The organism is Pseudomonas sp. HLMP (genome assembly GCF_046365545.1).
Classification (GTDB): Bacteria; Pseudomonadota; Gammaproteobacteria; order Pseudomonadales; family Pseudomonadaceae; genus Aquipseudomonas; species Aquipseudomonas guariconensis_B.
Map to the genome: position 1 here is coordinate 547198 of NZ_JBDLLR010000001.1, position 453529 is coordinate 1000726.

Consider the following 453529-nt stretch of genomic DNA (forward strand, 5'->3'; position numbering starts at 1 on the left):
CTGTCGCGCTATTGCGGCTATTACTTCGAGTATTCCAACTGCATGTCGGTACCCGGTTCGGTCCTGGTGTCGCTGGTGCATCTATGGGAGGAACGCGGCCGTTTCCTGTTCGAGCGCCAGGAGCGGCAGGAGCGCACCAGCGCCACCGACGTGCACGCCGAAATACGCTGCCGCTACCTGGGCGCGGCTTTCCAGCTGCAGGACCGGGTATTTCTGATCGACTACGAGTCGCTGACCCTCAACGAGATGAGCCAGACCATCCTCATCCCCAGCTTCAAGAGCCGCATCACCCGCCTCAACGGCCTCAAGACCGGCGTCTCCAGCGGCGACCGGCGCAACCCCGCCTGCACCCGTGTGGTCTGGGAGTACCTGGGCGAGGAAATCAACCGCATCAATGCCTACCGCCAGGTCCGGCTGTACCAGCCGGACGACCCGCGTATCGATGACGACGTGCGTGAGCGGCTGAGCGTGGGGCCGCTCAGCAATGGGTTGTTCGAGATCGAGTGAGTTGCAGGCAGTTATGGGTCAGAGGTGTCGCAGCCATTGGCCGATCGGGTTGCCATCGCTGAACAGCAGTCGCAGCGCCATGAGGCAACACACTGAAATCAGCAAGGGTTTGATGAGCCGTGGCCCGAAATGCAGGGCGCAGCGAGCCCCTGCTTGTGCGCCGACGATGGCGCAGGCCGCCATTGTCAATGCCAATGGCCACAGGATGGCGCCGCCAAGCATGAATACCAGGAGAGCCCCGAGGTTGCATGAGGCATTGAGCAGTTTGCTGTTGCAAACAGCCTGCAGGATGTTCTGCCCGAGCAAGAGTGTGAAGGCAACCATGAAGAATGAGCCGGTGCCTGGGCCGAATATTCCATCGTAGAAGCCAATCAGCGGTACAAGGGTAAGGGTGAAGCAAGTCATCGACAGTTTGGCTGCACGCTGACGTTCATCCAGTTTCGGGGTGAAGGCGAAGTAGACTGCAACTGCAATCAACAGCAAGGGGACGGAGGTTTCAAGTATCGCTCTGTCGAGCAGAGTTACCGAAAGTGCGCCTGCCGCACCACCTGCAAAAGACAGTGCAGCCATTGGCCGCCCTGATTTCCAATCGATCATCCGCTTGCGGGCAAAGGCGACGGTGGCCGAGACGCTGGCAGAGGACGCCTGGAATTTATTGGTGGCGATGGCCAGCACGGGGCCGAAACCCGCAATGAACAGCGCTGGAAGGGTGAGCAGCCCACCACCGCCTGCAATGGCATCGAAGAAGCCTGCAAAGAGGGCGATGGCGCCCAGCAACAGTAGCGTTGAAAGTTCTATATCCATGGGGCGCCTGCTGGAATTAGTCACGTACGAGGCCGAAAAGGGGCAGGCTTGGAAGCCACTGGGTGCATATATTGGGGGAGCTTGGTTTTCCACGAGTCGAAATGTTGAGGTGCACACGATATTCATCTAAGTATTCTTAGTTGTGTGCGTTGGTTTTTTCCTGGTGGTTTGCCGGCAAGTATTTAGGCAAGTTTTTTTGGTTTTGCGATGCAGGATCTGGTCTGTCTCGTATATAGGAAAACTCCCAATGATCGATAGGCATGAGCAAGGTCAGCGGGAGTTGTATCAAGCGCGTAAGGTTGGACTTCCCTGATCGGAACCCGCAAAATGTTCGCTTTCCTTCTATCAACCTGTTCGGATCTGCTGACTCTATGCGTATGCGCCTGATGCTGTTGGGTGGTGGCAATGCCCTCGGGCAAGCGCTGATTCGTCTCGGGGCCGAGGAGGACATCGGATTCCTGGCACCGCGTCCGCCGGAAAACGGCTGGGACCCGGCCAGCCTGACCCTGCTGCTCGACGAACAGCGCCCCGATGCGGTGGTCAACCTGGCCTATTACTTCGACTGGTTCCAGGCCGAGTCGGTCAGCGAGCAGCGCCTGGCGCAACAGGAGCGGGCGGTGGAGCGGCTGGCGGAGCTGTGCCAGCACCACCAGATCATCCTGGTGCAGCCCTCCAGCTACCGGGTGTTCGACGGTTCGCGGGCCACGGCCTACAGCGAGAAGGACGAGCCGGTGCCCCTGGGGCTGCGCGGCCAGGCGCTGTGGCGTATCGAGCAGAGCGTGCGGGCGACCTGCCCGCAGCATGTGTTGCTGCGCTTCGGCTGGGTGCTGGACGAGAGCATCGATGGCGTGCTGGGTCGCTTCCTCACCCGTGCCGAGCAACCCCAGGAATTGTTGCTGGCGGACGACCGTCGCGGTAACCCGACGCCGGTGGACGATGCCGCGCGGGTGATCCTCTCGGTGCTCAAGCAACTCGATTGCGATGCGCCCTTGTGGGGCACCTACCATTACGCCGGCAACGAGGCCACCACGCCGCTGGCGCTGGGGCAGGCTATCCTCAGCGAGGCGGCGCAATGGCACAAGCTGGCCGTGCAGGCGCCCACGCCCCAGGCCCATGCCGCGCGCCCGGATGCCAGCGAGGAGCCACAGAACGCCGTGCTGGCCTGCAAGAAGATCCTTCACACCTTCGGTATCAAGCCCCGTGCCTGGCGCGCCGGCTTGCCACCCCTACTGGACCGGTTCTACCGACATGGCTGACGCCCCCATCCTGATCACCGGCGGTGCCGGCTTCATTGGTTCGCACCTGTGCGATGCGTTGCTGGACAAAGGCCATGCGGTGCGCGTGCTGGACGACTTGTCCACCGGCAAGCGCGACAACCTGCGGCTCGACCACCCTGGCCTGGAGCTGATCGAAGGCGATGTCGCCGATGCCGCACTGGTCAAGCGTGCGGCTGCCGGCTGCTGCGCCGTGGTCCACCTGGCGGCGGTCGCCTCGGTGCAGGCGTCGGTCGAAGACCCGGTGCGAACCCACCAGAGCAACTTCGTCGGTACCCTCAACGTCTGCGAGGCGATGCGCGTAAACGGCATACGCCGCGTGCTGTTCGCTTCCAGCGCGGCGGTGTACGGCAACAACGGCGAAGGCGAGTCGATCGCCGAGGACACGCCCAAGGCACCCTTGACGCCCTATGCGGTAGACAAGCTGGCCAGCGAGCAATACCTGGACTTCTACCGTCGCCAGCACGGGCTGGAGCCAGTGGTGTTCCGCTTCTTCAATATCTTCGGACCGCGCCAGGACCCGTCCTCGCCGTATTCCGGGGTGATCAGCATCTTCTGCGAACGTGCCACCAAGGGCTTGCCGATCACCGTGTTCGGCGATGGCGAGCAGACCCGCGACTTTCTCTATGTCGGTGACCTGGTACAGGTGATGGTCCAGGCCCTGGAGCAGGAGCAGGTCGAGGAGGGGGCGGTGAACATCGGCCTGAACCAGGCCACTTCGCTGAACCAGTTGCTGGCCGCCCTGGAGCAGGTGGTCGGCCACCTGCCCGCGGTCAGCTACGGCCCGCCGCGCTCGGGCGATATCCGCCATTCCCGGGCCGACAATACGCGCTTGCTGGCGCGTTTCGCGTTTGCGCAGCCGACTTCGATGGTCGAGGGGCTGGCGCGTTTGTTGGGCAAGGCCTGACGGGCACCTCATCTGCTTATTCGCAAGCAAGCCTGCCCCCACATGTCCCAGCAAGCAGCATCATGTACGGCTAACTCTGCTCCTGTGGGAGCCGGCTTGCCGGCGATGGGCTGCAACGCAGCCCCAAGATCAACGCACCGCTTGACTGACCGGCATTGAGCCTATCTGCGAACCGGGCCGGACTGCCGTCATGACGTTCATCCACTGTGGCGCACAGCCTGCCGATGGCAATCCTCGGGGCTTAGAATCCGACCATCCTTTGCTCGTACCACCAATGTATCGATGGGCTGCCCAGTGGCGTTGTCCACCAACTGTGAGCGCGTCTCGCCTGCCTCGAACAGGAACCGCTCACCCCATTGGCGCATGCCGATGACGATGGGGAAGACCGCGCACCCCTGCTCGGTCATGACGTATTCCTTGTAGGCACTGCCGTCCGAGGCTGGCCGTAACTCAAGCAGGCCGCTCTCCACCAGCTGCTTCAGGCGTGAGGCGAGGATGTTTTTCGCCAGCCCCAGGTTCTTCTGAAACTCACTGAAACGTCGCAAGCCATCGAAGGCGTCACGCAGGATCATCAGCGACCAACGGTCTCCGATCACTTTAAGAGCTCGGGCCACTGGGCATTGGTTGTTTCTCTCGTCGAGCATGGGGTAACCCTTCGGATCAGTCTGGTTGCAGATTAAAACCACATTTGCTAGAAAGCCAGCTTGTGGTTTCAATTTGCAACCAGAATGCACAGGAGTGTGCCATGCCGTCCCCGCATCCCGAGTCTCTTGTTCACGATCAACCGAGCCGCTCGCTGACGTTGCTGCTCGCCACCACTTGCGCCCTGGCGGTAGCCACAGTGTATTTTGCCCAACCTTTGCTGGGGGCCATGGCGGCCAGCCTGGGAATCAGTCAGGCACACGTCGGTCTGGTGGTCGGCTCGACCCAGGCGGGCTATGCCGTTGGCCTGTTGTTGATCGTGCCGCTGGGCGACCTGTTCGATCGCAAGCGCTTGATCCTGTGCCAACTACTGCTATCGATGCTGGCCTTGCTGACGGTGGGCATGGCCTGGGATTGGGCCGTGCTGCTGGCGGCCATGGGCGTGGTCGGGTTGATGGCTGTGGTGGTGCAGGTGATGGTGGCCCATGCCGCCACCCTGGCCTCACCCACCCGCCAGGGCCAGGTGGTGGGCGCGGTCACCAGCGGTGTAGTGCTGGGCATCCTGTTGGCGCGCCTGGTTGCTGGGGGCATGGCTGACCTGGCCGGTTGGCGGAGTGTCTACCTTGGCGCGGCGGGTCTGGTCATGGTGATGGCCTTGCTGTTGTGGCGAACCCTGCCCGGCGCCCCGCCCGGAGAGCGTAGGCAGGGGTATCGGGCGTTGCTCGGTTCTCTGATCGGCCTGTACCGATACGATCGTCTCTTGCGCCAGCGGGGCCTGCTTGCGCTGCTGATCTTTGCTGCCTTCAGCGTGCTGTGGAGCACCATGGTGCTGCCCTTGAGTGCTGCGCCGCTAGCCCTGAGCCATACCCAGGTCGGCCTGTTCGGCCTGGCTGGCATCGCCGGAGTCTTGGCAGCGGCGCGTGCGGGCCGTATGGCCGATCGGGGCCTGGGAGAGCGCACCACTGGGTTGGCCCTGGCGGTGTTGACGTTGTCATGGCTGCCGAGCGCGCTGCTCGGACAATCGCTGCTGGCCCTGGCGCTGGGTGTATTGATGCTGGACTTCGCCGTGCAGGCGGTACACGTCACCAACCAGAGCCTGCTGCTGGCGGGGCGCGGCGAAATGGCTAGCCGGCTGATCGGTGCCTACATGTGCTGTTATTCGATCGGCAGTGGCCTGGGCGCGGTAGCCGCGACTTGGTTGCATGCCCGTTGGGGCTGGATGGCGGTGTGTGGCCTGGGTGCATCGATCAGCGCACTGGCCTGGGGGTACTGGCTGTACCTGCGAATCGTTGAGGGGCGGTGTGGCATGGCGGCCGGAGCCGCCATGCCGGGAGGGGATCAGAACTTGTAACCGATACCGACCATGTAGACCCACGGGTCGACATCCACGTCGACCTTGGTCTTGCCCACGCCCAGGGCGTTCGGGCCGTCGACGGTGGCCTTGGTGTCGATGTCGATGTACCAGACCGAGGCGTTGACCAGCAGGTTGTCGGTGAGCATGTAGTCCATGCCCAGTTGGCCGGCCAGGCCGACCGAGTCCTGCAGCTTCAGGTTGCTGAAGCCCTGCTGCTTGCGCGCGCTGCTGAGGTCTTCGTCGAAGAACATCGTGTAGTTGATGCCGATGCCGGCGTAGGGCTGGAACTTCGAGGTCGGTGCCATCGGGTAGTACTGCAGCGACAGGGTCGGTGGCAGGTGCTTGATGTCGGCCAGCTTGCCGTCCAGGCCTGGGCCGAGGCCCTTGACCGCCACGGTGTGGTTGAATGGGGTGGCGGCCAGCAGCTCCAGGCCGATGTGGTCGGTGAGCATGTAGGCGAAGGTCAGGCCCAACTGGGTGTCGCTGTCCAGCGTCGCCTTGGTGCCCGAGACCTTGGCGCCATCGAGCTTCAGGGCGCTGCTGTCTTCGTTCGGCGAAACGGTGGCGGCGCCGGCACGGATGATGATGTCGCCCGCCTGGTGGGCGTGGGCAACAGGGGCTGCGAGCGCCAGGGCAACGAGCGAGGCGCCGAGCAAGGACTTGTTCATGGAAGCTCCCAAAGGACAAAGGACGTGAGTAATCGAGTAGTCCAATGGTAAGGAGCCGGTCGAAACAAACTGTTGATTCAGCTCAACGAAGCCGTTTCATGAAGCGGAAGTAGTTCTCATTGCAACTCATAGGCGTAGATTTTCTCCGCTTCCATCAGGTAACCGGCGTCGGCCAGCTCGCTGCTGCTGGCCTTTACCTGCATGCGCCCTTCGATCCAGTAGGGCTGGTACAGGTCTTCGATGCGCACGCCCATCTCGCTGAAGATATGCACGATCTGGTTCGACGGTGGGGGCGGCACGTGGATGCACGCGCCGTAGTAGGGCACCAGGAGGAATTCGGTGGTGCGCCCTTCCTCGCTGACTTCCAGCGGCACGATGTAGCCGGGCAGCTTCACTTGCTGGCCATCCAGCGCCTTGACCACCGGGGCGTCGGGTGCCTGCTGGCGTGCTGCGGGGGCCGACTCGGCAGACAAGGCGTCGCTCAGTTGCGAGAGGTCATGCAGCGGCGCCAGCTGTGGCGGGATCACCGGCGCGCCTTCGGGAATCAGGGCGGGCCAGTCGAGGGTGCGCGGCTCTTGCGCCCATGTGAGGGGAGCGAAGAGCAATAGGAGCCCCAGCAGGATGGGCCGGTACTGATAAAGCAAAGCAGTTGCTCCAGGGTCAGAGGTGGATCGACAGGCCATCGGCCAGCGACTGCCGGTAGGCGCGCCAGGCCGGCACGCTGCCCATCAGCAGTGCCGCCGCGAGTATGACAGCCAACAGGGTCCACTCGTGAGCGCTTGGCCAGGCCAGTGGCAGGTACAGGCCGTAGTTGGCCTGGACATACCCCTGGGCCAGGGCGATCCCCGCGTACAGCAGGCCCAGCCCGGCGACGATGCCGGCCACCGCCAGGGCCAGGGCTTCCAGCACCAGCAGCCCGGCGATATGCCAGGGGCGGGCGCCGACCGAGCGCAGGATGGCCATTTCGCGGCGGCGTTCGTTGAGGCTGGTGAGGATTGCCGTGAGCATGCCGATCAGCCCGGTCAGCACCACGAACAGCGAGACCACGAACAGCGCCTGCTCGGCGGTGCCCATCAGGCTCCACAGCTCCTGCAGGGCTACGCCAGGGAGGATCGCCAGCAGTGGCTCGCCGCGGAACTCGTTGATCTCCCGCTGCAGGCTGAAAGTGGCGATCTTGCTGTTCAGCCCCAGCATGAAGGCGGTGATGGCGGCCGGCTGCAGGTCCATGGTGCGCGCCTGTTCGGCGCTGATGCGCCCGGCGCCACGGGCCGGCACGCCGTTGTGCCAGTCGATGTGGATGGCCTCCATCCCGGCCAGGCTGATGTGCAGGGTACGGTCCACCGGTGTACCGGTGCGCTGCAGGATGCCCACCACGGTGAAGGGTTTGTCGTCGTGCTTGACCAGGCTGATGGCCGCCACGCCGTGGGCCAGCACCAGCTTGTCGCCGAGCTTGTAGTGCAGCGCCTCGGCGACTTCGGCGCCGAGCACCACCTCGAACGGGTCCTCGGCGAACGGCCGGCCCTGGCTCAGCGCCAGGTGCTGCCGGCGGCCGAACTGGTAGTGGCTGAAATAGTCGCCGGTGGTGCCCATCACCCGGTAGCCACGATGAGAGTCGCCCAGGGAAATGGGGATCGCCCACTTCACCCGTGGGTCCTTGGCGTAGTGCTCGAAGCTGTCCCAGCGGATGTTGTTGGTGGCGTTGCCGATGCGGAACACCGAATACAGCAGCAGGTTCACCGAGCCGGAACGGGCGCCGACGATCAGGTCGGTGCCGCTGATGGTGCTGGCGAAGCTGGCGCGGGCCTCGGTGCGCACGCGCTCCACGGCCAGCAGCAGGCATACCGACAGGGCGATGGCAAACGCGGTGAGAAACGCTGTGAAGCGGCGGTTGGCCAGGCTGGCCAAGGCAAGGCGGAGCAGGTACATCAGGCCTCCCGGGGCTTGGCTGCGCGATTGAGCTCGGCCAGCGACAGATGACGGTCGAACAGTGGTGCCAGGCTCTGGTCATGGCTGACGAACAGCAGGCTGGAACCGGCTGCCCGGCATTCATCGAACAGCAGGCGGATGAACGCCTCGCGGGTATCGGCATCGAGCGCCGAAGTCGGTTCGTCGGCGATCACCAGCTCCGGCTGGCCGATCAAGGCCCGGGCCGCGGCGACCCGCTGCTGTTGGCCGATCGACAGGCTGTCGGCGCGACGGGCGAGCAGGGCCGGATCGTCCAGGCCCAGGTGGGCGAGCAGCAGGGTGGCAGCCTGGTCGATGCTGCCGTGGCGCTGGGCGGCGCGTTCGGCACGGCTGCGCGAGAAGCGGCAGGGCAGCTCGACGTTCTCCCGCACCGAAAGGAACGGCAGCAGGTTGAATTGCTGGAAGATGTAGCCGGTGTGATCGACCCGGAAGCGATCACGGGCGCCCTGGCCCAAGGCGCCCAGGTCCTGGCCGAGCAGGCGGATGCTGCCCTGCGCGGGGCGATTCACCCCCCCGAGCAGGCCCAGCAAGGTGGTCTTGCCGCTACCGCTGGGGCCCTTGAGGAACACCGCCTGGCCCGCGTCCAGGTGGAACGCGGGGATGTCCAGGAGCGGCGCTTGGCCAGGCCAGGCGAATACCAGGCCTTGCAGGTCGATCAGCGGCTGGCTCATTCAGAACGTGACCACGGCCTTGGCCGGCGTGGCCTCCAGGCCTTTCTGGCCGTTCGGGCCGATCAGTTGCACGTTGATCTTCTGGGTCGCCGGGAAGGCCTTGAACAGTGGGGCAAGGTCGATCCGGGTGAGCTGGTCGGGCGCCGAGCAGATCAGTTGGTAATGGGCCTCGATATCGCTGTGCTGCTGTTCGTGTGCAGGGTCATGGCCGGCATGCGCTGCATCGCCGAACAGCGGGCTTTCCAGCTCCTGGGCCTCCTCCTTGCACCCGGCCGCCTGGGCCAGGCCGAACAGTGCCAGGGGCTGTTCGAGTTGCTGGCGTACGGCGGCGACCTTGGCCTTGTCCGCGTCGCTGTTGGCGGCATGTTCGAAACCGACTAGGTTCATCGCCGGGCTGTCCAGCTCCAGTTCCAGGGTATTGCCGTCGAGCACGGCGTTGAGCTTGGCCACGCCGTGCTCGTGGGCACCGAGGGAGCCATGGGCATGCTCATGCTCGTGGTCATGGTCGTCGTGGGCGTGGGCCACGGCCAGGGGAAGCAGGGCGAAGGGCAGGGCAAGGAGCAGGCGGCGCATGGAAGACTCCAGGGCGAGCGGGAAATTGAGTTCGTAATGTTATAACAACTTCTCTGGCCCTCGCCAGCCTGCCTGGCGCAGGTTTCATGTTCATGGGAGCATGGCTGCATCGACCCTGGACATAAGGAAGGCAGCGTGAGAATTCGCGGACATATTGGCGACTGGCCGGTGGACCTGACTATCGAGCTGGAACCGGCGGAGTGGGCGCAACTGGGGCGTCAAGTGCTGGTGCCGGCTGTTGTCGAGGCGGCCGCCGAGGCCGTCGGTACTGCGCCTCGCCCGGATGACGGGCAGTGGTCGGCGGCGCGTGAGCTGTTGCGCCAGGTGGGGCAGATCAGCGGGCCCGAGTTGCTGGAGCGGCTGGAAGGGCTGGCCGGCAGCACGGCGGCGGGCAAGCGGTTGCTGGTGCGGTTGCGCCACAGCAGCGAGGTGAAGGTGGAAAGCGGGGTGGATGCGCCGGTATACCACTGGATCGGTTGAGAGGCATGGGGGCTGCTCTGCAGCCCCAAGAAAGCGCCGCTCCCCAGGAGCTCTGCCAAATAGACCCGTGATGCCGAACGCTCTGAGAACGGCCTGTCAGAACATTGCAGCTGACAGCTTGCGGCGGTACAGGCTCACCAGCGGATGTTCATTGCCCAGCAGTTCGAACACCTGCAGCAGTGCCTTCTGCGGCAAGCCGTTCTCGTAGCCGCGGTTACGCTGGAACAGCTTGAGCAGACCATCCAGCGCCGCCTCGTACTGCTGGCGCGCCAGTTGCTGGATGCACAGCTGGTAAGTGGCTTCGTCATCCTGCGGGTTCTGCGCCAGGCGACTTTTCAGCTCGGCGGCTTCCGGCAGGCTGGCGGCCTGGCGCAGGAAGGTCAGCTGGGCCTTGGCGCCGGCCAGGGCAGCCTTGTGCTCGTCGGTCTTGACGGCGTCGAGCACCACCTCGGCCTCGCCCAGCTCGCCCCGCTCGGCCAGGCAGCGGGCATAGAGGATCAGCGCCTCGGCGTTGCTGTTGTCTTCGCCCAGCAGCAGCTTGAGCGTGGCCTCGGCCTCGCTGAAGCGGCTTTCGGCGAACAGCGCCTTGGCTTCCTCAAGTGGCGTGGCGGTTGGCGCGGCAGGCATCTGCACATGGGGTTCGAGCATGGCGCGGATCGCCGACTCCGGCTGGGCTCCGGCGAAACCGTCGACCGGCTGGCCGTCCTTGAACAGCACTACGGTCGGCAGGCTGCGGATGCCGAACTGGGCGACGATCTGCTGTTCCACGTCGCAGTTGACCTTGGCCAGCAGCAGTTCGCCCTGGTAACCCTCGGCGATCTTCGCCAGCAGCGGCATCAGGGCCTTGCACGGTGCGCACCATTCGGCCCAGAAGTCCACCAGCACGGGTTTATGGAAGGAGTTGTCGATCACCAGTTGCTGGAAGTTGGCGTCGGTGGCATCGAAAATATACGGCGTGGGGGCTTGGCTCATCGCGACTCTCGCAAATCCTTGAATGGCGCCACTATAAAGGCTCGCGGCTGGCGTGGTACAGGCTGACCCGGCGGAATTCGTGCGGCTCGGCCAGGTCGGGAAGGGTCAGGGCCTCGAGTACGCCCAACTGACGATACAGCGGATGGCTGAAGTCGCGCACCCGTGAATCGGCCACCAGCGCCTGGCGGCCACGGCCGAGGAAAGCGTCGAGCAGGGGCAGGTTGGCGCGGTCGTAGAGCACGTCGGCCACCAGGATCAGGTCAAAACGGTCGTCTTCGGCGAAGAAGTCGCTGCTGTAGCCGAGTTCGACTTCGTTGAGCGCGGCATTGGCCCGGCAGGCATCCAGGGCCAGCGGGTCGAGGTCGCAGGCCACCACCTCCAGGGCACCGGCCCGGGCGGCGGCGATCCCGGCGATGCCTGAGCCGGCGCCGAAGTCCAGTACCCGCTTGCCGCGCACCCACTCCGGCCGCTCGGCCAGGTAGCGCGCCAAGGCCAGGCCGCTGGCCCAGCAGAAACTCCAGTAGGGCGGCTCTTCGAGGATGCGCCGGGTTTCCTCTGGGCTGAAGGCGCGATCCATGTTCTGGGCATCGATCAGCCACAGCCGCAGGTCGCATCCGGGCAGCTCGCTGACGACCAGGCGCGCTTCGCCGATCAGGCCGCCGAGGGCCTGTTGCAGGGGCAGCGGCGCCATCTATGGCGCCTTCTGGAAGCGCAGCGGGCCGGTGGCCTGGGTGGTGGCCTGGAAGATGCGCTGCGCCGGCAAGTGCAGGATCAATTGGCCGGAGCGGCTGGCGCGGCCGCGCAGTTCGACGCGGGCCCCGGCTGGAAAGGCCTCGGGATTGAAGCGCAGGCGATAGGGCATGGGCTGGCCGGTACCGGTGAGGTTGCTGCTGGCCAGCAGGCGTTGCGGGCGGCCACGTTCGTCGATGACCAGCAGGGCCAGCTCCACTTCGGCACCGGCCGGTATCTCCAGCAAGGTGCCACTGAGTTCGCGCTGGTAGGCGGGCAGAGGGCCTGGGTCTTCGCTTTGCTTGGCCGCCTTGGCGGGCGGGGCTACCGGGGGTTGCTCGGTCTTCGGCCGGTCGCTGCCGCAGGCGGCGAGCAGGCCGGCGAAGCACAGCACGACGAGCGCTCGTTGGTGCATGGGGTAATCCTTCACGGACAGATTTCACTGGATGGTAAACCCTTTGGCTTGTCTTGCCAGTGGGATGCGCTACCATGGCCCTCCCTTTTTTTGTTGCCTGCCACCATGCACTGTCCGTTTTGCGGTGCCAACGACACCAAGGTCATCGACTCACGCCTGGTCGCCGAGGGCGAACAGGTGCGCCGTCGCCGCGAGTGCCTCGCCTGCGGCGAGCGTTTCACCACCTTCGAGACCGCCGAACTGGTCTTGCCACGCCTGATCAAGCAGGACGGCACACGGCAGCCCTTCGACGAAGAGAAACTGCGCGCCGGCATGCAGCGGGCCCTGGAGAAGCGCCCGGTGAGCGTCGAGCGCCTGGAAGCGGCGCTGGCGCACATCAAGCACAAGCTGCGTGCCACCGGCGAGCGCGAGGTCAAGTCGCTGGTGGTCGGCGAGCTGGTGATGGCCGAGCTGCGCAAGCTCGACGAAGTCGCCTACATCCGTTTCGCTTCGGTCTACCGGCGTTTCCAGGACCTCGACGAGTTCCGCGAGGAGATCGACCGCCTGGCCCGGGAGCCTGCCAAAGAGTGACCATGCCCAGCCAGACCGCCATCCTCGACGCCCACTACATGGCCCGGGCCCTGGAACTGGCCCGCAAGGGCCTGTACAGCACCCACCCGAACCCGCGCGTGGGCTGCGTGATCGTGCGTAATGGCGAAGTGGTCGGCGAGGGCTGGCACGTGCGGGCCGGCGAACCGCATGCCGAGGTCCACGCCCTGCGCCAGGCCGGCGAGCGCGCCCGTGGCGCCTGCGCCTACGTGACCCTGGAGCCCTGCAGCCACCATGGCCGTACACCGCCATGCGCCGAGGCACTGGTCAAGGCCGGGGTGGCCCGGGTGGTGGCGGCGATGCAGGACCCCAACCCGCAAGTGGCCGGCCGAGGCCTGCGGCGCCTGGCCGAGGCCGGCATCGAGGTCGGTAGCGGTGTGCTCGAGGCCGAGGCGCGAGCCCTCAACCCCGGCTTTCTCAAGCGCATGGAGCACGGCCTGCCGTTCGTGCGGGCCAAGCTCGCCATGAGCCTGGACGGTCGCACCGCCATGGCCAGCGGCGAGAGCCAGTGGATCACCGGCCCTGCCGCCCGCGCCGCCGTGCAGCGGCTGCGCGCCCGCTCCAGTGTGGTGCTGACCAGCGCCGAGAGCGTGCTGGCCGACCATGCCCGCATGACCGTACGCGGCGCCGAACTGGGGCTGGATGCCGAAACCACCGCCCTGGCTCTGTCACGCCCGCCGCTGCGCGTGCTGGTCGATGGCCGCCTGCGCCTGCCGCTGGACGCGCCGTTCTTCCAGGCCGGGCCAGCCCTGGTCGTGACCGCCGCCGGCGACGATCCACGTTATGCCGCGGCTGGCCATGAACTGCTGAGCCTGCCAGGGGCCGACGGGCGCGTCGACCTGCCGGCCCTGATGCGCGCCCTGGGCGAGCGGGGCGTCAACGAAATCCTGCTGGAGGCCGGTGCCGGCCTTGCCGGTGCCTTCGCCCGCCTGGGGCTGGTCGATGAGTTCCAGTTGTTCGTGGCCGCCACTTTCCTGGGCTCCGAAGCCCGGCCGCTGCTGGACTGGCCGCTGTCGAGCATGAGCGAGGCGCCGCGCCTGAAGATCACCGGCATGCGCGCGGTCGGCGATGACTGGCTGGTCACAGCCATCCCCCTGCCGGCGCCCGGCGTATAATGCCTGGCTTGCCACGCGCAGCCCTGTTCCCGAGGAGGACACCATGTTCACCGGCATCATCGAATCCATCGGCACCATCCGCAGCCTGACCCCCAAGGGCGGTGACGTGCGCCTCTATGTAGAGACCGGCAAGCTCGACCTGGGCGATGTCAAGCTGGGCGACAGCATCGCCGTCAACGGTGTCTGCCTGACCGCCGTGGAGTTGCCCGGCGATGGCTTTTGGGCCGATGTCAGCGTCGAGACGCTCAAGCGCACCGCCATGGTCGACCTCAAGAGCGGCAGCCGGGTCAACCTGGAAAAAGCCCTGACCCCCACCACCCGCCTGGGCGGTCACCTGGTCAGCGGCCATGTCGACGGTGTCGGCGAGATCATCTCGCGCAGCGATAACGCGCGCGCCATCCAGTTCCGCGTACGCGCGCCCAAGGAGCTGGCCAAGTACATCGCCCACAAAGGGTCGATCACCGTCGACGGCACCAGCCTGACGGTCAATGAGGTCGATGGCGCCGAGTTCGAGCTGACCATCGTCCCGCACACCCTGTCCGAAACCATCATGGCCGACTACCGCCCGGGTCGTCGGGTAAACCTTGAGGTCGACCTGCTGGCCCGTTACCTGGAGCGTCTGCTGCTGGGTGACAAGGCCGCCGAACCGAGCAAGGGCAGCGGCATCACCGAAAGTTTCCTGGCCGCCAACGGCTACCTGAAATCCTGATTGAGAAGGGGGTGCCGAGTGGCGCTCAACAGCATCGAAGAGCTGGTGGAAGACATCCGCCAGGGCAAAATGGTCATTCTCATGGACGACGAAGACCGTGAGAACGAAGGCGACATCATCATGGCCGCCGAGTGCTGCCAGGCCGAGCACATCAACTTCATGGCCAAGCACGCCCGTGGCCTGATCTGCATGCCGATGACCCGCGAGCGCTGCGAGGCGCTCCGCCTGCCGCTGATGGCGCCGCGCAACGGTTCGGGCTTCGGCACCAAGTTCACCGTGTCGATCGAGGCCGCCGAAGGCGTGACCACCGGCATCTCCGCCGCCGACCGCGCCCGCACCGTGCAGGTCGCCGCGGCCCGCGACGCCAAGGCCGACGATATCGTCAGCCCCGGCCACATCTTCCCGCTGATGGCCCAGGCCGGTGGCACCCTGGCCCGCGCCGGCCATACTGAGGCCGCCTGCGACCTGGCGCGCATGGCCGGCTTCGAGCCGAGCGGGGTGATCTGCGAAGTGATGAACGACGACGGCACCATGGCCCGTCGTCCGGAACTGGAGGCCTTCGCCGCCGAGCACGGCCTGAAGATCGGCACCATCGCCGACCTGATCCACTACCGCATGATCCACGAGCGCACCGTGCAGCGCGTCTCCGAACAGCCGCTGGACAGCGAGTTGGGCCAGTTCAACCTGGTCACCTACCGCGACTCGGTGGAAGGCGACGTGCACATGGCCCTGACCCTGGGCACCATCTGTGCCGAACAGCCGACCCTGGTGCGGGTGCACAACATGGACCCGCTGCGTGACCTGCTGATGGTCAAGCAGCCGGGGCGCTGGAGCCTGCGTGCGGCGATGAGCGCCGTGGCCGAGGCCGGCAGCGGCGTGGTGCTGCTGCTGGGCCACCCGCTGGATGGCGACGTGCTGCTGGCGCACATCCGCGAGAGCGCCGGCGATGCCCCGACCAAGGCGCCGACCACCTACAGCACCGTCGGTGCCGGCTCGCAGATCCTGCGTGACCTGGGCGTGCGCAAGATGCGCCTGATGAGCTCGCCGATGAAGTTCAACGCGATATCCGGATTCGATCTGGAAGTTGTAGAATACGTGCCCTCCGAGTGACACAGGCGCAGCCGTCGTCCTGCCGCTCGTGTCCAAACCCTCCTGCAGGCCGCGTATGCGCGGCCTCGCTCTTCAAGATGAGAACACCGGAATGACCCTGAAGACCATCGAAGGTACCTTCATCGCCCCCAAAGGTCGCTATGCTTTGGTGGTTGGCCGCTTCAACAGCTTCGTCGTCGAAAGCCTGGTGAGCGGTGCCGTTGATGCCCTGGTACGCCATGGCGTCAGCGAAAGCGACATCACCATCATCCGTGCCCCTGGCGCCTTCGAGATCCCGCTGGTTGCACAGAAAGTCGCCCAACAAGGCGAGTACTCCGCGATCGTCGCCCTGGGCGCGGTGATCCGTGGCGGTACCCCGCACTTCGAATACGTGGCGGGCGAGTGCACCAAGGGCCTGGCCCAGGTGTCCATGGAGTTCGGTGTTCCGGTGGCCTTCGGCGTCCTGACCGTCGACTCCATCGAGCAGGCCATCGAGCGCTCCGGCACCAAGGCTGGCAACAAAGGCGCCGAAGCAGCCCTGTCCGCCCTGGAAATGGTCAGCCTGCTGGCGCAGTTGGAGGCCAAGTGATTAGCGACGAAAGCGATCGTTTCAACCCGCGCGAGCCACGCGCGGCGGATGCCGGCAAGCCCTCGAAGAGCGCCAAGCGCCGCGAAGCCCGCAAGCTCGCGACCCAGGCGCTGTACCAGTGGCACATGGCCAAGCATTCGCTGAACGAGATCGAGGCTCAGTTCCGGGTCGACAACGATTTCTCCGATGTCGATGGCGCCTATTTCCGCGAGATCCTGCATGGGGTCCCGGCGATCAAGGGCGAGATCGACAAGGCCCTGGCGCCCTGCCTGGACCTGGCACTGGACGAGCTCGACCCGGTCGAGCTGGCGGTGCTGCGCCTGTCCACCTGGGAGTTCATCAAGCGTGTCGACGTACCGTATCGCGTGGTGATCAACGAAGGTGTCGAGCTGGCCAAGGTCTTCGGTGCCACCGATGGCCACAAGTTCGTCAACGGTGTGCTGGACAAGCTCGCGCCGATGCTGCGCGAAGCGGAAGTCAAGGCAGCCAGGCGCTGATCGCGGCGCCGACGGACCATGGGTGAGTTCGAGCTGATCCGCCATTACTTCGCCGCCGCGTCCTGTGCGCGGGGTGGCGAAGGCGTGGTGCTCGGTATCGGTGACGACTGCGCCCTGCTGGAGCTGCCCGCTGGCGAACAGTTGGCGGTGTCCACCGATACCCTGGTCGAGGGCGTGCATTTCCCCACCGCCTGCGACCCGCTGCTGCTCGGCCAGCGCGCCCTGGCCGTGGCGGTCAGCGACCTGGCCGCCATGGGGGCCGACCCTATCGGCTTCACCCTCGCCCTGACCTTGCCCGAGGTCGGGGCCGACTGGCTCAGGCGCTACGCCGACGGCCTCGACCGCATGGCCCAGCGTTGTGGTGTCAGCCTGATCGGCGGCGATACCACCCGTGGCCCCTTGAGCATCACCGTGACCGTGTTCGGCAAGACGCCGGCAGGGCAGGCCCTGCGCCGCAGCGGCGCCCGGCCGGGAGACCTGCTGTGCGTCGGCGGGTGCCTGGGGAACGCGGCGGGGGCCTTGCCGCTGGTGTTGGGCGAGCGCCAGGCGCCAGCCGACATCGCCGAGCCGCTGCTCGCCCACTATTGGTCGCCCATGCCCCAGCTCGCCCTGGGCCAACTGCTGCGCGGCCGGGCCAGCGCGGCGCTGGATATCTCCGATGGGCTGCTGGCCGATGCCGGGCATATCGCCAAGGCATCCGGCGTCGCCCTGGAGCTGAGCGTCGAGCAGGTGCCCTTCTCGCCGGCCCTGGAAGCCTTCCTCGGGCGTGACGCCGCCCTGCAGGCGGCACTCACCGGTGGCGACGACTACGTGCTGGCGTTCACGCTGCCTGAAGCACAACTTTCATCCCTGCAGGAGCGCAGTGGCGTCCACGTCATCGGCCGCGTGCTCGCGGGCCAGGGCGTCACCCTGCGTGACCGGCAGGGCCGGGACATCACCCCGACACAACGGGGCTATCAACATTTTAGGGAGACACCGTGACCGACCACCCCAACCAGGTGCCCGCGGAGTTCGTTCCGCCTTCGGTCTGGCGCAACCCCTGGCACTTCATCGCCTTCGGCTTCGGCTCCGGCACCCTGCCCAAGGCCCCCGGGACCTGGGGCTCGCTGGTGGCGCTGCCGTTCATCCCGCTGTGGCAGATGTTGCCGGACTGGGGCTACTGGCTGTTGCTGGGGATCACCATGCTGTTCGGCTTCTGGCTGTGCGGCAAGGTCGCCAACGACTTGCGCGTGCACGACCATGAAGGCATTGTCTGGGACGAGATGGTCGGCATGTGGATCACCCTGTGGCTGGTGCCGGAAGGCTGGCAATGGCTGCTGGCGGGGTTCCTGATGTTCCGTTTCTTCGACATCCTCAAGCCGTGGCCGATCCGCTGGGTCGACCGGCACGTGCATGGGGGCGTCGGGATCATGCTCGACGATATCCTGGCTGGCGTCTTCGCCTGGCTGGGTATGCAGATTCTGGTGTGGGTGGTTGCCTGACGAAGGGAGCGGGTCGATGGCCATAAGGACTGTGCTGCTGGCGATGTTGCTGTTGCTTGCCCCTGGGCTGCAGGCGGCCGAGGCCGAGGGCGTGCCGCCGCAGATCCACCTGGTCAGCGAGGAATGGCTCGACTACACCAACGCCGATGGTACAGGGCTGGCCTGGGACGTGCTGCGCAAGGTGTTCGAACCAGCCGGGGTGCAGGTCGTGACCCAGAGCGCGCCCTACAGCCGGGCGGTGGGGTTGGTCAGGCGCGGCGAGGCCGATGCCTGGGTGGGCTCCTACAAGGAGGAGAACGCCGACAACCTCTACCCGCGCTGGCACTTCGACATGGACCATATCTATGCCCTGGGCCTGGTCGGCAAGCCCGAGCCGACGCTCGAGACCATCGGCCAGTACCGGCTGGCCTGGGTGCGCGGCTACGAGTTCCAGCACTACCTGCCCAACGTTAAGCATTTTCGCGAGATCCAGCGGCGTGAAGGCATCCTGCCGATGCTCGAGCATGACCGTGTGGACTTCTACATCGATGCCCTGACCGAGGTCGACTATGTGCTCGACCAGGCTGCCCAGCCTGAGCGTTGGCGCCGTACCCATGTGGCCGAGTTGCCGCTGTACCTGGCCTTTGCCCGCAGCGAACAGGCCAAGGCCCTGCGCGAGCTGTTCGACCGGCGCATGGCGCAGTTGGTGCGCAGCGGTGAGCTGGAGCCGATCTTCGAGCATTGGAAGCAGCCGTATCCGTTCACGGCGGACAGCCAGCCGCACTGAGTCATGCGTACACGCCTAGCGGCTCCATTGGCCCTCAGTGAACAGCCCACGCATTCCATGCATCGAACTTTTCGATCTTAAGCCGCGATATTCAGCCTGCGCATGGGCGCTGGCCTGCTGATACAATCGGCCCACATGAAATTTCCTACTTATCAGGAGCACAACGTGCCCGTCGTCTTTGTCGCCGCCTCGAAACTCCCGACTCCCTTCGCGATCTTCACCATGCATGGCTTTCTCGACGAAGCCACTGGCCGTGAGCATGTCGTGCTCAGCCTGGGTGACATCGGCGACGGCGAGCCGGTGCTGGGGCGCCTGCATTCCGAATGCCTGACCGGCGATGCACTGTTCAGCCAGCGTTGCGACTGCGGCTCGCAGCTGGAGGCCGCGTTGCAGGCCATCGCCCGTGAAGGCCGTGGCGTGCTGCTGTATTTGCGCCAGGAAGGCCGGGGTATCGGCCTGCTGAACAAGATCCGCGCCTATGAGCTGCAGGACGGCGGTGCCGATACCGTAGAGGCCAACGAGCGCCTGGGCTTCGCCGCCGACCAGCGCGACTACGCCATGTGCCTGCCGATGCTCGAGCACCTGGGCGTGAAGTCGCTGCGGCTGATGACCAACAACCCGCGCAAGGTCAAGGCACTGACCGGCATGGGCATCAATGTCGCCGAGCGCGTGCCGCTGCACACTGGGCACAACCCGCACAACCGCCACTACCTGGCTACCAAGGCCGGCAAGCTCGGCCACATGATGGGCAACGAGCATCAGGGCGAGGTGCCCCAGGCGTGACCCGTGGCGAGGTGAAGCGGCGCCTGGCCCTGGCCTGGTGGCAATACCTGGCGGTGGGGCTGTTGCCCCTGCCGGTGATGGCCTGGGCCTTCGGTGGGGGCGATGCGTTGATCCCCGTGCTGGCCATGCCGTTGTTCATCGCCGGTGCGGCGAGCATGTTCCTCAGCCTGCCGCGCTTCGGTGCCTACAAGCGCGCCTTGATAGACACCTCCAAGGCCCTGGGCTCGGCCGAAGAGCCGCAGGCCTGGATCGCCCTGGCCCAGGCTCGACGCCTGGCCATGCTGTTCGCCTGTTTCCCCGCCTGGGTGGCGGCGTTTTCGGTGCTGGTCGGCCTGGAGGCGGTACCGCAGGTCCTCCTGGCGATCTCCAGCGTGGTGTTGCTCTACCTCTACCGTATTCCCCGTCAGTTGGGCTGATGCGCATCCTATGCTGCCTGTTGTCGCTGCTGTCCTTCGCTGCGTTGGCCGACAGTGGCCCACGGGTGGTCAGCCTGGCGCCTTCGATGACCGAGATCGTTACCGAACTGCAGGCCGACGACCTGCTGGTAGGCGTGCTCGACGGCGGCGAGCGGCCGGCAGCGCTGGCTGGCTTGCCTTCGGTGGGGCGCCACGGCCAACTCGACATGGAGCGTTTGCTCAGCCTCGAACCCGACCTGCTGTTGCTGTGGCCCGACAGTGTGGCGCCGGCCCAGCGCGACCAGCTCAAGCGCCTGGGCATCGCTACGTTCGTCGGCCAACCCCACGACCTCGACCAGCTCGTCGAGCAGATCGAGGCCATCGCCGTGCGCCTGGGGCGCAAGGCGCAAGGCCAGGCTTACGCGGCCTCCCTGCGCGAACGCCTGCGGGAGCTGCGTGAGCGCTACCACCGCGAACAGCCATTGCAGGTCTTCTACCAGGTCTGGGACAGGCCGCTTTACACCCTCGGCGGCCAGCAGATCGTCAGCGATGCCCTGCGCGTGTGCGGTGCGCGCAATGTATTCGAGGACCTGCGCCAGCCGGCGCCGCAGGTCAGCGTGGAGTCGGTGTTGCTGCGCGACCCGCAGGTGATCCTGGCCGGCGACCCGGCGCAGTTGGGCAGTTGGAAGGCCTGGCCGCGGTTGCGTGCCGTGGCCGACGGTCGCCTGCTGGTGGTGCCGGACAAGGGGCTGGAGCGGCCCAGTGGCCAGATGATCGAAGCCACGGCGCGCCTGTGTGCGCTGCTGGCGGCTAGAGCGCCGGCGTCCAGGTGACGCTCAGCAACCAGGTACGGCCTTCCTCGCGGTAGCCGTAGCTGGCGTTGTCGTAGCTGTACAGGGCGCGGCTGTAGGTTTTGTCCAGCAGGTTGTCGAGCTTCATCTCAAGCTTCAGTTCTTCGCTCGCCTTCCAGCTGCCGCGCAGGCCAAGCAGACCGTAGCCGCCGAGCGCGTTGCGATTGGCTTCGTCGTCGTAGCTGCTGCTGACGGCCTGCCAACTGGCCCCCACGCCGAACCGCTCGAACTGGCGGTCCAGGTCCAGGCTCAGGGTGCGTCGGGCCCGACGGGCGAGGGTATGGCCGGTGTCGCGGTCGCGCGGGTCGACCAGCGCCAGGCCCAGGCGGGACTGCCAGCCGGCCCACTCCTGGCTCAGGGCCATCTCCAGGCCGTTGATGCGCGCCGAGGCCACGTTACGTGGGATCGAGCCTTCGCCGAAGATGATGGCGTCACGCAGGTCGGTGCGGTACAGCGAGGTCTCCAGGCGGGTGCTGGCGCCGATGCGGCTGCGCCATTGCAACTCGTAGCTCCTGGAGCGCTCTGGGTCCAGGTTCGGGTTGCTGAACATCGGGTAGTACAGGTCGTTGAAGGTTGGTGCGCGGAAGCCTTCGCTGTACGACAACAACACATCGTTGTTGGCGTTCAACGGCACGCTGAGGCTGCCGCTCCAGGTGGTCTGGCCGCCGAACTGCTGGTTCTGGTCGCGGCGCACGCCCAACTCGGTGGAGAAGTGTTCGCCGCTGAAGCGGTGCTGGAGGAAGGCTGCGCGATTCCAGCGGCTGTCCTCGGCGAAGTCGGTGCTGCCATGCACGCGGTCCTGGTACCAGTCGGCGCCCACCAGCAGGTGGTGTTGTTCGTTCAGCGTCAGGTCGTTCTGCCAGGTCGCCTGGTCGCGGTAGGTATTGAACACGCTGCCTTCGTCGCTGAGCTTGTCGCGCTTCTTGTCGCGGTTTTCGCCATGACTCAGCTCCAGGCGCGACGTCCAGGCGTCGGTGAGTCGGGCGTCGAGGTAGGTGCCCAGGCTGCTGACGGTGAAGTCGGTGTAGGGCGCCTGCCCAAAGCTTTCGAAGGTGGTCGGGTCGAAGCGTCCGAACGGGTTGTCGTATTCGCTGCGGCCACGGCTGTCGAGCAGGTTCAGCCCCGCCTCGAAGCGCTCGCCGAAGCTGTGGCTCAGGCTCAGGTTGAACGACTTGTTGCGATAGGCGTCATGGTCACCATCGCTGGCGAAGGAGGGGCCGGTCGAGTCGATGCCGGCGGTTTCGTCCAGGCTGGCGCCGAGGTTGAAGCGGGTCTGGCCATCGCCACCGGACAGCCCCAGGCTGCGCTGGAAGGTCTGGTGGCTGCCCGCCGCCAGGCGCAGGCGTGGCTGCAGGCCGGCAGCATTGCCACGACGGGTGAAGATCTGGATGACCCCACCAATGGCATCGCTGCCATAGACCGCCGAGCGCGAGCCGCGCAGCACTTCGACCCGTTCGATCTGGTCGATGTCGAGAAACTGCAGGCCGCTGTCGCCGGAGGTGGCATTGGCGATGCGCACGCCATCGACCAGCACCAGGCTCTGGGCCGACTTGGTGCCCCGGATGAAGATGCCTGGCAGGCTGCCACGCCCGCCCGTGGGCGCGACCTGCACGCCAGGGACGCGGGTCAGCAGGTCGGTGACGCTGGACGGTTGCAGGCGGTCGATGTCGGTACGGGTGAACACCGTGTTGGCAGCGCTGGTGGCGCTGCGCGACTCCACCTGGCGGCTGGCGCTGATCAGCACGTCGGGCAGCTTGAGGGCGTCGTCGCGGTCGGGTTCGGCGGCCAGCAGGGTGCTGGGGAGGCAGAGCAGGGCGGTGGTGAGGGCTGGGATCTTCATTGGCAGTTCCATCGCATTCGCGGGCAAGCCCGCTCCCACAGAGAGCGTGTCGATTTCAGCGTTGCGCTGTACCTGTGGAAGCGGGCTTGCCCGCGAAGGGCTGCAAGGCAGCCCCTTGGATTTACTTACAGGCCGAGCTTGTCCATCCGGGCGCGTACCGACGCTTCGATACCCGCGGCATCCAGCCCGCATTCGGCCAGCATCTGCGCCGGCTTGGCGTGTTCCACATAGATATCCGGCAGCCCTAGGTGCAGCAGCGGCTTGAGCACTGCCTCGCGGGCCAGGAACTCGCCCACCGCGGCACCGGCGCCACCCATGATGGCGTTTTCCTCGATGGTCACCAGCAACTCATGGCTGGCGGCCAGCTCGAGCACCAGGGCCTCGTCCAGTGGTTTGACGAAGCGCATGTCGACCACGGTGGCGTCGATGCCTTCGGCCACTTTCATGGCATCGGCCAGTTGCACGCCGAATACCAGCAGGGCGACCTTGCCGCCTTGGCGGCGCACCACGCCCTTGCCGATTTCCAGCGGCTCCAGGTCGCCGCTGATCGGCGCGTTGGGGCCGGTGCCGCGTGGGTAGCGCACAGCAGCGGGGCCGTTGTACAGGTGGCCGGTGCTGAGCATCTTGCGCAGCTCGTTCTCGTCGCTAGGGGTCATCACCAGCATGCCGGGGATGCAGCGCAGGTACGAAAGATCGAAGCTGCCGGCATGGGTCGGGCCGTCCTCGCCGACCAGGCCGGCCCGGTCGATGGCGAACAGCACGTCGAGGTTCTGCACCGCCACGTCGTGGATCAACTGGTCGTAGGCGCGCTGGAGGAAGGTCGAGTAGATCGCCACCACCGGCTTGGCGCCTTCGCAGGCCATGCCCGCGGCGAGCGTGACCGCGTGCTGTTCGGCGATGGCCACGTCGAAGTAGCGTTGCGGGTAGCGTTCGCTGAAGGCCACCAGGTCCGAGCCTTCCTTCATCGCCGGGGTGATGCCCACCAAGCGGTTGTCGGCGGCGGCCATGTCGCACAGCCATTGGCCGAACACGGCGGAATACTTCGGGCCGCTGGTTTTCTTCGGCGCGGCCGGTTTGTCGGCGGGCTCGAGCTTGGTGATGGCGTGGTAGCCGATCGGGTCCACTTCGGCGGGGGCGAAGCCCTTGCCCTTTTTGGTCACCACATGCAGGAACTGCGGCCCCTTGAGGTCGCGCATGTTGCGCAGGGTGGCGATCAGCGTCGGCAGGTCGTGGCCGTCGATCGGGCCGATATAGTTCCAGCCCAGTTCCTCGAACAGGGTGCCGGGTACCAGCATGCCCTTGGCGTATTCCTCGGTGCGACGGGCGATTTCCCAGGCGCCGGGCAGGCGCGACAGGACCTTCTTGCTGCCCTCGCGCATGCTCGCGTAGGTACGGCTGGAGAGGATCTTGGCCAGGTAGTTGGACAGCCCGCCGACGTTGCGCGAGATCGACATGTCGTTGTCGTTGAGGATCACCAGCATGTCGGCATCGACTTCCTGGGCGTGGTTCAGCGCCTCGAAGGCCATGCCGGCGGTCAGGGCGCCGTCGCCGATCACCGCGATCGACTTGCGCGGGTCGTTCTGCAGGCGGGCGGCGATGGCCATGCCCAGGGCGGCGCTGATCGAGGTGCTGGAGTGCCCGACGCCGAAGGTGTCGTACTCGCTCTCGCTACGCCGCGGGAAGGCGGCGATGCCGTCCTTCTGGCGCAGGCTGAGCATGCGCTGGCGGCGACCGGTGAGGATCTTGTGCGGGTAGGCCTGGTGGCCGACGTCCCAGACCAGACGGTCTTCGGGTGTGTCGAAGACGTAGTGCAGGGCGATCGTCAGTTCGATGACGCCGAGGCCTGCACCGAAATGCCCACCGGTCTGCCCAACGGTGTAGAGCAGCTCCTGGCGCAGCTCGTCGGCCAGGGTCTCCAGGTCGGCTTCGGCCAGCCGGCGCAGGCCGGCGGGCGTGTCGGCGCGGTCCAGCAACGGCGTGACCGGGCGTTCGCGGGGGATCTCTTGAAACGTCGTGGGCATCAGGCGAGTCGTTATAGGTGTGAAGACGCGGCAGTTTACCCCATTGTGGGAAAAGCTGCCCATTCAACCACGGGGTGTACGGACCTTGGGGGCGTGGGACTGCTCCAATGCCGCTTGGTCAGGTGGTCCCTTGTCGTTCTGGGGCGCGAAGCGGCCCCGTACACAGGCTCAGGGCTTAATGGCGGCGCTCGACGATATAGCGGGCCAGCGCACGCAGGGGCTCGGCATTTTCACCGAAACCCTCCAGGGCCCCCAGGGCCTGGTCGCGCAGCTCTATCGCATAGGCCTTGGCCGCCTCGAGGCCGAGCAGGGCCGGGTAGGTGGGTTTGTCGCGGGCGATATCGGCGCCCTGGCGCTTGCCCAGCGTGGCGGTATCGCTTTCCACGTCGAGAATGTCGTCCTGCACCTGGAAGGCCAGGCCGATGGCCCGGGCATAGGCCTGCAGGGCGTCGAGCTGCGCCTGGCTGGCCCGGCCGCTGGCCAGGGCGCCGAGGCATACGCTGGCCTCGATCAAGGCGCCGGTCTTGTGCCGGTGCATGTATTCCAGGGCCTGCTGGTCGAGTTTCAGCCCCACCGAACCGAGGTCGATGGCCTGGCCGCCGACCATGCCGGCGGGGCCGGCGGCCTTGGCCAGGGCCTGGACCATGGCCAGGCGGATGGCATCGGGCTGCGGGCTCAGGCGCGGATCGAGCAGGGCATCGAACGCCAGGCTCTGCAGGCCGTCGCCGGCGAGGATGGCGCAGGCTTCGTCGAAGGCCTTGTGGGTGGTCGGCTGGCCGCGACGCAGGTCGTCGTCGTCCATCGCCGGCAGGTCGTCATGGACCAGCGAGTAGGCATGGATCAGCTCGACGGCGCAGGCTGCGCCATTGGCCTGTTCGGCCGGTGCGCCGAAGGCTTCGCAGGCGGCGTAGGCCAACAGGGGGCGCACGCGTTTGCCGCCGTTCATCACGCTGTAGCGCATGGCCGCGTAGAGCCGCTGCAGCTCGGGCGAAGGCGCCTCGAACAGGGGGGCCAGGGCAGCGTCGACACGGGCCTGGCAACTGGCCTGGTAGGCGGCGATCATGCTTCCGGCTCCGCGTCGAAGGGCTGGGCGGCCAGTTCGCCGTCGCGTTCGAGCAGGATCTGCACCTTCTGCTCGGCCTGGGCCAGGGCGCCCTGGCAGTCACGGGTCAGGGCGATGCCTTGCTCGAAGGCGGCCAGCGACTCTTCCAGCGACAGCTCGCCGTTCTCCAGGCGCTCGACCAGGGCTTGCAGGTCGGCGAGGGATTGCTCGAAATCGATGGAGGCTTTTTTGCGGGCCATGGCGACATTCTCGGTGGCATTTTGAACGGCGCGACACTAGCAGAGCGGGGCAGGGGGAGCAAATTGGCGCAGGGTATCGTTCGTCGTATTCGGGCCCATTCGCTGGCAAATGGGCCTCTTGGTGGAACAAAACGTAACTAATCGAGTAGAGAGAACCTGTGCAGGCCGGCCTACAGGATCAGGCAGGCATCGCCTCGGGCGCCAGCATCGCCTCGCGGTAGCGGGCCAGTTCCTCGATGGTCAGTACCGGCAGGTTGTACTGGCGGGCATACACCGTCACCTGTTCGCCGCGGGCCATGCTGCCATCGGGGTTCATCAGCTCGCAGAGCACCGCTGCCGGGCGCAGGCCGGCCAGGCGTGCCAGGTCCACCGAGCCTTCGGTGTGGCCACGGCGTGTCAGCACGCCGCCGTTGCGGGCGCGCAGCGGGAACACATGCCCGGGGCTGACGATATGACGTTGCTCTGCGGTCGAGCGCAGGGCCGCTTCGATGGTGGTGATGCGGTCCTGGGCTGAAACGCCGGTGCTGACCCCTTCGGCCGCCTCGATGCTGACGGTGAAGCCGGTACCATGGCGGGCCTGGTTGTTCTGCACCATGGGCGCCAGTTGCAAGGCATCGACGGTGGCTTCGTCCAGGCACAGGCAGACGATGCCGCTGCAGTCGCGGATCATCATGGCCATGGTCTGCAGCGAGAGGTTCTCGGCGGCGGCGATGATGTCGGCTTCGTCCTCGCGGTCGTCATCGTCGAGCAGCAGCACGGGGCGGCCGGCCTGGAAGGCGGCGATGGCAGCGGTGACGTTGGGGAATTGCGGGTGAGGCATGGTGGACATGAAACGCTCCTCGTGAATGATCGATGAACGTCTCGGGGCGAACAAAACGCGCGCGCAGGGGGCAACGGATGCACCCCGCCTGACGCCTTCTTTCATCCGGACTATGACCGTCGGCCCTGGAATCTCACCAGGTCTGCTGACCCCCGGCATGGCCGGGGCGCTCGCGGGCTCATCTTTCGATTTACCGCCGGTGGGGACTTTCACCCCGCCCTGAAGACCGGGCAAGCATACCCCACGCTACCACCCCACTGGCAACCCGGCGGCCTACGACCTTCGGCGGTATCATGGTGAGTGTCCCGTGCAGGACACTGGCAGGCTCTTGTGGAAACGACCCCATGGACATTCTCGAAGTCGCCGGCGGCAAGCCGGTCAAGTTGTGGACCGATGGCGTGCCGGTGGAAGACGACGCCCGCCGGCAACTGATGAACACGGCCAGGATGCCGTTCATCTACAAGCACCTGGCGGTGATGCCGGACGTGCACCTGGGCAAGGGCTCGACCATCGGCAGCGTGATCCCCACCGTGGGCGCGATCATCCCGGCCGCGGTGGGTGTGGACATCGGCTGCGGCATGATCGCCGCGCGCACCTCGCTGCATGCCCGCGACCTGCCGGACAACCTGCATGGCCTGCGCACGGCCATCGAGCAGGCCGTGCCCCACGGCAAGACCTTCGGCCGCCACGACCAGGGCGCCTGGGACAACGTGCCGAAGCAGGCCGACCAGGTATGGAGCCAGCTGGCAGGGCGCTTCAAGGGGATCGTCGACAAGTATCCACGCCTGGAGAAGACCAACAACCGCCACCACCTGGGTACCCTGGGCGGCGGCAACCATTTCATCGAGGTCTGCCTGGATGAGGCCGACCGCGTGTGGTTCATGCTGCACAGCGGCTCGCGAGGCGTGGGCAATGCCATCGGCAACCTGTTCATCGAGCTGGCCCAGGCCGACATGCGCCAGCACCTGGGCAGCCTGCCGGACAAGGACCTGGCCTATTTCGAGGAGGGCAGCCGGCACTTCGCCGATTACGTCGAGGCCGTGGAGTGGGCACAGGGTTTCGCCCGGCATAACCGCGAGCTGATGATGCAGGCGGTGGTCGCGGCCAGCCGCAAGGTGCTGGGCAGACCTTTCCAGGCCAGCCTGGAGGCAGTCAACTGCCACCACAACTATGTGCAGCGCGAACGGCACTTTGGCCGCGAGGTGCTGGTGACGCGCAAGGGCGCGGTGTCGGCGCAGAAAGGGCAGTTGGGCATCATCCCGGGGTCGATGGGCGCCAGGAGTTTCATCGTGCGCGGGTTGGGTAACGAGCAGTCGTTCTGTTCGTGCAGCCATGGCGCGGGGCGGGTGATGAGCCGGACCAAGGCCAAGAGCCGCTTCTCCGTCGAGGACCAGCGTCGTGCCACGGCCCATGTGGAGTGCCGCAAGGACAAGGATGTGATCGATGAGATCCCCATGGCCTACAAGGACATCGATGCCGTGATGCGCGCCCAGCGGGAACTGGTGGAGGTGGTGCATACCCTACGGCAGGTGGTGTGCGTCAAAGGTTGAGGGGCAGGTGGGGCTGCAAAGCAGCCCCAGGATTAGCGAGACATGGACTCGATCACCCATTGCAACGACGCCGGCAGCATCGGCCCATGCCCTAACCCTTCGAAGCGTTCGAAGCGCACTTGCAGCCCAGGCACCTTGGCCAAATCGGCACTCAGCTGGCGGGCCGGGCGCTCCACGTCGCCTTTGCTCGGGCCACGTGGCCGGGATGGTTCGTCGCCACCACGCATCAGCAGCAGGCGCGGGCGGTCATTCCCCAGGCGCTGTTGCAACCCTTCGGCCTCGCGCACGATGGCGCCGTCATGCCACCACAGCGAAGGGCTGGCCGCCGCATAGTCACTGAACTCACCGGGACGGGTGAACAGCGCATGCAGCACCGCCAGCCCACCATAGGAATGCCCCCACAGCGTCTGCCGCTCCAGGTCGATGGGCGCGACGCTGGCGACCATCGGGCGCATGCGCTGGGCCAGCAGGTCGAAGAACGCATCCACCCCACCACTGGGCAAACCGGTCAACGGGTCGCGCGGGTCGGCCTGCCCTGGCAACGCCGGGGTGTAGTCATAGGTGCGCCCGGCGCGTTCGATGCGCTGCTCGGTCTGGTAGCCCACCGCAACCAGCAGCGGCGCCTGGCCGGCAGCGAGCCTGTCCAACTGCATGGCGCCCAGGGCACCCAGCGCGGCATTGCCGTCGAGCATCCACAGCACTGGATACCCGCCCGCAGGTGCCGGGCGGTCGGGCTTGCCGATCCACAACCGGTAGTGCCGCTTGCCGTCGAGCGAGTCCAGGTCGAGGTGGCTGAAGCGATAGGCGAGGTCCTGGCGCTGCAGCACGCTGGTGTCCATCTTCTGCTCGCGCTCCGGCTGCGCCACGGCAGCAGGCGACAGGGCCGCGAGGGCCAGCGCCAAGGCCAGGGGCAGGGTCATGTTGCTCATCGGGCGATCTCGTCGTGGGTTCAGAAGGACGCGGTCAGGCTGGTGTAGAGGGTGCGGCCAGGTTCGTTGTAGGTGGCCGCGCCGGCACCGGCGATACCGTTCACACCCTGGGCGTTACCCGCCCGGTACAGGCGCTTGTCGAACAGGTTGTCGATGCCGGCGGTCAGGCTCAGGTGCTGGGTGATGGCGTAGGTGCCGCTGGCGCCGACCAGGGCGTAGGGCGCCAACTGGTCGTTGGCCGAGCCTGTGACACGCTCGCCATGATAATCGTATTTCTTCGGCTTCTGCTTGCCGTACCAGGCGACGTTCAGTTGCAGCGAGAGGTCGTCGGTGGCTTGCCAGTCGAGCATCGAGTTGAGGGTGTAGGCCGGGGTCACCGAGAGCGTCTCGCCGGTTTCCTTGTTCTTCGACTGCAGCATGTAGGTGAGGTTGTTGCTCCACTTCAGCTGTTCGCTCAGTGGAATGGTCAAGGTCCCTTCCAGGCCTTCCACCAGCGCCTTGGGGATGTTCTCCCACTGGTAGATGGCGGCGTTGGCATAGTCGCCGCTACCGCCGCTGGCATTGCCGACAGGGCTCAGGCCGGAGTCGATCTTGTTCTTGTAGTCGTTGCGAAAGTAGGTCAGGCCGGCGACCCAGCCGTTGGCCTGGTACTCGATACCCAGTTCCTTGTTGACGCTGGTCTCGGCCTTGAGGTCTTCGTTGCCTTGCAGGTAGCAACTGGTGGTCTGCCCATAGCAACCCTGGCCGCGGCTGTAGAGCAGGTAGTCGGGGTTGAGCTGGTACAGGTTCGGCGCCTTGTAGGCGCGGGCGATGCCGGCCTTCAGGGTGAAGGTGTCGCTCAGCGCGTGGGACAGGTTCAGCGAGGGGCTCCAGTTGTCACCGACGATGCTGTGATGGTCGAAGCGCAGGGCCGGCGTAAGCATGGTGCCGGGCATCAGCTCGATGTTGTCCTCGGCGAACAGCGAGAAGATCTGCGCCTGGGAACTGGTGTCGCGGCCGGCACTGTCCAGGCCGCCGACCGCGCCGCCTTCGCTGGTGCTCTGGGTGTTGGCGCTGGGGTCGTCGAGCTTCTGCTGGCTCCATTCGGAGCCCAGGGTCAGGGTCTGGTCGCGCCAGGCCTGCAACGGCAGGTTGAGCTCGCCGTGGGCGGTGAGGCCGCGCAGGGTCGAGGTGTAGAAGTCGGTGCTGCTGAAGATGCCTTCGGTGCCGCCGGCCAGGCCTTCGTTGATCCGGCTGTTGCGGGTCTTCTCGTATTGCAGGTAGGCCATGGAGCTGCCGAAGTCCCAGGCGCCGCGATGGGTGACCGAGTAGGTCTGGCGGTACATGCGGTTGGTCTCGTGGCCAAGCATGCTTTTCACGTTGGCGTTGGAGTTGGTGTTCTGGGTATCGCCGGTATAGATGTTGCCCTGGCGGCTGAAGCCTGCTTCGAACTCCAGGGTCTGTTCCGGGTTCAGGCGCCAGCTCAGCTGGCCGTTGAGGTCCTTGTTACGCACCCCCTCGCGACCGGCGGGCAAGGTGCCGGCCTGGTTGCCGGTACGTGCGGATTCATGGCCGGCGTTGATGTCCCAGTCGTCGGCGTCGGTCCTGGCGACATTGCCGTACAGGCGATAGCTGAGATTGTCGGTGAGCGGGCCGCTGAGGCCGAAGCTCATGCGCTTGGTGGCGCCTTCGTCGCCGTGCTGGGGGAAGTTCTGGTAGAGCGTGACGTTGCCGTGGGTCTGGCTGGAGGCTTGCTTGGTGATGATGTTGACCACCCCTCCCATGGCGCCGGAGCCGTAGCGCGCCGCTGCTGGGCCACGGATCACCTCGATGCGCTCGACCTGGTCGGCCGGCACCCAGTTGGTGTCGCCGCGGGTGTCGCGTTCGCCGCGCCAGCCATAGCGGACCGAGCTGCGGCTGCTGACCGGCTTGCCATCGACCAGGATCAGGGTGTTCTCCGGGCCCATGCCGCGGATATCGATCTGCCGGTTGTTGCCGCGTTGACCGCTGGTGGAGTTGCCGGTCAGGTTGACCCCCGGCATGGTGCGGATGATCTGCGACAGGTCGTTGGCCGGCGGGCGCTTCTTGATGTCCTCGGCGGTGATGATGGACACGCCTGGGGCCTGCTTGGTCTCCTCCAGGGCGGTGGCCACCACGGTCTGGCTTTCCAGTTCGATCGGTTGCGGCTGGCTGGCAGCTTGCACGGCGCTGGCCAGCAGGCCGCTGGACAACAGCAGGAAGGGCGCGAGGGGAAGTGAGCGGGGCGACATCTGCGATCTCCGGAACGTCGGGCTGAATGCGGGAGATCAGGGATGATAATTACTCGTAATTGAGAGTAAAGCGCATTAACTTTCTAAACATTCCTCGGCAGCCGGTAGCACCAGGTGCAGGCACAGGCCAGGGTGGGCGTTGCTCGCCCACAGCCGGCCACCCTGCAGTTCGATGGCGCGACGGGCGATGGCCAGGCCCAGGCCGAAGCCGGCGCCGCTGCCTGGAAGGCGCTGGTAGGGTTCGAAGATACGTTCCAGGTCGCCGTGTGCCACCCCAGGGCCCTCGTCGCGCAGGCGCAGGTGCCAGTGCTCGCCCTCGCGCCAGCCATCGAGGCTGACCCGCCCCTGCGGCGGCGAATGGCGGATGGCGTTGCGCAGCAGGTTCTCCAGGGCCTGGGCCAGGCTGTCCAGGTGCGCCTGCACGCGGCATTCGGTGCCTAGCGAACAGGGCAGCCGGGTGCGTTCCCAGCCGCTTTCGAAGCAGCTGTCCTCGCACAATGCCTCCCAGACCGAGAGCACCAGTACCGGCGCGGTGGGCAACTGCGGATGCTCGGTGTCCATCCAGGCCAGGTCGAGGGTGTCTTCCAGCAGCCGCTGCATGTCTGTCACCTCGCGGCCCAGGCGTTCGTGCAACTGCTCCGGTGGCAGGCCGCTGTCATGGGCGATGCGCAGCCGCGCCAGGGGCGTGCGCAGTTCATGGGACAGGGTGCGCAGCAACAGGCGCTGTTGCTCCAGGCTCCGGCGCAGTCGCCCGGCCATGTGCTCGAAGGCCTGGGCCAGCTCGCCCAGCTCGTCGCGACGCTCCAGCAGCGGCAGGCCGGGGCTGTCGAGATCATCGGCGCGCAGTGCGTCGGCACGGTCGCGCAGGCGGTTGAGCGGCACCACCAGGTGGCGATACAGCAGCAGGCCCAGCAGCAGGGCGAGCAGGGCTGGCGCTACGCCATGGGTGACCACGTGGGTCCATGGGGTCAGGCCGGTGGGCAGCAGGCGCTCGGGCAACTGGATGACCAGGCGGCCGTCCTCGGGATGTTCGGGGAACTCGATGCTGACGTACGGCAGCTCGTCCTGCAGGCGTTTGCTCATGGGCCAGTCGAGCTTGCGCATGAAGGTCAGGTGGCTCGCCTCCTCGGCGCTCAACGGTGAGGTGCCGAGGCTCTCCAGGCGCGGGCCGACCAGCGCCACCCAGGTGTCCTCCGCCTTTGCCAGGTGCTGGCGGAAGGCCTGCGCACCGGCCGCGCCACCGCTGCGCCATGCCTGTTCGGCCTGCTGCGCATAGCGTGCCAGGTAGAGGCGGTCGGCCTGGTCGAGGAAGTAGGTACGGCGCTCGACCGACAGGCCCCAGGTCCAGATCAGCCAGGTCAGCAGCAGGCAGAAGCACACCTGCAGCAGCGCCAGCTTCCACAGCAGGGGGTGACGGCGCATCAGGACACTTCCGTTTCGACCAGGATGTAGCCTTGGCCGCGCACCGCCTGGATCTGCAAATGCTGCGTACCGATTGCCGCGAGCTTGCGGCGCAGGTTGCAGACATGCACGTCCAGGCCACGGTCCAGGCGGGTGTAGGGGCGGTGCAGGACGCTCTGGTAGAGGAAGGCCTTGCTCAGCGCTTCCCCAGGGTGGGCACGCAGGGTCGCCAGCAGGCGGTATTCGGAACCGGTGAGGCCGGCATTGCGGCCCTGGTGCATGACATCCTGGGCGCCCTGGTCGAGGGTCAGCTCGCCTTCACCTCGAGGTTGCGCCTGGCGCCGATCGAGGGCCACGCGGCGCAGCAGGGCATCGACCCGGGCGTCCAGCTCGGCGAGGCTGAAGGGCTTGGGCAGGTAGTCGTCGGCCCCACGGGTGAAACCGCTGATACGGTCCTGCTCGGCGCCCAGGGCCGACATCAGCATCACCGGCACCGCCTGGCGCTGTCGTAGGTCGTCCAGCAGGCTGAGGCCATCGACGCCGGGCAGCATGATGTCCAGGAGGACCAGGTCGAACCCGCCCTGACGCATGGCGTCCAGGGCCTGGGTGCCGCTTGCGCAGGCGTGCACGGCGAAGCCTCGGTCGTGGAAGTGGCGTTCCAGGTCCTGGCGCAGATGGGAATCGTCTTCGGCGAGGAGAAGCTTGGGAGACACGGCGAGGCCTTGATGAGAATTCGTTGCAATTACGAATCATCCCACTGCCGGGATCGTCGAGGCAATGGCCCGTTGCTGGCATTTCGTCGCAGGGGGCCTTCGTCAACCGTATGTTCTCTGCGTAGCGCTGCCCGACGGGTTGTGTAATCTCCCACAGGCCACGGCATCAGTCATGGAGCCAGGGGCACTGGATCTTGGGCAATTTGCTGCGATCGGGAACACGATCGACGTCCCCACGTGGCTCCAGCCGCGTGCCGGAATTGGTCCTAAAAAGTTCTGCACCCCAGGAAGACACTGCGTAGGCAGCCAGGTTCGTTCCCCCTATCTAAGGATCGATACCGGCCGCTTCTCTACTGCCTTTCAACCTAAAACAATAACGAATGGGGTGAGCAGCATGTCCGTACCTCAACAAAACCGCCCGGAGCAATCCAACGGCGGCCTGCAATCGGGACTCAAGCAACGTCACATGGCCATGATCGCCTTGGGTGGTGTCATCGGTGCCGGCCTGTTCGTCGGCAGCGGTGTGGTCATCCAGTCTGCGGGGCCTGCGGCCCTGCTTTCCTTTCTGGTCACAGGTGTACTGGTCATCTTGATCATGCGCATGCTCGGCGAAATGGCTTGCGCCATACCCGCCGTCGGGTCGTTCTACGAATATGCGCGCATGGCATGGGCCGATCATCCACAAACGAGCCAGCTGGCAGGGTTCCTCTCCGGCTGGATGTATTGGTATTTCTGGGTGATCGTCGTCGCGGTAGAGGCCGTGGCCGGCGCTTCGCTCATTCAGTTCTGGTTGCCGGATGTCCCGGCCTGGGCCATCAGCCTGACGCTGATGATCATCCTGACCTTCACCAACCTGGCCTCGGTCGCTTCCTTTGGCGAGTTCGAGTTCTGGTTTTCCTCGATCAAGGTCGCCGCGATCCTGGTGTTCCTGCTTTTGGGCGGGCTGTACTTGCTGGGCATGTGGCCGACCGAAACCCAGCACGGGCTGAGTTCGATGCTCGACCACGGTGGCTTCATGCCCAACGGCATCGGCCCGGTGCTGACGGGGGCGGTGGCTGCGACCGGGTTCTATTTCGGTGCGGAGATCGTCACCGTGGCTGCTGCCGAATCCTCCGATCCGGTGCGCTCTGTCGCGCGGGCGACCAACTCGGTGATCACCCGCGTTCTGTTCTTCTATGTCGGCTCGATCCTCCTGGTGGTCACCCTCGTCCCGTGGAACTCCCCTGCCATGCTCACGCCGTACTCCAGCGCCCTGGCAGCCATGGGCTTCGACTGGGTCGCGCACGTGATGAACGCCATCGTGCTGACGGCAGTGCTGTCCTGCCTCAACTCGGGCATCTATGCGTCTTCACGCATGCTGTTCGCGCTGACCAAGCGCGGCGATGCTCCGCGCAGCCTGGCCAAGCTGTCCGCACGCGGCGTGCCGCGCCGTGCGATCTTCTTCGGCACGATATTCGGCTACCTGTCGGTGATCATGTCGTACGTCTCGCCGGACACCATCTTCGCCTTCCTGGTCAACTCCTACGGCACCGTGGCGATCTTCGTCTATGTGCTGATCGCCCTGTCCCAGCTGCGTTTGCGTGCGAAGCTGGAGCGCGAGGCGCCAGAGAAGCTCAAAGTGCGGATGTGGTGCTACCCCTACCTGACCTATGTCGCCATTCTTGGCATGCTCGGTATCGTCGCCGGCATGGCCTTCATTCCCGAGCAGCGCATGCCGTTGGCGCTGGGGGTCGTCAGCCTGGCGATTCTGGTGTTGGCGTTCATCACGCGCAGTATCTGGCGGCGTCTCAAAGGCCTGCCCACCGTCATACCGGTGAGCAGCTAACCGTTGCCACACGCTTAGTACGCTGTCCTGGGGGCCTGTGCGGTCAATTCGAACGAGCGAATTGACCGCACAGGCCCCAAGTGCTTTTCAGCCGAGCTCTCTGCACTGGTGTGCAGAGAACGAGCCCCAGCGAGCGCCGCTATACCCTGTGGGAGCAAGCGGGCTTGTCGAGGCGTCGAACCGCCGCGAACACCGGCGAAGCCGGTGCCATACACCGCGTTGCATTCTTCGCGGGCAAGCCCGCTCCCACAGGGTCCCCGCTGAATCAAAGAATGAGAACTGGCTTGCCGGCGATGGGGGGTAATGCAGCGTCAATGTCGCTTGACTGACGGTCATCGGCCGTTGAGCAGACGCAGGATCTCGTCGAATACGGCATTGTCCAGGCTGCGCGACAAATCCAGCTCCAGGCTCTGGCGGTAATAGGCGCTCAGGTCCAGGCCGACGCCGAGGGCATACAACTCGATGCGGCCCTCCTGCTCGATCTGTCGCGTTACTTGCTTGAGGTGCAGGTCGAGGATGTCCTGCTGGTTGGTCTGCTGGGTGGCGCTGTCCATCGGGCAACCGTCGCAGATGACGATCAGGATGCGCCGGCGTGCATCACGCTGCAGCAGCCGCTGGCGGGCCCAGAGGAGCGCCTCGCCATCGATGCCTTCGCGGAAAAGGTCGGCCTTGAGCAGCGCGGCGATGCTGGGGCGGGCGCGGCGCCAGGGCGTTTCGGCATCCTTGTAGACCAGGTGGCTAAGTTCGTTGAGCCTTCCTGGGTTGGCGGGTTGGCCCATGCCGCGCCAACGCTTCAAAAGACGCCCGCCATTCCATTGGCCGGTCGTGAAACCGAGTATTTCACTGCGAGCACCAGCCAGTTCCAGGGCTCGGCTGAAGGCGTCAGCCAGCAGGGCGATGTGCTCGATGTGGTTGCGCATGGAGCCGGAGTTGTCGATCAGCAGGCTGACCAGGCAATCACTGTGCGGGCGTTCGCGCTCATGGCGAAAGATCTCGCGTTGCTCGGGGCTGATGATCAGGCGGCTGAGGCGCCCGGCATCGATCTGTCCGTCGCGCTGGGCGAAGGCCCAGCCATCTCGGCGAGGCACTGCCAACAGGGCACCCAGGCGCTTGGCCAGGCGCGGCAGGTTCAGGCCCTGGCCCGCCAGGTGACGGTCCAGGCGCTGGCGCAGGTCACGCAACGTTTCGGGCCGCACCAGGCTGGCAGCGTTGTGTTCGCAATCGTAGTCGCGGCTGAATACCTGGTAAGCGAAGGCGTCGTTGCCGCCTCGTGGATTACCTTGGGCAGCACCGCCGTCACTGATATCGCCCTCGCTATCCTGATTCACATCCAGCAGCAGGGCGAAGGCCAGACGCGCTTTTTTGTCGGCTTCAGCGACGTTGCCCTGGTCGTCATCGAACGGTTCGGCATCCAGGTGCTCGATCAGCTCCTGCACCTTGGCGGCAATCAGCAAGGCATGCTCGGTGAACGCTGCCTGATCGTGGCGACAGCGGCGCAGCAGCCCGAAGGCCGCGCCAAAATGGCCGAGCAGGCTCAGGCGTGGCGCTTCGATGAGCATCTCCATCTGCTCCCCGGCGCGGCCGCCACACAGCAGGATCCAGCTCATCTGCGCCAGGGTGAAAAGCAGCAGGCCGATGTGCCCTTCGGTGTGCCCGGCGTCGAGAAACTGCTGGCTCCACTGTTCGAAGCGCCGCATCAGGTTGCGCTGGACGCCTGGATGGCTGTCGCCCACCAACGACTCGACGCGCAGTTGCTCGAGCAGTTCGAACACCAGGCGTTCGATAGGTTGGGCTGGGAGAACCTGGTGGACCAGCGCCTGGTCGCTGTGTTTCAAGCGCAGTGCCAGGCTGTCGGCCACCCCGCGCCAGGCGTGGCTCTCGTCGCGCTCGGGGTCAGGGTGCAGGTGCGGTGCGCGCACCGGGACGTGCCGTTCACGTACTTCCAGCAGGCCACCGCGGTAGCGTACGCGCCGTTCACCGGACAGTGCGCGCAGTGTCGCCGCGCAGAGTTCCTCGAGTTGTTGCTGGCGTTTCTCGCGGCGTGGCGGTGGGGTCATGGGGGCTTCCTGTGAGGGATCAGGCTAGTGCCAGCAAAGGGAACGCCGATTCGGCCAGCTCCTGGTCGAAACAGCGTTGGTAATATTCGGCGACGATTGGTCGCTCGGCTTCGTCGCATTTGTTGAGGAACGTCAGGCGGAAGGCCAGCGCCGGGTCGCTGAAGATCTCCATGTTTTCCGCCCAGGAAATGACACAGCGCGGCGACATCAGGGTCGACAGGTCGCCTGCGGCGAAACCTTGCCGGGTCAGGTCGGCCACCGCCACCATCTGTTCCAGCAACCGTTCGCCGTGTCGGGCGACCAGGTGCGGCACCCGCGCGGCGACGATCGCGACTTCTTCGGCCTGGGGCAGGTAGTTCAGGGTGGCGACGATGTTCCAGCGATCCAGTTGCGCCTGGTTGAGCACCTGGGTGCCGTTGTAAAGCCCGTTCAGATTGCCCAGGCCCACGGTATTGGCGGTGGCGAACAAGCGGAACGATGGGTGCGGATGGATCACCTGGTTCTGGTCGAGCAGGTTGAGTTTGCCGTCGCGTTCGAGAATGCGCTGGATCACGAACATGACGTCCGGACGACCGGCGTCGTACTCGTCGAAGATCAGCGCCATGGGGCGGCGCAGTGCCCAGGGCAAGATGCCTTCCTGGAATTCGGTGACCTGTTTCCCTTCACGCAGCACGATGCCGTCCTTGCCGATCAGGTCCAGGCGGCTGATATGGCCGTCCAGGTTGACGCGCGTGCAAGGCCAGTTGAGCCGCGCGGCGACTTGTTCGATATGGGTCGACTTGCCGCTGCCGTGCAAGCCCTGCAGCATCACCCGGCGATTGCGGGTGAAGCCGGCGAGAATCGCCAGCGTGACTTCCGGGTTGAAGCGATAGGCCGCATCGCTCTCCGGCACCAGTTCGTTTGGCGCGAGAAGCACCGGTACACGCATGCTGGAGTCGATGCCGAACAACTCCCGGACAGGGACCAGACGGCTTGCAGGTTCGATGTTCAGGTCGGTCATGAGTGTCGTCTCGGGCCGGAGGGAAGTCTTGATTCTAGGGTCGCTGCCGGGGCAGGGGAGGGGCCAGTTACGGGTGCCCGATGCGGCCAGTGGCGGCTGGCACTACGTTCAGGCGAAAACTGGCTCTATGGCCTGGAAGCGATGGCGACCAAGGATGGCCTGGCTGGTAAAACGCCTGGCGATTGCCGCCGAACAACCTTGAGAGGTCAATCAGATGTCCGCCGATACCCTGACGATCACGCTGGACCCGGAGCTCCTTGCGCTCTTTAGCCGCTACGAGAAACATACGCAGGTCACTGCGGCGTATTACATCGACGAATTGCTGGCCAAGACCCGGCCGACCCTGCAGGCCGTGGTCGAGGCGCTGGACGAAGCCGCAGGCGACTCCGAGGCGCTGGCCCGGCTGTTCGGCAACAAGATGGCCAGCCTGATGCAGCCGACCGCTAAGGCCACGGCCTGAGTCCATCTGTTGGACAGTGAGCTGCGCCGATACTCTGTGTGAGCGGGCTTGCCCGCGAAGAATACGACGCGGTGCATGGCACCGGCTTCGCCGGTGTTCGCGGCGGTTCGACGCCTCGACAAGCCCGCTCCCACAGGGACCCTGCTAAATCCAGGAGATGTCCTGCCGGCGATGAGCTGCGTAGCAGCCCCAGCAAAGCCTGTAGAAACCTTACTGCCTGCCATTACGGCTGGCCGCGTCTTGGCTCTGCTGCAGGCCCATCATCTACAAGAACATGCCACCCAACGGCGAGGAGGCATCGGCGCTCAATCGGCGCGGCATGCGCCCTGCCAGGTAGGCTTGGCGACCGGCCTCGACCGCTTTGCGCATTGCCGTGGCCATGCGGATCGGCTCGCGGGCGCGGGCAATCGCGGTGTTCATCAGCACGCCGTCGCAGCCCAGCTCCATGGCGATGGCCGCATCGGAGGCGGTGCCGACACCGGCATCGACGATCACCGGAACCTTGGCGTTTTCCACGATCAAGCGGATGTTGTAGGGGTTGCGGATGCCCAGCCCGGAACCGATCGGCGCGCCCAAGGGCATCACCGCCACGCAGCCAAGCGCCTCCAGGCGTCGGGCCACCAGCGGGTCGTCGCTGGTGTAGGCCATCACCTTGAAGCCCAGCTCGACCAGTTGCTGGGCGGCAACCAGGGTTTCGCCGATGTCTGGGTAGAGGGTCTGGCTGTCCCCGAGCACTTCGAGCTTGACCAGGTCATGGCCATCCAGCAGTTCGCGTGCCAGCAGGCAGGTGCGCACGGCATCCTTGGCCGTGTAGCAGCCTGCGGTATTGGGCAGCAAGGTGTAGCGCTGCGGGGTGATCACCTCGAGCAGGTTGGGCTGGAGGGTATCCTGCCCAAGGTTGCTGCGGCGCACCGCAAAGGTGACGATCTGCGCCAGGCTGGCCTCCACTGCCGCGCCCGTCTCGGCCAGGTCGGCGTAGTGCCCGGTGCCGACCAGCAGGTGTGAGTCATAGGCTTGGCCAGCAATGATGAGCGGGTCGCAGGTTGTGTTCGCGATGGTCATAGGGGCTCCGGTGAGAGGGGCAGGGCGATCAGCCGCCGCCGATGGCATGCACGATTTCCAGGCGGTCGCCCTGCTGCAGGCGCAGCCCGGCATACTCGCTGCGCGGCACGATGCCGAGGTTGTGTTCGATGGCCACGCGCCGCGTTTGCAGCTGTAGCCGGGCGAGCAATTGCGCCAGGTCGATACCTGCCGGCAACAGCTGGGCCTCCCCGTTGATCGTGACTTCAATCATTCAGGTTCTCCTGTCGGTGGCGGCTTCGTGTTCGCAGGGTGAGGGCGCCGGCGCTGCGCTTGAAGAGCCAGTCGCGGCTGTGGCGTTAGTCCAGTGTGGCGATTGCACGGCTGGCATCATCCATGGGCGATAACTGGTTCTAACTGCGCGCGCTGCTTGTTCTTAGTTTCATCTCCAGGGGTGGATCGGGGAGTGCTGCATTGCGATGCCGAGTACTGCTCCTTCATCTATCGGCGCCTGGCGTTCATCTCCTGCCCGGTGACCCATAACAAAAATGCACCAGTCGAGAGGTAAGCATGAAAACAACTGCGCACGAGTACGATGCAGCCCAGGCGTTGGCCAGCGACCGCGCCCACGTGTGGCATCACCTGTCCCAGCACAAACCGCTGGAACAGAGCGATCCGTTGATGATCGTCGAAGGCAAGGGCATGCGGGTCTGGGATGCCAAGGGCAACGAATACCTGGATGCGGTCTCTGGCGGGGTATGGACCGTCAACGTCGGTTACGGCCGCGAGAGTATCGCTGACGCGGTGCGCGACCAGCTGGTGAAGGTGAACTTTTTCGCCAACTCCGCAGGCAACATTCCCGCGGCCTTGTTCGCCCAGAAACTGATCGAGAAGATGCCTGGCCTGAGCCGGGTGTACTACTCCAACTCCGGTTCCGAGGCCAACGAAAAGGCCTACAAGATCGTGCGACAGATTGCGCACAAGAAGTATGGTGGCAAGAAGCACAAGATCCTGTTCCGCGAGCGGGACTATCACGGCACGACCATCACCGCGCTGAGTTCGACCGGCCAGTTCGAGCGCAAGAACCAGTACGGCCCCTTCACCCCGGGGTTCGTCGAGTTTGCGCATTGCTGCCAATACCGCTCGCAGTTCGGTGACGTGCCTGACTATGGTGTGCGCGCCGCCATGGAGATGGAGCGTGTAATCCTCGCGGAAGGGCCGGATACCGTGGGTGCGGTGGTGCTTGAGCCGATTACCGCGGGCGGGGGCGTGATCACGCCGCCGGAGGGGTATTGGGAGACCATTCAGGCAATCTGCAAGAAGTACGACATCCTCCTGCACATCGACGAGGTGGTGTGTGGCCTGGGCCGCACTGGCAAGTGGTTCGGCTATCAGCACTACGGCATCAAGCCGGACATCGTCACCATGGCCAAGGGGGTGGCCAGCGGTTATGCGGCGATCTCCTGCACCGTGACCACCGAGGAGGTGTTCGAAGCGTTCAAGGGGGAGGCCGATGACCGCATGGGTTACTTCCGCGATATCAGCACCTTCGGCGGCTGCACCGCAGGCCCAGCGGCGGCGCTGGAGAACATGCGCATCATCGAGGACGAGGGCTTGCTGGAGAACGTCACCCACATGGGCGAGTACTTCATGGGCCGCCTGCGCGAGCTGCAGGACAAGTACCCAGTGATTGGCGATGTACGCGGCAAAGGCCTGTTCTGTGGCATGGAACTGGTCAAGGACCGCAAGACCAAGGAGCCGGTGCCGGAGAGCGTGGCGATTGCCATCGTCGCTGACTGCATGCGCCAAGGGGTGATGATCGGGCGCACCAACCGAAGCTTCGAGCAGTTCAACAACACGCTGTGCTTCAGCCCGGCGCTGATCGCCACGCAAAAGGAACTGGACGAGATCATCGTCGCCCTGGATGGCGCACTGGGTCGCGTTGCAATCTGATCGATAGGTTTCACCAGGGTTGACCGGTCCTTTGGCTTTGTCGAGGGTCCGGTCTTTTGTGTCTCTGCGACGTTAATATGTCGAGCGCTGGATAGTCTTGCCGAGGGGTTGTTGCTAGTCTGCTCGACGATCGCCACGCTGGTGCTGGGCTGGCGAGAGCATTCTTGAGCGACTGGCCGAGTGCTGTGCGGTACCAGCGCTTATCGTTCGTTCAGTCGAGGCCGCTATGTTCCAGCTGTTCCATTTGTCTGCCGATAAATCCACCAATCTGCAACAGCAGCTGCGCGAGCAAATCGCCCAAGTGATACTCAACGGCAATATACCGCCGGACAGCCCGTTACCTTCCAGCCGCAAGCTGGCCAAGCAGCTCAACATCGCACGCAATACCGTGGTCCTGGCCTACGAGCACCTGCTCGACGATGGCTACCTGATCGCGCGTGAGCGCAGCGGCTACTACGTCAATCCCGATATCCTGGCACACAAGGTCGACGCGCCGCGTGCTGACCAGGACGAGGCCGTCGCCACCACGTTGGACTGGTCGCAACGGCTGGTGATGCAGCCCTCGCAGCAACGCAACATGAGAAAACCACGGGATTGGCAGAGCTACAAATACCCCTTTATCTACGGGCAATTCGACCCAGCCCTGTTTCCGACCGCCAACTGGCGTGGATGCTGTCGCGATGCGGTGAGCATCCCGGCGATCCGTGACTGGGCTTCGGACCGTTTCGACAACGACGACCCCTTGTTGATGGAGCAGATCAGGACGCGCCTGTTGCCGCGTCGCGGTGTCTGGGCTTCGCCTGAACAGATCCTGGTCACGGTGGGTGCGCAGCATGCGTTGTACATGCTGGCGCGTCTGTTGTTGCGCCCCGACAGCCTGATGGGCATCGAAGAGCCGGGCTACGTCGATATCCGCAATATCGCCATGCTCAACCCCTCGCGCATTCAGCCGCTGCCGGTGGACAACCAGGGCCTGATACTGAGCGAGAAACTCAATGACTGCGACCTTATCTACACCACGCCCAGCCATCAGTGCCCGAGCACCGTGACCATGCCCCTGGAGCGCCGCTACGAACTGTTGCGGCGGGCCAAGGAGCACGATTTTCTGATCATCGAGGACGACTACGAAAGCGAGACCAACTTCAAGGGCAACCCGATCCCGGCGCTCAAGAGCCTGGACAAGAACGACCGGGTGCTTTACGTCGGCAGCCTGTCAAAGACCCTGGCTCCTGGCTTGCGAGTTGGCTACCTGGTCGGCCCCGAAGCCTTGATCCGTGAGGCACGGGCGTTGCGTCGACTGATGGTGCGTCATCCTGCGGCGAACAATCAGCGTTCGGTAGCGCTGTTCCTCGAGCGCGGTTACCACGATGCGTTGATCCTGAGCCTGATGCGCGCCTACGAGGAGCGTCATCAGCAGATGGGCGATGCCCTGCGCGAGTACCTGCCGGAGTCCTCCAGGGAGCCGAGCTTCGGCGGCTCCTGCTACTGGGTGAAGGGGCCGGATGGCCTGGATGCGCGTCGCTTGCAGGAGGAGGCCGCCAACCACGGCATCCTGATCGAGCCCGGCGATATTCATTTCTTCGGTGAGCAGCCACCGCTCAACTACTTCCGTCTGGGCTACTCGTCCATTCCGGCCGAGCGTATCCGTCCGGGAATCAAATTGCTTGCCGAGCTCATCGAGCGGCTTTGCTGACCACGCCCATCGAAAATCACCCCCTCGCGCAGGCAGTGTCGAACACGCATTTCGGCGCTGCCTGCTGGCTTAACAGGTAGTCCCCAACTGGTTCTATCGGCCACTTCCCCCGCCCTCCTACTCTAGCCCCAAGGCAGCCAGCCCTCGCTTGCAAATGAACGAGGGACGGCTCGCTCGACTTGCCCCAAGACTCCATCAAAACAACAACAGGAGAGTTCGGCATGCGTAAAGGCGCCGCACAGAGCAAGCACCACAAGTCCCCGCTCCGCCTCCCTGTACCTGTCCTGATGCGTATCCCCCTGTGCCCATGCTGCTGAAAGGCTGAGCCCGAGTAGTTGGCGGCATACCTTAAGTAACGAGAGGAGTATCGATATGCCACGCATGACCCCCAGCGAAGCAATGGTTGAAACACTGGTCGCCAATGGCGTGACCGACATCTTTGGCATCATGGGTTCGGCTTTCATGGATGCGATGGATATCTTCGCTCCGGCGGGTATCCGTTTTATCCCGGTGGTCCACGAGCAGGGCGCCGGCCACATGGCCGATGGTTACGCACGGGTCAGCGGCCGTCATGGCGTGTGCATCGCGCAGAATGGCCCTGGCATCACCAACTTCGTCACCGCCATCGCCGCTGCCTACTGGGCACACAGCCCGGTGGTGGTGATCACGCCGGAAACCGGCTCGATGAGCCAGGGCCTGGGTGGTTTCCAGGAAGCCCAGCAACTGCCGTTCTTCGAGACCATCACCAAGTACCAGGCCCATGTGCCTAACCCGGCGCGGATGGCCGAGCTGACCGGCCGTTGTTTCGACCGGGCGATGCAGGAAAACGGCCCGACCCAGTTGAACGTCCCGCGTGACTTCTTCTATGGCGATATCAACGTCGAGATTCCTGCACCGATTCGCATCGAGCGCAGCGCCGGTGGTGAGCAGAGCCTGGCCGAAGCCGCCCAGATCCTGGCGGCAGCGAAGAACCCGGTGATCATCTCCGGCGGCGGCGTGGTCATGGGCGACGCCGTCGAGGCCTGTAAAGCGCTGGCCGAATACCTCGGCGCGCCAGTGGTCAACAGCTACCTGCACAACGACTCGTTCCCGGCCAGCCACCCGCTGTGGTGTGGCCCACTGGGCTACCAAGGCTCCAAGGCGGCCATGAAGCTGCTGTCGCGTGCCGACGTGGTCCTGGCCCTGGGCACCCGCCTGGGCCCATTCGGTACCTTGCCACAACACGGCCTCGACTACTGGCCGAAGCAGGCGAAGGTCATCCAGGTCGATTGCGACTCGAAGATGCTCGGCCTGGTGAAGAAAATCACCGTCGGTATCTGCGGCGATGCCAAGGCCGCGGCGCTCAACCTGCTCGGCCGCCTGGAGAACCTCGAGGTGCAGTGCCTGGCAAGCAAGGGGGCGCGTGCCGAGGAAATCGCCAAGGAAAAAGCCGACTGGGAAACCGAGCTGGACGCCTGGATCCACGAGAAGGACGAATACTCCCTGGAGATGATCGAGGAGCAGAGCGGCGAGCCTGGCAACTACCTGCACCCGCGCCAGGTCCTGCGGGAACTGGAAAAAGCCATGCCTGCCGATGCCATGGTCTCCACCGACATCGGCAACATCAACTCGGTCTCCAACAGCTACCTGCGCTTCGAGAAACCCCGCTCGTTCTTCGCTGCCATGAGCTTCGGCAACTGCGGCTACGCGCTGCCGACCATTATCGGTGCCAAGGTCGCCGCGCCACACCGCACCGCCATCTCCTATGCCGGTGATGGCGCCTGGGGCATGTCGATGATGGAAATCATGACCTGCGTGCGCGAAAACATCCCGGTCACCTCGATCGTCTTCCATAACCGTCAGTGGGGCGCGGAGAAGAAGAATCAGGTGGACTTCTACAACCGCCGCTTCGTCGCAGGCGACCTGGAGAACCAGAGTTTTGCCGGCATTGCCCGCGCGATGGGGGCCGAGGGCGTCACCGTCGATCGCCTGGAGGACGTCGGCCCGGCGCTCATGGCGGCTTGCGAGGCACAGAAGGCAGGCAAGACCACGGTGATCGAGATCATGTGCACCCGCGAACTGGGCGATCCGTTCCGCCGCGATGCGCTTTCCAAGCCTGTGCGCTTCCTCGAGAAGTACAGGGACTACGTCTGAGGCGCCTGGCGTCAATGCCTGTGTGGCGGGCCCAGCTCGCTGCACAGGCCATCAGGAATACGGCGATGGCGTCTTCGGGCGCCGTTGCGGCTTCGACCGTGAATACAGGAATCCAAGCATGTTGAGCACCCTTGCACCGGAATGTCCGGCGTTTTTGCTCGATCGGGCCAAGGCCCTGCCACGTGTGGTCACGGCGGTGGTCAACCCGGTCAACCTGCTGAGCCTGAGCAGTGCCAAGCGGGCGTGTGACGAAGGGCTTATCGAGCCTGTGCTGGTCGGTGATCAGATGAAGATCCGCACCTTGGCCGAAGAACTCGACTGGGACCTGCGCGACCTGCGCGTGCTGCACGCCAGTGATGAGCAACAGTGCGCCGAAGTCGCTTGCATGCAGGCTGGAGACGGTAGCGCAGCGGCCATCATGAAGGGGCACCTGCACACCGATACCTTGTTGCGTGCGGTGCTCAAGCGCGAAGTGGGGCTGCGTACTGCCAGCCGTCTCAGTCATGTGTTCCACATGACGCTGCCGGGGAGCGACAAGGCCTTGTCGATCACCGATGCGGTGATCAACGTGCAGCCTACGATCATCGACAAGATCCATATCGCCCGCAATGCCATCGAGATGATGCATGCCTTGGGCTATGAGAGGCCGCGCATGGCGGTGCTGTCTGGTACCGAGGAAGTGACGCGCAGCATGCCCTCGAGCCAGGATGCCGCCGAGCTGACCAAGCTGGCGGTGCTCGGTGTCCTGGGAGAGGCCTGCATCGAAGGCCCGCTGGCCTTCGACAACGCGGTGTCGCTGGAGGCGGCGCGCATCAAGGGCATTGGCGGTGAGGTCGCGGGCAATGCCGATATCCTGCTGGTGCCCAACCTGGAGGCGGGTAATTTCCTGTTCAAGCAGATGGTGTATTTCATGGGCGCCACGGCTGCTGGCCTGGTGCTGGGCGCACGGGTGCCGATCATGCTCACCTCGCGTGCCGACCCGGTGCAGGCGCGTCTGGCATCCTGCGCGCTGGCGTCCATCGTCATCGACCATCACCGGCAATCGCGCGGGCGCTTTGCGTAAAAAACCAAGCAATCCCGAGACCCCAAGGAAAATCACGATGGCTGTGCAACGTTATGGCTTTATCTTCAAGGCGCCTGGTATGCAGTTCCTCACCCACAACGGTAGCCTTGAATCGGACACCTTCACCGCGACCGTGTGCGGCGTAGCGAACGTCGGGGAAGCGCAGATCGTGGCCCAGGAATTGTTGACCCGGCATGTGCAATTGATCGAGCTGTGCGGCGCTTTCACCGAGGCCGAAGTCGAGCTGGTTCGCAGCGCCATTGGCGACCGGATTCCCGTGGCCTCCGTGCAGTACAACCCTGAGACTCGCCAACGCCTGCAGCAGTTGAGCGACTGAGCGATTTGGGGCCGCTTTGCGGCCCTTCGCGGGCAAGCCCGCTCCCACAGGGATCGCGCATTTCCTGAACCTGTGGGAGCGGGCTTGCCCGCGAAGGGCTGCAAAGCAGCCCCAGTAAAGTCTGTAGAGGCCTTAACTGACTGGCATTAGGGCCTGTCTTCAGGGGGCGCAGCGTGCAGGAGCCATTTCAGCCTGCCTGGCGGACAACACCCGCCGCCCCCACCAATCACTCCCTTCAACCAGTTGGCGGATCAGCACCTGTTGCTGCGTACTGCCGGCAAACTGCTGCGGACGCGGTAGCGGTGGAAGCGAGCAGACCAGGGCCTGGTGCTGTTCTGCACCTTGCGCAAGTTCCCCGAAGCCGGGCAAGAACGGTAAGTGCGGGCACAGATAGAACAACACCTGGTGGGTTGCCGCTTGCAGGCGTTCGCTGGCGAACAACGCCCTGTTGCATGCATCGAGTAGCTCGGACGCCAACGGCAAGCCTTCGCTGCCGCCGCTTCCAATGATTTGCCCCCAGCGTGGAGCCAACGCCTGGCGAATGAAACCGTCCAGCCGGGCTGCCAGTTCATCCTCGGCAAAGCCATGAAAATCCAGGCCGAAGCAGTCCTTCAGAATGCGCAGGTACGTCTTGTCGACCAGGGTGCGCCCTGCGTTCTGCCAGCCCAGGCCGGCGGCTTTGACCAGGCTGCCGTGGAACTGCAGGAGCAGGGCATTCTCGCTGCTACGCGCGTCCATGCCCGAGGCAAATGCCGGGTGCGGCCGTGACCAGGCCTGGCGCAGCTGTTCTGCGAGCTGGGCGAGGCGCAGGCGATCCTGGGTCATAGGTGTTCTCCGCAAAGCAGGTCTTAATGCACAGCAAGGGCTTGGCATGCGCGCATGACTATAGGCGGGAACATTCCGGCTCATTAGCACCAGCCAGTGATTGTGCCCTGGGCCAGCGCACCGCTGTCGTCTGGCCCCTAAGAACGCCTTGACGTGGTTCTAATGGGGGCGCGGCGCTTTCTCTAGCATCTCAGTCCAGTGATTCCCCAACCACAGGCTGGAGCTGAGAACATGACAATAAAACAGCACCACACCATTCCTCCCGTACCTGGCCAGTCGCTCGACACGGCCAAGCCGTCGTCCTCCTGGTTGATACGTCGCCAGCAGAAACTCAATCTATTGTTGCCGGGCATCATCGCCGCGATGGTCGTCGCCGCCAGTGCGTCTTTTCTTTCCGAGCATTACGGCGCACCGGTGATGTTGATGGCCTTGTTGCTGGGCATGGCATTGGGCTTTCTCTCCGAGGAGGGGCGAGCGGTCGCGGGCATTCGCTTCACCTCCAGCACCGTCTTGCGCTGCGGCGTGGCGCTGCTGGGCATGCGCATCACCGTCGAGCAGATTCTCTCGTTGGGGGGAACGCTGATGGCGGTGGTGATCGGTGCGGTGTTCCTGACCATCAGTTTTGGCATCGTCCTGTCGCGGCTACTCGGCCAGTCACGGGATTTCGGCATTCTCAGCGGCGGCAGCGTGGGCATTTGCGGGGCGTCTGCGGCGCTGGCCATTTCCGCGGTCCTGCCGCAAGACAAGGACAGCGAGCGCAACATCATTTTCACGGTGATCAGTGTGACGGCGTTGAGCACCATCGCGATGATCGCCTATCCGCCGATCGCCCAATGGATCGGCCTGGATGCCCAGCAAGCAGGGATATTCCTTGGCGCGACCATTCACGATGTGGCGCAGGTGGTCGGTGCCGGCTACAGCATGTCGGATGAAACCGGCGATACCGCGACCGTGGTCAAGCTGCTGCGTGTGGCCATGCTGGTGCCGATTGTCTTCAGCCTGTCGTTGCTGCTGCGCAAGCGTAAGGAGGGAGGCCCGCGCACGGCACTGCCATTGCCCTTGTTCATCATCTTCTTCGTGTTGTTCGTTGCCATCAACAGCAGCGGCATAGCGCCGCCACAGGTGCAGGCGCTGGCCGGCGATGTGTCGCGCTGGTGCCTGGTTACCGCGATCGCCGCCCTGGGCATGAAAACCTCGTTGAAGGCGCTGCTGGAGGTGGGGTGGCGCCCGGCGACCCTGTTGGTCAGCGAGACGGTGTTTCTCGCCGCATTGATTCTGATCGCGGTGCAATGCCTGGGGTAAGCCAGCACCATGGGGTGAGTCGTATCGCTCCCGCCCGATCGACCGACGGCTGCCGACACCTGGCGTGTGCGGCGGCCGTCTGGTTTAACCCGTAGCCGAGGTGGTATGAGCCTACAAGTGCATCTGATCTTTCTGGGGTGCGTGGCATTGGCAAGCGTCGCCCAGAGCCTCACCGGCTTTGCCTTCGGCCTGATCCTGATGGGCTTGATCGCGTCCCTGCACATGGTGCCGCTGAGTGAGGTCGCGGTGGTGATCAGTATCCTTACCCTGGGCAACGCCATGGGGACCCTGGGCGGGCCGAAACCGCAGTTGGATCGCGCGGTGCTGATGCCGGTGTTGCTCAGCAGTCTGTTGGGGGTCAGCCTCGGCGTGTGGGGGCTCGATGCGTTGAGCGGCGGCCTGATCATCTGGCTGCGCCTGCTGCTTGGCGTACTGATCGTCGCCGCCAGCCTCATGCTGGTGGTGCAGAACAAACCGAAAGCGCAGCTCTCCCGGCAGCCATCATTCTGGCTGGCCGGTGGCCTTTGCGGGCTGCTCAACGGCTTGTTCTCCAGCGGCGGGCCGCCGATCGCGTATCACCTGTATCGCCAGCCTCTGGGCTACGAGATCATCCGCAACACCCTGATCACGGTGTTTTCCGCCAATGCGGCGGCGCGCCTTGGACTGGTCGTCGCGCAAGGGCAGATGCAAGTGTCCACCTTGTTGTTGAGTGCCGAAGCCTTGCCGTTGGTGCTGCTGGTCAGTTGGCTGGTCCGTCGTTATCCGCCGAAGTTGTCACTGCGCACGGTACGTTGGCTGGTGTTCGTCCTGATGATGCTGGCCGGCGTGAGCTTGATCTGGGACTCAGTGCCGGGGCTTTTGGCTGCGACCTCGGCCTGAGTCCTGGCCGCATCAGTGGTTACTGCTGCAGTATGTACGTCGCCAGTGTTTGCAGCTCCTGCGAGTTCAACTGCGCGTATGGCGGCATAGGGATCGCTCCCCATTTCCCGGCGCCGCCGCTCTGAATGCTGGACGCCAGCTTGGCCGCTGCCTGCGGGTCGCTCCGATATTTGGCAGCGACATCGTGATAAGCCGGGCCTACCACCTGGTGATCGATCGCGTGGCAGGACAGGCAGGCATTGTTCTGAAGCAACGTCATGGCGTCGGCTTTCGCCGCAGGGGCCGCCGAGGCTTGGCTCGTTGCCAGGTTGGAGGCCGCTTGCACATCGGCATCGCTCGCCTGGGCACTGCCATAGGTCGCCGCCAGATAGGCGCCGATGATCTTCACATCCTGATCGCTGATCGGTGCGCCATACGCCTGCTGCATCTTGCTCGCCTCTGCAGTCCATTGCGCCAGGGACATCCCCGGAGGCTGAAAGTTGATGTAGTCGGCCGAATGGCAGGTGGAGCACTTCTGCAGGGCCAAGGTGTAGCCCGGTAGCGTGCTGGGCTTGAGCGCAGCCGTCTCAGGCGGCAGCGTGATCGACAGTGGCGCTGCACTGGCCAGGCTCGCCAAGCAGAACTGAGTCGCGCACAACAAGGTGGTCAACGGTTTCATGCGAGCCCCTCAGGCGACAGTCACGTGGGTGGTTTCGACGACGTGGCGACGGTAGCCCCCGGGATTCCAGTCGGCACGTAGCGGTTGTGTCTCGCCTGCGCGGTTGTTGGCGCGCACCATCAACTGGGTAGCCCCCTTGCTGGCGAAGGCGATCGCCAGTGTCCACTCACGGAATGAGAAACGCCCCAGGTCCTGCCCGAGCTGGGCTTCGAGCCAGCGCTTGCCGCCGTCGATGGAAACTTCCACCTTGTTGACCCCAGCCCCACCGTCGAACGCTATGCCCTTGAGCACCACCTGTTCTTTCAGTGGCAGGACATCACCGTGCTTGACGCTGGTGATGAAGCTGCGCACGGGCAATTTGGAAATCGGCTGGGTCTTCGCTGCCGTGGTGCCGGGGGCGACGCAAAAGCAATCGTTGTCCGGGACACGGTAGCCTTTAGCCATGAAAAAGCCGTCATCGATTTGCTCGATGACTTCGATCTCACTCAGGTGCTTGACCCAATAGGTCCCGAAGTAGCCTGGCACCACCAGACGAATCGGGTAGCCATTGAGAAAGGGCAGGTCGGTGCCGTTCATCGACCAGGCGATCATGGGCTCGCCATCCATGGCGTGGCTGATGTCCAGGGCCTTGATGAACTCCGGTGTGCTCGACAGCACGGGCTTATCAAGCCCACGGAATGTCACCTGCCTGGCTTCGGCTTTGACGCCTGCCTTTTCCAGTACCGCTTTGAGCGGCACCCCAACCCAACGGGCATTCCCCATCGAGCCATTGCCCAGTTGGGCGCCGAACACGCGGGGCATGAAAAAGCCACGGCTATTACCGGAGCACTGATTGACAGCCACCACTTCCACCGGGTCGGTGAGTGTCTTGAGTTCTGCAAGAGACAACGACAGCGGGGTGTTGACCGAACCCTTGATCGTCAATCGGTAGCTGTCTGGATCGATGCGGGTAGGGAAGTTGGCCAAATGGTAACGCACGAAAAAAGCATCGTTTGGCGTGATGGGGCCCTGGTCGAAGACCGAAAATGGCGTTTCCAGGTGTGGTGGACGAGTGGTCACCAGGGTCAGCGGCCTTTTTTGCGGGTATTGCACCAGCGGGCGAGGGCCAGCAGCGAAGGTCACGTCATCGGCACTCGAGGTGGCTTCTTGGGGATCGGAGACGGCCTTGGCCAGGCTTGCCAATGGGGAGGCTGCAACCGCCAGTGTCAGGGCATCGCGTAGAACGCGGCGACGGCTCGGATGGCTGTTTTCCATAAAGCTGAATTTCATTCTGCACTCTCTATGTTTGTATTTGAGTGAGATGCAATTGACAGTTTCCCGTCAGGGGCGCGAGGCATGGATAATTCGCCCACGTTGATATTCAGCAGAAATTGACATCAGGCTATTAAGCCAACTTCTGTTTGGCGTGATGCCTCACAGGGCCATCTTCAAACGCTTGTGACGGCATGCATAGGTCCAGTTCATGCCGTAGTGTTGGGCCTCTGACTCGGTCGTTTGGGGCCGCTTCGCGCTTGATCGCCGGCAAGCCGGCTTCAAAACCACATCCGAATGCCGGCAACGAAACGCGCTCCATCCACATCCCCGCCATCGTCACGAATCAGGTCTGCCGTCTTGCCGTAGGCGCGGCTCCAGGTGACGCCTATGTAGGGGGCGAATTGGCGCACGATTTCATACCGTAGACGCAGTCCGACTTCGGTGCTGGCGAGGCCGGAACCTACGCCGCGCTCAGGGTCATGCTTGCCGTAGAAATTAGCCTCAGCGGTGGGCTGCAGGATCAGGCGATTGGTCAGCAGGATGTCGTATTCGCCCTCCAGCCGAACGGCAGTCTGGCCATTCTCGCCCATGAAGGCGGTGGCCTGGGCTTCGAAGTCGTACAGCGCCATGCCTTGAATACCGAAGGCCGCCCATGTCTGCGCAGACGCTGGCTTGAAGTCCTGGCGAACCCCTGCAACCACATCCCACCAAGGGCCAATGGCGCGGCCGTACAGAAGCTGCAATTCGGCGTCTTCGGTAACGCCGTTCGTGCGCTCGCCTTCGGAACGGATCCAGAGCCGGTTTATATCGCCCCCGACCCATCCCGAGGCATCCCAGGCCAGCGTGCTGCCTTCGTCGGCATCCTGATACTCAAGCTGATCCAGCAAGAAGAAGCTGTTGATACCGCTATCGTGAATCTCATGACCGCCCAATGGGGGAAATGCCGCTTCGCGGTCCGCATCGGTCAGGATGGGAATCGGCGTGCGACTGGTCGTCGTGGGGGCATTGGCAGGGCCATGGTTCATCTTCGAGTGATCCATGGCGCCGTGATCCATGCTCCCATGGCCCATCGCCGAATGATCCATCGCTTCAGCCGCAACGCTGGGCGCCCCACCCAGTGTGCCGAGGGACACCGCCAATGCCAGGAGCGAGGGGCGTGCCAGCCTATCGCTCATCGTTGCCTGCCTCATGATGTTCACCGGACCACGAGGAAGAGGCATGCACAGCCAGAACACCTACCAGGGCGGCAAAATAGAAAACGGCGCTACGTTTCATGGGTTCGCTCATCTCGGATTTCCAGTTCATTCGTCCACACGGACTTCTCGGAACATGCCCATTTCCATGTGGAACAGCAGGTGGCAGTGATAGGCCCAACGGCCCAACGCATCGGCCGTTACGCGATAGCTGCGTTTTGAGCCAGGCGGCATGTCGAGGGTGTGTTTTCGCACCATGAAATTTCCGTGCTCGTCCTCCAGGTCGCTCCACATGCCGTGGAGATGGATGGGATGAGTCATCATGGTGTCGTTGACCAAGGTGATGCGAAGACGCTCGCCATATTTGAGGCGCAGGGGCTCGGCATCGGAAAACTTGATCCCGTCAAAGGACCAGGCGAACTTTTCCATATGCCCCGTAAGATGCAGTTCGATCGTGCGACCAGGCTCACGGCCATCAGGGTCCATGAACGTGCTGCGCAGATCCGCATAGGTCAGGACTCGGCGTCCGTTGTTGCGCAGGCCGATGCCTGGGTCGCTCAACTTAGGTGTCGGCGACATCGTCTGCATGTCGACCAAGGGATTGTTGGTCTCCGAATCCGGGTGGCTCTGCATGGTTGCCATCTGGCCGTGGTCCATGCCGTGCATCGATCCGTGATCCACCCCACCCATGCTGCCGTGATCCATACCCATATCGTTCATGGAGATGAGCGGGCGTGGGTCAACGGCTGGTACAGGCGCCTGCAGGCCTTCGCGGACGGCCAAGGTGCCTCGGGAGTAACCCGTGCGATCCATGGACTGCGCGAAAATGGTGTACGCCTGCGCGTCCTCTGGCTCGACGATGACATCGTAGGTTTCAGCAACTGCGATGCGCAATTCATCGACGCTAACGGGGTTGACGTGTTGCCCATCCGCGGCCACCACCGTCATCTTCAAGCCTGGGATTCGCACATCGAAATACGTCATGGCTGAAGCATTGATAAAGCGCAGGCGGATCTTTTCGCCCGGCTTGAAGATGCCCGTCCAGTTACTGTCTGGTGCCTGGCCGTTCATCAGGTAGGTGTAGGTATACCCGCTCACGTCGGCAAGATCGGTTGGGCTCATCTTCATCGCCGCCCACATTTTTCGATCCGCCATGGCGGCCGACCACCCCATCTCGCTTACGTCGTCGATGAAGTCGCCAACCGTGCGCTTGTGGAAGTTGTAATAGTCCGACTGCTTCTTGAGCTTGGACAGGACCTTGGCAGGGTTCTCATCGGTCCAGTCGCTAAGCAGGACCACGTAATCCCGCTCATAGGTGAACGGTTCAGGCGCTTTCGCATCGATGACCAATGCACCATAAACCCCGGCCTGTTCCTGCAGGCCCGAATGGCTGTGGTACCAGTAGGTGCCGTTCTGACGGACCTTGAACTGGTATTCATACATGCCATCGGGGGCGATGCCATGGAAGCTCAGGCCTGGAACACCATCCATGTTCGCCGGCAGGATGATGCCGTGCCAATGGATGGACGTGTCTTGCTTCAAGCGGTTGCGAACGCGGAGCGTGACAGTGTCACCTTCTCGCCAGCGAAGAATGGGCCCGGGCAGCGAACCGTTGATCGCCATGGCGGTACGGGCGGCGCCGGTGACGTTGACCGGTAGCTCACCGATGTAGAGATCGAAATCGGTGCCTGTCAGCACGTTGGACTGGCCAGGGCTGGTCACGGCCCAGACCGGTGTGCGCATGCCTAGTCCACCCAGTAGTCCAGTAGCGGCCAGGCCTTTGACGAAGGCTCGTCTCGTGGTTTTGCTGTGCATGCCGTCGTGTCCAGTCAGGTGATTCGCTGATATCCAGGCTGCTCGACGTCGCAGCCTTCGGTTTCACAGGCCAGAGGCGATCATCGTCACGAGCGCTTCGAGCAAGCTCATCCGTTGTTCCGCAGCGGGTCACTGTCTTGGCTACGTTAGCGAGCTTGCGCTTTCAGGAAGCTGAGCCCGGCATTACAGATCTGTCAGGTTCGCGTGACGGTTCAACCCGGTCTGGACGCACCTGTCATGCAGGCTGAGGCGCAATGACAGGACTCAGCGATCGAGTAGGAGATGGGGCTTGCATGGCTGGATGGCCTATAGGCTGGAATTCTTCTCTTGCGCCATGAATACGGTGCGCGGGCGGATCACGAGGCTCAGGGAACGCCTGCAGACGCCTCGTGTGCAGGCCGACATACCGGGTCACTACAAGATCAAGCTGAAGGCTTTCGGCCACCGCCTGGTCTATCGCGTCGAGGATGAGCGGGTGGTGGTGTCGATGGGCAAAGGCGAGCGAGGCGAGGTCTCCAGTTTCTCGGGGGAAAGCTGTAAACCTTATTCAGGACGGGACAGGACAAATTAAAAAGCCGGCTTGTGGCCGGCTTCTCGGGGACGGTCTTGGCTAATTTTTGGTAAGCCGCAACCGCCTTAATCGGTATGGCCATCGAGGCCTGGAAAGATGGCGGACGGCTGTGTGAGGCGTCGCCAGGCCCTCTGGAGCGCGGCCTTTGGCCGGTCGGGGCAAAATGTGCCGCGTAGCATACTAGGGCTGGTGCAGGTTGCCCAGCAAAAAATGGCGTAAGGTGTTTCAGACAGGGCGCTGCTGGCTGAAGCACGACCAGTGGAACACCCAGCCGAGGATCACCATACCCTGTGCCTGACGTTGGGACGGTGTGTAGCGCTCCAGCGTGTGATTGTGCAGGTACAGGGTGTCGTGGTGGCCGAGGCTCAGGCGGTGGACCCGCAGTTTGCCGTTGTGCAGCAGGGCATAGGTTTCGCCATCGATGACCTGGGTCAGGCTGCGGTCGATGGCCAGGATGGCGTCCGAGGGGATGACGGGAGCCATGCTCGCGGAGGGTATGGCCAGGCCGATGACATTCTTGCGGGCGATGCCCAGGGCCTTGAGCGTCTGCGCAGGCAGGCGCAGGTGGCGTTTGCCCAGCGGTTCGAGGCGGCCGTCGCGCAGGGCATGCAGCGGGATGCGCAGTTGGCGCCCTTCCCGGAGGGACGAGAGAGGTGGGGCGTCGACCGGCGCCGGGCAGCGCAGTGGCTGGCGCAGGAGGGGGCTGGGGTGCTTGGCGCCTTCGCCGCTGCGTAGCCAGCGGCGCTGCACGCAGAACAGGTCGGCGATCTCTTCGAGGCGCGCCAGCGGTACCCCGCGCTTGAACCAATTGTTGACGTGCTGGGGCGTGACGCCACGCTGGGCGGCGAAATCGGAAGGGGTCAGGCCGCATTCCTGGAGCAGGGCCTTGAGACGGTCACCGGAGGTATTCATGGAGCCGAGTCTAGCGAGCGGCTGCCGGCGGGGAAATGAACCCGTGGTTGAGGCGTTACGTACGAAAACGGGGGGATTGTAGGAGTGCGCCTAGGACTGCGTAGGAGTTTTTACTGCTCGCGTCGAAAACCCAAGGCCCACAAAAAAGCCCTGCCGAGGCAGGGCCTTGCGAGCCGGCGGTCAGCCCTTGTAGGCAGCGACCGACTTGGTGATTTCGGCGCGGGCGGCATCGGCGCCTTCCCAGCCCTTGACCTTGACCCACTTGCCTTTCTCGAGATCCTTGTAGTTCTCGAAGAAGTGCTTGATCTGCTCCAGCAGCAGGGCGGGCAGGTCGGTGTATTCCTTGACGTCGACGTACAGCTGGCTCAGCTTGTCGTGCGGAACGGCCAGGACCTTGGCGTCGCCACCGCTTTCGTCGTCCATGTGCAGGACGCCGACCGGGCGGGCGCGGATGACCGAACCCGGGGCGACCGGGTAGGGGGTCACGACCAGCACGTCCAGCGGGTCGCCGTCGTCAGCCAGGGTGTTGGGGATGTAACCATAGTTGGCCGGGTAGAACATCGGGGTGGCCATGAAGCGGTCGACGAACAGGGCGTCGCTGTCCTTGTCGATCTCGTACTTGATCGGCGCGTGGTTGGCCGGGATCTCGATGGCGACGTAGATGTCGTTCGGCAGGTCTTTGCCAGCCGGAATCTTGCTGTAGCTCATTGGGCAGTGCCCCCATGTTTGACCAAAAAAGTGGCGGCGATTATAGGCACATTCCGACAGGGCATGCCACGCCCGGCCGGATGTGCGGGGGCCTCAGGCGTGGGTTTCGCGGTAGTCCGGGTGTTCGGCCTGCAGCCTGGCCAGGCGCGCGAGCGGATCCTGGCGGTAGAACAGCGACAGTTGCCCGTACACCTGGGGGTAGGCCTGGTGCAGCAGGTCGGGCGCGCTGAAGAAGTACTCGCTGGTGACGGCGAAGAATTCCGCGGGGTTTTCCGCCGCGTAGGGGTCGATGGCCGTCTCGGCGTCCGGGTTGGCATCCAGCTGGCGGTTGAGGTCGTCGTAGGCCTGCTGCATGGCCGTGGCCCAGTCTGCCACGCGCATGCTGCCGTGCAGGGGCGGCAGGCCGTTGGCGTCGCCGTTGAGCATGTCGAGCTTGTGCGCCAACTCGTGGATCACCAGGTTGTAGGCCTCCCAGCCGCCGCTGGCCAGCACCCCGGGCCAGGCCAGGATCACCGGCCCCTGCTGCCAGGCCTCGCCGCTGTGCTCGGCGTCCCAGGTATGCTCGACGCCGCTGCTGTCGCGGTGGCGCTGGGGGCTCTTGAAGTCATCGGGGTAGAGGATGATCTCGTGGAAGCCCTGGTACCAGTCCAGGTCCCCCAGATGCAGCAGCGGCAACTGGGCCTGGGCGGCGAGGAACAGGCGCTGCTCGTCGTCCAGCTCCACGCCTGGCAGGGTGGTCAGGTGCTTGTCGTGCAGGAACAGGACGCAGGCCTCGCGCAGCCAGCGGTCTTCCTCGTCGCTGAGGCCGTCGAGCAGCGGCAGGCGTTCATGGACCACCTGCCACAGCTGCGGGTCGACCGGGTAACGGGCCAGGGTGCGTCGGCGGCGCCAGGCGCGAAGCGACCACATGGCGTGGATCAGTGGGCCTTGGCCGTGCGGCCCAGGCGCCCGCGCAGCAGGCCCAGGACCATCGGTACCAGCGACAGGAAGATGATGCCCAGGACCATCAGCGACAGGTGCTGCTTGATGAACGGTACGTTGCCGAAGAAGTAGCCCAGGGTCACCAGGCCCCCGACCCAGAGCAGCGAACCGGTCACGCTGAAGGCCAAAAAGCGTGGGTAGTGCATGTGGGCGATGCCGGCGACGAAGGGGGCGAAGGTGCGCAGGATCGGCAGGAAGCGTGCCATGGTCACGGTCTTGCCGCCGTGGCGTGCGTAGAAGTCGTGGGTGCGCTGCAGGTAGTCGCGGCGGAAGATCTTCGAGTTCGGGTCGCGGAACAGGCGCTCCCCAGCCGTGCGGCCGATCACGTAGTTTGTGCTGTCGCCCATGATCGCCGCCGCCATCAGCAGGCCAGAGAGCAGTACCGGGTCCATGCCGCCGCCAGCGGCCACGGCGCCAGCGATGAACAGCAGCGAATCACCCGGCAGGAAGGGCATCACCACCAGGCCGGTCTCGCAGAAGATCACCGTGAAGAGGATGGCGTAGATCCAGGGACCATAGTTGGTGACCAGCAGATCGAGATAGGCATCGAGATGCAGGATGAGGTCCAGCGGGTTGAATTCCATGTACAGCACCTGTGTTCTTGACCCGCAGCTACGGGCGCGCGATGACGGACAATGCCAAGGGCGTAGGTTTGTTTACCGGCGGGAGGTAAATTTTCACACATGACAGGAGGGGCATTATACGGCGATGCCAGGAATGTGCCCGGAGAGTTTGTAGCGGCGGATTACGGGGTTCAATGTCAGTCAGGCCCACTGGGGCTGCCTTGCAGCCCATCGCTGGCAAGCCAGCTCCCGCAGGGTTCGAGTCGATCACGCATGATGCGATTTGCAGGGCCGTGTGGGAGCGGCTTGCCGGCGATGGGGCGCGATGTGGCCCCAACTGCCCGTACCGCCTCAATCCTGGTTGATCGGCAGCACGTAGTTCTCGAACTCGGTGTCCTTGTGAAACCCCATCGACTCGTAGGTCTTCTTCGCCACCTCGTTGTCGCTGCTGGTGGATACGCGCATGCGCACGGCATTGGTTTCCTTGGCCATCTTCTTGGCTTCGCGCATCAGGTGGTCGGCGACCAGCATGCGGCGGGAGTCTTCGGCCACGTAGATGTCGTTGAGGATCCACACACGCTTGAGCGACAGCGACGAGAAGCTTGGGTAGAGCTGGCAGAACCCCAGCAGGCGGCCCTCTTCGTCATCCGGCAGGGCCAGGTAGATCACCGACTCACCACGCTTGAGGCGCTTTTCCAGGAAACTGCGCGAGCTGTCGGGGTAGGGCAGTTGCCCGTAGAACTCGCGATATTTCACGAACAACGGGGTCAGCAGGTCGAGGTGTTCCAGGGTTGCCTTGATGATGCGCATGTGCGGCCCTCAGAGTCCATGTGGGGAAACAGCGGATTGCCAGCCGCTTCAGATGCTGCCCAAAGCAGCCGGGAAGCGCAATCCGCCCGGCGTGACATGTTTTTTACTCTTCTCCAAGCAGGAAGTTGCCGCTTTTACCTGTGGCGCTTTCAGTCTCGAGGCTGTGCACCTCGGCCTCGTCCTTCAGGTTCACCCCCGACAACTGCCGGCGGCAGGCCTCGCGCATCAGGTACAGCAGGCGGTGGGCGGCCATGCCGTAGCTCAGCCCCTCCAGGCGTACATTGGAAATGCAGTTGCGATAGGCGTCGGTCAGGCCGACCTTGGGCGCGTAGGTGAAATACAGCCCCAGGCTGTCGGGCGAGCTCAGGCCGGGGCGTTCGCCGATCAGCATCACCGTCATGCGTGCGCCGAGCAACTCGCCGACTTCATCGCCCACCGCCACGCGGCCCTGTTCCACCAGCACCACCGGGGCGCTGGTCCAGCCGTCGGCGGCGGCCTGCTCCTCGAAGCGGGCGAGGAAGGGCAGGGTATGGCGATGCACGGCCAGGGCCGAGAGGCCGTCGGCGACCACGATCGCCAGGTCGACCCCACCAGGGTGGGCCTGGGCATGCTCGCGCAGGCGCTGGGCCGAGTCTTCGTTCAGGCGCCGGCCCAGGTCGGGGCGCTGCAGGTACTGGTGACGGTCGCTGGCGGCGCTGTGCAGCAGCAGGCTGTCGCGACCCCGGTCGGCGAGCTGGCTGCGCAGGCCAGCATGGTCGAAGGGCAGGTGCACGGCATCGCGGGCCTGGGCATGGGCGAACTGGAAGTCCAGCTGGGCGCCAGTCGGCAGGCTGATACCGGTACGGCCCAGGGCGATGCGCGCCGGGGTCAGGTTGCGCAGGGCCAGCCAGGGGTTGTCATGGGCGGGTGTGCGTGGGTCCATGGTCACTCCCTATGCAAGCTGTGCCAGGGCCTGGCGGAACGCCGGCGGCAGGTTGTCGCCAAAGCGTATCCGGCCATCGGCCTGGGTGAAGATGCCGGTACGTTCCAGCCAGGCCTCGAACTCCGGGCCAGGCTTAAGGCCCAGGGTCTGGCGCGCGTAGAGCGCGTCGTGGAACGAGGTGGTCTGGTAGTTGAGCATGATGTCGTCGGAGCCGGGGATGCCCATGATGAAGTTGATCCCGGCCACGCCCAGCAGGGTCAGCAGGGTATCCATGTCGTCCTGGTCGGCTTCGGCATGGTTGGTGTAGCAGATGTCGCAGCCCATGGGGACGCCGAGCAGCTTGCCGCAGAAGTGATCCTCCAGGCCCGCGCGGATGATCTGCTTGCCGTTGTACAGGTATTCCGGGCCGATGAAGCCGACCACGGTGTTGACCAGGAACGGTTTGAAGTGCCGGGCCACGGCGTAGGCGCGGGTTTCGCAGGTCTGCTGGTCGACGCCGTGGTGGGCGTTGGCCGACAGGGCGCTGCCCTGGCCGGTCTCGAAGTACATCAGGTTCTGCCCCACGGTACCGCGCTTGAGGGACAGCCCGGCCTCGTAGCCTTCCTGGAGCACGTTGAGGTTGATGCCGAAGCCCGCGTTGGCGGCCTCGGTGCCGGCGATGGACTGGAACACCAGGTCCAGCGGCACACCCCGGTTGATCGCCTCGATCGAGGTGGTGACGTGGGTCAGTACGCAGGCCTGGGTGGGGATCTGGTAGCGCTGGATGATGGCGTCGAGCATCTCCAGCAGGGCGCAGATCGAGGCGATGCTGTCGGTGGCCGGGTTGATGCCGATCATGGCATCGCCGTTGCCGTACAGCAGGCCGTCGAGGATGCTGGCGGCGATACCGGCGGGCTCGTCGGTCGGGTGGTTGGGCTGCAGGCGGGTCGACAGCCGCCCACGCAGGCCCATGGTGCCGCGAAAGCGCGTGACCACACGGATCTTCTGCGCCACCAGGACCAGGTCCTGGACGCGCATGATCTTCGACACCGCGGCGGCCATCTCTGGCGTCAGGCCTGGGGCCAGGGCGCGCAGGCTGTCCTCGTCGGCCGCCTCGCTCAGCAGCCAGTCGCGCAGCCCACCGACCGTCAGTTGGCTGACCGGGGCGAAGGCCTCGGCGTCGTGGCTGTCGATGATCAGCCGGGTGACTTCATCGTCTTCGTAGGGGATCAGCGCCTCGTTGAGGAAGTGCTTGAGCGGGATGTCGGCCAGTGCCATCTGCGCGGCGACCCGCTCGCCGTCGTTGCTGGCCGCGACACCGGCCAGGTAGTCGCCCGAGCGTGCCGGGCTGGCCTTGGCCATGACTTCCTTGAGGCTGTCGAAGCGGTAGACCTGGTTGCCCACCGTGTGTACGAAACTTGCCATACAGAATCTCCAGGGCGCCGCGGGGCTGGCCCGCGGCGTAAGACGGCGATCAGTGCAGGGCCTCTTCGGCTTTCTGGATCGCGGCGAATTCCTCTTCCGGTGTCCCGGCCACCAGGTGGTGGCGGCTGTAGAAGGCGAAGTAGGCAATTAATACTCCATAGATCACCGCGGCGCCAATCACCACCCGAGGGTCGACCAGGAAGCCCGCGACCACCGCCAGGCAGGCCAGCACCAGGGCCAGGCCCGAGGTGAAGATGCCGCCTGGGGTGCGGTACGGACGCTCCATCCGGGGGCGACGGATGCGCAGGGTGATGTGCGCGGCCATCATCAGCACGTAGGACAGCGTGGCACCGAACACCGCCACCAGGATCAGCAGGTCGCCCTGGCCGGTCAGGGACAGGCAGAAACCGATGATCCCCGGGATGACGAGGGCCAGCACTGGCGCCTTGCTCTTGTTGGTCTCCGAGAGTTTGCGCGGCAGGTAGCCTGCGCGGGAAAGGGCGAAGATCTGCCGCGAATAGGCGTAGATGATCGAGAAAAAACTAGCGATCAGGCCAGCCAGGCCGACCAGGTTGACGAAGCCGCCCATCCAGGTGGAACCACCGTAGGCCTTGGCCAGCGCCTCGACCAGCGGGTTGCCGGAGGCTTTCAGGGCCTCGGAACCGGCACCGCCAGGCCCGACCACCAGGATCAGCAGGGCGAAGGCCAGCAGCACCAGCATGGCGCCGATCAGGCCGCGTGGCAGGTCGCGCCGTGGGTTCTTGGTTTCCTCGGCGGCCAGTGGCACGCCTTCGACGGCGAGGAAGAACCAGATCGCGTAGGGGATCGCCGCCCAGATGCCGACATAGCCGAAGGGCAGGAAGGCGCTGGCGCCAGCGGCGTCGGTCTGGGCGATGTCGAACAGGTTGGCTGCATCGAAATGGGGCACCATGCCCACCAGGAACACGGCCAGGGCGATCGCGGCGACGGCGGTGATGATGAACATCAGCTTGAGCGCTTCACCGACACCGAAGATATGGATGCCGATGAAGACGATATAGAACGCCAGGTAGACCATCCAGCCGCCGATGCCGAACAGCGACTGGCAGTAGGCGCCGATGAACGTGGCGATGGCGGCCGGGGCGATGGCGTACTCGATGAGGATCGCGGTACCGGTCAAAAAGCCGCCCCAGGGCCCGAAGGCGCTGCGGGCGAAACCGTAGCCGCCGCCGGCGGTGGGGATCATCGACGACAGTTCGGCCAGGGAAAAGCACATGCACAGGTACATGGTGGCCATCAGCAAGGTGGCGAGGAACATGCCGCCCCAGCCGCCCTGAGCCAGGCCGAAGTTCCAGCCGGCATAGTCGCCGGAAATCACGTAGGCCACGCCCAGGCCCACCAGCAGGATCCAGCCCGCCGCGCCTTTTTTCAGCTGGCGGTGCTGGAAATAGTCCGCATCGACTTTTTCGAAATCGACGGAAGCGCTCACCGGCGTGCCGGTGGCGGAATGATCGCTTGGCATAGTGTTCACCTGTTGTTTTTCTTGATGGCCGGAGGGACTTCCAGCCCATGGTGATTGGTCGTGCAGGAAGCGGGCCATTCAGCTGCGAACTGCGAGCCGCAAGCTTCAAGCTGCAAGCTTCAAGAAAAAGCAGGCCTGTGCACGGTCCGCTTTTTCTTGTCGTTTGCAGCTCGAGGCTGTTCGTTAGAAGAAGCCCAGCGGGTTGATGTCGTAGCTCACCAGCAGGTTCTTGGTCTGCTGGTAATGGTCGAGCATCATCTTGTGGGTTTCGCGGCCGACACCGGACTTCTTGTAGCCCCCGAACGCGGCATGCGCCGGGTACAGGTGGTAGCAGTTGGTCCATACGCGACCAGCCTTGATGCCACGGCCCATGCGGTAGGCGCGGTTGATGTCGCGGGTCCAGACGCCGGCGCCAAGGCCGAACTCGGTGTCGTTGGCGATCGCCAGGGCCTCGGCTTCATCCTTGAAGGTGGTGACACTGACCACCGGGCCGAAGATCTCTTCCTGGAACACGCGCATGCGGTTGTTGCCCTTGAGCAGGGTCGGCTGGATGTAGTAGCCGGTGGCCAGGCTGCCTTCGAGTTTTTCCACCTTGCCGCCGGTCAGCAACTCGGCGCCTTCCTTCTCGGCGATCTCCAGGTAGGAGAGGATCTTCTCGAACTGCTGCTGGGACGCCTGGGCACCTACCATGGTCTCGGTGTCCAGCGGGTCGCCACGCTTGATCTGCTGGACCTTCTTCATCACCGCTTCCATGAACTGCGGGTATATCGACTCCTGCACCAGCGCTCGCGACGGGCAGGTGCACACCTCGCCCTGGTTGAAGAAGGCCAGCACCATGCCCTCGGCGGCCTTCTCGATGAAGCTCGGCTCGGCCTGCATGATGTCTTCGAAGTAGATGTTCGGCGACTTGCCGCCCAGCTCCACGGTGGACGGGATGATGTTCTCGGCGGCGCACTTCATGATGTGCGAGCCGACCGGGGTGGAGCCGGTGAAGGCGATCTTGGCGATGCGCTTGCTGGTGGCCAGGGCTTCACCGGCCTCGCGGCCATAGCCTTGCACCACGTTGAGCACGCCCTTGGGCAGCAGGTCGCCGATCAGCTCGAGCAGCACGGTAATGCCCAGTGGGGTCTGTTCGGCCGGCTTGAGCACCACGCAGTTGCCCGCGGCCAGGGCCGGCGCCAGCTTCCAGGCGGCCATCAGCAGTGGGAAGTTCCACGGGATGATCTGCCCGACCACGCCCAGTGGTTCGTGGATGTGATAGGCCACGGTGCTTTCGTTGATCTCGGCGGCGCCGCCTTCCTGGGCGCGGATGCAGCCGGCGAAGTAGCGGAAATGATCGACCGCCAGGGGGATGTCGGCGTTGAGGGTCTCGCGAATCGGCTTGCCGTTGTCCCAGGTCTCGGTGATGGCCAGGACTTCCAGGTTCTGCTCGATGCGGTCGGCGATCCTCAGCAGGACGTTCGAGCGTTCTTGCACCGAGGTGCGGCCCCAGGCGTCGGCGGCGGCATGGGCGGCGTCCAGCGCCTTGTCGATGTCCTCGGCGGTGGAGCGGGGGAATTCGGCGATCGGCTGGCCGTTCACCGGCGAGGTGTTGGTGAAGTACTCACCCTTGACCGGAGGAACGAACTCACCACCGATGTAGTTACCGTAGCGGCTCTTGAAGGAAATCTTCGCGCCTTCGGTACCGGGATGTGCGTAACGCATGGTGTGTCTCCTGGCTATTGTGTTTGTGATGGAGTTGAAAAGCGTAGAGCAAAGGTCGGGCCAGCGCTCAGAGCCCTTTTATAATCAATGAGTTATGCGAAATTGGTGATGAGACTGACAGACCGTTGTACCTACCCTGGTACGCTCGCCGTGACACTTTGTACCGTTTCCGACACAGCGCATGACTCAGCGGTCAGTGCGCCATTGCAAAGCCTTCCCAGGTAGAGGATGCTGGCAGGACGCTCTATCTGCGGAGAACAACAACTAATGCAGAGCAACCCTTTCAGCCGCCATGCCCACCAGGTGCTCACGGTCGCCCGCGGCCAGGCCAGCGGGCCGGGCAGCGACCCATCGATCGCCCGCTCCTGGCTGCGCTGCCTGGAGGACTATCACCTCGACCCAGCCTTGGCCCAGGCCCCCGTGGTGCTGGAACACGGCCGCCTGCTGGAGAGCCGCGAGCGCCTGCGCCAGGTGCTGCAGATCGCCGACAGCGAGATGAACAGCCTGCACCAGCAGCTTTCCGGCTCTGGCCATGCGGTACTGCTGACCGATGCCCGCGGGGTGATCCTCAACTGTGTCACCGCGCCCACCGAGCGGCGCATCTTCGAGCGTGCCGGGCTGTGGCTGGGCGCCGATTGGAGCGAGGCCCGCGAGGGCACCAATGGCATCGGCACCTGCCTGGTCGAGCGCCAGGCCCTGACCATCCACCAGGACGAGCATTTTCGCGGCCGCCACACCGGCCTGACCTGCTCGGCGAGCCCGGTGTTCGACCCCCACGGCGAGCTGCTGGCGGTGCTCGATGTTTCCTCGGCGCGGCCAGACGTGTCGCGCCAGAGCCAGTTCCATACCATGGCCCTGGTCAACCTCTCGGCGAAGATGATCGAAGGCTGCTATTTCCTGCGCCATTTCGAACACCAGTGGCTGTTGCGCTTTCACCTGCAGGCCGAATCGGTCGGGTTGTTCAGCGAGGGTTTGCTGGCGTTCGACGGCGACGGGCGGATCTGCGCGGTCAACCAGGGCGCCCTGAACCTGCTGGGCACCATCCGTGGCGGTGTGCTGGGCAAGCCGGTGGACATGTTCTTCGCCTGCAGCCACGACGAACTGTTCAGCCGCGCCACGCCCCAGGGCTGCGCGGCCTGGCCATTGCACACCCGCGATGGCCGGCGGGTATTCGCCAGCCTGCGCGGCCAGGCGCACACGCCGGCGTGGTCGGTACCGCCTGCCGCGCCGTTGGCCAAGGCTGTGCCGCAGCCCGCCCTGTGCTTGCTCGACCCGGCCCTGCAGAACGATTTCCGCCGTGCCGTGCGGGTCTTCGAGCGAGACGTGCCGCTGCTGCTGCGTGGCGAGACCGGCTGTGGCAAGGAGGCGTTCGCCCAGGCGGTGCACCAGGCCAGTGATCGCCGGGACAAGGCCTTCGTGGCGATCAACTGTGCCTCGATCCCCGAGAGCCTGATCGAGAGCGAGCTGTTCGGCTATCGCGGCGGCAGTTTCACCGGGGCACGCAAGGAGGGCATGCGCGGTAAGCTGCTCCAGGCCGATGGCGGCACGCTGCTGCTGGACGAGATCGGCGACATGCCCCTGGCCTTGCAGACCCGCCTGCTGCGGGTGCTGGAGGAGCGCCGGGTGGTGCCCATCGGCGGTGAGCCGCAAGCGGTGGATGTACGGATCATCAGTGCCACCCACCGCGACCTGCTGGAGCGGGTGGAGCAGGGGAGTTTCCGCGAAGACCTGTATTACCGCCTCAATGGCCTGGAGGTGGCGCTCCCGGCCTTGCGCGAGCGCAGCGACAAGGCGCAGTTGCTGGACTTTCTCCTGGCGCAGGAGGCAGACGGGCTGCCTATCGGGATCGCGCCGGCCGCGCGCCAGGCCCTGCTGGACTTCGCCTGGCCGGGGAACGTGCGACAGATGCGCAATGTGCTGCGCACCCTGGTGGCGTTGTGCGAAGACCATCGCATCGAGCATGCCGACCTGCCGCCGATCGTGAAACACGACGCTACGCCCGTGGCAGCGGGCTTGCCCGCGAACGAGGGCGAGCCCCTTGTCATGGCTGGCCAGCCCCACGGTGGCCCAGTAACCCTCGAGGACGTCGAGCGGGACGCGCTGCTGGCCGTGCTCGAGGCAAAACGCTGGCACATGACCCACGTCGCCGAACACCTGGGCATCAGCCGCAATACCTTGTATCGGAAACTGCGCAAGCACGGCATCGCCAGGGCCGGGTAAGCGAAACAGCGGGTGCGATTTCCCTCGCCCTGGGCTACCCTGCCTCGATGTTTTGCGAGGTCGACCATGCACATTCACATTCTCGGTATTTGCGGCACTTTCATGGGTTCGCTGGCGGTGCTGGCCAAGGAGCTGGGCCATCGGGTCACTGGCTCCGACGCCAACGTCTATCCGCCGATGAGCACGCAACTGCAGGCCCAGGGCATCGAACTGACCCAAGGCTATGACCCGGCCCAACTGCAGCCGGCGCCGGACCTGGTGGTGATCGGCAACGCCATGTCGCGGGGCAACCCGGCCGTGGAATACGTGCTGAACAAGGGCCTGCCCTATGTCTCCGGCCCCCAGTGGCTGGCCGATCACGTGCTGCAGGGGCGCTGGGTGCTGGCCGTGGCCGGCACCCATGGCAAGACCACCACCAGCAGCATGCTGGCCTGGGTCCTGGAGCATGCCGGCATGAGCCCGGGCTTTTTGATCGGCGGCGTGCCGCAGAACTTCTCGGTGTCGGCGCGCCTGGGCGAGACACCGTTCTTCGTGGTCGAGGCAGACGAATACGACAGTGCTTTCTTCGACAAGCGCTCGAAGTTCGTGCATTACCATCCACGCACCGCGATCCTCAACAACCTTGAGTTCGATCATGCGGACATCTTCCCTGACCTGGCGTCCATCGAGCGGCAGTTCCACCACTTGGTACGGACGATTCCCAGCGAGGGCCTGGTCATCCACCCGACCACCGAACCGGCTCTGAAACGGGTGATCGGCATGGGCTGCTGGACCCCGGTGCAGACCACCGGCGAGGGCGGCCAGTGGCAGGCGCGCTTGCTCAGCGCCGATGGCTCGCGCTTCGAGGTGCTGTTCGAAGGCGAGGCCCAGGGCGTGGTCGAGTGGGAACTGACCGGCCAGCACAACGTGGCCAATGCCCTGGCCACCCTGGCCGCCGCCCGCCACGTGGGCGTGGCGCCGGCCATGGGCATCGAGGGGTTGAGTGCGTTCAAGAGCGTCAAGCGGCGTATGGAGAAGGTGGCCGAGGTCCAGGGCGTGACCATCTACGACGATTTCGCCCATCATCCGACCGCCATCGCCACCACCCTCGACGGCCTGCGCAAGCGTGTCGGCGAAGCGCCGGTGATCGCCGTGATCGAGCCGCGTTCCAACTCCATGAAGCTTGGTGCCCACCGCGAAGGGCTGCCAGAAAGCGTCGAGGCGGCCGACCAGGTGATCTGGTACGCCCCGCCCAACCTGGGCTGGGACCTGGCCAGCACTGCCGCCCAGTGCAAGGTGCCGGCGGTGGTGGCCGACAGCCTCGAGGCGATCATCGAGCGCATCAAGGGCCAGGCCCGCCCAGGCACCCATGTGGTGATCATGAGCAACGGCGGTTTTGGCGGCCTGCACGGCAAGCTGGCCGAGGCCCTGGCATGAGTGGGCCGGAGCGCATCACCCTGGCCATGACCGGTGCCTCGGGGGCGCAGTATGGGCTGCGCCTGCTCGACTGCCTGGTGCGCGAGGACCGTGAGGTGCATTTCCTCGTCTCCAAGGCTGCGCAACTGGTGATGTCCACCGAGACTGATGTATTGCTGCCGGCCAAGCCCCAGGCGATGCAGGCGTTCCTGACCGAATACACCGGTGCCGCCGACGGGCAGATCCGTGTCTATGGCAAGGAGGACTGGATGTCGCCCGTGGCTTCAGGGTCTGGCGCGCCGGCGGCCATGGTGGTGGTGCCGTGTTCCACCGGGACCTTGTCGGCCATCGCCACGGGGGCCTGCAACAACCTGATCGAACGGGCGGCCGACGTCACCTTGAAAGAGCGTCGGCAGTTGATCCTGGTTCCGCGCGAGGCGCCGTTGTCGACCATTCACCTGGAGAACATGCTCAAGCTGTCGCAGATGGGCGCGGTGATCCTGCCGGCGGCGCCGGGCTTCTATCACCAGCCGCAGACCATCGACGACCTGGTCGATTTCGTCGTGGCGCGCATCCTCAACCTGTTGAACATCCCCCAGGACATGCTGCCGCGCTGGGGTGAGCACCACCTCGGGATCGACGATTGAGGCGGGCGCTGGCAGGGCTGCTGGTGCTGGCCCTGCTCGGTGGCTGCGCGACCGTGCGCACGCTGGATGCCAACAAGCCGGGAACGCCGGTGGTGTATGCCGGGACGCGGCTGGACCTGTATGCACTCAAGGGTGGGTGTTGCCCCGAGGACCGCTTCGGGGCGCAGGCACCGGCGTATCCTGGGTGGGATCTGCCGGGGAGCCTGTTGCTCGACACCTTGTTGTTGCCATTGTCGTTGCTGACGGCGTTGGGGATTGGCTTTCAGGCTACTGGCGGGCTTTGAGCCCATCAGCCAAGTGTTGCAGCTGTCACTTGGGGCCGCTTCGCGCCCTATCGCTGGCAAGCTGCTCCCATAGAGACTGCGCCGCTCCTGAGGTCGGCGCAGAACCTTGTGGGACTTCAGTTTACTGGCGATGGGCTGCAAAGCGGCCCCAATACGTGTAACTGACTTATTTCCTGCCCAGCTTGCGCAACTCATCCGACTCGACGATGCGCACCCCGTCTTCTTCCTCCAGCGCCAGGCGCCACAGCGCTCGGGCCAGGGTGCAGGCCTCGATCCCCCGGTACTTGCCCGGTATCAATCGCGACAGCGGTGCGGCCAGGCGTTCGCCCAGCCGTGGCTCCAGGCGCTCGCCCAGCAACAGCGAGGGCCGGACGATGGTCAGTTGTGGCCAATCCTGGGCCTTGAGCGCTTCTTCCATCTCGCCCTTGACCCGGTTATAGAAGATCGACGACTTGGGATCGGCACCGATGGCGCTGACCACCAGCAGATGGCGAGCCCCCAGTTCCCGCGCGCGCTTGCTGAAGGCCACCACCATGTCCAGGTCGACGGCGCGGAAGGCCGACTCGGAGCCGGCTTGCTTGAGCGTGGTGCCCAGGCAGCAGAAGGCGATGTCGACACGCCCGGCCAACTGTGGGAGAAACACGGCCGGGTCGCCCACGGGGTTTTCCAGGTGCGGGTGCTCGGCCAGTGGCCGGCGGGTAGGTGCCAGCACCCGGCTGATGGTGGGTTCGTTGAGCAGGCGGTCGAGCAGGTGTTCACCCGTCAGGCCCGTGGCTCCGGCAAGCAGGACATGCTGAGGCGTCAAGTACATGATGTCTCTCCCCTTTTACACACAGCTTAGTGGGTGCCCGGCGTTTTCGCCTGCCCACCCGCGGTTGGCTGTGCCTTGTTGCGCAAGGCTTCCTCGGCTTGCTGCTGGCGCAATCGCTGCCAGTGCGCAAGGACCGTTGGCGGCGCCCAGAGCTGCGGCTCCGAGGCTTCGAAGCCTTCCCTCCTTTCACGTTCGGCAACGCTGCGGCGGGCCAGTTCGAACGCCTGTTTCAGGTCGTCCGTCTGGTTCAGCGCCTCGGCGAACAGGGCGTCGCCGAAATAGGTGAAGTCGGCCTCTTCCGAGCAGCCGAAGGACACCCGGTCGGGGCGTGCCGCAGTCATGATCAGGGTCCGGTCGTCCTTGAGCGGGGCGATGTAGCCCCCTGAATAGCAGGCGGAGATGACGATTATCTTGTCGCGGTCCTTCAGTGGTGCCAGGGCGCCGGCCAGTTCGTCGGCGGAGAGGTCGGCCAGTTGCAGGCGCGGCTGGTCGAGCACCAACTGGTGATCCGGGCTGCCGTGGCTGGTCAGGTAGATGAACACCAGGTCTTCCGGGCCGCTGCGCTCGGCCAGGGTCTGGGCGGCGCGGGTGAGGTTCTCGCGGGTGGCCATGGGCCGGTCGCTCAGGTGGTCGCGGTGGTTGACCAGCGTCACCTGGCCGCGAGCCCCGAAGCGTACCCGGAGCATGTTGCTGACGTAGTCGGCCTCGCGCAGGAACACGCTCTGCTGCCCATCGCCGGCCACGACCAGGCTGTACAACTGGATCGGCGGGACCGAGCTCGGCACCTTGGCCAGGGCCTCCTGTAGCAGCCGGCCCTGGTTGAGCAGGGCCAGGTCGAGCGGGTCGGGCAGCAGCCTGCCCTTTTCGTCGCGCACGCGCACGCCGTTGATCCAGTAGCCGCTTTCGACCCGCCCACCCGGGAGGGTCAGGCGTCCACGGCCCTGGTAGGCGTCGTTGGCGAAACCGCCGATGTACTGGGTGCCGTCGGCCAGCAGCAGGTGGCCCTTGCCGGAAAAGCGCCAGTCACGGAAGTGGCCCTTGTAGCGGCTGCCGTCGCTGCCGAGCAATTCGCCCTCGCCATCGAGCGAGCCGTCCTTGAAGTTGCCGATCCACACATCGCCGTCGGCGTTCTCGTAGCGGCCCCGGCCTTCCAGGCGGTTGTCCTTGAACTCGCCGATGTACTGCTCGCCCTCGACGCTGTCGTAGGTGCCGCTGCCTTGCAGCAGGCCATCGACGAAACGGCCGCTGAACTGGTTGCCGCTGGCGTCGCTGCGCACGCCGGCGCCGTTGGGCTTGCCCTTGGCGAACAGGCCCTGGTAGCGGCTGCCGTCGGCCAGTTCCAGCTGGCCGGCGCCTTCGTACTGGTCGTCCTTGAACTGGCCGCGATAGGTCTGGTCGTTCTGCCGGAGGGTGCCTTCGCCATCGCGCCGGCCATGCTTGAAGGTGCCGGCATAATGGCTGCCGGGGGTGGTCAGGTCGCCCAGCCCATGGAACAGCCCCTCGGCGAACTGGCCCCGATAGACCTCGCCGTTGCTGCCGTGCCACTTGCCCTGGCCGTGCCACTGGCCATCCTTGAAGGTCCCGGCGTACCAGCTGCCATTGGGATAGTCGATGCGCCCTTCGCCCTGCAACAGGCCATCGATCACCTCGCCGCGGTAGCGGCCGCCATCGGGCAGGCGGGCATCCGGCGGCGACAGGGGTTCGCCGTCGCCGCAGGCGGCGAGCAGCAGTAACAGCGCGAGGGGCAGCAGTGGACGCATGGCGGGATCCAGGCAAAAGATCTGCCGAGTATGCCGCAGAACAGGTGGTTGGAGACAGGCAGTGAGCAATTAGGGCCGCTTCGCGCCCCTTTCGCGACGCGGCCCTCACATCACAACACCTCGCTCGACTGACCCACCACTAGACAAAGCAGAGCGACAGGGACTCGGCGATATAGGCCGGTTTCTCCTCGCTCTCGATCTCCAGGGTGGCGATGGCCTTGAGCAGCCATTGCCCCGGTTTCTTTTCGCTGGCATCGCTCAGCTCGACCTTGAGCCGCACCTTGCTGTCCACCTTCACCGGCTGGATGAAGCGCACGCTGTCCAGGCCGTAGTTGATCACCATCTTCAGGCCTTCGGGCAGTACCAGGATGTCCTCCATCAGCTTGGGGATCAGCGACAGGGTCAGGAAACCGTGGGCGATGGTGGTGCCGAACGGGGTTTGCGCCGCCTTCTCGGGATCGACATGGATGAACTGGAAATCGCCAGTGGCTTCGGCGAACAGGTCGATACGCTGCTGATCGATCGTCAGCCAGTCGGAACGTCCCAGTTCCTTGCCGACATACTGCGATAGCGCTGCAACGGGTACATAGGGCATCGCGACTCTCCAGGTTGTCTTGCTGTTCGAAAAGCTTGATCTGGTACGAAAGTGCAAGATCAGCACGGCGAACCGTTTCAGTCAAGCTGACCGCTTTTCGCTGTATATCGGCTTATAGGCGTGGTTTAGCGTGCTTATAATGGCGGCAACGCTCGAAGGAGATCCCTATGCTGTTGCGCGGTTTGACCTGGCTGGTGTTGTTTCAACTGCTGGGCACGGCGATCAATCATCTGCTGCTGCCGATCCTGCCAGGGCCGATCATCGGCCTGCTGCTGTTGCTGGTGTTCCTGATGCTGCGTGGCGAGGTCGGCAAGCCACTGAACGAGGCGTCCACCAGCCTGTTGCGCTACCTGCCGCTGCTGCTGGTGCCACCGGCGGTCGGTGTGATGGTCTACGCCAGGGACATCGCCGCGGACTTCTGGGCCATCGTCGGTGCCCTGGTGATCTCTTGCCTGGTGACCCTGGTCTTCGTCGGGGTGCTGATGCAAAGGCTCATGCAGCGCCATGGCAAGCGCAAGGAGCAGCCATGATGCTCGACTGGCAGGGCGCGCTCGATGCGGTCATCCACCATCCGCTGTTCGGCATCGGTATCACCCTGGGCGCCTACCAGGTGGTGCTGGCCGCCTACGAGAAGACCCGCTGGATCTTCCTGCAGCCGGTGCTGGTGTCGATGCTGCTGGTCATCGGTGTGTTGCTGGGCTGTGGCATCGACTACGCCGAATATCGCAAAAGCACCGAGATCCTCAACATCCTCCTGGGCCCCGCCACGGTGGCCCTGGCCGTGCCGCTCTACCTCAACCTGCGGCGGATCCGCCAACTGTTCTGGCCGACATTTACTACGCTGGTAGTCGGAGGTCTGTTCGCCACCGTGGCCTGCCTGTTGCTGGGTGCGTGGTTCGGTGCCGAACACATGATCCTGATGACCATGGCGCCGAAGTCGGTGACATCGCCGATCGCCATGCTGGTGGCCGAGCAGATCGGCGGGGTGGCGGCCCTGGCGGCGGTGTTCGTGCTGATCACCGGGGTGATCGGGGCGATCTTCGGGCCGGCGCTGCTGACTCGCTTCGGTGTGCTCAGCCCCGAGGCGCGCGGCATGTCGCTGGGCGTGACCGCCCATGCGGTGGGCACGTCGGTGGCCTTGCAGGAAAGTGACGAATGCGGCGCCTTCGCCGCGTTGGCGATGAGCCTGATGGGGGTGGCCACGGCGGTATTCCTGCCGTTGGCGGTCAGCCTGGTGGCTTGAGGAATCGAGATGATGCTACCGCTGTTTCCCCTCAATACCGTGTTGTTTCCCGGCTGCATGCTCGACCTGCAGATCTTCGAAGCGCGCTACCTGGACATGATCGGCCGCTGCATGAAGCAGGGCGGCGGCTTCGGCGTGGTGTGCATCCTCGAAGGCGAGCAGGTGGGCAAGGCGCCGCCAGCGGTGGCTTCGGTCGGTTGCGAAGCGTTGATCCGCGATTTCGAGCAGCAGGACAACGGCCTGCTGGGTATTCGCGTGGAAGGTGTGCGGCGTTTCCGGGTGGAGCGCACCGAAGTGCAAAAGGACCAGCTCGTGGTCGGCGAGGTGCACTGGCTGCCGGAGCTGGCGGACAGCGCCCTGGCCGAACAGGACCACGACCTGCTGGCGTTGCTCCAGGCCTTGGGTGAGCACCCCATGGTGGCGGCGCTGGACATGCCACGGCCAGTGGAGGGTAGGCAATCCCTGGCCAACCAGTTGGCCTACCTGTTGCCGTTCATGGAAGAGGACAAGCTCGACCTGCTGGCGATCGACTCGCCGCAGCAGCGACTGGAGGCGATCCAGACCCTGCTCGAGCGCATCCAGGGTGAATTGTTCGCCTGAGTGTTTTGCGTCGCACCTTTCGCGGGCAAGCCCGCTCCCACAGGTTCACCGCAGCCCTTGAAAGCGGCGCTGTACTTGTGGGAGCGGGCTTGCCCGCGAAAAGAGCGACGCTGACCTTCAGTACTGGTAGCGCAACAGTGCCTGGGGCAGGGCGTACAAGGCGAAGAACGCCATCAGGGCGATACAGGCCGGCAACACCAGCCACCACACCCGTGGCGGCAAGGCACCCAGCGGCTGGCGGTGCTGCACCAGGGTCAGGCTGAGTGCGCACACGCAGCAGGCCAGCAGCCCCCCGGCCAGGATGTCGGTGGGCCAGTGCGCACCCAGGTAGACCCGCGACAGGGCGATCGCCAAGGCCGGCAGGCTGCCCAGCAGCACCCAGGTCAGGCGCATGCGTGGCGGTTGGCCACGACCAGCCAGCAATGCCATCACCAGGAAGAACGCGAACGATGCCGAACTGTGCCCGCTGGGCATGCTGTAGCTGGTCAGCGGATCGCTCAGCACTTCTGGACGAGCCCGGGCGAACAGCCATTTCAGCGTGCCATTGGCGATCGCCGTGCCCATCAGCGCGCTGCCAGCGAGCAAGGCATGACGCCATTGCCGTGCTAGCAGCAGAAGGCCAGTGAGCAGGGCGCCAAGGAACAACTGGGTGCGGAAGTCGCCCAGCCGGGTGACCAGCACCACGGCGCTGTCGATGGCCTGGCTGCGATGCTCCTGGACCAGGGTCATCACGCCCTGGTCGAACTCGTGCAGGTGGGGCCAGCCGAGGAACAAGGCCACCAGGGCGATCAGGCTCAGGCCGGCGATCAGCCGGGTGCCATGGCGCTGGTCGCGCAGGCTGCTGCCCAGGCTCAGGCCGATCACCACGGCCAGGGTGCCGGCGATGATACCGGCATCCAGCCAGAACCCCTCCGGCAAGGGCAGACGCATGGCCGCTCCGGTGGCCCAGCCGGGCAGCAGGTAGGCCACCGACCAGCCGGCGCCGGCCACCAGGCTGACGGCGATGAAGCGCGGCAGCGGCATGTCGAACATGCCGGCGACCATCGGCAGCATCGGCCGCAGCGGGCCGATGAAACGCCCCACCAGCAGGCTGGCGATGCCATAGCGGTGGAAATAGGCTTCGGCGCTGCCGATCCACTCCGGATGATGGCGCAGCAATGGCAGGCGCCGGATGTTCTGGTGGAAATACTTGCCGAGCCCATACGACAAGGCGTCCCCCAACAGGCCGCCGAGCAGCCCCAGCAGCAGGGTTTCGCCCAGGCTGAAGCCGCCGCTGCCGGCGAGCATGGCGACAGCGAACAGCAGGACGGTACCCGGTACGATGATGCCGGCGATGGCCAGGCACTCCACGCAGGCGATCAGGAAAATTGCCAGGCCAAGCCACTGCGGGTTGGCGCTGAGCCAGCCGGTCAGGCTGTCGAGCCATTGGCCCATGGTGTCAGCTTCCTTGTTCGAGGATGAAGAAGTCGCGTCCTTCGACCTGGCCCCGGCGCAGCGGGTTGCGCGTGCAGAAGCGGGCGAACTCGGCATCCACGAAGCGGTAGGGCAGGTGTTCGTCGCGGCCGTGGGGGATGCCCAGGCGGGTGGTCTGGACCACGCGCGGTACCGGGATGCCGCAGTCCTCGACGTACAGGTGCTCGGGGTCGAAGCGCCTGGCGTCCCAGTTCGGCACCTTCAGGCCCATGGCCCGGCACAGCAGGGTCTGGCCGGCGCACAGGCGCTCGGCCGGGCGCAGGTTGCCACTGGCGTCGGGGTTGTTCAACTGCATCTGCGCCAGGCTGTTGGCATCGGAGATGGCGTCCACCCAGGGGTAGGCGGACTTGATCAGCACCGCGTTGCCCGGGCCTTGGGCGCTGAAGTTCAGCGAGTCGCCGCCACGGGCGTAGTACATGTAGATGTGGCCACCGTCGAGGAACAGGGCCTTGCGTTTTTCCGTATAGCCGAGCGAGGCGTGGCTGCCCTTGTCGGTCAGGTAGTAGGCTTCGGTCTCGATGATCCGCGCGGCCAGCCAGAGGTCGCCGTGGCGGTGGCGGATGACCTTGCCCAGCAGGGCCTTGGCCAGGGTCTGGGCGTCGCGGTCGAAGAAGCTGTCGGGCAGGGCACGGGCCGGGCAGGGGGCTGGATCTTGCATACTGTCGGTTCGTGGTGGTGAAGCTGGGGATGATAGCAACTATTGGCTGGCGCGCGGCTGAACCGATGGGGTCGCTTCGCGCCCCCAGCATTGGCCAAATCCTGCAGGGGGCCCGCGAAGGAGCGATTTCGATAAGGCCGGTTACATCTTTCCTGCCTGTTCCCGTCGGCCATTTTCTACCATCCGCCTCCCGCCGCTGGGCGTACCCGAGCGTGCCAGTTATAATCAGCCGATTTCCCCTTTGCCAAGACACCGAGCCCATGACTGAGTCCGTTCTTGACTACATGACCCGCCTGGGTCGCGCCGCCCGCGCTGCCTCGCGCGTGATCGGTCGTGCCAGTACCGCGCAGAAGAACCGTGCCCTGCAGGCCGCCGCCGAGGCGCTGGACGCCGCCCGCGCCGAGCTCGGCGCAGCCAACGAACTGGACCTGGCCGCCGGCCGCGCCAATGGCCTGGAACCCGCCCTGCTCGACCGCCTGGCGCTGACCCCGGCTCGCATCGACGGCATGATCACCGGTCTGCGCCAGGTGGCTGGCCTGCCAGACCCGGTCGGTGCCATCCGCGACATGAGCTACCGCCCGTCGGGCATCCAGGTCGGCAAGATGCGCGTACCGCTCGGGGTGATCGGGATCATCTACGAGTCGCGGCCGAACGTGACCATCGACGCGGCCAGCCTGTGCCTGAAGTCCGGCAACGCCACCATCCTGCGCGGCGGTTCCGAGGCCATCCACTCCAACCGCGCCATCGCCGCCTGCATCCAGCGCGGCCTGGCCGAAGCCGGCTTGCCGGCCGCGGTAGTCCAGGTGGTCGAGACCACCGACCGCGAGGCGGTGGGGGCGCTGATCAGCATGCCAGAGTTCGTCGACGTCATCGTCCCGCGCGGTGGCCGTGGCCTGATCGAGCGCATCAGCCGCGATGCCCGGGTGCCGGTGATCAAGCACCTGGATGGTATCTGCCACGTGTATGTCGACCAGCATGCCGACCTGGACAAGGCCTGGAGCGTGGCCTTCAACGCCAAGACCTACCGCTACGGCATCTGCGGCGCCATGGAGACCCTGCTGGTCGATGCCAGCGTCGCCGAGGCCTTCCTCCCGGAAATGGCCCGTCGCTTCCAGGCGAAGGGCGTCGAGCTGCGCGGTTGCCCGCGCACCCAGGCGATCATCGAGGCCAAGCCTGCCAGCGAAGATGACTGGCACACCGAGTACCTGGCGGCGATCCTGTCGATCCGCGTGGTCGACGGCCTGGACCAGGCCATCGAGCACATCAACCACTACGGCTCGCACCACACCGATGCGATCATCACCGAGCACCAGGGCCAGGCCCGGCGCTTCATGGCCGAGGTCGACTCGGCGTCGGTGATGCTCAATGCGCCGACCTGCTTCGCCGACGGCTTCGAGTACGGCCTGGGCGCGGAAATCGGCATTTCCACCGACAAGCTGCACGCCCGTGGCCCGGTCGGCCTGGAAGGCCTGACCTGCGAGAAGTACCTGGTGATCGGCGACGGCCAATTGCGCGGCCAGGAGTCCTGCTGAGTTGAGCAAGGCCCAGGCAGTCCGGCGCATCGGCATTCTCGGTGGCACCTTCGACCCCGTGCACATCGGCCACCTGCGCAGCGCGCTGGAGGTGGCCGAGCTCATGGAACTGGACGAGCTGCGCCTGTTGCCCAACGCCCGGCCGCCACACCGCGACACTCCCCAGGTGCAGGCACAGGACCGCCTGGCCATGGTGCGCAGCGCGGTGCAGGGCGTCGGGCGGCTGAGCGTGGATGCCCGTGAGCTGGCCCGCGACAAGCCGTCGTACACCATCGATACGCTCGAGTCGATCCGCGCCGAACTGGACGCCGACGACCAGCTGTTCCTGGTGCTGGGCTGGGACGCGTTCTGCGGCCTGCCCGGCTGGCATCGCTGGGAGGAGCTGCTGCAACACTGTCACATCCTGGTGCTGCAACGCCCGGATGCCGATGTCGAACCCCCTGACGAGCTGCGCAACCTGCTGGCGGCGCGCTCGGAGAGCGATCCCACCGCCATGTCCGGCCCGGCGGGGCACATTTCGTTCGTCTGGCAGACGCCGCTCGCGGTGTCGGCCACACAGATCCGACAGCTGCTGGCCAGCGGCAAGTCGGTGCGGTTCCTGGTGCCGGACGCAGTACTGGCCTATATCGAGGCGCACGACCTTTACCGTGCGTCGCACTGACGGCGCCCAGGCGCCTCATTCAATGAGTTGAACGAGTTTCTTATGAGCAAGCAGAAAATCAACGGCGAAGAATTGGTCAACATGGCCAAATCGGCCCTGGAAGAAGTCAAGGCCCAGGACATCCAGGTCATCGACGTGCGCGACAAGCACAGCCTGACCGACTACATGATCATCGCCACCGGTACTTCCAACCGGCAGATCAACGCGATGGCCGAGAAGGTCCGCGAGATCGTCAAGCAGCAGGGCGTGCAGCCCCTGGGCGAGGAAGGCAAGGGCGACAGCGACTGGGTCCTGCTGGACCTCAACGACGTCATCGTGCACATGATGACCGCCGCTGCGCGCCAGTTCTACGACCTCGAGCGCCTGTGGCTGGGGGCCGAGCAGAGCCGCTCCGCCGATGGCAAGCACCACAGCCCGGAGAACACCCACAGCTACGCCGAAAACCTCAAGGACCGGGGCTGAGGTCGCGCCGTGCGCCTGCGCCTGATCGCGGTCGGCTCGCGCATGCCCCGCTGGGTCGAGGACGGTTGGCATGAGTATGCCAAGCGCCTGCCCCCGGAGCTGCCGCTCGAGCTGGTGGAAATCCCGCTGAACACCCGTGGCAAGAACGCCGACGTCGCCCGTCTGATCCGCCAGGAGGGCGAGGCCATGCTGGCCAAGGTGCAGCCGGGGGAGCGCATCGTCACCCTCGAGGTCCATGGCAAGCCCTGGAGCACCGAGCAACTGGCGAGCGAGCTGGACCGCTGGCGCCTGGATGCGCGCACGGTCAACCTCATGGTGGGCGGCCCCGAGGGCCTGGCGCCGGAAGTCTGCGCGCGCAGCGAACAACGCTGGTCGCTGTCGCCGCTGACCCTGCCGCATCCGCTGGTAAGGATACTGATCGGCGAACAGATCTACCGCGCCTGGACCGTGCTGTCCGGGCACCCCTACCACAAATGAGCCTCTAAGCCCGCCCGATGTCGCAGCCGATTCGTCTCAAGGACCACGAGAAAGACGCCCGTTTGGTGCGCAACCGCGTCGTGGTCGGTGCGGTGGCGATCATGCTGCTGGTGTGCGTGCTGATCGCGCGGCTGTATTACCTGCAGGTCATCCAGTACGACTACCACTCCACCCTGTCGGAGAACAACCGGGTGCACGTGCAGCCGATCCCGCCGACCCGCGGGCTGATCTTCGACCGCAACGGGGTGATCATCGCCGACAACCGTCCCAGCTTCAGCCTGACCATGACCCGCGAGCGCGCCGGTGACTGGCACCAGGTGCTGGACACGATCGTCGAGGTCCTGGAACTGACCCCCGACGACCGCGCCCTGTTCGAGAAACGCATGAAGCAGGGGCGCCGGCCGTTCGAGCCGGTACCGATCCTGTTCGAGCTGAACGAGGAGCAGATCGCCCGTATTGCGGTGAACCAGTTCCGCCTGCCGGGCGTGGACGTGGCCGCGCAACTGGTGCGCCATTACCCGCAGGGCGCGCATTTCGCCCACTCGGTCGGCTACGTCGGGCGGATCAACGAGAAGGAGCTCAAGGCCCTCGACCCGGTCAACTACAGCGGCACCCACCATATCGGCAAGACCGGCATCGAGCGCTTCTACGAAGACGAGCTGCACGGCCAGGTCGGCTACGAGGAGGTCGAGACCAATGCCCGCGGCCGGGTGTTGCGGGTGCTCAAGCGCACCGACCCGATCCCGGGCAAGGACATCGTCCTGAGCCTCGACATCAAGTTGCAGGAGGCTGCCGAGGCGGCCCTGGGCGGGCGTCGTGGGGCCGTGGTGGCCCTCGATCCGCGCACCGGCGAAGTGCTGGCGATGGTCAGCCAGCCGAGCTTCGACCCCAACCTGTTCGTCACCGGCATCAGCTTCAAGGCCTATGCCGAACTGCGTGACTCGATCGACCGGCCGCTGTTCAACCGTGTGTTGCGTGGCCTCTATCCGCCTGGCTCGACGATCAAACCGGCGGTGGCCATCGCCGGCCTGGACAGCGGCGTGGTCACCGCCAGCAGCCGGGTGTTCGACCCGGGCTACTACCAGTTGCCCAACTACGACCACAAGTACCGCAACTGGAACCGTAGCGGCGATGGCTGGGTCGACCTGGACACGGCGATCATGCGTTCCAACGATACCTACTTCTACGACCTGGCGCACAAGATGGGCATCGACCGCCTGTCCACCTACATGAACAAGTTCGGTATCGGTCGCCGGGTGTCGCTCGACATGTTCGAGGAGTCCTCCGGGCTGATGCCGTCCCGCGAGTGGAAGCGCGCGACCCGCCGCCAGGCCTGGTTCCCCGGCGAGACCCTGATCCTCGGCATCGGCCAGGGCTACATGCAGGCCACGCCCCTGCAACTGGCCCAGGCCACCGCGCTGATCGCCAACAAGGGCAAGTGGAACCGCCCGCACCTGGCCAAGACCATCGAAGGCAAGCCACCGGTGGACGAGAACCCGATGGAAGACATCGTCCTGCGCGACAAGTCCGACTGGGCCAAGGTCACCCACGGCATGGAGCAGGTGATGCACAACGCCCGTGGCACCGCGCGCAAAGCCGCGCTCGGTGCCCAGTATCGCATCGCCGGCAAGAGCGGCACCGCCCAGGTGGTGGCGATCAAGCAGGGCGAGAAATACGACCGCAACAAACTCCAGGAGCGTCACCGCGACCACGCTCTGTTCGTCGCCTTCGCCCCGGCCGAATCGCCGAAGATCGTGGTGGCGGTGATGGTCGAGAACGGCGAATCCGGCTCCGGCGTCGCCGCGCCAGTGGTCCGCCAGGTGATGGACGCCTGGCTGCTCGACGAGCACGGCCGGCTCAAGCCTGAATTCGCTCCCGCCACCGTCGCCCAGGAATCGGCCCCGTGAAGAACAATTTCGATCGCATGCTTTCCAGCGAGGACGTGATGCGTCGGCGCGCCAGCTTCCTGCAGCGCATCCACGTCGACGGCCCGCTGCTGGTCATCCTGCTGACCCTGGCGGCCGGCAGCCTGTTCGTCCTCTATTCGGCCAGCGGCAAGAACTGGGACCTGCTGATGAAGCAGGCCACGTCGTTCGGTATCGGCCTGGTGTCGATGTTCATCATCGCCCAGCTCGAGCCGCGCTTCATGGCGCGCTGGGTACCGCTGGCCTATGTGGGCGGGGTGCTGCTGTTGATCGTGGTGGACGTCATGGGCCACAACGCCATGGGGGCGACACGCTGGATCAATATCCCCGGGGTGATCCGCTTCCAGCCCTCGGAGTTCATGAAGATCATCATGCCGGCGACCCTCGCCTGGTACCTGTCCAAGCGCACCCTGCCACCCGACCTCAAGCACGTGGCGATCAGCCTGGTGCTGATCGGCGTGCCGTTCATCCTCATCGTCCGCCAGCCAGACCTGGGCACGGCGCTGCTGATCCTCGCCTCGGGCGCCTTCGTGCTGTTCATGGGCGGCCTGCGCTGGCGCTGGATCATCAGCGTGGTCACCGCCGCGGTGCCGGTGGCGGTGGCCATGTGGTTCTTCGTCATGCACGACTACCAAAAGCAGCGCGTGCTGACCTTCCTCGATCCGGAGAGCGACCCGCTGGGCACCGGCTGGAACATCATCCAGTCCAAGGCGGCGATCGGCTCCGGTGGCGTGTTCGGCAAGGGCTGGCTGCTGGGCACCCAGTCGCACCTGGACTTCCTCCCGGAGAGCCATACCGACTTCATCATCGCCGTGCTCGGCGAGGAGTTCGGCTTGATCGGCATCTGCCTGCTGCTGTTGATCTACCTGCTGCTGATCGGCCGTGGCCTGGTGATCACGGCCCAGGCCCAGACCTTGTTCGGCAAGCTGCTGGCGGGCAGCCTGACCATGACCTTCTTTGTATACGTGTTCGTCAATATCGGTATGGTCAGCGGCCTTCTGCCCGTGGTGGGCGTGCCGCTGCCCTTCATCAGCTATGGCGGAACTTCGTTGGTGACGCTGCTGTCAGCGTTTGGCGTTCTGATGTCGATTCACACGCACCGCAAGTGGATCGCACAGGTTTGAATAAGGTGAAGAATTTCATGCAAGCAGTGCGTGGCTGGGCTGCCCGTTGTGTGCCGTGGATCGGCGCGGTGGGCCTGTTCGGCGCTGTCCAGCAGGCCAATGCCGGCGACTACGAAGGCTCGCCCCAGGTGGCCGAGTTCGTCGGCGAGATGACCCGCGACTATGGCTTCGCCGGTGAACAGTTGATGGATCTGTTCCGCGAGGTGCGGCGCAAGCAGTCGATCCTCGACGCGATCTCGCGGCCGGCCGAGCGGGTCAAACCGTGGAAGGAATACCGGCCGATGTTCATCAGCGATGCGCGCATCGCCCGTGGTGTGGACTTCTGGCGCCAGCACGAGGCGACCCTGGCCCGTGCCGAGCAGGAGTATGGCGTGCCGGCCCAGGTGATCGTGGCGATCATCGGCGTGGAGACCTTCTTCGGCCGCAACACCGGCAACTTCCGGGTCATCGACGCCCTCTCGACCCTGGGCTTCGACTATCCGCCACGGGCCGACTTCTTCCGCAAGGAGCTGCGCGAGTACCTGTTGCTGGCGCGTGAGGAGCAGCTCGACCCGCTCACCCTCAAGGGCTCCTACGCTGGCGCCATGGGCCTGCCGCAGTTCATGCCGAGCAGTTTTCGCAGCTACGCCGTGGATTTCGACGGCGACGGCCACATCAACATCTGGAACAACCCGGACGATGCCATCGGCAGTGTCGCCAGCTATTTCAAGCGCCATGGTTGGGTGGCCGGGGAGCCGGTGGTCAGTCGCGCCATGGTGCGCGGCGAGCGGGTCGACGAAGGCTTGACCAGCGGTATCGAGCCGGTGAAGACGGTCGGGGAGTTGCGAGCCCTGGGCTGGTCGAGTCATGATGCGCTGCGCGATGATCTGCCGGTCACGGCCTTCAGGCTCGAGGGCGACAATGGTCCGGAATATTGGATGGGCATGAAGAACTTCTATGCGATCACGCGCTACAACCGCAGCGTGATGTACGCCATGGCGGTGCATCAGCTCTCGGAACAGCTGGTTCTTGCACGGGGCGTCAAATGATGCGCGTATTCTTTTCTTCCCATTCGCTCAAGCTGCTGACCTGCGTGGCCGTCGGTCTGGTCCTGGCCAGCTGCTCCTCCAGCCGGCCCACCCAGCAGAGCGGCAATGTGGTCCGCTCGCAGCCGGGCCTGGACATCAACCGTGCCCACAAGGACGGTGCGCCCTGGTGGGACGTGGACGTGTCGAAGATCCCCGACGCGACGCCGACCGTGCACACCGGCGCGTACAAGGCCAACCCGTACACCGTCCTGGGCAAGACCTACTACCCGATCCAGGATTCGCGCAACTACCGCGCCGAAGGCATCGCCTCCTGGTACGGCACCAAGTTCCACGGCCAGAACACCGCCAACGGCGAGGTCTACGATCTCTACGGCATGAGCGCGGCGCACAAGACCCTGCCGCTGCCGGCCTACGTGCGGGTGACCAACCTGGACAACCAGCGCAGTGTGATCCTGCGGGTCAACGACCGTGGCCCGTTCTATTCGGACCGCATCATCGACCTGTCCTACGCCGCGGCCAAGAAGCTCGGCTACGCCGAGAGCGGCACCGCCCGGGTACGTGTCGAAGGCATCGACCCGCAGCAGTGGTGGGCCGCGCGCGGCCGCCCGGCACCGTTGGTGCTCAAGGAGCCGCAGGTGGCCCAGGCCCAGGCGGTCCCGGCCAGCACCGGCAAGGTCGAGCAATGGACGCCGCCACCGCAGCAGCACGCCGCGGCGGTGGTGCCGGTGCAGGTCGGCGGCGGCAGCGTACCGAACAACAACGGTGGCATGTACCTGCAGGTAGGGGCGTTCGCCAACCCGGACGCCGCCGAGCTGCTGCGTGCCAAGCTCAGCACCATGGTCAGCGCGCCGGTATTCATCAGCTCCATCGTGCGCAACCAGCAGACCCTGCACCGGGTGCGCCTGGGGCCGATCAACAGCCAGGGCGAAGTCCAGCAGATGCAGGACAGCGTGCGCCTGGCCAATCTGGGCCAGGCCAAGCTGGTAACCGCGGACTAGCCGGGGCGCACAGCTTCAAGCCACAAGCGTCGAGCCGCAAGAAAAAGCAGCTTCCACACCGATCCGCTTTTCTCTTGCAGCTTGAAGCTCGCCGCTGAAGTAGGCTGTCGGTTTTGTCATGAATCGGCGGGCGCGGCCATGTACAATGGCCGTTTTTGCCGCTGGCCAGGGAACCCTTGCCCTTGGGGCATCAGACCATTAGCGATTTACGAGAGACGGATGAACATCACCAACCTTGCCAAACGACTTTGCCTGCCTGTACTGCTGATGATCACTCCCGCTGCCTTCGCGGCGGAGCAGATGATGCCGTCGCCGCCGCAGCTGGCTGCCAAGTCCTATGTACTCATGGATGCGTCCAGCGGCAGCGTGCTGGTCGAGAACAACGGTGACGAGCGCCTGCCGCCGGCCAGCCTGACCAAGCTGATGACCGCCTACATCGCCACCCTGGACATCCGTCGCGGCCAGATCGGCGAGAACGATCCGGTGACCGTCAGCGAAAACGCCTGGCGTACCGGCGGCTCGCGCATGTTCATCAAGGTCGGCAGCCAGGTCAGCGTCAGCGACCTGCTGCATGGCATCATCATCCAGTCGGGCAACGATGCCTCCGTCGCCCTGGCCGAGCACATCGCCGGCAGCGAAGATGCCTTCGCCGACATGATGAACAAGACCGCCACCGACCTGGGCATGACCAACAGTCACTTCATGAACCCCACCGGCCTGCCGCACCCGGAGCACTACTCCTCGGCGCACGACATGGCGGTCCTGGCCCGCGCGATCATCGACGAAGACCCGGCCCACTACGCCATCTATTCGCAGAAGGAATTCTTCTGGAACAACATCAAGCAGCCCAACCGCAACCTGCTGCTGTGGCGTGACAAGACCGTCGATGGCCTGAAGACCGGCCACACCGAGGAAGCCGGCTACTGCATGGTCGCCTCGGCCGTGCGCGACGGCCAGCGCCTGATCGCCGTGGTGTTCGGCACCAACAGCGAGCAGTCCCGTGCCGCCGAGACCCAGAAGCTGCTGACCTACGGTTTCCGCTTCTTCGAAACCCAGACCTTCTACCAGAAGGGTACCGAGCTGACCCAGGCCCCGGTCTGGAAAGGCGCCACCGGCCAGGTGAAAGCGGGCCTTGCCAACGACCTGACCCTGACCCTGCCCAAGGGCCAGCTCAAGCGCCTGCAGGCTTCCATGACCATGAACCCGCAGCTGACCGCGCCTATCGCCAAAGGTGACGTGATCGGCAAAGTGGAAGTCAAACTGGACGAGAAAGTGGTCCACAGCGCCGACCTCATCGCCCTCGACGGCGTGGAGGAAGGTGGCTTCTTCCGCCGTATGTGGGATAGCATTCGTCTATTCTTCTACGGGTTGTTCAACTGATACGTGACCTGCATGCCCCTGCGCTCGATCGCGGGGGCATTGTTGTTGCCACGGCTTGCGAGGCCGTTTCCGCCATGAGCGAACAAGAAGACGTCAAGTCGCCAAAGATCGAATTTCCCTGCCCCGACTATGCCATCAAGGTAATCGGTGACACCGTCGTCAACTTCCGGGACACCGTCATCGAGATCCTCAAGAAACACGCACAGGTCGACATGAAGAGCCTGGCCGAGCGCCAGAGCAGCAATGGCAAGTACACCACCGTGCAACTGCACATCGTCGCCACCAGCGAAGACCAGTTGCGGGATATCAACAGCGCCCTGCGTGCCACCGGCATCGTGCACATGGTGCTGTGATGTCGACGTGCCTCGGTTTTCGCGATCTCGGCCTGCAGCCCTACGAACCGGTGCTGCACGCCATGCGTCGCTTCACCGAGCAGCGTACCCCGCAAAGCCCTGACGAAGTCTGGCTGGTGGAGCATCCACCGGTGTTCACCCAGGGCCAGGCCGGCAAGGCCGAGCACCTGTTGGTGCCCGGCGAGATCCCGGTGGTGCAGACCGACCGCGGCGGGCAGGTGACCTACCACGGCCCCGGGCAATTGGTGGCCTACCTGCTGCTGGATGTGCGTCGCCTGGGGTTTGGCGTGCGCGACCTGGTCAACCGCATCGAGCGGAGCCTGATCGACCTGCTCGCCAGCTACGATGTCCAGGCCGCGGCCAAGCTCGACGCGCCTGGGGTGTATGTCGACGGGGCGAAGATCGCCTCCCTCGGCCTGCGTATCCGCAACGGTCGTTCCTTCCACGGCCTTGCCTTGAACGTGGACATGGACCTGGCGCCATTCCGCCGAATCAACCCCTGCGGGTATGCGGGGCTGGCCATGACCCAGCTGCGCGACCTGGCAGGCCCGATCGAACTCTCCGAGGTCAGGACAAGGCTGCGCGGACAGCTGGTCAGGCACCTCGACTACGCTGAGCAGACGACCCTCACGGGCGGAATCGACTGAATATGACAACTGTGCAAGAAGCCGTGCCGAACCTGATACCCACCCAGGATGTCACCCCGCGCCCCGCGCCGAAGAAGGTGGAAGCGGGCGTGAAGCTGCGTGGCGCCGAGAAGGTGGCGCGCATCCCGGTGAAGATCATCCCCACCGAAGAACTGCCGAAAAAACCCGACTGGATCCGCGTGCGCATCCCGGTATCCCCAGAGGTCGACCGGATCAAGCAACTGCTGCGCAAGCACAAGCTGCACAGCGTGTGCGAGGAAGCGTCCTGCCCGAACCTGGGCGAATGCTTCTCCGGCGGCACCGCGACCTTCATGATCATGGGTGACATCTGCACCCGTCGCTGCCCGTTCTGCGATGTCGGCCATGGCCGACCGAAGCCGCTGGACCTCGACGAGCCGAAGAACCTGGCGATCGCCATCGCCGACCTGCGCCTGAAGTACGTGGTGATCACCTCGGTGGACCGCGACGACCTGCGTGACGGTGGTGCCCAGCACTTCGCCGACTGCATCCGCGAGATCCGCGCCTTGTCGCCCGGCATCCAGCTGGAAACCCTGGTGCCCGACTACCGTGGGCGCATGGACGTGGCCCTGGAGATCACCGCGAAGGAGCCGCCGGATGTGTTCAACCACAACCTCGAGACCGTCCCGCGCCTGTACAAGGCCGCGCGTCCGGGGTCGGACTACGACTGGTCGCTCGACCTGCTGCAGAAGTTCAAGCAGATGGTTCCGCACGTGCCGACCAAGTCCGGCATCATGCTGGGCCTGGGCGAGACCGACGACGAGGTCATCGAGGTGATGCACCGCATGCGCGAGCACGACATCGACATGCTGACCCTCGGCCAGTACCTGCAGCCGTCGCGCAACCACCTGCCGGTGCAGCGTTTCGTGCACCCGGACACCTTCGCCTGGTTCGCCGAGGAAGGTTATCGCCTGGGCTTCAAGAACGTCGCTTCTGGCCCGCTGGTGCGTTCTTCCTATCATGCCGACCAGCAGGCTCACGAAGCCAAGATCAAGCTCTGAGCGCGGCGGGAGTGACCGATGCCGATGTGGGCCGTGAGGCCGCATCGGCATTTTTGTTTTCGAGCGGCAAGCTTCAAGCTTCAAGCGACAAGCCATGAGGAGTCGTGTGATGAATTGCGTCGAGACCGTGGGACCACGGTTGCCTGTGGCCTTGCCGGGTAATGCCCGTTTCGCCATCGTCGCGCCGGCGGGGCCGGCGCGGTTGGATGCCGACAAGGCTTGCCAGTGGTTCGAGCGTCGGGGGTACCAGTGCCGGATTTATCCTGGGGTGTTGCAGGCGGATGGTTATCTGGCCGGTAGCGACGAGCAGCGCCTGCAAGACCTGCATGCTGCGTTCAGGGCGCCGGATATCGACGCCATCCTGTGCATGCGGGGTGGGTACGGCAGCATGCGGTTGCTGGATCGCCTCGATTTCGACTTGGTTCGTCGCCATCCCAAGCCGCTGGTGGGCTATAGCGACGTCACCGCGTTGCATACGGCGTTCAACCGGCATGCAGGGTTGATCACCTTCCATGGCGCGATGCTCAATGCCGATTTGCTGGGCGCCAAGCTCGAGCCGACCGAGAGTTCCCTGTTCGAGCAGCTCGGTGGGCAGCTGGGGGAGGGGGACGACATCGTGCATCCGCCGGCCTATCCGCTGACCTGCGTGGTGCCGGGCCGTGCCCAGGGGCGACTGGTCGGTGGCAACCTGTCGTTGCTCGGTGCGACCCTCGGCACCCTGGCGGAGGTCGACACGCAGGGCGGCATCCTGTTCATCGAGGACGTCAACGAGCCGCTGTATCGGGTCGACCGCCTGCTTACCCAACTGCGTCTGGCGGGGAAGCTGGAGGGCGTGCGGGGTGTGCTGGTGGGGGATTTCGCCGGGATCACGGTGGCGGCGATGGCACCGCTGCTGAAGGGGATCTTCGGGCCCTTGGGCGTGCCCGTGCTGGCCGGGTGGCGCAGTGGGCATTGTGACCCGAACCTGTGCCTGCCGCTGGGGGCCAGGGTGAGTCTGGACAGTGCGCAGCACAGGCTGGTGCTGGAGCAAGCGCTGTTCGAGTGTTGAGCGCAGCTTCGTAGCGCTTGGGGCCGCTTCGCGCGGCCCCCTGCTGCGTCAGCGACGGCGCAGGCTGTCCAGCAGCTTGTGCGTCGGATACCCGTCCGCCGGCCAGCCCAGCGTCTGCTGGGCATTGCGAATGGCCTTGCGGGTGTTGGCGCCGATGATGCCATCGGCATTGCCAGCCTCATGCCCGTTGGCATTGAGCAGCTTCTGCAACTCGATACGCTCGCTACGGCTCAGGGGCAGGTCTTGCTTGGGCCAGTTGCCGGCGATGAAGCCCCAGCCCGAGAAGCGATCGCCCAACAGGCTGACCGCCAGGGCATAGGACGAGGAATTGTTGTACCTGAGGATCGCGCGGAAGTTGTCCAGCACCAGGAACGCCGGGCCTCGGGCACCGGCGGGCAGCAGCAGGGCAGCGGAGAGCTGGTCGCTGCCGGCGGGCAGGCGGGTGCCCAAGGGCAGTTTCACGCCCAGTTGCAGCCATTCGCTGACACTCTTGCGCTGGGCGCCATCGGCCAGCCAATAATCGAAGCCCGCAGGTACCTGGACCTCGAAGCCCCAAGGCTGGCCACGCTTCCAGCCGGAGCTTTGCAGGTAGTGCGCGGTCGAGGCCAGGGCGTCGGCGGTGCTGTTCCAGATGTCGCGGCGACCATCGCCGTCGAAGTCCACCGCATGGGTGGTGTAGGTGGTCGGGATGAACTGGGTCTGGCCCATGGCGCCAGCCCATGAGCCGCGCATGGCCTCTGGCTGGATATCGCCGTTCTGCAGGATCTGCAGGGCGGCGATCAACTGGTCCTGGGCGAACTGTGGGCGGCGGCCTTCATAGGCCAGGGTGGCCAGGGAGCGGATCACCGACTTGTTGCCCTGGAACTGGCCGAAGTTGCTTTCCATGCCCCAGACCGCAACCAGTACCTGGCGGTCCACGCCATAGCGCTGCTCGATGCGCGACAGCAGGTCGGCGTGCTGCTCGAGCAGCCGCTTGCCGTTGCGCACGCGCAGTGGCGACAGCGCGCCCTCCAGGTATTCCCAGACCGGCCGGGTGAATTCCGGCTGGCTGCGGTCGGCCTTGACCACGTCCATGTCTGGCGTGACGCCGAGGAAGGCGCGATCGAAGGTGCTGGCGCGGATACCGGCCTGCAGGGCTTGCTGGCGGAAGCCGGCCTGCCATTGTGCGAAGGTCTGCAGGGGTTGGATTTCGGTGCTGAGGTCAGGCGTGGTGCCGGGCAGGCTCACGGCGGGAGCGGGCTGGGCAGGCGCCAGCGGCAGGGCGTCGGCGGCGGTGGGTTTTTCCGCGCAGGCGACAAGCAGGATGAAGCTGGAGACCGCGATCAGCTGGCGATGGGGCCAGCGAAGGGAAAGACGGAGGGACATGCACAGATCCAGAATTGCAGTTCAGGTGCCGACCATACCATGCCTGGGCATTTCCTGCCTTCATGCGGCCAAAAAGCAAGAAGCCTCCCAATCTCTCGATTGGAAGGCTTCGCGGCGGTAGCTGCCCTTGCCCTTGTTCGGTCGTTCCTGGCGGCAGCGGAACAGTGGTTGGGCGACGATGGACTTGGCCTTGTTCGGGCCGTGTTTCTTCGGCTTCTTGCTCATGGTGGCATCCCGGTGGTGGACTTCGGGGGCACTCTAAGGCGATGTGGGGGCGGGGGCCAATTGATTGTGTTTATGGTCGGATAGCGGCCCACGACCCTGTGGGAGCGGGCTTGCCCGCGAATGGCTCACTCAGGCGGCAAGGTCAGCCGCTGCCCGGCCATCAGCAGCGACAACCGCGCCAGGCTAGTCCACGGCGAGCCCTCGGCCTGGCCCTTGATCTGCGCATCGATCCTTTGGGCATCCTGCAGCAATTGCGTCCAACGTTGCGCCGAGAGGCGTTGCAGGGCCTTGCTCACCAGCGGTCGGCGCTTGTCCCACACCGGTGGGCGGGCCTGGCTGAACGCCTTGTCCAGCGGTACGCCCTGGCTGAACTGTTGGGCCAGGCCCGCCAGTTGGCGCAACTCGCGGGCCAGGGCCCAGAGGATGACCGGCGGCTCGACGCCTTCGCCGCGCAAACCTTCGAGCATGCGCAGGGCATGGGCCGCTTCGCCGTTGAGGATGGCATCGACCAGCCCGAAGACATCGAAGCGAGCGCTGTCGGCGACAGCGGCCTGGACGGTTTCCACGGTGATCTGGTTGCCTTCGGCCAGCAGCTTGAGCTTCTCGATCTCCTGGGCGGCAGCCAGCAGGTTGCCTTCGACCCGTGCGGCGATCAGGTCGACCGCGTCACGCTGGGCAGACAAGCCGGCCTGCGCCAGGCGCTGGTTGATCCACTGGGGTAGCTGCTGGGCGTCCACCGGCCAGATCTGGATGAACTGGCAATGCTCGCCCTCGATCAGCGCCTTGCCCCACTTGGTCTTCTGCGCACTGCCATCGAGCTTGGGCAGGCTGACCAGCAGCAGGGTGTCCTCGGCGGGGTTGGCGCAGTACTCCATCAGCGCGGCGGCACCCTTGTCGCCGGGCTTGCCTGAGGGCAAACGCAGCTCCAGCAGGCGCCGCTGGGCGAACAGCGACAGGCTGGCTCCGGCCTGGAGCAGGCTGCCCCAGTCGAAGTTGGCATCGGCACTGAAGACCTGGCGCTCGTCGAAACCCTGCTGGCGTGCAGCCGTGCGGATGGCATCGGCGGCCTCCTGGCAGAGCAGCGGGTCATCGCCGCTGACCACGTAGACCGGGGCCAGGTTGCCTTGCAGGTGTTTGTTGAGCTGGGCGGGGGAGAGCTTCATGGGAATAGGCGAGGCACCCGCAGGTGCCTCGTGCAGGCTCAGTTGCCCGGTACTTCCAGGGGCGACTGCTGCGGCGTCTCGTCCTGCAGGCGACGCGCCGCCTCCAGGGCCTCGGCTTCGGCCTTGGCACGCTCGTCGGCGTCACGCTGCAGCTCGTCCAGTTGGGCCGGCGTCAGCATTTGCAGGCGAACCACCATGCCCTGGACCAGGTCGCGGCGCATTTCTTCACGTGCCTGGGCGCCTTCCTGGTCGGAGCCGGTGATGTTGTCGCCGTCGTGTACGTAGATCTTGCGGGCTTCCAGCTTGTCGCTGAGCAGCTGGGTGTCGTTCAGGCCCAGGATGCTGTAGCTGAGCACGGTGGTGAGTTCGTATTCGGCCGAACGGCTGCCGCCGCTGTAGGTGGCGGCACGCTGGGTTTCCCGTTCGTCGGTCAGCACCAGGCGGTAGGGGGCGCCGGCGTGCACGTTGACGCCGCTGCGCTGCAGTACCTGGCGCAACTGGGTCACGGTGTCGCCGTAGGCGTTGCGGGCGCTGACGTCCAGCTCCTTGATGGCCAGTTCGGTGGTGCCGGTGCCGCGCAGCTGGAAACCACAGGCGCTGAGCACGATGGCCAGGCCCATTACCAGCAGATTGCGTTTGATCATGTTGTAGCTCCCTCGTGGGCCTGTTCCGCCCGCCCACGGCACGCGTGGGCGGGCGTTGCCATCAATTGGCGACGATGTTGACCAGTTTGCCCGGTACCACGATGACCTTGCGGATGGTCAGGCCATCGGTGAAACGCAGGACGTTCTCGTTGTTGCGAGCGGCCGCCTCGATCTCCTCGCGGCTGGCCGAGGCGGGCATTTCCACCTGGCCACGCAGCTTGCCATTGACCTGCACCACCAGGGTGATGCTGTCCTGCACCAGGGCGCTTTCGTCGACGGCCGGCCATGGCGCGTCGATCACCGCCTGGTCGTGACCCAGGTGCTGCCACAGCGCATGGCTGATGTGCGGGGTGATCGGGGCCAGCAGCAGGGTCACGGCCTCCAGGCCTTCCTGCAGCAGCGCACGGTCCTGAGCGGTGGCCTGCGGGGCCTTCTCCAGCACGTTCATCACGGTCATCACCTGGGCGATGGCGGTGTTGAACTTGTGGAACTGGCCCACGTCGGTGCTGGCCTGCTTGATCGCGGTGTGGATGGCACGGCGGATCGTCTTCTGGGCGTCGTCCAGCGCGGCGACATCCAGCGTGCCCGGCAGGCCCTGGGCCACATGGGCCTGGGCCAGGCGCCAGACACGACGCAGGAAGCGGCTGGCGCCCTCGACACCGGAGTCGGACCATTCCAGGCTCATGTCGGGCGGCGAGGCGAACATCATGAACAGGCGGCAGGTGTCGGCGCCATAGGCGTCGATCATCGCTTGCGGGTCGACGCCGTTGTTCTTCGACTTGGACATCTTCTCGGTGCCGCCGATCTCCACCGGCAGGCCGTCGGTCTTCAGGCGGGCGCCGGTGACCTTGGCCTTGGCGTCGCGCTCGACCTCGACATCGGCCGGGTTGAACCAGTCCTTGCCGCCGTTGCTGGCGGTGCGGTAGTAGGTCTCGGCGACCACCATGCCCTGGGTCAGCAGGTTCTTGAACGGTTCGTTGGAGGTGACCAGGCCTTCGTCGCGCATCAGCTTGTGGAAGAAGCGCGCGTACAGCAGGTGCAGGATGGCGTGCTCGATGCCGCCGATGTACTGGTCCACCGGCAGCCAGTGGTTGGCGGCCTTCGGATCGACCATGCCGCCCTCGTAGTTCGGCGAGGCGTAGCGGGCAAAGTACCAGGACGACTCGACGAAGGTGTCCATGGTGTCGGTTTCACGCTTGGCCGCGGCGCCACATTTCGGGCAACTGCATGCGTAGAACTCGGGCATGCGCGCCAGCGGCGAGCCGGCGCCGTCCGGCACCACGTCTTCGGGCAGCACCACCGGCAACTGGTCTTCCGGCACCGGTACGTCGCCACAGGACGGGCAGTGGATGATCGGGATCGGGCAGCCCCAGTAGCGCTGGCGGCTGATGCCCCAGTCGCGCAGGCGGAACTGGGTACGCGACTGGCCCAGCGCCTTGCGGATCAGTGCAGCCTCGATGGCGTCGAAGGCGCCCTGGAAGTCCAGGCCATCGAACTCGCCGGAGTTGATCAACTGGCCATGTTCGGCATAGGCGGCCTGCCATTGGCTACCGACCTCGTCGCCGGCGCTGGTACGCACCACGGCCTTGATCGGCAGGTGGTACTTGTGGGCGAATTCGAAGTCGCGCTCGTCGTGGGCCGGCACGGCCATCACGGCGCCGTCACCGTAGTGCATCAGCACGTAGTTGGCGACCCACACCGGCAGTTTTTCGCCGGTCAGCGGGTGCTCGACGAACAGGGAAGTGGGCATGCCCTTCTTCTCCTGGGTGGCCATGTCGGCCTCGGCGACGCTGCCGCTCTTGCATTCGTCGATGAACGCCTGCAGCGCCGCATCGCCCTGGGCGGCCTGGGTGGCCAGGGGGTGCTCGGCGGCTACGGCGACGTAGGTCGCGCCCATCAGGGTGTCCGGACGGGTGGTGAAGACCTTGAGGGCGCCGGCGTGGCCGATGCTCGCCTGGTCATAGGGGAACTGCACTTCCATGCCACGCGACTTGCCGATCCAGTTGCGCTGCATGGTCTTGACCTGCTCCGGCCAGCCCGGCAGCTCGTCGAGGCTTTCCAGCAGCTCGTCGGCGTAGTCGGTGATGCGGAAGTAGTACATCGGGATCTCGCGCTTCTCGATCAGCGCGCCCGAACGCCAGCCACGGCCGTCGATGACCTGCTCGTTGGCCAGTACGGTCTGGTCGACCGGGTCCCAGTTGACGGTACCGTTCTTGCGGTAGATGACGCCTTTCTCGAACAGCCGGGTGAACAGCCATTGCTCCCAGCGGTAGTAATCCGGCTTGCAGGTGGTGACTTCGCGCGACCAGTCGATCGCCAGGCCCAGGCTCTTGAGCTGGGACTTCATGTAGTCGATGTTCTCGTAGGTCCACTTGGCCGGGGCGACGTTGTTCTTCATCGCGGCGTTTTCCGCCGGCATGCCGAAGGCGTCCCAGCCCATCGGCTGCAGGACGTTCTTGCCCAGCATGCGCTGGTAGCGGGCGATCACGTCGCCGATGGTGTAGTTGCGCACGTGGCCCATGTGTAGCTTGCCGCTCGGGTACGGGAACATCGACAGGCAGTAGTAGGTATCCTTGCCTGGCTGTTCGGTGACAGCGAACGATTGTTGCTCGTCCCAGAACGTCTGGGCGGCGGCTTCTATATCACGGGGCGTGTATTGTTCGTGCATGGCTACTTTGTGCTGAGAGAGAAGAGACCTTGTTTCCAGGCAGCGGAACCTCGCTGCGTCCGGCACTCCGGTGTCGATAGAGTGAACGCCGTAGCATACATGAGCGCCGCGCGTCCTGGGAAACCCTGATTGCGAATGTCCACTGGTCGCAGCGCTCGGCTGCTTTTCGCAGCGACGCTAAGCTCATCTGTGGGGGGAGATATTCTTATCTTCAATGAGGTGAACGGATGGGAGAGTCGCAGCTACCCGCAATCAAACCGGAGCTTTACGAACGCCTGATCGACCGTCTGGGCCTGGCGCTGGAAGTTGCCAGGACGTCGGTACGATTGCGCGACGAGATGCCAGCCGAACTGGAATTGCGTGGCCTGAGCCACGCCGAGTTCGAAGTGATCAAGGCCTACCTGGACACCCTCCCGGAGAGCCGTTTCGCCAGCGCCGGTGCCTACCAGCAACCGGAGCCTTCCTCGGCGAAGATCGTCTGGCTCAAGGACAAGAAACGCCCCGCCACCACGGCGAGATCCCGGACGCTGCGACATCGCTAGCCGTTCAGGATTCCAGGCGCAGGCCATCGTGCGCCGGTTCTATCAATCTCTGTCTTGTCGGCGCCGGCGCGCACTTGTTGCCCGGCGTCGATCCTCTTAGGCTGCACGCCTTCCAAGGAGGTGTGCCCGATGCCGATTCGCTTTTTCATCAAACAATGGCTGCTGCCGCCTGGCCTGCTGTTCCTGTCGCTGCTGCTCGCCTGGTGGCTGCGCAAGCGCTATCCGGGCCTGGCTGCGGTCGGTTTCGTGGTCGGGCTGGGCGGCCTGTGGCTGATGAGCCTGCCGCAGGTGGTGGAGCAGCTCGCGCGGCAGCTGGAAACCGAACCGCCCCTGGCGCAGGCCGACTGGACGACGCTGGCGGACAGGGCCGATGCCATCGTGGTGCTCGGTGCTGGGCGCGAACGCGGGGACCCTGCCTGGGGCGGCGAGGACCAGCCATCGGCGCTGGCCCTGGAACGCATGCGCTATGCCGCGGCCTTGACCAAGGCCTCGGGCCTGCCGGTGCTGATCAGCGGCGGGTTGCACTACGGCACGCCGCCGAGCGAGGCGCAGTTGATGACTGATCGCCTGCGCGAGGATTTCGCGGTGCAGGTGAGGTGGAAGGAGGAGGCCAGCCGCACCACCTGGGAGAACGCCCAGCTCAGCGCCGAGCTCCTGCTGCCCAAGGGCGTCCGGCGGGTCGTGGTGGTCACCCATGCCTGGCACATGCAGCGGGCGCGCTGGTGCTTCGAGCAAGCCGGCTTCGAGGTGGTGCCGGCGCCGATGGGGTTCCTGGGCAGGGATACTGGGCAGCCGTTCGGCGGATGGCTGCCGGAGAGCCGGGCGCTGTGGCAGAGCGGGCAGTTGCTCAATGAAGTGGCGGGGTTGATCGGGTATCGGCTCTTTTATCGAGACGGTCGGAGCTGACGGAGGCCCCTGGGGGAGTGGGGCTTTTCCCATGCCGTGCGATTAAGCGGCATTGGGGCGGCCTTGCAGCCCATCGCCGGCAAGCCGGCGATGGTTTTGCTACACGGTCTTGGCGATACGGCTGGCCAGCAATGCCCAGCCCAGCAGCAGGGCACAGACGATCGCCAGCGGCCAGGAGCGCCATTGCAGGTACGGGGTGAGCTGCTGCATCGGCACCACCTCGCCGTACAGGATCGCCTGCTGGAACTGCGGGACCTGCGCGGTGATCCTGCCGAACGGGTCGATCAGTGCGGTGACGCCGTTGTTGGTGGCGCGGATCATCCAGCGGCCGGCCTCCAAGGCACGCATCTGGGCCATCTGCAGGTGCTGCAGGGGGCCGATCGACTTGCCGAACCAGGTGTCGTTGCTGATGGTCAGCAGCAGGTCGCTGCGGGCCGCCAGGCTTGCCGCGAACTCGGGATAGACCACCTCGTAGCAGATGTAGGGTGCGATCTGGTAGCCCTTGGCATGCAACAGCGACTGGTTCGCAGGGCCACGGGCGAAGTCCGACATGGGCAGGTCGAAGAACTCGATCAGCCCACGCAGCATGTCCTGCAGGGGCACGTATTCGCCGAAGGGCACCAGCTTCTGCTTGAGGTAGGTGCCGTCGCCTTCGCCGGCCACGGTGATGCCGTTGTAGTAGCGACGTTGCTGGTCTACCACTTCACGCACCGGCACGCCGGTGATCAGCGCCGAATGTCGCTCGGCGGCGAAGCCACCCATCATGCCGATATAGCCCTGGGCCTGGTCCTTGAGCACCGGCACCGCGGTTTCTGGCCAGACCAGCAGGTCGACCGGCTTGGAGCTGAAGCTCATGTCGCGGTACAGGGCCAGTTGCGCATTGATGTGCGCCGGGTCCCACTTCAGGTCCTGCTCGACGTTGCCCTGCACGGCGGCGACCGTCAGCGGCTCGCCCGCAGGCTTGGTCCAGGCGTGGCCCTTGAGTGCCAGGCCGAGGATCCATGGGGCGACCAGCAGCACGCCGCCCACCGCCAGGAACGAAGGGCGGGCCCGCAGGCGATGCAGGTTGCACAGCAGTGCGGCGCTCAGCGCCAGGACGAAGGAAATCAGCCAGACACCGCCGAGCGGCGCCAGGCCCGCCAGCGGGCCGTCGAGCTGGCTGTAGCCGGCGTAGAGCCAGGGGAAACCGGTGAGGAACCAGCCGCGGAACGCCTCCTGCAACAGCCACAGGGCAGCGAAGCACAGGGCATCGGCCAGGGGCGCTTCGTTACGCCTCAGCCAGCGTGCCCACAGCCAGGCAGGCAGCGCGAAGAACCAGGCCAGGGCCGCGAAGAACGCCAGCAGCAGCAGCGTCGCCAGCAATGGCGAGGCGCCCCCGTAGGTGTTCATGCTGACGTAGATCCACCAGGTACCGGCGCCGTAGAGGCCGAAGCCGAAGCACCAGCCGCGCCACATGGCCTGGCGTGGGCTGAGCTCGCGCAGGCCGGCGTAGAACAGGACGATGGACAGCAGGGCCAGCGGCCAGATATCGAACGGCGACAGGGCCAGCAGGGTGGAAGCGCCGGCCGCCATGGCCAGCAGGTTACCGGGCCAGCCGGGGCGGGTGATCCAGCGCATGGTGTTCCTTAACGGGTGATCGGAGTCAAACGCAGCAAGTGTATCCGCCGGCTGTCGGCGTTGAGAATACGGAACTTGTACGAACCGATCTCGGTGGTCTCGTTGCGCTTGGGCAGGTGGCCGAAGGCGCTCATCACCAGGCCGCCGACCGTGTCGAACTCGTCGTCGGAGAACTCGCTGTCGAAGAACTCGTTGAAGTTCTCGATCGGGGTCAGGGCCTTGACCAGGAAATCACCGCTGGGCAGTGGCTTGATGTAGCTGTCTTCCTCGACGTCGTGCTCGTCCTCGATGTCGCCGACGATCTGCTCCAGCACGTCCTCGATGGTCACCAGGCCCGCCACGCCGCCGTATTCGTCGATGACCACGGCCATGTGGTTGTGGTTGGCGCGAAACTCGCGCAGCAGCACGTTCAGGCGCTTGGACTCGGGCACGAAGGTGGCCGGGCGGAGCAGGTCCTTGATGTTGAAGCTGTCGCCGTTCTCCTTGAGGATCAGCGGCAACAGGTCCTTGGCCAGGAGGATCCCGAGCACATCGTCGTGGCTCTCGCCGATCACCGGGTAGCGCGAGTGCGCGGCGTCGATCACCGCCGGCAGGAATTCGCGTGGCGATTGGCTGGCCTTGATGCTGATCATTTGCGAGCGCGGCACCATGATGTCGCGCACCTGCAGGTCGGCGACCTGGATGGCGCCTTCGACGATGGTCAGCGCCTCGCTGTCGAGCAGCTTGTTCTGATGGGCTTCGCGCAGCAGCTCGAGGAGCTCCTGGCGGTTCTTCGGCTCATGGGCAAAAGCCTGGGTCAGTTTACCCAGCCAGGACTTCTGCCCGTTGCTCGATCGGTCTTCGCTCATGGCGGTTACTCGTGATCCTTGCAGATATCGGTAGGAGTGACTTCGTCATCGGCGTACGGGTCCGGGTGACCCAGTTCCGCCAGCAATGTTCGTTCCAGCGCTTCCATTTCCTCGGCCTCGTCGTCCTCGATGTGGTCGTAGCCGAGCAGGTGCAGGCAACCGTGGATGACCAGGTGCGCCCAGTGCGCCTCGAGGGCCTTGCCCTGTTCGGCAGCCTCGCGTTCGACCACCGGTACGCAGATGACCAGGTCACCCAGCAGGGGAATGTCGAGCAGCTCGTCGGGGACGTCGGCGGGGAACGACAGCACGTTGGTCGCGTAGTCCTTGTGCCGGTAGGTGTGGTTCAGCTCGCGGCCCTCGGCCTCGTCGACCAGGCGGATGGTCATTTCCGAGTCGGCACTGCGCTGGCGCAGCGCCAGCTCGCACCAGCGACGGAAAGCGGCGTCATCGGGGGCAGCGGCGTCCGTGGCCCGTTGCAGGTCGAGTTCAAGCATCGCTGGCGGGTGCCTCGGGCTTGGCCTGGCGGGCGTCGAAGCGGTCGTAGGCCTCGACGATGCGTTGCACCAGCGGGTGACGGACCACGTCCTTGGGCTGGAAGTGGGTGAAGCTGATGCCCGGTACGTCCTTGAGCACCTCGATCACATGGGCCAGGCCCGACTTGGTGCCGCGCGGCAGGTCGACCTGGGTGATGTCGCCGGTGATCACCGCGGTCGAGCCGAAGCCGATGCGGGTGAGGAACATCTTCATCTGCTCGAGCGTGGTGTTCTGGCTCTCGTCGAGGATGATGAAGCTGTTGTTCAGGGTGCGGCCGCGCATGTAGGCCAGCGGGGCGATCTCGATCACCTGGCGCTCGATCAGCTTGGCCACGTGCTCGAAGCCGAGCATCTCGTAGAGCGCGTCGTAGAGCGGACGCAGGTACGGGTCGATCTTCTGGGCCAGGTCGCCGGGCAGGAAGCCCAGCTTCTCGCCGGCCTCGACCGCCGGGCGCACCAGCAGGATACGCCGTACCTGCTCGCGCTCCAGGGCATCGACGGCGCAGGCCACGGCCAGGTAGGTCTTGCCGGTACCGGCCGGGCCGATGCCGAAGTTGATGTCGTTGGCCAGGATTTCCTTGACGTAGCGTTGCTGGTTGACGCCGCGCGGGCGGATGTTGCCCTTGCGCGTGCGCAGCGACACGCTGACTTCGTTGACGGCCGGGTTGTCGATGTTTTCCACGGTCGATTCCTGCAGGTACAGGTGGACCGTTTCCGGCGACAGCTCGCTGCCTTTGGTCTCGCGGTAGAGACGGCGCAGCAGTTGTTCCGCGGCAGAGGTGGTCTTGGGGTCGCCGATCAGTTCGAATTGGTTGCCGCGGTTGCGGATCTCGATGGCCAGGCGTTGTTCGATCAGGCGCAGGTGCTCGTCGAACTGGCCGCACAGGTTGGCGAAACGGTGGGCCTCGAAGGGTTCGAGGATGAAGCGATGGGGTTGTATGGGTGCGTTCAAGGTCGTTTTTAGCCGCTCGACGGCAATGGGTGTGAACTCAAGAATAACCCTTGAATGCCAGTGGCGAAAGCACTGAAACGATCAAGGGTCGTTGCTGGGGGCATGGCCCGGGGGCGCTTCGTGGCCCATCGCCAGCAAGCCGGCTTACCATTGAGACCGAGCCGCTCTCGAGATCGGCGCAGAACCCTGTGGGAGCCGGCTTGTCGGCGATGGGCTGCAAAGCAACCCCCCAGGCGCGAATCAATGAATCAGCGCCCCGATCAGCGAGTGCGGGCGGGCTTCCTCGATGCGCACGTCCACCAGTTGGCCGATCAGCAGGGGATTATCGCTGCGGAAGTTGACGATTCGGTTGTTCTCGGTGCGCCCCTGCAACTGCCCCGGGTCGCGCTTGGAGAAGTCAGTGACCAGGATGCGCTGGACACTGCCCACCATGCGCCGGCTGATCTCGAAGCCCTGCTGGTCGATGCGGTGCTGCAGCAACTGCAGGCGCTGCTTCTTCAGCTCTTCCGGCGTGTCGTCCGGCAGGTCGGCGGCCGGTGTGCCTGGGCGCGGGCTGTAGACGAAGGAGTAGGAGAAGTCGAAACCGACCTCGGCGACCAGCTTCATGGTCTGCTCGAAGTCCTTTTCGGTCTCGCCGGGGAAGCCGACGATGAAGTCGGAGCTGATGCAGATGTCCGGTACCGCGGCCTTGAGCTTGCGCAGCTTGGACTTGTACTCGAGGATCGTGTGGTTGCGCTTCATGGCTGCCAGCACCCGATCGGAGCCGGCCTGCACCGGCAGGTGCAGGTGCTTGACCAACTGCGGCACTTCGGCGTGCGCCTGGATCAGGCTGTCGGAGAATTCCAGCGGGTGCGAGGTGGTGTAGCGGATCCGCTCGATGCCATCGACCGCCGCCACCGTGCGGATCAGCTCGGCGAGGTCGGCCAGGCGGCCGTCGTGGGTCTGGCCGCGGTAGCCGTTGACGTTCTGCCCCAGCAGGGTGATCTCGCGCACGCCGTTCTCGGCCAGGTGGATGACTTCGGCCAGTACGTCGTCGAACGGCCGGCTGACCTCGGTGCCACGGGTGTAGGGCACCACGCAGAAGGTGCAGTACTTGCTGCAGCCTTCCATGACCGAGACGAAGGCGGTCGGGCCGTCGATGCGCGGCTCGGGCAGGTGGTCGAACTTCTCGATCTCCGGGAACGACACGTCGACCTGCGGCTGGCGGGTGCTGCGCGCGGCGTCGATCATTTCCGGCAAGCGGTGCAGGGTCTGCGGGCCGAAGACCACGTCGACATAGGGCGCGCGCTTGCGGATCGCCTCGCCCTCCTGGCTGGCCACGCAACCGCCGACGGCGATGACCATCTCCGGGTTGCGGTCCTTCAGCTCGCGCCAGCGGCCCAGCTTGGAATACACCCGGTCCTGGGCGCGCTCGCGGATCGAGCAGGTGTTGAGCAGGATGACATCGGCATCCTCGGCGTGCTCGGTGACCTCAAGGGCCTGGTGTTCGCCCAGCAGGTCGACCATGCGCGAGCTGTCGTACTCGTTCATCTGGCAACCGTGGGTTTCTATGTAGAGCTTCCGGGTCATGGCGAATCATCTGCTGCTGGTGCTGTGGACCGCGCATTATAAAGGTGGATCCCTGCACTTCCTAGGGTCGGCGGTCTGCTATGATGCGGCCCTTTTTATCCAACCATGTCAATCCGTCGATCATGAGCAAACGCGAACCTGCTATCTACAAAGTGATCTTCCTGAATCAGGGCCAGGTGTTCGAGATGTACGCCAAGCAGATCTACCAGAGCGACCTGTGGGGTTTTCTCGAGATCGAGGAGTTCGTCTTCGGCGAACGCACCCAAGTGGTGGTCGACCCCAGCGAGGAAAAGCTCAAGGCCCAGTTCGAGGGCGTGATCCGCAGCTTCGTGCCGATGCATTCGATCGTGCGCATCGACGAGGTGGAGCGCCTGGGTACGGCGAAAATCAGCGAGGCCAAGGGCGGCGGCAACGTGATGCCGTTCCCCATGCCGATGCCGGAGAAGTGAGGCGGCCCCTCAGGGCAGGGGGGAGAAGGGCGTGCGGCCTTCGGCGTTCTGCAGTTCGAGCAGGTAGCGACGGAAGATCTGGCCGAGTACCTGGGTGGCGTGCTCCAGTTCGTCGCGGGGCATCTGCTCGGTGACTTCGTCGGCCAGGTCCAGGGCCTCCTCGTCGCCATTGACCGCCGCCATCTTCAGCAGGATATAGGCCTGGACATTGTTGGCGGGGACCCCTTCGCCACGGAAGAACATGGCGCCCAGGCGGTACTGGGCCTGGGCATGGCCTTGCAGCGAGGCTTTCTCGAACCAGTTGAGCGCCTTGTTCAGGTCCCGGGGCGCCTGGGTGCTGTAGTAGAACTCGCCCAGTTCGTATTGCGCCTGGGCATCCCCCGTCTCCGCCGTCTGCTCGCAGGCCTTCAGGGCGTTCTCCAGGTCCTCTGGCTGGGTATTGAGGGTGCAGCGCCCCGTTGCTGGAATGAGCAACGAGTTGCCGCCCTCCGCCAGGGCCAGCAGGGGTTGGAGAAGCAGCAGGCAGCCCAGGGTCAGGGCGCGGCCGGTGCGGTTCATGGGGATCGACTTACCTCTGCAAAGCTGCGGCCAATGTCTCTGGTGGCACATTATGGGATAAGCAGCGCCAACCTTACAAAGTTTTACTCGATTTTCTACACAGGGTGCGTCGCTGTGGCGCAAACCTCGACAGTGTGACGGTGTTCACATTGTCTGTAGGAGCGGGCAATCCGCTCCTACAGATGCTCATACACCTTATTTCAAGGCAGCGAAGGCGCGCTCGGCGGCGTCCAGGGTGATCTTCAGCTCGGCCTCGCCGTGGGCGATGGAGGTGAAGCCGGCCTCGAACGCGCTCGGGGCCAGGTACACGCCACCGTCGAGCATCAGGTGGAAGAAGCGCTTGAAGCGTTCCACGTCGCTGGCCATCACATCGTCGAAGGTGACGATGTCGTCGGCACCGCTGAAGTACAGGCCGAACATGGCGCCGGCCTGGGTGGTGACGAACGGGATACCGGCAGCATCGGCACGTTGCTGCAGGCCGTCGAGCATGCGGCTAGTGAAGGCGCTCAGCTCATCGTGGAAGCCCGGGCGGCTGATCAGCTTGAGGGTGGTCAGGCCAGCGGCCATGGCCAGCGGGTTGCCCGACAGTGTGCCGGCCTGGTAGACCGGGCCGAGCGGGGCGATGCATTCCATGATTTCGCGCTTGCCACCGAAGCAGCCGACCGGCATGCCGCCACCGACGATCTTGCCGAAGGTCGACAGGTCTGGCTTGATGCCGTAATGGCCCTGGGCACCGCCGAGGGATACGCGAAAGCCAGTCATCACTTCGTCGAAGATCAGCACCACGCCGTGCTTGTCGCACTGCTCGCGCAGGCCTTCGAGGAAGCCTGGGGCCGGTGGTACGCAGTTCATGTTGCCAGCCACCGGCTCGACGATGATGCAGGCGACGGTCTGGCCGACCTCGGCGAGGGTCTTCTCGACCGCGGTGATGTCGTTGAACGGCAGGGTCAGGGTGTGCTTGGCGAAGTCAGCCGGCACGCCGGCCGAGCTCGGTACGCCCTGGGTAAGCAGGCCAGAGCCGGCCTTGACCAGCAGGCTGTCGGAGTGGCCGTGGTAGCAGCCTTCGAACTTGATGATCGCGTCGCGGCCGGTGTAGCCGCGAGCCAGGCGGATGGCGCTCATGGTCGCCTCGGTGCCGGAGCTGACCATGCGCACCATCTCCATGGACGGCACGATCGAGCAGACCAGGTCGGCCATCTCGGTTTCCATGGCGGTCGGTGCGCCGTACGACAGGCCGTGCTCCAGTTGCTTGCGCACCGAGTCCAGCACGTCCGGGTGGCTGTGGCCGAGGATCATCGGGCCCCAGGAGCCGACGTAGTCGACGTAGCGCTTGTCGTCTTCGTCGATGACGTAGGCACCCTCGGCGTGCTTGAAGAACAACGGCGTGCCGCCGACGCTGCGGAAGGCGCGGACCGGCGAGTTCACGCCGCCTGGGATGTGCTTCTGGGCTTGGGCGAACAGGGATTCGGAACGGGACATGGGGTTTTCTCTCGAATCAGGAAGCGAACAGGGCGTTGAAGGCGCGGGCGCGGCGGGTGACTTCCTGCGCGCTGTCGGCACCGAACAGGCCATGGATCACCGCCAGCAGGTCGGCACCTTGGGCGACCAGCGGGGCGGCATTGTCGAGGGTGATGCCGCCGATCACGGCGATCGGCAGCTTAACGCGGGCGCGGGCCTGGCCCAGCAGATCGAGGCTGGCGGCCGGTGCGCCGGGCTTGGTCACGGAATTGAAGAAGCGGCCGAAGGCCACGTAGCTGGCGCCCTCGGCGGCGGCCTGCTCGGCCAGCTCGAGCTGGGCGTGGCAGGTGGAGCCGATGATCGCGTGGTGCCCGAGCAGCGCACGGGCTGGGGTCAGCGGGCCGTCGGTCTGGCCCAGGTGCACGCCGACGCCCAGGCGTGCGGCCAGTTCGGCGTCGTCATTGATGATCAGGGCGGTGCCGTAGCGCTCGCAGAGCTTCAGCAGCGCCTCAGCCTCGCGCAGGCGGCGCGCCGCATCGTCGCTCTTGTCGCGGTACTGCAACAGGCATACGCCGCCTTCCAGGGCGGCCTCGACATGGGACAGGAAGCGACCGGCGAGCAACTGGCTGTCGGTGATCGCGTACAAACCGCGTAACTTCATCTGAAAGCCTCGCATGCAGGGATCAGGAGCAGAAGTCCAGGGGCAGCCGGCGCGGCACGAACTGGCCCTTGCCCAGCTGCTCGGCGTCGCGCAGGGTGCGCCAGGTGTAGTCCAGGGCGCTGCGCACGGCGCTTTGCAACTGCTCGCCGAGCGCCAGGCGGCCGGCCAGGGCGCTGGCCAGGGTGCAGCCCGAGCCGTGGTAGCTGCCCGGCAGGCGCTGGCAGGTCCAGGTGTCGCGCCGGCCGTCACGGGTATAGAGGCGATTGTGGATTTCCTCTTCTTCGCCGTGACCGCCGGTAATCAACAGATGCCTGCAGAACGGCAGAAGTTTCTCCGCACATTCGTCGGCCGTGCCTTCGGGCAGCTCGGCGAGGATGCGCGCCTCCGGCAGGTTCGGTGTGGCGATGGTGGCCAGCGGCAGCAGACGTTCACGCAGGGTATAGCCGACCTCGTCCTTGCCCAGGCGGCCACCGCCGCCGGCACGCAGGACCGGATCGCAGACCAACGGCAGGTGCGGGTGGGCAGCCAGCAGCTCGGCGACGGTATCGACCATCTCGGTCGAGCCGAGCATGCCGAGCTTGACCGCTGCCACGTTGGAGTCGGCCAGCACGGCATTGGCCTGGGCCAGCACCCACTCGCGGTCGAGCACGCGGAAGTCGGAAACATTGACGGTATCCTGGACGGTCAGGGCGGTCACCGCGGGTGCGGCGTGACAGCCTTGGGCGATCAGGGCTTCGATATCTGCCTGCAGGCCGGCACCGCCACTGGGGTCGTGGCCGGAGAGACAGAGGACAACGGGGCGGGAGCTGTAGGTATTCATGGTCGGCGAGCTTACCACCAAACCTGTTTGGGCGGATTGCCTGGCGAGTGGGGTCGGCTGATCGATCGGTCCGCTTTCGTCTTTGTGTGCCTCTGTAAGCATTGATTTAGACGGCTTCTTCTAAATTTTCAGATGGCTGCTGGCCATGTCGAAAAGCTATGCTAGAGTGCTCGGATAACTCGATGAACGGGCTTTGTCGGAACTCGTCGTCTCAAAGGGATGGGAGGCCACCGCGACGCGACCGGACACGCCATGCTGGGGCTGTATGCGCTATTTGCTGATTGTGCTTCTGGGCTGCTTGCCTGTGTTCGCCGGGGCGGTCGATTTCGACAATGCCACCCGGCACCTTCCATTGGGCAAGGCCATGCAGGTCTACGAAGACCGCGACGCCAGCGCCAGCATCGCCCAGGTCAGCTCGCCAGCCTTCGCCAGCCGCTTCCGCCTGCACCATGAGGAGGTGCTCAACGCCGGGTATTCGACCTCGGTGTTCTGGTTGAAGATCGACCTGCGCAACGTCGCGCCGCCCACTGCCGCGCCGCGCCAGTGGCTGCTCGAGCTGGCCTATCCGCCGCTGGATCACGTGGAGCTGTACCTGCCGGACGGCCAAGGTGGCTACCACTTGGCGCAGCGCACCGGCGACGCCTTGCCCTACGCCAGCCGGCAGATCCGCCAGAACAACTACCTGTTCGAGCTGCCCTTGCCCCCAGGCCAGGCGACCACCGCCTACCTGCGCCTGCAAAGCCAGGGATCGATCCAGGCTCCAGTGGCACTCTGGTCGGCCGAGGCCTACCTGGAGGACCAGCCCGCCCGCCTGTACGTGCTGGGCATGATCTACGGCGTGCTGCTGGTGATGCTGGTGTACAACCTGTTCATCTATGTCAGCGTGCGCGATGTCAGTTACCTCTACTACATCCTCTACATCGCCTCGTTCGGGCTTTACCAGGTCTCGGTCAATGGTGCCGGCGTCGCCTACTTCTGGCCGGACAGCCCCTGGTGGGCCAATGCCGCGACGCCGCTGTTCATCGGTGCCGCTGGCCTGTTCGGCTGCCAGTTCGCCCGGCATTTCCTGCAGATGGGCACGCTCAGCCGCGGCTTCGATCGCCTGCTGCAGGGGCTGATGGCCGGTGGCGCGCTGGTCATGCTGCTGGCGGTGAGCATGCGCTACGGCATCGCCCTGCGCATGGCCACGGTGCTGGCCCTGCTGTTCACCATCAGCATCTTCAGTGCCGGGCTCTACGCATGGTGGCGTGGTCTGCGGGTGGCGCGCTGGTTCATCATCGCCTGGACCGCGTTCCTGCTGGGCGGCCTGGTCAACACCCTGATGGTGCTCGGCTACCTGCCGAATGTGTTCCTGACCATGTATGCCAGCCAGATCGGCTCCGCGCTGGAGGTGGCGCTGTTGTCGCTGGCCCTGGCCGACCGTATCAACAGCCTGCGCGAGGAGCAGGCCCAGACCCTGCGTGACACCGGCCGTGCCCTGGAGCAGCTCAACCAGCAGCTGGCCCGCAGCAACCAGCTCAAGGACGAATTCCTCGCCACCGTGACCCACGAGCTGCGCACGCCGATGAATGGCGTGATCGGCTCGCTGGAGCTGATGCACACCCTGCCGATGAGTGCCGAGCAGGCTCAGTACCATCGTACGGCCAGCGGTTCGGCCCAGGACATGATGGCCATGGTCGACGACATCCTCATCCTCACCGAGCTGCAGGCTGGCCGCCTGCGTGCCCAGGCGGCGCCGTTCAGCCTGCGCCGGCAGCTTCAGGAGCTGCGTGCGGGCTTCGCCGGGCGGGCCCTGGGCAAAGGGCTGTACCTGAGCCTGGATATTCCGGCCGACCTGCCGGACGAACTGATCGGGGATGCGCAGAAGCTGCTGCGCTGCCTGGCCTGCCTGGTGGACAACGGCCTGAAGTTCACCCACCAGGGCGGTGTCACGGTCCAGGTCCGTGGTCGGCGCCTGGGGCCGGACAGCCTGGCCCTGACCTTCACCGTCAGTGACAGCGGCATCGGCTTCGACGACCTGGACCAGGCGACCCTCTACCAGCGTTTCTTCCAGGTCGATGGTTCCATGAGCCGCCGTTACGGGGGGCTGGGCATCGGGCTGTCGATCTGCCGGCAACTGGGGGAACTGATCGGCGCCCGGCTGTCCCATGAGTCGACCCCCGGCCTGGGCAGCCGTTTCGACCTGACCCTGACCCTTGCCGTGGCCCAGGTACAGTTGCCGCCCAGCCGGGCTGCGTCGGGGATGAAGCGTTTCTAGCGTCCTATCGCCCTCGGCCGGCAAATGACCCCCAGTTAGTCATTTATGTCACTTTGACTGGCCGGGCAGGGATGCTTCACTGGGGTTTCCAGGCATGACCGGATCCAGGAGCCCACGATGAACCTGCACCAGTTCGCTGAAACCCACGAAGTCACCAACCAGCCGCCTGCCCTCGATGGCGCCAACCTGTACCGCCTCGACCAGCCGCTGCAGGAGTGGTCACGGCGCTTCGGGGCCGGCTGGGCCGAGTCGCGGATCGACGCTTACGGTGCCCTGGCCGGCGGCCCCTTGATGGCGGCGGGCTTCCTGGCCAATGCGCACAAGCCTGAGTTCAGCAGCCATGACCGCTATGGCCACCGTATCGACCTGGTGGAGTTCCACCCGGCCTACCATGAACTGATGCGCACGGCGGTCGAGCACGGCCTGCCGTCGTTGCCCTGGGCCGAGCCGCGACCAGGCGCACACGTGGCACGGGCTTCGATGACCTACCTGCACAGCCAGGCCGAGGCCGGCACCGGCTGCCCGCTGACCATGACCTTCGCTGCGGTGCCGGCCCTGCGGCTGCAACCGGAGCTGGCCGAGTACTGGCTGCCCAAGGTGCTGGCCCGCGAATACGACCCGCGCAATGTCGGCGACCGACACAAGGCCGGCGTGACCCTCGGCATGGCCATGACCGAGAAGCAAGGCGGCACCGATGTGCGTGCCAACACCACCCGCGCCTATCCGGTCGGCACCCCAGGGCCCGGCCAGGCCTATGAACTGGTCGGTCACAAGTGGTTCTGCTCGGCGCCGATGTGCGACGCCTTCCTCACCCTGGCCCAGACCGACAAGGGCCTGAGCTGCTTCCTGCTGCCACGCCATCGCCCCGACGACAGCCGCAACCAGTTCTACATCCAGCGCCTGAAGAACAAGCTCGGCAACTGCTCCAATGCGTCCAGCGAGGTGGAGTTCCGCGGTGCCTTGGCCTGGATGGTCGGCGAGGAAGGGCGGGGCGTGCCGACCATCATCGAGATGGTGGCCATGACCCGCTTCGACTGCATGGTCGGCTCCAGCGCCCTGATGCGCCAGGCCCTGACCCAGGCCGCGCACCATTGCGCCCACCGCAAGGTCGGCGGCCGTGTGCTGGCCGAGCAGCCGCTGATGCAGAACGTGATCGCCGACCTGGCCCTGGAAAGCGAGGCGGCGCTGGCCTTGAGCCTGCGCATGGGCCAGGCCCTGGACCAGCTGGACGATCCGCAGCAGGCGCACTTCGCCCGCCTGGTGACGGCCGTGGGCAAGTACTGGATCTGCAAGCGTGCCCCGGGGATGATCAACGAGGCCGCCGAATGCCTGGGCGGTGCCGGTTACGTCGAGGAGAGCATCCTGCCGCGGTTGTATCGCGAGGCGCCGGTGAACTCCACCTGGGAAGGCTCGGGCAACGTGCAATGCCTGGACGTGCTGCGCGCCTTGTCCAAGGAGCCTGGCGTGCTCGACGCCTTGTTCGCCGAGCTTGGCGACGGCCATGGCGACCCGCGCCTGGCGGCGCATATCGGCAACCTCAAGGGCGCCTTCGCCGACACCGGTGATATCCAATACCGCGCCCGCCAGCTGACCGAGGACATTGCCCTGGCCCTGCAGGCCAAGCTGTTGCTGGAGGCGGGCAACGCGGTGGTCAGCGATGCCTTCATCGGTAGCCGTCTGGCGGGGGGCGGCAGGGTCTATGGCGCGCTGCCGCGAGGTGTCGACGTCGAGGCGCTGGTGGCCCGGGCGACGCCTGCCTGGCCGCTCTGAGACGCCCCGTCGCGGGCAGGCTGGCTCCCCCGCGAAGAGGGCAACGCCGCTCCATGGGGATGTATTTGCCTTCGAACGCAGGCAAGATGGAGCCATGCATGCCCAGAAGACAGGAAGCCCAGCGTGAGCCAAGCGTTTGTAGTCGTTGATACCCCTGAACAGGCCGTCGACCGTCTGGCGGCCTTGCATGAACAGGCTACCGGGGCCCTCAGCCAGGCCCTCAAGCGCTACCTGAAGGACCGCACCGAGCCGGACGACGACCAGCGCGCGCTGTTTCGCTACCCGGCCCTGCGCCTGACCTACTACAGCCAGGGCGAGGTCGCCGCCACCACCCGGGCCTATGCCAAGGTCCAGGTGGCCGGCACCTACAGCGTCACCATCACCCAGCCGGCGGCCTTCCGTGGCTATCTGCTGGAGCAACTGCGGCCGCTGATGCACGACTACACCGTGACCCTCGAAGTCGGTGTCAGCGAGCAGAACATCCCTTACCCCTACGTGGTCGACCAGGGCGACGAGCTGGCCGGCAGCGGCATCACCGCCGCGGAGCTGGCGCGGGTCTTCCCCAGCACCGACCTGTCGGCGGCCACCGACAACATCGCCGATGGCCTGTACGACTGGGGCAGCGCCGAAACCCTGCCGCTGGCGCTGTTCGACGCCGCCCGCGTAGACTTCTCCCTGCGTCGCCTGGTGCACTACACCGGCAGCGACTGGCGCCATGTGCAGCCCTGGATCCTGCTGACCAACTACCACCGCTACGTCGACCAGTTCATCGGCCATGGCCTGGAGCAACTGCGCGACGATCCGCGCTTTGTGCGCATGGTGCTGCCGGGCAACGTGGTGATCGAGAAGGGCATGGACGATGGCGAGACCCAGGCCCTGGTGGCCAGCGTGGTCTGGCACCGCTACCAGATGCCGGCCTACCACCTGATCGCCGCGGATGGCGATGGGGTTACCCTGGTCAACATCGGGGTCGGCCCGTCCAACGCCAAGAACATCACCGACCACTTGGCCGTGCTGCGCCCGCACTGCTGGCTGATGATCGGCCACTGCGGCGGCCTGCGCCAGTCGCAGACCATCGGCGACTACGTGCTGGCCCACGCCTACATGCGCCGTGATGGCATCCTCGACCGGGTGGTGCCGCCGAACATCCCCATCCCGGCGCTGGCCGAAGTGCAGCTGGCGCTGCAGGAGGCGGCGGCGCAGGTCACCGGCGAACGTGGCGAGCAATTGAAGAAGCGCCTGCGCACCGGCACCGTGCTGACCTACGATGACCGCAACTGGGAACTGCGCTGGGCCCAGGAGCGGCCGCTGATCAACCTGTCCCGTGCCGTGGCGGTGGACATGGAAAGCGGCACCATCGCTGCCCAGGGTTATCGCCTGCGTGTGCCGTATGGCACCTTGCTGTGCGTCTCGGACAAGCCGTTGCACAGCGAGATCAAGCTGCCCGGTTCGGCCAATGCCTTCTACAACCGCGCCGTCAGCCAGCACCTGAAGATTGGCATCGCCGCCCTCGACCTGCTGCGTACCGAGCTCAATTCGCTGCACTCGCGTAAACTGCGCAGCTTCGACGAGCCGCCGTTCCGCTGAGGATCCATGTCCCTGCCACCCCGTTCCAAGCCACGCCGCCCCCCGGTGCGGCCTGCCGGTCCAAGGCGCCAACCCAAGGCGCCACCGGCCGAGCCCCGCCTGATCCTGTTCAACAAGCCGTTCGACGTGCTGACCCAGTTCAGCGACGGCGAAGGGCGCGCCACGCTCAAGGACTACATCGATATCCCGGGTGTCTACCCGGCCGGGCGCCTGGATCGCGACAGCGAAGGCCTGTTGCTGCTGACCAATGACGGCCGCCTGCAGGCGAGCATCGCCGACCCGAAGCACAAACTGGCGAAAACCTACTGGGTACAGGTGGAAGGCGAGCCTAGCGAAGAGCAGCTACAGCGCCTGCGTGACGGTGTCGAACTCAATGACGGGCCGACCCTGCCAGCTGAGGCGCGTCGCCTGGACGAGCCTGACCTGTGGCCGCGCAACCCGCCGGTGCGGTTTCGCAAGAGCGTGCCGACCCATTGGCTGGAACTGGTGATCCGTGAGGGGCGTAACCGCCAGGTGCGGCGCATGACGGCGGCGGTAGGGTTGCCCACCTTGCGCCTGGTGCGGGTGCGGATTGGCGACTGGACGATCGAGGGGCTGGAGCAGGGCTGCTGGCGCGAAGTCTCGCCGAAGGTTTGAGACGGAGGTAAGCCCCAAAGCACCGCTTGATGTGCATCGGCGCAAAGCCGCTAGACCCCTTCCAGGAACCCCACCACCACGCTCTTGATGATGAAGGCGAGCACGCCCAGGCCCAGGACGAAGAACAGGATCAGGGTGCCGAAACGGCCCGCCTTGGACTTCTTCGCCAGGTCCCAGACGATGAAGCCCATGAAGCCGATCAACACGGTGACGAGGACGATCATCATCCATTCTTCGAATACTGCAGGATCCATCGGTGTTCTCCAGGCAGGCTGAGCGCCCGATCATACACCGGGCGCCGGGGCGGTCAACGCAGGTGGGTCAGGGGCAGCTCGGTGCTGGCCAGGACTTGGTTGAGGACGAAGCTCGAGCGCACGCTGGTGACGCCCTCGATGCGGGTCAGGCTGCCTAGCAGCAGTTTCTGGTAGTGGTCCATGTCCGGCACCACCACCTTGAGCTGGTAGTCGGCATCCATACCGGTGACCAGGCTGCACTCCAGAACCTGGGGCAGGCTGCGGATGGCCGCCTCGAAAGCCTCGAAGCGCTCGGGAGTGTGTCGGTCCATGCCGATCAGCACGTAGGCCGTGAGGCTCAGGCCGAGTTTCTTGCGATCCAGCAGCGCCACCTGGCGCGAGATGTAGCCGTCGTCTTCCAGTTGCTTGACCCGCCGCGAGCAAGGGGAGGGGGACAGGCCGATGCGTTCGGCCAGTTCCTGGTTGGAGATACGCGCATCGCGCTGCAATTCGGCGAGGATGCTCAGGTCATAGCGGTCGAGCTTGCTCATGGAGGGGACCTTTTCTGTTCGGATTGCTGAGGATTATCGATCCAGGGTGAAAAATTGCGCAAGTGCTATTTATCAGAGCAATATTCGCAATCCTCTGCTGCGGTGCTTCCCGTATCTTTATCCACAGAATCACTGCCCGGACTTCAGTCCACGGCGACAGGCCCCAGGAGGGCCGTCGCGGCCAGGCCATCCAACAGGACCCGCCAGGCCCCCGGGCTACGCACCGTCCAGAAGACAGCGTGAGGTGAGCCGGCGCCACAAGTGCCGAGCACGGACGACAATTCCCAGAGGGAGGCCAATGGCCTCCCTTTTTTCATGGGCGCGAGCTTGGCGTCATAGGCTGCACGATTGCATCAAACTGGATCGGCATGCACCAACACATCCGCCCTCGGATAACGCTGGCGGATCGCTTGCGACGCCTGCTCGCACAGCTCATGGGCCTCATGCAGCGGCAACTCGCCAGGCAGCTCCAGGTGCAATTGGACGAACCAGTGGCTACCCGACACCCGCGTGCGCAAGTCGTGGGCGCCCCTGACCCCGGGGATGGCGCATGCCAGCTCGAGCATGCGCTCGCCGATGTCGGCCGGCAGCTCCTTGTCCATCAGGATCGCTGTGCTCTCTCGGGCGATCTGGGTGGCGCTCCAGAGGATGTAGAAGGCAATCCCCAGGCCGAACACGGCATCCAGCTGCGGCCAGCCGAAGCGAGCCAGCAGCAGGGCCAGCAGGATGCTGCCGTTGAGCAGCAGGTCGGAGCGGTAGTGCAGCGAGTCGGCGCGCACCGCTGTGGAACCGGTGGCGCGGATGACCTTGCGCTGGAAGGCCAGCAGGGCCAGGGTCAGGACCAGCGAGAGTAACATCACGCCGATGCCGGTGGCTGTGTCGCCCAACGGCTGCGGCGACTGCAGGCGCTCGACCGCCTGCACCCCGACCAGCACCGCGCTGACCCCGACGAACAGCGCCTGCGCCATGCCGGCCAGGGCCTCGGCCTTGCCATGGCCGAAGCGGTGGTCGTCGTCCGCCGGGCGCAAGGCATAGTGTACGGCGAGCAGGTTGAGGAAGGAGGCCACGGCGTCCAGCGCCGAGTCGGTCAGGCCCGCCAGCAGGCTGACCGAGCCGCTCAGCCACCAGGCCACTGCCTTGCTCAGCACCAGGATGCCGGCCACCGCGAGCGAAGCACGGGTGGCCAGGCGCAGCAGGTGTCGATGTTCGGCGGGTTGGGTCATGCCGCGGGTGTCGTCCTTGTCAGGCGGCCGGTACCAGGCCGTAGGCGGCCAGTTGCTCGACGCTGCCGCGGTGCTGGATCAGCCGCGGGTCGTTCAGCGGCAGGCGCTGGCCCAGTTCGCTTTCGAGAATAGCCTGCAGCCTGGTGTTGTCGACCCGGCCGTCGGCGTCGATGGCGGGCTTGAGCTTGGCAGGGTCGACTTGGGCGGTGTGGCCCCCTGGGTAGTAGATGGCGCCCGTGGCGAAGTCGATGCCGAAGGCGATCAGGCCGGGAATGACATAGAAAAGAATACCGATGGCGTCCATGGCGGCGACAACAGGGTCGATCTTGCCTTCGATCTGACCGCGACGGTCTGGGTAGAACAAGGTGCCGCAGGCCGTCAGCTGGATCAGCAAGGTGGCGATGAGTGCGCCACCGATGACGCGGGAATGGATGCGCATTTGAATCTCCGAAAAGTAACCACGAAGGGGCAGGCCAAAACGCCTGCGCCTGCTACTAGGACCATGGCAGGGCAGGCCCGGTTCGCCGTTATACGCGGGCGATGGTTCCAGGGCCATCATGATTTCATTACCAATCGATGCCGTTCTGCCTGCCCTTGGCGGCTCTCGGACACGGCGAGGCTGTGCACCTGCAAAGAGCGGAAACATCAGCTCAGCTGAGAAATCTTTTTTAGTAACGACACACGAATGGCGTTGGCATGTACTGGGGGGCAAGTGTGCGGGTAGGTCTACCTGGATATTATTTTATGATAATGAAATTGTCACCCAGTAATCGCAGGTTCTAATTGTCTGCTCATCAATGTTTAACTGGGTTTTACATTGTTTTTGTGCGGGTATTGACAAGTTGAACTTTTTCTTTGACGCCGGTTTTTTGATTGCTAGTATCCCCGCAAGCGACCCGTTATTTAGTGTGCTTGAGAAGTCCGATCGCGACGGGTTTACGCTGACCTCTTGCACCTTTTACAAGTGTGCTCGGGACGCTTGGAGAAAGGGCGCGAACCCCGATGACGGGTAACAGACAGGGAGTCTCTAAGGTGATCAGGTCCCTCTGCGAACGCAGGTTCTATTGTCTCACCCCCATGCAGCATGTCGTTGCAATTCCCTTATGCAATTCAAACTCAACGCTCACTGGGCGCGTGAAATATCACGTGCCCAGTGAGCGCTCGGGTGTGGGCTAGGTCCAGCCTCTGGACTGAATCTTTTTATATAACTTTCGCTCATTCGAATGCCCAGTCGCCTTTTAAGCGGCTGCGCACGCGTTCGGGTTGCTTTGTTATGGGATTGACTAGCTGAAGCAAAGACAGGTGTGCGATGAATAATATTGTAATTGTCGACAAGGCGACGGGGGCGGCGACCGAACATGCGTTCGGTAACGTCGCCCTGAACGGAACCAGTATTGTAAAAGTGCCCATTAGCCCGAGTAGCATCCAGTCGATGCAACAGTCGGGCACGAACCTGGTCATCACGCTCAAGTCCGGTGGCACGGTCACGGTCCAGAATTTCTTTGTGGCCAGTGGCGAGGCCAACCAGTTGGTACTGGAAGAGGCCGATGGGACCCTGCTCCTGGGAAGTTACTCTTCACCGTACTCCGGTTTTACCTTTAGCGAGATCGGCGCCCTTGATGATCTGACCGCTGCCGCGACGCCGGACTGGGTGACCTGGGGGTTGAGTCTGCTGGGGGTTGGCGGCCTTGCCTCGATGTTCTTCCTCAATGGTAGCGGAAGCAGTAGCGGCAGCGGCGGCGGCGGTGATGCCAGTTCGACTACACCGGATGCGCCTACCGACCTTGCTTTCAATAGTGCCGGAACGGTACTGAGCGGCAGGGGCAAGCCGGGTTTGACTGTGACGGTCAAGGACGCGAATGGGCAAGTCATCGCCACAGGGATCGTGGGCTCGGATGGCAACTTCCACGTCAACCTGAATACCCCGCAAACCAATGGCGAAACAGTCGAAGTCACCCTCACTGACGCTGCTGGCAATGTGTCCCCTCCCAGCACGATCACCGCAGACGACACCACGGCCCCCAATGCGCCGACAGATTTAGCCGTCAGTGCCGATGGCACCACCGTCAGCGGCAAGGGCGAACCCAATACCACCGTCACCATCAAGGATGCCGATGGCAAGGTGATCGGTACCGGTACCGTAGGTCCCGATGGCACCTTCGAAGTTGTGCTGAATTCCCCCCAGGTCAACGAAGAAACCCTCACGGTGACGTTGACCGATGCTGCAGGAAATATCTCGGCCCCAGTCGAAGTAACTGCACCAGATATTGATGACACGGACGCTGACGCTGACGCCGATGCTGATGCTGATGCTGATGCTGATGCTGATGCTGATGCTGATGCTGATGCTGATGCCGATGCCGATGCGGATGCTGATGCTGATGCCGATGCCGATGCCGATGCCGATGCCGATGCGGATGCGGATGCCGACGCCGACGCTGATGCTGACGCGGATGCTGATGCTGATGCTGATGCTGATGCTGACGCGGATGCTGACGCCGACGCGGATGCCGATGCCGACGCCGACGCCGACGCCGATGCTGACGCCGATGCTGATGCTGATGCTGATGCTGATGCCGATGCCGATGCGGATGCTGATGCCGATGCCGATGCCGATGCCGATGCCGATGCCGATGCCGATGCCGATGCCGATGCCGATGCGGATGCCGACGCCGACGCTGATGCTGACGCGGATGCTGACGCGGATGCTGACGCGGATGCTGACGCCGACGCGGATGCCGATGCCGACGCCGACGCCGACGCCGATGCTGACGCCGATGCTGATGCTGATGCTGATGCTGATGCTGATGCTGATGCTGATGCTGATGCTGATGCGGATGCGGATGCGGATGCGGATGCGGATGCGGATGCGGATGCCGACGCCGACGCCGACGCTGATGCTGATGCTGATGCTGATGCTGATGCTGATGCTGACGCGGATGCCGACGCGGATGCTGACGCCGACGCGGATGCTGACGCCGACGCGGATGCCGATGCCGACGCTGACGCCGATGCGGATGCGGATGCGGATGCGGATGCTGATGCTGATGCTGATGCTGATGCTGATGCCGACGCCGACGCCGACGCTGATGCTGACGCCGACGCCGACGCCGATGCCGACGCCGACGCCGACGCTGATGCTGACGCGGATGCTGACGCCGACGCGGATGCCGATGCCGATGCCGATGCCGATGCCGACGCGGATGCCGATGCCGACGCCGACGCCGACGCTGATGCTGATGCTGATGCTGACGCGGATGCCGACGCGGATGCTGACGCTGACGCTGACGCTGACTCGGATGCTGACGCCGATGCCGATGCCGATGCCGATGCCGATGCCGACGCTGACGCCGATGCTGATGCTGATGCCGACGCGGATGCTGATGCTGACGCGGATGCTGACGCCGACGCGGATGCCGATGCCGATGCCGATGCCGACGCCGACGCCGACGCCGACGCTGACGCCGATGCTGATGCCGATGCCGATGCCGATGCCGACGCGGATGCGGATGCCGACGCTGATGCTGATGCTGATGCTGACGCGGATGCGGATGCCGACGCTGACGCTGACGCTGACGCCGATGCTGACGCCGATGCTGACGCCGATGCGGATGCGGATGCGGATGCGGATGCGGATGCGGATGCTGACGCTGACGCTGACGCGGATGCTGACGCTGACGCTGACGCTGACGCTGACGCTGACGCTGACGCTGACGCTGACGCTGACGCTGACGCGGATGCTGACGCCGATGCTGATGCCGACGCCGACGCCGATGCCGATGCCGATGCCGATGCCGACGCGGATGCGGATGCCGACGCCGACGCTGATGCGGATGCGGATGCGGATGCGGATGCGGATGCGGATGCCGATGCTGACGCCGATGCGGATGCGGATGCCGATGCCGATGCCGACGCCGATGCTGATGCTGATGCTGATGCTGATGCTGATGCTGATGCTGATGCTGATGCTGATGCTGATGCCGACGCCGATGCGGATGCCGACGCCGACGCCGACGCCGATGCCGATGCCGACGCCGATGCTGACGCCGATGCCGATGCTGACGCCGATGCCGATGCTGATGCCGATGCCGACGCCGACGCCGACGCCGATGCCGATGCCGATGCCGATGCCGATGCCGACGCGGATGCGGATGCCGACGCTGACGCTGACGCGGATGCTGACGCCGATGCGGATGCGGATGCTGACGCTGACGCGGATGCTGACGCGGATGCTGACGCCGACGCGGATGCCGATGCCGACGCCGACGCCGACGCCGATGCTGACGCCGATGCTGATGCTGATGCTGATGCTGATGCTGATGCTGATGCGGATGCCGACGCCGACGCCGACGCGGATGCTGATGCTGATGCTGACGCGGATGCCGACGCGGATGCTGACGCCGACGCGGATGCCGATGCCGACGCTGACGCCGATGCGGATGCGGATGCGGATGCGGATGCGGATGCCGACGCTGACGCCGATGCTGACGCCGATGCGGATGCCGATGCCGATGCCGATGCCGATGCTGATGCCGACGCCGATGCGGATGCCGACGCCGACGCCGATGCCGATGCCGACGCCGATGCTGACGCCGATGCCGACGCCGATGCTGATGCTGATGCTGATGCTGATGCTGATGCTGATGCTGATGCTGATGCTGATGCTGATGCTGATGCTGATGCTGATGCCGACGCCGACGCCGACGCCGATGCGGATGCCGACGCCGATGCCGACGCCGATGCCGATGCCGACGCCGACGCCGATGCTGACGCCGATGCCGATGCCGATGCCGATGCCGATGCTGACGCTGACGCCGATGCCGATGCTGACGCTGACGCCGATGCCGACGCTGACGCCGATGCTGACGCCGATGCGGATGCGGATGCGGATGCGGATGCTGACGCTGACGCTGACGCTGACGCTGACGCTGACGCGGATGCTGACGCCGATGCGGATGCTGACGCTGACGCTGACGCTGACGCGGATGCTGACGCCGATGCTGATGCCGACGCCGACGCCGACGCCGACGCCGACGCCGACGCCGACGCCGATGCCGACGCCGATGCTGACGCCGATGCCGATGCCGATGCCGATGCCGACGCCGATGCTGATGCTGACGCGGATGCCGACGCGGATGCTGACGCCGACGCCGACGCCGACGCCGATGCGGATGCCGATGCCGACGCCGACGCCGATGCCGACGCTGACGCTGACGCCGATGCCGACGCTGACGCTGACGCCGATGCTGACGCCGATGCTGATGCCGACGCCGACGCCGACGCCGACGCCGACGCCGACGCCGATGCCGATGCCGATGCCGATGCCGACGCGGATGCGGATGCCGACGCTGACGCTGACGCGGATGCTGACGCCGATGCGGATGCGGATGCTGACGCTGACGCGGATGCTGACGCCGATGCGGATGCTGACGCCGATGCGGATGCTGACGCCGACGCCGACGCCGATGCCGACGCGGATGCGGATGCCGACGCTGATGCTGATGCTGATGCTGATGCGGATGCTGACGCCGATGCGGATGCTGACGCCGATGCTGATGCTGATGCCGACGCCGACGCCGACGCCGACGCCGACGCCGACGCCGATGCCGATGCGGATGCCGACGCGGATGCGGATGCCGACGCTGATGCTGATGCTGACGCCGATGCTGATGCTGATGCTGATGCCGATGCCGATGCCGATGCCGATGCCGATGCTGATGCCGACGCCGACGCCGACGCCGACGCCGACGCCGACGCCGACGCCGATGCCGATGCCGACGCTGACGCGGATGCTGACGCCGATGCTGACGCCGACGCCGACGCCGACGCCGACGCCGACGCCGATGCCGACGCCGATGCCGACGCCGACGCCGATGCTGACGCCGATGCCGATGCCGATGCCGACGCCGATGCTGATGCTGACGCGGATGCCGACGCGGATGCTGACGCCGACGCCGACGCCGACGCCGACGCCGACGCCGACGCTGACGCTGACGCTGACGCTGACGCTGACGCCGATGCCGACGCTGACGCTGACGCCGATGCTGACGCCGATGCGGATGCGGATGCGGATGCGGATGCTGACGCTGACGCTGACGCTGACGCTGACGCTGACGCTGACGCTGACGCTGACGCGGATGCTGACGCCGATGCCGATGCCGATGCCGACGCTGACGCCGATGCTGATGCTGATGCCGACGCGGATGCTGATGCTGATGCTGACGCGGATGCCGATCTGGAAGCCTTCGACGACGTCGCAACTGCCGAACTGACCGTAACCCCGGTTACGACCAACACCGGGCTCGACAGCATGAACGTGTTCACGCTGCTGGGAGTAGGTGGCATTCAGCTCGGTGTGCCTGAGTTGTCGCAGGAGTTCACCGTAGCGGATGAAAGTACCGGCACCTTGAACCTGTCCTTCGGCTCCGGTGATCTTGCCTCCGTGCTGGGTAGCGGGTTCACTGCGGTACTCGAGGTCAGCGACGGAGCTGGCGGCTGGATTCCGGTAGACCAGGGAAGCGTAGGCGGTGGCTTGCTCGATCTGCTTGGGTTGTTCGGTTCGGGTAACACCAGCGCGAAAATCGAAGGCCTGGCAGCAGGTGAGTATCGCTTCACGCTCTCCATGGACCCCGCCCTGGTGGCAGTTGGCGCAAGCGCCACGGCACAACTGAGCGTCGATAACGCCAGCCTGGTCGATTTCACTGCAACAGGCGGTGAGGTCAGTGGCAATGTCATCACCGACGATGGCTTTGCAGGCGTGCCGGACTCCCCAGGTGCGGCAGGGGATGCCACGGTCACGGCCGTCAACGATGTGGAGATCGGTGACGATCCTGCGGTCGGTACCGTTGTGCACGGGCTGTACGGTGACCTGACGATCTTTGCCAATGGCGACTACAGCTACACGCCAAATGGCGATGTGGCGAACATCGGCAAGGTCGATACCTTCGAGTATCGGCTGGAGACAGCGGCAGGCGGCACGGCTTCGGCCACCCTCTACGTGCGCATCGACGGCAGCGACTCGACGGTGACCTGGAGCCCTGACGATCCGTCGGCGGAGGGTGTTGTGGAGGTGGTTGCCACCGATGACATCGGAACGGCAATGATCGACCGCGACAACCTGGTAGAGACTGAAAGCCTGACGGCATTGCAGTACTCGACGCCGCTGCTCATCGGTACCGGGAGAGGTACTGGCGCGGAGATCGTAGTGGAGGCCGATACTACGGCCGACCTTACCGTCAGTGTCCAGTTCTCCGGCGTTGGGTTGTTCCCGACAACCACACTCACGTTGGAGGTGTTCAACGGAACCAGCTGGGTGTCCACGGGCCAGACCACGACCAGCTCCAACTTCACCTTCACCGGGCTGGAGGCCGGTACGTACCGGGTGACCGGGGCAACGGGGGCCGTATCGTTGGCGGGTACGATTACCGTCAGCCAGACGCTGACCACCACCTATGCGAATGAGTTCGTCACGGGCGAGGCCATCGCTGCAACGGGCAACGTCCTGGCGCAGAGTGCTCACTCGCCGGCAGACAGCCTCGGCTCGACGCTGGCAGTGCTGAGTGTGTTGGTCGATGGGGTCTACGTCATACCGGGTCAAACCGGAGCCGTGGTGCAGGGTCAATACGGCACGCTGACGCTGCACGCGAACGGTGATTACGTCTACACGCCGACCCCAGGCCTGGCACTGGCTGACCTCGGCAACGTGGACAGCTTCAGCTACAAGATCACCGCACCGGGTGGCCAGGAGGACACCGCAACCTTGTACGTACGCCTCGACTCGCCGGATCTTGATTTTGTCTGGGACGATGACAATCCAGGCGATCCTGCCACCGAAGCCCCAGGCTTCGCAGCAGCCTCGCCGCTGGATGACGCGTCACACGCCACGATCGAGGGCGGCATCGAAGGTACCGCAAGTGCCGAAGGTGCTGATCAGACGGCAGCCCATGACACCGGGTTCGTACCGGTGGGTGGCGCGGCTGGCCCTGACACGCTGTTGTGGGAGGGTGACGATGCGACGATCAACTTGAGCTTGCTGGTCGGTAATGTCAGCGACATCGAGAGCATCGACCTGAACGACTTCAGCGCGGTCGAGCTGACCGTGAGTCTGGAAGACCTGGTGGCAGTGACGGCGCCCGAGACGGATAGATTGTTTATCCAGGGCGACGAGCAAGACAGCGTCCATCTGACCGGTGACTGGTCGATGGTTTCCACTCAACTGGAGAATGGACAGGAGTACGTGGTGTACGTCAGCCAGGAAGATGAAACCCATCAACTCTGGGTACAGAGCGGTATCAACGTGGTTTGACCATGTTGCAGGCGCAGAGCGTCAGGCCGTAAGGCCTGGCGTTCTCTGCTCATTCCGTTAGCCATCAACCGTAACGCCAGGGCGGCGTATTGCTCACCGCCCGGGCGTTACACCCTGACGTTGAGTGATGCCGTGCATGTTCCTGAAACCGAATGGGCTGCATGGCAAGTAAGCGCCAATCTTTTTCAGCCCAAGCTGATAATGGAGCATTACTTGAAACCCAAGGATCGGTTCGAGTTCCTGTTTGTGGCGTTGTTGGTCTTCGCCGTACAACCATTGAATATCGAGAGGGCCGTGGCACTGACACGTGACTACGAACCCGAACATATCAATTCCATCAGCCCAAGCGATGTGGGCAAGCATTTACCGGGTGACTCATTCGGTGCCGGCCAGGTGGCCGCCCCCAGGAATGTGGTGCCCGACAACCTCGACCTGTCGCGTGCCATCCAATTGGCCGTTGCCTGGCATCCTGCCATTGCAGAATCGATCGGTCAGCTTTACCAGCAACATGACAATGTCACCATCGCCCGGGCGGGTTATTACCCGCAGATTCGTGGCGGTTTCAACAGCGGTTATGACAGCGGCCTGACCGGTAATGGTCAAAGCCAGACCTTCACCCTGTCGGTCTCGCAGATGCTGTATGACTTCGGCAAGGTGGACAGTGCGGTGGACAGCGCAGTGGCCCGGGTCAATGGCCAGCAGGCTGCGGTCCTGCTGGCCATTGACCAGGTGGCGCGCGATACCGCCTTTGCCATGATCGAACTGCAGCGCTACCAGGCGTTGCTCGACATTTCTCGCGCGCAGGTCAAGGGGCTTACGGCCATCGCCGAGTTGGCCCAGCAGCGCAGCGATATGGGCGCCAGCACCCGCTCCGACATGATCCAGGCTCGCTCGCGGGTCGAGGCAGCCATTGCGACGCAACTTCAGTACACCGCGCTCTACAAGCGCTGGCGCACGGCCCTGGGCAACCTGCTCGGTACGCAGGCCCCAGTCAGTGTCAGCACCGCGATGCCTGCCGCTCTGCGCCAGTCCTGCCAAGGCATCGATGCTGACCAGGTGCTGACACCATCATTGTTGATCGCTCAGGCTCAGCAGGCCGATGCCCAGGCGCAAATTGCCCTGGCGCGGGCCGAGGGGTTGCCGACGGTTTCGTTGGATCCTTCGCTGACCCAGTACCTGGACAGCAACGATGAGAATGGCACTGTCGGCGGGCGTGATCGCACGCGCTACGGGATCTTCATCAACGTGGAGGTGCCGCTGTACCAAGGCGGCGCCATCACGGCCCGCAAATCGGCGGCCGCTCAGGCGCTGCGGGCTGCCGAGGCGGCCAACGATGCCGCGCGCCTGGCCGTGCGCCAGGGCTTGCTCGAGGCTCGCGACCAGACCTCCAGCCTCGAGCAGCGGCTGTCGACACTGGATTTTCGTGAGCGCAGCATTTCCGAAACCCGCGACTTGTATCGCCAGCAATACCTCGAGCTGGGCACGCGGCCGCTGCTCGACCTGCTGAACGCCGAGCAGGAAATCCACCAGGCTGCCATGGATCGGGCCAACACCCGCGCCGACCTGCATCGCCTGGAAATCGAGTGCCTCTATAACAGCAGCGCCCTGCGCACGGCGTTCAATCTGGACAGCAGTACGATCCAAGGTGTGGAGATTCGACCATGAACGATGCAGTGAACGTTGCGACCCCGAGCACCACTGACCCGCAGACCTTGGAGGTGGCTAACGCGCTCGACTACGAAGGCTGGCTGGAGGCGATATTGGCTGTCGCGCGGCACAATCGCTTGGATTGCTCGGCGCAGAATGTACGCATCGCCAGCCAGTGGAGCCAAGGGGCGAGTGTCGACCAGGTGCTGCGCCAGATGGCGCGCCAGGCTGGGCTGAGTCTGAAGATCGTCGCCTTCACCCCCGCGCTGCTGGCGCAGCGGCGCCTGCCCCTGGTGCTGCAGTTCGACGATGGCCAGATCGGCGTGCTGCAGACGATCAGCGACGACGAACTGGGGATCGTCTACAGCGGTGACCAGGGCCTGCAAAGCCGCATCAACCGTACGGACCTGGTCAATGCCGTGTGCAAGGTCCTGATTCTGCGACCGGCGCAAGCGGTCAGGGATTCCCGGGTCGACGATTACATCAAGCCTTACGAGAAAAGCTGGTTCAGGAACATCATCCTGCGCGACTTGCGCCCGTATGGCCATGTCATGTTGGCGTCGCTGGCGGCGAACGTCCTGGGGTTGGCCGGGGTGCTGTTCTCGATGCAGGTGTATGACCGTGTGGTGCCAGCCGAGTCGATGCCGACCCTTTACGTGCTGTTCGGTGGGGTGATGCTGGCGTTGTCTTTCGACTTCATCTTGCGCATCACACGCGTGCGGATCACCGACCTGCTGGGCAAACGCGCAGACATGCGGGTGTCGGACCTGGTCTTCGGTCATGCCATTCGCCTGCGTAATAGCGCCAGGCCGAAATCCACCGGTTCGTTCATCTCGCAGTTGCGCGAGCTTGAACAGCTTCGCGAGCTGATTACCTCGAGCACCGCCAGCGCCTTGGCCGACCTGCCATTCTTCCTGATGTTCCTGGTGATCTACTGGTTCATTGCCGGGCCGCTGGTGGCCGTGCCGCTTGGTTCTGTGTTGTTGCTGTTGATCCCGGGGGTGTTGTCGCAGCGCAGCCTGGCCAGGCTGGCCAACCAGTCGATGCGTGAAAGTTCGCTGCGTAGCGCCATGCTGGTGGAGACTGTGCAAGGCCTGGAAGACATCAAGATGCTCCAGGCCGAGCAGCGTTTCCAGCAACAATGGAACCACTACAACGCGACCGCTGCCGAGGCTGGCTTGCGCTTGCGCACGCTCACCAACGGGCTGGTGACCTGGACGCACAGCGTGCAGGGCGGCGTATTCGCGGTGGTGGTGGTGTTCGGTGCGCCAATGGTGATGGCGGGCGACATGACCACCGGTAGCCTGGTCGCTGCATCGATCCTGGCTTCGCGCATGGTGGCGCCGATGTCGCAGATCACCGTCGTGCTGACGCGTTGGCAACAGGCCAAGGTGGCCCTGCAGGGTTTGCATCGGATCATGCAGATGCCGGTCGACCAGGCCGATGGCAGCAAGCGTGTGCACCTGCCTGTGGTCCGTGGCGACTATGAGTTCAAGCAGGCGGTGTTCAAGTACAGCGAGGATGCACCCGTGCCGGCCTTGACGGTCAAGGACTTGAAGATCGCTCCAGGCGAGCGCATCGCGGTGCTTGGCCGTAATGGCGCGGGCAAATCGACCTTGCTGCAGGCGATGGCCGGCATGATCGATCTCAGCTCAGGGTCGCTGACGCTGGATGGCGTCGGCTTGGGTCACATCGACCCGGCCGATGTGCGCCGCGACGTGGGCCTGCTGACCCAGAACTCCCGGCTGTTCCACGGCACCTTGCGGGAAAACCTGGTGATGGGCACGCCCCACGCCAGCGACCAGGAGGTTCTCGACGCCCTGGCGCTGACCGGGGCGCTGGAGTTCATCAGCAAGCTCCCGCTGGGCATGGACCACATGATTCTGGAAGGTGGGCTCGGCCTCTCCGGTGGCCAGCGGCAGTCGCTGTTGCTGTCGCGGCTGATCATTCGCCAGCCGCAGATCGTGTTGTTGGACGAGCCTACCGCGGCACTGGACGATGTCAGCGAGCGCAAGCTGATCCAGAGCCTGGCGCAATGGGGTGCGCAGCGCACGCTGATCATCGCTACGCACCGGATGAGCGTGCTCAGCCTGGTGGATCGCATCATCGTCGTCGACAACGGTTCGGTGGTGATCGATGACACGAAGGACAACGCCATTGCCCGGCTTTCCAAACCCAGGAACCCGGTGCAGTGAGCCGGCTGCCCATGCAATTGACTGCACAGAAGGATAGCGCTGATGGCCAATGAAATGAGTGCTTCGAGGTGGCGCCAGGGGCAGGTCCAGGTGCCTCTGCTCGATGCGTCCCAGGGCGACGACCTGTCCCGCGACGACAGCCTCGATGACGCGACGGTGGTGCGTTCGATGCGTATCGTCTGGTACCTGGCATTGATGCTGCTGGCGTTCGGGATATGGGCCTACCTGTTTGAAATAGACGAAGTGTCGACCGGCACCGGCAAGGTCATTCCGAGTTCGCGCGAGCAGGTCATCCAATCGCTGGAGGGGGGCATCATTGCCGAGCTCAACGTGGCCGAAGGGGATATCGTCGAACAGGGCGAGATCCTCGCCAAGCTCGACCCGACCAAGACTGAGTCCACCTTCGGCGAGAGTGCGGCCAAGTACCGCGCGGCCCTGGCCAGCGTTGCCCGGTTGCAGGCGGAAGTGAATGGCACCGCGCTGACATTTCCCGAGGAGCTCAAGGCCTATCCAGCGCTGATGGCGGCCGAAAGCGACCTGTACCAGACCCGGCGCAAGGGGCTCGAAGAGTCTCAAGCGGGAGTCAGGACCTCCCTGGCGCTGGTGCGCAGCGAGTTGGAGATCACCGAGAACCTGGCCCGTGTCGGTGCCGCGAGCAACGTCGAGGTGCTGCGCCTGAAACGGCAAAAATCCGAGCTCGAGCTCAAACTCACCCAGTCCCGCTCCGAGTACCTGGTGCGCGCCGGCGAGGAGCTGGCCAAGGCCAACTCCGATGTGCAAACCCTGTCGTCGATCCTCAAGGGGCGTTCCGACTCGGTTTCGCGCCTGACATTGCGCTCGCCGGTGCGCGGGATCGTCAAGGACATCGAGGTCACTACCATCGGCGGGGTCATTCCTCCCAATGGCCGTCTGATGCAGATCGTGCCGATGGACGATCAGTTACTGATCGAGGCGCGCATTTCACCTCGCGACATCGCGTTCATCCACCCCAACCAGGACGCCAAGGTCAAGATCACGGCCTACGACTACGCCATCTACGGCAGCATGGATGGCAAGGTGGTGACGATTTCCCCCGATACCATCCAGGACGAAGTCAAACCCGAGGTGTTCTATTACCGCGTGTTCATTCGTACCCACGACAACGAGCTGCACAACAAGGCCGGCAAGGCGTTTCCTATCGTGCCGGGAATGATCGCGACAGCGGATATCAAGACCGGTCGCAAGACCGTGCTCGATTACCTGATCAAACCCATGAATAGGGCGCGTGAAGCCCTGCGCGAGCGCTAGGCGGTTCCCAGCCTTCGGGGCGGGTTGCCGCACAGAGAAGATGCAGCTTCCAGCTCTCGGCCAAATCAATGAGTGATGTTCTGTCTGTGGGGGAGTGATCGCATGTTCGGATCGAGCGTCGTGCGCTGGCTGTCATGCCTGGTCCTGGTGTTCAGTGCACCTCTGTTGGCCCGGGGCGTGGAGGATTCGCCGCTGCTGTGGAACACCCCGGCAGACCAGGTCCGTTGCGTCGATTCAGCCTCGGCCCTGTGGGTCGAGTTCGCCAGTGGCCAGGCCTGTATCCGTTACTTCAGTGCTTCGCCGCTCCAGGGAGCGCCGGTGGTGATCGTGATGTTTCACGGTGATCGCACTATCGAAATGCACCGTGCGCCCCAGGCCATTGCCGGCAATACCCTGCGGGCCAAGGACCAGCAGGCGGCGGCCCTGAGCCGGCGTGCCGGCGTACCGGTGGTGATTGTCGCGCGGCCGGGCACCTATGGCTCGAGTGGCAATCATGGGCAGCGCCGCCAGGCCAGCGAGTTCCAGGCATTGGATGCGGCACTCGACCAGTTGCGCCAGCGTCATACCATCGGGCGTTTCGTGCTGCTCGGGCACAGCGGCGGGGCGACGGTGGTGGCCGCTCTGATGACGTTGGGGCGCAAGGATGTCAAATGCGCGGTCATGACCTCAGGGGCGTTCGCCCTGCTCGAGCGCGCGCAGATGATTCGTCGCAGCAAAGGCCTGCCCGCCCGCGATGGGCGCGACACCAATGGCCTGTTGCATCCTTATGATCCCTTGCAGCACATCGATGGCATTGCCCGGGTGCCTGGTCGCCCCTTGATCTTGATAGGTAACCGCAAGGACCAGGTTTCCCCCTTTGTCTTGCAGGAAAGGTTCTACCAAGCGTTGCGCGATGCGGGACTCGAGGCCCGATTGATCGAAGCGCCGGCTTTCGGCCCGGCGTTTCATCAACTGCGCGACGATATCGGGCTGAAGACTGCGGCCCAGTGCGCCCAGCCTTGAAACCAGGACCCACTCCTGCGAGTCCTTGTTTCAAGCTTCAAGGCGTGCCGTCAGAGCGCCGCGACACGTTGTTGGGCGTGGGTGAGTGAGTCGACCAATTGCGAGAGGCCGGTGCCGCCAGAGCTCTTCACCAGCACCCAATCGCCCTTGTGGAACCAGCGTTCGGCATGCTCGGGCAGTTTGTCCAGCAGGGCGTTGACGTCCTCGAACCACTCGATGCTCAAGCGGTCGCGTACCTGCACATAGAGCGCATGCATCAGCGGCCCACAGAGCAGGGTATGCCGTGGCGCTGCCGCCAGCAGGTGTTCGGCCAGGTCCAGGTGATAGCGTTGGCTCTCTGGCCCCAGCTCGAGCATGTCCCCCAGGACCGCAACGCGCTGATTGGCCCGGCCAGGCAGTTCCGCGAGCATTCTCAACGAGGCCCCCATCGATCCCGGGTTGGCGTTGTAGGCATCGTTGATCAACTGGTAGTCGCCGTCCCCGCAGGGGATGGTCAATGTGTTTCCGCGCCCGTCGACCGCCTCGAATGTCTCCAGGGCAGCTTGTGCCTGCTCGATGGGCAAGCCAGCGGCAATCAGCGAAGCCAGCACCGCCAGGGCATTGAGCACCATGTGCCTGCCGCGGGTACGCAGCGTGAAGCGCAATGGCGTACCTCGAAGGCTGGCATTGACCAGCAGGTGAGACGCTGTCGCGTGGCAGTCGATCACCCGTAGGTCGGCGTGGGTATGCTCGCCGTAGCTGAGCTCGCTCAATTGCGCTCGCTTGGCGGCGTCAGCGAACACTTGGTAGTGCGGCATGTCGCGGTTGAGCACCGCATGGCCACCGGGCGCCATGGACCTGAAGATGGCGCTTTTCTTGAGGGCGAGGTTGGCCAGGGTGCCGTGGTATTCCAGGTGCGCCGGCGCCAGGCTGGTGACGACGGCGATGTGGGGGCGAACCAGGTCGGAGTTGATGGGCATCCTGCCAACAGCCATTTCCAGGACCCAGAAGCGTGCCGGGTCGGTCATGCAGGCCAGGTTCCAGGCGATCCCGTGGGGCAGGTTGGCGTTGCCTTCGGTCTGCGCCACCGTGTCGAGCTGTTGCAGGGCATGGGTGAGCATGGCCACCACGGTGGTTTTGCCGGCGCTGCCGGTTACCCCGAATACCTGGCCGCCGAAGGTCCGCCGGGCGTAGCGCCCCAGGTGCAGCATGGCATCGGCGGTGTCGGGGACTTGCAGCACCGGCAGGCCGGCGTCGAGGTAGGGCGTGGGGTCGACGCAGACAAAGGCCGACGGGCGCAGGTGGGGGGCGGCCTTGGCCCACAGGCGCGCCAAACGGGTCTCATTGACACCCACCTTGCCCGGATGCCTGACCAACATGCGTTGCGGTTTGAAGTACGACATGGACGGGGCCAGCCCGCTGGCTTGCCAATCCGCCGCAGGCGCTACCACCCAAGTGCCGCCGGTGGCTTGCACGACATTTGCCGCATCCCAGTGCCAGCCGCCGGTGCCATGCTGCTTCTGCGCCAGGGCGCAGTGGACCTGCGGTGCGCCATCGAGCAGGTAGCGGTGATAGGCAATGAGCCCGGAGAGATAGTGTTCGACATCGTCGATACGCACGCGAAAGGCATGGTGGCGAATGAAGAACGAGCCGACGATGCGTGCCGGATTACCAAAGAACATCGCTATTTCCGGCCAGAAGTAACCGTTCAGCAAATGCCCGGCGCGGTGGTGCAAGGCTCGGTAGAAGGCTTGCAGGTCGACCTCCTCGAGCAGGTGACGCAGTGCAGGCAACTGCTCGAGGCGTTGTAGCATCTGCTGTGCCGCCATCATCAGTTCCAGCAGGGTCGGGAAGGTAGTGATGCGCTGCTGCACGAAGCCCAGGTAATCGATGAAGTTGTTCAGGCCGAAGCGGAAGTATTTTTCCTCTGGCCGGTAATGGGTCAGCTCGTTGACGCAGTAGCTCAACCAGTGGTCGTGCGCGCGCCAGTGTTCCTTGGCGATGAAATGATCGAAGGCCTTTTCGACGACCTGCAGCCAACGCTTGTCGCCTGTCAGGCCGTAGAGGCGCATCAGCCCGAATGCTGCTTCACCGTCGTAGTAGATGATCCGGAAGGGCTCTTTGACACTCAGGTCCCTGGCATGCAGAACGTGGTCGAAGCTGCCGGTCTGCGGGTCTTGCATCCAGGCAATGCCATTGGCCAGCGCTTCGAGCAACGGCTGGTAGTCGCGGTTGCCGGTGACTTCGCTGTATTTCACCAGGGCCAGCAGGCAGACCGCATTGCCCCCCAGCTTGATTTCGTCGCCGGTGTCCACCAGGAAAGCGGCGGCGCTGCCATCGGGCAGGGTGTAGGGTTTGATCAGCGTCTGCGTGAGGTGATCGAGGGCACGGCCTATCGATGCCCCGAGGGTGTCATCCTGGGTCAGCGCCCAGGCTTCGACCATGGAATAGGCCGTGCTGGCGTGACGTAGGGTGTTGTAGTTCTGGATCGTACGGTCAAAGCAGGGGAAATAGCCGTAGACGAACTGTCCGCTGTCCTTGACCTGGCGCGAGAGAAAGCCTGCAGCCGTCACGATGCTTTCCCGCACCTGGCCGGCGTCCAGCATGCCCGTCTTGCGTCGTCCGACATCGGGCCCATTGCTGTTGAGGGCATGGGCAATACCGTCTTCGGCACAAAAAACACCTTGGGTCTGGAACAGGTAGACGGGGGCTTCGGGGTGGGCTTGTGCGTATCGGGCTGCCGCCAGCGCTGGCGAACCGGCAAAGCGTTTTTTCACGTAGACCGAAAAATTGCCCAGGTTGAAGCTGGCACAAGGAATGCTGGAGCCGCCGTACAGGATGGCGTTGGCGTTGATTTCCTGTTCGGTGAGGGCGATCTCCAGTCCTTGGTCGAAGGCGATACCATAGCGGAAGTAGTTGCGCTTGTGGCGCTTGAGGCGCTCCTGCAATTGCGCCCATGTCAGCGTGGTGAGGTTGACTGCACGCTCGACCCGGAGCCACAGCGGCCCGGAGGGCTGACCCTGCCCGGGCGAGGCCTGCAGCGCCGGAAACTTTGATAGTGCTTGGCTCCAGGCGGTCTCGAAACTGTCCGCGGTGACGTGGAACACCTTGGCGCGCTGGCTACTGTCGCTGAGGGAGAAGAACAGCGTACAGGCCGGCGGGGCATCGGCAATGAGCGCTGCTGTCTGGCGTTTTAAAAAATCGTAACACGCTGTTAGTTGCTGTTTCAAAGACATAAGAAAATCCATTGTCAATGTCGGATGAAGACAGGTTGTTTGTTATGTGAACATTATCTCGTTCGGTATTCGAACACGCCTTTGAACATTAAGGCCTTCCTGCGTCCAAGCAAGGTCTGGCGTTGCAAAGTGTGAGTGTGAGCTTCGTCACATAAAAGACCGGCATGCACTTATACATGAATAAGCACGTTGAGCAGTCTTGTTGAGTCTTGAAATGGAACTTCCGTTCTAGTTGAGCGGAAGCGAATCATCTTGGGCTCTTTCCTTGGGGGGAAAGCCGCTGGGTTGCTCATGCTCGTTCAGGTGATTCTTTATGAGCTTCCTGAGGATCTGCGATACGGTGAGGTCGACGGTCGCAGAAAGATCCTCTAGTTTTTTCTTGGTTGGCAGATCGATCAAGATCGTGAGGCGAACGGTCTTTTTGTGCATGTGCGGTTCCTTTCTCTTCCGCAGCAGATACTCATGCTGCGGTCGGTTCTCCAGTGCCTGATGAATATGAGGCTTGACATGGAACTTCCGAGGCTCCGTGGGGACTATAATTCAACCGTGACAGATTTTCTACATGACTTAAAGCGCGTGTAGGCAATCATGTGTTGAATCGGTGTGCCCATATGAGTGCCTTGTCCAACCGCACTCATGCCGCCGCGAGTGAATGTCCACAAGTTTCGAAGACATTCGTTCTGTTGGCGAACGGTCTCGTCGAATGGTCAATGAACCTTTGTATACTGCACGCCTTGTTGCAGGAGTAATCATGAGTTCGTTGCCCATCGATGCCGCCTTGCCGGCCCTTTTGAAAGCCCTCGGGGAACGTCACGAGGTCGTGCTCCAGGCGCCGCCAGGGGCCGGTAAAACCACTCGCGTTCCGCTGGCGCTCCTTGACGAACCTTGGCTCAAGGCGCAGACCATCATCATGCTCGAACCCCGGCGTCTGGCTGCACGCGCCGCAGCCGAGCGGATGGCGGCTGAACTCGGCGAGCGTGTAGGGGAGACGGTGGGTTACCGTATCCGCCTTGAAAGCAAGGTAGGCCCGAAGACACGCATCGAAGTCGTGACCGAAGGGATCCTGGCAAGGAGGCTGCAAGACGACCCCTCGCTGGATGGTGTGGGCCTGGTCATCTTCGACGAATTCCACCTTCGCAACCTGGACGCGGACCTGGCCTTGGCGCTCACGCTCAATGGGCGCGAACTCTTTCGCGATGATGTCCCGCTGAAGGTCCTGTTGATGTCGGCAACGCTGGACGGGGAGCGGCTTTCCCGACTGCTCGACGATGCCCCCATCGTGACCAGCGAAGGCCGGATGTACCCGGTCACGACGGTCTGGAGCAAACCACAGCAGCCGGGTGATTACATCGAGCCCCGGGTCATCGCCGCGTGCCTCGATGCACTTGAAGAGCAGACCGGCAGCATGCTTGTCTTTCTGCCCGGCCAGGCAGAGATCCGTAGGGTCCTCACTGGCCTGCAAGACAGCCTCGATGACCCTCAAGACATCCTGCTCTGCCCACTGCATGGTGAACTTGATCTCGACCAGCAGCGAGCGGCAATCGACCCAGCCCCTGCTGGAAAACGCAAAGTGGTGCTCGCCACGAACATCGCGGAAACCAGCATCACCATCGACGGCGTGCGCGTGGTGATCGACGCAGGCCTTGAGCGTGTGCCCCGGTTCGATCCACGAAGTGGCATGACCAGGCTCGACACACAGCGTATTTCCAAGGCGAGTGCCACGCAGCGGGCGGGGCGGGCAGGGCGGCTCGAGCCGGGGGTTTGCTATCGCTTGTGGTCCGAAGCCCAGCACGAGCAACTGGCGGGCTTTGGTTCGCCGGAGATTCAACAGGCCGACCTGGCGGGATTGGCCCTGCAGCTCGCGCGGTGGGGCGTTGAGCCGGACGAGCTCAAGTGGCTCGATGCTCCCCCGGCTGCGGCCTTTGCCCAGGCATGCGATCTATTGCGCCGGCTCCGGGCCCTGCAACCGGATGGACAATTGACCCGGCATGGCCAGGCGATGGCCGAGATGCCCGCTCATCCGCGTCTGGCCCACCTGCTATTGCGTGGTCATGAGCTGGGTTTGACGAATCTGGCATGCGATATCGCGGCCTTGCTGAGCGAGCGGGATATCCAGCGCGGCGGCGGGGCCGACCTGCACGCTCGGTTGGCTGTCTTGTCTGGAGAGCAACGCGCCCAGCGCGGCGGGCAGGGGAGCGCCCAGCGAGCGAAGCAGTTGGCCAGGCAATACCGTTCGTTCTTGCGTGGGCCCACGGCTGACCGCGTGCCGGACCCTGCAAACCCGAAGTGGGTGGGCTGCCTGCTAGCGCTTGCCTACCCTGATCGCATTGCACGACAGCGGCGCGCCGGTGGCGCGGAGTACCGCCTTACCAATGGCCGGGCTGCGTTGTTCTCAGAGAGCGATGCGCTGATGAAACACCCCTGGTTGGTGATCGCTGATCTGGGGAGCCGCCAGGGGCAACGGGACGAGCGTATCTATCTCGCGGCGGATCTGGATGAAACGCTGTTCGACTCGGTCCTGAAAGAGCAGGTCAGCCAGGTGGACGCGCTGGATTGGGACGAGCGGGAAGGCGTGCTGCGGGCGGAGCGACAGCTCAAGGTCGGGGAACTGGTGCTTTCTTGCGCGCCGCTGGCCAACCTGGATGACGAAGCCCGTGTCCAGGCATTGATCGACTATATCCGGCGCAAGGGCCTCGAGCTGTTGCCCTGGACGCCCGAGCTGCGCCAGTGGCAGGCACGTGTGGCACTGCTGCGTGACCTGGATCTGGAGAGCGGGGGGGCGAGTGAATGGCCGGATTTGCGTGATCAGGCGCTTCTGGCGTCCCTACGTGAGTGGCTTGGGCCCTACATTGGAAAGGTCACCCGGCTCAGCCACTTTGGCCAGCTCGACCTGGCATCGATTCTGCGCAACCTGTTGCCCTGGCCATTGCCGCAGCAACTCGATGTGCAAGCACCCCAGACGATCTCGGTGCCCTCGGGGTCGAATATTCGTATCGACTACAGCGAGCGTCCCCCCGTATTGGCGGTAAGGCTCCAGGAGTTGTTCGGCCTGGCGGACACACCGCGCATCGCCAATGGGCGGCAGGTGCTCAAGCTGCATTTGCTGTCGCCAGCGCGGCGCCCCGTGCAGGTCACCCAGGACCTGGAGAACTTCTGGAAATCGACCTATGCCGAGGTCAAGAAAGACCTGAAAGGCCGATACCCCAAGCACTACTGGCCGGATGACCCGCTGGTAGCTGAGGCCACGGCACGGGCCAAGCCCAGGGGGACCTGAGCTCCTGTCGCCGGGGTGCTTGCGTTGGTGCAAGCCCCCGGCGCTACCGATCAGTCCACGCGCTCGATCAGGAACTCGTGGACCTCACCTTCCTGGACATTCAGCAGGTAGTAGGTCCCCGGCTCATGGTGCGGGGTATCCATGATGGCCTTGACCTGCTGGCCCTGGTGGTCCCGCCAGCGGCAATGCAAGCCTTGTTCGGTCCAGTTCAGGGTTTCCAGCTTCCAGAAGTCGGTGACCTCGGCATGCTTGTACAGCCCCAGGTAGCCATTGAGGCTGATGCCCAGTTTCTTGTCCGCGTGGCGGCCGGTGCCGCGGATACTGAAGTGATGGCGGTTCTCGGTTTGCGACAGGAAGGTGAAATGAAAGACCGGGGAGTCGGCCTGTCCGCCTGCTTGCAGCCAATCATCCTGCGGGGCGAATCCCCAGCTGAACTTGTCGGTGCTACGGCTGAGCCGCAGCGGCACCCGTCGGTTATCGACCAGCATGTAGATCTTGCCGCGAAATGCTTCGATCGTCTCGGCGACGAGCACTGGTTCATGAGCGTCTGTCATGGGAGTCTCCTTGTCCATTCGATGGCAGCACCGTGCTGCACCGTCGGCGATTCTGGCGGCCGACGGGGATCGATGGCGCAAGGAAGGTTTGCTTCGAGAGTCGTTTCAGTCGCGGCGATGGGGCGGTAGCTGCAGCCGAGCCACGAGCGGCAGGTGGTCGGAGATCTGCAGGGTGTCCTGCTGCAGCACCTGGGCCTGGAGCCGCTGCAACCTGGGGCTGTGCAGCAGGTAGTCGAGAGTGCGGTCGGGCCCGCTGGCGGCCGGGTCGTTGGGGTAGTGCGTGAGCCAGGCGCTGCGATCGGCCCCGCTGGCCTCGGCGTTGCTGGGAATCATCGGGTACTTGTCCCAGAGCAGGTGCAGGTCGCTGTCGGCGGGGTAGTTGCCGCGTTGTGCCGGTGGCAGGCGACGGTACTGGCCCAGGGGCAGGAGATTGAAGTCGCCACCGATCAGCCAGGGCGTGCCCTGGCCTTCCAGGCGGTCGAGGACCTTGGCCAGGTGCGCCACCTGGCGCTGCTGCAGGTCGCTGCCGGGCCGGTAGGGTGAGAGCTGGGTGTTGAGCACCGCCAGGCGGCCACCACCCTGCACCGGCAGGTAGCTGACCAGCAGGGCCGGTTGCGGTTCCAGCAGGCGGTTCAAGGCATTGCTGGCGGCGGAGGGTAGTTGCAGGCGCTCGGCCTTGGCGATCGGGTAGCGGCTAAGGGTGGCCAGGGTGCGGCCAACGTTGCTGGCAATGTGCCAGTCGGGCACGAAGTCGGCCTTCCAGTCGTAGGCCTGGACCGCGCAGGGGTAGAGACCGGCGAGGCGCTCGCGCAACAGGGCCAGCTGGTCCTGGTAACCGGTGGCCTTGGCGCCTTTGTCCAGCTCCTGGAGCAGGACGATGTCAGGCTGTTCGGCGCGGATCACCCGGCTCACTTCGTCGAGGTTGAAGGCCAGGTCCTCGGCACTCGGGCGGGTGTCGCTACCGCGGCCCTGGTCGTACCAGAACACGTAGCGCTTGCCGGCCAGGTACTGCACGTTCCAGGTCATCACCTTGAGCGCCTGCCCAGGTAGCAGCGGCGGGCTGGCGCCGTGGCAGGCAACCGCCACGGGTTCGCGGGGGGAGGGCTGCCAGCCCAGGTGATCGGCAAGCAGCCAGAGCACGGCCAGCAACAGGAGCAGGGACAGCAGGGCGTTGCGCAGTAGACGGATCATCGGCTCGGCTTGTCGGTGCAGGTGGCGCCAGCATAACCGAGCCGTTCGTCGGTGAGCCAGTTCAGGCGCTGGCTTCGCTCTCCAGCAGCATGAACAGGCGGTACAGCACCACACCGCTGAACAGTTGCAGGAAGCCGCTCAGGCTGTCCAGGGCCAGTTGCAGGCCCGGCTGGGGCTCGGGGAACACTGTCAGCAGCAGCCCGTCGAGCAGCCACAGCGGCGCCAGCACGGCGAGCACGCAGGCCAGGATGCGCATGAAGTGCCCGGTGGTCATCCTGGCGCTCTCGCGCATGGCCTGCACCACCGGCAGCCCGCGCAGCACCAGCAGGTACTCGGCGAACACCAGGTTGATCATGATCCACACCCCCGGGAAGATGAACAGCGCCAGGCCCGCCATGATCAGCAGCGAGCTGATCAGGATCAGCAGCGCCAGCGCAGGCCACAGTTGTACGGCGCGGGCGAACAGGTTGCGCTTGGCGATGTCCTGGCCGTTGCTGCGGGTGTCGAGGTAGAGGATCAGGGCCGCGCTGTAAAGCGGGTAGAACAGCAGGCTCACCAGCATGCCGTAGGCGGGCGAGCCCTGGTCGCCCAGCTGGCGGTCGAGCAGTTGGGTGCACAGGGCTTCGAGCATCACCAGCGGCAGGCAGAGCTGGAGGATGCTCGCCAGATGGCGGCGGAAAAAATACAGGGAATCGCGCAGGACGCTCAGCGGGTTCATCGGTCAGGATCGCATGGCAGAAAAAGCAGGGCGTCACTTTAGCCCACAGCCTTTGCTGAAAAAAGTTTCACGGCCTCGATGATTGAATCGCGTGGCTGTGCACCCCATCTTTGACGCGACCACACAGGCCACTGACGTATGAGGTAGCCCATGAACACTGAAGAACGAACCCTGATCGACGGCCTGTTCGGCCGCATCAAGCAAGCCGAGGCTGCAAGCCAGCCGCGTGACGCCCAGGCGCAGGCGTGCATCGAGGAGCACCTGCGCCAGCAGCCGGCGGCGCCGTACTACATGGCCCAGGCGATCCTGGTCCAGGAGGCCGCGATCGAGCGTCTGGACGAGCGGAACAAGCAGCTCGAGGCCGAGCTGAAGCAGGCCAAGGCCCAGCTCGAGGCTACCCGTGGCAGCAATGCCGGTGGCGGTTTCCTGTCGAGCATCTTTGGCGCAGGGGCCCGCAGCCCGGCTCCGCAGCCGCAGCGCCCGGCGGCCTCCGGTGGTGGCTGGCGTGAGCCGAGCGCGCCGGGCTTCAACCGGCCGGGAGCGTCGGCCTTCAATGCCGCCCCCGCCCGCAGCGGCGCCGGCAGCTTCCTCGGCGGTGCCATGCAGACCGCTGCCGGCGTGGCGGGCGGCGTATTGCTGGCGCAGGGCATCAGCAGCCTGTTCAACCATCACGCGCAGCCCGAGGAAGTGGTCGAGGTCATCAAGGAAGAACCGGCGCCGGCCAGCGACAGCGGCGGCTGGAACGACCAGGAGGTCCAGCGCCAGGTCGCCGACAACGGTGACCCGGGCTATGACCAGGGCGGCTTCATGGACAGCGACTATGGCAGCGACGGTGGCGGGTTCTTCTCCGACGACGACACGTTCGTCTGAGGGCTCTGGCATACTGCTGGCCTTCAAGGGGGCCGTGCGCCCCCATCACGACGCAAGGCCGCCGTCACAGGCCTGACCTGCCAGAGGGTTCATGGTGAAGAAAATCGCATTGTTCGCCGATGTGCAGAACCTCTACTACACCGTGCGCCAGGCCCACGGCTGCCATTTCGACTATGCCGCGCTGTGGGCCGATGTCAGTCGCCAGGGCCAGATCGTCGAGGCGGTGGCCTATGCGATCGACCGTGGCGACAGCAAGCAGCAACAGTTCCAGCAGATCCTGCGCAACCTTGGTTTCGAGGTGCGTCTAAAACCGTTCATCCAGCGTAGCGACGGTTCGGCCAAGGGTGACTGGGACGTGGGCATCACGCTCGACGTGATCGATGCCGCCGCCCGGGTCGACCAGGTGGTACTGGCCTCTGGCGATGGCGACTTCGACCTGCTGCTGGAGCGGGTGATCCAGCGCCATGGCACCGAGGCCGTGGTCTATGGCGTGCCGGGGCTCACCGCGCTATCGCTGATCCGTGCTGCCAGTCGCTATGTGCCGATCGAAGGGCAGTTGTTGTTGCGGCATTGATCCCGCCCATTCGCGCATAGACTGGAACGGTCAACCACGCAACTCAGGCCTTCCTGCCATTGCTTTCCAGGTGATCGAGCGGCACGCGCCGTTCCACCGCGCTGGAGAGGATGATCGAGGTCTTGCTGAAGCCCAACTGCGAGACCTGGTTGATCAGCGCCTCCAGCTCATTCATCGAGGCGACTGCCGCCTGCATGATCACGCAAGGATCCCCCGTGACCCGGTGGCATTCGGTGAGCTGGGGAATGCGCGTCAGGGCTTCGTAGGCCTGCTGGTTGCCGTGGCTGGCCAGGCGCAGCTCGATCACGCACTGGATCGGCAAACCGATCTTCTCCAGGTCGACCTTGGCCGAATAACCGGTGATCACACCGCTGGCCTCCAGCTTGGCCACCCGTTCGGCCACCGCCGGGGCGGATAGATTCACCTGGCGCGCCAGTTGCGCGTAGGTGGCCCGGCCGTTTTCCAGCAGGGCGGCGAGGAGCATGCGATCGTACTTGTCCATGGCACTTCCAGTGGTCACTTTGTAATCGACGGAAAAGTGGTCTTACAACCATGCTTTGCAAAGTGTACGGCTGATTTAAACCTGTTTTGTAACTTAAGTTTGCGCAGGGGCCTTTCTAAACTAAGTCACCCGTAAACGGATTTCGAGTTCTTTCCCATGCCTGCCTCCCGTCGCTTCCCGCTGCTGCTCATCGGTGCCTTCCTGGCTTTGTACCTGGTCTGGGGCTCGACCTACCTGTTCATCAAGATCGGTGTCGAGTCCTGGCCGCCGATGCTGATGGCAGGTGTGCGCTTCATCATCGCCGGCAGCCTGCTCTACGGCTTCCTGCGCTGGCGCGGGGTGCCCGCGCCGACCTGGGCGCAATGGCGCGCGGCGGGGGCGATCGGTTTCCTGTTGCTCAGTTGCGGCAATGGTGGCGTGACCCTGGCCGAACATGCCGGGGTCGCTTCGGGCGTGGCCGCGTTGGCGGTGGCCACGGTGCCGCTGTTCACCTTGTTGTTCGGCCTGCTGTTCGGCCAGCGCAACTCGCGCCTGGAGTGGGCGGGGATCTTCCTTGGCCTGGCCGGCATTGGCTTGCTCAACCTTGGGTCCAACCTGCAAGCCAGCCCCATGGGCGCGGCGCTGATCCTGTTCGCCGCGGCGTCCTGGGCCTTCGGTTCGGTATGGAGCAAGACCCTGCCGCTGCCCCAGGGGGCCATGGCCAGTGCCGCCGAGATGCTGGTAGGCGGCGCTGCGCTGTTGATCGGCAGTGCCGTCAGCGGCGAGCGCCTGACCCAGATGCCCACTGCCGCAGGTTGGGGTGCGCTGGCCTACCTGGTGTTCTTCGGCTCGATCCTGGCCTTCAGCTCCTACATGTACCTGCTCAAGCACGTACGCCCGGCGGCGGCCACCAGCTATGCCTACGTCAACCCGGCGGTGGCGGTGCTACTGGGGATCGTCTTCGCCGGCGAGCGCATCGGCGCCGAGGAGTGCGTGGCGATGGCGGTGATCATCGGGGCGGTGGTGCTGATCGGGTTGCCGCAATGGCGCAAGGTGCCCGAGACGCCCGCGCCGCTGAAGGGCGAAATGTGCAAGTAGGGCGGGGCGTTGCGGTAAACTGCCGGCTTCGCTGAACCCCCTGACGGTATTGCCATGAATTTCGCCAAACTCGGCCTGATCGAACCCTTGCTGCGCACCCTGCAGCACCTGGACTACAACACCCCGACTCCCGTCCAGGCCCAGGCCATCCCCGCCGTGCTGGCCGGCCGCGACCTGATGGCCGCGGCCCAGACCGGCACCGGCAAGACCGCCGGTTTCGCCCTGCCGGTGCTGCAGCGCCTGGCGCTGGAAGGCGCCAAGGTCGCCAGCAATTCGATCCGTGCCCTGGTGCTGGTGCCGACCCGCGAGTTGGCCGAGCAGGTCCATGCCAATATCCGCCAATACGCCGAGAACCTGCCGCTGAGCACCTACGCGGTATACGGTGGGGTCAGCCTCAATCCACAAATGATGCGCCTGCGCCGTGGTGTCGACCTGCTGGTGGCCACGCCTGGCCGGCTACTCGACCTGTTCCGGCAGAACGCGGTGAAGTTCGGCCAGGTGCAGACCCTGGTTCTCGACGAGGCCGACCGCATGCTCGACCTGGGGTTCGCCGAGGAGCTGCAGGCGGTGTATGCCGCGCTGCCGCGCAAGCGTCAGACGCTGCTGTTCTCCGCCACCTTCTCCGACGAGATCCGCATGCTCGCCGGCCTTGCCTTGAACGACCCGCTGAGCATCGAGGTCAGCCCGCGCAACGCCACGGCCAGCACGGTGAAGCAGTGGCTGGTACCGGTGGACAAGAAGCGCAAGGCCGACCTGTTCTGCCACCTGCTGCGCAAGCAGCGCTGGAAGCAGGCCCTAGTGTTCGCCAAGACGCGCAACGGCGTCGACCAACTGGTGGAGCGCCTGCTCGGCGAGGGGATCAATGCCGACGGTATCCACGGTGATCGCCCACAGGCCACCCGCCAGCGCGCGCTGGACAGCTTCAAGGCCCGCGAGATCCAGGTGCTGGTGGCCACTGATGTCGCGGCCCGTGGCCTGGACATCGACGACCTGCCGCTGGTGGTCAACCTCGACCTGCCGATCGTGGCCGAAGACTACGTGCACCGCATCGGCCGTACCGGCCGGGCGGGCAACAAGGGCGAGGCGATCTCGCTAGTGTGTGCCGACGAGGTGCAGTTGCTGGCGGCCATCGAGACCCTGATCCGCCAGACCCTGCCGCGTCACGAGGAGCCGGATTTCATTCCCGATCACCGGGTACCGCTGACCGATGCCAGCGGCCAGGTGCTGAAGAAACCGAAAAAGCCCAAGAAGCCGAAGGAGAACAGCGCCAAGCGAGGGCTGGGGCGCTGGATGGACAGTGCCGAGCCTGCGTTCTCGGAGCCAGCGGTCAAGCCGGTGCGCAAGGTGCCGAGCTTCAACAGCGGGCCGCGCAAGCGCAAGTCTTGAAATTGCAGGGGCCGCGTTGCGGCCCTTTCGCGACACAAGGCCGCTCCCACAAATGACCTTAGCTGCCGGCCCCTGTGGGAGCGGGCTTGCCCGCGAACACGGGCGAAGCCCGTGCCATACACCGGTGGTGTCAGGGCTGACTCGTTTGTGGGACAAGCCCACGCACGTCCTTAGCTACACCGGGCCAGCCACTGTGCCGCCGCACGTCCTGCCCGCAATCCGCTGGCGAAGCAGGCCGTCAGCAGGTAGCCACCGGTCGGCGCTTCCCAATCCAGCATCTCCCCGGCACAGAACACGCCAGGCAGTCGCTGGATCATCAGCCCTTCATCCAGCGCCTCGAAGCGTACGCCACCGGCGCTGCTGATCGCCTCGTCCAGCGGCCTTGGCCGTACCAGCTCGATCGGCAAGGCCTTGATCGCCCGCGCCAGCGCCTGGGGGTCGGCAAAGGTGGCTGGGCTGGTCAATTCGCGAAGCAGCGCCGCCTTGACGCCGTCGATCCCCAACTGCCCGTGCAGGTGCTTGGCCATGGAACGTGAGCCACGTGGCTTGGCCAGGGCCTGGACGATCTTGTCCACAGGGCGGTCCGGTAGCAGGTCGAGGAGCAGCGTGGCGCGGCCGTCGCGGTTGATGGCCTCGCGGATCGCGGCCGACCAGGCATACACCAGGCTGCCTTCGACCCCTTGCGCGGTCAGGATGAACTCGCCCTTGCGCGGCGCGCTGCCGGGCATGCCCAGGGCGATGTTCTTCAGCGGGGCGCCAGCGAACTTGTCTGTGAGCAGGGCGCTCCAGCTTTGCACTTCGAAGCCGCAGTTGCTTGGCTGCAGTGGCGAGATATCCACACCCCGCTCGGCCAGCAGCGGTAGCCAGGCACCGTCGGAGCCCAGGCGTGCCCAGCTGCCGCCACCCAGGGCGAGTACCACGGCGTCGGCGCGAAGCTGCAGCTCGCCTTGTGGATAAGTGATGCGCAAGGTGCCATCGGCGTTCCAGCCAAGCCAGCGGTGGCGGGTGTGGATAACCACGCCGCTGTCACGCAGGCGCTTGAGCCAGGCGCGCAGCAAGGGCGCGGCCTTCATGTCGCGGGGGAAGACCCGCCCGGAAGTGCCGACGAAGGTCTCGATGCCCAGGCCGTGGATCCACTGGCGCAGGGCCTCGCCGTCGAAGTCGCGCAACAGTGCATCGATCTCGCGATGGCGCCGGGCGTAGCGTGAGACGAAGGCCGGATAGCCTTCGGAATGGGTGATGTTCATGCCGCCGACACCGGCCAGCAGGAACTTGCGCCCCACCGATGGCATGGCGTCGAACACCTCGACCGCCATGCCGGCCCCGGCCAGCGCCTCGGCGGCCATCAGGCCTGCTGGGCCGCCACCGATGACGGCGACGAGGGGAGGGGAAGCGGGGCGTTGGTCGGACATGGTGGGCGGCAGGCTGTGGAAAAGAGCCGGCATTCTACCCCAGCACGGCCCGCGCAGGCACTGTGCAAAAAATGATCAGCGCCTTGCGGATCAGGCAGTTGAAGGGCTCGGGCGGTTTTCCCGCAGGTTATCCACAGGCGGTTCCACAGTCATTGTGAACAACCCAGTACGCGTGCGGCGCTGTGATGGAGAATGCCGTGGCGCTTGGCCAGGGCCTCGCGATCCTTGCTGTAGCCGCCACCGATCACGCCGACCACGGGAATGTCGCGTCCCAGGCACTGGCGCAGCACCTGTTCGTCGCGGGCGGCCAGGCCGGCGTCGGTCAGTTGCAGGTAGCCCAGGGCATCGTCCTTGTGCACGTCGACGCCGGCGTCGTACAGCACCAGGTCTGGCTGGTACAGCGGCAGCAGGTAGTTCAGCGCATCCTCGACCACCTTCAGGTAGGCCGCGTCGCCCATGCCGCGCGGCAGCGGGATGTCCCAGTCGCTCTGGGCCTTGCGTGCCGGGAAGTTCTGCTCGCAGTGCAGGGACACGGTGATCGCCTCCGGGGTGTCGTGGAGGATGCGCGCGGTGCCATCGCCCTGGTGTACGTCGCAATCGAAGATCAGGACCCGGTGCACCCGGCCGGCCTCCAGCATGTAGCGGCTGATTACCGCCAGGTCGTTGAAGATGCAGAAGCCGGCGGGGTGGTCGTGATGGGCATGGTGGGTGCCGCCGGCCAAGTGGCAGGCGATGCCATGCTGCAGAGCCAACTCGGCGCTGAGCAGCGAGCCGCCCACTGCGCGCACCGTGCGCCGGGCCAGGGCCTCGCTCCAGGGCAGGCCGAGGCGGCGTTGGTCCTCGCGGGACAGCTCGCCGCTCAGGTAGCGCTCGATGTAGCTGCGGTCGTGGGCCAGGGCGAGGATGTCGTTGGGGCAGATGTCCGGTCGCAGCAGGGCCTGGTCGGTGGCCAGGCCGCTATCGACCAGGTGATCGCGCAACAGGCGGAACTTGTCCATGGGAAAGCGGTGCTCGGCGGGAAAGGCCGGGCTGTAGTCGTCGTGGTAGATCAGCGGCAACGGCATGGTGGTTTCGGTGGTGTGGGGCCAGCGCTGATCTTGCCAGTTCGAGGCCGGCCTGTCGCTTGCCCCCTGCAATGGGCCTGGCAGCCTACGCTGTAGAGTGTGAACCCGCGATTCACGGAGCCTTCTCGATGACTTCTATCCTCCAACTGGAAAGTGCACGGCTGGTGCTGCGCCAATGGCAGGACGACGACCTGCGCGAGTTCGCCGCGCTGTGCGCCGACCCGCAGGTGATGCGCTACTTCCCGGCACCGATGACACGCCTGGAGACGGCCGCGTTGATCGGGCGGATCCGCGGTCATTTCAGCGAATACGGCTTTGGCCTGTGGGCCCTGGAGCGCAAGGACAGTGGCGCGTTCATCGGCATGACCGGCCTGCTCAACGTCGACTTCGACGCCCCCTTCACCCCTGCGGTGGAGATCAGTTGGCGCCTGGCGCGACGGCACTGGGGCCTGGGCTTCGCCAGCGAGGCGGCGTGGACTTGCCTGCGTTGTGCTTTCGCCCAGTTGCGCCTGGAGGAAGTGGTGTCGTTCACTACCGAGGGTAACCTGCCTTCGCAGAAGGTCATGCAAGCCATCGGCATGCTCCAGGACCCGCAGGGCAGTTTCGAACATCCCCGCCTGCCGGCTGGCCATCCCCTGCGGCGCCATGTGCTGTATCGCATCGACCGGGCGCATTGGGAGCGGACCCTGCATGGCTGAATGACAGGTCATGCGCGGAGCGGATGACAAACCCTGTATCATTTGCCCCCATAACAGCGTTGTAGCGCCGTGATGCCTTGCTAGGAGAATCCCCCCATGAGCCACGTATTGGACGACCTGGTCGACCTGTTGAGCCTCGAGCCCATCGAGGAGAACCTGTTCCGCGGACGCAGCCAGGACCTGGGCTTCCGCCAGCTGTACGGTGGGCAGGTGCTCGGCCAGTCGTTGTCGGCGGCCAGCCAGACGGTCGAGGAGGCTCGTCACGTGCATTCGCTGCACGGCTATTTCCTGCGTCCGGGTGACGCCAGCATGCCGGTGGTCTACTCGGTCGACCGCGTGCGCGACGGCGGCAGCTTCAGCACCCGGCGGGTGACGGCGATCCAGAAGGGCCAGACCATCTTCACCTGCAGCGCCTCGTTCCAGTACGACGAGGGCGGCTTCGAGCACCAGGTGCAGATGCCCGATGTGGTCGGCCCGGAGAACCTGCCCAGCGAAGTCGAACTGGCCCGCGCCATGGCCGACAAGCTGCCCGAGCGTATCCGTGACAAGGTGCTGTGCGCCAAGCCGATCGAGATCCGGCCGGTCACCGAGCGCGACCCGTTCGACCCCAAGCCGGGCGATCCGATCAAGTACGCCTGGTTCCGCGCCGATGGCAACCTGCCGGACCTGCCTGCCCTGCACAAGTACATGCTCGCCTATGCCTCGGACTTCGGCCTGCTGACCACCTCGCTGCTGCCCCACGGCAAGTCGGTATGGCGCAAGGACATGCAGATCGCCAGCCTCGACCATGCCCTGTGGTTCCACCACAACCTGCGTGCCGACGACTGGCTGCTCTACGCCACCGACAGCCCCTGGGCCGGCAATGCCCGTGGTTTCGCGCGTGGCAGTATCTTCAACCGCGCCGGCCAGTTGGTGGCCTCGTCGTGCCAGGAAGGTTTGATCCGCCATCGCCAGGACTGGGCATGAGCCTTCGCCGCATGCGCAACTGGGTGTTCGACATGGACGGCACCCTCACCGTGGCGGTGCATGATTTCGCCGCCATTCGCCAGGCGCTGAGCATCCCGCAGGAGCACGACATCCTCACCCACCTGGCGGCGTTGCCGGCCGAGGAGGCGGCGGCCAAGCATGCCTGGCTGCTGGAGCACGAGCGCGACCTGGCGATTGCCTCCAAACCAGCCAACGGCGCCGTGGAGCTGGTGCGCGAGCTGGCCGGGCGGGGTTGCCGCCTGGGTATCCTCACCCGCAATGCCCGCGAGTTGGCCCATGTCACCCTGGAGGCCATCGGCCTGGCCGACTGCTTCCCGGTGGAGCACATCCTCGGCCGCGACGAGGCCGCGCCCAAGCCCAGCCCCGATGGGCTGCTGAAGATCGCCCGGGCCTGGGGCGTGGCGCCGGGCGAGCTGGTGATGGTCGGTGACTACCGTTTCGACCTGGATTGCGGGAGAGCGGCGGGGGCGCATACGGTGTTGGTCAATCTGCCGGACAACCCCTGGCCGGAGCTGGCCGACTGGCATGCGGCGGACTGCTGGGCATTGCGGGCGTTGTTGGGCTGAGCGCTGGCCTGCATGGCGCTTGCAGACAAGCCAAGCACGACTTCTGGCGTGCCTGGACATGGCCTGTCGTGATCGAACACCTGCAAGACGTTCTCGAATAATTTCCCCCAGGCTCGCAGGGCTTAAATGAACCCCCGAATCCAGCTGGCGCGTCGCTCGGTGAAACCTGTAGAACGATCACAATAGAGCGTGAGCGACGTACCTACCCATTGTTTCCAAAGGAGTTTTCTTCGCTTACGCCTGCCCGTCCTTTCCTTGTGTCAGCAAAAAGAGAACAAGATCAATGAACACCGTGGGATCCGATGGTAGTAACCTTGCGCAAGGGTTCAAACCACGTCATGTAACGATGCTGTCCATCGCGGGCATCATCGGCGCCGGACTTTTCGTCGGCTCCGGGCACGCCATCGCGGCGGCCGGGCCAGCCACCATAATCTCTTACTTCGTGGCCGGGACCCTGGTGGTGCTGGTCATGCGCATGCTTGGCGAGATGGCCGTCGCCCATCCCGACACCGGGTCGTTCTCCACCTATGCCGACCAGGCCATCGGCCGCTGGGCCGGCTACACCATCGGTTGGCTGTACTGGTGGTTCTGGGTCTTGGTGATCCCCATTGAAGCGCTGGCTGCCGGGCATGTGCTCAACGCCTGGTTCCCCCAGGTCGACAGCTGGATCTTCGCCTTGCTCTCGGTCGTGCTGCTGGCTGCCACCAACCTGTTCAGCGTGGCCAAGTACGGTGAGTTCGAGTTCTGGTTCGCGATCCTCAAGGTCACGGCGATCCTGGGCTTCATCGGTCTGGGCTTCGCGGCTCTGCTGGGCTGGTTGCCCGACCGCGAGGTCAGTGGCCTGGGCAGCCTGATGGCGCAACATGGGGGCTTCGCGCCCAAAGGCGCGGCTGCAGTGATCGCAGCCTTCATCACGGTGATGTTCAGCTTCATCGGCACCGAGGCGGTGACCATCGCCGCCGCCGAATCCAGCGACCCGGCGCGCAACATCGCCAAGGCCACCCGTTCGGTGATCTGGCGCATCAGCACCTTCTACATCCTGTCGATCTTCGTGATCATTTCCGTGGTGCCGTGGAACGACCCGCAACTGGCGGTGGTGGGTTCCTACCAGCGTGCCCTGGAAATCATGAACATCCCCAACGCCGCGTTCATGGTCGACCTGGTCGTGCTGATCGCCGTCACCAGTTGCATGAACTCGTCGATCTACATCGCCTCGCGGATGATGTATTCCCTGGCCAAGCGCGGCGACGCCCCGGCCTTCCTCAACAAGACCTCCAAGGTCGGCGTGCCGCGCGCGGCCGTGTTCGGCAGCACGCTGATCGGTGCGGCCATCGCCATCCTCAACTACTTCGCGCCCAAGGGCGTGTTCGAGTTCCTGCTCGCCAGCTCCGGCGCCATCGCCTTGCTGGTGTACCTGGTCATCGCCATTTCCCAGTTGCGCATGCGTGCCCGCCTGGAGCGGGAGAATGCCGAACTGAAGTTCCGCATGTGGCTGTTCCCCTGGCTGACCTGGGCGGTGATCATCTTCATCTCCTGTGCCTTGGGCGTGATGATGTACACCGAGGAGCACCGGGCGGAGGTGAGCGCCACCCTGAGCCTGGCGATCGTGATTTCCTTCCTCGGGATCGTCACCTCCCGGGGGCATGGACGGGCGGCCGTGGGCGTGCGTTCGATGGGGTAAGCGGGTATCGGATGTAGTGCAAAAGGGCATCTGGAAACAGGTATTGCCGGTCGGCCATTTGGGGCCACTTCGCGCCCCATCGCCGGCAACCCAACCCCACAGAGTCCTTTGCAGGGCATCTGATCGGTGAGCGGCACTGGCACCCAGTGGGAGGCTGGTTTGTCCGCGAATAGGCCCGCTCTAAGACCACCGACGGATAGCTTGGCCTCGGATCCCACTGCATCAATCATGCATGAGCCATGGTCTCAGTTCCTTGAGGTTGGCCACTACAATCTGTTGCGCCTCGGGACTGGTCGCGACATTACGTGGGTCGATGTGATAGCGCGCCAAGACATACTTCACCAAGGCCCTGCGGCTCGGCACCACTAGCTTTCCCCCCGTCATACCGAAGTCGGTTTCGATGATTGTCTTCTGCGCTTCGCTCAATCGCCCATCGGGCTCGAGAATCACGGGAATTTCGATGTTCCAGTCTTCGTCCAACTCCCGTGTGTTCGGAGACTCATCGAGCAAATCCGGCTGCCCGCGCAAGCGACTGAGCACAAAGTCGCGGTACTGACCGTTCTTCTCACAATAAGCGCGCACATGCCAGCGTATGCCGGTGTAGACCAGTGTATGAGGGGCGATGAGACGGATTTCTACGTTCGGGGTATTGAGCGACACGTATTCGGTCTCCAGGCGCAGGCCTTCACGGCAGGCCTTGAGCAATGGGCGCAGAATCTCCGGTCGAATGGGCCGATCCGGGACTTCCAATACCTTGGTGTGGGCGTAGGCCAGCGCTAGCCCGTCAATGTGCGGAGCGCGCTCGTTGTTCTGATAGAGCAGATGCAAATAAGCGCTGGCGCTATCGTCGATGAACTTGGGTTTGAAGTGCTTGGTGGGTACATAACCCTTGAGTTGCTTGTCGTAGGCCAGGTTTTTCGGTGCATGCTCGGTGATGTAGGTGTTGATGTCCTTGGACGCCTGTTGCCGACTGATGCCGAAACTCTGGATCAGATGGCCCGTGGTCAAGCGCCCCTCCCACCAGACAACGGTCTCAATCAACCTATAGCGCAGCGCCAGGTCCCAGCGTACCTGCTCGATGGTTTGCTTGCGTTTCATTGCCTCTCCCGGTGTTCGGCTACCTAGGTGGTATCACTCTATAGCAAAGACCTGTCGTTACGAACGACATATCAATCGATTTTCAAGCATAGAAGCCTCACGCCTGCACTGACGACGAGACGTTACGCCCGCGTTCGCCGTGGTGAGCGCTATGTGTAAAGTTTCAAGTCATATTTTGCTTGAGGCTTTGTTCCAACCCTGCCTGTTCTGAGCGTCACTGAGGGTTTTAGGGTCCATTGCCAGACGGCTTGTCTGCCTGGGGCAAGCCCATAATCGAGTGGTGGCAAAAAGCTATTTTTTACTAGGGCCCTCGGCGTGCGACCCCGCCATTCCACATTCATTCATCTGCGTGATTTCTTTACCTGTATAAGTCTACATTGTAGACCTGTCGTAAAACTCTACATATATTTTTCCTGTCTTTTGGGCGCATTGGCTCACGGAAGGAAATGAACATGAGTATGACGGAAGCGGTTGCGACAGGTGCTTTAGGGGTGATGGGCGTCATCCTGCTGCTGTTGCTGCATCAGTGTTTCAGGTTGCACGAGCTCTGGAAGATGGCGCTTGCCTGCCAAAAGAACGCGCGCTGGGCGCGGATATGGGAAGCGGAGAACCGGGAGCTGCGCTCGGCATTGCGTGCGGAAAAAGCGCACATCGAGCAGTTGCAACGCAAGCTGGTGATTTTGCAGCAAATGATCCCGGCCAAGGGGTGAGGGAAGGGATATGAACAGACTTGAACGGATCAAGGGTTGCCTGTTGGGAGGCGCTGTCGGCGATGCGCTAGGCGCTCCGGTGGAGTTTCTCGATTGGTCGACAATCGAGGCCAGGTTCGGTCCGCAGGGAATCAGTGATTTTGCTCCAGCTTACGGTGTCACCGGCGCCATCACCGATGATACCCAGATGATGCTCTTCACCGCAGAAGGTTTGCTGCGCGCGTATGTACTTGGTAGTTCAGGCAAGCCCTGTCACGTCCCCAGTATTGTTCATCATGCACTGCTGCGCTGGCTGATGACGCAGGATCATCCGGCAACGATTCCGGTCAGCCGGGACGGGTGGTTGATCGAGCAACTGCCGCTTTGGTCCCGCCGCTCTCCCGGTTTCACCTGCCTTCAGGCACTCAAGGCCAGCGCGCGCTTGGGCGCCGTTGCCGAGAACAACAGCAAAGGCTGTGGTGCTCTGATGCGTGTTGCGCCATGCGCTTTCTTCGCGAACGCCTTTGACTATGCGGCTCAGTCAGGCCGGCTGACCCATGGGCATCCTACCGGCTACCTGGCGGCGGGGTTGTTCGCCGATATTCTCCAGCGCCTTGTCGATCAGGAAGATGGCCTGGAACACGCTATTACGCAAAGCCTGGCGAAGTATGGACATGTGCCCGGTATGGAAGAAACGCGAAACCTCGTTGAGCGCATGCTGTTCTTCTTTTACGAGGGCTATAAGCCCACTGCGCAAAGAATCAACCAGTTCGGTGGAGGTTGGGTGGCCGAGGAGGTGCTGGCGATCGGGTTGTGGTGTGCACTGGCGGCTTCCTCGTTCGAAGAGGGCGTGATCATGGCGGTGAATCACAGCGGCGACAGTGACAGTACCGGGCTAATCACAGGGCACTTGTTGGGTGCTCAGTATGGGGTTGCTGCGATTCCTGGCCGGTGGTTGGAGCAGTTGGAGTTGCGTGAGGTGATTGCGCAAGTCGCCGAGGATATCGAGCGCGTGCCGCGTGATTACTGTGGGTATGGTGGGGAGTTCGACCAAGAGATCGAGCAGGCCTATCCCGCTAGTTGAGAGGGCGGGGGATGCGCTCGGACACGTACTTAGGAGAGCAGCGATGCCGGTGAAGCCAAGGCCATTTACGTATGTATGCGACGAATGCGGGTGGAGGAAGACGGTTGCGCCGCGCAGTGATGCGTTGCAGCCAGGGGAGTGGTTGGATCGGTGTTCGAAATGTGGGGGGAGGGCGCTGACGATTCAGGCTGCGGGTTGGTTTGCAGGTACGAAGGCGGAGTTGCTGGCGCGATGGCGGTTGTGAGACGTGGTTAAGCGTTTCCTTTGGCCTATCCGTCGTTACGTATTTTTAACTAGAGAGGCTGAGAGATGAAAAATGTTTTTGCCGTCATTGGTTTCGTTGTGGTCGTCAAGAAGGGGTACGAGCTCTATCGCGAGTACAGCGAGATGAAGCGTGAGAAAGAGGCAAGAGACGCTGTATCGAAGCATGAGGCGGTTTAAGCCCGAGCGGCTATTTCGGTATGCATGGGGCTGCAGACCACCATGACGATACCCCAGGCGGTGGTCGCTATGCCCCCTGAGACGCAAGAGGGTTCCACTTTCGAGCGCATCTCTGCGCAAGAAAGCCCTGGTCGAGCCGATACAGCAAGTACTCGCGAAATGCTGGGGCTATCTGGTGCGAGTGAACTTGACACTGATAGTGGCAAAATGCAATTTACCAGGCTGAATTGGATCCAGCCGAGAACGAATAGGTCACGATATGAGTAAGGCTCAAGATTTCTCCAAGCTTTATGCTCGCGTAGCTAGCGACATTGCCACTGCGCTGGATGATGTCTCCAGGCTGGATGTGAGCAATGACAAGGGCAATGCTCACCTGGCCAGCGTCAAGGAAAAACTCGGCAAAATGAAGTCGCGCTTTGACGGTGAGATTTCCTACCTGGAAAAGCATGCCGAATGGGACAATTTCACCATTGCCTTCTTCGGTGAAACCAATGCAGGCAAGAGCACCATCATTGAGAGCCTGCGGATCCTCTTCGAAGAGAAGAAACGTCAGGCCCTGATTCAGCGCAATCAGGCGACCGCCAGCGATATTCAGGCGGTGTTCTCAAGCAAAAGCGACGAGCTTATTGAAGAACTCAGCACTCGCTATGTGAATTTCTGTGAGGACATCGCGGCGCTGGGCGACGATATCGGCGCATTGGTCAACCAGACCCAGCGTGATCTGCAGAGTACCCGCCAGCAGCTCGAACACACCCAGCAGGATTATGCCTACTGCAAAGAGCGACTGAACCTTGCCGTGAGCGATCTCGACAGCACTCGCCAGGCACTGCAGGGCAGCGAAGCACGACTGGCGGAAAGCCAGAAAGATCTCACTCAGACGCAGGGCGAACTGCAGCAGGTTGGGTTGCAGCTACAGGGTGTGCGAAGCGACTTCCAGCGCAGTCAGCAACAACTGACAGAACAGGGCGCGCAGCTGCAGGCCGCCCAAGCGCAATTGAGCGAATGCCAGCGTCAGGGCGAAGTAACCCGCATCACGCTGGAGCAGCAGGCAAAGATGAAACTGATGTTCGGATTGGTAGGAGGCGTGGTGATCGGCGTCATCGCGGGGGCACTGGGCTATGCGCAACTGCTGTGAGTCCAGACATTGATGGCCTTGCACTGACCTTCTTTTCGTAGAATCCGGACCCTTCCATGCACGAACAACACTCCTTGAGCGAGTTGGTCAGCGACAGGCTGCCAACCCTGCTGAAACAACAGAAAGAACTCGAACGTCTGCAACGTTGTGCAGGCCAGGTCGATGGTGAGATCGTCGGCACCGGCCAGGCAGACTTCACCCAGGACAACGTGATTTATCAGTTCAGCCATCAGGGCAAGAACTTTCAGCTGATCGACGTACCCGGCATCGAAGGTAACGAGTCGAAGTACGAAGCAATGGTGCAGGCGGCTATCGCCAAGGCCCACCTGGTGTTCTATGTAAACGGTACCAATAAGAAACCAGAGTCTGAGACAGCCCAGAAGATCAAGCAGTACCTCAACCGTGATGCCAAGGTGTATGCCATCTGCAATTTGCGCGGCAAGGCGGACTCCTACGAGTTCGAAACCGATCGCGAATCGCTCGAGCGCACTCATAAAGATGCCGTTGCGACTCGCGAGCAAACCCGCGAGGTGCTGGAGGATATTCTCGGCGCCGAACTGGTCGTTGGTTGCCAAAGCCTGCAAGGGCTGCTCGGTTTTACGGGAGTGGCGTTCGACGAGCGTGGGCTGACCAGTATTCATCCTAGCCGCACCGATCTGCTCAAATCACAACGAGCCTATAAGCAAGACTTTGGCAGCCAACAGGCAATGCGCAGCTTTAGCCAGTTGGATCAGCTGCATCAGGTCATCGGCAACGGCTGCGCCAACTTTGAAGTCGACATCGTCGAAAGCAACAAACGCAAAGTGCTGCGCCTGCTGCAAGACACCGTGAACGATCTGCAGAAGCAGCGGGGCGAGCACCAGGTGTTCTCCGACAAGATTGGTGCGGAGATTCTGGAGTGTCAGGACGTCATCCGAAAAAGCTTCCAAGACCTCAAGAGCAGCTTCAGCTCCAAGCGCGGCAGTGCACTGGATCGTTTTTTCAATGAACTGACCTCGGCGGCGCGTGAGGCTGTCGAAGTGCATTTCAGCGACAAGGATGATGTGGAGCGAGTGATTCAGCAGCACGTCAGCGAGGGGCAGCAGCGCCTATCTGAAAGGCTGGAGCAAATCCAAGAACAGTTGCTCGAAGATCTTTCTCAGGCCATTGAGCGGGCACTCAAACGCTTGCAGGAAAACGCAGAGCGGGTGAGTTTCCAGCAGCGTTTGAGTGAGGCAGCGAGCAATTCTCTTTCGCTCTCCAGTGCCATGGACGCTATCAGTTTCAACTTCTCCGATGTGGGCAGCTTCTTACTGAGTGTCGGTGGCTATGCCCTGAGTGGTTTCGGCATTGGTACGGTTTTCCCAGGAATCGGCAACATCGTTGGAGCGATTGTGGGTGGCTTGTTTGGCCTGGTTGCCGCTGGCTTGAGTTACTTCTTCGGAGGCCGTGGCAAGAAAATCGCTGAGGCGCAGGAGCAAGTGGCCAAGGCTATCAAGGCCGAGCGTGAAAACGTAACGAGGACATTCAATCGCGATACCGAAGCGATGCTGGTGAAGATCAAGGAGCAGATCGAAGGCTCTGTGTTGAATCAGTTGACGGACGAGCGCCGCAAGATGGCCGACGTCACCGCCTTGTTCGATGAAAAAATTGCCTCTCTTCAGGCTCTGAAAAACCAAGTGGAAGCCAAACCCTATGGAACAATTTAAGCAGTTTGACGCCAGCAAGACCGAGGTCATCAAGTCGCTCGACAACCTCCAGAAACTGGTGGGTGCGCTTGAAGCACTAGGGCTGGACGTTTCCCAGGACATCGACAAGATCAAGAAAGCCATTGGCGATGTGCAGTCCGATGTCTTGCGTATCGCCCTGCTGGGTGCATTTTCCGACGGCAAGACCAGCGTAGTTGCCGGATGGCTTGGCCAAGTCATGAAGGACATGAAGATCGATACCAACGAGTCTTCGGATGCGCTAGCGATTTACCGTCCAGACAACCTTCAGGATCGCTGCGAAATCGTCGATACCCCTGGCCTGTTCGGAGACAAGGAAAAGACTGCTGAGAACGGCGCCCTGGTGCAGTACGGCGATATCACCAAGAACTACATTTCCGAGGCGCACCTGATTTTCTACGTGGTCGACGCTACCAACCCACTCAAGGAGAGCCATCAGGACATCGTTCGCTGGGTTCTGCGCGATCTCAACAAATTGAGCTCGACCATTTTCGTCATCAACAAGATGGATGAAGTGGCCGACCTACGTGATACCGAAGAGTTCGAGCAGCAGAGCACCATCAAGAAGAACAACCTGCTGGATAAACTGCAGCGTTTTGTTGACCTCACTGCAGCCGAGCGCGAAGCGATCAACGTCGTCTGCGTCGCCTCCAACCCTAATAGCCGTGGATTGGAGTTCTGGCTCGAACAAAAGGACCTGTATGACCAGCGCTCGCGTATCAGCGAGCTCAAGCAGGTCACGCAACACGTGCTCGATGGCAGTGGTCGTGAAACCCTGATCAAGAAGACCGGCATCGATGTCGTGCGTGATGTATTAGGCAAGAAAATCGCTGTGGCTCAGGACGAACTGATCAAGTTCAAGCTGTTGGCCGATAACCAGCGACGTGATTCAGCGCGCATGCAGGAAGACATTGCTGAGGGCAAGCGAAAAGTCCTGGCGACCGTCGGCAACCTGTATGAGGAACTGAACAACCTCGAGACCGACTTGCTCAACAGCATTCGCACGTTGCCGCGTGACCAGGTTCACGCTTTCCTCGAAGCGCAGATTGGCTTCTCGAATAACGACATCGGTGAAAAACTGCGCTTTCGTATCGACCACTTGTTCAGCACCGCCTTCAACCAGTCTTCAAGCATCATGAGCGGCATCAGCGCCAAGATCGAGCATCAACTCGACAGCGCCTCAGACTTTGCCGACAGTATCACCGCATCGGCGCTGTCGGCCTCGAGCCGAGCGTTGACCGCAGTGTCGAAGATCCCCGTCGAAAGCATCAAGAACGGTGTGTTTCTGGCCCGAGAGACCCTGAAAAACCTCACCGGTTACGTATACAAGTTCAAGCCTTGGGAGGCGACCAAGCTGGCCGCCAATATTAGCCGTTGGGCCGGACCAATCGGCGCGGGTATTCAGGTGTTGACCGATGTCATCAGCGTCGCCCAGCAGCAGCGCGCGGAGGCTGAGCTCAAGCAGTTGCAGAATGACTTGGCCGAAGTGGTCAAAAGCCACTTTGCCGAGCCGATGACGTTGCTCAAGGATCACGACAAGGTGATGGATATCTTTGCGCCGCAGATCAAGGCGTTTGAGAAGATCTTGGTCGAGCAGGAAGCAAGCCTCGACAACCTGCGCAACCGGCAAGCACAACTGGAGGAGCTGGAGGCCCATTTGAGCCAAGCGTTTGGTTCGCAGGGGGTGATCGAAGGTGAATATAAGGTGATTTGATCCAGTGGGTTTGGCCAGCGGTAGGGCTGGCTTCTCACAGATTCTAGTGTGGTATTTCTGAAACACCACACTAGCACCCGATGAGCTGGAATACCCGAATGGCTGGAACTCAAAAACTCTCAAAAGACCGCAAAGGCGCTGGAGGCCGCGTATTTACTGGATCGCAGGCACAAAAAAGACGTCCGTGGACGTCTTTGATTGATCATTTGGTGGGCCGGGGTAATTTGAAACCGGTCGGTATCTATCTGTTTTGGCTAGTAAATAATTTTTTGGTCAACTTGCTTGGAATACCAGATGGAACGCTGCGTGGTCTGGATTCCGATGGACGGTGCTTTTTGAGAACCGCCCCCAAAAACGAATCGGGGCCGAATCTATAAAGCAAATGGTCATCCTGTTGATCGTTGCCCCTGCGCTTGCCGGTACAGGGGCTCCTAGCAAACGATACCGTCAATGATTGCCGTGTTGGCTAAGCCGACTCTCGAAGTATTGCGCCGTCTCTTTGTCGGTGCAGTACAGGTAGCAACCCTTCATCCCCCGTGTCATCAGGGTTCGGTACGTATTTTTGATGATCAGGTCTGTTTCACTTTTCGCGAGGGTAGGTTGCTCTTTCATCATTTTTTTCCAGCCGCGAATCGATTTATCGTGCTTGTCGCGCTCATCTGGGGATGTCACTACCTGACCGTCACGTACGACCAGATCTGGTCCGATAATTACCCCGATGTAGTCGACTTCCAAACCTTGGCAGGTATGAATGCAGCCAACCTGCTCGATGGAGTTTTCAGCGATGATCCATAGGCTGCCATCCTGATCCAGGTTCCATTGGCGTTTGTAGTCACCAATCACGATATCAGCAGCGGTGGGGTCTTTCTTGCTCAACCAAGGCCAGCAATAGCCCGCGACCACACGAGCTTTGTTCCCGTGGTTTTTCTCGTTGATTGCGTCATGCATCGCCTGAGGTGAGTCGAACACCTTAAACTCGTACTCTTCGGTCTCAAGCGTCGGATTTGCCGTCGAGCGAATGCCTAGCGTGTCATCCAACCATGCCAGGTAACCGTCAGAACCACTGCAGCGAAACTGCGAAGACAGCACGTGTTCTTCAACCACAGCACCCTTGGCTTTCGCAAAGGCGCGAATCGCCTGCTTGCTGCCGATATCGCTCAAGGTTACACGCTGGTCCTCATCAATGAAGAAAATGGAGCATTTCGCTGAGTCAATCAGCTCCTTGATCTGGTTCTCCCCAAGGTTTCCATAAAGCCCGCTTTTCTCATTCAGTCGGTGAGCTTCGTCCACGATGAGCGCATCGAATGTGTTGGGCTCAGTGTCGATGAATGCCCCAGAGCCTGAAAAGAAATTCGAGAAATGGCTGCGCTTGATGGTGCCAACCAGTTTGCTTTCGTAGACCTTGCGAGGGGCGGCATTCTTGGAGACGTATTTGCTCATCAGCTTCAATTCGGTGAGCTTCACCAGCAGATTGATAGCCAGAACAGTTTTTCCGGTGCCCGGTCCACCTTCGATGATCATCACCTTGGGTGCTTGGTCCGAAGCCTCGCTTGCCGCCGCCAGCGCCGACTCAAAAATGGCTTTCTGATCGTCAATCAACACGAACTCTGGTTTGCCTTTCATCAACCCGCCGAGGGCTTCGGCTAGCGCCTTGGACGGGCGGATTTTTCCTTCGGACAGCTCGTACAGCACCTCTTTGTTGTCGCCATGGCTTATATGCTTTTTCAGAAAACTTCTGAGTTTACTGAGCTCTTCCGGGCCTTTCAGAAACAGCGGAGCCTTGCTGATGTGGGGCTCATAGTGGGCTGAATCTATGACACCGTCGCTGACGTAGTTATGGAGGTAGGCGCACGGACGGATTTCGATGCTTTTGTCATACACCGCCTCGTTGAAGCCTTCCAGCAGCGCTGCATAGGACCATACCTGATAGGACGGGTGAATGGTCTCAATGAGGCCGCCACCCAATGCCGTTTTGACGATTGCGTCTTTGGTTGTGGCGTTGGCCTTGCTCCATTGCTTCAGCTCGATCAGTACGGCCTTTTTTGCCTGGTTTTCGTCGCGACCGGTGAGTAGAAAGTCGATTCGCTTCGACGACTGCGGAATGTGCAATTCGATGGCCAGGCCTGCATCGCTCGGGAGGCCCTCATCTCTAAGGACCTTGGCCATGTACGTCAGAGACCCTTGCCACGACCTGATTTCCGAGGAGCCAACGTTCTTGCCGGTAGCTTCCTTGTAATGCCTGAGGATTACCTCCTCAATGTCATCGTTATCGTTGTCTTTAAGAAATTGCTGTTTGGTCGCAGCGTAAACGATCACGGTTTGTCCTTAGGTGCGTGTTGGTCAGAGTCGGTCGTACTTTTTGCTGGTGCTTCTGGCTTTATCCACGGGGTACTTCTGGCCATTCGAGGCGAGTTTCCGTGCCACCGCCTCGTTGAGGTCAATGCCCAATATGCTGCTCAGGCGTACCAGGTACATCAGTACGTCCGCCAGTTCATCCTTGACGGCTTGGCCGATTTCGGGATCTGTTGCGGCGGAGATCGAATCGGCATCGCTCATCCATTGGAAAATCTCGCAAAGCTCGCCTACCTCGCCAGTGAGGGCCAGTATGAGATTCTTGGGGGAGTGGAACTGCTGCCAGTCGCGATCATCTGCGAACCGTTGGAGGGATGCGGCAAGCTTCACTACGTCAACCAGTGGCGCGGATGAGCTGTCTGAGTCACTCACGGGGTTATCTCTCGGGCTTCGGTGATGAAAATGTGTAGGAAATCTCATTTTGGATTGTAAGAGTTTTTACTCTGCTCGCAGATTTTTTTGTGTGTTTTTCTCACCTGTAGCTGCCGGTCGGATTGCTAGCCGTTGGCTGTCCAGATTGAGCGTGCCAGTGTTTAGTGCGTGCAAGATATGTGGCGCTCCAGTTATGTTGGTCGACAACAAACGACCCAAGCTTCTGATGATGCTCAGGTCGGTTTGGCTCTAGGATGTTCCTCAGCGTCCCAGTCGAGCCATTGCAAATACGCCTTGAGGTGCCATAGGCTGCTTTCTTAAATCGATGCTACTGACGCTGGAGAAATAAGATCGAATTACAAGGGTTGGGCGGGGCTTTCCAGCGTGGAGAGCCGACCTGTTGGACCCTCCGACGAAATGATCTGCTCACATCGCTAGGAAGTTTCTTGAGATAGGTGGGGGTTCTTAAGGGCTACATGTCATGACTCAGAAATTTCGCCCAAGGGTAGAGGGGGATGGTGGACGGTATTATGGATCTAAATTCTCATGCGAATGCTGGGCTTACATGTGGCTAGTCCGTGGTGAGATAATTGATTCGCTAAGAATGTTTGTGCTTATAAGAGGTTTCTGAATTTGATGAAATACATCCTACTGTTCGTCGCTGCTGGGTCGACATTGTGGCAGCTGACTTTTCGCTACCATTCCTGGTGGGAGTTTTTTCTGCTGTCCGCTATTTCTGTTTCGTGGATTCTAAGTGTTATATACGCCTATGATTGCATTCAAGCTTTTGCTGGTCGAAGCTCCCCCTATTACCGGGAGTTTTATGGCGAATTGAAAAAAGATTTCTGCATAGCCCTGCTTGGTGGGGTGTCTCTGACATTCATCGTAAATATGTCCACGGCTGACTATACATTTTCAAGTATTGACATAGCTTTTGCTGGCTTCCCATTTTTGTTGTTGAGTGTGTACGACAGCTTCGCATTGCTAAAACGAAAGGTCGTCGGCGCCAGACTGCCTAAACAACTGACGTACTCGTTGATTGGGATCCAGTTTTTTATAGTAGGTGTATTTAACTATTATTTGATAAAAATCAATTCAGGTGCATTCGTGCCCGCAGAATCTCTGTGGATTCAAGTAACACTGTTGTTGACCGCTCTGTGCCTCTGCATAGGTTCACATCAGATGGTTTTCATCCTCACAAAGCAGAAGATGGAAGTTTCCCCTGCGATGTTAAGATTGTTTGATAGCATTGAAATGAGTAAGGGGATTTATAAGCAGGCTGGTGAAGTGGCAGAGCGCTGGAATAAGATTGTATTTGACAAGAAGTTAGAGTTGCGTAAGAAAAAAAATAAAAAGCGCAAGCGCTGAGTCGGCCAGATGTCGTAGGGTTGCATTACATATCTGAGTGCTCCGTTTTAAGAAAAGTAAATGAAGGGTGTGCGGATAGTCTCTATGCCGCGAAAGGCACGTTGAATCGATAGTGGCCAGTCGTACCGGACGCTGTCGACCCATTGCTATCATTCGGGGCAACAGCTATCGGCCACAACTAGCCCTGGACATCCGAGGACGATGAACTACTGATGGCCTCTATCGTTCTTACAACACCACTCTCGATGAGCGCGGACTGCATCCAATGAAATTCCTGGAGCGCCACCAGTTGTAGCCCTGATTCTCTTTCCCGCCAAAGAGCTATATTCAGAGTTTAGAAGGCTCGATTTGAGCTGCAGGGTGAAATGGTCGCAAAGATAGATTAGGCCTTTGTCCCATAATGTATGTAGATCACTACGTAATAGTAGGCCATTGCTAATGTTGTTAGTTTCTGGTCCTAAGTATGGGGTGATATGTGCTGCCTCCAATACCTGTGTAACTGTGCAGTCAGTTATAGCGCAACGTCCTTCATAAGCGGTTAGTAACCCACTTCGAAATGCTCCCTGCCCCTGGCGTTCAGTGATCTCCCTCAATATACGTTTACGGCTATCTTCTATTCCAGCCGGAGAATAGGGGGGCGAGTCATCCAGTTTTTGATTTGTTCTGATGAGGGCTTCTGTCAATGTGGTGCTCTCGAGAGTGAACACCTTATTCTCCCAGGCGACAACCTTCGCCAGACCTAGCAGCCGATACCTTGTAACATTGGGCTTCTTCGAAAGTTGTACCAGGACTGCCACCGGCACCCCATCATCCATGCACTTCTTCAGACCTTGATTAGTGAACAGGGAAGTAGCATCGCCGCGCTTGCTTTCTTCCTGAGCGTAAGAGTACCGCCAACTACCGTCATCTTGATATTCAGGGGCTCGATCGCTATAAGGGCTGTCTAGCCTCTGGCTAATGGAGAGAGCGTAGTCGAGCCCCTCCGGTTTGAAAATCCCTTTGGCCGAAATTGCGACGGTGCTAGGTGCTTTCTGAAGTTGATTCCAAGTTAGTTCTTGCCCTGCATATTGCTCAAACCAAGAAAGTAGCTCATAGTGGCTTGATGGTCCGCTTTTCTTTAGGGTTTTATGATTCGAAGTTGTGGTGGCCGTGTTACTAAGCCGTTCAGTATCGAACGACGGGTACAGAACACTCAAGAGTCCAAGCAGGGAATTTTCAGTTTCTAAAGTTACAGGTAAGCCATAGTGGATTGGCTTGATGCCTCCATTTAAATGCTTTGGAAAGACGTTCATGTTGCTGTGATGCACATAGTCTGCCCCAGGAACTACCCCTTGAATAATACGAAGCTCTGAGATTCGATTCATCCAGGATGGGTCAATTACTAGTGCAGATTTCCCCGAGAGGTTCTTCATGTTTACGAACAAAAACTCACCGTCATTATGACGCCAAATATATTTTTTGTTGTTATGGCTGACAAGGGAGAAACCTATGCTTTCAAGGAGCATATTGATCTGTATGGGCTTCAGTGTCATGTCCAGTCAGTACTTAGTTGGTGGTATAAGTTGTAGTTCCGCCAGCACGTCAGGGTAGGTTTACCGTTGGAGCTGGGACGTCGCCTTAATGAATGTCGCAATCGGCTACATTGGGCGCCATGCTGTTTTACCCACTGCAAACGATGTCCATATCACACCCTATCGTTTCCTTGAGATATGCCACAGCCGCAGCCAGCACGAGGCTTTGATCAGCAGTACGACTACCAGCAGATAGACCCGGCTGAACAATCAGAATTTCGGCTTCAATGGGTTTGAAGCGTGCTGTCTTGATCAAGTCATTGAGCCTCAACCCATTTCCAGCAAGGTAGCGCGTTTGACGGTGCAGGGAGCGCAGCCGGTCCTCACGTCTTTGTATGTGCTTACCAAGTTCAGAGAAGCGCCATTTCCATTTGGCCGACCTGACTGCTTGGGAGCAGACCTCCACGACATCCTTCACGCGTTCGCCAGGCGTGTCTCCTCCGGCATATTTGCAGTGGATCAGCGCAAGTCGTATGCGATTATCTTCCTCCTTGAGACAGACAAGATCCGCGGCTTCACCGGCGCCGTCGTCGTCGAAAACGATGTCAAAATCACCCTGAATGAAGTGCTGCGCGGCTTTCCACTGAATAGAGTCAGCACGTGCAATGCCGTCTTTCCAGTAGGATTCTTTTGTGATGTCGACGCCTGCCCAGTCCCAAGCCTCGAAGCGCTCTTCTCCGATTTCAAGATGCCTGGGGTCTTTAGGCTCGATCAGCATGTTACCGTCCAGCTCACTCAGGTCGACGAACCGTACCAACGGTGGGTATGAACTCAGATATTGGCTGAGCGCCCTTGTCGCTTTCCCGATGGTAAGTTCGACTGCCTCACCGCTTGTCTGTGCGACGACGAAGCCGGTCTCTCCGCCAACCGTTAAGGTGAAATCTGCGAACTGGCCGGTCTCGTCACAGCTCAGGGCAAACCTCATACTGTTATCTCGCACATCAAGGTATTTCAGATCGACGAACGTGATAGGAAGGCCGTTTGGAAAGGCCCGAGTTGTTAGCACGACCCGGTCTTCTGCAATACTCATGATTTCAGCCGGCCACTCGACAGCAAGCACATTCCTGTCGCTTGGAAACGCCGTCACTTCCTTGGGAATCAGGACGTTTGCAATGATGTCATCGACAACGATACTGTCATCGAGAAGTTTGGCGCCAGCCGCAGTGCACCAGTGAACGAACTCCGGTATGGAGCCTTGCTCTCGCGACCAGACCCTTCCTTTATACGAGCAGCCAACAGAAACGCGCTCTCCATTTTCCCATCCGGTACCACTGACATTGTTCTTAACGGAGCCGCTACGCTCGGCCACACCGAGTGCTACCGCAACGTCGGCGCCTGTGTACATGGCGTAGCTCAGATTACGTCGACCGTGTTTCTTGACGCCCATGTTCTGAAACACCAAGCGGTTTATATGGCCGAGTATTCGAAACATCTGTTCGCCATGGATAAGGTCTGCTTGCCCGGTGACTTCTTCCGCTAGCTCTGGGAACAAAGAACTATGATCAGTTGAAGACAGGAATAGCAGTTCAAGCTCCGGATTGTGGTGGAGGACGAAGAGTGTCCACTCACGGTCGAGAACGCCTTTGGTATTAGTCCAGCGAACCCTGCCTTCGGCGCGAGTGACGAAGTAAAGTGTACGCATTTCTCGGTTGAGCCAGACCCCCTCAATGTGAAGTTGTTGGGAAAGCCCGTGGTGGAACCGCTCGGGAAAAAACTGTTGAGCTCTGTAAGCGGCAGTGCTGAAAACTGGGCGGAGTAATTGAGGTGACAGAGAAATTTTCGAGTCGCCTTCCTCATCCAGACGTTCGGACGCTTGCAGGAACTCGATCAACTCCCTGTGCTCCCGGACAGCATTAGAACTCAGCTCGCTCAGTACCTGATTCCAGTCGGCGTCTTCGCTGTATAGGCGCTCCAGTGAGTGGGCAACATCTTGATCGCCAATGTTGGCCACCACCGTCGCCTCGCCAATGCTCCTTCCTGCCACGCGTGTGAACCGCCCGATAAACTGGAGCGTGATAGCCAAACTCCGATGACTGTCATGGAGCGCAGCCACTTTCAGCTCGGGCAGATCAAACCCCTCGCCCAGCATGTCGACGCAGATCACGACCCGGGACACCCCTGAGCGCAGATCGGCTAGCTTAGCTTCAGTATCGTTGATCTTTGAATGAATCAGGATTGGTTGAAACTCAGGCGCGAGGTGTCGGTAAAGACGTTCTACGTAGGTTGCACGGACAATACTGCTGCATCGGGCTAAGAGCAGGTGATTAAGCCCCGCGTTCAAGTCACGTCGTAGCGTAGCCAGGGCTGTCACGGCGATCGCTTGGTCGGCTTGGGTGCCACCACTCGGCTGGTGAACAGGCTCGAAATGTATTGGCTTGAAATATCCGTCACGCTGCGCGGCGGCAAGTGAGTAGTTGAAAATCACTTTCCCGTCGACGAGTTCACCGTCTCTGCGAAAAGGCGTCGCAGTAAACTGCAAAATGGGCAGCGAGTGAAACGCTGATCTTAGCCCGCTCCAGGTTTTGGCGGGGACATGATGGGCTTCATCCAGTATCAGTGATTTGCACCGTTGAGCCATCTCAGCAGCGAGCGGGCTACCAGCTTCGAATGCCAGGGAACTAATGGTGGAAACCACCACATTGCATTGGGTGAAGATGTCCAAATCTGCCAGCGTCTTGGGTTTGGATGTGATCAGCCCGACTACTGGATTTTCCACTTCGTTTGGCAGCACCCCCAGAGCGCGCAGCAGTCCCAGGCTCTGAAACTTGTTCGCAGTCTGTTGGCGTAGAAGATCCCAAGGAACGACCACAAGTGTGGGCGAATGGCCGTACGCCGTCAGCGTAGCCAGCATCGTTTCAGTCTTGCCGGTGCCGGTGGGCATCACAATCGTTGCAGGCTGTGTATTGAGGCTCCAGTGAGCCCCGATGGCAAAGAGAGCGCCTAACTGGGGCGGTCGCAATCCCTCCTGTCCTGTTGGGACTTGCCCATTGGCGTCACGTTGTTCCGCTCGATATGACAGTTGATTTTGCCAGCTCCGCGCCGCATCGCGGGCTACATCGGCCCACCCATATTCGAGGACTCGGGCTTTGAGATCGATAAGGAGGCGATGAGTCCTCCAGACGACTTTGTCCTCTCGCAGATGAATGATCCCATCCACTCCGTCGGGCAAAGTGACATTGGGCCGGTTGGTGAGTAGGACGCGGCTACCACACTCAAGCAGCCACAAGCGTTCTCTGATGCGGGGCGACACGTTCACCAAGGTCTCATTGATGACTCGGGTCGTGATAGCTGGCTGTAGCTGATGTCGGATCTTTCCTACAGAGCAGCGTTGCTCGTAAACCACTGGTGGGAGCACAACCATCAGAATCCTCCTTGAATTACCCATTGCTGGGCACTGCTTGGGAGGAGGATTATAAACTGGATGGCCTAATGATGGCGCAGGTATCGCGCATTCCTGCGAATGGCTCACTATTGTAGTGATCACCAATTATATGTCCGGGAATTGGTGACAACTAAAACTCCGACCTGCGCTCGCCCCAGATTTTGAGGCGCTTTCTCTGCAAGCACGAGGCTTGGCCTAGGCTGAAATCCTGACGCTAGTACTGGTACGCGAATGCTAGGATCAACGACTGAATAAAAACTGCAAAAGTTGACCTGAATGTCCCATTTCCACATAAGGAAGAGGTTAAGGCTCTCTACGTTCGCTGTGATCCTGTGTTGAAAATCTGATACGCCGCTTACGGTGTCAACGTCACCCATGAGGCGCGATAGCAGCCGGTCTCACTCAGAGATCGAAAACCCATTTTTTTTGTAAACGACGAGCGAGTAACCGCATCGTCAGTAAATAGTAATACCGCGTCGCTTCACCGTGTAAATTTAAGCGATGCTCAAGAAACCAAACCACATGCTTTTTTTGCCAAGCCCAAGGTGTTTCTCGCTGCCAGCGCGCTGCAATTTCGACCTGGATGATTTTTGCCTGTCGCACGTGGCGTTGCCGGGTTGCGTGCGAACCGGTCAGAACGCCAGCCAAGAACAGCTCCATATCGAATGGCTTACTCATGTCCGTCCGCCAATGTAGGCTGCGACCACGTCGATCCGACCGTGTCCAAGCTCGTAACTGATTCGCCTCCGGGCCTCGCCATCAAGGTTCCTATCTACCTGGTAACATTTGCCACCATTGATTGGCGCGGGGCATCGGGTGATCTGCTCGTAGCGCTCACATGCGTACGCTGTTCGTAGCTCATGGAAGCCTTTGAGGTTGTGTGCATGCAGGATATCCCGCGCCGGGCGGATAACTTGTTGCAGAAGATCTAGGTAGTTTTCGTGTGCCGCAATCAGGTTGCGGCTGCCCGCAGACGACACCTGCTGTGCAAACTCAAGTGCACTTCGAACATGGTCATCCACCGCAATCCAACGGGGCGCCGAGGCGCCGGCGCGGCCGCCTTTGGTGCCATCCTGAATGTTAATCCTACCTAGATTGTTAGCCTCACGGCTTAACCGTGGCAGGTCAGCCAAGATGGCCTCACGCAAGCGCATGCCAGTGGCTCGCGCCAACAAAACAATCGCGGCGGCCCGTAGTTGATGTTGGTTGCAAAGCGCATCGACGATCTGCTTAACCTGTTCGCGGTCTTGGCCCTGCGGCACTGAATGTCGAACCCCGGTGCGCTGCATACCCAGCGCCTTGCTCGGACTGGGCAATTTCACGCACTGATCACCGCGAAGCGCCGCCATGGTCCTGTTAACGCTGGAAAGCCGATTTTGTGCGGTGCTGACGGCGAGATCACCGCGCCTAACAATGTCGCGCAGATACGCCGCGTAGTCGGCCAACACCTTTCGATCAATCTGCCGCGCATCATTGATACCGGGCCCCTGTTCGGAGCGGCACCATTTCACGAATGCCTGCCACCGATCACAGTGTGCCTTCACCGTGCCGTAGTGGCCGCCGCCGAACATGTCTTTCAGCGCTTGCGGACCTGCGTAGCTCAATTGCCTGCCGTAGCCGAAATTACGGCCATCGCGTTTACCCACCAATGCCATGTCGGTCACCTCATCGTCCGCTCTTCGATCCTCGCCCCACGTCATCCCGCCAAGAATGTTGAGTGTTATCAGGGATCAAGGCCCCTGCGACCTGTGGGGAATGTCCACTACGCGGGACTGGCGGCTCCTTACGTCCGGGAGCAAGGGCATCTCATGATCTGGCCTCCTGTACACCGTTGCCGGTGGGCGGGTGGAGGCAGCACTGGCTGACGAGATCAGCGCTTGAAGATCCTGAGCCATGTGCAAGCAGCAATGCGATGACCGGGGCATACCTGACTGTCAGTCAGGTGCAGTCCATTCCTTGGTCTGCGGCACCATCATCTACAGCGCTGTTGCTGGTGACATCGGCGTTTGTCACGCCGATTGTCACGAGGGGGAATGCCGCAAAGCCATGTGCGATCAGGGCTGCAGCAGTGGTAGAAGTGCCCGTCTCTTTCCAGAGAAAGAGACGGGCACAGGTTGGCGCAGGATTCGGCCAAGCGGATAGGTTGCTGCAGGGCAGCGAGGTATGGAGTATCTGGCGCACGAGCGCTGTATGTGTAAGAGCATCCATCACATGGGTAGTGACCGGGCGAGCTGCCGGATGCGAATCGCCCTTGGGGAGAACCACCGCGAGAGCGGCGTGACCTTGAAGGCTCGGGTCACCTGAGGTGCTGTCATCGACAGCCTTTGCATGGCCAGTTCTACGCCTGTGGATAAACCCGGTCAAGGATCGAAATTCAGCGCTATTGAGGACGTGAAAGTTAGTTATCCACCGGTGGAATTCCGTGGTAAATCCCGGACAACATCGTGGCTTTTAGCTCTTCAGAGTAAGGTCCATCCAAACAGGGCGGCTTTGCAGCCCTGTTTGGATGGACCCGCGCTGAGAAGCAGATAAGCGAGGCTGCTTGCCCCGAATCTTGGACGTTCAGTTGTTTCCGCAATTCTTGCGCCGTACAGAGCTAGCGGATCGGTACCACGTTCTTGTCTCTGACTTGACCGTATGCTGAGGCAAGCAGGCTGCCGGTGGCGGCTTTCTGGATGTACTCACTCCACCAGGCCATCATCGGTCGTCTGCGTTCAATGTAGTCGGCTCGGTTGTAGGCGCTGCGCACCTCATCCTTGTCGACATGCGCCAGTGCGACCTCAATGAGTTCGGGGTCCCACCCATGTTCATTCAAGATGGTGCTGGCCATCGAGCGCATACCGTGGCTGACCAATCGATCCTGAAAGCCCATGCGTTTCAATGCCATGTTGGCGGTCTGGCTATTGGCGTGGGTGCGTGGATTTCTATCGGCCGGGAAGACGTATTCGCGATGGCCGCTGTGAGTCTTCAGTGACTCCAATAGTGCGACAGCATGATCACTCAACGGGATGCTGTGTGGACGGCGCTTCTTCATACGCTCCGGTGGGATAGTCCAGACACGCCTTTCGAAGTCAATGTCTGCCCAGCGAGTAGTCGCCGCCTCGGCGGGGCGAGTCATCGTGTGCAACTGCCATTCGATCAGGCAGCGGGTGGTGCGTTTGATGCTGGCGTTTGCGATCTCCAGCATGAGCTCCGGGAGCTCTTCGGGTGGAAGAGCAGCCATGTTCTCTTTCTTGGGCTTCTTGAATACTGCCCTGATGCCGCTGAGTGGGTTGGCGAAGATCAGGCCGGAGTTCACGCCGTAGGTCATGATCTCGTTTAGCCGCTGGCTAAGTCGCTTGACCGTCTCCAGGCTGCCTTTCGCTTCGATTGGACGAAGCAATCCGATCACCATCGGCGCAGTGATTTTCGCGAGTGGGGTCGTCTTCAAATCGGGGAACACGTGCAGCGTGAGCGACCGCCAGATGTCCTCGGCGTAGGCAGGGGTCACCGAGTCTTTCTTGAGCTCGAACCAAGCGGTGGCCACGTTCTCGAAGGTGTGTTCCGTTTCTGCGCGCTTGGCTTCATTCAACGTATTGCGCTGCACCTTCGGATCGATGCCTTGGGCGAGCAGCTCGCGCGCTTCGACTGCCTTTTTTCGTGCATTCGCCAGTGACAGTTCGGGGTAGGTCCCGAAGCCGATGTTGATGCGCTTCTTGGTCACCGGTTCGCGGTAGTTGAAATTCCACAGCAACGAGCCGTTGCTGCGTACGCGGAGCTGCAAACCGTCACCGTCAGTAAGGACGTAATCCTTGGACGCCGGTTTGACTCCCTTGAGCTGTCGATCGGAGAGGCGGAGGTTTTGAGCAGGCATGAGATTGTCCTCAAGCACTGATTCGGTATTCCAAAGATTAGCACCGGGTGAGCTGGAATACCGCCTGGAATACCCGAATGGCTGGAACTCAAAAACTCTTGAAAGACCGAAAAAGCGCTGGAAGCCGCGTATTTACTGGATCGCAGGCACAAAAAAAGACGTCCGTGGACGTCTTTGTTTGATCATTTGGTGGAGCCGGGGGGATTTTAAATGCGTTACTAAACTATTGTTTTAGCTAGCTTTATTCAATAGTTTCTTACTAAGTACCCCCATCGGTGCCCCCCTGAACTTATTTCCGATGAGCGGCTCTTTTAGGAGTTGAACTGGCGTCCTGAATTATCGTTTTGCGAACGTCGAGGCCAGCTCAACCACTGGGGAGCATTCACACTGTCACTCGAGTACAGCATAACCTCGATTATCTGGCCAGGAAGGTTTGAGCCTAGCTCAGACCAGGTGCTGGGTAGATGTCAGGTCTCGCAGTTGGGGTTTTTCCGCAGTAGCGCACCATGGGTTCATCTAGGACGATTTGAGCTGAGGTGCGGTATGAGACACTCGATGGTTACCTGCCACAACTGTGGCAAAGCGATGGTTCCGAGAGCGTCATATAGCCGTGGTTTCTGGGGATATTCGCCTTCATCCAATCATTGCCCCTTTTGTCTGAGTGAGAACTGGCACGGCGGAAACCCAGGCTTAGGGGCTTGGTTGTTCGCTTTGGTTGGTCTGGCTCTTGGTGTTCTCGCCTGCGTGTTGGTGGGAGCTCTTCTGTTCAAGGTGCAGTGGTGGCTTGGTGTCGAAGGACAGTGGCCTCTATTGACGCTGGGTACATGTGCTGTGTCGGTTAGCGCGGGATACCGTTTTTACAACTGGTTTGTTGATTGTTGACCGATGATCATGCTGTGAAAGGCAAAAATCGGCCAGAAGCAGGCAATCAGAAGTGCCCACAAAACCCAGGGCGATTCACTCTGCTAAGAGCTTCTAACCGTAATCCTATTGTGTCCCACTTGCGAGTCGGAGAAGGCCTCTGCAAAGGGCTGTCAGTGAGCGCTGCCAGGACCCAGGCAAGCCTCGATCATTTCCGCGACGTCAAGCAAGCGCTCGCGCAAAGCGGGAAGCCAGACCACTGCCACGGACGAGTTCCGCTGTGCCAATTCAAGCACTGCCTGGAGCGCATGGTCAGAATGCCGCATTAATTCAATCAAATGAAGGCCGCTTGGACCATGGCTACCCGCCAGCCAGTGTTTAGCCGTGCGTTCACTGGCGTCGGTCCAGTGGCGCAGCGTCTTGATTGCGCGATGTGACGTGCCCAATTCGGTGCGTAAGGCAGCAGCTACGGCATTGGCGTAGGTTTGTGCACAGATTGGAAATGAATTACCCATTTTCGCGATCATCTTTCCGTATCTCCTCTTTATATTCGTGAGTAGCGCATCTGATGTAGGCCGATAGGTGTGGTGCAGTCTACGGCTTGGCATGGGTGTCGACCCCAAGTCGCTGAGGGGGCATCGATCAAGAAATGAGACAATCACATCTATCCACGACCGAGGGCGGCAATAGAGCTGCTGCCTATGTCCGCATGTCGACGGAGCACCAGCAGTACTCCACTGAAAATCAGCTGGATGCCATTCGCGTTTATGCGGCAGCACATGAGCTGGAGATCGTCCGGGTGTACACCGACGCGGGTAAAAGTGGCTTGAGCCTGGATGGTCGGGAAGCTCTCCAGCAGCTACTTCGAGATGTCGACGCGGGTCAGTCCGAGTTCTCTGTAGTTCTGGTCTATGACGTAAGTCGCTGGGGGCGCTTTCAGGACCCTGATGTTAGCGCCAGCTACGAAGTTCGATGTCGGCAGGCGGGTGTCAGGGTCGAATATTGCGCCGAACAGTTCGTTAACGATGGCTCACCGGTGTCCAGCATCATCAAGAGTGTTAAACGCATGATGGCCGGTGAGTACAGCCGTGAGCTATCCGTCAAGGTTTTTGCGGGGCAGTCGCGCTTGATCCAGCTGGGATACCGACAAGGTGGCCCGGCTGGATATGGATTGCGTCGTCAACTTGTCGATCAGACAGGGCAGCCTAAAGCAATCTTGGATCGGGGAGAGTACAAAAGCCTTCAGACGGATCGGGTGATTCTTACGCCAGGTCCGGAGTCCGAACAACAGGTCGTTCAAGACATTTACCAGGCCTTTGTCAGGGAAGGTCGAACGGAAGCTGAAATTGCAACTCAACTGAATCGGCGTGGACTGCTTACAGACTTCCAGCGACCGTGGTCACGGGGCGTAGTGCATCAGGTCCTGATCAACGAAAAATACATCGGTAACAATGTCTGGAATCGCACGTCTGGCAAACTGAAACAGCCCCGAACTTCCAATCCGGTTGATCAGTTGGTGCGGGCCGACGGTGCCTTCTCCTCTGTGGTCGACCACGCTTTGTTTCTCGCGGCACAGGCCATCATCCGAGCGCGGTCACGGCACTGGACTGACGAGCAAATGCTGGCGACGCTGAAGCAACTATTTGCGGAGCGAGGTTGTCTGTCTGGGTTGATCATTGATGAGCAAGAGGATTGCCCCTCCAGCAGTTGTTATCGCCAGCGCTTTGGTAGTCTGCTACGCAGCTACAGCCTGATTGGCTATTCCCCCGCACGGGACTACAGCTTTCTGGAGGCCAATCGTCGGCTGCGAGAGCTGTATCCGCACATCTTGGTCGACACGCAGGAGCGCATTCGTCTTGTCGGTGGACACATCTCGGTCGATCCCAAGACCCAACTGGTTTGGGTTAATGATGAGTTCTCGATCTCGGTGGTGCTCTGCCGCTGTCAATGCTCAGAGTCGCCGCGCAGACGTTGGCAGCTACGCTTCGACTTCGGTTTGTTACCTGACCTGACGGTCGCTGTTCGCATGCTCCCCGGTGAGAAGGAGGTGCTTGATTACTACCTCTTTCCCATGATCGATTTGGCGGCCCCTCACCTGCGTCTGGGAGATACTAATCCGCGTGAATTCGAACTCTACCGGTTCGACAGCTTGGACATCCTGGCGGCCCTGAGTCGACGTATACCCTTGGGGAGCGCTGCGTAATGGCTGCATCGGGAGAGCATCTTGCACTTCATGTGGCTCAGGCGGCACCAATTGCGCAGATCCCACTCGCGGATATTCGCGTGCTCAACCCGCGTAGTCGCAATCAACAAGTGTTTGCACGCCTGGTAGAAAACATTGCGAGTCTGGGGTTGAAACGACCGATCACGGTGACCCGCAACGGTTCGAGTTTCGACCTGATCTGTGGACAGGGGCGCTTCGAAGCCTTCAAGGTCCTGGGGGAGGCGGCGATTCCAGCGGTCGTGGTGACGGCAGCTGAGGCGGACCGCTATCTCATCAGCTTGGTAGAGAATCTGGCGCGGCGCAAGCACTCGAACCGCGACTTGCTGATGGCGATAAACGTACTGCACGAGCGTGGCTACTCCATTAGGCAGATTGCCCAGAAAACCTGCTTGGACCGTGCCTATGTCGGCGGCATTCTGATCTTGTTAAGGCAAGGAGAGGAGCGCTTGATTGCTGCCGTCGAAAAGGGCTGGCTACCGATCAAAGTCGCGATCCATGTGGCACGGTCTGACGATTCCCAGGTCCAGGCCGCCATGGTCGAGGCCTATGAAAGTGGGCTGCTGAAAGGAGATGAACTCATCAAGGTACGCCGTCTGATCGACCGTCGACGCGTTCTTGGGAAAGATTATGGTAAGCATCAGGGAGGCGAGCGCATGACCACTCCCCGCCAGTTGCTGACTGCCTATCAAACTGAGGTGCGCCGTCAGCGCCTAATGGTGAAGAAGGCAGACATCAGCGAGCAACGATTGCTATTCGTCGTGACTGCATTACGTCGGTTACTAGCCGATGAATTTTTTCGGTCAATGTTACACAGCGAAGGCATTGATGATATGCCGCAGGTATTGGCCGAGCGTATTCAGGGGGACGCATGACTGTCGTCAAGCGTGCCTTTGGGCCTGATTTGATTACCGTCCGCCTACCGCTGATCCTACCCTCTCGCCAAGTCACCCACGATATGCTGACCTCCGTCAAGTATGCGGCGATTTTAGCTTCCATCCGCGAGCTGGGGGTGGTCGAACCGCTCGCGGTGCATCCCGAGCCTGTACACGGTGTGGGAGAGGAACCCCGTTATCTGTTGCTGGATGGTCATTTGCGACTGGCTGCGCTCGTACAGCTGGGAGCAAAAGACGCGTTGTGCCTGTTGGCGACAGATGACGAAGGATTTACCTACAACCGGCAGATCAACCGACTTACCCCAATTCAAGAGCACAAGATGATTCTGGAGGCCATTCGCAAAGGAACGACCGCCGAGCGGATTGCCGAAGTCTTGAGCGTCAACGTTGGACGCATCCGCGAGCGCCAGCATTTGCTGCGCGGGATTGCGCCGGAAGTCGCTGAGATGCTGAAAACGCGAATGGTCAGTCAGGCGGTCTTTCGCGTGCTGCGCAAGATGAAGCCAATGCGCCAAATAGAATTAGTCGAGATGATGATTTCGGCCAACTGTTTTACTGGGCGCTACGCCGAAATGGTTTTGGCCGCAACGCGTCCTGAACAGCTGGTCGAGGCAAAGAAAGTCAGTGAGGGCGTGACTGCTGAAGACATTGCACGCATGGAGCGGGAGATGGAAAAGCTCTACCACGACTACCGGTTGGTTGAGGACACGCTCGGCGAAACCATGTTAGTACTCGTGGTTGCCAAGGGCTATGTGTCTCGCATGCTGCGCAATCAGACTATCGCAGCTTACCTGGAGCGCTTCGAGCCTGACCTGGTGCGGGAGCTGGCCGGAGTTGTGGAGGCGGTCACCGCAGATGCTCGCAGTCTGGAGCGTGAATAAACCTACCTGCTGTGCTGAGAGGGAGGTCATCATTCGCTTTTGGGACATATCGTCAGTGCCATGTTGGCGAGGGCATGGGCTCTGGCTGAAATCGCGGCTTCGTTCCACGCAGAAGTAGCAATTAGTGGGACATTGAAACCAAGGCTGGCATTGACATCAGCTTGTCGCCTTTCGCCGCGAAATCGCAGTGTTGCGCCGTCCTATTGACGCTGAGCTTCAGCAGCGTCAAGTTGCCTAGCATCGGGATGCTCTCATGCTGTTCACTAATCATGAACTGCCAGGGCGTCAATGTGCCGCAAGAGCGCATTATCATTTCGATATCCGACTCGTGACTCGTCGCTGTCGGCTGCCACGCTGCCTTCTTTCAGCGGCCAGTGGGACGTTTCAACTCCGCGGTAAAATATGGCCTATCTCAAGTGCTGATAGGTCTGGTACTTCTGGCTCTTCGCATTTTACGGATAGCCGTAAACCGCCCTCGAGTTCCGTTAGCAGCGAACAGGTTTTTGCGGTATCCAGCCGGTCTGGATAACGTGCGCTGATGCAGGCGTTACGGAAATTCACCGATCCCCATCAGCTGTAGTCGAACGTGATGAAGGACTGCGCTGGGTCGAATGCAGCGTTCGTTACGAGCAGCTTTTGGCCGGTAGTTGCCTGTCGCAATCGGCGGTTTGGGTCGATCCTAGCCTCTCGTGACGGCTAGAGTCCGCACCGGAGTTACCCTTAGCATAGGGTAAGTAACCTGCGAGACCGATCAGTTAGCGAAGTGTCACTATGCTATCACAGATGTTCCGTTTATCTTTGAGCTGGGTTTGCTCACGCCAAGGATTGCCGCATGATTGAAAAAATTCTGCTTCGCAACGTCTCCAGCTACTCTCCAGACTCAGCGGTGTCCATTGCCCCGCTCAAGCGCGTGAGTCTGTTCTATGGCCATAATGGGACGGGCAAGACCACTATCAGTAACTTCCTTCAGGCCCCTGCTGAGGCCTGCTACAGCGTTTGCGGAGTGGAGCCAGTAAAGGTTGGCCGGGAGGTCCTAGTCTACAACTATGCATTCATGGAGAAAAATTTCCATGAAGCCGCATCCCAGCCAGGGGTCTTCACCCTCAATGAGGGCAACATTGAGGCGGAAGCTGCCCTGGCAGCGGCCGAGACAGCAATCGCTGAATTGACGATCGCCCATGATTCTGAAATGGAAAAGGGCGTTAACTGCAAGAAGGCCCAGGAGCAAGCTCATCAGGCGCTGCTGGACAATGTATGGAAGCCTAAGCGTGACTTCGATAACACTGCTTTGGCCTACTGCTTCAGGTCGCTCAACACCAAAGAGCGTTTACTTGACGCAGTCCGACGCGTCCAGCTTGTGGAAACCACTGACACCGCTCAGGGGCTGCTCAGCGAGGCAGCAGAACTTAACGAGGCCAGTGATCAGGAGCTGCCCGGAATCGCGTCAATCACCTTCCAAGCGGGTAAGCTAGAAACCGATCCGATCATGCAGGAAGTCATCACTGGGTCAGGCGACTCCTACCTTTCCGCGTTCATTCAGCAACTGGGAAATTCGGATTGGGTTAAGCAGGCACTGCGCTATGAGGTCGAGGCAAAAAACCAGTGCCCACTATGCCAGCAGCCCTTGCCGCAGGATTTCTATGCTGAAATTCGTAAAGTTTTCGATAAGACCTATGAGCAGCGCCTTGGTTTGCTGCAACAACTCGAAAGCCGATACCGAGACGCGGCGGATCAATTCCTGCGAAGGTGCGAGGCTCCGGAATATCAGCTGCAAGCCATAAAGCTCCGTATCACCAGGCTTCACGCTGTGTTCCAGAAGAACCTGCAATCCCTTGCTACGAAGCTCGCCAGTCCATCCCTCACGGTTACGCTGGAGTCCACTGCAACATTGGTAGCCGAGTTGAACAGTGAGATCGCGGCTGAGCAACTGAAAATCGACGTTATCAATGCGAGGATAAAAAACAAGAAGCAGCATGAGGAGGACGTCAAGCGACGCTTCTGGAGCTGGTACAGAGCTTCGTGCGAAGCGGCTTTCGTGGCATTCGAAAAGGTCGATAAGCAGCAGGGGCGCCAACGCCAGGCCGCCAAGGATGAGGTTCAGTCTCTGCGGGATCGCATTCAAGCACAACGCGATATCATTGCCCAATCCAGGGCGGCTATCACGAACATCGACCAGTCGGTCGAGAGCATCAATAATTGGTTGCGGGTGCTGGGCCTGAAGGGCTTCGCGCTGATTAAAGAAGAGGGCCTGGTGCCGCAGTATCGTCTTGAGCGCCCTGGCCAGACTGAAGGGGTGTTCAGAACCCTAAGTGAGGGCGAGAAAACGCTGATCTCGTTTCTTTACTTTCTTGAGGTCTGCAATGGCGAGCTGGACACAGCTAGTGGGAGGCTCAAGCGTGATCGCGTCATCGTCATTGATGACCCAATATCGAGCCTCTCCCATAACTATGTTTATGATATTGCATCGCTGATCAGGCGGCAGGTGCTCATCCCGAGAGACCGGTTCAAGCAGGTGATCATCCTGACGCACAACCTTTTCTTCTTCCACGAAATGGTCAAGCTCTTGAAGGATGACGGAGAAAAATCCTTGGCAATGTTCCGGATCACCAAGTCCGAATATAGCTCGGTCGTGGCCATGGAGGAGCGCGAAATCCAGAACGACTACCAAGCCTTCTGGCAAACCATCAAGGACGCGTTACAAGGCCGAACTTCCCCTAATGTGATTCCGAACATGATGCGCAATATCTTAGAGTACTACTTTAGCTTCGTGCATCAGACGCACAGCCTGCGCCAGGCGTTGACTGATCTTAGCGAGGAGAATCCAGAGTACAGAGCGCTTTACCGATACATCAACCGTGAATCACATGCTGACTCGGTTAACCTCACTGATTTCGGCGAGATCGATCCGGCGATCTTCGTCGCGCGGTTTAAGGATGTGTTCATCAGAACCAATTTCGAATCTCACTTCGACAAGATGATGGCATAGCTAACCATGCATTCTGGGAGGGCTGCGTCAACGCGTATGTGATCGCTCCTTCTACCGGGAGCGACCGGATGGCCCGGAATTGATGAACGCTGATCTTTCCGTGTTCGGCATCAACTGATAGCATTTGGCCTGCAGCTACCACCAAAGGGCTCTCCTTCCTGCCTGGCACTCATCTGCTCGCTTTGCACTTGGTGTGTAAAGGCTATCAGCGGCCCGCTGAGATCAGATGGAGAATACGCCATGACCGATCATGGGAAAGTTGTCCTGGTTCGCCAGTACAACCGTTTCCGGTTTGGGCAATGGGAAACCGTGTGCATGCACATGCGCTCCCTACCGCGCCGGTAATTGAACGTACCTAGGTGGTAGCTGCACTTCTTTTTCTACACCTACTTCGCTCTCTGATCAGCGTTCCTTTCGATTTGCCTCCAGCGCGCTACAGACAGCAATCGAAGGACTGCTTCCAACATGTTGATCTTGTTCCGCCAGGGGCGAGGCTGCCGTCGTCATCTGTTGTGCATCATTTGCACGTTATGCTTTTCTGCGGCTGACATGTAGTCATCCGTCTATCATCTTGGCGCGACGTAGGGTGACGGCCTGAGCCAGACTACCCCCTTTCGGTAGATTTCCGACGGCAGAACGGTCTGAAATCGAATTCCGCGTGCTCAGCGATCGGTCACCATTTTGGCTCTTATAGCGAAGAGAGCCTTAATGATGAGTAAAGAAGCACAAACGATAGTCACCCTCCTGGATCAGCAGTACGAGCAGCTGCTTGCGGATGCGAGACGCCTGGCCGCAAGCTACATCGAAGCGTCCATGAAGATATACAAAAAGACTGGGGTCAAATCTGTCGTGGCTGCTGTGTCAATCAAGCAAACGAGCCCGAACGCGTACTCGATTTACTGGTGCAGATTGGTGCCATTGCAAGGGCAAAAAAATAATTTCGCACCCCTGACTATTCCTAAAGGCAACGGCAAGTACAAATACCCGGCTTCCTCGTTTGAGTTTGTTAAATTCCCTTACCGTCGCCTCGTTTTACAGGTCGAGGAGCGTCTTGCTGAGATTCGCAGCATCGCCAGCGAGAATCGTCAGCTGCGTCGGACGTTGGTCGCCTATGAGAGGAAGCTATCTCGATATCAGGCGCTCGATCATGGCGATTTCTACTCGGAGGAGTAGGGGCTGAGTGCACTATAAGCAGTTCCGAATGGATCTGAGCCGATTTCAATGCCCGAAAGCTCCGTGTAGCATGGTCTGACGGGGCTTTCTCGTATCAGCAGTGAATTTCGGTGAGACATGCTGCTGCGCTTCGTCAGGAAAGGTGACGGGTACGGGCTATAAGCTGTATAGGGCGCTAAATCTAAGCGCCGTCAACAAGCAGGCCCCTGCAGGCAAGCGGGCGGAGACCATATTTGCTATTAGCAGTCACGCCTACGAACAAGTCAGCCGGCGAACTGTGATGTGTATTAGTAGTGAAGGGCTTCACTTTCATAAAATAATCTTTGGTAGGTGCCGGCCTAGCTGGTACCCGTGTCGCGTAGCGGGTGGTGACGGTAACGCGCTACTCCTCACTGGCTCGCTGCTGTTCGAATGCAATGCGGTTCATCACGCACATGGGGATGGGGTAGCCCTGTATGTGCGTCGTGAGGGCCTCGTTACCTTCGATCACCATGATGCAGGATAGGCCCCTGCGGAAGCGCATTCCTCGTCCGGAGTAGTTGCGCGGGATGATCTCCCAGGATTCGCCGTCGTAGTAACAACCAATGATTTCTGACCAGTGCAATTGAATGCCCGCACCTATGATGCCTACAGGGGTAAGGCAGAAAACTTCTACCTGGGATTCCTGCCCAAGAGGCACAGCGTAAACCCGACCGTTTGGTGCAATAGGTGGGAAGTAATGCCCGATACCGAGGTGACGAAATTCCATGGTGATGCTCCGGGTGGATGAGGTCGCTAGGCACTCTCCGGTAGCTTTCGGAAAACCCAAGATGAGGTGTTGCTTGCGAGTCGGCGGACGAGTTTCAGCGTGTTGGGCAAGCTAGCTCGCCACATGGCGGGTGTGCATGTCGCTGAACTAAACGCTTCGGCGCTCAGGTCACTTTCGCTATGGCGAGGAAACTGCCAGCCCTTCCAGATTCGTTCCATGACCTCATAGACTTGGGCGAATAGTGCTTGTCGCAGCGGTAGGATGCCTTGCCGATGGGGTGTGTAAGCGCCCGCTGCCAAGGGGCAGCGGACAATTTTTTGCAGGGATCTGGTCGTTCCGCTGAAGGCTCAATCGTCGTCGTGCTTCTTGTCCAGGTGCGCTGCGACCAGATAGCCAATTACACCTGTGATAATCAGCGCACTGATGACGGCAAGCACGGCGTATACAAGCAGCTCAAAACCATCCATACCCTGACTCCTTTGATTCGAGGTCTGTCAAGGATAAGGGCGTCTGATGTAGTCCCAAACTGCTGTGATGGCTTAGCGACCGGTAGTGGCAGCTTCCTTTCGCAGGTTAGCTCGGGCACCGACGTATGCATCAGTTTCCCATATACGCAATTTCCCAAGCTCGTAGGCGACGTGATGTCGCGCCTCTAGATCCTCGATATTAGGAGCGCGCCCTCCAAGAATCGGGGCTTCATGACCGGACCACTGCTTGTAAAGCTCACATGCAAACGCTGCTCGGCAATCACAGAAACTCAGCCCATGAAAAAGCAAAATATCCTTGGCAGCAGGTAAGCTGTTCTGCTTCCAGAACCGCCATGTCTGCTTTGTTTGTGGATAGCGATGAACATCTTGGGCGGCGGATGCCGTCTCCAAAACGGCGATCTGCTTTGGCATCGAGATGTTAATTATCCTCTGTGTATACTTCCCTTCTTTGCCGCTTTCCAGGGGAATAAATCCATCCCCCTTGGCTGCCTCTAGAGCCGCTTGGGCGTCGAAGAAAAAAGCTTCACGTATTGATATGCCGAGATGCCGCACTAACATCAACACCACCGCCAGATGCTCTGATACGCGGGCCTGAACATCTTCTACTGCGGCTTCGAACTTCGCTTGATCAAGGCTGTGTGGGGCTGTAATCCGTGCATGGCCAGGAACGCCGATATCAGGCATCACGACATTCCAGTCACCGCTGGTTGCGAGGGCCATAACTGAACTCACTGTCTCAAGAAGGCCCTCCGCGGTCTGCACCGAAAGATTCCCGTGGTACACCTGCGTACAGAGTTCTTCGCCGTATTGCCGCACCAGTTTTTCATTGACGAGCTCCAGGACATCCACCTCATGAGACTCCTTGGCGTAAATACTAAACTGTGCCCACTGATGGTCGTGGATCATTGCCTCGTGTTGACTGAGGAGCCCGCGTCGGACTGCCTCATTGAGGTTCGCCGAACCGGCCCTCGCCAAATCCCGGTCAAAATGTGAGTAGAAACTCTGCTTCATGGTCATTCCTCCGTTCAGCTCGGGTGCTGAGCTGCTAAAAAGAAATGTTGAGCGAGAAAAAATATTCTGAGGTTCGTTTTCGGTCGCTTTCAGCGCCTGAAATTGACGAGGCCGACAATCCGTAAACGGTCGTTTATGGCACACCTATTCCAGACGAGCTTCTGGGCTTGGGATTTCCCACCTAACTGTCACCTTTCTCATACCGAAATCAGTGTGAGAAAAACGTATGGGAAAGCGGACTGGGTACGCACGAGTGTCAACTGATGATCAGAACCTCGACTTGCAGCGAGATGCACTTGCACTGGCTGGGTGCTCCGTGGTCTACGAAGAGACCATGAGCGGCAAATCAGTAGATAGGCCGGAGTTGGGGCATTGCCTCAAGGCCCTGCGCAGCGGTGACACTCTGGTCGTGTGGCGACTGGATCGTCTCGGCCGTTCTCTGGCTGACCTGGTTGGGATCGTCAGTCGTTTGGAGCAGGAGGGAGTGTCCTTCGAATCCATCAACGAACGAATCGAAACTACCAGCGCTGCGGGTAAGCTGATATTTCATGTATTCGCTGCGCTGGCAGAGTTCGAGCGCAACCTCATTCGCGAGCGGACCCGCGCAGGATTGGCTGCGGCTCGGGCTCGTGGGAGGAAGGGGGGGCGCAAGCCTGTGCTGGATGAGCGTCAGGTACGTGAGATACGGGCTCTTCTCAGAGATTCTGAGATACAGGTAACCGATGTTGCCCGACGGTATGGCGTTTCTCGAACAACGCTTTACCGCTATGTTTACTCGCCGAAATCATCTGTAGTCGTTTAAGTGGTGGTGGTATTTTCCGATGAAGTTGCCCAGTTAAGTTTGGGCACTATGGGCTGGCTGGCAAGTGAAGGATGCCCCAGACGTACTACTTGTGCTGGGCTACCACTGAATAAATAGGTCGTTTTCATGTCGGTGCTTTTTTTTGTCAAGGGATGCGTTGGTACGTTGCTATTGGCTGCGCTGGTCGGTTGCTCCAGTACCCCGAAGGTCACGTTGCCAGAACCTAAAGATGTTCCTCGCGAGAAGTGGTCCGATGCCATGCTGGTTCTGGAGGCTATGCGCATCGATGGTCAGCGCGATATTCCAAGGGAAATGGTCGGGAAGGAAGTAGATTACCTGAGCGTGCCGCGGTCTACGGGAAGCTCTGGAGGTCTAGCGACAGCAGGTTTGGGATACGTGTCGCCTCCAACTGGTTTTAGCAGCGCGGGAGCAGCCTCTCTTGGCATCGGGTTATTTTTGCTGGGTGGTGGGAGTGCTGGCCCTGTCTATCACTACCAAGTTGCTGCATGGGTGCCTGAGGATCTCGCGTCTAACCCAAAGGAGGCATCTGCATTGGTCAGATCGGCCTGGCTTGATGCGAGAGAAAAATACTTCGGTGGAAAAATTTCAAAGTTGCGTCATGAGCCGGCTAAGTATGCTGACGGATCAGGCAAGAAATACGACAGACTTGCAGATTTGGCTGCTGGGAACCCTACGCAGTTCGACGCTCCGGCGAGCGCTGCGCCTGCATTCATTTCGGCCGAGAAAGCCTACGGCCCGATTTTCCTGACCGATCCCTCAGGCGAACTATTTGCTGACGCTAGCAGAGCTAATAAGGACGGCTTGGATGCGCTGGCGGGCATTACTAGCCACCTGCCCGAATGGATGTATGCATACTATCCTGGACGGAATTGGCCTAAGGATTTTCGGCCGGCCGCGATTTACAACAAGAACGGCAACCTCTATTTCATTGGCAAGTAGTTTTTAGCTGAACTGCATGGCTGGCGGTGAGCCCGCCAATCATGACAGGCTTTATCTATACGATCATTGACAGAATTTACCTAGGGAAGGCCGGGAAAATGCTCGAAGTGACAGGTGCCGATATTGGCAATCTGGGCGATGCCGATTTGCGCACCCTCGTCGCCCGTCTTGCCCTGGCGGAGCTGCGAAAACAGGGCTGTCCCCTTTCGGCGGTCACCGCAGGCGGCAATCAGGACGCCGCGGATGGTGGGCTCGATGTGCGCGTACAATGTTCCATGCCGCTTGCAAACCCCGACTTCGTACCGCGGTCATGCACCGGTTTTCAGGTGAAGAAGCCGGACATGCCGGCGAGTGCCATCGAAGGCGAGATGCGGCCGAAGCCCAAGGGCGGGGGCGACGGGAAGCTGCGGCAAGTCATCCGCGAGCTCGCCGCAGAATCCGGTGCCTACATCATCGTCAGTTCGCAGGGGTCGGTCGCAGATAAGCCGCTTGCCGATCGGCGTTCGGCGATGCGCGCCGCGCTGCACGACCTCCCCGAAGCCAGTGATCTCCAAACCGATTTCTACGACCGCGATCGCATCGCGACCTGGGTCAACGAATATCCGGGCATCGCCGCCTGGGTCCGCAACCGCGTCGGCCTAGGTCTGTCGGGGTGGAGCAGCATCGGGGGATGGACCGGAACGCACGTCGCCGAGGTAACGTCCTATCTGTTCAACGACAAGGCTTGTCTGACCGATGAGCGCTCGCGTGAACGCGAACAACTGACGATCGCCGAAGGTATCAAGGGCCTTCGCGCCGCGCTTCGCACGCCGAAGCAATGTATTCGTTTGATCGGCATGTCTGGCTTGGGCAAGACGCGCTTGGTCCAGGCGCTGTTCGAGAGCGAGGTCGGTGAGGAGCCGCTTGATCCGAGCCTCGCAATCTATACTGACTACTCAGCCGAAACCGACCCCACCGCGCGCGACATGGCACGACAGCTCGTTCTGCGGGGGCAACGAGCCATCCTTATCGTCGATAATTGCAATCCGGCCACTCACACCGAGCTCACGCGCATCTGCTCGGAAAGCACGAGCAACGTCAGCCTTCTCACTGTCGAATATGATGTTCGCGAGGACGAGCCCGAGCGGACTGAGGTCTTCCGTCTGCAGTCCGCCTCGCCCGATCTGGTCGCAGAATGGCTCAAGCAATCCTTCCCGGGTGTGTCCGAAATCGACCGGCGAACCATCGCCGACTTCAGCGATGGCAACTTCCGCGTGGCCCGCGCCCTGGCCGAAACGCTCGGTAAGGGGGAGACGCTGGGCAAGCTTAAGAGCCGCGAGTTGTTCGAGCGCATCTTCCAGCAGCGCAACCAGCCCGACCAGAATTTGTTGTTAGCGGCGGAAGAGCTGTCGTTGCTTTACTCGGTCGATGGCGAGGACACCTCATCCGATGGCGAGCTCGCGCGCATCGGCGGCCTACGGTCGGTGAGCGCGGCGACGCTTTACGCCGCGCTTGCGGAGCTTCGCCAACGTGGCATCGCGCAAGTACGCGGCCGCTGGAAGGCGCTCCTCCCGCACGCGATTGCGAACCCGCTTGCCACATTCGCGCTCCAACGGATCCCGCCGTCGGACTTCGAACGGTTCAGCGCCTCGCTGACGCCGCGCATGCAGAAGTCGCTCTCCCGCCGTCTGGGCTACCTTCATGATAGCCCAGAGGCTCAGGCTGCGGTCGCGCGCTGGCTGCTAAGCGACGGGCCGCTCGGGGACCTCATGGCGCGCGGCGAGGAAGGACTCCAGATTCTGAACAACATCGCCCCAGTTGCTCCCGAGGCGGTGCTGGCGAAAATCGAACACGAACTGGATGGTCCCAACGGGGCAACATTGCTGTCGCCGATCGAGCCGACCCGGTGGCAGTGGATCCGTCTAATCAAGGCGCTCGGCTATGAGCAGCACATGTTCGAGACCGCGGCGACGGTGCTCGCCCGCTTCCTCGCCGCCGAGCCTGCCGACCATAATCAGAACTCCGCCCGCGACGCGTTTGCCGAGCTCTTCCGCCTGTATCTGTCCGGGACCCAGACTCCGCCCGAGCAACGGCGCGCGTTCGTGCGGTTGCTGGCAAACTCCGATGATGCAGACAAGCGCCGCTGTGCATCCGTCGCGCTTGACGCGCTTCTGACCGCGCACAATTTCATCTCATCCAGCAGCTTCGATTTCGGAGCACGGTCGCGCGACTGGGGATGGCGCCCGAAGCTGAACAAGGACGTGTGGGATTGGTACGACGGCGCTATCGATCTCGCCGTCGAGTTGTCGTCAGTCCTGGCTGACGCGCGCAGCACGCTTGCCGGCAACGTGCGCGCCCTGTGGCATTTCGGCGCATGCCACGACGCCCTGGACCGCGCAGCGAGCGCGTTCGTCAAGGTGAAGCCATGGATCGAGGGTTGGATCGCGTTCCGCACCTCCCTCCGATTCGAAGGCAATGCAATGCCCGAGCCAGTGCGAAAGCGCCTCGAAGCGATTATTCAACGGCTCAAACCGTCCGACCTCCTGCACCAGGCACGCGCGGTCGTGCTCAAACGTACCAGTGGCGGTTGGGACGTTGCTGACGGCGAGCCGGACGATGAGGACGTGATGAGGCCGTGGCACAAGGCCGCCCAAATGGCTCAGGATGTCGGCCGACAATTGGCGCAAGATTTCGAGACGCGCGCCGAATTCCTGGCCGAGCTGATGAACGAGCCCCATGCCCAGCGTGCGTTCGAGTGCGGGCGCGGCCTCGCCGAAGGTGCTAGGGACCTTGCCGAGATCTGGCGCGATTTGGTCGGTCATTTCGAAGCGGCGGAACCTAAGAACCGCAATGTGATTGTTCTCGGCGGGTTCATCTACGAAGCGCATCAGCGCGATGCTGGCTTTGCCGAAACCAGCTTGGATGCCGCGATCGAGAACCTGGCATTGGCCCACTCGCTTCCTTATCTTCAAGCGCGGATAGGAATCGACGCGAGAGGAATCGCGCGGCTGAGACGCGCGATCGAGAAGGGCGCGCTTCAGTCCTTTGACTTCATGAACATCGCCAACGGCATCGTCGGCGATTCACCGCCGGAGGCATTAGCTCTCCTACTGCTCGATATTGCGGCTCTGCCGGACGGGGTCCAGATCGCGCTCGATATCCTGCACATGCACTTCTATCGCGACCGCGAAGCAGGCCGGCAGGGAAATTCGACGTTGATCGCGCTCGGCCGCAACCTGCTGCGCCGCGCCGATTTCGGCAAGGAGGGTGCTTTGCGCGACTATGGCCTGCACACGATCATTCGGGTCTGCTGTGCAGGGAGCGACGGTGAAGCGACGGCTCGCGATGTCTGTGCGCATATCCGCGGCGCGATGGAGGTCAGCTATCTTCCCCATCATGATTTGAGCCATGTGCTGAAAGCGCTGTTTGACACCCACCCCGCTGCGGGGCTCGATATGTTCCTTCTACCCGAGATGACATCGCGAAACCGCCGGCTGTTCGACGCGGACTTCGGCTTCGGCACACCGGTTGAGAACATGGACCCAGCGGTGCTGCGCCAATGGGCGGACCAGGATGCGGCGACGCGCTATACGTTGCTCGGCCGTGCCATCTCGATGTTCAGGCGAAAGGATGACGACGAGGAGGATAACGGCATCTCGCCGCTGTTTCTCGAATTGCTCAATTATGCGCCGGACAGGTGCGCCTTTCTCGGCGATTTCTGGACTCGTCTCCATCCTCGGAGCTGGAGCGGCTCGCTTGCCGACATCTTTGCCCGTCGCAAGGCTCAGGTGTTGACGTTTCGCGAAAGCCCGTATGCTGATGTCCGGCAATGGGTGGATGCCATCCTCCCCGAGCTAGACCGGCGTATCGATCATGAGCGCAGCCGCGACCGCGAGGGCGAGGAAAGTTTTGAGTGACGTCATTCGGAACTGGAACAAGCTGTACAGGCCGCCGTCACCTCCGTCGCCGAACGCGCGCATCATCGAATGTTCCAGTACCTTGAGCGTCGTCGCCTCTGCGCGAATGGCGTCGATCGTCAGCAGGGCATGGTCGCCGCCAGCGATCGCGATCTCGAGTTCTGACTTCGTTTGCCGCATGCGCAATGACGACGAGTGGTTACGCCCATTCGGCAGAGCGGTTTTCACCACCGCTAGCCGTTTTGCTCTTTGTCACGACTGCGCATTCTCGGGCTGTATAAATATTAGGATTTCCCTGGTCGTGAGGCGAAGGCGCTCAATAAAACGAAGGTGCTCAACACTAGTGTTGAGCATCTTCGGGGTGAGCACCTTCAGGGGGCGGTGGGCAGCTCCCATACCCATCCGCCTTGCATGCCCACCTTGCATGAGCGGATACCTAGCTGTTTCTGCGCTCTACGAATTGATGCCCAAGAGATGCATGACTCCTCAGCTAAAGACTGCAGCGCAGTGATTGAAACAGGACCTGCTTGCAGCGTGGTTTCAAGAAAGCTGCAAGCTTCCTGAGTCGCTGATACTGCTCTCGCCCCACCCGTTCGCTCGATATCCGCCAAAATAGTTTCAGCGCTTCCTTCGACGGCCTGCCCCCACCGGATACAGGTTGTTTCCAGCTGCTTGTCTATCACGATGGGCTCAACGAAATACTCTATCCCCCCTATATCGATCGAAACGTTCGACTTGGCACGGACAAGCACCCGAGCTTCAGAATTATTAGCTTTCCCGGCCACCAGTACCGTGCGAGCAAGTGCTGAGAATGCCTGGCTGCCGATGACTCGATCAGCTACAGAGGACTGAGAGGCGCTTTTGCTGAGGTGAGATATACCGAGCACGGAGCAGCAATGCTGTTTGGCAAAATCCACCACCATTTGTAGTCCCTGCCGAACTTCGTTGGCTCGGTGCATGTCCCCACGAATGAGATTGATCAGTGGGTCGAAAATCAGCAATGAAACGCCGTCAATCCGTGCGGCTGCCTCATTCAAAAGGGCAAAGTTGGCTGCAGGATCAAACTGTCGTCTGTTCCCACGCTGATCACTGAGCCCCTCGATGATGTGCACGCGGGTTAGGTCGGCACCTGCAGCCGTAAGGCGAGGAATGATCGTGTCAGCTATACCATCCTCGCCGCTCCAAACTACGATGTTGCCTGCGATCTCACATTTGCTGCCGTCTGGCCAGTCACCACCTCTACTGAGTGTGGCGGCCAGCGATATCGCAAGTGTGGTTTTACCGCATCCACCTGCGCCGGCAAGAATGGAGAGCTTTGCCCTTGGCAACCAGCCTGGCCATATCCACTGGATTTTTTCCACTGGGATATCTACTGCCGCGGTGAGTTCTACCATCCAGGCCGGCTGTTGAGGTGTTCGGAGCTGCATTACAGCGCCTCCCTTTGCCGAATCCAAGCCTGGATTTCACTGTTACGCCAGCCGACGCTGGAGCCGCACAAAAGGCGTTGGCGCGGGAAATGGCCCTCCGATATTTTGCGATAAATTGTTGAGCGTTTTAAGCCGACGATTGCCTCGACATCGCGTAAACGAAGAATTTTGTCATCGTAGCCGACGTCGTCAAAATTGCTAACGTGCATTGCCATAGGTTTGAGTCCTAGTCCTGAAGCGTGACGCAGCGTCCTCCGGCACTACTGCTAAAAAGGGTAAAAGACGGATATCGGCTGGCTATATAGCGAGCACGGGCATTTGCCATACGCATAGGTATATGCGCGTTTCCGAGATTAATGTTCGGTAGCGTCGGAGGTCGTTGTGGGCTACAGAAATTCTAGGGCCGTAAGGCTTCTAGGGGCAGAACGGACTGAGGGCGTTCATGTCAGATGCGCAAATCAACCGATGGCAGTTGATGCGGCCCGATCAGCGAATGCGAACGAGGCAAAAGTTTTTAACGTCGTTACCAAAGCGACGTGGCGGACCGTTGCGGATCGATAGGGACCGCTTGGGACGAACGATTTTTAACATGCGAGCATGTTCGATAGCAACTCGCATGCTCCTCTCCTTGGTTGGGTAGATATTGGCCTGACCAAGGGCACAGTTGACAGAGCGTTTAGCTCTTTATCGAGTCTAAATAGTCGGCCCATGTCTGCATCATTTCGCGGCGCTCCGGCAAGAAAGTGGTTCGATCGTACGCACGTCCCAGCGGATTTTTAACTGTGTGAGCGAGTTGATGCTCCAGGAGATCTGGGCGAAACCCCAACACTTCAGCACCTATGGTTCTCGCTGTCGCACGAAAGCCATGCCCTGTCATTTCGTCGCCGCTAATGTCCATGCGGCGCAACGCGCTGAGGACGGCATTGTTGGACATCGGTCGGTCGCCTCCTCGAGCAGAGGGAAAGGCGTATCGGTGCCTGCCAGTGAGTGGTTTCAGCTCGCGCAGAACCACAATTGCTTGTTGGCTGAGCGGGACCAGATGGTCCGGTCGATCCTGTTTGGTGACAGTGAGCCCTTTCATCTTGTGACCGGGAATCAACCACTCGCCAGCATCCAGGTTGACCTCTGACCACTCCATGTGGCGCAGGTCACCGGGCCGGCAGAACAGCAACGGGGCCAGTTTGAGTGCACAACAAACAGGCAGTGTCCCCGTGTAGCTATCCAGCGCTTTGAGCAGTGCACCGAGTTTTTCAGGATCAGTCACGGCAGCAAAGTGTTTCACCCGCTTGGCTGGGAGCGTACGAGAGAGATTCCCAATCTGGTTGGGTGGGGTGATACCGGCAGCTTCGGCGAACTCGAAAATCTGTTTGTAGATCTGGGCAACACGACGCGCAGTCTCGCGAGCGCCACGCTTGATGATGCGCTGCAGGTTTTCGACCAGCATGGGTGTGCTGATGCTGCTGATCGGGAGTTTTCCCAACCAGGGGTAGGCATTGAGCTCAAGGCGCTGCCGTACCGTGCGGGTGTACTCCGGATTCCAGGTTGACTCGCGAATAGTGAGCCATTGCTTTGCGACCGATTCAAAGGTGTGTTGGTGATCGAGCTGGCTGACCACCTTGGCCATGCGTCTTTGCAGCGAAGGGTCTTGGCCACCGGCAAGCTGAACGCGAGCGTCATCACGCTTGCGCCGGGCCTCCTGCAGGCTGACCTCAGGATAAACACCAAGCGCTAGGCGCTTTTCCTTTCCCAGAAAGCGGTACTTTACGCGCCAGTAACGGCCTCCGTTGGGCTGCACCTCTAAGTACAAACCTTGTTCGTCGTACAGGCGGTACGATTTCTCCTGGGGCTTAGCGTTGCGGCAGTTGGTGTCTTTCAGGGGCATTGGGGGCACATCCTCTACGAGCGAGCTGATGAGCGTTTTATGCCCCCATATATGCCCCCGTCAACTGTGGGATGCCCTGGGATTAGGTGGGAAAGCGTGGGCAAGAAAAAAGCCGTAAAGCTTTGATTTCTCTAGACTTTACGGCTTTTCTGGGTCTTCCTGGGAAGAAAAATTGGTGGAGCCGGGGGGATTTGAACCCCCGTCCGCCAGTACTCCGCTGTCGGTACTACATGCTTAGCCGTGTCTACTGAGTTAACCCGCAGCCGCCCGACGGGCAGGGTGCTTTGGGCGAGTTGTGTAAGTTTTAGCCACTTCGTCCACAACGTACTACGCGGCGATCCTGTTCTGTATGACAATCACTTCGGGTTTACAGGCATCCCCTGGTGATTGCTGGAGCCGAAGCTACCAGGAGAGCGGGCTCGGCTGCTTACGCAGCGAGAGCGTAGCCCTCGTAGTTTTCGTCATTGGCAACTATAAAAGTTGCAACAGTGGATTTACGAGTTCTGTTACCAACTCGGCATGCACCTAGAGTTTCGCTACCGGCGTCGAATCCTAATCGGCCCCACGCACCAGCTCTAGCTGACGTGCCTTTCGACACGTGCGGTGGAGTATACGCCTTTGTGCGGGCGACGTCGACTGCTGGTCCGGTCGCCCGCGCGGCGCTCAGGCACCGCTGCCGCCGGAGGGGCCGCTGCCTTTGTCGGTTTTCTCCATGCGCTCAAGCACTTTGCTGGTGATGGCGATGCATTCCTTGGTGTCGCCGGCGGCCTGGGCTGCCTTGGCTTTGTCGACGTGCTCGGTGATGGCTTTGTCCAGGCCCTCGGAGGTGGCGCCGATGGTGGCCATGTTGTCGTCGATCTTCTGCAGGTTGAGGGTGCAGAGGTCCTCGTCGGCGAACACCGGCGAGGCCAGTAGGGTCGCGGCCGCGAAGAGGGCGGAAAGCGCAGTACCTTTCATGGGTGTCTCCTTCTGGAAGGCCTCTGGAAGGTGGGCCTGATCGGTGGACTGCGGGGGATTTGCGGGGGTTCCATCGGGGTGATGGCTCGGGGCGGTGTCGTTTGGGCGGTGGATGACGTGGTGAGCTTTCGGGCCCATTCGCCGGCAAGCCGGCTTGCACAGGTCCAATGGGGCGCACGGGTCGTGCGCCATGCAGAGGATTCTGGGGGCTGGCTTGCCAGCGGCTCCGAGGGTCAGAGGCTACGTGGGCGTGTCACGCGGTCCACCAGGTAGACCAGGCCGTGGTAGTCGATCCCGCTATGGCTCGACAAGCCGATCTCGCACGTGCGGCTGGTGGAGATACCTTCGCTGCAATACTGCACCGCGTCCTTCAGGCTGCGCAGGGAGTGGGCATTGAGCTCTGGCGTGGTGAAGCCCTTGTCGCCGGCGAACCCGCAGCAATGGATGCCTTCGGGGATCACCACCTGCTTGCTGCAGCGCCGTGCCAGGTCGATCAGCGCCTGGCTCTCGCCCAGGTGCTGGGTGCTGCAGGTCACGTGGACGGCCACCGGTTCGTCCTGAGGGGTGAACTCCAGGCGCTCGAGCAGGTGGGTGCGGATGAAGCGCACCGGGTCGTACAGGTCCAGGCGGGTGTCGCCCAGGTCCTGGACCAGGCGCAGGGTGCAGGGGCTGGTGTCGCAGTAGATCGGGTCGAGGCCGCCGCGGCTGGCGTGGAGCAGGGCGTTGATCAGTTCCTGGCGCTTGTGCTCGGCCTGTTCCGGGTAGCCCTTGGAGGCGAATGGCTGGCCACAGCAGAGGTTGTCGGCGTTGTCGGGGAATACCACCTGGTAGCCGGCCTTCTCCAGCAGGGCGCGGGTCTTGTCGAGCAGCGAGCTCTGTTCGCGGTCGGCGTAGGCCGGGCCCATCACCCGTGACACGCAGGCGGCGAGGTACACCACGCGCGGGCGGGCGTCGTTGCCCGCCGGCCCGAATGCCACCGGGCGCAGGGGCTGGGGCATGGCCGGGGTCCACTGGGGCAGGCGGCCTTTGCTGGCCTTGCTCAGGGATGTGCTCAGGCGGCTCAGGCGCGGGGCGCCGAGCAGCTTGCGTGCGCCGTTGGCGGCAGCCAGTGTCAGGCGGGCACCGCGCAGGGCGGTGTGGAAGTGCCCGGCCAGCCAGTCGGCGGCCTTGTCGTGCCCGGCGGCCTGGCTGCGCAGCTTCTTCACCAACTCGCCGGTATTGATGCCGACCGGGCAGCGCTGGGCGCACAGGCCGGTGGCGGCGCAGGTGTCGATGCCCTGATACTGGTAGGTTTCGAGCAATTCGCGGGTGTCGAGGCCGGCGCGTTGCTTGGCTTGGATGTCACGCCACATGACGATGCGCTGGCGTGGGCTCAGGGTCAGCCCCTTGGAGGGGCATACCGGCTCGCAGAAGCCGCACTCGATGCATTTGTCGACGATCTCGTCGGCGGCCGGCAGGGGCTTCAAGTGCTTGAGGTGGATGTCTGGGTCTTCGCTGAGCACCACGTCGGGGTTGAGGATGCCGTTGGGGTCGAGCAGGCGCTTGAGCGTCCACATCAGCTGGTAGGCGTCATGGCCCCACTCCAGTTCGACGAAGGGCGCCATGTTGCGGCCGGTGCCGTGCTCGGCCTTGAGCGAGCCGCCGAACTCCACCGCCACCAACTGCGCCACGTCGTCCATGAAGGCCTGGTAGCGCGCCACTTCCTCGGCGCTGTTGAAGCCTTGGGTGAAGACGAAGTGCAGGTTGCCCTCCAGGGCATGGCCGAAGATGATCGCCTCGTCGTAACGGTGCTTGTCGAACAGCTGGAGCAGGCGGTTGACGCCCTCGGCCAGTTGCTCGATGGGGAAGGTGACGTCTTCGATGATCACCGTGGTGCCGGTCTGGCGCACGGCGCCGACGGCGGGGAAGGTGTCCTTGCGGATTTTCCACAGCTGGTTGTACACCGCCGGGTCTTCGCTGAAGTCGACGCACTGCTCCAGCGGGAAGTCGGCGATGGAGGCCATGATCTGCTGCAACTGCTCATGCAGCAGGCTCTGGCTGCCCGCGCGGGACTCGATCAGCAAGGCGCAGGCATTGCCCGACAGGCCTTTCACCCAGATGGGCATGCCTGGCATGTCCTGGACCGAGCGCAGGCTGCGGCGGTCGAGCAGTTCCACGGCGGAAACCGGCTGGCGCTTGAGCACGGTGACGGCGCGGCAGCAGCTTTCCACGCTGGGGAAGACCAGCAGCGCGCTGGCTTTGTGCGGGTGGTCGGGCACGGTGTCGTAGGTGACCGCGCTGATGAAGCCGAGGGTGCCTTCGGAGCCGACCAGCAGGTGCTGGAGGATGTCCAGCGGCTGGTCGTAGTCCACCAGTGCATTGAGCGACAGCCCCGTGGTGTTCTTCAGCCGGTACTTGTGCCGGATCCGCTCGGCCAGCGCCGTGTTGGCGCGGGTCTCGCGGCCGAGGCGGGCGAGGGCTTCCAGCAGGTCGGCGTGGCTCTGCTCGAACGCCGCGACGCTGGCCGGGTCCTCGCTGTCCAGGCGGGTGCCATCGGCCAGTACCAGGCGCATGCCGGCCAGGGTGTGGTAGGTGTTCTGCGCCGTGCCGCAGCACATGCCGCTGGCGTTGTTGGCGACGATGCCGCCGATCTTGCAGGCATTGATCGAGGCCGGGTCGGGGCCGATCTTGCGCCCGTAGGGGGCGAGCCAGGCGTTGGCCTGGGCACCGATGACCCCGGGCTGCAGGCGGATCTGTTCGCCCTGGCCGCGGATTTCCTTGCCGCCCCAGTTGTCGCCGAGGACGATCAGCACCGAGTCGCTGATGGCCTGGCCGGAGAGGCTAGTGCCGGCGGCGCGGAAGGTCACCGGCACGCGCTCGCGCTGGGCCAGGTGGATCAGGCCGACGACTTCGTCTTCGGACTCGACACGTACCACCAGCTTGGGGATCAGCCGGTAGAAGCTGGCGTCGGTGCCGAAGGCCAGGGTCGAGGTCGGGTCGTCGAAACGGCGTTCGGCGGGGATCAGGCGCTCGACATCACGCAGGAACGCGGCGGGCAGGCTCATGCTATCTCCTCGCGGGGCCGCGGCGTCTGGTGCGCCGCGTGTCCCGGTCAATCAGGCGGTGTGTCGTGGGGCGCGGCTATCAGGCGCCCAGTTCGCGGACCAGCGAGTCGCGGGTGATTTCACTGATGGACTTGGCGCCGGTCAGCACCATGGCCACGCGCATCTCCTTCTCGAACAGGTCGAGCAGGTTCTTCACCCCGGCCTCGCCGTGGGTGGCCAGGGCGTAGAGGAAGGCGCGGCCGATCAGCACGCTGTCGGCGCCCAGGGCGATCATGCGCACCACGTCCAGGCCGCTGCGGATGCCGGAGTCGGCGAGGATCGTCAGGTCGCCCTTGACCGCGTCGGCGATCGCCGGCAGGGCCCGGGCGCTGGACAGCACGCCGTCGAGCTGGCGGCCGCCGTGGTTGGAGACGACGATGCCGTCGGCGCCGAATTTCACCGCGTCCTTGGCATCTTCCGGATCGAGGATGCCCTTGATGATCATCGGGCCGTCCCAGAATTCACGGATCCATTCCAGGTCCTTCCAGGAGATGGAGGGGTCGAAGTTGGCGCCCAGCCAGCCGATGTAGTCGGCCAGGCCCGTGGGGTTGCCACGGTACTTGGAGATATTGCCCAGGTCGTGCGGGCGGCCCAGCAGGCCGACATCCAGCGCCCATTGCGGGTGGGTCATGGCCTGCCAGACGCGGCGCAGCGGGGCGTTCGGGCCGCTCATGCCGGAATGGGCATCGCGGTAGCGGGCGCCGGGTACTGGCATGTCGACGGTGAACACCAGGGTCTTGACCCCGGCGGCCTTGGCCCGCTCCAGGGCGTTGCGCATGAAGCCGCGGTCCTTGAGCACGTACAGCTGGAACCACATGGGCCGGTCGATGGCCGGGGCGACTTCCTCGATCGGGCACACCGATACCGTCGACAGGGTGAAGGGAATGCCCTTGGCCGCTGCCGCACGGGCTGCTTGGACCTCGCCACGGCGGGCGTACATGCCGGTCAGGCCGACCGGGGCCAGGGCCACGGGCATGCTCAGGGTTTCGTCGAACAGCCGCGTCTCGAGGCTCAGCTCGGACATGTTCTTCAGCACGCGCTGGCGCAGGGCGATGCCGGCCAGGTCCTCGACGTTGTGGCGCAGGGTGTACTCGGCGTAGGCGCCACCGTCGGCGTAGTGGAACAGGAAGGGGGGCAGCTTGCGTTGGGCCGCGGCGCGATAGTCGGTGGAGGCGGAAATGATCATGGGGTCTCGCTGCAAAGGTGGAGAGGGGCGGCTGCCGGGCGCGACAGGGCGCGCCCGGCCCCTTTCACTTTAGTGATGAACCAGCATGCCGGTCAGCCAGTAGGCCTGGACCAGGGTGATCAGGCCGACGATGGTGGCGAAGAACAGGCTGTGCTTGACGGTGAAGCGGAACAGGTCCGATTCCTTGCCGACCAGGCCGGTGGCGGCGCAGGCCACGGCGATGGACTGTGGCGAAATCATCTTGCCGGTCACGCCACCGCTGGTGTTGGCGGCCACCAGCAGGGTGTCGTTGACCCCGATCTGGTGAGCAGTGGTGGCCTGCAGCGAGCCGAACAAGGCGTTGGACGAGGTGTCGGAACCGGTCAGGAACACGCCCAGCCAGCCGAGGAACGGCGAGAAGAACGGGAACGCGGCGCCGGTGCCGGCCAGGACCAGGGCCATGGTCGAGGACATGCCCGAATAGTTGGTGACGAAAGCGAAGGCCAGGACCATGCCGATCGACAGGATCGGCCAGCGCAGCTCCCAGAAGGTTTCCTTCAAAGTGGTCAGACCAGTTTTGACGTTGATCTTCAGCACGGCCATCGACAGCAGCGCGGAGATGAAGATCGCGGTACCGGTGGCGGAGATCGGGTCGAACTTGAACACGGCCGCGATCGCGGTCGGGGTGGCGGCGATCGGCGCGCCTTTCATCACCAGTTGGTCCAGGTACGGGATGGCGAAGTTGAACACGAAGTCGTACATCGCGCCGCCCGGGGCGAACGCGGCCTTGAACGGCTTGAGGGTCCAGATCGTCACCAGCACGGTGAGGATCAGGAACGGCGACCAGGCCTTGAAGATCTCGCCCAGGCTGTAGGGCGAAGGCTGGCTGCCGCCGGTGCTGACCACGGCGGCGCCGACGCTGCCCTTGGCTTCGGCGAACGAGCGCTTGGGTTGCCAGACCTTGAGGAACAGGGTCAGGGCGATCAGGCTGGCCAGGGCCGAGGTGATGTCCGGCAGTTCGGGGCCGATGAAGTTCGAGGTGAAGTACTGGGTGACGGCGAAGCTCAGGCCGGCCACCAGGGCGGCAGGCCAGGTTTCCTTCACGCCGCGCACGCCATCCATCATGAACACCAGCCAGAACGGCACGAACAGCGACAGCAGCGGCAGCTGGCGACCGGTCATGGCGCCGATGTCGAAGGCGTCGATGCCGGTCACCTGGCCGGCGACGATGATCGGGATGCCCAGTGCGCCGAAGGCTACCGGCGCGGTGTTGGCGATCAGGCACAGGCCGGCGGCGTACAGCGGGTTGAAGCCCAGGCCTACCAGCAGCGCGGCAGTGATGGCCACCGGGGCGCCGAAACCGGCGGCGCCTTCGAGGAAGGCACCGAAGCAGAAGCCGATCAGCAGCACCTGCAGGCGCTGGTCGTCGGTGATCGACAGCACCGAACTGCGGATCACCTCGAACTGGCCGCTCTTGACCGTGAGTTTGTAGAGGAACACCGCGGCGACGATGATCCAGGCAATGGGCCACAAGCCGTAGAGGAAGCCATAGCCGGCGGCGGCCAGCGCCATGTCGACAGGCATCTGGAAGGCGAAGATCGCCACCAGGATCGACAGGGCAAGGGTGATGCTGCCGGCGACATGGCCTTTGAGGCGGAACACGGCCAGGGCGAGGAAGAAGAACACGATAGGGATGACGGCCGCCAGAGCGGACAGGCCAAGGCTCCCCAGGGGGGTATAGAGCTGTTGCCAGGTTTGCATAGTGGGATGGCCCCTAATTGTTGTTGGTCAAGCACTGGCATTGGATAATTGGTAAGACCAATTTACAATGACTGGTCGCTAGGTTAAAAGCGTGGTTGTGGCCGTGTCAATTTGTCCTGGGGAAAACTTTGGTCGGATATCGATGAGCGGGTATCTGGTAGCCCTGGAAAATCGTCATCTGATGGGTGTCGAGGCGGCGCGGATGGGCCAGAATAGGCGCCCCCCGGAATCCGCGGGGTTTGTGGAGAGCATGTGATGGTTTTTGATCAGGTCCGCCAGCGGCGCCTGTCCGACGACATCGTCGATCGGTTGGAAGGGATGATTCTCGAGGGCACCTTGACCTCGGGGCAGCGCTTGCCAGCCGAGCGCGCCCTGGCCGAGCAGTTCGGCGTGTCCCGCCCTTCGTTGCGCGAGGCGATCCAGAAGCTGGTGGCCAAGGGGTTGCTGGTCAGCCGCCAGGGCGGTGGCAACTATGTCGCCGAGACGCTGGGCTCGACCTTCAGCGACCCACTGCTGCAATTGCTCGAGCACAGCCCCGAGGCCCAGCGCGACCTGCTCGAGTTCCGCCACACCCTGGAGGCTTCCTGCGCCTACTATGCCGCCCAGCGCGCCACCGAGCCGGACCGCGACCGGCTCAAGGCGGCTTTCGACGCCTTGCAGGACTGCTATGCACGGGCCGACGAGGTCAGTCGGGCGGAGGAAGGGGCGGCCGATGCGCGTTTTCACCTGGCCATTGCCGAGGCCAGCCATAACGCGGTGTTGCTGCACACCATCCGCGGATTGTTCGACCTGCTCAAGCGCAACGTGGTGACCAATATCGGCGGCATGTACCAGCAGCGTGCGGAGACCCGCGACATGCTGATCAGCCAGCATCGCGAGCTGTATCAGGCGATTGTCGAGGGGCGGGCGGACGATGCCCGGGAGGTGTCGAGCCGGCACATCCTGTATGTGCAGGAAGTGTTGCAGGAGGCGCAGCAGGAGGCCCGGCGGGTGGCGCGGGCGGAGCGGCGCAACGGCTGCTAGGGCATTGCCGGGAGGCCTTGGGGCTGGCTAGTCAGACGGTGCCTGGAGCCTTGGGGCTGCTGTGCAGCCCAAAGGCTGGGTAATCTCTCACAGAGCCCTCTGCATGGCACATGATGTGTGAGCGTCGCCGTCCCCTGGGCCAGAACAGGCCTACTCGTCGCGGCCTTTGCTGCGCACGGCGCGCTGGATCTCGCGGTTGGAGTCGCGCTCGCGTTGGGTGTCGCGCTTGTCGTATTCCTTCTTGCCCTTGCCAAGCGCGATCTCGCACTTGATCAGGTGCTTGCTCCAGTACAGCGCCATGGCCACGCAGGTGTAGCCCTTTTGCGCCACGGCCGCTTCCAGGCGCTCGAGCTCGCGCTTGTTCAGCAGCAGCTTGCGAGTACGGGTAGGGTCGGCGATGACGTGGGTGCTGGCGGTGGTCAGCGGGGTGATGTGGCTGCCGAACAGCCAGGCTTCGCCATCCTTGAGCAGCACGTAGCTGTCGGTCAGGTGCGCCTTGCCGGCCCGCAGGCTCTTTACTTCCCAGCCAGACAGGACCAGCCCGGCCTCGAACTTGTGCTCGATGAAGTAATCGTGTCGCGCCTTCTTGTTCAGCGCGATGGTCCCGGTCGGATGTTTCTTTTGCTTAGCCATAGGGGCGGCATTATAGGGAGTCGCCGCGCCGCCGGCTATGGGGTTTAGGTGTGCTTGAGCCTGTAGGACGAATCCCGGACAATGCAGACCCTGTTCTGTTGAACAGAACCGTTTTCGATGCGCTGAGAAGCGCTGCCGCCCAGTCTTGGAAGTGACGCCTGGATGACTACCCATATTCAACGCTCCGCCCTGCTGCCGTACCCCGCCCAGGCGCTCTACGATCTGGTCAACGATGTGGCCAGTTACCCGCAATTCCTGCCCTGGTGCTCGGCCTCGACGGTGCTCGAGGTCAGCGATACGCACATGCGGGCGAAGCTGGAAGTGGCCAAGGGCGGGATCAGCCAGCAGTTCGTCACGAACAATGTGCTGGTGCCGGGGCAATCGATCGAGATGAACCTGGAGGAAGGGCCGTTCACCCAGCTGCATGGCCTGTGGATCTTCAAGCCATTGGGCGAAAAGGCCTGCAAGATCAGCCTTGACTTGTCCTTCGACTATGCCGGGCCCCTGGTGCGTGCCACCCTCGGCCCGTTGTTCAACCAGGCGGCCAATACCCTGGTCGATGCCTTCTGCCAGCGGGCCAAGCAACTCAATGCCTGAGGCCCTCGTGAACATCGAAGTCGCCTACGCCACGGCCGAGCGCCAGTGGCTGCTGGCCTGCGAGGTGCCGGCAGGGACCCGTGTCAGGGACGCATTGCGCCTGTCGGGCCTGGGCGAACAGGTGCCGGGGCTTGACCTGGCGTCCTGCCCGGTGGGGATTTTTGGCAAGGTGGTCAGCGATCCCGCTGAGCGCACGGTCGAGGAGGGCGATCGCCTGGAGGTGTATCGGCCATTGCTCGTCGATCCGAAGGAAGTGCGCAAGCAGCGAGCCGCCAAGGCGAAGGCGCAGCGCGGCGCCTGAGGGCTGAACGTCGCCATTGGGGCCGTGCCCGGCCCCAATGGCAGACAGCTTACTGCGGGGAGGTTTCCAGCGGTGCCGGCGTCGGGACCGGAGTGGTCTCGATGGTGTCGATCTCGCGTTGGATGGATTCTTCCAGCGAGCCTGGCTTGGCCGGCTTCTCTTCGGGCTGGCTCGGCTCGGTGGCCGGGCTGACGGTGGTGTCGCCGCTGCCGCCGAGGATCTCCTGGTCGCGGCTCACGCCTGGCATGAAGTCGCCAGACAGGCTTACCAACTGGTCGCTGTCGTTAAAGAAGATGCTCATGCGCTCCTGCTGGCGCTGGCCGCCGCCGGGCTGCAGGCTGTAGAGGTAATCCCAGCGGTTGGTGTTGAAGGTGTCCTGGATCAGTGGGTTGCCCATGATAAACCTTACTTGCCGGCGGGTCATTCCGGGGCGTAATTGGTCTATCATGTCTTGCGTAACGACATTGCCCTGCTGGATGTCGATTTTGTAAACCCCGGGAAACGAGCAACCGGCGAGTGCGAGCAGTCCCACGAAGGTGAGGCTGGTTAGCAAGAGCTTGGTGTTTTGCATCGGTGGGCGACTTCCACTATCTTGGCTGGACAACGTAAACCCCGATCATACCCGTATTAAGAGAAGCTGCGAAGCAGCATCGGCGAGAAAGCTGACCATGGTTGAAAATAGCGAATTGCGCAAAGCCGGTCTCAAGGTGACCCTGCCTCGAGTCAAGATTCTTCAGATGCTCGACTCCACCGAGCAGCGTCACATGAGCGCCGAGGATGTCTACAAGGCGCTGATGGAAGCTGGCGAGGACGTCGGTCTGGCGACCGTCTATCGCGTCCTGACCCAGTTCGAAGCGGCGGGTCTGGTGGTTCGCCATAACTTCGACGGCGGTCACGCGGTATTCGAGCTGGCTGATAGCGGCCACCACGACCATATGGTCAACGTGGATACCGGTGAAGTCATCGAGTTCGTGGATACCGAGATCGAGAAGCGCCAGAAACAGATCGTGACCGACCATGGTTACGAGTTGGTGGACCATAACCTGGTCCTGTATGTGCGCAAGAAAAAGTAACGATTTGTTCGTTATCTAAAGCAAAGGCGGCCTTCGGGTCGCCTTTGTGCTTTTGGGGTGCCAGCCGTCTTTGGGGCCGCTTCGTAGCCCCTGGCATTTGCCAGGTTCAACGAGCCCGTTTCGATTCAGGAACGCCGGGCGACAACTGTCAGGCCTTGCCAGACACCACCATCTTGCGCGCATGGGCCAGTGATTCCTTGGTCAGGTCGATGCCGCCGAGCATCCGCGCCACTTCCTCGACCCGCTCGCGTTTGCCCAGGTTGGCGACGGCGGTATGGGTGGTGTCGCTGTGACGCACCTTGTGCACGAACAGGTGGCGATGCCCCTGGGCTGCCACCTGCGGCAGGTGGGTCACGGTCAGTACCTGGCCGCGCTCGCCCAGGCGCCTCAGCAACTGGCCGACGATTTCCGCGGTGGGGCCACCGATGCCCACGTCCACCTCGTCGAACACCAGGGTCGGGATGCGTGAGGTTTGCGCGGTGATCACCTGGATCGCCAGGCTGATACGTGACAGTTCGCCACCCGACGCCACCCTGGCCAGGCCCTTGAGCGGCTGGCCGGGGTTGGCGCTGACCAGCAGTTCGATCTGTTCCAGGCCATGGGGCGACAGTTCGCCCCCTTCGTTGGGCGTGAGTTCGATGCAGAAGCGCCCGCCGGGCATGCCCAGGCGCTGGATCTCCTGCTCGACGGCAGTGGCCAGTTGCCTGGCCGCTTGCTGGCGCAAGGCGCTCAGCTCGCCAGCCTTCTCCTGGTAGTGCTGGGCGTAGGCGGCCAGCTCCTCGCCCAGGCGTTCGATCGACTCGTCGCTGGCGTTCAGCCCTTCCAGCTCTTCCATCAGGCGCTGTTGCAGGTGCGGCAGCTCGGTCGGGTGCACGCGGTGCTTGCGCGCTAGGGTATAGATGGTGTCGAGCCGCTCCTCCAGGGCCTGCAGGCGCATGGGGTCGGCGTCGAAATGGTCGAGGAAACGGTTGAGCTCACCGACCGCTTCCTCGACCTGGATCTGCGCGCTGGCTATCAGGTTGACCGCCTCGCCCAGGGCCTTGGGCGCGTTGGCCACGGCGGTCAGGCGGTTGAGGCTGGCGGTCAGGGCGCTGAGCACGTTGCCCGAGTCGCTCTCGCTGCACTGGTCGATGACCTGGCGGCAGATGCCGAACAGCGCCTCGGCATTGGTCAGGTTCTTGTGCTCCTGCTCCAGCTGTTCCAGCTCGTTCTCGCCAAGGCCGAGGTTGTCCAGCTCTTCCAGCTGGTAGCTGAGCAGTTGGTGGCGGGCGCGCTGTTCGTCGCCGGAGTTGGACAGGCGCTCCAGTTCCTGGCGGGTCTGGCGCCAGCGCTGGGCGGCCAGGTGCACCTGGCGGGACAGGTCGATGGCGCCGGCGTACTCGTCCAGCAGGCGACGGTGAGTGTCGGTCTTGAGCAGTGACTGGTGCTCGTGCTGGCTGTGGATGTCGATCAGCAGTTCGCCAAGGGCCTTGAGGTCGCCGAGCGGGCAGGGTGTGCCGTTTATATAGCCGCGGCTGCGCCCTTCGGCGGTGATCACCCGGCGCAGGATGCAGGGGCCGTCGCTGTCCAGGTCGCGTTCGGCGAGCCAGGCCGTCGCCTCGGGGATGTCGACGAGATCGAAGGTGGCCAGGATGTCCGCCTTGCTCGCGCCAGGGCGTACCACGCCACTGTCGGCGCGGTCGCCGAGGGTCAGGCCCAGGGCATCGAGCATGATCGACTTGCCGGCGCCGGTTTCGCCGGTGATGACGGTCATGCCGCGGGCGAGTTCGAGGTCCAGGTGTTCGACGATGGCGTAGTTGTGGATGGACAGGTGCACCAGCATGAGGGCGGCTCCCGAAGCGTCATGTCTGGTTATTTATACAGTGTTTTTTGCCGGGCTGACAATGCCCGCTCGGAGAATGCGCGCGCGTGCGGAAAACCCGTCTGCCCCTTGAACCTGGTTTTTCCGACCCCATATAGCCGGCAGACAAGGCGAGCCTGGCTCGCATACCCGAAATTGCGGAGGAGAGACCCGATGGCTGACGAACAGCTGGATGAGAAGAACCTTAACGCCGAAGAGGCTGGTGCAGAGGATCTCGGTGCCCGCGTACAGGTGCTCGAGGAGCAGCTGGCCGCCGCCAAGGACCAGTCCCTGCGCGCCGCCGCCGACCTGCAGAACATCCGCCGCCGTGCCGAGCAGGATGTCGAGAAGGCCCACAAGTTCGCCCTGGAGAAGTTCGCCGGCGACCTGCTGCCGGTGATCGACAGCCTGGAGCGCGGCCTGGAGCTGTCCAGTGCCGACGACGAAACCATCAAGCCGATGCGCGAAGGCATCGAGCTGACCCTGAAGATGTTCCACGACACCCTCAAGCGCTACAACCTCGAGGCGGTCGACCCGCACGGCGAACCGTTCAATGCCGAGCACCACCAGGCCATGGCCATGGAAGAGAGCGCCGAGGTTGAGCCCAACAGCGTGCTCAAAGTGTTCCAGAAGGGCTACCTGCTCAACGGCCGCTTGCTGCGCCCCGCCATGGTGGTGGTCAGCAAGGCGCCAGCGGCACCTCAGCCATCGATCGATGAAAAGGCTTGAAATCCTTCCGGGCATCCCCATCTAGGTGTCAAGCATTCAAGTATTACCGCAGTTGGCCAATGTAGTCGCTGCAACCTAATTCAAGTTTCGGGAGAGTTAACATGGGCAAAATCATCGGTATCGACCTGGGGACCACCAACTCGTGCGTCTCCATCCTGGAAAACGGTAACGTCAAGGTCATCGAGAACGCCGAAGGCGCGCGCACCACGCCGTCGATCGTCGCCTACGCCAACGATGGCGAGATCCTGGTCGGCCAGTCGGCCAAGCGCCAGGCCGTCACCAACCCGCACAACACCCTCTTCGCCGTGAAGCGCCTGATCGGCCGCCGTTTCGAAGAAGATGTCGTGCAGAAAGACATCAAGCTGGTTCCGTACAAGATCGTCAAGGCCAACAACGGTGACGCCTGGGTCGAGGCCAACGGCAAGGAAATGGCTCCGCCACAGATCAGCGCCGAAGTCCTGAAGAAAATGAAGAAAACCGCCGAAGACTACCTCGGCGAGCCAGTCACCGAGGCGGTCATCACCGTACCGGCTTACTTCAACGACAGCCAGCGCCAGGCCACGAAGGATGCCGGTCGCATCGCCGGCCTGGACGTCAAGCGCATCATCAACGAGCCGACCGCTGCTGCACTGGCCTACGGCATGGACAAGGCCAAGGGCGACCACACCGTCATCGTCTATGACCTCGGTGGTGGTACCTTCGACGTTTCGGTCATCGAAATCGCCGAAGTCGACGGTGAGCACCAGTTCGAAGTACTGGCCACCAACGGCGACACCTTCCTGGGTGGCGAAGACTTCGACATGCGCCTGATCGACTACCTCGTCGACGAGTTCAAGAAAGAGTCCGGCATGGACCTGAAGAACGATCCGCTGGCCCTGCAGCGTCTGAAGGAAGCCGCTGAAAAGGCCAAGATCGAGCTGTCTTCCGCTCAGTCGACCGATGTCAACCTGCCGTACATCACCGCAGACGCGACCGGTCCTAAGCACCTGAACGTGAAGATCTCCCGCGCCAAGCTGGAGTCGTTGGTCGAAGACCTGGTCAACCGTACCATCGAGCCTTGCCGCATCGCCCTGAAGGACGCCGGCATCGACGCCAGCAAGATCCACGACGTGATCCTGGTCGGCGGCCAGACCCGTATGCCGCTGGTGCAGAAAGCCGTTGCCGACTTCTTCGGCAAGGAAGCGCGCAAGGACGTCAACCCGGACGAAGCGGTCGCCATGGGTGCCGCCATCCAGGGCGCGGTCCTGGCCGGTGACGTGAAGGACGTGCTGCTGCTGGACGTCAGCCCGCTGACCCTGGGTATCGAGACCATGGGTGGCGTGATGACCCCGCTGATCGAGAAGAACACCACCATCCCGACCAAGAAGTCGCAGGTGTTCTCCACTGCCGACGACAACCAGAGCGCCGTGACCATCCACGTGCTGCAGGGCGAGCGTAAGCAGGCCGCGCAGAACAAGTCGCTGGGCAAGTTCGACCTGGCCGACATTCCGCCGGCACCGCGTGGCGTTCCGCAGATCGAAGTGACCTTCGACATCGATGCCAACGGCATCCTGCACGTCGGCGCGAAGGACAAGGCCACCGGCAAGACCCAGTCGATCGTGATCAAGGCCAACTCCGGCCTGTCCGACGAGGAAATCGAGCGCATGGTGCGTGACGCCGAGGCCAACGCCGAGGAAGACCGCAAGTTCGAGGAGCTGGCCGCCGCCCGCAACCAGGGTGACGCGCTGGTCCACTCGACTCGCAAGATGGTCGCCGACGCCGGCGACAAGGTGACCGCCGAGGAGAAGACCGCGATCGAAGCTGCCGTGGTGGCCCTGGAAGCGGCCATCAAGGGCGACGACAAGGCTGCCATCGACGCCAAGGTCGAGGAGCTGTCCAAGGTCTCCGCGCCGGTTGCCCAGAAGATGTACGCCGAGCAGCAAGCCCAGCAGCCGCAGGGTGACGCCCAGCAGGCCGAACCGGAAGCCAAGCACGACGACGTGGTTGACGCCGAGTTCGAGGAAGTGAAAGACAACAAGCAGTAATCCCTGCACGTTGTCGGCCAGCCCAGCGCCGTTTGGCGTTGGGCTGGTAGGATGTCGCCGCGCGGGGGCTTGCTCCCGCGTTGGCGTGTCTGGAATACGGGAATTTTTACGGCATCTGTCAGGGCGCATTCGTGTGTGGCGGCAGGTGCTGACGGCAAGGCGCATAAGGCGCAGAGGTATGCCGAACGCCCTCAAGAGTGCAAATGACCTATGGCAAAGCGTGATTATTATGAGGTCCTGGGTGTCGAGCGTGGCGCCGGCGAAGGGGATCTCAAGAAGGCCTATCGCCGCCTGGCGATGAAGTACCACCCGGACCGCAATCCGGGCGACAAGGCGTCGGAAGAGAAATTCAAGGAGGCCAACGAGGCCTACGAAGTGCTGTCCGACGCGAGCAAGCGTGCCGCCTACGACCAGTACGGCCATGCCGGCGTCGACCCGAGCATGGGTGGCGGTGGAGCGGGCTTCGGTGGTGCCAACTTCTCCGACATCTTCGGTGACGTCTTCAGCGACTTCTTCGGCGGTGGCCGTGGTGGTTCGCGCGGTGGTGCCCAGCGTGGCAGTGACCTGCGCTATACCCTCGAGCTGAACCTCGAGGAAGCGGTGCGGGGCACCACGGTCAACATCCGTGTGCCGACGCTGGTCAACTGCAAGCCTTGCGACGGCTCCGGCGCGAAGAAGGGCTCCACCCCGGCCACTTGCCCGACCTGCGGCGGCATCGGCCAGGTGCGCATGCAGCAGGGCTTCTTCTCGGTGCAGCAGACCTGCCCGCGCTGCCATGGTCAAGGCAAGATCATCACCGACCCTTGCAGCGCCTGCCATGGCGAAGGCCGGGTCGAGGAATACAAGACCCTGTCGGTCAAGGTGCCGGCCGGTGTCGATACCGGTGACCGCATCCGCCTGTCCGGCGAGGGCGAGGCGGGTACCCACGGCGGCCCGACCGGCGACCTGTACGTGGTCATCAATGTGCGCGAGCACCCGATCTTCCAGCGCGACGGCAAGCACCTGTACTGCGAAGTGCCGATCAGCTATACCGACGCTGCCCTGGGTGGCGAGCTGGAAGTGCCGACCCTCGATGGTCGGGTCAAGCTGAAGATCCCGGAAGGCACCCAGACCGGCAAGCAGTTCCGCCTGCGCGGCAAGGGCGTGGCGCCGGTGCGCGGTGGTGCGGCTGGCGACCTGCTGTGCCGCGTGGCCGTGGAAACCCCGGTCAACCTCAGTCGTCGCCAGCGCGAACTGCTCGAGGAGCTGCGTGACTCGCTGCAGGGCGACAGCTCCCATTCGCCCAAGGCCAACGGTTGGTTCGAAGGCGTGAAGCGCTTCTTCGGCGATCTCTGACAAGGAACAGGCTATGCGACGTATTGCGGTAATGGGCGCGGCAGGGCGCATGGGCAAGACCCTCGTCGAGGCTGTGCAGCAACAGGCGCCCCAGGCGGGCCTGACGGCGGCGATCGACCGTCCCGACAGCACCCTGGTCGGTGCCGACGCCGGCGAACTGGCGGCGCTGGGGCGGATCGGCGTGCCGATCTGCGACGACCTGGCGAAGGTGGCGGACGAGTTCGACGTGCTGATCGATTTCACCCATCCTTCGGTGACCCTGAAGAACCTGGCGTTCTGCCGCAAGGCGGGCAAGGCCATGGTCATCGGCACCACTGGTTTCACTCCGGAGGAGAAGGAGCAGTTGGTCGAGGCGGGCAAGGAAATCCCGATCGTCTTCGCCGCCAACTTCAGCGTTGGCGTCAACCTGTGCCTGAAGCTGCTGGATACCGCGGCGCGGGTGCTGGGCGACGAGGTGGACATCGAGATCATCGAGGCGCACCACCGGCACAAGGTCGATGCGCCGTCGGGCACCGCGCTGCGCATGGGCGAGGTCGTGGCCCAGGCGCTGGGGCGCGACCTGCGCGAAGTGGCCGTCTATGGTCGTGAGGGCCAGACCGGTGCCCGCGACCGGCAGACCATCGGTTTCGCCACCGTGCGTGCTGGCGACGTGGTGGGCGATCACACCGTGCTGTTCGCCGCCGAGGGCGAGCGCGTGGAGATCACCCACAAGGCCTCCAGCCGCATGACCTTCGCCAAGGGCGCGGTGCGTGCCGCGTTGTGGCTGGAAGGACGCGAGCCGGGGCTGTACGACATGCAGGATGTGCTGGAGCTGCGTTGATCTGGTCGATGTAGGTGCCATTTGGGCTGCTGTGCAGCCCCAAATGGCACCTGCGGATCCCCTGTCGCAATCCTGTGTTTTAGAGGCACATGTGCGGTAGACCGAAAACGCCATTTCCTGTAAGCTACAGCTTTAGTGTGTCCACTAAAAGCGCGCAGACAAATTCAGCATAGAAGCGGGGTGACGTGTCCATACGTCATTCCGCTTTTTTGCAACCTGCGATCGCCCTTTCAGGCTTGATTTACGGGAGGTCTTCTTGACTAAGCCAGCCATACTCGCCCTTGCCGATGGCAGCATTTTTCGCGGTGAAGCCATCGGAGCCGACGGTCAGACCGTTGGTGAGGTGGTGTTCAACACCGCAATGACCGGCTACCAGGAAATCCTCACAGACCCTTCCTACGCCCAGCAAATCGTTACCCTGACTTACCCGCACATCGGCAACACCGGCACCACCGCCGAAGACGCCGAGTCCAACCGTGTCTGGTCTGCCGGCCTGGTCATCCGCGACCTGCCGCTGCTGGCCAGCAACTGGCGCAACACCCAGTCGCTGCCTGAGTACCTCAAGGCCAACAATGTCGTGGCGATCGCCGGCATCGACACCCGCCGCCTGACCCGCATCCTGCGTGAGAAGGGCGCGCAGAACGGCTGCATCCTGGCCGGTGACGACATCAGCGAAGAAGCCGCCATCGCCGCCGCCCGTGCCTTCCCAGGCCTCAAGGGCATGGACCTGGCCAAGGAAGTCAGCACCAAGGAGCGCTACGAGTGGCGTTCCAGCGTGTGGAACCTGGCTACCGACAGCCATCCGACCCTGGACGCCGCCGAGCTGCCGTACCACGTGGTCGCCTACGACTACGGCGTCAAGCTGAACATCCTGCGCATGCTGGTCGCCCGCGGCTGCCGCCTGACCGTGGTCCCGGCACAGACGCCAGCCAGCGAAGTCCTGGCGCTCAACCCCGATGGCGTGTTCCTCTCCAACGGCCCTGGCGACCCCGAGCCGTGCGACTACGCGATCCAGGCGATCAAGGACATCCTCGAGACCGATATCCCGGTCTTCGGCATCTGCCTCGGCCACCAACTGCTGGCCCTGGCCTCCGGCGCCAAGACCATGAAGATGGGCCACGGCCACCACGGTGCCAACCACCCGGTCCAGGACCTGGACAGCGGCGTGGTCATGATCACCAGCCAGAACCACGGCTTCGCCGTCGACGAGGCCACCCTGCCGGGCAATGTCCGCGCCATCCACAAGTCGCTGTTCGACGGTACCCTGCAGGGCATCGAGCGCACCGACAAGAGCGCGTTCAGCTTCCAGGGCCACCCTGAAGCGAGCCCAGGCCCGACCGACGTCGCGCCACTGTTCGATCGTTTCATCGATGCCATGGCCAAGCGCCGCTGAGCATCCTGCATCGAGGCCCCGGACCGGCCTGCGCCGCGTCCGGAAGCGCCTGACCCAGATTGTTCAAGACGGCTTGCCGACTGACCCGCGGATTTGAGTGACAACCCATGCCAAAACGTACAGACATCAAAAGCATCCTGATTCTCGGCGCTGGCCCGATCGTGATCGGCCAGGCCTGCGAATTCGACTACTCCGGCGCCCAGGCGTGCAAGGCCCTGCGCGAGGAAGGTTTCCGCGTCATCTTGGTGAACTCCAACCCGGCCACCATCATGACCGACCCGGCCATGGCCGATGCCACCTACATCGAGCCGATCAAGTGGCAGTCGGTGGCCAAGATCATCGAGAAGGAGCGCCCTGACGCGCTGCTGCCGACCATGGGCGGCCAGACCGCACTGAACTGCGCCCTGGACCTCGAGCGCCACGGCGTGCTGGAGAAGTTCGGCGTGGAAATGATCGGCGCCAACGCCGACACCATCGACAAGGCCGAGGACCGTTCGCGCTTCGACCAGGCGATGAAGGCCATCGGCCTGGAGTGCCCGCGCTCCGGTATCGCCCACAGCATGGAAGAAGCCAACGCGGTGCTCGAGCGCCTGGGCTTCCCGTGCATCATCCGTCCGTCCTTCACCATGGGCGGCACCGGTGGCGGTATCGCCTACAACCGTGAAGAGTTCGAAGAGATCTGCGCCCGCGGCCTGGACCTGTCGCCGACCAAGGAGCTGCTGATCGACGAATCGCTGATCGGCTGGAAGGAATACGAGATGGAGGTTGTCCGCGACAAGAAGGACAACTGCATCATCGTCTGCTCCATCGAGAACTTCGACCCGATGGGCGTGCACACCGGCGACTCGATCACCGTCGCCCCGGCGCAGACCCTGACCGACAAGGAATACCAGATCATGCGCAACGCCTCCCTGGCGGTGCTGCGTGAGATCGGCGTGGAAACCGGCGGTTCCAACGTCCAGTTCGGCATCTGCCCGAACACCGGACGCATGGTCGTGATCGAGATGAACCCGCGCGTGTCGCGTTCCTCGGCCCTGGCTTCCAAGGCCACCGGCTTCCCGATCGCCAAGATCGCCGCCAAGCTGGCAGTCGGCTACACCCTGGACGAGCTGCAGAACGACATCACCGGCGGCCGCACCCCGGCGTCGTTCGAGCCCTCGATCGACTACGTCGTCACCAAGCTGCCGCGCTTCGCCTTCGAGAAATTCCCGAAAGCCGACGCCCGCCTGACCACCCAGATGAAGTCCGTGGGTGAAGTCATGGCCATCGGCCGTACCTTCCAGGAGTCGATGCACAAGGCCCTGCGTGGCCTGGAAGTCGGCGCCTGCGGCCTGGATCCGAAGGTCGAGCTGGGCAACCCGGACCTGACCAACATCCTCAAGCGCGAACTGACCGTGCCGGGCGCCGAGCGCATCTGGTACGTCGCCGATGCCTTCCGTGCCGGCATGAGCCGCGACGAGATCTTCGCCCTGACCAAGATCGACCACTGGTTCCTGGTGCAGATCGAGGACCTGATCAAGGAAGAAGAGAAGGTCAAGACCCTGGGCCTGGCCAACGTCGACGCTGCGCTGATGCGCCGCCTCAAGCGCAAGGGCTTCTCCGACCAGCGCCTGGCCAAGCTGCTGGGCGTCACCGACAAGACCCTGCGCCGCCATCGCCACAAGCTGGAAGTCTTCCCGGTCTACAAGCGCGTCGACACCTGCGCCGCCGAGTTCGCCACCGACACCGCCTACCTGTACTCCACCTACGAGGAAGAGTGCGAGGCCAACCCCTCGACCCGCGACAAGATCATGATCCTCGGCGGTGGCCCGAACCGCATCGGCCAGGGTATCGAGTTCGACTACTGCTGCGTGCACGCGGCCCTGGCGCTGCGTGAAGACGGCTACGAGACCATCATGGTCAACTGCAACCCGGAAACCGTCTCCACCGACTACGACACCTCCGATCGCCTGTACTTCGAACCGCTGACCCTGGAAGACGTCCTGGAGATCTGCCGTGTCGAGAAGCCCAAGGGTGTGATCGTCCACTACGGCGGCCAGACCCCGCTGAAACTGGCCCGTGCCCTGGAAGAGGCCGGTGTGCCGATCATCGGCACCAGCCCGGACGCCATCGACCGCGCCGAAGACCGCGAGCGCTTCCAGCAGATGGTCCAGCGCCTGAACCTGCGCCAGCCGCCGAACGCCACCGTGCGCAGCGAAGACGAGGCGATTCGCGCCGCTGCCGAGATCGGTTACCCGCTGGTCGTGCGTCCGTCCTACGTCCTGGGCGGCCGTGCCATGGAAATCGTCTACGAGCCCGAAGAGCTCAAGCGCTACCTGCGCGAAGCGGTCCAGGTGTCCAACGACAGCCCGGTCCTGCTCGACCACTTCCTCAACTGCGCCATCGAGATGGACGTGGACGCGGTCTGCGACGGCACCGACGTGGTGATCGGCGCGATCATGCAGCACATCGAGCAGGCCGGTGTTCACTCCGGTGACTCGGCGTGCTCGCTGCCGCCGTACTCGCTGCCGGCCCACGTGCAGGACGAAGTCCGCGAGCAGGTGCGCAAGATGGCCCTGGAACTGGGCGTGGTCGGCCTGATGAACGTGCAGCTGGCCCTGCAGGGCGACAAGATCTACGTGATCGAAGTCAACCCGCGCGCCTCGCGTACCGTGCCATTCGTCTCCAAGTGCATCGGCACTTCCCTGGCGATGATCGCGGCCCGTGTCATGGCTGGCAAATCGCTGAAAGAGCTGGGCTTCACCCAGGAAATCATCCCGAACTTCTACAGCGTCAAGGAAGCGGTCTTCCCGTTCGCCAAGTTCCCAGGTGTTGACCCGATCCTCGGCCCTGAGATGAAATCCACCGGTGAAGTCATGGGTGTCGGCGACAGCTTCGGCGAAGCCTTCGCCAAGGCCCAGATGGGCGCCAGCGAAGTGCTGCCAAGCGGCGGTACCGCCTTCATCAGCGTGCGCGACGACGACAAGCCGCAGGTGGCGGGTGTCGCCCGCGACCTGATCGCCCTGGGCTTCGAAGTGGTCGCAACCGCGGGCACCGCCAAGGTCATCGAGGCGGCTGGTCTGAAGGTGCGCCGTGTGAACAAGGTGACCGAAGGTCGCCCGCATGTGGTCGACATGATCAAGAACGACGAAGTCTCGCTGATCATCAACACCACCGAGGGCCGTCAGTCGATCGCCGACTCTTATTCGATTCGTCGCAATGCGCTGCAGCACAAGATCTACTGCACGACCACCATTGCGGCAGGTGAGGCCATCTGCGAAGCGCTCAAGTTCGGTCCCGAGAAGACCGTCCGTCGCTTGCAGGATCTGCATGCAGGATTGAAAGCATGAGCATTACCAAATACCCGATGACCGTCCAGGGCGCTCGCGCCCTGGAAGAGGAACTGACCTTCCTGAGCAAGACCGAGCGTCCGCGCCTGAGCCAGGCGATCGGCGAGGCCCGTGAGCTGGGCGATCTCAAGGAGAACGCCGAATACCATGCCGCCCGCGAGGAGCAGGGCATGGTCGAGGCCCGTATCCGTGATATCGAAGGTCGCCTGCAGAACTCGGTGGTGATCGATGTCACCACCATTCCTCACTCTGGCAAGGTGATCTTCGGCACCACCGTCGACCTGGCCAACACCGAAACCGACGAGCAGGTGAGCTACCAGATCGTCGGCGAGGACGAGGCAGACATCAAGAAAGGCAAGCTCTCGCACAGTGCGCCGATCGCCCGCGCCATCATCGGCAAGGAAGAAGGTGACATCGTCGTCGTCAAGACGCCAAGCGGCACGGTCGAGTACGAGATTGTCGAAGTCAAGCACCTCTGACCGGCACCAGCGGGCGCCATCCCTCGAAGGGATCCTCTGGCAACTGGCCCAGGTCTTCTGGGTCGGTGGCCTGTGGGTGTTCCATGTGGGGCTGGTGCCTGCGCTCAAGGTCAGTGGCCTGGCGCCCCTGCTGGTGCAGGACGTGGCCGCGCAGATCGACCGTTGGTTGATCGGCGTGGCTTTGCTCGGCTTGATGACCCAGCTGGCGGTGCTGGCGAGGGTGGATGGCCTGGCGGCCTGGTGGCGGCAGTTCCGTGGCCAGATGCTGCTGCTGGGCTTCGGTGCCTGCGTCAGCTACTACACGTTGCGCTACGGGATATCCGTGGGCGAGCGCTGGCAGATGTTCTGTTTCCTGGTGCTGGGCTTTTCCGGCATCGTGCTGGTCGCCCAGCCGGTCCCGGTCAGGGCGCGCCAGCCGCGCCGCTGACCGGAGCCACCGTCACTTGTAGCGGTGGATGTTGGACAGCTGCTTGTTCGGCTGCGGGTTCCTGCGGTAGATCAGCGCCATCTTGCCGATGGTCTGCACCAGCTCCGCGCGGCCGGCCTTGCACAGCTCGTCGATGACCGCCCGGCGTTCCTCGCGGTCTTCCAGCTTGACCTGGACCTTGATCAGTTCATGATCGGCCAGGGCGCGTTCCAGTTCGGCCAGGACGCCTTCGCTCAGGCCGTTGCCGGCGACCATCAACACCGGTTTCAAGTCATGGCCAATGGACTTGTACTGTTTCTTCTGCTCGTTATTGAGCGGCATAATCTGACCCTTTTCGTCTGATTCTGTAAAATTGGCGGCCATTTTACCCGAGGGCCCGTGGCTCCGCCCAGTCAATCACGACGCTTATCATCGAGGTGCCCCGTGGCGCAGCGTTCCAAGAGCAGCCATAACTGGCTGAGAGAGCATTTCAACGATCCTTTCGTCAAACAGGCGCAGAAGGATGGCTACCGCTCGCGTGCGAGCTACAAACTGCTGGAGATCCAGGAGAAGGACAAGCTGATCCGCCCGGGCATGAGCGTGATCGACCTGGGCGCGGCGCCCGGGGGCTGGTCGCAGGTGACCAGTCGTCTGATCGGCGGCCAGGGGCGGCTGATCGCCTCGGACATCCTGGAAATGGATGCGATCCCCGACGTGACTTTCATTCAGGGCGATTTCACCCAGGACGAGGTGCTCGAGCGCATCCTCGCGGCGGTCGGCGATTCGCACGTAGACCTTGTGATTTCCGACATGGCCCCCAATATGAGTGGTACGCCCGCCGTGGACATGCCGCGGGCCATGTTCCTCTGCGAACTGGCCCTGGACCTGGCCACCCGCGTGCTGCGCCCGGGAGGGGACTTCCTGATCAAGATCTTCCAGGGTGAAGGTTTCGACCAGTACCTCAAGGACGTACGCGGCAAGTTCGACAAGGTGCAGATGCGCAAGCCGTCGTCTTCCCGCGATCGTTCCCGCGAACAGTACCTGCTGGGCCGGGGCTTCAAAGGCGGGTGAGCGGCGTGTTGCGGGGTGGTCGATAGTTATTTCCAATCGGCGGTTCCGTCAGGATCGTCCGAACTTCGTGTAGTCTAGCTTTCATAAAGGGTTACAGACGGCGCCTGCGGATGCGTAGGTAATGTAGTAAGTTAGGGCGGTGAATATCATGCGAGGCACGGCAGCGTCGTGCGCCGGCCTCAGAGGGTAGCTAATTGAACGACATGGCAAAGAATCTGATCCTGTGGTTGATCATCGCGGCTGTCCTCGTGACGGTGATGAACAACTTCTCCAGCCCTAACGAGCCACAGACCCTCAACTATTCCGACTTCATCCAGCAGGTCAAGGACGGTAAGGTCGAGCGTGTGACCGTCGATGGCTACGTCATCACCGGCAAGCGCACCGATGGCGACAACTTCAAGACCGTTCGTCCGGCCATCACCGACAACGGCCTGATCGGCGACCTGGTCGACAACCACGTGGTGATCGAAGGCAAGCAGCCCGAGCAGCAGAGCATCTGGACACAGTTGCTGGTGGCCAGCTTCCCGATCCTGGTGATCATCGCCGTGTTCATGTTCTTCATGCGCCAGATGCAGGGCGGTGCGGGCGGCAAGGGCGGCCCGATGAGCTTCGGCAAGAGCAAGGCGCGCCTGCTTTCCGAAGACCAGGTCAAGACCACCCTGGCCGACGTCGCGGGCTGCGACGAGGCCAAGGAAGAAGTGGGCGAGCTGGTCGAGTTCCTGCGTGATCCGGGCAAGTTCCAGCGCCTGGGTGGCCGTATCCCCCGGGGCGTGCTGATGGTCGGCCCACCCGGTACCGGTAAGACCCTCCTGGCCAAGGCCATCGCTGGCGAGGCCAAGGTGCCGTTCTTCACCATCTCCGGTTCGGACTTCGTCGAGATGTTCGTCGGTGTGGGCGCCAGCCGTGTCCGCGACATGTTCGAGCAGGCGAAGAAACACGCCCCGTGCATCATCTTCATCGACGAGATCGACGCCGTCGGTCGCCATCGTGGCGCCGGCATGGGCGGTGGTCACGACGAGCGCGAGCAGACCCTCAACCAGTTGCTGGTGGAGATGGACGGCTTCGAGATGAACGACGGTATCATCGTCATCGCTGCCACCAACCGTCCCGACGTGCTCGACCCGGCGCTGCTGCGTCCGGGCCGTTTCGACCGCCAGGTGGTGGTCGGCCTGCCGGACATCCGTGGTCGCGAGCAGATCCTCAAGGTGCACATGCGCAAGGTCCCGGTTGGCGAGAACGTCAACCCGGCGGTCATCGCCCGTGGTACCCCCGGCTTCTCCGGTGCCGACCTGGCCAACCTGGTCAACGAGGCCTCGCTGTTCGCTGCCCGTTCCAGCAAACGCCTGGTGGAAATGAAGGAGTTCGAGCTGGCCAAGGACAAGATCATGATGGGCGCCGAGCGCAAGACCATGGTCATGTCCGAGAAAGAAAAGCAGAACACCGCCTATCACGAGGCTGGCCATGCCATCGTCGGCCGTATCGTCCCCGAGCATGATCCGGTCTACAAGGTGTCGATCATCCCGCGTGGCCGGGCGCTGGGCGTGACCATGTTCCTGCCCGAGGAAGACCGCTACAGCCTGTCCAAGCGTGCGCTGATCAGCCAGATCTGCTCGCTGTACGGCGGCCGTATCGCCGAGGAGATGACCCTGGGCTTCGACGGTGTCACCACCGGCGCCTCCAACGACATCATGCGCGCCAGCCAGATCGCGCGGAACATGGTGACCAAGTGGGGCCTGTCCGAGAAACTCGGCCCGCTGATGTACGCCGAAGAGGAGGGCGAGGTGTTCCTCGGTCGCAGCGCGGCGAGCCAGCATGCCAGCGTATCGGGCGAGACCGCCAAGCTGATCGACTCCGAGGTGCGCAGCATCATCGATCACTGCTATGCCACGGCCAAGCAGATCCTCACCGAGAACCGCGACAAGCTGGACGCCATGGCCGAGGCCTTGATGAAGTACGAAACCATCGATGCCGACCAGATCGACGACATCATGGCCGGCCGCACGCCACGCGAGCCACGCGACTGGGACAACGATGCCGGCACCTCCGGCAACCAGGCCTCCCAGGGCGATCGTCCGGAGTCGCCGATCGGCGGTCCAGCGGCTCAACACTAAGGGCATCTATGACCTCACAGCAGTACCCGACCCGGTTGCCTTGCGGCAACCGGGTTCTTGATTTGTCCCGTACCCATGTCATGGGTATCCTCAACATCACCCCCGATTCCTTCTCCGATGGCGGGCGCTTCAGCCAGCGCGACGAAGCCCTGCGCCACGCCGAAGCGATGGTGGCGGCCGGCGCGACGCTGATCGACGTCGGCGGCGAGTCCACCCGTCCGGGCGCCCGGGCGGTGTCTCCCACCGAAGAGCTGGAGCGTGTGGCGCCCATCGTCGAGGCGATCGCCAGCCGGCTCGACGTGATCATCTCGGTCGATACCTCCACGCCCGCGGTCATGCGCGAGTCGGCGCGGCTGGGGGCTGGCCTGATCAACGACGTGCGAGCCCTGGAGCGCGATGGTGCGCTCGACGCCGCCGCCGATACCGGCCTGCCGGTGTGCCTGATGCACATGCGTGGCGAGCCGGGCACCATGCAGGACAATCCGCATTACGACGACGTGACCGCCGACGTGACGCGCTATCTTGAAGAGCGTATGGCCGTGTGCGCGGCGGCTGGCATCGACGCCGGGAAGATCATCCTCGACCCGGGGTTCGGTTTCGCCAAGACGCTCGATCACAACCTGAGCCTGTTCAAGCACATGGAAGCGCTCTACCGCCTGGGTCGCCCCCTGCTGGTGGGTGTCTCGCGCAAGAGCATGATCGGCCTGACGCTCGATCGCCCGGTCGGCGAACGCCTCTATGGCAGCCTGGCGCTGGCGGCATTGGCCATGACCAAGGGTGCCAGCATCCTGCGTGTGCACGATGTGGCCGAGACCGTCGACGTGGTGCGCATGATCGCCGCGGTGCAGAACGCCGAATAAGAACATTGGAGTCCCTATGAGCAGAAAATACTTTGGTACCGACGGTATCCGTGGCCGCGTCGGCGAATACCCCATCACCCCCGACTTCATGCTGAAGCTTGGCTGGGCCGCCGGCATGGCGTTCCGCAAGCAGGGCAACTGCCGCGTGCTGGTGGGCAAGGACACGCGGATCTCTGGCTACATGTTCGAGTCCGCGCTCGAGGCCGGGCTTTCCGCGGCCGGCGCCGACGTACTGCTGCTCGGGCCGATGCCGACCCCGGCCATCGCCTACCTGACGCGTACCTTCCACGCCGAGGCGGGCATCGTCATCAGTGCGTCGCACAACCCGCACGACGACAATGGCATCAAGTTCTTCTCCGGGCAGGGCACCAAGCTGCCGGATGAGGTGGAGCTGATGATCGAGGAGTTGCTCGACCAGCCGATGAACGTGGTGGAATCGGGCAAGCTGGGCAAGGTTTCGCGCATCAACGACGCGGCTGGCCGCTACATCGAGTTCTGCAAGAGCAGCGTGCCGACCAGCACCAGCTTCGAAGGGCTCAAGCTGGTGATCGATTGCGCCCACGGTGCGACCTACAAGGTGGCCCCGAGCGTGTTCCGCGAGCTGGGCGCCGACGTCACCGTGCTGCATGCCGAGCCCGATGGCCTGAACATCAACGAAAAATGCGGCTCCACCCATATCGAGTCGTTGCAGGCCGCCGTGTTGGTGGGGCATGCCGACCTGGGGATCGCCTTCGACGGCGATGGCGACCGGGTGCTGATGGTCGATCACACCGGTGCCATCGTCGACGGTGACGAACTGCTGTTCATCATCGCCCGCGACCTGCAGGAGCGCGGCAAGCTGCAGGGCGGGGTGGTGGGCACCCTGATGAGCAACCTGGGCCTGGAGCTGGCGCTCAAGGAGCTGGGCATCCCGTTCGCCCGGGCCAAGGTCGGCGACCGCTATGTCATGGCCGAGCTGCTCGAGCGCGACTGGCAGCTCGGTGGCGAGAATTCCGGGCACCTGGTGTGCTGCAACCACACCACGACCGGCGACGCCATCATCGCGGCCCTGCAAGTGCTCATGGCGCTCAAGCACCGTGGCGAGAACCTGGCCCAGGCGCGCCAAGCCATCCGCAAGTGCCCGCAGGTGCTGATCAACGTGCGCTTCGGTGCCAGCAAGGTCGATCCGCTGGAAAGCCCCGAGGTGAAGGAGGCCAGTGCCAAGGTCACCGAGGCCATGGCGGGGCGTGGCCGGGTCCTGCTGCGCAAGTCCGGCACCGAGCCGCTGGTGCGTGTGATGGTCGAAGGCGACGACGAAAACCAGGTCCGCGGCCATGCCGAAGCCCTGGCCAAGCTGGTCGCCGAAGTTTGTGCCTGAAAGACGCTTGCCAGCGCAGTTCGGGTTGGGTAAGATCTGCGCCCACTTTGACCGACGAGGTAAAGCATGCGTCGCCCCATGGTAGCTGGTAACTGGAAGATGCACGGTACCCGCGCCAGCGTCGCTGAGCTTATCCGGGGCTTGAGCAATCTGGCCCTGCCGAGCGGTGTGGAGGTCGCGGTGTTTCCGCCGGCCCTGTTCATCAATCAGGTGATTGATGGCCTGGAAGGCAAGGGGATCACCGTTGGAGCCCAGAATTCTGCGGTACAGCCCGAACAGGGCGCGCTGACCGGCGAAATCGCCCCGAGTCAGCTGGCTGAAGCGGGTTGCAGGCTGGTATTGGTCGGGCATTCGGAGCGTCGCCAGATCGTTGGCGAGAACGACGACGTGCTCAACCGCAAGTTTGCAGCCGCCCAGGCAAGTGGTTTGAAGCCCGTGCTCTGTGTAGGGGAAACCCTCGAGGAGCGCGAGGCCGGTAAGACGCTCGAAGTCGTGGGGCGTCAACTGAGCAGTATCATCGATGCGTTCGGTGTTACGGCTTTTGCCGATGCGGTAATCGCCTATGAGCCCGTTTGGGCCATCGGTACGGGTCTGACGGCCTCGCCCCAGCAAGCCCAGGATGTGCATGCCGCCATCCGAGCCCAGCTGGCGGCGCAGGACGCCGAAGTTGCCGCGAAAGTGCAGCTTCTGTACGGCGGCAGCGTGAAGGCGGCCAATGCGGCCGAACTGTTCGGCATGCCGGATATCGATGGGGGGCTCATTGGTGGAGCGTCCCTGAACGCAGACGAATTCGGTGCAATTTGTCGCGCCGCAGGAAACTGAACAAATGCTGGAAACAGTCGTAGTTGTTTTTCATCTGTTGGCTGCACTGGCAGTGGTCGTGCTGGTATTGCTGCAACAGGGTAAAGGTGCGGAAGCAGGTGCATCTTTCGGCGCAGGTGCTTCAAATACTGTGTTCGGAAGCCAAGGTTCCGCTACCTTTTTGAGTAAAGTTACTGCTATACTTGCTGCCACTTTCTTTTTGACTGCTCTTGGGTTAGGATACTTCGCTAAAGAGAAAGCTCATCAGCTGACTCAAGCAGGTCTGCCAGATCCAGCAGTACTGGAAGTCAAAGAGCAGAAGCCGGCAGTAAATGATGATGTACCGGTGCTCCAGGAGCAGAAGAGCGAAACCACCAACACTGGTGATGTACCTCCTCCAGCCGAAGAGCAGAAGTAACGGGTTTCAAGTAGTAGTATTGCCGAGGTGGTGGAATTGGTAGACACGCAACCTTGAGGTGGTTGTGCCCATAGGGTGTAGGGGTTCGAGTCCCCTTCTCGGTACCAATTGAAGCATGAGAGCCCGCTTTAGCGGGCTTTCTTGCAGGTGGAGGTCGGATTGACCCTGTAGAGGGTTCGGTCTTATACTTTCGCCCCAGCTTTGACGCGGGGTGGAGCAGCTTGGTAGCTCGTCGGGCTCATAACCCGAAGGTCGTTGGTTCAAATCCAGCCCCCGCAACCAGCCATAGCGGAGCCCCTTTTCAGGGGCTTTTTGCTAGCTGGACAGTTCTTCGCGTCGTTGTCCAACGGCGTTTTCAGGGATGGGCGCTTTGCCCATTTTTTATTTGCACAGCATGCACGAGGGGGTTCAGGTGTCGAGCAAGCTAGAACAGTTGCAGGCCTTGTTGGCCCCGGTTGTCGAGGGTCTTGGCTACGAATGCTGGGGGATCGAGTTCATCTCCCAGGGCAAGCATTCGGTCCTGCGTATCTACATCGACAAGGAAGGCGGTGTCCTGGTGGACGACTGCGAAGTGGTCAGCCGTCAGGCCAGTGGCGTTCTCGACGTGGAAGACCCGATCAGTACCGAATATACCCTCGAGGTGTCCTCTCCAGGCATGGATCGCCCGCTGTTCACCCTTGAACAGTTTGCCAAGCATGCCGGCGAACAAGTGAAGATCAAGCTGCGTACGCCCTTCGAAGGTCGTCGTAACTTCCAGGGCCTTCTCCGCGGCGTGGAGGACCAGGACGTGGTGGTCCAGGTGGACACACAGGAGTTCCTGTTGCCGATCGACTCGATCGACAAGGCCAATATTATTCCCAGTTTTGACTGAGACGTGCCGGGCCCGGCGGACTATCCGGGCCCAATGGCTTGCGCAAGGCGAGGCGTACGATGAGCAAAGAAGTACTGCTGGTTGTTGAATCGGTATCCAACGAAAAGGGTGTACCACCCGGCGTCATTTTCGAAGCGCTGGAAGTGGCTCTGGCCACTGCAACCAAGAAACGTTTTGAGGATGAAGTCGACCTGCGTGTGGAAATCAACCGCCACACGGGTAGCTACGAGACCTTCCGTCGCTGGACCGTGGTCGACGAGGACGCGCTCCAGGACCCGGCGATCGAGACTTGGCCGAGCAAGATCCACGAAACCCACCCCGACGCCAAGGTCGGCGACGTGATCGAGGAGAAGATCGAGTCGATCGAGTTCGGTCGTATCGCCGCCCAGACCGCCAAACAGGTGATCGTGCAGAAGGTCCGCGAGGCCGAGCGCGCCCAGGTGGTCGACGCGTACCGTGAGCGGGTCGGCGAGATCATCTCCGGCACCGTGAAGAAGGTCACCCGCGACAACGTCATCGTCGACCTGGGCAACAACGCCGAGGCCTTGCTGGCCCGTGAAGACATCATTCCACGCGAGACCTTCCGGGTCGGCGTGCGCCTGCGCGCGCTGCTCAAGGAGATCCGTACCGAGAACCGTGGCCCGCAGCTGATCCTGTCGCGTACCGCGCCGCAGATGCTGATCGAACTGTTCCGCATCGAAGTGCCGGAAATCGCCGAGGGCCTGATCGAGGTGATGGCCGCCTCCCGTGATCCGGGATCGCGCGCCAAGATCGCCGTCCGCTCCAAGGACAAGCGTATCGACCCGCAAGGCGCCTGCATCGGCATGCGCGGTTCGCGCGTCCAGGCCGTTTCCGGCGAGCTGGGCGGTGAGCGCGTGGATATCGTCCTGTGGGACGAAAACCCGGCGCAGTTCGTCATCAACGCCATGTCGCCCGCCGAGGTCGCGGCGATCATCGTTGACGAGGACGCCCATGCGATGGACATCGCCGTGGCCGAGGACAACCTGGCCCAGGCCATCGGCCGTGGCGGTCAGAACGTTCGCCTGGCCAGCCAGCTGACCGCCTGGACCCTGAACGTGATGACCGAGAAGGACATCCAGGCCAAGCAGCAGGCAGAAACCGGTGACATCCTGCGTAATTTCATCGAGGAACTGGAAGTCGACGAAGAGCTGGCACAGGTGCTGGTCGACGAAGGCTTCACCAGCCTCGAAGAAATTGCCTACGTACCGTTGGAAGAAATGCTCAACATCGATGGCTTTGACGAGGACATCGTCAACGAGCTGCGTGCTCGTGCCAAGGACCGTTTGTTGACCAAGGCCATCGCTACCGAAGAAAAACTGGCAGACGCCCATCCGGCCGAAGACCTGCTCTCCCTCGAGGGCATGGACAAGGACCTGGCGGCGGAACTGGCGGTGCGCGGCGTGGTTAACCGCGAAGACCTGGCCGAGCAGTCTATAGACGATCTGCTCGACATCGACGGCATCGACGAAGAGCGTGCCGGCAAGTTGATCATGGCCGCCCGAGCCCACTGGTTCGAGTAATTAGGCGTGGCCTGAGGAGAGAAGTGCATGACGCAAGTCACGGTGAAAGAACTGGCCCAAGAGGTCGAGGCACCGGTAGAGCGCCTGCTGCAGCAGATGCGTGAGGCAGGTCTGCCGCACACCGACGCCGGTCAGGTAGTGACCGATAATGAGAAGCAGGTTCTGTTGACCCATTTGAAAAGTAGCCACAAGAGCAAGGTGGAAGAGCCGCGCAAGATCACGTTGCAGCGCAAGACCACCAGCACCCTGCGTGTCGCCGGTAGCAAGAGCATCAGCGTAGAAGTACGCAAGAAGAAAGTTTTCGTGCAGCGCAGCCAGGAAGAGATCCAGGCCGAGCAGAAGCGCGAGCTGGAAGAGCGCCGCGCGGCCGAGAACGCCGCCCGCGAGAAGGCCGACGCCGAAGCGCGCCAGCGTGCCGAGGAGCAGGCCCGCCGCGACGCGGCCGAGGTCGCCAAAGCCGCGCCGGCGCCTGCGCCTGCCTCTGAGCCTGCACCGGCTCCGGTAGCGGTCGAGGCACCTGCCGTCGACGAGGCCCCGCGTGCGGCCGAGCGCAAGAAGGACGACAGCCGCCGCAGCGACAGCCGTGGCCGCGACGACGACCGCCGTGGTGGCGAGCGTCGTGGCGAAGCGCCGCGTGTCTCGATCAAGGTCAAGGTCAAGGAGAAGGAAAAGGCGCCGACTCCACGTGCCGCACCGCGCACCACCGACGAAGAGAGCGATGGCTTCCGTCGTGGCGGCCGTGGCAAGGGCAAGCTGAAGAAGCGCAACCAGCATGGCTTCCAGAACCCGACCGGCCCGGTCATCCGCGACGTCACCATCGGCGAGACCATCACCGTCTCCGAGCTGGCGCAGCAGATGTCGGTCAAGGCCGCCGAAGTCGTCAAGTTCATGTTCAAGCTCGGTACCCCGGTCACCATCAACCAGGTGCTCGACCAGGAAACCGCCCAGCTGGTAGCCGAGGAACTGGGCCACAAGGTGACCCTGATCAGCGATACCGCCCTGGAAGACTCCCTGGCCGAATCGCTGAAGTTCGAAGGCGAGATCGAGCCGCGTGCGCCGGTAGTGACCGTCATGGGCCACGTCGACCACGGCAAGACCTCGCTGCTCGACTACATCCGTCGCGCCAAGGTCGCCGCGGGCGAGGCCGGTGGCATCACCCAGCACATCGGTGCCTACCACGTGGAAACCGATCGCGGCATGATCACCTTCCTCGACACCCCGGGCCACGCCGCGTTCACCGCGATGCGTGCCCGTGGTGCCAAGGCCACCGACATCGTCATCCTGGTGGTGGCGGCCGATGACGGCGTGATGCCGCAGACCATCGAGGCCGTGCAGCACGCCAAGGCCGCCGGTGTTCCGCTGGTGGTGGCCGTGAACAAGATCGACAAGCCGGGCGCCAACGACGAGCGTATCCGCAACGAGCTGGCCGTTCACGGCGTGACCTCCGAGGAGTGGGGGGGCGACACCCCGTTCGTCAAGGTTTCGGCGAAGATGGGCACCGGTGTCGACGACCTGCTCGAGGCCGTGCTGCTGCAGGCCGAGATCCTCGAACTCACCGCCACCCCGACCGCGCCTGGTCGTGGTGTCGTGGTCGAATCGCGCCTGGACAAGGGCCGTGGCCCGGTGGCCACCATCCTGGTCCAGGACGGTACCCTGCGCCAGGGCGACATGGTCCTGGTCGGCTCCAACTATGGCCGCGTGCGCGCCATGCTCGACGAGAACGGCAAACCTGTGAAGGAAGCCGGCCCGTCGATCCCGGTCGAGATCCTCGGCCTGGATGGCACGCCGGAAGCCGGTGACGAGCTGTCCGTGGTCGCCGACGAGAAGAAGGCCCGCGAGGTCGCCCTGTTCCGCCAGGGCAAGTACCGCGAGGTCAAGCTGGCCCGTGCCCACGCCGGCAAGCTGGAAAACATCTTCGAGACCATGGGTCAGGAAGAGAAGAAGACCCTCAACATCGTCCTCAAGACCGATGTGCGCGGCTCCCTCGAGGCGCTGCAGGGCTCGCTCGGCGGCCTGGGCAACGACGAAGTGCAGGTCCGCGTGGTCGGTGGCGGCGTCGGTGGTATCACCGAGAGCGATGCCAACCTGGCCCTGGCGTCCAACGCGGTGCTGTTCGGCTTCAACGTGCGTGCCGATGCCGGTGCGCGCAAGATCGTCGAGCAGGAAGGTCTGGATATGCGTTACTACAACGTGATCTACGACATCATCGAAGACGTCAAGAAGGCCCTGACCGGCATGCTCGGCAGCGATGTCCGCGAGAACATCCTGGGTATCGCCGAGGTGCGTGACGTGTTCCGTTCGCCGAAGTTCGGCGCCATCGCCGGCTGTATGGTCATCGAGGGTACCGTGTACCGCAACCGTCCGATCCGCGTACTGCGCGAGGACGTGGTGATCTTCGAAGGCGAGCTGGAGTCGCTGCGTCGCTTCAAGGACGACGCTGCCGAGGTTCGTTCGGGCATGGAGTGCGGCATTGGCGTCAAGAGCTACAACGACGTCAAGGTCGGCGACAAGATCGAAGTCTTCGAGAAAGTCCAGGTGGCCCGTACCCTCTGAGGCGCGGGCATGGCGAAAGCCCCGCCCCAGGGCGGTCGGCGGAGCCTCTGAAGGTGGCGCCCGGTCAGGCATGAGCCTGTCCGGGCGTTTGCCGCTTTAGTTACAGGTAGCAAGAATGGCAAAAGAATATAGCCGTACCCAACGCATCGGCGACCAGATGCAGCGCGAGCTGGCCGAACTGATCCGTCGTGAAGTCAAAGATCCGCGCGTCGGCCTGGTGACCATCACCGCCGTCGACGTCAGCCGCGACCTGGGCCATGCCAAGGTCTTCATCACGGTCATGGGGGCGGACGGCTCCGATGCGGTCGGGCAGTCGCTCAAGGCCCTCGGTAGCGCCGCGAGCTTCCTGCGCCTGCAACTGGGCAAGGTGATGAAGCTGCGCAGCGTGCCGCAACTGCATTTCCACTTCGACGAGAGCATCAGCCGGGGCGCCCACCTGTCGGCGCTGATCGAGCGGGCGATGGCCGAAGACCGCCTGCACAAGGATGCCGACAAAGCGGACGCCGAGGAGTAACCGGTGGCCCAGGTCAAACGAATCCGCCGCAATGTCAGCGGCATCATCCTGCTCGACAAGCCCCTGGGCTTTACCTCCAACGCGGCGCTGCAGAAGGTCCGTTGGCTGCTCAACGCCGAGAAGGCCGGCCATACCGGCAGCCTCGATCCCTTGGCCAGCGGTGTGCTGCCGTTGTGCTTCGGCGAGGCGACCAAGTTTTCCCAGTACCTGCTCGACTCCGACAAGGGCTACGAAACGGTCATGCAACTGGGGCAGACGACCAGCACCGCGGACGCCGAGGGCGAAGTCCTGCAGACCCGCGAAGTGACCGTTGGTCGCGCCGATATCGAGGCCGTGCTGCCGCGTTTTCGCGGGCAAATCAGCCAGGTACCGCCGATGTACTCGGCGCTAAAGCGTGACGGCCAGCCGCTTTACAAACTGGCGCGTGCAGGAGAGGTAGTGGAGCGCGAGGCGCGTTCTGTTACTATTAGCCGCTTGGAATTGCTCGAGTGCGAAGGCACCCGCGTGCGCCTGTCGGTCGGTTGCAGCAAGGGCACCTATATCCGCACCCTGGTGGAGGATATCGGCGAAGCCCTGGGATGCGGCGCCTATGTCGCTGAATTGCGTCGAACCCACGCCGGGCCTTTCGAGTTGGCACAGACCGTGACCCTCGAGACGCTCGAGCAGGCCCATGCCGAAGGTGGCAACGAAGCGCTCGACCGCTTCCTGATGCCGTCCGACAGCGGGCTGCAGGACTGGCCACTGGTGCGTCTCTCCGAGCACAGCGCGTTCTACTGGCTGCACGGGCAGGCGGTACGTGCCCCGGATGCACCGCAGTTCGGCATGGTCCGGGTACAGGATCACAATGAACGCTTCATCGGTATCGGTGAAGTGAGCGAAGACGGGCGCATCGCGCCGCGTCGACTGATTCGGTCGGAATGACCGGAACCGCAGGCCGAGGCCCTGGCTGAAACCTGCGTAATCGAGGGTGGCTGTTAATAGGCACGGTCACGCCTCTTCTATTAATACGGGGATTCGTCCCTGGCCTATTGGAGCCCGTTCGCGGGCCCCTTGATCAGGAGAAGCCAAATGGCCCTCAGCGTTGAAGAAAAAGCTAAGATCGTTGCCGAATACCAGCAAGCCGCCGGCGATACCGGTAGCCCGGAAGTGCAGGTTGCTCTGCTGACCGCCAACATCAACAAGCTGCAAGGCCACTTCAAGGCCAACGAGAAAGACCACCACTCCCGTCGTGGCCTGATCCGTATGGTCAACCAGCGTCGTAAGCTGCTGGACTACCTGAAGGGCAAAGACACCACTCGTTACAGCGCCCTGATCGGTCGCCTGGGCCTGCGTCGCTAATAGCGGCCTGGCCAGTGGTGTGCATGGCGTGTCGCATGCTTCGGGAGCGCTGCCTGGCAGCGTTGCCGTCGGACACGCCACGCGTATCTGCGAGGTTGGCAGCCTGGTGTTGCTGAGCGGATTTTCCGCCCGGTGGCCAGGCTCCCAGCCTCGTGTTGTATCTGGACGGTCAATGGGGCCGATACCCCGTTCTGCCCAAGCATTCGCAAGAGCAAGTTCCCCCAGAGCCACTGAAAAAAGGTAGGAAACCGTGAACCCGGTAATCAAGAAATTCCAGTTCGGTCAGTCGACCGTTACTCTCGAGACGGGCCGCATCGCCCGCCAGGCGACCGGCGCCGTGCTGGTCACCGTCGACAACGACGTCACCGTGCTGGTGACCGTGGTCGGTGCCAAGCAGGCCGATCCAGGCAAGGGCTTCTTCCCGTTGTCGGTCCACTATCAGGAAAAGACCTACGCTGCCGGCAAGATCCCTGGCGGCTTCTTCAAGCGTGAAGGCCGTCCTTCCGAGAAGGAGACCCTGACCTCGCGCCTGATCGACCGTCCGATCCGCCCGCTGTTCCCCGAAGGGTTCATGAACGAAGTGCAGGTCGTCTGCACCGTGGTTTCCACCAGCAAGAAGACCGATCCGGACATCGCTGCGATGATCGGTACCTCGGCTGCCCTGGCCATTTCCGGTATTCCGTTCGAAGGCCCGATCGGCGCTGCCCGCGTCGCGTTCCATGAAAGCACCGGCTACCTGTTGAACCCGACCTACGAGCAACTGCAGGCCTCCAGCCTGGACATGGTCGTCGCCGGTACCGAAAGTGCCGTGCTGATGGTCGAATCGGAAGCCAAGGAGCTGACCGAAGACCAGATGCTGGGTGCCGTCCTATTCGCCCACGACGAATTCCAGGTCGTGATCCAGGCCGTCAAGGAACTGGCCGCCGAAGCCGGCAAGCCGACCTGGGACTGGCAGCCAGCCGCCGCCAACACCGAGCTGCTGAACCTGGTGCGCGCCGAGTTCGGCGAGGCCATTTCCCAGGCTTACACCATCACCCTCAAAGCCGACCGCTACAACCGCCTCGGCGAGCTGCGCGACCAGGCCGTCGCCCGCCTGTCCAACGAAGAGGCTGGCCCGACCGCCGCGCAGATCAAAGAGATCTTCGGTGAGCTGGAATACCGCACCGTCCGCGAGAACATCGTCAATGGCAAGCCGCGTATCGATGGCCGTGACAACCGCACCGTGCGTCCGCTGAACATCGAAGTCGGCGTACTGCCCAAGACCCACGGTTCGGCCCTGTTCACCCGTGGCGAAACCCAGGCCCTGGTCGTCGCGACCCTGGGCACCGCCCGTGATGCGCAGCTGCTGGACACCCTGGAAGGCGAGAAGAAAGACGCCTTCATGCTGCACTACAACTTCCCGCCGTTCTCGGTGGGCGAGTGTGGCCGCATGGGTGGTGCCGGCCGTCGCGAGATCGGTCATGGCCGCCTGGCCCGCCGTGGCGTCCAGGCCATGCTGCCGAGCGACGACGAGTTCCCGTACACCATCCGCGTGGTTTCGGAAATCACCGAATCCAACGGTTCCAGCTCCATGGCCTCGGTCTGCGGTGCTTCCCTGGCACTGATGGACGCTGGTGTGCCGATGAAGGCGCCGGTGGCCGGTATCGCCATGGGCCTGGTCAAGGAAGGCGACAAGTTCGCGGTCCTGACCGACATCCTGGGTGACGAAGACCACCTGGGCGACATGGACTTCAAGGTAGCCGGTACCGCCAAGGGCGTCACCGCGCTGCAGATGGACATCAAGATCAACGGCATCACCGAAGAGATCATGGAAATCGCCCTGGGCCAGGCCCTGGAAGCGCGCCTGAACATCCTCGGCCAGATGAACCAGGTGATCGCCCAGTCGCGCAGCGAGCTGTCGGCCAACGCCCCGACCATGCTGTCGATGAAGATCGATACCGACAAGATCCGCGACGTCATCGGCAAGGGTGGCGCCACCATTCGAGCCATCTGCGAAGAGACCAAGGCCTCGATCGACATCGAAGACGATGGCTCGATCAAGATCTTCGGCGAGACCAAGGAAGCTGCCGAGGCCGCCCGCCAGCGCATCCTGGGCATCACCGCCGAGGCCGAGATCGGCAAGATCTACGTCGGCAAGGTCGAGCGCATCGTCGACTTCGGTGCCTTCGTCAACATCCTGCCGGGCAAGGACGGTCTGGTGCACATCTCCATGCTCAGCAACGAGCGTGTCGAGAAGGTCACCGACGTGCTGAAGGAAGGCCAGGAAGTCGAAGTACTGGTGCTGGACGTGGATAACCGCGGCCGCATCAAGCTGTCGATCAAGGACGTTCCGGCTGCCAAGGCTTCCGGCGTCTAAGCGACACGGCTGACGAAAAAGACCCTGCGATCCCTTTTGGGGACGCAGGGTCTTTTTTTAGCTGCAAGCTGCCAGGTGCAAGAAAGAGGCAGGCGGCGATCATGAGGGCCGAGCGCTGTCAGGGCATTCTGCGCCGATCAGCTTGAAGCTGGAAGCTTGCGGCTTGACGCTCGGGAGGACTTGCATCTTGCATGCAGGATTGTGCCAGGGCTTGCAAAATGCACGACCGAGAGGGAAGGTGTTTTTTAGTAAGCCTTTGATTTAAAAGAGGTTAAGCGAAGCGGAAAAGCTGGCACACGCCGTGCAACATCACTCATACCTGACGCCAGGAATCTCGGCGCAGACCTTTCGAAAAACAGGAGTGTCTCGTATGAAGAAGTTCGCCATTGCTGCCGCTACTGCTACCGCTCTGACCCTGACCATGGCTAACGCGGCATTCGCCCAACAGCCCGCCCAGGCCCCGATGATGCTGGCGGCCGGTGAGGTGACCAAGACCAAGGAAGCGGCCTCCGATACCTGGATCACCACCAAGGTCAAGGCCGACCTGATGACCGAGAAAGGTATTCCTGGCAGTGACATCAAGGTCGAAACCAACAAGGGTGTGGTGTCCCTGTCGTCCGATGTGGCCATTACCGCGTCGCAGAAAGAGCAGGCGATCGCCATCGCCCAGAAGATCGAAGGCGTGCAGGCCGTGTCGGCTGACGGTCTGAAAGCCGAATAAGGGATGTCCCGTCGGCCAAAGGGAATTGGCCATCCTAATTCCTGGGGCGCGAAGCGGCCCCAGGCTCTCTCTCACCCCACCGGATTACGCACCACCACATCGCTCTCGAAACATACCTGCTCGACGATCAACGGCTCCACCAACGGCCGGCTGTCGCGAAAATGCGCAGTCTGGGTATGCGCCTCGTACGCCGCATCGTCGCGGTAGATCTCGTACAGGTAGATCACATCCGGATCCTCGCGATCCTGCGACACATCGAACACCAGGCAACCGGGTTCGTTGGCCACCGAGGCAGCGGCATTGACTTTGATGGCACTGATAAAATCTTCGGCGCTGCCAGGCTTGACGCGGGTCTTGATGAACAGACTGTACACAGGACGTTCCTTTTGTTTTAAATTCGTTTATGAATTGTATACAAAAAAGGAATCGCGTCCATGTCCAAACTCCCTGTCCGCCCTGGCCGCCTGAACGGCCTACGCCACCTGGCCCTGCTGGTGCCGAACCTGGAAGAGTGCGAGCGCTTCTACGTCGACCTGCTCGGCATGGAAGTGCTGCACCGTGCCAATGAAGACCTGGTCTACCTCACCTGTGGCAACGACAACCTATCCCTGGGGCGCGGTGCCGGCGCCGCCAATGGTTTGCAGACCCTGGACCACTACGGTTTCATCGTCGACAGCGTCGAGGAGCTGGAGGCCTGGTATCAGTACTTCAAGGCCCATGGCGTGACCCTGCTGGACCGTCCCTTCGACCATGGCGACGGGGCGCGCAGCTTCCACCTGCTCGACCCGGCAGGGAACAAGGTACAGCCGCTGTATCACCCGGCGGTGTCCGGGCAGCGGCTGGTCTGAGCAGGGTGTTGGATGTGGGGTAGTTGGGGCGCGAGGCGCCCCAGATTGACGCGTCTGGCTTACTCGGCGTCCAGGTGCATGGGCGTGATCACCCGGCCATCGGCCTCGGCCTGGCCGAGCGTGGTATCGAGGAAGTACACCCGGTCGTCTTCCAGTTGGCCTTTGTCCACCAGGTAGTCCTTGATGCTAGCGGCTCGGGCCTGGCCCAACTGACGCAACAGTGCGGCGTTCTCGGCCCAGGATTTGATCACTGCTTCACGCAACTTGGTGGTGCGCTCGTCGCGGCTCAGCTCCTGCCATTCGGCAGGTGGCTGCTGCTTGAGGCGGGTGCGGTAGATGCCTTCGAGCATGGCGGGCTTGTCATCCTCGTCGACTTCCAACAGGGAGGCGTTGGCCGGTACCTTGTCACCGCGTCGCTGCAGGATCTTGTACCAGATGGCCTGGTATTCGCGCTCCAGGCGCTCCTGGGCAATCAACGGGCCATCGCTGCTCTGGGCGCTGGTTCCCTCGATCTCCAGGCGCAGTTCCGGCCGCTCCTTGAGGGCGGCGGCCAGCTTGTCCAAGGCCGATTGGGCGTCGCCGCTCAGTTCGCTGGAGCCGGCCGTGAAGGCTACGGTGCCGAGGTCCTCCGCTCCCCCTCCGGCGACCAGCCCGCCGATGAACTTGAACGGCGCCTGAGCCGCGCGTAGGACCAGGTTGCGCAAGGTTTGCCAGACGATCGGCATGACGCTGAACTCAGGGTTGTTCAGGTCGCCGGACACCGGCAGCTCGATGGAGATCTTGCCCTCGGTGTCCTTGAGCAAGGCCACCGCAAGGCGGATCGGCAAGTCCACGGCGTCCGGGCTGTCGACTTTCTCCCCCAACTGCAATTGCTCGACCACCACCTTGTTCTCGGCCTTGAGCTGGCCATTGGTGATCAGGTAGTGCAGGTCGAGGTTGAGCCGGCCCTTGCGAATGCGAAAGCCCGCGAACTTGCCGGAGTAGGGTGTCAGGGTGGTCAGCTCGACGCGCTTGAAGCTGGTCGCGATATCCAGGCTGGCCAGTGGGTTGAACGGGTTGAGCGCACCTTTGATGGTCACCGGGGCGTAGCGGTCGACCTTGCCCTTGACGTCCACCTTCGCCGGTGCCGGCTTGCGGTTGTCGATGGTGCCGATCTGGCCGTTGAGCTGCTGGATCGCCGTGGCGAAGTGGGGCCGCAGGGTCAGGTCGGCGAAGTTCGCCGAGCCGTCGTCGATGTCGATCCCGCCGATGCGGATGCCCAGCGGTTTCTCGGCGCTGGCACTGGCCTGGCTGGGAGCGGACGCGGGGCTGGCCGGTTGCGGGATCAGCAGGTCGTCGACGTTGGTGGTGCGATCCTCGTTGATGATGAAGCGCGCATAGGGCTGCAGCAGGCTCACCTTGTCGATCGACAGGGCATCGCCGTGGACATAGGACAGGCCGTCGAGGTCCAGCCGCTGCCATTTGACGAAGTCCCGGTCCTTGAGGGTATCGAGGGTGTGCAACTGGCTGACCTGGGCCTTGCCGCCAACGCTGAAGGCCAGTGGCTCGGTGCTCTTGAGATCGACCTTCAGGTCGCTGGCGAGCATGCCGCTGCGCAGCTCCAAGCGGATGAACGGGCTGATGTAGGCCTGGGCTACGCGCAGGTCGATGTCGCGGGTGCTGACGTCGAGTTTGGCGGTGACCGGGTCCAGGTTCACCTGCCCCGCGGCCTGCAGCTTGCCCTGCTTGCCGACGCCGGTGTCGAGCTTGAGGGTGAAGGGTGACTGGTTGAGGCTGTCGAAGCCCTGCACGTCGAGGTTGAGCGGGCCGACGTCCAGCGCCACGGGTTCCTTCTGGCTACGGTCGGCCAGGTGCACCAGGTAGTTGCGCAGTTGCACGTCCTTGAGCAGCACCTGCCAGGGCTTGGCAGGGGCTTTCGCGGCATTTTCCTCGGGGCTGGGCTCGGCGGCGGCCGGTTCGGTCTTTTCCTGTGGGGTGGCCTTGGCCGGTTGGCTGGCGAACAGCTTCTGCCAGTCGAGCTGGCCGTCGGCTTCCAGCGCGGCCCAGGTTTCGAGTTTTTCGCTGCGCACCTTGCCGACGGTGACCAATTGCTTGGCCAGGTCGATGGACGTCTCGCTCACCTCCAGCGTGGCCAGGCGCGCCAGTGGGCGACCGTCCGGGGCCTTGATGGCGAACGGCGCGATGCGTACCGAGGTCTTGTCCAGCAACAGCTCGGTTTCCTTGGCCAGGTTGAGTTTGTAGTGGGTATCGAGGCTCACCACGCCGTCCTCCAGCACCAGGGGCACGGCGTCGCGCACGTAGGGCCAGAAGGCCTTCATCTTGCCTTCGGTGACCTTGAGGGTGCCTTCCGAGGCGATGGGCGCCAGGCTCAGGGTGCCGCTCCAGTCGATACGGCCGCCGTTCGGGCCGTTGGCCACCAGGCTCATGTCGGCGTTGTCGTCCGGCAGGGTGCTGAGGTTCTTCAGCTCCAGGTTCATGGAGTCGTAGAGGAACTCGATGGGCTCGCTCGGGCGCAGGTCCTGGAAGTGCAGGTAGCCTTCGCTGAGCTTGATGCTGCCGATGCGCAGGGGAAACGGGTCGCCTGCCGGCTCCTGCGGCTCGGGTTCGCTGGGCGGCAGCTTGAACAGCTGGGTCAGGTTGAGGGTACCGTCCTTGGCGAACAGCACCTCGCTGCGCGGCTTGTCCAGTTCGACCGCCTCCAGGTGCAGGGCTCCGGTCCACAGGCTGTCGAGCGAAAGATTCGCATACAGGCGTTCGAAGCCCACCTGTTCCTTGCCGGGCTCGCCGATCTGCAGCCCGTGGAGGGTGAGTTCGAGGCTGAACGGGTTGAGCTCGATGCGCTGCAAGTGCGCCGGCACCGTGGCGTACTGGGCCAACTGCTGGTTGGCGATACGCAGGCCGACGCCGGGAAGAATGAAAAAGCCGAGCAGGCTGTACAAGGCTACGATGGCCAGCAAGGCGCCGAGGGCGCGTGTCAATCCTTTGGGCATGTATGGCGTCATCTATCTGGAGCAGGGGTGCCTTGGAGTATGGCACGTTAAAACGGTTCCAATGAAACGAGCAGAATAGCTCACTCGATGCCCATGCGCCGCCTGGCACGGTGCGCCGAACCGTCGCGCATGGCCCAGCGCAGCACTGGCGCGGTACGTTCGATGCCCAGGCGGATCATGCGGCGCTGCAAGGGGCCCTGGTGCAGGTCGAGCATTTCACGGGCCCAGTCCGGCAGCAGGTCGATGCCGGCACGCAGCATCAGCTTGCCCACCGGTTCGGCCAGGCGGCTGGGCGCGGGCGCTTCGAGCAGGATCTTCATCACTTCATGACTGCGCGCATCGCACTGCAACTGTGGGCGCATGCGTCGCAGGTAATCGTCCACCTGGCGACAGGAGCGCGGTACGTCGCGTGCCCCCAAGCGTTCGGCGATCAGGGCGATCTCGTCGTAGTAGCTGTCCTGGTCGGCGAGTGAGAGGTTGGGGTTGCGGTAACGCAGGTGGGCGGCGAGGAAACTGCTGACCTCGGCGACGTGGACCCAGGTCAGCAGGTCAGGGTCGCTGGCGGCGTAGGAGCGGCCATCGGGCGCGGTACCGACCACTTGGAGATGGATGGTGCGGACCTTGTCGATCAGCCATTCGGCGTCGCGGGTCGAGCCGAAGGTGGTGCCGGAGATGAACTGGCTGGTGCGGCGCAGGCGGCCGAGCAGGTCCTGGCGGAAGTTGGAGTGGTCCCAGACCCCGGCCAGGGCCAGGGGGTGCAGCAACTGCAGCATCAGGGCGCTGATGCCACCGACCAGCATGCTGGGAAAGTCGCCGTGCACCTGCCAACTGATGCTCTGTGGGCCGAACAACCCCGGATCGCCCTTGGGCGACTCCAGGTCGAGCTGGCCGAGGGCCAGCCCGGTAAGGCTCATGACCTGGGTTTCGATGCGGCGGCGTAAGGTTTCCATGGTGACCTGCTGTAAAAGGCAGCCCGCCATGGAGCTGCCGTCATTGATTCAAGCGTTTGTCGATCAGCCCCTGCACGACGCTCGGGTCGGCCAGGGTCGAGGTATCGCCGAGGTTGTCCAGCTCGTTGCAGGCGATCTTGCGCAGTATACGCCGCATGATCTTGCCCGAGCGGGTCTTGGGCAGGGCCGGGGCCCACTGGATCAGCTCTGGCTTGGCGAAACTGCCGATCTCCTTGCTGACCAGGGCCAGCAGTTCGGCCTTGAGCGTGTCGTCCGGGGTGACGCCGTTCATGGGCGTGACGAAGGCGTAGATGCCTTGCCCCTTCAAGTCGTGGGGGTAACCGACCACCGCGGCTTCGGCGATGCTGTCGTGCAGCACCAGGGCGCTTTCCACCTCGGCGGTGCCGATACGGTGGCCGGAGACGTTGATCACATCGTCGACGCGCCCGGTGATCCAGTAGTCGCCATCAGCGTCGCGGCGAGCGCCGTCGCCGGTGAAGTAATAACCGGGCATGGGTTTGAAGTAGGTGTCGACCATGCGCTGGTGGTCGCCGTAGACGCTGCGGATCTGCCCCGGCCAACTGGCCTTGATCGCCAGCAGGCCGGCGCCGGGGCCTTCGATGAGCGTGCCTTTGTCGTCCAGCAGCACCGGTTGCACGCCGAACAGTGGCTGGGTGGCGCAGCCTGGCTTGAGCTGCCGGTTGCCCGGCAGCGGGCTGAGCATGATGCCGCCGGTTTCGGTCTGCCACCAGGTGTCGACGATCGGGCAGCGCTTGAGTCCGACCTCCTCGAAGTACCATTCCCAGGCTTCGGGGTTGATCGGTTCGCCCACGCTGCCGAGCAGGCGCAGGCTCTGCCGCGAGGTGCCCTGCAAGGGGCCTGTGCCTTCGCGCATCAGAGCGCGCAAGGCGGTGGGCGCGGTATAGAAGATGTTGACCTGGTGCTTGTCCACCACCTGCCAGAAACGCGAGCTGTCCGGGTAGTTCGGCACGCCTTCGAACATCAGCGAGATCGCCCCGTTGGCCAGTGGGCCGTAGACGATGTAGCTGTGGCCGGTGACCCAACCGACGTCGGCGGTGCACCAGAACACCTCGCCGTCGCGGTAGTCGAACACCACCTGGAAGGTCAGGGTGGCCTGCAGCAGGTAGCCGGCGGTGGTGTGCAGCACGCCCTTGGGTTTGCCGGTGCTGCCGGAGGTGTAGAGGATGAACAGCGGGTCTTCGGCCGCCATGGCTTCGGGCGGGCAGTCGTCGCCGGCCTTTTCCGTGGCCTCGTGGTACCAGAGGTCGCGGCCCTCGCTCCAGGCCACCTCGGCGCCGGTACGGCGCACCACCAGCACGCTGCTGACGTCGGGACAACTGGCCAGGGCCTTGTCCACGTTCTGCTTGAGCGGGATGCGCTTGCCGCCACGGATGCCTTCGTCGGCGGTGATGACGGTACGGCAGTCGGCATCGAGGATGCGATCGCGCAGGGCATCGGGCGAGAAGCCACCGAACACCACCGAATGGATGGCGCCGATGCGCGCGCAGGCGAGCATGGCATAGGCGGCTTCGGGGATCATCGGCATGTAGATGCACACCCGGTCGCCTTTGCCGACCCCGCGCGCCTTGAGCGCGTTGGCCAGTCGGCAGACCTGGCGGTGCAGCTCGCGGTAGCTGATGGCCCTGGAGTCGTTCGGCTCGTCGCCCTCCCAGAGCAGGGCGGTCTGCTCGCCGCGTGTGGCCAGGTGACGGTCGATGCAGTTATGGCTGACGTTCAGCTGCCCGCCATCGAACCAGCGCGCAGCGCCAGTCCTGAGGTCGCACTGCTGTACGGTCGACCAGGGCTTGATCCAGTCCAGGCGCTTGGCCTGTTCGGCCCAGAAGGTATCGGGATCCTCCACCGACTGGCGGTACAGGCGACGGTATTCATCGGGGGTGAGCTGGGCGGACTGGCTGACGGCCTGGGCCTGGGGATAATCGCGGATATCGAACATGGCGGGTTGTCCTGCTCTTGTCGGGGCGATGGACTGCACGACATGCCGGCGGGCAAGGCAATGACTCGATCGCCGGCAGGATGAGGTGCAACGGCTATTCGATTGGACAGTGTAGCTATAGGAGACGTTCCTGGGTTGATGGGCCCCAACTGGCAGTTGGGGCCCAGGGAAGGGACGATCAGCCGCGGTGACGACCGCGGAAGTAGTTGATCAGCCCCTGGGTCGAGCCATCTTCGGCACTGTCTTCCAGGCTGCCGACCAGGCGCTGGTAGACCCCCTTGCCCAGCTCTTTGCCCAGTTCCACACCCCACTGGTCAAAGGCGTTGATGCCCCAGATGACGCTCTGCACGAACACCTTGTGCTCATACATCGCCACCAGCGCGCCGAGACGGCGTGGGCTGATGCGTTCGACCACCAGGGTATTGCTCGGGCGATTGCCCGGGATCACCTTGTGCGGCGCCAGCTTCTCGATGTCTGCATCGTTGAGCCCCTTGGCACGCAGCTCGGCCTCGGCTTCGGCGCGGGTCTTGCCCAGCATCAGGGCCTGGCTCTGGGACAGGCAGTTGGCATACAGCCATTGGTGATGGTCGGCCACCGGGTTGAAGCTCACCACCGGGACGATGAAGTCCGCTGGGATCAGTTGGGTGCCCTGGTGCAGCAACTGGTGGTAGGCATGCTGGCCGTTGCAGCCGACACCGCCCCAGATCACCGGGCCGGTGTCGGTCTTCACGGGCCTGCCATCTTGCAGCACGCTCTTGCCGTTGGACTCCATGTCCAATTGCTGCAGGTGCTTGGTGATGTTGCGCAGGTAGTGGTCGTACGGCAGGATCGCGTGGCTCTGGGCACCCCAGAAATTGCCGTACCACACGCCCAGCAGGGCCAGCAGCACCGGCATGTTGCTGGCGAACGGCGCGGTCTGGAAGTGCTGGTCCATGGTGTAGGCACCCGACAGCAGTTCCTTGAAGTTGGCTGTGCCGATGGCCAGGGCGATCGGCAGGCCGATGGCCGACCACAGCGAGTAGCGCCCGCCTACCCAGTCCCACATGGGGAAGATGTTCTCTTCGCGGATGCCGAAGGCCACGGCGGCGGCCTTGTTGCTCGAGACGGCGATGAAGTGGCGGTACAGCTCGGCTTCCGAGCCGCCCTGGGCCAGGTACCAGGTACGCGCGGCGGTGGCGTTCTTCAGGGTTTCCAGGGTGTTGAACGATTTCGACGAGACGATGAACAGGGTGGTCTCGGCGCGCAGGTTGGCCGACAGTTCATGGAATTCGCTGCCGTCGATGTTCGCCAGGTAGTGGCAGCGCACGCCACGCTGGGCGTACGGCAGCAGGGCCTCGGAAACCAGCTCGGGGCCCAGGAACGAGCCGCCGATGCCGATGTTCACCACATCGGTGATCGGCTTTTCGCTGTAGCCACGCCACAGGCCGTCATGGATGCGGCCGACCAGCTCGGTGATCTGGTTGAGCACCTTGTGCACTTCCGGCATCACGTTGACGCCATTCACGCTGAGCTTGTCGCCCACCGGGCGGCGCAGGGCGGTGTGCAGCACTGGGCGACCTTCCGATGCGTTGATGATCTCGCCGTCGAACATCGACCTGATGGCGTGCGCAAGGCCCACCTCGTTGGCCAGGTTCACCAGCAGGTCGCGGGTCTGTTCGGTGATCAGGTTCTTCGAGTAGTCGAGGAACAGGCCACAGCTGCTCAGGGAGAATTGTTCGAAGCGCTTGGCGTCGGCGGCGAAGGCTTCGCGCATGCTGAAGCCCTGCATGGCGTCGCGGTGTTGCTGGAGCGCCTGCCAGGCGGGCAGCGCCGTCACATCGTGGGGGGTACGGTAATACGCCATTGCGGATGTTTTCCTTGGTGCGTGGTCTGGCCTTGGACACTGGCAGTTGTTGCCAGTTGCAGGGTGGCCATCATTATAGGCATTGGCGGCTTGGGGGGAATGGGGGAGAGGAGCTGGGGCGCTGTGCGCCCCTTTCGCGACACAAGGCCGCTCCCACAGACACCGAACTGGGTTGCCTGGGGGAGCGGCCTTGTGTCGCGAGGGGCTGCGAGGGTTACGCGGTCTTTTCGTCCAGATGCACGTACAGGTTGTCGATCAAGCGGGTCGTGCCCAGGTAGGCCGCTGCCAGGATCACCAGGTCGCGATCGTCCAGCATGGCCGGGCGCAGGGTCAGGGCGTGGCGCACTTCCAGGTAGTCCGGGCGCAAGCCCGCGGCCACCAGTTGTGCCTGGCCTTCGGCGAGCAGCGCCGGGTAGTCGCGCCGCCCGCGTCGAAGGGCCTCGCCCAGTTCGCTCAGCACGCGGTACAGGGCAGGCGCCGTGGCCCGCTGTTCCGGGGTCAGGTAACCGTTGCGCGACGACAATGCCAGGCCGTCCTCGGCACGTACGGTGGGCTCGCCGATGATCTGGATCGGCATGTTCAGGTCGCGCACCATGGCGCGGATCACCGCCAGTTGCTGGAAGTCCTTCTCGCCGAACACGGCCAGGTCGGGCTGGACCATGTTGAACAGCTTGTTGACCACCGTCGCCACGCCCTCGAAGTGCCCGGGGCGGCTGGCACCGCACAGGCCTTCGGAGAGCTGCGGCACGCTGACCCGGGTCTGCACGGCCATGCCGTCGGGGTACATCTCCTCGACGCCAGGCGCGAACAGCAGGTGGCAACCGGCCTGGAGCAGGCGCTCCTGGTCGGCGGCGAGGGTGCGCGGATACTTGTCGAGGTCTTCGCCCGCGCCGAATTGCAGCGGGTTGACGAAGATGCTGGCGACCACGAAGTCGGCGCGCTGGGCGGCCTTGGTCACCAGGGCGGCGTGGCCGCTGTGCAGGTTGCCCATGGTCGGTACGAAGCCGATGCGCTTGCCCTCGCCGCGGGCACGCGCTACGGCGGCGCGCAATTCTCGGACGGTCTTGACTGTGTTCATGCGCTGAACCCGTGTTCGCTGCCTGGGAAGCTGACGTCCTTGACCGCTGCGACATAGGCGGCGAAGGCGCCCTGGATGTCCGCCTGGCCGGCCATGAAGTTCTTCACGAACTTCGGCACCCGGCCGCTCAGGGACAGGCCGAGCATGTCGTGCATGACCAGCACCTGGCCATCGGTCGCGCTGCCGGCGCCGATACCGATCACCGGGATGCCCACCGCCTGGGTGATTTCTGCGGCCAGCTCGCTGGGCACGCATTCGAGCAGCAGCATGGCCGCACCGGCCTGCTCCAGGGCGATGGCATCGGCACGCATCTGCCGCGCCTGGGCTTCCTGGCGCCCCTGGACCTTGTAGCCACCGAGCACGTTGACCGTCTGTGGGGTCAGGCCCATGTGCGCGCACACCGGCACGCCGCGTTCGGCCAGCAGGCGGATGGTCTCGGCCAGCCAGGCAGCGCCTTCGATCTTGATCATGTGGGCGCCGGCCTGCATCAGCGTGGCGCAGTTGGCGAAGGCCTGCTCGGGGGTGGCGTGGGCCATGAACGGCAGGTCGGCGAGGATCAGCGCACCGTCATTGCCACGCTTGACGCTGGCGGTGTGGTAGGCCATCTCGGCGGTGGTGACGGGCAGGGTGCTGTCATGGCCCTGCAGGACCATCCCCAAGGAGTCCCCCACCAGCAGGACTTCCACGCCGGCCTGGCTGGCGATCTTGGCGAAGGTCGCGTCGTAGCAGGTCAGCATGGTGATTTTCTCACCCTTGGCCTTGAGGCCGTGCAGGGTAGTCAGGGTTACTTCAGGCATGTAGGAAATCCTCGTTCAGGCGCTGTGAAAAACGACTGCGTACAACGCGTGTATTCATCTTCCGGAGCGGCACATCATCGCGTGTGATGTTCGGGGCACAGGTCCGTCCGAGCCTAAATAGGTGATATGCGGCACATCGGCGCCACGGGACGCCTATAGTCGTGAGCGAGGGGGGGGAAGTCAATCACCCTGTTACCGCATTGTTACGATCAGGGTGTTACTGGCGTTACCGCCAGGGGGAACGCCCGGTCTACAGGCGTTCCAGGCCGACGAACGGGCAATCTGCCAGCAGTTGCGCCAAGGCACGGCCGTCGGCGAGGCGGAAGTCGGTCGGTACCAGCTCGGCCAGCGGGTAGAGCACGAAAGGGCGGGCCTGCATGTGGTAGTGCGGGACTTTGAGGCGGGGTACGTCGATCACCTGGTCGCCGTACAGCAGCACGTCCAGGTCGAGGGTACGCGGGCCCCAGCGTTCCTTGCGCTCGCGGCCCTGGTCGTTCTCGATGGCCTGCAGGGCGTCGAGCAGGGCCAGCGGTTCCAGGCTGGTGTCCAGGGCGGCCACGGCATTGGTGTAGCGTGGCTGGCCGGGCAGCAGCGAGTCGCTGGCATAGAAGGCGGACGCCGCCGCCAGGCGGCTAGCGGCGAGGCTATCCAGCGCCCCAAGGGCGCTGCGCAACTGCTCGGCAGGATCGGCCAGGTTGCTGCCCAGGCCGATGTAGGCGCGCGTCGTCATGCTCAGTCCCAGGTCTCGTCAGTGCTGCGCTTGCGCTTTGCACCACTGCGCTTGCGCTTGCGAGGCGCAGCGGCGGCACCCTCGTCGCGGCTGCCCAGCTCGCGGATCATGTCGCGCCGCTCGCTGTCGCTGGCTTCCTGGTAGTCGGTCCACCACTGGCCGAGGTCGTCGGTCTGCTCACCGGCGCTTTCACGCAGCAGCAGGAAGTCGTAGCCGGCGCGGAAGCGCGGGTTGTCCAGCATGGCATCGGCACGTTTGCCGCTGCGCCGTGGCAGGCGCTCCTGCATGTCCCAGATCTCGCGGATCGGCAGGGTGAAGCGTTTGGGAATGGCGATGCGCTGGCATTGCTCGGCGATCAGGTCGTGGGCGGCTTCGTTCATCGCCGGGATCGGCGGCACGCCCTGGCTCTGCAGGTACAGGGCGCGGCCTGGCAAGGCCGGCCAGAGCAGGGCGGCGAACAGGAACGCCGGAGTCACCGGTTTGCCCTGCTTGACCCGCAGGTCGGTGTTGCTCAGCGCCTGGCTGATCAGGGTGTGCGTGTAGGTCGGGCGTTCTTCCAGTGCGTGGGTGCTGGCCGGGAACAGAGGGTCGAACAGTTGCAGGTCGACCAGCATCTCGAAGGAGATCGCCCCTTGGCCGGAGAGGAACAGCTTGAGGCTTTCCTCGAACAGACGCGCCGGGGGGATCTCGCGCAACAGTGGCGCCAGCTCGCGGATCGGTTGCACGGTGTGCTTCTCGATGCCGAAGTCGAGCTTGGCGGCGAAGCGCACGGCACGCAGCATGCGCACTGGGTCTTCCTGGTAGCGCTGGGTCGGGTCGCCGATCAGGCGCAGCAGGCGATTGCGGATATCGTGCACGCCGTTGGCATAGTCGAGGATGCGCTCGCTGACCGGGTCGTAGTACAGGGCGTTGATGGTGAAGTCGCGACGCTGGGCATCGTCTTCCAGGGTGCCGTACACGTTGTCGCGCAGGATACGCCCGCTGGCATTGTGCGACGAACGGTGGCTGTCGCCCTGGTCTTCTTCGGTGTGATGGGCACGGAAGGTGGCGACTTCGATGATCTCACGGCCGAAATGCACGTGGACCAGCTTGAAGCGGCGACCGATGATGCGAGCATTGCGAAACTCGGCGCGCACCTGCTCGGGGGTGGCGCTGGTGGCGACGTCGAAGTCCTTGGGCGTGATGCCCAGCAGCAGGTCGCGGACGCAGCCACCGACCAGGTAGGCCTGGTAGCCGGCGCTCTGCAGGCGCTCGACGATGCTCACCGCGTGGCGGCTGAACTGGCTGCGCTGCAGCGAGTGCTGGCTCTTGTTGATCACTTCAGGCGTGGTGCGCCTGTGGTGTTGACCACGAACGGGAGGACGGAACGACTGGAACAGCTTCTTCAGCATGGGATGCACTGTTTGAAGGAATGTTCGGCCAAGAATAGGAGAATGGCCGCATGATGGGCGGGGATTCTAGCATTTACTCGGGGAATGGTGTAGGCGGTGCGCCAAGGGCTGTAGGCGGGAGAAACGACATGGGGAGCCGAGGCTCCCCAAGAAGTCGTTGCGTGCTCTTGTTGTTCTTCTGCTGGGCTTCTTGTTTTTGTTGAGTGCCCTGCCCACAAATCTCGAAGCTTGTGGACGACCCCCAACCCGGGGGTGAAGAGCAAACGGATTGCTTTGGTCGCTGATGTTATGTTGATCGTTCGATCCAACCAGTTCAGGCGCTGCTTTTTAGTGCAGTTTTTGTTGTTCTCTGCCTGGTTGTGGGGCAAGCCCAAACACAACTCCTCTCCAAAAGAATCAGTTAGCTGCGCCTCCGCCGTCTTGTTTTTATTGTGCGTGAGCCGTTTCGTCTTGTTCTTATTCTGGGTTGCAGTGCTTGTTATTGTTCTTGTGCCAGAGATATAGCAGATGCCGTGCCAACTTTTGAAAACCCAATGAAAACGGGGGCTTAGCAGCATTGAGAGGGATTCGGCGGGCAAAAAATGTAGACATTTCGTTACCGTACGCCTCGGCGGATGTTACGTCTGGGTTGGTGGGGTAACAGATTCCGGGGCGTCTTGGGGCTACCTTGCAGCCCCAAATGAGATCTGCCACTGGATCGAGTCGATCACAGATGACGGGCTTGCCCGCGAATGGGGGGAGGCCGAGGAGGAGGCAGGAGGACACTCTCCTGCCTATATAGAGGAAGGGCGATCAGTTGTCGCTGGTAGCGTTGCTCTTGCGCCGCGGGATACCCAGGCGCTGGCGCCGCTCCCACAGGCACTTGCGGCTGACGCCCAGCTTGCGGGCCAGCTCGGTCTCGGTCATGTGGTCCTGGTGTTCGAGGACGAAGTGCTGGAAGTAGTCTTCCAGCGAGAGGTCCTCGGTCGGCTCGTGGCTGGCGTTGTTGGCGTTGGCGTTGGATGCGGACGGGCTGCTGTCGAAGGCTTCCTCGTCCTCCAGATCGCTCAGCTCGATGTCGATGCCCAGCAGGTCGGCGGAGATTTCCGCGCTCTCGCTGAGGATCACCGCGCGTTCCACTGCGTTCTCCAGTTCACGCACGTTGCCCGGCCAGCCGTAGTGGCGGATCGCTTGCTCGGCCTCGCTGGAGAAGTGCAGGTCGTCACGCCCGATGCGTGCGCTCTGGCGAGCCAGGAAGGCATTGGCGATCTCGTTGACATCGCTGCCGCGCTCACGCAGGGCCGGCAGTTTCAGGGCGATGACGTGCAGGCGGTAATAAAGGTCTTCACGGAACTGGCCGGCCTTGGCCAGGTTCTTCAGGTCGCGGTGGGTCGCGGCGATCAGGCGTACGTCGACTTTCTGCGACTGCACCGAGCCGACTCGGCGGATCTCGCCTTCCTGCAGCACACGCAGCAGGCGCGCCTGGGCCTCCAGCGGCAGTTCGCCGATCTCGTCGAGGAACAGGGTGCCGCCGTCGGCCGCTTCCACCAGGCCCGCACGGCCGGCGTTGGCGCCGGTGAAGGCGCCTTTCTCGTGGCCGAACAGCTCCGACTCGATCAGAGTTTCCGGAATGGCCGCGCAGTTCACCGAGATCATCGGTGCCTTGGCCCGCCGCGACAGGTTGTGCAGGGCTCGGGCGACCAGTTCCTTGCCGGTGCCGGACTCACCCTGGATCAGTACATTGGAATCGGTGGGCGCGACCTTGCGGATCTTGCCGTACAGGTCTTGCATGGGCGGGCAGGAGCCGATGATGCCGATCTCGCCGTTGGCCGCTGCGGCGCTGCCCTTGTCGGCCGTGGCGGCCCTGCCGTTGGCCCGTGGTTCGGCGCTGGTGGGGGCGGCCGGGGCGTTTTGCCGGTCGCGCAGGATGCGCGCCACGGCCTGGAGCATCTCGTCGTGGTCGAAGGGCTTGGCGATGTAGTCCACCGCGCCCATTTTCATCGAGTCCACCGCCGAGCGCAGGCTGGCGTAGCTGGTCATGATCAGCACCGGCGTGCCCTGGCCGAGCTTGATCAACTCGGTGCCGGGGGCGCCGGGCAGGCGCAGGTCGCTGACGATCAGGTCGAAGGTGGCAATGCTGAAGCGCTCCTGGGCTTCCTGCACCGAGCCGGCCTCGCTGACCTGGTACTGGTTGCGTTCGAGCAGGCGGCGCAGGGCCGAACGGATGATGGTTTCGTCTTCGACGATCAGAATGTGCGGCATTGATTCAATTCTCTCGACGGTCTCGAATTTCAGGGGACGTCGCTACGACATGCCGGGGCAGGGTCACGCGGATCCGGGTGCCACGCTGCCGTTCGATATCGGCCGGGCTGTCGATGGTGATTTGCCCATAATGCTCTTCCACGATGGAATAGACCAGAGCAAGCCCAAGTCCGGTGCCTTCGCCCGGGTCCTTGGTGGTGAAGAAAGGTTCGAACAGGCGGTCCATGATGTTCTTCGGGATCCCGCTGCCCTCGTCCTCGACGATCAGGTCGACGGTGTGCTCGTTCGTTTCGCTGCGCACCCGCACGGCGCTGCCGGGCGGCGAGGCGTCACGGGCATTGGAGAGCAGGTTGATCAGCACCTGGGCCAGACGCTGGGGGTCGCCCTCGACCCAGTGGTCGGGGTCGCAGAGGTTGAAGAACTGTACTTCGAAATTGCGCCGGTTCAACGCCAGCAGACCAATGGCATCCTGCGCCACCTCGGCCAGGCACACCGGCTCCTCGCTGTTCTGGTGGCTGCCGCCGGCATGGGCGAAGCTCATCAGCGACTGGACGATGCGCGAGACGCGCTTGGTCTGCTCGATGATCTGGCTGGACAGCTCGGTGATCTCGCCATCGTCCTCGCGCTCCTCGCGCAGGTTCTGCGCCAGACAGGCGATGCCGGTGATCGGGTTGCCGATCTCGTGGGCCACGCCCGCGGCCAGGCGGCCGATGCTGGCCAGGCGCTCGGAGTGCACCAGCTTGTCTTCCAGGGCCTGGGTCTCGGTGAGGTCCTCGACCAGCAGCACCAGGCCGCTGTTGCCGGGCGACAGCGGTTCGGCGATGGCGGCCTTGTGCAGGTTGAGCCAGCGGGTCTGGCCGTCCAGGGCCAGGCGCTGCTTGTGCAGGTGTTCGTCGGGCACGTTGATGAAGTTCTGCAGCAGGCTGCGCCAGGGCTCCGCGACGGTGACCAGGCGCGAGCCGACCACGTGCTTGGCGGCGACCCCGGTCAGCTCCTCCATGGCCTTGTTCCACATCAGGATCTCCTGGTCCTTGGCCAGCGAGCAGACGCCCATGGGCAGTTCCTGCAGGGTCTGGCGGTGGTAGCGGCGCAGGGCATCGAGTTCGGCGGCAAGGCCGGTCAGGCGCGAGTGGTAGTCTTCCAGGCGGCTTTCGATGAAGTGAATGTCTTCGGTGACGTAGTTCTCGTTGCCGGACTTGTACGGCAGGAAGGTCTCGACCATGTCTTGGGCCACGCTCGGGCCCATCAGGCCGGACAGGTTGGCCTCGATGCGGTCGCGCAGCCGGCGCAGGGCATAGGGGCGACGCTCGTCGAAGGGCAGGTAGAGGTCGCGCAGGGCCTGTTCGACTTCCTTCTGCGCAGCCTTGGCGCCCAGTGGCTTGGCCAGCTGGGTGGCGAACTCCTGTGGCGAGGCGGCGTGCAGTTCGCGGCGCTGGGGGCGGCGCACGTTGTCCACCGCACAGGCCTCGGCCGCGCTGACTTCTTCGCTGCTGGCATTGGTGAACAGCGAGATCAGGGTGAACAGCAGGACGTTGGCCGCCAGCGAGGCGATTGCCGCCATGTGCCAGCTGGTGTCGTCCAGCACGTAGATCATGTTCAGCAACGGGATATAGAAGCCTTGCAGGTTGCCCAGCAGGGGCAGCAGCATGGTCACCATCCACACCGAGATGCCCGCCAGCAGGCCGGCGATGAAACCGCGCCGGTTGGCGGTCGGCCAGTACAGCACCGAGAGCACGCCGGGCAGGAACTGCAAGGTGGCGACGAAGGCGACGATACCCAGGTTGGCCAGGCTCTGGTGGTAGTTCTGGGTCAGGTAGAAGACGAAGCCTGCGGCGATGATGGCGACGATCAGGGCGCGCCGGGTCCACTTCAGCCAGCGGTAGATGTTACCTTCGGCCGGCGGCTGGTAGAGCGGCAGCACCAGGTGGTTGAGGGCCATGCCCGAGAGGGCCAGGGTCGTGACGATGATCAGCCCGCTGGAAGCGGATAGCCCACCGACATAAGCCAGCAGGGTCAGGGCCTGGTTGTCGGCGGCGATCCCCAGGCCGAGGGTGAAGTACTCCGGGTTGGTGCTCGCCCCCAGGCGCAGGCCTGCCCAGAGGATCAGCGGCACGGCCAGGCTCATCAGCAGCAGGAACAGCGGCAGGCCCCAGCTGGCGCTGACCAGCGAGCGGGGGTTGAGGTTCTCGGTGAAGGCCATGTGGTACATGTGCGGCATGACGATGGCCGAGGCGAAGAACACCAGCAGCAGGGTGCGCCATGGCCCCTCCTGCAAGGGTGTGTGCAGCGCGGCCAGCGCGGTCTGGTTCTGCAGCAGCCAGACTTCCAGCTGGTGCGGGCCACCGAACACGCCGTACAGCGCGTACAGGCCGATGCCGCCCAAGGCCAGCAGCTTGATCACCGATTCGAAGGCGATGGCGAACACCAGGCCTTCGTGCTTCTCGCGCGTGGCGATGTGGCGCGAGCCGAAGAAGATGGTGAAGAGAATGATCAGCACACAGAAGGCGAAGGCCACCCGGGCCTTCACCGGCTCACCGGTAAGGATGCTGATCGAGTCGGCCACCGCCTGGATCTGCAGCGCCAGCAGAGGCAGCACGCCGACCAGCATGAAGATGGTGGTCAGCGCACCGGCCCAGGTGCTGCGGAAACGAAATGCCAGCAGGTCGGCCAGCGACGAGAGCTGGTAGGTGCGGGTGATCTTGAGGATCGGGTAGAGCAGCACCGGTGCCAGCAGGAAGGCCCCGGAGACCCCCAGGTAGCAGGCCAGGAAGCCATAGCCGTACTGGTAGGCCAGGCCCACCGAGCCGTAGAACGCCCAGGCACTGGCATAGACGCCCAGCGACAGGGTGTAGGTCAGTGGGTGGCGGATGAGCGAACGCGGGATCAGCCCTCGTTCGCTGATCCAGGCCACGCCGAACAGCACCAGCAGGTAGGCGGCGCTGATCAGGATCATCTGGGTCAGGCTAAAGCTCATCGGCATCTCGTTGGCTCTGCAGGATGAAGGTGACGACGATCAGGATCAGCCAGAGCAGGTAGGGGCGGTACCAGGCACCGGTCGGTTCGATCCACCAGTCCATGATGGCCGGGGAGAACAGGTAGATCCCCACGACCAGAAGCAGGACCAAACGATAGATGTACATGCTGGCCTCGATGGTTGGGCGCTGCGGGCTTGGACTTATTATTGGCGCAAATGGCTGCGGCGATGCTAGCGGGATTCAGCCTTGCTCGGCAACAATTTGAATTTGTTGGATTTTTCCAAGCGCTCTCCACTTATCCCTGGAGCCCCTTGGCATCAATGCAGCTCGGCCTCTGGCAGGGTGCGCTGCCGTGCGATGGCCTCGGGGCGCCAGCGCTGGCGCGCCACCGCCAGCACTTCGGCGGGGCTGGCGCTTTCCAGCGCCGGCTCCGTGACCTGGCCCAGGGCCCGCAAGGCGCGCAACAGCAGCGGCGTGGCCTGGTCGGCCGCCAGTGGCGGCGAGCGATACGACTTGCCCAGCTTGTGCCCGTCCGGCTGCACGATCAAGGGAATGTGCAGGTAACGCGGCTGGGAAAATCCCAGCAGTTCCTGCAGGTACAGCTGGCGTGGGGTGTTGTCCAGCAGGTCGGCGCCGCGCACGATGTCGGTGACGCCCTGCCAGGCATCGTCCAGCACCACTGCCAGTTGGTAGGCATAGAGCCCATCCCGGCGCTGGATGACGAAGTCGCCCACGTCGCGGCCCAGGTGCTGTTGGAAATCGCCCTGGACCCGGTCGGTGAAGCGGTAGACCAGCTCCGGCACCCGCAGGCGGATCGCCGCTCCTTCGCGGGCATGGCCCGCGTTGCGGCACAGCCCCGGGTACACCCCGCCATAAGCTTCGAGCTGCTTGCGCGAACAGGTACAGGCGTAGGCCAGGCCCATGCTCAGTAGGCGTTCGACCACCTCGGCATAGGCTTCGTGGCGCAGGCTCTGGTACACCACCTCGCCATCCCATTCCAGGCCATAGCGCTCCAGGGTTTGCAGGATGGCATCCCGGGCGCCGGGCATCTCCCGCGGTGGGTCGGTGTCTTCCACGCGCAGCAGCCAGCGGCCTGCGGCGGCGCGGGCATCGAGCCAGGAGGCGAGGGCGGCGACCAGCGAGCCGAAGTGCAGGAAGCCACTGGGGGTGGGGGCGAAACGCCCAATGTAGCGGGAGTCGTTCATGGTTTTTTGCAGGGCTACCAAATGAAACGGGGCGCCTATAGCGCCCCGTTCGGTCGGGAATCAGGTCAACCCTTGCCGACCTGCTTTTCCTTCTTCTCCGCCAGCTCCTTGCAGTCGAAGCACAGGTCGGCGGTAGGGCGGGCCTCCAGGCGGCGCAGGCCGATTTCGACGCCGCAGGCCTCGCACCAGCCGTACTCTTCGTCCTGGATGGACTGCAGGGTCTTGTCGATCTTCTTGATCAGCTTGCGCTCGCGATCGCGGTTGCGCAGTTCCAGGGCGAACTCTTCTTCCTGGCTGGCACGGTCGGCGGGGTCGGGGAAGTTGGCCGCTTCATCCTTCATGTGGTCTACGGTCCGATCCACACTGGTCATCAGCTCTTGCTTCCAGGCGCTCAGGAGCTTGATGAAATGCTTGCGCATGGGTTCACCCATGTACTCCTCGCCCGGTGTTTCCTTATAGGGTTCGACACCGTACATGGTCTGACCGGCTTTTTGCTTTTCTACGGTGGACATGAATAGACCGCCTCTCACTCATCTGATCCAATGCGCAGGCTGCTCCATCTCCGGCGACCGCCGGCCCTGCGACTGCGAGCCGCCGAACTTACCAGATAGATCGGGGGTGCGCTACCCCGCCCGATCCTAGGAATTGACAGCAGCGCTAGCCGCGCGTTCGATGCTGCGCAAGGGTAGAATCAACAGTTTAGACCCAATTGAGAGAAGGCCCATGGCCCAGCCCCACAGTGCGCGTAGTCGCGCCATCGAACCCTTCCACGTCATGGCCTTGCTGGCACGTGCCAACGAGTTGCAGGCGGCCGGCCATGATGTCATTCACCTGGAGATCGGCGAGCCGGACTTCACCACCGCCGAGCCCATCGTGGCAGCGGGCCAGGCGGCGCTGGCCGCCGGCCATACCCGTTACACCGCCGCCCGTGGATTGCCGGCGCTGCGCGAGGCGATCGCCGGCTTCTATGGTCAGCGCTATGGCGTCGACCTCGACCCCGAACGCATTCTCATCACGCCGGGTGGCTCCGGTGCTCTGCTGCTGGCCAGCAGCCTGCTGGTCGACCCTGGCAAGCACTGGCTGCTGGCAGACCCTGGCTACCCGTGCAATCGTCACTTCCTGCGCCTGGTAGAAGGCGGCGCGCAGCTGGTACCGGTGGGCCCCGAAGTCAACTACCAACTGACCGCCGACCTGGTCGAGCGCCACTGGGACAAGGACACCGTGGGCGCCCTGGTGGCTTCGCCGGCCAACCCCACCGGTACGGTGCTCGACCGTCAGGCCCTGGCCAGCCTGTCCCAGGCCACCCGCGAACGCCATGGCCACCTGGTGGTGGACGAGATCTACCATGGCCTGACCTATGGCATGGACGCGCCGAGCGTCCTGGAAGTGGATGACCAGGCGTTTGTCCTGAATAGTTTTTCCAAGTATTTCGGCATGACCGGCTGGCGGCTTGGCTGGCTGGTGGCGCCACCCTCTGCGGTGGGCGACCTGGAAAAGCTGGCGCAGAACCTCTACATCAGTGCCCCGAGCATGGCCCAGCATGCCGCGCTGGCGTGCTTCGAGCCGCAGACCCTGGCGATTCTCGAGGCGCGTCGCGCCGAGTTCGCCCGCCGTCGCGACTTCCTGCTGCCGGCCCTGCGCGAGCTGGGCTTCGGCATTGCCGTGGAGCCCCAGGGCGCTTTCTACCTGTACGCCGACATCAGTGCCTTCGGCGGCGATGCCTTCGCCTTCTGCCGGCATTTCCTGGAGACCGAGCACGTGGCATTCACCCCGGGCCTGGATTTCGGCCGCCACCACGCCAGCCACCATGTGCGTTTCGCCTACACCCAGAGCCTGCCGCGCCTGGAAGAGGCGGTGCAGCGTATCGCCCGTGGCCTGCGGAGCTGGCAAGGCTGATGCTGTTCTTTCCCGAACTCGAACAGGCGCGCCTGCTGCGTCGCTACAAACGCTTCCTGGCCGACATCGAGCTGGCCAACGGCGAACAGTTGACCATCCACTGCCCCAACACCGGCTCCATGCTCAACTGCATGCGTGAAGGCGGGCAGGTCTGGTTCAGCCGCTCCAACGACCCCAAGCGCAAGCTGCCGGGCACCTGGGAGATCAGCGAGACGCCCCAGGGACGCCTGGCCTGTGTCAACACCGGCCGGGCCAATGCCCTGGTCGAGGAGGCGCTGCGCGCCGGGCTGATCGCCGAACTGGCCGGGTTCACCGCGCTCAGGCGCGAAGTGGCCTATGGCGAGGAGGGCAGCCGGGTGGATTTTCGCCTGGAGTTCGCCGAGGGCCCGGCCTATGTGGAGGTCAAGAGCGTCACCCTGGGCTACCCGGACACCCCGGTCGCCGCCTTCCCCGATGCGGTGACCCAGCGCGGTGCCAAGCACCTGCGTGAGTTGGCGGCCCTGGCGCGCCAGGGTATCCGTGCGGTGCAGCTGTATTGCGTGAACCTCACCGGGATAGAAGCGGTGCGCCCAGCTGAGGAGATCGACGCCGCCTACGCCCAGGCCCTGCGCGCCGCGGTGGCGGATGGTGTCGAGGTCCTGGCCTATGGCACACGCCTGGATGCCTCGCGAATCGTCATCGACCGCCCGCTGCCGGTGCTGCTCACGCCTTGAGCCAGATGCCCTGGCTGTCTTCCAGGCAGTCCAAGGCTTGTAGCCGGTCACCTTCGCAGGGGCCGGCCACGCATTCGCCGCTCTCGATCAGGAACAGTGCCCCATGATGGGCGCAATGGATCAGGCTGGCGCTGTCGTCGAGAAAGGCGTTTTCATCCCAGTTCAGGGCGATGCCCCGGTGCGGGCAGCGGTTGCGATAGAGATAGACCCGGCCCTGGCGGCGCACGCCGAACAGTCGTTCGCCAGCTACGCTGAAGGCGCGGCTGTGGCCTTCGGCGAGGTCGGTGGAGGTGCAGAGAAAATGCATCGCAGGGTACGGCTCGTGTAACGAAGGGATGGCTTGACGCTTCAATGCGAATAATTATCAAATTGCCCGCATGCGCTGTGTACGCCTGCCTATGGTGCGCAGTTCCGCCGTCCGCCACAAGGCGTGCGGCCTGCCTTCTGCAAAGGAATACGATGATGCGTCGTCCCGCTGCCCTGGCCGCCTTGTGCGCCGGCCTTGTCCTCGCCACCCAGGCCCTGGCCGCCGAGCTGCCGCAACGCTGGGTCAGTGCCGGTGGCGCCTTGAGCGAGTGGATCAGTGCCTTGGGCGGCGAGCAGCGCCTGGTGGGCGTCGATACCACCAGCCAGCACCCCGAATCGCTCAAGGCCTTGCCCAGCATCGGCTACCAGCGCCAGTTGTCTGCCGAGGGCATTCTCAGCCTGCGTCCGGATGTGCTGGTCGGCACCGAGGAGATGGGCCCGCCACCGGTGCTGGCGCAGATCCGCAAGGCCGGTGTGCGGGTCGAGCTGTTCTCCAGCAAGGCCGAACTGGGGGCCGTGGACGAGAACCTCAAGCATTTGGGCAGCCTGCTGGGGGCCGAGCAGAAGGCCGCCGAGCTCGCCGCCGGGTACCACCAGCAGCTCGACGCGCTGCAGGCCAAGGTCAAGCAGGCCCAGGCCAGCCAGCAGGCGCCGGGCGTGCTGCTGCTGGTCGGCCATGCCGGCGCCAAGCCGCTGATCGCCGGGCAAGGCACGGCCGGCGACTGGCTGCTGCGCCAGGCCGGCGCGCGCAACCTGGCCGATCACCAGGGCTACAAGAACTTTTCCGTGGAGGCCTTGGCGGCCCTGGACCCGGATGTGGTGGTGTTCTCCGACCGCAGCCTGAGCGGCGAGCAAGCCTTGCAGGCGCTGCTCAAGGAGAACCCGGCCCTGGCCGCTTCCCGGGCGGTGCGTGACAAACGCCTGGTGTCCCTCGATCCGACCCTGTTGGTCGGTGGCCTGGGGCCGCGCCTGCCGGCCACCCTGCATGAGCTGGCTGGCGCCTTCTATCCGGCGGCCAAGGGCTCGCTCGCCCAATGAAGCGGCGGGTCCAGCCGCGCACGCTGTTCATCTGCCTGACCCTGCTGTGCCTGCTGGCGATCTGGCTGTCGCTGGCCCTGGGCCCGGTAAGCCTGCCGTTGTTCGACACCTTGCGCGCCGGCTTGCACCTGTTGGGGCTGCCCATCGCCGCCGAGGGCCTGGAGCAGGCCGGGATGATCCTGGGGCAGATCCGCCTGCCGCGTACCTTGCTGGGGCTGGCGGTCGGGGCGGTGTTGGCGCTCTGCGGGGTGGCCATGCAGGGGCTGTTCCGCAATCCCCTCGCCGACCCGGGGTTGGTCGGGGTCGCCAGTGGTGCGGCCCTGGGGGCGGCGGTGGCGATCGTCGGTGGTAGCTGGCTGGGCGGTATTCCGGAAGTGCTCGCACCTTACCTGTTGTCGGTCTGTGCGTTCATCGGCGGCCTCGGGGTGACGGCGCTGGTCTACCGCCTGGGCCGTCGCGACGGCCAGACCAATGTCGCCACCATGCTGCTGGCCGGGATCGCCCTGACCGCCCTGGGCGGCTCGGCGGTCGGCCTGTTCACCTACCTGGCCGACGACGCCACCCTGCGTACCTTGACCTTCTGGAACCTGGGCAGCCTCAATGGCGCCAGCTACGAACGCCTGTGGCCCTTGCTGCTGGTGGCCGTGGCGGTGGCACTGTGGCTGCCGCGGCGTGCCCAGGCACTCAATGCCTTGTTACTGGGTGAGTCGGAGGCGCGCCATCTGGGGATCGAGGTGGAGTCGCTCAAGCGCGAACTGGTGTTCTGTACCGCCCTGGGCGTGGGCGCGGCCGTCGCTGCTGCCGGGCTCATCGGTTTCATCGGCCTGGTGGTGCCGCACCTGGTACGCCTGGTGGCAGGGCCCGATCACCGGGTGCTGTTGCCGGCTTCGTTGCTGGCGGGTGGCTCGCTGCTGCTGTTCGCCGACCTGGTGGCACGCCTGGCCCTGGCGCCGGCGGAGCTGCCGATTGGTATCGTCACGGCTTTCATCGGCGCGCCGTTCTTCCTGTTCCTGCTGGTTCGAGGGCGGCACTGATGCTTGAAGTCGAAGGCCTGCACCTGCGCCGTGGCGCGACCGAGGTGCTGCACGATATCCGGTTGGAACTGCGCCCCAGCCAGGTCCTGGGTGTGCTCGGGCCCAACGGTGCCGGCAAGAGCAGCCTGCTGGCCGCCTTGTGCGGGGAGCTGGCGCCCAGCCAGGGCCGGGTACGCTTGCTGGGGCGCGAGCTGGGGGATTGGACAGGGCAGGAGCGGGCCCGTCGCCTGGCCGTGCTGCCGCAGGTTTCCAACCTTGGCTTTGCCTTTCGCGTCGAGGAGGTGGTTGGCCTTGGCCGGTTGCCCCACGCCAGCGGCCAGCAGCGCGACCGGGAAATCGTCGAAGCGGCCCTGCGCGCGGCGGATGCCAGCCATCTGGTGGAGCGCAGTTACCTGGCGTTGTCCGGGGGCGAGCGCCAACGGGTGCACCTGGCTCGGGTCCTGGCCCAGCTGTGGCCGGGCGAGGAGGGCACCACGCTGCTGCTGGACGAACCGACCTCGATGCTCGACCCGCTGCACCAGCACACGACCCTGCAGGCGGTGCGCAGCTTCGCCGACCGTGGCGCGGCAGTGCTGGTGATCCTGCATGACCTGAACCTGGCGGCGCGCTACTGTGACCATATCCTGTTGCTGGAGCAGGGCCGCTGCCATGCCCTGGATACCCCGCAGCGGGTCCTGACTCCCGATGCGCTCAAAGCGGTGTTCGGCATCGACGTGCTGGTCCAGCCGCATCCGGAGCGTGGTCATCCGCTGATCATCACCCGCTAGGAGGCTTCCCCCATGCGCCATCCCTTGTTGTGCGGCCTGCCGATCCTGCTGGCCCTGGTGCTGGTGGGCTGCCAGGCCAGCTTGCCAGCCCTGCCTGCGTGGCAGAGCAGCGAGGGGCGCGACAGTACGCAACTGGGGCAGATCCGTGACCTGGCCAGTGGCGAGGTGCTCAGCCCCGGGCAACTGGTGGCGCGCCTGGCCCAGGCGCCACGGGTACTGGTGGGAGAAAAGCACGACAACCCCGATCATCACGCTCTGCAACTGTGGTTGCTGCGCGCCCTGGAAGCCCACCGTCCCCAGGGCAGCCTGCTATTGGAGATGCTGCAGCCTTCGCAGCAGCCGCTGGTCGATGCGCTGCAAGGCCAGGCGACGCTGCCCGAGGACCTGCCCAAGGCCTTGGCCTGGCAGGAGGGCTGGGACTGGCAGTTGTACGGGCCGATCGTGCGGGAGGCATTGCGGCGCCCCGTCCCGCTGCTGGCGGCCAACCTGTCGCAGGATGAAGTACGCCAGGCCTATCGCGATTCGCCGGTGTTGCCAGGAGAGCGCTCGAATGCGCCGGTCGTGAAGGCTGCGCTGCTCGAGCAGGTGCGCGCCGGGCACTGTGGCCTGCTGCCTGAAACGCAGCTACCCGCCATGCTGGCTGTCCAGCAGCAACGTGATCGGCGTATCGCCGAGCGGGTACTCGCCGCTGCGCAACCGGCCTTGCTGTTCACGGGCAGCTACCACGCGCGCAAGGACCTGGGGGTACCACTGCACCTGGCCGACCTGGGGGCCCAAGGCGAGACGAAGGTGCTGTTGCTGGCGGAGGTTGGCGAGCAGGTTGGGCCGGGCATGGCCGATTATGTGTGGTACACCGCAGCCTTGCCGGAGCAGGACTATTGTGCCCAGTTGCGGCGCTGATCGCGCTCGGCCGGGTTCGGAATTTCCAGGCAAAAAAAGACCCGGCAAATTGCCGGGTCAATAACCGTGATTAGCCTGATGAGGAGATAATCTGAAAGTCCGAACCAGGGGCTGTCAGTTTATCCAACCAGTCTCGCGACCAGTTGTGATAATCATAACGATTCTCATTTCGTCGTCAATACCTTCGCTCCGATTATTTTGATTTTTTCTGCGCAGGGCTCTTGGCATCCAGTTGTTGGTCGAGTGCCTGCTTGCGCTCGGGCGGCAGGTCGTTCCAGTGCATGTCGAGCAGTGCCGCCTCGATCGAGTACAACAGCACCTTCGAGGCCCGGAAGCCCCGCGACTTCACGGCCTGGTAGGCACCGACCGCGCCCAGCCGGCGCAGGTCCGAGGCACTGTGGATGCCGACGGCGTGGAGCCATTGCGCGGAGGTCTTGCCAAGATTTCTCAGATGCTGCAATTCATCGTTCATCGGGCCTCCTTGCGATGGCTGAACGAGTGTCGTGGGGATAAATCGCGAGCAGGTCAGAGAGGAGTGTAGCGGGGGTTGGGAAATACGCGGCCTTTTGCCATCGGCGAGGGGCGAGGTAGGGCTGCGCGATGCCAGGAATCGGGACTGCTTCGCAGTCCATCGCCGGCAAGCCCACACGCAGGGTGCAGCGGTGCTCACACCACATCATCAGCCATGCAGAGGGCTGTGGGGGAGTCGGCTTGCCGGCGATAGGGCATACCCAGGGCCCGAGCCAACCACGAATGATGCGGCTTGCCGGGGCATCTTGTGGGAGCGGCCTTGTGTCGCGAAAGGACTGCCTAGCAGCCCCAGGATCCCCGCCGCCCCACCAGGATCCTGGTTGTGCCTCAGATACCCGGCAGGCGCTGGCGGATCTGCTCGATCAACTGGTCCATGCTGGCGCTTTCCTGAGTGTCCACACGCTTGCTGTGTTGCTGTTCATTGGCATCCAGCGGGTCGCGGCTGGCCTGTTGCGCCTTGATCACCTCCAAGGTGGCGTCGGAGGGGTCGTCGTTCGCCGCCTGGCGCTGTTCCAGCCAGCTGGCGATGACCGCATCCGGGGCATGGCAGTCGAGGATCAAGAAAGGCACGCCAGTCTCGCTGGCGACCTCTGCCGCCGCCTGGCGCTGCTCATGCTTGAGGTAGGTGGCATCGAGCACCACCGGGAAACCGGCACGCAGGATGATCGCGGCCAGGTCATGCAGGCGCTGGTAGGTGGCGCGGCTGGCGTCCTGATCGTAGATCCCGGTTTGCACCTGCCCGCTGTTCTGCGGCGTCTGCTCGCCGAACAGGCGCTTGCGCTCGACATCCGAGCGCACGCGGATCGCCCCCAGCGACTCGACCAGGCGCATGGCCACGTGGCTCTTGCCCACTGCCGAGACACCGTGGGTGATGGCCAGCAGGCGCGAGGGGATGGCGCTGTAGCTCTCTGCCAGGTTGGCGTAGTTGCGATAGGTACGCAGGGTGGTGGCGCGCTGCACGCCATCGGCTCCGGCCGGCATGCTGAACAGGGCGACCTTGGCGCGTACCAGGGCGCGGTAGGCCTTGTAGAAGTTGAGCAGCTCCAGGCCTTCGTAGTCGCCGGTCAGTTCCAGGTACTGGCTGATGAAACGCCGGGCCAGGCATTTGAGGCCGCGGTCTTCCAGGTCCATGGCCAGGAAGGCGGTATCGGCGTAGACATCGGTCAGGCGGAACGGCTCGTTGAACTCGATGCAGTCGAAGATCACTACCTTGCCGTCGATCAGGGTGGCGTTGCCCAGGTGGACGTCGCCGTGGCATTCGCGGATGAAGCCGTTGGCCTTGCGTGCCGCGAGCAGGTCGTACAGGCGGTCGAAGCTGGCGCGGGCCCAGGCCTGCAGGTTGTCCAGCTGCTGCAGGTCGGCCTTGTCGTTGAGGAACGGACGGATCTGCTCGAAGTTCTGCTCCACCGGCGCCATGACGCTTTCCGGCGTACCCAGCGGGTGTTCGACCGGGACCCTGGGCGCCTGCAGGTGGAATTCGGCGAGCTGCCGAGCCATCTGGTCGATGTGGCCGGCGTTCAGTTCACCGTTGGCCTGCAAGGTCGCGAGCATCTGGCCCTGGGGGAACTGGCGCATCTTCAGGGCGTACTCGATCGGCTCGCCTTCGCCATCCAATTGCGGGGCCTCGGGGCTACCGGTGATCGGCAACACTTCCAGGTACAGACCGTCGGTCAGGCGCTGGTTCAGGCGCAGTTCTTCGTGGCAGAAGTGGCGGCGCTGGTCCAGGGCGGTGAAGTCGAGGAAGCCGAAGTTCATCGGCTTCTTGATCTTGTAGGCGTACTCGCCGGTCAGCAGCACCCAGGAGATATGCGTCTCGATGAGTTGGAACCCGTCTACCGGATGCGGGTAGAGGGCGGGGTTCTGCAGTGCGCTGATCAGGGCTTGGCTCACGGGCAATCCTTCAGGAGTTAGGGAATTCGAAAGCGACATTATGGTCAATGGTGCCGTCCCTGCATACCGCCGGAAATACTGGCGATCGTACGCGGTTGTCCGAATCGGCCCACAGGCCACCAGCCCTTGCAAAGTGCGTATAATCCGCCGCCATGACTCGTACCCGAAATCCCCGTACCCCCAAGAAACGCCCCGGTGGCCGCTCCCGCGCCTGGCTGGGCTGGGCCCTGAAGCTCAGCCTGGTCGGCCTGGTCGTGGTCGCCGGCTTTGCGATCTACCTCGATGCCGTCGTCCAGGAGAAGTTCTCCGGCAAGCGCTGGACCATCCCGGCCAAGGTGTATGCCCGGCCGCTGGAGCTGTTCGTCGGCCAGAAACTGAGCCGCAACGACTTCCTCACCGAGCTCGATGCCCTTGGCTATCGTCGCGAGAACGCCGCCAACGGCCCTGGCGCCGCCTCGGTCAACGGCAATACCGTCGAGCTCAATACCCGCGGCTTCCAGTTCTACGAGGGCATGGAGCCGGCGCAGTTCGTCCGTGTGCGCTTCTCCGGTGACTACGTGGCGGGCCTGTCCGGGGCCAACGGCGGCAAGCTCGATGTGGTTCGCCTGGAGCCGCTGATGATCGGCGGCATCTATCCGAAGAACCTCGAAGACCGCATCCTGATCAAGATCGACCAGGTGCCGCCGTACCTGCTGGAAACCCTGGTGGCCGTGGAAGACCGCGACTTCTACAGCCATTTCGGTGTCTCGCCCAAGTCCATCGTCCGGGCTGCCTGGGTCAACACCTCGTCGGGTTCCATGCGCCAGGGCGGCAGTACCCTGACCCAGCAGTTGGTCAAGAACTTCTACCTGACCAACGAGCGCAGCCTCAGCCGTAAGCTGACCGAAGCCATGATGGCCGTGTTGCTCGAACTGCACTACGACAAGCGCGAGATCCTCGAGGCCTACCTCAACGAGGTTTTCGTCGGCCAGGATGGCCAGCGCGCGGTGCATGGCTTCGGCCTGGCCAGCCAGTTCTTCTTCAGCCAGCCGCTGTCGGAGCTCAAGCTGCACCAGATCGCCCTGTTGGTGGGCATGGTCAAGGGACCGTCCTACTACAACCCGCGCCGCTATCCCGAGCGCGCCCTGGCCCGTCGCAACTTGGTGCTCGACCTGCTGGCCGAGCAGGGCGTGGCCAGCCAGGCGGTGGTCGATGCGGCGAAGAAGATGCCGCTGGGCGTGACCAAGCGCGGCAGCCTGGCCGACAGCTCGTTCCCGGCCTTCCTCGACCTGGTCAAGCGTCAGCTGCGCCAGGACTACCGCGACGAAGACCTGACCGAAGAAGGCCTGCGCATCTTCACCAGCTTCGACCCGATCCTGCAGATGAAGGCCGAGACGGCCATGAGCGAGACGTTCAAGCGCCTGGCCGGGCGCAAGGGCGCCGAGGCCGTGGAGTCGGCGATGGTGGTGACCAATCCGGAAACCGGCGAGGTCCAGGCGTTGATCGGCAGCCGTCAGTCCGGTTTCGCTGGCTTCAACCGTGCCATCGACGCGGTGCGGCCGATCGGCTCGCTGGTCAAGCCGGCGGTCTACCTGACGGCTCTGGAAAAACCGAGTCGCTACACACTGACCAGCTGGGTGCAGGACGAGCCGTTCTCGGTGAAAGGGGCCAACGGCCAGGTGTGGCGCCCGCAGAACTACGACCGCCGTCCCCACGGCACCATCTACCTGTACCAGGGGCTGGCCAACTCCTACAACCTGTCCACCGCCAAGATCGGCCTGGAAGTAGGGGTGCCCAATGTGATCAAGACCATTGGCCGGCTCGGCGTGGACGTCGACTGGCCGGCGTTCCCATCGATGCTGCTGGGGGCCGGTGGCATGTCGCCGATGCAGGTCGCGACCATGTACCAGACCATCGCCAATGGTGGTTTCAACACCCCGATACGGGGCATCCGCAGCGTGCTCACCGCCGAGGGCGAGCCGCTCAAGCGCTATCCGTTCCAGATCCAGCAGACCTTCGATCCGGGGGCCATCTACCTGGTGCAGAACGCCATGCAGCGGGTCATGCGCGAAGGCACTGGGCGCTCGGTCTACAACGTGCTGCCTCGCTCCCTGACCCTGGCGGGCAAGACCGGCACCAGCAACGACTCGCGCGACAGCTGGTTCTCCGGCTTCAGCCAGGACCTGCTGGCGGTGGTCTGGCTGGGCCGTGACGACAACGGCAAGACCCCCTTCACCGGCGCCACCGGTGCCTTGCAAGTCTGGACCAGCTTCATGCGCAAGGCAGACCCGCTGCCGCTGGACATGCCGCAGCCGGACAATGTCGTGCAGGCCTGGATCGATCCGTATAGCGGGCAGGGTTCGGACCGCAGCTGTCCGGGGGCGGTGCAGATGCCGTATATTCAGGGGAGCGAACCGCCCGCCGGGGCTGCCTGTGGCGGCGAGCAGAATCCGGCCGAGTCGGTCATGGACTGGGTCAAGGGCTGGATGAATTGAGCACAGGCTGCATTTGAAGAGGTGTGAAGTGAACAAGTGGTGGTTTCCTGCCTTGGCGGCGCTGGCTGTGCTCCACGGCTGTGCCAGCGTGCCGCGCGGCAATATTCCAGTGGTCGACTCGGGCTCCCCGGTATCCAACGGTGAGCGCGTCTCGGCCAACCGTAACGCGACCTATCCGACCAGCGGTGGCACCAGCCAGGCGCAGTCGCTGCCCGAGGACTCCGGGGTGACCGTGATGATCCCGCAGGGCACGGGCTCCACGCCGATCCAGGCTTTCCCGGCCGGCAGCGGCGCCGCACCGATCAGCACCGGGCCGATCACGACCAACCCCAACCCGGTTGCCGACGAGCCGTTCGACATCGCCTCGATGAACAGCGCGCCCAGTCCATCCAGCGCCCCGACCGGCATTCCGTCGGGCAACGTCTCCAGTGGCGGCCTGGCGGCCGACGAGCAGCTCGACGGCCCGGTTCTGGCGCTGCTGACCACCGCTCAGCAACAGCAAGGTGGTGGTGATTTCAACGGTGCGGCCTCGAGCCTGGAGCGCGCCCAGCGCATCGCCCCGCGCGAGCCGCAGGTGCTGTTCCGCCTGGCCCAGGTACGCCTGGCGCAAGGGGATGCGGCGCAGGCCGAGCAACTGGCGCGACGCGCCCTGACTTACGCCAACGGTCGTCCCGACTTGCAGGCCGAGCTGTGGAACACCATCGCCCAGGCCCGCGAGAAGCAGGGCGACAGCGCTGGTGCCGCCCTGGCGCGGCAGAAGGCGCAGGTCAAACTGTGATGGAACAGCGCATCCTCGATATCGCCGATCATTTGCTATTGATCGAGCGCGAGCTGCAGGTCCAGGGCTGGTGGAGCGCCGAACCGCCGAGCGAGCAGGCGCTGGCCAGCGTGGCGCCTTTCGCGGTCGATACCATGAGCTTCGAGCAGTGGTTGCAATGGATCTTCCTGCCGCGCATGAAGTTCATCCTCGAGCACGGCGATCCCCTGCCCAATGCGTCCGGCATCCTGGTCATGGCCGAAACGGTGTTCGTCGATCGTCCGCAAGAGAGTCGTGAGCTGCGGCGCCTGCTGGCAGCGTTCGACCAATTGATCAGCCCTTCCGCCTGATTTCTTCTCTTTTTCCTTCAAGGGCCGCAGATTGTGGCCCTTTTTTGTGGAAATCTTTATTTTTCTGCTGCTGGCTACCTTTTTCGTGGTGGCAGGAATTCATCCTGGGTGAAAATTGGCAATAATTTTTCTTGACTTGCGCGCGGCGAATCAGAAGAATCCAGTTTCCGCTGTAGGGGGACTGCCAGAAGCAGACCCGCTAAGCAGATCATGAGGCGCACACCCGCGCCGACTCGTTACACCCCGCAACGCGTTACCTCGCGCTGGGTGGGAAGACCCCGCAACACTCTGGGGCGATCCCAATACTTGCTCAGTCAGTGCTGACGTTCGCTCATGCTCTGCTTGGCAGTAAACCTATTAAGACCCGCCCGCGTGGGCGGTATTCTGGCGTTTTAGAGGTGAACAACGTGGAGCTTTTATCTGGCGCTGAGATGGTCGTCCGCTTCTTGCGTGACGAAGGCGTTAAGCACATCTACGGGTACCCTGGTGGTGCTCTCCTTCATGTTTACGACGCCCTGTTCAAGGAACCGGAGATCAATCACATCCTGGTTCGCCATGAGCAGGCTGCCACCCATATGGCGGACGGCTACGCCCGTGCCACCGGCAAGGCCGGCGTGGTGCTGGTGACCTCCGGCCCAGGCGCGACCAATGCCATCACTGGCATTGCCACCGCCTACATGGATTCGATCCCGATGGTCATCCTGTCCGGCCAGGTGCCCAGCACCATGGTGGGCACCGATGCCTTCCAGGAAACTGACATGATTGGTATTTCCCGGCCGATCGTGAAGCACAGCTTCATGGTCAAGCATGCCTCGGAAATCCCGGAAGTTCTGAAAAAAGCCTTCTACCTGGCGCAATCCGGCCGTCCCGGCCCGGTCGTGGTCGACATTCCAAAAGATATGACCAACCCGGCCGAGAAGTTCGAATACGTCTACCCGAAGAAGGTCAAGCTGCGTTCCTACAGCCCGGCCGTTCGGGGCCACTCCGGGCAGATCCGCAAGGCGGCCGAGATGCTCCTGGCGGCCAAGCGCCCGGTGGTCTACTCCGGCGGCGGCGTGGTTCTCGGCGGTGGCTCCGAAGCCCTCACCGAGATCGCCAAGTCGCTGAACCTGCCGGTCACCAACACCCTGATGGGGCTGGGTGGCTTCCCGGGTACCGATCGTCAGTTCCTCGGCATGCTCGGCATGCATGGCAGCTACACCGCCAACATGGCCATGCACCATGCCGACGTGATCTTCGCGGTCGGCGCGCGCTTCGATGACCGTGTGGTCAACGGCCCGGCCAAGTTCTGCCCGAATGCCAAGATCATCCACATCGATATCGACCCTGCGTCGATCTCCAAGATGATCAAGGCCGACGTGCCGATCGTCGGGCCGGTCGAGAGCGTGCTGAACGAGATGCTGACCATCCTCAAGGAAATCGGCGAGCAGCCTGAGAAGGCGGCGCTGGATGCCTGGTGGAAGCAGATCGACGAATGGCGCGGCGATCGCGGCCTGTTCCCCTACGACAAGGGCGACGGCAGCATGATCAAGCCGCAGACCGTGATCGAGACCCTCTGCGAAGTGACCAACGGCGATGCCTTCATCACCTCCGACGTGGGCCAGCACCAGATGTTCGCGGCGCAGTACTACCGCTTCAACAAGCCCAACCGTTGGATCAACTCCGGTGGCCTGGGCACCATGGGCTTCGGTTTCCCGGCGGCGATGGGCATCAAGCTCAACTTCCCCGACCAGGACGTGGCCTGCGTGACCGGTGAAGGCAGCATCCAGATGAACATCCAGGAACTGTCCACCTGCATGCAGTACGACCTGCCGGTGAAGATCGTCAACCTGAACAACGGTGTGCTGGGCATGGTGCGCCAGTGGCAGGACATGTCCTACAACGGTCGTCACTCGCACTCCTACGTGGAGTCGCTGCCTGATTTCGTCAAGCTGGTCGAGGCCTATGGCCACGTGGGTATCCGCATCACCAGCCTGAAGGATCTCAAGCCGAAGCTGGAAGAGGCCTTCGCGATGAAAGACCGCCTGGTGTTCATCGATATCGCGGTCGACAGGACCGAGCACGTCTACCCGATGCAGATCAAGGACGGCTCGATGCGTGACATGTGGCTGAGCAAGACGGAGCGTACCTGATATGCGGCACATCATTTCCCTGCTGCTGGAAAACGAACCCGGTGCCTTGTCTCGCGTGGTCGGCCTGTTCTCCCAGCGCAACTACAACATCGAAAGCCTGACCGTGGCGCCGACCGAGGATCCAACCCTGTCGCGCCTGACCCTGACCACCGTTGGTCATGACGAAGTGATCGAGCAGATCACCAAGAACCTGAACAAGCTGGTGGAAGTGGTCAAGCTGGTCGATCTGTCGGAAAGTGCTCACATCGAGCGCGAACTGATGCTGGTCAAGGTCAAGGCCACCGGTGCCCAGCGCGCCGAGATCAAGCGCACCACGGACATCTTCCGTGGCCAGATCGTCGATGTCACCTCCAGCGTGTACACCGTGCAGCTCAGCGGTACCAGCGACAAACTGGACAGCTTCATCCAGGCCATCGGCACCGCGTCGATCCTGGAAACCGTGCGCAGCGGCGTCACCGGCATCGCCCGTGGCGACAAAGTGCTCAGCATCTGAATACTGCAAGACAAGAATCAGTGATGGCTCCGTGAGCCGAGATATAACAGGGGTATTTCATGAAAGTTTATTACGACAAAGACTGCGACCTTTCGATCATCCAGGGCAAGAAAGTCGCCATCATCGGTTACGGCTCCCAGGGCCACGCCCAGGCGTGCAACCTGAAGGACTCCGGTGTGGACGTTACCGTCGGTCTGCGTAAAGGTTCGGCCACCGTCGCCAAGGCAGAAGCCCATGGCCTGAAAGTCGCCGACGTCGCTACCGCCGTCGCCGCTGCCGACCTGGTCATGATCCTGACCCCGGACGAGTTCCAGGGCGCCCTGTACAAGAGCGAGATCGAGCCGAACATCAAGCAGGGTGCTACCCTGGCCTTCTCCCACGGCTTCTCGATCCACTACAACCAGGTCGTGCCGCGTGGCGACCTCGACGTCATCATGATCGCGCCGAAGGCCCCGGGCCACACCGTTCGCTCCGAGTTCGTCAAGGGCGGCGGTATCCCTGACCTGATCGCTGTCTACCAGGACGCTTCCGGCAACGCCAAGAACGTCGCGCTGTCCTACGCCGCTGGCGTCGGCGGTGGCCGTACCGGCATCATCGAAACCACCTTCAAGGACGAGACCGAGACCGACCTGTTCGGTGAGCAGGCCGTTCTGTGCGGCGGTACCGTCGAGCTGGTCAAGGCCGGTTTCGAAACCCTGGTCGAAGCGGGCTACGCGCCAGAAATGGCCTACTTCGAGTGCCTGCACGAGCTGAAGCTGATCGTCGACCTCATGTACGAAGGCGGCATCGCCAACATGAACTACTCGATCTCCAACAACGCCGAGTACGGTGAGTACGTCACGGGCCCAGAGGTCATCAACGAAGAATCCCGCAAGGCCATGCGCAACGCTCTGAAGCGCATCCAGGACGGCGAGTACGCGAAGATGTTCATCTCCGAGGGTGCTACCAACTACCCATCGATGACCGCCAAGCGTCGTAACAACGCCGCTCACGGCATCGAAGTCATCGGCGAGCAACTGCGCTCCATGATGCCTTGGATCTCGGCCAACAAGATCGTCGACAAGACCAAGAACTGATCCTGGTCCGGCGAGATGAAAAACGCGGCTTCGGCCGCGTTTTTTCGTTTACGCGCCCCGCTTCTGGTATAAAGCGACCAACGGCTTGCTGTCAGCACCTGTTTCGCAAGCCCATGTCGAACATTTTCCATCCTGCAAGGTATTTTTCATGAGCGAACGTCCCGAAGAGCCGAACAAGCCCTCCGACGCCGAAAGCCTGCTACCTGTCGATGAACACATCGAGGAAGGGCACGACGCCGAAGGACGCAAGGTCCGGCACCGCGGTATCTACCTGCTGCCCAACCTGTTCACCACCGCCAATCTGTTCGCCGGCTTCTATTCGATCGTCAGCTCCATCAGCGCCCATGGTTATCTCAGCGCGGGCGATCCGCGCGAGGCGAGCAAGTACTTTGCCTTCGCCGCGATCGCCATCTTCGTGGCCATGGTCCTCGACAGCCTGGACGGCCGCGTGGCGCGCATGACCAACACCCAGAGCGCGTTCGGCGCCGAGTACGACTCGCTGTCGGACATGGCCGCTTTCGGCGTGGCGCCCGCATTGCTGGCGTTCGTCTGGGCCCTGGGCGACATGGGCAAGGTCGGCTGGATGGTCGCCTTCATCTATGTGGCGGGGGCCGCGCTGCGCCTGGCGCGCTTCAACACCCAGGTCGGCACCGCCGACAAGCGCTACTTCATCGGCTTGGCCAGCCCGGCAGCCGCAGGCGTGGTCGCCGGTATCGTGTGGGCGTTCAGCGACTACGGTATCCAGGGCTCGAAGCTGTCGTTCCTGGTGGCCTTGCTGGTGGCTGCCGCCGGCATGCTGATGGTGAGCAACATCAAGTACAACAGCTTCAAGGAACTGGACCTCAAGGGCCGTGTGCCGTTCGTGGCGATCCTGGCCGTGGTGCTGGTGTTCGCCGTGGTATTCAGCGACCCGCCACGTATCCTGCTGCTGATCTTCCTCGGCTATGCGATCTCCGGCCCCGTGCAGTACCTGCTGCGCCGTCGCAAAGCCTGACAACGATTTAATGATGCAATAACCTGCCGGCTCCATAGTCTTACTGGTACATCCGTCACCTGTGCTGTGGAGCCGTCATGCTGATCAAGCTTCCCAGATCGTCCGACTGCAAAGGGTCGGAGATCACCCCCGAAGGTCTTTATCTTTCCCGGCGCACCCTGCTCGGTGGATCCCTGGCCGGGTTGGCCCTTGGTACGTTGCCGGGCATCGCGCAGGCGGTCGAGGCGTCGCGCTATGCCGATGTCGCGCCAGGTGCCGCACCTGGCTGGTTCATCGACAAGCTCGGCGATACCCGCTGGCAGGCGGTGACGGTCAAGGACGAGGCGATCACGCCGTTCAAGGATGCCACCCACTACAACAACTTCTATGAGTTCGGGCCCGACAAGGGCGATCCGGCGGCCAATGCCGGCAGCCTGAAGACCGAGCCCTGGAGTCTGGTGGTCGATGGCGAGGTCGGCAAGCCCGGACGCTATGCGCTCGAAGACTTCGTCAAGCCTCACCAGCTCGAGGAGCGCATCTACCGGCTACGCTGTGTCGAGGCGTGGTCGATGGTCATTCCCTGGCTGGGCTTTCCGTTGGCGGCGGTGCTCGAGCAGGTCGAGCCGACGTCCAGGGCGCGCTATGTGCGCTTCGAGACCCTGCAGGACCCACAGAACATGCCCGGGCAGCGCTCAGGCTTCGCCCTGATCGACTGGCCCTACGTGGAAGGCTTGCGCCTGGACGAGGCGATGAACCCGCTGGCGATCATGGCGGTGGGCATGTATGGCCGGGAGTTGCCCAACCAGAACGGTGCGCCGCTGCGCCTGGTGGTGCCATGGAAGTACGGGTTCAAGAGCATCAAGTCGATCGTGCGCATCAGCCTGGTAGCGGATCAGCCGCGGACCACCTGGGAGAGCCTGGCGCCCGATGAGTACGGCTTCTATGCCAACGTCAACCCGACGGTCGATCATCCACGCTGGAGCCAGGCCCGGGAGCGGCGCTTGCCCAGTGGCCTGTTCAGCCCCAATGTGCGCGATACCTTGATGTTCAATGGCTATGCCGATGAAGTGGCGTCGCTGTATACCGGGCTCGACCTGCGGAAGCACTACTGATGCGCTACCCCTGGTTTCGCTTGGCGATCTTCCTGGTGGGGTGTTTCTTTCCCGCCTGGTGGCTGTACGAGGCGGCGATGGACCTGCTCGGCCCGGACCCGGGAAAGATCCTGGTGGATCGCCTGGGGCTGGGGGCGCTGATCTTTCTTTTGGTCACCCTTGCCATGACGCCCTTGCAGCGGTTGACGGGGTGGTCGGGCTGGATCGTCGTGCGCCGGCAGCTCGGCCTGTGGTGCTTTGCCTATATCGTGTTGCACATGACGGCCTACATGGTGTTCATCCTGGGGCTGGATTGGGGGCAGTTGGGCGTGGAGTTGCGCAAGCGCCCCTATATCATCGTCGGCGCCCTTGGTTTTCTCGGGCTGCTGGCGTTGGCCGTCACCTCCAACCGCTACAGCCAGCGGCGTCTGGGCGCCCGTTGGAAGACGTTGCACAAGCTCGTCTACGTGATCCTGGGGTTGGGATTGCTGCATTTCCTGTGGGTGGTGCGTTCCGACCTGAAGGAGTGGGTGCTGTATGCCGCTATCGGGAGTTTTTTGTTGGTGCTGCGGATTCCGGCGGTCTGGCGACGTGTGCCCCGCTTGTTCGGGCGGCGGGGTAGGGCGGCATAAGCACTGCCTGGATTGCGCTGAGCCCGGGGAGCCGGCTTGCCGGCGATGCGCTCGGGCACATTGTTGAAGTTTATTAAGGATTTATGAAAGTAACGGTTGACGGGGTTTTGAATCCCCTTATAATGCGCCCCACTTCCGACGTAGTCGAAACGAAAAACTCCTTGAGATTCAACGAGTTGAACGCTTCAGGTAGTATCGGAAGGGCTTCGGTCTCAAGGAGTTTTTCGTTTCGACTACGTCGGAAGTGGGGCGCATTATAAGGGGATTCGAAACCCCGTCAACCGTTATTTTCATAAATCTTTAAATAAAGAGCACGGCACAGACGAAACGGGGAGGCCTACTGGCCTCCCCGTTCTCTATATAGCCACCCACTCAGAGCACCCCAGCCTCTCGCAAGCGCTGCACCGCCCCGGCCTCCAACCCCAACACATCGCCCAACACCGCCTCGGTATGCTCGCCCAGCAGCGGTGGCGCCTGGCGATACTCCACCGGCGTCTCCGACAGCCGAATCGGGCTGGCCACCTGCGGCACGCTGCCGGCCAGCGGATGAGGGATATCCACCGCCAGACCACGGGCCAGCACCTGCGGATCCTGGAACATCTGCGCCAGGTCGTTGATCGGACCACAGGGCACGCCAGCCTTCTCCAGTTCACTGACCCACTCGGCCGTGGTCTTGAATACCGTAGCCTGGCGGATCAGCGGAATCAGCTCGGCACGATGGGCAACCCGCTGCTTGTTGGTGGCGAAGCGTGGATCGTCCGCCCACTGCGGCTGCCCGGCCACCTCGGCGAACTTGCGGAACTGGCCATCGTTACCCACGGTGAGGATGAAGTTGCCATCCGCCGTCGGGAAGTCCTGGTAGGGCACGATATTCGGGTGGGCATTGCCCAGGCGCCGGGGTGGCGTGCCAGTGGTGAGGTAGTTCATCGCCTGGTTGGCCAGGCAGGCCACCTGCACATCCAGCAGCGCCATGTCGATGTGCTGGCCGACGCCGGTCTGGTCGCGATAGGCGAGGGCAGCCAGGATCGCCACCGTCGAATATAGCCCCGTCAGAATATCGGTCAGCGCCACGCCTACCTTCATGGGCCCTGCACCTTCCTCACCCTCCGGGCGCCCGGTCAGGCTCATCAGCCCGCCCAGGCCCTGGATCATGAAGTCGTAGCCGGCGCGCTTGGCATAAGGCCCGGTCTGGCCGAACCCCGTGATCGAGCAATAGATCAGCTTCGGGTTGACCGCCTTCAGGCTCTGGTAGTCCAGCCCATAGGCGGCCAGCCCACCGACCTTGAAGTTCTCGATGACGATATCCGACTTCGCCGCCAGCTCGCGCACCAGGCGCTGGCCTTCCGGCTGGGTGAAGTCGATGGTCACCGAGCGCTTGTTGCGGTTGGCCGACAGGTAGTAGGCCGCCTCGCTGGTGTTCTCGCCCTGGGCATCCTTGAGGAAGGGCGGCCCCCAGGAACGGGTGTCGTCACCCGTGCCCGGGCGCTCGACCTTGATCACGTCGGCCCCGAGGTCGGCGAGGATCTGGCCGGCCCAAGGCCCGGCCAGCACGCGCGAAAGGTCCAGCACCCGCAGATGGGATAGCGCACCCATGGCCTGGCTCCTCTATTAATAGAACGCCTGGATACCGGTCTGGGCACGGCCAAGGATCAGCGCGTGGATGTCGTGGGTCCCTTCGTAGGTGTTGACCACCTCGAGGTTGACCAGGTGACGGGCCACGCCGAACTCGTCGGAAATGCCATTGCCGCCCAGCATGTCGCGGGCCAGGCGGGCGATCTCCAGCGCCTTGCCACAGGAATTGCGCTTCATGATCGAGGTGATCTCCACCGCGGCGGTGCCTTCGTCCTTCATCCGGCCCAGGCGCAGGCAGCCCTGCAGGCCCAGGGTGATCTCGGTCTGCATGTCGGCCAGCTTCTTCTGGATCAGCTGGTTGGCCGCCAGCGGGCGACCGAATTGCTTGCGGTCCAGGGTGTACTGGCGGGCGGTGTGCCAGCAGGCTTCCGCCGCGCCCAGCGCGCCCCAGGAGATGCCATAACGGGCCGAGTTGAGACAGGTGAAGGGGCCTTTCAGGCCGCGCACCTCGGGGAAGATGTTCTCTTCCGGCACGAACACGCTGTCCATGACGATCTCGCCGGTGATCGAAGCACGCAGGCCGACCTTGCCATGGATCGCCGGAGCGCTCAGGCCTTCCCAGCCTTTCTCGAGGATGAAACCGCGGATGTCGCCGGCATCGTCCTTGGCCCAGACCACGAAGACATCGGCGATCGGGCTGTTGGTGATCCACATCTTGCTGCCGCTCAGGCGGTAGCCGCCGTCGACCTTGCGCGCGCGGGTGATCATCGAACCCGGGTCGGAGCCATGGTTGGGCTCGGTCAGGCCGAAGCAGCCGATCCACTCGCCGGTGGCCAGCTTGGGCAGGTACTTCTGTTTCTGCGCCTCGCTGCCGAATTCGTTGATCGGCACCATCACCAACGACGACTGCACGCTCATCATCGACCGGTAGCCGGAGTCGATACGCTCCACCTCACGGGCGATCAGGCCGTAGCACACGTAGTTCAGGCCGCTGCCGCCATATTCCGCCGGAATGGTCGCGCCAAGCAGGCCGACTTCGCCCATCTCGCGGAAGATCGCCGGATCGGTCTGCTCGTGGCGGAAGGCTTCCATCACGCGCGGCGCCAGCTTGTCCTGGGCGAACTGATAAGCGCTGTCACGCACCATGCGCTCTTCTTCAGTGAGCTGCTGGTCGAGCAGCAGCGGGTCGATCCAGTTGAAGCTTGCTTTACCGGCCATGAGCGAATTCCTCGAAATATGGGAACAGGTTTCTCGTGCCTTGATCCTAGGCCTGATCGGCTGTCGGGACAAACGAGGATTGCGCACCGATTAGTGATATTTTCTCACTTGGAAAATCTGCAAATCGCCTTATTCGACGCTCGACAAGTGAGGTTGACGTACATGCGCCGCAAGATCCCCAGCACTACCGCCCTGGTCTGCTTCGAAGCGGCAGCCCGCCACGAGAGCTTTACCAAGGCCGCCCAAGAGCTGGCCCTGACCCAGGGCGCCGTCTGTCGGCAGATCGGTGGGCTGGAAAGCTTCCTCAATGTCGAGTTGTTCCGCCGCTCGCGCCGGGGCGTGAAACTGACCGAAGCCGGCCTGTCCTATAGCCGCCAGGTCGCCGCCCAACTGGACGCCGTGGAGCGCGACACCTTGTCGGTGATGCGCCAGCAGGGCGCCAACGTGATCGAACTGGCCGTGGTACCGACCTTCGGTACCCAATGGTTGCTGCCACGCCTGAAGGACTTCCAGCAGCGCCATCCCGAGGTCACCGTCAACCTCACCAACCGCACGCGCCCGTTCCTGTTCGCCGACACCGCGTTCGATGCCGCCATCTATTTCGGTGACGCCGACTGGTCCGGCACCCAGTCCCACCGGCTGATGGGCGAAAACCCGCTGCCGGTGTGCAGCCCGGCGCTGCTGGGCGGACAGGGCACTCTCGAAGCCCAGCGCATCGCCGAGTTGCCACTGCTGCAGCAGACCACCCGCCCCTATGCCTGGCGACAATGGTTCGACAGCCTGGGTATGAGCGTGGACCGAGACATGACAGGCCCGCGCTATGAACTATTCTCCATGCTGGCCCAGGCCGCCATGCATGAGATGGGGATCGCGCTGATCCCGCCGTTCCTGATCCAGCGCGAACTGGAAGAGGGCAGGCTGGTGATCGCCAACCGCCATGCGCTGTCCAGTGCCAAGGCCTACTACCTGATGATTCCCGATCGCAAGGTAGAGTCCGCGTCGCTGCGAGCCTTCCGCGACTGGCTGGTGGAGCAGGCCCAGCGCTATACCGCGACACACCGAAGCGAAACCTCTGCCTGAGCGTTGTAGTCAATTATTTTAAACACCTACAGATATACGTATCTGTCGCAAATACGAAAACTGTTCAGGTCACTATCAAAACCCTCTGCGCGCTAACAACCATGCGGCCTCCAGGGATTTTTTGCGACACTCACGAGTGCATTAGCGAAATCCCTGCAAAATTTTTCAAATTTTCCATTAATCTCCCAATAGCCCGTCCTTGATGGGCTGAAGCCGAATCGTTGCGACATACGGTCACAGGGTGACTTGTAGTTTTAAGATCGTTTCGTTTCAGAACCGGTTGAAGCTCCTCAGGTTCATCTGCAAAATGCTCCGCCCGCCCCGGATCAGGCGGGCCGCGTTCAACGGTCGGGCCAGTGCAACGTTGCGGGCTCGTCCGCGATTGCCGGTATCCACAACGATAAAAAGGTCACCGCAGGAGACAAAGTCGTGCACATTGGTGTTCCTCTCGAGACGCAGACGGGCGAGACGCGGGTCGCCGCCACCCCGGAAACCATCAAGAAGCTGGTTGGCCAGGGTCATCAGGTCACCGTCCAACGGGGGGCAGGGCTTCAGGCCAGCATTCCGGACAGTGCCTACGAGGCCGCAGGCGCCTCCCTGGGCAGCGCCGCCGATGCCTTCGGCGCGCAACTGGTGCTCAAGGTGGTCGCACCCAACGACCAGGAACTTGCCCAGATCAACAGCGGCAGCCTGCTGGTGGGCATGCTCAATCCGTTCAACGGCGAACTGATCGCCAAGATGGCCGAGCACGGCATCACCGCCTTCGCCCTCGAGGCCGCGCCACGCACCTCGCGAGCCCAGAGCCTCGACGTGCTGTCGTCCCAGGCCAACATCGCCGGCTACAAGGCGGTGCTGCTGGCCGCCCATCACTACCCGCGCTTCATGCCCATGCTGATGACCGCCGCCGGCACCGTGAAGGCTGCGCGCGTACTGGTGCTCGGCGCCGGTGTCGCGGGGCTGCAGGCGATCGCCACGGCCAAGCGCCTGGGCGCGGTGATCGAGGCATCGGACGTGCGCCCGGCGGTGAAGGAACAGATCGAATCCCTCGGCGCCAAGTTCATCGACGTGCCCTACGAGACCGACGAGGAGCGCGAATGCGCCGAAGGCGTCGGCGGTTACGCCCGCCCGATGCCCGCCAGCTGGATGCAACGCCAGGCCCAGGCAGTGCACGAGCGTGCCAAGCAAGCCGACATCGTCATCACCACGGCGTTGATCCCCGGGCGCAAGGCTCCGACCCTGCTCAGCGCCGAAACCGTGGCGCAGATGAAACCCGGCGCCGTGGTCATCGACCTGGCCGCCGCCCAAGGGGGCAACTGCCCGCTGACCGTGCCTGACCAAGTGGTAACCGAGCAGGGCGTGATCATCGTCGGCCCGACCAACCTGCCGGCCCAGGTACCCGCCGACGCCTCGGCGCTGTACGCACGCAACCTGCTGGACTTCATGAAGCTGCTGTTCGACAAGGACGGCGCGCTGGTGATCAACCTCGAAGACGACATCGTCGCCGCGTGCCTGATGTGCCGCGACGGCCAGGTCGTGCGCAAGAACGCCTAAGGAGCACGACAATGGAAGACATGCTGATCTCCCACGGGATCTACAACCTGATCATCTTCGTGCTGGCCATCTATGTCGGCTACCACGTGGTCTGGAACGTCACCCCGGCGTTGCACACCCCGCTGATGGCGGTCACCAACGCCATCTCGGCGATCGTCATCGTCGGCGCCATGCTGGCTGCCGCGCTGACGGTCACCCCGGCCGGCAAGCTGATGGGCACCTTGGCCGTGGCGCTGGCGGCGGTCAACGTGTTCGGTGGCTTCCTGGTCACCCGGCGCATGCTGGAAATGTTCAAGAAGAAAACCAAGAACGAGGCGCAGAAGTAAGTATGAGCATGAATCTGGTAACGCTTCTCTACCTCGTCGCCTCGGTCTGCTTCATCCAGGCGCTCAAGGGCCTGTCGCACCCGACCAGTTCGCGCCGGGGCAACGTGTTCGGCATGATCGGCATGGCCATCGCCATCCTCACCACGGTCGGCCTCATCTACAAGCTGGGCGCCGAGCTCGCGACGGCCGGCATCGGCTACGTGATCGTCGGCCTGCTGGTTGGCGGCACCGCCGGCTCGATCATGGCCAAGCGCGTGGAAATGACCAAGATGCCCGAGCTGGTCGCCTTCATGCACAGCATGATCGGCCTGGCGGCAGTGTTCATCGCCATCGCCGCGGTGCTCGAGCCGCAATCGCTGGGCATCGTCGCCAGCATGAGCGACCCGATCCCCACCGGTAACCGCCTGGAGCTGTTCCTCGGTGCGGCAATCGGCGCCATCACCTTCTCCGGCTCGGTGATCGCCTTCGGCAAGCTGTCGGGCAAGTACAAGTTCCGCCTGTTCCAGGGCGCACCAGTACAGTTCGCCGGCCAGCACAAGCTGAACCTGATCCTGGGCCTGACCACCATCGCCCTGGGCCTGCTGTTCACCTTCACCGGCCACTACAGTGCCTTCACCCTGATGCTGGTCCTGGCCTTCATCATGGGCGTGCTGATCATTATTCCGATCGGTGGCGCCGACATGCCGGTGGTAGTGTCGATGCTCAACAGCTATTCGGGCTGGGCGGCGGCCGGTATCGGCTTCTCGCTGAACAACTCGATGCTGATCATCGCCGGCTCCCTGGTCGGCTCCAGCGGTGCGATCCTCTCGTACATCATGTGCAAGGCGATGAACCGCTCGTTCTTCAACGTCATCCTCGGTGGCTTCGGCACCGACGTCGACACGAGCGCAAGCGCAGGCTCGCAGGAACAGCGCCCGGTGAAATCCGGCTCGGCCGACGATGCCACCTTCCTGCTCAGCAATGCCGACAGCGTGATCATCGTCCCCGGCTACGGCCTGGCGGTGGCCCGCGCCCAGCATGCGCTCAAGGAGCTGACCGAGAAGCTGGTCCACAACGGCGTGAACGTGAAGTACGCGATCCACCCGGTGGCAGGGCGCATGCCCGGGCACATGAACGTGCTGCTGGCCGAGGCCGAAGTGCCGTACGACCAGGTGTTCGAAATGGAAGACATCAACGCCGAGTTCGGCCAGGCCGACGTGGTCCTGGTGCTGGGCGCCAACGACGTGGTCAACCCGGCGGCGAAGAACGATCCCAAGTCGCCGATCGCCGGCATGCCGATCCTCGAGGCGTTCAAGGCCAAGACCATCATCGTCAACAAGCGCTCCATGGCCAGCGGCTATGCGGGCCTGGACAACGAACTGTTCTACCTGGACAAGACCATGATGGTGTTCGGGGATGCCAAGAAGGTCCTCGAGGACATGGTCAAGGCTGTGGAATAAAAGAAGAAGGGCGGGGCGAGGGTTGCTTTGCAGCCTTCACCCACATGCCCATGCCCTCCGGCGAACACATTCCCAGGATTCGCCACCGTTTATTGTTCCAGATCAACGGCTCTATTTCCGGCCTTCGCATTCGACCATGGTCGCGGGACGGCACCGGTCGAAATCTCTAGACTGCGCTCCAGTAGCTTCAGTAGCCCGAGATAACAATCCATGTACCGTGATCGTATCCGCTTGTCCTCCCTGCACAGCAAGGTAATGAGTGCGGCTGACGCCGCTGGCCTGATCCAGGACGGCATGACCGTCGGCATGAGCGGCTTCACCCGCGCCGGCGAAGCCAAGGCCGTGCCCCACGCATTGGCCGAGCGCGCCAAGCAGTCGCCCCTGAAGATCAGCCTGATGACTGGCGCCAGCCTGGGCAACGACCTGGACAAGCAGTTGACCGAGGCTGGTGTCCTGGCCCGCCGCATGCCGTTCCAGGTGGACAGCACCCTGCGCAAGGCCATCAACGACGGCCAGGTGATGTTCATCGACCAGCACCTGTCGGAAACCGTCGAGCAGCTGCGCAACCAGCAACTGAAGCTGCCGGACATCGCGGTCATCGAAGCGGTGGCCATCACCGAGCAAGGCCACATCGTACCGACCACTTCGGTGGGCAACTCGGCCAGCTTCGCGATCTTCGCCAAGCAGGTGATCGTCGAGATCAACCTCTCGCACAACGCCAACCTCGAAGGCCTGCACGACATCTATATCCCCACCTACCGCCCGACCCGCACCCCGATCCCGCTGGTCAAGGTCGACGACCGCATCGGCAGCACCGCGATCCCGATCGACCCGGCGAAGATCGTCGCCATCGTCATCAGCGACCAGCCGGACTCGCCGTCCACCGTGCTGCCGCCGGACCACGAGACCCAGGCCATCGCCGATCACCTGATCGACTTCTTCAAGCGCGAAGTGGCCGCCGGCCGCATGACCAACCAGCTCGGCCCGCTGCAGGCTGGCATCGGCAGCATCGCCAACGCGGTGATGTGCGGCCTGATCGAGTCGCCGTTCGAAGACCTGACCATGTACTCCGAAGTGCTGCAGGACTCGACCTTCGACCTGATCGACGCCGGCAAGCTGCGCTTCGCCTCGGGCAGCTCGATCACCCTGTCGACCCGCCGCAACGCTGACGTGTTCGGCAACCTGGAGCGCTACAAGGACAAGCTGGTGCTGCGCCCGCAGGAGATCTCCAACCACCCCGAAGTGGTGCGTCGCCTGGGCATCATCGGTATCAACACTGCGCTCGAGTTCGACATCTATGGCAACGTCAACTCGACCCACGTCTGCGGCACCAAGATGATGAACGGCATCGGCGGCTCCGGCGACTTCGCCCGCAACGCTCACCTGGCCGTCTTCGTCACCAAGTCGATCGCCAAGGGCGGCGCGATTTCCAGCGTGGTGCCGATGGTCAGCCATGTCGACCATACCGAGCACGACGTCGACATCCTGGTCACCGAGCAAGGCCTGGCCGATCTGCGGGGCCTGGCACCACGCGAACGTGCCCGGGCGATCATCGACAACTGCGTGCACCCGGACTACCGCGCCGCATTGAACGACTACTTCGAGCGCGCCTGCCAGCGTGGTGGCCATACCCCGCATATCCTGCGCGAGGCCCTGAGCTGGCACGAGAACCTGGAAGAAAGCGGGCGCATGCTCGCCAGCTGAGCCAGTACCAGCCCCTCTGAAAACCAGTGTGAGCTAGAGGGCTGCTTTGCAGCCCATCGCCAGCAAGCCGGCTCCCATAGGTTCACCACTGCCCTCAGCCCTGGTGGAGTACCTGTGGAAGCCGGCTTGCCGGCGATGGGGCCGGTACAGACAAAAGCACGACAGTTGCTGCCCATGACTCTGTGGAAGCAGGCCTGCACAGTTCGAACAGCACATCCTCAAAAAACTGTTCTACTGTACCTATAATTTAGCGACCTCCCGCCTGACAAAATCCTGAATCCACTCATAAACGCACCAAATAAGTGCAGACCAGTACAGTTACGCCAAATTCGAGTGCAACAGCAGGATTAAACAGTTAACTGGACCATCGCAATACTGTTGAACTGTATCTACTGTTCTGGACAGCAGAAGCGGATCATTGGCATCAGTTAAATCACTACCCAATGCCGCCACAAGCGGAAGGATGACACATCATGGAACGCACCCTGAGTTCCGGTCTGGTTTTCGAAAACAACGCTCAAAACGCCCACGCTTCGCTGCCTCTGCGCGCTCTGTCCACCCTGCTGCTGTGGCAGCGCCGCGTTTCCAGCCGCCGTCAGCTGGCTCGCCTGGACGCCCGCCTGCTGGCCGATGCCGGTATCAGCGAGTCGCAGCGCTACGAAGAGCTGAGCAAGCCGTTCTGGCGCTGAGCCTTGGTTCGCCGGGCTTGCCCGGCACCAAAGAATTCCAAGAACCCGCCACGGGAGACCGCGGCGGGTTTTTTGTCGCTTGCTTCAGGCCAAAAGGGGCTTCCTGTGGTGCCCGCGAAAAGATCACCGCGACAGGTACAGTTTTAATGAGATCTTAAAATTCCATAACAGTTATCACCCAACCTCACCATAAAACATCTGGAAACATCGCCGCGTGATACGCTTGGCTTACCAGCCTGGTAAATAGACACGTACCGCGACGAGCCGAACGAGCGTCCGATAACCAGAACCCCCTAGTGCAGGAGTCCATGACCATGTCCCGTAACCACCTGTTTGTTGGCGCCGCCCTGCTGTTGGCCCTGACCGGCACCGCCAACGCCTCCAGCTTCGTCGTCACCACTGACGCGGTCGTGCGCGGTGTCGCCGCCTCCACCGACGCCACCTCCGACCTGTCTTCGTCGCTGCGTGACGACAAGATCGTCCAGGCCGCCCGTGACGACGCCGCCAGCTTCGTCGGCAGCGAAGGCAGCATCCGGGGCGCGAAGCTGGAGAGCGCCTTCATCCATATCCGCCAGCAGATGCCGACCCTGCAGGCCAGCGACGCACAACTGGCCCAGGCCATCCTGGCGCTCTGAGCCTTCGCCGCAACGCCCGGATACGCTGGCCCTCGTCGGCGCATCCGGGGTAGCCTTCGCCGCCCGAGTCCATCGTTTACAGAAAGTCCATGCGTTATCTGTTGCCGTTGCTGTTCGCCCTCGCCGGCATGGGAAGCGCCCATGCCATGGATGTCACCACCCAGAGCCTGGTTGTCAGCGGCTACGTCACCAGCCAGGTGACCACCGCCCCGTTCGACCGCAAGCTGGTCATCCAGGCCCGCGACGACGCCGCGGCCTTCGTCGCCACCGACGGCCTGATCCGTGGCGCACGCCTGCAGGCAGCGCTGGATTCGCTGCGACGTGCCTACCCACATCACTCTGTCGGCGACCGTGAACTGGCCGAGGCCATTCTCGTCCAATGACTACACCTGACTCCCTGTATCTTTCGGAGATGCTCCATGCGTAAACCGCTGATCGCCGCCATCCTCGGCATGTTGTTGCTGGCCGACCTGGCCCAGGCACGAACCCTGGTGGCCACCAGCAACATCATCGTGCGCGCCTTCGGTCGCTCGATCGATTTCACCTCGGACACCACCACCTCCATCCGCGACGCCAAGGTCGTGCAGGAAGCCCGCGACGACGCGGCCAGCTTCGTCGCCAGCCACGGCGAAATCCGTGGTGCCCAGCTCGAGGCCGCGTTCAATGCCATTCGCCAGCGCGTCCCCGAAGCCCGCGACGCCAACGACCAGGTACTGGCCGAAGCCATCCTGGCGCTGTGAGACGCGTGCGTGCCTGGCTGCTCGGCTGCGCCCTGACGCTGCTCGGCACGCCCGCCCTGGCCGACCTACAGCTTGAGCTGCAGGCCCAAGGGCTCGACCCACGGCAACAGCATGCCACCCAGGCCTTGCTCGACGAGGCCTTGGGCAAGCTCCCGCCGCGCTTCAAGCAGCGACTGGACCGCCGCGTCCAGGTCAGTTGGAGCGAGCGCATGCCTGCCGACGCCTACGGCCAGGCCTCGCTGGTTTCCACCCTGGAGCTGAACCGCCGCCTGCTTCCCGGGCTGGTGGACGGCAGCGCGGCCCGCGAACAGACCGGGCGCCCCCATGGCACCGTGCGCCAGGAGTTGCTGGCCACCGTGCTGCACGAACTGACCCACCTCTACGACCGCGCCCGCCTCTGGCCCGCCGGCGAGCGCCAGCTGATCGCCCGCTGCACGCGCCAGCAGGGCAGCCTGGGCAAGGTCGGCCTGCCAGAGCAGTGCCGTGGTCAGGCCGAACGGCGCTTCACCCTCAGCGACGATCCGCGCCTGCTCGACCTGGCTGGCTGGCCGCAATACGTCGGCCGCCGTGGCGAGCGCGAGCTGCACAACGGCCAGCTGGTGCGCAGCCCCGACAGCTACGAACTGAGCAGCCCGAAGGAGTTCATCGCGGTCAACATGGAGTACTTTCTCCTCGACCCGAGCTACGCCTGCCGCCGCCCGGCGTTGAACCAGTACCTGCGCGAGCATTTCGCCTGGGCACCGCCACAAGCCAGTTGCGCCAAGGGCTTGCCATTCCTCAATGCCGGCAACGATTTCGCGCGCCAGCCGCTGGGCGAGATCGACCCCGAGCGGGTCTACGAGGTCGACTACCTGCTGGCCGAGGCCAACCAGAACTGGGTCAGCCGCTGGGGCCACAGCATGCTGCGCCTGGTGATCTGCGCCCCGGGCCGGCCGCGCGGCCCGGATTGCCGGCTGGACCTCGACCAACACCTGGTGCTGTCGTACCGGGCCTTCGTCAACGACCTGCAACTGTCCAGCTGGGACGGTCTCACCGGCGCCTATCCGTCGCGACTGTTCGTCCTGCCCCTGGGCCAGGTGATCGACGAGTACACCAAGACCGAGCTGCGCAGCCTGGCCTCGATCCCGCTCAAGCTCAACCGCCAGGAGGTGGAAGGGCTGGTGCGCCAGGCCGCCGAGATGCACTGGAGCTATGACGGCAACTATTACTTCCTGTCCAACAACTGTGCGGTGGAGTCGCTGAAGCTGCTGCGCAGCGGCACTGCCAACCCGCGCCTCAACGACCTGGACAGCATCATGCCCAACGGCCTGCTGGAGGTGCTCAAGGGCCGTGGGCTGGCCGACACCAGCGTGCTCGACGACCCGCGCGAGGCCCTGCGCCTGGGTTACCGCTTCGACTCCTACCGCGATCGCTACCAGGCCATGTTCGAGGTACTGAAGCAGCAGTTGCCGATCAAGCAGGTGAAGGTCGAGGACTGGCTCGCCCTGGACGCCAGCGAACGCGGCACCTGGTTCCAGCAGGCCAACCTGCGCACCAGCGCCGCCTTGCTCTTGCTCGAGCAAGCCAGCCTGCGCCGCCAGTTGCTGCTGGCCCAGGACGAGGTCAAGCAGCGTTACCTGAACGCCCAGGCGCTGAAGGATGGCAGCATCGCCAAGGCCAACGAGACCTTGCAGCAGATGTTGGCCAACAGCGGCTTCCTCAGCCGCCCGGCGGAGCTGCTGGGCAGCAGCGGCTATGGCCTGCCCCAGCCGGACGAGCGCAAGCACCTGGAGCAGGTCAGCAGCGAGCGCCAGGCGCAACTGCTGCGCCTGAGTACCGATCTGGACAAGGAAGTGCGGGCCTTGCTCGAGCCTGAGCGGGCCAGGGAGATCGCCGCAGTGGAGGCCAATGTGCAGCAGATCGGCGAGCACCTGCGTGCATTGCACAAGGCGGCCGGGGGGCTGCAACTGCCCTGATGGCTGGGCTGCGGAGCGTCACGGGCTGCAAAGCGGCCCCAGACTCGCAGCGCCATCCCATCAGCCGCCTAAAGACGCTCCTCGGTCTCCCCAGGCAAGTCCTCATCCAGGTGCAGCCAGGGCAACCGGCTGCTGGTCCAGATATGCCGATGGGCCCGCACCCGCTGCGGATGATCCAGCGTCGCCACCGTCACATCGATGCTGTCCGGGCTGTGCGAGGTCACCAGGGCCACGTGCGCCCCGCACTGGCCACAGAAGTAACGGCTGCAGCTGGCCGGCGCCATATAGCACCTGGGCGTGCCCGCCAGCCACTGGAAGCCGGTGCGAGGCAGGGTGAGCCAGGTGACCACCAACCCGCCGCTGACCCGCCGGCAGATCGAGCAATGGCAATGGGCGACATCCGTCAGGTCACCCTCCAGGCGATAGCGCAGGGCGCCGCAATGGCAGCCGCCTTCTTGTACCTCCGGCATCGATATGACCTCCCGTCGCCTTGTCCAAGGCGAAAGCTGGCTGAAAGCTTTCGCCAATAGGATAGCCCCACTACCGGCGACAGACCGGTCAGCCAGGGCACCCGGAACATTCCGCGCCCGGCCCAATCGACAAAAACAATGGTGATACTGATGTCTTCCTGCAACCGCCTCCTCGCCGTACCCCATCCGCTATTCCATGCGCAGCGCCTGACGCGCTGATCCGCCCGAATCGACCCGCCTTTCGACGCGCCACGCCTGGAGTACCGCCATGCTGACCTTCCTCGGCTTTGCCATGGTCATCACCTTCATGTACCTGATCATGACCAAGCGCCTGTCGGCCTTGATCGCCCTGATCCTGGTACCGATCCTGTTCGCCCTGTTCGGGGGCTTCTACAGCCATATCGGCCCGATGATGCTCGAGGGCATCAGCAAGCTTGCGCCCACCGGCGTGATGCTGATGTTCGCCATTCTCTATTTCGCCCTGATGATCGACTCCGGCCTGTTCGACCCGGCCGTGCGCAAGATCCTCAAGCTGGTCAAGGGCGACCCGCTGAAAGTCTCGGTCGGTACCGCGGCGCTGGCCCTGGTGGTCTCGCTCGACGGTGACGGCGCCACCACCTACATGATCTGCTGCGCGGCCATGCTGCCACTGTACAGCCGCCTGGGGATGAGCCCGCGGATCATGGCCGGCCTGATCATCCTGGCCGGCGGGGTGATGAACATGACCCCCTGGGGCGGCCCCACGGCCCGCGCGGCCAGCGCGCTGCACGTAGACCCGTCGGACATCTTCGTGCCGATGATCCCGGCCATGGTGTTCGGTGTCCTGGCGATCCTGGGCATCGCCTACATGTACGGCAAGCGTGAGCGGGCCCGCCTGGGCGAATTGCACCTGCCCACCGACGACATCGACCACAGCGAGATCAGCGTGTCGCAGTTCCCCGAGGCACGTCGGCCCAAGCTGATCTGGTTCAATGGCGCCCTGACCGCCGCCCTGATGGTCGCGCTGATCGCCGGCGCGCTGCCGTTGCCGGTGCTGTTCATGATCGCCTTCAGCATCGCCATGATCGTCAACTACCCGTGCCTGCAGCAGCAGAAGGACCGCATCGCCGCCCATGCCGGCAGCGTCCTGGCGGTCACCGGCCTGATCTTCGCCGCGGGCATCTTCACCGGCATCCTGTCTGGCACCGGCATGGTCGAAGCCATGTCCAAGAGCCTGCTGTCGGTGATTCCCGAGGCGCTCGGGCCGTACCTGGCCGTGATCACCGCGATCGTCAGCATGCCGTTCACCTTCTTCATGTCCAACGATGCGTTCTACTACGGCGTCCTGCCGGTCCTGTCGGAAGCGGCTAGCCACTACGGCATCAGCCCGGTGGAGATGGCCCGTGCATCGATCGTCGGGCAACCGGTACACCTGCTGAGCCCCCTGGTACCCTCCACCTACCTGCTGGTGGCCCTGGCCGGCATCGAGTTCGGCGACCACCAGCGCTTCACCCTCAAGTGGGCAGTGCTGGTGTGCCTGTGCATAATGCTCGCCGCACTGCTCATGGGGATTTTCCCGTTGTTCAGCAGTCTGTAAGACAAGCCCAAACCGCGATGCGCCCCGAGCCCGGGCGCATCGCCTCTATCGTTCGAAGGAATACACATGGAATGGCTGACCAGCCCGGAAATCTGGGTTGCCTTTTTCACCCTCACGGCACTTGAGATCGTCCTCGGTATCGACAACATCATCATGATCTCGATCCTGGTCAGCCGCATGCCCAAGCACATGCAGCCACGCACCCGGATCTTCGGCCTGGCCCTGGCCATGGTCACGCGCATCCTGCTGTTGCTGTCGATCACCTGGGTGATGCGCCTGACCGACGACCTGTTCGTCGTGCTCGAGCAGGGCATCTCCGGGCGCGACCTGATCCTGTTCTTCGGTGGCCTGTTCCTGCTGTGGAAGAGCTCCCAGGAGATCTACCACGGCCTGGAAGGCGAGGACGAGAGCCCGGAAGCGCCCAAGGGCGCCGGTGGCCAGTTCTTCTACACCATCATCCAGATCGCCATCATCGACATCGTATTCTCCCTGGACTCGGTGATCACCGCCGTGGGCATGGTCTCCCACGTGCCGGTGATGATCGCCGCGATCATCGTCGCGGTGCTGGTGATGATGCTCTGCGCCGGCACCATCAGCGACTTCATCGACAAGCACCCGTCGCTGAAGATGCTCGCCCTGTCGTTCCTGATCGTGGTCGGTACCGTGCTGATCGCCGAATCCTTCGACGTGCACGTGCCCAAGGGCTACGTCTACTTCGCCATGGCGTTCTCCCTGGCGGTGGAGGCGATCAACATCCGCATGCGCACGGCCATGGCGCGCAAAGAGGGCAAGGAGCACGAGCCGGTGAAACTGCGCAAGGACATCCCGGGTCAATAAGATCAGGACGCGCAAGAAAGAAGGCCCTCCGGGGCCTTCTTTCATTCATGCCCGCCACAGGGCTTGTAGCAGTGGGCTGGGTCCCGCGACGAAATGTTTCAAATATGTTTCAGCCATGCCAAGCTGGCGGCAAGTCCGCAAAACAACTAAAGCTTGAGTGAGCACGGGGCAAACCCGCCTCACGGCTTCACCCGTTGGCCCCACGCTGGGGCGAAGGCATTAGGGGGGCCTCGAAACATGCTGACCCTGCTCAACCTGCTCTCCGCCGTGGCCCTGCTGGTCTGGGGCACGCACATCGTGCGAACCGGCATCCTGCGGGTCTATGGCTCCAACCTGCGCCGGGTGCTCAGCCAGAACATGAGCAAGCGCCCGCTGGCCTTCATCGCCGGCATCCTGGTCACCGCGCTGGTGCAGAGCAGCAACGCCACGGCCATGCTGGTGACGTCGTTCGTCGGCCAGGGCCTGATGGCCATGACCCCGGCCCTGGCGATCATGCTCGGTGCCGATGTCGGGACGGCGCTGATGGCCCGGGTACTGACCTTCGACCTGTCATGGCTGTCGCCGTTGCTGGTCTTCCTCGGAGTGATCTTCTTTCTTTCGCGCAAGCAGACCCGCGCTGGCCAGCTCGGCCGCGTGGGCATCGGCCTGGGCCTGATCATCCTGGCCCTGGAGCTGATCGTCCAGGCGGCCACGCCGATCACCCATGCCCAGGGCGTGAAGGTCCTGTTCGCCTCCCTGACCGGCGACATCATGCTCGACGCCCTGGTCGGAGCCCTGTTCGCCCTGGTGTCCTATTCCAGCCTGGCCGCCGTGCTGCTCACCGCCACCCTGGCCGGTGCGGAAGTCATCAGCCTGCCGGTGGCCATCGGCCTGGTGGTCGGCGCCAACATCGGCAGCGGCCTGCTGGCCTTCCTCACCACCAGCATGCAGAACGCCGCGGGCCGACGGGTGGCACTGGGCAGCCTGCTGTACAAACTGATCGGCCTGGTGCTGGTGATCCCGGTGCTGCACCCGCTGGTGGATTGGATGGACTCGCTGAGGTTCAGCCCGCAGGAGCTGGTGATCGGCTTCCACTTGCTCTACAACACCCTGCGCTGCCTGATCATGCTGCCCACGGTCAAGCCCATGGGGCGCCTGTGCAACGCCTTGCTGCCGGAGCGCGAGAACGGCAACGGCCAGATCCGGCCACGCCACCTGGACGCCTCCGCCCTCGACACACCGAGCCTGGCCCTGGCCAACGCCGCGCGCGAGACCCTGCGCCTGGGGGACATCGTCGACAGCCTGCTCGAAGCCATGCTGGGTGCCCTGCGCGGCACCCAGACCGCCATGCCGCAGCAGGTACGCGCCTTGGTCGAGGATGCCGAAGCCCTGTACAGCGCCATCAAGCTGTACCTGGCGCAGATGTCGCGGGAGGATCTCAGCGAACAGGACAACCGGCGCTGGGCCGAGATCATCGAGCTGGCGATCAACCTCAAGCTCGCCAGCGACCTGATCGAGCGCATGCTGCGCAAGGTCCAGCAGCAAAAAACCTCCCAGCGCCGCGAGTTCTCCCAGGTCGGCCTGGAGGAACTGACTGGCCTGCAGGAGCAGTTGCTGGCCAACCTGCGCCTGGGTCTGTCGGTGTTCCTCAGCGCCGATCCGCAGAGCGCCCGCCTGCTACTACGCGAGAAACGCCGCTTCCGCGCCCAGGAGCGACGCCTGGCCCACGCCCATGTCAGCCGTTTGCAACGCAAAGTGGTGCAAAGTATCGAGACCAGTTCGCTACACTTGGAGCTGATCGCCGACATGAAGCGGTTGAACTCTTTGTTCTGCAGCAGTGCCTATGTGGTACTGGGCGGCGCGGACACGGGCGGGCTTCTGCTCGACAGCGTGCCGGACGAAGCCCGCCTGTCCTGATCCCGCGTACCTGGAGACCCGAGCTCGCCCATGCGTTGCCTGATGTTCGTTTGCCTGCTGTTGTGCAGCCTGCCCACGTTCGCCCTCGATCGCTCCCGGGTCGAAGGGTATCTATTGCCCAACGGCCTGCAGGTGATCCTCAAGTCGGGCTACGAGCGCGACCATGTGGCGATCCGCCTGGTGGTGGGGGTTGGCCTGGACGATTTCGACTGCGACCAGCGGGAGCTGCCACATCTGCTCGAACACCTGCTGTTCAGCGGCATCGACGCCAGCGGCGAGGGCGGCCTGGAAGAGCGCATGCAGGCACTGGGCGGGGAGTGGAACGCCTACACCAGCAGCGCCGACACCACCTTCGTCGTCGAGGCGCCGGCGCGCAACCAGCGCAAGGTCCTCGACCTGCTGCTGGCGGCGATCCGCGACACACGTATCGATGGCAAGGCCCTGGCCACGGCGAAGAAGATCATCGAACGCGAGGACGGCGGCCACTACGGCCACCTGCAGCGCTGGCTCGACCGCCAGGACATTGGCCACCGCGCCAGCGACCAACTGGCCGTGGAACTGGGCCTGAAGTGCCCGGAGCGCTCCAACCTCGACGACATGACCCTGGAGCAGGTCCAGGCACTGCGCGAGCACTGGTATGCCGCCAACAACATGACCCTGATCGTCGTCGGCGGCCTCGACCGCCTGCTGCCGGCCTACCTGGAGCGCACCTATGGCGAGCTGCCGGCCGTGGAGCCAGGCGAGCGGCGCAGCCTGGAAAGCATCAGCCGCCAGGCCGAACAGCGCCGCGACCTGACCCGCGGCTGGCTGGGCGACAGCGTCAAGCTGCACTGGCTGTTCATCGAGCCGGTGCTGGACAACGCCCACGACCAGACCCTCGACCTGCTCTCGCGCTACCTGGACTGGGCCCTGTACGACCAGTTGCGCCTGCGCCATGGCCTGTCCTATGGGCCCTCGGTGCAACGCGAAAGCTTTGGCGACCAGGGCATGCTCAGCCTCAATGCCGACCTCGAGCGGCAGGACATCGACGAAGCGGTCAAGGTCATGCAGCAGTTGTTCGACCACCTGCGCAAGAACGGCCTGGACCCGGACACCTTCGCGCGCCTCAAGGAAGCAGCCATCGCCCGCGAAAGCTGGACCACCCAGGGTAACAGCGCCCTGGCCGACTACTACTGGGGCGCGTTGAACGACTACACCGACGGGCGCTTCGCCGACCCGGTCCGCAAGCTGCGCCAGGTCAGCCTCAAGCAGGCCGACGAAGCCCTGCGCACGCTGCTCGACGACCCAGGCTACCTGCGTATCGAAAAACCGCTGCTCGGCTACGACGAACTCTACGGCTTGCTGGCACTGCTGCTGGGCCTGGTCCTGGCCGCCGGGCTGCTGCGCCGTCGCCGCCACCCGACGCCACGCTCCAGCGGCGCTACACGCCAGCCCTGATTCAGCGGTATCCTGTAGCCATCATCCGGCCCTTTCACGGCGGTTCGGCGCCCCGACGTGCCCGCTCCCACAGGATTCGTGCCAGGCTTTGCGCAAGCCTGTGGGAGCAGGCTCGTCCTGCGACCGAGCCAGAACCGGCACCTAAATCTCTCTGTCTATCAGCCCCATGCCTCCGATACCCAATTTCATCCTGCGCGTGATCGAACTGCTCAAGCGCTACCCCGGCATCATCGCGCTCTGCGGCTTTCTCTCTGGCATCGGCAGCTTCATCCTGGTCGACCGCCAGGCCGGCCTGGCCAGCTGGATCGCCATCGTCATGCTGGTCAGCTGGGTCTGGCTGATGCTGGAAAACACCCTCACGGGCCTGTTCGCCCGAGCCTTCAAGCGCGAGATCCCGCAACCGCTGCTGCGCTACGCGACGCAGATGATCCACCAGGAAAGCCTGTTCTTCGTCCTGCCGTTCTTCTTCATCACCACCACCTGGAACAGCGGGCAACTGGTCTTCACCGGCCTGCTCGGCGCTGCGGGGCTGATCTCGATCATCGACCCGCTGTACTACAAGTGGCTGGCGCCCCGGCGCTGGCTGTTCCTCGCCCTGCACACCCTGACCCTGTTCGCCGCGCTGCTCACGGCGCTGCCGATCATCCTGCACCTGACCACGGCGCAGAGCTTCAAGCTGGCCCTGGTCGCCGCCATGGCGCTGTCCTTCCCCAGCCTGGCCAGCAGCTTCCCGATCAACACCTGGCGCCGCGGCGTGGCTCTGGTGCTGGTGACCCTGGCAGTCGGCGGCGGTGGCTGGTTGCTGCGTTCCTGGGTGCCGCCGGCCACCTTGTGGATGACCGAGGTGGCCGTCAGCACCGAAGTGCAGAACCGCCAGCCGGGCGACTCTCTGGAGGAAGTCGCTGCCAGCCGCATCCGCAGCGGCGGCCTGTATGCCTATACCGCGATCAATGCCCCGCGCGGCCTCAACGAACGCATCTACCACGTGTGGCAGCTCGATGGTAAAGAGGTGGATCGCATCGCCCTGGATATCCACGGCGGACGCAAGGAAGGCTACCGGGCCTGGACGCACAAGCAGAACTTCCCGCCCAACCCGGTGGGCAAGTGGCAGGTGAGGGTGCTGACCGAGGATGGGCAGGTGATTGGCGTGTTGCGCTTCAGGGTGGTGGACGATGCACCTGCACAGTAGCCCGAGGGCACCGCTGAACCTGTCTGGGAGCCGGCTTGCCGGCGATAGGCTGCGAAGCAGCCCCAAATGCCGCCATTACGCTATGATCTGACTCGATGCCTCGCGCCCGGTCAAATGCATGGAGCCTATGACAACCCCCAGCGCCACCCTGGACACCAGTAGCCAACCGGCCTGCTTGCGTATCGCCGGCGACTGGACCCTGGCCCACTACGCCAGCCTCAAGCGCGAGAGTGAGCGCCTGCGCCCGCAATACGGCGACGACACGGTCGCCGACCTCAGCCAGCTGGGCCGCCTGGACACCGCCGGCGCCTCGCTGCTGGCCGAACTGCTCGGTGCCGAACGCCTGTCGCGCTGCACCGGCGACCTTCCCGACGCCAGCCGCGCCCTGCTCAAGAACGTCTACTGTTCGGTGCAGGACTACTGCATCCCGGTCAAGGCGCCGGAACGCCCAGTGCTGCTGCAACTGCTCGAGCGCATCGGCCGGGCCGTCGATACCCTCTGGCAGGACACCCGGCAACTGCTCGGCTTCATCGGCCTGATCCTCGAGACACTGCTGCGACGCGCCTTGCAGCCGCATCGCTGGCGGGTCACGCCGGTGGTTGCGCACATCGAGCAGACAGGCCTCGATGCCGCGCCGATCGTGGCCTTGCTCACTTTCTTGGTGGGCGCGGTGGTGGCCTTCCTCGGCGCCACGGTACTGGCCGACTTCGGCGCGAGCATCTTCACCGTCGACCTGGTGGCCTTCTCCTTCCTGCGCGAATTCGGCGTGCTGCTGACCGCCATCCTCATGGCCGGCCGCACCGCCAGCGCCTTCACCGCGCAGATCGGCTCGATGAAGGCCAACGAAGAGGTCGACGCCATCCGCACCCTGGGCCTGAACCCCATCGAGCTGCTGGTGGTGCCGCGGGTCCTGGCCCTGCTGATCGCCCTGCCGCTGCTGACCTTCGTCGCGATGCTCTGCGGGATCATCGGCGGCGCGGTGGTCTGCGCCCTGTCGCTGGATATCTCACCAGCCATGTTCCTCTCGCTGTTGCAGAGCGACATCGGCGTGCAGCACTTCCTGGTAGGCCTGGCCAAGGCACCGTTCTTCGCCTTCCTGATCGCCGCCATCGGCTGCCTGGAAGGCTTCAAGGTCAGCGGCAGCGCCGAATCGGTGGGCGCGCATACCACCTCCAGCGTGGTCCAGTCGATCTTCGTGGTCATCGTGCTGGATGCGGTGGCCGCGCTGTTCTTCATGGAGATGGGCTGGTGAACGGCACGCGCGAGAAAGTGATCGAGGCGCGGGGCATCTGCAACCGCTTTGGCAGCCAGGTTGTCCATGAAAACCTCGACCTGGACCTGTATCGCGGCGAGATCCTCGCCGTGGTCGGCGGCTCGGGCAGCGGCAAGTCGGTGCTGCTGCGCAGCATCGTCGGCCTGCGGCGGCCCAACGAAGGGCAGGTCAAGGTGTTCGGCCAGGACCTGGCCCAGGCCAGCGATACCCAGCGCTCGCGGGTGGAGCGGCGCTTCGGCGTGCTGTTCCAGAAGGGCGCGCTGTTCTCTTCGCTGACCGTGACCGAGAACGTCGCCCTGCCACTGATCGAGCATGCCGGGCTGTCCCGCCCGGACGCCGAACACCTGGCGGGGGTCAAGCTGGCCCTGGCCGGCCTGCCGATTTCCGCTGCCGACAAGTACCCATCGTCGCTGTCCGGCGGCATGGTCAAGCGCGCCGCCCTGGCCCGGGCCCTGGCCCTGGACCCGGACATCCTGTTCCTCGACGAGCCCACCGCTGGCCTCGACCCGATCGGCGCCGCAGCCTTCGACCAGTTGATCCTGACCCTGCGCGACGCCCTGGGCCTTTCGGTATTCCTCATCACCCACGACCTGGACACGCTCTACACCATCACCGACCGGGTCGCGGTACTGTCGCAGAAAAAGGTGCTGGTGGCCGCCCCCCTGGCACAGGTCGAGCAGACCGACGACCCCTGGATCCACGAATACTTTCACGGCCCGCGCGGGCGGGCGGCCGAAGACGCCGCCCGCCGTGCGGAGCAGGAGCGCTGAAGATGGAAACCCGAGCTCATCACGTCCTGATCGGCCTGATCACCGTCCTGGTGGTGGCCGGCGCCATGCTGTTCGGCCTGTGGCTGGCCAAGTCCAGCGTCGACGACACCTTCAAGGACTACGAAGTGGTGTTCAACGAAGCGGTCTCGGGCCTGTCACGCGGCAGCACGGTGCAGTACAACGGCATCAAGGTCGGTGATGTCACCACCTTGCGCCTCGACCCGCAGGACCCACGCCGGGTACTGGCGCGCATCCGCCTGAACGCCGATACACCGGTCAAGCAGGACACCCAAGCCAAGCTGACCCTGGCCGGCGTCACCGGCAACGCCTTCATCCAGCTCAGTGGTGGCACGCCGCAAAGCCCGGAACTCAAGGGCAAGGGAGGCCAGTTGCCGGTGATCGTCGCCTCGCCATCGCCCATTTCGCGGCTGCTCAACGACAGCAGCGACCTGGTGACCAACATCAACCTGCTGCTGCACAACGCCAATCAGATGTTCTCCGAAACCAATATCGACCGCCTGGGCAACACCCTGGCGAACCTCGAGCAAACCACCAGCGCCTTCGCCAACCACAAGGGCGGCATCGCCCAGGCCATCGAGCAACTGGCCGAGGTCGGCAAGCAGGCCAGCGCCACCCTGGCCGAGACCCAAACGCTGATGCACGACGCCAACGCCTTGCTGGGCAGCGAAGGCAAGCAGGCGATCGGCAGCGCCGAGCAGGCCATGCAGTCCCTGGCCGAAAGCACCGCGACCATCAACGCCCTGCTCAAGGACAACCGCCAAGCCCTCGACGACGGCGCCCAGGGCCTGAACCAGCTGGCCCCGGCGATCCGCGAGCTGCGCGAAACCCTCAACGCCCTGAAGGGTATCTCCCGGCGCCTGGAGGCAGACCCAGGCGGCTACCTGCTGGGCCGCGACAACAACAAGGAGTTCCAGCCATGAAACGGTCGCTGCGCCTGCTCGCCCTGACAGCCTCCCTGGGCCTGGCCACGGCCTGTTCGATCCTGCCGCAAAGCGAGCCGGTGGACATCTATCGCTTGCCGGTGAGCCAGGCCAACGGCAACCAGGCGCCGCTGGACTGGTCGCTGCGCCTGAACAAGCCACTGGCCAGCGAAGCCCTGGCCGGGCCGCGCATCGCCGTGATTCCCCAGGGTGACGTCATCAGCAGCTACAAGGGTGCGCGCTGGAGCGACCCGGTGCCGCTGTTGCTGCGCAACCGCCTGCTCGACGGTTTCCAGCGCGACGGCCGGGTACAGCGCCTGAGCGCGGACGACAGCAACCTGCAGGCCGACTTCGAGCTGGTCGGCGAGTTGCAGGCGTTCCAAAGCGAGTACCGGGCCGGGGGCGTAGAGGTGCTGATCCGCTATGACGCACGGCTGGTCCAGGGCCGCAGCCAGCGTATCCTGGCCAGCCGCCGCTTCGAGGTGCGCCAGCCGCTGGGCGACAGCCAGGTGCCGGCGGTGGTCGCCGGCTTCGGCAGTGCCAGCGACCAGTTGGTGGGACAAGTGGTGGCCTGGACCATCGCCCAGGCCGGCCAGGCTCAGGCGAAGAACCAGTAGCAGACGAAGATCGCCGCGATCACCCCGGATAGCTCGGCGAGCAGGGCACAACCCACGGTGTGGCGCACACGCTGGATGCCCACCGCGCCAAAGTACACCGCCAACACGTAGAAGGTGGTTTCGGTGCTACCCTGGATGGTCGCCGCCACCAACGCGGGGAAACTGTCGACGCCGTGGGTCTGCATGGTCTCGATCAGCATGGCCCGCGCCGCGCTGCCGGAGAACGGCTTGACCAGCGCGGTCGGCAGGCCCTCGACGAAACGGGTATCCATGCCCATCCATTCCACCGCATGGCGGATGCCGTCCAGCGCCAGCTCCAGGGCCCCGGAGGCGCGCAGCACGCCGACCGCGCAGAGCATGGCCACCAGGTACGGCAAAAGGCTCTTGGCCACGTCGAAACCTTCCTTGGCGCCTTCGATGAAGGCTTCATAGACCTTGACCCGTTTCAGCGCACCGATCACCAGGAACAGGATGATCACGCCAAACAGCGTCAGGTTGCCGAGGATCGACGAGAGGCTGGCCAAGGCCGCCGCCGACAGGGTGCCGAGGAGAGCCATGAAGCCGCCCAGCAGCAGGGCGCCGGGGATCAGGTAGGCGAGTACCACCGGGTCCCACAGGCGCAGGCGCTGCATCACCGCCACCGACAGCAGGCCGACCAGGGTCGAGCAGCTGGTGGCCAGGAGGATCGGCAGGAACACCAGGGTCGGGTCGGTCGCGCCCTGCTGGGCGCGGTACATGAAGATGGTCACCGGCAGCAGGGTGAGCGACGATGCGTTGAGCACCAGGAACAGGATCTGCGCGTTGCTCGCCGTGCTGCTGCTCGGATTGAGCTCCTGCAGGGCGCGCATGGCCTTCAGGCCGATGGGCGTGGCAGCGTTGTCCAGGCCCAGGCCGTTGGCGGCGAAATTCATGGTGATCAGGCCCAGGGCCGGATGGCCGGGCGGGACCTCGGGCATCAAGCGGGCGAACAGCGGGCCCAGGACCTTGGCCAGCCATTCGACGATTCCGGCCTGCTCGGCGATCTTGAGAAAGCCCAGCCAGAGGGTGAGGGTGCCGAACAGCAGGACCATGACCTCCACGGACAGCTTGGCCATGGCGAAGATGCTCTCGACCATCGCGGCGAAGATGCCGGCATTGCCGCCGACCAGCCATTGGGCCAGGGCGGAAATGGCCGCCACCAGGAAAAAGCCGAGCCAAAGGCCGTTGAGCATCCGTGTGTTCCCCCTGAAAAATGCCCCGAATGATAACGCATGCCGGTCGGTTGAGCGGGCTTGCCGGGCGAATGCGTCGGTACAGACGACAAAAAGCCCCGACAAGTCGGGGCTCTTCGGTGCAACGCAGCAGGGTCAGCGCTTGGCGGTCTCGCCCACCAGCACGGTTTCCCGCTTGCCCGCGGCCTGCATCAGCGAGCTGTAGTACTGCTCGCCCTTGGCCGCATCGTACATGCCTTCCCAGCGCGCGATGACCAGCGCGGCCAGGGCGTTGCCGATCACGTTCAAGGCGGTACGGGCCATGTCCATGATGCGGTCGACACCGGCGATGAAGGCCAGGCCTTCCAGCGGGATGCCCACGCTGCCCAGGGTCGCCAGCAGTACCACGAAGGAAACGCCCGGCACGCCGGCGATGCCCTTGGAGGTGACCATCAGGGTCAGCACCAGCAGCAATTGCTGGCCCAGGGACAGGTCGATGCCATACAGCTGGGCGATGAAGATCGCCGCGATGCTCTGGTACAGGGTCGAGCCGTCGAGGTTGAAGGAGTAGCCAGTCGGTACCACGAAGCTGCAGATCGACTTCGGCGCACCGTACTTCTCCATCTTCTCGATCACCCGCGGCAGCACGGTTTCCGAGCTGGAGGTGGAGTACGCCAGGATCAACTCGTCCTTCATGATGCGCATGATCTTGATGACCGAGAAGCCGAATATCCGCGCCACCAAGCCCAGCACCATGAAGGCGAAGAAGGCGATGGCGAAGTACACCAGCAGCACCAGCTTGGCCAGCGGCAGCAGCGAGGCGAAGCCGAAGTTGGCGACGGTGGCGGCGATCAGGGCGAACACACCGATCGGTGCGTAGTTCATGATCATGTGGGTGACCTTGAACATGGTCTCCGACACAGCCTGGAAGGTACGTACCAGCGGGTCGCGCAGCTCCGCCTGCAGGCTCGACAGGCCCAGGCCGAACATCACCGAGAAGAAGATGATCGGCAGCATCTCGCCACGCATCAGCGCCGCGAAGATGTTCGACGGGATCAGGTTGAGCAGGGTCTCGATGAACGCGTGCTCATGCTGCACTTCGGCCGCGGTGGCCTGGTACTTGGAGATATCGACGGTGCCCAGGGTGCTCATGTCGATGCCGGCACCCGGATGGAACAGGTTGGCCAGGACCAGGCCGACGACGATGGCGATGGTGGTCACCACTTCGAAGTAGATGATGGTCTTCAGGCCGATGCTGCCCAGTTTCTTCGCGTCGCCTACCCCGGCGATGCCCACGATCAGCGACGAAATCACGATCGGGACGACGATCATCTTGATCAGGCGAATGAAGATGTCGCCGGCGGGCTGGAGGACGTTGCTGATCCACCATGCCTTTTCTGCACTGAAATGATTAAGCAGCGCGCCGACTGCAACGCCGAGTACCAGACCGATGACGATCTGCCAGGCGAGGCTTAGTTTTGCCTTCTTCATGTCATTCCCCTTTGTTCTAGTGGTCACGGGCACCAACAGGAAAAGCGCGTTGCAGAGCCGTTTCCAGCCCATGGATCAGCGTTTTTCTTCCGTTCGGCGGCTCCATGGAAGGACACCGCAAGCGAGCGACACGGCGCTCGGGTCAGCGAAAAAGGCGGCAACTATTGCGATGCAAAAGAGGGCAGTCTAATGCCGGAAACGAGTAGCCCATGCCGAATCGGCATGATACTTCCAGAGGAAATCGGGCATCAGAAGAGGTTGTCTCTTCTGTGTTCGGATTTCCGAACAAGACCAAAGCGCCATTTTTCGGCAGATTTGACTGCACTCATTCGAGGGTTTGAACGGCCTGTTCGACAATCCGAATGGCCAAAATCGCCCCCGTCGGTGACGGTAGGGGATCGAAAAAAATTTCGATGTACGGTCGAGACAAAATGTGTCTCGGGGCAATTTCGCTTTTTTCCGGAGGAAGGCGTGCGGATCGAAAGAGGATCTTGTCGAGGGAAAGGGGGAGAAACGTGGATGCCTTCTTTATATAGAGGGTACCTCGGAAGCCAGGCCCGAGCCCATGCCCATCCGACACGGTCGGCCTGAAGCTTCCGACGTCACCTTCACCTGACCCGGCCCATCGCGGAGGCACTCCCTGTACCCCTAGGCCACTCCGGTCCTGCAACAACCAGAACGGCCCGGCCCCTTGGTCATGCGCCATCCCTCCTCGGGGCGGCGCATCATAGAAGCCAGAAAGCGGGAAAAGTTCGGCTTCTACAGCGTTACAACGCGCGAGCTTCGGTCAGTACCACTTCGGGTCGCGCTTGAGCTGCTCGCGCAGCATGGCCTTCATGCCGTCGTCCGGATCACCCAGCCAGCGGTATTGCGCATGGCGGGTGGGCGACTTGTCCGAGGGCAGGCCCTCCGGGACTTCCACGAGCATCCCGTAGGCGTCGTCCTTGTCCCAGCTGAACGCCACGATCAGACGTTTGTAGGTGCAATTGTTCTCCGATTCGCACAAAGGCCCGACCAGATACCGGTCGCCATCCTCGGTGACCGCCGACATCTGCTCCTGCGAACTGCCGGTGAGGTTGATCACCCAATCGGGCAGCCGCTCTTCGCCCTCGAGGGTGTCCTGCCAGGTTTCCCGGTACTCGGGGTCCGTACCCAGCAGCTGATTGACCCGGACCTGGCCGTCATTGGCCGCCATCGCCGCCGCGCCACCGCCCACTAGCAGGGCGGTAGCCAGGGCTGTGCAAAGCATCCTGCGCATGTTCAACCCCTGCCACGTCCGAAGAAGAAGGAAGCCACGAACAGGACCAGGAAGATGATGAAGAGGATCTTCGCGATACCAGTGGCGGCGCCGGCGATACCACCGAAGCCCAGCACGGCGGCGACAATGGCGATGATCAGGAAAGTGATGGCCCAACTCAGCATGATGGTTCTCCTTTCTTTTCGAAATCAGCCTGGCGTGGCGCTCAGAACACCCAGCGCTCCTGGAGTGCGACGCGCTCCAGGGTGGCAGGGGACGCCTTTGCCGCCGGCAGCGGCTCGGTCGCCCTCACCAGGGTATTGGCACGGTTCGCCTGGATCTGCGCCAGCAGCGCGGTCTGCGCCGCCACCTGCTCGGCCAGCCGGGAGGTCTGCCAGCTGTAGTAGAACTGGCCAGCGGCCAGGGTCAGCAGCAGCGCCAGCCCGAGGTACAGGCACTGGCGCAGGGGCAGTGCGGTGGTCTGCGAGCGATTGACGGATGGGCGGTTCATGCCAGCTCCTCCTGCTGTGTTTTTATTCGAACCTGCCCAGGAAGTTGCAGCCTGCATGCCAGCCTTGGCCATCTGTAAAATTCCTTTTAAAACAAAAATATAGAAAAAAACTCACGAACACCGGGGACGTATCCTGCACGATGGACCCGGCAAGGTCGTGCGTTTTGCACGATCATCCTTCCACTTTGGTGGCGATCTTCAGCAGGTCGGCGTCCACGCCTCGCACACCGATGATCTGCCTGGCTACCTCCACGGCGATGGCCTTCTGTTCGCTACTGACCACCTCGCCAGACAGCCGGACCAGCCCTTGCTCGCTGGCCACCTTGATGTTCAGGCCATCGAGGTTGCGGCTGAAGCGTAGACTGTTCTGGATCTTGGCGACGATCCAGCTGTCACTGGGTTGCGGCCCCGTGGGCGCATCCACCGGCTTTTCCCGGGCTTTGGCCATGGCGGCGCTGTCCAGGCTGACCAGGTTGTTCACCAGGTGCACGCCATCGGTGCTACGCGCCAGCACGCCGGCCAACTCCTTGGCCTCAGGGCTATCGACCTTGCCCCGCAAGGTCACCACGCCCTCACGGCTCTCGACCTCGATCGGCGCCTTCTCGGTGATACGGCTCCAGAGCAGGCGTGCGCGCACGATCGCCGCGAGCGTGGCGTCTTCCAGACGTTGGGCGTAAGCCCGCAGCTCCTGGGGCCGCTCGACCAGCTCGGGGTTGACCCGCAGCTGGTTGTCGACCTGCTCGATACCACGGGTGGCAAGGGCCACACGCTCGGCCAACTGACTCTCGACCGCGTTCTCCACTTCGCCGGAGAGACGGGCCTGGGCGCCGTCCACCTCGACCGTGATACGGAACGGGTTGAGCACACGGTTGAGCGACAGTGCGGTTTGCAGGGCGCCTTGCAGGCGCGCGTCCTGGACGGGGTCGGCGAGGGCCGGGGTGAACACCGGCAGCAGGCAGGCCGCCAACAGGGTCATTCGAGGGGAAAAGCGCATGAGTCACCTCCTTGCTTGGCATAACAAAAGACAGTCGCAACCGCTGTGCCATTCCTAAAAGCCCGTGGAACCTCGTGCTGTTGGGGGGCTCAGACCGAGACCAGGCCATTGGCTAGCATGCAAACAACGGATTCCTTCAGAATGGACCATGCAACTTGCCCGATTTTTCCGACACTAATTGAGATCAATCCCGAAGGAGCGTAGGAAAATGGAATCAGCCCAGGACAACCAAGGCCGCATTCTGCTGGTGGATGATGAATCCGCGATCCTGCGAACCTTCCGCTATTGCCTGGAAGACGAAGGCTACAGCGTGGCCACGGCCAGCAGTGCCGCGCAGGCGGAAGCCTTGCTGCAGCGCCAGGTGTTCGACCTGTGTTTCCTCGACCTGCGCCTGGGCGAGGACAATGGCCTGGATGTGCTGGCCCAGATGCGTATCCAGGCTCCCTGGATGCGTGTAGTGATCGTCACCGCCCATTCGGCGATCGACACTGCGGTCGATGCCATCCAGGCCGGCGCCGCCGATTACCTGGTCAAGCCGTGCAGCCCCGACCAATTGCGCCTGGCCACGGCCAAGCAGCTGGAAGTCCGCCAGTTGTCGGCGCGCCTGGAGGCGCTGGAAGGCGAGGTGCGCAAACCCAAGGACGGCCTGGATTCACACAGCCCAGCCATGATGGCGGTGCTGGAAACCGCCCGGCAGGTGGCGACCACCGACGCCAATATCCTCATCCTCGGCGAGTCGGGGACCGGCAAGGGTGAGCTGGCCCGCGCCATCCACGGCTGGAGCAAACGGGCGCGCAAGGCCTGCGTGACCATCAACTGCCCCTCGCTGAACGCCGAGCTGATGGAAAGCGAACTGTTCGGCCATACCCGTGGCGCCTTCACAGGGGCCAGCGAAAGCACCCTCGGGCGGGTCAACCAGGCGGATGGCGGCACGCTGTTTCTCGACGAAATCGGCGATTTTCCTCTGACACTCCAGCCTAAGCTGCTGCGTTTCATCCAGGACAAGGAATACGAGCGGGTTGGCGACCCCATCACCCGCCGGGCCGACGTGCGGATTCTCGCGGCGACCAACCTCAACCTCGAGGAGATGGTCCGCGACGGGCGCTTTCGCGAAGACCTGCTGTACCGCCTGAACGTCATCACCCTGCACCTGCCTCCCCTGCGCGAGCGCAGCGAAGACATCCTCACCCTCGCCGAACGCTTCCTCGCCCGCTTCGTCAAGGAATACTCGCGCCCCGCCCGGGTGTTCAGCGACGAAGCCCGCACAGCCCTGCTCAACTACCGCTGGCCGGGCAACATCCGCGAGCTGCGCAACGTGGTGGAGCGGGCCAGCATCATCTGCCCGCAGGAACGTGTGGAAATCAGCCACCTGGGCATGGCCGAACAACCCACGGGCAACGCGCCGCGGGTCGGCGCCGCGCTGAGCCTGGACGAGCTGGAGCGCGCCCACATCGGCGCGGTGCTGGCCACCAGCGACACCCTCGACCAGGCCGCCAAGACCCTGGGCATCGACGCCTCCACCCTGTACCGCAAGCGCAAGCAGTACAACCTATGAAATGGTCGATGAAGCTGCGCACGCGGCTTTTCCTCAGCATCTCGGCGCTGGTGACGGTCGCCCTGCTCGGCCTGCTGCTGGGGCTCGTCAGCGTGTTGCAGATGGCCACCGTGCAGCAGCGCCTGGTCCGCGACACCACCCATGCCCTGGAAGTCGGCCTGAAGCTGCGGCAGAACCTGGGTGAGCAGCTCAACCTGATCCTCGACGAAAGCACCGATCCGCAAAGCCTGGTGACCCTGCAGGAGAGCTTCAAGACCCTGCTCGACGAGGGCCTGGCCCAAGGTGGCGAGCGCACCGGCTTCAGCAAGGCCAACAGCAACTACCAGGCCTTTCTCCAGGCGTACCGCGAAAGTCCGGCGCCGGCCCGCAGCATGGGGGTCGAGCAACCACTGGGCGCAGCGTTCAACCAGGTGCGTACCGACCTGATCGATTCGCACAAGCAGGCGCTGGAGCACATCACCCGCAGCGAGGAGCAAACCCGCGGCCGCGCACTGCTGATCAGCGGCATGCTCGGCCTGATGGGCCTGGCGGTACTGGTGCTGGGCTTCGTCACCGCGCACAACATCGCCCGCCGCTTCGGCCAGCCGATCGAAGCCCTGGCCAAGGCCGCCGACCAGGTTGGCCAGGGCAACTTCGATGTCACCCTGCCCGTGACCCAGGCCACCGAGCTGAACCAGTTGACCCGCCGCTTCGGCCTGATGGCCGATGCCCTGCGCAAGCACCAGGCCACCAATGTCGACGAACTGCTGGCCGGCCAGCAACGGCTGCAGGCGGTGCTCGACAGCATCGACGACGGGTTGTTGATCATCGACCGCCAGGGTTGCCTCGAGCACCTCAATCCGGTGGCCCAACGCCAGCTTGGCTGGGACTCCAGCCGTGTCGGCACGGGCCTGGCCGAGGCGCTGCAGCGCCCGGAGCTGGAGCAGCAAGTGCGCCAGGTCCTGCGTGGCGGCAACCTGGACCGCCCGCCCGATGACCTGAGCATCGAAGTCGATGAGGAAACCCGCCTGCTGGCTTATAGCCTCACGCCGGTCAGCCATCCCCAGGGGCCGATCCTGGGCGCCGTGATGGTGCTGCACGATGTCACCGAGCAGCGTGCCTTCGAGCGGGTGCGCAGCGAGTTCGTCCTGCGCGCCTCCCATGAGTTGCGCACGCCGGTCACCGGCATGCACATGGCCTTCGGCCTGCTGCGCGAACGCTTGAAGTTCCCGCCCGAAGCCCGGGAAAACGACCTGCTCGACACCATTGGCGAGGAGATGCAGCGGCTGACTCAGCTGATCAACGACCTGCTCAATTTCTCCCGCTACCAGAGCGGCCTGCAGAAACTGGAACTGGCGCCCTGTGCCATCGACGAGCTGCTCGAACGCGCCCAGGCACGCTTTGCCGAGCAAGCCACGCACAAGCAGATCGAGCTGCTCACCGAACTGGAGCTGCCCTTGCCACGTATCCAGGCCGATATCGCCCAGCTCGAGCGGGTGCTGGACAACCTGCTGCACAACGCCATTCGCCACACCGCCAGCGGCGGACGTATCCGCCTGCACGCACGGCGCCATGCCGAGCGGGTGATCATCAGCGTCGAGGACAACGGCGAGGGCATCGCCTATGGCCAGCAAGGGCGCATCTTCGAGCCCTTCGTGCAGGTGGGGCGCAAAAAGGGTGGCGCTGGCCTGGGGCTGGCGCTGTGCAAGGAGATCGTTCAGTTGCATGGGGGGCGCATGGGGGTGTTTTCCCGGCCAGGGCAGGGTACCCAGTTCTACATGGCCTTGCCGGTCTGAGGTGGGCGACTCGTTTCGCGGGCAATCACTCAAGACTTTGGGGGGCCACTTCGCGCCCCAGGATGACAAGCACCGGCAATGTCAGGGCTTGCCCACGCGCCGCCCCCGCGTGACCAGTTCGGCGAACTGCCGGGCATTGAGCGGGTGGGCGAACAGCCAACCCTGGCCGTAGTTGACGCCTTCATTGTTGAGCAAAATCGCCTGGTCCTCGCACTCGATGCCTTCGGCTATCACCCGCAAATGCAGGTCATGGGCCATGCGAATGATGTGCGGAGCCACACCGCTGCTGGCGGCATCATGGCCCAGCGCGTCGATGAACGACTTGTCTATCTTCAGGCAGTCCACCGGCAGGGTCTGCAAGTAGGCCAGACTGCAATAGCCGGTGCCGAAGTCGTCGATCAGCACCTGGTGCCCCACCGCACGCAGCGCCTGCAGGTTGTCACGCGCCACCACCACGTCGATCAGGCCGCGCTCGGTCACCTCGAAGGCGATCTGGCTGGGGGACACCCGATGGTGCGCCAGCAGGCGCGCCGCCACCCGGCCGATACGTGGCACCATGACATCGCAGGCCGCCAGATTCACCGAGATATAGAGGTGGCGGTTGGCCCGCAACAGCTGGCCCAGTTGCTCCAGTACCCGTTGCAGGACGAAGTCGGTGATCTGGCGGATCTGCCCGGTGTTCTCGGCCAGCGGGATGAACAGCTCGGGGCTGGTCAGGGTACCGTCCGGGCGACGCCAGCGCACCAGCGCCTCGGCACCGACACAACGCCGGCTGTCGAGCTCGAAGATCGGCTGATAGAGCACCTGCAGCTCGCCCCGGCGCAGGGCATTCTGCAGCTCCGAGCTCATCGAACGTCGCTGCAGCACCAGTTGCAGCACCAGCCAGCCGATGCAACAGGCCAGCAGCAGGCTGCCAGGGAACAGCAGCCAGAGCATGCCGTTCATTTTCAGCGGCAGGCTGGCGCGGGGGGCAATCAGCACCAACTGGTAGTCCGGCGATTTGGTCGGCATGCGGTAGACCAGGCGATCGCTCAGCTCGAGCAGGGCCTTGTGCGAAGGAGGAGGCCAGTTGGCGACCGGTGGCCAGACCTGGACGGGGCCCAGCACCGGGATCGCCCGGGTGCCGTGGTCGAGGACCACCAGCAGGCTGCCGCCGGGGGGGAGGTCGACCACGTCGCTGAGGTGGCCGCGGGAGGTGGACACCAGGAACCTTCCCCGGCCCAGCATCAGCGCGGCCAGGTTCTCGTTGGGTTCGGTGGTGGTGTTGAGCCAGTAGCTGTAGGTCGGGCCCTGGATGTCGGGTGCCCGCAAAGGCTCGATGAGCCGTTCGCCCCCCCGGTTGGAGCAGGCGATGTTGCCCTCGACATAAGCCGCCTCATAGATGAAGCGCGAACTCAGGCCAACCTGCTGCAAGGCCTCCAGCATCGACGCATCGCAGCCGCGCAGGGGTTGTGCCTGCAGACGGTCGACACCTTCGCGCAATTGGCCGAACACCTGCTCCAGACGCTCCAGGAAGCGCTCGCCCCGGGCGTTCATCTGCGCGCTTTCGCTTTGCTTCATCTGTTGCACGGCCACGCCGAAGCTGGCCGTCAGCAACAGCACGGCGCTGGCCAATGCTGCCATCCCGGCCAGCATCCAGGGTCGGTAGAAAAATTGGCGCAACGCGGCGAAGAGGGCTGACATCACAGGCATCCAGTTGATTACCAAGAGGTATAGCAACGGAATGGACAATCGGCCTCGCCGTTGGGCGCATGGGCCTGGCTGGCCGAGGGTGCTGCTGGCGCTATGTTGACCCGCGAAGGTCTGGGCCGCTTCGCAGCCCCAAGGTTCAGCGCATGCTGTTGAGCACCTGCAGCATCGCCGCAGTCTGGGCGTCCGGCATGCCGTCGAAACGCTGCGGGCGGAAGCGCATCTGGAAGGCGGCGATGACATGACGGGTGGCGACATCCAGCTCGCCGGTCTGCGCGATGGCATAGCCGAACCGTGCCAGTTGCTGCTGGTACCAGCCCGCCGTCGGCGGATTGACGCTGAAGTACGCCTGCTGCCGTGCCACCGCCGTCGCCTCCGGCCATACGCCGAGGCCTGCATCGGCCAGGCGCTTCCAGGGGAACACCGGCCCGGGGTCTAGCTTGCGCAGCGGCGCGATGTCGCTATGGCCGATAATGTTCCGGGGCGCGATGCCGTTGCGCTTGACGATGTCCTTGAGCAAGGCGATCAGTGCCTGGACCTGCGCCTCGCTGTAGGGGTGCCAGACACGGCCAGTGGGTGTGTCGGTATAGCCCGGATTGACGATCTCGATGCCGATGGAACTGGAGTTGAGCCAGGTACGGCCTTGCCACTGGCTGTCGCCGGCATGCCAGGCGCGGCGGCTCTCATCCACCAGTTGGTAGACCTTCGCCGGGCCATCGCCGATCAGGTAGTGGCTGCTGACCTCGCCATGGGTCAGCAGCGCCAGGGAGCGCTCCAGCGAGGCGTTGGTGTAGTGCAGGACGACGAACTGGATACGGTTGTCCTGGTTGACCGACGTATGGCTGCGATCGATACGCAAGCCGGTGGAGCAGCCGGTCAGGACGATCAGCAGCAGGGCAGTGAACAACGCTTTCATGGAAACAGCCAGGGTGATGGGTCAGTAATGCAATAGCATAACGTATGCACGCCTCGCCCAGTCAGCCTTGTTCCACCCGATTTCGCCCCAGCTCCTTGGCACGGTACAGCGCGGCATCGGCGCGCTTGAGCACCTGGTCGCCACGCTCGCCGGAGCGAAACGCGCTCAGCCCTATGGAAGTGGTGATCACCACCCGCTGGCCCTTGAAGTGGAACGGGCAAGCCTCGACTGCCGCGCGTAGGGCCTCGGCCATCTCGCCCCCGTCCGCCAGCGAGGTCTGCGGTAGCAGCAGGACGAATTCCTCGCCGCCAAAGCGGGCGATGAAGTCCTGGCCACGCAGGCGCTTGCGCAACTGGTCGGCGACGATCTTCAGGACCTTGTCCCCGGCCAGGTGGCCATAGCTGTCGTTGATACGCTTGAAGTGGTCGAGGTCGAGAATCGCCATCGACAGATGGCCACCTTGCTCCTGCCAGGCTTGTACCTCGCGCTCGACACGCTCCGTCCAGGCGGCTCGGTTGGGCAGGCCGGTCAGTGGGTCGATCAATGCTTTCTGCCGCTGCTCCTCCAGGTGATCGCGATAGCCGAGGGCCTCCTGCTCCATATGCGCCACCCGTTCGGCCAAACCCTGCAGGCGGCCGGCCAGTTCCTGCTCGCGGCGGTCGCGCTCCTGCTGGTGTTCGTCCATGGTCGTCAGCAGGCCCTCGAGGCGGTTCTCCAAGATGTGCTTGAGGCTGTCCAGGTCAACGGCGCCTTGCACGCTGTTCTGCAGACCGTCGACCTGCTCGCGCAACTGGCTGTCGAGTTCGCGGGCGGCGCAACTGTTGTCGGCATGCCCGGCACTGGCCTCCTGCAGGTGGCCCTGGAAGCTTTCCAGGCGCTCGTTGAGCTGCTGCAGGTAGGCCTCGAACTCGTGCTGGCCGCTGTCGGTGATCGCCAGCATCAGCACCGCCAGGTCATCCAGTACCGGGATCAGCTCATACCAGTTGAGCCCGCGTGACACCCGCTCACGCATGGCCAGGGCCTGGGCCTTGTGACGCTCCGGTAGGCTCAGGTCGTCGAGCAGGCCGATCAGGGTCTGCTCGATGTGTGCGGCTACCGTGCTGTAGGGCGGTTCGACGGCATCGGGCAGGGCGTAGGGACCGTCTTCATCGATGGCTTCGCCTGGGCCATCGGCCAGCGGCTCGCCAGGCTCGCGGTCATCGTCCGGCGACGGCTCCACCTCGAGCGGGCGCTCGGTCGGGGCCGTCTCCTGCACCGAGGGTAGCTCGATCTCGACCGGGTCTGGACCTGGTGCCTCGGCCAGCGGCTGCAATTCATCCATGTCGGCCGGAAGGGCTACGGGCTCGGCACCCGGCTGCGCCATGGCGCCGGCGACGGGCAGCGTCTCGGCCATGACCGCGACAGGCTGGATTTGCGCCTGCGTCTCGTGGTTACCGAACAAGCGCTGCAGCAACCCTGGCCGGGGCTCCTCCTCCGGCCTTTGCAACACACGCAAAGCCCGGCCCTGCAAACCGCTGAGTTCGCCCAGCAAGGGCGGCAGCTCGCGGGACTGGCTGACGCCCCCTTCGAGCTTCTTGGAGAGTTTCTTCAAAGGGCGGGCGACCTCGCCTGGCAATGGCAGGCCTTGCAACTGACCAACCAGCGCCGTCAAGGCATCACTGACCTGGTTCATGCGGGTTTCGCGTCGCTGCTCAGAATCCAGCACGGCCTTTTCCAGCCGTGGGATCAAGCCGGCGAGGCCGGCGTCCAGGTTGTCACTACGGATGACTTCGCGCATTTCCTTCATGCACTGGTCGACCGCCTTGTCACTGCCCTCGGCTGCCAGGGAACTGCGCACCAGGCCACGGCGCAGCAGGTCGAGACGGGCTTCCCAGCGGCGTTCGAGCTTTTCCTGCTGTTCGATGCTCTTGAGGTATTTTTCTTTCCAGCGCTCGGCTTCGTCGGTCATGCCTGGGTCCGCAACGGGTGGTGGCATCTAGATTTCGGCGAAAAGCCCGAACTCTTGAGACCTCTAGCTCACGACCGGCAGCGTATCCACCGCCAAGGCTTCAGGCAAACGAATCTCGACGGCAACGGGAAGGTGATCGGAAATGGGCTGGGCCAGCACCTCGACCCGCTCCAGGGTCAGGCTCGGGCTGAGCAGGATGTGGTCCAGGCAACGTTGGGGGCGCCAACTGGGGAAGGTGGCCTCGACCTGCGGGGCCACCAGGCCCAAATCGCGCAGGGGTGAATGCTCGAGCAAGTCGTTGGCATGGGTGTTCATGTCGCCCATGAGGACCTGGTGGCGGTAGCCGCCGATCAGCTCGCGCACGTAGGCCAGTTGCCGGGCACGGGTCTTGGCGCCGAGCGCCAGGTGCATCATCACCACGATCAGCGCGTCCTTGCCTTCACCGAAACGCACCAGGATCGCCCCGCGCCCGGCAGGGCCGGGCAGGGGATGGTCTTCCAGGTGCTGGGGCTTGAGCCGGCTGAGCACGCCGTTGCTGTGCTGGGCGAAACGCCCCAGGTTGCGGTTGAGCTGCTGGTACCAGTAAGGGAAGGCACCAAGCTGGGCCAGGTGCTCGACCTGGTTGACGTAGCCCGAGCGCAGGCTGCCGCCGTCGACCTCCTGCAGGGCCACCAGGTCGAAGTCGCCGAGCAGGTCACCGATCTTCTGCAAGTTGCCCGCACGCCCCGTATGCGGCAACAGGTGCTGCCAGCTGCGGGTCAGGTAGTGGTGGTAGCGCTCGGTGCTGATGCCGACCTGGATGTTGAAGCTGAGCAGCCGCAGCCGGCCATCTTCCGGCAGGCCCGGGGCCTGCAGGTGATGTTCGTTGACCTGCGGCTGATGCGGGCCGATACCTCGCGTGGTCCGGAAGCGGCTCATGCAGGGCGCCGCTTACTTCGCGGCGCGCTCCTTGGCGATCAACTGGTCGGCGACATCCAGCACCCCTTCCGGGCCACCGGCGGTGCCCAGGTCGAAGCGGTACTTGCCGTTGACCACCATGCTCGGCACGCCGGTGATCTCGTACTTCTTCGCCAGTTCCTTGGCCTGCTTGACCTGGCCCTTGATGGCGAAAGAGTTGAAGGTGGCGAGGAACTTGTCCTTGTCCACACCCTGGGTGGCGAGGAAGTCGGCCATTTCCTCAGGCTTGGTCAGGTGCATGCGCTTGTTCTGGATGGCATCGAACACCGCGGCATGGACCTTGTGCTCCACACCCATGGCTTCGAGGGTCAGGAACATCTGGCCGTGGGCGTCCCACGGGCCACCGAACATGGCTGGCACGCGCTTGAAGTTGACGTCGGCCGGCAGTTTTTCAGCCCAGGGGTTGATGGTCGGTTCGAAGTGGTAGCAGTGCGGGCAGCCGTACCAGAAGAGCTCGACGACTTCGATCTTGCCTGGCACGGAAACCGGGACAGGGTTGCTCAGCTCGAAATACTGCTCGCCTGCCACAGGCTCCGCGGCCTGTACGGCGGTCATTCCGAATACGCTGGCGGCGACCAGCGCAGCGCTGAGAATCAGTTTACGCATGCTTTACTCCTGAGCAGTCATTGGTCGCCTCGACGCGACCCGTACTGTGACAGGTCGGGAAGGGCCCGAGTTCTGTAGTGTAATGGCTACGGACAGAAAAAAGGGCAGCCCGCGCCGCCCTTTCATCATCGCCTGACAGCATTAACCGAAAATTAATGCAGGCCCTGGATGTAACTGGCCAAGGCTTCGATGTCCTTGTTGCTCAGCTTGGCGGCGATCGAACGCATGGTCATGGCGTCGCCGTCATTGGTGCGGTTGCCCTCACGGAAGTCGGTGAGTTGCTTGGACACGTACTGGGCGTGCTGGCCGCTCAGGTGCGGGAAGCCGGCCAGGGCGATACCCGCGCCGTTGGGCGAGTGGCAACCGGTGCAGGCCGGCATGCCTTTTTCCAGGTCGCCGCCGTTGAACAGGGCACGGCCACGCTCGACCAGGTTGGGGTCGGCGGCCCCGACGCTGCCCTTCTGGCTGGCGAAATAGGCCGCGATGTCGGCCAGGTCCTGGTCGCTGAAGGGGTCGAGCATGCCCGTCATTTCCAGCACGGTACGCTTGCCGGACTTGATGTCGTGGAGTTGTTTCTCGAGATAGCGCTGGCCTTGGCCGGCCAGTTTGGGGAAGTTCGGCGCCAAGCTGTTGCCGTCGGGGTTGTGGCAGGCTCCACAGACGGCTGTCTTGGCCTGGCCGGCAGCAGCATCGCCTTTGATGGGTTGCGCAGCATTGGCCGCACCTGCGACACCCACGGTCAACAGCAGACTCACGAATAGTTTGTTCATCAGCTAATCCAACACGGCTAAGGGTGAAATGTTATGTATCGGGACTGTCGCTCATCCAGAGGATGACCGACCGGTAGTCCTCGGTACTGCAGTCCATGCACAATCCACGCGGCGGCATAGCCTTGAAACCCTGGGTAACATGCGCCACCAGTACCTCCACACCTCGCGCCAGCCTTGGCTCCCAGGCTGCCCGGTCACCCTTCTTGGGTGCCTGTGGCAACTGCCCGGCGTGACAGGCCGCACACGTGCGGTTGTACAACGCCTCGGGATCCTGTGTAGCCTGAGCGCTGAAAAACGGCAGGAACATACCGACAGCAAGCAGCCATTTCGCCATGCGCAACGACCTTTCAGGGTTGGGGGCCGCGCTGCGTTCTGATGCGCGAGCTTCTGATCGACACCCCATGCACATCATCCTACGCCGGGATAATGCGCACACAAAAACTGGGGCATTATATACTTCCGCCATCCAAACGGAAACGACACAGCTTGCCGGGCCTGGTCTTGGCGGCACCCACATCGGATATCCCATGCAAGTCAAAAACCCCATCCTCGGCCTCTGCCAGAAAGCCAAATTCGCCCTTAGCGCCGCCAAGGTCGAACAATGCCCGGACGACCAGGGTTACGAGGTGGCTTTCGCCGGCCGTTCCAACGCCGGCAAGTCCAGCGCCCTCAACACCCTGACCCATGCCAGCCTGGCGCGTACCTCCAAGACCCCGGGACGCACCCAGCTGTTGAATTTCTTCAGTCTGGACGATGAACGGCGTTTGGTCGACCTGCCAGGCTACGGATATGCAAAAGTGCCGATTCCGCTCAAGCAGCACTGGCAGCATCACCTGGAGGCCTACCTCGGCAGCCGCGAATGCCTGCGCGGGGTGATCCTGCTGATGGACGTGCGTCACCCGATGACCGACTTCGACAAGATGATGCTCGACTGGTCCACGGCCAGCGGCATGCCCATGCACATCCTGCTGACCAAGGCCGACAAGCTGACCTTCGGCGCCGCCAAGAACACCTTGCTCAAGGTGCAGTCGGAAATCCGCAAGGGCTGGGGCGAGGGAGTGACCATCCAGCTGTTCTCGGCGCCCAAGCGCATGGGGCTGGAAGAGGCCTATGGCGTGCTGGCCGGCTGGATGGAGCTGGAAGACAAGCCAGCGGCATGACTGGGGGCAAGCTTCAAGCTGGGGCTGCTACATGCCCGGGATCGCCGAATCGCGGGCAAAAAAAACCCCGGACTTCGTATGGGGAGGGGGAAGTTCGGGGTTCAAGTCCGGACCGCTAGGGCGGGGTCCGGGTATCTGCCAACACTTAACACAACATAGGAGCATCGAAAGGCTTCACCAGCCATTCAGTTACTCTGAGTCCCGGTTCACCGGTTTAGTTCCGACGCCCTGAAAACTATTTGCGATAGTTTCATGAACACTCAGAACCACTGACGCTGAGCCAGCTTCGGATCCGCGACACTACGCCGCAGATCCTACGCCTCTTTGTCACACCGTTCAGTGAGCTTCGTCCCAATTCGAGCCGATGCCGACTTCCACCAGCAGCGGCACGTCCAGTTGCGCGGCGTTGCTCATGTATGGGCGGATCTGCTCCCTGACCTGCTCGACCAGATCCTCGCGCACCTCCAGCACCAGTTCGTCGTGCACCTGCAGGATCACCCGCGCATCCAGGCCGCTGTCGGTCAGCCAGTTGTCCACCGCCACCATGGCGCGCTTGATGATATCGGCCGCGGTGCCCTGCATCGGCGCGTTGATCGCGGTGCGCTCGGCGCCCTTGCGCAGGGCCGGGTTCTTCGCGTTGATGTCCGGCAGGTACAGGCGGCGGCCGAACAGCGTCTCGACGAAACCCTGCTCGGCGGCCTGGGCACGAGTGCGCTCCATGTAGGCCAGCACGCCCGGGTAGCGGGCGAAGTAACGGTCGATGTAGTCCTGCGACTGCTTGCGGTCGACACCGATTTGCTTGGCCAGGCCGAAGGCGCTCATGCCATAGATCAGGCCGAAGTTGATGGCCTTGGCGCTGCGCCGCTGGTCGCTGGTGACCTGCTCCAGCGGCACGCCGAACACCTCCGCGGCGGTCGCCCGGTGCACGTCCAGGTCATTGCGGAAGGCATGCAGCAGGCCCTCGTCCTTGGCCAGGTGGGCCATGATGCGCAGCTCGATCTGCGAATAGTCGGCGGCCAGCAGCTTGTAGCCGGGGCTGGCGATGAACGCCTGGCGGATACGCCGGCCTTCGGCGGTGCGGATCGGGATGTTCTGCAGGTTCGGGTCGCTGGACGACAGCCGGCCGGTGGCGGCCACGGCCTGCTGGTAGGAAGTGTGGATGCGCCCGGTACGCGGGTTGATCTGCTCCGGCAAACGGTCGGTGTAGGTGCTCTTGAGCTTGCTCATCGAGCGGTACTGCATCAGCACCTTGGGCAACGGGTAGTCCTGCTCGGCCAGTTCCGCCAGAACCGCCTCGGCGGTGGAGGCCTGGCCCTTGGCGGTCTTGCTCAGCACCGGCATGCCCAGCTTGTCGTAGAGGATCACGCCCAGTTGCTTGGGCGAGCCGAGATTGAATTCCTCGCCGGCCAGTTCGAAGGCCTCGCGCTCCAGCTCGGCCATCTTCACGCCCAGCTCGCCGCTCTGCACCGCCAGCAGCTCGGCGTCGACCAGCGCGCCCTGGCGCTCGATCTTCGCCAGTACCGGCACCAGCGGCATCTCGATGTCCATCAGCACCGGCTGCACGCTCGGGGTCTGGGCCAAGCGCGCCTGCAGGGCATGGTGCAGCCGCAGGGTGATATCAGCGTCCTCGGCAGCGTAGGGGCCGGCCTTTTCCAGCGGGATCTGGTTGAAGGTCAACTGCTTGGCGCCCCTGCCGGCGATGTCCTCGAAGGCGATGGTGGAATGGTCCAGGTACTTGAGCGCCAGGCTGTCCATGTCGTGGCGGGTGGCGGTGGAGTCCAGCACGTAGGATTCGAGCATGGTGTCGTAGGCCACGCCACGCATCTGGATGCCCTGGGCCGGGTCGCCGCCGATGGCGCAGTTGGCCAGGATGTTGATGTCGTACTTGGCGTTCTGGCCGATCTTGGCCTTGCCCGGGTCTTCCAGCAGCGGCTTGAGGGCCAGCAGCACCTCGTCGCGGTCCAGTTGGGCGGGGGCGCCTTCGTAGTCGTGGGTCAGTGGCACGTAGGCCGCCTCATGGGGCTCGATGGCGAACGACAGGCCGACCAGCCTGGCCTGCTGGGCATCCAGGCTGGTGGTCTCGGTGTCGAAGGCGAACAGCGGCGCCTGGCGCAGCCGTTGCAGCCAGTGATCGAAGCGCGCCTGGTCGAGGATGGTCTCGTACTTGGGCTCGGCCTTGGCCACCGGCTCCTGCGCCGTGGCGATCGCTTCGCCGGCCTGGGCCGCATCGCGCTGGACCTCGGCGATCCAGCTCTTGAACTCCATCTCGGTGTACAGCGCCAGCAGCGCTTCGCGGTCCGGCTCGCCGCAGACCAGCGCCTCGACCTCGATCTCCAGTGGCACATCGATCTTGATGGTGGCCAGCTCGTACGACAGGAACGCCGCGTCGCGGTGCTCCTCGAGCTTGGCCGGCAGGCCCTTGGCGCCGCGGATCGGCAGGGCGGGGACCTTGTCCAGGTTGTCGTACAGCTCGCGCAGGCCGCCACCGATGCCGGTCAGCAGGCCCACGGCGGTCTTTTCGCCGACGCCGGGCACGCCGGGAATGTTGTCGACCTTGTCCCCCATCAGGGCGAGGAAGTCGATGATGTGCTCGGGGCCGACGCCAAATTTCTCGTGCACGCCAGCAACGTCCAGCACGCTACCGGTCATGGTATTGACCAACGTGATGTGCCCGTCCACCAATTGGGCCATGTCCTTGTCACCGGTCGAGATGATCACCGGCCGCCCCAGTGCCGCGCTGCTGCGCGCCAGGGTGCCGATCACGTCGTCGGCCTCGACCCCTTCGACGCACAGCAGCGGGTAGCCCAGGGCCTTGACGCTGGCATGCAGGGGCTCGATCTGCACCCGCAGGTCGTCCGGCATGCTTGGGCGGTTGGCCTTGTATTCGGCGAACATGGCGTCGCGGAACGTACCGCCCTTGGCGTCGAAGACCACCGCGAACAGGCTGTCCGGATACTGCTTGCGCAGGCTCTTGAGCATGTTCAGCACGCCCTTGACCGCGCCGGTGGGCATGCCCTTGGAGGTGGTCAGCGGCGGCAGTGCGTGGAAGGCGCGGTACAGGTAGGAGGAACCGTCCACCAGGACGAGGGGCGCTTGGCTCATGAGGAGAATCAACCTTTTCGGCAGGTCCGGCGCTAGAATAGCGGGAACAATTGACGACAAAGGGACAAGGTTATCATGCGTACACCCATTCGCCTGTTGCTGCTCGGTCTGCTGGCCACCATGCCTGTCGTCACCCTGGCGGCGGACGACGCCCCCTCGGCCGATCCCGAGGTGACCATTCGCACGGAAGGCGACAACACCATCCAGGAGTACCGGCAGAACGGTTTCCTGTATGCGATCAAGGTCACGCCGAAGCACGGCAAGCCTTATTTCCTGGTACGCGCCGATGGCTCCGAGGGCAATTTCATTCGTTCCGACCAACCGGACATGCTGATCCCCTCCTGGAAGCTCTTCGAGTGGTAAGGTAATAACGCGTATCGTTCACATAAACCAGGCACTTCCGGGCGGAAGTGCCCGCATGGGCTTCTTTTCATCATGTCAGTCTTCACCCCTGTGACCCGGCCTGAGCTGGAAACCTTTCTGGCGCCCTACGAACTGGGCCGTTTGCTCGACTTCCAGGGCATCGCCGCCGGCACCGAGAACAGCAATTTCTTCATCAGCCTGGAGCAGGGGGAGTTCGTCCTGACGCTGGTCGAACGGGGGCCGGTCGAGGACCTGCCGTTCTTCATCGAATTGCTCGACGTGCTGCACGATGCCGACATGCCGGTGCCCTACGCCCTGCGCGACCGCGACGGCAACGCCCTGCGCGAGCTGTGCGGCAAGCCGGCGCTGCTGCAGCCACGCCTGTCGGGCAAGCACATCAAGGCGCCGAACAGCCAGCATTGCGCCCAGGTCGGCGAATTGCTCGCGCATATCCACCTGGCGACCCGCGAACGCATCATCGAACGCCGCACCGACCGTGGCCTGGACTGGATGCTCGCGGCCGGCGCCGAGCTGATGCCAGGGCTGGATGCCCGGCAGGGCCAACTGCTACGCGCGGCGTTGGACGAGATCGCCGCGCACAAGGCGCAGATCCTCGCCTTGCCACGGGCCAACCTGCATGCCGACCTGTTCCGCGACAATGTGATGTTCGAGGGGACCCACCTGACGGGGGTGATCGACTTCTACAACGCCTGTTCCGGGCCGATGCTGTATGACATCGCCATTACCGTGAACGACTGGTGCTGCGACGAGGCCGGTGGCATCGACCTGCCCCGCGCCCAGGCGTTGCTGGGCGCCTACGCGGCGCTGCGGCCATTCACCGCGGCCGAGGCCGAACTGTGGCCGATGATGCTGCGTGTGGGTTGCGTGCGTTTCTGGCTGTCGCGCCTGATCGCCGCGCAGGCGTTCGCCGGGATGGACGTGATGATCCACGACCCGAGCGAGTTCGAGGTGCGCCTGGCGCAGCGTCAGCAGGTGGCGCTGAGCCTGCCGTTCGCCCTCTGATCCGGCGGGGCCGTCTTCGCGGGCAAGCCCGCTCCCACAGGGATCGTGATGGCCTTGCAGGCTGCGAACAAGTGTGGGGCCGCTGTGCGGCCCCACAGCCCACACCGGCCCTAGAGCTGCTCCAGGCACCCCGCCAGGTCATTGCCCAGCTTCTCCAGCAACCGTTCGTAGCCCTTGGCATCCACCGGGTCGGTGCCTCCCAGGGCATCCAGTTCCGCCAGCCGCACCGGCAGCCCGGCCGTCAGGGTCTCGGCCAAACGCGGGCGCAGCGGCGGTTCGCTGAACACGCAGGTCTTGCCCACCGCCTGCAGGCGTTTGCGCATCGCCGCCACATGCTGCGCACCCGGCTGCACTTCGGAAGCCACGCTGAACACGCCGGTGTGCTTGAGGCCATAGGCCGCCTCGAAGTAGTCGAACGCCTCGTGGAACACGAAGTAAGGCTTGCTCGCGATCCCCGCCAGGCGCGCCTTGATGCGCGCATCCAGGGCATCCAGGCGTGCATCGAAGGCCTTCAGGTTGGCCTGGTAGCGGGCGGCATTGGCCGGGTCGACCGCGGCCAGGTCACTGGCCATCTTCGCCGCGATCACCCGGGCGTTGGCCGACGACAGCCACAGGTGCGCATCGAGGCTTCCCGGGCGGTGGTCATGGTCGTGATCGTCGTGGTCTTCTTCATGTTCATGGGAATGGCTGTCTTCGCCGAAATGGCGCAGTTGCATGCCTGGCAGCGACTGCACGGCGACGGTCGGCTTGCCACGACTGCCCAGCACGCGGGGCAGGAAGCCTTCCATGTCCGGGCCGATCCAGTACAGAAGGTCGGCCTCGGCCACCCGCCGCACATCGGACGGTCGCAGGGCGTAGTGATGCGGCGAGGCGCCCGGCGGCAGCAACACATCCGGGCTGCCGGTACCGTCCTGGACGGCCGCGGCGATCTGCTGCAGGGGCTTGATGCTGGTCAGCACGCGCACGTCGGCCTGGGCCGAAAAGGCGATGAACGCGACAAAAAGGGCAAGGAATCGGGACACGATGAATACTCGACGGCTCAGAAACGAGTAACATAATAACGTCTCTATCCAGAACCGTCGCCGCCCATGTCCATCACGCCGCTGGCCCACCGTCCCCACGATCACTCCCATTGCGTGCACAGCGCCCTGGCCGAAGCCGATGCCCTGTGCACGCGCCAGGGCCTGCGCCTGACCGCCCTGCGCCGCCGTGTGCTGGAACTGGTCTGGCAGAGCCACAAGCCGCTGGGCGCCTATGACATCCTCGCCGTGCTCAGCGAGCAGGACGGCCGCCGCGCCGCCCCGCCGACCGTGTACCGCGCCCTGGACTTCCTCCTGGAAAACGGCCTGGTGCACCGCATCGCCTCGCTCAACGCCTTCATCGGCTGCAGCCACCCCGAGCACGCGCACCAGGGCCAGTTCCTGATCTGCCGCGAATGCCACGTGGCCATCGAACTGGAGCAGGACAGCATCAGCGACGCCATCGTCACCAGCGCCAAGGGTGTCGGCTTCAGCGTCGAGTCGCAGACCGTGGAAGTGGTCGGCCTGTGCAGCAACTGCCGGGGCACGCCATGAGCGACGCGCTGATCCGCCTCGAACAGGTCGGGGTCACCTTCGCCGGCGAGGCGGTGCTCGACAGCATCGACCTGTCGGTCGTCCCCGGCCAGATCGTCACCCTGATCGGCCCCAACGGCGCCGGCAAGACCACCCTGGTGCGCACCGTGCTCGGCCTGCTCAAGCCGCACCGGGGCAAGGTCTGGCGCAAGCCACGGCTGCGCATCGGCTACATGCCGCAGAAGATCCAGGTGGATGCGACCCTGCCCCTGTCGGTGCTGCGTTTCCTGCGCCTGGTGCCTGGCGTGGACCGTGCCGCGGCGCTGGCTGCGCTGCAGGAGGTCGGTGCCGAGCAGGTGATCGACAATCCGATCCAGACCATCTCCGGCGGCGAGATGCAGCGTGTGCTGCTGGCCCGGGCACTGCTGCGCGAGCCACAGCTGCTGGTGCTCGACGAGCCGGTGCAGGGAGTCGACGTGGCCGGCCAGGCCGAGCTCTACAGCCTGATCACCCGCCTGCGCGACCGCCACGGCTGCGGCGTGCTGATGGTTTCCCACGACCTGCACCTGGTGATGAGCACCACCGACCAGGTGGTCTGCCTCAACCGCCACGTGTGCTGTTCGGGCCATCCGGAGCAAGTCAGCGGCGATCCGGCGTTCGTCGAACTGTTCGGCCAGAACGCGCCGAGCCTGGCCATCTACCACCACCATCACGATCACCGCCACGACCTGCACGGCTCGGTGATCGCCCCAGGCCCCCATGTCCACGGAGAACACTGCAAGCATGGCTGACTTTCTTCTCTACGCCCTGCTTGCAGGCCTGGCCCTGGCGGTGGTGGCCGGGCCCCTGGGCTCCTTCGTGGTCTGGCGGCGCATGGCCTATTTCGGCGATACCCTGTCCCATGCCGCGTTGCTCGGCGTGGCCCTGGGCCTGGCCCTGGACATCAGCCCCGCCCTGGCGGTGACCGTCGGTTGCCTGCTGCTGGCGATCCTCCTGGTGACCCTGCAGCAACGCCAGCCACTGGCCTCCGACACCCTGCTCGGCATCCTCGCCCCCAGCACCTTGTCCCTGGGCTTGGTGGCGCTGAGCTTCATGCGCGACGTGCGCATCGACCTGATGGCCTACCTGTTCGGCGACCTGTTGGCCATCAGCCCCACGGACCTGACCTGGATCCTCGGCGGCAGCGTGCTGGTGCTGTTGCTGCTCGGCGCCCTGTGGCGGCCGCTGCTGGCGATCACCGTGCACGAGGAGCTGGCGATGGTCGAGGGCCTGCCGGTGGCGGGCCTGCGCCTGGCGCTGATGCTGCTGATCGCGGTGGTCATCGCCGTGGCCATGAAGATCGTCGGCGTGCTGCTGATCACCTCGCTGCTGATCATTCCCGCCGCCGCGGCACAGCGTCACGCCCGCTCGCCGGAGCAAATGGCCCTGGGCGCCAGTTTGCTGGGCGTGGCGGCGGTTTGCAGCGGCCTGGCCCTGTCCTGGTTCAAGGACACCCCAGCCGGCCCATCGATCGTGGTCTGTGCGGCGGTGCTATTCTTGCTGAGCCTGGCGTTGCCAAAGCGCTGAGTTACAGGGTGTGCGCTGGCGCACCCTGCAACCTTTTCCCCTGTAAAGGGTCTGTAAGACGTGTTTTCGAGCGCGCGCACCTGGGTGTAGACTTGCTCGCTTTTTGCGCAAATAGAGAGTCGCAGGAATGAAGCCGTTCGTCTCCCGTTATCTGCTTGTTGCCGCGTTTTCCCTGTTCCTGGCTGCCTGTTCCGGCACGCCGGCCGAACAGTCCGCCGCGCCTGCCCAGCCAGATGCCTGGCAGCAGTTGCAGCAGAGCATCACCAGCAACGAACTGGCCACGGCCGAAGACCAGCTGGCCGCCCTGCAGGCCCAGTCGCCCGACGACGTGCGCCTGGAGCAGTACCAGCGACAGCTCGCCGAGGCCTACCTGCAACGCAGCCAGATCGTCCTGCAGAAGGGTGACGTCAATGCCGCCGCCACGGCCCTGGCCCGCGCCCGCGCGCTGATGCCCCAGGCGCCGGCGCTGACCGGCGGCGATGCCGTGGCCCAGGCGCGCAAGGCCGAGCTGGAAAAGGCCGAGGCCGCGCTCAAGGCCGCCGAGGCCAGGCCCAAGGCACGGCTGATCGACCCCACCGCGCCGAATACCGTCGTGGCGCTGAAGACCACGGATATCCGTGCCATGCGCCGGCAGCTCGATGACATCGCTGCCGACGTGGTGAACTACCAGTGCGAGGTGGTGTTCCAGGTCCCGCGCACCCAGGATGCGCCCTGGCTCAAGACCCTGCTGGAAAAGCGCGTGCGCAAGCTCGACGAAGGGTTCGCGCTGAAACAACGGCATGAGATCCAGCGCTCGCTGCCGGCGCAGGTGGTGTTGGTGCCGCATCGGCCTTGAGATCCTGGGGCCGCTTCGCGGCCCATCGCCGGCAAGCCGGCTCCCACAGGGTGCCGTGGTGCTCACAAAGCATGGGCCATGCGAGGACTCTGTGTGAGCTTGCCAGCGATGAGCTGCACAGCGCACCTTACGCAGGAATACCCTCGACTCCAGCCTCCCGCGCCCACACCCGGTGCCGCTCCAGCACCTTGACGAAGGCCGCCACCACTTTCTGATCATCCCCCAGTAGCAATCCCTCGTCCTCCTTGAGCCCCAGCCTGTCCAGCAAGGCCTTGGCGCCCCTGGCCAAGCCCATGGGCTTCAAATGCTTGTAGGCCTCGAGCAGGTAATGCTTGGCCACCCCACTCTCGCCCAGGGCATCCAGCGCCGCCTTGCCGGCTGGCACCCACAGCCCATCGATCATCACCGACGGCATCCCCTCCATCGACGCATCCACCGGCAACGGCTTGCCTTCGGCGGTCTTGACCGGCGCCGAAGTCGGCCCCAGCAGCAAAATCCGTGCGCTCTCGGCCTCGAAGGCCTTGACCAGCCTGTCGACGCTGGCGCCTTCCACGCCATCGGCCACCAGCAGGGCAATCTTGCGCCCCTTGATGCCCACGCTGCCGGGATGGTTCATCTGGCTCAAGGCCGGTGACTGCGCCGGTTTCGAGCCCTTGACCTGCACGGTACCGGCCTTGGGTGCAGGCAGGCCCAGATTGGCCGCCACCGCCGCCGCCAGCCCAAGGTCGATATTGGCCAGGATCTCGTTGACCTCGCGTACACGGATCGCCTCGCGCTCCACCTTGCCCAGCTCGAAGCTGTAGGCCTTGACGATGTGCTGCTGTTCGTTGGGGCTCATGCTCTGGTAGAACAGCCGTGCCTGGGAGAAGTGGTCGCTGAAGGAGTCGCTGCGCTCGCGGATCTTGTGCGCATCGATACGCTCCTGGTAGCTATCGAAACCGCCATCCTCCGGAGCCGGCGGTGTCTCCTTGGGCCAACCACCATCGATGGAGTTGGGCTCGTAGGAGGCACGTCCCTTATCGAGGGTCATGCGGTGCATGGCATCGCGCTGGCTGCTGTGGTTGGGCACGATCGGCCGGTTGATGGGGATCTCATGGAAGTTCGGGCCACCGAGGCGGCTGAGCTGGGTGTCGGTGTAGGAGAACAACCGGCCCTGCAGCAGGGGGTCGTTGGTGAAGTCGATGCCCGGCACGATATGCCCGGGGCAAAAGGCGATCTGCTCGACTTCGGCGAAGAAGTTGTCCGGATTGCGATTGAGCACCATCTTGCCCAGCGGCGTCACCGGCACCAGTTCCTCGGGAATGATCTTGGTCGGGTCGAGCAGGTCGAAGTCGAAACGGTGCTCATCCGCCTCGGGCACGATCTGCACCCCCAGTTCCCATTCCGGGTAGTCGCCGGTCTCGATGGCGTCCCACAGGTCACGGCGGTGGTAGTCGGTATCCTTGCCTGCCAGCTTCTGGGCTTCGTCCCACAGCACCGAGTGCACGCCCTGGCGTGGTTTCCAGTGGAACTTCACCAGGCTGGCCACACCCTCGGCATTGATCAGGCGGAAGGTGTGCACGCCAAAGCCTTCCATCATCCGCAAGCTGCGCGGGATGGCCCGGTCCGACATGGCCCACATGACCATGTGGGCCGACTCCGGCACCAGCGAGACGAAGTCCCAGAACGTATCGTGGGCCGAGCCACCGGTGGGGATCTCGTTGTGCGGCTCGGGTTTCACCGCGTGGACGAAGTCCGGGAACTTGATCGCATCCTGGATGAAGAACACCGGCATGTTGTTGCCCACCAGGTCAAAATTGCCCTCGTCGGTGTAGAACTTCACGGCAAAGCCGCGCACGTCGCGCACGGTGTCGCCAGAGCCGCGCGGGCCTTGCACGGTGGAGAAACGCACGAAGACCGGCGTGATCTTCTCGGGGTCCTGGAGGAACCCGGCCTTGGTCAGTTGCGCATGGCAGCCGTAGCTCTGGAAGTAGCCATGGGCGCCGGTGCCGCGGGCGTGGACGATACGCTCGGGGATACGCTCATGGTCGAAGTGGGTGATCTTCTCGCGCATGATGAAGTCTTCGAGCAGCGAGGGCCCCCGCGCACCGGCCTTGAGGGTGTTCTGGTTATCGGCGATCTTCACCCCCTGGTTGGTGCGCAAGGCCTGGCCGGTGGCGTCGCTGCGAAACGCCTCCAGGCTCTGCACCTTGGCATTGGTGTTGGCCCGGTCGGGGGTCGTGGTACCGGCGACCTGGCTTTCCCTGGGCATGTCCTTCTTCTTGCTGGGCATGGTTCGGCTCTCCTTATCAGTCTTGAGCGAGCCCGTATCGGGCTTGTTCAACTAGTGACTGGAAGGCGTTCGCGAGCGTTCAATCGGGATTACCAGTTGTCGCGTTATGCCGGCCGGATTGGTTCATGACGAAATAAATGCTAAGAACAACTATGGGAAAAGGCTAAAATGCGCGCCCCGGCTAACCGCTGACCCTATTCCATGCGCCCCACAAGGTTCGCTCAGTGATCGAGTTTCAACATGTCCACAAGACCTACCGTGTCGCCGGTAGGGATATCCCCGCCCTCAATCCGACCAGCCTGACCATCGACAACGGCCAGGTGTTCGGCCTGATCGGGCATTCCGGCGCAGGCAAGAGCACCTTGCTGCGCCTGATCAACCGCCTCGAGGCCCCGAGCGGCGGCAAGATCATCGTCGACGGCGAGGACGTCACCGCCTTCGACGCCAACCAGCTGCGTCGCTTCCGCCAGCAGGTCGGGATGATCTTCCAGCACTTCAACCTGCTGGCCTCCAAGACCGTGGCCGACAACGTCGCCCTGCCGCTGACCCTGGCCGGCGAACTGTCGCGGGCCGAGATCGACCAGCGTGTCGCCGAACTGCTGGCCCGCGTCGGCCTGTCGGACCATGCCCGCAAGTACCCGGCCCAACTCTCCGGCGGCCAGAAGCAACGCGTGGGCATCGCCCGCGCCCTGTCGACCCGGCCGAAGATCCTGCTGTGCGACGAGGCCACCAGCGCCCTCGACCCGCAGACCACCGCGTCGGTGTTGCAACTGCTGGCCGAGATCAACCGCGAGCTGAAGCTGACCATCGTGCTGATCACCCACGAGATGGACGTGATCCGCCGGGTCTGCGACCGCGTGGCGGTGATGGATGCCGGGCAGATCGTCGAACAAGGCCCGGTGGCCGATGTGTTCCTGCATCCGCAGCACCCGACCACCCGACGTTTCGTCCAGGAAGACGAGCAGGTCGACGAGAACGAGCAGCGCGACGACTTCGCCCACGTGCCCGGGCGCATCCTGCGCCTGACCTTCCAGGGCGAGGCCACGTACGCCCCGCTGCTGGGCACCGTGGCCCGCGAGACCGGCGTGGACTACAGCATCCTCGCCGGGCGTATCGACCGCATCAAGGACGTCCCCTATGGACAGCTGACCCTGGCCGTCACCGGTGGCGACATGGACGCGGCGTTCGAGCGCTTCAAGGCAGCGGATGTGCATATGGAGGTACTGCGTTGATGGACGCCCTGAATTTCTTCGCCAACGTCGACTGGGCCGAGATCTGGCTGGCCAGCATCGACACCATGATCATGCTGTTCGGCTCGCTGTTCTTCACCGTGCTGCTGGGCCTGCCATTGGGCGTGCTGCTGTTCCTCTGCGGCCCACGGCAGATGTTCGAGCAGCGGGGCGTGTACGCGCTGCTGTCGCTGATCGTCAACATCCTGCGCTCGCTGCCGTTCATCATCCTGCTGATCGTCATGATTCCGGTCACCGTGCTGATCACCGGCACCTCGCTGGGCGTCGCCGGCGCCATCCCGCCGCTGGTGGTGGGTGCCACGCCGTTCTTCGCGCGCCTGGTGGAAACCGCCCTGCGCGAAGTGGACCGCGGCATCATCGAGGCGACCCAGTCGATGGGCGCCACCACCCGCCAGATCATCATGAACGCGCTGTTGCCAGAGGCCCGGCCGGGCATCTTCGCGGCCATCACCGTCACCGCCATCACCCTGGTGTCGTACACCGCCATGGCCGGCGTGGTGGGCGCGGGCGGCCTGGGCGACCTGGCCATCCGCTTCGGCTACCAGCGCTTCCAGACCGACGTGATGGTGGTCACCGTGGTGCTCCTGCTGGTCCTGGTTCAAGTTCTGCAGAGCGTCGGCGACAAACTGGTCGTGCACTTTTCCCGTAAGTAACCCCAATGGGGTCGGCCTGGCCGACCCGTTCGGGGGCCGTCGCGGCCCTCACAAGGAGTGATCGATGAAGAAACTGCTTGCTGTCGTGGCCGCCGTCGCGGCCTTCTCGGCCAACGCCGAAACCCTGACCGTCGCCGCCACCCCGGTGCCTCACGCGGAAATCCTCAACTTCGTGAAGCCGCAGCTGGAGAAAGCTGGCGTGGAACTGAAGGTCAAGGAGTTCACCGACTACATCCAGCCGAACGTACAGGTGGCCGAGAAGCGCCTGGACGCCAACTTCTTCCAGCACCAGCCGTATCTGGACGAGTTCAACAAGTCCAAGGGCACCGAACTGGTCAGCGTTACCGGCGTGCACCTGGAGCCGCTGGGCGCCTACTCCAGCAAGATCAAGAAGCTCGACGAACTGCCGTCCGGCGCCACCGTGGTCATCCCCAACGATGCCACCAACGGCGGCCGCGCCCTGCTGCTGCTCGACAAGGCCGGCGTGATCGCGCTCAAGGACAACAAGAACATCCTGTCCACCGTCAAGGACATCACCGCTAACGACAAGGGCCTGAAGTTCCGCGAACTGGAAGCGGCCACCATCCCGCGCGTGCTGACCCAGGTGGACCTGGCGCTGATCAACACCAACTATGCGCTGGAAGCCAAGCTCAACCCCGAAAAGGATGCGCTGGTCATCGAGGGTAGCGACTCGCCCTACGTGAACATCCTTGTCGCCCGCCCGGACAACAAGGACTCGCAGGCCATGAAGAAGCTGGCCGATGCCCTGCATTCGCCCGAGGTGAAGCAGTTCATCACCGAGAAGTACAAAGGCGCGGTGATTCCGGCGTTCTGATTGCGCCAAGTTCTCTGGGCCGGTCAGTTCAGCAGGGCTGCTTTGCAGCCCATCGCCGGTACGCCGACGATGGGACGCGAAGCGGCCCCAAATCAGCCGATACTCAGTCCCGCTTGACCAACCCCGGCAACTGCGCCACCAGCTTCTGGTTGTTGAACGGCGCCCGGATGAACCCCCGCTGGCGCCCATCCGGCCCGACGATCGCCAGGTTGCCACTGTGATCCACGGTATACCCCGGCTTGCTGGTATCCGCCGGAATGAACGGAATGCTCAGGGCATTGGCCAATGCCTGGGTGTCCTCGAGGGTGCCCGCCAATCCGAGGAAGTCCTTGTCGAAGTACCCCAGGTACTGCTTGAGCTGGTCCGGCGTATCGCGATTCGGGTCGACACTCACCAGCACCACCTGCAACCGCTCCAGCGCCTCCTTGGGCAGCTCGCTCTTCACCTGGCGCAGCTGGGCCAGGGTAGTCGGGCAGATGTCCGGGCAGTAGGTATAGCCGAAGAACAGCAACGACCACTTGCCCTTGAGCTCGTCCAGCTCCACCGGCCGGCCTTCCTGGTCCCTCATCTTCACGTCCGGCACGGTGCGGCTCTGGGGCAGGAGAATGATGCCGGCGTCGATCAGTTCGGCCGGGTTCGCCTCGCTGCGGCCGTTGAGCACCTTGTTGACGGTCAGGCCGAGGATCAGGGCGACCACGGCGACGAGGATGAAAACGGTTTTCTGGGTTCGGGTCATAGATTCAGCAACAGGTAGTGGTCCAAGAGCAGTGCGATGAACAGCAGGAACAGGTACCCGATAGAGTACTTGAAGGTCCCGATCGCAGCGTGCGGCCTGGTGCCACGGTACAACACCCAGGCCCAGTGGACAAAGCGCAGCCCCAGCACGAGGGCACACGCCAGGTACAACGGGCCGCTCATGTGGATGGCATAGGGCAGCAGGCTCACCGCCAGCAACACCAAGGTATAGAGCAGGATGTGCAGCTTGGTGTAGCGCTCGCCATGGGTCACCGGCAGCATGGGAATGTCGGCCTTGGCGTACTCCTCCTTGCGGTGGATGGCCAGGGCCCAGAAGTGCGGCGGGGTCCAGGCGAAGATGATCAGCACCAGCAGCAGCGGCTCGGCGCCGACATGGCCGCTGACCGCCACCCAACCCAGCAGCGGCGGCGCCGCACCGGCCAGGCCGCCGATCACGATGTTCTGCGGGGTGGCACGCTTGAGAAAGCCCGTGTAGATCACCGCGTAGCCGAGCAACGAGGCCAGCGTCAGCCAAGCGGTGAGGGCATTGGTGAACACCAGCAGCAGGGCCATGCCCAGCACCGCCAAGGCCAGGGCGAAGCCCAGCGCCGGCAGCGGCGCGACCCGCCCTTCGGCCAGCGGGCGCCGGTGGGTACGGACCATCAGCGCATCGATGCGCCGATCCACCACATGGTTGACCACCGCCGCGCCGCCCGCGCACAGGCCGATGCCTAGGTTGCCGAACAGCAGCACGCTCCACGCCACCCCGGCACGGGTAGCGAGGAACATGCCCACCAGCGAGGTGATCAGCATCAGCACCACCACCTTGGGCTTGGTCAGTTCCAGGTAGTCGCGCCAACCGGCCCGCCGTCTGCGCTCGCTCAGAAGCGTCGCCACGAATCACCCCTCATGTGCTGGGAGAGCCCCACGCCGGTCACCGGTGTCAGGCGCCAGCCCTGCGTGATGCGGACCTTGTCGACCACGCGGATCCGGTAGTTCACCAGCACCATGCACAGCAACAACGCGGCACCGCCGGCGTTGTGCGCCACCGCCACGCCCAGGGGCAGGTGCAACAGCACGTTGCTGATGCCCAGGCCCACCTGCACGGCCAGCGCCAGCAGCACCAGGCGGGCCAGGCCGGAAAGAGCGTTGCGGTGCAGCTTCCAGCTGAGCAGCAGCAACACGGCGATGACCAGCAACGCACCGAGCCGGTGGCTGATGTGGATAGCGGTACGCGCATCGCTGTCCAGCTGCCCGCCCAGGTAGTTCGGGCCGACGTGCTGGGTCAGGTGGAAGCCGTTGCTAAAGTCCGCCGCTGGCCACCACTGGCCGTGGCAGGTGGGCAGGTCGATACAAGCGACCGCCGCATAGTTGGCGCTGACCCACCCCCCCAAGGCGATCTGCCCGATCACCACCAGCAATGCCAGCGCCGCCACCCGCCGCAGGCTCAGCGGCAGCTTGGGCAAAGGCGCGAAGGCCCGGGATAGACGCAGGGACAGCAGGAACAACAGGCTCAGGGTGGTGAAGCCGCCGAGCAGGTGCGCAGTGACCACCTGGGGCCAGAGCTTGAGGGTCACCGTCCACATGCCGAACACCGCCTGCGCCAGCACCACGCCCAGCAACAGCAGCGGCAGGCGATAGGGCTGGCCGTCACGGGCATGGCGCCTCAGTGCCTGGAACGCCAGTACGGCGATCACCAGCGCCAGGGTGCCGGCGAAGTAGCGATGGACCATCTCTGCCCAGCCCTTGGCTTGCTCCACCGGATGCTCCGGGAAGTGCAGCTCGGCATGGGCCAACTGCGCCTCGGTCTTGGGCACTCCGATGAAGCCATAGCAACCCGGCCAGTCGGGGCAGCCGAGGCCGGCGTGGGTCAGCCGGGTATAGGCACCGAGCAGGACGACCAGCAGTGCCAGCAGGGTGGCGAACACAGCGAGGCGGTATCCGGGTCTGGCCATGGCGGCCTCCTAGCCGATGTTGGACAGTTTGAGCAGGTGGCGCAGGTCGTCGAGCACATGCTTGCCCTTGGCCTTGACGTCGTAGCGCAGCACCAGGTTGCCGTGGGGGTCGACGATCCACAGCTGCGGGCCGGGCTCGCCGACCTTCTGGCCGTAGCGTTGCAGGTCGAGCGGATAACGCTGCAGCTGCGGATATTCGCGGCCCAACAACGCCTGGTAGTCAGCGTCCAGCGGCTGCGCGGCGGCCAGGGCATGGCTGGCACGGCCAGCGTCGCGGCCCAGGCCGATCTGGATCTGCCGGGCCAGGTACACCAGTTGCTGGCAATCCTGGGCACAGGCTTGCGGCGCGCTGACCAACAGTTGCCAGCCTTCCTCCTGGGCGTCGATGCCAATGTCGGCGCGGGTTTCGCCGCTGCCGATCATCGCGCCGTGGTAACTGCGGCCCTCCGGCACCCAGAACTTGAACTTGTACATGCTGGTGGCGAGGATCATCGGCCCCAGCGCCACCAGCAGGATGAGGATCAGCTGCAAGCGCCCACGCGCGCGGGACTTGTGGCGTTCAGGCACGCCCAGTGGACTCGTGACGGCGCCCATGGTTGTTCTCCTTGTTGTTGTGCCAACCGAAATAGAGGTAGAGCAGCACCAGCGCCGTGGCCAACGCGAACCACTGCACGGCGTAGCCCAGGTGTTTTTCCGGCCCCATGGCGACCACCGGCCAGTCCAGCCGGTAGCTGGCTGGCCCCGGTTCGAGGCGCAGCTCATGGGGGAAACCTTCGCGACCGAGCTGTTGCCACACTTGCGCAGGGTCGATGGCGGTGAGCAGGTGCGGCCACTGCTTGCCGGCCGGGTCGGGGTGCAGTTGGAAGATGCTGCCCGGCGCCACGTAGACCGAGGCGTCGAGGGTCAGGGGGTGTTCGGGGGTATCGAAGCGCACCGGCACCCGGCGGTCGGGCCACGGCAGCCAGCCACGGTTGACCAGCAGCCACAGGCCGCTGGCCTGGTCGTGGAAGGGTTGCAGCAGCTCGACGCCGACCTGGCCGTCGCGCAGGCGGTTGTCCAGCAGCAGGCTGTGTGCGGCATCGAAGCGGCCGTGCAGGTGTACGCGCTGGAAGGCCGGGTCAGGCAATTGCTGCAACTGCGCGACCGCCACCGGCGCCTCGACGCGACGCTCGGCATAACTGTCGAGCAGCTGGCGCTTTTCGTCCGCTCGGCGCAGTTGCCAACTGCCGAGCGCGATCAACCCCGGCAGCAGGGCAAGCACCACCAGGGTCGGTACCAGGCCAGGGCGAAACGGCTTCACCACGGCCTCGCAAGGTCGATCGCTATACTTGAAACCATCACTGCATTCCCCCGGAGTATCGCCATGCTCAAGGCTGCGATTGTCCTGATGCTGTTGGCCACCATCGCCAGCCTGTTCAGCGGGCTGGTGTTCCTGGTCAAGGACGACGAACACTCGACCCGCCTGCTCAAGGCCCTGACCGTGCGCGTCACCCTCGCGGCGCTGACCATCGGCCTGGTCGCCTGGGGCTTCATCAGCGGGCAGCTCGTCTCGCACGCGCCGTTCTGAATCCTGTGCAGGAGTCCCCTGCTACAGCACATACACGAAGATGAACAACCCGACCCAGACCACATCGACGAAGTGCCAGTACCAGCTGGCCGCCTCGAAACCGAAGTGCTTGTCGGGGTTGAAATGCCCGCGCAGCACACGCACGAGCATCACGATCAATATCAAGGAGCCCAAGGTCACGTGGGCGCCGTGAAAGCCCGTGAGCATGAAGAAGGTCGCGCCGTAGATCCCCGAACCCAAGGTCAGCCCCAGGTGGGCATAGGCCTCGTAGTACTCGTAGGCCTGCAACGCCAGGAACGACAGCCCGAGCAGGATGGTCAGCCCCAGCCACAGCTTCAGTGGGCCACGATGCCCCTTGCGCAGGGCATGGTGGGCGATGGTGATGGTCACGCTGGAGCTGACCAGCAGGATGGTGTTGATCAGTGGCAGGTGCCAGGGGTCGATGATGTCCTTGGGTGGCGGGAACAGCTTCGGGTCCGGTGTGTTGAGCAGCGGCCAGGCGAACTCGAAGCCGGGCCAGAGCATCTGCGAGACGCCCTTGTCGCCCTCGCCGCCGAGCCAGGGCCCGGCCAGCACCCGCACGTAGAACAGCGCGCCGAAGAAGGCCAGGAAGAACATCACCTCGGAGAAGATGAACCAGCTCATGCCCCAGCGGAACGAGCGGTCCATCTGCGCACTGTACAACCCCGCACGGCTCTCCTTGACCACCGCGCCGAACCAGCCGAACAGCATGTAGGCCAAGAACAGCGCGCCGACGAAGAAGATCCACGGCCCATGGGACGCCTCGTGGCCGGCCTTGAGGTCGTTGAACCAGGTGCCCAGGCCGAACACCGTGATGAGCAGGCCGATCGTGGCGATGATCGGCCACTTGCTCTGCGCCGGGACGTAGTAGTGCTCGTGACTTGCCATTGTTGTTCTCCTTCCCTTAACGGGCGCCCTGGACGTCCTGGGCCGCGACATGGGCGACCGGCGGGTGGCGAGCGGTGATATCGAACAAGGTGTAGGCCAGTGTCAGGTGCTTCACGTTGGCCGGCAGGTCGCGGTCGACGATGAAACGCACCGGCATCTCGATGCGCTCGCCGGGTTGCAGCACCTGCTGGGTGAAACAGAAGCACTCGGTCTTGTGGAAGTACGCCGCGGCCTCGGCCGGGGTGATGCTGGGGATGGCCTGGGCACTCATGGGCCGATCGGTCGGGTTACGGGCGACGAAGACCATCTGGTTGACCGCCCCCGGGTTGACCTCGAGCTGGTCGGCGGTGGAATGGAACTCCCAGACCATGTCGCTGGCATTGGTCGACATGAACTGCACCCGCACGGTGCGCGTCGGGTCGCTGACCTGGCTGCCCTGGTACTGCCCGCCGGTCTTGCCGTTGATGCCGAAGGCCTGGCACATGACGTCGTAGATCGGCACCAGGGCGAAGCCGAAGGCGAACATCACCACCGTCAGCATCAGCAGGCGCGTGACCAGGCGTTTGAGCGACAGGCCTTCCATGTTCGACCTCCTACTTCACGTCCGGCGGCGTCTGGAAGGTGTGGTAGGGCGCCGGCGAAGGCACCGTCCACTCCAGCCCGTCGGCGCCATCCCAGGGCTTGGCCGGTGCCGGCGCGCCGCCGCGGATGCACTTGATGACGATGAACAGGAACAGGAACTGCGTGGCACCGAAGGTGAAGGCGCCAATCGACGAGACCATGTTGAAATCGGCGAACTGCAGGTTGTAGTCCGGGATCCGTCGCGGCATGCCGGCCAGGCCCACGAAGTGCATGGGGAAGAACGCCATGTTCATACCGATGAACGACAGCCAGAAGTGCAGTTTGGCCAAGGTTTCGTCGTACATGTGCCCGGTCCACTTCGGCAGCCAGTAGTAGGCCGAGGCGAAGATGCCGAAGATCGCCCCGGGCACCAGCACATAGTGGAAGTGGGCGACGACGAAGTAGGTGTCGTGGTACTGGAAGTCCGCCGGCGCGATGGCCAGCATCAGCCCGGAGAAGCCGCCGATGGTGAACAGGATGACGAAGGCCACGGCGAACAGCATCGGCGCCTCGAAGGTCAGCGCACCCTGCCACATGGTGCTGACCCAGTTGAACACCTTCACCCCGGTAGGCACGGCGATCAGCATGGTGGCGTACATGAAGAACAGCTCGCCCACCACCGGGATGCCGACCACGAACATGTGGTGGGCCCAGACGATGAACGACAGGAAGGCGATCGCCCCGGTGGCATAGACCATGGAGGTGTAGCCGAACAGCGGCTTGCGCGAGAACGCCGGGATGATCGAACTGACCGCGCCGAAGGCCGGCAGGATCATGATGTACACCTCGGGGTGGCCGAAGAACCAGAACACATGCTGGAACAGCACCGGGTCACCACCGCCGGCGGCGCTGAAGAAGCTGGTGCCGAAGTGGATGTCCATCAGCATCATGGTCACCACGCCGGCCAGCACCGGCATCACCGCGATGAGCAGGAACGCGGTGATCAGCCAGGTCCAGACGAACAGCGGCATCTTCATCAGGGTCATGCCTGGCGCACGCAGGTTGAGCACGGTGGCGATCACGTTGATCGCGCCCATGATCGAGCTGATGCCCATCAGGTGGATGGCGAAGATGAAGAAGGTCACGCTGGCCGGCGCGTAGGTGGTCGACAGCGGAGCGTAGAAGGTCCAGCCGAAATTCGGCCCGCCGCCGGCGCTGAACAAGGTCGAGACCAACAGCAGGAAAGCCGCCGGCAGCAGCCAGAAGCTGAAGTTGTTCATCCGTGGCAAGGCCATGTCCGGCGCGCCGATCATCAGCGGGATCATCCAGTTGGCCAGGCCCACGAATGCCGGCATCACTGCCCCGAACACCATGATCAGGCCATGCATGGTGGTCATCTGGTTGAAGAACTCAGGTTCCACGATCTGCAGGCCGGGCTGGAACAGCTCGGCGCGGATCACCATGGCGAACGAGCCGCCGAGCAGGAACATGGCGAAGCTGAACCACAGGTACATCGTGCCGATGTCCTTGTGGTTGGTGGTCAGCACCCAGCGCATCAGGCCCTTGGCCGGGCCGTGGGCATGCTCATGGCCTTGGGCGTGGTCGTCGATCACTGCACTCATGTCCTGTCTCCTGCAATCCGGTGGCTGTTGCGGGAACACCCGTCGACCCGGCTCATTGGCCTTCTGCCTGCTTGAGCGCCAGCACATCCTTCGGCGTGACCATATCGCTCTTGTTGTTGCCCCAGGCATTGCGCTCGTAGGTGACCACGGCGGCGATGTCGACTTCCGAGAGCTGCTTGCCGAACGCGGCCATGGCAGTGCCAGGCTTGCCGTGGAACACGATGCCCAGGTGGTCTTCCTTGGGGCCAGTGGCGATCTTCGAGCCCTTGAGTGCCGGGAACATCGGCGGCAGGCCCTGGCCCTCGGCCTGGTGACAGGCCACGCAGGCGGTGTGGTAGACCTTGTCGCCACGCTCGACCAGCTCCTCCAGGGTCCACTCCTTGCTGGTCAGCTCCTTGAGCTTGGCCGCCTCGGCCTTGCGCTCGCCGAGCCAGGTGTCGTAGTCGGCCTGCGACTTGACCTCGACCACCACCGGCATGAAGCCATGGTCCTTGCCGCACAGCTCGGTGCACTGGCCGCGGTAGATGCCGGGTTTCTCGATGCGCGTCCAGGCTTCGTTGACGAAGCCGGGAATGGCGTCGCGCTTGACCGCGAAGGCCGGCACCCACCAGGAGTGGATGACATCGGCGGCAGTCACCAGAAAGCGCACCTTGGCCCCGACCGGCAAGACCAGCGGCTGGTCGACTTCCAGCAGGTAGTGCTCGCCCTTGGGCGCCTGGTTGCGGATCTGCTCGGCGGGGGTGGCGATGTTGCTGAAGAACTCCACGTCCTGGCCCAGGTACTTGTAGTGCCATTTCCATTGATAGCCGGTGACCTGGATGTCGATGTCCGAGTCGCTGGCGTCGTAGATGTCGATCAGTGTCTTGGTGGCCGGGATGGCCATGGCCACGAGGATCAGGAAGGGGACGATGGTCCAGAGGATCTCCACCCAGGTGTGCTCGTGGAAGTGAGCAGGCTCCTGGCCGGTGGAGCGACGGTGGATGACCATCGACCAGAACATCGCGCCGAACACCACGATGCCGATGACCACACAGATCCAGAAGATGGTCATGTGCAGGTCGAACACGGCGCTGGAGACTTCCGTGGCCCCCGGAGCCATGTTCACGGTCCAGGCAGCGTGCGCCTGACCGAATCCCAACCACAACAGGAGGCCCATCCAGACATGTGGATGTCGCATCATTGCGGGTTCCCCTTATCGTTCTTGTTGTCCCGGAGGCGTGGACCTACGGCAAGGGGGGACGGCGGCCAAGACTGCCTACTTCGACGACCGAGCCCCTGCGACAGCAGTCGGGCCTCATCAACGAATCACGTTCAACCGGAGTATAGACACCGACCAATGGCACGCAACGAAGGCCATGAAATGAACTTCATGATTCCGCCGGATCGCCTGTAAACCCCGTGCTCAACGGCTCGGGGCACAATGATGGCACATTGATATAACTGCTTATGCAGGCGTGTCTTCCGGTTATAACAAATGCGTCTTAGGCATTCTCGTAAGCAAGCTAACTTAGTGTCTTCCGTTTGTAACGCCTTGTCCCTGGAGTTGTCATGAACATCGCCGCTGTACGCGAGCAGATCAGCCAAGCCCATCAACATGAAAGCCAGACCGGCCAATTGAAAGTACGCCTCGAGCAGCAACTGCCCCACCTGCATCCGTCGATCCGACTGCCGGAGCAGGATGCCCAGGGTACCTTGACGCGTTTCGTCAGCGCCTATATCGACCAGGTCCCGGAGTTGCTGGAAGCTGCGCACGCAGTGGCCCGCGAGGCCGGCATCGAGTCGCAGATCAAGCCGGTGCTGAAGATCGCCGAAGCCTATTTCCTCCAGCCTCCGAGCGTCATGCAAGGGCATGTCGGCCTCGACTGCCTGCTGGACGAGGCCTACCTGGCCCATCGCCTGGTCGAAGAGGTCAATGACCTGTACATCCGTCATTTCCAGCAACCGCTGATCCCCCTCGATACCACCGTGGCCAACCTGATCGCCCATCAGTTGATCGGCGAGACCTTCGCCAACCAGCTGGACGAGGTGGTGCACCACTCGGTGGACGAGTTGCTCGACGACGAGAGCTTTGCCGTGGAGTCGGTGGAGACCTACCGCGAGACCCTGTGCAGCCCCGCGACCGGCGAAGCCTGGAAACGCTGGCCGTGCCTGTCGCGGCAACTGAACGTGGACCTTGCCCTGCAACCCTCCTGACGCACCGAGGCGGCTGGGAAAGGCGTCCCGCTGCTGCCCCTCGTACCCGATCGCTACTGTCATCCGGCCGCCGCAAGGGCGGCCCCGACCCATCGAACAGGTGATGACAATGACGATCCAGTGGAATCGAATCTATACCGACCTGCTGCGCGGCAGCCGGCCGACGCTCTGGGGCAACTGGGCCCTGAACCCCAACATCCAGCCAGGCGCGGTCGGCATCGTCGACCCGGCCTCGGGTGACTTCAGGCTCGTCTGCGAACAATTGCCCGGCGCAGAAGTATCGAGCAGCCAGCAGGGCCGCAAGTGGCAGATCAGCTCGAGCGGCGTACAGCGCCGCGAAGTCAAGACGAGCGTGGCGGGAATGGTCTACGACCCGGCCACCGGCGCCCAGGTGCAGCCGGATGCCGCCATCGAATGGAGCTTCGACCGCGAGGAATCCATCGCCTCGGAGTTCGCCCTCAGCGGTGAACGCAGCCTCAGCAACCTCACGCTGCTGCACGACAGCTACGACTGGCTGCTGGATCACGCCAGGCGGGTGAACATGGCCACCGCCGCCGGCATTTCCGAAGGCTTCGGCGTGGTGACCACGGTGGTCTATGCCCAGAGCGGCGTCAATGCCGGCGCCAAGAAACGCAACGCCCGGTTCTCCCTCGCCGGCAGCGCCAGCGGCCTGAACAGGTTGCTCGGCGAGGACGGCATCTCCGGCAAGGGCAACGCCAGCTTCATCGTCACCAGCGACAGCAGCGCGATCGAGTCGCACACCTTGCCGGCAGGAAGCGGCGAGGTGGCCAGCGAGCCGCTGCCCGTCGCCTATGGCTTCGCATCCTTCGCCGGCAGCAGGGTGCTGGTGCCCAACTGGATCCGCAAGATGGGTGTGTTGAGCCTGGTGGTCGACAGCAAGGCCTCGGCCTTCACCACCTACACCACCCGGGTCACCTTGTCGTACGAAACCCCCAATGGCCCGGTCGAAGACACCCGGACCATCGTCGGCGGCAGCTCCGCCAGCTTCAGCGATATCCCGCTGACAGCCACCCGGATGACACTCGTCGCCGAGTTCATCAACCTCGGCAAGAACACCCGCCAGGCGCTCACCTGGAACACGCCTGCCACCGAGTGGCTCGGCGGCACCCGGGTCGTCAACCTGACCGGTACCTGGCCGGGTGCGCCGCAGATGAAGGAAGTGGACGCCTGAGGTCAGGCGCCCGCAGCGCTGCGCAAGCGCCCTTCGATCCTGCGCTTGAGGCCACGCTGCTCGATACGCAGGCTGCAACCGCTGGCCTGGCTGGCCTTGCCCCAATCCTCGAGCAATTCCAGGCAGGAATGGTCGATGTAGGTCAGGTTGGCCAGCGGGACATGCAACGTGGTGCCGGGCGGCACGCTGTCGAGTACCTGGGTCAGGGCAGGGACCTTGAGGAAGGTCGCCGCCCCGCTCAGGCGCAGCTCCATGTGCCCCGGGCGGTCGAGGTGGACCAGGTTGATCTTCAGTCGCGCGGCCTTGAGCGCCAGCTTCAGTAGCGTCAGGGCGAAACCTAGGAGTACACCGGTGAGCAGGTCGGTGAAGATGATCGCCAAGGCGGTGGCGGCATAGGTGAACATCGGCATGCGCCCGTAGCGGCCAAGGCCGCGCAACGCTTTGAAATCCACCAGCTTCACGCCGGTATAGACCAGCACGCCAGCCAGGCTCGCCACCGGAATCTGCTGCAAGACGCTGCTCAAGGCCACCACGAAGGCCAGCAGCCACACGCCATGGAAGATCGCCGACCAGCGTGTCTGCGCCCCGGCCTGGACGTTGGCCGAGCTGCGCACGATCACCCCGGTCATCGGCAGTGCGCCCAGTAAGCCGCAGAGCATGTTGCCTACACCTTGCGCCGACAGTTCACGGTCGAAGTCCGAGCGCTGGCCGCTGTGCATGCGGTCGACCGCGGCGGCGGACAGCAGGGTCTCGGCGCTGGCGATGAACGCCAGGGCCAGGGCGGCCACCAGCAGGGTCGGGTCGGCCAGCGCGAGCAAGTCATGCGGGCGCAACCAATCGATGGCCTCGGACAGGTCGGCCGGTACCTGCACCCGCTTCACCGGCAGCGCCAGCCACAGGCTGATGGCCGTCATCGCCGCCACGCCGAGCAGGGCACCCGGCAAGAAACGCAGGCGCTGGGGCCGCCAGCGCTCCCAGCCCCACATCAGGGCGATGGTCCCCAGCCCCAGCGCACCGGCCTGCCAGCCGCTGCCGGCGCTCTCCTGGGGCAATGCCGAGGCCAGCGTGGCGGGAAAGCCCAGCAGGTTTTCGACGCCAGAGGGCTGCGGCGCGGTGTCGAACATCACATGCACCTGGGACAGCACGATCAGCACGCCGATACCGGCGAGCATGCCGTAGACCACAGCCGGCGCGGTGACGCGGAACCAGCAGCCCAGGCGCAAGCGCCCGGCCAGCAGTTGCAGCAACCCTGCCAGCAGGAGGATCGGCCCGAGCATGGCCATGCCATGTTGGCGCACCAGCTCGAACACCAGCACCGCCAGGCCGGCGGCCGGGCCGCTGACCTGCAGCGGCGAACCGGCCAGGAAACCGACCACGATGCCACCGATGATGCCAGTGATCAGCCCTTTGGCCGGCGGCATGCCCGAGGCGATCGCGATACCCATGCACAGGGGCAGGGCCACCAGAAAGACCACGACCGAGGCCAGCAATTCGCGCGGCAGGGCCGCTTTGATCTGTGTCTTGTTCACCATGAAGCTCCTTACTTTCAGTTGCACGGCCATTCCTCTGGCCGGGACACGGGGATCCCTGAATCGCGCGCAGGGGCGCGCCGCCAGCGAGGCCGGCAAGGTATCCAGGGAATTCAAGGCAGCCGATAACCGGACCACACCACGAGGGTGCGGCCGGCGATCAGGACGTCATGCAGAGGTGTTCGGGTCGCTTGAGGCGTGGAGCCTAGTAGCGGCCTCTCGGTGTAGCGCAGGGGATCGGTTCGCCTGCGGCTAGCGGCAGGAAGCTGTCGCTGGCGGCATCGTAGGCTTCGATCCGACTGGTCTCGATGTCGTAGACCCAACCATGGATATACAGCTGGCCGGCCGCCAGGCGCGAGGCGACCGAAGGGTGGGTGCGCAGGTGATGCAACTGGGCGATGACGTTTTCCTTGGTCAGCACCTGCATGCTTTCGTGCTCGCTGCCACAGGAGCAGTTGTCCTCGACCACCGTGCGCGCGACCTCGGCATGACGCAACCAGGCCTTGACCGTCGGCATCTTCTCCAGCGCGTGGGGGTTGAGCACCGCCCGCATGGCACCACAGTCGGAATGGCCGCAGACGATGATGTGATGCACGCCCAAGGCCATCACCGCGTACTCGATGGCGGTGGATACGCCACCGTTCATCTGCCCGTAGGGCGGTACGACGTTGCCGACGTTACGGGTCACGAACAGATCCCCCGGCGAGCTCTGGGTGATCAGCTCGGGGACGATGCGCGAGTCGGCGCAGGTGATGAACATGGCGCGCGGCGTTTGTGCCGTGGCGAGCTTCTTGAACAGCTCCTGCTGCTCGGGAAAGACATCGTGATGAAACCGCAGGAAGCCGTCGACGATATGCTTCAGGGCAGCATCGGCACTTTCGGCGGGTGCAGCCGGGACGGCCTTGGAGGGGTCCTTGACGGGCATGATTCATCCTCTTGACGGTTTGTAGGCAAATTCCATCTTACCGGTTAAAGATTCTGGCTATGCAGGGTTTAGATGACGCGCACAGGCCATTGATCACAGTCTCTGTGGACTGATTTCCTACGCTACCGGGGAAAACTTAACTGAAACTGAATTCGGAGGCTCTAGAACGGGCGTTCTAGCTGATACAGGCGGGTGCTCGATAATAGCAAAAAAACATCAATCGCCAATACCCATGAGCGAAAATAACAGCTGCCATTAGTGCGGCTGGGGATGGCATCAGAACAACTTCAGTTGCCCGTTCGGCGGGCAGAACGCCGTGCAATCCAGCGCCTGCGCCTCGCGGCCTGCGAACCCCAGCCGCCGCATGGCCTTGCCGAACCGCTGCGCCAGCAACTCGGCGAAAACGCCTTCCCCACGCATGCGTGTGCCGAACCGGCTGTCATACAGCTCGCCGCCCCGGCTCTGGCGGATCAGGCTGAGCACATGGGCGGCGCGCTGCGGGTAATGGTCGTGCAGCCATTGCTCGAACAACGGCGCCACCTCCAGCGGCAGGCGCAGCATCATGTAGGCCGCACTCTGCGCACCCGCTGCCTTCGCCGCCTCCAGCAGGTGCTCCAGCTCGCTGTCGTTGATCATCGGGATCATCGGCGAACACAGCACCCCCACCGGCACGCCCGCCTCGTGCAGGACCCGTATCGCCCGCAGCCGCGCCTTCGGTGCCGCGGCCCGGGGTTCGAGGATGCGCTTGAGTTCGTCATCGAGGGTGGTGAGGCTGATCATCACCCGCGCCAGACGCTGGCTCGCCAGCTCCGCCAGCAAGTCCAGATCGCGCAGCACCAATGCACCCTTGGTGACGATGGTCACCGGATGGCGGAAACGTAGCAGCACTTCGAGCAGGCGCCGGGTCAGCTGCCGCTCGCGCTCGATGGGCTGGTAGGGGTCGGTGTTGGAACCCAGGTTGATCGGCGCGCAAACGTAGCCCGGCTTGCTCAATTGCTGCTCGAGCAATTCGGCCGCGTTGGTCTTGGCGATCAGCTTGGTCTCGAAGTCCAGGCCTGGGGAAAGGTCCCAGTAGGCATGGCTGGGGCGGGCGTAGCAGTAGATGCAGCCATGCTCGCAGCCCCGGTAGGGATTGATGGAGCGGTCGAAGGGCAGGTCCGGCGAGGTGTTGCGGGTGATGATGCTCTTGGCCGTCTCGATCCGCACCTCGGTACCCTGGGTGGGCGGGACTTCCTGGTACCAGCCATCGTCCTCCTTCACCGACTGGCTCGGGGCGAAGCGGTTGTGCGGGTTGCTGGCAGTGCCGCGTCCTCGCAAGGGTGCTGGGTTCATGATGGGACTCCGAGATACTGTATCCATATACAGTATCTCGGAGTTAGTCGGGTTTCCAGTACCGTCAGGCGCCAGCCGTCGCCAGGTATCGCGCGCGGTAGGCCTCGTGCGACAACGGCCTGCCCAGGAAGGCCTCCAGCGAGGCGCTCATCGAACGCAAGGCACCCGGCGCCAGGATCTCCTCGCGCAACCGCTGCCCGAGCCTGGCGTCATCCACGCCTTGCGCCTCGAAACGCGCGAAGATATCCAACGCATGGACCTCGGCCCACAGGTAGCAGTAGTAGCTTGCGTCATAACCGGTTACCAGGTAGTCGAAGGCCTCCGGGTATCGTTCGTCGTCCTGGCCAGCCAATACCATGACCCGGCTGCTCGCCAGCCCGGCGATTTTCCGCACGTCGATGGGTGTATCGGCGGCCTGGTGCAACAGGACGTCGAACAGCGCCAGGCGCAGCTCCTTGGCCAGGGTCTGCAATTGCTGCTTGCGCTTTGCCCGCAGCCATCGCTCGACCTTCTCCAGCGAAGCCTGCCCGCCGTGCTCGAAATGCCTGGAGAGACGTTGCAGGGTCTGAGGGCTCCAGCACCATTGCTCCAGCACCTTGCCCACGAACTCCGAGGCATCCTTGCCAAGGTGCTCGGTCGAGTTAAGCCGTCGCTGGGCGTTGCCCATCAGCACCTGGTGCAGACAGTGTCCGAACTCATGGAAGAGCTTGCACAGGTCAAGGTGGCCCAGCAGGGTCGGCTGGTTGTCTTCATGCCTGGGATAAGCACAGGACAGCGCTACGACCGGCAGCGTGGTCCCCGTTCCCGGGTCTTCGTGCCGGCTCCTCATTGGAAAGGCAAACGCCCAGTCCGGCTTGCCCGGGCGCGCGAAGGCATCGATGTAGATGTACCCCAACGTGCTACCTGCCTGGGTGACCTTCCACAACTGGACGTCCGGATGCCACGCCACGTTGCCCTGGTCTTCCAGCGTGATGCCGAACAGCCGCGCCGCCCATGCCTGCAATGACGCGAGCACGCCTGGCAAGGGGAAGTAGGCGAGCATGTCCTGCTCGGGGCCCTGCGCCTCGCGGTCATGCAGGCGGCTGGCAAGGTAGGCCTGGTCCCAAGGCTGCAACCTCCCCATACCTTGTGTTTCAGCCAGATGGATCAAAGCGATGGCCTCCTGTTTCAACGCCGGTCTGGCATGCTCGGTGAGCGTGCCAAGAAACGCCTCCACCTCATCCACCGTCTGGGCGGACTTGCTCTGCAGGCTCAACGCCATGGCATTCTCGAAGCCCAATAATTGGGCCTTTTCGTGCCTCAAGCGCACCAGCGCCTGGAGGACCTTCGCATTATCCCAGCCGGTCTTGGCGGCTTGGTCCGAGGCCAAGGTCGACCCTCTGCGGTAGACAGTCTCCCGAAGCGAACGATTGTCGGCATGCTGCAGCAGGGCGGTCACCGTGGTGTCGTCGAGCGTGACCAGCCAACCCTTGCGCCCATTTTCCGTGATGGCGGCCAGCGTTTCGTCTGGAACGTCATCGCTCATCGCCGTCCTCGCTTTATCCGCCAGGGTGACGAGGGTCTGTTCTGGAATACCGGCAAGTTCGCCTGGGTCAGTGATCAACAACACCCCGTCTTTCCTGGACGCGCTCAGGTTATCGAGGAAGGTATCCTCCAGTCCCCTGATGGCCTCCTGCGTCCGAACAAGCTGCTGGCGCTCGGGCTCCGGCAGGGCCGCACCGGCAAGCCTAAGTTCCTCCAGGATGCTGGCCAAGGTCGCTTTCTGCTCGGCGTCCAGGTCACCACGGGCCACCTGGGAATAGGCCTCGAGCAGCAACGGTGCATGGGCCTCTTTCTCATCCCGGTAGGCGCTCAGATGGGCATGGCAATCATTGACCGCTGCAGCCCAGCCGTCGTCCCGGTGGGCACAGGGAACAACCATCTTGAAACGGTCCTCGATACGCAGGTCGAGGCGCTCGATAGCCATGACCAGGTTGTCCCAGGTAGGGGAGGTGGCCGCAGAGGCAAGAATCGTCTGGAGTTCACGGCGGTTGTCTTCGGCGATCTGGCGAAAGGCAGGTTCGAGGTGCTCGACCTCCAGGCGGGTGTAGTCGAGCAGCTCGAAGGGTTGCAGCAGCGGGTTATCCTGGGCCATTTCTTGCTCCATCGAATGAAAAGGAGCGCGAGAGGCTATAGGGCTGACCCCGGGGTGCAGGGTTGAATATCTACCACCTGGCCGACGGAACACACCCAACAACGCCCCGATGTTGCGAACCGGGGCGTTGCAGACGTGTCACTCCGCTGGCTTCTTCAGCTTCGGATTGGGAAAGAACTGGACCGTCTGCACCTTGGCCGGCGCCTTGGGCGCCAGCTGGTTGACCCGGGTGCCGAGCTCCTTCGGAATCGACAGGCCTTGCTCGTTGAGGGTGTCGGAGAACCCGCAGGCCACGCACTCGCGGTGCGGTACGCCGTCCTCGTCCCACATCATCAGCTTGTCGGTCTCGCTGCAGGCCGGGCAAACCGCCCCGGCGATGAAGCGCTTCTTGGTCTTGTTCACACGTACCTCACTCATGCCGCCGCGTCCTCGCTCAGGCCACTATGGCGCAGCAACGCATCGATGGAAGGCTCGCGGCCACGGAAGTCGACGAACAGCACCATCGGCTCGCGGGAGCCGCCACGGGCCAGGATGGCTTCGCGGAAGGCACGGCCGGTCTCGGCATTGAGCACGCCTTCTTCCTCGAAGCGCGAGAAGGCATCGGCCGACAGCACCTCGGCCCACTTGTAGCTGTAGTAACCCGCCGCGTAGCCGCCGGCGAAGATGTGGGCGAAGCTGTTGGGGAAGCGGTTGTAGGCCGGCGGACGCATGACCGAGACCTCGTCGCGCACGTCTTCCAGCACCTGCAGCACGCTGCGGCCGTCGCCATGGTTGGCGTGCAGCTCGAAATCGAACAGCGAGAACTCCAGTTGGCGCACCATCATCATGCCCGACTGGAAGTTCTTCGCTGCCAGCATCTTGTCCAGCAGATCCTGGGGCAGCGGTTCGCCGGTCTCGTAGTGGCCGGAGATCAGCGCCAGGCCTTCGGGCTCCCAGCACCAGTTCTCCATGAACTGGCTCGGCAGTTCCACCGCATCCCAGGCCACACCGTTGATACCGGAAACACCGGCATGCTCGATGCGGGTCAGCAGGTGGTGCAGGCCATGGCCGAACTCGTGGAACAGCGTAGTGACCTCATCGTGGGTCAGCAGCGCCGGCTTGCCAGGCGCGGCCGGGGTGAAATTGCACACCAGGTTGGCCACCGGGCTCTGCAGCGCGCCCGCGGCAGTACGGCGACGGTCACGGGCGCCATCCATCCAGGCACCGCCGCGCTTGTTGGCGCGGGCGTACAGGTCGAAGAAGAAGCGGCCCACGTGCTGGCCGTTTTCCTTGATCTCGAACAGGCGCACGTCCGGGTGCCAGCTGTCGAAGCCCTTGAGCTCGGCGATCTCGATGCCGTACAGACGCTGGACGATGGCGAACAGGCCCGAGAGCACCTTGTCGATCGGGAAGTAGGCGCGCAGGGCTTCCTGCGACACGCTGTAGCGCTGCTCGCGCAGCTTCTCGCCGTAGTAGCCGGCGTCCCAGCTCTGCAGCTCGGCGCAACCCTGCTCGGCGGCGTAGGCCTTGAGCTGCTCCAGATCCTGGGCGGCGAATGGCTTGCTGCGCTTGGCCAGGTCGCGCAGGAAGCTGAGCACCTGGTCGCTGGACTCGGCCATCTTGGTCGCCAGGCTCAGTTCGGCGTAGTTCCGGTAGCCCAGCAGCTCGGCCAGTTCCTGGCGCAGGTCGAGGATCTCGCTCATCACCGGGCCGTTGTCGAACTGGCCGGCGTTCGGGCCCTGGTCGGAGGCGCGGGTGCAATACGCGGCATAGAGTTCTTCACGCAGAGCACGGTCGGCAGCGTAGGTCATCACGGCGTAGTAGCTGGGGAACTCCAGGGTGATCAGCCAGCCGTCGAGGCCCTTGGCCTGGGCGGCGGCGGCCATCTGCGCCTTGGCCGACTCGGTCAGCCCGGCGAGCACGGCCTCGTCGGTGACGTGCTTGGTCCAGGCCTGGGTGGCGTCCAGCAACTGGTTGGAAAAGCGGCTGCCCAGCTCGCTGAGGCGGCTCTGCACTTCGGCGTAGCGCTGCTGCTTGTCGGCCGGCAGGTCGATACCCGACAGACGGAAGTCACGCAGGGCGTGCTCGATGATGGTCTTCTGCGCGGCATCGAAACCTGCGGCTTGCGGGCTGTTGGCCAGCGCTTCATAGGCCTCGAACAGCGCACGGTTCTGCCCAAGCTCGGTGGAGTAGGCGCTCAGGGCCGGCAGGCAAGACTCGTAGGCCTCGCGCAGCGCCTTGCTGTTGCACACCGCATTGAGGTGGCTGACCGGGCTCCAGGCCGCGCCCAGGCGGTCGTTGAGTTCGTCCATCGCCAGCACCAGGCCGGCCCAGGTAGGGTGCTGGCCCTGCTTTTCGAGGATCTCGGCGATGGCTTTGCGGTTGTCGGCCAGGATCTCTTCGATCGCCGGTTGCACATGTTCGGCACGGATCGCCGAGAAGGGCGGCAGATCGTAGGACTGCAGAAGCGGGTTGTTCGCACTCACGGTTTGGATACCTTGGCAGGAGAAACACGCGCCCATCTTAATTACAATCGACGCCGACCGCAGCAGGCAGCCCGCCTATCGGCATTCAAGAGAGGCGCTATCATGGCCATCCGAACATTCCAGCAGCACACTCCGAACCTTGGGCCACGGGCTTTCGTCGACCGCTCGGCGGTGGTGCTGGGCGACGTGGAGATCGGCGAGGACAGCTCGGTCTGGCCGCTGACCGTGATCCGCGGCGACATGCACCGTATCCGCATCGGTGCGCGCACCAGCGTGCAGGATGGCAGCGTGCTGCACATCACCCATGCCGGCCCGTTCAACCCGGACGGCTTCCCCTTGCTGATCGGCGATGAGGTGACCATCGGGCACAAGGTCATGCTGCACGGCTGTACCCTGGGCAACCGGATCCTGGTCGGCATGGGCAGCACCATCATGGACGGCGCCATCGTCGAGGACGAGGTGATCATCGGCGCCGGCAGCCTGGTGCCGCCCGGCAAGCGCCTGGAAAGCGGCTACCTGTACGTGGGCAGCCCGGTGAAGCAGGCCCGGCCGCTGACCGACAAGGAGCGCGCCTTCTTCCCCTACAGCGCCGCCAACTACGTCAAGCTCAAGGACCAACACCTGGCCGAAGGCTACGACCGCCCCGAATGATCCCTGTGGGGCTTGCCCCCGAACACCTGAGTGGACAGCAGCGCATGCACCAGCAGAACATCCTTTTCGACCTCGACGGCACCCTGACCGACCCGCGCCTGGGCATCACCCGCTCGATCCAGTACGCCCTGGCCAAGCTGGGTATCGACGAGCCGGACCTGGCACGGCTCGAGCACTTCATCGGCCCACCCTTGCTGCAGGCCTTCATGCAGTTCTACGACTTCGACGAGGCCAAGGCCTGGGAGGCGGTGAACTTCTACCGCGAGCGCTTCCGCGTCACCGGCCTGTACGAAAACCTGGTGTTCGAAGGCGTGCCAGCGCTGCTCGAAACCCTCAACGGCCAGGGCCGGACCCTGTACATCGCCACCTCCAAGCCGTGGGAGTTCGCCCGCGAGATCGCTCGGCACTTCGCCTTCGATCATCACTTCAAGGTGATCTACGGCAGCGAGCTGGACGGTACCCGCACCAACAAGGTCGAGCTGATCCGCCACCTGCTCGACGAAGAAGGCCTGGACCCGGCGCAGACGTTGATGATCGGCGATCGCAAGCACGACCTGATCGGAGCCCGCAGCAACGGGTTGCAGGCGGTGGCGGTGGGGTATGGCTTCGGCAGCCGGGAGGAGTTGATGGCAGAAGCGCCGGCGTTCCATTTCGACACCCTGGCGCAGATGCACCAGGCGTTCATCGGCGCCTGAACGCAATGACCAGGGGCTGCTTTGCAGCGGCCCCCCGGTCAGCGTCCCCCCGACAACCTGGCCAACTCAGCCTTGCGCACCTCGGCCGGCATCCGCCCCAACGCCTCGACCCGCGCATAGAACCGGCTCCAATCCCCCCGCACCTGCTCGAACAACGCCGCGAACCCCGCCACCCACTGGTCGTACAGCCCGAACGGCAACAGCTTGGCATTGTTCAGCGGCCCGTACATCCAGGCGTCATACCGCCGGTCACCGCCCCACTGGCCATCCCGCAGCACCCGGTACTCTGCACGCAGGCGTTCGAACTCCGCCTGCTTGGCCGCCCGCTTGCCCGCATCGTCCAGGGGGCCGGCATAGATCGCCTGGAGCCTTTCACGGCAAGCCAGCACCAACCGGATGAACTGCTCACGCTGGCGCACGGCGCGCTCCTGAATCGCTGGAAGCCCACGCGCCACGCGCCATTGCCGCGATCCCTCCTGCTCGACGAAGGTGGCGAAGGACTCGTTGAACGCCGTGTCGTCCTTCACATAGAAACGCTGGTGCGCCAGCTCGTGGAAGATCAGCGCGGCCAGGCGCTCGTCGTCCCAGCTGGCCATCGACGACAGGATCGGGTCGTCGAACCAACCCAATGTGGAATAGGCCTCCACGCCCCCCACATAGACGTCCATGCCCGCCTGCCGCATCAAGGCCGCCGCGCCCCGGGCAGCCCCTTGGCGGTAGTAGCCCCGGTAGGCTACGCAGCCAGCGATCGGGAAGCAGTGGGTCACCGGCTGCAACGACAACTCGGGCGTGGCGAACAGGTTCCACACCACGAAAGGCCGGCCCAGGTCGGCGTAGACCCGATAGCTACGGTTGTCGGGCAGCTTCAGTTGCTCGCTGGCGAACGCCCGGGCCTGTTCGGCATGCAGCAGGCGCTGGCGCAGTCGAGGGGACGTGGCCGGGTCCTGCAGCACACGCTCGACCGGCTGGCGGGCGCGCAACAGTTGCCACTGCCCTTGGGCCAGTTGGCCGTAATAGCCGACGCTGGCGCAACCGTTCAGCAGAAGGGCCGCCAACAGGGGAACCAAAACAGGGAAAAAGCGGTCGAGTGCCCCAGGGCTTGAGCGCAAGAAAAGAAAAAGTCTGAACATCGGGGCAGTCTGTCTCGCTCACGGCCAGTGCGTTCCAAGACTATCTCGCCAGGGGGGAGTTTCGCCATGCGTCCATTGTTTGCCGTCGGCACGCTCATGCTGCTGTCCGCGTGTTCCACCTTGCCGGACCCAGACCCGAACCAGGCCTGGATCGACCTGGCCCCGCATGACGACACCTCGCTGCACGCTGTCCAGGTGGACGAGCGCGACTGGGCCGATACCCGCTATTTCGAAGTGCCGCCTGGCCACCATGAGCTCACCGTGCGCTATCAGTTCGCCGTGACCCCGAGCAACATCGGCCCGGTGGACGAACCCCTGTGGCGCGATTGCCAGCTCAACCTGACGTTCAAGGACTTCGGCGCCGGCCAGCGCTATCGCCTGCAAGCGGGCAGCATTGGCTTTCGCCCCTGGATCAAGCTCTACGACCAGCAGCAGAAGCTGGTGGGACAAGGGCTGCCAGCAGGCTGCCAACGCACCTGAAAGGCATGCTCGACGTGACATGGCGCATGGCTGGGGACCGCGCGCGGCGCTATGCTTGTAGCTTGTAAACCGCAAGCGGGAGTCTCGCCATGCGCCAGCCCATGATGCTGATCGCCCTCAGTGCACTGGGGGCCTGCGCCAGCCCCTTGCCGCCCGTCGACCCCAAGCAAGCCTGGATCGACCTCTACACCATCACCCCCGGCAGGACCATCATGGCAGACCGCCTGGACGGCAAGCGCCTCGATGATGGCCGCTATTTCCAGGTCACCCCTGGCCGGCACGAGCTGGTAGTGCGCTTCGACTACGAAGTGTATGCGGGCGGCTTCACGACAGACCCGACCGAACGCACCTGCTACCTGACCGTGCGCTACGACGGCTTCAAGGCCGGAGAGCGCTACCGCCTGGAGGCACGGGCCCCGGTGATGCAACCGCAGGTGCTGCTGTTCGACGCCAGCCGCAAGGTGGTGGTGAACGAGCCCAGCGAAGTGTTCTGCATCCCCTGACGACGGGGCTGCCTTGCAGCCCATCGCCGGCTGGCCGGCGATGGGCGCGAAGTGGCCCCAAGTAGCCCCTGTCAGCGGTCGTTCTTCTGGTAGATGATCTTCTTGGTACCCCCATCGCAACTGCCGACGATCATGTTCTGGTCGCGGACCTCGCTGTTGGGCACGATCTCCAGGGTATAAGACGTCACGCCGGCGGCCTGGATCTTCGCTTCGATCTCGGCCTTGAGCTCCTCGCACGGTTTGGGCGCGGCCCATGCGGTCGTGCCCAGCAGGCAAGCCAGCACGACGGTTGCAACGCGGATCATGGAACGGCTCCTGAAAAGGCAGTCGGGCTGCCAACGCTGGTTAGACTACAGGAAACCGTCCCCGTTGCGCCGCTAGGAGAGCAGGGTGGCGTCCAGGCTGATCTTCGCGTTCAACACCTTGGAAACCGGGCAGCCGGCCTTGGCCTTGTTGGCGATCTCCTGGAACTGCGCGTCGCTGGCCCCAGGCACCTTGGCCTTGAGGGTCAGGTGCACGGCTGTGATAGCGAAGCCGTCTGGCTGCTTGTCGAGGCTGACCTCGGCGATGGTATCGATACGCTCCGGGGTCAGCCCCGCCTCGCCCAGCATCATCGACAGGGCCATGGAAAAGCAGCCGGCATGGGCCGCCCCGATCAGTTCCTCCGGATTGGTGCCGGGCGAGCCTTCGAAACGGGTGTTGAAACCATACGGGTTCTGCTTGAGCGCACCGCTCTCGGTGGACAACAAGCCCTTGCCGTCCTTCAGACCGCCTTGCCAGATCGCCGATGCTGTCTTTTTCATGATTGCCTCCTGGTCATGAGGTAGGTATGCCTATGGGTTCAGAGGCCAACACCCTCCGGCAAGTTCAGATCGGTCCCACACCTGGCATTGAATCTGCCGGATATGCCCATACAGAGTCGAAAAGGCCTCTGGCCAACCACTGCTGCGGAGGCTCCGATGACGCACCTGCGTGACCTGAAGATTTCCACCCTCGACCTGGTACCGGTGCGCGCCGATACAGGCCCGGCGCAGTCGCTGCGCAACGCCCTGGACCTGGCACGCCATGTCGAACGCTTCGGCTACCACCGCTTCTGGGTCGCCGAGCACCACAACATGGACGGCATCGCCAGTTCCGCCACCGCCGTGCTGATCGGCTACCTGGCCAACGGCACCTCGACCATCCGCCTCGGGGCCGGCGGCGTGATGCTGCCCAACCACGCACCCCTGGTGATCGCCGAACAATTCGGCACCCTGGCCAGCCTGTACCCGGGGCGTATCGACCTGGGCCTGGGGCGTGCGCCAGGCGCCGACCAGATGACTGCCCGCGCCCTGCGCCGCGAGCGCTCCGGCAGCGCCGACGACTTCCCCGACGACGTGGAAGAGCTGGTGCGCTACCTGGGCCCGCGCACCCCGGAGCAGAAGGTCATCGCCGTGCCCGGCCACGGCACCGAGGTGCCCATCTGGCTGCTCGGCTCCAGCCTGTTCAGCGCCCAGTTGGCCGGCATGCGCGGCTTGCCCTACGCCTTCGCCTCGCACTTCGCGCCGCGCTACCTGCACGAGGCGATCCGCATCTACCGCGATCACTTCCAGCCCTCGGCCGTGCTGGACAAGCCCTACGTGATGCTCGGCGTGCCCATGGTGGTGGCCGAAACCGACGAAAAGGCCGAATACCTGGCCACCTCGGTGTACCAACGCATCCTCGCGTTGATTCGCGGGCAGAGCCTGATGCAGCGCCCACCAGTGCCGAGCATGGACGGCCTGTGGCTGCCCCACGAACGCGACGCGGTGGGCAGTTTCCTGGGCCTGGCGATGATCGGCAGCCCACAGAAAGTGCGGGCCAAGGTGGAGGTGTTGCTGGAACAGACCGCAGCGGATGAGCTGATCTTCACCTGCGACCTGTTCGAGCATGCGGACCGGGTACGGTCATATGAGCTGATGGCGCAGGCGCTGAAAGCCGAGTGAGGTAGGGGCAAGCCCGCTCCCACAGCGGCCTGGGCCGCTCTTGAAATCGGCGCCAAGCCTGTGGGAGCCGGCATGCCGGCGATGGGCTGTAAAGCAGCCCTGCTCACTCACGGCGGTAGATGATTTCCTTGGTCCCGCCCTCGCAGCTGCCGATCACCTTGCCACCGCCAGCGCCCTTGTCGACGATCTCCAGCACATAGCCGGAGACGCCCTTGGCCTGGAGCTTGGCATCGATCTCGGCCTTGAGTTCTTCGCACGGCTTGCCCACGGCCAGCGCACTGCCGGCCAGTGCCATCAGGCACACCACCCCTAGCAGTCTGTTCATCGATCGCTTTTCCTTGTTCAGACCCACAGCGTAAAGGGCGCCAATCCACGACTGGCACCCTGGAAGACGCTTCACCCATCGCCCCGGGACACGCCATCCCGGCGCTGTTTTCAGCTATTGGCGATGCGGAAGCCCACCTTCAACGTGACCTGGAAATGCGCGGCCTGGTTGTCGCGGATGTGCCCGCGGGTATCGATCACCTCGAACCACTCCAGGTGCTTGATGCTCTTGCCGGCTTCGGCCAGGGCATTGTTGATCGCCTCTTCGATGCTGGTGGTCGAGGAACCGACCAGCTCGATCTTCTTGTAGGTGTGATGATCGGACATGAGCACTCTCCTTGGATGTCTGAGATTGAGCCTAGCAGCGCAGGCCCGGTTTACCTGCGAGCAATCGTCAACGACGAAAGTTCGATCGCACTTTCGCCATGCCGCGCAGTCGCAACCCTTACCACCCCTACCCAGCGAAGGAGAGTCGACATGGCCCGCAATGCGTTGCGCAAAACATCCCTGGAAAGCATGGAAGCCGAGATCGAAAGCCTGCTCAAGACCCTGGAAAACCTCAAGCACGACGCCTCGGAGGAGTCGCAGAAAAGCATGAAGGCCATCCGCAGCAATGCCGAGAATGCCCTCAAGCATTCGCGCAGCCTGCTCAGCGATGCCTACGAGGAAGTGAAGACCCGCACCCGGCAGACCGGCCTTGCGACCCGCGACTACGCCCAGGAACATCCCTGGACCACCGCCGGGGTCGCCATCGGCGCCCTCGGCCTGCTGGCCGCCTGGCTGATGTGCAAGCGCAACTAGGCGGTTTGCCGCTCCAACTCGTTGCGCAGCCATTGCGCCAACTGCCCGGCGCGCCCGTCCGCGGCGCGCCGGGGTACCCACAGCGCCAGCGCCGCGCGGGTGGGGGAGAAGCCCCAGGGCGCGCTCAAACGCCCGGCGCGCAGGTCGTCCGCCACCAGCGGCTGTGGCGCGATGGCCACGCCCAGCCCGGCGACTGCAGCTTCCAACAGGTAATACAGGTGCTCGAACGCCTGGCCGAACGTCAACGCGGCAGGCTCCAGCCCTTGCGAGGCGGCCCATGTCGGCCACGCCTGGGGGCGCGAGGTGGTGTGCAGCAAAGGCTCGTCCAGCAAGGCCCTTGCCGGTGCGTGGCGCAACCGTTCGAAGCCGCTGTACAAGGGGCTCAGCACCGGCCCGATGCGCTCCTCGGCCAGTACATGGACGTGCATGTCCGCAGGCCACGGCGGCTCGGCATAGACCAGCAGCGCATCCAGCCCAGGACGGCGCGGGTCGAGGTCGCCTTCGCCTGCCGAGAGGTGCAGGCGCAGTTCCGGCAGGTCTGCCTGGAGCCGTCCGAGCCGTGGGATGAACCAGCGTGCCAGCAGGCTGCCCGAGCAACCGAGGACGAAGGGGGCCTCGCCGACATCGCGGCTGAGTTCCACGCAGACCCCGCGCAAGCGGTCGAACGCCTCGCCACTGGCATCGCGCAGGCGAATCCCGGCATCTGTGAGTTTGATGCCGCGCCCATCCTTGACGAACAGGGCCACGCCCAGGTGCTCCTCGAGCACCTTGATCTGCCGACTGACAGCCCCATGGGTGACATGCAACGCTTCGGCCGCCAGGCTGACGCTGTTCAGCCGGGCAGTCGCCTCGAAGGCTCGCAGGGCATTGAGGGGCGGAAGGTCCTGGCGCATGACGTGTGAGTTTTCCTGACAGGTTGGCGCAATCTTATCGGTTTTCAGCCGGGCATGTCGTGGGTAGAGTAAAGCCCATCAACCACAGATCACGCCCTGGAGCGCCCATGACCCAGACCCAATACCGCGCCGGCCCCGATGCCAACGGCCTGTTCGGCTCGTTCGGCGGCCGCTACGTGGCCGAGACCCTGATGCCGCTGGTGCTGGACCTGGCCCGCGAGTACGAAGCGGCCAAGGCCGATCCCAAGTTCCTCGAAGAGCTGGCCTACTTCCAGCGCGACTACATCGGCCGCCCCAACCCGCTGTACTTCGCCGAGCGCCTGACCGAGCACTGCGGCGGCGCGAAGATCTTCTTCAAGCGCGAAGAACTCAACCACACCGGCGCGCACAAGGTGAACAACTGCATCGGCCAGGTCCTGCTGGCCAAGCGCATGGGCAAGAAGCGCCTGATCGCCGAGACCGGCGCCGGCATGCACGGCGTGGCCACTGCCACCGTGGCCGCGCGCTTCGGCCTGCCCTGCGTGATCTACATGGGCGCCACCGACATCGAGCGCCAGCAGGCCAACGTGTTCCGCATGAAGCTGCTGGGCGCCGAGATCGTCCCGGTCACCGCTGGCACCGGCACCCTCAAGGACGCCATGAACGAGGCCCTGCGCGACTGGGTCACCAACGTCGAGGACACCTTCTACCTGATCGGCACCGTGGCCGGCCCGCACCCGTACCCGGCGATGGTCCGCGACTTCCAGTCGATCATCGGCAAGGAAACCCGTGCCCAGTTGCAAGAGAAGGAAGGCCGCCTGCCCGACAGCCTGATAGCCTGCGTCGGCGGCGGCTCCAACGCCATGGGCCTGTTCCATGACTTCCTCGACGATGCCAGCGTGCAGATCATCGGCGTCGAGGCCGGTGGCCACGGCGTGCATACCGACAAGCATGCCGCCAGCCTCAACGGCGGCGTCCCGGGCGTGCTGCACGGCAACCGCACCTACCTGCTGCAGGACGAGGACGGCCAGATCACCGACGCCCACTCGATCTCCGCCGGCCTGGACTACCCCGGCATCGGCCCGGAGCACGCCTACCTGCACGAAGTGAAGCGCGTCGAGTACGTCAGCATCACCGACGACGAAGCCCTCGACGCCTTCCATGCCACCTGCCGCCTGGAAGGCATCATCCCGGCCCTGGAGAGCTCCCATGCCCTGGCCGAGGCGATCAAGCGCGCACCGAACCTGCCCAAGGACCACCTGATGGTCGTGTGCCTGTCGGGCCGCGGCGACAAGGACATGCAAACCGTGATGAACCACATGGCCGCCCAGGAGAAACAGGCATGAGCCGTCTTGAACAACGTTTCGCCGAGCTGAAGGCCGAGGGCCGCTCCGCGCTGGTCACCTTCATCACCGCTGGCGACCCGGGCTACGACGCCTCCCTGGCGATCCTCAAGGGCCTGCCAGAAGCCGGTGCCGACGTGATCGAACTGGGCATGCCGTTCACCGACCCGATGGCCGACGGCGTGGCCATCCAGCTCGCCACCCTGCGCGCCCTGGAAGCCGGCCAGACCCTGGCGAAAACCTTGCAGATGGTCCGCGAGTTCCGCACAGGCAACCAGGCCACGCCGATCGTGCTGATGGGCTACTACAACCCGATCCACCGCTTTGGCGTGGAGAAGTTCGTGGCAGAGGCCAAGGACGCTGGCGTCGATGGCCTGATCATCGTCGACCTGCCGCCCGAGCACGACGCCGAGCTGGCCACCCCGGCCCAGGCCGCGGGCATCGACTTCATCCGCCTGACCACCCCGACCACCGACGACGCCCGCCTGCCGCGCGTGCTGGAGCGCAGCTCCGGCTTCGTCTACTACGTCTCGGTGGCAGGTGTGACGGGTGCAGGTTCGGCGACCACCGAACACGTCAACGAGGCGATCGCCCGCCTGCGCCGCCATACCGACCTGCCGATCAGCGTCGGCTTCGGCATCCGCACGCCGGAGCAGGCCGCAGCCATCGCCAGGTTGTCCGATGGCGTGGTGGTAGGGTCGGCGCTGGTCGACAAGATCGCCCAGGCAAACGATGCCGACCAGGCCGTGAAAGACGTATTGGGCCTGTGCGCCCAACTGGCCGAAGGCGTACGCTCGGCCCGCACCTGAGCTTCGCGGCCCATCGCCGGCTTGCCGGCGATGGGCTGCAAAGCAGCCCCTGGCCCTCAAGTGAAGATCGACAGATCCAACGGCCGCACCGCCCCCATCCAGATCGCATGGTCCCGGTGATCCGCCAGCTCATCCCCGGTCAGAGGATGCAGGAACACCACCAACCCCCGCCGATGCAGCGCCAGCCAAGGCAGCACCACGCCGATCACCTCCGGCCCGAAGGCCAGTTGGCAGCTCCAGTCCGGGTGCGGCCCGACCGGCTTCTGGTGCATGCGCCCCATGGTCACAGGGAACAGTTGCGACGCTTGCTCACACAGCTCCCGGGCCTGGGCCTGGGTGCTGGCGTCGTAGTACACGTGGGCGTGATACCCCTTGATCCTCTGCACGATAACTCCTGAATAACAACGAACCCGGCGCATGGCGCGCAGTCCAACGATCACCCGACCCGCAAAGGGAGCGATCCGGTGAAGAATGCCGAAACCCCAGTGTTCAAGCTGGCCCTGTTCGGCGCCGAAAGCAGCCTGGGCAGCGCCCTGGCCGTCGAGCTGCTGTCGCGCCAGCACGAAGTCATCGCGGTGGTCGATGACCTCAACCGCCAGGCACCGCGCCCCGGCCTGCACTTCAAGATAGGCGGGCTGGGCAATGCCCACCAGGCCGAGCAGAGCGTCGCCGGCGCTTCGGCGGTGATCGCCCTGGTGTCGGCCCTCGCGCCCGGCGACCTGCCGACCCAACGGCAGATGACCGAGGCCCTGGTGGCCGGCCTGTCACGCACGACTATACGCCGCCTGCTACTGGTGGGCGATTTCGATGTGCTGGACGAGCCAGCAAAGCATAGCGACGAGCAACGTGAGTGCGTCGACCAGATCGTCGACCTGCTGCAACGCAGCACGCTGCGCTGGACGCTGGTCAATGCGCCGGAGGAAGTGCCTGGGCTGGGGATCGAACATTTTCGCCATACCGAGGGCACGCTGGAGCCTGGGCTGGCCGGGCCTTTGCTGCGATTGGCGCGGATCGCGGCGGGGATGGTCGATGCCCTGGAGCTGAACTTGCACCAGGGTGAGCATCTCAACTTCGTCCCCTAGTGCGCTGGGGCCGCTTCGCGCCCCAGGATCGAAACCCACCGCCCAATTATCTGGCTAAAACATAACCCCAGCTAATCCCAGCCATTGCCCACCATGGGCTTTACCCCTGATACCCACGGCTTCATCCTCGTTCGCAAGCGGTTCCCATAACTTTCAACGATGGAAGCCAACCATGAAGCGCCCTAACATCCTGTTCATCATGGCCGACCAGATGGCCGCGCCCATGCTGCCGATCTACAACCCGTCCCCCATCAAGATGCCGCACCTGGTCCGGCTGGCCGAGCGAGCGGTGGTGTTCGACGCCGCCTACTGCAACAGCCCCCTGTGCGCACCCTCGCGCTTCACCCTGGTCAGCGGCCAGTTGCCCAGCCGCATCGGCGCCTACGACAACGCCGCCGACTTTCCGGCCGACATCCCCACCTACGCCCATTACCTGCGCCGCCTCGGCTACCGCACCGCGCTGTCCGGCAAGATGCACTTCTGCGGCCCGGACCAGTTGCACGGCTACGAGGAACGCCTGACCAGCGACATCTACCCGGCCGACTACGGCTGGGCGGTGAACTGGGACGCCCCCGACGAACGCCCGAGCTGGTACCACAACATGTCCTCGGTGCTGCAGGCCGGGCCGTGCGTGCGCACCAACCAGCTGGACTTCGACGAGGAGGTGGTGTTCAAGGCCCGCCAATACCTCTACGACCATGTCCGCGAGAGCGATGGCCGGCCGTTCTGCCTGACCGTCTCCATGACCCACCCCCACGACCCGTACACCATTCCCCGGCACTACTGGGATCTCTACGAGGCTGTGGACATCCCCATGCCCCGCGACACCCTCGCCCAGCACGCGCAAGACCCACATTCGCAACGCCTGCTCAAGGTCTACGACCTGTGGGACAAGCCGCTGCCCGAACACAAGATCCGCGACGCCCGCCGCGCCTACTTCGGCGCCTGCAGCTACATCGACGACAACATCGGCAAGTTGCTGCAAACCCTGGAGGAATGCGACCTGGCCGACGACACCCTGATCGTGTTCTCCGGCGACCACGGCGACATGCTCGGCGAGCGCGGGCTCTGGTACAAGATGCACTGGTTCGAGATGTCGGCGCGGGTGCCGCTGCTGGTCCACGCGCCCAAACGCTTCGCCCCGGCGCGGGTCGGCGCCGCGGTGTCCACCTGCGACCTGCTGCCGACCCTGGTGGAGCTGGCCGGCGGCCAGGTCGACGCCAGCCTGCACCTGGACGGCCGCTCGCTGCTCGGCCACCTGCAAGGGCATGGCGGGCATGACGAGGTGATCGGCGAGTACATGGCCGAAGGCACGGTCGGCCCGCTGTTGATGATCCGCCGCGGCCCGTACAAATTCGTGTACAGCGAGGACGACCCTTGCCTACTCTATGACCTGAGCCGCGACCCGCACGAGCGGGAGAACCTCACCGGCAGCCCGGATCACCAGGCGCTGCTGCAGGCATTTGTCGATGAAGCCCGGCAACGCTGGGACCTTCCCCACCTGCGCCAGCAGGTGCTGGCCAGCCAGCGCCGCCGCCGCCTGGTGGCCGAGGCCCTGGCCATCGGCAAGCTGAAAAGCTGGGACCACCAACCGTTGGTGGACGCCAGCCAACAGTACATGCGCAACCATATCGATCTCGACGACCTCGAGCGCAAGGCACGTTATCCACAGCCCGCACCCCTGGATTGAGTAGAGAGGCCGCCATGAATAGATTCTCCACCGCCGTGATCGCCCTGGCCCTTGGCCTGGGTGCGGTCACGGCCCACGCCGACAGTGACACGCAATGCAGCACCGTGAAGATGGCCGACCCCGGCTGGAGCGACATCGCCTCCACCAACGCCATCGCCCGCCTGCTGCTGGAGAGCCTGGGCTACCAGGTGAAGATCGACAACCTGGCCGTGCCGATCATCTATGGCGGCCTCAAGGATGGCCGGGTGGATGCCTTCCTCGGCAACTGGATGCCGGCGCAACAGGGCTTCCATGACAAGTTCATCGCCAGCGGCGACGTCCAGCGCCTGGCGCGCAACCTCGAAGGCACCGAGTTCACCCTGGCAGTGCCGGACTACGTGTGGAACGCCGGCGTGAAGAACTTCGCCGACTTGCACAAGTACGCCGACCGTTTCGACAAGAAGCTCTATGGCATCGGCTCCGGCGCCCCCGCCAACCTGTCGCTCAAGCAGATCATCGACAAGAACGAATTCGACCTCGGCCAGTGGAAGCTGGTGGAGTCCAGCGAACAGGCCATGCTCGCCCAGGTGCAGCGGGCCACGCAGAAGCAGCAGTTCATCACCTTCCTCGGTTGGACGCCGCACCCGATGAACGTGAAGCTGAAGATGCACTACCTGAGCGGCGGGGAGAAATGGTTCGGCGGCAAGGGTGACGTATACACCCTGGTACGCAACGGTTATCCACAGGCGTGCCCGAACGCCGCGAAACTGCTGGGGAACCTGACGTTCACGCTGGACATGGAAAACGCCATCATGGCGCAGGTCGTGGACAAGAAAGTCAGTTTCGACGAGGCGGCCAAAGGCTGGGTCAAGACGCACCCGCAGTTGCTGGAGGGCTGGCTTGCCGGGGTGACCACCAGGCAGGGCGGGGATGCCCTGGCGGCGGTGAAGGCCAAGTTGTGAGCATCGCCTGTTAAGCTGTCGGGGCCGTGCTGCGGCCCTTTCGCGACACAAGGCCGCTCCCACATGCGCGATCCCTGTGGGAGCGGCCTTGTCGAGGGCACAGCCCTCGCCTGCGATCTCGAATGCTGACCGGATACCAGGAACAACGCATGCCCCGCCTCCATCTCCTGCTGCCTTTTCTCACCTGGCTACCACGCCAATCGGGCCGCAGCCTGCGCCAGGACCTGCTGGTCGGTCTGAGCGGCGCCATCCTCGCCCTGCCGCAATCGATCGCCTACGCCCTGATCGCCGGCCTGCCCGCCGAATACGGCCTGTACGCAGCCATCGTACCGGTGCTGGTGGCTTGCCTGTGGGGCTCGTCCTGGCACCTGATCTGCGGGCCGACCGCGGCCATTTCCATCGTCCTCTACGCCAGCATCAGCCCGCTGGCGGTCGCCGGCAGCGACGACTACGTCACCTTGGTACTGCTGTTGACCTTCCTCGGCGGCGTGTTCCAACTGCTGCTCGGCCTGCTGCGCTTCGGCGCGCTGGTCAACTTCGTCTCCCATTCCGTGGTGATCGGCTTCACCCTCGGCGCGGCAGTGGTGATCGCCCTCGGCCAACTGCCGAACCTGCTGGGCATGGACCTGCCAAGCCAGGCCACGGCATTGAAGACGGTGCAGGACCTGGCCAGCCATGCCGGCGAGGTGGACCTGCCCTCCCTGGCACTGGGCCTGCTCACCGTACTGATCGGGATCACCCTCAAGCTCTGGCGCCCACGCTGGCCCAGCCTGTTGATAAGCCTGGTGATCGTCAGCCTGCTGGCCTGGCTGCTGCCCGGCCTCTTCGGCCATGTACCGCGCGTGCCGGCCTTCGTCGGCCAACTGCCGCCGCTGAGCCCCCTGCCGCTGCTGGACCTGGAACTGATCCTGCGCCTGCTGCCCAGCGCCGTGGCGGTGGGCATGCTCGGGCTGGTCACCAGCCTGTCGATCGCCCGCTCCTTGTCGGCGCGCTCCGAGCAGTTGATCGATGCCAACCAGGAGATCCGCGCCCAGGGCCTGTCGAACATGGTCGGCGCATTGTTCTCCGGTTACCTGTCGTCCGGCTCCTTCACCCGCTCGGGGCTGAGCTACGACGCAGGCGCCCGCTCGCCGCTGGCCGGGGTGTTCTCGGCGCTGTGGGTGGCGCTGTTCGCCGTGGCGGGTGCCGGGTTGATCGCCCACCTGCCGATCCCGGCCATGGCCGGCAGCATCCTGCTGATCTGCTGGGGGCTGGTGGATCACCGGGCGATCCGCGCGCTATTTCGCGTCAGCCGCTCGGAGTTCCTGGTGATGGCGCTGACCGCCGCCGCCACGCTGCTGCTGGAGTTGCAGACGGCGATCTATGCCGGGGTGCTGGCCTCGCTGTTCTTCTACCTCAAGCGCACCTCGCGGCCACGGGTACAGCAGAGCCGGGAAGGGGAGGCCGATGTGCTGCGGGTCGGCGGCTCGATCTTCTTCGGCGCCGCGCATTACCTGCAGGTGCGCCTGCAGCGTTGCCAGGGGCCGCACGTGGTGATCGATGCGCGGCAGATCAACTTCATCGACTATTCAGGGGTGGACATGCTGCACCGCGAAGCCAGGCGCCTGACGCGCAACGGCGGCAGCCTGACCTTGCATCGGGCCCGTGCGCAGGTGATCGAGGAGTTGCAGAAGCTGGAAGGGGTGGAGCTGTGTCCGATCCGGTTCGAGGAGTGAAGGTGCCGGGGGCCGCTTTGCGGCCCCACAACACCAGGGCTCACCCCCGCGCCAACTGTCGCCTCAGTTCATCCAGCACCGGCCCGGTATCCGGCCGCACCCCACGCCAGATGAAGAACGCCTCGGCCGCCTGCTCGGCCAGCATCCCCAGCCCATCGAGCACCTTGGCCGCGCCCAGCTTCGTGGCCCACTGGCAGAACGGCGTCGGCTCCTTGCCGTACATCATGTCGTAGCACACCGTGCGCCCTGGCTCGACCAGGCTGTCGGCGATCGGCGGCAACTCGCCGGACAGGCTCGCCGAGGTGGCATTGATGATCAGGTCCACCGGCTCCTGCAGCCAGGCGAAGCCACTGGCGACCACCGGCCCCAGCTCATCGAACTCGCGGGCCAGTTGCTCGGCTTTCTCCACGGTACGGTTGGCGATCACCAGCGACTGCGGCCCATGCGCCAGGATCGGCTCCAATACCCCACGCACCGCCCCACCCGCGCCCAGGACCAGGATGCGCTTGCCAGCCAGCTCCACCCCGGCGTTGACGGTCAGGTCACGCACCAGGCCTGCGCCGTCGGTGTTGTCGCCCTGCAGGGTGCCGTCGTCCAGCTTGCTCAGGGTGTTCACCGCACCAGCGCGCCGGGCACGCGGCGTCAGGCTGTCGCACAGGCGGAAGGCTTCTTCCTTGAATGGCACGGTGACGTTGGCGCCACGGCCCTGCTTGAAGAAACCGCGCGCGCAGTCGCTGAACTCATCCAGCGGTGCCAGCAGGGTGCTGTATTCCAGGTCCTGGCCGGTCTGGTCGGCGAACAGGCGGTGGATCAACGGCGACTTGCTGTGGCCGATGGGGTTGCCGAAAACGACGTACTGGTCCATGGGGGCTCCTTAAGTTTCCACCGGCTTACTGGCTGAGCCAGTCGCGGTCCTGCAGGAAGTACTCGGTCAGGCGCGCTTCCTCGCTGCCCGGCTCGGGCTTCCAATCGTAGCCCCAGCGCACCTGCGGCGGCAGCGACATGAGGATCGACTCGGTACGCCCGCCCGACTGCAGCCCGAACAGCGTGCCACGGTCGTAGACCAGGTTGAATTCCACGTAGCGCCCACGGCGGTACTCCTGGAATTCACGCTGCTGGGCCGTGTAGGGCGTGGCCTTGCGGCGCTGGACGATGGGCAGGTAGGCGTCGATGTAGGCATCGCCGATGGCGCGGATGAAGGCGAAGCAGGTGTCGAAGTCCCACTCGTTCAGGTCATCGAAGAACAGCCCGCCGATGCCACGCGGCTCGCCACGGTGCTTGAGGTGGAAATAGCGGTCGCACCAGGCCTTGTAGCGCGGGTAGACATCGGCGCCGAAGGGCGCACAGGCCTGCTCGGCGACCCGGTGCCAGTGGATGCAGTCTTCCTCATTGCCGTAGTAGGGGGTCAGGTCGAAGCCGCCGCCGAACCACCAGACCGGCTCCTCGCCTTCCTTCTCGGCGATGAAGAAACGCACATTGGCGTGGGAGGTGGGCACGTGCGGGTTGTGCGGGTGGATCACCAGCGACACGCCCAGCGCCTCGAAGCCACGGCCCGCCAGCTCCGGACGGTGGGCACTGGCCGACGGCGGCAGGCCGGCACCGAACACGTGGGAGAAGTTCACGCCACCTTTCTCGATCACCTTGCCCTCGCCGATCACCCGCGTGCGGCCACCGCCACCGGCTTCGCGCACCCAGGCATCCTCGACGAAGCGGGCGCCGCCGTCTTCGTTCTCGAGGGCAGAGCAGATGCGGTCTTGCAGGTCGAGCAGGTAGGCTTTCACGGCCTCGGTGCGGCTGGTCATCGGGTCACCTGGAAGGAGCGGAGAAGAAATTCGCCGGCTAGCATACCACCGGCGGCCGCCACGCCGCAGTTGACGGCGATCAAGCAAAGGCGTCCGATAGAGGGCCTGTCCCAATCCCGACAACAGGAGTGCGAGATGGCCAAGCGTATCCAGTTCAGCCAGCATGGCGGCCCAGAGGTGTTGCAGTGGGTCGAGTTCGATCCGGCCCCACCCGGCCCGCAGCAGGTTCGCGTGCGTAACCATGCGGTCGGCCTGAACTTCATCGACACCTACTTTCGCAGTGGGCTGTACGCACCGCCCGCACTGCCTTCGGGCCTGGGCACCGAGGCGGCCGGCGTGGTCGAGGCGGTGGGCGAGGGGGTGACCCGCCTGCAGGTCGGCGACCGTGTGGCCTACGCCGGCGGGCCGCTGGGCGCCTACAGCGAGGTGCACACCTTGCCGGAGGCCAACCTGGTCAAGTTGCCAGAGGCGATCAGCTTCGAACAGGCCGCGGCGGTGATGCTCAAGGGCCTGACCGTGCAGTACCTGCTCAAGCAGACCTACGCCGTGCAGCATGGCGACATCATTCTGTTCCATGCCGCCGCCGGCGGGGTCGGCTCCCTGGCCTGCCAGTGGGCCAAGGCCCTGGGCGCCAAGCTGATCGGCACCGTGAGCTCGGCTGAAAAGGCCGAACGCGCCAAGGCGCTGGGGGCGTGGGAAACCATCGACTACAGCCGCGAGGACGTGGCGCAGCGGGTGCTGGAACTGACCGACGGCAAGAAGTGCCCGGTGGTCTACGACGGCGTGGGCGCCGACACCTGGCTGACCTCGCTCGACTGCCTGCGCCCGCGCGGGTTGATGGTGAGCTTCGGCAATGCCTCCGGCGCGGTGACCGGCGTGAACCTCGGCATCCTGGCGCAGAAGGGCTCGCTGTACGTCACCCGGCCGACCCTGGCGTCCTATGCCAACAATGCCGAGAACACCCAACTGATGGCCGATGACCTGTTCGGCATGATCACCAGCGGCAAGCTGGTGGTGGATATCCAGCAACGGTACCCGCTGAGCGAGGCGGCCAAGGCACAAGCGCAATTGTCGGCGCGCCGGACGGTGGGTTCGACGGTTCTGCTGCCCTGAACCCGGGGCCGCGCTGCGGCCCATTCGCGGGCAAGCCCGCTCCCACAGGGTTCTGAGTCGATCACCAACGATGTGATTTGCAGGGCCATGTGGGAGCGGGCTTGCCCGCGAATGGGCTAGACCTGATGAGGCTCTGCCTGCCTTGCTTCAGGCTCCCTGCTGCCCCGTTGGCGCAGACTCGATGTCATCCAGCATGGCCTCCACCAATCCCTCGGCCATCTCGATCGCATGCAAGCTCGACCAGTACATGCCTCGACCTGATTCACCCAGGTGGTCAAGCGCCTTGTAGCCGGTTTCGTAGGCACAGCGCAGGTAAAGCGCTACGTGGACCAGGGCATCGTGGGCGCAGATATCGGGGTTTACGGTGAAGAGGGGTGGGTGACCGGCGTCGCAACGGCCGAAGGGGTGGGTGGTGGTGGAGGGTAAAGGTGGGTCGGGTACTATTTTTTTCATCATGAGATCTCGCATCAAGGCCGACACGCATCCGTTACCACACGGATAGGTGGTAGCTGTACACGGGGTGGTAAACCGGGGGAGATCTCGGATGCCCGGTAGGCACGAAGCCTCCCGCGTACAGCCACCATTGACTGTCAAGATCTCCCCTGCCCGGGTTACCACACCCGATCGCCAAGTTGTTCGGCGACGGTCTGGAGCCTAGAGGCAGGAGTTCCCACTGAGAAGGTGATGGCGGTCGACAGGGTTCGTAGGATATTTCCCGAATTGCGAGTCAGATAGCTATTCAAGCCAGAATCAGAAAAGTCTGCGGGGTTTTCTGGGTGGGGCTTGCCCACGAATCGGGGGCGTAGCCCCCGCCGAGAACAACCGGTTACCCCGGTCGAACGACTTCCCCAGTCGCCAGATTGCGAATCACGCTCGGATGCTTGCGCCCCCCCAGCGCCCCACCCAGCACCAGGTCCAGCTGGCCATGGAAATACTGCTCCACCCGCAACCGGCTCTTGGCCGCCGGGCGCCCGCCGGGGTTGGCGGAGGTCGAGATCAGCGGCCCTACCAACGCGCACAGCTCCCGCACCAGCGGATGATCGCTGACCCGCAGCGCCACGGTGTCATGCTCCCCGGTCACCCACTCGGGCAACAGGTCCTGATGCGGCACCAGCCAGGTGTTCGGCCCCGGCCAGGTACTGCCCATGCGGTCGATCCAGTCCTGTGGAAAATCCTCGAACAGGAAATCGAACTGGCGGATATTGTCGGCCACCAGGATCAGCCCCTTGTCCACAGGCCGCGACTTGAGCGCCAGCAGGCGATACACCGCGTCTTCGTTCCACGGGTCGCAGCCCAGGCCCCAGACCGCCTCCGTCGGATAGGCGATCACCGCGCCCGCCCGAATCTCACGTGCGGCTTGTTGCACACGCCAACTGCTCACCATCGTCGTCTCTCCGCATAAAGGCTGACGCGCAGTTTACTTAGCCGGCCCGGGCAAACCAACGCCCGGCTTCATTACCGACCCGCCCCTGCAGTTCGAGCTCGGTGAGGCTGGCCAGCACCTGGGCCAGCGGCTGGCCGCTGCGCTGGGCGAGCCCTTCGCTGGTCTGGGGAGCCGCCAGGAGCAGGGCGAGCAACGGATGATCGGGTTCGTCCACAGGCGCGGGAGGCAGGTTCTGCCAGCCGCGCAGGCTTTCCAGGATCTGTTCCACGCTTTCCACCAGCAGCGCGCCGTCGCGGATCAGTTGGTGACAGCCCTTGGCACCGGGATGATGGATCGAACCTGGAATCGCATAGACCTCCCGCCCCTGCTCGGCAGCCAGCCGGGCAGTGATCAGCGAGCCGCTGGCCAGGCTCGCCTCCACCACCAGCACGCCCAACGACAAGCCGCTGATGATCCGATTGCGCCGGGGGAAGTTGCCAGCGAGCGGCCCGGCATCGAGGGGATACTCGGAAACGAGCGCGCTGCCCCTGTCGATAATCGCCTGGGCCAACTCACGGTGGCGCTGTGGATAAAGTTTTTGCAGGCCCGTGCCAAGCACGGCGATCGTCTGCCCTTCGGCCTCCAGCGCGGCCCGATGAGCGGCGCCATCCACCCCCAGCGCCAGCCCGCTGGTGATGGTGAAACCAGCCCGGGCCAGGCACCGGGCAAACGCAGCAGCGGTATCCAGGGCAGGGGGTGAAGCACGTCTACTCCCAACGATAGCCAGCTGTGGCCGCTCCAGCAAAGCCGGGTTGCCCGCGACGAAAAGCAGCGGTGGAGCATCGTCCGTTTCGGCCAGCAAGGCCGGATAGGCAGGGTCGTCCCACATCAGCAAATGCTGCTCGGGACGCTCTAGCCAGGCCATTGCGGCGTTGGCACCGTCACGCACCTCGGCGCTGCGGCGGGCCTCGGCACAGGCTGCGGGCAACCCCAGCGAACGCCACGCGCTGGCCGGCGCCGTGAGTGCCGACGAGGCGCTGCCGAAGGCTTCGATCAGGGTACGCAAGCGCCGCGCCCCCACTTCGGGAAGACGATGCAGGCGCAATCGCGCCTCCAGTTCGGCAGGTGGGCAAGCGGCGCAAAGGGGTGGGGTCATGACGGATCATCCTTGATCGACAGAGGGGTATCCACGTGGCACAACCTGTGGATAACTTTGTTGATAATACTTTGACAACCTGTCCATCGAATGAGGGACGAGGCGTCCTTTCACACCCTAGCCGAGCTTTGCCAGGTGCCGAATTCCCCGTTTCCCTTTATTATGTATGTTCAGTTTTCAACCGAACGCACAGTGACTGCCTGACCCCTATGGCCATTCTGAACATTCTCGAATTCCCGGACCCGCGCCTGCGCACCATCGCCAAACCGGTGACGGAAGTCGACGACGCCCTGCGCCAGCTGATCGATGACATGTTTGAAACCATGTACGAAGCCCCCGGCATCGGCCTGGCCGCCACCCAGGTCAACGTGCACAAGCGCGTGGTGGTCATGGACCTGAGCGAGGACCGCAGCGAGCCGCGCGTGTTCATCAACCCCGAGATCGAGGAACTGACCCACGACATGGGCCAGTACCAGGAAGGTTGCCTGTCGGTGCCTGGCTTCTACGAGAACGTCGACCGCCCGCTGCGTGTCCGGGTCAAGGCCCTGGACCGCGATGGCAAGCCCTACGAGCTGGAGGCCGAGGGCCTGCTGGCGGTGTGCATCCAGCATGAGTGCGACCACCTCAACGGCAAGCTGTTCGTCGATTACCTGTCACAGCTCAAACGCGACCGGATCAAGAAGAAGCTGGAAAAGCAGCACCGCCAGCAAGCCTGATCCACCCCTTCCAGAAGGCTTGCCACGGCAAGCCTTTTTCTTTTTTGAAGCGAGAACTCCATGCGCATCGTCTTCGCAGGCACACCAGAGTTTGCCGCCGAACACCTCAAGGCCTTGCTCGACAGCCCCTATGACGTGGTGGCCGTCTACACTCAGCCGGACCGCCCGGCCGGGCGTGGCCAGAAGCTCATGCCCAGCCCGGTCAAGCAACTGGCCATGGCCCACGACATCCCGGTGTTCCAGCCGCCGACCCTGCGCAACGCCGAGGCCCAGGCAGAGCTCGCCGCGCTCGCCCCAGACCTGATGGTGGTGGTCGCCTATGGCCTGATCCTGCCCCAGGCGGTGCTCGATATCCCGCGCCTGGGCTGCATCAACAGCCACGCCTCCTTGCTGCCGCGCTGGCGCGGCGCGGCGCCGATCCAGCGCGCCGTGGAAGCGGGCGACGCCGAGAGCGGCGTCACCGTGATGCGCATGGAGGCCGGCCTGGACACAGGCCCGATGCTGCTCAAGGTGGTCACCCCCATCGGCGCCGAGGACACCGGCGGCAGCCTGCACGACCGCCTCGCCGAGATGGGCCCACCCGCCGTGGTGCAGGCCATCGCCGGCCTTGCCGATGGCAGCCTGCAAGGCGAGGTGCAGGACGATGCCCTGGCCACCTATGCACACAAGCTGAACAAGGACGAGGCGCGCATCGACTGGAGCCGCCCAGCTGTCGAGCTGGAACGTCTGATCCGTGCCTTCAACCCGTGGCCGGTGTGCCACAGCACCCTCGACGGGGAAAGCGTGAAGGTCCTGGCCGCGACCTTGTCCACAGGCACGGGCACCCCCGGCGAGATCCTCAGCGCCAGCAAGGATGGCCTGGTGGTCGCCTGCGGCGAGCAGGCGCTGTGCCTGACCCGCCTGCAACTGCCCGGCGGCAAGGCCCTGGGCTTTAGCGACCTGTTCAACAGCCGCCGCGAGAAGTTCGCCAGCCACAAGGTACTCGGCCAATGAACCCACGCCTGGCCGCCGCCCGCGCCCTGGCCGCCGTGCTCAGTGGCAAGGCCTCGCTGAACAGCTCGTTGCCGGCGCAGTTGGACAAGGTCGAGGACCGTGACCGGGGCCTGGTCCAGGACCTGGCCTTCGGCACCGCCCGCTGGCAACCACGCCTGGAGCTGCTGGCCGCGCAGTTGCTGCAAAAGCCCTTCAAGGCCGCCGACAGCGATGTGCAGGCGTTGCTGCTGGTCGGCCTGTACCAGCTGTTCTATACGCGCATCCCGGCCCACGCCGCCATCGGCGAGACCGTCGGCTGCGCCGACAAACTGAAGAAGCCTTGGGCCAAGGGCTTGCTCAATGCCGTGCTGCGCCGCGCCCAGCGCGAAGGCGAGGGCATCCTCGCGGGCATGGCGCGCGACCCAGTGGTACGCACCGCTCACCCACGCTGGCTGCAGAAGTCGCTCAAGGCCTTCTGGCCCGAGCAGTGGGAGGCCATCTGCGCCGCCAACAATGCCCATCCGCCGATGATCCTGCGGGTCAACCGTCGCCACCACAGCCGCGACGCCTACCTGGCCCTGCTGGCCGAGGCCGGTATCGCCGCCAGCCCCTGCCGGTACAGCCGCGACGGTATCCTGCTGGCCGAGGCCTGCGACGTACGCGGCCTGCCGGGTTTCGCCGAAGGCTGGGTCAGCGTGCAGGATGAAGCCGCGCAACTGGCCGCCGACCTGCTGGAGCTGGCACCCGGGCAGCGCGTGCTGGATGCCTGCTGCGCACCGGGTGGCAAGACCTGCCACCTGCTCGAAGCCGAGGCCGGCCTGGGCGAGGTCGTGGCCATCGACCTGGAAGAGAAGCGCCTGGCGCGGGTCCGCGAGAACCTCGAGCGCCTGGGCCTCGACGCCCGGCTGATCGCCTGCGATGCCCGCGACACAGCCAGTTGGTGGGACGGCAAGCCGTTCCAGCGCATCCTGCTGGACGCTCCGTGCTCGGCCACCGGCGTGATCCGCCGCCACCCGGACATCAAGCTGACCCGCCAGGCCGACGACATTCCGGCCCTGGCCGCCCTGCAAGGCGAGCTGCTCGATGCCCTGTGGCCGACCCTGGAAGTCGGTGGCATGCTGCTCTATGCGACCTGCTCGAGCCTGCCGACGGAAAACACCGACGTGATCGACGCCTTCCTCGCCCGCACCCCAGGCGCCCGCGAGCTGGACCTGGCGACCGAGGCTGGCCTGCGCCAACCCCATGGTCGCCAGTTGCTGGCCCAGGAAGGCGGCCACGACGGCTTCTACTATGCCAAGCTGATCAAGATCGCCGCCTCGCGCGGATAAGCAAGCACAAGGACCAGGACTCGCGATGAAGATCATCATCCTCGGCGCAGGGCAGGTAGGCGGTACGCTGGCAGAACACCTGGCCAGCGAAGCCAACGACATCACCGTGGTCGACACCGACGGCGACCGCCTGCGCGACCTCGGCGACCGCCTCGACATCCGCACCGTGCAGGGCCGTGGCTCGCTGCCCACGGTGCTGCGCCAGGCCGGTGCCGACGATGCCGACATGCTGGTGGCGGTGACCAACAGCGACGAGACCAACATGGTGGCCTGCCAGGTCGCCTACACGTTGTTCCACACCCCGACCAAGATCGCCCGGGTGCGTGAATCCGCCTACCTGACGCGCGCCGAGCTGTTCGACAACGAAGCCATCCCGGTGGACGTGCTGATCAGCCCCGAGCAGGTGGTGACCAACTACATCAAGCGCCTGATCGAGCACCCCGGTGCCCTGCAGGTGATCGACTTCGCCGAGGGCAAGGCCCAGCTGGTGGCGGTCAAGGCCTACTACGGTGGCCCCCTGGTGGGCCAGCAACTGCGCCAGATCCGCGCCCACATGCCGAGCATCGATACCCGCGTGGCGGCGATCTTCCGCCGCGACCGGCCGATCAAGCCCCATGGCGACACGGTGATCGAGGCCGACGACGAAGTCTTCTTCATCGCCGCCAGGGGCCACATCCGCGCGGTGATGGGCGAGCTGCGCCGTATCGACGAAACCAACAAGCGCGTGGTCATCGCCGGTGGCGGGCAGATCGGCGAACGCCTGGCCGAGGCCATCGAGAGCCGCTACCAGGTGAAGATCATCGAGATGAGCCCGGCGCGTTGCCGCCACCTCTCCGACACCCTGGAAAGCACCGTGGTCCTGCAGGGCAGCGCCTCGGACAAGGACCTGATGCTCGAGGAGAACATCTCCGACGCCGACGTGTTCCTGGCCCTGACCAACGACGACGAGGCCAACATCATGTCCTCGCTGCTGGCCAAGCGCCTGGGTGCACGCAAGGTGATGACGCTGATCAACAACCCGGCCTATGTCGACCTGGTCCAGGGCGGCGACATCGATATCGCCATCAGCCCGCAGTTGGCCACCATCGGCACCCTGCTGGCCCACGTGCGCCGTGGCGACATCGTCAGCGTGCATTCCCTGCGCCGTGGTGCGGCCGAGGCCATCGAAGCGGTGGCCCATGGCGACTCGAAGTCGAGCAAGGTGATCGGCAAGGCCATCGAGGACATCGCCCTGCCGCCAGGCACCACCATCGGCGCGATCATCCGCGACGAGGAAGTGCTGATCGCCCACGACGACACGGTGATCGAGGCGGGCGACCATGTGATCCTGTTCGTTGTGGATAAGAAGCATATCCGTGACGTGGAGAAGCTGTTCCACGTGGGGCTGAGTTTCTTCTAGGAGGAAGCAGCATGCGCGAATCACTGGAGAAGATGCTGGCCAAGGGTGTGGACAACGCCCTGCTGCGATTCGGCCTGGGCAAGGCCTGGCTCGACGAAGGCAACGGTGCCGAGGCGGCCGTGCACCTGGCGCGTTGCGTCGAGCATGATCCGAAGTATTCGGCGGCATGGAAGCTGCTGGGCAAGGCGTACCAGCTGCAGGGCGACCTGGCGGCGGCGCGCAAGGCCTGGGAGGAGGGGATCGTGGCGGCGCAGGGCCATGGCGACAAGCAGGCCGAGCGGGAGATGATGGTGTATCTCAAGAGGCTGGATAAAGCGTCGAAGCCCTGAAAAACCTTGCAGGGCGCCGTGCCGCTTCAGAACGTTCAGTTGCCTTTGGGGCCGCTTCGCGCCCCATCGCCGGCAAGCCGGCTCCCACAGGGGTGGCCAGTGCTGCGCGCAAATCATGTGGCATGCAGAGGACGCTGTGGGAGATTACCCAACCTTTGGGCTGCGCTGTCACGCAGAGAACTGATAGTGGCTTTACGCGGCCCCTGTGGGAGCCGGCTTGCCGGCGATGGGCTGCAAAGCAGCCCCAAATGGCAGGCATCGGGCCCAGCGCCACTCAGTACCAGCGCGCCTCGCCCGCCGGGCGCTTCTTGAAGCGTTTCATGCTCCACATATACTGGCTCGGGTACTCGCGCACATAGCGTTCGACCACCTTGCTCATGGCCGCCGCCGACACCGTCACGTCCTCGCTGTACATCTCCTGCGGCGCCGCCTCCAGGAACACCTTGAACCCCGACCCATCGGGCAGGCGCAGGGCATGCAGGAATACCCCCACGGCCTTGCCGCCGGCCAGCATGTTCGGCACGAACTTGCTGGTCAGGGCCTGGGTGCCGAGGAACGGCACGAACACCCCGGCGGACTCGGCCGGCTCCGGGTCGGCGGGAATGCCCACCTGGCCGCCACGGCGCACTTCCTTGATCACGCTGAGGATGCCTTCCTTGGTCGAAGGCGCCACCCGGTTGCCCATCTGCACCCGCTGCTCACGCAGCAGGTCGTCCACCGCCTTCAACTTGGGCGGTCGGTAGAAGATGATCGGCTTGCACTGGCTGCAATAGAAGTGGTTCAGCACCTCCCAGTTGCCCAGGTGGCTGGTGATGCCGACCACGCCCTTGCCCGAGGCCAGGGCCTGCTCCAGCACTTCCAGGCCGTGCACCTCCTTGACCAGCTCCAGCGAACGCTGCGGTGGCCAGATCCAGGCACAGGCGCTCTCGACGAAGGACTTGCCGATGTCCATCAGCGCACGGCCGACGAGCTTCTCGCGTTCGGCCGGGTCCATCTCCGGGAAGCACTTGGCCAGGTTGATGCGCACCACGTTGCGCGAGCCGTTGGGGACCTTCCACATGAGCCAGCCGATACCCGCGCCGACGCGCTGTACCGCGCTCCAGGGCAGCTTGGCGAACAGTCGCAGCACCCCGACCATCAGGGCGCCCTTGAATTTTTCCACAGGCCGATTCCTTATTTCTGCAAGGCGCGCATTGTAACCTTTCAGCGCAGCAGGGCGGCGTAGCGATCGCAGTCGGTGGTGTGGTCCATGACCATGCCGGTGGCCTGCATGAAGGCGTAGCAGATGGTCGGGCCGACAAAGGTGAAACCGGCTTTCTGCAGGGCCTTGCTCATGGCCCTGGCCTCGTCGGTGACCGCCGGCACTTCGCTACGGTCCTTGAAATGGTTGACCTTCGGCACACCGCCGACGAACGACCACAGCCATTCGCCAGGGTTATCCACAGCCAGCCAGGCCCGGGCATTGCGCCGGGCGGCGTTGAGCTTGAGGCGGTTGCGGATGATGCCGGGGTCGAGCATCAGTGCGTCGATCCGTTCGTCGCTCATCTGCGCAAGCTGCACCGGGTCGAAGCCGTGCAGCACTTGCCGGTAGCGCTCGCGCTTCTTCAATACGGTGATCCAGGAGAGCCCGGCCTGGAACCCTTCGAGCAAAAGCATCTCGAAGAGCAACGCCGGGTCACGCTGCGGCGTTCCCCACTCCTGGTCGTGATAGGCCTGGTACAACGGATCGTCGGTACACCAAAAGCAGCGTGGCATAAGGCTCCAATGAGTAGAGGGCGAGGCGAATCAGGTTATACTCCCGCTCTTTACATCCGCATCCCCAGATACAGGTGAATTTCGTGAGCCAGCCTACGCCAGCCGTGCGTACCTTCCAAGACCTGATCCTCGCCCTGCAGCAGTACTGGGCGGAGCAAGGTTGTGTGGTGCTTCAGCCCTACGATATGGAAGTAGGCGCCGGCACATTCCATACCGCTACCTTCCTGCGCGCCGTCGGCCCGGAAACCTGGAACGCCGCCTATGTGCAGCCCAGCCGTCGTCCAGGCGACGGGCGGTATGGCGAAAACCCCAACCGCCTGCAGCACTACTACCAGTTCCAGGTGGTGCTCAAGCCGAACCCGGCCAACTTCCAGGAGCTGTACCTGGGCTCGCTGAAGGCGATCGGCCTGGATCCGCTGGTCCACGACATCCGCTTCGTCGAAGACAACTGGGAATCGCCGACCCTCGGTGCCTGGGGCCTGGGTTGGGAAATCTGGCTCAACGGCATGGAAGTCACCCAGTTCACCTACTTCCAGCAGGTCGGCGGCATCGAGTGCTACCCGGTCACCGGTGAGATCACCTATGGCCTGGAGCGCCTGGCCATGTACATCCAGGGCGTCGACTCGGTGTACGACCTGGTCTGGGCCGATGGCCCGTTCGGCAAGGTCACCTATGGCGATGTGTTCCACCAGAACGAGGTGGAGCAGTCGACCTACAACTTCGAGCACGCCAACGTCGACAAGCTGTTCGAACTGTTCGACTTCTACGAAAGCGAAGCCAACCGCCTGATCAAGCTGGAACTGCCGCTGCCGACCTACGAAATGGTCCTGAAGGCTTCCCATACCTTCAACCTGCTCGACGCCCGCCGCGCCATCTCGGTGACCGAGCGTCAGCGCTACATCCTGCGCGTGCGTACCCTGGCCCGGGACGTGGCGCAAAGCTATCTGCAAGCCCGTGCGCGCCTGGGCTTCCCGATGGCCACCCCTGAACTGCGTGACGAAGTGTTGGCTAAGCTGGAGGCTGCACAATGAGTGCTCAAGATTTTCTGGTCGAACTGGGCACCGAAGAGCTGCCACCCAAGGCCCTCGCCAGCCTGGGCGACGCCTTCCTGGCCGGTATCGAGAAAGGCCTGCAGGCCGCTGGCCTGAACTACACCGGCAAGCAGGTCTATGCCGCCCCGCGTCGCCTGGCCGTGCTGATCCGCCAACTGGACGTGCAGCAGCCTGACCGCAGCATCAATATCGACGGCCCGCCCCGCCAGGCCGCCTTCGACGCCGAGGGCAACCCGACCCAGGCCGCCCTGGGCTTCGCCAAGAAGTGCGGCGTCGACCTCGCCGAGATCGACCAGAGCGGCGCCAAGCTGCGCTTCTCCCAGCACATCCCGGGCAAGCCGACCACCAGCTTGTTGCCGACCATCGTCGAGGATTCGCTCAACGACCTGCCGATCCCCAAGCGCATGCGCTGGGGCGCCAGCCGCGAAGAGTTCGTGCGCCCGACCCAGTGGCTGGTGATGCTGCTCGGTGACCAGGTGGTCGACTGCACCCTCCTCGCCCAGCAGGCCGGTCGCGAGTCCCGTGGCCACCGTTTCCACCACCCGCAGAATGTGGTCATCACCACCCCGGCCAACTACGTCGAGGACCTGCGCAAGGCCTACGTGCTGGCCGATTTCGCCGAGCGCCGCGAACTGATCGCCAAGCGTGTCGCCGAGCTGGCCCTGCAGCAGGAAGGCAGCGCCATCGTGCCGCCGGCGCTGCTGGACGAAGTGACCGCCCTGGTCGAGTGGCCGGTGCCGCTGGTCTGCTCGTTCGAGGAGCGTTTCCTCGAGGTGCCGCAGGAAGCGCTGATCACCACCATGCAGGACAACCAGAAGTACTTCTGCCTGCTGGACAGCGAAGGCAAGCTGCTGCCGCGCTTCATCACCGTGGCCAACGTCGAGAGCCACGATCCGAAGCAGATCGTGCTGGGCAACGAGAAGGTCGTGCGTCCGCGCCTGACCGACGCCGAGTTCTTCTTCAAGCAAGACAAGAAGCAGCCGCTGGAAACCTTCAACGAGCGCCTGAAGAACGTGGTGTTCCAGGCCCAGTTGGGCACGGTCTACGACAAGGCCGAGCGTGTTTCCAAGCTGGCCGCGTTCATCGCCCCGCGCATCGGCGGCGATGCCCAGCGTGCTGGCCGCGCGGGCTTGCTGTCCAAGTGCGACCTGGCCACCGAGATGGTCGGCGAATTCCCTGAAATGCAGGGGATCGCCGGCTACTACTACGCCCTCAACGATGGCGAGCCGGAAGACGTCGCCCTGGCCCTGAACGAGCAGTACATGCCGCGCGGTGCCGGCGCCGAGCTGCCACAGACCCTGACCGGCGCCGCCGTGGCGGTGGCCGACAAGCTCGACACCCTGGTCGGCATCTTCGGCATCGGCATGCTGCCCACCGGCAGCAAGGACCCGTACGCCCTGCGCCGTGCCGCCCTGGGCGTGCTGCGCATCCTGATCGAGAAGCAGCTGGACCTGGACCTGACCGAAGCCGTGGACTTCGCCGTCGCCCAGTACGGCGCCAAGGTCAAGGCCGCTGGCCTTTCCGAGCAGGTGCTGGAGTTCGTCTTCGACCGCCTGCGTGCGCGTTACGAGGACGAAGGCATCGATGTCGCCACCTACCTCGCGGTACGGGCCCTCAAGCCAGGTTCGGCGCTCGACTTCGACCAACGTGTGCAGGCTGTGCAGGCGTTCCGCAAGCTGCCGGAGGCCGAGGCCCTGGCAGCGGTGAACAAGCGCGTGTCGAACCTGCTGGGCAAGGCCGAAGGCGCCATCGCCGAACAGGTCGAGCCGAAGTACTTCGACAATGCCAACGAGTTCTCCTTGTACTCGGCGATCCAGCAGGCCGACCAGGCCGTGCAGCCCATGGCTGCGGCGCGCCAGTACAGCGAGACCCTGGCTCGCCTGGCAGCCCTGCGCGACCCGGTCGACGCCTTCTTCGAGGCGGTGATGGTCAACGCCGAGGACGCCAAGGTGCGCGCCAACCGTTATGCCCTGCTCAGCCGCCTGCGCGGCCTGTTCCTGGGCGTGGCCGACATCTCGCTGCTGGGGTAAGGCCTTGAAGCTGCTGATTCTTGATCGGGACGGAGTGATCAACTTCGACTCCGACGCCTACATCAAGTCGCTGGAGGAGTGGATCCCCATCCCCGGCTCGATCGAGGCCATCGCGCAGTTGAGCAAGGCGGGCTGGACGGTGGCCGTGGCCACCAACCAGTCCGGCATTGCCCGCGGCTACTACCCGCTGGAAACCCTCGAGGCCATGCATGCGCGCCTGCGCGCGCTGGTGGCCGAGCAGGGCGGCGAGGTGGGCTACATCGTGCATTGCCCGCACGGGCCGGATGATGGCTGCGATTGCCGCAAGCCCAAGCCCGGCATGCTGCGGGCGATCGCCGAGCACTACCAGGCCGACCTCTCCGGCGTCTGGTTCGTCGGCGACAGCCAAGGTGACCTGGAGGCCGCCCTGGCCGTCGGTGCACAACCGGTGCTGGTGAAGACCGGCAAGGGTGAACGGACGCTGGAAAAAGGCGTCCCCCAAGCCACACTGGTTTTTGATGATTTGGCGGCCATCGCCAGAGAACTTACTCGATAGTGCGCCGCCTGGCGCACTTTTTCATAAGGCGGTACATGCCACTATGTCGATCCTGCAGGCGATCAGAGTCTTTCTTTTTTACCTGCTGCTGGGCACCAGTTCGTTGCTGTGGTGCACCCTGAGCTTCTTTGTCGCGCCCTTCTTGCCGTTCCGTAAACGCTACCGCTTCATCAACGTCTACTGGTGCCGTTTCGCCGTTGGGCTGGCGTGGGTCGTGCTGGGGATCCGCTACAAGATCACCGGCGCCGAGAACGTGCCGAAAGAGCCCTGCGTGATCCTCTCCAACCACCAGAGCACCTGGGAGACGTTCTTCCTCTCGGCCTACTTCGAGCCCTTGAGCCAGGTGCTCAAGCGCGAGCTGCTCTATGTACCGTTCTTCGGCTGGGCCATGGCCATGCTGCGGCCCATCGCCATCGACCGGAACAACCCGAAAGAGGCCTTGCGCCACGTCGCCAGCAAAGGCGACGAACTGCTCAAGCAGGGCGTGTGGGTGCTGATCTTCCCCGAGGGTACCCGCGTGCCCCATGGCCAGGTCGGCAAGTTCTCCCGCGGCGGTACCGCCCTGGCGGTGAACGCCGGGCTACCGGTGCTGCCAGTGGCGCATAACGCCGGCAAGTTCTGGCCACGTGATGGCTGGGGCAAGCGCCCGGGTACCATCGAGGTGGTGATTGGCGAACCGATGTATCCGGTAGGTACCGGCCCACGGGCGATTGCCGAACTCAACGAGCGTGCCCAGGCCTGGAACGAAGCGGCCCAGCGGGCCATGGGTTCGCTGCCGCCGGTGGCGGAAAATCCGGCGCAGCAGAGTGCCTGACGATCTGTGGATAACTTGTGAGCAATTTTTGGATTAGCGGTGTAGAAAATAATGCAACTCGTTGAATTCATTACTTATTTCAACGAGCGTCATTTTTCTGGAAATCGTGCATAAGTTTTTTCGCAGGCATAAGAAAACCGGCTTTTACAGCCGGTTTTTTTAGGGGCCGCTATTGGCCATCAGACCTTGTCGATATCCACATCCCGAGTCTCCTTCAGGCAGAAGATCCCCACCACCAGGCTCACCCCGGTGATCAGCACCGGATACCAAAGCCCGTAGAAGATATCCCCGGTATACACCACCAGCGCGAACGACACGGTCGGCAGGAAGCCCCCGAACCAGCCATTGCCGATGTGGTAGGGCAGTGACATGGAGGTGTAGCGGATGCGGGTCGGGAACAGTTCGACCATCACCGCCGCCAACGGCCCGTAGGTCATGGTGGCAATGAGGATCATGGCCACGATCAGCACCACCACCATCACCTGGTTGACCTGTTCCGGATCCGCCGTGGCCGGGTAGCCAGCCAGGTCGATGGCCGCGCGCATGGCTGCCTCGTCGAAGCCGGTGATGGTCTTGTCGCCGATGCTCACCACCACGTCGGACCCGGTGGCATCCACCGAGCTGTAGGGCAGGCCCTGCTTGACCAGGAAGGTCTTGACCTTGTCGCAAGGGCTGTCGAAGCGCGCCTTGCCGACCGGGTCGAACTGGAAGGTGCAGCCCTGCGGATCGGCCGTGACGACGATGGGGGCCTGGCGGCTGGCGGCATCGATCTGCGGGTTGGCGTAATAGCTCAGGCCCTTGAACAGTGGGAAGTAGGCCAGCGTGGCCAGGAGCAGGCCAAGCATCAGGATCGGCTTGCGCCCGACCCGGTCCGACAACCAGCCGAAGAACACGAAGAACGGTGCCCCGATCACCACGCTGATGATCAGCAGCGTGTTGGCCTGGGCCGGGTCCATCTTGAGCATCTGGGTCATGAAGAACAGCACGTAGAACTGTGCCGTGTAGAAGGTCACGGCCTGGCCGGCGTTGATGCTGAACAGCGCGGTCAGCACCACCTTGAGGTTCGGCCAGGAGGTGAACGACTCACGGATCGGCGACTTGCTCACCTTGCCCTGGGCTTTCATTTTCACGAAGGCTGGGGACTCGTGCATGCTCATGCGGATCCAGGTGGAAATCCCCAGCAGCACGATCGACAGCAGGAACGGCAGCCGCCAGCCCCAGGTTTCGAACTGGTCGCCGCTGATATAACGGCTGCCCAGCACCACGACCAGCGACAGCAGCAGGCCGAGGGTGGCGGTGGACTGGATGAACCCGGTATGGAAACCGCGCTTGCCGGGCGGCGCATGTTCGGCCACGTAGGTCGCCGCGCCACCGTATTCACCGCCCAGGGCCAGGCCCTGGAGCATGCGCAGCACCACCAGGATGATCGGTGCGGCGATGCCGATGCTGGCGTAGGTGGGCAGCAGGCCGACGGCGAAGGTCGACAGGCCCATCAGCACGATGGTCACCAGGAAGGTGTACTTGCGCCCGATCATGTCGCCCAGGCGGCCGAACACCAAGGCGCCGAAGGGCCGCACCAGGAAGCCGGCAGCGAAGGCCATGAGGGCGAAGATGAAGGCGGTGGTGTCGTTGACGCCGGCGAAGAACTGCTTGCTGATCACCGCGGCCAGCGCACCGTAGAGAAAAAAGTCATACCACTCGAACACCGTCCCGAGGGATGACGCGAAAATGATCTTGCGTTCCTCGCGTCGGCTGTCGCTGGTCGCCGCCGCGCCTTGCTCTTGGATGTAATCCGACATCGTTGCTGTCCTCGGCCCGCAGGCCACAGTGATTATTCTTGTTGTCCACTGTCAGCGGCCTCTGACCGCAAGCCGCCGGTGTTGCACGCACCCGGGTCAGGGCGTCGGTATCGCGTTTGCGTCGTTGAAGTTGATCTGGGTAGCAGCCCCCTTGAGGATCAGTTGCGCCGCCTTCTCGGCGATCATCAATGTGGGTGAACAGGTATTGCCGGAGACGATCTGCGGCATGATCGAGGCGTCGGCCACCCGCAGGCCAGGGACGCCATGAACGCGCAGCTGGCTGTCGACGACGTCCAGCGGGCCATTGCCCATGCGGCAGGTACCGACCGGGTGGAAGATGGTGGTGCCGATCCGGCCAGCGGCTTCGTGCAGTTGTTCTTCGGTGTGCAGGGCCGGGCCGGGCAGGTACTCGCGAGGCTCGAAGGCGGCCAGGGCAGGGGCCTGGACGATGCGCCGGGTGATACGGATGGCCTCGGCGGCCACGCGCAGGTCGTACGGGTCGCTCAGGTAGTTGGGATCGATCAGCGGCGCGGCGTTCATGTCTGCCGAACGGATGTCGATACGGCCCCGGCTGGCCGGGCGCAGGTTGCATACCGAGGCGGTGAACGCCGGGAAACGGTGCAAGGGTTCGCCGAAGCGCTCCAACGACAGCGGCTGCACGTGGTATTGCAGGTTGGGGGTGGCCTGCTCGGGCCCGGAGCGCACGAACGCGCCCAGCTGGCTCGGCGCCATGGCCAACGGGCCGCTGCGATCGTAGAGGTAGCGCAGGCCCATGCCCAGCTTGCCCCACAAGCTGTTAGCCATCTGGTTGAGGGTGCGGGTATTGCGCACCTCGTAGATCAGGCGCAATTGCAGGTGGTCCTGCAGGTTTCCGCCGACACCGGCCAGCTCGTGGCGCACACCGATGCCGAGGCCTTCGAGCAGCTTGCGCGGGCCGATGCCGGAACGTTGCAGGATCCCGGGGGAACCGACGGCGCCCGCGCAGAGGATGATCTCGCGGCGCGCCCTGAACTCATGCCAGGCGCTTTGCCAGCGCGCCTTGACCGCCGTGGCGCGGGTGTTGTCCAGCAGCACCTGGTCGACCTGCACGTCGGTCAGCACGGTGAGGTTGGGGCGCCGTTGCACCGGCCGCAGGAAGGCCTTGGCGGAGTTCCAGCGCACGCCGCTGCGCTGGTTGACCTGGAAGTAACTGCAGCCAGCGTTGTCGCCGGTATTGAAGTCGGGCACCTTGGCAATGCCGCTCTGTTCGGCGGCATCGCGGAAGGCATCGAGGATCGGCCAGCTGTAGCGCTGCTGTTCGACCCGCCATTCACCCTCGGCACCGTGGCTGTCGCTGGCGCCGGCGAAGTGGTGCTCGCTGGCCTTGAACAGCGGCAGCACGTCCTTCCAGGCCCAGCCCTCGTTGCCTTGCTCGGCCCAGCGATCATAGTCGGCAGCCTGGCCGCGCATGTAGATCATGCCGTTGATCGACGAGCAGCCTCCCAGCACCTTGCCCCGTGGATACCCCAGGCTGCGACCGCCCAGGCCGGGCTGCGCCTCGGTCTTGAAGCACCAGTCGGTGCGCGGGTTGCCGATGCAGTAGAGGTAACCGACGGGAATGTGGATCCAGGGATAGGTGTCGCGGCCACCGGCCTCGAGCAGCAGCACGCGGCAGGCAGGGTCGGCGGACAAGCGGTTGGCCAACAGGCAACCGGCAGGGCCAGCGCCTACGACCACGTAGTCGAAGACAGAATCGGCTGATGGCATGTGCAACCTCGCGCCTGATTTTTATTCTTGTCCCGGACCATCTTATTGATTAATTTCGCCGGGGAAACACGAGATTTCGCGCAGCCGCTGTGCGTTTTAGCACAGCGCTCACAGCCACGGCGCCGCTCCTGCAAAACGAAGCCGCACCGTCCGAAATGCACAGGGACAAGCATGTTCGACTGGAATGATCTGCGGTTTTTCCTCGAGTTACAGCGCAGTGGCCGCCTGCTCACTGCCGCCAAACGCCTCAACACCACCCACAGCACCGTGGCCCGGCACATCGAGAGCATCGAGAAGAGCCTGGGTACCGCCCTGTTCGTCCAGCACGCCCAGGGCTATGAACTCACCCCGTCCGGCCAGGCCTTGCTCAAGCATGCCGAGGCGATGGAGAACGTCGCCTTGCTGGCTCAGGAGGAAATCACCCAGGCCATCACGCCCCTGGGCAAGATCCGCCTGGGGGTCACCGAAGGCATCGGCATCATGTTCTTCACCCCACGCATGAGCGCGCTGTTCGAGCGCTACCCGGGGCTCGAGGTGGAGTTGGTGGCGGTGCCGCGCTTCGTCAGCATCCTCAACCGCGAGGCGGAAATCAGCATCCACCTGGAACGGCCCAGCGCCGATTTGCTCATCACCCGCAAGCTCACCGACTACCGCCTGGCCCTTTACGCCAGCCAGGAATACCTCGACCACGCTCCGCCCCTGCGCAACCGCGAGGACCTGGCCCGGCACAGCTGGATCGGCTACGTCGACGACCTGCTGTTCAGCCAGGAGCTGCTGTTTCTCAACAGTTTTTGCCGGGCCCCCAACGTAGCGTTTCGCAGCACCAGCGTGATCGCCCAGCAGCATGCCGCCCGCGCAGGCCTGGGCATCGCCGTGCTGCCCAACTACATGGCCCGGCACGACCCCACCTTGGTGCGGGTGCTGCCTAGCGAAACCATCCAGCGCAGCTACTGGATCTGCACCCGCCGCGAGCTGCACAAGTCGGTTCGCCTGCGGGTGGTCTGGGACTACCTGCTGGCCCTGTGCGCGGCGGAGCAGGCCGAGCTGCTAGCCGAGTAGCGCCTTGCCGGCCAGCAACACGGCGGCACCGATCCCTGCCAAGGCGAACAGTTGCTGCAGCCGCGGCCCGGCCAGTTTCGCCGCCAGCGGCCGCGCCAGCAGCAGGCCGAGCACCGCACCGACGGCGAACGGGGCACCCAGCCGCCAGTGCACCACGCCTGCCAGGCTGGCACTGGCCACGCTACCGGCAGACACCAGGGCGATCACCGCCAGCGAGGTGGCGACGATGCTCTTCATGTCCAGGTTGGTGTAGCGGTTCAACGCTGGGATGATGACGAAGCCGCCCCCCACGCCGAGCAGGCCGGACAGCAAGCCCGAGAGCACACCCGTGAAGGCCAGGGCGCGTGCGCAGGGCAGGGTCCAGCGCAGCCGTCCCTGCTGTGGGTTGAGCACGCAGGGCATGATCTGCCGCTCGCCACAGGGCGAATCGCCACGCATCTGGCGCCTGGCCTTGCGCCAGATGCGCAGACAGGCGTACACCAGCACTGCGGCGAACACCAGGGCCAGGGGCGTATTGGGCAAACGATGCGCCAGCATCAGCCCGAACGGTGCCGTGACGATGCCAATGGCGGCAATGAACAGCGCCGCCCGGTAGCGCACCAGGCCCTGGCGCAGGCCCAACCCGGCGCCGACCGCCGCCGCCAGGCCCACCGCCAGCAAGCCGATGGGCGCTGCCTCGACCATGCTCAGGCCCAGGCCGAACACCAGCAAGGGCACCGCCAGGATGCCGCCACCGGCACCGGTCAGCGCCAGCACCGCGCCAATGATCGCCCCCAGGCCTGCCCCGAGGAATTGATGTTCGATCACTGCACAGCCTCGGCCTTCATGGGTTGCGGCCGCGCCAGCCACTCCCGGCCCTTGAGCATGGCCTGCCAGTACAATGGCGGCAGTACTCGCGCCTTGAGCAGCCAGGCCAGGCGGGTCGGCTGGCGCCCATCGAGCAGCCAGCGAGGGAAGCTCGGCGCCACCTTGCCGCCATAGGTGAATTCGGCCAGGACGATCTTGCCGCGCTCGACGGTCAATGGGCAGGAGCCATAGCCATCGTACTGGGCCAAGGTCGGCAGACGGCCCAGGGCGACCAGGACATTGTTGGCCACGACCGGTGCCTGTTTGCGCGCTGCGGCGGCGGTCTTGGCATTGCTGGTGTTGGTCACGTCCCCCAGGGCGTGGATATTGGCGAACCGACGATGGCGCAGGCTGTGCGGATCGACATCGACCCAGCCCGCGGCATCGGCCAGCGGACTTTGCTGGATGAAATCCGGTGCCACCTGTGGCGGCACCACGTGGAGCATGTCGAAGGCCTCGACGTGGGTTTGCGTGCTGCCGTCGGGCAGGGTACGCACGAACGTGGCGCGCTTGCCGGGCCCGTCCACGGCCACCAGGCGATGGGCGTAGTTGAGGTCGACGCCGTACTTGTCGATGTAGGCCATCAGGGCCGGCACATAGTCGGCCACGCCGAACAGCACGGTGCCGGCATTGAAGAAACTCGCCTTGACCGCGCCCAGGTGGCCTTGGCGCAACCAATGGTCGCAAGACAGGTACAGGGCCTTCTGTGGCGCACCCGCGCACTTGATCGGCATCGGCGGCTGGGTGAACAGGGCTCGGCCTTGCTTGAGGTTGCTCACCAACTGCCAGGTGTAAGGCGCCAGATCGTATCGGTAGTTGGACGTGACGCCGTTGCGGCCCAGGGTTTCGTTCAAGCCCTCGATGGCGTTCCAATCGAGCTTGAGGCCGGGGCACACCACCAGCTGTTCGTAGCTGACGGCGCGACCATCTTCGAGGCGGACCGTTTGTCCGTGGGGGTCGAAACCTGCGACCCTCGCCTTGATCCAGCGTACGCCCCGCGGCATGGTCGAGGCCATGGTACGGGCGGTGGCCGGGGCCTGGAACACACCGGCACCGACCATGGTCCAGCCAGGCTGGTAGTAATGAACGTCGGCCGGGTCGATCAGCGCGATATCGAGGGACGGGTCACGGCTGACCAGGCTGGAGGCGGTGGCGATACCGGCGGCACCGGCACCGACGATGACCACCTTGTGGTGGTCGGTGCATGAGGCATCGGCAGGGGACTGCAAGGCAGGCATGGCGGTGTTTCCTTGAAATAGTCGTTATAGGGCCAAGGTGCTCAGAGCACATTCAGCGGGATCTTCAGATAGCGCACGCCGTTGTCTTCGGGCTCGGGCAACTGGCCGCTGCGCATGTTGACCTGCACCGACGGCAGGATCAGCACAGGCATGTCGAGGGTGGCATCGCGGGCTTCGCGCATGGTCACGAAGCTGTCCTCGCTGACGCCTTCGTGAATGTGGATATTGCTGGCGCGCTGCTCGGCCACGGTGGTGACGTAGCGCAGCTCACGCCCACCGGGCAGGTAGTCGTGGCACATGAACAGGCGGGTCTGGTCGGGGAACGCCAGCAGGCGCCGGATCGAGCGGTACAGGGTGCGCGCATCGGCCCCCGGGAAGTCGCAGCGGGCTGTGCCGTAGTCAGGCATGAACAGGGTGTCGCCGACGAACACAGCGATCTCGCCGCCATCCTCGACCACGTAGCTCATGCAGGCCGGGGTATGGCCGGGCGTATGCAAGGCACGGGCACGCAGGTTACCGATCAGGAAGACTTCCTCGTCTTCGAGCAGCACGTCGAACTGGCTGCCATCACGGGCAAAGCCCGGCTCGGCGTTGAACAGCGCGCCGAAGGTCTTCTGCACCTGGGTGATCCGCGCACCGATGGCCACATGGCCGCCGAGCTTGTCCTTGAGGTAGGCCGCGGCCGACAGGTGATCGGCGTGTACATGAGTCTCCAGGATCCACTGGACCTTGGCCCCCAGCGCCTCGACCCGAGCGATCAACCTGTCCGCCGACTCGCTGCAGGTGCGCCCGGACTTGGGGTCGTAGTCCAACACGCTGTCGATCAGCGCGCAGTGGCGCGTCTCGCCGTCCATCACCAGGTAACTGATGGTCGAGGTCACCTCGTCGAACAAGGCTTCCACATGAAGGTTGCTGCCGATGATCATTGCGCTCTCCAGGGTTTATCCACCGTGCCTTCATAGAGGCGTAGGCAGTGTCCCGGGGTTTATCAAGATGCATGCCAGCAATAATTGGGCATCTGCGCCGTCCTTTTCGCGGGCAAGCCCGCTCCCACAGGGTCAGGTGCAGGCCCCTGGAACAGGGCATCCTGTAGGGGCGGCCTTGCCCGCGAAAAGGCGTGCACCGAGGATTCGGCTCACCCAGCCCAAGCATTCCATACCAGCTCTGGCAGTCCCTTCTGGCAGTCGACTGACAGCCAATGGCAGTGTTTGGCAGTCCCTGCTACCCTCGCCGGGTACTTCCCATCGGCCACCTTCATGTCCGCGCTTTCCGTGTATCCCGACCATCCCGCCATCCTCGCCCTGGTGTCCTACCTGGAACACGATGTGCACCCAAGCATCATCCTCGACACCGACTACAACATCCTCGCCGCCAACGCCGCCTACCGCCGGCAGTTCGGCACGGACGACCAGGCACCGTTGGGTGAAAAGTGCCACCGTGTCTCCCACCACTATGCCGTGCCGTGCGACCAGGCCGGTGAGCATTGCCCCCTGCGCAAGGCCTTGGACAGCAAGGTGCCGGAGCGCGTCCTGCACATCCACCACACCCCCCGTGGGCCCGAGCACGTGGACGTGGAATTGCGACCGATCCTCGATGAGCAGGGCAGGGTGGTGGCCTTCGTCGAACGCCTGACCAGCGTCACCCTGGCCTCCGCACAACCCCAACAGCAAGGCCTGGTCGGGCGCGCCCCTGCCTTCAAGACGGCCCTTGCCAGCCTGCAGCGGGCAGCGCCGGCGCAGATCCCGGTGCTGCTGCAGGGCGAGTCCGGTACCGGCAAGGAACTGTTCGCCCGCGCCCTGCACCTGGGCAGTCCTCGGGCCAACGGGCCGCTGGTGGTGGTCGATTGCACGGGGCTTACCGAGTCGCTGTTCGAGAGCGAGCTGTTCGGCTACGAGAAGGGCGCATTCACCGGCGCGACCCAGCGCAAGATCGGCCTGGCCGAGGCGGCCCATGGCGGCACCCTGTTCCTCGACGAAATCGGTGAAGTGCCGCTGGCCATGCAGGTGAAGTTGCTGCGCCTGATCGAGTCGGGCAGCTTTCGCCCGGTTGGCAGCTTGCGCACGGTGCATTCGGACTTTCGCCTGGTGTCAGCGACGCACAAGCCGCTGAAGGAGATGGTCGCGGCCGGGACCTTCCGCGAAGATCTTTACTACCGCATCAGCGGTTTCCCCATTCGCCTGCCAGCCCTGCGGGAGCGGGTCGAAGACCTGCCCTTGCTGGCCGAGAGCTTGTTGCAACGCATGGGCAAGCAACCACCCCGGCTGACGCCGAAGGCGCTCGAGCGGCTCAGCTTGCATCCGTTCCCGGGCAATATCCGCGAGCTGCGCAACATACTCGAACGGGCGCGCCTGTTCGCCGACGACGGCCTGATTCGTCCTGAGCATTTGCCGGAAGACATTGGCCCCAGTGCAGGGGCAGGGCAGGTGGCGCCACGCCGTCGTGGCCGCAATGAGTTGAGCGACCTGGCGCACGCCCTGGAAAGCTTCCAAGGATCGCGTAGCGAGCTGGCTCGGTATCTGGGTATGAGTGAACGTACCCTGTATCGACGCTTGCGAGAGTTGGGGATCTGAACGAAAAAAGGGGCTGCAAAAGCAGCCCCTTTTTTCGTTCGCCGACCTGATCAGAAATCCAGGTTAGCCACCGACAGCGCATTGCTTTCGATGAACTCACGACGTGGTTCCACCGCATCCCCCATCAAGGTGTTGAAGATCTGATCGGCTGCGATCGCATCTTCGATAGTCACCTTGAGCATGCGACGGACGTTCGGGTCCATGGTGGTTTCCCACAGCTGATCCGGGTTCATCTCACCCAGACCTTTGTATCGCTGGATGGTGTGGCGCTTGGCGGTTTCGTTCATCAGCCAGTCCAGAGCTTCCTTGAACTCGCTGACCGCCTTGCGACGCTCGCCCCGCTGCACGTAGGCACCTTCGCCCAACAGGGTACTGAGCTTGGCGCCCAGGTTCACGACCGAACGGTAGTCGTTACTGCCGAAGAAGTCGCGGTTGAAGGTGACGTAGCTGGCCAGGCCGTGGGAGGTGATTTCCACTTCCGGCAGCCAGACGTTGCGCTCCTTGTCCTCGCGCAGGCTGGCCTGGTAGATCAGACCGGACTTCTGGCTGTTGTTCAGGCGCTCCTGGAGCTTGCCCAGCCAGGCCTGCATGACAGCGTGGTCGCCCAATTGCTCCAGGGTGACTTCCGGCAGGTAGATGAAGTGCTCGGTCAGCTCCTGCGGGTACAGACGCGACAGGCGCTTGAGGGTCTTCATCACACCACGGAATTCATTCACCAGGCCTTCGAGCTGCACACCGGAAACCGGTGGCGCCGACTCGTCCAGGTGCAGGCTGGCATCTTCCAGGGCCGACTGCGTCATGTATTCCTCCATGGCGTCGTCGTCCTTGATGTACTGCTCCTGCTTGCCTTTCTTCACCTTGTACAGCGGCGGCTGGGCGATGTAGATGTAGCCACGCTCGACCAGCTCGGGCAGTTGGCGGAAGAAGAAGGTCAGCAGCAAGGTACGGATGTGCGAACCGTCAACGTCAGCATCGGTCATGATGATGATGTTGTGATAACGCAGCTTGTCGATGTTGTACTCTTCGCGGCCAATGCCACAGCCCAGGGCGGTGATCAGGGTGCCGACCTCTTGGGACGAGATCATCTTGTCGAAACGTGCTTTCTCGACGTTGAGGATCTTGCCTTTGAGCGGCAGGATCGCCTGGGTACGACGGTTGCGGCCTTGCTTGGCCGAGCCACCCGCGGAGTCACCCTCCACCAAGTACAGTTCGGAAAGGGCAGGGTCCTTCTCCTGGCAGTCGGCGAGCTTGCCTGGCAGGCCCGCGATATCCAAGGCGCCTTTGCGGCGGGTCATTTCACGAGCCTTGCGTGCTGCTTCACGGGCACGGGCAGCATCGATCATCTTGCCGACGACGGCCTTGGCCTCGTTGGGGTTCTCCAACAGGAAGTCGGCGAAGTACTTGTTCATCTCCTGTTCCACGGCGGTCTTCACCTCCGAGGAAACCAGCTTGTCCTTGGTCTGCGAGCTGAACTTGGGATCCGGCACCTTGACCGAGATGATTGCGGTCAGGCCTTCACGCGCATCGTCACCGGTGGTCGAGACCTTGTTCTTCTTGGCCAGACCTTCCTGTTCGATGTAGTTGTTCAGGTTGCGGGTCAGCGCCGAGCGGAAGCCCACCAAGTGGGTACCACCGTCACGCTGTGGAATGTTGTTGGTGAAGCACAGCAGGTTTTCGTTGAAGCTGTCGTTCCACTGCAGGGCTACCTCGACCCCCACGCCGTCGTCACGCTGGACACTGAAGTGGAAGACCTGGGAGTTCACCGGGGTCTTGTTGGTGTTCAGGTATTCGACGAATGCACGCAGACCACCTTCGTACTTGAAGAACTCTTCCTTGCCGGTGCGCTCGTCCTTGAGCATGATGCCGACGCCCGAGTTGAGGAACGACAGCTCACGGATACGCTTGGCCAGGATGTCCCAGCTGAAGTGGATGTTCTTGAAGGTTTCTGCCGACGGCTTGAAATGAATGTGGGTGCCGGTGGTTTCGCTTTCACCAACGACCTCCATTGGCGCCTGTGGAACACCATGGACGTAGGTTTGTTCCCAGATCTTGCCGCTGCGGCGTACGGTCAGTACCAGCTTCTCGGAGAGGGCGTTCACCACGGAAACACCTACGCCGTGCAGGCCGCCAGAAACCTTGTAGGAGTTGTCATCGAATTTACCGCCTGCGTGCAAGACGGTCATGATCACTTCGGCAGCCGACACGCCTTCTTCTTTATGCACATCGACCGGAATGCCGCGACCGTTATCGCGAACACTGATGGATTCGTCCGGGTGGATGATGACAGTGATGTCGTCGCAGTGACCGGCGAGGGCCTCGTCGATCGAGTTATCGACCACCTCGAATACCATGTGGTGCAGGCCGCTACCATCATCGGTGTCGCCAATGTACATGCCGGGGCGTTTGCGCACGGCATCCAGTCCTTTCAGCACCTTGATGCTGGAGGAGTCGTACGTTTGATTTTCGCTCATGCCTTCACTCCCGATGGTCGTGGGTCTGGGTGATACGGCCCTGTTCCACGTGGAACAAAGCAACTGGCGTTTCCTTCTGCCAGCCTTCCCTCAGTAATTCGTGATCTACACAGGTGATAAACACCTGGCAGTTTAATTCTTCGAGCAAGCGGCACAGCGCACGGCGATGCTGCTCATCCAGTTCGGACGGCAAGTCATCGACAAGATAAATACAGTGACCGCGACGAGCTTGACTGACGAGATGGCCCTGGGCTATTCGCAAGGCGCAAACCACCAGTTTCTGCTGACCTCGTGACAGGATGTCGGCGGCGTTGTTCGCGCTCAATCGCAGACGCAAATCGGCTCGCTGTGGTCCCGCCTGGGTGTGACCCATCTGCTGATCGCGAAGAAGGGAGGAGGCGAGTACTTCGTTGAGTTCCCGGTCCTTGTCCCAGCCTCGGTAGTAGCTAAGGGTCAGTCCTTCCAGTTCGACCAGTTCGCTCAGGGTTCGCTCGAAGACAGGCTTCAAGGCCTTGATATAGTTGCGACGGTATTCATCTATTTCCGCGCTGGCCAGGCACAATTCCCGGTCCCAGGCGGCTTGCGAAGCAGCGTCAAGTGTACCATGACGCAACCATGAGTTCCGCTGCCGCAGCGCCTTCTGCAGTCGTTGCCAGGCCGCCATGAATCGAGGTTCCACGTGGAACACTCCCCAATCCAGGAACTGCCGGCGGATCTTGGGCGCCCCTTCGAGCAGGCGGAAGCTGTCTGGGTTGATCAGTTGCAAGGGCAGCATTTCCGCCAACTGGGCCGTGCTGCGGGCATTCTGCCCATCGATGCGGATGGTGAATTCTCCCTGGCGATCGCGAGAGATCCCCAGGCTGCTGGTTCCCCCCTCTACCAACTGGACCTCGCCGAATACGGTGCATGTCGGCTGCTCGTACTGGATGACCGGGTTCAAGCGGGTGCTGCGAAACGAACGCGCCAGCCCAAGCAGGTGCACGGCTTCCAGCACGCTGGTCTTGCCGCTGCCGTTGTCGCCGTAGAGGATGTTGATGCGAGGAGAGGGGGAGAGGGTCACCGGGTGCAGGTTGCGCACCGCGGTGACCATGATACGTCGAAGGGACATTTGGCCTGCTACGGTTACAGACGCATCGGCATGACAACGTAGGACGAGTCGTCGTTACCGGCTTCCTGGAGCAGGGCGCTGCTGTTGGAGTCGGAGAGGATCAGGCGAACCTGTTCCGTGGTCATGACCCCCAGCACATCCAGCAGGTAGCTGACGTTGAAGCCGATCTCCAGCGAGCTACCGTTGTAATCGACGCTGATTTCTTCTTCCGCTTCTTCCTGTTCCGGGTTGTTGGCCTGGATCTTCAATTGGCCAGCGGCCAGTTGCAGGCGGATACCGCGGTACTTCTCGTTGGACAGGATCGCGGTGCGGCTGAAGGCTTCGCGCAGCGCCTGGCGATCACCGATCACCAGCTTGTCGCCGCCCTTGGGCAGTACGCGCTCATAATCGGGGAACTTGCCGTCGACAAGCTTCGAGGTGAAGGTGAATTCGCCAGTGGTCGCGCGGATATGGTGCTGGCCCAGCACGATGCTGACCATGCCTTCCGGGTCGGTGAGCAGGCGGGCCAGCTCGAGGATACCCTTGCGCGGCACGATGACCTGGTGGCGGTCAGCCTGGCCGATAGGCGCCTGCATGGAGCACAGGGCCAGGCGGTGACCATCGGTGGCAACGGCACGCAGGGTGTCGGTGGAGACTTCCAGCAACATGCCGTTGAGGTAGTAGCGCACGTCCTGCTGGGCCATGGCGAAGCTGGTGCGCTCGATCAGCCGGCGCAGCTTGCTTTGCTCCAGGTTGCAGGTCAGCGAGCCAGGGCCTTCCTCGACGGTCGGGAAATCGTTGGCCGGCAGGGTCGACAGGGTGAAGCGGCTACGACCGGCCTTGACCAGCAGTTTCTGCTCGTCGACCTTGATATCGATCAGCACGTCGTTCGGCAGGCTCTTGCAGATGTCCATCAGCTTGCGCGCCGGGACGGTGATCTCGCCAGGCTCGGCCGGCTCTTCCAGTTGTACGCGGCCAACCAGTTCGACTTCCAGGTCGGTACCGGTCAACGACAGTTGCTGGCCTTGTACGACCAGCAGCACGTTGGACAGGACCGGCAAGGTCTGGCGGCGCTCGACGACACCTGCGACCAGTTGCAGGGGTTTCAACAGGGCTTCGCGTTGAATGGTGAAATGCATGGTCTAGTCCCTTGCCTTCAATAAGCTGCACCGACACCCATCAGGTCGTCAGCGTCCGCAGCAGGTTCTTGTAGTCCTCGCGGATGTCCGCGTCGGATTCCTTCAATTCGTTGATCTTGCGGCAGGCGTGCAGCACGGTGGTGTGGTCACGGCCGCCGAACATGTCGCCGATCTCCGGCAGACTGTGGTTGGTCAGCTCCTTGGACAGGGCCATGGCCACCTGCCGGGGACGGGCCACCGATCGCGAACGCCGCTTGGACAACAGATCGGCGATCTTGATCTTGTAGTACTCGGCCACGGTGCGCTGGATGTTATCCACACTGACCAGCTTGTCCTGCAACGCCAGCAGGTCCTTGAGCGACTCCCGGATCAGCTCGATGGTGATATCCCGGCCCATGAAGTGCGAATGGGCGATCACCCGTTTCAGGGCACCTTCCAGTTCACGCACGTTGGAACGGATGCGCTGGGCAATGAAGAACGCCGCATCATGCGGCAGCTCGACCTTCGCCTGGTCGGCCTTCTTCATGAGAATCGCCACGCGGGTTTCCAGTTCCGGTGGCTCGACGGCTACCGTCAGGCCCCAGCCGAAACGGGACTTCAGGCGCTCTTCCAGGCCTTCGATTTCCTTCGGGTAGCGGTCGCTGGTGAGAATCACCTGCTGGCCGCCCTCGAGCAGGGCGTTGAAGGTGTGGAAGAACTCTTCCTGGGAGCGTTCCTTGCGGGCGAAGAACTGAATGTCGTCGATCAGCAAGGCATCGACCGAACGATAGAAACGCTTGAACTCGTTGATCGCGTTCAACTGCAGCGCCTTGACCATGTCTGCGACGAAACGCTCGGAATGCAGGTACACCACCTTGGCATTCGGATTCTTCTTCAGCAGATGGTTACCCACAGCGTGCATGAGGTGGGTCTTACCCAGGCCTACGCCGCCATACAGGAAAAGCGGGTTGTAGCCATGCTTGGGATTGTCGGCGACCTGCCAGGCGGCCGCACGGGCCAACTGGTTGGACTTACCTTCGACGAAGGTTTCGAAGGTGAAGGTCCGGTTCAGGTAGCTGGTGTGCTTGAGCGCACCTTCGACCTGCACGGTGCGTTGTTCGGTTCGAGCCGTGGCTGCCGGTGCTGGGGCGGTTTCGCCCATGGCATCGAAACTGTCGCGCGAAGACGGCTCCTCGATCTCGTTGACCAGTACCGGCTCGATCGCAGGCTCGGCGATCGGCTCGTTGTGGACCACTACCTGTGCCGGCTGCTGCGCCTGGGCTTGCTGGGCCAGGCTGGCGGCAACCGCGGCACTGACCGGCGCATTGGGGGCGGCACGCGGCGCAGAGCTGCGGCGGCTGCCTATTAATAAGGAAAGGGCAGGCGCAATGCCGTTGCCGTGCTCACCCAACAGCTCGAGCAAACGGCCCAGGTACTTTTCATTGACCCAATCGAGAACGAAACGGTTGGGCGCATAGACGCGCAACTCGTCGCCTTCGGCTTCGACCTGTAGCGGACGGATCCAGGTGTTGAATTGCTGGGCAGGCAGTTCATCGCGCAGAAGCTCCACGCACTGCTGCCAAAGTTCCACTGACACGGATATCCCCTGAGTTTGAAAGCCGGATGAGGCAAAAACAAACCGCCATTGTACCGGGCGGGCGACCACTTATCCACATGTGGCAACGACTCACCGAGTGGCAAATCGGTCAATTCACAACCAAAACGCCACCCACGCCGTGTGAATAAGCTCTGTGGATAACCTCCCTTGAGGGCTATGCACAACCCTGACCTGAAACCAGTGGATAACTCGCCTGTGGATAAGCAGCCTTTCGATCCACAGCTTTTCCGCGGGCCCGGCACAGCCAGAACACCTCTTACCGACAGGGTTATGAATCTCTGTACAGCGCGTGTTTTCTTGCCTTAACGAGGTTATCCACAGAAAGTTATCCACTAAAGATCTATAAGTTCTTCAGAAAAGCTTTTTATATGTCCTTCTGTTTTTTCATGTTGTCGTCTCGTGTCGGCCTGATCAAGCCTTCAGAGGCATCGGGGCAGATCAGGCCTTCCATAAGGAAAGGCTGGTTGGAAATTGACCTATTGGCTTGCTTTCTCTAGAATCGCCGATCTCTTAAAAAGGGGGCCATTCCGGCCCGTTGTCGACGAACCCAGGTAACAACGCCATGAAACGTACTTTCCAACCAAGCACCATCAAGCGCGCGCGCACCCACGGCTTCCGTGCCCGTATGGCTACCAAGAACGGCCGCGCTGTTCTGTCGCGTCGTCGTGCCAAAGGCCGTAAGCGTCTGGCAATTTGATTTTTCGGCACAGGTGGTGAGTCAGGACTTCAGTCGGGACAAGCGACTGCTTACACCCCGGCATTTCAAAGCGGTCTTCGACTCCCCAACCGGCAAGGTTCCAGGGAAAAACCTGCTTATCCTTGCCCGCGAGAACGGCCTCGATCATCCACGGCTCGGCCTGGTGATCGGCAAGAAGAGCGTCAAGCTCGCCGTTCAACGCAATCGCCTCAAACGCTTGATGCGCGATTCCTTTCGCCTGAACCAGCAGATGCTCGCTGGCCTGGACATCGTGATCGTCGCGCGCAAGGGATTGGGCGAGATCGAGAACCCAGAATTGCACCAACACTTTGGCAAGCTCTGGAAGCGCCTGGTACGCAGTCGGCCCTCTCCAGCGGTTAACGCCGATTCCGCAGGGGTAGACAGTCACGATGCGTAAACTGGCCCTCGTTCCGATCCAGTTTTACCGTTACGCCATTAGTCCACTGATGGCCAGTCACTGTCGTTTCTACCCCAGTTGCTCCTGTTACGCCTATGAAGCCATCGAAACCCATGGCCTCTTGCGTGGCGGGTGGCTAGCCGTTCGTCGCCTGGGGCGCTGTCATCCGTGGAACGACGGTGGTTTCGATCCCGTTCCACCAGCTCCTTCCTCCCGAACTTCTTCGATAGCCGAGTAATCATGGATATTAAACGCACGATCCTGATCGTCGCCCTGGCAATCGTGTCCTACGTCCTGGTCCTCAAGTGGAACCAGGACTACGGCCAGGCTGCCTTGCCGACTCAGAATACTGCTGCCAGCAACGTTGCCCCGGCGCTGCCGGACACCGTGCCGGCCGGCAACGATGGCGCCAGCGCCGATGTGCCGAGCGCCAACGCTGAATCCAGCCCAGCCGAACTGGCGCCGGTCGCGGTCAGCAAGGACCTGGTCCGGATCAAGACCGATGTCCTGGACCTGGCTATCGACCCGGTGGGCGGCGACATCGTCCAGCTGACCCTGCCGAAATACCCACGTCGCCAGGACCATCCGGACATTCCGTTCCAGCTGTTCGACAACGGCAGCGAGCGTGTCTACCTGGCCCAAAGCGGCCTGACCGGCGCCAACGGCCCGGATGCCCGTGCCAGTGGTCGCCCGCTGTACGCCACCGAACAGAAGCACTACCAGCTGGCCGACGGCCAGGACCAACTGGTGGTCGACCTGAAGTTCAGCGACAACGGCGTCAACTACATCAAGCGCTTCACCTTCAAGCGCGGCGAATACGACCTGGCTGTCAGCTACCTGATCGACAACCAGAGCAGCCAGGCCTGGACCGGCAATCTGTTCGCCCAGCTCAAGCGTGACGCCAGCTCCGACCCGTCGTCGAGCACTGCCACCGGCACCGCGACCTACCTGGGCGCAGCCCTGTGGACAGCTTCGGAGCCGTACAAGAAAGTGTCGATGAAGGACATCGACAAGGGCAGCTTGAAAGAAAATGTGTCCGGCGGCTGGGTCGCCTGGCTGCAGCACTACTTCGTGACCGCCTGGATCCCGAACGCCTCGGACAACAACGTCGTCCAGACCCGCAAGGACAGCCAGGGCAACTACATCATCGGCTACACCGGCCCGGCGCTGAACGTGCCTGCCGGCGGCAAGGCCGAAACCAGCGCCATGCTGTATGCCGGCCCGAAGATCCAGTCCAAGCTCAAGGAGTTGTCCCCAGGCCTGGAACTGACCGTCGACTACGGCTTCCTGTGGTTCATCGCCCAGCCGATCTTCTGGCTGCTGCAACATATCCACAGCCTGCTGGGCAACTGGGGCTGGTCGATCATCGTCCTGACCATGCTCATCAAGGGCCTGTTCTTCCCGCTCTCGGCCGCCAGCTACCGTTCGATGGCGCGCATGCGTGCCGTGGCGCCGAAGCTGCAGCAGCTCAAGGAACGCTTCGGTGACGATCGCCAGAAGATGTCCCAGGCGATGATGGAGCTGTACAAGAAAGAGAAGATCAATCCGCTGGGTGGCTGCCTGCCGATCCTGGTGCAGATGCCAGTGTTCCTGGCCCTGTACTGGGTACTGCTGGAAAGCGTGGAAATGCGCCAGGCCCCATGGATGCTGTGGATCACCGACCTGTCGATCAAGGATCCGTTCTTCATCCTGCCGATCATCATGGGCGCCACCATGTTCATCCAGCAGAAGCTGAACCCGACTCCGCCGGATCCGATGCAGGCGAAGGTCATGAAAATGATGCCGATCATCTTCACCTTCTTCTTCCTGTGGTTCCCGGCCGGCCTGGTACTGTACTGGGTTGTGAACAACTGCCTGTCGATCGCGCAGCAGTGGTACATCACCCGCGCCATCGAAGCCGCGACCAAGAAAGCGGCTGCTTGACGGGCTGCTGAGCTAGCCTGTGAATAAAAACGCCCCTTCGTGGGGCGTTTTTGCTATCTGTGTATTTTTCATAGAGGTTTTCGAGCATGAACACTGTGCGTGAAACCATCGCAGCCATCGCCACCGCCCAGGGGCGCGGAGGCGTTGGCATCGTCAGGCTGTCCGGCCCGTTGGCCAGCCAGGCGGGGCAGGCCATTACCGGCCTCTCCCTGACGCCACGCCATGCCCACTACGGCCCGTTCCGCGATGACCAGGGCCTGGTGCTGGACGAAGGCATCGCCTTGTTCTTCCCCGGGCCGAATTCGTTCACCGGCGAAGACGTCCTGGAACTGCAGGGGCATGGCGGGCCAGTGGTCATGGACATGCTGCTGCAGCGCTGCCTGCAACTGGGTTGCCGCCTGGCGCGGCCGGGCGAGTTCAGCGAGCGGGCATTTCTCAACGACAAGCTCGACCTGGCCCAGGCCGAAGCGATCGCCGACCTCATCGAGGCCAGCTCGACCCAGGCTGCGCGCAATGCCCTACGTTCGCTGCAGGGGGAATTCTCCAAGCGTGTGCATAACCTCACCGAAGCCTTGATCGCGCTGCGGATCTACGTCGAAGCGGCTATCGACTTCCCTGAGGAAGAGATCGACTTCCTCGCCGATGGCCATGTGTTGTCCATGCTCGATGCGGTGCGCAGCGAGTTGTCCACAGTGCAGCGCGAGGCCGGGCAGGGCGCCCTGCTGCGCGATGGCATGACCGTGGTCATCGCCGGCCGGCCCAATGCCGGCAAATCCAGCCTGCTCAACCGCTTGGCAGGCCGGGAGGCGGCCATCGTCACGGATATCGCCGGCACCACGCGGGATATCCTGCGCGAACATATCCACATCGACGGCATGCCGCTGCACGTGGTGGACACCGCCGGCCTGCGCGATACCGACGATCATGTGGAAAAGATCGGTGTGGAGCGTGCACTCAAGGCCATTGGCGAGGCTGATCGCGTCCTGCTGGTGGTGGACTCCACCGCACCGGAAGCCAGCGACCCGTTTGCGCTGTGGCCGGAGTTCCTCGACTTGCGACCCGATCCGGCCAAGGTCACTCTCATCCGCAACAAAGCAGACCTGAGCGGCGAGGCGGTGGCCATGGAGCAGAGCGAGGACGGCCACGTCACCCTCACGCTCAGCGCCAAGGGCGACGACGTGGGGCTGGAGCTGCTGCGGGAACACCTCAAGGCCTGCATGGGTTACGAACAGACCGCAGAGAGCAGTTTCAGCGCTCGCCGGCGTCACCTGGAGGCACTGCGCCAGGCAAGCGACCATCTCGAACATGGCCGTGCGCAATTGACCTTGGCGGGAGCCGGCGAACTGCTGGCCGAAGACCTGCGCCAGGCCCAGCAGGCGCTGGGGGAAATCACCGGGGCGTTCAGCTCCGACGATCTGCTGGGGCGCATCTTCTCCAGCTTCTGCATCGGCAAGTAACGTCCTCTTCTGGGGCGCCCTGCGCCCCATCGCGACACAACGCCGCTCCCGCAGGTACGGCGACCAATCCCTGACCTTATCTCCATTCCCTGACACCAGAAGTCATCAACAGGTGCGTATTCGCTCGCCTGAGCTCTGTGGAAAACTCGCCCTCAGCGCCGTTGATAACAGGGCGTTTTGGCTGAGGACAAATCCACCTGTGGGTAACACGCATTTTAATCCACAGGTTAAATGGCGTTATCCAGAGCCCTCAGGGTCACTGAGGCACAGGGTTATAAAATCCTCAAGGCGGCGATATGAAAGGCCTACAGAAGCTTATCCACAGGCAGGCAGGGGGCTAAGAATAAACATAAAAACAAAGCTTTTTTAAATTTTTCCTCTTTGTTTTCTTTTGCTCACCACTCATCCACAGCCTGGTCAAAATTTGCGCAAAAGGTTTCTTTAGGAGGGGGGAAGTCCCTATACTTGTCCGCTTACCTTTTCTATTCGCAAAACAGGCACGAGGTGCGTGGTGGATTTCCCTTCCCGTTTTGAAGTGATCGTCATCGGCGGCGGCCATGCCGGTACCGAGGCTGCGCTTGCGTCCGCACGCATGGGTGTGAAAACCCTGCTGCTGACCCATAACGTGGAAACCCTCGGTCACATGAGCTGCAACCCGGCCATCGGTGGTATCGGCAAGAGCCACCTGGTCAAGGAAATCGATGCGCTCGGCGGCGCCATGGCGCTGGCCACCGACAAGAGCGGCATCCAGTTCCGTATCCTGAACAACCGCAAAGGCCCGGCCGTACGTGCGACCCGTGCCCAGGCCGACCGCGCCATCTACAAGGCCGTGGTCCGCGAGGTCCTGGAAAACCAGCCGAACCTGTGGATATTCCAGCAGTCGTGCGATGACCTGATCGTCGAGCAGGACCAGGTCAAGGGCGTGGTCACCCAGATGGGTCTGCGCTTCTTCGCCGACTCCGTGGTACTGACCACCGGCACCTTTCTCGGTGGACTTATCCACATCGGCCTGCAGAACTATTCCGGTGGTCGCGCCGGCGATCCGCCCGCGATCGCCCTGGCCCACCGCCTGCGTGAGCTGCCGCTGCGTGTCGGTCGCCTGAAGACCGGCACACCACCGCGTATCGATGGCCGCTCTGTGGATTTCTCGGTAATGACCGAGCAGCCAGGCGACACGCCGATCCCGGTGATGTCCTTCATGGGCAAGGCCCAGATGCATCCACGCCAGGTCAGCTGCTGGATCACCCACACCAACGCCCGTACCCACGAGATCATCGCCTCGAACCTCGACCGTTCGCCGATGTACTCGGGCGTGATCGAAGGCGTTGGCCCACGCTATTGCCCGTCGATCGAAGACAAGATCCATCGCTTCGCCGACAAGGAAAGCCACCAGGTGTTCATCGAGCCGGAAGGCCTGACCACCCATGAGCTGTACCCCAACGGCATCTCCACGTCGCTGCCGTTCGATGTGCAGCTGGAGATCGTCCGCTCGATCCGTGGCATGGAGAATGCGCACATCGTTCGCCCGGGCTACGCCATCGAGTACGACTACTTCGACCCACGCGACCTGAAGTACAGCCTGGAGACCAAGGTCATCGGAGGCCTGTTCTTCGCCGGCCAGATCAACGGCACCACCGGCTACGAAGAGGCCGGTGCCCAGGGCCTGCTGGCGGGGACCAACGCTGCGTTGCGTGCCCAGGGTCGTGACAGTTGGTGCCCACGCCGCGACGAGGCCTACATCGGTGTGCTGGTCGACGACCTGATCACCCTCGGTACCCAGGAGCCGTACCGCATGTTCACCTCGCGCGCCGAATACCGGCTGATCCTGCGCGAGGACAATGCCGACCTACGCCTGACCGAGAAAGGCCGCGAGCTGGGCCTGATCGACGACGCCCGCTGGGCGGCGTTCTGCGCCAAGCGCGAAGGCATCGAACGCGAGGAACAGCGGCTGAAGTCGACCTGGGTGCGCCCGGGCACACCCGAAGGCCAGGCGGTTGTGGACAAGTTCGGCACGCCATTGAGTCATGAGTACAACCTGCTCAGCCTGCTGGCCCGCCCCGAGGTGGACTACGCTGGCCTGGTGGAGGCGACCGGTGGTGAATCCATCGATCCACAGGTGGCCGAGCAGGTCGAGATCAAGACCAAGTACGCCGGCTACATCGATCGCCAGCAGGACGAGATCGCCCGTCTGCGCGCCAGCGAGGACACCCGCCTGCCTGTGGATATCGACTACGCTTCGATCGCCGGCCTGTCCAAGGAGATCCAGGGCAAGCTCAGCCAGACCCGTCCGCAGACCCTGGGCCAGGCCTCGCGCATCCCAGGCGTGACCCCGGCGGCCATTTCCCTGTTGCTGATTCACCTGAAGAAACGCGGCGCAGGCCGCGAATTGGAGCAAAGCGCTTGAGTGCCCTGGTCACCCCGCAACACGCAGAGGAGTTGTCCACAGGTGCGCGCCAGCTCGGTGTCGAGCTGAGCCCGCAGCAGCACGAACAGCTGCTGGGCTACCTGGCCCTGCTGATCAAGTGGAACAAAGCCTATAACCTCACCGCGGTGCGTGATCCAGACGAGATGGTGTCGCGCCACCTGCTCGACAGCCTCAGCGTCATGCCGTTTATCCACAGCGACACGCAAAGCTGGCTGGATGTCGGCAGCGGCGGCGGCATGCCCGGCATCCCGCTGGCCATCCTGCATCCGCACAAGCAAGTGACGTTGCTCGACAGCAACGGCAAGAAAACCCGCTTCCTCACCCAGGTGAAGATGGAACTGAAACTGGACAACCTGCAGGTTATCCACAGCCGGGTCGAGGAGTTCCAGCCTGCGCAGCCGTTCTGCGGGATCGTCTCGCGAGCGTTCAGCAGCATGGAGAATTTCACCAACTGGACACGCCACCTGGGCGACGCACGGACGCAATGGCTTGCAATGAAGGGGCTGCATCCTGCCGATGAACTGGTAGCATTGCCCGCAGACTTCACAGTGGAAAGCGAGCAGGCCCTGACCGTTCCGGGTTGCCAGGGCCAGCGCCATCTGCTGATACTGCGCCGCAAGGCATGACTGGGAACACACGCAACAATGGCTAAGGTATTCGCAATCGCGAACCAGAAAGGTGGTGTGGGCAAGACCACCACCTGCATCAATCTCGCCGCATCGCTGGCCGCGACCAAGCGTCGTGTGCTGCTGATCGACCTCGATCCACAGGGCAACGCCACCATGGGCAGTGGCGTGGACAAGCACGTCCTGGAACATTCGGTCTATGACCTGCTGATCGGGGAATGCGACCTGGCCCAGGCCATGCACTACTCCGAGCACGGTGGCTTCCAGTTGCTGCCGGCCAACCGCGACCTGACCGCCGCGGAAGTGGTGCTGCTGGAGATGCAGATGAAGGAGAGCCGCCTGCGCAACGCGCTGGCGCCGATCCGCGACAACTACGACTTCATCCTCATCGACTGCCCGCCCTCGCTGTCGATGCTCACCCTCAACGCTTTGGTCGCCTCCGATGGCGTGATCATCCCGATGCAGTGCGAGTACTACGCACTGGAAGGTCTCAGCGACCTTGTGGATAACATCAAGCGCATCGCTGCCCGGCTGAATCCGGAGCTGAAGATCGAAGGCCTGCTGCGGACCATGTACGATCCGCGCCTGAGCCTGAACAACGATGTCTCGGCCCAACTCAAGGAACACTTCGGCGACCGCCTGTACGACACGGTCATCCCGCGTAACATCCGCCTGGCCGAGGCGCCGAGTTTCGGCATGCCGGCCCTGGCGTACGACAAGCAATCGCGTGGCGCGCTGGCCTATCTGGCCCTGGCTGGGGAACTGGTGCGCCGTCAACGCCGTCAATCACGCACTGCACAAACAACTTAAGGAATCCGCATGGCCATCAAGAAACGGGGTCTCGGACGTGGGTTGGATGCACTGCTCAGTGGTCCTTCCGTCACCGTGCTCGAAGAGCAGGCGGTGAAGATCGACCAGAAGGAACTGCAACACCTGCCGGTCGAACTGATCCAGCGTGGCAAGTATCAGCCGCGCCGCGACATGGACCCCGAAGCGCTGGAGGAACTGGCGCACTCGATTCGCAACCAGGGCGTGATGCAACCGATCGTGGTCCGTCCGATCGGCGAGAACCGCTACGAGATCATCGCCGGCGAACGTCGCTGGCGCGCCACCCAGCAAGCCGGCCTGGACACCATCCCGGCCATGGTCCGCGAGGTGCCGGACGAAGCCGCCATCGCCATGGCGCTGATCGAGAACATTCAGCGCGAAGACCTCAACCCGCTGGAAGAGGCCCTGGCGCTGCAGCGCCTGCAGCAGGAGTTCGAACTGACCCAGCAGCAGGTGGCCGATGCCGTGGGCAAGTCGCGGGTGACCGTGGCCAACCTGCTGCGCCTGATCTCGCTGCCGGAAGCGATCAAGACCATGCTGGCCCATGGCGACCTGGAAATGGGGCATGCGCGTGCACTGCTGGGCCTTGAGGAAGATCGCCAGGAAGAGGGGGCGCGACATGTTGTCGCACGCGGCCTCACCGTGCGCCAAACCGAGGCACTGGTGCGCCAGTGGCTCAATGGAAAATCCGACCCGGTGGAACCGACCAAACCTGACCCGGATATCGCACGCCTTGAACAGCGTCTCGCAGAGCGCCTGGGCTCGGCGGTGCAGATCCGTCACGGCAACAAGGGCAAGGGCCAGTTGGTAATTCGCTACAACTCGCTAGATGAGTTGCAGGGCGTCCTTGCTCACATCCGCTGAAACAATTCCTGTTGTAGCGCGCAGTCGGAAATCACTACCCAATAGTTGAATAGGGGTTAATCCACCCCTATACTCTGCGCGCATTTTGTCGGCACAAATTATGCCAAGTCGTTGCTGACTTGACAGTCGACTTTCGAGGAGCAGTTGTGATGGAAATCCGCACGCCAAACCGCTTGCCTTTCCATCGCTGGGCGGTTTTTCCGGTACTGCTGGCTCAATGTATCGTGTTTCTGCTGGCAACGCTGGTGTTGTGGCAGTGGCAAGGCGCGGTCAGTGGATATTCCGGCCTCTGTGGAGGTCTGATTGCCTGGCTGCCCAATGTGTATTTCGCCTGGAAGGCTTTTCGCTATAGCGGGGCCCGGGCAGCGCAGGCCATCGTCAAGTCGTTCTACGCAGGCGAGGCAGGCAAATTGATTTTGACGGCAGTGCTGTTCGCACTGACCTTCGCAGGAGTGAAGCCATTGGCGCCGCTAGCAGTATTCGGCGTCTTCCTGCTGACCCTACTGGTCAGCTGGTTCGCGCCCCTGCTGATGAATAAAAGACTTTCGAGACCTTAGGGCGTTTGAGGCAACCATGGCAGCAGAAACCGCTTCGGGCTATATCCAGCACCACTTGCAGAACCTGACCTACGGTCAACTACCAGACGGCAGCTGGGGCTTCGCCCATTCGGCTGCGGAAGCCAAGGCAATGGGCTTCTGGGCGTTCCACCTGGACACCCTGGGTTGGTCCGTCGCGCTGGGTCTGATCTTCCTGTTCATCTTCCGCATGGCGGCCAAGAAGGCCACTTCCGGCCAGCCTGGCGGCCTGCAGAACTTCGTCGAAGTGCTGGTGGACTTCGTCAACGGCAGCGTGAAGGACTCCTTCCACGGCCGTAGCCCGGTGATCGCCCCGCTGGCGCTGACCATCTTCGTCTGGGTGTTCCTGATGAACGCCATCGACCTGGTACCGGTCGACTGGATCCCGCAGCTGGCGATCCTGTTCTCGGGCGATCCGCACATCCCGTTCCGTGCCGTATCGACCACCGACCCGAACGCGACCCTGGCCATGGCCTTCTGCGTGTTCGCCCTGATCATCTTCTACAGCATCAAGGTCAAGGGCCTGGGCGGCTTCATCGGCGAGCTGACCCTGCACCCGTTCGGTAGCAAGAACATCTTCGTCCAGATCCTGTTGATCCCGGTGAACTTCCTGCTGGAATTCGTCACCCTGATCGCCAAGCCGATCTCCCTGGCACTGCGTCTGTTCGGCAACATGTATGCCGGCGAGCTGGTGTTCATCCTGATCGCCGTGATGTTCGGCGCCGGCATCCTCTGGCTCAGCGGCCTGGGTGTGGTGCTGCAGTGGGCGTGGGCCGTGTTCCACATCCTGATCATCACCCTGCAAGCCTTCATCTTCATGATGCTCACCATCGTCTACCTGTCGATGGCTCACGAAGATAACCATTAAGACCGCCTGGCGTGTCTGATAGCCTTCCCTGCCCGTTTGGGGGGAGGGCTGAAAAAGTCCGCAAGGGCAGTTGTACCAAACGATTTGTTTTACCGCTTCAAACTAAAAACCTAACCAATACGACGTAAAAGTCGGGAGGAAAGATGGAAACTGTAGTTGGTCTTACCGCTATCGCTGTTGCTCTGCTGATCGGTCTGGGTGCTCTGGGCACCGCCATTGGTTTCGGCCTGCTGGGCGGCAAGTTCCTGGAAGGTGCTGCTCGTCAGCCTGAGATGGTCCCGATGCTGCAGGTCAAGATGTTCATCGTCGCCGGTCTGCTCGACGCCGTTACCATGATCGGTGTTGGTATCGCTCTGTTCTTCACCTTCGCAAACCCCTTCGTTGGTCAGATCGCCGGCTAATCACTCGTTGCCACGAGTTGATTGGTGTGATGGACAAAGACCGAGCGAGGTGTTGGCGTGAACATTAATGCAACCCTGATTGGCCAATCCGTTGCTTTCTTGATTTTTGTGCTGTTCTGCATGAAGTTCGTATGGCCTCCGGTCATCAACGCCCTGCAGGAACGCCAGAAGAAGATTGCCGACGGCTTGGACGCTGCCAACCGCGCAGCTCGCGACCTGGAGCTGGCCCAAGAAAAAGCGGGTCAGCAACTGCGTGAAGCGAAGGCACAGGCAGCCGAAATCATTGAGCAGGCCAAGAAGCGCGCTGCTCAGCTTGTCGAGGAAGCCCGTGATCAGGCCCGCGTCGAAGCTGACCGTGTGAAGGCTCAGGCTCAAGCCGAGATCGAACAGGAACTCAACAGCGTCAAGGACGCCCTGCGTGCCCAAGTGGGTGCCCTGGCTGTCGGCGGTGCTGAAAAGATCCTTGGCGCCACAATCGATCAAAACGCGCATGCGGAGCTGGTTGACAAACTGGCCGCTGAAATTTAAGCGAGGGCGATCATGGCAGAACTGACCACGTTGGCCCGACCTTACGCTAAGGCTGCCTTTGAGCATGCCCAGGCCCATCAGCAACTGGCCAATTGGTCAGCCATGCTCGGCCTGGCTGCTGCGGTGTCGCAAGACGACACCATGCAGCGCCTGCTCAAGGCCCCGCGACTGACAAGCGCAGAAAAGGCCGCCGCATTCATTGAAGTGTGCGGTGACAAGTTCGACGCTCAGGCACAGAATTTCATTCATGTTGCCGCGGAAAACGAACGTCTCCTGCTGTTGCCGGAGATTTCGGAATTGTTCGAGCTGTACAAGGCCGAGCAAGAGAAATCCGTGGACGTGGAAGTCACCAGTGCTTTTGCGTTGAACCAAGAACAGCAAGACAAACTCGCCAAGGTTCTCAGTGCACGGCTCAGCCGGGAAGTACGCCTGCACGCGTCGGAGGATGCCAGCCTGATCGGCGGCGTCGTCATCCGCGCCGGCGACCTGGTAATCGATGGCTCGGTTCGCGGCAAGATCGCGAAACTGGCCGAAGCATTGAAATCTTGAGTTTGAAGGGGCAGCAGAGCAATGCAGCAACTCAATCCTTCCGAAATTAGTGAAATCATCAAGGGTCGCATCGAGAAGCTCGATGTCGGCTCCCAAGCCCGCAACGAAGGTACCGTTGTCAGCGTTTCCGACGGTATCGTGCGGATCCACGGCCTGGCCGACGCCATGTACGGCGAAATGATCGAGTTCCCGGGCGGCGTCTATGGCATGGCACTGAACCTGGAGCAGGACTCCGTCGGTGCCGTTGTCCTGGGTGCGTACACCACCCTGGCCGAAGGCATGAGCGCCAAGTGCACCGGTCGCATCCTGGAAGTGCCGGTCGGCAAGGAACTGCTGGGTCGCGTCGTCGACGCGCTGGGCAATCCGATCGATGGCAAAGGTCCGCTGAACAACACCGAGACCGATGCGGTCGAGAAGGTCGCACCGGGCGTTATCTGGCGTAAATCGGTAGACCAGCCTGTCCAGACTGGCTACAAATCGGTCGACGCCATGATCCCGGTTGGCCGTGGCCAGCGTGAGCTGATCATCGGTGACCGTCAGATCGGCAAGACCGCCATGGCGGTCGACGCGATCATCAACCAGAAAGACAGCGGCATCTTCTGCGTCTACGTGGCCGTTGGCCAGAAGCAGTCGACCATCGCCAACGTCGTGCGCAAGCTGGAAGAAAACGGCGCCCTGGCCAACACCATCGTGGTTGCCGCCAGTGCTTCGGAATCCGCCGCGCTGCAGTTCCTGGCCCCGTACGCCGGCTGCACCATGGGCGAATACTTCCGTGACCGCGGCGAAGACGCGCTGATCGTATACGATGACCTGTCCAAGCAGGCCGTTGCCTACCGTCAGATCTCCCTGCTGCTGCGCCGTCCGCCAGGACGCGAAGCGTACCCGGGCGACGTGTTCTATCTCCACTCCCGTCTGCTGGAGCGTGCTTCGCGCGTTTCCGAAGAGTACGTCGAGAAGTTCACCAACGGCGCAGTCACTGGCAAGACCGGTTCCCTGACCGCCCTGCCGATCATCGAAACCCAGGCTGGCGACGTTTCCGCGTTCGTTCCGACCAACGTGATCTCCATCACCGACGGTCAGATCTTCCTGGAATCGGCCATGTTCAACTCGGGCATCCGTCCTGCAGTGAACGCCGGTGTTTCGGTATCCCGTGTAGGTGGTGCCGCTCAGACCAAGATCATCAAGAAGCTGTCCGGTGGTATCCGTACCGCCCTGGCCCAGTATCGTGAACTGGCTGCATTCGCCCAGTTCGCATCGGACCTGGACGAAGCGACCCGCAAGCAGCTGGAGCATGGTCAGCGCGTTACCGAGCTGATGAAGCAGAAGCAGTACGCTCCGATGTCCATCGCGGACATGGCGCTGTCGCTGTACGCCGCTGAGCGTGGCTTCCTGACCGACGTCGAAATCGCCAAGATCGGCAGCTTCGAGCAAGCGCTGATCGCCTACTTCAACCGTGATCACGCCGACCTGATGGCCAAGATCAACGTGAAGGGTGACTTCAACGACGAAATCGACGCTGGCATCAAGGCTGGTATCGAGAAGTTCAAGGCCACCCAGACCTGGTAAGCCGCAGCGGGGGCTTCTGGCCCCCGCTTGCTAACCTGATAGGTGATACATGGCAGGCGCAAAAGAGATTCGCAGTAAGATTGCGAGCATCAAAAGCACGCAAAAAATTACCAGCGCCATGGAGAAAGTGGCGGTCAGCAAGATGCGCAAGGCACAACTGCGCATGGCTGCTAGCCGTCCCTATGCGGAGCGTATCCGCCAGGTGATCGGTCATCTGGCCAACGCCAACCCGGAATACCGCCACCCGTTCATGGTCGAGCGCGACATCAAGCGCGTCGGCTATATCGTGGTGAGCAGTGACCGTGGTCTGTGCGGTGGCTTGAACACCAACCTGTTCAAGGCCCTGGTCAAGGACATGACCGCCAACCGCGAGCAGGGCGTCGAAATCGACCTGTGCGTGATCGGTAGCAAGGGTGCGGCATTCTTCCGCAACTTCGGCGGCAACGTCGTAGCCGCGATCAGCCACCTGGGCGAAGAGCCATCGATCAACGATCTGATCGGCTCCGTCAAGGTCATGCTGGACGCCTACCTGGACGGCCGCATCGATCGCCTCTCCGTGGTGTCGAACAAGTTCATCAATACCATGACGCAACAACCGACGGTCGAGCAGTTGGTACCGTTGGTGGCAACCCCGGATCAGGAGCTCAAGCACCACTGGGACTACCTCTACGAACCCGACGCCAAGGAGCTGCTGGACGGCCTGATGGTGCGTTACGTGGAGTCGCAGGTCTACCAGGCGGTGGTCGAGAACAACGCAGCCGAGCAGGCTGCCCGGATGATCGCCATGAAGAACGCCACAGACAACGCCGGTAACCTGATCAGCGACCTCCAGCTGATCTACAACAAGGCGCGTCAGGCTGCGATCACCCAGGAGATCTCGGAAATCGTCGGCGGCGCTGCCGCGGTTTAACGGTTCAAATATTCAGAGGATCCAGCTATGAGTAGCGGACGTATCGTTCAAATCATCGGCGCCGTCATCGACGTGGAATTCCCACGCGACGTCGTGCCGAGTGTCTACAACGCGCTGAAAGTACAAGGCGCGGAAACCACCCTGGAAGTCCAGCAGCAGCTGGGCGACGGCGTGGTTCGTACCATTGCGATGGGCTCGACCGAAGGTCTGAAGCGCGGTCTGGATGTCGTCGACACCGGCGCCGCCATCTCCGTACCGGTCGGCAAGGCGACCCTGGGCCGTATCATGGACGTCCTGGGCAACCCGATCGACGAAGCCGGCCCGATCGGTGAAGAAGAGCGCTGGGGTATCCACCGCGCCGCGCCTTCCTTCGCTGACCAGGCAGGCGGCAACGACCTGCTGGAAACCGGCATCAAGGTAATCGACCTGGTCTGCCCGTTCGCCAAGGGCGGTAAGGTTGGCCTGTTCGGTGGTGCCGGCGTCGGCAAGACCGTCAACATGATGGAACTGATCCGTAACATCGCCATCGAGCACAGCGGTTATTCCGTGTTCGCCGGTGTGGGTGAGCGTACTCGTGAGGGTAACGACTTCTACCACGAGATGAAGGACTCCAACGTTCTGGACAAGGTTGCCCTGGTCTACGGCCAGATGAACGAGCCACCAGGAAACCGTCTGCGCGTTGCCCTGACCGGCCTGACCATGGCCGAGAAGTTCCGTGACGAAGGTAACGACGTTCTGCTGTTCGTCGACAACATCTACCGTTACACCCTGGCCGGTACCGAAGTATCCGCACTGCTGGGCCGTATGCCTTCGGCAGTAGGTTACCAGCCGACCCTGGCCGAAGAGATGGGCGTTCTGCAGGAGCGCATCACCTCCACCAAGGAAGGCTCGATCACCTCGATCCAGGCCGTATACGTACCTGCGGACGACCTGACCGACCCGTCGCCGGCGACCACCTTCGCCCACCTTGACGCCACCGTCGTACTGTCCCGTGACATCGCCTCCCTGGGTATCTACCCGGCGGTCGACCCACTGGACTCGACTTCCCGTCAGCTGGACCCGAACGTGATCGGCAACGAGCACTACGAGACCGCTCGTGGCGTTCAGTATGTTCTGCAGCGCTACAAGGAGCTGAAGGACATCATCGCGATCCTGGGTATGGACGAACTGTCCGAGAGCGACAAGCAACTGGTAGCCCGTGCTCGTAAGATCCAGCGCTTCCTGTCGCAGCCGTTCTTCGTGGCCGAGGTCTTCACCGGCTCGCCAGGCAAGTACGTTTCCCTGAAAGACACCATCGCTGGCTTCAGCGGCATCCTCAAAGGTGACTACGACCACCTGCCAGAACAAGCGTTCTACATGGTCGGCAGCATCGACGAAGCGATCGAGAAAGCCAAGAAACTGTAATCCCGGCGCCCCGCAAGGGGCGCTAATCAGGTTGAGGCAAGCAGATGGCTATGACAGTCCATTGCGATATCGTCAGCGCGGAAGGAGAGATCTTCTCCGGTCTGGTCGAGATGGTGGTTGCGCACGGCAACCTGGGCGATCTGGGTATCGCTCCAGGCCACGCGCCGCTGATCACCAATCTGAAGCCAGGTCCGATCACGCTGACCAAGCAGGGTGGCGATCGCGAGGTGTTCTACATCTCCGGTGGTTTCCTCGAAGTGCAGCCGAACATGGTCAAGGTACTCGCCGATACCGTGCAACGTGCCGCCGACCTGGACGAAGCCTCCGCTCAGGAAGCCGTCAAGGCTGCTGAGAAGGCCCTGCATGAAAAAGGCGCGGATTTCGACTACAGTGCCGCCGCCGCACGCCTGGCCGAGGCCGCAGCCCAGCTGCGCACCGTCCAGCAGATCCGCAAGAAGTTCGGCGGCTGATACCGCAGGCTTCAGGCAGATTGAGAAAAAGGGTAGCCATCGGCTACCCTTTTTCTTTTTTCGTCACCCCACAAAGCCGGTCATGTCACTGACCGCCCAGGATTGGTAGCCAGTCAATGTCTCTCGATATCGTTATTCTCGCCGCAGGCCAAGGGACTCGCATGCGTTCGGCGTTGCCCAAGGTACTGCACCCCGTCGCTGGCAATTCCATGCTTGGCCATGTTATCCACAGCGCACGCCAGCTGCAGCCCAAGGGCATCCATGTGGTCATCGGCCACGGTGCCGAGCAGGTGCGAGAGCGCCTGGCCGCCGACGACCTGAACTTCGTCATGCAGGACAAGCAGCTCGGTACTGGCCACGCCGTGGCGCAGGCCCTGCCGGCGCTGAGTGCCGAGACGGTGCTGGTGCTCTACGGCGATGTGCCGCTGATCGAGGTCGATACCCTGCAGCGCCTGCTGGCCAAGGTCAGCGACACGCAACTGGGGTTGCTCACCGTCAACCTCGACGACCCGACCGGCTATGGCCGCATCGTGCGCGACGGCCAGGGCCAGGTGGCAGCGATCGTCGAGCACAAGGATGCCAGCGAAGCGCAGAAGGCGATCAAGGAAGGCAATACCGGCATCCTCGCCGTGCCTGCCGCACGCCTGGCCGACTGGCTGGGGCGGTTGTCCAACGACAACGCCCAGGGTGAGTATTACCTGACCGACGTGATCGCCATGGCCGTAGGCGACGGGCTGGTTGTCGCCACCGAGCAGCCCCATGACCCGATGGAAGTGCAGGGGGCCAACGATCGCCGCCAGCTTTCCGAGCTCGAGCGCCATTACCAGTTGCGCGAAGGCCGACGCCTGATGGCTCAGGGCGTGACCCTGCGCGATCCGGCACGTTTCGATGTACGCGGTGAGGTGACGGTCGGCCGCGACGTGCTGATCGACATCAACGTGATCCTCGAAGGCAAGGTGGTGATCGAGGACGATGTGCAGATCGGCCCTAACTGCGTGATCAAGGACAGCACCCTGCGCAAGGGCGTGGTGGTCAAGGCCAACAGCCACATCGAAGGTGCCGTGCTGGGCGAGGGCAGCGATGCCGGCCCGTTCGCCCGCCTGCGTCCGGGCAGCGTGCTGGAAGCCAAGGCCCACGTGGGTAACTTCGTCGAGCTGAAGAACGCACACCTGGGCGAGGGCGCCAAGGCCGGCCACCTGACCTACCTGGGCGATGCCGAGGTCGGTGCGCGCACCAACATCGGTGCCGGCACCATCACCTGCAACTACGACGGTGCCAACAAGTTCAAGACGGTCATGGGCGAGAATGTGTTCATCGGTTCGAACAACTCGCTGGTGGCACCTGTGGAAATCAAGGATGGCGCCACGACTGCCGCGGGTTCCACCATCACCCAGGCTGTCGAGGCCGGGCAGCTGGCTGTGGCCCGTGCACGACAGCGTAATATCGAAGGCTGGAAGCGGCCGGAGAAGATCAAGAAGAACTGACAGTTATCCACAGGCGCCTCAATGCAAAGCCGACTTATGTGAATAAGTCGGCTTTTGTTGGCCTTGTCGACTGCTTCGCGGGCAAGCCCGCTCCTACAGGCTCCGAGCCCATCGCAAATGATGCGGTGTGCAGCGTCTTGTGGGAGCGGGCTTGCCCGCGAAGAAGCCGACGCGGTCGAAAAATTATCCACAACCTACATTCTGATGCATTCGCCTTGACGAAGCTGCTTTCTTAGGTTTTGATTGCGATCATTATCTTTCGAATCGAAACTTAATCTGTCATGTCGAAACGAAACACGCCTCAACGCCGTCACAACATCCTGGCCTTGCTCAACGAGCAGGGCGAGGTGAGTGTGGATGCCCTGGCCAAGCGTTTCGAAACCTCGGAAGTGACCATCCGCAAGGACCTCGCCGCCCTCGAAGCCAACGGCCTGTTGCTGCGCCGCTACGGTGGCGCGGTCACCGTTCCGCAGGAAATGCTCGTCGAAACCGTGCAGCCGGTATCGCGCTACAAGCAAGCGATCGCCAAGGCGGCGGTGGGGCGTATCCGCGAGCATGCACGCATCATCATCGACAGCGGCAGCACCACCGCCGCGATGATCCCGGAACTGGGCCGGCAACCTGGCCTGGTGGTGATGACCAACTCCCTGAACGTGGCCCGTGCCATCAGCGAGCTGGAGCACGAGCCGGTGCTGTTGATGACCGGCGGTACCTGGGACCCACATTCCGAATCTTTCCAAGGCCAGGTCGCCGAGCAGGTACTACGCTCATACGATTTCGACCAGTTGTTCATCGGTGCCGATGGCATCGACCTCAACCGCGGCACCACCACCTTCAACGAATTGCTCGGCCTCAGCCGGGTGATGGCGGAAGTTGCCCGGGAAGTGATCGTCATGGTCGAGTCGGACAAGGTCGGGCGCAAGATCCCCAACCTCGAGCTGCCCTGGAGCAGCGTCAACACCCTGATTACAGACGAACGCCTGCCGATGGAGGCACGCGAACAGATTCAAGCCCGCGGCATCAACCTGATCTGCGCCGCGATCAGCCAGGAGCAATAACCATGTGTGGAATCGTCGGTGCCGTAGCCGAGCGCAATGTCACAGCCATCCTCATCGAGGGCCTCAAGCGTCTGGAATACCGTGGGTACGACAGCGCCGGCCTGGCCGTTCTCACCCCGCAGGGCCAACTGGAGCGGCGTCGCCGCATCGGCAAGGTCAGCGAACTGGAGGCCGCCCTGGCCGCCGAGCCCCTGGCCGGCCAGCTGGGCATCGCCCATACCCGCTGGGCCACCCATGGCGCGCCGAGCGAGAACAATGCCCACCCGCACTTCTCCGGCCACGAGGTGGCGGTGGTGCACAACGGCATCATCGAGAACCACGAGGCCCTGCGCGAGGAGCTCAAGGGCCAGGGCTACGTCTTCGCCTCGGAAACCGATACCGAGGTCATCGTCCACCTGATCCACCACACCCTCAAGAGCGTCGCGGACCTGGCCGATGCACTCAAGGCCGCGGTCAAGCGCCTGCACGGCGCCTATGGCCTGGCGCTGATCAGCACGCAGCAGCCGGACCGCCTGGTCGCCGCGCGCAGTGGCAGCCCGCTGGTGATCGGCCTGGGTCACGGCGAGAACTTCCTCGCGTCCGACCAGTTGGCCCTGCGCCAGGTCACCGACCGTTTCATGTACCTGGAAGAAGGCGACATCGCCGAGATCCGTCGTGACCAGGTGAGCGTCTGGGACCAGGCTGGCCACAAGGTCCAGCGCGAAATCGTGCAGTACCACGAAGGCGCCGAGGCGGCGGACAAGGGCGCCTATCGCCACTTCATGCTCAAGGAGATCCATGAGCAGCCGACCGTGGTCCAGCGCACCCTGGAAGGCCGCCTGGGCAAGGACCATGTCATGGTCCAGGCCTTCGGCCCGCAGGCTGCCGAACTGTTCGCCAAGGTCCGCAATGTACAGATCGTCGCCTGCGGCACCAGCTACCACGCTGGCATGGTCGCCCGTTACTGGCTGGAAGGCTTGGCCGGCATCCCGTGCCAGGTGGAAGTGGCCAGCGAGTTCCGTTACCGCAAGGTGGTGGTGCAACCGGACACCCTGTTCGTCTCCATCTCCCAGTCGGGCGAGACCGCCGACACCCTGGCTGCCCTGCGTAATGCCAAGGAGCTGGGGTTTCTCGGCAGTCTGGCGATCTGCAACGTCGGCATCAGCTCGCTGGTGCGCGAGTCCGACCTGACCCTGCTGACCCTGGCAGGCCCCGAGATCGGCGTGGCCTCGACCAAGGCCTTCACCACCCAGCTGGTGTCGCTGATGCTGCTGACCCTGGCCCTGGGCCAGGTGCGTGGCAGCCTGGCCGCCGGCGTCGAGGCCGAGTTGGTGGAAGAGCTGCGTCGCCTACCGGCACGCCTGGGCGAGGCACTGGCGATGGACGGTATCGTCGAGAAGACCGCCGAGCTGTTCGCCGACAAGCACCACACTCTGTTCCTCGGCCGTGGTGCGCAGTACCCGGTGGCGATGGAGGGCGCGCTCAAGCTCAAGGAGATCTCCTACATCCACGCCGAGGCCTACCCGGCCGGTGAGCTCAAGCATGGCCCGCTGGCGCTGGTGGACAGCGACATGCCGGTGGTCACCGTGGCGCCGAACAACGAACTGCTGGAAAAGCTCAAGTCCAACCTGCAGGAAGTGCGCGCCCGGGGTGGTGAGCTGGTGGTGTTCGCCGACGAGCAGTCGGGCATGAGCAACGGCGAAGGTACCCATGTGATCAAGGTGCCACACATCGTCGATGCCCTGGCACCGATCCTCTATACCATTCCGCTGCAGCTGTTGTCGTACTATGTGGCGGTGCTCAAGGGCACTGACGTTGACCAGCCGCGTAACCTGGCCAAGTCGGTGACGGTGGAGTAACGGGGTAGGGAAGGCGTGGTGGTGGTTTTAGAGAGTTAAAACTGCCGCTGAGCCATAAAAACTGTCGCAGCAGGAGGTGAGCCCACCTGGCCTCCCTCCTGTAGCGCTCGTCTCTTAGTTCCAACGATCTTTCGCCGTCATTCTTGAGCGACCTGTATCGGTACTCAGGCCCTAACCGCTCACGCCAGTCTGCCTGCCAGCGAATCGAACAGTGCCTCGTACAGTCGATCCACCTCCGGTAGATCCCTCGCCCGCAGGCAGCCATGGACCAGCCCTGGGCCTGGGAAATAGTCTACCGCCACGCCATCGCGGCGTAGCCGTTCGGCATAGTGCAAGCCGTCGTCGCGTAGAGGGTCGAACTCGGCGACGCTGATCATGGCTGGCGCCAGCCCGATGAAGTGGCGGGCGCGCAGTGGCAAGGCCAGGTGGCTCTGGATGGGCTCGGGCAGGTAGGCGTCCAGGCAAGCCCGCATATCCTCGATAGACAGCAGCGGGGCATCTGCACACTCGCGACGCGAAGCTGTGTCCTCATCACCCAGGGCCGGGTAGATCAGTGCCTGGATGCGTGGCTGCTCTTCATCGGCATCACGCAGCGCCAGGCACAGGGCGGCGGCAAGGTTGCCGCCGGCGCTGTCGCCGACGACCACCATCCGTGTGCGGTCGATGGGTTCGTCAAGTAGGCCGTCACGCAGGGCGCGCCAGGCCGCGAGGCTGTCGTCCAAGGCGGCGGGGAAGGGATGCTCCGGCGCGAGTCGGTAGTCCACCGCTACTACCAGCAGCCCCAGCCGTACGGCCAGTTCGGCGCAGAAGAACATGTGCGAGTCGAGATCGCCGAGCGTCCAGCCTCCGCCGTGGAGAAACAGCGCCGCAGGCCAGCCGCTGGGCGGTGCCGGGCGTGCCGGGTGAAACAGTCGCAACGGTGCCAGCCCGGCCCGCTTCAGGTCGCGTGTCTGCAAACCTGCCGGGCGAGGCGGGGTGAAGGCTGCAGCCATGCGCGAATAGGCGGCACGTTGTGCGGTGATCGAGGAATCGGCCACACCGAAGGCGAGCGTGCGCTCGACGAAGGCCGCCATACCGGTCGATAGCGGGTAGCAGGCCATTACTGACCGGCGACCAGCGCCGCATCGGCTGGCTTGCCGTCGAAGGTGGTCACCCCAGCGAGCCAGGCCGAAACCTGTTCGGGATGGGCCTTGAGCCAGGCTCGGGCGGCGTCCAGCGGCGCGGTGCGGTCCAGGATGGGCTCCATCACCTGGCTGACGCCCTCGCTGGTGAAGCGCAGGTTGTGCAGCAGTTTGGCAACGTTGCCGCACTGCTGTTGGTAGCCTGCGGCGGTCATGATCGAGACCGTGGCGGAGCCTTCGTTCGGGCCGAATGCATCGTCGCTGCCGGAGAGGTATTTCATGTCGATCTGAAGGTTCATCGGGTGTGGTTTCCAGCCGGCGAACACCACCCACTTCTGTTGATTGACAGCGCGCTTCACCGCCGTGAGCATGCCGGCCTCGCTGGACTCGACGCCCTGGAAGCCTTTCAGGCCGAACTTATCGTCGGCGATCATCTGCGCAGTGATGCGGTTCATGCCGCTGCCCGGCTCGATCAAGTAGATCCGGTTGTTCAGCTTGTCGCGGAATTTGGCGATATCGGCGAAGGTCTTCAGGCCCGCGTCATAGACATAGGCGGGCACGGCATAGGTAGACTGTGCGTCACTCAGGGTGGCGGGGCTGATGACGTCGATCTGCTGCTTGTCCAGATAGGGCTTGGCCACCGACTGCATGGTGGGCTGCCAGTAGCCGAGGAAGAGGTCGAGGCGTTTCTCGGCCATGCCAGCGAGGATGATCTGCTGCGAGGCGCTGGTCTGCTTTACCTTGTAGCCCAGGCTGTCGAGCAGGGCTTCGGCCACTGCGCTGCTGGCCACTACATCGGTCCAGTTCACCGACCCCATGCGCACATTCTGGCAGGCGGCCGGCTCGGCGGCCCAGGCTCCGCTGGCGACGCTCAACAGTGCGGCGCAGGTGGCCGCTGTGATCGATAGCTTCATGACCTCTCCTTATCGTTGTTATGTCATGGGGCCCCGCGCGGCGGTGGCTGCTGTTCACGTTACGGACAGCCTGAAACGAAAAACCGCACAGCGGCGACCAGCAATTGCACGGTGGCGACCTTGGCTGTGCGGTAGTGTGAAGGACGGCGGGTGTGAGCCCGCCTCCTAGTCGATTTCAGATCTGCATCGCCATGCCGTCCACATTCATCGCGGCCTGGCGCAGCGCCTCGGAACGGGTCGGGTGCGGGTGGCAGGTGAGGGCGATGTCTTCGGCCGAGGCCGAGAACTCCATGGCCACGCAGAACTCGCCGATCATCTCGCTCACGCTCGGGCCGACCAAGTGTACGCCCAGCACTTCGTCGGTGTTGGCGTCGGCGATGACCTTGGCGAAGCCTTCGGTCTCGTGGTTGATCTTGGCCCGGCTGTTGGCGGTGAAGGGGAACTTGCCGACCTTGTAGGCACGGCCTTCGGCCTTGAGCTGTTCTTCGGTCTTGCCCACGCTGGCCAGCTCCGGGCGGGTATAGATGACGCCGGGAATCAGGTTGTAGTTGACCTCGTGCGCCTTGCCGGCGATGCGCTCGATGCACGACACTGCCTCGTCCTCGGCCTTGTGCGCCAGCATCGGGCCTGAGGTGACGTCGCCGATCACCCAGATGCCGGGCACCGAGGTGCGGTGGTGGTCGTTGGCCAGCATGCCGCGTTTGTCGGTCGCAAGGCCGGCGCTTTCCAGGTTCAAGCCCTGGGTATAGGGCCGGCGGCCGATGGCGACCAGCACATAGTCGGCTTGCAGGGTTTCGGCGGTACCGCCGGCGGCCGGCTCCAGGGTCAGGCTGACGCCATCGGCCGAGGCCGTGGCCTGGGTTACCTTGCTGCCGAGCTTGAAGGCCATGCCTTGCTTGGCCAAGGCCTTTTGCAGGGTCTTGGCGGTTTCTTCGTCGGTGCCGGGGCAGATGCGATCGAGGTACTCGATGACCGTCACCTCGCTGCCCAGGCGACGCCACACCGAACCCAGCTCCAGGCCGATCACGCCGGCACCGATGACCACCAAGTGCTTGGGAACCTGCGGCAGGGCCAGGGCACCGGTGGAGTCGATGATGCGCTGGTTGTCGATGGTCACGCCCGGCAGCGGAGTGGGTTCGGAGCCGGTGGCGATGACGATGTCCTTGGCTTGCAGGGTGGTTTCGCTGCCATCCTCGGCCTTGACGATGACCTTGCCGACGCCGTCGAGGCGGCCCCAGCCCTTGACCCAGTCGACCTTGTTCTTGCGGAACAGGTATTCGATACCCTTGGTCAGGCCGCTCACGCTCTCGTCTTTCTGCTTCATCATCTGGGCCAGGTTCAGCGTCGGCGTGACCTCGATGCCCAGGTGGGCGAGCTCGCCGCCACTGGCCGCTTCGTAGAGCTCCGAGGCGTGCAGCAGGGCCTTGGAGGGCATGCACCCGACGTTCAGGCAGGTGCCACCGAGGGTCGACCGGCCTTCGACGCATGCGACGCTCAGGCCCAGTTGGCCGGCACGGATGGCGGCGTTGTAGCCGCCCGGGCCGCCGCCGATGATCACCACATCATAGGATTTCATGGGATTACTCCAGGAGTGAGGAAGCGAAGGAGCACAAGATTAGTCCGGGTGCCAAAAATTGTATACAATCTGTGACTTGGTTAGGCCAGATAGTTCTAGACTATGGTCTCGATTAACGGAAACTTCGTATGAATGAACTACCCTGTTCCGGTGGCGTCCCAAAATTGATGGCGACGCTCGGAAAATGAAAGGGAGGGTCATTCATGCTTGCGCAACTTCCACCTGCGTTGCAGAGCCTGCACTTGCCTTTGCGCCTGAAGCTGTGGGACGGCAACCAGTTCGACCTGGGGCCTAGCCCGCAGGTCACCATCCTGGTCAAGGAACCTCAGCTGATCAGCCAGCTGACCCATCCGAGCATGGACGAACTGGGCACCGCCTTCGTCGAAGGCAAGCTGGAGCTGGAAGGCGATATCGGCGAAGCCATCCGGGTCTGCGACGAGCTCAGCGAAGCTTTGCTCAGCGACGAAGACCAGGCTCCACCGGTCCGCACCGCCCACGACAAGGACACGGACGCCGAGGCCATCTCCTATCACTATGACGTGTCCAATGCCTTCTACCAGCTCTGGCTCGACCAGGACATGGCCTATTCCTGTGCCTATTTCCGCGAGCCGGACAATACCCTCGACGAGGCCCAGCAGAACAAGTTCGACCACCTGTGCCGCAAGTTGCGCCTGCAGGCCGGTGATTACCTGCTCGATGTCGGCTGTGGCTGGGGCGGGCTGGCGCGCTTCGCCGCCCGTGAGTACGGTGCCAAGGTGTTCGGCATCACCCTGAGCAAGGAGCAGCTCAAGCTGGGACGCCAGCGGGTCAAGGAGGAGGGGCTGGCCAACCAGGTCGACCTGCAGATCCTCGACTACCGCGACCTGCCCCAGGACGGCCGTTTCGACAAGGTGGTCAGTGTCGGCATGTTCGAACACGTCGGCCACGCCAACCTGGAGCTGTACTGCCAGAAGCTGTTCGGCGCCGTACGCGAAGGTGGCCTGGTGATGAACCATGGCATCACCGCCAAGCATGTGGATGGCCGGCCGGTAGGGCGGGGCGCGGGCGACTTCATCGACCGCTATGTCTTCCCCCATGGCGAGCTGCCGCACCTGTCGATGATCAGCGCGCGGATCTGCGAGGCCGGGCTCGAGGTGGTGGATGTGGAGAGCTTGCGCCTGCACTACGCCAAGACCCTCAACCACTGGAGCGAGAACCTGGAGAACCAGTTGCACAAGGCCGCGGCCCTGGTGCCGGAAAAGACCTTGCGTATCTGGCGCCTGTACCTGGCCGGTTGTGCCTATGCGTTCTCCAAGGGATGGATCAACCTGCACCAGATCCTGGCAGTTAAGCCCTACGCGGATGGGCACCACGACCTGCCCTGGACCCGTGAGGACCTCTACCGCTGATCCGCTTCACAGGATCGGCGAGATCAGCCGCGCGATACGCATCCCGAGCTGTTGCAGGCGATGCGTGCCGCGGCTGTCTTCGCTGCTGATTTCCGTGGCGTCGGCAAAATCCTTGAGCAGCATCGCTTCTACCTGGTCGGCGAAGTCCCGGTCCACCGTCAGCAAGGTAATCTCGAAATTCAACCGGAACGAGCGGTTGTCCAGGTTGGCGCTGCCGATCGCACTGACCTCGTCGTCCACCAGCACTACCTTCTGATGCAGGAATCCGGGTTGGTAGCGGAACATGCGCACCCCGGCACGTACCGCTTCGAAGGCGAACAGGCTCGAGGCGGCATAGACGATGTGATGGTCTGGGCGTGACGGGATGAGGATGCGCACGTCGACGCCGCGTAGCACGGCGAGGCGCAGAGCGGCGAATATCGCTTCGTCGGGAATGAAGTACGGGCTGGTGATCCAGATCCGTCGGGTCGCCGAGTGGATGGCCTCCAAGAAGAACAGCGCACAGGTTTCCTGGGAGTCGGCCGGGCCGCTGGCGAGCACCTGGCAAAGTACGCCGTTGTCGGGGTAGGTGTCTGGCAGGATCAGGGGCGGCAGCTCGCGTGTGGCCCAGTACCAGTCTTCGGCGAACGACTCCTGCAGGCAGGCCAGAACCGGACCGCTGACCTGCACATGGGTATCGCGCCAAGGCGACAGGCGCGGATGGCCGCCCAGGTATTCGTCCCCCACGTTGTGCCCGCCGAGGAACCCCAGCACGCCATCGACCACGACGATCTTGCGGTGATTGCGGAAGTTGACCTGGAAGCGATTGAACCAGCCGCGTCGGGTCGCGAAGGCATGGACCTGCACGCCACCGTCGCGCAGCACCTGGCAGTAGCTGGACGGTAAGGCGTGGCTGCCGACCCGGTCATAGAGCACGAAGACCTGCACCCCTTCGGCAGCTTTGCGCAGCAGTAGCTGCTGCAGTTCCGTGCCGATGGCATCGTCATGGATGATGAAGAACTGCACCAGCACCGCATGGCGTGCTTCGCCGATGGCGGCGAAGATGGCGTCGAAAGTAGCCTGGCCGTCGATCAGCAGCTTCACTTGGTTGTTCGCCAGGCAGGGCATGCGCCCCAGTTTCGGTAGGGCGCGCAGGGCTGCATAGCTTTCCGACTCGCGAGCCGCCAGCGCTTCCTCTACCCAGGGTCGCCAATTGAGGTTGGCCATGGCCACGTGCATTTCCTGGTTGGCCTGGCGCCTGGCCTGGATATAGGCATAGAAGGAGCGGGCACCGAAAATCAGGTAGGGGATGAGGGTGAAGTAGGGAATGAAGAACAGCGACATCGCCCAGGCGATTGCACCCTGGGCGGTACGCACGGTGAACACCGCATGGAGCGCGGCGATGATACCGAGTAGGTGGATCAGGCCGAGCAAGTAACCGAAGAAGTAGGGGCTGTGATAATCCATACGCATCCTGCTTGCGGAGAGCACTGCAGATAACAGAGCACGTTCCCGGCCTGGCTTGCAACCCGGAAGCGGAAATGACGTCTAAGGCTCAATCGGCCAGTTGCCGGTATTTCGAGGAGCATTCATCCATGAAGATTCGTCTGTCATTGTTGGCGCTGGCATTTGGCCTGAGCAGTCCGCTGGTCCATGCGCAGATGCTGCAACCCGGCCTGTGGGAGTTGACCACCAGCAACATGCAGGTCGATGGCAAACCCCTGCCCGACATGGAGTTCATGCTCGGGCAGTTGAAGAACTTGCCGCCGGAGCAGCGAGCGATGATGGAAGGCGTCCTGGCCAAGCAGGGCGTCACCTTGGCGGGGAAAGGTGTACGTTCCTGCCTGACCCCGGAGCAGGTCAAGACCGACGACATCCCGCTGCAGGATCCGCAGTCCGGGTGTACCCAGCGGATTACCGAGCGCACGGGCAATGTCTGGAAATTCGAGTTCAGTTGCCCCAAGGCGCAGGGGAGCGGCCAGGCTACTTTTCTCAGCGACCGCGAGTTTCTCACCCAGGTCAGCGGTACGTTCAATGCCTCGGGTGTTCAGCAGCAGGGCAGCATGAATACCCGGGCCGTTTGGCTGAGCGATGACTGCGGCTCGGTGAAGCCGCGTAGCGACGGGTGATCTACAGCCTTTTGGGAGCCGGCTCAAGCGACATTGGGGGCTGCAAGGCAGCCCCCAATGGCAACTGAACTCGATCCTCACCACTGCCAGCGGCTAATCGCGACAGCATCATGGGCATGCAAGCTCTCCGCATGTTCCACGCGCAATTCGAATCCGCTGACCCAAGCGAGCTGTCGTAATGCCAAGTGCAGGCGTCGTGCCGCATCCTCGCAAAACATCAGGTTCTGCCCATTGGCCAGGGCAAAAGCCTGCTCATCGGCGCGTTTTACCGCCGTCTGCACGGCGGTGCCCAACGCAGCTTCCGCCCTGTCGATCAGTTGGGTGACCGGAAGCTCCTCCAGATTGCTCTGCAAACGCACCCTGACATATGCCTGGCTGCGCTGACTGTGAGGTGTGGCGACGATTCCCTGGCTGCTGCCCAGCCACTCCAGGATCGCTTGCCGATCCGTTTCGCGGTTGGCGAAATCCGCCAAGAACTGCTGCTGTATCAATTGCCTGGCCAGTGCAGCCGAGCAAGGGCATGTGGATGAATAAGGAATCACAACGGATAGTTCCACGTGGAACATCGCATTTTCGATCCTGGCATCCACGGTTACCGGATAGCTTTTCCAACCCGCCAATGGGCTCACCAGGGAAGGTCGTTTCAGCATGTGGTCGAATGCCAGCCGCAGATAGGCGGCAGAGGCAAGCCCTTCATGGCTGGCGAGAAAGCGAGCCAACAACCGCCGCACGGCCAGGGGGTTGAGTTCCGACTGCTCGAGGGATTCCAGGGCCAGGTAAAGCCGAGACATGTGTATCCCTCGTGACACGCCGTCATCGAGGTTGACCCCGGCATCGGCCCGGGCGTTCAGGGTTTGTCCTTCGAACTGCAGCGGCAGTGCGATGCCCTGCATGCCTACCCAGTCCAAAGGCGATGTTCGTTGGCTGGTCTGGATGGCGATGTCGGGGAGCGTCAGGCTGGTCATTTGCGGATTCCAAGAAAGGTTGGCATTCAGCGGCAGCCGCCGATCAGGCTGCAGTGCAGGTTGAAGCGCTGCCCGCTGGAACTGGAGACGCGGTTCAGGGTGGTCCAGCCGATACGCCGGCTATAGCCCACCCACGCCTCGCCGTCGCTGGCCAGGCCGGTGAAGAACGTCAGTGAGCCGTAACGGCTGTTGGCTTGTGCCCACAGCCGACGGCTCACACTGTCGTAGCCGCGCAGGTAGAAGGTGCTGCCCTCGGTACGCACGCTGTAATAGCTGCCTTGGCCATCCTGGCAAGCCAGAAGCGTTGCGCTGCGTGTACACAGGGGGAGATCTGTGCGTGGCATGGCAAGTACTGACGAAGGCGCGATGAGCAACAGCAGCACAACGGCACGGGGCAGTTTCATTTTCATCTCCGGGTACCGTTCGACGAGCACGGCTTGGCGAAAGTGTATTGTTATAATATAACAGTAAGCAATGCATCGTTTCGAATGCGCTCGTCTGATGAGGGTTCCGCCAATGACCAAACGTCTCCCTGTTACCGTGCTGTCCGGCTTCCTGGGGGCCGGCAAGAGCACCTTGCTCAACCATGTCCTGCGTAATCGCGAGGACCTGCGTGTTGCCGTGATCGTCAACGACATGAGTGAAATCAACATCGATGCCAGCGAGGTACAGCGCAATGTCAGCCTCAACCGTGCAGAAGAGAAGCTGGTGGAGATGAGCAACGGCTGTATCTGCTGCACCCTGCGCGAGGACCTGCTCGAGGAAGTGGCGCGCTTGGCGCAGGAGGGCCGTTTCGACTACCTGCTGATCGAGTCCACTGGCATCTCCGAGCCGTTGCCGGTGGCCGAGACGTTCACCTTCCGTGACGAACAGGGCCGTAGCCTGTCCGACATGGCACGCCTGGACACCATGGTCACGGTAGTCGATGGCCTGAATTTCCTGCGTGACTACCAGGCGGCGGATAGCCTGGCCAGCCGTGGCGAAACCTTGGGCGAGGGGGATGAGCGATCGATCAGCGACCTGCTGATCGAGCAGGTGGAGTTCGCCGATGTGCTGCTGGTCAGCAAGATCGACCTGATCGGCCAGCATGAGCGCGAAGAGCTCACGGCCATCTTGCGCAGCCTCAATGGCCGGGCGCAGATCGTGCCCATGGTCATGGGCCAGGTGCCGCTTGAGCGCATTCTCGATACCGGCCTGTTCGATTTCGACCAGGCCGCCCAGGCGCCCGGCTGGTTACAGGAATTGCGCGGCGAACACGTCCCGGAAACCGAGGAATACGGGATCGCCGCGAGCACCTGGCAGGCCCGTCGGCCACTGCATCCACAACGCTTCTTCGACTTTATCCACAAGCCCTGGAGCAATGGCAGGCTGTTGCGTTCGAAGGGGTTCTTCTGGTTGGCCAGCAAGTTCCAGGAGGCCGGAAGCTGGTCCCAGGCCGGGGGCATGATGCGCCATGGGCTGGCCGGGCGCTGGTGGCGTTTCGTGCCACGGGAGCATTGGCCGCAGGACGAGGAGAACACCGCGGCAATTCTCAAGCACTGGAGCGTGGAGGTCGGGGATTGCCGCCAGGAACTGGTATTCATCGGGCAGAACATCGATTTCGCCAGGTTATCCACAGAGCTGGATGCCTGTTTGTTGACCGATGAGGAAATGGCGCTGGGGCCGATGGCCTGGTTGCGCCTGCCCGACCCGTTCGGCCCCTGGCATGAGGAGGCTGCCGCGTGATGCTGGCAAGCAGGGCTGTGGATATCCGTCAGGTCTTCGGCGAATCGCCCCAGGTGCTGGCGGAGATTCTCCAGGATGGGGTCAACCTGGCGGTTTGGCAGCGCCGGCTGGCGGCGCAGGTGGAGGACTTCGCTGCACTGTTGCTCAGCCTGGGCCAACCCATGGCGGACGAGCGGGTGATCGATGTGGACGAGCGGGAAATGCCCGTGCTGCCTGGCCTGTTGAGCGGCGCAGCCGACCTGCATGGCTACGAAGGCTTTGTGGCAGACGTGGCGTGGTTGGTATCGGCCTACACCTGTCTGCTTGGCGCCCGGCGCGTCGGCTTGCGCCTGCGGGTGCTGGAAGGGACGATGTGCCCGCGCTTTCATGTGGATCACGTGCCGTTGCGCTTGCTCACCACCTATGCCGGCAAGGGCAGCGAATGGCTGGAGGAAGGCCGCATCGATCGTACCGCATTACCGCACGCCACACCGCCTGTGGATAACATCCAGTGCCTGCAGGTGGGGGCAGTCGCCTTGCTCAAGGGCGAGAAGTGGCTGGGCAATGAAGGTGCTGGCCTGATACACCGCTCGCCGCTGACCGGAGCGGGGGAGCTGCGTCTGTTGCTCAGCCTTGACTGGTTGGCTTGAGGGCGCATAGTGGGTGGTTTATGGGGCCTGCGGCGGCCCTGGGGACGCCATTGAACCATCACATGTTGCAAAACATCCCTACCCACGTGATCGCTGGCCCATTGGGTGCCGGCAAGACCAGCCTGATCCGTCAGCTGCTGGCCCAGCGCCCCGCGGGAGAACGCTGGGCGGTGCTGGTCAACGAATTCGGCCAGATCGGCCTCGACGCGGCCTTGCTCTGCCGCGATGAGGAGGGCATCGCCATCGGCGAGGTGGCTGGCGGTTGCCTGTGCTGCGTAAACGGCATGCCGTTCCAGGTGGGGCTGGGCCGGCTGCTGCGCAAGGCACGACCCCACCGCCTGTTCATCGAGCCCTCTGGCCTCGGCCATCCACTGCAACTGCTCGAACAGCTTGGCCAAGCGCCATGGACAGGCGTGCTGGCCGTGCAGCCGCTGTTGATGGTTCTGGATGCCCAGGCCCTGGCACGTGGCCAGGCGCTGCCGGACACGCAGCGTGAGGCGCTGGCGGCAGCGGCCTTGCTGGTTTTCAACAAGGCTGGCCTTGTGGATGAACCGTCACGCCTGTTGATAACTGCACAACTGCCCGCCTTACCGGCCTTGTGGACAGAGCATGGCGCATTTTCCCTGGCGCAGCTTCCGGTTTTGCCCACAGAAGAGGCTCGATGCTCGCTTGTGGATAAGCTTGCTGTGGACAACGCTTTCGTGTCGCCTGCCGCCTTGTGGACAGATCCGCGCCAACCGATCTGCCAGGCACAACAGGGCGAGGGCGGCTGGAGCATCGGCTGGCGCTGGCACCCCAGCCAGCGCTTCGATGCACTACGCATGCAGGCTTTTCTCGAGGCATGGCCATGGCGCCGGGCCAAGGGTGTTATCCACAGCGCTGAAGGCTGGCGCTCGTTCAATGCCTTGGACGCAGGCCCACAGGCCTGGCAACCGAGCGAGTGGCGCAAGGATTCCCGTATCGAACTGATCTTCGACCAGGCCCAACCGCGGGAAGCCCTGCAGGCGGCGCTGGCCGACTGTCGCCTGGAGGGCTGATCAGTTGCGCCAGCGATTGTGCTCCTGGCGCCATTGCTGCATCTCGATGACGTTGTCGGCCTTTGGCGGGGTCTTGATCTCGAACGGGTAGGGCGCCAGTTCGATCAGCATGGTGTGGGCACCGAACTGGGTCACCGTCCCAGGGTGGCGTTGTTCGCCAGTGACGGTGAATTCGAAACCGTAGATCCGCGCCAGGCGCTTGCGGCCGTTGGCATCACGCACGAAGGCGATGCGCTTGAGCGCGACGTTGTCGTCGAGCAGTTCCAGGTCGAGGTTGGCACAATGCTGCTTGACCCGCTCCAGCGCCTTTTCGCGTAGCCCATGGTTGTGCCACAGCCAGGCGCCGGCCGTTGCCACCAACATCAGGACGAAAAGGTTCTCCAGGGTCAACATTTGCATAGGCTCCAGACAGGTCAGTCCAGCTTAACCGCGTTCCTGGCCTGTCGTACAGGTGGCAATCGGGTTCATACTGCGCCTCGCATCCCAAGAACTGCTTCGGAAAAATACCCCATGAAACGCACGCCGCATCTACTCGCTATCCAGTCCCATGTGGTCTTCGGCCACGCCGGAAACAGCGCGGCGGTGTTCCCCATGCAGCGGGTCGGGGTCAACGTCTGGCCGCTCAACACCGTACAGTTCTCCAACCATACTCAGTATGGCCAGTGGGCAGGCGAAGTGCTCGCGCCCGCGCAGATTCCGGCATTGGTGGAAGGTATTGCCGGCATTGGCGAGCTGGGGCACTGCGATGCGGTGCTCTCCGGGTACCTGGGCAGTGCCGAACAGGGCCGGGCGATCCTGGCTGGTGTCGAGCGGATCAAGGCGGTGAATCCCAAGGCGCTGTACCTGTGCGATCCGGTCATGGGGCATGCGGAGAAAGGCTGCATCGTGCCGGTGGAGGTGAGCGAGTTCCTGCTCGAGCAGGCCGCTGCGGTAGCCGACATCCTCTGCCCCAATCAGCTGGAGCTGGACAGTTTCTGCGGGCGCCGGGCCGAGTCGCTAGAGGACTGCGTGGCCATGGCGCGCAGCCTGCTCGAGCGCGGGCCGCAGGTGGTGCTGGTCAAGCACCTGGCCTACCCGGGGCGCGCTGCGGACAGTTTCGAGATGTTACTGGTGACCCGGGACGAAAGCTGGCACCTGAGCCGCCCCTTGCTGGCTTTCCCGCGCCAGCCGGTGGGCGTGGGCGACCTGACCTCGGGCCTGTTCCTGGCCCGCGTGCTGCTGGGCGACAGCTGGGTACGCGCCTTCGAGTTCACCGCAGCGGCAGTGCATGAGGTGCTGCTCGAAACCCAGGCCTGCGCCAGCTACGAACTGCAACTGGTGCGGGCCCAGGATCGCATCGTGCATCCGCGGGTGCGCTTCGAGGCCCTGCCGGTCTAGATTGAGTCGGTCTTGAGGTTCTGGTAGCGCTGCTCCAGCTCCTGGCGGATCTGTCGACGCTGCTGGCCCTGCAGGAAGCGGCGTTTCTCTTCCTGGGTCTGGGGCTGGCGCGGCGGCACCGGCACCGGGCGACGGCTGTCATCGACCGCGACCATGGTGAAGAAGCAGCTGTTGGAGTGGCGCACGGAGCGTTCGCGGATGTTTTCGGTCACTACCTTGATGCCCACCTCCATGGAGGTGTTGCCGGTATAGTTGACCGATGCGAGGAAGGTCACCAGCTCGCCGACGTGCACCGGTTCGCGGAAGATCACCTGGTCCACCGAGAGGGTCACCACATAGCTCCCGGCATAACGGCTGGCGCAGGCGTAGGCGACTTCGTCGAGGTACTTGAGCAGGGTGCCGCCATGTACGTTGCCGGAAAAGTTGGCCATGTCCGGGGTCATCAGGACAGTCATCGTCAACTGGGCGTTTCCAGGTTCCATAGTGAGCTCACGGTAAGGTTGCGCTGAAACGGGGCCGTTATCTGCAGACACTTCTGTTCCCCCTTGGTGGTTCCGACCTTTACGGGACGTCGGCCGATGCGACATCGTCACGCGGATAGTGCCATCGACAATGACGCAATGGCCGATCTGTTTCTACATATTGCACCGGCTTTCTGCGGCAGGGCGCGATGTTAACCTGAGCACGCCCATGCAACATGGGCGTTCCTGCGTTAAAAACATTATGTATTTGCTGCTCGCTCAGGTTTGCCTTGGCAGAGGAGCGGTTTGCCCTGGCATCGAGAAAGGAGTACCACGCCATGCATGCCATCAGCTTCATCCAGGATCTGGCAGTGATCATGCTGGTCGCCGGGGTGGTCACCATTTTGTTCCATCGCTTCAAGCAGCCCGTGGTGCTGGGCTACATCGTCGCCGGTTTCATCATTGGCCCGCACACACCGCCCTTCGGCCTGATCCACGATGAAGACACCATCAAGACCCTCGCCGAACTGGGGGTGATCTTCCTGATGTTCTGCCTGGGCCTGGAGTTCAGCCTGCGCAAGCTGTTCAAGGTCGGGGCCACGGCGTTCATCGCGGCGTTCATGGAAATCGTCCTGATGATCTGGATCGGTTTCGAGATCGGCCGCTGGTTCGGCTGGAATACCATGGATTCGCTGTTCCTCGGGGCGATCCTGGCCATTTCCTCGACCACCATCATCGTCAAGGCGCTCAACGACTTGAAGATGAAGAACGAGCGTTTCGCCCAGCTGATCTTCGGCGTACTGATCGTCGAGGACATCCTCGGCATCGGCATCATCGCCCTATTGTCGGGCATCGCGGTCAGCGGCACGGTAAGCTCGGGCGAAGTGTTCTCCACGGTGGGCAAGCTGTCGTTGTTCATGATCGTCGCGCTGGTGATCGGCATCCTGCTGGTGCCACGGCTGCTGGCGTACGTGGCGAAGTTCGAGAGCAACGAGATGTTGCTGATTACCGTGCTGGGCCTGTGCTTCGGTTTCTGCCTGCTGGTGGTCAAGCTCGAATACAGCATGGTCCTGGGCGCGTTCCTGATCGGCGCGATCATGGCCGAATCCCGCCAGTTGCTGAAGATCGAGCGCCTGATCGAGCCGGTTCGCGACCTGTTCAGCGCCATCTTCTTCGTTGCCATCGGCCTGATGATCGACCTGAGCGTGCTGATCCAGTACGCCTGGCCGATCCTGGTGATTACCCTGGCGGTGGTGCTGGGCAAGATGCTGTCCTGCGGCATGGGGGCCTTCATCGCCGGCAATGACGGCCGCACCTCGCTGCGGGTGGGGATGGGGCTTTCGCAGATCGGCGAGTTTTCCTTCATCATCGCCGCCCTCGGCATGTCGCTGCAGGTCACCAGCGACTTCCTCTACCCCGTCGCCGTCGCGGTGTCGGCCATCACCACTTTGCTCACGCCCTACCTGATCCGCGCCGCCGACCCGCTCTCGCGAAAGCTCGGCAATGTGGTGCCAAGCCGACTGGCGAGGGTGCTGTCGTTGTATGGCGAGTGGCTGCGCAGCATCCAGCCCCAGGGCGAGGGGGCCATGCTCGCGGCGATGATCCGGCGCATCCTGCTGCAGGTGGGCGTGAACCTGGCCCTGGTGATTGCCATCTTCTTCAGTGGTGGCTACTTCGCCGGGCGTATCGGCGAGTGGTTGAGCGAATGGGTCAGCGATGTCAGCCAGCAGAAGGCACTGATCTGGGGCGCCGCGCTGCTGTTGTCGCTGCCGTTCCTGATCGCCGCCTACCGCAAGCTCAAGGCGCTGTCGATGCTGCTGGCGGAGATGGGCGTGAAGCCCGAGATGGCCGGGCGACATACCCAGCGTGTGCGTCGGGTGATCGCCGAGGTGATTCCGCTGCTGTCGTTGCTGGTGATCTTCCTGCTGCTGTCGGCCCTGTCGGCGAGCATCTTGCCCACCAATGAGCTGTTGCTGGTGATCGCAGTCGTGGCGGCGGTGGTGGTGGCACTGCTGTGGCGCTGGTTCATCCGGGTGCATACCCGCATGCAGATCGCCTTGCTGGAAACCCTGGACAACCACCGCGACTCGCACTGAGCGAGCGCATGCCGACTGCCTGCGCCTTCATCGGCGCAGGCAGGTTCGATTGCCGGTCAGCTTTCCAGCCAGACGTCCCGGGCCCAGTGCCAGACCGTCTCCCAGCTGTCTTCGCTGATCGCTTCTTCTTCCGCGTCCCACAGCACCACCGTGCCATCTTCCTCGACGCAGTAGTAGTTGTCGCCATCCTGGCACAGCGGCACCAGGTCGCGGGGGACGCCGGCATCCCAGGCATTGGCGGCCACCTCGGGCAGGTAGGTGTGGGATTGCGGGTCGGTGACGGTCACTGGCTCCAGGCTGCCGTAGACCACGTCGCTGACGGTCAGCAGGAACTCCCGCAGGCCGAACGGCATGTTGATCAGCAGTTCTTCCTCGATCTCGACCAACAGGTCTTCGTCCGGCAGTTCCAGTGGCACCGGTACCGGCTCATTGGCTTCACGGAGCTGATCGATCACTTCTTCCACGGTTCACATCCTCTGACCTTGATGACGACGCTGCGCGTTATACCCTAGTAGCCCACTGGGCCAAAAGCAAAAACCCCGGGACATGCCCGGGGTTCGTTGTGCAATGCCTGGAATCAGCCGTTCTGGCGGATACCGGCGAGCAGCCAAGGCTGGTTCTCGCCCTGGGCGCGCTCCATGTGCCAGCTTTCGCTGAAGGCTTCGCCCTGGTCGAAACGGGAGGTCTTCGACACGCCATGGAAGGTCAGGGTGGCGATGGTCCGGTCGGCACGGTCGTCGATGCCTTCCAGCTGCACTTCAAGGTTATCGATGTAGGTGGACTGGAAGCCATCACCCAGGTCGGCACGCTCGCGCTTGAGGAACTCGAGCATCTGCGGGGTGACGAACTCGGAGATCTTGTCCATCTCGTTGGCGTCCCAGTGCTGCTGCAGCGACATGAAGTGGGTACGTGCGGCGGCCAGGAAGCTCTGCTCGTTGAACCAGGCTGGCGCGTTGATCACCGGTGCGGCTGCGGCAGCGGGGGCTGCGGCGCCACCGAAGATCGACGGTTGGGCAGGCTGGGCGTGGGTTTCGCGCTGGTACGGTGCGTGGTTGGCACCGGCCATCTGCGGCTGCTGCTGGCGACGCCGCGCGGCGATGAAGCGGAACACCAGGAAGGCGATCAGGCCCATGATCAGGAAGTCGAGGATCTGCATGCCCTGGAAGCCATCGCCCATGAACATGGAGGCCAGCAGGCCACCGGCGGCGAGGCCGGCCAGTGGGCCCAGCCAGCGCGAAGCACCGCTGGCGGCGGCCGGAGCGCGGCCAGGCGCGGTCGGCGCGGCGGCAGGCGTGGTTGGCGTGGCCTGGCGGGTCTGGTGGATAGGCGCGGAGCCCGAGCTCTTGCCACCGCCGAAGCGCTTGGCGTTGGCATCCAGGCTCAGCGTCAGGCCGACGCAGAGCGCCAGAGCGATGCTAAGAAAACGTTGCATAAGTGGGATTTCCCCTGTTGTGGATTGCACGCGCGTCATGGTGCACAGGTTGTAGGACATATGGCCAGTGCCATAATGTTTCCAGCTTTTGCCTGATTGGTCTGATGCTAAGGCTGATCAGGCTGTAGGACATTTCAACTGTTATCTGGGGCTGCAACGCAGCCCACAGGTCAGATCGCTTCCAGCTTGGCGTACCCCAGCATCAGCCACTTGCTGCCTTCGGCGAAGTTCACCTGCACCCGCGCCTGGGCACCGGAGCCCTCGAAGTTGAGGATCACGCCCTCGCCAAACACCGCATGCTGCACGCGCTGGCCGAGGGCGAACGCGGTCTGCGGGATGCTGGCATGGGCGAACAGGCTGCTCGAGGTGGCCTGCGCACCGCCGAAGGGGCGGCTGACACTGTTGGACAGGCGCACTTCCTGGACCAACCCGGCCGGAATCTCCCGTACGAAGCGCGACACCTTGTTGTAGGTCTCGCTGCCATACAACCGACGTGTCTCGGCATAGGTCATGATCAGCTGGCGCATGGCCCGGGTGATGCCCACGTAGGCCAGGCGCCGCTCCTCTTCCAGACGGCCGGGCTCCTCCAGGCTCATCTTGTGGGGGAACAGGCCCTCTTCCATGCCCACCAGGAACACATAGGGAAACTCCAGGCCCTTGGCACTGTGCAGGGTCATCAACTGGATGCTGTCCTCGTGCTCGTCGGCCTGGGCATCGCCGGCTTCCAGCGAGGCGTGGCCAAGGAAAGCCGACAAGGGCGAGAGGTCGGCGTCGTCGTCACTGGTTTCGAAGTTGCGCGCCGCGCTGACCAGTTCCTCGAGGTTCTCTACCCGCGCCTGGCCTTTCTCGCCCTTTTCTTCCTGGTGATAGATGATCAGCCCGGACTGTTCGATGACGGTCTGGGTCATCAGGTGCAGCGGCATGTCCAGGACCTTGGCGGCGAGGTTCTCGATCAGTTCGATGAAGGCGCCCAGAGCACTGGCGGCGCGGCCCTTGAGGGCCTTGGCGGCGAGCAACTGGCACATCGCCTCCCACATCGACAACTGGCTGTGGCGCGCGTGCTCGCGGATGGCCTCGACGGTCTTCTCGCCGATGCCGCGGGGCGGCACGTTGATCACCCGCTCCAGGGCCGCGTCGTTGCCACGGCCTTCGAGCAGGCGCAGGTAGGCCATGGCGTTCTTGATCTCGGCGCGTTCGAAGAAGCGCTGGCCACCATAGATACGGTAGGGGATGCGCTCGCGCAGCAGGGCTTCCTCCAGCACCCGCGACTGGGCGTTGGAGCGGTAGAGAATGGCGATCTCGCTGCGTGCGTTGCCCTGCCTGAGGATGCTTTCGATGGTTTCCACCACGTAGCGCGCTTCGTCGTGCTCGTTATAGGCGGCGTACAGGCTCAGCGGCTCGCCTTCGCCCATGTCGGTCCACAGCTCCTTGCCCAGGCGCCCGCTGTTGTTGGCGATCAGCGCGTTGGCAGCCTTGAGGATGCCGCCGGTGGAGCGATAGTTCTGCTCCAGGCGGATCAGTTCGGCGTCGGGAAAGTCGGCGGTGTACTGGTGGATGTTCTCGATCTTGGCGCCGCGCCAGCCATAGATCGACTGGTCGTCGTCACCCACCGCCATCAGGCTGTCGCCACCGGCGGCGAGCAGGCGCAGCCAGGCGTACTGCACTGCGTTGGTGTCCTGGAACTCGTCCACCAGCAGGTGGCGGAAGCGCCGCTGGTAGTGCTCGAGCAGGCCGGGGTGGTCGCGCCACAGGTCCAGGGCGCGCAGCAGCAATTCGGAGAAGTCGATGACCCCGGCACGCTCGCAGGCCTGTTCGTAGGCTTCGTAGATCGAGCGCATGGTGGCCAGGAACAGGTCGCCGCTGGCCTGGATGTGCTGCGGGCGCAGGCCTTCGTCCTTCTGCCCGTTGATGAACCATTGGGCCTGGCGCGCCGGCCAGCGCTGTTCGTCGAGGCCGAGCTCGCGGATCACCCGCTTGATCAGGCGTTGCTGGTCGTCGCCGTCGAGGATCTGGAAGTTCTGCGCCAGACGCGCTTCCTGCCAGTGGGCCCGCAACAGGCGGTGGGCCAGGCCGTGGAACGTCCCCACCCACATGCCGGCCGGGTTGATGCCCAGCAGTTGCTCGATCCGCTGGCGCATTTCCGCCGCGGCCTTGTTGGTGAAGGTCACCGACAGGATCGAGTGGGGCGAGGCCTGCTCGACCTGGATCAGCCAGGCGATACGGTGCACCAGCACGCGGGTCTTGCCCGAGCCGGCGCCGGCAAGCACCAATTGACGCCCCACCGGGGCCGCTACGGCCTGGCGTTGGGCGTCGTTGAGGGAGTTCAGCAGGAGGGAGAGGTCATCGTTGCGCATCCGGCCATTCTAGGGCCGCGCAGGGGGCAGGGGCAAACGGCCCTGGGATAAATCTTGCCGTGCCTGGCCGGCCACTCATCGACACGGCTGAGTGAGCCGCGTGCTTGAGCGGTCGCGGGGCGAAGGCCGCGGTATTTTCGCGCATCCTGACGCAGAGCAGTTTGGCCTGGGGCGGGGCTTGTGTATGCTCCCTGCTCGTTTTGCGGCCAAGAACATAACAAGAACACTGCCCTATGACCCAGGATTGCACGGCGAGCGGAGCATCGCCGCAAACCATAAGGAACGTACGCAGGCAATTCGCGACCCAGCTCTCCATCGAGCGAACCCGCCTGCTCTACCAGGGCTCGCTGTTGCCCACCCTGTTCATGTTGCTCAACGGCCTGCTGTGCGCCTGGCTGTTGTGGAGCCCTGCGCGCTACCTGCTGGTCGGCGTGTGGCTGATCTGGTTGCTGGCGCTGGTGGCCCTGCGGGTGATCCAGGTGGCGGCTTTCGATGCGGCAACGCCAGCGCGCCAGGCCAAGCCGACCTGGCATCGCATGTTCCTGCTCGGCTCGGCGTTCAGCGGCCTGACCTTGGCCTGTGCGGCGATCGTCCTGGTGCCTGTGGATAACTTCGTGCAACAGGCCTGGGTGTTCGGCTTGCTGGGGGCAGCGGTGCTGTCGGCCAGCGTGGCCTATGCGGTGAGCCTGCCGGCCTTTCTCAGTTTCGCCTTGCCCTGCCTGCTGCCACCGATCCTGTTCCTGTTCTACTACCAAGCGGGTCTGCAGCGAGGGTGGGGCTGGCTCGGCCTGATCCTGCTGGCGGCGCTGATGGTGGTGGCCTGGCAGGTCAACCGGCTGATCGAGCGCGGCCTGTTGCGGCGCTTCCAGAACCAGGCGCTGATCGAGCAGTTGCAGGAGGCCCAGCGCCATGGCGAGCACCTGAACCAGGTATTGCTCAGCGAGGTGGAACAGCGCCGGTGCGCCGAAGATCAACTGCGCCAGGCCCAGGCCGGGCTGGAGCAGCAGGTAGCCCAGCGCAGCCATGAACTGGACCTGGCCAACCATGCCCTGGGTACGAGCGAGCAGCGCCTGGCCCTGGCATTGGACGCCAGTGAGCTGGGGCTGTGGGACTGGAACCTGGAGAGCGACGAGGTGCATCACACCCAGCTACATGCCTTGTTCGGCCTGGACCCGCGGCAGGTCCGCTCGGTCCGTGCCGACCTCAAGCCACGCCTGCATCCGGACGACCTGCCGCTGTTGCGCCGGACCCTGGTCGAGCACCTCAAGGGCCGCAGCGAAGACTATTGTGTCGAGTACCGCGTGCGCCACACCCAAGGCCACTGGTGCTGGATCGAGGACCGTGGCCGGGCGGTGGAGCATGGCCCCGACGGCAAGGTGCTGCGCATGCTCGGTACGCGCCGCGACATCACGGCGCGCAAGGAGCAGGAAGAGCAGCAACGCCTGGCCGCCACTGTGTTCGAAGCGGCCAGCGAAGGCATCGCCATTCTCGATGCGGATTTCCAGCTGCTGGCGGTCAATCAGGCTTTTTGCGACATCACCGGCTACTGTCGGGGGGAGCTGATCCAGCGCAACGCCCTGGACCTGCCCTGCAGCCGCGATGCCCGGCGCCACAGCCAGGCGATCGGCCAGGCCCTGGAGCAGCAGGGGCGCTGGCAGGGCGAGTTGGTGGAGGCGCGCAGCAATGGCGAACTCTACCCGCAATGGCTGCAGCTCAATGGCGTGCGTGACGTGCGCGGCAATATCAGCAACATCGTCGGTTTCTATACCGACCTGTCGGCGCGACGCGAATCCGAGGAGCGCTTGCGCTACCTGGCCCATTACGATGACCTGACCGGGCTGGCCAACCGCGCGCTGTTTCGCCTGCGCCTGCACGAGGCGGTGCAGCGGGTGCGCCTCAATGGTCGCAGCCTGGCGCTGCTGCACATCGACCTGGACCGTTTCAAGCTGCTCAACGAGAGCCTCGGCCATGAATGGGCCGACACGTTGCTCAAGCGGATGGCCCAGCGCATCGCCAATGCGGTGCCCGAGGCCGATACCGTCGCGCGTCTTTCCGGTGATGAATTCGTCGTGCTGTTCGACGGCTACAGCAACCTGTCCAGCCTGGTGCGGGTCACTACGCGGTTGCTCGACAAGTTGCGCGTTCCCCAGCGCCTGGGTGGCCATGAAGTGGTGGTCAGCGCCTCGGTGGGGATCAGCCTGTTGCCGGACGCGACCTTCGACGTCAACGCGCTGCTGAGCCAGGCTGACATGGCCAAGCAGCATGCCAAGCACCTGGGCGGCGACAATTTCCAGTTCTACACCGAGAGCCTGCGCGCCAGCACCCTTGAGCGCCTGCAACTGGAAAACCAACTGCGCAAGGCCCTCGACGAGCGGCAGTTGCTGGTCTACTACCAGCCCAAGCTGTGCCTACGCAGCGGCCGCCTGCACGCGGCCGAAGCGCTGGTGCGCTGGCAGCATCCCGAATGGGGCATGGTGCCGCCGGGCGAGTTCATCGGCCTGGCCGAGGAAACCGGGCTGATCGCACCGATGGGTGAGTTCGTCCTGCGCCAGGCCTGCTGGCAGGCGTGCGAGTGGCAGCGCCAGGGGCTGGCGATCCGCGTCTCGGTGAACCTGTCGGTCTACCAACTGCGCCAGGGCAAGATCGTCAGCCTGGTGCGCCAGGTGCTGGACGAGAGCGGGCTGGCGCCGCACCTGCTGGAGCTGGAACTGACCGAAAGCCAGTTGCTCGACAGCGTCGAGCACATCATCGCCACCTTCCGCCAGTTGCATGAGCTGGGGGTCAAGCTGGCTATCGACGACTTCGGCACTGGCTATTCGTCGCTGAGCTACCTCAAGCGCTTCCCGGTCGACTACGTGAAGATCGACCAGGCCTTCATCCGCGGCCTGCATGAAGGCCGGCAGGATGCGGCCATCACCCGGGCGATCATCGCCATGGCCAAGAGCCTTGAGCTGAAGGTGGTGGCGGAGGGGGTGGAAACCCGCGAGCAGCTGGCATTCCTGCGCGAGCATGGTTGTGACGAGGCGCAGGGCTACCTGATCAGCAAGCCGGTCGACGCGCGACGCTTCGAGGCCCTGCTGGCCAATCCCGGCGCCTAGGGGGCAAAGCGCTGCTTCATGCGTGCCAGGCCCGGCCCTGGTGCGCCAGCAGGCTGTTGGCTTGCTCCGGCCCGTTGGTGCCGGCGGGGTAGGGGCGCGGGGCCTGGAAGTGCTCCTCCCAGCCCTTGAGGATCGGGTCGATCCAGGCCCATGCGGCTTCCACTTCGTCGCGGCGCATGAACAGGGTCGAATCGCCCGCCAGCACATCCAGCAGCAGGCGCTCGTAGGCTTCCCAGCGGCGGGTCTGGCCGAACACCTGGGCCAGGTTCAGGTCCAGTTCCACCGGTTCCAGGCGCATGCCCTTGCCCGGGCTCTTGGTCATCATGCGCAGGCTGATGCGTTCCTCCGGTTGCAACTGGATCAGCAACTGGTTGACCTGGCCACCGCTGAACAGCTGATGGGGCACAGGCTTGAACTGGATGACGATCTGCGACGAGCGCCGCGCCATGCGCTTGCCGGTGCGCAGGTAGAACGGCACGCCGGCCCAGCGCCAGTTGTCGATCTGTGCCTGCACGGCGACGAAGGTCTCGGTATCGCTGTCGTTGTCCACGTCCTTCTCGAAGTAGTAGGCCGGCACTTCCTGGCCGCCGATCCTGCCGGCGCCGTACTGGCCGCGCACGGTCTTGTCCTGCACGTCCTGGCCGGTGATCGGCTTGAGGGCACGGAGGATCTTCACCTTCTCGTCGCGCACCGCCTCGGCCTCGAACTGCGCGGGAGGCTCCATGGCCACCAGGCACAGCAACTGCAGCAGGTGGTTCTGCAGCATGTCGCGGGTCGCCCCGGCACGGTCGTAATAGGCGCCACGGTTCTCCACGCCGAGGGTCTCGCAGACGCTGATCTGTACATGATCGACCTGGCCATTGCGCCACACCGGCTCGAGCAGGGCATTGGCGAAGCGCAGGGCCATGAGGTTCTGCACCGTCTCCTTGCCCAGGTAGTGGTCGATGCGAAACACCTGGGACTCGTCGAACACCGCGCCTATGGCTTCATTGATGGCGGTGGCCGAACCGAGCGAGTGGCCGATGGGTTTTTCCAGCACGATGCGCGCCTCGCTGTCGGCCAAGCCTGCGATGCGCAGGTGGTTGACGATGGGCACGAACAGGTTGGGGGCGGTGGCCAGGTAGTAGACCCGCGTCAGCCCGCCGGGCTCGCCGAGATAACGGGCCAGGCGGCCGAAGTCGGCGCTTTGCGAGGCGTCCATGGCGAAGTAGTCCAGGCGGGCGCAGAAGCGCCGCCAGACGTCCTCTTCGAAATCATTGCGAGCGATCTGGGCGCGGCAGTGGCGTTCGGCGAGCTTGACGTACTCGTCCCGTGGCAGGTTGCGCCGGGCCAGGGCAATGATGCGCACGGCGTTGTGCAGACGGGCCTCGCGATACAGATGGTAGAGCGCCGGCAGCAATTTGTGCAGGGCCAGGTCGCCCGTGCCGCCGAAGACCAGGATGTCGCAAGGAATAGTCAAAACCACCACTCTCCACATTCGTTTAGCTGGGCGGGTCGCCGGTCATGTAGTATAACTACAAGAAAGCTACATCCCGGCCAGCCGATCATAACCGAGTCCAGCCTGTGAATCTGTTGCAACATATCGCCCAATCGCGCCACTTGCTGCGCAAATCGGAACTGAAAGTGGCCGACCATGTACTGCTCGATCCGGCTGCCGTCATGCACAGTTCCATGGCCGACCTGGCCCACAGCGTAGGGATCAGCGAACCGACCATCGTGCGCTTCTGCCGGGCCATCGGTTGCTCGGGCTTCCAGGACCTGAAGCTCAAGTTGGCCCAGAGCCTGGCCGCTGGCGCCAGTTTCGGGCAGTTCGCGATTCACGAGGACGACTCGGTCGCCGACTACAGCCTGAAGATCTTCGACACCACCTTGCATACCCTGATGGAAGTGCGCGAGCACCTCGACCCGCAGGCACTGCAGCAGGCGGTGACCGCCATGGCCCAGGCCCAGCGCGTGGAGTTCTACGGTTTCGGTGCCTCCGGTGCGGTGGCCGCCGATGCCCAGCACAAGTTCTTCCGTCTGCTGCTCAGCGCCGCGGCCTATTCCGACCCGCACATGCAGGCGATGTCGGCGGTGACCCTGAAGCCGGGCGACGTGGCGGTGTGCATCTCCCAGTCGGGCCGCTCCAAGGACCTGCTGATCACTGCCAACCTGGTGCGCGAGAGCGGTGCCAACCTGATTACCCTGTGCCCGAGCCAGACGCCGCTGGCGGAGTTGTCCACCGTCAACCTGGCCATCGACGTGCACGAGGACACCGAGATCTACACCCCGCTGACCTCACGGATCGCCCACCTGGTGGTGATCGATGTGCTGGCCATGGGCGTGGCCATGGCCCGTGGGCCGAGCCTGGTCAACCACCTCAAGAGCGTCAAGCGCAGCCTGCGCAGCCTGCGGTTGTCGCCGAAGTCGATCAAGGCGACCGACGACTGATCCTGGATGCCCAAGGCAAGCCAAGCGGCTCCAGAGGCTCTTGGCCTGCGAACAAGCCGCCATTGGCGGCAAGAATTCACGATACTGTCACCCGATCTGCACCAAACCGTAAAACCATCACGCCAGTCTGAAACTCCCCGCATCCTCATCTGGGAGACAGGCAATGGCTCGTGACCACGATGGCTCGTACCACCCCAGCGCCAAGGCTCGCAAACAGCACGAGAAGGATCAGCGTCGCATGGAGTTTCGCCGTGCGATCGAAAGCTACTGCGAGCAACGCCAATTACTGCGTGAGATCGCCGACTACCCTGAGCTGAAAGACATCACGGTATGGCAGGTATCTGCGGCAACTTCCCCGAAAATCGCTCCACAAGCCCGCTGATCCTCGCACGTTCATTGCGAATGAACGCCTGGAACGCCAAGGCCACCGGCGACTGCCGCTTGGCCTTGGACTGCACCAGGCACCAGCTGCGGTACAGCGGCAGCTCCTCCACCGGCAGTTCCTTGAGTACGCCCGTGGCCAGTTCCATGTTCAGTGCATGGCGGGTCAGCAGGGCAATGCCCAGGCCGGCGATCACGCATTCGCGCTGGGCGTCGGAGGACGCCACTTCCAGGGTCTGGGTGAAGTGCACGCGCTTGTCCTTGAAGTATTCCTCGCAGGCCTTGCGTGTGCCCGAACCTTGCTCGCGGATGAGCAGGGTATGAGGCTCCAGGTCCTGCAGGCGGAGCTTTTCCAGCTTGCACAGCGGGTGGTCGGGCGGCGCCACGGCGACGATCGGGTTGTTCAGGAACGGCATGAACTCCAGGCCCATGTCCTGGGGGACCATCGACATGATGATCAGGTCGTCGCGGTTGTCCGACAGGCGCCGGATCGCCTGGGCCCGGTTGACCACGGTGAGGGTCAGGTTGACCTCCGGGTGACGTTGCTTGAAGGCGGCGAACAGGTGTGGCACGAAGTACTTGGCGCTGGACTCGATCGCCAGCTTCAACTGCCCCTGCAGTGAACCCTGCATGTCCGACAGCTGCATGTCGAGGTTCTCCAGGCGCCCGAAGATGTCCCGGCTGGCCCGTTGCAGGGCTTCGGCCGCTTCGGTCAGGTAGAGCTTCTTGCCGACGTACTCGAACAGCGGCTGGCCGATCAGCTCTTCGAGCTGACGGATCTGTAGACTAACGGCGGGTTGCGTCAGCGCCATTTCCTCCGCCGCTCGGCTGTACGAGCGCAAATCGCACACTTCGTTGAAGATCTGCAATTGACGCAATGTCATACGCATCAATGACTTACGCATTTCTCTCCAGGCTCCGGCAAAACCTTGTTACTGCACTATAAGCTTTTGCTAATGCTGCCTCTAATAAATATTGATTTTTGTTTATCAACCTACAGCGCTAGGGTGAATACGCGACTGGCCAGTAGCGTCTGGTCACGCGCCGACCGGTAGAACCGGGTCGTCTGTTCCATCGGCTTTGGGAAGACTCCAGTGATAAAAAAAATCCTGATCGCCAACCGGGGTGAAATCGCAGTTCGGATCGTGCGTGCATGCGCCGAGATGGGCATTCGCTCGGTCGCGATCTTTTCCGACGCCGACCGTCATGCCTTGCACGTCAAGCGCGCCGACGAGGCCTACAGTATCGGTGCCGAGCCCCTGTCCGGCTACCTGAACCCGCGCAAGCTGGTCAACCTTGCCGTGGAAACCGGCTGCGATGCCCTGCATCCGGGCTACGGTTTCCTTTCGGAGAACGCCGAACTGGCGGAAATCTGCGCCGAGCGCGGGGTCAAGTTCATCGGTCCTGCCGCCGACGTCATTCGCCGCATGGGCGACAAGACCGAGGCGCGCCGCACCATGATCCAGGCCGGGGTGCCCGTGACCCCTGGCACCGAAGGCAACGTCGCCGACATCCATGAAGCCCTGAGCGAAGGTGACCGCATCGGTTACCCGGTGATGCTCAAGGCCACCTCCGGTGGTGGTGGCCGCGGCATCCGTCGCTGCAACAGCCGCGAGGAGCTGGAGCAGGCCTTCCCGCGGGTGATCTCCGAGGCCACCAAGGCCTTCGGTTCGGCCGAAGTATTCCTGGAAAAGTGCATCGTCAATCCCAAGCACATCGAGGCGCAGATCCTCGGTGACAGTTTCGGCAACGTGGTGCACCTGTTCGAGCGCGATTGCTCGATCCAGCGTCGCAACCAGAAGCTCATCGAGATCGCCCCGAGCCCCCAGCTGACCCCGGAACAGCGCGCCTACATCGGCGACCTGGCGGTGCGCGCGGCCAAGGCGGTCAACTACGAGAATGCCGGCACTGTGGAGTTCCTGCTCGCCGATGGCGAGGTGTACTTCATGGAGATGAACACCCGCGTGCAGGTGGAGCACACCATCACCGAGGAAATCACCGGCATCGATATCGTCCGCGAGCAGATCCGCATCGCCTCGGGCCTGCCCCTGTCGGTCAAGCAGGAAGACATCCAGCACCGCGGCTACGCGCTGCAGTTTCGCATCAATGCGGAGGATCCGAAGAACAACTTCCTGCCCAGCTTCGGCAAGATCACCCGTTACTACGCACCTGGCGGCCCCGGGGTACGCACCGATACCGCGATCTACACCGGCTACACCATTCCGCCGTTCTATGACTCCATGTGCCTGAAACTGGTGGTCTGGGCGCTGACCTGGGAAGAAGCCATGGACCGTGGCCTGCGGGCCCTGGACGACATGCGTGTGCAAGGCGTGAAGACCACTGCCGCGTATTACCAGGAGATCCTGCGCAATCCGGAATTCCGTAGCGGCCAGTTCAACACCAGCTTCGTGGAAAGCCACCCGGAACTGACCAACTACTCGATCAAGCGCAAACCCGAAGAGCTGGCCCTGGCCATCGCCGCCGCCATTGCTGCACACGCAGGCCTGTGAGGAACCGAATAATGTCCAAGAAAATCTTTGTCACCGACACAATCCTGCGCGATGCTCACCAGTCCCTGCTGGCCACCCGCATGCGCACCGAAGACATGCTGCCGATCTGCGACAAGCTCGACAAGGTCGGCTACTGGTCGCTGGAAGTCTGGGGGGGCGCCACCTTCGACGCCTGCGTGCGCTTCCTCAAGGAAGACCCGTGGGAGCGCCTGCGCAAGCTGCGTGCGGCCCTGCCCAACACTCGCCTGCAAATGCTGCTGCGCGGCCAGAACCTGCTGGGCTACCGCCATTACAGCGACGACGTGGTCAAGGCCTTCGTCGCCAAGGCCGCGGTCAACGGCATCGACGTGTTCCGCATCTTCGACGCCATGAACGACGTGCGTAACCTGCGCGTGGCCATCGAGGCGGTCAAGGCTGCCGGCAAGCACGCCCAGGGCACCATCGCCTACACCACCAGCCCGGTGCACACCATCGAAGCCTTCGTGACCCAGGCCAAGCAGATGGAAGCCATGGGTTGCGACTCGGTGGCGATCAAGGACATGGCCGGCCTGCTGACTCCCTATGCCACTGGCGAACTGGTCAAGGCGCTGAAGGCCGAGCAGTCGCTGCCGGTGTTCATCCACTCCCACGACACCGCCGGCCTGGCCGCCATGTGCCAGCTCAAGGCTGTGGAAAACGGCGCCGATCATATCGACACCGCTATCTCCAGCTTCGCCTGGGGTACCAGCCACCCGGGCACCGAGTCGATGGTCGCCGCGCTCAAGGGCAGCGAGTACGACACCGGCCTGGACCTGGAGCTGCTGCAGGAGATCGGCCTGTACTTCTACGCCGTGCGCAAGAAGTACCACCAGTTCGAAAGCGAGTTCACCGCCGTGGATACCCGCGTGCAGGTCAACCAGGTTCCAGGCGGCATGATTTCCAACCTGGCCAACCAGCTCAAGGAGCAGGGCGCGCTCAACCGCATGAACGAAGTGCTGGCGGAGATCCCGCGCGTGCGCGAAGACCTCGGCTTCCCACCGCTGGTCACCCCGACCTCGCAGATCGTCGGCACCCAGGCGTTCTTCAACGTGCTGGCCGGCGAGCGCTACAAGACCATCACCAACGAAGTGAAGCTGTACCTGCAGGGCGGCTACGGCAAGGCCCCGGGTGTGGTCGACGAGAAGCTGCGGCGCCAGGCGATCGGCAGCGAAGAGGTGATCGACGTGCGTCCGGCCGACCTGCTCAAGCCGGAAATGGCCAAGCTGCGCGCCGAGATCGGCAGCCTCGCCAGCTGTGAAGAAGACGTGCTGACCTATGCCATGTTCCCGGACATCGGCCGCAAGTTCCTCGAGGAGCGCGAAGCCGGCACCCTCAAGCCCGAAGTCCTGCTGCCGATCCCGGAAGCCGGTGCCGTGGCCTCGGCCAGCGGCGAAGGTGTGCCGACCGAGTTCGTCATCGACGTGCACGGCGAGACCTACCGCGTCGACATTACCGGTGTCGGTGTCAAGGCCGAAGGCAAGCGTCACTTCTACCTGTCCATCGATGGCATGCCGGAAGAAGTGGTGTTCGAGCCGCTCAACGAGTTCGTCGGTGGCGGCGGCAGCAAGCGCAAGCAGGCCAGCGATCCGGGTCATGTGAGCACCACCATGCCGGGCAACATCGTCGACGTGCTGGTCAAGGAAGGCGACATGGTCAAGGTCGGCCAGGCTGTACTGATCACCGAAGCCATGAAGATGGAGACCGAAGTCCAGGCGGCGATCGCCGGCAAGGTCGTCGCCATCCACGTGGCCAAGGGCGACCGGGTGACCCCGGGTGAGATCCTGATCGAGATCGAGGGCTGATAGACGCCTTCGACTGCAAGCGGTTTACCTCGTGGGGAGCGATATGCTCCCCTTTTTTTTTGGTTCTTCACGGAATCCTGGGAAAGACAGAAACAAGAACGCCGTATTTCGCCCATCCGGCCTACAGATGGGGGGGCAGGCGACAGCGTCAGGTCATCTGATCCTTACCTGGCCCTGGCGAGCTTGCTCAGGTCCGGTTCCGGCAGGCCTCGAGCGTTTCGAGTTGCCCTTCGGGCCGTTGATTGGCTTCGCTCAACCAACGCTCGAACCCCGCTGCCACCGCTGGCCACTGTTCATCGGTAATCGCATACCAGGCCGTATCGCGGTTGCGGTCCTTGATCACCATGTGGTTGCGGAACACCCCTTCGAAGACGAAGCCCAAGCGCTCTGCCGCGCGCTTCGAGCGGGCATTGGCGTTGTTGCACTTCCATTCCAGGCGGCGGTTGCCCAGCCCGAAGCCGAGCTTGCCCAGCAGGTAGATCGCCTCGGTGCCTTTTGGTGTGCGCTGCATGGCGGCGCTGAAGGCGATGTGGCCGATCTCGATGCGGCCGTGCTCGGGGACGATCGACAGCAGGCTCAGGATGCCCTGCACCTGGCCGCTGGCGCGATCGATGACACTGTAGAACAGCGGATCGCGGCTGGCCGCGTTGCCGTCCAGCCAGAGGTCGAAGTCCGGCCGTTCGGAGAATGGGCCGTAGGGCAGGTAGTCCCACAGGGCAGGGTCGGAGCCCGGCCCCTGCAGCACGTCCCACAGGTCGTCGCCGTGGTGCCTTGAGTCGAGCTTTTCCAGGCGAACGAAGCGGCCTTCAAGGGGTTCGGCCTTGGGGAGGGCGGCGGGTTTCCAGTGTAGCGGCTGGTTCATGTTCGGCTCCCGGCTCACAGTGCCTTGCGAAATTGGATGAAGCCTGGCCGCTCGGCGACCTGTTCGTACAGGCCGATGGCGGTCGCGTTGGTCTCGTGGGTCAGCCAGTGCACCTTGGCGCAGCCAGCCGCCTTGGCCGTGGCATAGACGTGCTCGATCAACTGGCGGCCGATACCCTGGCCACGCTGTGTGTTATCGACGTACAGGTCCTGCAGGTAGCAAGCGTTCTCGACGCTCCAGTTGGAGCGATGATAGATCCAGTTGACCATGCCTACCGCCTTGCCGTCGACCCAGGCGAGGGCCGAATGGGTTGGTTCGTTGGGATCGAGGATGCGCTGCCAGGTAACGTTGCTGACCTCGTCGGCCAAGCTGGTCTGGTAGAAACGCAGGTAGGCCTGCCACAGGGGCAGCCAGGCGGCATGGTCGTTGGCGCCGACCGGGCGCAGGGTGATGCGGGTCATGGGGCTTTCTTCCTTCAGGGGAGGCGCATCTGCGCCGCGAGTTGCTTGTCCAGGTAGTCGGGGCTGCGGGCCAGGCCGTCGCGCACGCCCTGGATGTCGGTGGCGCTGCGGTTCTGGCTGAGCTTGCGCGCGCCTTGCAGGCGGGCGATGGGCAGGCGGATGCCGACGATGGCGCGGAGCATGCCGTCGATGTAGTCGGCGGGGGCGTCGGCCACTTTCCACGGCTCGCTGCGGCCCTGCTCGTGGCGGTCGCTCAGGCGGCTGACGATGTCCAGCAGGCGTGGCGCGTCGTGGATGACCTCGACCGGGCCATAGGCATGCACCGCCAGGTAGTTCCAGGTGGGTACCACCTTCGGGGCGCCGGCCTTGCTGGGGTAGTACGACGGGCTGACATAGGCGTCTGCCCCGGGAAACACCAGCAGGGCCTCGCCGCCTTGTGCCAGGTCCTGCCATTGGTGATTGGCCCGCGCCAGGTGGCCATGGACCGTGCCGTACTCGCCCTCGGTCGTATCGACCAGCACTGGCAGGTGGGTGGCCAGCAGGCCTTGCGCGCCATGGCTGACCAGCACCGCGAGGCGGGTTTCCAGCATCTGTGCATGCAAACGCTCGAGGTCGTGTTCCTGGTGGGGTCTGGCGTTGTACATGGCGCAGCTCCTTGTCGAATGGCTCCATCCTAGGCAGGCTATTGGCTCTATGTAAGAGCCAATAAAGGCTGTTTTGAAAGGTCCAATACCATGAATGAGCGCGCCCTTGCGTTGCCTTTCGACCCGGCGGGTATCGTGCTCGACCGCCGTCGCGGGCTTAGTCAGCAGCTCTACCAGGCATTGCGCGCACGGGTGCTGGATGGGCGCCTGGGCAGTGGCACGCGCCTGCCGGCAACGCGGGACCTGGCGGCGATGCTGGCGCTTTCGCGCAACAGCGTGGTGCGTGCCTATGACCAGCTGTATGCCGAGGGCTACATAGAAAGCCGGGTAGGGGATGGCACCTACGTCAGTCGGCTACCTAAATTATCCACACAACTGTCCACAGGGTTATCCCTGGGTTTATCAACAGACTTATCCACATTTTCGTCAGTTGATACTGAGGATTCATCCAGTTTTCCGGGTGCCAGTGAGCCTCTGCAGCGTCTGAAGAATAACCATCTGCCGCCTCCACAAGCGGGAGCGCCGCGGGCATTTCGCGTTGGCGTGCCGGCTTTCGACCTGTTCCCGTTCGAGGTCTGGGCCAGGCTGCAAGCGGGTTTCTGGCGAAATCCCGACCCTGCATCGCTGGGTTATGGCGATCCGGCGGGCGAGCCTGCGTTGCGCGAGCTCATCGCTGCCTACCTGCGTCGGTCACGTGGGCTCTCCTGCAGTGCTGAACAAATTGTGATCACCAGTGGTGCACAGCAGGCGATCAGCCTTTGTGCACAGTTGCTGCTGCAACCGGGCGACGGCGTGGCTGTGGAAAACCCAGGGTATCGGGCCGCCGGACACACCTTTGCCGTGGCGGGGGCCAATGTCAGGGGTGTGCCGGTGGACGACGAAGGCCTGGATTGCGAGCGGCTCGCCCAACTGACCGATTGCCGGCTGGCCTATGTCACACCCGCCCACCAGTACCCGACCGGTGTCACCATGAGCCTGGCCCGGCGCCTGTCGCTGCTGGCCTGGGCCGGGCGCCAGGGGGGGTGGATCATCGAGGACGACTACGACGGCGAGTACCGCTACAGCGGCGCCCCCCTGGCCCCCCTGGCGGCGTTGGACCGGCAGGGCCGGGTGCTGTACGTCGGCACCTTCGGCAAGATCGCCTTCCCCGCCTTGCGCCTGGGCTACCTGGTACTGCCCAGGCAACTGGTGCAGGGGTTCAGCCAGGGGCGGGCGCTGGCGGTACGTCACTCCGAGGTGGGCACCCAGCAGGTGATGGCGCAGTTCATGGCCCAGGGGCACTTCCAGCGGCATATCCGACGCATGCGCAAGGCCGCGTTGGCGCGACGCAACGTGCTGAAGGCCGGCTGGCCCGAGGATATCGCCGGGCTGGGGAGCATGCCGGCGGTGGCGGCGGGGCTGCACGTGAAGGTGGATGTGGATAACTTTGCGCGCGAGCAGGAGCTGGTAGCCAGGGCGCAAGCGGCAGGGGTGGAGATCACGCCGCTGAGCAATTATTGGTTGGAGGACAGCGAGGTGCCTGTGGATAAACGGGCAGGGCTGGTGCTGGGGTTTGCTGCGGTGCCGGAAGCTCGGATCGCCGATGCCTTGATGCGTTTGCGCAAGGCTTGGCGGCAGTGACATGAAGGGGGCGCTTGGCGCCCCATTCGCGGGCAAGCCCGCTCCCACAGGGTCCCCGTTGCCCTCGGGGGCTGGTGGAGTACTTGGAAGCCAGCTTGCCGGCGATAGGGCCGGTACAGACAGAACAGACGCCCCTGCAAATCACACCCTCTGTGATCGACTCAGGCCCCGAACCGCAACTCAGGTGCCCGACTTGATCCGTGTCCAGGCCCGCGTGCGCGCCCGTTCGGCGTCCCTTGGCAATGGCTTGAGGGTATACAACGTGGCCATGGCCTGCTCGGTCGGGTACAGGTTGGGGTTGTTGCGGATCTCTGGGCTGACCTTGTCGGTGGCGTCCTTGTTCGGGTTGGGATAACCGACGAAGTCGCTGATCGGTGCGATCACCTCCGGTTGCAGCAGGTAGTTGATGAACGCATGGGCATCCTCGGGGTTGGCGGCATTCTTGGGGATGGCCAGCATGTCGAACCAGATCGGCGCGCCTTCCTTGGGCAGGCGCATGTCCACCACCACGCCATTCTTCGCATCGCGGGCACGGTTGGCGGCCTGGGAGAAGCTGCCCGAGTAGCCCACGGCCACGCAGATATCGCCATTGGCGATGTCGGCCATGTACTTGGAGGAATGGAAGTAGGTCACGTGCGGGCGGATCTTGAGCATCAGTGCCTCGGCCTGCTTGTAGTCGGCCGGCTTTTCACTGTTGGGCGGCAGGCCCAGGTACTGCAGCGCCAAGGGCAGGATCTCCGACGGCGAGTCGAGCAGGGCGACGCCGCATTGCTTGAGCTTGGCGATGTTCTCTTCCTTGAAGATCAGGTCCCAGCTGTCCACCGGGGCGTTGTCGCCCAGCGCCGCCTTGACCTTGTCGGGGTTGAAGCCGATCAGCACGGTGCCGTACATGTAGGGCACGGCGAATTTGTTGCCCGGGTCGTTGGCCTCGATCAGCTTCATCAGCGCCGGGTCCAGGTGTTGCCAGTTCGGCAGCTGGGTGCGGTCCAGGGGCTGGAACACGCCGGCCTCGATCTGCTTGGCGAGGAACACGTTGGACGGTACCACCACGTCATAGCCGGAATTGCCGGTGAGCAGCTTGGCTTCCAGGGCCTCGTTGGTGTCGAAGATGTCGTAGATCAGCTTGACCTGGGTGTCTTTCTGGAAGTCGACCAAGGTCTGCGGGGTGATGTAGTCGAACCAGTTGTACACCCGCAGGGTGCGCTGTTCGGCATGGGCCTGCAGGGCGCCGGCGACCAGGCTGGCGGCGATGAACGGGGCGAGCAGACGCTTGAGTCGGATCATGGCCGGGCTCCTGGCTGGGCGCGCTGGAAGCCTTCCAGCACATTGACGGCATTGATGCCGATTTCTTCCACAGCGTAGCCACCTTCCATCACGAACAGGGTCGGCTTGCCCAGGCGGGCGATGCGCTCGCCCATTTCCAGGTAGTCCGGGCTGTCGAGGCGAAACTGCGAGATGGGGTCGTCCTTGAAGGTATCCACACCCAGGGAGATCACCAGCACGTCCGGGCCGTAGGCCTCGATACGCTGGCAGGCGTCTTCCAGGGCTGCGCTCCATGCCGTCCAGTCGCTGCCGGCGGGGAGGGGATAGTTGACGTTGCAGCCCTCGCCGTCACCTTCGCCGGTTTCGTCGGCATAACCGAGGAAGAATGGGAACTCGGCCTGTGGGTCCCCATGGATCGAGGCGAAGAACACATCGCCCCGGCGGTAGAAGATGTCCTGGGTGCCGTTGCCATGGTGGTAATCGACGTCGAGGATGGCGACCTTGCTCCGGCCCTGGTCGAGGAAGGCCTGGGCCGCGATCGCGGCGTTATTCAGGTAGCAGTAGCCGCCCATGACTTCGGCAGCGGCGTGGTGTCCTGGCGGACGGCACAGGGCGAAGGCCGAATGGGCACCCTGCTGGATCGCCGCCTGGGCGGTGAGGGCGACCTGCGCGGCGCTGTAGGCGGCCTGCCAGGTACCGGCGGTGATCGGCGCGCCGGCGTCGAAGCTGTAGTAGCCCAGCTCGCCATGCAGGCTGGTCGGCTTGACCTGGCGCAGGGTGCGCGCCGGCCAGGTGAAGGGCAGCAGGTCGCCTTCCTGGCCCAGCTTGGCCCAGCGTGCCCAGGCGCCCTCGAAGAAGTCCAGGTAGCTAGCGCCATGCACCCGCAGTAGTGGCGCGCGGCCGAAGTCGGTGGGGCCCTGGACGGGGCCGAGGTTGCGTTTTTTGACTTGCTCCAGGACGTGGTCGGCACGCGAAGGCATCTCGAAGCACGGCATCAGCTTGCCGTCGATCAGCTCGCAGCGGCCGTGGTGCAGGCGGTGATCATCGGAATAGATCGTCAGCATTTGTTGTTCTCCGGGTTTACTGGCGTGGGCCCATTTTCACGGGCGGTCAGGCGGGGGAGAACGACGCAAACGGCCAAAAGGGGATCGATGTGGCCAAAGGGTGATGTCCGGTTGGAGGCCCTGTTCGCGGATGCGCCACTCAGCTAAGGCTTCAAACGCCCATTTGTGGCTGCGAAGCGGCCCCAGTAGGGCTTGTCGGCACTGCTCAGCCGCGGAAATGGCTGGGGGCCACTCCACTCCAGCGTTGGAAGGCATGCCTGAAGCTCGCTGTCTCGCTGAAGCCCAAGGTCTCGGCGATGCGATAGATCGGCATCTGGTCCTCGGCCAGCAGTTGCTTGGCGCGCTCGAAGCGCAGTTCGTCGAGCAGTTGCTGATAGCTGCTACCCAGGGCCTGCAAGTGCCGGCGCAGGGTGCGCGACGAACAGTTCATTTGCCGGGCCAGGCCTTCCAGGCCCGGCGCGGCGTCCAGTTGCCGCATCAGCAACTGGCGGATCCGCTCCAGCCAGGCCTGGCGGCCGGTGAACTCGAGGTTCAGTTGCCGGCAACGTTCGCTCATGGCCTTGTGCGTGATGGGGTCGGCCAGCGGCAAGGGCATCTCCAGCCAGCGGCGCTCGAAGGCGAAGGCATTGTCGCGGGCCTCGAAGCCCAGAGGGCATGGGAATGCCCCGTTGTAGAGCGCATGATAGCCGGGCCGGGGATGCTCGAAGCGCGTGGCCAGCAGCGGTAGCGGACGGCCCAGCAGGTCGTCGCAGATCACCTTCAGCGAAACCAGGCAGAACTCGGCATTGAAGGCAGCCAGCGCCGGGCTGTCGCGATAGTCGCTGGCACTGAGCCAGACTCGTGGGCCATCGTCCACCAGGCGCAGTTGGAAGGCCGTCCCCAACAGGGCCGGGTAGCGCAGCGCCAGGCGCAGGGCGTCACCCAAAGTGGCACTGGAGAGCAGGGCGTAACCGAGCATGCCGTAGCACGACACATGCATGCGCCGACCCAGCTCCAGGCCGATTTCCTCGCGCCGGGCCACGGCGTTGGCACACACCTGGAACTCCTGCTGGGTGGTGATGCGCGCGTCGGGATGGCCTAGGTCTGCCGGGCCGATGCCACTGCCGGCCAGCAGTTGCGTGGCGTCGCAGCCCTCCTCCTGGAAGACCTTGAGGATCAGCGAAACGGCATTGAGGGTGGTGAGGTGGCTGTGCAGCATGCGCGATGTCCCGTTGGGCTGGGGGACATTATGGAGCAAGTTGTATGCCGGATGCGGCGCAACGCCTTGCACGCCCTGAAGCCACCGACAGGCGAATAAAAAAAGGGCCCGGAGCGTGCGCTCGGGCCCTTGAAAGGTTGAGAGGTGTCTAGTCCCTCGACCTGGTGAGACGTTACAAGCGGTCGGTTACGCCTTCAGCGGAACCAGACGTGGAGCGATCATGTTTTCCGGACGCAGGATGTCGTTGAGCATCGCTTCGTCCAGCAGGCCTTCCTCGCGCACCAGTTCCAGCACGCCGCGGCCGGATTCCAGGGCGACGCGGGCGATACGGGTGGCGTTCTCGTAGCCGATGTACGGGTTCAGGGCGGTGACCAGGCCGATCGAGTGCTCGACCAGTTCACGGCAACGCTGTTCGTTGGCGGTGATGCCGACGATGCAGTGCTCGCGCAGCATGTCCATGGCGCGCTGGAGCAGGCGGATCGAGTCGAAGATCTTGTAGGCGATCAGCGGCTCCATGACGTTCAGCTGCAGTTGGCCACCTTCGGCGGCGACGGTCAGGGCCAGGTCGTTGCCCATGATGGCGAAGGCCACCTGGTTGACGGCTTCCGGGATCACCGGGTTGACCTTGCCTGGCATGATCGAGCTGCCCGGCTGGCGTGCCGGCAGGTTGATCTCGTTGATGCCGGTACGCGGGCCGCTGGACAGCAGGCGCAGGTCGTTGCAGATCTTCGACAGCTTGACCGCGGTGCGCTTGAGCATGCCGGAGAACAGCACGAAGGCGCCCATGTCGGAGGTGGCTTCGATCAGGTCGGCGGCCGGGACCAGCGGCTGGCCGCTGATGGTCGCCAGGCGCTGCACGGCCAGGGCCTGGTAGCCTGGGTCGGCGTTGATGCCGGTGCCGATCGCGGTGCCGCCGAGGTTGATTTCGGTCAGCAGCTCGGGTGCCAGGGAGCGCAGGCGGTTCAGGTCTTCGGTCATGGTGGTGGCGAAGGCACGGAATTCCTGGCCCAGGGTCATCGGCACGGCGTCCTGCAACTGGGTACGACCCATCTTCAGGACGTGGTCGAACTCCTGGCCCTTGGCGGCGAAGGCCTGGATCAGGCTCTCGAGGCTGGCCAGCAGGGCGTCGTGGCCCAGCAGCAGGCCCAGGCGGATCGCGGTCGGGTAGGCGTCGTTGGTCGACTGCGCCATGTTCACGTCGTTGTTCGGGTGCAGGTACTGGTACTCACCCTTCTGGTGGCCCATGGCCTCCAGCGCGACGTTGGCGATGACCTCGTTGGCGTTCATGTTGGTGGAGGTGCCGGCACCGCCCTGGATCATGTCCACCACGAATTGGTCGTGGAAATCACCGCGGATCAGGCGGGCGCAGGCCTCGCTGATGGCGGCATGCTTGGCATCGCTCAGGTGACCCAGCTCACGGTTGGCGTCGGCAGCGGCCTGCTTGACCATGGCCAGGGCCACGACCAGCTTCGGGTAGTGCGACAGCGGAACACCGGAGAGGTGGAAGTTGTTGGCAGCGCGCAGGGTCTGGATGCCGTAGTAGGCATCGGCAGGAACTTCAAGGGTACCAAGCAGATCTTTTTCGACGCGGAACGATGCAGCGGAGGACATGACGGATATCATCTCGATTAAAACCCGGCACCTGCCGGAATGCCGCCAATCCTAGGCTCGCCCGGATTTTGCGGCCAATGCTGTTGCACGCTAACCTATGCACAAACGGCATAGTGTTTGATGTGACGCCAATTGACATTCGAACGTGTTCCATTTTGGTGCACATCCGGAGATCGCTGCATGAACCTCGAAAGCAAGTGGTTGGAAGATTTCAGCGCCCTGGCTGCGACCCGCAGTTTTTCCCAGGCAGCGGAGCGGCGTTTCGTGACCCAGCCGGCGTTCAGCCGACGCATCCGCAGCCTCGAGGCGGCATTGGGCTTGACCTTGGTGAATCGTTCCCGTACGCCCATCGAGCTGACCGAGGCCGGCCAGCTGTTTCTCGTCACCGCGCGTACGGTTGTCGACCAGTTGAGCGAAGTTCTCCGTCATTTGCATCATCTTGAAGGCGGGCAGGGCGAGGTGATCCAGGTGGCGGCCGCGCACTCCCTGGCCTCCGGTTTCTTCCCGCGTTGGGTGGCGCAGTTGCGCAACGACGGGCTGAACATCGCCACGCGCCTGGTGGCCACCAACGTCGGTGATGCGGTGCACGCATTGCGCGAAGGGGGCTGCGACCTGATGCTGGCCTTCTATGACCCGGACGCTGCCTTGCAGATGGACTCGGAGATCTTCCCGTCGCTGCACATGGGCACCACCGAGATGCTGCCGGTCTGTGCCGTGGGTGCCGACGGCAAGCCGTTGTTCGACCTCGAGGGCGAGAGCAGCGTGCCGCTGCTGGCCTATAGCGCCGGGGCCTTCCTTGGCCGCTCCGTGAGCCTGCTGCTGCGCCAGCGCAACCTGCGCTATACCACTGTCTATGAGACCGCCATGGCCGACAGTCTCAAGAGCATGGCCCTCGAGGGCATGGGCATCGCCTGGGTGCCGCGGCTGTCGATGCGTGGCGAATTGGAGCGCGGCGAACTGGCGATCTGCGGTGGCAGCCAGTGGCATGTACCGCTGGAAATCCGCCTGTACCGCTGCGCCCTGGTGCGCAAGGCCAACGTGCGGCTGTTATGGCGCAAGCTCGAAGGCGGCGCGGCGATCGGCGCGGTTGACCCAAAAGTCAGCCAAGGCCCCGAAAAATAAGGCCGACAGTTGGTCGCCGGGGGTGCCTGGATGGCCTCGCGTTACGTTATACTGCGCGGCCCCTGGACCGGATCGACCCGGTCATGACTCAGCAAACAAGCCACGCCGGTCGTCCCGCGTGGCTTGTTGTTTTTTGACGCGCCCAAGGGCGCACAAGCGAAGAGGCTCGACGATGAGTGCACTGGTTGGCGTGATCATGGGCTCCAAGTCCGATTGGTCCACCCTTAGCCACACCGCCGATATGCTGGAGAAACTCGGCATTCCCTACGAGGTGAAGGTGGTTTCCGCCCACCGTACCCCGGATCTGCTGTTCCAGTACGCCGAAGAGGCCGAAGGCCGTGGCATCGAGGTGATCATCGCCGGTGCCGGTGGCGCCGCCCACCTGCCGGGCATGTGCGCCGCCAAGACCCACCTGCCGGTACTGGGCGTGCCGGTGCAATCGTCGATGCTGTCGGGTGTCGATTCGCTGCTGTCGATCGTGCAGATGCCCGCGGGCGTGCCGGTCGCCACCCTGGCCATCGGCAAGGCCGGCGCCATCAACGCCGCGCTGCTGTCGGCCAGCATCCTGGGCGCCAAGTACCCCCAGTACCATGCCGCGCTCAAGCAGTTCCGCAAGGAGCAGACCGAAACCGTCCTGGATAACCCGGACCCGCGCCAGGCCTGAGATTGACGAACATGAAAATCGGTGTAATCGGTGGCGGCCAGCTGGGCCGCATGCTGGCCCTGGCGGGGACCCCGCTGGGCATGAACTTCGCTTTCCTAGACCCGGCTCCGGACGCCTGCGCCGCGCCCCTGGGCGAACACCTGCGTGCCGACTACGGCGACCAGGACCACCTGCGCCAACTGGCCGACGAAGTCGACCTGGTGACCTTCGAGTTCGAGAGCGTCCCGGCCGAGACCGTGGCCTTCCTGTCCCAGTTCGTCCCGGTCTACCCGAGCGCCGAGGCCCTGCGCATCGCCCGTGACCGCCTGTTCGAGAAGAGCCTGTTCCGCGACCTGGGAATCCCGACCCCAGCCTTCGCCGACATCCAGTCCCAGGCGGACCTGGACGCTGCGGTGGCTACCATCGGCCTGCCGGCGGTGCTCAAGACCCGTACCCTCGGCTACGACGGCAAGGGCCAGAAAGTCCTGCGCAGCGCCGAGGATGTCGTGGGCACTTTCGCCGAGCTGGGCAGCGTGCCGTGCCTGCTGGAAGGCTTCGTGCCCTTCACTGGCGAGGTTTCCCTGGTTGCCGTGCGCGGCCGCGATGGCGAAACCCGTTTCTACCCGCTGGTGCACAACACCCACGAGGGCGGCATCCTGCGCCTGTCGGTGGCGAGCGAGGCCCACCCCTTGCAGGCGCTGGCCGAGGACTACGTTGGCCGCGTGCTGGAGAAGCTGGACTACGTCGGCGTGCTGGCCTTCGAGTTCTTCGAGGTCGACGGTGGCCTTAAGGCCAACGAGATCGCCCCGCGCGTGCACAACTCCGGGCACTGGACCATCGAGGGCGCCGAGTGCAGCCAGTTCGAGAACCACCTGCGCGCCGTGGCCGGCCTGCCGCTGGGCCCGACGGCCAAGGTCGGCGAGAGCGCCATGCTCAACTTCATCGGCCAGGTGCCGGCCGTGGACAAGGTGCTGGCCATCGACGATTGCCACCTGCACCACTACGGCAAGGCCTTCAAGATCGGGCGCAAGGTTGGCCACGCCACCCTGCGTAGCAAGGACATGGCCACCCTGCAGCGCAAGATCGCCGAAGTCGAAGCGCTGATCGCCGGCTGATTGAACCTCTGCGCCCGGCAGGCCCTCTGAAATGGCAACAAGCCAAAGCGCTGTCTAGGCTATGGCTTGTTCCATTTCACTGCAGAGGGATTGCCATGGGTATCATTGGAACCATCTTCATCGGCCTCATCGTCGGCCTGCTGGCCCGGTTCATCAAGCCGGGGGACGACAGCATGGGCTGGATCATGACCATCCTCCTCGGCATCGCCGGCTCCCTGGTCGCCACCTATGGCGGACAAGCCCTGGGTATCTACCAGGCGGGGCAGGCTGCGGGTTTCTTCGGTGCCTTGGTCGGCGCCGTCGTCCTGCTGGTGATCTACGGATTCATCAAGAAGCGCTGATTAACGGCTAGAATGCCCGGCAATTCCATCCGAGTTGCCGAGCATTTCCATGCGTGCGTTTTTCCTCATTCCCTTGTTGCTGGTCAGTGCCCTGGCCCATGCCGAGCTGCCCGAGACCGATTGGCTGGAGCTGATGCCCAAGTCGGACCAAAAGGCGCTGGAGCAGATGCCCGAGATCGACCACGACTCCCCGGAGGCCATGGGTACCTTCACCCAGAAGGGTGGCCTCAAGCAGGGCAAGGGCCTGCCGGCGGTGATGTACTCGACCAAGACCGTGGCGGCCATGAACGGCAGGCAGATCCGCCTGGGCGGGTATCCGGTGCCGCTGGAAAGCGATGCCAAGGGCAACAGCACATTGTTCTTCCTGGTGCCGTATCCTGGCGCCTGCATCCACGTGCCGCCACCACCGCCTAACCAACTGGTGCTGGTGCGCTATCCCAAGGGGCTGAAGATCGATGATATCTACACGCCGCTGTGGGTCAGCGGCACCTTGAAGGTCGAGACGGTCAGCAATGACCTGGCGGATGCAGCCTATGCCCTGGATGCGGGGATGGTGAGGGTCGTGGAGGATGCCGATCTCTGAGGCCGTCAGTTGAGGCACGAAGCGGCCCTGAACGGGCCGCTTCAAAAGGGGTTTGCGCAGTTGCCTAGAGCGCTTCGCTGGCGAAGGTGACGCTCAACGCATGGCTCGCCCCTGGTGCCAGCGTCACCACGTCATCCCACACGTTCGCCGTCTCGATGCACAGCATCCGCTGCCAGCCGTCGTCAGCCATGTCCGCCAGCTCGTGGGCGCGGTCGGTCCAGGGGTTCCAGATCACTGCCGAGCGCGACCCACTGCTGTCGAGCGTGATACGCCGGTTCCAGTGAGGGTCGACGATCGCCAGCCGCTGCGGTGTGCCCAGGTAGATGCGATCGGTCTCGCCAGTAAAGCCCAGTGCCCCCTGCTGCCGGCGCTGTTCCCAGTCGGCCAGGGTCTCGATGTAGTCCAGCCCCGCGACGCCCTCGACCTGCACCTGGTGCACATCGCTCACCGCGAAGTAACTGTGCAGGGCCTGGCTGAGGGTCACGTCATCGTTGCCCAGGTTGTAGCTGGTCAGCGTCAGCTTCAGTTGCCCGCCCAATTCGACCAGCAGCTTGAGTTCGACTTCGTGCGGCCAGCCGGGCAGGTCACCCTGGGCCTCGGGCAGGCCGAACTCGATGCGCAGGTCGCTGCCCGCGTCCTCGATGCCCAGCAACTGCCAGTCGCGCGTACGGGCCAGGCCGTGGGCCGGGGCCTGCTCGCCGTGGTACATGGCCTGGACGGCCTGGGGATTGCGCTGCAGGTTGCCGAACCATGGCCAGCACACCGGCGCGCCGGCGCGTACCGACTTGCCCCGGCGGAAGATGGCCTGGTCGCTCAGCCACAGCAGGGGCGGTTCGCCCAGCCGCTGGTAGCTCAGGACCTGGGCGCCCTGCTGGGCGATCAGCAGTTCGGCGTGGTCACTGGTGATCCGCCAGCAATTGAGTTCGCCGTGTTGTTCCGTTTCGACCTGGAAGGTAGCCATGCGCTTGTCTCGTCGTGATGCACGTAAGCCCCTTGGACCTTGTGCCCTGCACCGAGTTTACCGCGCTCCCGGCTCAGCGACGAGGGACGGAACGGGTACGGCCGCTGCCGTCGATGGCAACGAACACGAACACCGCCTCGGTGACCTTGCGCCATTCGCTGGACAGCGGATCGTCGCTCCACACTTCGACCATCATCTGGATCGAGCTGCGGCCGATCTCCAGGGTCTGGGTATAGAAGGAAAGCTGCGCGCCCACGGCCACCGGGACCAGGAAGGCCATGCGGTCGATCGCCACCGTGGCGACGCGGCCGCCGGCGACGCGGCTGGCCATGGCGGTGCCGGCCAGGTCCATCTGGGCGACCAGCCAGCCGCCGAAGATGTCACCGAAACCGTTGGTTTCACGGGGCAAAGCAGTGATCTGGAGGGCCAGGTCGCCCTGCGGGATAGGATCTTCTTGTTCGAGCTCAATCATGCGGTGGGGGCCTCTGACCCGTGACGCTTCGTTGGTTGGCGCAATGACGGACGCCGGGAAAACGATTCAGCTGGAAATATCCTACGCTGATTTCGTTTCACTGGGCGGCCAAGGGAGACTCTGCGAAACCGCCTGAGCATACCGACCGGCGTTTTCGCACAACATCCCATACGGGGCGCAACCTTTTCCTACGAGAGGCCAGTATATAGACCTGAACAGCCAGCGACGACTGCACATTGATGAATATCTGTATGGATTTTGTACCGCTATGAGCCTGGCCCGGCAATTTGTTATCTTCGCTGGCCACCCTACTCAGAAGCCGCGAGCCAAGCGGCCTGCACGACCTACAAGAGAAAACCCATGACCTCCGTGCCGAGCAGTATCGATCAGCCTACCCGGCCACTGACCCGCAGTGACTACAAGACCCTCTCGCTGTCCGCCCTCGGCGGGGCTCTGGAGTTCTACGATTTCATCATCTTCGTGTTCTTCGCCACGGTGGTGGGCAAGTTGTTCTTCCCGGCCGAGATGCCCGAATGGCTGCGCCTGATGCAGACCTTCGGTATCTTCGCCGCGGGCTACCTGGCGCGGCCGCTGGGCGGGATCATCATGGCCCACTTCGGCGACCTGCTCGGGCGCAAGAAGATGTTCACCCTGAGCATCTTCATGATGGCCGTGCCGACCCTGGTCATGGGCCTGCTGCCGACCTATGCGCAAATCGGCCTGTGGGCGCCGATCCTGCTGCTGATGATGCGCGTCGTCCAGGGTGCGGCCATCGGTGGCGAGGTGCCGGGGGCCTGGGTGTTCGTCTCCGAACACGTGCCTGCGCGTAACACCGGTTACGCCTGCGGTACCCTCACCGCCGGCCTGACCGCGGGCATCCTGCTCGGCTCGCTGGTGGCGACCCTGATCAACACCGTCTACACCCCTGAGGAAGTCGCGGACTACGCCTGGCGCATCCCCTTCCTGCTCGGTGGCGTGTTCGGCCTGTTCGCGGTGTACCTGCGCCGCTGGCTGCACGAGACCCCGGTGTTCGCCGAGATGCAGCAGCGCAAGGCCCTGGCCGAGGAGCTGCCGCTGCGTGCGGTGCTGCGCGACCACCGCGGGGCGATCATCCTGTCGATGCTGCTGACCTGGCTGCTGTCGGCCGGCATCGTGGTGGTGATCCTGATGACCCCGGCGCTGCTGCAGAGCCTCTACCACGTCAGCCCCACCGATTCGCTCAAGGCCAACAGCCTGGCCATCGTCCTGCTCAGCCTCGGTTGCATCGGCGCTGGCAGCCTGGCCGACCGCTTTGGCGCCGGGCGCGTCTTCGTGGTGGGCAGCCTGCTGCTGCTGGCCTCGTCCTGGGCCTTCTACCACAGCCTGCCGAGCCGCCCGGACCTGCTGTTCCCCCTGTATGCCGTGACCGGCCTGTGCGTCGGCATCGTCGGCGCCGTGCCCTACGTGATGGTCAAGGCGTTTCCGGCGGTGGTGCGCTTCAGTGGCCTGTCGTTCTCCTACAACCTGGCCTACGCCATCTTCGGCGGCCTGACGCCCATGGTGGTCACCGCGC

Annotated in this window: 412 protein-coding genes, 2 tRNA genes, 1 other RNA gene, 1 pseudogene and 1 riboswitch (2 of these 417 running past the window's edge); of the genes and pseudogenes, 227 read left to right on the forward strand and 189 right to left on the reverse strand. The window is 63.6% G+C overall.

The genetic code is table 11. The annotated features are described in order from the left end of the window. Positions 1–507 carry the 3' portion of a helix-turn-helix domain-containing protein gene (locus tag ABFA30_RS02735; protein ID WP_225788795.1) on the forward strand. 306 nt of this gene lie to the left of the window's left edge, so 507 of the gene's 813 nt are visible here — the last part of the coding sequence; the start codon falls outside the window, past its left edge; the stop codon is at positions 505–507. Between the two features lie 18 nt (positions 508–525). Here the strand turns inward: ABFA30_RS02735 and ABFA30_RS02740 are convergent, their stop codons facing one another. Beyond that, the gene (locus ABFA30_RS02740; RefSeq protein WP_410045119.1) at positions 526–1311 is read right to left on the reverse strand and encodes a TSUP family transporter; all 786 of its coding nucleotides are present in this window, start codon (positions 1309–1311) and stop codon (positions 526–528) included. Positions 1312–1682: 371 nt separating this feature from the next. On the opposite strand from ABFA30_RS02740, the gene ABFA30_RS02745 reads away from it, so the two are divergent. Together ABFA30_RS02745 and ABFA30_RS02750 are read left to right on the forward strand one after the other, a co-directional pair. After that, positions 1683–2567: a sugar nucleotide-binding protein gene (locus ABFA30_RS02745; RefSeq protein WP_225788793.1), complete on the forward strand. Its 885-nt coding sequence runs from the start codon at positions 1683–1685 to the stop codon at positions 2565–2567. Further along, positions 2560–3492, forward strand: a complete 933-nt coding sequence (locus ABFA30_RS02750; RefSeq protein WP_225788792.1) for an NAD-dependent epimerase/dehydratase family protein — start codon at positions 2560–2562, stop codon at positions 3490–3492. The genes ABFA30_RS02745 and ABFA30_RS02750 overlap by 8 nt, the downstream gene beginning before the upstream one ends. Before the next feature lie 197 nt (positions 3493–3689). Here ABFA30_RS02750 and ABFA30_RS02755 read toward each other — a convergent pair whose 3' ends face one another. Continuing rightward, complete coding sequence (locus ABFA30_RS02755; RefSeq protein WP_410045120.1) at positions 3690–4136, reverse strand: winged helix-turn-helix transcriptional regulator; 447 nt, start codon at positions 4134–4136, stop codon at positions 3690–3692. 101 nt (positions 4137–4237) lie between these two features. On the opposite strand from ABFA30_RS02755, the gene ABFA30_RS02760 reads away from it, so the two are divergent. Beyond that, positions 4238–5485, forward strand: a complete 1248-nt coding sequence (locus ABFA30_RS02760; protein WP_410045121.1) for an MFS transporter — start codon at positions 4238–4240, stop codon at positions 5483–5485. On the opposite strand, the gene ABFA30_RS02765 is transcribed toward ABFA30_RS02760, so the two are convergent. The 5 genes from ABFA30_RS02765 to ABFA30_RS02785 form a co-directional block, all read right to left on the reverse strand. After that, positions 5473–6156 (reverse strand): OmpW/AlkL family protein, encoded by a 684-nt coding sequence (locus ABFA30_RS02765; protein ID WP_225788789.1) that lies wholly within the window; start codon positions 6154–6156, stop codon positions 5473–5475. The two genes, ABFA30_RS02760 and ABFA30_RS02765, sit on opposite strands and share 13 nt — an antisense overlap. 116 nt (positions 6157–6272) lie before the next feature. Beyond that, positions 6273–6839, reverse strand: a complete 567-nt coding sequence (locus ABFA30_RS02770; RefSeq protein WP_225788788.1) for a DUF3299 domain-containing protein — start codon at positions 6837–6839, stop codon at positions 6273–6275. Next, positions 6817–8082 (reverse strand): ABC transporter permease, encoded by a 1266-nt coding sequence (locus tag ABFA30_RS02775; RefSeq protein WP_225788787.1) that lies wholly within the window; start codon positions 8080–8082, stop codon positions 6817–6819. Before ABFA30_RS02775 ends, ABFA30_RS02770 begins: the two co-directional genes overlap by 23 nt. Continuing rightward, a complete protein-coding gene (locus ABFA30_RS02780; RefSeq protein ID WP_225788786.1) occupies positions 8082–8792 on the reverse strand; it encodes an ABC transporter ATP-binding protein in 711 nt (236 codons plus the stop codon). The genes ABFA30_RS02775 and ABFA30_RS02780 overlap by 1 nt, the downstream gene beginning before the upstream one ends. Further along, positions 8793–9365 carry a DUF2796 domain-containing protein gene (locus tag ABFA30_RS02785; protein ID WP_410045122.1) on the reverse strand — a complete coding sequence of 191 codons (573 nt, stop codon included), beginning with the start codon at positions 9363–9365 and terminating at the stop codon, positions 8793–8795. It lies immediately after the preceding gene. Positions 9366–9500: 135 nt separating this feature from the next. On the opposite strand from ABFA30_RS02785, the gene ABFA30_RS02790 reads away from it, so the two are divergent. Next, on the forward strand, positions 9501–9845 hold the full coding sequence (locus ABFA30_RS02790) for a hypothetical protein (RefSeq protein ID WP_410045123.1): 345 nt from the start codon (positions 9501–9503) through the stop codon (positions 9843–9845). Between the two features lie 96 nt (positions 9846–9941). On the opposite strand, the gene trxA is transcribed toward ABFA30_RS02790, so the two are convergent. From trxA to ABFA30_RS02805, 3 genes are read right to left on the reverse strand one after another with little or no spacing between them, the layout of a single operon-like run. Beyond that, entirely contained in the window at positions 9942–10817 is an 876-nt protein-coding gene (trxA, locus tag ABFA30_RS02795) for a thioredoxin (RefSeq protein ID WP_225788783.1), read from the reverse strand. 31 nt (positions 10818–10848) lie between these two features. After that, positions 10849–11508, reverse strand: coding sequence for a class I SAM-dependent methyltransferase (locus ABFA30_RS02800; RefSeq protein WP_225788782.1), 660 nt, complete (start codon positions 11506–11508; stop codon positions 10849–10851). After that, a complete protein-coding gene (locus ABFA30_RS02805) occupies positions 11509–11961 on the reverse strand; it encodes a YbaY family lipoprotein (RefSeq protein ID WP_225788781.1) in 453 nt (150 codons plus the stop codon). It lies immediately after the preceding gene. Between the two features lie 105 nt (positions 11962–12066). Here ABFA30_RS02805 and nrdR point away from each other — a divergent pair, with 105 nt between their 5' ends. The 12 genes from nrdR (at position 12067) to ABFA30_RS02865 (ending at position 20806) form a co-directional block, all read left to right on the forward strand. Beyond that, positions 12067–12531: a transcriptional regulator NrdR gene (gene nrdR / locus ABFA30_RS02810; protein WP_225788780.1), complete on the forward strand. Its 465-nt coding sequence runs from the start codon at positions 12067–12069 to the stop codon at positions 12529–12531. A 2-nt stretch (positions 12532–12533) separates the two neighbouring features. Continuing rightward, positions 12534–13664 (forward strand): bifunctional diaminohydroxyphosphoribosylaminopyrimidine deaminase/5-amino-6-(5-phosphoribosylamino)uracil reductase RibD, encoded by a 1131-nt coding sequence (gene ribD / locus ABFA30_RS02815; RefSeq protein WP_410045124.1) that lies wholly within the window; start codon positions 12534–12536, stop codon positions 13662–13664. Between the two features lie 43 nt (positions 13665–13707). Then, positions 13708–14373 carry a riboflavin synthase gene (locus ABFA30_RS02820; RefSeq protein WP_225788778.1) on the forward strand — a complete coding sequence of 222 codons (666 nt, stop codon included), beginning with the start codon at positions 13708–13710 and terminating at the stop codon, positions 14371–14373. Between the two features lie 18 nt (positions 14374–14391). Further along, the gene (gene ribBA, locus ABFA30_RS02825) at positions 14392–15483 is read left to right on the forward strand and encodes a bifunctional 3,4-dihydroxy-2-butanone-4-phosphate synthase/GTP cyclohydrolase II (RefSeq protein ID WP_253079904.1); all 1092 of its coding nucleotides are present in this window, start codon (positions 14392–14394) and stop codon (positions 15481–15483) included. Between the two features lie 91 nt (positions 15484–15574). Continuing rightward, complete coding sequence (gene ribE / locus ABFA30_RS02830; protein ID WP_225788776.1) at positions 15575–16051, forward strand: 6,7-dimethyl-8-ribityllumazine synthase; 477 nt, start codon at positions 15575–15577, stop codon at positions 16049–16051. After that, positions 16048–16548 (forward strand): transcription antitermination factor NusB, encoded by a 501-nt coding sequence (gene nusB, locus ABFA30_RS02835; protein WP_225788775.1) that lies wholly within the window; start codon positions 16048–16050, stop codon positions 16546–16548. The genes ribE and nusB overlap by 4 nt, the downstream gene beginning before the upstream one ends. An 18-nt stretch (positions 16549–16566) precedes the next feature. Next, complete coding sequence (gene thiL, locus ABFA30_RS02840) at positions 16567–17529, forward strand: thiamine-phosphate kinase (protein ID WP_253102408.1); 963 nt, start codon at positions 16567–16569, stop codon at positions 17527–17529. Next, entirely contained in the window at positions 17526–18029 is a 504-nt protein-coding gene (locus ABFA30_RS02845; RefSeq protein ID WP_225788773.1) for a phosphatidylglycerophosphatase A, read from the forward strand. The genes thiL and ABFA30_RS02845 overlap by 4 nt, the downstream gene beginning before the upstream one ends. A gap of 16 nt (positions 18030–18045) precedes the next feature. Beyond that, complete coding sequence (locus ABFA30_RS02850; protein WP_410045125.1) at positions 18046–18795, forward strand: substrate-binding periplasmic protein; 750 nt, start codon at positions 18046–18048, stop codon at positions 18793–18795. A 165-nt stretch (positions 18796–18960) separates the two neighbouring features. After that, positions 18961–19578, forward strand: a complete 618-nt coding sequence (ribA, locus tag ABFA30_RS02855; protein ID WP_225788771.1) for a GTP cyclohydrolase II — start codon at positions 18961–18963, stop codon at positions 19576–19578. After that, the gene (locus tag ABFA30_RS02860) at positions 19575–19994 is read left to right on the forward strand and encodes an MFS transporter (RefSeq protein ID WP_225788770.1); all 420 of its coding nucleotides are present in this window, start codon (positions 19575–19577) and stop codon (positions 19992–19994) included. Before ribA ends, ABFA30_RS02860 begins: the two co-directional genes overlap by 4 nt. Beyond that, entirely contained in the window at positions 19994–20806 is an 813-nt protein-coding gene (locus ABFA30_RS02865; protein ID WP_253079902.1) for a cobalamin-binding protein, read from the forward strand. Before ABFA30_RS02860 ends, ABFA30_RS02865 begins: the two co-directional genes overlap by 1 nt. Here the strand turns inward: ABFA30_RS02865 and ABFA30_RS02870 are convergent. The 5 genes from ABFA30_RS02870 to ribB all read right to left on the reverse strand — a co-directional run bounded on the left by ABFA30_RS02870 (position 20784) and on the right by ribB (position 26816). Next, positions 20784–22676, reverse strand: a complete 1893-nt coding sequence (locus ABFA30_RS02870; protein ID WP_410045126.1) for a TonB-dependent receptor domain-containing protein — start codon at positions 22674–22676, stop codon at positions 20784–20786. The two genes, ABFA30_RS02865 and ABFA30_RS02870, sit on opposite strands and share 23 nt — an antisense overlap. A gap of 113 nt (positions 22677–22789) precedes the next feature. Then, positions 22790–24685, reverse strand: a complete 1896-nt coding sequence (gene dxs, locus ABFA30_RS02875) for a 1-deoxy-D-xylulose-5-phosphate synthase (protein ID WP_225788767.1) — start codon at positions 24683–24685, stop codon at positions 22790–22792. 175 nt (positions 24686–24860) lie between these two features. Continuing rightward, positions 24861–25748: a (2E,6E)-farnesyl diphosphate synthase gene (gene ispA / locus ABFA30_RS02880; protein WP_253079900.1), complete on the reverse strand. Its 888-nt coding sequence runs from the start codon at positions 25746–25748 to the stop codon at positions 24861–24863. Continuing rightward, positions 25745–25987, reverse strand: a complete 243-nt coding sequence (locus ABFA30_RS02885) for an exodeoxyribonuclease VII small subunit (protein WP_011531978.1) — start codon at positions 25985–25987, stop codon at positions 25745–25747. Before ABFA30_RS02885 ends, ispA begins: the two co-directional genes overlap by 4 nt. Before the next feature lie 178 nt (positions 25988–26165). Then, on the reverse strand, positions 26166–26816 hold the full coding sequence (gene ribB / locus ABFA30_RS02890; RefSeq protein WP_225788765.1) for a 3,4-dihydroxy-2-butanone-4-phosphate synthase: 651 nt from the start codon (positions 26814–26816) through the stop codon (positions 26166–26168). Positions 26817–26896: 80 nt separating this feature from the next. After that, a riboswitch (FMN riboswitch) is annotated at positions 26897–27038 on the reverse strand. A 113-nt stretch (positions 27039–27151) separates the two neighbouring features. Here ribB and ABFA30_RS02895 point away from each other — a divergent pair. Beyond that, on the forward strand, positions 27152–28357 hold the full coding sequence (locus tag ABFA30_RS02895) for an RtcB family protein (protein WP_410045127.1): 1206 nt from the start codon (positions 27152–27154) through the stop codon (positions 28355–28357). Positions 28358–28389: 32 nt separating this feature from the next. On the opposite strand, the gene ABFA30_RS02900 is transcribed toward ABFA30_RS02895, so the two are convergent. The 4 genes from ABFA30_RS02900 to ABFA30_RS02915 form a co-directional block, all read right to left on the reverse strand. After that, positions 28390–29286 carry an alpha/beta hydrolase gene (locus ABFA30_RS02900; RefSeq protein ID WP_253091380.1) on the reverse strand — a complete coding sequence of 299 codons (897 nt, stop codon included), beginning with the start codon at positions 29284–29286 and terminating at the stop codon, positions 28390–28392. 20 nt (positions 29287–29306) lie between these two features. Then, positions 29307–31535: a TonB-dependent siderophore receptor gene (locus tag ABFA30_RS02905; protein WP_410045128.1), complete on the reverse strand. Its 2229-nt coding sequence runs from the start codon at positions 31533–31535 to the stop codon at positions 29307–29309. Between the two features lie 75 nt (positions 31536–31610). Further along, entirely contained in the window at positions 31611–32957 is a 1347-nt protein-coding gene (locus ABFA30_RS02910) for a sensor histidine kinase (protein ID WP_225788761.1), read from the reverse strand. Next, complete coding sequence (locus ABFA30_RS02915) at positions 32957–33649, reverse strand: response regulator transcription factor (protein ID WP_410045129.1); 693 nt, start codon at positions 33647–33649, stop codon at positions 32957–32959. The genes ABFA30_RS02910 and ABFA30_RS02915 overlap by 1 nt, the downstream gene beginning before the upstream one ends. A 394-nt stretch (positions 33650–34043) precedes the next feature. Here ABFA30_RS02915 and ABFA30_RS02920 point away from each other — a divergent pair, with 394 nt between their 5' ends. Further along, a complete protein-coding gene (locus tag ABFA30_RS02920; protein ID WP_225788760.1) occupies positions 34044–35474 on the forward strand; it encodes an amino acid permease in 1431 nt (476 codons plus the stop codon). A gap of 332 nt (positions 35475–35806) precedes the next feature. Here the strand turns inward: ABFA30_RS02920 and ABFA30_RS02925 are convergent, their stop codons facing one another. Together ABFA30_RS02925 and ABFA30_RS02930 are read right to left on the reverse strand one after the other, a co-directional pair. Further along, positions 35807–37531 (reverse strand): cobaltochelatase CobT-related protein, encoded by a 1725-nt coding sequence (locus ABFA30_RS02925; protein ID WP_225788759.1) that lies wholly within the window; start codon positions 37529–37531, stop codon positions 35807–35809. Positions 37532–37550: 19 nt separating this feature from the next. Next, positions 37551–38531, reverse strand: a complete 981-nt coding sequence (locus ABFA30_RS02930) for an AAA family ATPase (protein WP_253102402.1) — start codon at positions 38529–38531, stop codon at positions 37551–37553. Between the two features lie 214 nt (positions 38532–38745). On the opposite strand from ABFA30_RS02930, the gene ABFA30_RS02935 reads away from it, so the two are divergent. Continuing rightward, positions 38746–38991 carry a hypothetical protein gene (locus tag ABFA30_RS02935; protein WP_410045130.1) on the forward strand — a complete coding sequence of 82 codons (246 nt, stop codon included), beginning with the start codon at positions 38746–38748 and terminating at the stop codon, positions 38989–38991. 264 nt (positions 38992–39255) lie between these two features. Here ABFA30_RS02935 and ABFA30_RS02940 read toward each other — a convergent pair whose 3' ends face one another. Further along, positions 39256–40053 carry a thiazole synthase gene (locus tag ABFA30_RS02940; protein ID WP_368816111.1) on the reverse strand — a complete coding sequence of 266 codons (798 nt, stop codon included), beginning with the start codon at positions 40051–40053 and terminating at the stop codon, positions 39256–39258. 28 nt (positions 40054–40081) lie between these two features. Further along, positions 40082–40282: a sulfur carrier protein ThiS gene (gene thiS / locus ABFA30_RS02945; RefSeq protein ID WP_253079914.1), complete on the reverse strand. Its 201-nt coding sequence runs from the start codon at positions 40280–40282 to the stop codon at positions 40082–40084. A 299-nt stretch (positions 40283–40581) separates the two neighbouring features. Between thiS and ABFA30_RS02950 the strand changes: the two genes are divergently transcribed. The 5 genes from ABFA30_RS02950 to ABFA30_RS02970 all read left to right on the forward strand — a co-directional run bounded on the left by ABFA30_RS02950 (position 40582) and on the right by ABFA30_RS02970 (position 47190). After that, positions 40582–41964 (forward strand): aspartate aminotransferase family protein, encoded by a 1383-nt coding sequence (locus ABFA30_RS02950; RefSeq protein WP_253091533.1) that lies wholly within the window; start codon positions 40582–40584, stop codon positions 41962–41964. Positions 41965–42190: 226 nt separating this feature from the next. Next, on the forward strand, positions 42191–43657 hold the full coding sequence (locus ABFA30_RS02955) for a PLP-dependent aminotransferase family protein (RefSeq protein ID WP_225788754.1): 1467 nt from the start codon (positions 42191–42193) through the stop codon (positions 43655–43657). A gap of 372 nt (positions 43658–44029) precedes the next feature. After that, positions 44030–45790: a sulfoacetaldehyde acetyltransferase gene (gene xsc / locus ABFA30_RS02960; RefSeq protein WP_225788753.1), complete on the forward strand. Its 1761-nt coding sequence runs from the start codon at positions 44030–44032 to the stop codon at positions 45788–45790. Positions 45791–45908: 118 nt separating this feature from the next. Continuing rightward, on the forward strand, positions 45909–46853 hold the full coding sequence (locus tag ABFA30_RS02965) for a bifunctional enoyl-CoA hydratase/phosphate acetyltransferase (RefSeq protein WP_253079889.1): 945 nt from the start codon (positions 45909–45911) through the stop codon (positions 46851–46853). 37 nt (positions 46854–46890) lie between these two features. Further along, positions 46891–47190 carry a DUF6506 family protein gene (locus tag ABFA30_RS02970; RefSeq protein ID WP_410045131.1) on the forward strand — a complete coding sequence of 100 codons (300 nt, stop codon included), beginning with the start codon at positions 46891–46893 and terminating at the stop codon, positions 47188–47190. Between the two features lie 159 nt (positions 47191–47349). Here ABFA30_RS02970 and ABFA30_RS02975 read toward each other — a convergent pair whose 3' ends face one another. Next, positions 47350–48015 (reverse strand): hypothetical protein, encoded by a 666-nt coding sequence (locus ABFA30_RS02975; protein ID WP_410045132.1) that lies wholly within the window; start codon positions 48013–48015, stop codon positions 47350–47352. A 231-nt stretch (positions 48016–48246) separates the two neighbouring features. On the opposite strand from ABFA30_RS02975, the gene ABFA30_RS02980 reads away from it, so the two are divergent. Further along, positions 48247–49317: a YeiH family protein gene (locus ABFA30_RS02980; RefSeq protein WP_225788749.1), complete on the forward strand. Its 1071-nt coding sequence runs from the start codon at positions 48247–48249 to the stop codon at positions 49315–49317. A gap of 117 nt (positions 49318–49434) precedes the next feature. After that, on the forward strand, positions 49435–50196 hold the full coding sequence (locus ABFA30_RS02985; protein ID WP_253102398.1) for a TSUP family transporter: 762 nt from the start codon (positions 49435–49437) through the stop codon (positions 50194–50196). Positions 50197–50215: 19 nt separating this feature from the next. On the opposite strand, the gene ABFA30_RS02990 is transcribed toward ABFA30_RS02985, so the two are convergent. The 4 genes from ABFA30_RS02990 to ABFA30_RS03005 form a co-directional block, all read right to left on the reverse strand. Continuing rightward, entirely contained in the window at positions 50216–50854 is a 639-nt protein-coding gene (locus ABFA30_RS02990) for a c-type cytochrome (protein WP_253102396.1), read from the reverse strand. Between the two features lie 9 nt (positions 50855–50863). Next, the gene (locus ABFA30_RS02995) at positions 50864–52123 is read right to left on the reverse strand and encodes a molybdopterin-dependent oxidoreductase (RefSeq protein ID WP_410045133.1); all 1260 of its coding nucleotides are present in this window, start codon (positions 52121–52123) and stop codon (positions 50864–50866) included. 263 nt (positions 52124–52386) lie between these two features. Further along, on the reverse strand, positions 52387–53283 hold the full coding sequence (locus ABFA30_RS03000) for a copper resistance protein B (RefSeq protein ID WP_410045134.1): 897 nt from the start codon (positions 53281–53283) through the stop codon (positions 52387–52389). A gap of 126 nt (positions 53284–53409) precedes the next feature. Beyond that, the gene (locus ABFA30_RS03005) at positions 53410–55116 is read right to left on the reverse strand and encodes a copper resistance system multicopper oxidase (RefSeq protein WP_410045135.1); all 1707 of its coding nucleotides are present in this window, start codon (positions 55114–55116) and stop codon (positions 53410–53412) included. Between the two features lie 289 nt (positions 55117–55405). Here ABFA30_RS03005 and ABFA30_RS03010 point away from each other — a divergent pair, with 289 nt between their 5' ends. Next, positions 55406–55687 carry a type II toxin-antitoxin system mRNA interferase toxin, RelE/StbE family gene (locus ABFA30_RS03010; RefSeq protein WP_410045136.1) on the forward strand — a complete coding sequence of 94 codons (282 nt, stop codon included), beginning with the start codon at positions 55406–55408 and terminating at the stop codon, positions 55685–55687. A 225-nt stretch (positions 55688–55912) separates the two neighbouring features. On the opposite strand, the gene ABFA30_RS03015 is transcribed toward ABFA30_RS03010, so the two are convergent. The 9 genes from ABFA30_RS03015 to ABFA30_RS03055 form a co-directional block, all read right to left on the reverse strand. Continuing rightward, positions 55913–56599, reverse strand: coding sequence for a helix-turn-helix transcriptional regulator (locus ABFA30_RS03015; protein ID WP_225788723.1), 687 nt, complete (start codon positions 56597–56599; stop codon positions 55913–55915). A gap of 180 nt (positions 56600–56779) precedes the next feature. Then, on the reverse strand, positions 56780–57307 hold the full coding sequence (gene ppa / locus ABFA30_RS03020; RefSeq protein WP_225788722.1) for an inorganic diphosphatase: 528 nt from the start codon (positions 57305–57307) through the stop codon (positions 56780–56782). A 93-nt stretch (positions 57308–57400) separates the two neighbouring features. Continuing rightward, positions 57401–58216 carry a zinc-dependent peptidase gene (locus tag ABFA30_RS03025; RefSeq protein WP_225788721.1) on the reverse strand — a complete coding sequence of 272 codons (816 nt, stop codon included), beginning with the start codon at positions 58214–58216 and terminating at the stop codon, positions 57401–57403. A gap of 8 nt (positions 58217–58224) precedes the next feature. After that, positions 58225–58872, reverse strand: coding sequence for a DedA family protein (locus ABFA30_RS03030; protein ID WP_225788720.1), 648 nt, complete (start codon positions 58870–58872; stop codon positions 58225–58227). Between the two features lie 330 nt (positions 58873–59202). Continuing rightward, positions 59203–59661, reverse strand: coding sequence for a GNAT family N-acetyltransferase (locus ABFA30_RS03035; protein ID WP_225788719.1), 459 nt, complete (start codon positions 59659–59661; stop codon positions 59203–59205). Between the two features lie 103 nt (positions 59662–59764). Then, the gene (eutC, locus tag ABFA30_RS03040) at positions 59765–60583 is read right to left on the reverse strand and encodes an ethanolamine ammonia-lyase subunit EutC (RefSeq protein ID WP_225788718.1); all 819 of its coding nucleotides are present in this window, start codon (positions 60581–60583) and stop codon (positions 59765–59767) included. Between the two features lie 9 nt (positions 60584–60592). Beyond that, positions 60593–61987: an ethanolamine ammonia-lyase subunit EutB gene (locus ABFA30_RS03045; protein ID WP_225788717.1), complete on the reverse strand. Its 1395-nt coding sequence runs from the start codon at positions 61985–61987 to the stop codon at positions 60593–60595. Between the two features lie 49 nt (positions 61988–62036). Further along, positions 62037–63488, reverse strand: coding sequence for an ethanolamine permease (eat, locus tag ABFA30_RS03050; RefSeq protein WP_225788716.1), 1452 nt, complete (start codon positions 63486–63488; stop codon positions 62037–62039). Positions 63489–63671: 183 nt separating this feature from the next. Further along, complete coding sequence (locus tag ABFA30_RS03055; protein ID WP_225788715.1) at positions 63672–65192, reverse strand: aldehyde dehydrogenase family protein; 1521 nt, start codon at positions 65190–65192, stop codon at positions 63672–63674. Positions 65193–65459: 267 nt separating this feature from the next. Here ABFA30_RS03055 and ABFA30_RS03060 point away from each other — a divergent pair, with 267 nt between their 5' ends. The 4 genes from ABFA30_RS03060 (at position 65460) to ABFA30_RS03075 (ending at position 69738) form a co-directional block, all read left to right on the forward strand. After that, a complete protein-coding gene (locus ABFA30_RS03060; RefSeq protein WP_253079883.1) occupies positions 65460–67412 on the forward strand; it encodes a sigma-54-dependent Fis family transcriptional regulator in 1953 nt (650 codons plus the stop codon). 66 nt (positions 67413–67478) lie between these two features. Then, positions 67479–68828, forward strand: coding sequence for a UDP-N-acetylmuramate:L-alanyl-gamma-D-glutamyl-meso-diaminopimelate ligase (gene mpl, locus ABFA30_RS03065; RefSeq protein ID WP_410045137.1), 1350 nt, complete (start codon positions 67479–67481; stop codon positions 68826–68828). Continuing rightward, on the forward strand, positions 68825–69454 hold the full coding sequence (gene ubiX, locus ABFA30_RS03070; RefSeq protein ID WP_410045138.1) for a flavin prenyltransferase UbiX: 630 nt from the start codon (positions 68825–68827) through the stop codon (positions 69452–69454). The genes mpl and ubiX overlap by 4 nt, the downstream gene beginning before the upstream one ends. After that, positions 69451–69738, forward strand: coding sequence for a YceK/YidQ family lipoprotein (locus ABFA30_RS03075; protein WP_225788711.1), 288 nt, complete (start codon positions 69451–69453; stop codon positions 69736–69738). The genes ubiX and ABFA30_RS03075 overlap by 4 nt, the downstream gene beginning before the upstream one ends. 166 nt (positions 69739–69904) lie before the next feature. Here the strand turns inward: ABFA30_RS03075 and ABFA30_RS03080 are convergent, their stop codons facing one another. From ABFA30_RS03080 to ABFA30_RS03090, 3 genes are all read right to left on the reverse strand, one after another. Continuing rightward, positions 69905–70549: an oxidoreductase gene (locus ABFA30_RS03080; protein WP_225788710.1), complete on the reverse strand. Its 645-nt coding sequence runs from the start codon at positions 70547–70549 to the stop codon at positions 69905–69907. A 26-nt stretch (positions 70550–70575) separates the two neighbouring features. After that, positions 70576–72309: a C13 family peptidase gene (locus ABFA30_RS03085; protein ID WP_410045139.1), complete on the reverse strand. Its 1734-nt coding sequence runs from the start codon at positions 72307–72309 to the stop codon at positions 70576–70578. Between the two features lie 139 nt (positions 72310–72448). Further along, positions 72449–72904, reverse strand: a complete 456-nt coding sequence (locus ABFA30_RS03090; RefSeq protein WP_410045140.1) for a MaoC family dehydratase — start codon at positions 72902–72904, stop codon at positions 72449–72451. A gap of 167 nt (positions 72905–73071) precedes the next feature. Between ABFA30_RS03090 and ABFA30_RS03095 the strand changes: the two genes are divergently transcribed. From ABFA30_RS03095 to ABFA30_RS03105, 3 genes are read left to right on the forward strand one after another with little or no spacing between them, the layout of a single operon-like run. Continuing rightward, positions 73072–73434: a CidA/LrgA family protein gene (locus ABFA30_RS03095; RefSeq protein WP_225788707.1), complete on the forward strand. Its 363-nt coding sequence runs from the start codon at positions 73072–73074 to the stop codon at positions 73432–73434. Next, entirely contained in the window at positions 73431–74147 is a 717-nt protein-coding gene (locus tag ABFA30_RS03100; RefSeq protein WP_225788706.1) for an LrgB family protein, read from the forward strand. Before ABFA30_RS03095 ends, ABFA30_RS03100 begins: the two co-directional genes overlap by 4 nt. Before the next feature lie 9 nt (positions 74148–74156). Continuing rightward, positions 74157–74747, forward strand: a complete 591-nt coding sequence (locus ABFA30_RS03105; RefSeq protein WP_225788705.1) for an LON peptidase substrate-binding domain-containing protein — start codon at positions 74157–74159, stop codon at positions 74745–74747. A 117-nt stretch (positions 74748–74864) separates the two neighbouring features. On the opposite strand, the gene ABFA30_RS03110 is transcribed toward ABFA30_RS03105, so the two are convergent. Beyond that, complete coding sequence (locus tag ABFA30_RS03110; RefSeq protein WP_225788704.1) at positions 74865–76181, reverse strand: bifunctional DedA family/phosphatase PAP2 family protein; 1317 nt, start codon at positions 76179–76181, stop codon at positions 74865–74867. 4 nt (positions 76182–76185) lie between these two features. Next, positions 76186–76878, reverse strand: a complete 693-nt coding sequence (locus ABFA30_RS03115; RefSeq protein WP_225788703.1) for a DNA-3-methyladenine glycosylase — start codon at positions 76876–76878, stop codon at positions 76186–76188. Between the two features lie 260 nt (positions 76879–77138). Between ABFA30_RS03115 and ABFA30_RS03120 the strand changes: the two genes are divergently transcribed. From ABFA30_RS03120 to ABFA30_RS03180, 13 genes are all read left to right on the forward strand, one after another. Beyond that, a complete protein-coding gene (locus ABFA30_RS03120; RefSeq protein WP_368816119.1) occupies positions 77139–78410 on the forward strand; it encodes a glutamate-5-semialdehyde dehydrogenase in 1272 nt (423 codons plus the stop codon). 1 nt (position 78411) lies between these two features. Continuing rightward, positions 78412–79071, forward strand: a complete 660-nt coding sequence (gene nadD / locus ABFA30_RS03125; protein WP_225788701.1) for a nicotinate-nucleotide adenylyltransferase — start codon at positions 78412–78414, stop codon at positions 79069–79071. Between the two features lie 42 nt (positions 79072–79113). Beyond that, positions 79114–79533, forward strand: a complete 420-nt coding sequence (gene rsfS / locus ABFA30_RS03130) for a ribosome silencing factor (RefSeq protein ID WP_225788700.1) — start codon at positions 79114–79116, stop codon at positions 79531–79533. Between the two features lie 9 nt (positions 79534–79542). Beyond that, on the forward strand, positions 79543–80010 hold the full coding sequence (gene rlmH, locus ABFA30_RS03135; protein ID WP_225788699.1) for a 23S rRNA (pseudouridine(1915)-N(3))-methyltransferase RlmH: 468 nt from the start codon (positions 79543–79545) through the stop codon (positions 80008–80010). A gap of 17 nt (positions 80011–80027) precedes the next feature. Then, positions 80028–81917, forward strand: coding sequence for a penicillin-binding protein 2 (gene mrdA / locus ABFA30_RS03140; RefSeq protein WP_225788698.1), 1890 nt, complete (start codon positions 80028–80030; stop codon positions 81915–81917). 38 nt (positions 81918–81955) lie between these two features. Next, on the forward strand, positions 81956–83059 hold the full coding sequence (gene rodA / locus ABFA30_RS03145; RefSeq protein ID WP_225788822.1) for a rod shape-determining protein RodA: 1104 nt from the start codon (positions 81956–81958) through the stop codon (positions 83057–83059). A gap of 17 nt (positions 83060–83076) precedes the next feature. Further along, complete coding sequence (mltB, locus tag ABFA30_RS03150) at positions 83077–84087, forward strand: lytic murein transglycosylase B (protein WP_225788697.1); 1011 nt, start codon at positions 83077–83079, stop codon at positions 84085–84087. Beyond that, positions 84087–85085, forward strand: coding sequence for a septal ring lytic transglycosylase RlpA family protein (locus ABFA30_RS03155; RefSeq protein WP_410046025.1), 999 nt, complete (start codon positions 84087–84089; stop codon positions 85083–85085). Before mltB ends, ABFA30_RS03155 begins: the two co-directional genes overlap by 1 nt. Before the next feature lie 219 nt (positions 85086–85304). After that, positions 85305–86465 carry a D-alanyl-D-alanine carboxypeptidase family protein gene (locus ABFA30_RS03160; protein WP_410045141.1) on the forward strand — a complete coding sequence of 387 codons (1161 nt, stop codon included), beginning with the start codon at positions 85305–85307 and terminating at the stop codon, positions 86463–86465. Between the two features lie 74 nt (positions 86466–86539). Beyond that, the gene (locus tag ABFA30_RS03165; protein WP_225788695.1) at positions 86540–86818 is read left to right on the forward strand and encodes a DUF493 domain-containing protein; all 279 of its coding nucleotides are present in this window, start codon (positions 86540–86542) and stop codon (positions 86816–86818) included. Beyond that, positions 86818–87465 (forward strand): lipoyl(octanoyl) transferase LipB, encoded by a 648-nt coding sequence (lipB, locus tag ABFA30_RS03170; RefSeq protein ID WP_410045142.1) that lies wholly within the window; start codon positions 86818–86820, stop codon positions 87463–87465. Before ABFA30_RS03165 ends, lipB begins: the two co-directional genes overlap by 1 nt. Before the next feature lie 2 nt (positions 87466–87467). Then, complete coding sequence (gene lipA / locus ABFA30_RS03175) at positions 87468–88484, forward strand: lipoyl synthase (RefSeq protein WP_225788693.1); 1017 nt, start codon at positions 87468–87470, stop codon at positions 88482–88484. Positions 88485–88593: 109 nt separating this feature from the next. Then, a complete protein-coding gene (locus ABFA30_RS03180) occupies positions 88594–89532 on the forward strand; it encodes an LD-carboxypeptidase (protein WP_410045143.1) in 939 nt (312 codons plus the stop codon). 48 nt (positions 89533–89580) lie between these two features. On the opposite strand, the gene ABFA30_RS03185 is transcribed toward ABFA30_RS03180, so the two are convergent. The 5 genes from ABFA30_RS03185 to leuS all read right to left on the reverse strand — a co-directional run bounded on the left by ABFA30_RS03185 (position 89581) and on the right by leuS (position 95597). Next, a complete protein-coding gene (locus tag ABFA30_RS03185; protein WP_410045144.1) occupies positions 89581–90897 on the reverse strand; it encodes a lytic murein transglycosylase in 1317 nt (438 codons plus the stop codon). Positions 90898–90957: 60 nt separating this feature from the next. Continuing rightward, positions 90958–91122: an alternative ribosome rescue factor ArfA gene (arfA, locus tag ABFA30_RS03190; RefSeq protein WP_196146209.1), complete on the reverse strand. Its 165-nt coding sequence runs from the start codon at positions 91120–91122 to the stop codon at positions 90958–90960. A 125-nt stretch (positions 91123–91247) separates the two neighbouring features. Further along, the gene (gene holA / locus ABFA30_RS03195; RefSeq protein WP_253091416.1) at positions 91248–92285 is read right to left on the reverse strand and encodes a DNA polymerase III subunit delta; all 1038 of its coding nucleotides are present in this window, start codon (positions 92283–92285) and stop codon (positions 91248–91250) included. 38 nt (positions 92286–92323) lie between these two features. Then, a complete protein-coding gene (gene lptE / locus ABFA30_RS03200; protein WP_225788689.1) occupies positions 92324–92929 on the reverse strand; it encodes an LPS assembly lipoprotein LptE in 606 nt (201 codons plus the stop codon). A gap of 61 nt (positions 92930–92990) precedes the next feature. Continuing rightward, entirely contained in the window at positions 92991–95597 is a 2607-nt protein-coding gene (gene leuS, locus ABFA30_RS03205; RefSeq protein ID WP_253091417.1) for a leucine--tRNA ligase, read from the reverse strand. Between the two features lie 227 nt (positions 95598–95824). Here leuS and ABFA30_RS03210 point away from each other — a divergent pair, with 227 nt between their 5' ends. Together ABFA30_RS03210 and ABFA30_RS03215 are read left to right on the forward strand one after the other, a co-directional pair. Continuing rightward, positions 95825–96139 carry a hypothetical protein gene (locus ABFA30_RS03210; protein WP_225788687.1) on the forward strand — a complete coding sequence of 105 codons (315 nt, stop codon included), beginning with the start codon at positions 95825–95827 and terminating at the stop codon, positions 96137–96139. A 129-nt stretch (positions 96140–96268) separates the two neighbouring features. Beyond that, a complete protein-coding gene (locus ABFA30_RS03215) occupies positions 96269–97045 on the forward strand; it encodes a YdcF family protein (RefSeq protein ID WP_225788686.1) in 777 nt (258 codons plus the stop codon). 99 nt (positions 97046–97144) lie between these two features. Here ABFA30_RS03215 and lnt read toward each other — a convergent pair whose 3' ends face one another. The 5 genes from lnt to miaB all read right to left on the reverse strand — a co-directional run bounded on the left by lnt (position 97145) and on the right by miaB (position 102564). Beyond that, positions 97145–98662 carry an apolipoprotein N-acyltransferase gene (lnt, locus tag ABFA30_RS03220; RefSeq protein WP_225788685.1) on the reverse strand — a complete coding sequence of 506 codons (1518 nt, stop codon included), beginning with the start codon at positions 98660–98662 and terminating at the stop codon, positions 97145–97147. A gap of 8 nt (positions 98663–98670) precedes the next feature. Then, positions 98671–99510: an HlyC/CorC family transporter gene (locus ABFA30_RS03225; protein WP_225788684.1), complete on the reverse strand. Its 840-nt coding sequence runs from the start codon at positions 99508–99510 to the stop codon at positions 98671–98673. 5 nt (positions 99511–99515) lie between these two features. Next, positions 99516–100004: an rRNA maturation RNase YbeY gene (ybeY, locus tag ABFA30_RS03230; RefSeq protein ID WP_225788683.1), complete on the reverse strand. Its 489-nt coding sequence runs from the start codon at positions 100002–100004 to the stop codon at positions 99516–99518. Next, a complete protein-coding gene (locus ABFA30_RS03235) occupies positions 99997–100995 on the reverse strand; it encodes a PhoH family protein (RefSeq protein ID WP_225788682.1) in 999 nt (332 codons plus the stop codon). Before ABFA30_RS03235 ends, ybeY begins: the two co-directional genes overlap by 8 nt. A gap of 240 nt (positions 100996–101235) precedes the next feature. Beyond that, complete coding sequence (gene miaB, locus ABFA30_RS03240) at positions 101236–102564, reverse strand: tRNA (N6-isopentenyl adenosine(37)-C2)-methylthiotransferase MiaB (protein WP_253091418.1); 1329 nt, start codon at positions 102562–102564, stop codon at positions 101236–101238. A gap of 122 nt (positions 102565–102686) precedes the next feature. On the opposite strand from miaB, the gene ABFA30_RS03245 reads away from it, so the two are divergent. Then, positions 102687–103013: a DUF1820 family protein gene (locus ABFA30_RS03245; protein ID WP_225788680.1), complete on the forward strand. Its 327-nt coding sequence runs from the start codon at positions 102687–102689 to the stop codon at positions 103011–103013. 9 nt (positions 103014–103022) lie between these two features. On the opposite strand, the gene ABFA30_RS03250 is transcribed toward ABFA30_RS03245, so the two are convergent. From ABFA30_RS03250 to ABFA30_RS03265, 4 genes are all read right to left on the reverse strand, one after another. After that, positions 103023–103571 (reverse strand): tetratricopeptide repeat protein, encoded by a 549-nt coding sequence (locus tag ABFA30_RS03250; RefSeq protein WP_225788679.1) that lies wholly within the window; start codon positions 103569–103571, stop codon positions 103023–103025. A gap of 195 nt (positions 103572–103766) precedes the next feature. Then, positions 103767–105050, reverse strand: a complete 1284-nt coding sequence (gene hemL / locus ABFA30_RS03255; RefSeq protein ID WP_225788678.1) for a glutamate-1-semialdehyde 2,1-aminomutase — start codon at positions 105048–105050, stop codon at positions 103767–103769. Between the two features lie 16 nt (positions 105051–105066). After that, a complete protein-coding gene (gene thiE, locus ABFA30_RS03260; protein ID WP_225788677.1) occupies positions 105067–105690 on the reverse strand; it encodes a thiamine phosphate synthase in 624 nt (207 codons plus the stop codon). Between the two features lie 22 nt (positions 105691–105712). Further along, positions 105713–106510, reverse strand: coding sequence for a hydroxymethylpyrimidine/phosphomethylpyrimidine kinase (locus ABFA30_RS03265; protein ID WP_410045145.1), 798 nt, complete (start codon positions 106508–106510; stop codon positions 105713–105715). Positions 106511–106775: 265 nt separating this feature from the next. On the opposite strand from ABFA30_RS03265, the gene ABFA30_RS03270 reads away from it, so the two are divergent. The 4 genes from ABFA30_RS03270 to ABFA30_RS03285 all read left to right on the forward strand — a co-directional run bounded on the left by ABFA30_RS03270 (position 106776) and on the right by ABFA30_RS03285 (position 112760). Then, positions 106776–108767, forward strand: a complete 1992-nt coding sequence (locus ABFA30_RS03270; protein WP_225788675.1) for a hybrid sensor histidine kinase/response regulator — start codon at positions 106776–106778, stop codon at positions 108765–108767. A gap of 117 nt (positions 108768–108884) precedes the next feature. Continuing rightward, positions 108885–110537, forward strand: coding sequence for an acyl-CoA dehydrogenase family protein (locus tag ABFA30_RS03275; protein ID WP_225788674.1), 1653 nt, complete (start codon positions 108885–108887; stop codon positions 110535–110537). 123 nt (positions 110538–110660) lie between these two features. Then, on the forward strand, positions 110661–112124 hold the full coding sequence (gene amn, locus ABFA30_RS03280) for an AMP nucleosidase (protein ID WP_225788673.1): 1464 nt from the start codon (positions 110661–110663) through the stop codon (positions 112122–112124). 6 nt (positions 112125–112130) lie between these two features. After that, positions 112131–112760: a pseudouridine synthase gene (locus tag ABFA30_RS03285; RefSeq protein ID WP_410045146.1), complete on the forward strand. Its 630-nt coding sequence runs from the start codon at positions 112131–112133 to the stop codon at positions 112758–112760. A gap of 50 nt (positions 112761–112810) precedes the next feature. Here the strand turns inward: ABFA30_RS03285 and ABFA30_RS03290 are convergent, their stop codons facing one another. The 4 genes from ABFA30_RS03290 to ABFA30_RS03305 form a co-directional block, all read right to left on the reverse strand. Further along, on the reverse strand, positions 112811–113014 hold the full coding sequence (locus ABFA30_RS03290; protein WP_023378567.1) for a DUF2788 domain-containing protein: 204 nt from the start codon (positions 113012–113014) through the stop codon (positions 112811–112813). Positions 113015–113067: 53 nt separating this feature from the next. Next, entirely contained in the window at positions 113068–113544 is a 477-nt protein-coding gene (locus ABFA30_RS03295) for an Lrp/AsnC family transcriptional regulator (protein ID WP_194792105.1), read from the reverse strand. A gap of 353 nt (positions 113545–113897) precedes the next feature. Then, a complete protein-coding gene (locus ABFA30_RS03300; RefSeq protein ID WP_225788671.1) occupies positions 113898–114767 on the reverse strand; it encodes a cation diffusion facilitator family transporter in 870 nt (289 codons plus the stop codon). 19 nt (positions 114768–114786) lie between these two features. Beyond that, a complete protein-coding gene (locus ABFA30_RS03305) occupies positions 114787–115206 on the reverse strand; it encodes a polyribonucleotide nucleotidyltransferase (protein ID WP_225788670.1) in 420 nt (139 codons plus the stop codon). A gap of 870 nt (positions 115207–116076) precedes the next feature. On the opposite strand from ABFA30_RS03305, the pseudogene ABFA30_RS03310 reads away from it, so the two are divergent. The 6 genes and pseudogenes from ABFA30_RS03310 to ABFA30_RS03335 form a co-directional block, all read left to right on the forward strand. Further along, a pseudogene (locus ABFA30_RS03310) lies at positions 116077–116397 on the forward strand (BapA/Bap/LapF family prefix-like domain-containing protein); the annotation flags it as partial. A 4680-nt stretch (positions 116398–121077) separates the two neighbouring features. Further along, positions 121078–123072, forward strand: coding sequence for a BapA/Bap/LapF family large adhesin (locus tag ABFA30_RS03315; protein ID WP_410046026.1), 1995 nt, complete (start codon positions 121078–121080; stop codon positions 123070–123072). Positions 123073–123273: 201 nt separating this feature from the next. Then, complete coding sequence (locus tag ABFA30_RS03320; protein ID WP_253081532.1) at positions 123274–124737, forward strand: TolC family outer membrane protein; 1464 nt, start codon at positions 123274–123276, stop codon at positions 124735–124737. Further along, positions 124734–126914, forward strand: a complete 2181-nt coding sequence (locus ABFA30_RS03325; protein ID WP_410045147.1) for a type I secretion system permease/ATPase — start codon at positions 124734–124736, stop codon at positions 126912–126914. Before ABFA30_RS03320 ends, ABFA30_RS03325 begins: the two co-directional genes overlap by 4 nt. Positions 126915–126956: 42 nt before the next feature. Continuing rightward, a complete protein-coding gene (locus ABFA30_RS03330) occupies positions 126957–128201 on the forward strand; it encodes an HlyD family type I secretion periplasmic adaptor subunit (RefSeq protein WP_225790709.1) in 1245 nt (414 codons plus the stop codon). A 102-nt stretch (positions 128202–128303) separates the two neighbouring features. Then, complete coding sequence (locus tag ABFA30_RS03335; protein ID WP_225790710.1) at positions 128304–129203, forward strand: alpha/beta hydrolase family protein; 900 nt, start codon at positions 128304–128306, stop codon at positions 129201–129203. Positions 129204–129253: 50 nt separating this feature from the next. Here the strand turns inward: ABFA30_RS03335 and ABFA30_RS03340 are convergent, their stop codons facing one another. Continuing rightward, the gene (locus tag ABFA30_RS03340) at positions 129254–132418 is read right to left on the reverse strand and encodes a Mur ligase family protein (protein ID WP_410045148.1); all 3165 of its coding nucleotides are present in this window, start codon (positions 132416–132418) and stop codon (positions 129254–129256) included. Between the two features lie 228 nt (positions 132419–132646). Then, positions 132647–132847 carry a hypothetical protein gene (locus ABFA30_RS03345; RefSeq protein ID WP_225790712.1) on the reverse strand — a complete coding sequence of 67 codons (201 nt, stop codon included), beginning with the start codon at positions 132845–132847 and terminating at the stop codon, positions 132647–132649. Between the two features lie 322 nt (positions 132848–133169). Between ABFA30_RS03345 and hrpB the strand changes: the two genes are divergently transcribed. Further along, entirely contained in the window at positions 133170–135692 is a 2523-nt protein-coding gene (gene hrpB, locus ABFA30_RS03350) for an ATP-dependent helicase HrpB (protein WP_253091508.1), read from the forward strand. A gap of 50 nt (positions 135693–135742) precedes the next feature. Here hrpB and ABFA30_RS03355 read toward each other — a convergent pair whose 3' ends face one another. From ABFA30_RS03355 to ABFA30_RS03365, 3 genes are all read right to left on the reverse strand, one after another. Beyond that, on the reverse strand, positions 135743–136246 hold the full coding sequence (locus ABFA30_RS03355; protein WP_253081526.1) for a hypothetical protein: 504 nt from the start codon (positions 136244–136246) through the stop codon (positions 135743–135745). A 105-nt stretch (positions 136247–136351) separates the two neighbouring features. Beyond that, the gene (locus ABFA30_RS03360) at positions 136352–137437 is read right to left on the reverse strand and encodes an endonuclease/exonuclease/phosphatase family protein (protein ID WP_253168024.1); all 1086 of its coding nucleotides are present in this window, start codon (positions 137435–137437) and stop codon (positions 136352–136354) included. Between the two features lie 61 nt (positions 137438–137498). Then, positions 137499–138155 (reverse strand): YciC family protein, encoded by a 657-nt coding sequence (locus ABFA30_RS03365; RefSeq protein ID WP_225790716.1) that lies wholly within the window; start codon positions 138153–138155, stop codon positions 137499–137501. 150 nt (positions 138156–138305) lie between these two features. Between ABFA30_RS03365 and ABFA30_RS03370 the strand changes: the two genes are divergently transcribed. Continuing rightward, positions 138306–139025 carry a DUF2076 domain-containing protein gene (locus ABFA30_RS03370; protein ID WP_225790717.1) on the forward strand — a complete coding sequence of 240 codons (720 nt, stop codon included), beginning with the start codon at positions 138306–138308 and terminating at the stop codon, positions 139023–139025. 91 nt (positions 139026–139116) lie between these two features. Next, the gene (locus ABFA30_RS03375; protein WP_225790718.1) at positions 139117–139599 is read left to right on the forward strand and encodes an NYN domain-containing protein; all 483 of its coding nucleotides are present in this window, start codon (positions 139117–139119) and stop codon (positions 139597–139599) included. Positions 139600–139642: 43 nt separating this feature from the next. Here the strand turns inward: ABFA30_RS03375 and ABFA30_RS03380 are convergent, their stop codons facing one another. Beyond that, a complete protein-coding gene (locus tag ABFA30_RS03380; RefSeq protein WP_225790719.1) occupies positions 139643–140101 on the reverse strand; it encodes an Lrp/AsnC family transcriptional regulator in 459 nt (152 codons plus the stop codon). A 156-nt stretch (positions 140102–140257) separates the two neighbouring features. On the opposite strand from ABFA30_RS03380, the gene yedA reads away from it, so the two are divergent. Both yedA and ABFA30_RS03390 read left to right on the forward strand, forming a co-directional pair. Next, a complete protein-coding gene (yedA, locus tag ABFA30_RS03385) occupies positions 140258–141178 on the forward strand; it encodes a drug/metabolite exporter YedA (protein WP_225790720.1) in 921 nt (306 codons plus the stop codon). Positions 141179–141232: 54 nt separating this feature from the next. Next, positions 141233–142564, forward strand: a complete 1332-nt coding sequence (locus ABFA30_RS03390) for a DEAD/DEAH box helicase (protein WP_225790721.1) — start codon at positions 141233–141235, stop codon at positions 142562–142564. Between the two features lie 170 nt (positions 142565–142734). On the opposite strand, the gene ABFA30_RS03395 is transcribed toward ABFA30_RS03390, so the two are convergent. Both ABFA30_RS03395 and ABFA30_RS03400 read right to left on the reverse strand, forming a co-directional pair. Then, entirely contained in the window at positions 142735–143976 is a 1242-nt protein-coding gene (locus tag ABFA30_RS03395) for a TIGR03862 family flavoprotein (protein ID WP_253081521.1), read from the reverse strand. A 149-nt stretch (positions 143977–144125) separates the two neighbouring features. After that, the gene (locus ABFA30_RS03400; protein ID WP_225790723.1) at positions 144126–145040 is read right to left on the reverse strand and encodes a histone deacetylase; all 915 of its coding nucleotides are present in this window, start codon (positions 145038–145040) and stop codon (positions 144126–144128) included. A gap of 128 nt (positions 145041–145168) precedes the next feature. On the opposite strand from ABFA30_RS03400, the gene ABFA30_RS03405 reads away from it, so the two are divergent. The 4 genes from ABFA30_RS03405 (at position 145169) to ABFA30_RS03420 (ending at position 148972) form a co-directional block, all read left to right on the forward strand. Further along, complete coding sequence (locus tag ABFA30_RS03405) at positions 145169–145738, forward strand: GNAT family N-acetyltransferase (RefSeq protein ID WP_225790724.1); 570 nt, start codon at positions 145169–145171, stop codon at positions 145736–145738. A 96-nt stretch (positions 145739–145834) separates the two neighbouring features. Then, positions 145835–146704, forward strand: coding sequence for an acyl-CoA thioesterase II (gene tesB, locus ABFA30_RS03410; RefSeq protein WP_225790725.1), 870 nt, complete (start codon positions 145835–145837; stop codon positions 146702–146704). Then, complete coding sequence (locus ABFA30_RS03415; protein WP_225790726.1) at positions 146701–147291, forward strand: HAD family hydrolase; 591 nt, start codon at positions 146701–146703, stop codon at positions 147289–147291. Before tesB ends, ABFA30_RS03415 begins: the two co-directional genes overlap by 4 nt. Positions 147292–147574: 283 nt before the next feature. Continuing rightward, positions 147575–148972, forward strand: coding sequence for an amino acid permease (locus tag ABFA30_RS03420; RefSeq protein ID WP_410045149.1), 1398 nt, complete (start codon positions 147575–147577; stop codon positions 148970–148972). Between the two features lie 222 nt (positions 148973–149194). Here the strand turns inward: ABFA30_RS03420 and ABFA30_RS03425 are convergent, their stop codons facing one another. Then, complete coding sequence (locus ABFA30_RS03425; protein ID WP_225790728.1) at positions 149195–150070, reverse strand: WYL domain-containing protein; 876 nt, start codon at positions 150068–150070, stop codon at positions 149195–149197. A gap of 452 nt (positions 150071–150522) precedes the next feature. On the opposite strand from ABFA30_RS03425, the gene ABFA30_RS03430 reads away from it, so the two are divergent. The 6 genes from ABFA30_RS03430 (at position 150523) to ABFA30_RS03455 (ending at position 157216) form a co-directional block, all read left to right on the forward strand. After that, entirely contained in the window at positions 150523–150780 is a 258-nt protein-coding gene (locus ABFA30_RS03430) for a hypothetical protein (protein ID WP_253081516.1), read from the forward strand. 10 nt (positions 150781–150790) lie between these two features. Continuing rightward, positions 150791–151843 carry an ADP-ribosylglycohydrolase family protein gene (locus ABFA30_RS03435; protein ID WP_410045150.1) on the forward strand — a complete coding sequence of 351 codons (1053 nt, stop codon included), beginning with the start codon at positions 150791–150793 and terminating at the stop codon, positions 151841–151843. Between the two features lie 700 nt (positions 151844–152543). Next, positions 152544–153419 carry a hypothetical protein gene (locus tag ABFA30_RS03440; RefSeq protein WP_253081514.1) on the forward strand — a complete coding sequence of 292 codons (876 nt, stop codon included), beginning with the start codon at positions 152544–152546 and terminating at the stop codon, positions 153417–153419. 56 nt (positions 153420–153475) lie between these two features. Beyond that, positions 153476–155107, forward strand: coding sequence for a dynamin family protein (locus ABFA30_RS03445; RefSeq protein WP_410045151.1), 1632 nt, complete (start codon positions 153476–153478; stop codon positions 155105–155107). After that, complete coding sequence (locus tag ABFA30_RS03450) at positions 155094–156839, forward strand: LeoA/HP0731 family dynamin-like GTPase (RefSeq protein WP_253081512.1); 1746 nt, start codon at positions 155094–155096, stop codon at positions 156837–156839. The genes ABFA30_RS03445 and ABFA30_RS03450 overlap by 14 nt, the downstream gene beginning before the upstream one ends. Positions 156840–156937: 98 nt before the next feature. Beyond that, entirely contained in the window at positions 156938–157216 is a 279-nt protein-coding gene (locus tag ABFA30_RS03455; protein WP_410045152.1) for a hypothetical protein, read from the forward strand. Between the two features lie 70 nt (positions 157217–157286). Here the strand turns inward: ABFA30_RS03455 and ABFA30_RS03460 are convergent, their stop codons facing one another. Together ABFA30_RS03460 and ABFA30_RS03465 are read right to left on the reverse strand one after the other, a co-directional pair. Then, on the reverse strand, positions 157287–159155 hold the full coding sequence (locus ABFA30_RS03460) for a DNA/RNA helicase domain-containing protein (protein ID WP_410045153.1): 1869 nt from the start codon (positions 159153–159155) through the stop codon (positions 157287–157289). A 24-nt stretch (positions 159156–159179) separates the two neighbouring features. Beyond that, complete coding sequence (locus tag ABFA30_RS03465) at positions 159180–159563, reverse strand: nucleotide pyrophosphohydrolase (protein WP_410045154.1); 384 nt, start codon at positions 159561–159563, stop codon at positions 159180–159182. Positions 159564–160199: 636 nt separating this feature from the next. On the opposite strand from ABFA30_RS03465, the gene ABFA30_RS03470 reads away from it, so the two are divergent. Further along, positions 160200–160931, forward strand: coding sequence for a hypothetical protein (locus tag ABFA30_RS03470; RefSeq protein ID WP_410045155.1), 732 nt, complete (start codon positions 160200–160202; stop codon positions 160929–160931). Between the two features lie 206 nt (positions 160932–161137). Here the strand turns inward: ABFA30_RS03470 and ABFA30_RS03475 are convergent, their stop codons facing one another. From ABFA30_RS03475 to ABFA30_RS03500, 6 genes are all read right to left on the reverse strand, one after another. Then, complete coding sequence (locus ABFA30_RS03475; protein ID WP_410045156.1) at positions 161138–162463, reverse strand: DUF2002 family protein; 1326 nt, start codon at positions 162461–162463, stop codon at positions 161138–161140. A gap of 127 nt (positions 162464–162590) precedes the next feature. Next, complete coding sequence (locus tag ABFA30_RS03480; RefSeq protein WP_410045157.1) at positions 162591–165758, reverse strand: DEAD/DEAH box helicase; 3168 nt, start codon at positions 165756–165758, stop codon at positions 162591–162593. A 528-nt stretch (positions 165759–166286) separates the two neighbouring features. Further along, positions 166287–166562, reverse strand: coding sequence for a hypothetical protein (locus ABFA30_RS03485; RefSeq protein ID WP_410045158.1), 276 nt, complete (start codon positions 166560–166562; stop codon positions 166287–166289). Next, entirely contained in the window at positions 166559–167539 is a 981-nt protein-coding gene (locus ABFA30_RS03490; RefSeq protein WP_410045159.1) for an integrase domain-containing protein, read from the reverse strand. The genes ABFA30_RS03485 and ABFA30_RS03490 overlap by 4 nt, the downstream gene beginning before the upstream one ends. A gap of 941 nt (positions 167540–168480) precedes the next feature. Beyond that, a complete protein-coding gene (locus ABFA30_RS03495) occupies positions 168481–169737 on the reverse strand; it encodes an integrase domain-containing protein (protein ID WP_410045160.1) in 1257 nt (418 codons plus the stop codon). A 1034-nt stretch (positions 169738–170771) separates the two neighbouring features. Continuing rightward, complete coding sequence (locus ABFA30_RS03500; RefSeq protein ID WP_054881511.1) at positions 170772–171125, reverse strand: hypothetical protein; 354 nt, start codon at positions 171123–171125, stop codon at positions 170772–170774. 122 nt (positions 171126–171247) lie between these two features. Here ABFA30_RS03500 and ABFA30_RS03505 point away from each other — a divergent pair, with 122 nt between their 5' ends. The 3 genes from ABFA30_RS03505 to ABFA30_RS03515 are packed head-to-tail and all read left to right on the forward strand — an operon-like array spanning position 171248 to position 174596. Next, positions 171248–172801: a recombinase family protein gene (locus tag ABFA30_RS03505; RefSeq protein ID WP_082438034.1), complete on the forward strand. Its 1554-nt coding sequence runs from the start codon at positions 171248–171250 to the stop codon at positions 172799–172801. Next, positions 172801–173694: a ParB/RepB/Spo0J family partition protein gene (locus ABFA30_RS03510; protein ID WP_054881513.1), complete on the forward strand. Its 894-nt coding sequence runs from the start codon at positions 172801–172803 to the stop codon at positions 173692–173694. The genes ABFA30_RS03505 and ABFA30_RS03510 overlap by 1 nt, the downstream gene beginning before the upstream one ends. Further along, positions 173691–174596 carry a ParB/RepB/Spo0J family partition protein gene (locus ABFA30_RS03515; RefSeq protein WP_054881514.1) on the forward strand — a complete coding sequence of 302 codons (906 nt, stop codon included), beginning with the start codon at positions 173691–173693 and terminating at the stop codon, positions 174594–174596. The genes ABFA30_RS03510 and ABFA30_RS03515 overlap by 4 nt, the downstream gene beginning before the upstream one ends. A 121-nt stretch (positions 174597–174717) precedes the next feature. Here the strand turns inward: ABFA30_RS03515 and ABFA30_RS03520 are convergent, their stop codons facing one another. Beyond that, entirely contained in the window at positions 174718–174909 is a 192-nt protein-coding gene (locus tag ABFA30_RS03520; protein WP_096048738.1) for a DUF1524 domain-containing protein, read from the reverse strand. Between the two features lie 519 nt (positions 174910–175428). Here ABFA30_RS03520 and ABFA30_RS03525 point away from each other — a divergent pair. Beyond that, positions 175429–177582 carry an AAA family ATPase gene (locus ABFA30_RS03525; RefSeq protein WP_054881515.1) on the forward strand — a complete coding sequence of 718 codons (2154 nt, stop codon included), beginning with the start codon at positions 175429–175431 and terminating at the stop codon, positions 177580–177582. A 708-nt stretch (positions 177583–178290) separates the two neighbouring features. Beyond that, positions 178291–178755, forward strand: coding sequence for a conjugative transfer protein MobI(A/C) (mobI, locus tag ABFA30_RS03530; protein ID WP_240523156.1), 465 nt, complete (start codon positions 178291–178293; stop codon positions 178753–178755). A gap of 382 nt (positions 178756–179137) precedes the next feature. Here the strand turns inward: mobI and ABFA30_RS03535 are convergent, their stop codons facing one another. Together ABFA30_RS03535 and ABFA30_RS03540 are read right to left on the reverse strand one after the other, a co-directional pair. Then, positions 179138–179503: a hypothetical protein gene (locus ABFA30_RS03535; protein ID WP_054881516.1), complete on the reverse strand. Its 366-nt coding sequence runs from the start codon at positions 179501–179503 to the stop codon at positions 179138–179140. Between the two features lie 539 nt (positions 179504–180042). After that, positions 180043–181002 carry a hypothetical protein gene (locus ABFA30_RS03540; protein WP_054881517.1) on the reverse strand — a complete coding sequence of 320 codons (960 nt, stop codon included), beginning with the start codon at positions 181000–181002 and terminating at the stop codon, positions 180043–180045. 226 nt (positions 181003–181228) lie between these two features. Here ABFA30_RS03540 and ABFA30_RS03545 point away from each other — a divergent pair, with 226 nt between their 5' ends. From ABFA30_RS03545 to ABFA30_RS03555, 3 genes are all read left to right on the forward strand, one after another. Then, complete coding sequence (locus ABFA30_RS03545; RefSeq protein ID WP_368815778.1) at positions 181229–181804, forward strand: recombinase family protein; 576 nt, start codon at positions 181229–181231, stop codon at positions 181802–181804. A 126-nt stretch (positions 181805–181930) separates the two neighbouring features. Then, positions 181931–182764, forward strand: a complete 834-nt coding sequence (locus tag ABFA30_RS03550; RefSeq protein WP_368815777.1) for a hypothetical protein — start codon at positions 181931–181933, stop codon at positions 182762–182764. A 98-nt stretch (positions 182765–182862) separates the two neighbouring features. After that, positions 182863–186660 (forward strand): hypothetical protein, encoded by a 3798-nt coding sequence (locus ABFA30_RS03555; protein ID WP_368815776.1) that lies wholly within the window; start codon positions 182863–182865, stop codon positions 186658–186660. Here ABFA30_RS03555 and ABFA30_RS03560 read toward each other — a convergent pair. From ABFA30_RS03560 to ABFA30_RS03600, 9 genes are all read right to left on the reverse strand, one after another. After that, positions 186598–186888, reverse strand: a complete 291-nt coding sequence (locus ABFA30_RS03560) for a hypothetical protein (RefSeq protein WP_368815775.1) — start codon at positions 186886–186888, stop codon at positions 186598–186600. The two genes, ABFA30_RS03555 and ABFA30_RS03560, sit on opposite strands and share 63 nt — an antisense overlap. Before the next feature lie 143 nt (positions 186889–187031). Beyond that, positions 187032–188087, reverse strand: a complete 1056-nt coding sequence (locus ABFA30_RS03565) for an AAA family ATPase (protein WP_410045161.1) — start codon at positions 188085–188087, stop codon at positions 187032–187034. Continuing rightward, positions 188087–188302 (reverse strand): helix-turn-helix transcriptional regulator, encoded by a 216-nt coding sequence (locus ABFA30_RS03570; protein ID WP_368815773.1) that lies wholly within the window; start codon positions 188300–188302, stop codon positions 188087–188089. Before ABFA30_RS03570 ends, ABFA30_RS03565 begins: the two co-directional genes overlap by 1 nt. A gap of 461 nt (positions 188303–188763) precedes the next feature. Next, the gene (locus ABFA30_RS03575) at positions 188764–189969 is read right to left on the reverse strand and encodes a tyrosine-type recombinase/integrase (RefSeq protein ID WP_368815772.1); all 1206 of its coding nucleotides are present in this window, start codon (positions 189967–189969) and stop codon (positions 188764–188766) included. Positions 189970–190142: 173 nt separating this feature from the next. Further along, positions 190143–190533, reverse strand: a transfer-messenger RNA (tmRNA) gene (gene ssrA / locus ABFA30_RS03580). Between the two features lie 99 nt (positions 190534–190632). Continuing rightward, positions 190633–190926, reverse strand: coding sequence for a hypothetical protein (locus tag ABFA30_RS03585; protein WP_225790281.1), 294 nt, complete (start codon positions 190924–190926; stop codon positions 190633–190635). 233 nt (positions 190927–191159) lie between these two features. Continuing rightward, complete coding sequence (locus tag ABFA30_RS03590) at positions 191160–193970, reverse strand: FAD-binding and (Fe-S)-binding domain-containing protein (RefSeq protein ID WP_368815759.1); 2811 nt, start codon at positions 193968–193970, stop codon at positions 191160–191162. A gap of 79 nt (positions 193971–194049) precedes the next feature. Next, positions 194050–195195, reverse strand: coding sequence for an FMN-dependent L-lactate dehydrogenase LldD (gene lldD / locus ABFA30_RS03595; protein WP_225790279.1), 1146 nt, complete (start codon positions 195193–195195; stop codon positions 194050–194052). A 69-nt stretch (positions 195196–195264) separates the two neighbouring features. After that, the gene (locus tag ABFA30_RS03600) at positions 195265–196935 is read right to left on the reverse strand and encodes a lactate permease LctP family transporter (protein ID WP_410045162.1); all 1671 of its coding nucleotides are present in this window, start codon (positions 196933–196935) and stop codon (positions 195265–195267) included. Between the two features lie 255 nt (positions 196936–197190). Here ABFA30_RS03600 and ABFA30_RS03605 point away from each other — a divergent pair, with 255 nt between their 5' ends. Then, positions 197191–197958 (forward strand): FCD domain-containing protein, encoded by a 768-nt coding sequence (locus ABFA30_RS03605; RefSeq protein WP_225790277.1) that lies wholly within the window; start codon positions 197191–197193, stop codon positions 197956–197958. Between the two features lie 150 nt (positions 197959–198108). Here ABFA30_RS03605 and smpB read toward each other — a convergent pair whose 3' ends face one another. Then, the gene (gene smpB / locus ABFA30_RS03610) at positions 198109–198591 is read right to left on the reverse strand and encodes an SsrA-binding protein SmpB (RefSeq protein ID WP_225790276.1); all 483 of its coding nucleotides are present in this window, start codon (positions 198589–198591) and stop codon (positions 198109–198111) included. A gap of 162 nt (positions 198592–198753) precedes the next feature. Between smpB and ABFA30_RS03615 the strand changes: the two genes are divergently transcribed. Together ABFA30_RS03615 and ABFA30_RS03620 are read left to right on the forward strand one after the other, a co-directional pair. Continuing rightward, complete coding sequence (locus ABFA30_RS03615; protein WP_225790275.1) at positions 198754–199188, forward strand: type II toxin-antitoxin system RatA family toxin; 435 nt, start codon at positions 198754–198756, stop codon at positions 199186–199188. Beyond that, the gene (locus tag ABFA30_RS03620; protein WP_225790274.1) at positions 199181–199489 is read left to right on the forward strand and encodes an RnfH family protein; all 309 of its coding nucleotides are present in this window, start codon (positions 199181–199183) and stop codon (positions 199487–199489) included. Before ABFA30_RS03615 ends, ABFA30_RS03620 begins: the two co-directional genes overlap by 8 nt. A gap of 49 nt (positions 199490–199538) precedes the next feature. Here ABFA30_RS03620 and ABFA30_RS03625 read toward each other — a convergent pair whose 3' ends face one another. Continuing rightward, positions 199539–200060: an outer membrane protein assembly factor BamE gene (locus ABFA30_RS03625; RefSeq protein ID WP_225790273.1), complete on the reverse strand. Its 522-nt coding sequence runs from the start codon at positions 200058–200060 to the stop codon at positions 199539–199541. A 97-nt stretch (positions 200061–200157) separates the two neighbouring features. Here ABFA30_RS03625 and fur point away from each other — a divergent pair, with 97 nt between their 5' ends. Then, positions 200158–200562: a ferric iron uptake transcriptional regulator gene (gene fur, locus ABFA30_RS03630; RefSeq protein ID WP_225790272.1), complete on the forward strand. Its 405-nt coding sequence runs from the start codon at positions 200158–200160 to the stop codon at positions 200560–200562. A gap of 148 nt (positions 200563–200710) precedes the next feature. On the opposite strand, the gene recN is transcribed toward fur, so the two are convergent. Continuing rightward, positions 200711–202384 carry a DNA repair protein RecN gene (gene recN / locus ABFA30_RS03635; RefSeq protein WP_225790271.1) on the reverse strand — a complete coding sequence of 558 codons (1674 nt, stop codon included), beginning with the start codon at positions 202382–202384 and terminating at the stop codon, positions 200711–200713. A gap of 192 nt (positions 202385–202576) precedes the next feature. Here recN and grpE point away from each other — a divergent pair, with 192 nt between their 5' ends. The 8 genes from grpE to ABFA30_RS03675 all read left to right on the forward strand — a co-directional run bounded on the left by grpE (position 202577) and on the right by ABFA30_RS03675 (position 212938). Continuing rightward, positions 202577–203131: a nucleotide exchange factor GrpE gene (gene grpE / locus ABFA30_RS03640; RefSeq protein WP_225790270.1), complete on the forward strand. Its 555-nt coding sequence runs from the start codon at positions 202577–202579 to the stop codon at positions 203129–203131. A 101-nt stretch (positions 203132–203232) separates the two neighbouring features. Further along, a complete protein-coding gene (dnaK, locus tag ABFA30_RS03645) occupies positions 203233–205155 on the forward strand; it encodes a molecular chaperone DnaK (protein WP_225790269.1) in 1923 nt (640 codons plus the stop codon). A gap of 210 nt (positions 205156–205365) precedes the next feature. Then, positions 205366–206490, forward strand: coding sequence for a molecular chaperone DnaJ (gene dnaJ / locus ABFA30_RS03650; protein WP_225790268.1), 1125 nt, complete (start codon positions 205366–205368; stop codon positions 206488–206490). A 13-nt stretch (positions 206491–206503) separates the two neighbouring features. After that, complete coding sequence (gene dapB, locus ABFA30_RS03655) at positions 206504–207310, forward strand: 4-hydroxy-tetrahydrodipicolinate reductase (protein WP_225790267.1); 807 nt, start codon at positions 206504–206506, stop codon at positions 207308–207310. Between the two features lie 256 nt (positions 207311–207566). Continuing rightward, a complete protein-coding gene (gene carA, locus ABFA30_RS03660) occupies positions 207567–208703 on the forward strand; it encodes a glutamine-hydrolyzing carbamoyl-phosphate synthase small subunit (protein ID WP_225790266.1) in 1137 nt (378 codons plus the stop codon). Positions 208704–208810: 107 nt separating this feature from the next. Beyond that, positions 208811–212032 carry a carbamoyl-phosphate synthase large subunit gene (gene carB, locus ABFA30_RS03665; protein WP_225790265.1) on the forward strand — a complete coding sequence of 1074 codons (3222 nt, stop codon included), beginning with the start codon at positions 208811–208813 and terminating at the stop codon, positions 212030–212032. A 2-nt stretch (positions 212033–212034) separates the two neighbouring features. Further along, the gene (gene greA, locus ABFA30_RS03670) at positions 212035–212511 is read left to right on the forward strand and encodes a transcription elongation factor GreA (protein ID WP_225790295.1); all 477 of its coding nucleotides are present in this window, start codon (positions 212035–212037) and stop codon (positions 212509–212511) included. Then, complete coding sequence (locus tag ABFA30_RS03675; protein ID WP_225790264.1) at positions 212489–212938, forward strand: MFS transporter; 450 nt, start codon at positions 212489–212491, stop codon at positions 212936–212938. Before greA ends, ABFA30_RS03675 begins: the two co-directional genes overlap by 23 nt. 12 nt (positions 212939–212950) lie before the next feature. Here ABFA30_RS03675 and yhbY read toward each other — a convergent pair whose 3' ends face one another. Next, on the reverse strand, positions 212951–213259 hold the full coding sequence (gene yhbY / locus ABFA30_RS03680) for a ribosome assembly RNA-binding protein YhbY (RefSeq protein WP_225790263.1): 309 nt from the start codon (positions 213257–213259) through the stop codon (positions 212951–212953). 102 nt (positions 213260–213361) lie between these two features. Here yhbY and rlmE point away from each other — a divergent pair, with 102 nt between their 5' ends. From rlmE to ABFA30_RS03760, 16 genes are all read left to right on the forward strand, one after another. Then, positions 213362–213988, forward strand: coding sequence for a 23S rRNA (uridine(2552)-2'-O)-methyltransferase RlmE (rlmE, locus tag ABFA30_RS03685; protein WP_225790262.1), 627 nt, complete (start codon positions 213362–213364; stop codon positions 213986–213988). A gap of 203 nt (positions 213989–214191) precedes the next feature. Next, positions 214192–216099, forward strand: a complete 1908-nt coding sequence (gene ftsH / locus ABFA30_RS03690; protein ID WP_225790261.1) for an ATP-dependent zinc metalloprotease FtsH — start codon at positions 214192–214194, stop codon at positions 216097–216099. 8 nt (positions 216100–216107) lie between these two features. Then, entirely contained in the window at positions 216108–216959 is an 852-nt protein-coding gene (folP, locus tag ABFA30_RS03695; protein ID WP_253080732.1) for a dihydropteroate synthase, read from the forward strand. 16 nt (positions 216960–216975) lie between these two features. Beyond that, entirely contained in the window at positions 216976–218316 is a 1341-nt protein-coding gene (gene glmM / locus ABFA30_RS03700) for a phosphoglucosamine mutase (protein ID WP_225790259.1), read from the forward strand. 66 nt (positions 218317–218382) lie between these two features. Further along, entirely contained in the window at positions 218383–219138 is a 756-nt protein-coding gene (gene tpiA / locus ABFA30_RS03705) for a triose-phosphate isomerase (RefSeq protein WP_225790258.1), read from the forward strand. Positions 219139–219142: 4 nt separating this feature from the next. Next, positions 219143–219535 (forward strand): preprotein translocase subunit SecG, encoded by a 393-nt coding sequence (secG, locus tag ABFA30_RS03710; RefSeq protein ID WP_225790257.1) that lies wholly within the window; start codon positions 219143–219145, stop codon positions 219533–219535. Positions 219536–219556: 21 nt separating this feature from the next. Continuing rightward, positions 219557–219642: transfer RNA gene (locus ABFA30_RS03715), tRNA-Leu, on the forward strand. A gap of 98 nt (positions 219643–219740) precedes the next feature. After that, positions 219741–219817: transfer RNA gene (locus tag ABFA30_RS03720), tRNA-Met, on the forward strand. A gap of 130 nt (positions 219818–219947) precedes the next feature. Then, complete coding sequence (rimP, locus tag ABFA30_RS03725; protein WP_410045163.1) at positions 219948–220406, forward strand: ribosome maturation factor RimP; 459 nt, start codon at positions 219948–219950, stop codon at positions 220404–220406. 59 nt (positions 220407–220465) lie between these two features. After that, positions 220466–221947 (forward strand): transcription termination factor NusA, encoded by a 1482-nt coding sequence (gene nusA / locus ABFA30_RS03730; protein WP_225790255.1) that lies wholly within the window; start codon positions 220466–220468, stop codon positions 221945–221947. A 27-nt stretch (positions 221948–221974) separates the two neighbouring features. After that, the gene (infB, locus tag ABFA30_RS03735; RefSeq protein WP_225790254.1) at positions 221975–224500 is read left to right on the forward strand and encodes a translation initiation factor IF-2; all 2526 of its coding nucleotides are present in this window, start codon (positions 221975–221977) and stop codon (positions 224498–224500) included. 115 nt (positions 224501–224615) lie between these two features. Then, positions 224616–225014 carry a 30S ribosome-binding factor RbfA gene (gene rbfA, locus ABFA30_RS03740; protein WP_225790253.1) on the forward strand — a complete coding sequence of 133 codons (399 nt, stop codon included), beginning with the start codon at positions 224616–224618 and terminating at the stop codon, positions 225012–225014. A 3-nt stretch (positions 225015–225017) separates the two neighbouring features. After that, on the forward strand, positions 225018–225935 hold the full coding sequence (gene truB, locus ABFA30_RS03745) for a tRNA pseudouridine(55) synthase TruB (protein ID WP_225790252.1): 918 nt from the start codon (positions 225018–225020) through the stop codon (positions 225933–225935). A gap of 147 nt (positions 225936–226082) precedes the next feature. After that, positions 226083–226352, forward strand: a complete 270-nt coding sequence (gene rpsO, locus ABFA30_RS03750; RefSeq protein WP_225790251.1) for a 30S ribosomal protein S15 — start codon at positions 226083–226085, stop codon at positions 226350–226352. Between the two features lie 250 nt (positions 226353–226602). After that, entirely contained in the window at positions 226603–228708 is a 2106-nt protein-coding gene (gene pnp / locus ABFA30_RS03755; protein WP_225790250.1) for a polyribonucleotide nucleotidyltransferase, read from the forward strand. Positions 228709–229078: 370 nt separating this feature from the next. After that, entirely contained in the window at positions 229079–229429 is a 351-nt protein-coding gene (locus tag ABFA30_RS03760; RefSeq protein WP_225790249.1) for a BON domain-containing protein, read from the forward strand. 71 nt (positions 229430–229500) lie between these two features. Here the strand turns inward: ABFA30_RS03760 and ABFA30_RS03765 are convergent, their stop codons facing one another. Then, on the reverse strand, positions 229501–229803 hold the full coding sequence (locus ABFA30_RS03765; RefSeq protein ID WP_410045164.1) for a putative quinol monooxygenase: 303 nt from the start codon (positions 229801–229803) through the stop codon (positions 229501–229503). Positions 229804–229863: 60 nt separating this feature from the next. Here ABFA30_RS03765 and ABFA30_RS03770 point away from each other — a divergent pair, with 60 nt between their 5' ends. Continuing rightward, a complete protein-coding gene (locus tag ABFA30_RS03770) occupies positions 229864–230277 on the forward strand; it encodes a VOC family protein (RefSeq protein ID WP_410045165.1) in 414 nt (137 codons plus the stop codon). A gap of 59 nt (positions 230278–230336) precedes the next feature. Here the strand turns inward: ABFA30_RS03770 and ABFA30_RS03775 are convergent, their stop codons facing one another. From ABFA30_RS03775 to dksA, 13 genes are all read right to left on the reverse strand, one after another. Further along, a complete protein-coding gene (locus ABFA30_RS03775; RefSeq protein WP_253080736.1) occupies positions 230337–233267 on the reverse strand; it encodes a DUF748 domain-containing protein in 2931 nt (976 codons plus the stop codon). A gap of 80 nt (positions 233268–233347) precedes the next feature. Further along, positions 233348–234217, reverse strand: coding sequence for an oxygenase MpaB family protein (locus ABFA30_RS03780; protein WP_225790245.1), 870 nt, complete (start codon positions 234215–234217; stop codon positions 233348–233350). 40 nt (positions 234218–234257) lie between these two features. Then, on the reverse strand, positions 234258–236192 hold the full coding sequence (gene acs, locus ABFA30_RS03785; RefSeq protein WP_410045166.1) for an acetate--CoA ligase: 1935 nt from the start codon (positions 236190–236192) through the stop codon (positions 234258–234260). Positions 236193–236370: 178 nt separating this feature from the next. Continuing rightward, complete coding sequence (gene pgi, locus ABFA30_RS03790; protein WP_225790243.1) at positions 236371–238035, reverse strand: glucose-6-phosphate isomerase; 1665 nt, start codon at positions 238033–238035, stop codon at positions 236371–236373. 214 nt (positions 238036–238249) lie between these two features. Then, on the reverse strand, positions 238250–239113 hold the full coding sequence (gene panC / locus ABFA30_RS03795) for a pantoate--beta-alanine ligase (protein ID WP_253091394.1): 864 nt from the start codon (positions 239111–239113) through the stop codon (positions 238250–238252). Further along, the gene (panB, locus tag ABFA30_RS03800) at positions 239110–239910 is read right to left on the reverse strand and encodes a 3-methyl-2-oxobutanoate hydroxymethyltransferase (protein WP_225790241.1); all 801 of its coding nucleotides are present in this window, start codon (positions 239908–239910) and stop codon (positions 239110–239112) included. Before panB ends, panC begins: the two co-directional genes overlap by 4 nt. Before the next feature lie 250 nt (positions 239911–240160). Continuing rightward, positions 240161–240640 (reverse strand): 2-amino-4-hydroxy-6-hydroxymethyldihydropteridine diphosphokinase, encoded by a 480-nt coding sequence (gene folK, locus ABFA30_RS03805; protein ID WP_225790240.1) that lies wholly within the window; start codon positions 240638–240640, stop codon positions 240161–240163. A gap of 2 nt (positions 240641–240642) precedes the next feature. Continuing rightward, complete coding sequence (locus ABFA30_RS03810) at positions 240643–242031, reverse strand: polynucleotide adenylyltransferase PcnB (RefSeq protein WP_225790239.1); 1389 nt, start codon at positions 242029–242031, stop codon at positions 240643–240645. Between the two features lie 792 nt (positions 242032–242823). Continuing rightward, positions 242824–244272 carry a sigma-54-dependent transcriptional regulator gene (locus ABFA30_RS03815; RefSeq protein WP_410045167.1) on the reverse strand — a complete coding sequence of 483 codons (1449 nt, stop codon included), beginning with the start codon at positions 244270–244272 and terminating at the stop codon, positions 242824–242826. Positions 244273–244276: 4 nt separating this feature from the next. Next, entirely contained in the window at positions 244277–247252 is a 2976-nt protein-coding gene (locus tag ABFA30_RS03820; RefSeq protein WP_225790237.1) for a sensor histidine kinase, read from the reverse strand. Continuing rightward, on the reverse strand, positions 247236–247412 hold the full coding sequence (locus ABFA30_RS03825) for a hypothetical protein (protein ID WP_003250005.1): 177 nt from the start codon (positions 247410–247412) through the stop codon (positions 247236–247238). Before ABFA30_RS03825 ends, ABFA30_RS03820 begins: the two co-directional genes overlap by 17 nt. A gap of 152 nt (positions 247413–247564) precedes the next feature. Next, positions 247565–248452 (reverse strand): tRNA glutamyl-Q(34) synthetase GluQRS, encoded by an 888-nt coding sequence (gluQRS, locus tag ABFA30_RS03830; RefSeq protein ID WP_225790236.1) that lies wholly within the window; start codon positions 248450–248452, stop codon positions 247565–247567. 65 nt (positions 248453–248517) lie between these two features. Then, positions 248518–248964, reverse strand: a complete 447-nt coding sequence (gene dksA / locus ABFA30_RS03835) for an RNA polymerase-binding protein DksA (protein ID WP_225790235.1) — start codon at positions 248962–248964, stop codon at positions 248518–248520. A 211-nt stretch (positions 248965–249175) separates the two neighbouring features. Here dksA and ABFA30_RS03840 point away from each other — a divergent pair, with 211 nt between their 5' ends. After that, positions 249176–250348, forward strand: a complete 1173-nt coding sequence (locus tag ABFA30_RS03840; RefSeq protein WP_410045168.1) for a pyridoxal phosphate-dependent aminotransferase — start codon at positions 249176–249178, stop codon at positions 250346–250348. Then, the gene (sfsA, locus tag ABFA30_RS03845) at positions 250348–251061 is read left to right on the forward strand and encodes a DNA/RNA nuclease SfsA (protein WP_225790233.1); all 714 of its coding nucleotides are present in this window, start codon (positions 250348–250350) and stop codon (positions 251059–251061) included. The genes ABFA30_RS03840 and sfsA overlap by 1 nt, the downstream gene beginning before the upstream one ends. Here the strand turns inward: sfsA and ABFA30_RS03850 are convergent. Next, positions 251051–251368, reverse strand: coding sequence for a Rieske (2Fe-2S) protein (locus tag ABFA30_RS03850; protein WP_225790232.1), 318 nt, complete (start codon positions 251366–251368; stop codon positions 251051–251053). The genes sfsA and ABFA30_RS03850 overlap by 11 nt on opposite strands. Positions 251369–251520: 152 nt before the next feature. Here ABFA30_RS03850 and ABFA30_RS03855 point away from each other — a divergent pair, with 152 nt between their 5' ends. The 4 genes from ABFA30_RS03855 to ABFA30_RS03870 are packed head-to-tail and all read left to right on the forward strand — an operon-like array spanning position 251521 to position 255106. Beyond that, positions 251521–252405, forward strand: coding sequence for a hemin ABC transporter substrate-binding protein (locus ABFA30_RS03855; RefSeq protein WP_225790231.1), 885 nt, complete (start codon positions 251521–251523; stop codon positions 252403–252405). 50 nt (positions 252406–252455) lie between these two features. Then, entirely contained in the window at positions 252456–253439 is a 984-nt protein-coding gene (locus ABFA30_RS03860; protein WP_225790294.1) for a FecCD family ABC transporter permease, read from the forward strand. Continuing rightward, on the forward strand, positions 253439–254206 hold the full coding sequence (locus ABFA30_RS03865; protein WP_225790230.1) for a heme ABC transporter ATP-binding protein: 768 nt from the start codon (positions 253439–253441) through the stop codon (positions 254204–254206). Before ABFA30_RS03860 ends, ABFA30_RS03865 begins: the two co-directional genes overlap by 1 nt. Positions 254207–254218: 12 nt before the next feature. Continuing rightward, the gene (locus ABFA30_RS03870; protein WP_225790229.1) at positions 254219–255106 is read left to right on the forward strand and encodes a ChaN family lipoprotein; all 888 of its coding nucleotides are present in this window, start codon (positions 254219–254221) and stop codon (positions 255104–255106) included. Positions 255107–255299: 193 nt separating this feature from the next. Here ABFA30_RS03870 and ABFA30_RS03875 read toward each other — a convergent pair whose 3' ends face one another. After that, complete coding sequence (locus ABFA30_RS03875) at positions 255300–255578, reverse strand: TfoX/Sxy family protein (protein WP_253080741.1); 279 nt, start codon at positions 255576–255578, stop codon at positions 255300–255302. A 386-nt stretch (positions 255579–255964) separates the two neighbouring features. After that, the gene (locus ABFA30_RS03880) at positions 255965–257527 is read right to left on the reverse strand and encodes an AAA family ATPase (protein ID WP_253080742.1); all 1563 of its coding nucleotides are present in this window, start codon (positions 257525–257527) and stop codon (positions 255965–255967) included. A 152-nt stretch (positions 257528–257679) separates the two neighbouring features. Between ABFA30_RS03880 and mrcB the strand changes: the two genes are divergently transcribed. The 9 genes from mrcB (at position 257680) to msrQ (ending at position 267505) form a co-directional block, all read left to right on the forward strand. Beyond that, a complete protein-coding gene (mrcB, locus tag ABFA30_RS03885) occupies positions 257680–260001 on the forward strand; it encodes a penicillin-binding protein 1B (RefSeq protein WP_225790226.1) in 2322 nt (773 codons plus the stop codon). Between the two features lie 28 nt (positions 260002–260029). Then, complete coding sequence (locus ABFA30_RS03890) at positions 260030–260779, forward strand: tetratricopeptide repeat protein (RefSeq protein ID WP_225790225.1); 750 nt, start codon at positions 260030–260032, stop codon at positions 260777–260779. Further along, complete coding sequence (locus ABFA30_RS03895) at positions 260776–261108, forward strand: YqcC family protein (RefSeq protein ID WP_225790224.1); 333 nt, start codon at positions 260776–260778, stop codon at positions 261106–261108. The genes ABFA30_RS03890 and ABFA30_RS03895 overlap by 4 nt, the downstream gene beginning before the upstream one ends. A gap of 407 nt (positions 261109–261515) precedes the next feature. After that, positions 261516–263240 carry an acetolactate synthase 3 large subunit gene (locus ABFA30_RS03900; RefSeq protein ID WP_225790223.1) on the forward strand — a complete coding sequence of 575 codons (1725 nt, stop codon included), beginning with the start codon at positions 261516–261518 and terminating at the stop codon, positions 263238–263240. A 1-nt stretch (position 263241) separates the two neighbouring features. Continuing rightward, positions 263242–263733, forward strand: coding sequence for an acetolactate synthase small subunit (ilvN, locus tag ABFA30_RS03905; protein WP_225790222.1), 492 nt, complete (start codon positions 263242–263244; stop codon positions 263731–263733). A 59-nt stretch (positions 263734–263792) separates the two neighbouring features. After that, positions 263793–264809 carry a ketol-acid reductoisomerase gene (gene ilvC, locus ABFA30_RS03910; RefSeq protein ID WP_225790221.1) on the forward strand — a complete coding sequence of 339 codons (1017 nt, stop codon included), beginning with the start codon at positions 263793–263795 and terminating at the stop codon, positions 264807–264809. A gap of 148 nt (positions 264810–264957) precedes the next feature. Next, a complete protein-coding gene (pssA, locus tag ABFA30_RS03915; protein WP_225790220.1) occupies positions 264958–265803 on the forward strand; it encodes a CDP-diacylglycerol--serine O-phosphatidyltransferase in 846 nt (281 codons plus the stop codon). Positions 265804–265880: 77 nt separating this feature from the next. Further along, positions 265881–266894 (forward strand): protein-methionine-sulfoxide reductase catalytic subunit MsrP, encoded by a 1014-nt coding sequence (gene msrP / locus ABFA30_RS03920; RefSeq protein ID WP_225790219.1) that lies wholly within the window; start codon positions 265881–265883, stop codon positions 266892–266894. Continuing rightward, a complete protein-coding gene (gene msrQ / locus ABFA30_RS03925; RefSeq protein ID WP_225790218.1) occupies positions 266894–267505 on the forward strand; it encodes a protein-methionine-sulfoxide reductase heme-binding subunit MsrQ in 612 nt (203 codons plus the stop codon). Before msrP ends, msrQ begins: the two co-directional genes overlap by 1 nt. A gap of 372 nt (positions 267506–267877) precedes the next feature. On the opposite strand, the gene ABFA30_RS03930 is transcribed toward msrQ, so the two are convergent. Both ABFA30_RS03930 and ABFA30_RS03935 read right to left on the reverse strand, forming a co-directional pair. Continuing rightward, positions 267878–269098, reverse strand: a complete 1221-nt coding sequence (locus tag ABFA30_RS03930; RefSeq protein ID WP_253081722.1) for a CaiB/BaiF CoA transferase family protein — start codon at positions 269096–269098, stop codon at positions 267878–267880. 15 nt (positions 269099–269113) lie between these two features. After that, complete coding sequence (locus tag ABFA30_RS03935) at positions 269114–270295, reverse strand: acyl-CoA dehydrogenase (RefSeq protein WP_225790029.1); 1182 nt, start codon at positions 270293–270295, stop codon at positions 269114–269116. Positions 270296–270457: 162 nt separating this feature from the next. Here ABFA30_RS03935 and gcvA point away from each other — a divergent pair, with 162 nt between their 5' ends. The 10 genes from gcvA to ABFA30_RS03985 all read left to right on the forward strand — a co-directional run bounded on the left by gcvA (position 270458) and on the right by ABFA30_RS03985 (position 280414). Beyond that, the gene (gene gcvA, locus ABFA30_RS03940; RefSeq protein WP_225790028.1) at positions 270458–271375 is read left to right on the forward strand and encodes a transcriptional regulator GcvA; all 918 of its coding nucleotides are present in this window, start codon (positions 270458–270460) and stop codon (positions 271373–271375) included. Between the two features lie 429 nt (positions 271376–271804). Next, a complete protein-coding gene (locus tag ABFA30_RS03945; protein ID WP_225790027.1) occupies positions 271805–272926 on the forward strand; it encodes a Re/Si-specific NAD(P)(+) transhydrogenase subunit alpha in 1122 nt (373 codons plus the stop codon). Positions 272927–272937: 11 nt separating this feature from the next. After that, a complete protein-coding gene (locus ABFA30_RS03950; protein ID WP_003256966.1) occupies positions 272938–273252 on the forward strand; it encodes an NAD(P) transhydrogenase subunit alpha in 315 nt (104 codons plus the stop codon). A 2-nt stretch (positions 273253–273254) separates the two neighbouring features. Further along, on the forward strand, positions 273255–274691 hold the full coding sequence (locus tag ABFA30_RS03955; protein WP_410045169.1) for an NAD(P)(+) transhydrogenase (Re/Si-specific) subunit beta: 1437 nt from the start codon (positions 273255–273257) through the stop codon (positions 274689–274691). 210 nt (positions 274692–274901) lie between these two features. After that, the gene (locus ABFA30_RS03960) at positions 274902–276395 is read left to right on the forward strand and encodes an acetyl-CoA hydrolase/transferase family protein (protein WP_253081720.1); all 1494 of its coding nucleotides are present in this window, start codon (positions 274902–274904) and stop codon (positions 276393–276395) included. A gap of 473 nt (positions 276396–276868) precedes the next feature. Further along, complete coding sequence (locus tag ABFA30_RS03965) at positions 276869–277084, forward strand: DUF1127 domain-containing protein (protein ID WP_225790024.1); 216 nt, start codon at positions 276869–276871, stop codon at positions 277082–277084. Positions 277085–277398: 314 nt separating this feature from the next. Beyond that, positions 277399–277719, forward strand: a complete 321-nt coding sequence (locus ABFA30_RS03970; protein ID WP_225790023.1) for a DUF2388 domain-containing protein — start codon at positions 277399–277401, stop codon at positions 277717–277719. An 89-nt stretch (positions 277720–277808) separates the two neighbouring features. Further along, entirely contained in the window at positions 277809–278102 is a 294-nt protein-coding gene (locus ABFA30_RS03975; RefSeq protein ID WP_225790022.1) for a DUF2388 domain-containing protein, read from the forward strand. Positions 278103–278138: 36 nt separating this feature from the next. Next, entirely contained in the window at positions 278139–278459 is a 321-nt protein-coding gene (locus tag ABFA30_RS03980) for a DUF2388 domain-containing protein (RefSeq protein WP_225790021.1), read from the forward strand. Then, complete coding sequence (locus ABFA30_RS03985; RefSeq protein WP_253091308.1) at positions 278456–280414, forward strand: DUF4105 domain-containing protein; 1959 nt, start codon at positions 278456–278458, stop codon at positions 280412–280414. The genes ABFA30_RS03980 and ABFA30_RS03985 overlap by 4 nt, the downstream gene beginning before the upstream one ends. Before the next feature lie 68 nt (positions 280415–280482). Here ABFA30_RS03985 and ABFA30_RS03990 read toward each other — a convergent pair whose 3' ends face one another. Continuing rightward, on the reverse strand, positions 280483–280884 hold the full coding sequence (locus tag ABFA30_RS03990; RefSeq protein ID WP_225790019.1) for a GFA family protein: 402 nt from the start codon (positions 280882–280884) through the stop codon (positions 280483–280485). A gap of 268 nt (positions 280885–281152) precedes the next feature. Here ABFA30_RS03990 and ABFA30_RS03995 point away from each other — a divergent pair, with 268 nt between their 5' ends. From ABFA30_RS03995 to ABFA30_RS04035, 9 genes are all read left to right on the forward strand, one after another. Then, positions 281153–282460, forward strand: coding sequence for a CitMHS family transporter (locus ABFA30_RS03995; protein WP_225790018.1), 1308 nt, complete (start codon positions 281153–281155; stop codon positions 282458–282460). 66 nt (positions 282461–282526) lie between these two features. Next, positions 282527–283297, forward strand: a complete 771-nt coding sequence (locus tag ABFA30_RS04000; protein ID WP_225790017.1) for a TerC family protein — start codon at positions 282527–282529, stop codon at positions 283295–283297. A gap of 237 nt (positions 283298–283534) precedes the next feature. Beyond that, positions 283535–285193: a Na/Pi cotransporter family protein gene (locus ABFA30_RS04005; RefSeq protein WP_225790016.1), complete on the forward strand. Its 1659-nt coding sequence runs from the start codon at positions 283535–283537 to the stop codon at positions 285191–285193. Positions 285194–285223: 30 nt separating this feature from the next. Further along, positions 285224–286630, forward strand: coding sequence for a M16 family metallopeptidase (locus ABFA30_RS04010; protein ID WP_410045170.1), 1407 nt, complete (start codon positions 285224–285226; stop codon positions 286628–286630). Positions 286631–286796: 166 nt separating this feature from the next. Next, a complete protein-coding gene (locus tag ABFA30_RS04015) occupies positions 286797–287819 on the forward strand; it encodes a DUF5924 family protein (RefSeq protein WP_225790014.1) in 1023 nt (340 codons plus the stop codon). 118 nt (positions 287820–287937) lie between these two features. After that, positions 287938–289071, forward strand: coding sequence for an ABC transporter permease (locus ABFA30_RS04020; RefSeq protein ID WP_225790013.1), 1134 nt, complete (start codon positions 287938–287940; stop codon positions 289069–289071). Then, the gene (locus ABFA30_RS04025; protein ID WP_225790012.1) at positions 289068–289862 is read left to right on the forward strand and encodes an ABC transporter ATP-binding protein; all 795 of its coding nucleotides are present in this window, start codon (positions 289068–289070) and stop codon (positions 289860–289862) included. The genes ABFA30_RS04020 and ABFA30_RS04025 overlap by 4 nt, the downstream gene beginning before the upstream one ends. 2 nt (positions 289863–289864) lie before the next feature. After that, positions 289865–290803: an MlaD family protein gene (locus ABFA30_RS04030; protein ID WP_225790011.1), complete on the forward strand. Its 939-nt coding sequence runs from the start codon at positions 289865–289867 to the stop codon at positions 290801–290803. Beyond that, positions 290800–291420: an ABC-type transport auxiliary lipoprotein family protein gene (locus tag ABFA30_RS04035; protein ID WP_253080766.1), complete on the forward strand. Its 621-nt coding sequence runs from the start codon at positions 290800–290802 to the stop codon at positions 291418–291420. Before ABFA30_RS04030 ends, ABFA30_RS04035 begins: the two co-directional genes overlap by 4 nt. Here the strand turns inward: ABFA30_RS04035 and ABFA30_RS04040 are convergent. The 6 genes from ABFA30_RS04040 to ABFA30_RS04065 all read right to left on the reverse strand — a co-directional run bounded on the left by ABFA30_RS04040 (position 291402) and on the right by ABFA30_RS04065 (position 296843). After that, positions 291402–292631: a nucleoside recognition domain-containing protein gene (locus ABFA30_RS04040; RefSeq protein ID WP_225790009.1), complete on the reverse strand. Its 1230-nt coding sequence runs from the start codon at positions 292629–292631 to the stop codon at positions 291402–291404. The two genes, ABFA30_RS04035 and ABFA30_RS04040, sit on opposite strands and share 19 nt — an antisense overlap. Before the next feature lie 135 nt (positions 292632–292766). Next, entirely contained in the window at positions 292767–294101 is a 1335-nt protein-coding gene (gene gltP, locus ABFA30_RS04045) for a glutamate/aspartate:proton symporter GltP (RefSeq protein WP_253080765.1), read from the reverse strand. 787 nt (positions 294102–294888) lie between these two features. Continuing rightward, positions 294889–295359 carry an inhibitor of vertebrate lysozyme family protein gene (locus ABFA30_RS04050; RefSeq protein WP_225790007.1) on the reverse strand — a complete coding sequence of 157 codons (471 nt, stop codon included), beginning with the start codon at positions 295357–295359 and terminating at the stop codon, positions 294889–294891. A 2-nt stretch (positions 295360–295361) separates the two neighbouring features. Next, the gene (locus tag ABFA30_RS04055; RefSeq protein WP_011531543.1) at positions 295362–295523 is read right to left on the reverse strand and encodes a DUF1328 domain-containing protein; all 162 of its coding nucleotides are present in this window, start codon (positions 295521–295523) and stop codon (positions 295362–295364) included. A 41-nt stretch (positions 295524–295564) separates the two neighbouring features. Continuing rightward, positions 295565–295849, reverse strand: a complete 285-nt coding sequence (locus tag ABFA30_RS04060) for a hypothetical protein (protein WP_410045171.1) — start codon at positions 295847–295849, stop codon at positions 295565–295567. A 172-nt stretch (positions 295850–296021) separates the two neighbouring features. Next, entirely contained in the window at positions 296022–296843 is an 822-nt protein-coding gene (locus tag ABFA30_RS04065) for a BON domain-containing protein (protein WP_225790005.1), read from the reverse strand. A gap of 208 nt (positions 296844–297051) precedes the next feature. On the opposite strand from ABFA30_RS04065, the gene algB reads away from it, so the two are divergent. Together algB and ABFA30_RS04075 are read left to right on the forward strand one after the other, a co-directional pair. Then, the gene (gene algB, locus ABFA30_RS04070) at positions 297052–298398 is read left to right on the forward strand and encodes a sigma-54-dependent response regulator transcription factor AlgB (RefSeq protein WP_225790004.1); all 1347 of its coding nucleotides are present in this window, start codon (positions 297052–297054) and stop codon (positions 298396–298398) included. Then, positions 298395–300173, forward strand: coding sequence for a KinB sensor domain-containing domain (locus tag ABFA30_RS04075; protein WP_225790003.1), 1779 nt, complete (start codon positions 298395–298397; stop codon positions 300171–300173). Before algB ends, ABFA30_RS04075 begins: the two co-directional genes overlap by 4 nt. 81 nt (positions 300174–300254) lie before the next feature. On the opposite strand, the gene ABFA30_RS04080 is transcribed toward ABFA30_RS04075, so the two are convergent. From ABFA30_RS04080 to ABFA30_RS04110, 7 genes are all read right to left on the reverse strand, one after another. Then, positions 300255–301856: an EAL domain-containing protein gene (locus ABFA30_RS04080; RefSeq protein ID WP_225790002.1), complete on the reverse strand. Its 1602-nt coding sequence runs from the start codon at positions 301854–301856 to the stop codon at positions 300255–300257. Between the two features lie 145 nt (positions 301857–302001). Then, on the reverse strand, positions 302002–302778 hold the full coding sequence (locus ABFA30_RS04085; protein ID WP_253080763.1) for an N-acetylmuramoyl-L-alanine amidase: 777 nt from the start codon (positions 302776–302778) through the stop codon (positions 302002–302004). Between the two features lie 61 nt (positions 302779–302839). Further along, positions 302840–304726, reverse strand: a complete 1887-nt coding sequence (locus ABFA30_RS04090) for a diguanylate cyclase (protein WP_410045172.1) — start codon at positions 304724–304726, stop codon at positions 302840–302842. 63 nt (positions 304727–304789) lie between these two features. Further along, complete coding sequence (locus tag ABFA30_RS04095; protein ID WP_225789999.1) at positions 304790–305644, reverse strand: endonuclease/exonuclease/phosphatase family protein; 855 nt, start codon at positions 305642–305644, stop codon at positions 304790–304792. A 12-nt stretch (positions 305645–305656) separates the two neighbouring features. Then, the gene (dsbA, locus tag ABFA30_RS04100) at positions 305657–306289 is read right to left on the reverse strand and encodes a thiol:disulfide interchange protein DsbA (RefSeq protein WP_225789998.1); all 633 of its coding nucleotides are present in this window, start codon (positions 306287–306289) and stop codon (positions 305657–305659) included. 152 nt (positions 306290–306441) lie between these two features. Continuing rightward, positions 306442–307059 (reverse strand): c-type cytochrome, encoded by a 618-nt coding sequence (locus ABFA30_RS04105; protein ID WP_225789997.1) that lies wholly within the window; start codon positions 307057–307059, stop codon positions 306442–306444. 31 nt (positions 307060–307090) lie between these two features. After that, positions 307091–307393 (reverse strand): c-type cytochrome, encoded by a 303-nt coding sequence (locus tag ABFA30_RS04110; protein ID WP_225789996.1) that lies wholly within the window; start codon positions 307391–307393, stop codon positions 307091–307093. Positions 307394–307586: 193 nt separating this feature from the next. Here ABFA30_RS04110 and yihA point away from each other — a divergent pair, with 193 nt between their 5' ends. Beyond that, positions 307587–308219: a ribosome biogenesis GTP-binding protein YihA/YsxC gene (gene yihA, locus ABFA30_RS04115; RefSeq protein ID WP_225789995.1), complete on the forward strand. Its 633-nt coding sequence runs from the start codon at positions 307587–307589 to the stop codon at positions 308217–308219. A gap of 336 nt (positions 308220–308555) precedes the next feature. Here yihA and polA read toward each other — a convergent pair whose 3' ends face one another. After that, positions 308556–311321, reverse strand: a complete 2766-nt coding sequence (gene polA / locus ABFA30_RS04120; protein ID WP_253102762.1) for a DNA polymerase I — start codon at positions 311319–311321, stop codon at positions 308556–308558. Between the two features lie 75 nt (positions 311322–311396). Here polA and ABFA30_RS04125 point away from each other — a divergent pair, with 75 nt between their 5' ends. Both ABFA30_RS04125 and ABFA30_RS04130 read left to right on the forward strand, forming a co-directional pair. Then, the gene (locus tag ABFA30_RS04125; RefSeq protein ID WP_225789993.1) at positions 311397–311684 is read left to right on the forward strand and encodes a DUF2782 domain-containing protein; all 288 of its coding nucleotides are present in this window, start codon (positions 311397–311399) and stop codon (positions 311682–311684) included. Between the two features lie 72 nt (positions 311685–311756). Further along, the gene (locus tag ABFA30_RS04130) at positions 311757–312707 is read left to right on the forward strand and encodes a homoserine kinase (protein ID WP_225789992.1); all 951 of its coding nucleotides are present in this window, start codon (positions 311757–311759) and stop codon (positions 312705–312707) included. 110 nt (positions 312708–312817) lie between these two features. Here ABFA30_RS04130 and ABFA30_RS04135 read toward each other — a convergent pair whose 3' ends face one another. Continuing rightward, entirely contained in the window at positions 312818–313729 is a 912-nt protein-coding gene (locus tag ABFA30_RS04135) for a zinc ABC transporter substrate-binding protein (protein ID WP_225789991.1), read from the reverse strand. 66 nt (positions 313730–313795) lie between these two features. Between ABFA30_RS04135 and zur the strand changes: the two genes are divergently transcribed. The 4 genes from zur (at position 313796) to ABFA30_RS04155 (ending at position 316661) form a co-directional block, all read left to right on the forward strand. Beyond that, positions 313796–314281 carry a zinc uptake transcriptional repressor Zur gene (zur, locus tag ABFA30_RS04140; RefSeq protein WP_225789990.1) on the forward strand — a complete coding sequence of 162 codons (486 nt, stop codon included), beginning with the start codon at positions 313796–313798 and terminating at the stop codon, positions 314279–314281. Further along, positions 314278–315051, forward strand: coding sequence for a zinc ABC transporter ATP-binding protein ZnuC (gene znuC, locus ABFA30_RS04145; RefSeq protein WP_410045173.1), 774 nt, complete (start codon positions 314278–314280; stop codon positions 315049–315051). The genes zur and znuC overlap by 4 nt, the downstream gene beginning before the upstream one ends. Further along, on the forward strand, positions 315044–315826 hold the full coding sequence (gene znuB, locus ABFA30_RS04150; RefSeq protein WP_225789988.1) for a zinc ABC transporter permease subunit ZnuB: 783 nt from the start codon (positions 315044–315046) through the stop codon (positions 315824–315826). The genes znuC and znuB overlap by 8 nt, the downstream gene beginning before the upstream one ends. Before the next feature lie 127 nt (positions 315827–315953). After that, positions 315954–316661, forward strand: a complete 708-nt coding sequence (locus ABFA30_RS04155) for a PA5502 family lipoprotein (protein ID WP_225789987.1) — start codon at positions 315954–315956, stop codon at positions 316659–316661. A gap of 127 nt (positions 316662–316788) precedes the next feature. Here the strand turns inward: ABFA30_RS04155 and katE are convergent, their stop codons facing one another. Next, positions 316789–318984: a catalase HPII gene (gene katE / locus ABFA30_RS04160; RefSeq protein WP_410045174.1), complete on the reverse strand. Its 2196-nt coding sequence runs from the start codon at positions 318982–318984 to the stop codon at positions 316789–316791. 173 nt (positions 318985–319157) lie between these two features. On the opposite strand from katE, the gene ABFA30_RS04165 reads away from it, so the two are divergent. The 3 genes from ABFA30_RS04165 (at position 319158) to ABFA30_RS04175 (ending at position 321671) form a co-directional block, all read left to right on the forward strand. Beyond that, entirely contained in the window at positions 319158–320165 is a 1008-nt protein-coding gene (locus ABFA30_RS04165; RefSeq protein ID WP_225789985.1) for a methionine ABC transporter ATP-binding protein, read from the forward strand. After that, positions 320165–320836: a methionine ABC transporter permease gene (locus tag ABFA30_RS04170; protein WP_225789984.1), complete on the forward strand. Its 672-nt coding sequence runs from the start codon at positions 320165–320167 to the stop codon at positions 320834–320836. Before ABFA30_RS04165 ends, ABFA30_RS04170 begins: the two co-directional genes overlap by 1 nt. Positions 320837–320900: 64 nt before the next feature. Then, complete coding sequence (locus ABFA30_RS04175; RefSeq protein ID WP_225789983.1) at positions 320901–321671, forward strand: MetQ/NlpA family ABC transporter substrate-binding protein; 771 nt, start codon at positions 320901–320903, stop codon at positions 321669–321671. A 103-nt stretch (positions 321672–321774) separates the two neighbouring features. Here ABFA30_RS04175 and ABFA30_RS04180 read toward each other — a convergent pair whose 3' ends face one another. Genes ABFA30_RS04180 through ABFA30_RS04200 form a run of 5 tightly spaced genes read right to left on the reverse strand, consistent with a single transcriptional unit; the run spans position 321775 to position 325661 of the window. Beyond that, positions 321775–322407 (reverse strand): SCO family protein, encoded by a 633-nt coding sequence (locus tag ABFA30_RS04180; RefSeq protein WP_225789982.1) that lies wholly within the window; start codon positions 322405–322407, stop codon positions 321775–321777. After that, positions 322404–323303 carry a heme o synthase gene (gene cyoE / locus ABFA30_RS04185; protein WP_410045175.1) on the reverse strand — a complete coding sequence of 300 codons (900 nt, stop codon included), beginning with the start codon at positions 323301–323303 and terminating at the stop codon, positions 322404–322406. The genes ABFA30_RS04180 and cyoE overlap by 4 nt, the downstream gene beginning before the upstream one ends. Next, the gene (locus ABFA30_RS04190; protein WP_225789980.1) at positions 323288–324361 is read right to left on the reverse strand and encodes a COX15/CtaA family protein; all 1074 of its coding nucleotides are present in this window, start codon (positions 324359–324361) and stop codon (positions 323288–323290) included. Before ABFA30_RS04190 ends, cyoE begins: the two co-directional genes overlap by 16 nt. Before the next feature lie 9 nt (positions 324362–324370). Beyond that, positions 324371–324955, reverse strand: a complete 585-nt coding sequence (locus ABFA30_RS04195; protein ID WP_253091315.1) for a hypothetical protein — start codon at positions 324953–324955, stop codon at positions 324371–324373. Next, a complete protein-coding gene (locus ABFA30_RS04200; RefSeq protein WP_253091316.1) occupies positions 324921–325661 on the reverse strand; it encodes an SURF1 family protein in 741 nt (246 codons plus the stop codon). The genes ABFA30_RS04195 and ABFA30_RS04200 overlap by 35 nt, the downstream gene beginning before the upstream one ends. A gap of 63 nt (positions 325662–325724) precedes the next feature. Here ABFA30_RS04200 and ABFA30_RS04205 point away from each other — a divergent pair, with 63 nt between their 5' ends. Beyond that, a complete protein-coding gene (locus ABFA30_RS04205) occupies positions 325725–325928 on the forward strand; it encodes a twin transmembrane helix small protein (RefSeq protein ID WP_225789977.1) in 204 nt (67 codons plus the stop codon). Positions 325929–325949: 21 nt separating this feature from the next. On the opposite strand, the gene ABFA30_RS04210 is transcribed toward ABFA30_RS04205, so the two are convergent. Genes ABFA30_RS04210 through coxB form a run of 4 tightly spaced genes read right to left on the reverse strand, consistent with a single transcriptional unit; the run spans position 325950 to position 330200 of the window. Next, complete coding sequence (locus ABFA30_RS04210; protein ID WP_225789976.1) at positions 325950–326837, reverse strand: cytochrome c oxidase subunit 3; 888 nt, start codon at positions 326835–326837, stop codon at positions 325950–325952. Positions 326838–326853: 16 nt separating this feature from the next. Further along, positions 326854–327420, reverse strand: a complete 567-nt coding sequence (locus ABFA30_RS04215; protein WP_225789975.1) for a cytochrome c oxidase assembly protein — start codon at positions 327418–327420, stop codon at positions 326854–326856. Positions 327421–327430: 10 nt separating this feature from the next. After that, complete coding sequence (gene ctaD, locus ABFA30_RS04220; RefSeq protein ID WP_225789974.1) at positions 327431–329020, reverse strand: cytochrome c oxidase subunit I; 1590 nt, start codon at positions 329018–329020, stop codon at positions 327431–327433. 52 nt (positions 329021–329072) lie between these two features. Further along, positions 329073–330200 (reverse strand): cytochrome c oxidase subunit II, encoded by a 1128-nt coding sequence (gene coxB / locus ABFA30_RS04225; protein WP_410045176.1) that lies wholly within the window; start codon positions 330198–330200, stop codon positions 329073–329075. Between the two features lie 368 nt (positions 330201–330568). Here coxB and ABFA30_RS04230 point away from each other — a divergent pair, with 368 nt between their 5' ends. Together ABFA30_RS04230 and ABFA30_RS04235 are read left to right on the forward strand one after the other, a co-directional pair. Then, positions 330569–331213, forward strand: a complete 645-nt coding sequence (locus ABFA30_RS04230) for a hypothetical protein (RefSeq protein WP_225789972.1) — start codon at positions 330569–330571, stop codon at positions 331211–331213. A gap of 103 nt (positions 331214–331316) precedes the next feature. Continuing rightward, complete coding sequence (locus tag ABFA30_RS04235; RefSeq protein ID WP_410045177.1) at positions 331317–332405, forward strand: hypothetical protein; 1089 nt, start codon at positions 331317–331319, stop codon at positions 332403–332405. A 2-nt stretch (positions 332406–332407) separates the two neighbouring features. On the opposite strand, the gene ABFA30_RS04240 is transcribed toward ABFA30_RS04235, so the two are convergent. The 6 genes from ABFA30_RS04240 to prlC form a co-directional block, all read right to left on the reverse strand. After that, the gene (locus ABFA30_RS04240; RefSeq protein ID WP_368816102.1) at positions 332408–333937 is read right to left on the reverse strand and encodes a SulP family inorganic anion transporter; all 1530 of its coding nucleotides are present in this window, start codon (positions 333935–333937) and stop codon (positions 332408–332410) included. Positions 333938–334139: 202 nt separating this feature from the next. After that, positions 334140–334859 carry a carbonic anhydrase gene (locus tag ABFA30_RS04245; protein ID WP_410045178.1) on the reverse strand — a complete coding sequence of 240 codons (720 nt, stop codon included), beginning with the start codon at positions 334857–334859 and terminating at the stop codon, positions 334140–334142. Between the two features lie 276 nt (positions 334860–335135). Next, positions 335136–336194: a PA0069 family radical SAM protein gene (locus ABFA30_RS04250; protein ID WP_225790031.1), complete on the reverse strand. Its 1059-nt coding sequence runs from the start codon at positions 336192–336194 to the stop codon at positions 335136–335138. A gap of 61 nt (positions 336195–336255) precedes the next feature. Further along, complete coding sequence (locus ABFA30_RS04255) at positions 336256–338325, reverse strand: M3 family metallopeptidase (protein ID WP_410045179.1); 2070 nt, start codon at positions 338323–338325, stop codon at positions 336256–336258. 138 nt (positions 338326–338463) lie between these two features. Further along, positions 338464–338742: a YheV family putative zinc ribbon protein gene (locus ABFA30_RS04260; RefSeq protein ID WP_225789967.1), complete on the reverse strand. Its 279-nt coding sequence runs from the start codon at positions 338740–338742 to the stop codon at positions 338464–338466. Continuing rightward, entirely contained in the window at positions 338739–340790 is a 2052-nt protein-coding gene (gene prlC, locus ABFA30_RS04265; protein WP_253091320.1) for an oligopeptidase A, read from the reverse strand. Before prlC ends, ABFA30_RS04260 begins: the two co-directional genes overlap by 4 nt. 102 nt (positions 340791–340892) lie before the next feature. Here prlC and ABFA30_RS04270 point away from each other — a divergent pair, with 102 nt between their 5' ends. Continuing rightward, positions 340893–341441 (forward strand): gamma carbonic anhydrase family protein, encoded by a 549-nt coding sequence (locus ABFA30_RS04270; RefSeq protein ID WP_225789965.1) that lies wholly within the window; start codon positions 340893–340895, stop codon positions 341439–341441. Between the two features lie 44 nt (positions 341442–341485). Continuing rightward, the gene (locus ABFA30_RS04275) at positions 341486–342136 is read left to right on the forward strand and encodes an HAD family hydrolase (RefSeq protein ID WP_368816103.1); all 651 of its coding nucleotides are present in this window, start codon (positions 341486–341488) and stop codon (positions 342134–342136) included. A gap of 38 nt (positions 342137–342174) precedes the next feature. On the opposite strand, the gene ABFA30_RS04280 is transcribed toward ABFA30_RS04275, so the two are convergent. Beyond that, a complete protein-coding gene (locus tag ABFA30_RS04280; RefSeq protein WP_368816104.1) occupies positions 342175–343266 on the reverse strand; it encodes an aminopeptidase in 1092 nt (363 codons plus the stop codon). A 66-nt stretch (positions 343267–343332) separates the two neighbouring features. Between ABFA30_RS04280 and ABFA30_RS04285 the strand changes: the two genes are divergently transcribed. Further along, a complete protein-coding gene (locus ABFA30_RS04285; RefSeq protein WP_225789962.1) occupies positions 343333–343746 on the forward strand; it encodes a hypothetical protein in 414 nt (137 codons plus the stop codon). 89 nt (positions 343747–343835) lie between these two features. Further along, a complete protein-coding gene (locus tag ABFA30_RS04290) occupies positions 343836–344249 on the forward strand; it encodes a hypothetical protein (protein WP_225789961.1) in 414 nt (137 codons plus the stop codon). A gap of 71 nt (positions 344250–344320) precedes the next feature. On the opposite strand, the gene ABFA30_RS04295 is transcribed toward ABFA30_RS04290, so the two are convergent. Then, positions 344321–344554 (reverse strand): DUF1161 domain-containing protein, encoded by a 234-nt coding sequence (locus ABFA30_RS04295; protein ID WP_225789960.1) that lies wholly within the window; start codon positions 344552–344554, stop codon positions 344321–344323. Between the two features lie 72 nt (positions 344555–344626). Further along, on the reverse strand, positions 344627–345052 hold the full coding sequence (locus tag ABFA30_RS04300) for an OsmC family protein (RefSeq protein ID WP_225789959.1): 426 nt from the start codon (positions 345050–345052) through the stop codon (positions 344627–344629). Positions 345053–345208: 156 nt separating this feature from the next. Here ABFA30_RS04300 and ABFA30_RS04305 point away from each other — a divergent pair, with 156 nt between their 5' ends. After that, entirely contained in the window at positions 345209–346213 is a 1005-nt protein-coding gene (locus tag ABFA30_RS04305) for an LLM class flavin-dependent oxidoreductase (RefSeq protein WP_225789958.1), read from the forward strand. A 103-nt stretch (positions 346214–346316) separates the two neighbouring features. On the opposite strand, the gene ABFA30_RS04310 is transcribed toward ABFA30_RS04305, so the two are convergent. Together ABFA30_RS04310 and ABFA30_RS04315 are read right to left on the reverse strand one after the other, a co-directional pair. After that, positions 346317–346538 (reverse strand): DUF1161 domain-containing protein, encoded by a 222-nt coding sequence (locus tag ABFA30_RS04310; RefSeq protein WP_253168143.1) that lies wholly within the window; start codon positions 346536–346538, stop codon positions 346317–346319. A gap of 110 nt (positions 346539–346648) precedes the next feature. Next, positions 346649–346864, reverse strand: coding sequence for a dodecin (locus ABFA30_RS04315; protein ID WP_225789956.1), 216 nt, complete (start codon positions 346862–346864; stop codon positions 346649–346651). A 150-nt stretch (positions 346865–347014) separates the two neighbouring features. Between ABFA30_RS04315 and ABFA30_RS04320 the strand changes: the two genes are divergently transcribed. Continuing rightward, positions 347015–347338, forward strand: coding sequence for a YqjD family protein (locus ABFA30_RS04320; RefSeq protein WP_225789955.1), 324 nt, complete (start codon positions 347015–347017; stop codon positions 347336–347338). Here ABFA30_RS04320 and ABFA30_RS04325 read toward each other — a convergent pair. Beyond that, on the reverse strand, positions 347335–348231 hold the full coding sequence (locus ABFA30_RS04325; RefSeq protein WP_225789954.1) for a LysR family transcriptional regulator: 897 nt from the start codon (positions 348229–348231) through the stop codon (positions 347335–347337). The genes ABFA30_RS04320 and ABFA30_RS04325 overlap by 4 nt on opposite strands. Before the next feature lie 107 nt (positions 348232–348338). On the opposite strand from ABFA30_RS04325, the gene trpB reads away from it, so the two are divergent. Both trpB and trpA read left to right on the forward strand, forming a co-directional pair. After that, positions 348339–349556, forward strand: a complete 1218-nt coding sequence (gene trpB / locus ABFA30_RS04330; protein WP_225789953.1) for a tryptophan synthase subunit beta — start codon at positions 348339–348341, stop codon at positions 349554–349556. Further along, positions 349553–350362: a tryptophan synthase subunit alpha gene (gene trpA / locus ABFA30_RS04335; RefSeq protein ID WP_225789952.1), complete on the forward strand. Its 810-nt coding sequence runs from the start codon at positions 349553–349555 to the stop codon at positions 350360–350362. The genes trpB and trpA overlap by 4 nt, the downstream gene beginning before the upstream one ends. A 56-nt stretch (positions 350363–350418) precedes the next feature. On the opposite strand, the gene ABFA30_RS04340 is transcribed toward trpA, so the two are convergent. Further along, positions 350419–350748, reverse strand: a complete 330-nt coding sequence (locus ABFA30_RS04340) for a DOPA 4,5-dioxygenase family protein (protein WP_225789951.1) — start codon at positions 350746–350748, stop codon at positions 350419–350421. Positions 350749–350826: 78 nt separating this feature from the next. On the opposite strand from ABFA30_RS04340, the gene ABFA30_RS04345 reads away from it, so the two are divergent. The 4 genes from ABFA30_RS04345 (at position 350827) to ABFA30_RS04360 (ending at position 355790) form a co-directional block, all read left to right on the forward strand. Next, positions 350827–351444, forward strand: coding sequence for an NAD(P)-dependent oxidoreductase (locus ABFA30_RS04345; RefSeq protein WP_225789950.1), 618 nt, complete (start codon positions 350827–350829; stop codon positions 351442–351444). Between the two features lie 172 nt (positions 351445–351616). Then, positions 351617–353134, forward strand: a complete 1518-nt coding sequence (gene betC / locus ABFA30_RS04350; protein ID WP_410045180.1) for a choline-sulfatase — start codon at positions 351617–351619, stop codon at positions 353132–353134. Positions 353135–353148: 14 nt separating this feature from the next. After that, positions 353149–354075 carry a choline ABC transporter substrate-binding protein gene (gene choX / locus ABFA30_RS04355; RefSeq protein ID WP_225789948.1) on the forward strand — a complete coding sequence of 309 codons (927 nt, stop codon included), beginning with the start codon at positions 353149–353151 and terminating at the stop codon, positions 354073–354075. 149 nt (positions 354076–354224) lie between these two features. After that, entirely contained in the window at positions 354225–355790 is a 1566-nt protein-coding gene (locus ABFA30_RS04360; RefSeq protein WP_253080750.1) for a SulP family inorganic anion transporter, read from the forward strand. Between the two features lie 40 nt (positions 355791–355830). Here ABFA30_RS04360 and aroE read toward each other — a convergent pair whose 3' ends face one another. Both aroE and hemF read right to left on the reverse strand, forming a co-directional pair. Next, the gene (gene aroE / locus ABFA30_RS04365) at positions 355831–356655 is read right to left on the reverse strand and encodes a shikimate dehydrogenase (protein WP_225789946.1); all 825 of its coding nucleotides are present in this window, start codon (positions 356653–356655) and stop codon (positions 355831–355833) included. A gap of 25 nt (positions 356656–356680) precedes the next feature. Then, positions 356681–357592 (reverse strand): oxygen-dependent coproporphyrinogen oxidase, encoded by a 912-nt coding sequence (gene hemF, locus ABFA30_RS04370; protein WP_225789945.1) that lies wholly within the window; start codon positions 357590–357592, stop codon positions 356681–356683. Positions 357593–357727: 135 nt separating this feature from the next. Here hemF and ABFA30_RS04375 point away from each other — a divergent pair, with 135 nt between their 5' ends. After that, the gene (locus tag ABFA30_RS04375) at positions 357728–358705 is read left to right on the forward strand and encodes an NADPH:quinone reductase (protein WP_225789944.1); all 978 of its coding nucleotides are present in this window, start codon (positions 357728–357730) and stop codon (positions 358703–358705) included. Positions 358706–358852: 147 nt separating this feature from the next. Here ABFA30_RS04375 and ABFA30_RS04380 read toward each other — a convergent pair whose 3' ends face one another. From ABFA30_RS04380 to dprA, 3 genes are all read right to left on the reverse strand, one after another. After that, positions 358853–359161 carry a DUF3077 domain-containing protein gene (locus ABFA30_RS04380; protein WP_410046027.1) on the reverse strand — a complete coding sequence of 103 codons (309 nt, stop codon included), beginning with the start codon at positions 359159–359161 and terminating at the stop codon, positions 358853–358855. Between the two features lie 370 nt (positions 359162–359531). Continuing rightward, complete coding sequence (locus ABFA30_RS04385; protein WP_225789942.1) at positions 359532–360089, reverse strand: L-threonylcarbamoyladenylate synthase; 558 nt, start codon at positions 360087–360089, stop codon at positions 359532–359534. Positions 360090–360126: 37 nt separating this feature from the next. Then, a complete protein-coding gene (gene dprA / locus ABFA30_RS04390; RefSeq protein WP_253080748.1) occupies positions 360127–361224 on the reverse strand; it encodes a DNA-processing protein DprA in 1098 nt (365 codons plus the stop codon). Between the two features lie 209 nt (positions 361225–361433). Here dprA and def point away from each other — a divergent pair, with 209 nt between their 5' ends. From def to ABFA30_RS04415, 5 genes are read left to right on the forward strand one after another with little or no spacing between them, the layout of a single operon-like run. Further along, entirely contained in the window at positions 361434–361940 is a 507-nt protein-coding gene (def, locus tag ABFA30_RS04395) for a peptide deformylase (protein WP_225789940.1), read from the forward strand. Between the two features lie 60 nt (positions 361941–362000). Then, positions 362001–362933, forward strand: coding sequence for a methionyl-tRNA formyltransferase (gene fmt / locus ABFA30_RS04400; RefSeq protein ID WP_253080747.1), 933 nt, complete (start codon positions 362001–362003; stop codon positions 362931–362933). Beyond that, positions 362930–364240: a 16S rRNA (cytosine(967)-C(5))-methyltransferase RsmB gene (rsmB, locus tag ABFA30_RS04405; RefSeq protein ID WP_253091323.1), complete on the forward strand. Its 1311-nt coding sequence runs from the start codon at positions 362930–362932 to the stop codon at positions 364238–364240. The genes fmt and rsmB overlap by 4 nt, the downstream gene beginning before the upstream one ends. A gap of 25 nt (positions 364241–364265) precedes the next feature. After that, positions 364266–365639 carry a Trk system potassium transporter TrkA gene (gene trkA / locus ABFA30_RS04410; RefSeq protein ID WP_225789937.1) on the forward strand — a complete coding sequence of 458 codons (1374 nt, stop codon included), beginning with the start codon at positions 364266–364268 and terminating at the stop codon, positions 365637–365639. A gap of 11 nt (positions 365640–365650) precedes the next feature. Further along, entirely contained in the window at positions 365651–365968 is a 318-nt protein-coding gene (locus ABFA30_RS04415) for a tetratricopeptide repeat protein (protein WP_225789936.1), read from the forward strand. Between the two features lie 274 nt (positions 365969–366242). On the opposite strand, the gene ABFA30_RS04420 is transcribed toward ABFA30_RS04415, so the two are convergent. Together ABFA30_RS04420 and ABFA30_RS04425 are read right to left on the reverse strand one after the other, a co-directional pair. Further along, positions 366243–367130 (reverse strand): lysophospholipid acyltransferase, encoded by an 888-nt coding sequence (locus tag ABFA30_RS04420; protein WP_225789935.1) that lies wholly within the window; start codon positions 367128–367130, stop codon positions 366243–366245. 41 nt (positions 367131–367171) lie between these two features. Next, positions 367172–367723, reverse strand: a complete 552-nt coding sequence (locus tag ABFA30_RS04425) for a DNA-3-methyladenine glycosylase I (protein ID WP_225789934.1) — start codon at positions 367721–367723, stop codon at positions 367172–367174. A gap of 83 nt (positions 367724–367806) precedes the next feature. Between ABFA30_RS04425 and glyQ the strand changes: the two genes are divergently transcribed. From glyQ to ABFA30_RS04445, 4 genes are read left to right on the forward strand one after another with little or no spacing between them, the layout of a single operon-like run. Beyond that, positions 367807–368754 (forward strand): glycine--tRNA ligase subunit alpha, encoded by a 948-nt coding sequence (gene glyQ, locus ABFA30_RS04430; RefSeq protein ID WP_225789933.1) that lies wholly within the window; start codon positions 367807–367809, stop codon positions 368752–368754. Next, on the forward strand, positions 368751–370805 hold the full coding sequence (gene glyS / locus ABFA30_RS04435; protein ID WP_225789932.1) for a glycine--tRNA ligase subunit beta: 2055 nt from the start codon (positions 368751–368753) through the stop codon (positions 370803–370805). The genes glyQ and glyS overlap by 4 nt, the downstream gene beginning before the upstream one ends. A 4-nt stretch (positions 370806–370809) precedes the next feature. After that, entirely contained in the window at positions 370810–371340 is a 531-nt protein-coding gene (gene gmhB, locus ABFA30_RS04440; protein WP_225789931.1) for a D-glycero-beta-D-manno-heptose 1,7-bisphosphate 7-phosphatase, read from the forward strand. A 43-nt stretch (positions 371341–371383) separates the two neighbouring features. Beyond that, positions 371384–372154 (forward strand): lysophospholipid acyltransferase family protein, encoded by a 771-nt coding sequence (locus tag ABFA30_RS04445; RefSeq protein ID WP_225789930.1) that lies wholly within the window; start codon positions 371384–371386, stop codon positions 372152–372154. A gap of 179 nt (positions 372155–372333) precedes the next feature. Here ABFA30_RS04445 and ABFA30_RS04450 read toward each other — a convergent pair whose 3' ends face one another. Then, positions 372334–373953: an MFS transporter gene (locus ABFA30_RS04450; protein WP_225789929.1), complete on the reverse strand. Its 1620-nt coding sequence runs from the start codon at positions 373951–373953 to the stop codon at positions 372334–372336. A 96-nt stretch (positions 373954–374049) separates the two neighbouring features. Further along, positions 374050–375699 (reverse strand): GMC family oxidoreductase, encoded by a 1650-nt coding sequence (locus tag ABFA30_RS04455; protein ID WP_410045181.1) that lies wholly within the window; start codon positions 375697–375699, stop codon positions 374050–374052. Positions 375700–375870: 171 nt separating this feature from the next. Between ABFA30_RS04455 and ABFA30_RS04460 the strand changes: the two genes are divergently transcribed. Continuing rightward, positions 375871–376758, forward strand: a complete 888-nt coding sequence (locus ABFA30_RS04460) for a LysR family transcriptional regulator (protein WP_225789927.1) — start codon at positions 375871–375873, stop codon at positions 376756–376758. Here ABFA30_RS04460 and ABFA30_RS04465 read toward each other — a convergent pair. Genes ABFA30_RS04465 through ABFA30_RS04475 form a run of 3 tightly spaced genes read right to left on the reverse strand, consistent with a single transcriptional unit; the run spans position 376747 to position 379768 of the window. After that, positions 376747–377565 (reverse strand): sulfite exporter TauE/SafE family protein, encoded by an 819-nt coding sequence (locus tag ABFA30_RS04465; protein WP_225789926.1) that lies wholly within the window; start codon positions 377563–377565, stop codon positions 376747–376749. The two genes, ABFA30_RS04460 and ABFA30_RS04465, sit on opposite strands and share 12 nt — an antisense overlap. Next, positions 377562–378842 (reverse strand): FAD/NAD(P)-binding oxidoreductase, encoded by a 1281-nt coding sequence (locus tag ABFA30_RS04470; RefSeq protein ID WP_368815809.1) that lies wholly within the window; start codon positions 378840–378842, stop codon positions 377562–377564. The genes ABFA30_RS04465 and ABFA30_RS04470 overlap by 4 nt, the downstream gene beginning before the upstream one ends. Before the next feature lie 41 nt (positions 378843–378883). After that, on the reverse strand, positions 378884–379768 hold the full coding sequence (locus ABFA30_RS04475; protein WP_225789924.1) for an MBL fold metallo-hydrolase: 885 nt from the start codon (positions 379766–379768) through the stop codon (positions 378884–378886). 330 nt (positions 379769–380098) lie between these two features. Here ABFA30_RS04475 and ABFA30_RS04480 point away from each other — a divergent pair, with 330 nt between their 5' ends. Continuing rightward, complete coding sequence (locus ABFA30_RS04480; RefSeq protein ID WP_368815808.1) at positions 380099–381412, forward strand: sigma-54 interaction domain-containing protein; 1314 nt, start codon at positions 380099–380101, stop codon at positions 381410–381412. A gap of 50 nt (positions 381413–381462) precedes the next feature. Here ABFA30_RS04480 and gyrB read toward each other — a convergent pair whose 3' ends face one another. Genes gyrB through dnaA form a run of 4 tightly spaced genes read right to left on the reverse strand, consistent with a single transcriptional unit; the run spans position 381463 to position 387685 of the window. Beyond that, positions 381463–383883 carry a DNA topoisomerase (ATP-hydrolyzing) subunit B gene (gene gyrB / locus ABFA30_RS04485; RefSeq protein ID WP_253080405.1) on the reverse strand — a complete coding sequence of 807 codons (2421 nt, stop codon included), beginning with the start codon at positions 383881–383883 and terminating at the stop codon, positions 381463–381465. Positions 383884–383887: 4 nt separating this feature from the next. Then, positions 383888–384991 (reverse strand): DNA replication/repair protein RecF, encoded by a 1104-nt coding sequence (gene recF / locus ABFA30_RS04490; RefSeq protein WP_225786848.1) that lies wholly within the window; start codon positions 384989–384991, stop codon positions 383888–383890. 14 nt (positions 384992–385005) lie between these two features. Then, the gene (gene dnaN, locus ABFA30_RS04495; RefSeq protein WP_225786847.1) at positions 385006–386109 is read right to left on the reverse strand and encodes a DNA polymerase III subunit beta; all 1104 of its coding nucleotides are present in this window, start codon (positions 386107–386109) and stop codon (positions 385006–385008) included. A gap of 40 nt (positions 386110–386149) precedes the next feature. Continuing rightward, positions 386150–387685: a chromosomal replication initiator protein DnaA gene (gene dnaA / locus ABFA30_RS04500; RefSeq protein WP_225786846.1), complete on the reverse strand. Its 1536-nt coding sequence runs from the start codon at positions 387683–387685 to the stop codon at positions 386150–386152. A 583-nt stretch (positions 387686–388268) separates the two neighbouring features. Between dnaA and rpmH the strand changes: the two genes are divergently transcribed. From rpmH to glmS, 21 genes are all read left to right on the forward strand, one after another. After that, entirely contained in the window at positions 388269–388403 is a 135-nt protein-coding gene (rpmH, locus tag ABFA30_RS04505; protein ID WP_003253163.1) for a 50S ribosomal protein L34, read from the forward strand. A gap of 13 nt (positions 388404–388416) precedes the next feature. Then, a complete protein-coding gene (rnpA, locus tag ABFA30_RS04510) occupies positions 388417–388821 on the forward strand; it encodes a ribonuclease P protein component (protein ID WP_084855253.1) in 405 nt (134 codons plus the stop codon). Further along, positions 388814–389059 carry a membrane protein insertion efficiency factor YidD gene (gene yidD, locus ABFA30_RS04515; RefSeq protein WP_166890638.1) on the forward strand — a complete coding sequence of 82 codons (246 nt, stop codon included), beginning with the start codon at positions 388814–388816 and terminating at the stop codon, positions 389057–389059. The genes rnpA and yidD overlap by 8 nt, the downstream gene beginning before the upstream one ends. Positions 389060–389061: 2 nt before the next feature. Then, a complete protein-coding gene (gene yidC / locus ABFA30_RS04520) occupies positions 389062–390744 on the forward strand; it encodes a membrane protein insertase YidC (protein WP_225786845.1) in 1683 nt (560 codons plus the stop codon). Positions 390745–390830: 86 nt separating this feature from the next. Further along, the gene (gene mnmE, locus ABFA30_RS04525) at positions 390831–392201 is read left to right on the forward strand and encodes a tRNA uridine-5-carboxymethylaminomethyl(34) synthesis GTPase MnmE (protein WP_253080404.1); all 1371 of its coding nucleotides are present in this window, start codon (positions 390831–390833) and stop codon (positions 392199–392201) included. Between the two features lie 511 nt (positions 392202–392712). Then, positions 392713–394605, forward strand: coding sequence for a tRNA uridine-5-carboxymethylaminomethyl(34) synthesis enzyme MnmG (gene mnmG / locus ABFA30_RS04530; protein WP_225786843.1), 1893 nt, complete (start codon positions 392713–392715; stop codon positions 394603–394605). Beyond that, positions 394602–395252 (forward strand): 16S rRNA (guanine(527)-N(7))-methyltransferase RsmG, encoded by a 651-nt coding sequence (gene rsmG / locus ABFA30_RS04535; protein WP_225786842.1) that lies wholly within the window; start codon positions 394602–394604, stop codon positions 395250–395252. The genes mnmG and rsmG overlap by 4 nt, the downstream gene beginning before the upstream one ends. Before the next feature lie 18 nt (positions 395253–395270). Continuing rightward, on the forward strand, positions 395271–396062 hold the full coding sequence (locus ABFA30_RS04540; RefSeq protein WP_253080403.1) for a ParA family protein: 792 nt from the start codon (positions 395271–395273) through the stop codon (positions 396060–396062). 9 nt (positions 396063–396071) lie between these two features. Then, positions 396072–396944: a ParB/RepB/Spo0J family partition protein gene (locus ABFA30_RS04545; protein ID WP_225786840.1), complete on the forward strand. Its 873-nt coding sequence runs from the start codon at positions 396072–396074 to the stop codon at positions 396942–396944. Between the two features lie 149 nt (positions 396945–397093). After that, positions 397094–397501, forward strand: coding sequence for a F0F1 ATP synthase subunit I (locus ABFA30_RS04550; RefSeq protein ID WP_084855261.1), 408 nt, complete (start codon positions 397094–397096; stop codon positions 397499–397501). A gap of 16 nt (positions 397502–397517) precedes the next feature. Next, entirely contained in the window at positions 397518–398387 is an 870-nt protein-coding gene (gene atpB, locus ABFA30_RS04555; protein ID WP_225786839.1) for a F0F1 ATP synthase subunit A, read from the forward strand. A gap of 143 nt (positions 398388–398530) precedes the next feature. Then, a complete protein-coding gene (atpE, locus tag ABFA30_RS04560; RefSeq protein WP_003097235.1) occupies positions 398531–398788 on the forward strand; it encodes a F0F1 ATP synthase subunit C in 258 nt (85 codons plus the stop codon). A 57-nt stretch (positions 398789–398845) separates the two neighbouring features. After that, positions 398846–399316 (forward strand): F0F1 ATP synthase subunit B, encoded by a 471-nt coding sequence (locus ABFA30_RS04565; RefSeq protein ID WP_225786838.1) that lies wholly within the window; start codon positions 398846–398848, stop codon positions 399314–399316. Positions 399317–399328: 12 nt separating this feature from the next. Next, entirely contained in the window at positions 399329–399865 is a 537-nt protein-coding gene (locus tag ABFA30_RS04570) for a F0F1 ATP synthase subunit delta (protein ID WP_225786837.1), read from the forward strand. Positions 399866–399886: 21 nt separating this feature from the next. Further along, entirely contained in the window at positions 399887–401431 is a 1545-nt protein-coding gene (gene atpA / locus ABFA30_RS04575) for a F0F1 ATP synthase subunit alpha (RefSeq protein WP_253080400.1), read from the forward strand. 49 nt (positions 401432–401480) lie between these two features. Beyond that, on the forward strand, positions 401481–402341 hold the full coding sequence (atpG, locus tag ABFA30_RS04580) for a F0F1 ATP synthase subunit gamma (protein WP_225786835.1): 861 nt from the start codon (positions 401481–401483) through the stop codon (positions 402339–402341). 27 nt (positions 402342–402368) lie between these two features. Next, positions 402369–403745, forward strand: coding sequence for a F0F1 ATP synthase subunit beta (gene atpD / locus ABFA30_RS04585; protein WP_225786834.1), 1377 nt, complete (start codon positions 402369–402371; stop codon positions 403743–403745). Positions 403746–403789: 44 nt separating this feature from the next. Next, complete coding sequence (locus tag ABFA30_RS04590) at positions 403790–404215, forward strand: F0F1 ATP synthase subunit epsilon (RefSeq protein WP_225786833.1); 426 nt, start codon at positions 403790–403792, stop codon at positions 404213–404215. Between the two features lie 116 nt (positions 404216–404331). Beyond that, positions 404332–405699, forward strand: coding sequence for a bifunctional UDP-N-acetylglucosamine diphosphorylase/glucosamine-1-phosphate N-acetyltransferase GlmU (gene glmU / locus ABFA30_RS04595; RefSeq protein ID WP_410045182.1), 1368 nt, complete (start codon positions 404332–404334; stop codon positions 405697–405699). A gap of 281 nt (positions 405700–405980) precedes the next feature. Continuing rightward, positions 405981–406757, forward strand: coding sequence for a DeoR/GlpR family DNA-binding transcription regulator (locus ABFA30_RS04600; RefSeq protein ID WP_225786831.1), 777 nt, complete (start codon positions 405981–405983; stop codon positions 406755–406757). Between the two features lie 2 nt (positions 406758–406759). Then, complete coding sequence (glmS, locus tag ABFA30_RS04605) at positions 406760–408595, forward strand: glutamine--fructose-6-phosphate transaminase (isomerizing) (RefSeq protein WP_225786830.1); 1836 nt, start codon at positions 406760–406762, stop codon at positions 408593–408595. 179 nt (positions 408596–408774) lie between these two features. On the opposite strand, the gene ABFA30_RS04610 is transcribed toward glmS, so the two are convergent. The 3 genes from ABFA30_RS04610 to lpdA all read right to left on the reverse strand — a co-directional run bounded on the left by ABFA30_RS04610 (position 408775) and on the right by lpdA (position 412206). After that, a complete protein-coding gene (locus ABFA30_RS04610) occupies positions 408775–409695 on the reverse strand; it encodes an alpha/beta hydrolase (RefSeq protein WP_253102653.1) in 921 nt (306 codons plus the stop codon). Next, positions 409695–410630, reverse strand: a complete 936-nt coding sequence (choX, locus tag ABFA30_RS04615; RefSeq protein WP_253167633.1) for a choline ABC transporter substrate-binding protein — start codon at positions 410628–410630, stop codon at positions 409695–409697. Before choX (ABFA30_RS04615) ends, ABFA30_RS04610 begins: the two co-directional genes overlap by 1 nt. A 175-nt stretch (positions 410631–410805) precedes the next feature. After that, positions 410806–412206 carry a dihydrolipoyl dehydrogenase gene (gene lpdA, locus ABFA30_RS04620; RefSeq protein WP_410045183.1) on the reverse strand — a complete coding sequence of 467 codons (1401 nt, stop codon included), beginning with the start codon at positions 412204–412206 and terminating at the stop codon, positions 410806–410808. Between the two features lie 203 nt (positions 412207–412409). On the opposite strand from lpdA, the gene cfaB reads away from it, so the two are divergent. Continuing rightward, positions 412410–413594, forward strand: a complete 1185-nt coding sequence (gene cfaB / locus ABFA30_RS04625) for a C17 cyclopropane fatty acid synthase CfaB (protein WP_225786826.1) — start codon at positions 412410–412412, stop codon at positions 413592–413594. A 6-nt stretch (positions 413595–413600) separates the two neighbouring features. Here cfaB and cls read toward each other — a convergent pair whose 3' ends face one another. Continuing rightward, complete coding sequence (gene cls / locus ABFA30_RS04630) at positions 413601–415040, reverse strand: cardiolipin synthase (protein WP_225786825.1); 1440 nt, start codon at positions 415038–415040, stop codon at positions 413601–413603. A gap of 128 nt (positions 415041–415168) precedes the next feature. Here cls and ABFA30_RS04635 point away from each other — a divergent pair, with 128 nt between their 5' ends. Then, a complete protein-coding gene (locus ABFA30_RS04635; RefSeq protein ID WP_253080398.1) occupies positions 415169–415702 on the forward strand; it encodes a DUF3617 domain-containing protein in 534 nt (177 codons plus the stop codon). Between the two features lie 77 nt (positions 415703–415779). Here ABFA30_RS04635 and folE2 read toward each other — a convergent pair whose 3' ends face one another. Next, positions 415780–416667, reverse strand: coding sequence for a GTP cyclohydrolase FolE2 (folE2, locus tag ABFA30_RS04640; RefSeq protein WP_410045184.1), 888 nt, complete (start codon positions 416665–416667; stop codon positions 415780–415782). A 26-nt stretch (positions 416668–416693) separates the two neighbouring features. Beyond that, a complete protein-coding gene (locus ABFA30_RS04645; RefSeq protein ID WP_253080396.1) occupies positions 416694–417071 on the reverse strand; it encodes a glutamine synthetase in 378 nt (125 codons plus the stop codon). A 112-nt stretch (positions 417072–417183) separates the two neighbouring features. On the opposite strand from ABFA30_RS04645, the gene zigA reads away from it, so the two are divergent. The 3 genes from zigA to ABFA30_RS04660 all read left to right on the forward strand — a co-directional run bounded on the left by zigA (position 417184) and on the right by ABFA30_RS04660 (position 420058). After that, a complete protein-coding gene (gene zigA, locus ABFA30_RS04650; RefSeq protein WP_225786821.1) occupies positions 417184–418392 on the forward strand; it encodes a zinc metallochaperone GTPase ZigA in 1209 nt (402 codons plus the stop codon). Then, positions 418389–419021 (forward strand): DUF1826 domain-containing protein, encoded by a 633-nt coding sequence (locus ABFA30_RS04655; protein ID WP_410045185.1) that lies wholly within the window; start codon positions 418389–418391, stop codon positions 419019–419021. The genes zigA and ABFA30_RS04655 overlap by 4 nt, the downstream gene beginning before the upstream one ends. A 62-nt stretch (positions 419022–419083) precedes the next feature. After that, positions 419084–420058 (forward strand): CobW family GTP-binding protein, encoded by a 975-nt coding sequence (locus ABFA30_RS04660; RefSeq protein ID WP_410045186.1) that lies wholly within the window; start codon positions 419084–419086, stop codon positions 420056–420058. On the opposite strand, the gene ABFA30_RS04665 is transcribed toward ABFA30_RS04660, so the two are convergent. Next, positions 420059–420451 (reverse strand): DUF3301 domain-containing protein, encoded by a 393-nt coding sequence (locus ABFA30_RS04665; RefSeq protein WP_225786868.1) that lies wholly within the window; start codon positions 420449–420451, stop codon positions 420059–420061. It lies immediately after the preceding gene. A 117-nt stretch (positions 420452–420568) separates the two neighbouring features. Here ABFA30_RS04665 and pdxY point away from each other — a divergent pair, with 117 nt between their 5' ends. Beyond that, on the forward strand, positions 420569–421435 hold the full coding sequence (gene pdxY / locus ABFA30_RS04670) for a pyridoxal kinase PdxY (RefSeq protein WP_225786818.1): 867 nt from the start codon (positions 420569–420571) through the stop codon (positions 421433–421435). Here the strand turns inward: pdxY and ABFA30_RS04675 are convergent. Continuing rightward, a complete protein-coding gene (locus ABFA30_RS04675; protein ID WP_225786817.1) occupies positions 421432–421917 on the reverse strand; it encodes an acyl-CoA thioesterase in 486 nt (161 codons plus the stop codon). The genes pdxY and ABFA30_RS04675 overlap by 4 nt on opposite strands. 317 nt (positions 421918–422234) lie before the next feature. Between ABFA30_RS04675 and ABFA30_RS04680 the strand changes: the two genes are divergently transcribed. Beyond that, positions 422235–423992 (forward strand): cation:proton antiporter, encoded by a 1758-nt coding sequence (locus ABFA30_RS04680; protein ID WP_225786816.1) that lies wholly within the window; start codon positions 422235–422237, stop codon positions 423990–423992. A gap of 56 nt (positions 423993–424048) precedes the next feature. Here ABFA30_RS04680 and ABFA30_RS04685 read toward each other — a convergent pair whose 3' ends face one another. From ABFA30_RS04685 to uvrD, 3 genes are all read right to left on the reverse strand, one after another. After that, positions 424049–424456, reverse strand: a complete 408-nt coding sequence (locus ABFA30_RS04685) for an SMI1/KNR4 family protein (protein WP_225786815.1) — start codon at positions 424454–424456, stop codon at positions 424049–424051. A gap of 113 nt (positions 424457–424569) precedes the next feature. Next, positions 424570–425424: a Tim44 domain-containing protein gene (locus tag ABFA30_RS04690; protein WP_225786814.1), complete on the reverse strand. Its 855-nt coding sequence runs from the start codon at positions 425422–425424 to the stop codon at positions 424570–424572. Positions 425425–425594: 170 nt separating this feature from the next. Continuing rightward, entirely contained in the window at positions 425595–427778 is a 2184-nt protein-coding gene (gene uvrD / locus ABFA30_RS04695; RefSeq protein WP_410045187.1) for a DNA helicase II, read from the reverse strand. A 233-nt stretch (positions 427779–428011) separates the two neighbouring features. Here uvrD and ABFA30_RS04700 point away from each other — a divergent pair, with 233 nt between their 5' ends. Further along, positions 428012–430876 carry an EAL domain-containing protein gene (locus tag ABFA30_RS04700; RefSeq protein WP_410045188.1) on the forward strand — a complete coding sequence of 955 codons (2865 nt, stop codon included), beginning with the start codon at positions 428012–428014 and terminating at the stop codon, positions 430874–430876. Positions 430877–430892: 16 nt separating this feature from the next. Here ABFA30_RS04700 and zwf read toward each other — a convergent pair whose 3' ends face one another. After that, on the reverse strand, positions 430893–432335 hold the full coding sequence (gene zwf / locus ABFA30_RS04705) for a glucose-6-phosphate dehydrogenase (RefSeq protein ID WP_225786811.1): 1443 nt from the start codon (positions 432333–432335) through the stop codon (positions 430893–430895). Positions 432336–432439: 104 nt separating this feature from the next. On the opposite strand from zwf, the gene hexR reads away from it, so the two are divergent. Both hexR and ABFA30_RS04715 read left to right on the forward strand, forming a co-directional pair. After that, complete coding sequence (gene hexR / locus ABFA30_RS04710) at positions 432440–433306, forward strand: transcriptional regulator HexR (RefSeq protein ID WP_011536461.1); 867 nt, start codon at positions 432440–432442, stop codon at positions 433304–433306. 163 nt (positions 433307–433469) lie between these two features. Beyond that, positions 433470–433688 carry a PA3496 family putative envelope integrity protein gene (locus ABFA30_RS04715; RefSeq protein ID WP_225786810.1) on the forward strand — a complete coding sequence of 73 codons (219 nt, stop codon included), beginning with the start codon at positions 433470–433472 and terminating at the stop codon, positions 433686–433688. Here ABFA30_RS04715 and ABFA30_RS04720 read toward each other — a convergent pair. Further along, on the reverse strand, positions 433630–434592 hold the full coding sequence (locus ABFA30_RS04720; protein ID WP_410045189.1) for a LysR family transcriptional regulator: 963 nt from the start codon (positions 434590–434592) through the stop codon (positions 433630–433632). The genes ABFA30_RS04715 and ABFA30_RS04720 overlap by 59 nt on opposite strands. Before the next feature lie 189 nt (positions 434593–434781). Here ABFA30_RS04720 and ABFA30_RS04725 point away from each other — a divergent pair, with 189 nt between their 5' ends. Then, entirely contained in the window at positions 434782–436197 is a 1416-nt protein-coding gene (locus ABFA30_RS04725) for an acetyl-CoA carboxylase biotin carboxylase subunit (protein WP_225786809.1), read from the forward strand. A gap of 11 nt (positions 436198–436208) precedes the next feature. Further along, entirely contained in the window at positions 436209–438017 is a 1809-nt protein-coding gene (gene oadA / locus ABFA30_RS04730; RefSeq protein WP_410045190.1) for a sodium-extruding oxaloacetate decarboxylase subunit alpha, read from the forward strand. A 187-nt stretch (positions 438018–438204) separates the two neighbouring features. Here the strand turns inward: oadA and ABFA30_RS04735 are convergent, their stop codons facing one another. The 3 genes from ABFA30_RS04735 to ABFA30_RS04745 are packed head-to-tail and all read right to left on the reverse strand — an operon-like array spanning position 438205 to position 439984. Further along, a complete protein-coding gene (locus tag ABFA30_RS04735; RefSeq protein ID WP_225786807.1) occupies positions 438205–438879 on the reverse strand; it encodes a GNAT family N-acetyltransferase in 675 nt (224 codons plus the stop codon). 14 nt (positions 438880–438893) lie between these two features. Continuing rightward, positions 438894–439340 carry a GNAT family N-acetyltransferase gene (locus tag ABFA30_RS04740; protein WP_225786806.1) on the reverse strand — a complete coding sequence of 149 codons (447 nt, stop codon included), beginning with the start codon at positions 439338–439340 and terminating at the stop codon, positions 438894–438896. A 14-nt stretch (positions 439341–439354) separates the two neighbouring features. Beyond that, positions 439355–439984, reverse strand: a complete 630-nt coding sequence (locus ABFA30_RS04745) for an FMN-binding negative transcriptional regulator (RefSeq protein ID WP_410045191.1) — start codon at positions 439982–439984, stop codon at positions 439355–439357. A gap of 90 nt (positions 439985–440074) precedes the next feature. On the opposite strand from ABFA30_RS04745, the gene ABFA30_RS04750 reads away from it, so the two are divergent. Then, positions 440075–441604, forward strand: coding sequence for a PLP-dependent aminotransferase family protein (locus tag ABFA30_RS04750; protein WP_368815800.1), 1530 nt, complete (start codon positions 440075–440077; stop codon positions 441602–441604). Positions 441605–441784: 180 nt separating this feature from the next. On the opposite strand, the gene ABFA30_RS04755 is transcribed toward ABFA30_RS04750, so the two are convergent. The 4 genes from ABFA30_RS04755 to aspA form a co-directional block, all read right to left on the reverse strand. Beyond that, on the reverse strand, positions 441785–442888 hold the full coding sequence (locus tag ABFA30_RS04755) for a polyamine ABC transporter substrate-binding protein (protein WP_410045192.1): 1104 nt from the start codon (positions 442886–442888) through the stop codon (positions 441785–441787). Beyond that, positions 442885–443931, reverse strand: a complete 1047-nt coding sequence (locus ABFA30_RS04760) for a histone deacetylase family protein (RefSeq protein ID WP_225786802.1) — start codon at positions 443929–443931, stop codon at positions 442885–442887. Before ABFA30_RS04760 ends, ABFA30_RS04755 begins: the two co-directional genes overlap by 4 nt. Positions 443932–444136: 205 nt before the next feature. Beyond that, positions 444137–445129: an AraC family transcriptional regulator gene (locus ABFA30_RS04765; protein WP_225786801.1), complete on the reverse strand. Its 993-nt coding sequence runs from the start codon at positions 445127–445129 to the stop codon at positions 444137–444139. A gap of 186 nt (positions 445130–445315) precedes the next feature. Further along, entirely contained in the window at positions 445316–446740 is a 1425-nt protein-coding gene (aspA, locus tag ABFA30_RS04770) for an aspartate ammonia-lyase (protein ID WP_225786800.1), read from the reverse strand. Positions 446741–446920: 180 nt separating this feature from the next. Here aspA and ABFA30_RS04775 point away from each other — a divergent pair, with 180 nt between their 5' ends. The 5 genes from ABFA30_RS04775 to ABFA30_RS04795 all read left to right on the forward strand — a co-directional run bounded on the left by ABFA30_RS04775 (position 446921) and on the right by ABFA30_RS04795 (position 450544). Next, positions 446921–447862 (forward strand): LysR substrate-binding domain-containing protein, encoded by a 942-nt coding sequence (locus ABFA30_RS04775; protein ID WP_225786799.1) that lies wholly within the window; start codon positions 446921–446923, stop codon positions 447860–447862. A 172-nt stretch (positions 447863–448034) separates the two neighbouring features. Continuing rightward, entirely contained in the window at positions 448035–448526 is a 492-nt protein-coding gene (purE, locus tag ABFA30_RS04780; RefSeq protein WP_225786798.1) for a 5-(carboxyamino)imidazole ribonucleotide mutase, read from the forward strand. Between the two features lie 11 nt (positions 448527–448537). Beyond that, positions 448538–449620 (forward strand): 5-(carboxyamino)imidazole ribonucleotide synthase, encoded by a 1083-nt coding sequence (locus tag ABFA30_RS04785; RefSeq protein WP_225786797.1) that lies wholly within the window; start codon positions 448538–448540, stop codon positions 449618–449620. 95 nt (positions 449621–449715) lie between these two features. Next, positions 449716–449961 (forward strand): GlsB/YeaQ/YmgE family stress response membrane protein, encoded by a 246-nt coding sequence (locus ABFA30_RS04790; protein ID WP_225786796.1) that lies wholly within the window; start codon positions 449716–449718, stop codon positions 449959–449961. Positions 449962–450010: 49 nt separating this feature from the next. Further along, complete coding sequence (locus ABFA30_RS04795) at positions 450011–450544, forward strand: DUF3299 domain-containing protein (RefSeq protein WP_225786795.1); 534 nt, start codon at positions 450011–450013, stop codon at positions 450542–450544. Between the two features lie 64 nt (positions 450545–450608). On the opposite strand, the gene ABFA30_RS04800 is transcribed toward ABFA30_RS04795, so the two are convergent. Further along, complete coding sequence (locus ABFA30_RS04800; protein ID WP_225786794.1) at positions 450609–451505, reverse strand: D-hexose-6-phosphate mutarotase; 897 nt, start codon at positions 451503–451505, stop codon at positions 450609–450611. A gap of 73 nt (positions 451506–451578) precedes the next feature. Then, positions 451579–451977 (reverse strand): acyl-CoA thioesterase, encoded by a 399-nt coding sequence (locus tag ABFA30_RS04805; RefSeq protein ID WP_003253317.1) that lies wholly within the window; start codon positions 451975–451977, stop codon positions 451579–451581. 360 nt (positions 451978–452337) lie between these two features. On the opposite strand from ABFA30_RS04805, the gene ABFA30_RS04810 reads away from it, so the two are divergent. After that, positions 452338–453529 carry the 5' portion of an MFS transporter gene (locus ABFA30_RS04810; protein WP_225786793.1) on the forward strand. The gene runs 98 nt beyond the window's last position, so only the first 1192 of its 1290 coding nucleotides appear in the window; it begins with the start codon at positions 452338–452340; its stop codon lies off the right edge, out of view.

What these genes read in the sequence shown, in the direction of transcription:
- ABFA30_RS03355 (WP_253081526.1), bottom strand. Translation starts at nt 136,246, where the DNA reads ATGACAGACGCTCATGAACCAGTGCTCGTCGCCGAGACGATCGAAGCA.
- pgi (WP_225790243.1), bottom strand. Translation starts at nt 238,035, where the DNA reads ATGGCGTATTACCGTACCCCCCACGATGTGACGGCGCTGCCCGCCTGG.
- ABFA30_RS03330 (WP_225790709.1), top strand. Translation starts at nt 126,957, where the DNA reads ATGGCCAATGAAATGAGTGCTTCGAGGTGGCGCCAGGGGCAGGTCCAG.
- ABFA30_RS03540 (WP_054881517.1), bottom strand. Translation starts at nt 181,002, where the DNA reads ATGAAGCAGAGTTTCTACTCACATTTTGACCGGGATTTGGCGAGGGCC.
- ABFA30_RS04005 (WP_225790016.1), top strand. Translation starts at nt 283,535, where the DNA reads ATGCTGACCCTGCTCAACCTGCTCTCCGCCGTGGCCCTGCTGGTCTGG.
- yidD (WP_166890638.1), top strand. Translation starts at nt 388,814, where the DNA reads ATGCGTAAACTGGCCCTCGTTCCGATCCAGTTTTACCGTTACGCCATT.
- ABFA30_RS03115 (WP_225788703.1), bottom strand. Translation starts at nt 76,878, where the DNA reads ATGCAAGATCCAGCCCCCTGCCCGGCCCGTGCCCTGCCCGACAGCTTC.
- ABFA30_RS04460 (WP_225789927.1), top strand. Translation starts at nt 375,871, where the DNA reads ATGTTCGACTGGAATGATCTGCGGTTTTTCCTCGAGTTACAGCGCAGT.
- folK (WP_225790240.1), bottom strand. Translation starts at nt 240,640, where the DNA reads ATGACGACGCGCGCCTACATCGGCCTGGGCAGCAACCTGGCCGATCCT.
- ABFA30_RS04275 (WP_368816103.1), top strand. Translation starts at nt 341,486, where the DNA reads ATGCACCAGCAGAACATCCTTTTCGACCTCGACGGCACCCTGACCGAC.
- znuB (WP_225789988.1), top strand. Translation starts at nt 315,044, where the DNA reads ATGGCTGACTTTCTTCTCTACGCCCTGCTTGCAGGCCTGGCCCTGGCG.
- ABFA30_RS04715 (WP_225786810.1), top strand. Translation starts at nt 433,470, where the DNA reads ATGGCTCGTGACCACGATGGCTCGTACCACCCCAGCGCCAAGGCTCGC.
- yedA (WP_225790720.1), top strand. Translation starts at nt 140,258, where the DNA reads ATGCCTGCCTCCCGTCGCTTCCCGCTGCTGCTCATCGGTGCCTTCCTG.
- dnaN (WP_225786847.1), bottom strand. Translation starts at nt 386,109, where the DNA reads ATGCATTTCACCATTCAACGCGAAGCCCTGTTGAAACCCCTGCAACTG.
- atpE (WP_003097235.1), top strand. Translation starts at nt 398,531, where the DNA reads ATGGAAACTGTAGTTGGTCTTACCGCTATCGCTGTTGCTCTGCTGATC.
- pssA (WP_225790220.1), top strand. Translation starts at nt 264,958, where the DNA reads ATGAGCGAACGTCCCGAAGAGCCGAACAAGCCCTCCGACGCCGAAAGC.
- ABFA30_RS03960 (WP_253081720.1), top strand. Translation starts at nt 274,902, where the DNA reads ATGTACCGTGATCGTATCCGCTTGTCCTCCCTGCACAGCAAGGTAATG.
- ABFA30_RS02950 (WP_253091533.1), top strand. Translation starts at nt 40,582, where the DNA reads ATGAAAACAACTGCGCACGAGTACGATGCAGCCCAGGCGTTGGCCAGC.
- ABFA30_RS04450 (WP_225789929.1), bottom strand. Translation starts at nt 373,953, where the DNA reads ATGTCGGATTACATCCAAGAGCAAGGCGCGGCGGCGACCAGCGACAGC.
- ABFA30_RS03760 (WP_225790249.1), top strand. Translation starts at nt 229,079, where the DNA reads ATGAAGAAGTTCGCCATTGCTGCCGCTACTGCTACCGCTCTGACCCTG.
- ABFA30_RS03555 (WP_368815776.1), top strand. Translation starts at nt 182,863, where the DNA reads ATGCTCGAAGTGACAGGTGCCGATATTGGCAATCTGGGCGATGCCGAT.
- ABFA30_RS02905 (WP_410045128.1), bottom strand. Translation starts at nt 31,535, where the DNA reads ATGTCGCCCCGCTCACTTCCCCTCGCGCCCTTCCTGCTGTTGTCCAGC.
- ABFA30_RS03430 (WP_253081516.1), top strand. Translation starts at nt 150,523, where the DNA reads ATGAGTATGACGGAAGCGGTTGCGACAGGTGCTTTAGGGGTGATGGGC.
- aroE (WP_225789946.1), bottom strand. Translation starts at nt 356,655, where the DNA reads ATGGACCAGTACGTCGTTTTCGGCAACCCCATCGGCCACAGCAAGTCG.
- trpB (WP_225789953.1), top strand. Translation starts at nt 348,339, where the DNA reads ATGACCCAGACCCAATACCGCGCCGGCCCCGATGCCAACGGCCTGTTC.
- ABFA30_RS03225 (WP_225788684.1), bottom strand. Translation starts at nt 99,510, where the DNA reads ATGAGCGAAGACCGATCGAGCAACGGGCAGAAGTCCTGGCTGGGTAAA.
- ABFA30_RS03600 (WP_410045162.1), bottom strand. Translation starts at nt 196,935, where the DNA reads ATGCAAACCTGGCAACAGCTCTATACCCCCCTGGGGAGCCTTGGCCTG.
- ABFA30_RS04310 (WP_253168143.1), bottom strand. Translation starts at nt 346,538, where the DNA reads ATGAACAGACTGCTAGGGGTGGTGTGCCTGATGGCACTGGCCGGCAGT.
- ABFA30_RS03155 (WP_410046025.1), top strand. Translation starts at nt 84,087, where the DNA reads ATGCGCGTATTCTTTTCTTCCCATTCGCTCAAGCTGCTGACCTGCGTG.
- ABFA30_RS03865 (WP_225790230.1), top strand. Translation starts at nt 253,439, where the DNA reads ATGCTTGAAGTCGAAGGCCTGCACCTGCGCCGTGGCGCGACCGAGGTG.
- ABFA30_RS03030 (WP_225788720.1), bottom strand. Translation starts at nt 58,872, where the DNA reads ATGGAATTCAACCCGCTGGACCTCATCCTGCATCTCGATGCCTATCTC.
- lpdA (WP_410045183.1), bottom strand. Translation starts at nt 412,206, where the DNA reads ATGAAATCCTATGATGTGGTGATCATCGGCGGCGGCCCGGGCGGCTAC.
- uvrD (WP_410045187.1), bottom strand. Translation starts at nt 427,778, where the DNA reads ATGCGCAACGATGACCTCTCCCTCCTGCTGAACTCCCTCAACGACGCC.
- ABFA30_RS04105 (WP_225789997.1), bottom strand. Translation starts at nt 307,059, where the DNA reads ATGAACAAACTATTCGTGAGTCTGCTGTTGACCGTGGGTGTCGCAGGT.
- ABFA30_RS03025 (WP_225788721.1), bottom strand. Translation starts at nt 58,216, where the DNA reads ATGTGGTCGCTTCGCGCCTGGCGCCGCCGACGCACCCTGGCCCGTTAC.
- ABFA30_RS04125 (WP_225789993.1), top strand. Translation starts at nt 311,397, where the DNA reads ATGCGTACACCCATTCGCCTGTTGCTGCTCGGTCTGCTGGCCACCATG.
- ABFA30_RS04805 (WP_003253317.1), bottom strand. Translation starts at nt 451,977, where the DNA reads ATGATTGAGCTCGAACAAGAAGATCCTATCCCGCAGGGCGACCTGGCC.
- ABFA30_RS03005 (WP_410045135.1), bottom strand. Translation starts at nt 55,116, where the DNA reads ATGCACAGCAAAACCACGAGACGAGCCTTCGTCAAAGGCCTGGCCGCT.
- atpA (WP_253080400.1), top strand. Translation starts at nt 399,887, where the DNA reads ATGCAGCAACTCAATCCTTCCGAAATTAGTGAAATCATCAAGGGTCGC.
- ABFA30_RS03565 (WP_410045161.1), bottom strand. Translation starts at nt 188,087, where the DNA reads ATGCAGCTCCGAACACCTCAACAGCCGGCCTGGATGGTAGAACTCACC.
- ABFA30_RS03400 (WP_225790723.1), bottom strand. Translation starts at nt 145,040, where the DNA reads ATGCCGTTGCCGCTGATCTACCACGACGACTACAGCCCGGCCTTTCCC.
- gcvA (WP_225790028.1), top strand. Translation starts at nt 270,458, where the DNA reads ATGCGCCGCAAGATCCCCAGCACTACCGCCCTGGTCTGCTTCGAAGCG.
- rsmB (WP_253091323.1), top strand. Translation starts at nt 362,930, where the DNA reads ATGAACCCACGCCTGGCCGCCGCCCGCGCCCTGGCCGCCGTGCTCAGT.
- msrQ (WP_225790218.1), top strand. Translation starts at nt 266,894, where the DNA reads ATGCGCTACCCCTGGTTTCGCTTGGCGATCTTCCTGGTGGGGTGTTTC.
- holA (WP_253091416.1), bottom strand. Translation starts at nt 92,285, where the DNA reads ATGAAGCTCTCCCCCGCCCAGCTCAACAAACACCTGCAAGGCAACCTG.
- ABFA30_RS03455 (WP_410045152.1), top strand. Translation starts at nt 156,938, where the DNA reads ATGGCTGGAACTCAAAAACTCTCAAAAGACCGCAAAGGCGCTGGAGGC.
- glmS (WP_225786830.1), top strand. Translation starts at nt 406,760, where the DNA reads ATGTGTGGAATCGTCGGTGCCGTAGCCGAGCGCAATGTCACAGCCATC.
- ABFA30_RS03970 (WP_225790023.1), top strand. Translation starts at nt 277,399, where the DNA reads ATGTCCCGTAACCACCTGTTTGTTGGCGCCGCCCTGCTGTTGGCCCTG.
- ABFA30_RS03420 (WP_410045149.1), top strand. Translation starts at nt 147,575, where the DNA reads ATGAACACCGTGGGATCCGATGGTAGTAACCTTGCGCAAGGGTTCAAA.
- ABFA30_RS04645 (WP_253080396.1), bottom strand. Translation starts at nt 417,071, where the DNA reads ATGAAACTGCCCCGTGCCGTTGTGCTGCTGTTGCTCATCGCGCCTTCG.
- aspA (WP_225786800.1), bottom strand. Translation starts at nt 446,740, where the DNA reads ATGTCCTCCGCTGCATCGTTCCGCGTCGAAAAAGATCTGCTTGGTACC.
- ABFA30_RS03435 (WP_410045150.1), top strand. Translation starts at nt 150,791, where the DNA reads ATGAACAGACTTGAACGGATCAAGGGTTGCCTGTTGGGAGGCGCTGTC.
- ABFA30_RS04215 (WP_225789975.1), bottom strand. Translation starts at nt 327,420, where the DNA reads ATGGAAGGCCTGTCGCTCAAACGCCTGGTCACGCGCCTGCTGATGCTG.
- ABFA30_RS03300 (WP_225788671.1), bottom strand. Translation starts at nt 114,767, where the DNA reads ATGACCCAACCCGCCGAACATCGACACCTGCTGCGCCTGGCCACCCGT.
- hemF (WP_225789945.1), bottom strand. Translation starts at nt 357,592, where the DNA reads ATGACCAGCCGCACCGAGGCCGTGAAAGCCTACCTGCTCGACCTGCAA.
- ABFA30_RS04040 (WP_225790009.1), bottom strand. Translation starts at nt 292,631, where the DNA reads ATGCTCAACGGCCTTTGGCTCGGCTTTTTCCTGGTGGCGGCCATTTCC.
- ABFA30_RS03950 (WP_003256966.1), top strand. Translation starts at nt 272,938, where the DNA reads ATGGAAGACATGCTGATCTCCCACGGGATCTACAACCTGATCATCTTC.
- ABFA30_RS03935 (WP_225790029.1), bottom strand. Translation starts at nt 270,295, where the DNA reads ATGGCCGGTAAAGCAAGCTTCAACTGGATCGACCCGCTGCTGCTCGAC.
- ABFA30_RS03340 (WP_410045148.1), bottom strand. Translation starts at nt 132,418, where the DNA reads ATGTCTTTGAAACAGCAACTAACAGCGTGTTACGATTTTTTAAAACGC.
- hemL (WP_225788678.1), bottom strand. Translation starts at nt 105,050, where the DNA reads ATGTCCCGTTCCGAATCCCTGTTCGCCCAAGCCCAGAAGCACATCCCA.
- ABFA30_RS04290 (WP_225789961.1), top strand. Translation starts at nt 343,836, where the DNA reads ATGCGCCAGCCCATGATGCTGATCGCCCTCAGTGCACTGGGGGCCTGC.
- ABFA30_RS03120 (WP_368816119.1), top strand. Translation starts at nt 77,139, where the DNA reads ATGACTGAGTCCGTTCTTGACTACATGACCCGCCTGGGTCGCGCCGCC.
- ABFA30_RS03980 (WP_225790021.1), top strand. Translation starts at nt 278,139, where the DNA reads ATGCGTAAACCGCTGATCGCCGCCATCCTCGGCATGTTGTTGCTGGCC.
- ABFA30_RS04245 (WP_410045178.1), bottom strand. Translation starts at nt 334,859, where the DNA reads ATGCCCGTCAAGGACCCCTCCAAGGCCGTCCCGGCTGCACCCGCCGAA.
- miaB (WP_253091418.1), bottom strand. Translation starts at nt 102,564, where the DNA reads ATGACCCGGAAGCTCTACATAGAAACCCACGGTTGCCAGATGAACGAG.
- ABFA30_RS03035 (WP_225788719.1), bottom strand. Translation starts at nt 59,661, where the DNA reads ATGCGCATCATCAAGGCAACCCTGGAACACCTCGACCTGCTGACCCCG.
- ABFA30_RS04010 (WP_410045170.1), top strand. Translation starts at nt 285,224, where the DNA reads ATGCGTTGCCTGATGTTCGTTTGCCTGCTGTTGTGCAGCCTGCCCACG.
- ABFA30_RS02900 (WP_253091380.1), bottom strand. Translation starts at nt 29,286, where the DNA reads ATGAGCAACATGACCCTGCCCCTGGCCTTGGCGCTGGCCCTCGCGGCC.
- ABFA30_RS04295 (WP_225789960.1), bottom strand. Translation starts at nt 344,554, where the DNA reads ATGATCCGCGTTGCAACCGTCGTGCTGGCTTGCCTGCTGGGCACGACC.
- betC (WP_410045180.1), top strand. Translation starts at nt 351,617, where the DNA reads ATGAAGCGCCCTAACATCCTGTTCATCATGGCCGACCAGATGGCCGCG.
- ABFA30_RS04000 (WP_225790017.1), top strand. Translation starts at nt 282,527, where the DNA reads ATGGAATGGCTGACCAGCCCGGAAATCTGGGTTGCCTTTTTCACCCTC.
- atpG (WP_225786835.1), top strand. Translation starts at nt 401,481, where the DNA reads ATGGCAGGCGCAAAAGAGATTCGCAGTAAGATTGCGAGCATCAAAAGC.
- ABFA30_RS04755 (WP_410045192.1), bottom strand. Translation starts at nt 442,888, where the DNA reads ATGATCCGACTCAAGCGTCTGCTCGCCCCGTTCATCGCCGCCAGCCTG.
- ABFA30_RS03440 (WP_253081514.1), top strand. Translation starts at nt 152,544, where the DNA reads ATGAGTAAGGCTCAAGATTTCTCCAAGCTTTATGCTCGCGTAGCTAGC.
- mrcB (WP_225790226.1), top strand. Translation starts at nt 257,680, where the DNA reads ATGACTCGTACCCGAAATCCCCGTACCCCCAAGAAACGCCCCGGTGGC.
- eat (WP_225788716.1), bottom strand. Translation starts at nt 63,488, where the DNA reads ATGCCAAGCGATCATTCCGCCACCGGCACGCCGGTGAGCGCTTCCGTC.
- ABFA30_RS03515 (WP_054881514.1), top strand. Translation starts at nt 173,691, where the DNA reads ATGACTGTCGTCAAGCGTGCCTTTGGGCCTGATTTGATTACCGTCCGC.
- ABFA30_RS02780 (WP_225788786.1), bottom strand. Translation starts at nt 8,792, where the DNA reads ATGAGCCAGCCGCTGATCGACCTGCAAGGCCTGGTATTCGCCTGGCCT.
- ABFA30_RS03080 (WP_225788710.1), bottom strand. Translation starts at nt 70,549, where the DNA reads ATGTACTTGACGCCTCAGCATGTCCTGCTTGCCGGAGCCACGGGCCTG.
- ABFA30_RS04270 (WP_225789965.1), top strand. Translation starts at nt 340,893, where the DNA reads ATGGCCATCCGAACATTCCAGCAGCACACTCCGAACCTTGGGCCACGG.
- glmU (WP_410045182.1), top strand. Translation starts at nt 404,332, where the DNA reads ATGTCTCTCGATATCGTTATTCTCGCCGCAGGCCAAGGGACTCGCATG.
- atpD (WP_225786834.1), top strand. Translation starts at nt 402,369, where the DNA reads ATGAGTAGCGGACGTATCGTTCAAATCATCGGCGCCGTCATCGACGTG.
- smpB (WP_225790276.1), bottom strand. Translation starts at nt 198,591, where the DNA reads ATGGCTAAGCAAAAGAAACATCCGACCGGGACCATCGCGCTGAACAAG.
- ABFA30_RS03450 (WP_253081512.1), top strand. Translation starts at nt 155,094, where the DNA reads ATGGAACAATTTAAGCAGTTTGACGCCAGCAAGACCGAGGTCATCAAG.
- recF (WP_225786848.1), bottom strand. Translation starts at nt 384,991, where the DNA reads ATGTCCCTTCGACGTATCATGGTCACCGCGGTGCGCAACCTGCACCCG.
- ABFA30_RS03620 (WP_225790274.1), top strand. Translation starts at nt 199,181, where the DNA reads ATGCCTGAGGCCCTCGTGAACATCGAAGTCGCCTACGCCACGGCCGAG.
- ctaD (WP_225789974.1), bottom strand. Translation starts at nt 329,020, where the DNA reads ATGAGTGCAGTGATCGACGACCACGCCCAAGGCCATGAGCATGCCCAC.
- ABFA30_RS03445 (WP_410045151.1), top strand. Translation starts at nt 153,476, where the DNA reads ATGCACGAACAACACTCCTTGAGCGAGTTGGTCAGCGACAGGCTGCCA.
- ABFA30_RS04790 (WP_225786796.1), top strand. Translation starts at nt 449,716, where the DNA reads ATGGGTATCATTGGAACCATCTTCATCGGCCTCATCGTCGGCCTGCTG.
- ABFA30_RS02820 (WP_225788778.1), top strand. Translation starts at nt 13,708, where the DNA reads ATGTTCACCGGCATCATCGAATCCATCGGCACCATCCGCAGCCTGACC.
- yhbY (WP_225790263.1), bottom strand. Translation starts at nt 213,259, where the DNA reads ATGCCGCTCAATAACGAGCAGAAGAAACAGTACAAGTCCATTGGCCAT.
- ABFA30_RS02775 (WP_225788787.1), bottom strand. Translation starts at nt 8,082, where the DNA reads ATGTACCTGCTCCGCCTTGCCTTGGCCAGCCTGGCCAACCGCCGCTTC.
- ABFA30_RS03975 (WP_225790022.1), top strand. Translation starts at nt 277,809, where the DNA reads ATGCGTTATCTGTTGCCGTTGCTGTTCGCCCTCGCCGGCATGGGAAGC.
- ABFA30_RS04325 (WP_225789954.1), bottom strand. Translation starts at nt 348,231, where the DNA reads ATGCGCCAGGACCTTCCGCCCCTCAATGCCCTGCGAGCCTTCGAGGCG.
- mltB (WP_225788697.1), top strand. Translation starts at nt 83,077, where the DNA reads ATGCAAGCAGTGCGTGGCTGGGCTGCCCGTTGTGTGCCGTGGATCGGC.
- ABFA30_RS03380 (WP_225790719.1), bottom strand. Translation starts at nt 140,101, where the DNA reads ATGGACAAGTACGATCGCATGCTCCTCGCCGCCCTGCTGGAAAACGGC.
- ABFA30_RS03100 (WP_225788706.1), top strand. Translation starts at nt 73,431, where the DNA reads ATGATGCTCGACTGGCAGGGCGCGCTCGATGCGGTCATCCACCATCCG.
- ABFA30_RS03060 (WP_253079883.1), top strand. Translation starts at nt 65,460, where the DNA reads ATGCAGAGCAACCCTTTCAGCCGCCATGCCCACCAGGTGCTCACGGTC.
- ABFA30_RS03185 (WP_410045144.1), bottom strand. Translation starts at nt 90,897, where the DNA reads ATGTCCCTCCGTCTTTCCCTTCGCTGGCCCCATCGCCAGCTGATCGCG.
- ABFA30_RS03375 (WP_225790718.1), top strand. Translation starts at nt 139,117, where the DNA reads ATGGTGAAGAAAATCGCATTGTTCGCCGATGTGCAGAACCTCTACTAC.
- dxs (WP_225788767.1), bottom strand. Translation starts at nt 24,685, where the DNA reads ATGCCCACGACGTTTCAAGAGATCCCCCGCGAACGCCCGGTCACGCCG.
- ABFA30_RS02755 (WP_410045120.1), bottom strand. Translation starts at nt 4,136, where the DNA reads ATGCTCGACGAGAGAAACAACCAATGCCCAGTGGCCCGAGCTCTTAAA.
- ABFA30_RS03415 (WP_225790726.1), top strand. Translation starts at nt 146,701, where the DNA reads ATGAGCCTTCGCCGCATGCGCAACTGGGTGTTCGACATGGACGGCACC.
- cls (WP_225786825.1), bottom strand. Translation starts at nt 415,040, where the DNA reads ATGGATTATCACAGCCCCTACTTCTTCGGTTACTTGCTCGGCCTGATC.
- ABFA30_RS03315 (WP_410046026.1), top strand. Translation starts at nt 121,078, where the DNA reads ATGAACGTGTTCACGCTGCTGGGAGTAGGTGGCATTCAGCTCGGTGTG.
- ABFA30_RS04360 (WP_253080750.1), top strand. Translation starts at nt 354,225, where the DNA reads ATGCCCCGCCTCCATCTCCTGCTGCCTTTTCTCACCTGGCTACCACGC.
- ABFA30_RS04760 (WP_225786802.1), bottom strand. Translation starts at nt 443,931, where the DNA reads ATGCTGACGATCTATTCCGATGATCACCGCCTGCACCACGGCCGCTGC.
- ABFA30_RS04255 (WP_410045179.1), bottom strand. Translation starts at nt 338,325, where the DNA reads ATGGCCCAGGATAACCCGCTGCTGCAACCCTTCGAGCTGCTCGACTAC.
- ABFA30_RS02940 (WP_368816111.1), bottom strand. Translation starts at nt 40,053, where the DNA reads ATGACCATCGCGAACACAACCTGCGACCCGCTCATCATTGCTGGCCAA.
- ABFA30_RS03470 (WP_410045155.1), top strand. Translation starts at nt 160,200, where the DNA reads ATGAAATACATCCTACTGTTCGTCGCTGCTGGGTCGACATTGTGGCAG.
- tpiA (WP_225790258.1), top strand. Translation starts at nt 218,383, where the DNA reads ATGCGTCGCCCCATGGTAGCTGGTAACTGGAAGATGCACGGTACCCGC.
- ABFA30_RS04085 (WP_253080763.1), bottom strand. Translation starts at nt 302,778, where the DNA reads ATGAAAGCGTTGTTCACTGCCCTGCTGCTGATCGTCCTGACCGGCTGC.
- xsc (WP_225788753.1), top strand. Translation starts at nt 44,030, where the DNA reads ATGCCACGCATGACCCCCAGCGAAGCAATGGTTGAAACACTGGTCGCC.
- ABFA30_RS04610 (WP_253102653.1), bottom strand. Translation starts at nt 409,695, where the DNA reads ATGGCCTGCTACCCGCTATCGACCGGTATGGCGGCCTTCGTCGAGCGC.
- ABFA30_RS04425 (WP_225789934.1), bottom strand. Translation starts at nt 367,723, where the DNA reads ATGCCACGCTGCTTTTGGTGTACCGACGATCCGTTGTACCAGGCCTAT.
- ABFA30_RS04130 (WP_225789992.1), top strand. Translation starts at nt 311,757, where the DNA reads ATGTCAGTCTTCACCCCTGTGACCCGGCCTGAGCTGGAAACCTTTCTG.
- ABFA30_RS03990 (WP_225790019.1), bottom strand. Translation starts at nt 280,884, where the DNA reads ATGCCGGAGGTACAAGAAGGCGGCTGCCATTGCGGCGCCCTGCGCTAT.
- ABFA30_RS04180 (WP_225789982.1), bottom strand. Translation starts at nt 322,407, where the DNA reads ATGACCCGAACCCAGAAAACCGTTTTCATCCTCGTCGCCGTGGTCGCC.
- ABFA30_RS02990 (WP_253102396.1), bottom strand. Translation starts at nt 50,854, where the DNA reads ATGAAACCGTTGACCACCTTGTTGTGCGCGACTCAGTTCTGCTTGGCG.
- zigA (WP_225786821.1), top strand. Translation starts at nt 417,184, where the DNA reads ATGACCAAACGTCTCCCTGTTACCGTGCTGTCCGGCTTCCTGGGGGCC.
- ubiX (WP_410045138.1), top strand. Translation starts at nt 68,825, where the DNA reads ATGAGTGGGCCGGAGCGCATCACCCTGGCCATGACCGGTGCCTCGGGG.
- ABFA30_RS03590 (WP_368815759.1), bottom strand. Translation starts at nt 193,970, where the DNA reads ATGAGCCTGCCCGCCGCGTTCCTGCGTGATGTCGAGCGCCTGATCCCC.
- ABFA30_RS04480 (WP_368815808.1), top strand. Translation starts at nt 380,099, where the DNA reads ATGTCCGCGCTTTCCGTGTATCCCGACCATCCCGCCATCCTCGCCCTG.
- ABFA30_RS03275 (WP_225788674.1), top strand. Translation starts at nt 108,885, where the DNA reads ATGAACCTGCACCAGTTCGCTGAAACCCACGAAGTCACCAACCAGCCG.
- ABFA30_RS03495 (WP_410045160.1), bottom strand. Translation starts at nt 169,737, where the DNA reads ATGCCTGCTCAAAACCTCCGCCTCTCCGATCGACAGCTCAAGGGAGTC.
- sfsA (WP_225790233.1), top strand. Translation starts at nt 250,348, where the DNA reads ATGCTGTTCTTTCCCGAACTCGAACAGGCGCGCCTGCTGCGTCGCTAC.
- ABFA30_RS03810 (WP_225790239.1), bottom strand. Translation starts at nt 242,031, where the DNA reads ATGCTGAAGAAGCTGTTCCAGTCGTTCCGTCCTCCCGTTCGTGGTCAA.
- zur (WP_225789990.1), top strand. Translation starts at nt 313,796, where the DNA reads ATGTCCATCACGCCGCTGGCCCACCGTCCCCACGATCACTCCCATTGC.
- pdxY (WP_225786818.1), top strand. Translation starts at nt 420,569, where the DNA reads ATGAAACGCACGCCGCATCTACTCGCTATCCAGTCCCATGTGGTCTTC.
- ABFA30_RS02955 (WP_225788754.1), top strand. Translation starts at nt 42,191, where the DNA reads ATGTTCCAGCTGTTCCATTTGTCTGCCGATAAATCCACCAATCTGCAA.
- ABFA30_RS04540 (WP_253080403.1), top strand. Translation starts at nt 395,271, where the DNA reads ATGGCTAAGGTATTCGCAATCGCGAACCAGAAAGGTGGTGTGGGCAAG.
- ABFA30_RS02885 (WP_011531978.1), bottom strand. Translation starts at nt 25,987, where the DNA reads ATGGCCCGCAAAAAAGCCTCCATCGATTTCGAGCAATCCCTCGCCGAC.
- ABFA30_RS04690 (WP_225786814.1), bottom strand. Translation starts at nt 425,424, where the DNA reads ATGCAACGTTTTCTTAGCATCGCTCTGGCGCTCTGCGTCGGCCTGACG.
- arfA (WP_196146209.1), bottom strand. Translation starts at nt 91,122, where the DNA reads ATGAGCAAGAAGCCGAAGAAACACGGCCCGAACAAGGCCAAGTCCATC.
- dnaK (WP_225790269.1), top strand. Translation starts at nt 203,233, where the DNA reads ATGGGCAAAATCATCGGTATCGACCTGGGGACCACCAACTCGTGCGTC.
- ABFA30_RS03270 (WP_225788675.1), top strand. Translation starts at nt 106,776, where the DNA reads ATGCGCTATTTGCTGATTGTGCTTCTGGGCTGCTTGCCTGTGTTCGCC.
- lnt (WP_225788685.1), bottom strand. Translation starts at nt 98,662, where the DNA reads ATGCGCTGGATCACCCGCCCCGGCTGGCCCGGTAACCTGCTGGCCATG.
- ABFA30_RS03095 (WP_225788707.1), top strand. Translation starts at nt 73,072, where the DNA reads ATGCTGTTGCGCGGTTTGACCTGGCTGGTGTTGTTTCAACTGCTGGGC.
- ilvN (WP_225790222.1), top strand. Translation starts at nt 263,242, where the DNA reads ATGCGGCACATCATTTCCCTGCTGCTGGAAAACGAACCCGGTGCCTTG.
- ABFA30_RS04745 (WP_410045191.1), bottom strand. Translation starts at nt 439,984, where the DNA reads ATGTACAACGCCAGACCCCACCAGGAACACGACCTCGAGCGTTTGCAT.
- gyrB (WP_253080405.1), bottom strand. Translation starts at nt 383,883, where the DNA reads ATGAGCGAAAATCAAACGTACGACTCCTCCAGCATCAAGGTGCTGAAA.
- ABFA30_RS03955 (WP_410045169.1), top strand. Translation starts at nt 273,255, where the DNA reads ATGAGCATGAATCTGGTAACGCTTCTCTACCTCGTCGCCTCGGTCTGC.
- ABFA30_RS03605 (WP_225790277.1), top strand. Translation starts at nt 197,191, where the DNA reads ATGGTTTTTGATCAGGTCCGCCAGCGGCGCCTGTCCGACGACATCGTC.
- thiL (WP_253102408.1), top strand. Translation starts at nt 16,567, where the DNA reads ATGGGTGAGTTCGAGCTGATCCGCCATTACTTCGCCGCCGCGTCCTGT.
- ABFA30_RS04075 (WP_225790003.1), top strand. Translation starts at nt 298,395, where the DNA reads ATGAAATGGTCGATGAAGCTGCGCACGCGGCTTTTCCTCAGCATCTCG.
- ABFA30_RS03625 (WP_225790273.1), bottom strand. Translation starts at nt 200,060, where the DNA reads ATGCAAAACACCAAGCTCTTGCTAACCAGCCTCACCTTCGTGGGACTG.
- ABFA30_RS03370 (WP_225790717.1), top strand. Translation starts at nt 138,306, where the DNA reads ATGAACACTGAAGAACGAACCCTGATCGACGGCCTGTTCGGCCGCATC.
- ABFA30_RS04765 (WP_225786801.1), bottom strand. Translation starts at nt 445,129, where the DNA reads ATGCTGCACAGCCACCTCACCACCCTCAATGCCGTTTCGCTGATCCTC.
- ABFA30_RS02970 (WP_410045131.1), top strand. Translation starts at nt 46,891, where the DNA reads ATGGCTGTGCAACGTTATGGCTTTATCTTCAAGGCGCCTGGTATGCAG.
- secG (WP_225790257.1), top strand. Translation starts at nt 219,143, where the DNA reads ATGCTGGAAACAGTCGTAGTTGTTTTTCATCTGTTGGCTGCACTGGCA.
- ABFA30_RS03615 (WP_225790275.1), top strand. Translation starts at nt 198,754, where the DNA reads ATGACTACCCATATTCAACGCTCCGCCCTGCTGCCGTACCCCGCCCAG.
- mnmE (WP_253080404.1), top strand. Translation starts at nt 390,831, where the DNA reads ATGAACACTGTGCGTGAAACCATCGCAGCCATCGCCACCGCCCAGGGG.
- carB (WP_225790265.1), top strand. Translation starts at nt 208,811, where the DNA reads ATGCCAAAACGTACAGACATCAAAAGCATCCTGATTCTCGGCGCTGGC.
- ABFA30_RS03325 (WP_410045147.1), top strand. Translation starts at nt 124,734, where the DNA reads ATGAACGATGCAGTGAACGTTGCGACCCCGAGCACCACTGACCCGCAG.
- gluQRS (WP_225790236.1), bottom strand. Translation starts at nt 248,452, where the DNA reads ATGAACGACTCCCGCTACATTGGGCGTTTCGCCCCCACCCCCAGTGGC.
- ABFA30_RS02765 (WP_225788789.1), bottom strand. Translation starts at nt 6,156, where the DNA reads ATGAACAAGTCCTTGCTCGGCGCCTCGCTCGTTGCCCTGGCGCTCGCA.
- ABFA30_RS02975 (WP_410045132.1), bottom strand. Translation starts at nt 48,015, where the DNA reads ATGACCCAGGATCGCCTGCGCCTCGCCCAGCTCGCAGAACAGCTGCGC.
- ABFA30_RS04675 (WP_225786817.1), bottom strand. Translation starts at nt 421,917, where the DNA reads ATGGAACCTGGAAACGCCCAGTTGACGATGACTGTCCTGATGACCCCG.
- polA (WP_253102762.1), bottom strand. Translation starts at nt 311,321, where the DNA reads ATGAGCCAAGCGCCCCTCGTCCTGGTGGACGGTTCCTCCTACCTGTAC.
- ABFA30_RS04590 (WP_225786833.1), top strand. Translation starts at nt 403,790, where the DNA reads ATGGCTATGACAGTCCATTGCGATATCGTCAGCGCGGAAGGAGAGATC.
- ABFA30_RS04700 (WP_410045188.1), top strand. Translation starts at nt 428,012, where the DNA reads ATGACCCAGGATTGCACGGCGAGCGGAGCATCGCCGCAAACCATAAGG.
- ABFA30_RS02770 (WP_225788788.1), bottom strand. Translation starts at nt 6,839, where the DNA reads ATGGCCTGTCGATCCACCTCTGACCCTGGAGCAACTGCTTTGCTTTAT.
- ABFA30_RS03850 (WP_225790232.1), bottom strand. Translation starts at nt 251,368, where the DNA reads ATGCATTTTCTCTGCACCTCCACCGACCTCGCCGAAGGCCACAGCCGC.
- ABFA30_RS03405 (WP_225790724.1), top strand. Translation starts at nt 145,169, where the DNA reads ATGACTTCTATCCTCCAACTGGAAAGTGCACGGCTGGTGCTGCGCCAA.
- ABFA30_RS03475 (WP_410045156.1), bottom strand. Translation starts at nt 162,463, where the DNA reads ATGACACTGAAGCCCATACAGATCAATATGCTCCTTGAAAGCATAGGT.
- ABFA30_RS03500 (WP_054881511.1), bottom strand. Translation starts at nt 171,125, where the DNA reads ATGATCGCGAAAATGGGTAATTCATTTCCAATCTGTGCACAAACCTAC.
- ABFA30_RS04065 (WP_225790005.1), bottom strand. Translation starts at nt 296,843, where the DNA reads ATGCGCTTTTCCCCTCGAATGACCCTGTTGGCGGCCTGCCTGCTGCCG.
- rsfS (WP_225788700.1), top strand. Translation starts at nt 79,114, where the DNA reads ATGAGCAAGCAGAAAATCAACGGCGAAGAATTGGTCAACATGGCCAAA.
- lipB (WP_410045142.1), top strand. Translation starts at nt 86,818, where the DNA reads ATGTCGACGTGCCTCGGTTTTCGCGATCTCGGCCTGCAGCCCTACGAA.
- ABFA30_RS04300 (WP_225789959.1), bottom strand. Translation starts at nt 345,052, where the DNA reads ATGAAAAAGACAGCATCGGCGATCTGGCAAGGCGGTCTGAAGGACGGC.
- ABFA30_RS04015 (WP_225790014.1), top strand. Translation starts at nt 286,797, where the DNA reads ATGCCTCCGATACCCAATTTCATCCTGCGCGTGATCGAACTGCTCAAG.
- algB (WP_225790004.1), top strand. Translation starts at nt 297,052, where the DNA reads ATGGAATCAGCCCAGGACAACCAAGGCCGCATTCTGCTGGTGGATGAT.
- ABFA30_RS04570 (WP_225786837.1), top strand. Translation starts at nt 399,329, where the DNA reads ATGGCAGAACTGACCACGTTGGCCCGACCTTACGCTAAGGCTGCCTTT.
- ABFA30_RS03995 (WP_225790018.1), top strand. Translation starts at nt 281,153, where the DNA reads ATGCTGACCTTCCTCGGCTTTGCCATGGTCATCACCTTCATGTACCTG.
- ABFA30_RS03570 (WP_368815773.1), bottom strand. Translation starts at nt 188,302, where the DNA reads ATGGCAATGCACGTTAGCAATTTTGACGACGTCGGCTACGATGACAAA.
- ABFA30_RS04635 (WP_253080398.1), top strand. Translation starts at nt 415,169, where the DNA reads ATGAAGATTCGTCTGTCATTGTTGGCGCTGGCATTTGGCCTGAGCAGT.
- ABFA30_RS03055 (WP_225788715.1), bottom strand. Translation starts at nt 65,192, where the DNA reads ATGCGTTACGCACATCCCGGTACCGAAGGCGCGAAGATTTCCTTCAAG.
- ABFA30_RS04660 (WP_410045186.1), top strand. Translation starts at nt 419,084, where the DNA reads ATGTTGCAAAACATCCCTACCCACGTGATCGCTGGCCCATTGGGTGCC.
- ABFA30_RS04385 (WP_225789942.1), bottom strand. Translation starts at nt 360,089, where the DNA reads ATGGTGAGCAGTTGGCGTGTGCAACAAGCCGCACGTGAGATTCGGGCG.
- ABFA30_RS04090 (WP_410045172.1), bottom strand. Translation starts at nt 304,726, where the DNA reads ATGACCGACGAAGCCGAGCGCTGGAAAGAAAAATACCTCAAGAGCATC.
- def (WP_225789940.1), top strand. Translation starts at nt 361,434, where the DNA reads ATGGCCATTCTGAACATTCTCGAATTCCCGGACCCGCGCCTGCGCACC.
- ABFA30_RS04285 (WP_225789962.1), top strand. Translation starts at nt 343,333, where the DNA reads ATGCGTCCATTGTTTGCCGTCGGCACGCTCATGCTGCTGTCCGCGTGT.
- ABFA30_RS02910 (WP_225788761.1), bottom strand. Translation starts at nt 32,957, where the DNA reads ATGCGCCGTCACCCCCTGCTGTGGAAGCTGGCGCTGCTGCAGGTGTGC.
- ABFA30_RS04320 (WP_225789955.1), top strand. Translation starts at nt 347,015, where the DNA reads ATGGCCCGCAATGCGTTGCGCAAAACATCCCTGGAAAGCATGGAAGCC.
- ABFA30_RS04155 (WP_225789987.1), top strand. Translation starts at nt 315,954, where the DNA reads ATGAAGCCGTTCGTCTCCCGTTATCTGCTTGTTGCCGCGTTTTCCCTG.
- ABFA30_RS03265 (WP_410045145.1), bottom strand. Translation starts at nt 106,510, where the DNA reads ATGAATACCTACAGCTCCCGCCCCGTTGTCCTCTGTCTCTCCGGCCAC.
- atpB (WP_225786839.1), top strand. Translation starts at nt 397,518, where the DNA reads ATGGCAGCAGAAACCGCTTCGGGCTATATCCAGCACCACTTGCAGAAC.
- ABFA30_RS02850 (WP_410045125.1), top strand. Translation starts at nt 18,046, where the DNA reads ATGGCCATAAGGACTGTGCTGCTGGCGATGTTGCTGTTGCTTGCCCCT.
- ABFA30_RS04665 (WP_225786868.1), bottom strand. Translation starts at nt 420,451, where the DNA reads ATGTTGACCCTGGAGAACCTTTTCGTCCTGATGTTGGTGGCAACGGCC.
- ABFA30_RS03395 (WP_253081521.1), bottom strand. Translation starts at nt 143,976, where the DNA reads ATGTCCGACCAACGCCCCGCTTCCCCTCCCCTCGTCGCCGTCATCGGT.
- ABFA30_RS04050 (WP_225790007.1), bottom strand. Translation starts at nt 295,359, where the DNA reads ATGCGCAGGATGCTTTGCACAGCCCTGGCTACCGCCCTGCTAGTGGGC.
- infB (WP_225790254.1), top strand. Translation starts at nt 221,975, where the DNA reads ATGACGCAAGTCACGGTGAAAGAACTGGCCCAAGAGGTCGAGGCACCG.
- ABFA30_RS03505 (WP_082438034.1), top strand. Translation starts at nt 171,248, where the DNA reads ATGAGACAATCACATCTATCCACGACCGAGGGCGGCAATAGAGCTGCT.
- ABFA30_RS02805 (WP_225788781.1), bottom strand. Translation starts at nt 11,961, where the DNA reads ATGCACCAACGAGCGCTCGTCGTGCTGTGCTTCGCCGGCCTGCTCGCC.
- leuS (WP_253091417.1), bottom strand. Translation starts at nt 95,597, where the DNA reads ATGCACGAACAATACACGCCCCGTGATATAGAAGCCGCCGCCCAGACG.
- ABFA30_RS02745 (WP_225788793.1), top strand. Translation starts at nt 1,683, where the DNA reads ATGCGTATGCGCCTGATGCTGTTGGGTGGTGGCAATGCCCTCGGGCAA.
- ABFA30_RS03180 (WP_410045143.1), top strand. Translation starts at nt 88,594, where the DNA reads ATGAATTGCGTCGAGACCGTGGGACCACGGTTGCCTGTGGCCTTGCCG.
- ABFA30_RS03360 (WP_253168024.1), bottom strand. Translation starts at nt 137,437, where the DNA reads ATGATCCGTCTACTGCGCAACGCCCTGCTGTCCCTGCTCCTGTTGCTG.
- hrpB (WP_253091508.1), top strand. Translation starts at nt 133,170, where the DNA reads ATGAGTTCGTTGCCCATCGATGCCGCCTTGCCGGCCCTTTTGAAAGCC.
- ABFA30_RS02930 (WP_253102402.1), bottom strand. Translation starts at nt 38,531, where the DNA reads ATGACCGACCTGAACATCGAACCTGCAAGCCGTCTGGTCCCTGTCCGG.
- ABFA30_RS03770 (WP_410045165.1), top strand. Translation starts at nt 229,864, where the DNA reads ATGTCCAAACTCCCTGTCCGCCCTGGCCGCCTGAACGGCCTACGCCAC.
- trkA (WP_225789937.1), top strand. Translation starts at nt 364,266, where the DNA reads ATGAAGATCATCATCCTCGGCGCAGGGCAGGTAGGCGGTACGCTGGCA.
- ABFA30_RS04280 (WP_368816104.1), bottom strand. Translation starts at nt 343,266, where the DNA reads ATGTTCAGACTTTTTCTTTTCTTGCGCTCAAGCCCTGGGGCACTCGAC.
- ABFA30_RS04035 (WP_253080766.1), top strand. Translation starts at nt 290,800, where the DNA reads ATGAAACGGTCGCTGCGCCTGCTCGCCCTGACAGCCTCCCTGGGCCTG.
- ABFA30_RS04720 (WP_410045189.1), bottom strand. Translation starts at nt 434,592, where the DNA reads ATGCGTAAGTCATTGATGCGTATGACATTGCGTCAATTGCAGATCTTC.
- folE2 (WP_410045184.1), bottom strand. Translation starts at nt 416,667, where the DNA reads ATGACCAGCCTGACGCTCCCCGACATCGCCATCCAGACCAGCCAACGA.
- dksA (WP_225790235.1), bottom strand. Translation starts at nt 248,964, where the DNA reads ATGTCCACCGTAGAAAAGCAAAAAGCCGGTCAGACCATGTACGGTGTC.
- ABFA30_RS03775 (WP_253080736.1), bottom strand. Translation starts at nt 233,267, where the DNA reads ATGCCCAAAGGATTGACACGCGCCCTCGGCGCCTTGCTGGCCATCGTA.
- ABFA30_RS03365 (WP_225790716.1), bottom strand. Translation starts at nt 138,155, where the DNA reads ATGAACCCGCTGAGCGTCCTGCGCGATTCCCTGTATTTTTTCCGCCGC.
- ispA (WP_253079900.1), bottom strand. Translation starts at nt 25,748, where the DNA reads ATGATCGCCGCCTACCAGGCCAGTTGCCAGGCCCGTGTCGACGCTGCC.
- cfaB (WP_225786826.1), top strand. Translation starts at nt 412,410, where the DNA reads ATGCTTGCGCAACTTCCACCTGCGTTGCAGAGCCTGCACTTGCCTTTG.
- ABFA30_RS04315 (WP_225789956.1), bottom strand. Translation starts at nt 346,864, where the DNA reads ATGTCCGATCATCACACCTACAAGAAGATCGAGCTGGTCGGTTCCTCG.
- ABFA30_RS03820 (WP_225790237.1), bottom strand. Translation starts at nt 247,252, where the DNA reads ATGCCGATGAGCTTTAGCCTGACCCAGATGATCCTGATCAGCGCCGCC.
- glyS (WP_225789932.1), top strand. Translation starts at nt 368,751, where the DNA reads ATGAGTGCTCAAGATTTTCTGGTCGAACTGGGCACCGAAGAGCTGCCA.
- yihA (WP_225789995.1), top strand. Translation starts at nt 307,587, where the DNA reads ATGCAAGTCAAAAACCCCATCCTCGGCCTCTGCCAGAAAGCCAAATTC.
- folP (WP_253080732.1), top strand. Translation starts at nt 216,108, where the DNA reads ATGACCTCACAGCAGTACCCGACCCGGTTGCCTTGCGGCAACCGGGTT.
- ABFA30_RS03930 (WP_253081722.1), bottom strand. Translation starts at nt 269,098, where the DNA reads ATGGGTGCGCTATCCCATCTGCGGGTGCTGGACCTTTCGCGCGTGCTG.
- ABFA30_RS03335 (WP_225790710.1), top strand. Translation starts at nt 128,304, where the DNA reads ATGTTCGGATCGAGCGTCGTGCGCTGGCTGTCATGCCTGGTCCTGGTG.
- ABFA30_RS03535 (WP_054881516.1), bottom strand. Translation starts at nt 179,503, where the DNA reads ATGGAATTTCGTCACCTCGGTATCGGGCATTACTTCCCACCTATTGCA.
- ABFA30_RS04545 (WP_225786840.1), top strand. Translation starts at nt 396,072, where the DNA reads ATGGCCATCAAGAAACGGGGTCTCGGACGTGGGTTGGATGCACTGCTC.
- ABFA30_RS04550 (WP_084855261.1), top strand. Translation starts at nt 397,094, where the DNA reads ATGGAAATCCGCACGCCAAACCGCTTGCCTTTCCATCGCTGGGCGGTT.
- ABFA30_RS04415 (WP_225789936.1), top strand. Translation starts at nt 365,651, where the DNA reads ATGCGCGAATCACTGGAGAAGATGCTGGCCAAGGGTGTGGACAACGCC.
- ABFA30_RS03285 (WP_410045146.1), top strand. Translation starts at nt 112,131, where the DNA reads ATGTCCCTGCCACCCCGTTCCAAGCCACGCCGCCCCCCGGTGCGGCCT.
- ABFA30_RS04230 (WP_225789972.1), top strand. Translation starts at nt 330,569, where the DNA reads ATGAACATCGCCGCTGTACGCGAGCAGATCAGCCAAGCCCATCAACAT.
- ABFA30_RS02925 (WP_225788759.1), bottom strand. Translation starts at nt 37,531, where the DNA reads ATGACCCCACCGCCACGCCGCGAGAAACGCCAGCAACAACTCGAGGAA.
- panB (WP_225790241.1), bottom strand. Translation starts at nt 239,910, where the DNA reads ATGCCTGAAGTAACCCTGACTACCCTGCACGGCCTCAAGGCCAAGGGT.
- mpl (WP_410045137.1), top strand. Translation starts at nt 67,479, where the DNA reads ATGCACATTCACATTCTCGGTATTTGCGGCACTTTCATGGGTTCGCTG.
- ABFA30_RS03090 (WP_410045140.1), bottom strand. Translation starts at nt 72,904, where the DNA reads ATGCCCTATGTACCCGTTGCAGCGCTATCGCAGTATGTCGGCAAGGAA.
- dsbA (WP_225789998.1), bottom strand. Translation starts at nt 306,289, where the DNA reads ATGCGTAAACTGATTCTCAGCGCTGCGCTGGTCGCCGCCAGCGTATTC.
- rbfA (WP_225790253.1), top strand. Translation starts at nt 224,616, where the DNA reads ATGGCAAAAGAATATAGCCGTACCCAACGCATCGGCGACCAGATGCAG.
- grpE (WP_225790270.1), top strand. Translation starts at nt 202,577, where the DNA reads ATGGCTGACGAACAGCTGGATGAGAAGAACCTTAACGCCGAAGAGGCT.
- lipA (WP_225788693.1), top strand. Translation starts at nt 87,468, where the DNA reads ATGACAACTGTGCAAGAAGCCGTGCCGAACCTGATACCCACCCAGGAT.
- ABFA30_RS03290 (WP_023378567.1), bottom strand. Translation starts at nt 113,014, where the DNA reads ATGGATCCTGCAGTATTCGAAGAATGGATGATGATCGTCCTCGTCACC.
- ABFA30_RS04190 (WP_225789980.1), bottom strand. Translation starts at nt 324,361, where the DNA reads ATGGCCAGACCCGGATACCGCCTCGCTGTGTTCGCCACCCTGCTGGCA.
- ABFA30_RS03815 (WP_410045167.1), bottom strand. Translation starts at nt 244,272, where the DNA reads ATGCCGCACATTCTGATCGTCGAAGACGAAACCATCATCCGTTCGGCC.
- ABFA30_RS04795 (WP_225786795.1), top strand. Translation starts at nt 450,011, where the DNA reads ATGCGTGCGTTTTTCCTCATTCCCTTGTTGCTGGTCAGTGCCCTGGCC.
- rodA (WP_225788822.1), top strand. Translation starts at nt 81,956, where the DNA reads ATGCGTCGGCGCGCCAGCTTCCTGCAGCGCATCCACGTCGACGGCCCG.
- ABFA30_RS03525 (WP_054881515.1), top strand. Translation starts at nt 175,429, where the DNA reads ATGATTGAAAAAATTCTGCTTCGCAACGTCTCCAGCTACTCTCCAGAC.
- ABFA30_RS04800 (WP_225786794.1), bottom strand. Translation starts at nt 451,505, where the DNA reads ATGGCTACCTTCCAGGTCGAAACGGAACAACACGGCGAACTCAATTGC.
- ABFA30_RS04170 (WP_225789984.1), top strand. Translation starts at nt 320,165, where the DNA reads ATGGACGCCCTGAATTTCTTCGCCAACGTCGACTGGGCCGAGATCTGG.
- ABFA30_RS02785 (WP_410045122.1), bottom strand. Translation starts at nt 9,365, where the DNA reads ATGCGCCGCCTGCTCCTTGCCCTGCCCTTCGCCCTGCTTCCCCTGGCC.
- nusA (WP_225790255.1), top strand. Translation starts at nt 220,466, where the DNA reads ATGAGCAAAGAAGTACTGCTGGTTGTTGAATCGGTATCCAACGAAAAG.
- ABFA30_RS03210 (WP_225788687.1), top strand. Translation starts at nt 95,825, where the DNA reads ATGGGAGAGTCGCAGCTACCCGCAATCAAACCGGAGCTTTACGAACGC.
- dnaJ (WP_225790268.1), top strand. Translation starts at nt 205,366, where the DNA reads ATGGCAAAGCGTGATTATTATGAGGTCCTGGGTGTCGAGCGTGGCGCC.
- ABFA30_RS03550 (WP_368815777.1), top strand. Translation starts at nt 181,931, where the DNA reads ATGTCGGTGCTTTTTTTTGTCAAGGGATGCGTTGGTACGTTGCTATTG.
- ABFA30_RS02920 (WP_225788760.1), top strand. Translation starts at nt 34,044, where the DNA reads ATGTCCGTACCTCAACAAAACCGCCCGGAGCAATCCAACGGCGGCCTG.
- ABFA30_RS02760 (WP_410045121.1), top strand. Translation starts at nt 4,238, where the DNA reads ATGCCGTCCCCGCATCCCGAGTCTCTTGTTCACGATCAACCGAGCCGC.
- ABFA30_RS03295 (WP_194792105.1), bottom strand. Translation starts at nt 113,544, where the DNA reads ATGAGCAAGCTCGACCGCTATGACCTGAGCATCCTCGCCGAATTGCAG.
- ABFA30_RS03165 (WP_225788695.1), top strand. Translation starts at nt 86,540, where the DNA reads ATGAGCGAACAAGAAGACGTCAAGTCGCCAAAGATCGAATTTCCCTGC.
- yidC (WP_225786845.1), top strand. Translation starts at nt 389,062, where the DNA reads ATGGATATTAAACGCACGATCCTGATCGTCGCCCTGGCAATCGTGTCC.
- ABFA30_RS03110 (WP_225788704.1), bottom strand. Translation starts at nt 76,181, where the DNA reads ATGGGCCAATGGCTCGACAGCCTGACCGGCTGGCTCAGCGCCAACCCG.
- ABFA30_RS03215 (WP_225788686.1), top strand. Translation starts at nt 96,269, where the DNA reads ATGCCGATTCGCTTTTTCATCAAACAATGGCTGCTGCCGCCTGGCCTG.
- ABFA30_RS04445 (WP_225789930.1), top strand. Translation starts at nt 371,384, where the DNA reads ATGTCGATCCTGCAGGCGATCAGAGTCTTTCTTTTTTACCTGCTGCTG.
- ppa (WP_225788722.1), bottom strand. Translation starts at nt 57,307, where the DNA reads ATGAGCTACAGCAAGATTCCGGCTGGCAAAGACCTGCCGAACGACATC.
- ABFA30_RS03855 (WP_225790231.1), top strand. Translation starts at nt 251,521, where the DNA reads ATGATGCGTCGTCCCGCTGCCCTGGCCGCCTTGTGCGCCGGCCTTGTC.
- ABFA30_RS03840 (WP_410045168.1), top strand. Translation starts at nt 249,176, where the DNA reads ATGGCCCAGCCCCACAGTGCGCGTAGTCGCGCCATCGAACCCTTCCAC.
- ABFA30_RS02750 (WP_225788792.1), top strand. Translation starts at nt 2,560, where the DNA reads ATGGCTGACGCCCCCATCCTGATCACCGGCGGTGCCGGCTTCATTGGT.
- ABFA30_RS04205 (WP_225789977.1), top strand. Translation starts at nt 325,725, where the DNA reads ATGCTCAAGGCTGCGATTGTCCTGATGCTGTTGGCCACCATCGCCAGC.
- panC (WP_253091394.1), bottom strand. Translation starts at nt 239,113, where the DNA reads ATGAACACAGTCAAGACCGTCCGAGAATTGCGCGCCGCCGTAGCGCGT.
- ABFA30_RS04785 (WP_225786797.1), top strand. Translation starts at nt 448,538, where the DNA reads ATGAAAATCGGTGTAATCGGTGGCGGCCAGCTGGGCCGCATGCTGGCC.
- ABFA30_RS04235 (WP_410045177.1), top strand. Translation starts at nt 331,317, where the DNA reads ATGACAATGACGATCCAGTGGAATCGAATCTATACCGACCTGCTGCGC.
- ABFA30_RS03510 (WP_054881513.1), top strand. Translation starts at nt 172,801, where the DNA reads ATGGCTGCATCGGGAGAGCATCTTGCACTTCATGTGGCTCAGGCGGCA.
- rpmH (WP_003253163.1), top strand. Translation starts at nt 388,269, where the DNA reads ATGAAACGTACTTTCCAACCAAGCACCATCAAGCGCGCGCGCACCCAC.
- fmt (WP_253080747.1), top strand. Translation starts at nt 362,001, where the DNA reads ATGCGCATCGTCTTCGCAGGCACACCAGAGTTTGCCGCCGAACACCTC.
- ABFA30_RS03390 (WP_225790721.1), top strand. Translation starts at nt 141,233, where the DNA reads ATGAATTTCGCCAAACTCGGCCTGATCGAACCCTTGCTGCGCACCCTG.
- ftsH (WP_225790261.1), top strand. Translation starts at nt 214,192, where the DNA reads ATGGCAAAGAATCTGATCCTGTGGTTGATCATCGCGGCTGTCCTCGTG.
- dapB (WP_225790267.1), top strand. Translation starts at nt 206,504, where the DNA reads ATGCGACGTATTGCGGTAATGGGCGCGGCAGGGCGCATGGGCAAGACC.
- ABFA30_RS04735 (WP_225786807.1), bottom strand. Translation starts at nt 438,879, where the DNA reads ATGAACCAGCCGCTACACTGGAAACCCGCCGCCCTCCCCAAGGCCGAA.
- acs (WP_410045166.1), bottom strand. Translation starts at nt 236,192, where the DNA reads ATGTTCGATATCCGCGATTATCCCCAGGCCCAGGCCGTCAGCCAGTCC.
- ybeY (WP_225788683.1), bottom strand. Translation starts at nt 100,004, where the DNA reads ATGCTTGAACTCGACCTGCAACGGGCCACGGACGCCGCTGCCCCCGAT.
- ABFA30_RS03870 (WP_225790229.1), top strand. Translation starts at nt 254,219, where the DNA reads ATGCGCCATCCCTTGTTGTGCGGCCTGCCGATCCTGCTGGCCCTGGTG.
- ABFA30_RS04055 (WP_011531543.1), bottom strand. Translation starts at nt 295,523, where the DNA reads ATGCTGAGTTGGGCCATCACTTTCCTGATCATCGCCATTGTCGCCGCC.
- ABFA30_RS02800 (WP_225788782.1), bottom strand. Translation starts at nt 11,508, where the DNA reads ATGGCGCCGCTGCCCCTGCAACAGGCCCTCGGCGGCCTGATCGGCGAA.
- ABFA30_RS03320 (WP_253081532.1), top strand. Translation starts at nt 123,274, where the DNA reads ATGGAGCATTACTTGAAACCCAAGGATCGGTTCGAGTTCCTGTTTGTG.
- trxA (WP_225788783.1), bottom strand. Translation starts at nt 10,817, where the DNA reads ATGAGCCAAGCCCCCACGCCGTATATTTTCGATGCCACCGACGCCAAC.
- ABFA30_RS03000 (WP_410045134.1), bottom strand. Translation starts at nt 53,283, where the DNA reads ATGAGCGATAGGCTGGCACGCCCCTCGCTCCTGGCATTGGCGGTGTCC.
- mrdA (WP_225788698.1), top strand. Translation starts at nt 80,028, where the DNA reads ATGTCGCAGCCGATTCGTCTCAAGGACCACGAGAAAGACGCCCGTTTG.
- ABFA30_RS03545 (WP_368815778.1), top strand. Translation starts at nt 181,229, where the DNA reads ATGGGAAAGCGGACTGGGTACGCACGAGTGTCAACTGATGATCAGAAC.
- purE (WP_225786798.1), top strand. Translation starts at nt 448,035, where the DNA reads ATGAGTGCACTGGTTGGCGTGATCATGGGCTCCAAGTCCGATTGGTCC.
- ribB (WP_225788765.1), bottom strand. Translation starts at nt 26,816, where the DNA reads ATGTCCACCATGCCTCACCCGCAATTCCCCAACGTCACCGCTGCCATC.
- ABFA30_RS03425 (WP_225790728.1), bottom strand. Translation starts at nt 150,070, where the DNA reads ATGAAACGCAAGCAAACCATCGAGCAGGTACGCTGGGACCTGGCGCTG.
- ABFA30_RS04380 (WP_410046027.1), bottom strand. Translation starts at nt 359,161, where the DNA reads ATGATGAAAAAAATAGTACCCGACCCACCTTTACCCTCCACCACCACC.
- mobI (WP_240523156.1), top strand. Translation starts at nt 178,291, where the DNA reads ATGATGAGTAAAGAAGCACAAACGATAGTCACCCTCCTGGATCAGCAG.
- ABFA30_RS03575 (WP_368815772.1), bottom strand. Translation starts at nt 189,969, where the DNA reads ATGCCCCTGAAAGACACCAACTGCCGCAACGCTAAGCCCCAGGAGAAA.
- ABFA30_RS04110 (WP_225789996.1), bottom strand. Translation starts at nt 307,393, where the DNA reads ATGGCGAAATGGCTGCTTGCTGTCGGTATGTTCCTGCCGTTTTTCAGC.
- rpsO (WP_225790251.1), top strand. Translation starts at nt 226,083, where the DNA reads ATGGCCCTCAGCGTTGAAGAAAAAGCTAAGATCGTTGCCGAATACCAG.
- ABFA30_RS04455 (WP_410045181.1), bottom strand. Translation starts at nt 375,699, where the DNA reads ATGCCATCAGCCGATTCTGTCTTCGACTACGTGGTCGTAGGCGCTGGC.
- thiE (WP_225788677.1), bottom strand. Translation starts at nt 105,690, where the DNA reads ATGAAGTTACGCGGTTTGTACGCGATCACCGACAGCCAGTTGCTCGCC.
- ABFA30_RS03490 (WP_410045159.1), bottom strand. Translation starts at nt 167,539, where the DNA reads ATGGCATTGGTGGGTAAACGCGATGGCCGTAATTTCGGCTACGGCAGG.
- lptE (WP_225788689.1), bottom strand. Translation starts at nt 92,929, where the DNA reads ATGATCAAACGCAATCTGCTGGTAATGGGCCTGGCCATCGTGCTCAGC.
- ABFA30_RS02995 (WP_410045133.1), bottom strand. Translation starts at nt 52,123, where the DNA reads ATGAAATTCAGCTTTATGGAAAACAGCCATCCGAGCCGTCGCCGCGTT.
- ABFA30_RS03305 (WP_225788670.1), bottom strand. Translation starts at nt 115,206, where the DNA reads ATGCGCATCCATTCCCGCGTCATCGGTGGCGCACTCATCGCCACCTTG.
- ABFA30_RS03520 (WP_096048738.1), bottom strand. Translation starts at nt 174,909, where the DNA reads ATGATAATGCGCTCTTGCGGCACATTGACGCCCTGGCAGTTCATGATT.
- nrdR (WP_225788780.1), top strand. Translation starts at nt 12,067, where the DNA reads ATGCACTGTCCGTTTTGCGGTGCCAACGACACCAAGGTCATCGACTCA.
- ABFA30_RS04305 (WP_225789958.1), top strand. Translation starts at nt 345,209, where the DNA reads ATGACGCACCTGCGTGACCTGAAGATTTCCACCCTCGACCTGGTACCG.
- gltP (WP_253080765.1), bottom strand. Translation starts at nt 294,101, where the DNA reads ATGAAGAAGGCAAAACTAAGCCTCGCCTGGCAGATCGTCATCGGTCTG.
- eutC (WP_225788718.1), bottom strand. Translation starts at nt 60,583, where the DNA reads ATGGACCCACGCACACCCGCCCATGACAACCCCTGGCTGGCCCTGCGC.
- dprA (WP_253080748.1), bottom strand. Translation starts at nt 361,224, where the DNA reads ATGACCCCACCCCTTTGCGCCGCTTGCCCACCTGCCGAACTGGAGGCG.
- ABFA30_RS04680 (WP_225786816.1), top strand. Translation starts at nt 422,235, where the DNA reads ATGCATGCCATCAGCTTCATCCAGGATCTGGCAGTGATCATGCTGGTC.
- recN (WP_225790271.1), bottom strand. Translation starts at nt 202,384, where the DNA reads ATGCTGGTGCACCTGTCCATCCACAACTACGCCATCGTCGAACACCTG.
- ABFA30_RS04470 (WP_368815809.1), bottom strand. Translation starts at nt 378,842, where the DNA reads ATGCCTGCCTTGCAGTCCCCTGCCGATGCCTCATGCACCGACCACCAC.
- ABFA30_RS03875 (WP_253080741.1), bottom strand. Translation starts at nt 255,578, where the DNA reads ATGAACGATGAATTGCAGCATCTGAGAAATCTTGGCAAGACCTCCGCG.
- ABFA30_RS02980 (WP_225788749.1), top strand. Translation starts at nt 48,247, where the DNA reads ATGACAATAAAACAGCACCACACCATTCCTCCCGTACCTGGCCAGTCG.
- ABFA30_RS04195 (WP_253091315.1), bottom strand. Translation starts at nt 324,955, where the DNA reads ATGGGCGCCGTCACGAGTCCACTGGGCGTGCCTGAACGCCACAAGTCC.
- ABFA30_RS04175 (WP_225789983.1), top strand. Translation starts at nt 320,901, where the DNA reads ATGAAGAAACTGCTTGCTGTCGTGGCCGCCGTCGCGGCCTTCTCGGCC.
- ribE (WP_225788776.1), top strand. Translation starts at nt 15,575, where the DNA reads ATGACCCTGAAGACCATCGAAGGTACCTTCATCGCCCCCAAAGGTCGC.
- oadA (WP_410045190.1), top strand. Translation starts at nt 436,209, where the DNA reads ATGTCCAAGAAAATCTTTGTCACCGACACAATCCTGCGCGATGCTCAC.
- ABFA30_RS03585 (WP_225790281.1), bottom strand. Translation starts at nt 190,926, where the DNA reads ATGAAAGGTACTGCGCTTTCCGCCCTCTTCGCGGCCGCGACCCTACTG.
- trpA (WP_225789952.1), top strand. Translation starts at nt 349,553, where the DNA reads ATGAGCCGTCTTGAACAACGTTTCGCCGAGCTGAAGGCCGAGGGCCGC.
- ABFA30_RS03250 (WP_225788679.1), bottom strand. Translation starts at nt 103,571, where the DNA reads ATGAACCGCACCGGCCGCGCCCTGACCCTGGGCTGCCTGCTGCTTCTC.
- ABFA30_RS04030 (WP_225790011.1), top strand. Translation starts at nt 289,865, where the DNA reads ATGGAAACCCGAGCTCATCACGTCCTGATCGGCCTGATCACCGTCCTG.
- ABFA30_RS03345 (WP_225790712.1), bottom strand. Translation starts at nt 132,847, where the DNA reads ATGCACAAAAAGACCGTTCGCCTCACGATCTTGATCGATCTGCCAACC.
- msrP (WP_225790219.1), top strand. Translation starts at nt 265,881, where the DNA reads ATGCTGATCAAGCTTCCCAGATCGTCCGACTGCAAAGGGTCGGAGATC.
- ABFA30_RS03485 (WP_410045158.1), bottom strand. Translation starts at nt 166,562, where the DNA reads ATGAGTAAGCCATTCGATATGGAGCTGTTCTTGGCTGGCGTTCTGACC.
- fur (WP_225790272.1), top strand. Translation starts at nt 200,158, where the DNA reads ATGGTTGAAAATAGCGAATTGCGCAAAGCCGGTCTCAAGGTGACCCTG.
- ABFA30_RS03245 (WP_225788680.1), top strand. Translation starts at nt 102,687, where the DNA reads ATGAGCAAACGCGAACCTGCTATCTACAAAGTGATCTTCCTGAATCAG.
- ABFA30_RS04210 (WP_225789976.1), bottom strand. Translation starts at nt 326,837, where the DNA reads ATGGCAAGTCACGAGCACTACTACGTCCCGGCGCAGAGCAAGTGGCCG.
- choX (WP_225789948.1), top strand. Translation starts at nt 353,149, where the DNA reads ATGAATAGATTCTCCACCGCCGTGATCGCCCTGGCCCTTGGCCTGGGT.
- ABFA30_RS04240 (WP_368816102.1), bottom strand. Translation starts at nt 333,937, where the DNA reads ATGGTGAACAAGACACAGATCAAAGCGGCCCTGCCGCGCGAATTGCTG.
- lldD (WP_225790279.1), bottom strand. Translation starts at nt 195,195, where the DNA reads ATGATCATTTCCGCCTCCACCGACTATCGCGCCGCGGCCCAACGCAAG.
- ABFA30_RS04775 (WP_225786799.1), top strand. Translation starts at nt 446,921, where the DNA reads ATGAACCTCGAAAGCAAGTGGTTGGAAGATTTCAGCGCCCTGGCTGCG.
- ABFA30_RS04260 (WP_225789967.1), bottom strand. Translation starts at nt 338,742, where the DNA reads ATGAGTGAGGTACGTGTGAACAAGACCAAGAAGCGCTTCATCGCCGGG.
- ABFA30_RS03160 (WP_410045141.1), top strand. Translation starts at nt 85,305, where the DNA reads ATGAACATCACCAACCTTGCCAAACGACTTTGCCTGCCTGTACTGCTG.
- ilvC (WP_225790221.1), top strand. Translation starts at nt 263,793, where the DNA reads ATGAAAGTTTATTACGACAAAGACTGCGACCTTTCGATCATCCAGGGC.
- ABFA30_RS03015 (WP_225788723.1), bottom strand. Translation starts at nt 56,599, where the DNA reads ATGAATACCTCCGGTGACCGTCTCAAGGCCCTGCTCCAGGAATGCGGC.
- ABFA30_RS03780 (WP_225790245.1), bottom strand. Translation starts at nt 234,217, where the DNA reads ATGGAAACCTTACGCCGCCGCATCGAAACCCAGGTCATGAGCCTTACC.
- ABFA30_RS04475 (WP_225789924.1), bottom strand. Translation starts at nt 379,768, where the DNA reads ATGATCATCGGCAGCAACCTTCATGTGGAAGCCTTGTTCGACGAGGTG.
- ABFA30_RS03085 (WP_410045139.1), bottom strand. Translation starts at nt 72,309, where the DNA reads ATGCGTCCACTGCTGCCCCTCGCGCTGTTACTGCTGCTCGCCGCCTGC.
- ABFA30_RS04740 (WP_225786806.1), bottom strand. Translation starts at nt 439,340, where the DNA reads ATGACCCGCATCACCCTGCGCCCGGTCGGCGCCAACGACCATGCCGCC.
- ABFA30_RS03105 (WP_225788705.1), top strand. Translation starts at nt 74,157, where the DNA reads ATGATGCTACCGCTGTTTCCCCTCAATACCGTGTTGTTTCCCGGCTGC.
- ABFA30_RS04020 (WP_225790013.1), top strand. Translation starts at nt 287,938, where the DNA reads ATGGAGCCTATGACAACCCCCAGCGCCACCCTGGACACCAGTAGCCAA.
- ABFA30_RS02865 (WP_253079902.1), top strand. Translation starts at nt 19,994, where the DNA reads ATGCGCATCCTATGCTGCCTGTTGTCGCTGCTGTCCTTCGCTGCGTTG.
- ABFA30_RS03825 (WP_003250005.1), bottom strand. Translation starts at nt 247,412, where the DNA reads ATGTACATCTATCGTTTGGTCCTGCTTCTGGTCGTGGGGATCTACCTG.
- znuC (WP_410045173.1), top strand. Translation starts at nt 314,278, where the DNA reads ATGAGCGACGCGCTGATCCGCCTCGAACAGGTCGGGGTCACCTTCGCC.
- ABFA30_RS04600 (WP_225786831.1), top strand. Translation starts at nt 405,981, where the DNA reads ATGTCGAAACGAAACACGCCTCAACGCCGTCACAACATCCTGGCCTTG.
- ABFA30_RS03965 (WP_225790024.1), top strand. Translation starts at nt 276,869, where the DNA reads ATGGAACGCACCCTGAGTTCCGGTCTGGTTTTCGAAAACAACGCTCAA.
- ABFA30_RS02895 (WP_410045127.1), top strand. Translation starts at nt 27,152, where the DNA reads ATGGACATTCTCGAAGTCGCCGGCGGCAAGCCGGTCAAGTTGTGGACC.
- ABFA30_RS03045 (WP_225788717.1), bottom strand. Translation starts at nt 61,987, where the DNA reads ATGGCAAGTTTCGTACACACGGTGGGCAACCAGGTCTACCGCTTCGAC.
- ABFA30_RS02935 (WP_410045130.1), top strand. Translation starts at nt 38,746, where the DNA reads ATGTCCGCCGATACCCTGACGATCACGCTGGACCCGGAGCTCCTTGCG.
- ABFA30_RS02870 (WP_410045126.1), bottom strand. Translation starts at nt 22,676, where the DNA reads ATGGAACTGCCAATGAAGATCCCAGCCCTCACCACCGCCCTGCTCTGC.
- ABFA30_RS04375 (WP_225789944.1), top strand. Translation starts at nt 357,728, where the DNA reads ATGGCCAAGCGTATCCAGTTCAGCCAGCATGGCGGCCCAGAGGTGTTG.
- ABFA30_RS04060 (WP_410045171.1), bottom strand. Translation starts at nt 295,849, where the DNA reads ATGAACCGCCCATCCGTCAATCGCTCGCAGACCACCGCACTGCCCCTG.
- coxB (WP_410045176.1), bottom strand. Translation starts at nt 330,200, where the DNA reads ATGATGCGACATCCACATGTCTGGATGGGCCTCCTGTTGTGGTTGGGA.
- tesB (WP_225790725.1), top strand. Translation starts at nt 145,835, where the DNA reads ATGAGCCACGTATTGGACGACCTGGTCGACCTGTTGAGCCTCGAGCCC.
- ABFA30_RS02965 (WP_253079889.1), top strand. Translation starts at nt 45,909, where the DNA reads ATGTTGAGCACCCTTGCACCGGAATGTCCGGCGTTTTTGCTCGATCGG.
- glmM (WP_225790259.1), top strand. Translation starts at nt 216,976, where the DNA reads ATGAGCAGAAAATACTTTGGTACCGACGGTATCCGTGGCCGCGTCGGC.
- ABFA30_RS04750 (WP_368815800.1), top strand. Translation starts at nt 440,075, where the DNA reads ATGAATGAGCGCGCCCTTGCGTTGCCTTTCGACCCGGCGGGTATCGTG.
- ABFA30_RS04095 (WP_225789999.1), bottom strand. Translation starts at nt 305,644, where the DNA reads ATGAGCCGCTTCCGGACCACGCGAGGTATCGGCCCGCATCAGCCGCAG.
- ABFA30_RS02740 (WP_410045119.1), bottom strand. Translation starts at nt 1,311, where the DNA reads ATGGATATAGAACTTTCAACGCTACTGTTGCTGGGCGCCATCGCCCTC.
- choX (WP_253167633.1), bottom strand. Translation starts at nt 410,630, where the DNA reads ATGAAGCTATCGATCACAGCGGCCACCTGCGCCGCACTGTTGAGCGTC.
- ribD (WP_410045124.1), top strand. Translation starts at nt 12,534, where the DNA reads ATGCCCAGCCAGACCGCCATCCTCGACGCCCACTACATGGCCCGGGCC.
- ABFA30_RS04080 (WP_225790002.1), bottom strand. Translation starts at nt 301,856, where the DNA reads ATGTCAGCCCTCTTCGCCGCGTTGCGCCAATTTTTCTACCGACCCTGG.